The organism is Streptomyces sp. SDT5-1, assembly GCF_052245995.1.
GTDB lineage: Bacteria > Actinomycetota > Actinomycetes > Streptomycetales > Streptomycetaceae > Streptomyces.
Map to the genome: position 1 here is coordinate 2960926 of NZ_CM125963.1, position 459872 is coordinate 3420797.

At 71.4% G+C, this 459872-nt stretch carries 394 protein-coding genes, 9 tRNA genes, 5 pseudogenes and 1 riboswitch (2 of these 409 only partly in view); of the genes and pseudogenes, 194 read left to right on the top strand and 214 right to left on the bottom strand.

The annotated features are described in order from the left end of the window. From ACTWJ8_RS13845 to ACTWJ8_RS13875, 7 genes are all read left to right on the top strand, one after another. Positions 1-197, top strand: the 3' end of a protein-coding gene (locus tag ACTWJ8_RS13845) for a DUF1177 domain-containing protein (protein WP_443263977.1). It extends 757 nt beyond the left edge of the window; 197 of the gene's 954 nt are visible here — the last part of the coding sequence; the start codon falls outside the window, past its left edge; it ends in the stop codon at positions 195-197. A gap of 3 nt (positions 198-200) precedes the next feature. After that, a complete protein-coding gene (locus ACTWJ8_RS13850) occupies positions 201-1562 on the top strand; it encodes a cytosine permease (protein WP_443263978.1) in 1362 nt (453 codons plus the stop codon). Continuing rightward, positions 1559-2869, top strand: a complete 1311-nt coding sequence (locus ACTWJ8_RS13855; RefSeq protein ID WP_443263979.1) for a M20/M25/M40 family metallo-hydrolase — start codon at positions 1559-1561, stop codon at positions 2867-2869. The genes ACTWJ8_RS13850 and ACTWJ8_RS13855 overlap by 4 nt, the downstream gene beginning before the upstream one ends. Positions 2870-2895: 26 nt before the next feature. After that, positions 2896-3564 (top strand): class I SAM-dependent methyltransferase, encoded by a 669-nt coding sequence (locus ACTWJ8_RS13860; protein ID WP_443263980.1) that lies wholly within the window; start codon positions 2896-2898, stop codon positions 3562-3564. Positions 3565-3586: 22 nt separating this feature from the next. Further along, complete coding sequence (locus ACTWJ8_RS13865) at positions 3587-4609, top strand: N-acetylmuramoyl-L-alanine amidase (RefSeq protein ID WP_443263981.1); 1023 nt, start codon at positions 3587-3589, stop codon at positions 4607-4609. A 128-nt stretch (positions 4610-4737) separates the two neighbouring features. Then, positions 4738-5595 carry a hypothetical protein gene (locus ACTWJ8_RS13870; protein WP_356377567.1) on the top strand — a complete coding sequence of 286 codons (858 nt, stop codon included), beginning with the start codon at positions 4738-4740 and terminating at the stop codon, positions 5593-5595. Positions 5596-5704: 109 nt separating this feature from the next. Then, entirely contained in the window at positions 5705-6715 is a 1011-nt protein-coding gene (locus ACTWJ8_RS13875; protein ID WP_356377564.1) for an LLM class F420-dependent oxidoreductase, read from the top strand. A 4-nt stretch (positions 6716-6719) separates the two neighbouring features. Here ACTWJ8_RS13875 and ACTWJ8_RS13880 read toward each other — a convergent pair whose 3' ends face one another. Beyond that, positions 6720-7286, bottom strand: coding sequence for a hypothetical protein (locus tag ACTWJ8_RS13880; protein WP_443263982.1), 567 nt, complete (start codon positions 7284-7286; stop codon positions 6720-6722). 118 nt (positions 7287-7404) lie between these two features. Between ACTWJ8_RS13880 and ACTWJ8_RS13885 the strand changes: the two genes are divergently transcribed. Then, positions 7405-7701 (top strand): hypothetical protein, encoded by a 297-nt coding sequence (locus tag ACTWJ8_RS13885; protein WP_356377558.1) that lies wholly within the window; start codon positions 7405-7407, stop codon positions 7699-7701. Between the two features lie 4 nt (positions 7702-7705). On the opposite strand, the gene ACTWJ8_RS13890 is transcribed toward ACTWJ8_RS13885, so the two are convergent. From ACTWJ8_RS13890 to ACTWJ8_RS13900, 3 genes are read right to left on the bottom strand one after another with little or no spacing between them, the layout of a single operon-like run. After that, positions 7706-8776, bottom strand: a complete 1071-nt coding sequence (locus ACTWJ8_RS13890) for a prenyltransferase (protein WP_443263983.1) — start codon at positions 8774-8776, stop codon at positions 7706-7708. Then, positions 8773-9513 carry a class I SAM-dependent methyltransferase gene (locus tag ACTWJ8_RS13895; protein ID WP_356377552.1) on the bottom strand — a complete coding sequence of 247 codons (741 nt, stop codon included), beginning with the start codon at positions 9511-9513 and terminating at the stop codon, positions 8773-8775. The genes ACTWJ8_RS13890 and ACTWJ8_RS13895 overlap by 4 nt, the downstream gene beginning before the upstream one ends. Beyond that, the gene (locus ACTWJ8_RS13900) at positions 9507-10838 is read right to left on the bottom strand and encodes a glycosyltransferase family 4 protein (protein ID WP_356377549.1); all 1332 of its coding nucleotides are present in this window, start codon (positions 10836-10838) and stop codon (positions 9507-9509) included. Before ACTWJ8_RS13900 ends, ACTWJ8_RS13895 begins: the two co-directional genes overlap by 7 nt. A 176-nt stretch (positions 10839-11014) precedes the next feature. On the opposite strand from ACTWJ8_RS13900, the gene ACTWJ8_RS13905 reads away from it, so the two are divergent. After that, the gene (locus ACTWJ8_RS13905) at positions 11015-11635 is read left to right on the top strand and encodes a TetR family transcriptional regulator (RefSeq protein ID WP_356377546.1); all 621 of its coding nucleotides are present in this window, start codon (positions 11015-11017) and stop codon (positions 11633-11635) included. Positions 11636-11811: 176 nt separating this feature from the next. Here ACTWJ8_RS13905 and ACTWJ8_RS13910 read toward each other — a convergent pair whose 3' ends face one another. Together ACTWJ8_RS13910 and ACTWJ8_RS13915 are read right to left on the bottom strand one after the other, a co-directional pair. Continuing rightward, complete coding sequence (locus tag ACTWJ8_RS13910; protein ID WP_356377543.1) at positions 11812-12045, bottom strand: ferredoxin; 234 nt, start codon at positions 12043-12045, stop codon at positions 11812-11814. Positions 12046-12047: 2 nt separating this feature from the next. Further along, the gene (locus ACTWJ8_RS13915) at positions 12048-13514 is read right to left on the bottom strand and encodes an aldehyde dehydrogenase (protein WP_356377540.1); all 1467 of its coding nucleotides are present in this window, start codon (positions 13512-13514) and stop codon (positions 12048-12050) included. Positions 13515-13715: 201 nt separating this feature from the next. Between ACTWJ8_RS13915 and ACTWJ8_RS13920 the strand changes: the two genes are divergently transcribed. The 9 genes from ACTWJ8_RS13920 (at position 13716) to ACTWJ8_RS13960 (ending at position 22697) form a co-directional block, all read left to right on the top strand. Further along, a complete protein-coding gene (locus ACTWJ8_RS13920) occupies positions 13716-14765 on the top strand; it encodes an MBL fold metallo-hydrolase (protein ID WP_443263984.1) in 1050 nt (349 codons plus the stop codon). Positions 14766-14861: 96 nt separating this feature from the next. Beyond that, positions 14862-15107 carry a hypothetical protein gene (locus ACTWJ8_RS13925; protein ID WP_356377534.1) on the top strand — a complete coding sequence of 82 codons (246 nt, stop codon included), beginning with the start codon at positions 14862-14864 and terminating at the stop codon, positions 15105-15107. 14 nt (positions 15108-15121) lie between these two features. Further along, entirely contained in the window at positions 15122-16288 is a 1167-nt protein-coding gene (locus ACTWJ8_RS13930) for a flotillin family protein (RefSeq protein WP_356377531.1), read from the top strand. 57 nt (positions 16289-16345) lie between these two features. Beyond that, positions 16346-16422: riboswitch (adenosylcobalamin-variant (AdoCbl-variant) riboswitch) on the top strand. 104 nt (positions 16423-16526) lie between these two features. Then, on the top strand, positions 16527-17747 hold the full coding sequence (locus ACTWJ8_RS13935; protein WP_443263985.1) for a prenyltransferase/squalene oxidase repeat-containing protein: 1221 nt from the start codon (positions 16527-16529) through the stop codon (positions 17745-17747). Beyond that, positions 17744-18409 carry an SCO2322 family protein gene (locus ACTWJ8_RS13940; protein ID WP_443263986.1) on the top strand — a complete coding sequence of 222 codons (666 nt, stop codon included), beginning with the start codon at positions 17744-17746 and terminating at the stop codon, positions 18407-18409. The genes ACTWJ8_RS13935 and ACTWJ8_RS13940 overlap by 4 nt, the downstream gene beginning before the upstream one ends. 4 nt (positions 18410-18413) lie before the next feature. Beyond that, positions 18414-19535, top strand: coding sequence for an energy-coupling factor transporter transmembrane component T (locus ACTWJ8_RS13945; protein WP_443263987.1), 1122 nt, complete (start codon positions 18414-18416; stop codon positions 19533-19535). Then, complete coding sequence (locus ACTWJ8_RS13950) at positions 19532-21217, top strand: ABC transporter ATP-binding protein (protein WP_443263988.1); 1686 nt, start codon at positions 19532-19534, stop codon at positions 21215-21217. The genes ACTWJ8_RS13945 and ACTWJ8_RS13950 overlap by 4 nt, the downstream gene beginning before the upstream one ends. Beyond that, complete coding sequence (locus ACTWJ8_RS13955; protein WP_356377516.1) at positions 21214-22059, top strand: ECF transporter S component; 846 nt, start codon at positions 21214-21216, stop codon at positions 22057-22059. Before ACTWJ8_RS13950 ends, ACTWJ8_RS13955 begins: the two co-directional genes overlap by 4 nt. 227 nt (positions 22060-22286) lie before the next feature. Then, on the top strand, positions 22287-22697 hold the full coding sequence (locus ACTWJ8_RS13960) for a transglycosylase SLT domain-containing protein (protein WP_356377513.1): 411 nt from the start codon (positions 22287-22289) through the stop codon (positions 22695-22697). Positions 22698-22838: 141 nt separating this feature from the next. Here ACTWJ8_RS13960 and ACTWJ8_RS13965 read toward each other — a convergent pair whose 3' ends face one another. Further along, the gene (locus ACTWJ8_RS13965) at positions 22839-24008 is read right to left on the bottom strand and encodes a steroid 3-ketoacyl-CoA thiolase (protein ID WP_443263989.1); all 1170 of its coding nucleotides are present in this window, start codon (positions 24006-24008) and stop codon (positions 22839-22841) included. Positions 24009-24263: 255 nt separating this feature from the next. Between ACTWJ8_RS13965 and ACTWJ8_RS13970 the strand changes: the two genes are divergently transcribed. After that, positions 24264-25529 (top strand): cytochrome P450, encoded by a 1266-nt coding sequence (locus tag ACTWJ8_RS13970; RefSeq protein WP_356377507.1) that lies wholly within the window; start codon positions 24264-24266, stop codon positions 25527-25529. Between the two features lie 13 nt (positions 25530-25542). On the opposite strand, the pseudogene ACTWJ8_RS13975 reads toward ACTWJ8_RS13970, so the two are convergent. Continuing rightward, positions 25543-27618 (bottom strand): annotated as a pseudogene (locus ACTWJ8_RS13975) (phosphatase PAP2 family protein); the annotation flags it as partial. A gap of 193 nt (positions 27619-27811) precedes the next feature. Between ACTWJ8_RS13975 and ACTWJ8_RS13980 the strand changes: the two are divergent. Then, entirely contained in the window at positions 27812-29197 is a 1386-nt protein-coding gene (locus ACTWJ8_RS13980; RefSeq protein ID WP_356377504.1) for an MFS transporter, read from the top strand. 95 nt (positions 29198-29292) lie between these two features. Continuing rightward, a complete protein-coding gene (locus ACTWJ8_RS13985) occupies positions 29293-29979 on the top strand; it encodes an O-methyltransferase (RefSeq protein ID WP_356377501.1) in 687 nt (228 codons plus the stop codon). On the opposite strand, the gene ACTWJ8_RS13990 is transcribed toward ACTWJ8_RS13985, so the two are convergent. Further along, positions 29964-30374: a hypothetical protein gene (locus ACTWJ8_RS13990; protein WP_356377498.1), complete on the bottom strand. Its 411-nt coding sequence runs from the start codon at positions 30372-30374 to the stop codon at positions 29964-29966. The two genes, ACTWJ8_RS13985 and ACTWJ8_RS13990, sit on opposite strands and share 16 nt — an antisense overlap. Positions 30375-30436: 62 nt before the next feature. Here ACTWJ8_RS13990 and ACTWJ8_RS13995 point away from each other — a divergent pair, with 62 nt between their 5' ends. Both ACTWJ8_RS13995 and ACTWJ8_RS14000 read left to right on the top strand, forming a co-directional pair. Then, positions 30437-30862, top strand: a complete 426-nt coding sequence (locus ACTWJ8_RS13995) for a J-domain-containing protein (protein ID WP_356377497.1) — start codon at positions 30437-30439, stop codon at positions 30860-30862. Between the two features lie 25 nt (positions 30863-30887). Then, complete coding sequence (locus ACTWJ8_RS14000) at positions 30888-31205, top strand: antibiotic biosynthesis monooxygenase family protein (protein ID WP_356377493.1); 318 nt, start codon at positions 30888-30890, stop codon at positions 31203-31205. A 16-nt stretch (positions 31206-31221) separates the two neighbouring features. Here ACTWJ8_RS14000 and ACTWJ8_RS14005 read toward each other — a convergent pair whose 3' ends face one another. Then, positions 31222-31617, bottom strand: a complete 396-nt coding sequence (locus ACTWJ8_RS14005) for a hypothetical protein (RefSeq protein WP_443263990.1) — start codon at positions 31615-31617, stop codon at positions 31222-31224. A gap of 5 nt (positions 31618-31622) precedes the next feature. Continuing rightward, positions 31623-32267: a hypothetical protein gene (locus ACTWJ8_RS14010; protein ID WP_356377490.1), complete on the bottom strand. Its 645-nt coding sequence runs from the start codon at positions 32265-32267 to the stop codon at positions 31623-31625. 126 nt (positions 32268-32393) lie between these two features. Here ACTWJ8_RS14010 and ACTWJ8_RS14015 point away from each other — a divergent pair, with 126 nt between their 5' ends. Next, complete coding sequence (locus tag ACTWJ8_RS14015) at positions 32394-32951, top strand: GNAT family N-acetyltransferase (RefSeq protein WP_443263991.1); 558 nt, start codon at positions 32394-32396, stop codon at positions 32949-32951. On the opposite strand, the gene ACTWJ8_RS14020 is transcribed toward ACTWJ8_RS14015, so the two are convergent. Beyond that, positions 32878-34950, bottom strand: coding sequence for an MDR family MFS transporter (locus ACTWJ8_RS14020; protein WP_356377484.1), 2073 nt, complete (start codon positions 34948-34950; stop codon positions 32878-32880). The genes ACTWJ8_RS14015 and ACTWJ8_RS14020 overlap by 74 nt on opposite strands. Positions 34951-35204: 254 nt before the next feature. Between ACTWJ8_RS14020 and ACTWJ8_RS14025 the strand changes: the two genes are divergently transcribed. Further along, the gene (locus tag ACTWJ8_RS14025; protein ID WP_443263992.1) at positions 35205-36026 is read left to right on the top strand and encodes a peptidoglycan-binding domain-containing protein; all 822 of its coding nucleotides are present in this window, start codon (positions 35205-35207) and stop codon (positions 36024-36026) included. Between the two features lie 79 nt (positions 36027-36105). Here the strand turns inward: ACTWJ8_RS14025 and ACTWJ8_RS14030 are convergent, their stop codons facing one another. Both ACTWJ8_RS14030 and ACTWJ8_RS14035 read right to left on the bottom strand, forming a co-directional pair. Then, on the bottom strand, positions 36106-36783 hold the full coding sequence (locus ACTWJ8_RS14030) for an HAD-IA family hydrolase (RefSeq protein ID WP_356377478.1): 678 nt from the start codon (positions 36781-36783) through the stop codon (positions 36106-36108). A gap of 176 nt (positions 36784-36959) precedes the next feature. Beyond that, complete coding sequence (locus ACTWJ8_RS14035; protein WP_356377475.1) at positions 36960-37706, bottom strand: DUF4142 domain-containing protein; 747 nt, start codon at positions 37704-37706, stop codon at positions 36960-36962. 274 nt (positions 37707-37980) lie between these two features. Between ACTWJ8_RS14035 and ACTWJ8_RS14040 the strand changes: the two genes are divergently transcribed. The 3 genes from ACTWJ8_RS14040 to ACTWJ8_RS14050 all read left to right on the top strand — a co-directional run bounded on the left by ACTWJ8_RS14040 (position 37981) and on the right by ACTWJ8_RS14050 (position 40975). Continuing rightward, on the top strand, positions 37981-38625 hold the full coding sequence (locus ACTWJ8_RS14040) for an HNH endonuclease family protein (RefSeq protein ID WP_443264884.1): 645 nt from the start codon (positions 37981-37983) through the stop codon (positions 38623-38625). An 88-nt stretch (positions 38626-38713) separates the two neighbouring features. Further along, entirely contained in the window at positions 38714-40348 is a 1635-nt protein-coding gene (locus ACTWJ8_RS14045; protein ID WP_443263993.1) for an alkaline phosphatase D family protein, read from the top strand. 177 nt (positions 40349-40525) lie between these two features. Continuing rightward, a complete protein-coding gene (locus ACTWJ8_RS14050; RefSeq protein WP_443263994.1) occupies positions 40526-40975 on the top strand; it encodes a DoxX family protein in 450 nt (149 codons plus the stop codon). A gap of 81 nt (positions 40976-41056) precedes the next feature. Here the strand turns inward: ACTWJ8_RS14050 and ACTWJ8_RS14055 are convergent, their stop codons facing one another. Next, positions 41057-41590, bottom strand: a complete 534-nt coding sequence (locus ACTWJ8_RS14055; protein WP_356377466.1) for a superoxide dismutase family protein — start codon at positions 41588-41590, stop codon at positions 41057-41059. A gap of 244 nt (positions 41591-41834) precedes the next feature. Between ACTWJ8_RS14055 and ACTWJ8_RS14060 the strand changes: the two genes are divergently transcribed. Further along, positions 41835-42461: a DedA family protein gene (locus ACTWJ8_RS14060; protein ID WP_443264886.1), complete on the top strand. Its 627-nt coding sequence runs from the start codon at positions 41835-41837 to the stop codon at positions 42459-42461. Positions 42462-42477: 16 nt separating this feature from the next. On the opposite strand, the gene ACTWJ8_RS14065 is transcribed toward ACTWJ8_RS14060, so the two are convergent. Beyond that, positions 42478-42711 carry a DUF2277 domain-containing protein gene (locus ACTWJ8_RS14065; protein WP_356377463.1) on the bottom strand — a complete coding sequence of 78 codons (234 nt, stop codon included), beginning with the start codon at positions 42709-42711 and terminating at the stop codon, positions 42478-42480. Positions 42712-42834: 123 nt separating this feature from the next. Here ACTWJ8_RS14065 and ACTWJ8_RS14070 point away from each other — a divergent pair, with 123 nt between their 5' ends. After that, the gene (locus ACTWJ8_RS14070) at positions 42835-43224 is read left to right on the top strand and encodes a hypothetical protein (RefSeq protein ID WP_356377460.1); all 390 of its coding nucleotides are present in this window, start codon (positions 42835-42837) and stop codon (positions 43222-43224) included. Positions 43225-43248: 24 nt separating this feature from the next. Here the strand turns inward: ACTWJ8_RS14070 and ACTWJ8_RS14075 are convergent. Further along, a tRNA-Val gene (locus ACTWJ8_RS14075) sits at positions 43249-43320 on the bottom strand. Between the two features lie 170 nt (positions 43321-43490). On the opposite strand from ACTWJ8_RS14075, the gene ACTWJ8_RS14080 reads away from it, so the two are divergent. The 3 genes from ACTWJ8_RS14080 to ACTWJ8_RS14090 all read left to right on the top strand — a co-directional run bounded on the left by ACTWJ8_RS14080 (position 43491) and on the right by ACTWJ8_RS14090 (position 45731). Beyond that, positions 43491-44921 (top strand): hypothetical protein, encoded by a 1431-nt coding sequence (locus ACTWJ8_RS14080; protein WP_443263995.1) that lies wholly within the window; start codon positions 43491-43493, stop codon positions 44919-44921. A 67-nt stretch (positions 44922-44988) separates the two neighbouring features. Then, positions 44989-45489, top strand: coding sequence for a DUF4383 domain-containing protein (locus ACTWJ8_RS14085; RefSeq protein ID WP_356377457.1), 501 nt, complete (start codon positions 44989-44991; stop codon positions 45487-45489). Positions 45490-45512: 23 nt separating this feature from the next. Next, entirely contained in the window at positions 45513-45731 is a 219-nt protein-coding gene (locus tag ACTWJ8_RS14090) for an FmdB family zinc ribbon protein (RefSeq protein WP_443263996.1), read from the top strand. Positions 45732-46081: 350 nt separating this feature from the next. On the opposite strand, the gene ACTWJ8_RS14095 is transcribed toward ACTWJ8_RS14090, so the two are convergent. Genes ACTWJ8_RS14095 through ACTWJ8_RS14105 form a run of 3 tightly spaced genes read right to left on the bottom strand, consistent with a single transcriptional unit; the run spans position 46082 to position 50480 of the window. Further along, positions 46082-46882 (bottom strand): HAD family hydrolase, encoded by an 801-nt coding sequence (locus tag ACTWJ8_RS14095; RefSeq protein WP_443263997.1) that lies wholly within the window; start codon positions 46880-46882, stop codon positions 46082-46084. Then, complete coding sequence (locus tag ACTWJ8_RS14100) at positions 46879-49299, bottom strand: phosphoribosyltransferase (RefSeq protein WP_443263998.1); 2421 nt, start codon at positions 49297-49299, stop codon at positions 46879-46881. The genes ACTWJ8_RS14095 and ACTWJ8_RS14100 overlap by 4 nt, the downstream gene beginning before the upstream one ends. 8 nt (positions 49300-49307) lie before the next feature. Then, entirely contained in the window at positions 49308-50480 is a 1173-nt protein-coding gene (locus ACTWJ8_RS14105; protein WP_443263999.1) for an HpcH/HpaI aldolase/citrate lyase family protein, read from the bottom strand. A 220-nt stretch (positions 50481-50700) separates the two neighbouring features. Between ACTWJ8_RS14105 and ACTWJ8_RS14110 the strand changes: the two genes are divergently transcribed. Then, complete coding sequence (locus tag ACTWJ8_RS14110; RefSeq protein WP_443264000.1) at positions 50701-51576, top strand: TerD family protein; 876 nt, start codon at positions 50701-50703, stop codon at positions 51574-51576. Here the strand turns inward: ACTWJ8_RS14110 and ACTWJ8_RS14115 are convergent. The 6 genes from ACTWJ8_RS14115 to ACTWJ8_RS14140 all read right to left on the bottom strand — a co-directional run bounded on the left by ACTWJ8_RS14115 (position 51563) and on the right by ACTWJ8_RS14140 (position 56146). Then, the gene (locus ACTWJ8_RS14115; protein ID WP_356377440.1) at positions 51563-52306 is read right to left on the bottom strand and encodes a TerD family protein; all 744 of its coding nucleotides are present in this window, start codon (positions 52304-52306) and stop codon (positions 51563-51565) included. The two genes, ACTWJ8_RS14110 and ACTWJ8_RS14115, sit on opposite strands and share 14 nt — an antisense overlap. 123 nt (positions 52307-52429) lie before the next feature. Next, a complete protein-coding gene (locus ACTWJ8_RS14120; protein ID WP_356377437.1) occupies positions 52430-53575 on the bottom strand; it encodes a DUF475 domain-containing protein in 1146 nt (381 codons plus the stop codon). A 70-nt stretch (positions 53576-53645) separates the two neighbouring features. Next, the gene (locus ACTWJ8_RS14125) at positions 53646-54221 is read right to left on the bottom strand and encodes a TerD family protein (RefSeq protein WP_356377434.1); all 576 of its coding nucleotides are present in this window, start codon (positions 54219-54221) and stop codon (positions 53646-53648) included. Between the two features lie 104 nt (positions 54222-54325). After that, on the bottom strand, positions 54326-54901 hold the full coding sequence (locus tag ACTWJ8_RS14130) for a TerD family protein (RefSeq protein ID WP_356377431.1): 576 nt from the start codon (positions 54899-54901) through the stop codon (positions 54326-54328). A gap of 148 nt (positions 54902-55049) precedes the next feature. Further along, positions 55050-55508, bottom strand: coding sequence for a peroxiredoxin (locus ACTWJ8_RS14135; RefSeq protein ID WP_356377428.1), 459 nt, complete (start codon positions 55506-55508; stop codon positions 55050-55052). Positions 55509-55714: 206 nt separating this feature from the next. After that, a complete protein-coding gene (locus tag ACTWJ8_RS14140) occupies positions 55715-56146 on the bottom strand; it encodes a DUF3052 domain-containing protein (protein ID WP_356377425.1) in 432 nt (143 codons plus the stop codon). A 433-nt stretch (positions 56147-56579) separates the two neighbouring features. On the opposite strand from ACTWJ8_RS14140, the gene aceE reads away from it, so the two are divergent. Beyond that, entirely contained in the window at positions 56580-59327 is a 2748-nt protein-coding gene (gene aceE, locus ACTWJ8_RS14145; RefSeq protein ID WP_356377422.1) for a pyruvate dehydrogenase (acetyl-transferring), homodimeric type, read from the top strand. Between the two features lie 129 nt (positions 59328-59456). Here the strand turns inward: aceE and ACTWJ8_RS14150 are convergent, their stop codons facing one another. The 3 genes from ACTWJ8_RS14150 to ACTWJ8_RS14160 all read right to left on the bottom strand — a co-directional run bounded on the left by ACTWJ8_RS14150 (position 59457) and on the right by ACTWJ8_RS14160 (position 62012). Continuing rightward, positions 59457-59768: a small hydrophobic protein gene (locus tag ACTWJ8_RS14150; RefSeq protein ID WP_356377419.1), complete on the bottom strand. Its 312-nt coding sequence runs from the start codon at positions 59766-59768 to the stop codon at positions 59457-59459. A gap of 93 nt (positions 59769-59861) precedes the next feature. Further along, positions 59862-60224, bottom strand: a complete 363-nt coding sequence (locus ACTWJ8_RS14155; protein ID WP_356377416.1) for a peptidase inhibitor family I36 protein — start codon at positions 60222-60224, stop codon at positions 59862-59864. 177 nt (positions 60225-60401) lie between these two features. After that, positions 60402-62012, bottom strand: coding sequence for an MFS transporter (locus tag ACTWJ8_RS14160; protein WP_356377413.1), 1611 nt, complete (start codon positions 62010-62012; stop codon positions 60402-60404). A gap of 110 nt (positions 62013-62122) precedes the next feature. Here ACTWJ8_RS14160 and ACTWJ8_RS14165 point away from each other — a divergent pair, with 110 nt between their 5' ends. The 7 genes from ACTWJ8_RS14165 (at position 62123) to ACTWJ8_RS14195 (ending at position 69829) form a co-directional block, all read left to right on the top strand. After that, positions 62123-62764 (top strand): TetR/AcrR family transcriptional regulator, encoded by a 642-nt coding sequence (locus ACTWJ8_RS14165; protein ID WP_443264001.1) that lies wholly within the window; start codon positions 62123-62125, stop codon positions 62762-62764. A 183-nt stretch (positions 62765-62947) separates the two neighbouring features. After that, positions 62948-64159 (top strand): alpha/beta hydrolase, encoded by a 1212-nt coding sequence (locus ACTWJ8_RS14170; protein WP_443264002.1) that lies wholly within the window; start codon positions 62948-62950, stop codon positions 64157-64159. 76 nt (positions 64160-64235) lie between these two features. Continuing rightward, complete coding sequence (locus ACTWJ8_RS14175) at positions 64236-65114, top strand: DUF4429 domain-containing protein (RefSeq protein WP_356377404.1); 879 nt, start codon at positions 64236-64238, stop codon at positions 65112-65114. Between the two features lie 129 nt (positions 65115-65243). After that, complete coding sequence (locus ACTWJ8_RS14180) at positions 65244-66617, top strand: sensor histidine kinase (RefSeq protein WP_443264003.1); 1374 nt, start codon at positions 65244-65246, stop codon at positions 66615-66617. A 15-nt stretch (positions 66618-66632) separates the two neighbouring features. Then, positions 66633-67310, top strand: a complete 678-nt coding sequence (locus ACTWJ8_RS14185; RefSeq protein WP_443264004.1) for a response regulator — start codon at positions 66633-66635, stop codon at positions 67308-67310. A 162-nt stretch (positions 67311-67472) separates the two neighbouring features. Next, positions 67473-68603 carry an alpha/beta hydrolase gene (locus ACTWJ8_RS14190; RefSeq protein ID WP_443264005.1) on the top strand — a complete coding sequence of 377 codons (1131 nt, stop codon included), beginning with the start codon at positions 67473-67475 and terminating at the stop codon, positions 68601-68603. Next, on the top strand, positions 68600-69829 hold the full coding sequence (locus ACTWJ8_RS14195) for an acyltransferase family protein (protein WP_443264006.1): 1230 nt from the start codon (positions 68600-68602) through the stop codon (positions 69827-69829). The genes ACTWJ8_RS14190 and ACTWJ8_RS14195 overlap by 4 nt, the downstream gene beginning before the upstream one ends. Before the next feature lie 45 nt (positions 69830-69874). On the opposite strand, the gene ACTWJ8_RS14200 is transcribed toward ACTWJ8_RS14195, so the two are convergent. Further along, positions 69875-70921 carry an aldo/keto reductase gene (locus tag ACTWJ8_RS14200; protein WP_443264007.1) on the bottom strand — a complete coding sequence of 349 codons (1047 nt, stop codon included), beginning with the start codon at positions 70919-70921 and terminating at the stop codon, positions 69875-69877. Between the two features lie 5 nt (positions 70922-70926). Next, positions 70927-71400, bottom strand: coding sequence for a MerR family transcriptional regulator (locus ACTWJ8_RS14205; RefSeq protein ID WP_356377386.1), 474 nt, complete (start codon positions 71398-71400; stop codon positions 70927-70929). Positions 71401-71507: 107 nt separating this feature from the next. On the opposite strand from ACTWJ8_RS14205, the gene ACTWJ8_RS14210 reads away from it, so the two are divergent. Next, positions 71508-72041 (top strand): GNAT family N-acetyltransferase, encoded by a 534-nt coding sequence (locus ACTWJ8_RS14210; protein ID WP_443264008.1) that lies wholly within the window; start codon positions 71508-71510, stop codon positions 72039-72041. A 30-nt stretch (positions 72042-72071) separates the two neighbouring features. Then, positions 72072-72881: a serine hydrolase domain-containing protein gene (locus ACTWJ8_RS14215; protein ID WP_356377380.1), complete on the top strand. Its 810-nt coding sequence runs from the start codon at positions 72072-72074 to the stop codon at positions 72879-72881. Positions 72882-72936: 55 nt separating this feature from the next. On the opposite strand, the gene ACTWJ8_RS14220 is transcribed toward ACTWJ8_RS14215, so the two are convergent. Further along, entirely contained in the window at positions 72937-73602 is a 666-nt protein-coding gene (locus ACTWJ8_RS14220) for a pirin family protein (protein WP_443264009.1), read from the bottom strand. An 84-nt stretch (positions 73603-73686) separates the two neighbouring features. Here ACTWJ8_RS14220 and ACTWJ8_RS14225 point away from each other — a divergent pair, with 84 nt between their 5' ends. The 5 genes from ACTWJ8_RS14225 to ACTWJ8_RS14245 all read left to right on the top strand — a co-directional run bounded on the left by ACTWJ8_RS14225 (position 73687) and on the right by ACTWJ8_RS14245 (position 78657). Next, positions 73687-74916: a PucR family transcriptional regulator gene (locus tag ACTWJ8_RS14225; RefSeq protein WP_443264010.1), complete on the top strand. Its 1230-nt coding sequence runs from the start codon at positions 73687-73689 to the stop codon at positions 74914-74916. Between the two features lie 89 nt (positions 74917-75005). Beyond that, positions 75006-75926 (top strand): ACP S-malonyltransferase, encoded by a 921-nt coding sequence (locus ACTWJ8_RS14230; RefSeq protein WP_443264011.1) that lies wholly within the window; start codon positions 75006-75008, stop codon positions 75924-75926. Between the two features lie 18 nt (positions 75927-75944). Continuing rightward, complete coding sequence (locus ACTWJ8_RS14235) at positions 75945-76976, top strand: ketoacyl-ACP synthase III (RefSeq protein WP_443264012.1); 1032 nt, start codon at positions 75945-75947, stop codon at positions 76974-76976. Positions 76977-77050: 74 nt separating this feature from the next. Then, positions 77051-77299: an acyl carrier protein gene (locus ACTWJ8_RS14240; RefSeq protein WP_018530896.1), complete on the top strand. Its 249-nt coding sequence runs from the start codon at positions 77051-77053 to the stop codon at positions 77297-77299. Between the two features lie 86 nt (positions 77300-77385). Continuing rightward, positions 77386-78657 carry a beta-ketoacyl-[acyl-carrier-protein] synthase family protein gene (locus tag ACTWJ8_RS14245; protein ID WP_356377365.1) on the top strand — a complete coding sequence of 424 codons (1272 nt, stop codon included), beginning with the start codon at positions 77386-77388 and terminating at the stop codon, positions 78655-78657. 78 nt (positions 78658-78735) lie between these two features. Here the strand turns inward: ACTWJ8_RS14245 and ACTWJ8_RS14250 are convergent, their stop codons facing one another. Next, complete coding sequence (locus ACTWJ8_RS14250) at positions 78736-79230, bottom strand: DUF3145 domain-containing protein (protein ID WP_356377363.1); 495 nt, start codon at positions 79228-79230, stop codon at positions 78736-78738. 332 nt (positions 79231-79562) lie between these two features. Here ACTWJ8_RS14250 and ACTWJ8_RS14255 point away from each other — a divergent pair, with 332 nt between their 5' ends. Further along, a complete protein-coding gene (locus ACTWJ8_RS14255) occupies positions 79563-80468 on the top strand; it encodes an SGNH/GDSL hydrolase family protein (protein ID WP_356377360.1) in 906 nt (301 codons plus the stop codon). Positions 80469-80499: 31 nt separating this feature from the next. Next, entirely contained in the window at positions 80500-81501 is a 1002-nt protein-coding gene (locus tag ACTWJ8_RS14260) for an aldose epimerase family protein (protein WP_443264013.1), read from the top strand. A gap of 31 nt (positions 81502-81532) precedes the next feature. On the opposite strand, the gene ACTWJ8_RS14265 is transcribed toward ACTWJ8_RS14260, so the two are convergent. Further along, complete coding sequence (locus ACTWJ8_RS14265; protein WP_443264014.1) at positions 81533-84013, bottom strand: beta-glucosidase family protein; 2481 nt, start codon at positions 84011-84013, stop codon at positions 81533-81535. A gap of 111 nt (positions 84014-84124) precedes the next feature. Here ACTWJ8_RS14265 and ACTWJ8_RS14270 point away from each other — a divergent pair, with 111 nt between their 5' ends. Next, positions 84125-84709 carry a TetR/AcrR family transcriptional regulator gene (locus ACTWJ8_RS14270; RefSeq protein ID WP_443264015.1) on the top strand — a complete coding sequence of 195 codons (585 nt, stop codon included), beginning with the start codon at positions 84125-84127 and terminating at the stop codon, positions 84707-84709. Positions 84710-84891: 182 nt separating this feature from the next. Here the strand turns inward: ACTWJ8_RS14270 and ACTWJ8_RS14275 are convergent, their stop codons facing one another. The 3 genes from ACTWJ8_RS14275 to ACTWJ8_RS14285 form a co-directional block, all read right to left on the bottom strand. Further along, positions 84892-85701: an EI24 domain-containing protein gene (locus tag ACTWJ8_RS14275; protein ID WP_356377351.1), complete on the bottom strand. Its 810-nt coding sequence runs from the start codon at positions 85699-85701 to the stop codon at positions 84892-84894. Between the two features lie 39 nt (positions 85702-85740). Next, entirely contained in the window at positions 85741-86163 is a 423-nt protein-coding gene (locus ACTWJ8_RS14280; protein WP_356377349.1) for an organic hydroperoxide resistance protein, read from the bottom strand. 126 nt (positions 86164-86289) lie between these two features. After that, positions 86290-87315, bottom strand: a complete 1026-nt coding sequence (locus ACTWJ8_RS14285; RefSeq protein ID WP_443264016.1) for an NADP-dependent oxidoreductase — start codon at positions 87313-87315, stop codon at positions 86290-86292. Between the two features lie 101 nt (positions 87316-87416). Here ACTWJ8_RS14285 and ACTWJ8_RS14290 point away from each other — a divergent pair, with 101 nt between their 5' ends. Further along, positions 87417-87854, top strand: a complete 438-nt coding sequence (locus tag ACTWJ8_RS14290) for a MarR family winged helix-turn-helix transcriptional regulator (protein WP_443264017.1) — start codon at positions 87417-87419, stop codon at positions 87852-87854. Between the two features lie 16 nt (positions 87855-87870). Here the strand turns inward: ACTWJ8_RS14290 and ACTWJ8_RS14295 are convergent, their stop codons facing one another. Further along, the gene (locus tag ACTWJ8_RS14295; protein WP_443264018.1) at positions 87871-88530 is read right to left on the bottom strand and encodes an SCO2400 family protein; all 660 of its coding nucleotides are present in this window, start codon (positions 88528-88530) and stop codon (positions 87871-87873) included. Between the two features lie 215 nt (positions 88531-88745). Between ACTWJ8_RS14295 and ACTWJ8_RS14300 the strand changes: the two genes are divergently transcribed. The 8 genes from ACTWJ8_RS14300 to ACTWJ8_RS14335 all read left to right on the top strand — a co-directional run bounded on the left by ACTWJ8_RS14300 (position 88746) and on the right by ACTWJ8_RS14335 (position 98552). Further along, positions 88746-89903 carry a mandelate racemase/muconate lactonizing enzyme family protein gene (locus tag ACTWJ8_RS14300; protein WP_356377339.1) on the top strand — a complete coding sequence of 386 codons (1158 nt, stop codon included), beginning with the start codon at positions 88746-88748 and terminating at the stop codon, positions 89901-89903. Beyond that, positions 89900-90907 carry a zinc-dependent alcohol dehydrogenase gene (locus ACTWJ8_RS14305; protein WP_443264019.1) on the top strand — a complete coding sequence of 336 codons (1008 nt, stop codon included), beginning with the start codon at positions 89900-89902 and terminating at the stop codon, positions 90905-90907. Before ACTWJ8_RS14300 ends, ACTWJ8_RS14305 begins: the two co-directional genes overlap by 4 nt. A gap of 92 nt (positions 90908-90999) precedes the next feature. Further along, positions 91000-91956 carry a hypothetical protein gene (locus ACTWJ8_RS14310; protein ID WP_356377334.1) on the top strand — a complete coding sequence of 319 codons (957 nt, stop codon included), beginning with the start codon at positions 91000-91002 and terminating at the stop codon, positions 91954-91956. A 144-nt stretch (positions 91957-92100) separates the two neighbouring features. Then, positions 92101-93216: a multiple monosaccharide ABC transporter substrate-binding protein gene (gene chvE / locus ACTWJ8_RS14315; protein ID WP_356377331.1), complete on the top strand. Its 1116-nt coding sequence runs from the start codon at positions 92101-92103 to the stop codon at positions 93214-93216. Positions 93217-93246: 30 nt separating this feature from the next. After that, positions 93247-94797: a multiple monosaccharide ABC transporter ATP-binding protein gene (gene mmsA, locus ACTWJ8_RS14320; RefSeq protein WP_443264020.1), complete on the top strand. Its 1551-nt coding sequence runs from the start codon at positions 93247-93249 to the stop codon at positions 94795-94797. After that, on the top strand, positions 94794-96047 hold the full coding sequence (gene mmsB, locus ACTWJ8_RS14325) for a multiple monosaccharide ABC transporter permease (protein ID WP_443264021.1): 1254 nt from the start codon (positions 94794-94796) through the stop codon (positions 96045-96047). The genes mmsA and mmsB overlap by 4 nt, the downstream gene beginning before the upstream one ends. A 36-nt stretch (positions 96048-96083) precedes the next feature. Continuing rightward, positions 96084-97244, top strand: a complete 1161-nt coding sequence (locus tag ACTWJ8_RS14330; RefSeq protein ID WP_443264022.1) for an aldose epimerase family protein — start codon at positions 96084-96086, stop codon at positions 97242-97244. A 90-nt stretch (positions 97245-97334) separates the two neighbouring features. Then, positions 97335-98552 (top strand): pyridoxal phosphate-dependent aminotransferase, encoded by a 1218-nt coding sequence (locus tag ACTWJ8_RS14335; RefSeq protein WP_443264023.1) that lies wholly within the window; start codon positions 97335-97337, stop codon positions 98550-98552. Between the two features lie 4 nt (positions 98553-98556). On the opposite strand, the gene ACTWJ8_RS14340 is transcribed toward ACTWJ8_RS14335, so the two are convergent. Beyond that, positions 98557-99021: an RrF2 family transcriptional regulator gene (locus ACTWJ8_RS14340; protein WP_356377319.1), complete on the bottom strand. Its 465-nt coding sequence runs from the start codon at positions 99019-99021 to the stop codon at positions 98557-98559. Between the two features lie 97 nt (positions 99022-99118). On the opposite strand from ACTWJ8_RS14340, the gene ACTWJ8_RS14345 reads away from it, so the two are divergent. Both ACTWJ8_RS14345 and ACTWJ8_RS14350 read left to right on the top strand, forming a co-directional pair. Then, complete coding sequence (locus tag ACTWJ8_RS14345; protein ID WP_443264024.1) at positions 99119-100057, top strand: sulfite exporter TauE/SafE family protein; 939 nt, start codon at positions 99119-99121, stop codon at positions 100055-100057. A gap of 52 nt (positions 100058-100109) precedes the next feature. Then, entirely contained in the window at positions 100110-100637 is a 528-nt protein-coding gene (locus ACTWJ8_RS14350) for an SUKH-4 family immunity protein (protein WP_443264025.1), read from the top strand. 90 nt (positions 100638-100727) lie between these two features. On the opposite strand, the gene arfA is transcribed toward ACTWJ8_RS14350, so the two are convergent. The 8 genes from arfA to ACTWJ8_RS14390 form a co-directional block, all read right to left on the bottom strand. Next, positions 100728-102233 carry an arabinosylfuranosidase ArfA gene (arfA, locus tag ACTWJ8_RS14355; RefSeq protein WP_443264026.1) on the bottom strand — a complete coding sequence of 502 codons (1506 nt, stop codon included), beginning with the start codon at positions 102231-102233 and terminating at the stop codon, positions 100728-100730. A 51-nt stretch (positions 102234-102284) separates the two neighbouring features. After that, positions 102285-103151, bottom strand: coding sequence for a carbohydrate ABC transporter permease (locus ACTWJ8_RS14360; RefSeq protein WP_443264027.1), 867 nt, complete (start codon positions 103149-103151; stop codon positions 102285-102287). Continuing rightward, positions 103148-104089 (bottom strand): carbohydrate ABC transporter permease, encoded by a 942-nt coding sequence (locus ACTWJ8_RS14365; RefSeq protein WP_443264028.1) that lies wholly within the window; start codon positions 104087-104089, stop codon positions 103148-103150. The genes ACTWJ8_RS14360 and ACTWJ8_RS14365 overlap by 4 nt, the downstream gene beginning before the upstream one ends. Beyond that, positions 104086-105435, bottom strand: coding sequence for an extracellular solute-binding protein (locus ACTWJ8_RS14370; protein WP_443264029.1), 1350 nt, complete (start codon positions 105433-105435; stop codon positions 104086-104088). Before ACTWJ8_RS14370 ends, ACTWJ8_RS14365 begins: the two co-directional genes overlap by 4 nt. A 167-nt stretch (positions 105436-105602) precedes the next feature. Continuing rightward, positions 105603-106448 carry an SMP-30/gluconolactonase/LRE family protein gene (locus tag ACTWJ8_RS14375; protein ID WP_356377302.1) on the bottom strand — a complete coding sequence of 282 codons (846 nt, stop codon included), beginning with the start codon at positions 106446-106448 and terminating at the stop codon, positions 105603-105605. After that, entirely contained in the window at positions 106445-107218 is a 774-nt protein-coding gene (locus ACTWJ8_RS14380; RefSeq protein WP_356377299.1) for an IclR family transcriptional regulator, read from the bottom strand. Before ACTWJ8_RS14380 ends, ACTWJ8_RS14375 begins: the two co-directional genes overlap by 4 nt. A 111-nt stretch (positions 107219-107329) precedes the next feature. Beyond that, complete coding sequence (locus tag ACTWJ8_RS14385; RefSeq protein WP_443264030.1) at positions 107330-108559, bottom strand: helix-turn-helix domain-containing protein; 1230 nt, start codon at positions 108557-108559, stop codon at positions 107330-107332. Between the two features lie 6 nt (positions 108560-108565). Then, positions 108566-108718 carry a hypothetical protein gene (locus ACTWJ8_RS14390; RefSeq protein WP_356377293.1) on the bottom strand — a complete coding sequence of 51 codons (153 nt, stop codon included), beginning with the start codon at positions 108716-108718 and terminating at the stop codon, positions 108566-108568. Positions 108719-108912: 194 nt separating this feature from the next. On the opposite strand from ACTWJ8_RS14390, the gene ACTWJ8_RS14395 reads away from it, so the two are divergent. From ACTWJ8_RS14395 to ACTWJ8_RS14445, 11 genes are all read left to right on the top strand, one after another. Then, entirely contained in the window at positions 108913-109923 is a 1011-nt protein-coding gene (locus ACTWJ8_RS14395; protein WP_443264031.1) for a DUF3068 domain-containing protein, read from the top strand. A 181-nt stretch (positions 109924-110104) separates the two neighbouring features. Beyond that, the gene (locus ACTWJ8_RS14400; protein WP_356377288.1) at positions 110105-111256 is read left to right on the top strand and encodes a glycosyltransferase family 4 protein; all 1152 of its coding nucleotides are present in this window, start codon (positions 110105-110107) and stop codon (positions 111254-111256) included. Further along, positions 111253-112017: a class I SAM-dependent methyltransferase gene (locus tag ACTWJ8_RS14405; protein WP_443264032.1), complete on the top strand. Its 765-nt coding sequence runs from the start codon at positions 111253-111255 to the stop codon at positions 112015-112017. Before ACTWJ8_RS14400 ends, ACTWJ8_RS14405 begins: the two co-directional genes overlap by 4 nt. Then, positions 112014-116192: an alpha-(1->3)-arabinofuranosyltransferase domain-containing protein gene (locus ACTWJ8_RS14410; protein ID WP_443264033.1), complete on the top strand. Its 4179-nt coding sequence runs from the start codon at positions 112014-112016 to the stop codon at positions 116190-116192. Before ACTWJ8_RS14405 ends, ACTWJ8_RS14410 begins: the two co-directional genes overlap by 4 nt. Continuing rightward, positions 116189-117481, top strand: coding sequence for a condensation protein (locus ACTWJ8_RS14415; RefSeq protein ID WP_443264034.1), 1293 nt, complete (start codon positions 116189-116191; stop codon positions 117479-117481). Before ACTWJ8_RS14410 ends, ACTWJ8_RS14415 begins: the two co-directional genes overlap by 4 nt. Then, complete coding sequence (locus ACTWJ8_RS14420; protein WP_443264035.1) at positions 117478-118224, top strand: class I SAM-dependent methyltransferase; 747 nt, start codon at positions 117478-117480, stop codon at positions 118222-118224. Before ACTWJ8_RS14415 ends, ACTWJ8_RS14420 begins: the two co-directional genes overlap by 4 nt. Before the next feature lie 6 nt (positions 118225-118230). Further along, positions 118231-119145, top strand: a complete 915-nt coding sequence (locus ACTWJ8_RS14425) for a hypothetical protein (RefSeq protein ID WP_356377273.1) — start codon at positions 118231-118233, stop codon at positions 119143-119145. Continuing rightward, positions 119135-119371, top strand: coding sequence for a Trm112 family protein (locus tag ACTWJ8_RS14430; RefSeq protein WP_356377271.1), 237 nt, complete (start codon positions 119135-119137; stop codon positions 119369-119371). The genes ACTWJ8_RS14425 and ACTWJ8_RS14430 overlap by 11 nt, the downstream gene beginning before the upstream one ends. Continuing rightward, positions 119368-120201 (top strand): FkbM family methyltransferase, encoded by an 834-nt coding sequence (locus tag ACTWJ8_RS14435; protein ID WP_356377268.1) that lies wholly within the window; start codon positions 119368-119370, stop codon positions 120199-120201. Before ACTWJ8_RS14430 ends, ACTWJ8_RS14435 begins: the two co-directional genes overlap by 4 nt. Continuing rightward, entirely contained in the window at positions 120173-120763 is a 591-nt protein-coding gene (locus tag ACTWJ8_RS14440; protein ID WP_443264036.1) for a hypothetical protein, read from the top strand. Before ACTWJ8_RS14435 ends, ACTWJ8_RS14440 begins: the two co-directional genes overlap by 29 nt. A 486-nt stretch (positions 120764-121249) precedes the next feature. Continuing rightward, positions 121250-122287 carry a rod shape-determining protein gene (locus ACTWJ8_RS14445; protein WP_356377262.1) on the top strand — a complete coding sequence of 346 codons (1038 nt, stop codon included), beginning with the start codon at positions 121250-121252 and terminating at the stop codon, positions 122285-122287. 127 nt (positions 122288-122414) lie between these two features. Here the strand turns inward: ACTWJ8_RS14445 and ACTWJ8_RS14450 are convergent. The 3 genes from ACTWJ8_RS14450 to ACTWJ8_RS14460 all read right to left on the bottom strand — a co-directional run bounded on the left by ACTWJ8_RS14450 (position 122415) and on the right by ACTWJ8_RS14460 (position 122815). Then, positions 122415-122488, bottom strand: a tRNA-Ile gene (locus tag ACTWJ8_RS14450). Between the two features lie 176 nt (positions 122489-122664). Beyond that, positions 122665-122737 (bottom strand) — tRNA-Asn (locus ACTWJ8_RS14455). A gap of 5 nt (positions 122738-122742) precedes the next feature. Beyond that, positions 122743-122815 (bottom strand) — tRNA-Asn (locus tag ACTWJ8_RS14460). 179 nt (positions 122816-122994) lie between these two features. On the opposite strand from ACTWJ8_RS14460, the gene ACTWJ8_RS14465 reads away from it, so the two are divergent. The 4 genes from ACTWJ8_RS14465 to ACTWJ8_RS14480 all read left to right on the top strand — a co-directional run bounded on the left by ACTWJ8_RS14465 (position 122995) and on the right by ACTWJ8_RS14480 (position 128589). Then, entirely contained in the window at positions 122995-123306 is a 312-nt protein-coding gene (locus ACTWJ8_RS14465; RefSeq protein WP_356377259.1) for a YtxH domain-containing protein, read from the top strand. 39 nt (positions 123307-123345) lie between these two features. After that, entirely contained in the window at positions 123346-124776 is a 1431-nt protein-coding gene (locus tag ACTWJ8_RS14470) for a xylulokinase (RefSeq protein WP_356377256.1), read from the top strand. 145 nt (positions 124777-124921) lie between these two features. Continuing rightward, positions 124922-126661, top strand: coding sequence for an ABC transporter ATP-binding protein (locus ACTWJ8_RS14475; protein ID WP_356377254.1), 1740 nt, complete (start codon positions 124922-124924; stop codon positions 126659-126661). Continuing rightward, complete coding sequence (locus ACTWJ8_RS14480; RefSeq protein WP_356377251.1) at positions 126661-128589, top strand: ABC transporter ATP-binding protein; 1929 nt, start codon at positions 126661-126663, stop codon at positions 128587-128589. The genes ACTWJ8_RS14475 and ACTWJ8_RS14480 overlap by 1 nt, the downstream gene beginning before the upstream one ends. Positions 128590-128674: 85 nt before the next feature. Here the strand turns inward: ACTWJ8_RS14480 and ACTWJ8_RS14485 are convergent. The 5 genes and pseudogenes from ACTWJ8_RS14485 to ACTWJ8_RS14505 all read right to left on the bottom strand — a co-directional run bounded on the left by ACTWJ8_RS14485 (position 128675) and on the right by ACTWJ8_RS14505 (position 135636). Continuing rightward, positions 128675-129938: pseudogene (locus tag ACTWJ8_RS14485) on the bottom strand (RNA polymerase sigma factor). Positions 129939-130087: 149 nt separating this feature from the next. Next, positions 130088-131995, bottom strand: coding sequence for a DNA primase (gene dnaG, locus ACTWJ8_RS14490; protein WP_356377245.1), 1908 nt, complete (start codon positions 131993-131995; stop codon positions 130088-130090). A 34-nt stretch (positions 131996-132029) separates the two neighbouring features. Next, a complete protein-coding gene (locus ACTWJ8_RS14495) occupies positions 132030-133295 on the bottom strand; it encodes an NAD(P)/FAD-dependent oxidoreductase (RefSeq protein ID WP_356377242.1) in 1266 nt (421 codons plus the stop codon). 78 nt (positions 133296-133373) lie between these two features. Continuing rightward, complete coding sequence (locus ACTWJ8_RS14500; protein WP_443264037.1) at positions 133374-134714, bottom strand: deoxyguanosinetriphosphate triphosphohydrolase; 1341 nt, start codon at positions 134712-134714, stop codon at positions 133374-133376. 46 nt (positions 134715-134760) lie between these two features. Beyond that, positions 134761-135636, bottom strand: coding sequence for a sirohydrochlorin chelatase (locus ACTWJ8_RS14505; RefSeq protein WP_443264038.1), 876 nt, complete (start codon positions 135634-135636; stop codon positions 134761-134763). A 712-nt stretch (positions 135637-136348) separates the two neighbouring features. Between ACTWJ8_RS14505 and ACTWJ8_RS14510 the strand changes: the two genes are divergently transcribed. From ACTWJ8_RS14510 to ACTWJ8_RS14530, 5 genes are all read left to right on the top strand, one after another. Then, positions 136349-136969 carry a SanA/YdcF family protein gene (locus tag ACTWJ8_RS14510; RefSeq protein WP_443264039.1) on the top strand — a complete coding sequence of 207 codons (621 nt, stop codon included), beginning with the start codon at positions 136349-136351 and terminating at the stop codon, positions 136967-136969. Positions 136970-137047: 78 nt separating this feature from the next. Further along, complete coding sequence (locus ACTWJ8_RS14515; RefSeq protein ID WP_443264040.1) at positions 137048-139141, top strand: molybdopterin oxidoreductase family protein; 2094 nt, start codon at positions 137048-137050, stop codon at positions 139139-139141. 515 nt (positions 139142-139656) lie between these two features. After that, positions 139657-141234, top strand: coding sequence for a M4 family metallopeptidase (locus ACTWJ8_RS14520; RefSeq protein ID WP_443264888.1), 1578 nt, complete (start codon positions 139657-139659; stop codon positions 141232-141234). Between the two features lie 234 nt (positions 141235-141468). Continuing rightward, positions 141469-142011, top strand: coding sequence for a hypothetical protein (locus ACTWJ8_RS14525; protein ID WP_443264890.1), 543 nt, complete (start codon positions 141469-141471; stop codon positions 142009-142011). 64 nt (positions 142012-142075) lie between these two features. Further along, complete coding sequence (locus tag ACTWJ8_RS14530) at positions 142076-142717, top strand: class F sortase (protein ID WP_443264041.1); 642 nt, start codon at positions 142076-142078, stop codon at positions 142715-142717. 9 nt (positions 142718-142726) lie between these two features. On the opposite strand, the gene ACTWJ8_RS14535 is transcribed toward ACTWJ8_RS14530, so the two are convergent. After that, positions 142727-143509 carry a sulfite exporter TauE/SafE family protein gene (locus ACTWJ8_RS14535; protein ID WP_443264042.1) on the bottom strand — a complete coding sequence of 261 codons (783 nt, stop codon included), beginning with the start codon at positions 143507-143509 and terminating at the stop codon, positions 142727-142729. Between the two features lie 138 nt (positions 143510-143647). Here ACTWJ8_RS14535 and ACTWJ8_RS14540 point away from each other — a divergent pair, with 138 nt between their 5' ends. The 4 genes from ACTWJ8_RS14540 to ACTWJ8_RS14555 all read left to right on the top strand — a co-directional run bounded on the left by ACTWJ8_RS14540 (position 143648) and on the right by ACTWJ8_RS14555 (position 149300). Continuing rightward, positions 143648-144940, top strand: coding sequence for an NAD(P)/FAD-dependent oxidoreductase (locus ACTWJ8_RS14540; RefSeq protein WP_443264043.1), 1293 nt, complete (start codon positions 143648-143650; stop codon positions 144938-144940). Between the two features lies 1 nt (position 144941). Then, positions 144942-147479, top strand: a complete 2538-nt coding sequence (gene nirB / locus ACTWJ8_RS14545) for a nitrite reductase large subunit NirB (protein ID WP_356377220.1) — start codon at positions 144942-144944, stop codon at positions 147477-147479. After that, entirely contained in the window at positions 147476-147823 is a 348-nt protein-coding gene (gene nirD, locus ACTWJ8_RS14550) for a nitrite reductase small subunit NirD (RefSeq protein ID WP_356377217.1), read from the top strand. Before nirB ends, nirD begins: the two co-directional genes overlap by 4 nt. 232 nt (positions 147824-148055) lie before the next feature. Then, a complete protein-coding gene (locus tag ACTWJ8_RS14555; protein WP_443264044.1) occupies positions 148056-149300 on the top strand; it encodes an LPXTG cell wall anchor domain-containing protein in 1245 nt (414 codons plus the stop codon). A gap of 63 nt (positions 149301-149363) precedes the next feature. Here the strand turns inward: ACTWJ8_RS14555 and ACTWJ8_RS14560 are convergent, their stop codons facing one another. The 3 genes from ACTWJ8_RS14560 to dusB all read right to left on the bottom strand — a co-directional run bounded on the left by ACTWJ8_RS14560 (position 149364) and on the right by dusB (position 154844). Then, positions 149364-150290 (bottom strand): oxidoreductase, encoded by a 927-nt coding sequence (locus ACTWJ8_RS14560; RefSeq protein ID WP_356377212.1) that lies wholly within the window; start codon positions 150288-150290, stop codon positions 149364-149366. Between the two features lie 180 nt (positions 150291-150470). Then, positions 150471-153188 carry a pyruvate, phosphate dikinase gene (ppdK, locus tag ACTWJ8_RS14565; protein ID WP_443264045.1) on the bottom strand — a complete coding sequence of 906 codons (2718 nt, stop codon included), beginning with the start codon at positions 153186-153188 and terminating at the stop codon, positions 150471-150473. A gap of 528 nt (positions 153189-153716) precedes the next feature. Beyond that, complete coding sequence (dusB, locus tag ACTWJ8_RS14570; RefSeq protein ID WP_356377206.1) at positions 153717-154844, bottom strand: tRNA dihydrouridine synthase DusB; 1128 nt, start codon at positions 154842-154844, stop codon at positions 153717-153719. A 160-nt stretch (positions 154845-155004) separates the two neighbouring features. Here dusB and ACTWJ8_RS14575 point away from each other — a divergent pair, with 160 nt between their 5' ends. Continuing rightward, a complete protein-coding gene (locus ACTWJ8_RS14575; protein WP_443264046.1) occupies positions 155005-156474 on the top strand; it encodes an MFS transporter in 1470 nt (489 codons plus the stop codon). 14 nt (positions 156475-156488) lie between these two features. Here ACTWJ8_RS14575 and ACTWJ8_RS14580 read toward each other — a convergent pair whose 3' ends face one another. Then, positions 156489-157370, bottom strand: a complete 882-nt coding sequence (locus ACTWJ8_RS14580) for a helix-turn-helix transcriptional regulator (RefSeq protein ID WP_356377201.1) — start codon at positions 157368-157370, stop codon at positions 156489-156491. A 101-nt stretch (positions 157371-157471) separates the two neighbouring features. On the opposite strand from ACTWJ8_RS14580, the gene ACTWJ8_RS14585 reads away from it, so the two are divergent. The 3 genes from ACTWJ8_RS14585 (at position 157472) to ACTWJ8_RS14595 (ending at position 160598) form a co-directional block, all read left to right on the top strand. Further along, positions 157472-158902 carry an MFS transporter gene (locus ACTWJ8_RS14585; RefSeq protein ID WP_356377198.1) on the top strand — a complete coding sequence of 477 codons (1431 nt, stop codon included), beginning with the start codon at positions 157472-157474 and terminating at the stop codon, positions 158900-158902. A gap of 80 nt (positions 158903-158982) precedes the next feature. Further along, complete coding sequence (locus tag ACTWJ8_RS14590) at positions 158983-159993, top strand: aldo/keto reductase (protein WP_356377195.1); 1011 nt, start codon at positions 158983-158985, stop codon at positions 159991-159993. A 23-nt stretch (positions 159994-160016) separates the two neighbouring features. After that, a complete protein-coding gene (locus ACTWJ8_RS14595; RefSeq protein ID WP_356377192.1) occupies positions 160017-160598 on the top strand; it encodes a TetR family transcriptional regulator in 582 nt (193 codons plus the stop codon). 134 nt (positions 160599-160732) lie between these two features. Here ACTWJ8_RS14595 and ACTWJ8_RS14600 read toward each other — a convergent pair whose 3' ends face one another. Further along, a complete protein-coding gene (locus tag ACTWJ8_RS14600; RefSeq protein ID WP_356377189.1) occupies positions 160733-162115 on the bottom strand; it encodes a glycine--tRNA ligase in 1383 nt (460 codons plus the stop codon). Positions 162116-162281: 166 nt separating this feature from the next. Between ACTWJ8_RS14600 and ACTWJ8_RS14605 the strand changes: the two genes are divergently transcribed. The 4 genes from ACTWJ8_RS14605 (at position 162282) to ACTWJ8_RS14620 (ending at position 165387) form a co-directional block, all read left to right on the top strand. Continuing rightward, positions 162282-163241, top strand: coding sequence for a metal ABC transporter substrate-binding protein (locus tag ACTWJ8_RS14605; protein ID WP_443264047.1), 960 nt, complete (start codon positions 162282-162284; stop codon positions 163239-163241). Between the two features lie 17 nt (positions 163242-163258). Beyond that, entirely contained in the window at positions 163259-164032 is a 774-nt protein-coding gene (locus ACTWJ8_RS14610) for a metal ABC transporter ATP-binding protein (RefSeq protein ID WP_443264048.1), read from the top strand. Positions 164033-164037: 5 nt separating this feature from the next. Further along, a complete protein-coding gene (locus ACTWJ8_RS14615; RefSeq protein ID WP_356377181.1) occupies positions 164038-164922 on the top strand; it encodes a metal ABC transporter permease in 885 nt (294 codons plus the stop codon). A 63-nt stretch (positions 164923-164985) separates the two neighbouring features. Next, positions 164986-165387, top strand: coding sequence for a Fur family transcriptional regulator (locus ACTWJ8_RS14620; RefSeq protein WP_356377178.1), 402 nt, complete (start codon positions 164986-164988; stop codon positions 165385-165387). Between the two features lie 24 nt (positions 165388-165411). Here the strand turns inward: ACTWJ8_RS14620 and ACTWJ8_RS14625 are convergent, their stop codons facing one another. The 3 genes from ACTWJ8_RS14625 to ACTWJ8_RS14635 form a co-directional block, all read right to left on the bottom strand. Next, a complete protein-coding gene (locus ACTWJ8_RS14625) occupies positions 165412-166242 on the bottom strand; it encodes an isoprenyl transferase (RefSeq protein ID WP_356377175.1) in 831 nt (276 codons plus the stop codon). 35 nt (positions 166243-166277) lie between these two features. Further along, positions 166278-167027, bottom strand: coding sequence for a DNA repair protein RecO (gene recO / locus ACTWJ8_RS14630; RefSeq protein ID WP_356377172.1), 750 nt, complete (start codon positions 167025-167027; stop codon positions 166278-166280). An 83-nt stretch (positions 167028-167110) separates the two neighbouring features. Beyond that, on the bottom strand, positions 167111-167326 hold the full coding sequence (locus tag ACTWJ8_RS14635) for a hypothetical protein (protein WP_356377169.1): 216 nt from the start codon (positions 167324-167326) through the stop codon (positions 167111-167113). 354 nt (positions 167327-167680) lie between these two features. Here ACTWJ8_RS14635 and ACTWJ8_RS14640 point away from each other — a divergent pair, with 354 nt between their 5' ends. Then, positions 167681-168514, top strand: coding sequence for a helix-turn-helix domain-containing protein (locus ACTWJ8_RS14640; RefSeq protein WP_356377163.1), 834 nt, complete (start codon positions 167681-167683; stop codon positions 168512-168514). Beyond that, positions 168496-168774 carry a DUF397 domain-containing protein gene (locus tag ACTWJ8_RS14645; RefSeq protein ID WP_356377160.1) on the top strand — a complete coding sequence of 93 codons (279 nt, stop codon included), beginning with the start codon at positions 168496-168498 and terminating at the stop codon, positions 168772-168774. Before ACTWJ8_RS14640 ends, ACTWJ8_RS14645 begins: the two co-directional genes overlap by 19 nt. Positions 168775-169120: 346 nt before the next feature. Here ACTWJ8_RS14645 and ACTWJ8_RS14650 read toward each other — a convergent pair whose 3' ends face one another. Then, positions 169121-170284, bottom strand: a complete 1164-nt coding sequence (locus ACTWJ8_RS14650) for an MFS transporter (protein WP_443264049.1) — start codon at positions 170282-170284, stop codon at positions 169121-169123. Between the two features lie 100 nt (positions 170285-170384). Here ACTWJ8_RS14650 and ACTWJ8_RS14655 point away from each other — a divergent pair, with 100 nt between their 5' ends. Further along, entirely contained in the window at positions 170385-171320 is a 936-nt protein-coding gene (locus ACTWJ8_RS14655) for a LysR family transcriptional regulator (RefSeq protein WP_356377154.1), read from the top strand. Here ACTWJ8_RS14655 and ACTWJ8_RS14660 read toward each other — a convergent pair. Continuing rightward, on the bottom strand, positions 171292-172455 hold the full coding sequence (locus ACTWJ8_RS14660; RefSeq protein WP_443264050.1) for a PP2C family protein-serine/threonine phosphatase: 1164 nt from the start codon (positions 172453-172455) through the stop codon (positions 171292-171294). The genes ACTWJ8_RS14655 and ACTWJ8_RS14660 overlap by 29 nt on opposite strands. A 227-nt stretch (positions 172456-172682) precedes the next feature. Here ACTWJ8_RS14660 and ACTWJ8_RS14665 point away from each other — a divergent pair, with 227 nt between their 5' ends. After that, complete coding sequence (locus tag ACTWJ8_RS14665) at positions 172683-174743, top strand: ATP-binding protein (RefSeq protein WP_443264051.1); 2061 nt, start codon at positions 172683-172685, stop codon at positions 174741-174743. Positions 174744-174771: 28 nt separating this feature from the next. Then, positions 174772-175140: a VOC family protein gene (locus tag ACTWJ8_RS14670; protein WP_356377146.1), complete on the top strand. Its 369-nt coding sequence runs from the start codon at positions 174772-174774 to the stop codon at positions 175138-175140. On the opposite strand, the gene ACTWJ8_RS14675 is transcribed toward ACTWJ8_RS14670, so the two are convergent. The 5 genes from ACTWJ8_RS14675 to leuA form a co-directional block, all read right to left on the bottom strand. After that, a complete protein-coding gene (locus ACTWJ8_RS14675) occupies positions 175046-175768 on the bottom strand; it encodes a response regulator (RefSeq protein WP_443264052.1) in 723 nt (240 codons plus the stop codon). The two genes, ACTWJ8_RS14670 and ACTWJ8_RS14675, sit on opposite strands and share 95 nt — an antisense overlap. After that, on the bottom strand, positions 175765-177003 hold the full coding sequence (locus ACTWJ8_RS14680; protein WP_443264053.1) for a sensor histidine kinase: 1239 nt from the start codon (positions 177001-177003) through the stop codon (positions 175765-175767). Before ACTWJ8_RS14680 ends, ACTWJ8_RS14675 begins: the two co-directional genes overlap by 4 nt. A gap of 54 nt (positions 177004-177057) precedes the next feature. Next, positions 177058-179127: an MMPL family transporter gene (locus tag ACTWJ8_RS14685; RefSeq protein WP_443264054.1), complete on the bottom strand. Its 2070-nt coding sequence runs from the start codon at positions 179125-179127 to the stop codon at positions 177058-177060. Between the two features lie 160 nt (positions 179128-179287). Beyond that, positions 179288-179983, bottom strand: coding sequence for a TerB family tellurite resistance protein (locus ACTWJ8_RS14690; protein WP_443264055.1), 696 nt, complete (start codon positions 179981-179983; stop codon positions 179288-179290). A gap of 187 nt (positions 179984-180170) precedes the next feature. After that, positions 180171-181892 carry a 2-isopropylmalate synthase gene (leuA, locus tag ACTWJ8_RS14695; RefSeq protein ID WP_443264056.1) on the bottom strand — a complete coding sequence of 574 codons (1722 nt, stop codon included), beginning with the start codon at positions 181890-181892 and terminating at the stop codon, positions 180171-180173. A 289-nt stretch (positions 181893-182181) separates the two neighbouring features. On the opposite strand from leuA, the gene ACTWJ8_RS14700 reads away from it, so the two are divergent. Both ACTWJ8_RS14700 and ACTWJ8_RS14705 read left to right on the top strand, forming a co-directional pair. Next, complete coding sequence (locus ACTWJ8_RS14700; protein WP_443264057.1) at positions 182182-183267, top strand: M4 family metallopeptidase; 1086 nt, start codon at positions 182182-182184, stop codon at positions 183265-183267. Between the two features lie 26 nt (positions 183268-183293). After that, complete coding sequence (locus ACTWJ8_RS14705) at positions 183294-183560, top strand: protealysin inhibitor emfourin (protein ID WP_356377126.1); 267 nt, start codon at positions 183294-183296, stop codon at positions 183558-183560. Here ACTWJ8_RS14705 and ACTWJ8_RS14710 read toward each other — a convergent pair whose 3' ends face one another. Further along, entirely contained in the window at positions 183561-184412 is an 852-nt protein-coding gene (locus tag ACTWJ8_RS14710; protein ID WP_443264058.1) for an NAD-dependent epimerase/dehydratase family protein, read from the bottom strand. A 139-nt stretch (positions 184413-184551) separates the two neighbouring features. Between ACTWJ8_RS14710 and ACTWJ8_RS14715 the strand changes: the two genes are divergently transcribed. Continuing rightward, positions 184552-185385, top strand: a complete 834-nt coding sequence (locus ACTWJ8_RS14715; RefSeq protein ID WP_356377120.1) for a helix-turn-helix transcriptional regulator — start codon at positions 184552-184554, stop codon at positions 185383-185385. A gap of 4 nt (positions 185386-185389) precedes the next feature. On the opposite strand, the gene era is transcribed toward ACTWJ8_RS14715, so the two are convergent. Beyond that, positions 185390-186340 carry a GTPase Era gene (era, locus tag ACTWJ8_RS14720; RefSeq protein WP_356377117.1) on the bottom strand — a complete coding sequence of 317 codons (951 nt, stop codon included), beginning with the start codon at positions 186338-186340 and terminating at the stop codon, positions 185390-185392. Positions 186341-186460: 120 nt separating this feature from the next. Between era and ACTWJ8_RS14725 the strand changes: the two genes are divergently transcribed. Beyond that, positions 186461-187762 carry an ammonium transporter gene (locus tag ACTWJ8_RS14725; RefSeq protein WP_356377114.1) on the top strand — a complete coding sequence of 434 codons (1302 nt, stop codon included), beginning with the start codon at positions 186461-186463 and terminating at the stop codon, positions 187760-187762. Next, positions 187759-188097: a P-II family nitrogen regulator gene (locus tag ACTWJ8_RS14730; RefSeq protein ID WP_356377111.1), complete on the top strand. Its 339-nt coding sequence runs from the start codon at positions 187759-187761 to the stop codon at positions 188095-188097. The genes ACTWJ8_RS14725 and ACTWJ8_RS14730 overlap by 4 nt, the downstream gene beginning before the upstream one ends. Before the next feature lie 446 nt (positions 188098-188543). Here the strand turns inward: ACTWJ8_RS14730 and ACTWJ8_RS14735 are convergent, their stop codons facing one another. From ACTWJ8_RS14735 to ACTWJ8_RS14745, 3 genes are all read right to left on the bottom strand, one after another. Beyond that, positions 188544-188915: a transglycosylase family protein gene (locus tag ACTWJ8_RS14735; protein WP_356377108.1), complete on the bottom strand. Its 372-nt coding sequence runs from the start codon at positions 188913-188915 to the stop codon at positions 188544-188546. A gap of 288 nt (positions 188916-189203) precedes the next feature. Further along, on the bottom strand, positions 189204-189557 hold the full coding sequence (locus ACTWJ8_RS14740) for a cytidine deaminase (RefSeq protein WP_443264059.1): 354 nt from the start codon (positions 189555-189557) through the stop codon (positions 189204-189206). A gap of 34 nt (positions 189558-189591) precedes the next feature. Then, a complete protein-coding gene (locus ACTWJ8_RS14745; protein WP_443264892.1) occupies positions 189592-190413 on the bottom strand; it encodes a helix-turn-helix transcriptional regulator in 822 nt (273 codons plus the stop codon). A gap of 145 nt (positions 190414-190558) precedes the next feature. On the opposite strand from ACTWJ8_RS14745, the gene ACTWJ8_RS14750 reads away from it, so the two are divergent. Then, positions 190559-191974, top strand: a complete 1416-nt coding sequence (locus ACTWJ8_RS14750; protein ID WP_356377102.1) for an MFS transporter — start codon at positions 190559-190561, stop codon at positions 191972-191974. Between the two features lie 4 nt (positions 191975-191978). Here the strand turns inward: ACTWJ8_RS14750 and ACTWJ8_RS14755 are convergent, their stop codons facing one another. From ACTWJ8_RS14755 to ACTWJ8_RS14775, 5 genes are all read right to left on the bottom strand, one after another. Beyond that, complete coding sequence (locus ACTWJ8_RS14755) at positions 191979-192335, bottom strand: MmcQ/YjbR family DNA-binding protein (RefSeq protein ID WP_356377099.1); 357 nt, start codon at positions 192333-192335, stop codon at positions 191979-191981. Next, the gene (locus ACTWJ8_RS14760; RefSeq protein ID WP_356377096.1) at positions 192332-193627 is read right to left on the bottom strand and encodes a hemolysin family protein; all 1296 of its coding nucleotides are present in this window, start codon (positions 193625-193627) and stop codon (positions 192332-192334) included. The genes ACTWJ8_RS14755 and ACTWJ8_RS14760 overlap by 4 nt, the downstream gene beginning before the upstream one ends. After that, the gene (gene ybeY / locus ACTWJ8_RS14765) at positions 193624-194121 is read right to left on the bottom strand and encodes an rRNA maturation RNase YbeY (RefSeq protein WP_356377093.1); all 498 of its coding nucleotides are present in this window, start codon (positions 194119-194121) and stop codon (positions 193624-193626) included. The genes ACTWJ8_RS14760 and ybeY overlap by 4 nt, the downstream gene beginning before the upstream one ends. A 15-nt stretch (positions 194122-194136) precedes the next feature. Beyond that, positions 194137-195162 (bottom strand): PhoH family protein, encoded by a 1026-nt coding sequence (locus ACTWJ8_RS14770; protein WP_356377090.1) that lies wholly within the window; start codon positions 195160-195162, stop codon positions 194137-194139. 132 nt (positions 195163-195294) lie between these two features. After that, positions 195295-196383, bottom strand: a complete 1089-nt coding sequence (locus tag ACTWJ8_RS14775) for a carbohydrate kinase family protein (RefSeq protein WP_356377087.1) — start codon at positions 196381-196383, stop codon at positions 195295-195297. A gap of 114 nt (positions 196384-196497) precedes the next feature. Here ACTWJ8_RS14775 and ACTWJ8_RS14780 point away from each other — a divergent pair, with 114 nt between their 5' ends. Together ACTWJ8_RS14780 and ACTWJ8_RS14785 are read left to right on the top strand one after the other, a co-directional pair. After that, entirely contained in the window at positions 196498-197301 is an 804-nt protein-coding gene (locus ACTWJ8_RS14780; protein WP_356377084.1) for an IclR family transcriptional regulator, read from the top strand. Between the two features lie 232 nt (positions 197302-197533). Further along, positions 197534-198895, top strand: a complete 1362-nt coding sequence (locus ACTWJ8_RS14785; protein ID WP_443264060.1) for an MFS transporter — start codon at positions 197534-197536, stop codon at positions 198893-198895. Here ACTWJ8_RS14785 and ACTWJ8_RS14790 read toward each other — a convergent pair. The 9 genes from ACTWJ8_RS14790 to hrcA all read right to left on the bottom strand — a co-directional run bounded on the left by ACTWJ8_RS14790 (position 198847) and on the right by hrcA (position 210849). Continuing rightward, positions 198847-199869: an adenosine deaminase gene (locus tag ACTWJ8_RS14790; RefSeq protein ID WP_443264061.1), complete on the bottom strand. Its 1023-nt coding sequence runs from the start codon at positions 199867-199869 to the stop codon at positions 198847-198849. The two genes, ACTWJ8_RS14785 and ACTWJ8_RS14790, sit on opposite strands and share 49 nt — an antisense overlap. Before the next feature lie 33 nt (positions 199870-199902). Then, entirely contained in the window at positions 199903-200811 is a 909-nt protein-coding gene (locus tag ACTWJ8_RS14795; RefSeq protein WP_356377075.1) for a ribonuclease Z, read from the bottom strand. 3 nt (positions 200812-200814) lie between these two features. Continuing rightward, a complete protein-coding gene (locus ACTWJ8_RS14800) occupies positions 200815-201153 on the bottom strand; it encodes a histidine triad nucleotide-binding protein (protein WP_356377072.1) in 339 nt (112 codons plus the stop codon). A 152-nt stretch (positions 201154-201305) separates the two neighbouring features. Beyond that, the gene (locus ACTWJ8_RS14805; RefSeq protein ID WP_443264062.1) at positions 201306-204527 is read right to left on the bottom strand and encodes a S41 family peptidase; all 3222 of its coding nucleotides are present in this window, start codon (positions 204525-204527) and stop codon (positions 201306-201308) included. Positions 204528-204571: 44 nt separating this feature from the next. Continuing rightward, positions 204572-205108, bottom strand: coding sequence for a hypothetical protein (locus ACTWJ8_RS14810; RefSeq protein ID WP_443264063.1), 537 nt, complete (start codon positions 205106-205108; stop codon positions 204572-204574). An 82-nt stretch (positions 205109-205190) separates the two neighbouring features. After that, on the bottom strand, positions 205191-205937 hold the full coding sequence (locus ACTWJ8_RS14815) for a 16S rRNA (uracil(1498)-N(3))-methyltransferase (RefSeq protein ID WP_356377063.1): 747 nt from the start codon (positions 205935-205937) through the stop codon (positions 205191-205193). After that, complete coding sequence (locus ACTWJ8_RS14820) at positions 205937-207010, bottom strand: nitronate monooxygenase (protein WP_356377060.1); 1074 nt, start codon at positions 207008-207010, stop codon at positions 205937-205939. Before ACTWJ8_RS14820 ends, ACTWJ8_RS14815 begins: the two co-directional genes overlap by 1 nt. 1682 nt (positions 207011-208692) lie before the next feature. Further along, positions 208693-209832: a molecular chaperone DnaJ gene (gene dnaJ, locus ACTWJ8_RS14825; RefSeq protein WP_356377058.1), complete on the bottom strand. Its 1140-nt coding sequence runs from the start codon at positions 209830-209832 to the stop codon at positions 208693-208695. Continuing rightward, positions 209833-210849, bottom strand: coding sequence for a heat-inducible transcriptional repressor HrcA (gene hrcA / locus ACTWJ8_RS14830; protein WP_356377055.1), 1017 nt, complete (start codon positions 210847-210849; stop codon positions 209833-209835). A 129-nt stretch (positions 210850-210978) separates the two neighbouring features. Here hrcA and ACTWJ8_RS14835 point away from each other — a divergent pair, with 129 nt between their 5' ends. Together ACTWJ8_RS14835 and ACTWJ8_RS14840 are read left to right on the top strand one after the other, a co-directional pair. Further along, positions 210979-211740, top strand: coding sequence for an MBL fold metallo-hydrolase (locus ACTWJ8_RS14835; RefSeq protein ID WP_443264064.1), 762 nt, complete (start codon positions 210979-210981; stop codon positions 211738-211740). A gap of 34 nt (positions 211741-211774) precedes the next feature. Next, complete coding sequence (locus ACTWJ8_RS14840; protein WP_443264065.1) at positions 211775-212596, top strand: DUF3097 domain-containing protein; 822 nt, start codon at positions 211775-211777, stop codon at positions 212594-212596. A gap of 278 nt (positions 212597-212874) precedes the next feature. On the opposite strand, the gene hemW is transcribed toward ACTWJ8_RS14840, so the two are convergent. Together hemW and ACTWJ8_RS14850 are read right to left on the bottom strand one after the other, a co-directional pair. Further along, a complete protein-coding gene (gene hemW / locus ACTWJ8_RS14845) occupies positions 212875-214107 on the bottom strand; it encodes a radical SAM family heme chaperone HemW (RefSeq protein ID WP_443264066.1) in 1233 nt (410 codons plus the stop codon). Between the two features lie 36 nt (positions 214108-214143). Further along, on the bottom strand, positions 214144-216102 hold the full coding sequence (locus ACTWJ8_RS14850; RefSeq protein WP_443264067.1) for a SpoIIE family protein phosphatase: 1959 nt from the start codon (positions 216100-216102) through the stop codon (positions 214144-214146). A gap of 103 nt (positions 216103-216205) precedes the next feature. Between ACTWJ8_RS14850 and ACTWJ8_RS14855 the strand changes: the two genes are divergently transcribed. Both ACTWJ8_RS14855 and ACTWJ8_RS14860 read left to right on the top strand, forming a co-directional pair. After that, the gene (locus tag ACTWJ8_RS14855; protein WP_443264068.1) at positions 216206-220339 is read left to right on the top strand and encodes a HAMP domain-containing protein; all 4134 of its coding nucleotides are present in this window, start codon (positions 216206-216208) and stop codon (positions 220337-220339) included. A 12-nt stretch (positions 220340-220351) separates the two neighbouring features. Beyond that, on the top strand, positions 220352-220930 hold the full coding sequence (locus ACTWJ8_RS14860; protein ID WP_356377043.1) for a response regulator: 579 nt from the start codon (positions 220352-220354) through the stop codon (positions 220928-220930). Between the two features lie 25 nt (positions 220931-220955). Here ACTWJ8_RS14860 and ACTWJ8_RS14865 read toward each other — a convergent pair whose 3' ends face one another. Together ACTWJ8_RS14865 and lepA are read right to left on the bottom strand one after the other, a co-directional pair. Continuing rightward, positions 220956-222845, bottom strand: coding sequence for an AMP-dependent synthetase/ligase (locus tag ACTWJ8_RS14865; RefSeq protein WP_356377040.1), 1890 nt, complete (start codon positions 222843-222845; stop codon positions 220956-220958). Between the two features lie 289 nt (positions 222846-223134). Beyond that, positions 223135-225006 (bottom strand): translation elongation factor 4, encoded by a 1872-nt coding sequence (gene lepA / locus ACTWJ8_RS14870; protein WP_443264069.1) that lies wholly within the window; start codon positions 225004-225006, stop codon positions 223135-223137. A gap of 234 nt (positions 225007-225240) precedes the next feature. On the opposite strand from lepA, the gene rpsT reads away from it, so the two are divergent. Beyond that, positions 225241-225507 carry a 30S ribosomal protein S20 gene (gene rpsT, locus ACTWJ8_RS14875; protein ID WP_356377034.1) on the top strand — a complete coding sequence of 89 codons (267 nt, stop codon included), beginning with the start codon at positions 225241-225243 and terminating at the stop codon, positions 225505-225507. A gap of 251 nt (positions 225508-225758) precedes the next feature. Here the strand turns inward: rpsT and holA are convergent, their stop codons facing one another. From holA to leuS, 8 genes are all read right to left on the bottom strand, one after another. After that, positions 225759-226745: a DNA polymerase III subunit delta gene (gene holA / locus ACTWJ8_RS14880; RefSeq protein ID WP_356377031.1), complete on the bottom strand. Its 987-nt coding sequence runs from the start codon at positions 226743-226745 to the stop codon at positions 225759-225761. A 48-nt stretch (positions 226746-226793) separates the two neighbouring features. After that, positions 226794-227039 (bottom strand): hypothetical protein, encoded by a 246-nt coding sequence (locus ACTWJ8_RS14885; protein WP_356377028.1) that lies wholly within the window; start codon positions 227037-227039, stop codon positions 226794-226796. 41 nt (positions 227040-227080) lie between these two features. Next, positions 227081-227962: a YceI family protein gene (locus ACTWJ8_RS14890; protein WP_443264070.1), complete on the bottom strand. Its 882-nt coding sequence runs from the start codon at positions 227960-227962 to the stop codon at positions 227081-227083. 158 nt (positions 227963-228120) lie between these two features. Then, positions 228121-230625 carry a ComEC/Rec2 family competence protein gene (locus ACTWJ8_RS14895; RefSeq protein WP_443264894.1) on the bottom strand — a complete coding sequence of 835 codons (2505 nt, stop codon included), beginning with the start codon at positions 230623-230625 and terminating at the stop codon, positions 228121-228123. A gap of 71 nt (positions 230626-230696) precedes the next feature. Then, entirely contained in the window at positions 230697-231371 is a 675-nt protein-coding gene (locus ACTWJ8_RS14900; RefSeq protein ID WP_443264071.1) for a helix-hairpin-helix domain-containing protein, read from the bottom strand. A gap of 561 nt (positions 231372-231932) precedes the next feature. After that, on the bottom strand, positions 231933-232781 hold the full coding sequence (locus ACTWJ8_RS14905; protein WP_356377020.1) for a DegV family protein: 849 nt from the start codon (positions 232779-232781) through the stop codon (positions 231933-231935). 63 nt (positions 232782-232844) lie between these two features. Beyond that, positions 232845-233513, bottom strand: a complete 669-nt coding sequence (locus tag ACTWJ8_RS14910; protein ID WP_356377018.1) for a hypothetical protein — start codon at positions 233511-233513, stop codon at positions 232845-232847. 131 nt (positions 233514-233644) lie between these two features. Beyond that, a complete protein-coding gene (leuS, locus tag ACTWJ8_RS14915; RefSeq protein WP_443264072.1) occupies positions 233645-236569 on the bottom strand; it encodes a leucine--tRNA ligase in 2925 nt (974 codons plus the stop codon). A gap of 457 nt (positions 236570-237026) precedes the next feature. Between leuS and ACTWJ8_RS14920 the strand changes: the two genes are divergently transcribed. Then, positions 237027-238178: a cytochrome b/b6 domain-containing protein gene (locus tag ACTWJ8_RS14920; protein WP_443264073.1), complete on the top strand. Its 1152-nt coding sequence runs from the start codon at positions 237027-237029 to the stop codon at positions 238176-238178. Then, on the top strand, positions 238175-239755 hold the full coding sequence (locus ACTWJ8_RS14925; protein WP_356377010.1) for an NADH-ubiquinone oxidoreductase-F iron-sulfur binding region domain-containing protein: 1581 nt from the start codon (positions 238175-238177) through the stop codon (positions 239753-239755). Before ACTWJ8_RS14920 ends, ACTWJ8_RS14925 begins: the two co-directional genes overlap by 4 nt. Positions 239756-239829: 74 nt before the next feature. On the opposite strand, the gene ACTWJ8_RS14930 is transcribed toward ACTWJ8_RS14925, so the two are convergent. Beyond that, a tRNA-Ala gene (locus ACTWJ8_RS14930) sits at positions 239830-239902 on the bottom strand. A 148-nt stretch (positions 239903-240050) separates the two neighbouring features. On the opposite strand from ACTWJ8_RS14930, the gene ACTWJ8_RS14935 reads away from it, so the two are divergent. Further along, positions 240051-241238: a glycosyltransferase 87 family protein gene (locus tag ACTWJ8_RS14935; protein ID WP_443264074.1), complete on the top strand. Its 1188-nt coding sequence runs from the start codon at positions 240051-240053 to the stop codon at positions 241236-241238. On the opposite strand, the gene ACTWJ8_RS14940 is transcribed toward ACTWJ8_RS14935, so the two are convergent. The 9 genes from ACTWJ8_RS14940 to ACTWJ8_RS14980 form a co-directional block, all read right to left on the bottom strand. Continuing rightward, positions 241207-241440, bottom strand: coding sequence for a hypothetical protein (locus ACTWJ8_RS14940; RefSeq protein ID WP_306323842.1), 234 nt, complete (start codon positions 241438-241440; stop codon positions 241207-241209). The two genes, ACTWJ8_RS14935 and ACTWJ8_RS14940, sit on opposite strands and share 32 nt — an antisense overlap. Before the next feature lie 10 nt (positions 241441-241450). Further along, positions 241451-241609, bottom strand: coding sequence for a hypothetical protein (locus ACTWJ8_RS14945; RefSeq protein WP_356377005.1), 159 nt, complete (start codon positions 241607-241609; stop codon positions 241451-241453). 166 nt (positions 241610-241775) lie between these two features. Further along, positions 241776-241848, bottom strand: a tRNA-Ala gene (locus ACTWJ8_RS14950). 112 nt (positions 241849-241960) lie between these two features. Beyond that, on the bottom strand, positions 241961-242608 hold the full coding sequence (locus tag ACTWJ8_RS14955) for a histidine phosphatase family protein (protein ID WP_356377002.1): 648 nt from the start codon (positions 242606-242608) through the stop codon (positions 241961-241963). Beyond that, entirely contained in the window at positions 242605-243039 is a 435-nt protein-coding gene (rsfS, locus tag ACTWJ8_RS14960; protein WP_356376999.1) for a ribosome silencing factor, read from the bottom strand. Before rsfS ends, ACTWJ8_RS14955 begins: the two co-directional genes overlap by 4 nt. A 91-nt stretch (positions 243040-243130) precedes the next feature. Further along, complete coding sequence (locus ACTWJ8_RS14965; protein ID WP_443264075.1) at positions 243131-244735, bottom strand: LCP family protein; 1605 nt, start codon at positions 244733-244735, stop codon at positions 243131-243133. 26 nt (positions 244736-244761) lie between these two features. After that, positions 244762-245424 carry a nicotinate-nucleotide adenylyltransferase gene (gene nadD, locus ACTWJ8_RS14970; protein WP_356376993.1) on the bottom strand — a complete coding sequence of 221 codons (663 nt, stop codon included), beginning with the start codon at positions 245422-245424 and terminating at the stop codon, positions 244762-244764. Between the two features lie 44 nt (positions 245425-245468). Beyond that, positions 245469-245630, bottom strand: a complete 162-nt coding sequence (locus tag ACTWJ8_RS14975) for a hypothetical protein (RefSeq protein WP_356376991.1) — start codon at positions 245628-245630, stop codon at positions 245469-245471. A 65-nt stretch (positions 245631-245695) separates the two neighbouring features. After that, a complete protein-coding gene (locus ACTWJ8_RS14980) occupies positions 245696-245836 on the bottom strand; it encodes a hypothetical protein (RefSeq protein ID WP_356376988.1) in 141 nt (46 codons plus the stop codon). A gap of 103 nt (positions 245837-245939) precedes the next feature. Here ACTWJ8_RS14980 and ACTWJ8_RS14985 point away from each other — a divergent pair, with 103 nt between their 5' ends. Beyond that, entirely contained in the window at positions 245940-247022 is a 1083-nt protein-coding gene (locus ACTWJ8_RS14985) for a M48 family metallopeptidase (protein ID WP_443264076.1), read from the top strand. A gap of 22 nt (positions 247023-247044) precedes the next feature. On the opposite strand, the gene ACTWJ8_RS14990 is transcribed toward ACTWJ8_RS14985, so the two are convergent. The 5 genes from ACTWJ8_RS14990 to proB form a co-directional block, all read right to left on the bottom strand. Next, positions 247045-248133: an SCO2583 family membrane protein gene (locus ACTWJ8_RS14990; protein WP_356376983.1), complete on the bottom strand. Its 1089-nt coding sequence runs from the start codon at positions 248131-248133 to the stop codon at positions 247045-247047. An 89-nt stretch (positions 248134-248222) separates the two neighbouring features. After that, positions 248223-248804, bottom strand: coding sequence for an SCO2584 family spore wall biosynthesis protein (locus ACTWJ8_RS14995; protein ID WP_443264077.1), 582 nt, complete (start codon positions 248802-248804; stop codon positions 248223-248225). Between the two features lie 49 nt (positions 248805-248853). Next, on the bottom strand, positions 248854-250143 hold the full coding sequence (locus ACTWJ8_RS15000; protein WP_443264078.1) for a glutamate-5-semialdehyde dehydrogenase: 1290 nt from the start codon (positions 250141-250143) through the stop codon (positions 248854-248856). Positions 250144-250321: 178 nt separating this feature from the next. After that, positions 250322-250798, bottom strand: a complete 477-nt coding sequence (locus ACTWJ8_RS15005) for a hypothetical protein (RefSeq protein ID WP_356376974.1) — start codon at positions 250796-250798, stop codon at positions 250322-250324. 164 nt (positions 250799-250962) lie between these two features. Continuing rightward, a complete protein-coding gene (gene proB, locus ACTWJ8_RS15010) occupies positions 250963-252069 on the bottom strand; it encodes a glutamate 5-kinase (RefSeq protein WP_443264079.1) in 1107 nt (368 codons plus the stop codon). 308 nt (positions 252070-252377) lie between these two features. Between proB and ACTWJ8_RS15015 the strand changes: the two genes are divergently transcribed. Next, entirely contained in the window at positions 252378-254492 is a 2115-nt protein-coding gene (locus tag ACTWJ8_RS15015; RefSeq protein WP_443264080.1) for a hypothetical protein, read from the top strand. 342 nt (positions 254493-254834) lie between these two features. Here ACTWJ8_RS15015 and obgE read toward each other — a convergent pair whose 3' ends face one another. The 7 genes from obgE to ACTWJ8_RS15050 all read right to left on the bottom strand — a co-directional run bounded on the left by obgE (position 254835) and on the right by ACTWJ8_RS15050 (position 264796). Next, a complete protein-coding gene (gene obgE, locus ACTWJ8_RS15020) occupies positions 254835-256283 on the bottom strand; it encodes a GTPase ObgE (protein WP_443264081.1) in 1449 nt (482 codons plus the stop codon). Between the two features lie 157 nt (positions 256284-256440). Continuing rightward, positions 256441-256695 (bottom strand): 50S ribosomal protein L27, encoded by a 255-nt coding sequence (rpmA, locus tag ACTWJ8_RS15025; RefSeq protein WP_266719696.1) that lies wholly within the window; start codon positions 256693-256695, stop codon positions 256441-256443. A 14-nt stretch (positions 256696-256709) separates the two neighbouring features. Next, complete coding sequence (gene rplU, locus ACTWJ8_RS15030) at positions 256710-257030, bottom strand: 50S ribosomal protein L21 (protein ID WP_356376956.1); 321 nt, start codon at positions 257028-257030, stop codon at positions 256710-256712. Between the two features lie 186 nt (positions 257031-257216). Continuing rightward, on the bottom strand, positions 257217-258530 hold the full coding sequence (locus tag ACTWJ8_RS15035; protein ID WP_356376953.1) for a phospholipase D-like domain-containing protein: 1314 nt from the start codon (positions 258528-258530) through the stop codon (positions 257217-257219). Positions 258531-258748: 218 nt separating this feature from the next. Next, positions 258749-262927 (bottom strand): Rne/Rng family ribonuclease, encoded by a 4179-nt coding sequence (locus ACTWJ8_RS15040; protein WP_443264082.1) that lies wholly within the window; start codon positions 262925-262927, stop codon positions 258749-258751. Positions 262928-263175: 248 nt separating this feature from the next. After that, complete coding sequence (locus ACTWJ8_RS15045) at positions 263176-263979, bottom strand: TIGR03936 family radical SAM-associated protein (RefSeq protein ID WP_443264083.1); 804 nt, start codon at positions 263977-263979, stop codon at positions 263176-263178. 46 nt (positions 263980-264025) lie between these two features. Further along, the gene (locus ACTWJ8_RS15050) at positions 264026-264796 is read right to left on the bottom strand and encodes a hypothetical protein (RefSeq protein ID WP_443264084.1); all 771 of its coding nucleotides are present in this window, start codon (positions 264794-264796) and stop codon (positions 264026-264028) included. 123 nt (positions 264797-264919) lie between these two features. On the opposite strand from ACTWJ8_RS15050, the gene ACTWJ8_RS15055 reads away from it, so the two are divergent. Continuing rightward, positions 264920-265504 carry a TerD family protein gene (locus ACTWJ8_RS15055; RefSeq protein ID WP_356376941.1) on the top strand — a complete coding sequence of 195 codons (585 nt, stop codon included), beginning with the start codon at positions 264920-264922 and terminating at the stop codon, positions 265502-265504. A gap of 66 nt (positions 265505-265570) precedes the next feature. Here the strand turns inward: ACTWJ8_RS15055 and ACTWJ8_RS15060 are convergent, their stop codons facing one another. From ACTWJ8_RS15060 to folC, 10 genes are all read right to left on the bottom strand, one after another. Continuing rightward, positions 265571-267514: a TIGR03960 family B12-binding radical SAM protein gene (locus tag ACTWJ8_RS15060; RefSeq protein ID WP_356376938.1), complete on the bottom strand. Its 1944-nt coding sequence runs from the start codon at positions 267512-267514 to the stop codon at positions 265571-265573. 41 nt (positions 267515-267555) lie between these two features. Then, the gene (locus tag ACTWJ8_RS15065; RefSeq protein ID WP_443264085.1) at positions 267556-269073 is read right to left on the bottom strand and encodes a CYTH and CHAD domain-containing protein; all 1518 of its coding nucleotides are present in this window, start codon (positions 269071-269073) and stop codon (positions 267556-267558) included. Positions 269074-269118: 45 nt separating this feature from the next. Next, entirely contained in the window at positions 269119-270315 is a 1197-nt protein-coding gene (rodA, locus tag ACTWJ8_RS15070) for a rod shape-determining protein RodA (protein ID WP_356376932.1), read from the bottom strand. A gap of 3 nt (positions 270316-270318) precedes the next feature. Further along, positions 270319-272511 carry a penicillin-binding protein 2 gene (gene mrdA, locus ACTWJ8_RS15075; protein ID WP_356376929.1) on the bottom strand — a complete coding sequence of 731 codons (2193 nt, stop codon included), beginning with the start codon at positions 272509-272511 and terminating at the stop codon, positions 270319-270321. Between the two features lie 92 nt (positions 272512-272603). Further along, on the bottom strand, positions 272604-273284 hold the full coding sequence (mreD, locus tag ACTWJ8_RS15080; RefSeq protein WP_356376926.1) for a rod shape-determining protein MreD: 681 nt from the start codon (positions 273282-273284) through the stop codon (positions 272604-272606). A gap of 18 nt (positions 273285-273302) precedes the next feature. After that, the gene (mreC, locus tag ACTWJ8_RS15085) at positions 273303-274265 is read right to left on the bottom strand and encodes a rod shape-determining protein MreC (protein ID WP_356376923.1); all 963 of its coding nucleotides are present in this window, start codon (positions 274263-274265) and stop codon (positions 273303-273305) included. A gap of 117 nt (positions 274266-274382) precedes the next feature. Next, positions 274383-275402, bottom strand: coding sequence for a rod shape-determining protein (locus tag ACTWJ8_RS15090; RefSeq protein WP_266719674.1), 1020 nt, complete (start codon positions 275400-275402; stop codon positions 274383-274385). Between the two features lie 342 nt (positions 275403-275744). Beyond that, the gene (gene ndk / locus ACTWJ8_RS15095) at positions 275745-276158 is read right to left on the bottom strand and encodes a nucleoside-diphosphate kinase (RefSeq protein WP_356376920.1); all 414 of its coding nucleotides are present in this window, start codon (positions 276156-276158) and stop codon (positions 275745-275747) included. 81 nt (positions 276159-276239) lie between these two features. Further along, positions 276240-276575 (bottom strand): DUF4233 domain-containing protein, encoded by a 336-nt coding sequence (locus ACTWJ8_RS15100; protein WP_356376917.1) that lies wholly within the window; start codon positions 276573-276575, stop codon positions 276240-276242. A gap of 5 nt (positions 276576-276580) precedes the next feature. Then, on the bottom strand, positions 276581-278110 hold the full coding sequence (gene folC, locus ACTWJ8_RS15105) for a bifunctional tetrahydrofolate synthase/dihydrofolate synthase (RefSeq protein ID WP_356376914.1): 1530 nt from the start codon (positions 278108-278110) through the stop codon (positions 276581-276583). A 133-nt stretch (positions 278111-278243) separates the two neighbouring features. Between folC and ACTWJ8_RS15110 the strand changes: the two genes are divergently transcribed. Continuing rightward, positions 278244-279251, top strand: coding sequence for a rod shape-determining protein (locus tag ACTWJ8_RS15110; RefSeq protein ID WP_356376911.1), 1008 nt, complete (start codon positions 278244-278246; stop codon positions 279249-279251). Positions 279252-279283: 32 nt separating this feature from the next. Here ACTWJ8_RS15110 and ACTWJ8_RS15115 read toward each other — a convergent pair whose 3' ends face one another. Both ACTWJ8_RS15115 and ACTWJ8_RS15120 read right to left on the bottom strand, forming a co-directional pair. Beyond that, complete coding sequence (locus ACTWJ8_RS15115) at positions 279284-280450, bottom strand: sensor histidine kinase (RefSeq protein WP_356376908.1); 1167 nt, start codon at positions 280448-280450, stop codon at positions 279284-279286. A gap of 144 nt (positions 280451-280594) precedes the next feature. Then, a complete protein-coding gene (locus ACTWJ8_RS15120; RefSeq protein ID WP_443264086.1) occupies positions 280595-283225 on the bottom strand; it encodes a valine--tRNA ligase in 2631 nt (876 codons plus the stop codon). A 115-nt stretch (positions 283226-283340) separates the two neighbouring features. On the opposite strand from ACTWJ8_RS15120, the gene ACTWJ8_RS15125 reads away from it, so the two are divergent. Next, the gene (locus ACTWJ8_RS15125) at positions 283341-284378 is read left to right on the top strand and encodes a hypothetical protein (protein WP_356376902.1); all 1038 of its coding nucleotides are present in this window, start codon (positions 283341-283343) and stop codon (positions 284376-284378) included. 77 nt (positions 284379-284455) lie between these two features. Here the strand turns inward: ACTWJ8_RS15125 and clpX are convergent, their stop codons facing one another. The 5 genes from clpX to ACTWJ8_RS15150 all read right to left on the bottom strand — a co-directional run bounded on the left by clpX (position 284456) and on the right by ACTWJ8_RS15150 (position 289167). Further along, complete coding sequence (clpX, locus tag ACTWJ8_RS15130; RefSeq protein ID WP_356376899.1) at positions 284456-285742, bottom strand: ATP-dependent Clp protease ATP-binding subunit ClpX; 1287 nt, start codon at positions 285740-285742, stop codon at positions 284456-284458. 155 nt (positions 285743-285897) lie between these two features. Further along, positions 285898-286557: an ATP-dependent Clp protease proteolytic subunit gene (locus tag ACTWJ8_RS15135; protein ID WP_356376897.1), complete on the bottom strand. Its 660-nt coding sequence runs from the start codon at positions 286555-286557 to the stop codon at positions 285898-285900. Positions 286558-286618: 61 nt separating this feature from the next. Further along, entirely contained in the window at positions 286619-287224 is a 606-nt protein-coding gene (locus tag ACTWJ8_RS15140) for an ATP-dependent Clp protease proteolytic subunit (RefSeq protein WP_356377943.1), read from the bottom strand. Positions 287225-287543: 319 nt separating this feature from the next. Then, on the bottom strand, positions 287544-288929 hold the full coding sequence (tig, locus tag ACTWJ8_RS15145; RefSeq protein WP_356376895.1) for a trigger factor: 1386 nt from the start codon (positions 288927-288929) through the stop codon (positions 287544-287546). Between the two features lie 161 nt (positions 288930-289090). After that, a tRNA-Pro gene (locus ACTWJ8_RS15150) sits at positions 289091-289167 on the bottom strand. A 150-nt stretch (positions 289168-289317) separates the two neighbouring features. On the opposite strand from ACTWJ8_RS15150, the gene ACTWJ8_RS15155 reads away from it, so the two are divergent. Continuing rightward, positions 289318-289388: transfer RNA gene (locus ACTWJ8_RS15155), tRNA-Gly, on the top strand. A 91-nt stretch (positions 289389-289479) separates the two neighbouring features. On the opposite strand, the gene ACTWJ8_RS15160 is transcribed toward ACTWJ8_RS15155, so the two are convergent. Then, the gene (locus ACTWJ8_RS15160; RefSeq protein ID WP_326022563.1) at positions 289480-289674 is read right to left on the bottom strand and encodes a hypothetical protein; all 195 of its coding nucleotides are present in this window, start codon (positions 289672-289674) and stop codon (positions 289480-289482) included. A 484-nt stretch (positions 289675-290158) separates the two neighbouring features. On the opposite strand from ACTWJ8_RS15160, the gene ACTWJ8_RS15165 reads away from it, so the two are divergent. Further along, the gene (locus ACTWJ8_RS15165) at positions 290159-291307 is read left to right on the top strand and encodes an acyltransferase family protein (RefSeq protein ID WP_356376892.1); all 1149 of its coding nucleotides are present in this window, start codon (positions 290159-290161) and stop codon (positions 291305-291307) included. A gap of 30 nt (positions 291308-291337) precedes the next feature. Next, entirely contained in the window at positions 291338-292132 is a 795-nt protein-coding gene (locus ACTWJ8_RS15170; protein WP_443264895.1) for an SDR family NAD(P)-dependent oxidoreductase, read from the top strand. Between the two features lie 46 nt (positions 292133-292178). On the opposite strand, the gene ACTWJ8_RS15175 is transcribed toward ACTWJ8_RS15170, so the two are convergent. Then, positions 292179-292616, bottom strand: coding sequence for an HD domain-containing protein (locus tag ACTWJ8_RS15175; RefSeq protein ID WP_443264087.1), 438 nt, complete (start codon positions 292614-292616; stop codon positions 292179-292181). A 143-nt stretch (positions 292617-292759) separates the two neighbouring features. Between ACTWJ8_RS15175 and ACTWJ8_RS15180 the strand changes: the two genes are divergently transcribed. After that, positions 292760-293941 carry a cation:proton antiporter gene (locus ACTWJ8_RS15180; protein ID WP_356376886.1) on the top strand — a complete coding sequence of 394 codons (1182 nt, stop codon included), beginning with the start codon at positions 292760-292762 and terminating at the stop codon, positions 293939-293941. A gap of 7 nt (positions 293942-293948) precedes the next feature. Here ACTWJ8_RS15180 and ACTWJ8_RS15185 read toward each other — a convergent pair whose 3' ends face one another. Then, positions 293949-295121, bottom strand: coding sequence for a PP2C family protein-serine/threonine phosphatase (locus tag ACTWJ8_RS15185; RefSeq protein ID WP_356376883.1), 1173 nt, complete (start codon positions 295119-295121; stop codon positions 293949-293951). 140 nt (positions 295122-295261) lie between these two features. Here ACTWJ8_RS15185 and ACTWJ8_RS15190 point away from each other — a divergent pair, with 140 nt between their 5' ends. Beyond that, entirely contained in the window at positions 295262-296494 is a 1233-nt protein-coding gene (locus tag ACTWJ8_RS15190) for a GNAT family N-acetyltransferase (protein WP_356376880.1), read from the top strand. 10 nt (positions 296495-296504) lie between these two features. Here ACTWJ8_RS15190 and ACTWJ8_RS15195 read toward each other — a convergent pair whose 3' ends face one another. Continuing rightward, positions 296505-297329, bottom strand: coding sequence for an Fpg/Nei family DNA glycosylase (locus tag ACTWJ8_RS15195; protein WP_356376877.1), 825 nt, complete (start codon positions 297327-297329; stop codon positions 296505-296507). 87 nt (positions 297330-297416) lie between these two features. Further along, a complete protein-coding gene (locus ACTWJ8_RS15200; protein ID WP_356376874.1) occupies positions 297417-297905 on the bottom strand; it encodes a ribose-5-phosphate isomerase in 489 nt (162 codons plus the stop codon). 171 nt (positions 297906-298076) lie between these two features. Here ACTWJ8_RS15200 and ACTWJ8_RS15205 point away from each other — a divergent pair, with 171 nt between their 5' ends. After that, entirely contained in the window at positions 298077-299498 is a 1422-nt protein-coding gene (locus ACTWJ8_RS15205) for an amino acid permease (RefSeq protein WP_443264088.1), read from the top strand. Positions 299499-299503: 5 nt separating this feature from the next. On the opposite strand, the gene ACTWJ8_RS15210 is transcribed toward ACTWJ8_RS15205, so the two are convergent. Beyond that, complete coding sequence (locus ACTWJ8_RS15210) at positions 299504-301012, bottom strand: serine/threonine-protein kinase (protein ID WP_443264897.1); 1509 nt, start codon at positions 301010-301012, stop codon at positions 299504-299506. Between the two features lie 181 nt (positions 301013-301193). On the opposite strand from ACTWJ8_RS15210, the gene ACTWJ8_RS15215 reads away from it, so the two are divergent. Beyond that, the gene (locus ACTWJ8_RS15215) at positions 301194-301955 is read left to right on the top strand and encodes an LPXTG cell wall anchor domain-containing protein (protein WP_356376865.1); all 762 of its coding nucleotides are present in this window, start codon (positions 301194-301196) and stop codon (positions 301953-301955) included. Positions 301956-301959: 4 nt separating this feature from the next. Here ACTWJ8_RS15215 and ACTWJ8_RS15220 read toward each other — a convergent pair whose 3' ends face one another. Beyond that, positions 301960-302541 carry a biotin transporter BioY gene (locus ACTWJ8_RS15220; RefSeq protein WP_443264089.1) on the bottom strand — a complete coding sequence of 194 codons (582 nt, stop codon included), beginning with the start codon at positions 302539-302541 and terminating at the stop codon, positions 301960-301962. Positions 302542-302832: 291 nt separating this feature from the next. Between ACTWJ8_RS15220 and ACTWJ8_RS15225 the strand changes: the two genes are divergently transcribed. The 4 genes from ACTWJ8_RS15225 (at position 302833) to ACTWJ8_RS15240 (ending at position 306918) form a co-directional block, all read left to right on the top strand. After that, the gene (locus ACTWJ8_RS15225; RefSeq protein ID WP_443264090.1) at positions 302833-304203 is read left to right on the top strand and encodes an amino acid permease; all 1371 of its coding nucleotides are present in this window, start codon (positions 302833-302835) and stop codon (positions 304201-304203) included. A gap of 167 nt (positions 304204-304370) precedes the next feature. Continuing rightward, positions 304371-305789, top strand: a complete 1419-nt coding sequence (locus tag ACTWJ8_RS15230; RefSeq protein ID WP_356376857.1) for an amino acid permease — start codon at positions 304371-304373, stop codon at positions 305787-305789. A 138-nt stretch (positions 305790-305927) separates the two neighbouring features. After that, entirely contained in the window at positions 305928-306569 is a 642-nt protein-coding gene (locus ACTWJ8_RS15235; RefSeq protein WP_443264091.1) for a superoxide dismutase, read from the top strand. Positions 306570-306696: 127 nt separating this feature from the next. After that, positions 306697-306918, top strand: a complete 222-nt coding sequence (locus ACTWJ8_RS15240; protein WP_356376851.1) for a hypothetical protein — start codon at positions 306697-306699, stop codon at positions 306916-306918. On the opposite strand, the gene ACTWJ8_RS15245 is transcribed toward ACTWJ8_RS15240, so the two are convergent. Beyond that, positions 306915-307547, bottom strand: coding sequence for a mycothiol-dependent nitroreductase Rv2466c family protein (locus ACTWJ8_RS15245; RefSeq protein WP_443264092.1), 633 nt, complete (start codon positions 307545-307547; stop codon positions 306915-306917). The two genes, ACTWJ8_RS15240 and ACTWJ8_RS15245, sit on opposite strands and share 4 nt — an antisense overlap. A gap of 138 nt (positions 307548-307685) precedes the next feature. Here ACTWJ8_RS15245 and pepN (ACTWJ8_RS15250) point away from each other — a divergent pair, with 138 nt between their 5' ends. Then, the gene (pepN, locus tag ACTWJ8_RS15250; protein WP_443264093.1) at positions 307686-310271 is read left to right on the top strand and encodes an aminopeptidase N; all 2586 of its coding nucleotides are present in this window, start codon (positions 307686-307688) and stop codon (positions 310269-310271) included. 182 nt (positions 310272-310453) lie between these two features. Further along, positions 310454-311506 (top strand): hypothetical protein, encoded by a 1053-nt coding sequence (locus tag ACTWJ8_RS15255; protein WP_443264094.1) that lies wholly within the window; start codon positions 310454-310456, stop codon positions 311504-311506. Between the two features lie 4 nt (positions 311507-311510). Here the strand turns inward: ACTWJ8_RS15255 and ACTWJ8_RS15260 are convergent, their stop codons facing one another. Together ACTWJ8_RS15260 and ACTWJ8_RS15265 are read right to left on the bottom strand one after the other, a co-directional pair. Further along, the gene (locus ACTWJ8_RS15260) at positions 311511-313283 is read right to left on the bottom strand and encodes a TIGR03767 family metallophosphoesterase (protein WP_443264095.1); all 1773 of its coding nucleotides are present in this window, start codon (positions 313281-313283) and stop codon (positions 311511-311513) included. Between the two features lie 1935 nt (positions 313284-315218). Further along, the gene (locus ACTWJ8_RS15265; RefSeq protein WP_356376836.1) at positions 315219-315662 is read right to left on the bottom strand and encodes an NUDIX hydrolase; all 444 of its coding nucleotides are present in this window, start codon (positions 315660-315662) and stop codon (positions 315219-315221) included. 214 nt (positions 315663-315876) lie between these two features. Between ACTWJ8_RS15265 and ACTWJ8_RS15270 the strand changes: the two genes are divergently transcribed. Continuing rightward, complete coding sequence (locus tag ACTWJ8_RS15270) at positions 315877-319203, top strand: S8 family serine peptidase (protein ID WP_443264096.1); 3327 nt, start codon at positions 315877-315879, stop codon at positions 319201-319203. A 525-nt stretch (positions 319204-319728) separates the two neighbouring features. On the opposite strand, the gene ACTWJ8_RS15275 is transcribed toward ACTWJ8_RS15270, so the two are convergent. Both ACTWJ8_RS15275 and ACTWJ8_RS15280 read right to left on the bottom strand, forming a co-directional pair. Then, positions 319729-320445: a hypothetical protein gene (locus ACTWJ8_RS15275; RefSeq protein ID WP_443264097.1), complete on the bottom strand. Its 717-nt coding sequence runs from the start codon at positions 320443-320445 to the stop codon at positions 319729-319731. Position 320446: 1 nt separating this feature from the next. Next, a complete protein-coding gene (locus ACTWJ8_RS15280; RefSeq protein WP_356376827.1) occupies positions 320447-320962 on the bottom strand; it encodes a sigma-70 family RNA polymerase sigma factor in 516 nt (171 codons plus the stop codon). A gap of 197 nt (positions 320963-321159) precedes the next feature. Between ACTWJ8_RS15280 and ACTWJ8_RS15285 the strand changes: the two genes are divergently transcribed. Further along, positions 321160-322179 carry an aspartate-semialdehyde dehydrogenase gene (locus tag ACTWJ8_RS15285; RefSeq protein ID WP_356376824.1) on the top strand — a complete coding sequence of 340 codons (1020 nt, stop codon included), beginning with the start codon at positions 321160-321162 and terminating at the stop codon, positions 322177-322179. A gap of 57 nt (positions 322180-322236) precedes the next feature. On the opposite strand, the gene ACTWJ8_RS15290 is transcribed toward ACTWJ8_RS15285, so the two are convergent. Next, positions 322237-322749, bottom strand: coding sequence for a DUF1203 domain-containing protein (locus ACTWJ8_RS15290; RefSeq protein WP_443264098.1), 513 nt, complete (start codon positions 322747-322749; stop codon positions 322237-322239). Positions 322750-322873: 124 nt separating this feature from the next. Between ACTWJ8_RS15290 and pepN (ACTWJ8_RS15295) the strand changes: the two genes are divergently transcribed. Further along, entirely contained in the window at positions 322874-325447 is a 2574-nt protein-coding gene (pepN, locus tag ACTWJ8_RS15295; RefSeq protein ID WP_443264099.1) for an aminopeptidase N, read from the top strand. An 82-nt stretch (positions 325448-325529) separates the two neighbouring features. Here the strand turns inward: pepN (ACTWJ8_RS15295) and alc are convergent, their stop codons facing one another. After that, entirely contained in the window at positions 325530-326657 is a 1128-nt protein-coding gene (alc, locus tag ACTWJ8_RS15300) for an allantoicase (protein ID WP_356376816.1), read from the bottom strand. A 103-nt stretch (positions 326658-326760) separates the two neighbouring features. Next, positions 326761-327690, bottom strand: a complete 930-nt coding sequence (locus ACTWJ8_RS15305) for a LysR family transcriptional regulator (protein ID WP_443264100.1) — start codon at positions 327688-327690, stop codon at positions 326761-326763. A gap of 43 nt (positions 327691-327733) precedes the next feature. On the opposite strand from ACTWJ8_RS15305, the gene ACTWJ8_RS15310 reads away from it, so the two are divergent. After that, positions 327734-328198, top strand: coding sequence for a GNAT family N-acetyltransferase (locus tag ACTWJ8_RS15310; protein ID WP_356376810.1), 465 nt, complete (start codon positions 327734-327736; stop codon positions 328196-328198). Between the two features lie 12 nt (positions 328199-328210). On the opposite strand, the gene ACTWJ8_RS15315 is transcribed toward ACTWJ8_RS15310, so the two are convergent. The 7 genes from ACTWJ8_RS15315 to ACTWJ8_RS15345 form a co-directional block, all read right to left on the bottom strand. Further along, the gene (locus tag ACTWJ8_RS15315; protein WP_356377937.1) at positions 328211-329146 is read right to left on the bottom strand and encodes an arsenic resistance protein; all 936 of its coding nucleotides are present in this window, start codon (positions 329144-329146) and stop codon (positions 328211-328213) included. Between the two features lie 176 nt (positions 329147-329322). Beyond that, complete coding sequence (locus ACTWJ8_RS15320) at positions 329323-330288, bottom strand: alpha/beta fold hydrolase (protein ID WP_443264898.1); 966 nt, start codon at positions 330286-330288, stop codon at positions 329323-329325. Between the two features lie 45 nt (positions 330289-330333). Continuing rightward, positions 330334-331332 (bottom strand): DMT family transporter, encoded by a 999-nt coding sequence (locus ACTWJ8_RS15325; RefSeq protein ID WP_443264101.1) that lies wholly within the window; start codon positions 331330-331332, stop codon positions 330334-330336. A gap of 60 nt (positions 331333-331392) precedes the next feature. Further along, positions 331393-332859 carry an FAD-dependent monooxygenase gene (locus ACTWJ8_RS15330; protein WP_356376807.1) on the bottom strand — a complete coding sequence of 489 codons (1467 nt, stop codon included), beginning with the start codon at positions 332857-332859 and terminating at the stop codon, positions 331393-331395. Positions 332860-332986: 127 nt separating this feature from the next. Beyond that, the gene (locus ACTWJ8_RS15335) at positions 332987-333226 is read right to left on the bottom strand and encodes a hypothetical protein (protein ID WP_356376804.1); all 240 of its coding nucleotides are present in this window, start codon (positions 333224-333226) and stop codon (positions 332987-332989) included. A gap of 20 nt (positions 333227-333246) precedes the next feature. Then, on the bottom strand, positions 333247-335289 hold the full coding sequence (malQ, locus tag ACTWJ8_RS15340) for a 4-alpha-glucanotransferase (protein ID WP_443264102.1): 2043 nt from the start codon (positions 335287-335289) through the stop codon (positions 333247-333249). A gap of 4 nt (positions 335290-335293) precedes the next feature. Continuing rightward, the gene (locus tag ACTWJ8_RS15345) at positions 335294-335530 is read right to left on the bottom strand and encodes a hypothetical protein (protein WP_356376799.1); all 237 of its coding nucleotides are present in this window, start codon (positions 335528-335530) and stop codon (positions 335294-335296) included. Between the two features lie 290 nt (positions 335531-335820). On the opposite strand from ACTWJ8_RS15345, the gene ACTWJ8_RS15350 reads away from it, so the two are divergent. Next, positions 335821-338787, top strand: coding sequence for a beta-N-acetylglucosaminidase domain-containing protein (locus ACTWJ8_RS15350; RefSeq protein WP_443264103.1), 2967 nt, complete (start codon positions 335821-335823; stop codon positions 338785-338787). Positions 338788-338804: 17 nt separating this feature from the next. On the opposite strand, the gene ACTWJ8_RS15355 is transcribed toward ACTWJ8_RS15350, so the two are convergent. Together ACTWJ8_RS15355 and ACTWJ8_RS15360 are read right to left on the bottom strand one after the other, a co-directional pair. Further along, positions 338805-338981, bottom strand: a complete 177-nt coding sequence (locus ACTWJ8_RS15355) for a DUF397 domain-containing protein (RefSeq protein WP_443264104.1) — start codon at positions 338979-338981, stop codon at positions 338805-338807. A gap of 3 nt (positions 338982-338984) precedes the next feature. Continuing rightward, positions 338985-339869, bottom strand: coding sequence for a helix-turn-helix domain-containing protein (locus ACTWJ8_RS15360; protein ID WP_443264105.1), 885 nt, complete (start codon positions 339867-339869; stop codon positions 338985-338987). Positions 339870-340087: 218 nt separating this feature from the next. On the opposite strand from ACTWJ8_RS15360, the gene ACTWJ8_RS15365 reads away from it, so the two are divergent. Further along, positions 340088-340600, top strand: a complete 513-nt coding sequence (locus ACTWJ8_RS15365; RefSeq protein ID WP_356376792.1) for an ATP-binding protein — start codon at positions 340088-340090, stop codon at positions 340598-340600. Here ACTWJ8_RS15365 and ACTWJ8_RS15370 read toward each other — a convergent pair. After that, positions 340531-341607: a mechanosensitive ion channel family protein gene (locus ACTWJ8_RS15370; protein ID WP_356376790.1), complete on the bottom strand. Its 1077-nt coding sequence runs from the start codon at positions 341605-341607 to the stop codon at positions 340531-340533. The two genes, ACTWJ8_RS15365 and ACTWJ8_RS15370, sit on opposite strands and share 70 nt — an antisense overlap. A gap of 315 nt (positions 341608-341922) precedes the next feature. On the opposite strand from ACTWJ8_RS15370, the gene ACTWJ8_RS15375 reads away from it, so the two are divergent. The 14 genes from ACTWJ8_RS15375 to ACTWJ8_RS15440 all read left to right on the top strand — a co-directional run bounded on the left by ACTWJ8_RS15375 (position 341923) and on the right by ACTWJ8_RS15440 (position 360156). After that, positions 341923-342459, top strand: coding sequence for an HNH endonuclease (locus ACTWJ8_RS15375; RefSeq protein WP_356376788.1), 537 nt, complete (start codon positions 341923-341925; stop codon positions 342457-342459). Positions 342460-342630: 171 nt separating this feature from the next. Continuing rightward, complete coding sequence (locus ACTWJ8_RS15380) at positions 342631-343797, top strand: ROK family transcriptional regulator (protein ID WP_356376786.1); 1167 nt, start codon at positions 342631-342633, stop codon at positions 343795-343797. A gap of 54 nt (positions 343798-343851) precedes the next feature. Then, positions 343852-345189, top strand: coding sequence for an ABC transporter substrate-binding protein (locus ACTWJ8_RS15385; RefSeq protein ID WP_443264106.1), 1338 nt, complete (start codon positions 343852-343854; stop codon positions 345187-345189). Between the two features lie 10 nt (positions 345190-345199). Next, entirely contained in the window at positions 345200-346135 is a 936-nt protein-coding gene (locus tag ACTWJ8_RS15390; RefSeq protein WP_356376781.1) for a carbohydrate ABC transporter permease, read from the top strand. Positions 346136-346140: 5 nt separating this feature from the next. Continuing rightward, a complete protein-coding gene (locus tag ACTWJ8_RS15395) occupies positions 346141-347052 on the top strand; it encodes a carbohydrate ABC transporter permease (protein ID WP_443264107.1) in 912 nt (303 codons plus the stop codon). Positions 347053-347061: 9 nt separating this feature from the next. Beyond that, positions 347062-348327 carry a 6-phospho-beta-glucosidase gene (locus tag ACTWJ8_RS15400; protein ID WP_443264109.1) on the top strand — a complete coding sequence of 422 codons (1266 nt, stop codon included), beginning with the start codon at positions 347062-347064 and terminating at the stop codon, positions 348325-348327. After that, complete coding sequence (locus tag ACTWJ8_RS15405) at positions 348324-349331, top strand: N-acetylglucosamine kinase (protein ID WP_356377930.1); 1008 nt, start codon at positions 348324-348326, stop codon at positions 349329-349331. Before ACTWJ8_RS15400 ends, ACTWJ8_RS15405 begins: the two co-directional genes overlap by 4 nt. 148 nt (positions 349332-349479) lie before the next feature. Continuing rightward, complete coding sequence (locus ACTWJ8_RS15410; protein WP_443264111.1) at positions 349480-350931, top strand: hypothetical protein; 1452 nt, start codon at positions 349480-349482, stop codon at positions 350929-350931. 14 nt (positions 350932-350945) lie between these two features. Further along, a complete protein-coding gene (locus ACTWJ8_RS15415; RefSeq protein WP_356376770.1) occupies positions 350946-352001 on the top strand; it encodes a glutamate ABC transporter substrate-binding protein in 1056 nt (351 codons plus the stop codon). Between the two features lie 46 nt (positions 352002-352047). Next, positions 352048-353355: a hypothetical protein gene (locus ACTWJ8_RS15420; RefSeq protein WP_356376767.1), complete on the top strand. Its 1308-nt coding sequence runs from the start codon at positions 352048-352050 to the stop codon at positions 353353-353355. A gap of 53 nt (positions 353356-353408) precedes the next feature. Next, on the top strand, positions 353409-356048 hold the full coding sequence (locus tag ACTWJ8_RS15425) for a tetratricopeptide repeat protein (protein ID WP_443264900.1): 2640 nt from the start codon (positions 353409-353411) through the stop codon (positions 356046-356048). A 29-nt stretch (positions 356049-356077) separates the two neighbouring features. Further along, positions 356078-357373, top strand: coding sequence for a protein phosphatase 2C domain-containing protein (locus tag ACTWJ8_RS15430; protein ID WP_443264113.1), 1296 nt, complete (start codon positions 356078-356080; stop codon positions 357371-357373). Positions 357374-357422: 49 nt separating this feature from the next. After that, positions 357423-358769, top strand: coding sequence for a vWA domain-containing protein (locus tag ACTWJ8_RS15435; RefSeq protein WP_443264115.1), 1347 nt, complete (start codon positions 357423-357425; stop codon positions 358767-358769). A gap of 58 nt (positions 358770-358827) precedes the next feature. After that, positions 358828-360156 (top strand): FHA domain-containing protein, encoded by a 1329-nt coding sequence (locus ACTWJ8_RS15440; protein WP_443264116.1) that lies wholly within the window; start codon positions 358828-358830, stop codon positions 360154-360156. A gap of 32 nt (positions 360157-360188) precedes the next feature. Here ACTWJ8_RS15440 and ACTWJ8_RS15445 read toward each other — a convergent pair whose 3' ends face one another. Further along, positions 360189-361178, bottom strand: coding sequence for a methyltransferase domain-containing protein (locus ACTWJ8_RS15445; RefSeq protein ID WP_443264117.1), 990 nt, complete (start codon positions 361176-361178; stop codon positions 360189-360191). 115 nt (positions 361179-361293) lie between these two features. On the opposite strand from ACTWJ8_RS15445, the gene ACTWJ8_RS15450 reads away from it, so the two are divergent. After that, on the top strand, positions 361294-361698 hold the full coding sequence (locus ACTWJ8_RS15450) for a globin (protein WP_356376756.1): 405 nt from the start codon (positions 361294-361296) through the stop codon (positions 361696-361698). A 48-nt stretch (positions 361699-361746) separates the two neighbouring features. Here the strand turns inward: ACTWJ8_RS15450 and ACTWJ8_RS15455 are convergent, their stop codons facing one another. The 5 genes from ACTWJ8_RS15455 to ACTWJ8_RS15475 form a co-directional block, all read right to left on the bottom strand. Beyond that, positions 361747-362430, bottom strand: coding sequence for a hypothetical protein (locus ACTWJ8_RS15455; protein ID WP_356376754.1), 684 nt, complete (start codon positions 362428-362430; stop codon positions 361747-361749). Continuing rightward, positions 362427-362849, bottom strand: coding sequence for an acyl-CoA thioesterase (locus tag ACTWJ8_RS15460; protein WP_356376752.1), 423 nt, complete (start codon positions 362847-362849; stop codon positions 362427-362429). The genes ACTWJ8_RS15455 and ACTWJ8_RS15460 overlap by 4 nt, the downstream gene beginning before the upstream one ends. Beyond that, complete coding sequence (gene ettA / locus ACTWJ8_RS15465) at positions 362849-364513, bottom strand: energy-dependent translational throttle protein EttA (RefSeq protein ID WP_356376750.1); 1665 nt, start codon at positions 364511-364513, stop codon at positions 362849-362851. The genes ACTWJ8_RS15460 and ettA overlap by 1 nt, the downstream gene beginning before the upstream one ends. 242 nt (positions 364514-364755) lie before the next feature. Further along, positions 364756-365004 (bottom strand): DUF7660 family protein, encoded by a 249-nt coding sequence (locus ACTWJ8_RS15470; protein ID WP_443264118.1) that lies wholly within the window; start codon positions 365002-365004, stop codon positions 364756-364758. A gap of 35 nt (positions 365005-365039) precedes the next feature. Continuing rightward, the gene (locus ACTWJ8_RS15475; RefSeq protein ID WP_443264120.1) at positions 365040-365804 is read right to left on the bottom strand and encodes a GntR family transcriptional regulator; all 765 of its coding nucleotides are present in this window, start codon (positions 365802-365804) and stop codon (positions 365040-365042) included. A gap of 79 nt (positions 365805-365883) precedes the next feature. Here ACTWJ8_RS15475 and ACTWJ8_RS15480 point away from each other — a divergent pair, with 79 nt between their 5' ends. Continuing rightward, positions 365884-366162, top strand: a complete 279-nt coding sequence (locus tag ACTWJ8_RS15480) for a hypothetical protein (RefSeq protein WP_443264121.1) — start codon at positions 365884-365886, stop codon at positions 366160-366162. Between the two features lie 253 nt (positions 366163-366415). Next, positions 366416-367153 carry a GntR family transcriptional regulator gene (locus ACTWJ8_RS15485; protein ID WP_443264123.1) on the top strand — a complete coding sequence of 246 codons (738 nt, stop codon included), beginning with the start codon at positions 366416-366418 and terminating at the stop codon, positions 367151-367153. Positions 367154-367711: 558 nt separating this feature from the next. Here ACTWJ8_RS15485 and ACTWJ8_RS15490 read toward each other — a convergent pair. From ACTWJ8_RS15490 to ACTWJ8_RS15500, 3 genes and pseudogenes are all read right to left on the bottom strand, one after another. Next, positions 367712-369241 carry a hypothetical protein gene (locus ACTWJ8_RS15490; RefSeq protein WP_443265160.1) on the bottom strand — a complete coding sequence of 510 codons (1530 nt, stop codon included), beginning with the start codon at positions 369239-369241 and terminating at the stop codon, positions 367712-367714. Between the two features lie 162 nt (positions 369242-369403). After that, positions 369404-369736, bottom strand: a pseudogene (locus ACTWJ8_RS15495) (ATP-binding protein); the annotation flags it as partial. A 485-nt stretch (positions 369737-370221) separates the two neighbouring features. Further along, positions 370222-371139, bottom strand: coding sequence for a hypothetical protein (locus ACTWJ8_RS15500; RefSeq protein ID WP_443264124.1), 918 nt, complete (start codon positions 371137-371139; stop codon positions 370222-370224). 657 nt (positions 371140-371796) lie between these two features. On the opposite strand from ACTWJ8_RS15500, the gene ACTWJ8_RS15505 reads away from it, so the two are divergent. Together ACTWJ8_RS15505 and ACTWJ8_RS15510 are read left to right on the top strand one after the other, a co-directional pair. Continuing rightward, entirely contained in the window at positions 371797-372156 is a 360-nt protein-coding gene (locus ACTWJ8_RS15505) for a hypothetical protein (RefSeq protein ID WP_443264126.1), read from the top strand. 338 nt (positions 372157-372494) lie between these two features. After that, the gene (locus ACTWJ8_RS15510; RefSeq protein WP_443264128.1) at positions 372495-372716 is read left to right on the top strand and encodes a hypothetical protein; all 222 of its coding nucleotides are present in this window, start codon (positions 372495-372497) and stop codon (positions 372714-372716) included. Positions 372717-372867: 151 nt separating this feature from the next. Here the strand turns inward: ACTWJ8_RS15510 and ACTWJ8_RS15515 are convergent. Continuing rightward, a pseudogene (locus ACTWJ8_RS15515) lies at positions 372868-373176 on the bottom strand (NUDIX hydrolase); the annotation flags it as partial. Positions 373177-373367: 191 nt separating this feature from the next. Between ACTWJ8_RS15515 and ACTWJ8_RS15520 the strand changes: the two are divergent. Then, a complete protein-coding gene (locus ACTWJ8_RS15520) occupies positions 373368-373994 on the top strand; it encodes a hypothetical protein (protein WP_443264130.1) in 627 nt (208 codons plus the stop codon). A 176-nt stretch (positions 373995-374170) separates the two neighbouring features. Here ACTWJ8_RS15520 and ACTWJ8_RS15525 read toward each other — a convergent pair whose 3' ends face one another. Both ACTWJ8_RS15525 and ACTWJ8_RS15530 read right to left on the bottom strand, forming a co-directional pair. Further along, on the bottom strand, positions 374171-374419 hold the full coding sequence (locus ACTWJ8_RS15525) for a DUF7660 family protein (protein WP_443264132.1): 249 nt from the start codon (positions 374417-374419) through the stop codon (positions 374171-374173). Positions 374420-374456: 37 nt separating this feature from the next. Beyond that, positions 374457-374789, bottom strand: a complete 333-nt coding sequence (locus ACTWJ8_RS15530) for a hypothetical protein (protein ID WP_443264134.1) — start codon at positions 374787-374789, stop codon at positions 374457-374459. Between the two features lie 302 nt (positions 374790-375091). On the opposite strand from ACTWJ8_RS15530, the gene ACTWJ8_RS15535 reads away from it, so the two are divergent. Further along, complete coding sequence (locus ACTWJ8_RS15535; protein ID WP_443264136.1) at positions 375092-375451, top strand: hypothetical protein; 360 nt, start codon at positions 375092-375094, stop codon at positions 375449-375451. A 135-nt stretch (positions 375452-375586) separates the two neighbouring features. On the opposite strand, the gene ACTWJ8_RS15540 is transcribed toward ACTWJ8_RS15535, so the two are convergent. The 4 genes from ACTWJ8_RS15540 to ACTWJ8_RS15555 form a co-directional block, all read right to left on the bottom strand. After that, positions 375587-377023 carry a Cys-Gln thioester bond-forming surface protein gene (locus ACTWJ8_RS15540; RefSeq protein ID WP_443264137.1) on the bottom strand — a complete coding sequence of 479 codons (1437 nt, stop codon included), beginning with the start codon at positions 377021-377023 and terminating at the stop codon, positions 375587-375589. 308 nt (positions 377024-377331) lie between these two features. Continuing rightward, positions 377332-377829, bottom strand: a complete 498-nt coding sequence (locus ACTWJ8_RS15545; RefSeq protein WP_356376746.1) for a single-stranded DNA-binding protein — start codon at positions 377827-377829, stop codon at positions 377332-377334. A 124-nt stretch (positions 377830-377953) separates the two neighbouring features. Next, on the bottom strand, positions 377954-379990 hold the full coding sequence (locus ACTWJ8_RS15550; protein ID WP_443264139.1) for a GTP-binding protein: 2037 nt from the start codon (positions 379988-379990) through the stop codon (positions 377954-377956). Further along, positions 379987-381633, bottom strand: a complete 1647-nt coding sequence (locus ACTWJ8_RS15555; RefSeq protein WP_443264141.1) for a dynamin family protein — start codon at positions 381631-381633, stop codon at positions 379987-379989. Before ACTWJ8_RS15555 ends, ACTWJ8_RS15550 begins: the two co-directional genes overlap by 4 nt. 334 nt (positions 381634-381967) lie before the next feature. Between ACTWJ8_RS15555 and ACTWJ8_RS15560 the strand changes: the two genes are divergently transcribed. Next, a tRNA-Arg gene (locus ACTWJ8_RS15560) sits at positions 381968-382040 on the top strand. A gap of 176 nt (positions 382041-382216) precedes the next feature. On the opposite strand, the gene ACTWJ8_RS15565 is transcribed toward ACTWJ8_RS15560, so the two are convergent. From ACTWJ8_RS15565 to ACTWJ8_RS15585, 5 genes are all read right to left on the bottom strand, one after another. Beyond that, entirely contained in the window at positions 382217-382795 is a 579-nt protein-coding gene (locus ACTWJ8_RS15565; RefSeq protein ID WP_443264143.1) for a hypothetical protein, read from the bottom strand. 58 nt (positions 382796-382853) lie between these two features. Continuing rightward, positions 382854-383273 (bottom strand): hypothetical protein, encoded by a 420-nt coding sequence (locus ACTWJ8_RS15570; RefSeq protein ID WP_443264145.1) that lies wholly within the window; start codon positions 383271-383273, stop codon positions 382854-382856. Between the two features lie 11 nt (positions 383274-383284). Continuing rightward, positions 383285-384580, bottom strand: a complete 1296-nt coding sequence (locus ACTWJ8_RS15575; protein ID WP_443264146.1) for a WXG100 family type VII secretion target — start codon at positions 384578-384580, stop codon at positions 383285-383287. Positions 384581-384583: 3 nt separating this feature from the next. Next, positions 384584-384907 (bottom strand): WXG100 family type VII secretion target, encoded by a 324-nt coding sequence (locus ACTWJ8_RS15580; RefSeq protein WP_443264148.1) that lies wholly within the window; start codon positions 384905-384907, stop codon positions 384584-384586. 331 nt (positions 384908-385238) lie between these two features. Next, positions 385239-386198: a hypothetical protein gene (locus ACTWJ8_RS15585; protein WP_443264150.1), complete on the bottom strand. Its 960-nt coding sequence runs from the start codon at positions 386196-386198 to the stop codon at positions 385239-385241. Between the two features lie 677 nt (positions 386199-386875). Here ACTWJ8_RS15585 and ACTWJ8_RS15590 point away from each other — a divergent pair. From ACTWJ8_RS15590 to ACTWJ8_RS15605, 4 genes are all read left to right on the top strand, one after another. Beyond that, positions 386876-387382 (top strand): toxin-antitoxin system HicB family antitoxin, encoded by a 507-nt coding sequence (locus ACTWJ8_RS15590; protein WP_356376736.1) that lies wholly within the window; start codon positions 386876-386878, stop codon positions 387380-387382. A gap of 79 nt (positions 387383-387461) precedes the next feature. Further along, positions 387462-388304 (top strand): DUF4097 family beta strand repeat-containing protein, encoded by an 843-nt coding sequence (locus tag ACTWJ8_RS15595; protein ID WP_443264152.1) that lies wholly within the window; start codon positions 387462-387464, stop codon positions 388302-388304. 200 nt (positions 388305-388504) lie between these two features. After that, entirely contained in the window at positions 388505-389500 is a 996-nt protein-coding gene (locus ACTWJ8_RS15600; protein ID WP_443264154.1) for an ATP-binding cassette domain-containing protein, read from the top strand. Continuing rightward, entirely contained in the window at positions 389497-390273 is a 777-nt protein-coding gene (locus ACTWJ8_RS15605) for an ABC transporter permease (RefSeq protein WP_356376727.1), read from the top strand. The genes ACTWJ8_RS15600 and ACTWJ8_RS15605 overlap by 4 nt, the downstream gene beginning before the upstream one ends. Before the next feature lie 46 nt (positions 390274-390319). Here ACTWJ8_RS15605 and ACTWJ8_RS15610 read toward each other — a convergent pair whose 3' ends face one another. From ACTWJ8_RS15610 to ACTWJ8_RS15625, 4 genes are all read right to left on the bottom strand, one after another. Continuing rightward, the gene (locus ACTWJ8_RS15610) at positions 390320-391231 is read right to left on the bottom strand and encodes an SPFH domain-containing protein (protein WP_443264156.1); all 912 of its coding nucleotides are present in this window, start codon (positions 391229-391231) and stop codon (positions 390320-390322) included. A gap of 91 nt (positions 391232-391322) precedes the next feature. Beyond that, positions 391323-393047, bottom strand: coding sequence for an FAD-dependent oxidoreductase (locus tag ACTWJ8_RS15615; RefSeq protein ID WP_443264157.1), 1725 nt, complete (start codon positions 393045-393047; stop codon positions 391323-391325). After that, a complete protein-coding gene (locus ACTWJ8_RS15620) occupies positions 393040-394971 on the bottom strand; it encodes an AMP-dependent synthetase/ligase (RefSeq protein WP_443264159.1) in 1932 nt (643 codons plus the stop codon). The genes ACTWJ8_RS15615 and ACTWJ8_RS15620 overlap by 8 nt, the downstream gene beginning before the upstream one ends. Positions 394972-395098: 127 nt before the next feature. Then, positions 395099-395713 (bottom strand): TetR/AcrR family transcriptional regulator, encoded by a 615-nt coding sequence (locus tag ACTWJ8_RS15625; protein WP_356376716.1) that lies wholly within the window; start codon positions 395711-395713, stop codon positions 395099-395101. A 138-nt stretch (positions 395714-395851) separates the two neighbouring features. Between ACTWJ8_RS15625 and ACTWJ8_RS15630 the strand changes: the two genes are divergently transcribed. Together ACTWJ8_RS15630 and ACTWJ8_RS15635 are read left to right on the top strand one after the other, a co-directional pair. Then, complete coding sequence (locus tag ACTWJ8_RS15630; protein WP_356376713.1) at positions 395852-396319, top strand: SCP2 sterol-binding domain-containing protein; 468 nt, start codon at positions 395852-395854, stop codon at positions 396317-396319. A 17-nt stretch (positions 396320-396336) separates the two neighbouring features. Next, positions 396337-397551 carry an acyl-CoA dehydrogenase family protein gene (locus tag ACTWJ8_RS15635; RefSeq protein WP_443264160.1) on the top strand — a complete coding sequence of 405 codons (1215 nt, stop codon included), beginning with the start codon at positions 396337-396339 and terminating at the stop codon, positions 397549-397551. 283 nt (positions 397552-397834) lie between these two features. Here ACTWJ8_RS15635 and ACTWJ8_RS15640 read toward each other — a convergent pair whose 3' ends face one another. Both ACTWJ8_RS15640 and ACTWJ8_RS15645 read right to left on the bottom strand, forming a co-directional pair. Continuing rightward, positions 397835-398725: an ABC transporter permease gene (locus ACTWJ8_RS15640; RefSeq protein ID WP_443264162.1), complete on the bottom strand. Its 891-nt coding sequence runs from the start codon at positions 398723-398725 to the stop codon at positions 397835-397837. Next, positions 398722-401469: an alpha/beta fold hydrolase gene (locus ACTWJ8_RS15645; protein ID WP_443264164.1), complete on the bottom strand. Its 2748-nt coding sequence runs from the start codon at positions 401467-401469 to the stop codon at positions 398722-398724. The genes ACTWJ8_RS15640 and ACTWJ8_RS15645 overlap by 4 nt, the downstream gene beginning before the upstream one ends. Positions 401470-401729: 260 nt before the next feature. Here ACTWJ8_RS15645 and ACTWJ8_RS15650 point away from each other — a divergent pair, with 260 nt between their 5' ends. From ACTWJ8_RS15650 to ACTWJ8_RS15675, 6 genes are read left to right on the top strand one after another with little or no spacing between them, the layout of a single operon-like run. Then, positions 401730-403031 carry an ABC transporter substrate-binding protein gene (locus ACTWJ8_RS15650; RefSeq protein WP_356376701.1) on the top strand — a complete coding sequence of 434 codons (1302 nt, stop codon included), beginning with the start codon at positions 401730-401732 and terminating at the stop codon, positions 403029-403031. A gap of 42 nt (positions 403032-403073) precedes the next feature. Then, entirely contained in the window at positions 403074-404039 is a 966-nt protein-coding gene (locus tag ACTWJ8_RS15655) for a carbohydrate ABC transporter permease (RefSeq protein WP_443264165.1), read from the top strand. A 2-nt stretch (positions 404040-404041) separates the two neighbouring features. Then, positions 404042-404893 carry a carbohydrate ABC transporter permease gene (locus ACTWJ8_RS15660; protein WP_356376695.1) on the top strand — a complete coding sequence of 284 codons (852 nt, stop codon included), beginning with the start codon at positions 404042-404044 and terminating at the stop codon, positions 404891-404893. Between the two features lie 5 nt (positions 404894-404898). Further along, positions 404899-405600, top strand: a complete 702-nt coding sequence (locus tag ACTWJ8_RS15665) for a hypothetical protein (RefSeq protein ID WP_443264167.1) — start codon at positions 404899-404901, stop codon at positions 405598-405600. 11 nt (positions 405601-405611) lie between these two features. Further along, entirely contained in the window at positions 405612-406640 is a 1029-nt protein-coding gene (locus ACTWJ8_RS15670) for a LacI family DNA-binding transcriptional regulator (protein ID WP_443264168.1), read from the top strand. Beyond that, a complete protein-coding gene (locus ACTWJ8_RS15675; RefSeq protein WP_443264170.1) occupies positions 406637-407953 on the top strand; it encodes a Gfo/Idh/MocA family protein in 1317 nt (438 codons plus the stop codon). The genes ACTWJ8_RS15670 and ACTWJ8_RS15675 overlap by 4 nt, the downstream gene beginning before the upstream one ends. Positions 407954-408048: 95 nt before the next feature. Here the strand turns inward: ACTWJ8_RS15675 and ACTWJ8_RS15680 are convergent, their stop codons facing one another. The 5 genes from ACTWJ8_RS15680 to ACTWJ8_RS15700 form a co-directional block, all read right to left on the bottom strand. Further along, entirely contained in the window at positions 408049-409437 is a 1389-nt protein-coding gene (locus tag ACTWJ8_RS15680; protein ID WP_443264171.1) for an APC family permease, read from the bottom strand. Positions 409438-409825: 388 nt separating this feature from the next. After that, entirely contained in the window at positions 409826-411334 is a 1509-nt protein-coding gene (locus ACTWJ8_RS15685; protein WP_356376680.1) for a CoA-acylating methylmalonate-semialdehyde dehydrogenase, read from the bottom strand. Between the two features lie 31 nt (positions 411335-411365). Further along, a complete protein-coding gene (iolD, locus tag ACTWJ8_RS15690; protein ID WP_443264172.1) occupies positions 411366-413243 on the bottom strand; it encodes a 3D-(3,5/4)-trihydroxycyclohexane-1,2-dione acylhydrolase (decyclizing) in 1878 nt (625 codons plus the stop codon). After that, positions 413240-414046, bottom strand: coding sequence for a 5-deoxy-glucuronate isomerase (iolB, locus tag ACTWJ8_RS15695; protein ID WP_443264174.1), 807 nt, complete (start codon positions 414044-414046; stop codon positions 413240-413242). Before iolB ends, iolD begins: the two co-directional genes overlap by 4 nt. A 15-nt stretch (positions 414047-414061) precedes the next feature. Beyond that, on the bottom strand, positions 414062-414988 hold the full coding sequence (locus ACTWJ8_RS15700) for a Cgl0159 family (beta/alpha)8-fold protein (RefSeq protein WP_443264175.1): 927 nt from the start codon (positions 414986-414988) through the stop codon (positions 414062-414064). A 154-nt stretch (positions 414989-415142) separates the two neighbouring features. On the opposite strand from ACTWJ8_RS15700, the gene ACTWJ8_RS15705 reads away from it, so the two are divergent. The 4 genes from ACTWJ8_RS15705 (at position 415143) to ACTWJ8_RS15720 (ending at position 417948) form a co-directional block, all read left to right on the top strand. After that, on the top strand, positions 415143-416045 hold the full coding sequence (locus ACTWJ8_RS15705) for a sugar phosphate isomerase/epimerase family protein (RefSeq protein ID WP_443264177.1): 903 nt from the start codon (positions 415143-415145) through the stop codon (positions 416043-416045). A 236-nt stretch (positions 416046-416281) separates the two neighbouring features. Beyond that, positions 416282-416479, top strand: coding sequence for a helix-turn-helix transcriptional regulator (locus tag ACTWJ8_RS15710; protein WP_356376669.1), 198 nt, complete (start codon positions 416282-416284; stop codon positions 416477-416479). Positions 416480-416637: 158 nt separating this feature from the next. Continuing rightward, positions 416638-417585, top strand: a complete 948-nt coding sequence (locus ACTWJ8_RS15715) for a PrsW family intramembrane metalloprotease (protein ID WP_356376667.1) — start codon at positions 416638-416640, stop codon at positions 417583-417585. Positions 417586-417636: 51 nt separating this feature from the next. Continuing rightward, positions 417637-417948, top strand: coding sequence for a heavy-metal-associated domain-containing protein (locus ACTWJ8_RS15720; RefSeq protein ID WP_356376664.1), 312 nt, complete (start codon positions 417637-417639; stop codon positions 417946-417948). Between the two features lie 542 nt (positions 417949-418490). On the opposite strand, the gene ACTWJ8_RS15725 is transcribed toward ACTWJ8_RS15720, so the two are convergent. The 3 genes from ACTWJ8_RS15725 to ACTWJ8_RS15735 form a co-directional block, all read right to left on the bottom strand. After that, positions 418491-419801 carry a citrate synthase gene (locus tag ACTWJ8_RS15725; RefSeq protein WP_356376661.1) on the bottom strand — a complete coding sequence of 437 codons (1311 nt, stop codon included), beginning with the start codon at positions 419799-419801 and terminating at the stop codon, positions 418491-418493. Between the two features lie 184 nt (positions 419802-419985). Continuing rightward, positions 419986-422244 (bottom strand): SF1B family DNA helicase RecD2, encoded by a 2259-nt coding sequence (gene recD2, locus ACTWJ8_RS15730; RefSeq protein WP_443264179.1) that lies wholly within the window; start codon positions 422242-422244, stop codon positions 419986-419988. A gap of 57 nt (positions 422245-422301) precedes the next feature. Next, a complete protein-coding gene (locus ACTWJ8_RS15735; protein ID WP_356376656.1) occupies positions 422302-422874 on the bottom strand; it encodes a hypothetical protein in 573 nt (190 codons plus the stop codon). A gap of 332 nt (positions 422875-423206) precedes the next feature. Between ACTWJ8_RS15735 and ACTWJ8_RS15740 the strand changes: the two genes are divergently transcribed. From ACTWJ8_RS15740 to rbsD, 5 genes are read left to right on the top strand one after another with little or no spacing between them, the layout of a single operon-like run. After that, on the top strand, positions 423207-424235 hold the full coding sequence (locus tag ACTWJ8_RS15740; protein ID WP_443264181.1) for a LacI family DNA-binding transcriptional regulator: 1029 nt from the start codon (positions 423207-423209) through the stop codon (positions 424233-424235). Continuing rightward, positions 424232-425761, top strand: coding sequence for a sugar ABC transporter ATP-binding protein (locus ACTWJ8_RS15745; protein ID WP_356376651.1), 1530 nt, complete (start codon positions 424232-424234; stop codon positions 425759-425761). The genes ACTWJ8_RS15740 and ACTWJ8_RS15745 overlap by 4 nt, the downstream gene beginning before the upstream one ends. After that, complete coding sequence (locus tag ACTWJ8_RS15750) at positions 425751-427697, top strand: ABC transporter permease/substrate-binding protein (RefSeq protein WP_443264183.1); 1947 nt, start codon at positions 425751-425753, stop codon at positions 427695-427697. Before ACTWJ8_RS15745 ends, ACTWJ8_RS15750 begins: the two co-directional genes overlap by 11 nt. Positions 427698-427740: 43 nt before the next feature. Then, positions 427741-428640 (top strand): ribokinase, encoded by a 900-nt coding sequence (gene rbsK, locus ACTWJ8_RS15755; protein WP_443264184.1) that lies wholly within the window; start codon positions 427741-427743, stop codon positions 428638-428640. Continuing rightward, positions 428637-429026 carry a D-ribose pyranase gene (gene rbsD / locus ACTWJ8_RS15760; protein ID WP_356376643.1) on the top strand — a complete coding sequence of 130 codons (390 nt, stop codon included), beginning with the start codon at positions 428637-428639 and terminating at the stop codon, positions 429024-429026. The genes rbsK and rbsD overlap by 4 nt, the downstream gene beginning before the upstream one ends. 172 nt (positions 429027-429198) lie before the next feature. On the opposite strand, the gene ACTWJ8_RS15765 is transcribed toward rbsD, so the two are convergent. The 3 genes from ACTWJ8_RS15765 to ACTWJ8_RS15775 all read right to left on the bottom strand — a co-directional run bounded on the left by ACTWJ8_RS15765 (position 429199) and on the right by ACTWJ8_RS15775 (position 432603). Then, positions 429199-430035 (bottom strand): sugar phosphate isomerase/epimerase family protein, encoded by an 837-nt coding sequence (locus tag ACTWJ8_RS15765; protein WP_443264186.1) that lies wholly within the window; start codon positions 430033-430035, stop codon positions 429199-429201. Then, complete coding sequence (locus ACTWJ8_RS15770; RefSeq protein WP_443264187.1) at positions 430032-431186, bottom strand: dihydrodipicolinate synthase family protein; 1155 nt, start codon at positions 431184-431186, stop codon at positions 430032-430034. Before ACTWJ8_RS15770 ends, ACTWJ8_RS15765 begins: the two co-directional genes overlap by 4 nt. Before the next feature lie 250 nt (positions 431187-431436). Further along, on the bottom strand, positions 431437-432603 hold the full coding sequence (locus ACTWJ8_RS15775; protein ID WP_356376634.1) for a Gfo/Idh/MocA family protein: 1167 nt from the start codon (positions 432601-432603) through the stop codon (positions 431437-431439). A gap of 206 nt (positions 432604-432809) precedes the next feature. Between ACTWJ8_RS15775 and ACTWJ8_RS15780 the strand changes: the two genes are divergently transcribed. Then, positions 432810-433856, top strand: a complete 1047-nt coding sequence (locus ACTWJ8_RS15780) for a LacI family DNA-binding transcriptional regulator (RefSeq protein ID WP_356376631.1) — start codon at positions 432810-432812, stop codon at positions 433854-433856. Between the two features lie 3 nt (positions 433857-433859). Here ACTWJ8_RS15780 and ACTWJ8_RS15785 read toward each other — a convergent pair whose 3' ends face one another. Then, complete coding sequence (locus ACTWJ8_RS15785) at positions 433860-434171, bottom strand: HGxxPAAW family protein (protein WP_443264188.1); 312 nt, start codon at positions 434169-434171, stop codon at positions 433860-433862. 122 nt (positions 434172-434293) lie between these two features. Between ACTWJ8_RS15785 and ACTWJ8_RS15790 the strand changes: the two genes are divergently transcribed. The 3 genes and pseudogenes from ACTWJ8_RS15790 to ACTWJ8_RS15800 all read left to right on the top strand — a co-directional run. Next, complete coding sequence (locus ACTWJ8_RS15790; RefSeq protein WP_356376625.1) at positions 434294-434914, top strand: TetR/AcrR family transcriptional regulator; 621 nt, start codon at positions 434294-434296, stop codon at positions 434912-434914. Between the two features lie 102 nt (positions 434915-435016). Beyond that, a complete protein-coding gene (locus ACTWJ8_RS15795; protein WP_443264190.1) occupies positions 435017-435952 on the top strand; it encodes a bifunctional helix-turn-helix transcriptional regulator/GNAT family N-acetyltransferase in 936 nt (311 codons plus the stop codon). 17 nt (positions 435953-435969) lie between these two features. Further along, positions 435970-436680: pseudogene (locus ACTWJ8_RS15800) on the top strand (sugar phosphate isomerase/epimerase family protein); the annotation flags it as partial. Here ACTWJ8_RS15800 and ACTWJ8_RS15805 read toward each other — a convergent pair. Continuing rightward, positions 436637-437623, bottom strand: coding sequence for an EamA family transporter (locus ACTWJ8_RS15805; RefSeq protein WP_443264191.1), 987 nt, complete (start codon positions 437621-437623; stop codon positions 436637-436639). The pseudogene ACTWJ8_RS15800 and the gene ACTWJ8_RS15805 sit on opposite strands and share 44 nt — an antisense overlap. Positions 437624-437723: 100 nt before the next feature. Between ACTWJ8_RS15805 and ACTWJ8_RS15810 the strand changes: the two genes are divergently transcribed. From ACTWJ8_RS15810 to ACTWJ8_RS15820, 3 genes are all read left to right on the top strand, one after another. Continuing rightward, positions 437724-438647 (top strand): LysR family transcriptional regulator, encoded by a 924-nt coding sequence (locus tag ACTWJ8_RS15810; protein WP_443264193.1) that lies wholly within the window; start codon positions 437724-437726, stop codon positions 438645-438647. 362 nt (positions 438648-439009) lie between these two features. After that, positions 439010-440818: a glycoside hydrolase family 3 protein gene (locus tag ACTWJ8_RS15815; RefSeq protein ID WP_356377918.1), complete on the top strand. Its 1809-nt coding sequence runs from the start codon at positions 439010-439012 to the stop codon at positions 440816-440818. Positions 440819-440944: 126 nt separating this feature from the next. Further along, positions 440945-441550, top strand: coding sequence for a hypothetical protein (locus ACTWJ8_RS15820; protein ID WP_356376613.1), 606 nt, complete (start codon positions 440945-440947; stop codon positions 441548-441550). A 1-nt stretch (position 441551) separates the two neighbouring features. Here ACTWJ8_RS15820 and ACTWJ8_RS15825 read toward each other — a convergent pair whose 3' ends face one another. After that, positions 441552-441968 (bottom strand): DUF7311 family protein, encoded by a 417-nt coding sequence (locus tag ACTWJ8_RS15825; RefSeq protein ID WP_356376611.1) that lies wholly within the window; start codon positions 441966-441968, stop codon positions 441552-441554. A 378-nt stretch (positions 441969-442346) separates the two neighbouring features. Next, on the bottom strand, positions 442347-446060 hold the full coding sequence (locus tag ACTWJ8_RS15830; protein WP_443264195.1) for an ABC transporter ATP-binding protein: 3714 nt from the start codon (positions 446058-446060) through the stop codon (positions 442347-442349). 181 nt (positions 446061-446241) lie between these two features. Between ACTWJ8_RS15830 and ACTWJ8_RS15835 the strand changes: the two genes are divergently transcribed. Next, the gene (locus tag ACTWJ8_RS15835) at positions 446242-448455 is read left to right on the top strand and encodes an ArnT family glycosyltransferase (RefSeq protein WP_443264197.1); all 2214 of its coding nucleotides are present in this window, start codon (positions 446242-446244) and stop codon (positions 448453-448455) included. A gap of 152 nt (positions 448456-448607) precedes the next feature. Beyond that, the gene (locus tag ACTWJ8_RS15840) at positions 448608-449417 is read left to right on the top strand and encodes an endonuclease I family protein (protein ID WP_356376602.1); all 810 of its coding nucleotides are present in this window, start codon (positions 448608-448610) and stop codon (positions 449415-449417) included. Between the two features lie 15 nt (positions 449418-449432). On the opposite strand, the gene ACTWJ8_RS15845 is transcribed toward ACTWJ8_RS15840, so the two are convergent. Genes ACTWJ8_RS15845 through ACTWJ8_RS15855 form a run of 3 tightly spaced genes read right to left on the bottom strand, consistent with a single transcriptional unit; the run spans position 449433 to position 453620 of the window. After that, entirely contained in the window at positions 449433-451106 is a 1674-nt protein-coding gene (locus ACTWJ8_RS15845; RefSeq protein WP_356376599.1) for a thiamine pyrophosphate-binding protein, read from the bottom strand. Continuing rightward, the gene (gene speB / locus ACTWJ8_RS15850; RefSeq protein WP_356376596.1) at positions 451103-452098 is read right to left on the bottom strand and encodes an agmatinase; all 996 of its coding nucleotides are present in this window, start codon (positions 452096-452098) and stop codon (positions 451103-451105) included. Before speB ends, ACTWJ8_RS15845 begins: the two co-directional genes overlap by 4 nt. 46 nt (positions 452099-452144) lie before the next feature. Beyond that, entirely contained in the window at positions 452145-453620 is a 1476-nt protein-coding gene (locus ACTWJ8_RS15855; RefSeq protein ID WP_443264199.1) for a sodium:solute symporter, read from the bottom strand. 213 nt (positions 453621-453833) lie between these two features. Here ACTWJ8_RS15855 and ACTWJ8_RS15860 point away from each other — a divergent pair, with 213 nt between their 5' ends. Next, complete coding sequence (locus ACTWJ8_RS15860) at positions 453834-455237, top strand: PucR family transcriptional regulator (RefSeq protein ID WP_443264201.1); 1404 nt, start codon at positions 453834-453836, stop codon at positions 455235-455237. 804 nt (positions 455238-456041) lie between these two features. Further along, entirely contained in the window at positions 456042-456845 is an 804-nt protein-coding gene (locus ACTWJ8_RS15865) for a phosphatase (protein WP_356376590.1), read from the top strand. Positions 456846-456863: 18 nt separating this feature from the next. Here the strand turns inward: ACTWJ8_RS15865 and ACTWJ8_RS15870 are convergent, their stop codons facing one another. The 3 genes in view from ACTWJ8_RS15870 to ACTWJ8_RS15880 are tightly spaced (at most 35 nt apart) and all read right to left on the bottom strand, a layout consistent with a single transcriptional unit that may run on beyond the window. Next, positions 456864-457853 carry a cation diffusion facilitator family transporter gene (locus tag ACTWJ8_RS15870; protein WP_356376587.1) on the bottom strand — a complete coding sequence of 330 codons (990 nt, stop codon included), beginning with the start codon at positions 457851-457853 and terminating at the stop codon, positions 456864-456866. 20 nt (positions 457854-457873) lie between these two features. After that, positions 457874-458746 carry an acyl-CoA thioesterase gene (locus tag ACTWJ8_RS15875; RefSeq protein ID WP_385760017.1) on the bottom strand — a complete coding sequence of 291 codons (873 nt, stop codon included), beginning with the start codon at positions 458744-458746 and terminating at the stop codon, positions 457874-457876. Positions 458747-458781: 35 nt separating this feature from the next. Next, a protein-coding gene (locus ACTWJ8_RS15880) for an acyl-CoA dehydrogenase family protein (protein ID WP_356376581.1) crosses the window boundary here: on the bottom strand, positions 458782-459872 show its 3' portion. The gene runs 67 nt beyond the window's last position; the window shows 1091 of its 1158 coding nt (coding positions 68-1158); its start codon lies beyond the right edge, outside the window — the gene reads right to left on this strand; its stop codon occupies positions 458782-458784.

Below are 459872 nucleotides of genomic sequence, written 5' to 3' on the forward strand. Positions count from 1 at the left end.
CGGTCCCCGGCTGCCAGACCGGCGCCAGCCACGAGACGGACATCGCGGCCGCGGCCCGGTTCGCCGTCGAGACCGCGAAGGCCTTCGGCGGCGGCCGCCTCGACTTCCACGACGCCGAGGAGTTCGACGCCCTCGTGAGCCGCTACGGCTCACTCGCCCACCTGCAGACCCTCGGCAACGCACCCACGGAGTCGTAAGCCATGGCCACCACCAAGAAGAGCGTGGGCAGCGACGACTACGCGCTGTCCAGAGTCCCCAAGGACAAGCGGCTCGGTTTCTGGACGATGCTGCTCCAGTGGCTCGCCCAGTCCGGGTCCATCTCCCAGTTCACGCTGGGCGCCACGATCGGCGTCGGCATGACGTTCGGCGACGCGTTCCTCGCGTTCACGCTGGGCGCCGTGATCCTCGAAGTCGTCATCTTCCTCATCGGCATGGCAGGCATGCGCGAGGGGCTCGCGACGCCGCTGCTGACCCGCTGGGTCGGCTTCGGGCGCAACGGTTCGGCCCTCGTCAGCTTCATCATCGCGGTCAGCCTGGTCGGCTGGTTCGGTGTGCAGAACACGATCTTCGGCGACAGCGTCTCGTCGCTGGTCGGCGGCCCGTCGTGGCTGTGGTGCGTCGCCGCGGGCCTCGCCATCACGGTCCTCGTGATCTTCGGCTTCCGCTACATGGCGATCTTCGCGAAGATCGTGACGCCGCTGTTCTTCGCGATGGTCGCCTGGTCGGTGATCGACGCGCTCTCCGACCACTCCGTCGGCGACCTGATCAGCTCCCCCGCGCCCGGCCAGGCCATCCCGCTGTCGGTCGCCGCGACCGCCATCGCGGGCGGCTACATGACCGGCGCGATCGTCGCCCCCGAGATGACCCGCTACAACAAGAAGGGCAGCCACGTCTTCCTGCAGACGGCATCCTCGATGGTCCTCTCCGAGTACATCGTCGGCCTGACCGGCGTGCTCCTCGGCCACATGGTCAAGAGCGACCAGGTCTCGCAGATCGTGCTCTCCACGTCCGGCGTCTTCGGCGTCCTCGTCGTCCTGATGTCGACCGCGAAGATCAACGACTGGAACCTGTACGGCTCCTCGCTCGGCGTCGTCAACTTCTTCCAGGTCGTCTTCAAGAAGCGCCTGCACCGCGGCGCCGTCACCATCGCCCTCGGCGTCGCGGGCACCGCCCTCTCGGCGGTCGGCATCATGACCCACTTCACCGAGTTCCTCTCGGTGCTCGGCGTGGCCATCCCGCCCATCGGCGGCATCGTCGTCGCCGAGTACTGGGTGGTCCGCAGGATGCGCAGGCCGCTCGACGAGACCCGCGAGGCGGGCACGCTGCCCTCGACCTCACCGACCTGGGTGCCGATGTCCCTCGTGATCTGGGCCGTCGCCTTCTGCGTCGGCAAGTTCTACGACGGCGGCATCCCGGCCCTGAACTCCCTCGCCACCGCGTTCGTCCTCTACACCGTGCTCGGCCTCCTCGGCTGGATCAGGACGTACGGCACCACCACCCTGGCCGACGACGAGGACACCCTCCCCGGCGCGGCCGAGCAGACCCCCGTAGGAGCGGCATGACCACCCTGGCCACCGAAGAAGCGCAGCGCGAGGTCGTCGAGCTCTGCGCCGAGCTGATCCGCTTCGACACCTCCAACCCGACCAGCGACGAGCGGGACTGCGCCCGCTGGGTCGAAGGCAAGTTGGCCGAGGTGGGCATCGCGTCCGAGTTCGTGGAGAGCGCGCCCGGCCGGGCCAGCGTCATCGCCCGCATCGAGGGCGCCGACCGCACCCGCGGCGCCCTCCTCGTCCACGGCCACCTCGACGTCGTCCCGGCCGACGCCGCCGAGTGGCAGGTCCCACCGTTCTCCGGCGAGATCCGCGACGGCTATCTGTGGGGCCGCGGCGCGATCGACATGAAGGACACGGTGGCCGTGATGCTGGCCACCGCCCGCCACTTCGCGCGCACGGGCACGAAGCCGTCGCGCGACCTCGTCCTCGCGTTCCTCGCCGACGAGGAGGCGGGCGGCAGGTTCGGCGCGCACTGGCTCGTCGAGCACCGCCCCGACCTCTTCGAGGGCGTCACCGAGGCGATCGGCGAGGGCGGCGGATTCTCGTACGCGCTCGACGACACCCGGCGCCTCTACCCGATCGAGAACGCGCAGCGCGGCATGGCGTGGATGGAGCTGACGGCGAACGGACGCGCGGGCCACGGCTCGTCGCCCAACGACGAGAACGCGGTCACCGACCTCGCCGAGTCCCTGACCCGCATCGGCCGCCACACGTTCCCCGTCCGTCTCATCGAGCCCGTACGGGCCCTGCTCCAGAAGGCCGCCGACCTCCAGGGCGTCGACATCGACTTCGACGCCGATGACCTGGACGCCGAGCTGGCCAAGCTGGGGCATGTCGCGGACTTCATGCAGGTGGTGCTCCGCAACTCCGCGAACCCCACCATGTTCACGGCCGGCTACCAGACCAACGTGATCCCCGGAAAGGCGACGGCCCGTGTCGACGGCCGCTTCCTGCCCGGTCACGAGCAGGAACTGATCGACGCGATCGACGCGCTGCTCCTGCCGTCCGTCTCCCGCGAGTGGGTCAACCACGACATCGCGATGGAGACGACGTTCGACGGGCCGCTCGTCGACGCCATGTGCGAGGCGGTGCGCGCCGAGGACCCGGACGGACACCCGGTCCCGTACTGCAACCCGGGCGGCACGGACGCCAAGGCGTTCACCAAGCTGGGTGTGCGCTGCTTCGGCTTCAAGGGCCTGAAGCTGCCGGCCGACCTGGACTACGGGCGGCTCTTCCACGGCGTGGACGAGCGGGTGCCGCTGGAGGGGCTGCGGTTCGGGGTGCGGGTCATGACGCGGCTCTGGCAGGGCTGCTGAGCGGGCGCTCGGCGGCGTACGGCAGCATGGTCGGCATGACCACCACAAGCGCCCGCCCCGCCGCCGACGTCCTCGCCGCCTTCGAGGCGGCCAAGGGATTCATGCCGCTCGGTGAGGGGCTCGCGCTGTACGCCGCCGCCGTCGAGGCGGCGGCGCTCGGCCTCCCGCTCCTGGAGGTCGGCACGTACTGCGGGCGCTCGACGATCCTGCTCGCCGACGCCGCCCGCGCCGCCGGGGTCACCGCGCTCACGGTCGACCACCACCGGGGCAGCGAGGAGCAGCAGCCCGGCTGGGACTTCCACGACCCGGAGACCGTCGACCCGGTCGTCGGCCGCATGGACACGCTCCCGACGTTCCGTCGCACGCTGCACGCGGCGGGCCTGGAGGACCACGTGGTGGCGCTCGTCGGCACATCGCCGCAGGTCGCGAAGGTGTGGGGCGGGGAGCTCGGCCTGGTCTTCATCGACGGCGGGCACACCGACGAGCACGCCACCGCCGACTACGAGGGCTGGGCCCCGCACGTCGCCGACGGCGGGCTCCTCCTCATCCACGACGTCTTCCCGGTGAAGCACGACGAGTGGACGGGACAGGCGCCGTACCGCGTGTACCAGCGGGCTCTCGCGTCCGGCGCGTTCACCGAGGTCTCGGAGCACGACTCGCTGCGCGTCCTGCGTCGAACGGGCGCGGGGATCTGAGCGCGCGGTTAAGGTCGGAAACGTGTCGTACGCAGGTCCGGACCCCCATGGCTTCGACCCCGACGGCTGGGACGGCCGTGACGGGGCGAGGCAGCGCCGCTTCGGCGGGCGCCCCGTGCTCGTCACCTTCGCCGCCCTCGTGCCCACGGCGCTCGCGGCGTGGCTCGTGTGGCAGGTCGTGAGCGGCCCCGGGGACAGCGAGCCGCCGAAGGTGCTGCCCGCGCCCGGCCAGTCGTCGACGGCCTCGCCCTCCTCCGAGAGGCCGTCGAGCCCGGCGCCTTCGACGTCGGGCGCGACGCAGAAGGAGAAGTCCGCCTCCGCCTCACCCTCGAAGACGGGCAAGGCACCCGCGAAACCCGCCGGCGGCGCGGGCCCGCTGCGCGGCAAGGTCGTCGTCATCGACCCTGGTCACAACCCGGGCAACTTCCGGCACACCGCCGACATCAACAAGTCGGTGAACGTGGGCAACGGCTCGAAGGAGTGCGACACCACCGGCACGTCGACGAACGCCGGATACACCGAGGCGCGGTTCACCCTCGACGTCGCCCGCCGCATGCGGACGATCCTCGAGAAGCAGGGCGCGACGGTCGAGCTGACGCAGAACGGCGACCGCGCCTGGGGCCCCTGCGTCGACGAACGCGCCAAGATCGGCAACACGGCCAAGGCCGACGCGGTCGTCTCCGTGCACGCGGACGGCTCGGGCCAGGGCAACCGCGGCTTCCATGTGATCCTTCCCGCATCCGTACGCGCGGGAGCCGCCGACACCACCCCGATCGTCAAGCCGTCACGCGACCTCGGCGAGCGCATCGCGGGCCTCTACGTGAAGGCGACGGGCCAGCCGCCGTCGAACTACATCGGCGGAGGAACCGGCCTCGACACCCGCAGTGACCTGGGAGGACTCAACCTTTCCCGGGTTCCTAAGGTCTTCATCGAGTGTGGCAACATGCGGGACTCGCAGGACGCCGAGCGACTGACATCGGGCGCGTGGCGTCAGAAGGCGGCGCGGGGCATCTCCGAGGGAATCGCGAGTTTCCTCGGCGGGTAAATGTCACCCTGTGGATCTCGGCAGACACTCCCCGGACCCGGGCGATAGTGTCCTCCGTACGATGTGGGGCCACCCCTGCGCTTTGCGCCGCCTCCACCGATGACCGGACGACTGACGAAGGACTTGAAGTGAATATCCGCTCCCTCACTCGAGGCGACGGCGTGGTGATCGGAGCAGCGGTGTTGCTGTTGATCGCCTCGTTCCTCGATATCTACTCCGTCGACGGGGCGCCCGACAGCGTCGAGTTCCCGAACTCCTGGGAGAGCGGCCCTGTTCTCATGAGTGTGGTGCTCGCGGGCATCATCGGCGCGGTACTCATCGTGATCAGCCGCGGTATGCCGCAGCCGCGCAAGGTGGCGGGCATCGACCTCGGCCAGTTCGGCGTCGCGGCCACGGTGCTGGCGGCGTGGGCCGCGCTCGGCAACATCTTCGACCCGCTGGGCGGCGCCGACAACGGCGGCGGCAGCTCCTCCAACAGCGTGAGCCCCGGCATCGGCCTCATCCTCGCCCTGGTCGCCACGCTGATCATGGCCGTCGCCGCGATCGCGACGCCGCTGGTTCCGGCGCTGAAGGGCGCCCTGCTCGGCGCCCCGCGCCCGCAGCAGCCGCAGCCGTACGGGGGCCAGCCGCAGGGGTACGGCTACCCCGGCGCCCAGCAGCAGCCCGGCGGCCCCGGCCAGCAGCCCTACGGGGCGCAGCAGCCGGGTCCCGGTCAGCAGCAGCCGTACGGCGGCCAGCCGCAGCAGCAGGGTGCTCCGGCGCCGCAGGCCGCCGCGCAGCCGGCCGCGGACTTCTCCCCGTTCTGGTTCGCGGTGCCGGTGCCGCGTCCGCTGTACGCGGAGGACGGTTCGCAGGCGCAGGTCGCCGAGCTGGCGCCCGGCACCTGGTACCTGGCGGTCGAGCAGCGGGGCCCCGGCCTCGTCGCGCAGACCCAGGACGGCCGCCGCGGCGTGCTCCAGGACACGAGCGGGATCCAGCGCGGCTGACCCACCGCACGGGGATCAAGGCCCCTCGCCCGTCTTCCGGGCGAGGGGCCTTTCGCGTACAGTCGCGCTCCACGGACAACTGACGGCCCATCAGATACTGGGGGCGCGCATGCGGCTCGGAATCGCACTCGGCTACTGGGGACGCGGCCCCGACCCGGACCATCTGCGACTCGTGCGGGACGCCGAGGAGTTGGGGTACGACTCGGTGTGGACGGCGGAGTCCTGGGGCAGTGACGCTTTCACCCCGCTCACCTGGTTCGCCGCGCACACCTCGCGGATCCGGCTCGGCACGGCGATCGCGCAGATGGCGGCCCGCTCCCCCACGACGACGGCGATGCACGCGCTGACCCTCGACCATCTGTCGGGCGGCCGGATGCTGCTCGGCCTGGGCCTCTCCGGGCCGCAGGTCGTCGAGGGCTGGTACGGGCGCCCGTTCCCCCGCTCGCCGCTCACGGCCACCCGCGAGTACGTCGACGTCGTACGGCAGGTGCTGCGGCGCGAGGGGCCCGTCGAGGTGGCGGGGCGCTTCCACCAGCATCCGTACCGGGGCGAGGACGGCACGGGCCTCGGCAAGGCCCTGAAGCCGATCACGCACCCGCTGCGCTCCGACCTGCCGATCCTCCTGGGCGCCGAGGGGCCCAAGAACATCGCGCAGACCACGCGGATCGCGGACGGCTGGCTGCCGCTGTACTGGTCGCCGACGCGCACCGACGTGTACGAGGCGTCGCTCACCGACCTGCCCGAGGGCTTCACCATCGCACCCATGGCCCGCGCGAAGGTCTGCGACGACGTCGCCGAGGGGCTGCTGCCCGTGAAGGCGATGCTCGGCTTCTACATCGGCGGCATGGGCCACGCGACCCGCAACTTCCACGCCGACCTGATGGCACGCATGGGGTACGAGGCCGAGGCCCGGCGCATCCAGGAGCTGTTCGCCGAGGGGCGCAGGGAGGAGGCGGTGCTCGCGGTGCCGGACGCGTTCGCCGACGAGATCTCGCTCGTCGGTCCGCGCGAACGGATCGCGGAGCGCCTGGAGCTGTGGCGCAAGGGGCCGGTGACGGACCTGCTGGTCCTCTCCCCCGACCCGCACACGATGCGCGTCCTGGCGGAGTTGAACTCGTAGGCGGCTACGAGCCCTTGGTGAGCTGGGAGGCCGACGGCACCTTGTTCGTCACCTCGGCGCCCGCGCTCTTGCCCGCGTCCTTGACGCCGCTGATGACGTCGTCGAAGGAGGACGTCACGTCGCCGAGGCCCTCGCCCTTGCGGAGCTTGGTCGACAGGCCCTTCAGGGACGCGATGCCGGCGGACAGCGGCCCGACCGCCTTCGACAGCGTCGGGTCGCCCTTGGCGTTCTTCACGGCGGCGTTCAACCTGTTGTACGTGAACGCGCCCGCGAGGCCCGCCTTGATCAGCGCGAACTTGCGGCCGTCCGCGCCCGCCTTGAACTTGCCCGCCCGGTACGGCTTCACGATCCACTGGTAGGTGGCGCCCGCCGCGAGCCCGGCGTTCGCCGCGAAGCGGGTCTTGGCGAACTTCTGCTTCTCGGCCTTCGTGGTGGCGCTCGCCGACGCCTTCGTGGTGTCCGCCGTCGAGTCGCTGTCGGAACCGCACGCGGTGCCGCCCGCGAGCAACGCGCCGCACAGCAGGAGTGCCGTGAGCAGACGTCGTACGGACAGGGGGGACCGGGTTACCACCGCATACCTCCGGGGCTGGAGTTGGCACTGGTGGCAGCGTTACCCGGCGGCGCGCGGTGCGCCACCCGGGCGAGCCCGTACGGGTTTCATCGCCCCCCGCGGGGAAAACCGGAGGGGTATGTCTGCGAATCGGCATTACCGAGGGACCAACGAGGCCGCCCGGATCGTGGCGATCGTCGCCGATGCACTCGCCCTGATCCTGGGCCTGTGGATCCTGATGTACCTCCTGGACGCCAACCGGGGCAACGACCTGGTCCAGTTCGTCCACGACGTCTCGGCCTGGCTGGCCGCCTGGTCGCACGACCTGTTCACGTTCGACGAGGGCTGGGCCCGCGTGGTCGCCGGGTACGGCCTGGCCGCCGTGGTCTACCTCTTCGTCGGCCACGCCGTCGCCAACCGCCTGCGCCGCTACTAGCGGTCTAGCAGCAGTCCGGCTCGACGCCCGTCGGGAGGTCCTGGCCGCCGAAGACGGAGCAGGTGGCCTCGTCGCCTCCGAGGGCCGCCACGGCGAGGAGCACCGAACCCGCGGTCCACGTGGTCAGCTCCTCCGGCCAGATCGCCTGGTCGTCGAAGACGTAGCCCGTCCAGTACAGGCCCGTCTCCGGGTCCCGCAGGTGCTGGATGTCCTGGAGGATCGTGAGCGCCCAGTCGGACTCGCCCATCGCCCAGAGCGCGAGGGCGAGTTCGGCGCTCTCGCCGCCCGTCACCCACGGATTGGGGTCGACGCAGCGCACTCCGAGCCCCGGCACGACGAACGTGTCCCAGGACTCCTGGATGCGGGCCTTCGCCGCGGGCCCGCGCAGCGCGCCGCCGAGCACCGGGTAGTACCAGTCCATCGAGTAGCGGTTCTTGTCGAGGAACCGCTCGGGGTGGCTGCGGATGGCGTGGCCGAGCGCGCCGAGCGCCAACTCCCAGTCGGGCTGCGGCTCTTCGCGCTGCTCGGCGATGGCGAGCGCGCAGCGCAGGGCGTGGTGGATCGACGAACTGCCGGTGAGCAGCGCGTCGTTGACCGGCGTGCCGTCCGCCTCGCGCTTCCAGCCGATCTGGCCGCCGGGCTGCTGGAGCCGGAGCACGAACTCCGTCGCCGCGCACACGGCGGGCCACATCCGGTCGAGGAAGGCGTCGTCGCCGGTGGACAGGTAGTGGTGCCAGACGCCGACGGCGATGTACGCGACGAAGTTGGACTCGCGGCCGCGGTCCGTCACGTCGTCCGGATCGCCGTCGCGGTAGGCGGCGCACCAGGAGCCGTCCTCGTTCTGGTTCCTGGCCAGCCACGCGTACGCGCGCTCCGCGGCGTCGTGCTCGCCCGCGACGTCGAGCGCCATGGCGGCCTCGGTGTGGTCCCACGGGTCGAGGTGGTGCCCGCGGAACCACGGTATGGCGCCGTCGGGGCGCTGGATGCCGAGGATCCCTGCGACCGTCCGCGCGGCCTGGTCCTCCGTCAGGACACCGGGCAGGACGAGGAGTTCGGTCCGCTCGGGGCTGCTCACGCAGCGGCCCCGTCGGCCTTCGGCAGGTGCGGCTTCGTGGCGTACGCGACGAAGCTCTTGCCGACGACGGGGTTGAGGAGCCCTTCGGCGACCCGCGTGAGGGCGGGCTTCTTCATGATGTCCCAGACAAGGAGCTTGTGGTACGCACGCACCGGCAGCGCCTTGTCGTTGTCGACGCCGAACGCGCACTTGAGCCACCAGTACGGGGCGTGCAGCGCGTGCGCGTGGTGTGTGCCGTACGGCTTGAGCCCGGCCTCGCGCATCTTGCCGAGCAGCTCGTCGGCCTTGTAGATGCGGATGTGCCCGCCCTCGACCTCGTGATACTCGTCGGACAGCGCCCAGCACACCTTCTCGGGCCCGTAGCGCGGCACCGTGACCGCTATCCGGCCGCCCGGCTTCAGGACGCGCACCATCTCGGCGAGCACTCCCTTGTCGTCGGGGATGTGCTCCATGACCTCGCTGATGATGACGACGTCGAACGACTCGTCGGGGAACGGCAGTTGGAGCGCGTCACCCTCCATGGCGGTGGCGGTCGCGCCGGCCGGGGCCTCCCCCGCCTCCTTCATCGCGGCGAACCACTTGGCGACCTCGGCGATCTCCTCGGCGTTCTGGTCGAGGGCGACGACCTGCGCCCCGCGCCGGTAGCACTCGAACGCGTGCCGTCCGGCCCCGCACCCGAGATCGAGGACGCGGTCGCCCGCGGCGAGCGGGAAACGGGTGAAGTCGACGGTCAGCACGTGGCCCTGCTTTCCTGGGGGGTTTCGGTGACAACTTCGGTGCGTGCGAGGGGTCCGGCCGGCCGCGGCGCGGCCCCCATCGCCTCGCGGTAGAGCTCGGCGGTGCCCTGCGCGGCGCGGGCCCACGTGAAGCGTTCGAGGACCCGGGCGCGGCCCTGCGCGCCGAGCCGGGCGCGCAGCTCGCGGTCGCCGAGCAGCCGGCCGAGCGCCTGGGCGAGCGCGCCCGCGTCGCCGGTCGGCACGGACAGGCAGGTCTCGCCGTCGCGGCCCGCGACCTCGGGGATGGCCCCGCCGGTGGTGGCGACGAGCGGGGTGCCGGTGGCCATGGCCTCGGCGGCGGGCAGCGAGAACCCCTCGTACAGCGAAGGCACGCAGGCGACCTGCGCCGAGCGGACGAGGTCGACGAGCTCCTGGTCGCTGATGCCCTTGACGAACTCGACGGCGCCCTCGAGCCCGTACCGCTGCATCGCCTGCGCGACCGGGCCCTCCTCGGGCCGCTTGCCGACGACGACGAGGTGCGCGTCGGGCTGCTCGGCGCGCACCTTGGCGAGCGCCTCGACGAGGTACACGAGCCCCTTGAGCGGCACGTCGGCGCTCGAGGTCGTCACGATCCGGCCCGGCACCTCCGGCACGGCCGGATTCGGCGAGAACAGGTCGGTGTCGGCGCCGATGTGCACGACGTTGATCCGGCCGGGGCGCACGCCCAGGTGCTGGACGATCTCGTCGCGCGAGGTGCCGGAGACGGTGACCACGGACGGCAGGCGGCGCGCGACGCGCTTCTGCATGCGCGTGAACGCGTACCAGCGGCGCTTGGACATCCGCTGCTGCCAGTTCTCGGCCGCGTCGAGCTCCAGCTGCCGGTCCACGGTGATCGGGTGGTGGATGGTGGTGACGAGCGGGGCACCGATGTCGCCCAACAGGCCGTAGCCGAGGGTCTGGTTGTCGTGCACGACGTCGAACTCGCCGCGTCTGGCGCGCAGATGGCGGCGGGCGCGCAGCGAGAACGTCAGCGGCTCGGGAAAGCCGCCGGTCCACATCGTGCCGACCTCCAGCGCGTCGACCCAGTCGCGGTACTCGTCGCGCTTGGGTGTACGAAAGGGGTCGGGGCTGCGGTACAGGTCGAGGCTCGGCAGCTCGGTGAGCGAGAGACCCGCCAGGCCCTCGCCCTCGTCGAGCACGGGGTACGGCTGCGCGCCGATCACCTCGACGCGGTGCCCGAGCCGGACCAGCTCGCGCGAGAGGTGACGGACGTACACCCCCTGACCACCGCAGAACGGGTTGCCTTTGTACGTGAGGAGAGCGATACGCAAGGACTCCGCGGTCACTCCAGGCCACCCTTCTTCCTGCTTGCCCGTGGACACTACGTGGGACGCTAATCTAGAACAAGTTTCAGACTTGATCGTTCAAGAGCATCGAATCTACCGGCTGGTAGCCAGGCCGTAAGGGGTGGATCAGGTGATTCACGCCACGGCGGGCTCCACGGGACACGGAAAGCCTTCTGATGACAGCTCCGGACCCGAGAACCACCACCCGTCCGACCCCCGCGCTCACCGAGCGTCAGGAGGCCAGGCGGCGCCGGATCCTGCACGCCAGCGCGCAGCTCGCGGCGCGCGGCGGGTTCGACGCGGTGCAGATGCGGGAGGTCGCCGAGTCGTCCCAGGTCGCGCTCGGCACGCTGTACCGCTACTTCCCGAGCAAGGTGCACCTCCTGGTCGCGACCATGCAGGACCAGCTCCAGCACATGCACACCACGGTCCGCAAGCGGCCGCCGGCTGGTGACACCCAGGCGGAGCGGGTGGCCGAGACGCTGATGCGGGCCTTCCGCGCACTCCAGCGCGAGCCGCACCTCGCGGACGCGATGGTGCGGGCGCTGACCTTCGCGGACCGGAGCGTGAGCCCCGAGGTCGACCAGGTGTCCCGGCAGACCACGGCGATCATCCTCGACGCGATGGAGCTCGACGACCCGACGCCGGAGCAGCTCTCGGCGGTACGGGTCATCGAGCACACATGGCACTCCGCGCTCATCACCTGGCTCTCGGGCCGCGCCTCCATCGCTCAGGTCAAAATCGACATCGAGATGGTGTGCCGTCTGATCGATCTGTCGTCTCCCCGTCAGCCGTGACCCGCCCTGCGGTTGCGCTCCCGGGGCTCGGCCCCGGACCCCGCGCCTCAATCGCCGGCGGGGCTCGATGTGCTCAATCGCCGCCGATCGCGGTCGGCATTTCGAGCCCCTGCGGCGATTGAGCAGCGGGGTCCGGGGCGGAGCCCCGCGGCCGTGACACCGGTGCAGGCCGCGATTCAGTCCTCCGGGGGAAAGACGACCTCCCCCGTGTCCACCAGCGTGAGCGTGATCGCCTCCACGGGGCAGCCCTCCGCCGCCGCGAGCACCCGCTCGTTCGCGTCGCCGTCCGGTTCCACCGGGTGCGACTGCCGCGCGCTGTCGAGGCGGAATCCGTCCGGCGCCGTGTTCACGCACATCGCGGAGCCGATGCACACGCTCCGGTCGACCTCCACATGCCACCGGTCACCCATGCTCAGCTCGCCTCCGGCTCGTACCCCGCGGGCAGGTGGATCATCTTGTGCTCGAAGTACTCCCCGTACCCCTCGGGCCCGAACTCCCGCCCGAGACCGGAGTTCTTGTAGCCGCCGAACGGCCCGAGCATGTCGAGGCTGAACGTGTTCACGCTGTACGTCCCCGTGCGCACCTGCCGCGCGATGTCGACGCCGTGCGCGGTGTCGGACGTCCACACGCTGCCGGACAGCCCGTAGTCGGAGTCGTTCGCGATCTTCACGGCCTCGGCCTCGTCCCCGTACGGGAGCAGGCAGATGACCGGGCCGAAGATCTCCTCGCGGGCGATCCGCATGGAGTTGTCGACGTCGCCGAAGAGCGTCGGCTCGACGTACCAGCCCCGCTCGAAGCCCTTCGGGACGCCGCCGCCCGTGAGGATCTTGGCGCCCTCGTCCTGGCCGATGCGGATGTAGTCGAGGGAGCGCTGCTGCTGGCGCCGCGCGACGAGCGGGCCGACCTCGGTCGTCGGGTCGAGCGGGTCGCCGACCTTGAGCGCGGAGGCCGCCCCCGCGAACGCGTCGGCGAACTCGTCGTAGCGCGAGCGCGGCACGAGGATCCGGGTCTGCGCCACACAGGCCTGCCCGTTGATCATCCACGCGAACGGGACGATGCCGGAGACGGCGGCCGTGGCGTCGGCGTCCTCCAGGATCACGGCGGCTGACTTGCCGCCGAGTTCGAGGGTGACGCGGGTGAGGTTGCGCGCCGCGACCTCCATGACGCGCTTGCCCGCCGGCACGGAACCGGTGAAGGAGACCTTGTCGATGCCGGGGTGCCCGACGAGGTACTCGCTGACCTCGCGGTCTGCGGGAAGGATGGAGAGCACGCCCTCCGGGAGTCCCGCCTCGGTCGCGATCTCGGCGAGCAGATACGCGTCGAGCGGCGTCTCGGGCGAGGTCTTGAGGATCACCGGGTTCCCGGCGAGCAGCGCGGGCGCGAGCTTTGCCGCGGCGGTGAACTGCGGGACGTTCCACGGCACGACGGCCGCGACGACGCCGACGGGTTCACGGCGGACGAGCAGCTTGCCGAGGGCGCCGTCGCGCGTCTCCTCGTACGTGAAGTTCCTGGCGACGTTGATCGCGGAGTCCCAGACCATCATCGCGGCGAGCGCCTGCACCATGATCCCGGAGGTGTACGGGGTGCCGTTCTCGCTGCTGATGACGCGGGCGATCTCCTCGTGCCGGGCCGCGAACGCGTCCTTGATCCTCGTGATCACCTCGATGCGCTCGTCGAGGCTCATGCGGGGCCAGGGCCCGTCCTCGAAGGCGCGGCGGGCGACGGCCACGGCGCGGTCGACGTCGGCGGGCGCGGCGTGCGGCACCCGGCCGAAGACCTCGCCGGTGTGCGGCGAGACGACGTCGATGACCTCCTTGCCGAGCGGGTCGGTCAACTCCCCGCCTATGAACAGCTGTCCGTATTCCAAGAGCTCGGTCATGGCCGGCATCCTCACGCACGACAATTCTGACGGTGTTTCAGAACTGATACCAGTTCTAGTAACGATCCGGAAGGGCGCGGTGGGAGCGGGGAGGCCGCTCCGCGACCCCCGGGATACGGTTCGCCCGGGCGACCATTGAAACGAGTTCTACAAGTTCCCGTACAGTGGCGGCAGTTCGGCTGGAGCGGCGGAGGGTGTCCGATGGCAGAGGCGACGCAGGTGACCGACCACAGCGGGGGCGTGCACAGCATCCGCGTACCGATCCCCGACAACCCGCTCGGCTACACGCTCGTCTACCTCGTCGACACGGACGCGGGCCCCGTGCTCGTCGACACCGGCTGGGACGATCCGGCCTCCTGGGACGCGCTGTCCGCGGGCCTGACGGCCTGCGGCACGAGCGTCTCCGAGCTCACCGGCGTCCTCATCACGCACCACCACCCGGACCACCACGGCCTGTCGGCGAAGGTGCGGGAGGCGTCCGGGGCGTGGATCGCCATGCACGAGGCGGACGCCGCGGTGGTGCGGCGCACCCGCGAGAACAAGCCGGCGCGCTGGTACGCGTACATGGTGGCGAAGCTGGTCGCGGCCGGTGCGCCCGAGGACCACATCGCCCCGCTGATCGCGGCCCGCGACTCCGGGAAGCCCCGTCAACTGCCGGGCTTCGCACCCGCGTTGCCGGACCGCACCATCACCCCCGGCGACCTCCTCGACCTGCCGGGCCGCAGGCTCCGCGCGATCTGGACGCCGGGCCACACGCCGGGACACGTCTGCCTGCACCTGGAGGAGGAGCACCCGGAGGGCCGCGCGGGCCACGGCAGGCTCTTCTCCGGCGACCACGTCCTGCCGGGCATCACCCCGCACATCGGTCTCTACGAGGACCCCGACGACGCCACCGTCACCGACCCGCTCGGCGACTACCTCGACTCCCTCGAACGGATCGGGCGCCTGAACCCGGCGGAGGTGCTGCCCGCCCACCAGCATCCGTTCGCCGACACCCCGGCCCGCGTACGGGAGTTGCTCGACCACCACGAGGAGCGCCTCACCGGACTCCTCGGCCTCCTCTCCACTCCCCTCACCCCCTGGCAGCTCGCCGAGCGCATGGAGTGGAACCGCCCCTGGGCCCAGATCCCCTACGGCTCCCGCAACATCGCGGTCTCCGAGGCGGAGGCCCACCTCCGCCGCCTCGAGAAGACGGGCCGCGTGGAGCAGGTCCCGGGCAGCGACCCCGTGCGGTACGCGGCGGTCGGTTAGCACCCCCGATCTTTGCCGCGCCTTTCATGGAAGAGGCGCCCACGGGGGCGTATCTTCGGCCCCCAAGAGGCTGGAACAACAAGGGGGCACCCGCCGATGACGCCGGACGAGGCTGTGGTCGGCCGGACGGGGAAGCTGGTCGTCGGCACACGTGGGGCCGAAGGTCCGGGCGAGGTACTGGTGCAGGTCAGGGGCGGGACCGAGACCTTTCTCGCGTACTCGGACGAGCCCCTGCCCCGGCACGCCACCGTGCTCGTGATCGAATCCCGCGGCAGCCGGCAGGTCTCGGTCATGGCCTGGCACGACCCTCTCCTCTCCGGTGGCGAGGGCGGCTCCCGCTAAGGAGACGTACAGGCATGTTCGGATATCGCGTTCCCGCGCCCGACGAGGCGATGCTGATCTCGGGCGGCAGGCGGGGACTTGGGGGAGCTCCGTTCCGCGTCGTCACCGGACACGGGAAGTTCGTGCTTCCCGTGTTCCGCAAGACCCGCTTCCTGTCGCTCGCGATGATGGAGGCCGAGGTCGTCGAGAAGTGCGTGACCCGGCAGGGCATCGCCCTGACCGTGCGCGCGGTCATCGCGTTCAAGGTCGGCAACGACCACGAGTCGATCGTCAACGCCGGTCAGCGTTTCCTCTCCGACCAGGACCAGATGTCGGTCCTGACCGGCCGGATCTTCGCGGGCCACCTGCGTTCGATCATCGGCTCGATGACGGTCGAGGAGATCGTCACGGAACGCCAGAAGCTGGCGACGGAGGTCCTGGACACGTCGAAGTCGGAGATGGCGAAGATCGGCCTGCACGTCGACTCGCTCCAGATCCAGTCCATCGACGACGGCGACACCGGCTACATCGAGGCGATGTCGCGCCCGCACAAGGCGGCCATCCAGCGGCAGGCGAAGATCGCGCAGGCGCAGGCGACGCAGGCGGCGGCCGAGGCCGAGCAGGAGTCGTCGCGGCGGCAGGCCGAGTACGCGCGGCAGACCGCGATCGTGCAGGCCGAGTACAACGCGGACGTGGACCGCGCCAAGGCGCAGGCCGAGCAGGCGGGTCCGCTGGCCCTCGCCCACGCGCAGCAGGAGGTGCTCGAGGCGCAGACGGAGCTCGCGCTGAAACAGGCCGAGCTGCGGGAGAAGGAGCTGATCTCCGAGGTGGTCAAGCCGGCGCAGGCGGACGCGGAGCGGATCCGGGTGCTGGCGCTCGCGGAGGCCGAGCGTACGAAGATCCAGGCGGAGGCCGCGGCGTCGTACGACCGGGTGGCGCTCGACCGGATGCTCATCGACCAGCTGCCGCAGATCGTGAAGGAGGCGTCGGCGGGGCTCGCCGGCGCGAACGTCAACGTCCTGAACGGGGCGGACGGCCTGGGCGAGATCGCGGCGGGCCTCGTCGGCCAGGGCCTCACGATCCTCGACTCGGTCCGCAAGAACCTCTCCGGGGAGTCCCCGGACGGCGTCGGCTCGGCGGTGGAGCGCTACGTGGGTGCTCCGCGCGGCGGCGCGGACGACGGCCCGGTCGACGTCCGCTGAGGCGGCGGAGCCCCAGGGGACGCGGCCACGGTGCCGGGTACAGTTAGGGCGTCGTAGTACGTACGTACGAGGGGAAGCCGGTGCAAATCCGGCGCTGACCCCGCAACCGTGAGAGCCGGAACACCTCGCACGTACGCGCTCGGCTCACGACCGTCGAGGAATACGGAGCCGGAGCCGCCCGGTGCCCCCGTGTGCCGCGCCGCCCCGCTCCCCGCAGGGAGAGGCAGCCCGCCCCACCATGAACATGCGCCGCAGCACCGCGCTCGTCGCCGCGACCATCGCGATCGGCGCCTTGGGCGCGCACGCCGCGGCCGCGGACAGTGCCTCCCCCTCCCCGAAGGTGACCGTCCCGTCCGGCCTCTACGGCAAGGGCGACCCCACGTACGACGGCGTGTGGCGGCAGTCCCTCGCGCTCGTCGCGCAGCACGAGGTGGGCGTGAAGCCCGCCGCGAAGGCCGTCGACTGGCTGGCGGGCCAGCAGTGCGAGAACGGCGGCTTCGCCGCCTACCGCGCCGAGCCCGGAAAGCCCTGCGACACCAAGACGAAGATCGACAGCAACGCCACCGCGGCCGCCGTCCAGGCCCTCGCCGCGGTCGGCGGCCGCGACGGCGAGGTCGCCAAGGGCGTCGACCGGCTGAAGAAGAGCCAGAACGCCGACGGAGGCTGGGGCTACGGCCTCGGCATGGACAGCGACGCGAACTCCACGTCCGTCGTCGTCGGCGCGCTCGTCGCGGCGGGCGAGAAGCCGTCCGAGGTGAAGTCCTCCAAGGGGAGGACCGCGACCGACGCCCTCGCCTCCCTCGCCCTGCCGTGCTCCAAGGGCGAGGACGGCGGTGCTCTCGCCTACCAGCCCGACAAGAAGGGCGGGCTCGCCGCGAACGCCGACGCCACCGCGGCCGGCGTGCTCGGCGCCCTCGGCACCGGCTTCGCGCCCGACAAGGGCTCCGCCCCGGACTCGTACACCTGCGAGGACGGCAAGGACGCGAAGGCGCTCGCCCACAACGGCGCCGTGTACCTCCAGAACCAGCTCCAGCCGCGCCTGTACCTGAAGTCCCAGCTCGCCGGCGCCAAGGACCAGCCCGACTACGGCAACACGGCCGACGCGATCACCGCCGTCGCCGCCGCGGAGGGCACCAAGTACACGAAGGACCCGTACACCTGGCTGGAGAAGAACGCGCAGGACTGGGCCGCGCAGACCGGACCCGCCGCCTACGCCGAGCTGATCTTCGCCGCGCGGGCCACCGGCAACGACCCGCGCGACTTCGGCGGCACCGACCTGGTGAGCGCCCTGAACAAGACGGGCCCCGAGCCCGCCTCCACGAAGTCCTCCGCCTCCGACCCCGACGAGAAGAAGGACGACGGCGGCAGCGGAGCCAACTGGTGGATCATCAGCGTGATGTTCATCGCCGCGGTCGGCGCCGGCTTCCTGCTCAGCGGCCGCAAGAAGCAGCAGCCGTGACCGCGCGGAGGTGGACCGGGCTCCTGCTCGGCCTGCTCGCGCTGGTGCTCGGCGTCGTGGCGGCCGCCCCCGCGCAGGCGGCCGGGTACCGGTACTGGTCGTTCTGGGAGCGGGACGGCAAGCAGGCATGGACGTACGCGACGGCGGGCCCCTCGCAGACCAAGCCGTCGGACGGGGACGTGCAGGGCTTCCGGTTCGCGGTGAGCGAGGACTCCGAGGACGCGAAGCAGCCGCGCGGCGCCGCGGACTTCGACACGATCTGCGCCGACACCCCCGCCAAGGACGGCGAGAAGCGGATCGCCCTGGTCATCGACGCGGGCACGGCGGCCGACGCCCCGTCGGGCGAGACCCCGCCGAAGCCGCGCACCGCGTGCGCGCAGGTGGCCGAGGACGCGACGAGCGCCGACGCGCTGGCCGCCGTCGCGAAGCCGCTGCGCTACGACAGCAGCGCGATGCTGTGCGCGATCTCCGGCTACCCGAAGGCGGGCTGCGGCGAGCAGGTGTCGGGCGAGAAGACCGACAAGGCGTCCGGACAGCCGGCCGAGAAGAACGCTGGCGACTCCGGGGACTCCGGCCCGTCCGTCGGCCTCATCGCGGGCATCGCCGTGGTCGTCGTGCTCGGTGTCGGGGCGGGCGTGCAGGCCCGACGCCGCCGCGGCTGACCCGATGTCCGCTCGTACGCTGCGCGCCCCGCGGGCGCACCGCTCCAACGCCCTGCATCCGGGCGCCTGGTGGATCTGGGCGCTCGGCCTCGGCACGGCCGCGTCCCGCACCACGAACCCGCTGCTGCTCGCGCTCCTGATCGGCGTCGCGGGTTACGTGGTGGCGGCGCGCCGCACCGAGGCGCCGTGGGCGCGCTCGTACGGGGCGTTCGTGAAGCTGGCGCTCGCGGTCCTCGGCATCCGTCTGGTCTTCGCGACGCTCCTCGGCTCGGCGATCCCCGGCACCCACCTCCTGGTCACGCTTCCCGAGGTCCCGCTGCCTGACTGGGCGCAGGGCGTCCGCATCGGCGGCCCCGTCACCCTCGAAGGCCTGGTCTTCGCCCTGTACGACGGCCTGAAGCTGGCCACGCTGCTGATCTGCGTGGGCGCCGCGAACGCCCTCGCGTCGCCGTCCCGGCTCCTCAAGTCCCTGCCGGGCGCGCTGTACGAGGCCGGGGTCGCGGTCGTCGTCGCGATGACGTTCGCCCCGAACCTGGTCGCGGACGTGCGCAGGCTGCGGGCTGCGCGGCGGCTGCGGGGCCGCCCCGACAAGGGCCTGCGCGGGCTGCTCCAGGTCGGCCTCCCGGTCCTCGAAGGGGCGCTGGAACGCTCGGTGGCGCTCGCCGCCGCGATGGACGCGCGCGGCTACGGCCGCACCGCCGAGGTGCCGCCCGCCGTCCGCCGGGCCACGGCCGCGCTCACCCTCGGCGGACTCATCGGGGTGTGCGCGGGAACGTACGGGCTGCTCGCCGCGTCCGGCGCCGGATACGGGCTCCCGGTCCTACTGGCGGGGGTCGCGGCGGCGCTCGGCGGTCTGTGGCTGGGCGGCCGGCGCACGGTCCGCACCCGCTACCGGCCCGACGTGTGGGGCGTCAGGGCCTGGCTCGTCGCGGCGTCGGGGGCGGCGGCCGCGGCGGTGATGATCTGGGCGGGCGCCCGTGACCCGGCGGCCCTCCAGCCGCCCGTCGTGCCGCTCGCGGCGCCCTCGCTGCCGCTGTGGCCCGCGGCGGGCATCCTGCTCGGGCTCCTCCCGGCCTTCCTCGCACCCGCTCCCGCTCCCGACAAGCCGACGGAGGCAGCGTCATGATCCGCTTCGAGAACGTCTCCGTCACCTACGACGACGCACCGGAGCCCACCGTCCGCGGCATCCACCTCCACGTGCCGGAGGGCGAGTTGATGCTGCTCGCGGGCCCTTCGGGCGTCGGCAAGTCCACGCTCCTCGGAGCGGTGAGCGGGCTCGTGCCGCACTTCACCGGCGGCACGCTCGCCGGCCGGGTCACGGTCGCGGGCCGCGACACCCGCACCCACAAGCCGCGCGAACTCGCCGACGTCGTCGGCACGGTGGGCCAGGACCCGCTCGCGCACTTCGTGACGGACACGGTCGAGGACGAACTCGCGTACGGCATGGAGTCGTTGGGCCTGAGCCCGCAGGTCATGCGCCGCCGCGTGGAGGAGACCCTCGACCTCCTCGGCCTCGCGGACCTGCGCGACCGCCCCATCTCCACGCTCTCCGGAGGCCAGCAGCAGCGCGTCGCGATCGGCTCCGTCCTCACCCCGCACCCTCAGGTCCTGGTCCTCGACGAACCGACGTCGGCCCTCGACCCTGCGGCCGCCGAGGAGGTCCTCTCGGTCCTGCAACGCCTGGTCCACGACCTCGGCACGACGGTCCTCATGGCGGAACACCGCCTGGAGCGGGTCATCCAGTACGCGGACCAGGTGGCGCTGTTGCCGGCGGCCGGGGAGCCGCTGAGGGTGGGCGCCCCGGCCGACATCATGGCGATCTCCCCGGTGTACCCACCGGTGGTGGGCCTGGGCCGCTTGGCGGGTTGGACGCCGCTGCCCCTGACGGTGCGGAACGCGAGGCGAGCGGCGGGAGACCTGAAACACCGACTGGCATCCACAGCCATGGGGGCCGATCGAGCAGCTCGGCCAGATCAAGCCCCTGCAGGGGGTACCCCCGGACGGAGTCTGGGGGAGATTGAGCAGCGGGGCCCGGGGCGGAGCCCCGCGACCGCAACCCCTCTGGCCGCAACGAAAAACCTCGGCGTAAGAAGAGGCCGCATCGAAGCCCTCCGCCACATCGACCTCACGGTCACCACCGGCGAGGTGCTCGCCCTGATGGGCCGCAACGGCGCCGGAAAGTCCACTCTCCTCTCCACCCTCGTCGGCCTGATCAAGCCGACCTCGGGAACGGTCACGGTCGGCGGAGCCACCCCGCACAGGACGACCCCCCGCGACCTCATCCGCAAGGTCGGCCTGGTCCCCCAGGAACCCCGCGACCTCCTCTGCGCCGACACGGTCGCGGCGGAGTGCGCCGCGGCGGACAAGGACGCGGGCGCCGCCCCCGGCACCTGCCGCGCCCTCCTCACCGACCTGCTCCCCGGCATCGCCGACGACACCCACCCGCGGGACCTCTCGGAGGGCCAGCGCCTCACGCTCGCGCTGGCCGTCGTGCTGACCGCGGCCCCGCCCCTGCTCCTCCTCGACGAGCCGACGCGCGGCCTGGACTACGCGGCGAAGGCCCGCCTCGTCGCGATCCTGCGGAACCTCGCGGCGGAGGGCCACGCCATCGTGATGGCGACGCACGACGTGGAGCTGGCGGCCGAGCTGACCCACCGGGTGGCGATCCTCGCGGACGGCGAGATCGTGGCGGACGGCCCCACCCCCGACATCGTCACGGCGTCCCCGTCGTTCGCCCCGCAGGTCGCCAAGATCCTCGCGCCGCAGCGCTGGCTCACGGTCTCCGAGGTACGGGAGGCGCTGGCGTGACGGCGACCACGACACCGCAGGACACCACGGGCCGCGCGAACCCCGTACGCCTCGGGCCCCGCTCCGTCGCCGCCCTGCTCCTGGTCAGCGCCGTCGGTGTGGTCGGGATCGGCTGGCCGTTGATCACCGGCCCCGGTTCCGAGGTGAACGCGCACGCGGCGGACGCGCCGTGGCTGTTCGCGGCGCTGCTCGTGCTGCTCGTCGCGGTGGTCGCCGCGACGATCTCGGAGTCCGGGCTCGGCCCGAAGGCGGTGGCCATGCTGGGCGTGCTTGCGGCGGCCGGGGCGGCGCTGCGGCCGATCGGCGCGGGCACGGCGGGCATCGAGCCGATGTTCTTCCTGATGGTGCTCAGCGGCCGGGTCCTGGGGCCGGGGTTCGGCTTCGTACTCGGGTCGCTGAGCATGTTCGCGTCCGCGCTGCTCACCGGGGGTGTGGGGCCGTGGATGCCGTTCCAGATGCTGTCGATGGGCTGGTTCGCGATGGGCGCGGGTCTGCTGCCGGGCGCGGCGTCGCTGCGGGGGCGCGCCGAGCGGGTGATGCTCGCGGCGTACGGGTTCCTGGCGGCGTTCGCGTACGGCACGATCATGAACCTCGCGGGCTGGCCGTTCATGAACGCGCTCGCCTCGTCCGTGGCGTACCAGCCGGACGCGGCACTGCACGAGAACCTGGCCCGTTTCCTCGCCTACTGCGCGGCGACGTCGCTCGGCTGGGACCTGGGGCGGGCCGCGCTCACGGTCGTGCTGACGCTGGTGGTCGGCGGGGCGGTGCTGAAGGCGCTGCGGCGGGCGACGAGGCGGGCCGCGTTCGAGGCGCAGGTCACATTCGACGGGCCGCGCTCGTGAGGCCTCCCACATGACCCAGGTCACGTACTAACCAGAACCGTAGAGCGGAGCCTCACCACCCCCAGCCCACACAACGGACATTTCGCCCATACACTCTCAATCCAATATCTAGTCCGACTTTCCTTAGTAAATGCCGACCTTGCTCGGGCCCGGCGGTCTTTGTTTCGGTGGAACCACCGCACGGCACCACGCCTTGCACTCCCCTGCCTCCGACGGAAGGTTCCGTTTTGACCGCCACGCTCCTGCGCCGCATCGCCACTCCGAAGAAGGCCGTCGCCGGCGTCGCGCTCGCCGCCGCCACGACAGGTGTCCTCTTCGCCTCGGCCCCGGCCCAGGCCGCGTCGACGTCGGGCTCGGCGAAGGCCATCGCCCAGCAGAAGATCTCGAACTCGGCCGAGTTCAGCTGCTTCGACAAGATCGTGTCCCACGAGAGCGGCTGGAACCCGAACGCGACGAACGCGTCCACCGGCGCCTACGGCCTGGTCCAGGCGCTGCCGGCCAACAAGATGGCGTCGTCCGGCTCCGACTGGAAGACGAACCCGGAGACCCAGATCGACTGGGGCATCAAGTACATGAACGACCGCTACGGCAGCGCCTGCGGCGCCTGGTCCCACTGGCAGGCCAACGGCTGGTACTGACCGGCCCTGAACTGACCGGCCCTGAAACGAGGCGGCACCTTCCGGTGCCGCCTCGTTCTCGTTTGTCGTCACCTTGCGGGACCGAACCACTCGGCGACCTCGGCGCCGCCGCCCGGAAGCCTCCGGCTGCCTACGGCGGATCTAGAGCCGCTGGATGATCGTCCCCGTCGACAGCGCTCCGCCCGCGCACATCGTGATCAGCGCGAACTCCTTGTCGCGGCGCTCCAGTTCATGGAGGGCCGTCGTGATGAGGCGGGCGCCGGTCGCGCCCACGGGGTGGCCGAGGGCGATCGCGCCGCCGTTCACGTTCACCTTCTCCAGGTCCTGCTCGAAGACCTGCGTCCAGCTCAGCACCACCGAGGCGAACGCCTCGTTGATCTCGACGACGTCGATGTCCTTCAACGTCATGCCCGCCTTGCCGAGCACCGCCCGCGTCGCGTCGATCGGCCCGTCGAGGTGGTAGTGCGGATCCGCCCCGACCAGCGCCTGCGCCACGATCCGGGCCCGCGGCTTCAGCTTCAGCGCCCGCGCCATCCGCTTCGAAGCCCACATGATCGCCGACGCCCCGTCGGAGATCTGCGAGGAGTTCCCTGCCGTGTGCACGGCGGTCGGCATGACGGGCTTGAGCCCGGCGAGACCCTCCATGCTGGTGTCGCGCAGCCCTTCGTCGCGGTCGACGAGCCGCCACATGCCCTGCCCGGCGGCCTGCTCCTCCTCCGTGGTGGGCACCTGCACGGCGAACGTCTCGCGCTTGAAGCGCTCCTCGGCCCAGGCGGTGGCGGCCCGCTCCTGGGAGACGAGCCCGAGCGCGTCCACGTTCTCCCGGGTCAACTCCCGCTTGCGCGCGATGCGTTCGGCCGCCTCGAACTGGTTGGGCAGGTCCACGTTCCACTCGTCGGGGAACGGCTTGCCCGGCCCGTGCTTCGAACCAGACCCGAGCGGCACCCGCGACATCGCCTCGACGCCGCAGCTGATCCCCACGTCGATGACGCCCGCCGCGATCATGTTCGCGGTCATGTGCGAGGCCTGCTGGGACGAGCCGCACTGACAGTCCACGGTCGTCGCGGCGGTCTCGTACGGGAGCCCCATCGTGAGCCACGCCGTGCGCGCCGGGTTCATGGACTGCTCGCCCGCGTGCGTGACCGTGCCGCCCACGATCTGCTCCACGCAGTCCGGCTGAATGCCGGTGCGCCCGAGGAGTTCGCGGTACGTCTCGCCCAACAGATAGGCGGGGTGGAGATTGGCCAGCGCGCCGCCGCGCTTGCCGATCGGGGTGCGTACGGCTTCGACGATGACGGGCTCGGCTGCCATGACCTACGTCCTCTCCAGGATTCCCGGACCAGCACGACCAGAACTGGGCGGATCTCGCGGCGGACCGCGTGCGCGCGAAACTAGAACGCGTACCAGTTCTGCTTGCAGTCTCGGGGCCCTTACCCCCGGTACGCAAGGGGCTTGCACGCACAACGCACCGAACCGACACGGCCGTGGCCCTTGCCACTTCTAGAACCCGTTATTACCTTCACAGCCACAACTGACGGATCGTCAGACCACCACGGGAGTGACTCCATGCCGTGCCCCGCGCTGCCCGACGGGTTCGACTTCACCGACCCCGATCTCCTCCAACACCGCGTGCCATACCCGGAGTTCGCCCAGCTCCGCCAGGCCGAGCCGGTCCGCTGGATCCAGCAGGAGACCGGCATATCCGGCTTCGACGACTCCGGCTACTGGGCGGTGACCCGGCACGCCGACGTCAAATACGTCTCCACCCACCCGGAGATCTACTCGTCCAACATCAACACCGCCGTGATCCGCTTCAACTCGTCGATCGAGCGCGACCAGATCGACGTCCAGAAGATGATCATGCTCAACATGGATCCGCCCGAGCACACCCGGGTGCGCCAGATAGTGCAGCGCGGGTTCACGCCGCGCGCCATCCGGTCCCTGGAGGACAGGCTCAGGAACCGCGCCCGCGACATCGTCGCCGAGGCGGTCCGACAGGCGGGCCCCGACGGGGCGTTCGACTTCGTCACGAACGTCGCCGTCGAGCTGCCGCTCCAGGCCATCGCCGAACTCATCGGCATCGAGCAGAAGGACCGCGCGAAGGTCTTCGACTGGTCGAACAAGATGGTCGCGTACGACGACCCCGAGTACGCGATCACCGAGGAGATCGGCGCCGAGGCCGCCATGGAGATCGTCGGCTACGCGATGAACCTCGCGGCCGACCGCAAGAAGTGCCCGGCCAAGGACATCGTGACGCAGCTGGTCGCGGCCGAGGACGAGGGCAACCTGTCGTCCGACGAGTTCGGCTTCTTCGTGATCCTGCTCGCCGTCGCCGGCAACGAGACGACCCGCAACGCCATCACCCACGGCATGCACGCCTTCCTCACCCACCCCGACCAGTGGGAGCTCTACAAGCGGGAGCGCCCGAGCACCGCGGCCGAGGAGATCGTGCGCTGGGCGACCCCCGTCGTCTCCTTCCAGCGGACCGCCACGCAGGACACCGAGCTGGGCGGGCAGAAGATCAAGGCGGGCGACCGGGTCGGCCTCTTCTACTCCTCCGCCAACCACGACCCCGAGGTCTTCGAGAACCCGGACAGCTTCGACATCACCCGGGACCCGAACCCGCACCTCGGCTTCGGCGGCGGGGGACCGCACTTCTGCCTCGGCAAGTCCCTGGCCATCCTGGAGATCGACCTGATCTTCAACGCCCTGGCGGACGCGGTTCCCGACCTCCGTCTGGCAGGCGATCCCCGCCGCCTGCGCGCGGCATGGCTGAACGGCGTGAAGGAGCTCCAAGTGGCTGCTGCCGGGGCCCCGACAGCACATACGTGAGCCCGAACCCGGCGCCCACCACCACCGCCCCGCCCACCGCGTCGAGCACCCAGTGGTTCCCCGTCGCCACGATCGCGGACACCGTGAACAGCGGGTGGAGAAGGCCCAGCGCCTTCATCCACCACCGCGGGGCGAGGGCCACGATCACGACGCCGCACCACAGCGACCAGCCGAAGTGCAGCGACGGCATCGCCGCGTACTGGTTGGTGACCGCGGTCAGCGTCCCGTAGTCCGGCTTCGAGAAGTCCTGCACGCCGTGGACCGTGTCGATGAAGCCCAGCGTGGGCATCAGGCGCGGCGGCGCGAGCGGGTACAGCCAGAAGCCGACGAGGGCCAGGACCGTCGCGAATCCGAGGGAGGCGCGCGCCCAGCGGAAGTCCGCGGGGCGGCGCGCGTAGAGGACCGCGAGGACGGTCAGCGGCACCACAAAGTGAAAGGACGTGTAGTAAAAGTCGAAGAATTCGCGGAGCCATCCCACCCGAACCACCGCATGGTTGGCCCAGTGCTCGATGTCAAGCCCCAGGAACCGCTCGATGGCGTGCACCTGCGCCCCGTGCTCCTCGGCCCGCGCCCTGCCGCCCGCCGCCAGAATTCTGACCTGCTGGTACGCGGAGTAGCCGACGCGGATGAGGAGCAGTTCGAGCAGCAGGTTGGGACGGGAGAGCGCGCGCCGCCACACCGGCAGCAGTGGCACCCACGCCCAGCGCGCGGGGGCGGGCTCCGTATAGAGAGTGGGTCTCGGGTGCGCGTACGCCGGGTCGGTGCGCAGCCGGAAGGGGACGGCGCAGGCGGCGGCGAGCACCGCGACGAGCACGAGGTTGTCCCGCAGCGGCGCGAGAACCGGCAGCTCCGGCAGCAGCATGCTCGCCGGGAGCGTCATCACGAGCACGACGGCGACGGGCCACACGGGCCGGTCCGCGGCCTTGGCGCCGACCCGGCCGACCACCGCGAGCAGCACCCACAGCAGCTGGTGCTGCCAGGTCGTCGGGGACACGGCGGCAGCGACACAGCCGGTGACGGCGACGGCGAGCAGCAGCTGCCCGTCGCGGGCACAGGCGACGGAGCGGCGCAGGCCGAGCGCGGCGACGGCGGCGCCGAGCGCCAGGAACAGGGCGATCTCCAGCGGCCCGCTGAGGCCGAAGCGCAGCAGCATGCCGTGCAGCGACTGGTTGGCGGTCGCCGCGGGATCGGTGGCGAGCCCGGCGCCCGCCAGGTGGTGCACCCAGTACGTCCAGGAGTCCCGCGGCAGGGCCAGCCACGCGACGCCGGTGCCCGCGGCGAAGGCGCCAACGGTCGCGAGAGCGGCGCGGCGGCGGCCGGTGAACCAGAGGAGCGGGGCGAACAGCAGCACGGTCGGCTGGAGCGCGGCGGCGACGCCGATGAGCGCGCCCGACGCGATCTGGCCGCGCGCCACGAAGCAGCCGAGCAGGACCAGGAGCACGGGCAGGACGCTGGTCTGGCCGAGGGTGAACGCGTTGCGCACCGGCAGCGACAGCATGAGCAGGCTGATCGCGACGGGCGCGGCGAACTGAGCGGTACGCCGGGAGACGGGGGGCGGCAGGGCGCGCGCGGCTACCAGGCCGAGGGCGACGACGAGGGCGAGCGAGCCGAACGTCCAGCCCCAGCCCAGGGCCTGTTCGGCGGCGCGGGCCAGCGGTTTGAGGACGAGTCCGGCGAACGGGGGTCCGGTGAACCGGTCGGGCGCGTCGTAGAGGGAGCCGCTGACGTGCAGCACTCCTTCGGGTCCGATCCAGGTCTCCAGATCGGTGAGCCGTTCCCCCGGTGGAGTGCGCAGGACCGCGACGAGTTGACGCGCGCCGAGCACGGCCGCGATCAGCCACAGGCCGACGCGCAGCACGCCGAGCCGACCCGTCACCGGATCCGTGGACCCCGGCGCCGCTCCTCCGTGTTCCGCGTTCGCCACGCTTTTCGGACCTCCCGCCCGAGTCGGCCGCTTCGCCGACATTCGCCGCACACCCGGTAAGACGCAGGCAACTGCTCCTTCACCTGTCTGTCCACCGGGATTTGACGGATAGGCAGTGTCTTCGGCCACTTTGTCCCGGCCTTCACAGGTGCGGTTCCGCGACATAGATCACAAGAATTTGCATCAGCACCGTGCGAAGGCTTTGACGTTTCCCCAGGCCGGAGGGGGTTTCCTCGCGGAGCGAAGTTAGCTGAACACTACCCGTTACGGGTGCGGGCGCCCCTATGGTCGATGCGTCGGGCCGTTCCGCGTGGACGGCCCTTGCTCTTGCCCCCGACGAAAGGAAGGCGAAGGACCCGTGTCCAGCGCCACTTCCATCGCCCCCGATACCAGCCGGTCCGCCGCCCCCGCGGAGGACCGCGTCAACGCCGAACCGACCACCACCGACCCCGCGCTCGTCAAGCGCGCGGTCAAGGCGGCGGCCCTCGGCAACGCGATGGAGTGGTTCGACTTCGGCGTCTACGGCTACCTGACCGCGACGCTCGGACACGTCTTCTTCCCGGCGGCGTCGAGCACGGCCCAGGTCCTGTCCACGCTCGGCACCTTCGCCGCCGCCTTCCTCGTGCGCCCGCTCGGCGGCGCCTTCTTCGGCCCGCTCGGCGACCGCATCGGCCGCCAGCGCGTCCTCGCCATCACCATGATCATGATGTCGGCGGGCACGTTCGCGATCGGCCTGATCCCGTCGCACGCCTCCATCGGCGTGTGGGCCCCGGTGCTGCTGATCGTGGCGCGCATGGTGCAGGGCTTCTCGGCCGGCGGTGAGTACGGCGGCGCCTGCACGTTCATCGCCGAGTACGCGCCCGACAAGCGCCGCGGCTTCTTCGGCTCCTTCCTGGAGCTGGGCACGAACGCCGGTTACGTCGCCGGTGCCGCGCTCGCGACGGTCCTCACCACGATGATGGCCACCGACGACCTCTACAGCTGGGGCTGGCGCATCCCGTTCCTGGTCGCGGGCCCGATCGGCCTGGTCGGTCTCTACGTCCGGATGAAGCTGGAGGAGACCCCGGCGTTCAAGAAGCTCGCGGACGAGGCCGAGGCGAAGGAGAAGTCCTTCCCGAAGCCCAAGCTCAAGGAGATGTTCGTCGGCAACGCCAAGCCCATGTTCCTGTGCATCGCGCTGGTCCTGGTCTTCAACGTCACCGACTACATGCTGCTCTCCTACATGCCGACGTTCCTGAGCGAGCAGCTGCACTACGACGCCACGCACGGCACGCTGATCCTCATCGGCGTGATGCTCCTGATGATGGCCGTGCAGCTCCCGATGGGTCTCGCCAACGACCGCTTCGGCCACCGCTGGGTGATCGGCGCCGGCTGTGTCGGCTTCGTGCTGCTCTCCGTGCCCGCGCTGCTGCTGATCCAGCAGGGCTCCACGTGGGCCATCGCGTTCGGTCTCGCCGCACTCGGCCTGATGCTCGTCGCGTTCACCTCGTCGATGCCGTCGACGCTGCCCGCGCTGTTCGAGACGAAGGTCCGCTACGGCTCCCTCGCCGTCGGCTTCAACCTGTCCGTGTCGATCTTCGGTGGTACGACGCCGCTGGTCGCCGCCTCGCTGATCGCGGCCACCGGCAACCTGATGATCCCCGCGTACTACATGATGGCCGCGGCCGTCATCGGCGGTGTCGCCGTGTGGCGCATGAAGGAGTCGGCGGGCAAGCCGCTGCCGGGTTCGCCGCCCGCCATGTGACGCACACCTGATCCGTGCCTCCGGCCGGGTTCCGGGCGATGTTCCTCGCCCGGAACCCGGCCGTTCGCGTGTCCGCCGGATCTACGCTGACGACCATGACGACCTCACCGGCACCCCGGCAGCCCGAGTCCGCGCCCGCCGTCGACGCGTACCTCTCCGATCTGCTCGCCCCCGCCGACGACGCGCTCGCGGCGGCGCTCGCCGACAGCGCCGCGGCCGGGCTCCCCGGCATCAACGTCTCGGCCACGCACGGAAAGCTCCTCCACCTCGTCGCCCGCGTCCAGGGCGCCCGCCGGATCCTGGAGATCGGCACGCTCGGCGGCTACAGCACGATCTGGCTGGCCCGCGCACTGCCGGCCGACGGATCGCTGATCACCCTGGAGTACAGCGCCCGGCACGCGGAGGTGGCCCGCGCCAACCTCGCACGGGCGGGCCTGGAGAAGGTCGTCGAGGTCAGGGTCGGCGCGGCCCTCGACTCGCTGCCGGGTCTCGCGGCGGAGGGCGGCGACTTCGACCTGGTGTTCATCGACGCGGACAAGGTCAACAACCCGGCGTACCTGGAGTGGGCGCTGCGCATGACGCACCCTGGGAGCGTCATCGTCGTCGACAACGTGGTGCGGGGCGGCCGGGTGACGGACGCCGACGCCACGGAGGGCGACGTCGTCGGCACCCGCGCGGCGCTCCAGCTCCTCGCCGACCACCCGCGCCTCGACGCGACGGCGATCCAGACGGTGGGCGCGAAGGGCCACGACGGCTTCGCGCTCGCCTACGTCACGTCCTGAAGCTCCTGGTGGAAGCCGACGTTCACGCTGCGCGGCCCGCTCCTGTCGACCACGACCACCTCGCCGGACGCGCCGCGCGGCAGCGTGACCATTCCGCCGTACGCGACGGGCTGCCCCGCCCCGCGCGGGCCGAATCTGACCCGTACCTCGGACGCCGGGTCGGCCTGCGAGCCGCGCAGCCAGAACAGGTGCCACTCCCCCTCGGGGCCGCACCGGAACTCCAGGTGCACCCGCGACACGAACAGCCAGTCCTCCGGGGTCACCAGCCGGCACACGCTCGCGTCGCGCCCGACCCGGAGCACGGCCCCCGGCTCGCTCACGGCCTCGGCCATCGTCATCCCCGCCGTGGCCCCCGCGTCACCGCCCGCCAGCACGGCCATCGTCAACTCGAGCACCGCACCCCCTCATCCTCGCTCGCAGCCTAAGGCGCTCCGCCGCCCTCTGGGACACTTGTGTCATGACCGAACGCAAACCGCCCGGAGTCAGTTTCGAGTCATTCGTCGACAAGCAGATCCGCGACGCCGAGCGACGCGGCGAGTTCTCCTCGCTCGCGGGAGCCGGCAAGCCCTTCGAGTCCGCGTCGGACGTCACGTACGACGAGAACTGGTGGATCAAGGGGAAGCTGGCCCGCGAGGGCTTCTCGGTGCTCCCGCCCTCGCTCGCGCTGCGCAAGGAGGCCGAGGACACGCTGGCGGCGCTCCCGAAGGCCCCGTCGGAGCGGGTCGTGCGCCGCACGCTCGCGGAGCTCAACGACAAGATCCGCGACATGATGTTCAAGCCGCCGCCCGGCCCGCCCCTGGGCCTCAAGCCGTACACCGCCGACGAGATCGACGAGCTGGTACGGCAGTGGCGGGCGGGGCGGGCGGGCCGCGAGTCGGCCTGAGGGGCCGCTGAGGCAGGATGGACGCATGTCTGTCGTAAAGATCAACGTCCTGAACGTCCCCGCCGAACAGCGCGAGACGCTGGAGAAGCGCTTCGCGTCCCGCGCCGGCGCCGTCGAGAGCTCCGACGGCTTCGAGTGGTTCGAGCTGCTGCGCCCGATCGAGGGCACGGACGACTATCTCGTCTACACGCGCTGGCGTGACGAGGAGTCGTTCCAGGCCTGGATGGAGGGCCCCATGAAGGCGGCCCACCAGGGCGGCCCCGACCGGCCCAAGCCGGCCTCCAGCAGCTCGTCGGTGTGGTCCTTCGAGGTCGTGCAGCAGGCCGCCCCGAAGTCCGCCTAGCGGCAGCGGAGCACGCTCAGATCCGCAGCAGGCGCTCCGCCGTCTCCCGGTAGTCGCGGAGCGCCAGGCGGAGTTGCTCGGTGTCCTCCGTCGAGCCCTGCCACGACGTGCGCAGCGTACGGCGGTGGCCCGCGAGGGTCTCCGTGAGGCGGGCCGTCAGGTCCTCCAGGACGTGGTCGGCCTCCTCCACGGCCGCCCGCGGCTCGTCGACGAACCCGGCGAGCGCGTGCCGCAGCCGCCCCTGCAACTCCTCGCGCTCCCCCTCGGGTACGAGCCCGGAGCCTCGCCCTCGTACGGGCTTCGCCGCCGTGTCCTCGGCCCTGACGGGTTCCGCGGTGCCTTCCGTGCGGCCCGGTGGCATCGCGACGCCCCGGTCGACGCCGTCCGCCTCGGCCCGTTCGATGTCCGTCATCGCGATCAACTCCCCTTCGCCAGGCGCCCCTTGAGCGCGCCGGTCCGCTTGTGCCGATGGTGCGGCGCCGCCTCGCGGCCGCGGGTGGTGCCGCGGTCGGGGCCGACCAGCGCGTCGAAGAGCGGCCGTGCCTCGACCATCGCCTCGCGCAGCTCCTCGGTCCCGGCCCTGCTCTCCTCCGCGCTGCCCGTGCGGGCGTGCGCGGCGCGGTGCACGCGCCGGTAGCCGTGCACGTGCGGCCCGTGGTGGACGGAGAGCGCGTCGAGCTGCTCGTCGTAGTGGCCGCCGTCCGGGAAGCCGCGCTCCTGCGCCAGGTCGGCGAGGAGCAGATCGGCCTCGGCGACGGCGACGTCGGGCGATTCGACGAAGCGTTCCTGGGCGTCGGCCCAGCGCGCCAGGTAGCGCTCGCGCGCGGCGGGGTCGAGCGGCCGTTCGCGCAGCGCGCCGTGGCGCCGCACCCGCTCGGCCAGCTCCCGCTCGGCGGCCCTGGTGTCCCCGTCGTGCCGGGCCACGGTCCGCTCGTACTCGGGCCCGAACCTGCGCCGCAGGCCGCGTCCGCCGCGGGGTGCGGTGCGCGCCGCGAAGAGACCGGCCGCGACCACGATCACGACCCCCACCACGACCAGAGCGATGATCACGCCTGTGGACATGACTGCCTTCCCTCAACTGTGGCTGTTGCGGGCCGGGTTGCCCCGAAGGGCCGCCTGAAACGGCCCCGCCCCCGGCTCGCCGAATTCCGGTTGCGCCGCGACGCCCCACCGGCCTCACCATGTCCCATGGACAACACCACCCCGTGGGCCGTCGCCCCGGAGCCGTACGACTCCCCCGCCGCGGCCGCGCTCTGGCGCGCGTACTACACCGAGGTGAGCGACCGCTGGTACCTGCTGCACGAGGGGCGCGCCACGGATCCGGCCGAGCTGGAGCGGGGGATCGCCGCCGCGTCGGGCAGTGAACTGGCGCCGCCGCACGGCCAATTGCTGCTCGCCCGGTACGCGGGCGAGCCCGCGGGGACGGCGGGCGTACGGATGGTGGACGCGGAGACCGCCGAGCTGACGCGGGTCTACGTGCGCGAGGAGCTGCGCGGCAAGGGCGGCGCCCCGCTCCTGGTGGCGGCGGCCGAGGACGCGGCCCGCGCGCTCGGCGCCACCGCGATCCGCCTCGACACGCGCGGCGACCTGGTGGAGGCGCGCGCCCTGTACGCGCGGCTCGGCTACGCGGAGACGGCGCCGCACAACGACGACGTCTACGCCGAGCACTGGTTCAGGAAGCCGCTGCCTTCGCCGGCGCCCCCGCGTGCGGGCGCTCCGCGTCCGAGCCGCACATCTCCGCGTTGAGTTCGGACACGAGCCGGACGAGGTCGCGGGGGCGGTCCGGGCCCCACCAGTCGCCGAGCAGTTCGGCGAGCGACTCCTCGCGGGCCCGCGCCAGCCGTTCGGCGACGACCCGTCCCTCGGGGGTGAGCACGAGGTCGGGTCCCTCGCGCACGGCGAGGCGGCGCTCCTCGACCTGCCGGGCCGCCTCGATGATCACCGGCAGCGGGATCGCGGTGTACTCGGCGAGGACGCCGGGCTCGGCCCAGCCGTTGCGGTGGGTGCGCAGCACCAGCCAGCTGGCGGCGGGCTGGAGGTCGTAGCCGGCCCGTTCGGTGATCTTCTCGTAGACCTCGCGGCGGCCCTCCCGGCTGCCGAGCGTGGACAGGGCGCGCACGGCCTCGTCGTACGAGGACCGTTCGACGGGGTTGCTGGCGAGGGTCTCGGTGGCGTCGGGGGCGGTGACCGAGCCGCGCAGCCGGTCCTCGTGCAGCAGCAGCGCGAGCGCGAAGGCCAGCAGCGTGATGGGGACGGCGTACAGGAAGACGTCCGTGATCGACGTGGAGTAGGCGTGGATCACGGGTCCGCGCACGGCGGGCGGCAGGGCCGCGATGCCGCGCGGGTCGGAGCCGAGCGACTCGGGGGTGACGCCCGGCGGCAGGGTGCGTCCCGCGAGGGCGTCGCCGAGCCGCCCCGCGAGCTGGTTCGCGAAGATCGTGCCGAAGATCGCGACGCCGAACGAGGCGCCGATGGACCGGAAGAACGTGGCGCCCGACGTGGCCACGCCCAGGTCCTCGTACGGGACGGCGTTCTGCACGATGAGGACCAGGACCTGCATGACGAGGCCGAGGCCCGCGCCGAAGACGAAGAAGTACAGGCTCATGACGCCGGTGGCGGTGTGCTCGTCCATGTTGTGCAGGAGCAGCAGGCCGATCATGGTGATGGCCGTGCCGGCGACGGGGAACACCTTCCAGCGCCCGGTGCGGCTGACGACCTGCCCGGACGCGGTGGACGACAGCAGCAGGCCGAGGACCATCGGGAGCATGTAGACGCCCGACATGGTCGGCGTGACACCCCGTACGACCTGGAGGAACGTCGGCAGGTACGTCATGGCGCCGAACATAGCGAAGCCGATGACGAAGCTGATGATCGCCGACAGGGTGAAGGTCCTGACCCGGAACAGGCGCATCGGCAGAACCGGTTCCGCCGCCCGGAACTCGACGAACACGAAGACCACTCCGAGCACGACGCCCAGCACGGCGAGCCCGATGATCTGCGGCGAGCCCCACGCCCAGGTGGTGCCGCCGAGCGAGGCGACCAGGACGAGGCAGGTGGCGACGGAGGCGACGAGGAACGTGCCGAGGTAGTCGATGCGGTGCTTGGTGGAGCGGACCGGGATGTGCAGCGCCGCGGCGATCACGAGGAGGGCGACGACGCCGACCGGCAGATTGACGTAGAAGACCCAGCGCCAGCTCAGGTGCTCCGTGAACAGTCCGCCGAGCAGCGGTCCGAGCACGCTGGTCGCGCCGAAGACGGCGCCGAACAGGCCCTGGTACTTGCCGCGTTCACGCGGCGTGACGATGTCGCCGACGATCGCCATCGACAGCACCATCAGGCCACCGCCGCCGAGGCCCTGAAGGGCGCGGAAGCCGATCAACTGGCCCATGTTCTGCGACAGTCCGCACAGCGCGGAGCCCACCAGGAAGATCAGGATGGCGAGTTGGAAGAGCTTCTTGCGTCCGTACTGGTCGCCGAGCTTGCCCCACAGCGGGGTCGCCGCCGTCGCGGCGAGCATGTACGCGGTGACGACCCAGGACAGGTGGTCGAGACCGCCCAGATCGCTCACGATGGTGGGCAGGGCCGTCGACACGATGGTCTGGTCGAGCGCCGCGAGCAGCATCCCGAGCAGCAGCGCGCCGATCGACACGAGGACGCCGCCCGACTTGGCGTTTTCCCTGGGCGCCGTGGGCGCCCCGCGGCCGCTGTCTCCAGGTCCCACGGCGTCGATGTCCTGGGTGCTCATGGCCACCTCCGAAGCCGGCCCGGCGCGGACGGAGCCGGGTGCTTGGTACTTCCCATCCTGGTAGGTGTGACCAGGTTTGGCCTGTTGAGTCGTGCGGCGTTCGAAGTTTTACGGAACGCGGCCGGGGAGCCGGGCGCGCACCGGCGCCGACGAGCGTTTGTGGGACGGGCGCTGCGTCCGGGGCCCGCGGGTCTGCATAATGCGCTGGAGCGACCTGGCGGGGGGCCGGGGCGCCGCCTAGGGGGTACCGAGCAGTGAGCGACGACCGTCGTACGTGTCCGGAGTGCGGAGCCCTGGAGGGGGCCGACGGCGCACCGACCTGTGACTGCGAGCCGGAAGCCTTCGCTCCGCTCCGGGTCCGCCCCTATGTCTCGCTCTCCGAGCCCTCACAGCCCGCGCCGCCGCGCGCCGCCGACCCGTACGCGTACCCGCCGCCCCCGAAGCCCGTCGAGGACGACACGGACGACGACGAGCCGCGGGAGCCGAAGCGGCACGGCCGGATCCTGCTGCTCTCGGCGGTCACGGCCGTACTGAGCGTGGCGACCCTGGTCACGGTGCTGATCACGTCACCGGGCGACGAGAACGCGGCGGCCTCGGACACGACGGCGGCGACGGCCACCGCGGCCCTTCCCACGTCACCCCGCGCACCGGCCCCGACGCGCACGAGGTCCTCGCCACCGGCCCCCTCCGCATCGGCGTCCGCCACCCCCACGCACTCCCCGACGCCTTCGGCGTCCGCGAGCCCGACGGCGAAGAAGTCCCCCGCGAAGCCGAAGGCCCACGACCGCCGCCCGTCCGCCGCACCGACCCGCTCGGCGTCCGCCACCCCCACGGCGGGGACGACGCTGCGCAGGGGCGACAGCGGCCGCGACGTCCTGGAGCTCCAGTGGCGCCTCAAGCGCCTCAATCTCTACGTGGGCGAGCTCACCGGCGACTACGACGACCGCACGCAGTCATCGGTGACCACCTACCAGCTCTCCCGCGGCATCCGGTCGGACAAGCAGGGCGAATACGGCCCCGCGACCCGCACGGCCTTGGAACGTGAGACCGCGGGCGAACGAGGACGTAGGCACTAGGGGCGCGGGGAACTGCGCGCACAACCCCTCAGGGGCACGCCCCGAGGACAACCTCCACCCCTGTGGCCAAAGTCGTCCGTCACGCAATCCGCAGCTCAACCCCACCGTCGGCCGACGCCTCGACCCGCACGACCGAAAGATCCGGCACACACACCGTCGCCCCGTGCTCAAGCGCCCGGGGCCCCACCCCGACCACCCGCATCCCCGCGGAGCGCCCCGCCGAGATCCCCGCCCCCGAGTCCTCGAACACCACACAGTCCGCCGGATCCACGCCCAGCTCCGCCGCCCCCTTGAGGAACCCCTCGGGATCCGGCTTGCTGGCCCCCACGTTCTCCGCGGTCACCCGCACCGCCGGGTACGGCAGCCCCGCCGCCCCCATCCGCGCGGTGGACAGCGCGAGGTCGGCAGAGGTGACGAGGGCGTACGGCACGCCGCTCGCGGCGACCGCGGCGAGGAAGCGGGCCGCGCCGGGGATCTCGACGACGCCCTCCACGTCGGTCGTCTCCTCGGCGAGCATCCGGGCGTTGTCCGCGTAGTTCTCCGCCATGGGCCGCTCGGGCAGCAGCTCGGCCAGCGTGGCGTGCGCCTGGCGGCCGTGCGCGACGGAGAGCACGTACTCCGGGTCGAATCCGTGGTCGGCGGCCCAGCGGCGCCAGATCCGCTCGACGACGGCGTCGGAGTTGACGAGCGTGCCGTCCATGTCGAGCAGGAGCGCACGCGCCTTCAGGACAGTGGGAACCGTGGGCGTGGCCGACATCGGCGGGCTCCAGACTCGCGGAGGCGAAGAGGCGGAGACGGAAGAGGACAAGGCGGCCCCGCCCGCTGGTCAGGGTGAACGGGCGGGTGCCACTTTGTTCATCCACGATACAAAGACTCCCCCGAAGATCGCCACCCACCCCTCTCCTCCACCCTCCCGGCCCCCGCGGCACCGGCTCAGCGGGTCGTCGGCGGAGACGAGGGGAACGTCTTCGTGTACGGGTTCGGCAGCCCCGGCGGCGCGATCAGCGCGACCTGCGGCGCCCCCGGCTGCGGCGCCGGAGGCGTCATCTGCGCCTTGGGCAGCTTCGGCGGCCCGGTCTGCTCGGCGAGCGCCTGGTCCATGTTGACCAGTCCTGTCTTCTCCAGCACCTCCATGTGGTCCCGCACCACGTCGTTGGCCTCGTTCGCGAGCCGCCGCACCTCGGTGTTCTGGGTGGTGGCCCGGATGTTGCCGATGGCCGGGAAGATCTGCCCGTGCGTCACGCGCATGATGTTCGACGCCGTACTGTCGAACTCCTTGCCGTTCTTGGACTGCACCGTCGCCACGAACTGCTGTTGCTGCGGGGTGGGTTGGTTCGGCAGCGTGATGTTCAGCTCCTGGGCGAGCCGGCGGCAACTGGCGTCCAGCAGCGAGTGCCCGACGACGAGGTGCCGCCCCGCCGTCTTCATCTCCGGCGTCGTCCCCCGCTTCAACACCTCCTGCCCCAGCGGGAACTCCCAGAGGCCGGCCGATCTGACCTTGACCACGAAGTCCCTGTCGGCCTCGGTGAGCGGCCCCCACCGGGTGCTGGCGACGACGCGCGACTGCGCCGTGGACGTCGTCTCCACGCCGAGCAGGGCGGGATAGGCCAGGGCCGAGACGGTCACGATCAGCGCGCCGATCACGAAGAAGTTGCCGGTCGCGGAGCGCGAGAGCCGCATGGTGCCTCCAGTCGCGTTCGAGGGATACCGGAGAGTACGGACGGGAGGCCCGGAACCGTCAGCGATCGACGAAAAACCCCGCGTTCTTTTTCGCGCCCGTCCCGCGCCAACTCCCGTTTCGCCGGGCCCACTTGTGGACGACCCCCGAGCCCGCCACCATATTGACGCGACCCTGCCACACGGAGCACGCGCGGCACACCGCACGGCAGGCCCCCCGCAACTCCGCCCCCACACCTAGGGAGTTCACATGCGCCCCACCTCGCCCTCGCGCGGCATACGCTCGGTCTACGCGCGTCGAGCCCTGGCCGTCGGAGTCGCCGCAGGCGCCACCGCCGTGGCCCTGCTGGCCACCTCGCCGACCGCCCAGGCCTCCCCACCCACCCCGGTCAGCGCCGCCACCGCCCGTACGTACCTGGGCGAGTTGACCGTGAAGGCGGAAGGTTCCTCCGACGGCTACAGCCGCGACAAGTTCCCGCACTGGATCACCCAGTCCGGCGCCTGCAACACCCGCGAGGAAGTCCTCAAGCGCGACGGGACGAACGTCCAGGTCGACTCCAACTGTGCCGCCACCTCCGGCAGTTGGTACTCCGAGTACGACGGCGCCACCTGGACCGCCGCCTCCGACGTGGACATCGACCACGTCGTCCCGCTGTCCGAGGCGTGGAAGTCGGGCGCGAGCTCCTGGACCACCACCGAGCGCCAGGGCTTCGCCAACGACCTGACGCGGCCGCAGCTCATCGCGGTCACCGACAACGTCAACCAGTCCAAGGGCGACCAGGACCCGGCCGAGTGGATGCCCTCGCGCACCGCGTACACCTGCACGTATCTGCGGATGTGGGTCCAGGTGAAGCACCACTACGACCTCAGCGTCGACTCGGCGGAGAAGTCCGCGATCCAGTCGGGCCTGTCCGGCTGCTGAGCCGCCCGCCCCGGAACCGCCCCGACCGCCTCCGACGTTCCGTACCGTACGGGGCCGGAACGTCGGAGGAACGAGCGGAGGCGATCACGTGGCGAGGCTGCGCCTTGGACCACTGCTGCGGTACGTGGACGAGGAGACGGCGACGGTCTGGGTCGAGGCGAGCCGGCCCTGCGTCGCCGAGGTGCGCTGCGCGGACGGCGCGTCGGGCAGCGCACCCACGTTCCAGGTCGACGGGCACCACTACGCGCTGATCCCGGTCTCCGGACTCACCCCCGGCACCGAGACGACGTACGAGGTGGTGCTCGACGGCGGCGGCGTGTGGCCGCTGGCCGACTCCCCGTACCCGCCGAGCACCATCCGCACCCCGGCGTACGACACCGACACCCCGGTCCGCGTCACCTTCGGCTCCTGCCGCTGGGCAGCTCCCCCGGCCGACGAGCACGATCCGGTCGGGCCCGACGCGCTCGACACCCTCGCCGCCCGCATCGCCGCGGACCCGGACGGCGAGCGCCCCGACGTCCTCGTCCTCCTCGGCGACCAGGTGTACGCGGACGAGACCTCGCCGGCGACGCGGCAGTGGCTGGCCCGCCGCCGCGATCTGTCGGACCCGCCGGGCACCGAGGTCGCCGACTATCAGGAGTACACGCACCTCTACTACGAGTCGTGGCTCGACCCGGAGGTCCGCTGGCTGCTCTCGACGGTCCCGAGCTGCATGATCTTCGACGACCACGACGTGATCGACGACTGGAACACCAGCGCCGCCTGGCTCGCCGACATGCGCGAGGTGCCGTGGTGGCGCGAGCGGCTGCTGAGCGGCCTGATGTCGTACTGGGTGCACCAGCACATCGGCAATCTCTCGCCCGCCGCCCTCGCCACCGACCCGGTGTACGCCGCCGTGCGCGCGACGCCCGACGGCACGGACGCGCTCCGGGAGTTCGCGGCCCGCGCCGACACCGACCCGGCGTCGGTGCGCTGGAGCTACCGCCGCGACTTCGGCCGCGTACGCCTGCTGATGGTGGACACCCGGGCGGCCCGGGTCCTCGACGAGCAGCGGCGGGCGATGCTCGCGCCCGACGAGGCCAAGTGGCTGCGCGAACAGGCGCTCGCGGACCGCGGCTCGTACGACCACCTCCTCATCGGCACGTCGCTGCCCTGGCTGCTGCCGCACCTCATCCACGACGCGGAGGGGTGGAACGCGGCGCTGTGCAGGGGCGAGCGGGGGCGGCGCTGGGCGCGGTTCGGGGAGGACCTGCGGCGCAGGGCGGACCTGGAGCACTGGGCGGCGTTCCCTGCGTCGTTCGAGGCGCTGGCCGACCTGATCGCCGAGGCGGGCTCGGGGGACGCCGCGCCCGCGACGATCTCCGTGCTCTCCGGTGACGTGCACCACGCGTACGTCGCCGAGCCGAGCTGGCCCGCCGGGGCGGAGGCGCCGAGCGCCCGCGTCCTCCAGCTCACGTGCTCCCCGGTGCACAACTCCGTACCGGCGTCGATACGCGTCGGGTTCCGCTTCGGCTGGAGCCGGTTCGGGCGCGTGCTCGGCCGCCGCTTCGCCCGGCACGGGCGGGCGGGGGCGCCGCGCATCGCCTGGCGGCGGACGGGCGGACCGTGGTTCGGGAACCAGCTGATGACGCTGACGCTGCGGGGGCGCGGCGCGCTGCTCGCCCTCGACCAGGCGGACGCGGGGCGGGAGCTCGTACGGGCCGACGAGCGGCGGCTGGCGTGAGGTGACCGGGGGCCGGAAGGGGCGGCCGGGGCGATCATGGCCGGATGTTGAACTTGCAAGCACTAGTTAGGTTCCCCTAATCTTTGGCGCCCCACACCGGTGGCGGCTGCGGCGACGACGGCGCTCCGTGCGCCGGTGCTCTCGGTTACGTCCCCAACCGACCGAAGGAGCCCCACCATGTCCGGTCGTCTCAACCGAGCGCAGCCCTATGCGCTCGGCCTCTTCCGCATCGTCATAGGCCTGCTCTTCGCCTGCCACGGCGCCGCCTCGCTCTTCGGCGTCCTCGGCGGGGCGATGGGCGGCGGCACCGTCCCCACCGGTGCCTGGCCCGGCTGGTACGCGGCCGTGATCCAGCTCGTCGGCGGCGGCCTGGTGCTGCTCGGCCTCGGCACCCGCTTCGTCGCGTTCGTCGCGTCCGGTTCGATGGCGTACGCGTACTTCACGGTCCACCAGCCCGAGGCGCTGTGGCCGCTCCAGAACGGCGGCGAGGCCTCCGTGCTGTTCTGCTGGACGATGCTGCTGCTCGTCTTCACCGGCTCCGGCGCGCTGGGCCTCGACCGCCTGTTCGCCGGACGCGGCGAGCGCGCCGAGGAGTCGGCGCCGGCCGGCGAGGCCGTCCCGGCCTGACCCGCGCCCCGCTCGTACGACGGCGGCCCGCTCCCCACGTGGACTCGTGGAGGGCAGGCCGCCGTCGTACGTGCGAGGGCCTCAGTCGACCCCGACGAACGGGACGGTGAAGCAGGCCACGCGCTCGCCCGACGAGCCGGGCTTGTCGTGGATCACGATGGACGCCGCGCCGCCGGGGCGCAGCCCCCACGCCTTGTGGACCTTCGCCGCGCCGTCGCCCTCGGCGTCGGCGGTGAAGTCGAGCCAGAGCTCGTTCTCGGCGTTCGCCTGCTTCGGGTCCTGCACGTGCTGGTAGTGCCCGCCCGCCGCCTCGGGGTCGGCGCCGCACGCCTTCTGGTGCACGTGCGCCCCGTACTCGTGACCGGGGACGAGCCCCTTGACGGTCATGCTCACGGTCATGCCGGACGTGTCGTCGCCCTGCTGCACCACTCTGATCTCCGACGCGGGAGGCACGAGCTCGTTGTCGTACGTGAGCGCCGAGGACGCGATCAGGGCGTTGGGCGGCGCGAACTGCCCCGGCGCCACGATCCGGTAGGCCGTCGTCGCGTCGGCGCCGCCGCTCCCGACCGCGAGCAGGGCCGCCGCTGCCGCCCCGGTCACTACTTTTGCCAGCATTTCCGGTTCCTCCGATCACTTCGGGTCACGGGACCCGTACGCATACTGGCTTGTTGGTACGGGAGGTGACCGACCGATCACGGGAGGAACACGCGGGAACGTGAGATCCGGAACAACTGTGCCCCTTTCGCCACTTCAGTCACTCCTGAGGCGTACGCTGTAGAGCTGTCATGTCAGCCGCTCCTGTCGGGAGGGAACGGCCGGAGAGAACCGGAACGGTCCGTACGGGAGTAGGCGAACGGTGCTGCAAGATGTCCTGGGGTCCTTGACCGACAGTTCATGGATCTACGCGATCGTGGCGCTCTCCGTCCTCTTCGACGTCTTCGTGCCCGTCCTGCCGAGCGGCTTCCTGGTGATCGCCGCGGCGACGGCGACCGCGGGCGGCGCCGCCGCGACCGGCGGCGTGCCGCACCCGAACCTCCCCGATCTGCTCGCCCTCACCCTGTGCGCCGCGACGGCCTCGGTGCTCGGCGACCTCTTCGCGTATCGGCTCGCGTGGCGCGGCGGCGAGCGTCTGGACCGGGCGCTGGCTCGCTCGCGGCGCCTGAGCACCGCGCAGGAACGTCTCGGCGGGGCGCTCGCGCGGTCCAGCGGCGGGGTCCTGGTGATCATCGCCCGGTTCGCGCCCGCGGGCCGCTCGGTCGTCTCCTTCGCCGCGGGCACGGCGCACCGCCGCGTGCGCGAGTTCCTGCCGTGGTCGGTCGCGGCGGGCGTGGCCTGGGCCGCGTACAGCGTGGCGCTCGGTTACTTCGGCGCCCAGTGGCTGGGCGCGAGCTGGCTCTCCACGGTCGTCTCGGTCCTCGCGCTCGTGGGCGCGGGGGCGGTGGCGGCGTACGTGATGCGCAGGCCCGCGGCGACTCAGGAGGCGTGAGCCCTTCGCGCTCGGCTCAGGAGGCCTGGGCGGGGCGGTGGGCGCCGCGGATCTCCAGGCCGTCGAGGAGTTCGGCGGTGGCGCGGGCGATGTCGTCGACGGCCCGTTCGAACACTTCTCGGTTGTGCGCGGCGGGCGCCCGGAAGCCGGACACCTTCCGCACGTACTGGAGGGCGGCGGCCCTGATCTCGTCCTCGGTGGCCTCTTCGGGGAGCGCGGGCGGGCGAAGGGTCTTGATGCTGCGGCACATGCCTCCAGTCTGCCGCCGGACGGCGCCCCGCACCCGGCGATCGACCACACGTTCGCGTGAACCGGCCCAGGAACTACCCGAAGTTGCTCGCACCCTGAATTCGAACAGACGTACCATTGAGGGGTGGCAGCGATCGATGATTCCGACTTCGACTTCCCCAGCGACCTCCTCGCCGGCCAGGCCGAGCTGCATCAGATCAGGGCCGAACTCCTGGCCCTGCTCAAGCGGCTGCCCTGGTCGGTGGAGCCTCACGACGCCGTCATCGACACCCAGGGCTGGCGCAGGATGGAGCGCGCGGCCTCGCCGGGATGGAGCGAGGACGACCAGGCGGAGGTCGAGAAACTCCGCAGGCGCGAACTGGAACTGGCCGTCTTCGTGACGTGCCACCGGTACTGGTCCCAGCTGACGGGCGCCGACGCGGTGCGGGCCCGCGCCCGCCTCAAGCACGTGCACGACGCGCTCGACCGCGAGACCTCGGAAGAGCCCGGGAACGACGAAGGCCCCCGGGCGTGATCGCCGGAGGGCCTTCCTTCACGGTGGGCGCGGACGGTTTCGAACCGCCGACATTCTGCTTGTAAGGCAGACGCTCTACCCCTGAGCTACGCGCCCGTGATCCCGGCGCGCGGCCAGGACGAGTCGACAGCCTACCTTGCCGGCACCCCTGCTCGGCAAACAGGTGATCCCCGGCGCATCTCCGGCGAAAGTCGCCCACCGAACCGCGAACTAACGGGCCCGTGTGTTCGTCATTAACCGATGGGAGAATGGACCGGGCAGAGCTGATGACGGCACGGACAGCGCGGGAGAGGTTAGTGACGGCGACGACGACCACGAGGAACCCGCGTCAGTCGTCCGCCCGCACTTCCCGGCGCCCCGCCCCGGCCGTCGGACGCGCCCTCACGGACACCCTGACGCTGGTCGCCCTCCCGCTTCCCCTGCTCACGGCCGCGCTCGCGGGCGCGTTCAACGCCGGGGGCACCCGGCGGTGGTTCGGGGGCCGCGCCGAGTCGCAGCGGGCCCAGGCGCAGGCCGCGAAGGACGACGCGGCCGCCGCCTTCTACGAGCTGGACACCGCCCAGCGCGATCTGCGGATCTCGATAGAGACGATCACCGCGGTCGACGACTCGCCCGCCGCCCGCCGCGCCGTCGACGAGTTCGCGGGCCTCGGCCGCCGTATCGACGAGGTCAGCGGGCAGTACATCACCGCCGTCGACGCCACCGACCTGGACCGGGACGACCTGGAGGCATCGGCCGCCTCCCGCGCCCATGCCCAACTGACGCAGGCGAAGCAGCAGTTGACGCAGGTCAAGCAGGACCTGGACCGCTTCGCGCAGGGCATCGGGCCACTGCTCGGCAAGGCGGAGACCCAGCTGGCCCGCGTCGCCCCGTCCGTGGAGCGCGCCCGGCAGGCGCTGCTCGCCGCGACGACCGCGCTCGACTCCGTACGCGAGGCGGGCCTGAAGGCCGACGAGCTCGCGGCCCGACTCGCCGCCCTCGGCCCCGAACTGACCAAGCTGAACCAGGGGGCGGGGCAGCACGGCGTACCGGAGACCCTGGAGCGCGCCGAGCGGGTCGCCCGGGACGCCGAGTCCGTACGGGCCGAGGCCGAGCGGCTGCCCGAGCGGGCCGCGGAGATCGACCGCCGGCTCGTCTCGCTGCGCACCCGGGCCCAGGCCCTCCAGACGCGGGCCGGGCAGGTCGAGCCGGTCCTGAGCGAGCTGCGGCGCCGGTTCACCGCCGCGTGCTGGCAGGACCTCCAGTCCGTGCCGGAGACGGCCGAGCGGAACGTGCGGCAGGCCGAGTCCAAGCTGGCCGAGGCCCGCTCGGCGCGGTCGAGCCAGGACTGGCCGAACGCGACGGCGCTGCTCTCCACGGTCCGGGCGCTCCTGAACGCGACGGACGAGTCGGTCTCGGCGGCCTCCGACCGCTTGCAGCGGCTGAACGCGGTGGCGAAGGATCCGCGGGCGGAGATCGACCGCACCCGGTTCGCGATCCGGGACGCCCAGCGGCTCGCCATGGCGGGCCGCTCCACGCCCGACCCGCGGCACGCGCGACCCCTCGACGACTCCGTGGCCCGCCTCGACCGGGCCGTCGCCGGCCTGGAGGGGCGGCACCCCGACTACTGGCACTTCCTGACGGAGACGGAGGGCGTGCGGCGGACCGTGGCCCGGGTCGTCACGCAGATCCGTGAGGAGCGGGGCGGCGGCGCCTGACGTTGGCGTTCGCCGTGGGTTGGGCGGATCCTTGAGGTACGTACCACCTGTACGAAGGCGAGGCGACATGTCCACGCACGTACTGCACCCCAGGCCCCGACGCCACGTCACGCTCGACGAGCATCTGCCCCTCGATCACCGGCTCAGCAAGGTGTACCGCACCGGGGCGGGCCTGATGGGACTCGTCCTGCTCGCCTTCGGCGTCCTCGGCCTCATCGACAAGATCGGCTTCTTCGACACCCGCGGGGACACGGTGGCGGGACTGAGCACGAACGGCGCGCTGAGCGTCCTGTCCATCTGCGTCGGGCTGCTGCTGTTCGTGGGGATGGTGATCGGCGGCAACTTCGCGTCGACGCTCAACATGACGCTGGGCATCCTCTTCATCCTCAGCGGCTTCGTGAACCTGGCGCTGCTCGACACCAGCCTCAACTTCCTGGCGTTCCGCATCCAGAACGTGCTGTTCAGCTTTGTCGTCGGCCTGCTGCTGATGTTCTTCGGCATGTACGGGCGGGTCAGCGGGACGCTGCCGCACGACAACCCGTACTGGCGGGCCCGCCACCAGGCGTGAACCCCACTCCGTACTCTTGGCGCATGCCACGCTACGAGTACCGCTGCCGCACCTGCGCCACCACGTTCGAGCTCACGCGCCCGATGGCCGAGTCCTCGGCACCGGCGACGTGCCCCGACGGCCACGAGACCACGACGAAACTCCTGTCGACGGTCTCGGTCTCCGGAACGTCTTCGGCTCCGCCGGCGGCGGGTGGCGGTGGCGGTGGCGGTGGATGCTGCGGCGGCGGCTGCTGCGCCTGACCTGGCCTCGCGGCCCTACGCCACGGGGCTCCGCCCCGGACCCCGCTGCTCAAACGCCGCAGGGGCTGGATTTGCCCACCCGCACGGCCCCACCAGGCAGCCCACTGTCTGGCCCCCACCTCCAGCACCTCCGCCGCCCAAGCCCCCACCCACCCGCCCCTCCGGGGGCGTCGGCACGACGATCAGCCGCAACCGGTGCGGTCAGCCGTGCCCGCCACGGACAACCGCAACAGCTACGGCTAGCCGTCACCCGCGTCAGGCGCCGACCCCGGCAAGGCACAGGCACCCCGGTGCCGCGCAACGAGAACGGCAGGCGTCGGCCACGGCACGGCTCACACCCCCGGTCCACCTCAAAGCTCACCCAAGAAGCCCCGCAGGACCGCCTCCCCCGCCGCAACCCCACGCTCCGCCAGAACCGTCACCCCGGGTGACGTCCAGCCCACATCCGCCAGCTCACCGTGGCCGGGACGCCAACCCCGGTCGACCGCGTCGAGCAGGTCGGCGTCGAGGAGGGAGTCACCCGCGCCCAGCGTCAACCCCGCCCCGACCCGCCGCGCGACCTCCCGCACAGCCGCCCCCTTGGTCAACGGCTTCGGCACGGCATACACCTTCCGCCCCTGAAGCGACACCCCCCAACCGACCTCGTCGGCCCACGCCCCGAGCTCCTTGACCCACCCCTCCGGCAACGCCTCCCGGTCGACCACCAGATACGCGAACAGGTCCTCCGCCACCCGCTCCTTGAGCAGCCACGCCGGATCCGCCGCGGACACCATCCGCTCCCGCACCTCACCGAGCGGCGCACACTCCGCCGCGATCCGCTCGCCGACGGCCCGCCGCCATTCCGGATCGGACACCCCGTCGACCAGCAGGTGCCCCCCGTTCGCACAGATCGCGTACTTCGGCGCCGCCCCCGGCAACCGCACCCGCCCGTACTGCTCCCGCGTCCGCGTCGTCGTCGGCACGAACACCGCACGCCGCCCCAGCTCGACCAGCAGCTCGGCCGCGTCCTCGGTCACGTACGACAGGGGCCGCCCCTCGTACACCTCGACGCACAGCAGCCGCGGCGCCTGCGCGTCCGGCACGGTGAGGCCGAGCGCGCCGGCGGAGTAGATGAGCGTACGGTCGAGGTCGCTCGCCACCACGGTGGTCACTTGGCCGCCACCGCCCTGCCGTCCGTGCCCGTCGCGCCGCGCGTGTACTTCGGGTGGATCAACCCGACGCAGCTGTACGGCAGTTCGTCCACCACCTCCACGGGCACACCCCGCTGCTCGGCCAGCAGCCGCACATGGTCGAGGTCCGCCCCGGCGTCCGCCCGCGCGAGGATCTTCCACGGCACGCGCCGCAGCAGCACCCGCGTCGTCTCCCCGACGCCCGGCTTCACGAGGTTCACGTCGTGGATCCCGTACTCCTCGCTGATCCGCTCGACGGCGGCCCAGCCCTCCCACGTGGGCGTCCTGTCCCGCCCCTGCAGCTCCTTGACCTCGGCGTCGACCGCCTCCGCGACCGCGTCGAACCGCTCCTCCACCGCGTCGAGGAACCGCCCCGAGACGTCGGAGTCCGCCAGCTCGGCGTAGAACTTCGCGCCGTGGAAGTCGTCGGGCCCGACGAGGTCGGAGCGCAGCACGGTCCGCGAAATGAGCCCGGACACCGTGGAGTTGAGGCAGGCCGAGGGTATGAGGAAGTCCTCCCGCGTCCCGTACGTCCGCACGCAGGACCCCGGGTCGGCGAGCACCGCGATCTCCGGGTCGAAGCCCTCGAACTCGGCGACGGCGGCGGCGAGTTCCCGCGTGATCGCCCCCTTGCCGGTCCATCCGTCGACGAACACCACGTCCGCCGGGTCGTGGTGCGCGGCGAGCCAGCGCAGCGCGTTCGCGTCGATCCCGCGCCCGCGCACGATGGACACCGCGTAGTGCGGCAGTTCGAGCCCGTGCCTGCGCAGTGCCCAGCGCCGCATGAGCACGCCGACCGGCGTGCCCGCGCGCGCGAGCGACACCAGGACCGGGCGCGGCGAGCGCTCCGCGAGCACCGTCTCGGTGACGACGCCGACCGCGCGCGCGATGCGCTCCGCCGACGTCTCCAGCGCGGCGTGGAACAGCTCCTGGTACTGCGCGCTCGGCTGGTACTCGACGGGGAGCGACTCCGCGTAGTGCGCGCCGCCGCTCTGGATCGCCTCCTCGCGCTCCTCGGTGGGTGCCTCGAGAGTGACGTCGGAGAGGTCCTGGAGCAGCCACCCGACCTCGTCCGGCGCGTACGAGGAGAACGCGGGGCCGCGCAGCGGCTCGGGCAGCGACATGGAGGGCCTTTCCTGGGGAACGTACGACGGCACCACGGCCACGACCACGCGCGAGGCGTGCCCGGCGACCTGCTCCAACAACCCTCCGGGCCCGTGGAGTTCGGCGGTGTCGCCGACGGAGTCGAGCACGACGACGACGGTGTCGAAACCGCCGCCCGCGACGTTGTACGCGAATCGGTCGCCCGGCCCGTCGGCCGGCGCGTCGTGCGCGGGGAAGACGAGGCGGCTGCGGATCGCGTAGCCGGGGTCGTCGACGGCGAGGACCGGCGAGCGGGTGGTGGTCGAGTACGCGACGTCGGCCCCGGTCGCCTCCAGCGCGGTGGCGAGGCGCAGCGGCGCGTACATCAGCTCTTCGTTGCCGAGCACGAGGACGCGGCCGTCCCCGAGGTGCGGCGCGAGGCGCGCGGCCAGGGCGGGCAGGGCGGCCTCCAGGCGCTCCCGGTGCGCGGGCGTGAACCCGTGCCGCCCGCCGTCGGGTACGCCCTCCGGCCAGCCGAGGTCGTCGACGCGCACGATCTCGCCGCGCTCCCTGCGGGGCGCGGGCACGCCGCCGCCCTCGTGGGCCGCGACGAGCGCCTGCCCCTTCTCGAGCACCCCGTCGGGCAGGGAGACGGTGCCGCGCGCCGCGACCACCAGGTCGACCCGGGCGCCGATCTCGCGCGCGAACTCCTCGAGCCGCCCCTGGTCGTCCGGGGAGCGCATGTCGACGAGCGCGACGATGACGTAGTGCTCGCGCGCGTGCAGCTCGTGCAGGGCCCTGATGGTGTTCAGGACCGTGTTCCCCGTGGAGAACTCGTCGTCGACGAGGACCAGCGGGCCGTCCCCCGCGAGCAGCCGCGGATCCTCGGGCAGCAGCAGGTGCGAGGTGGCGTGCGAGTGGGACTCCTCGAAGCCGCCCGCCCGAGCCACCCCCTCGACGGGCCTGCGCGTGGAGTGCAGGTAGGGCGCGAGGGCGATGCCGTCGGCGACCGAGTGGCCAAGGCCCGTCGCCGTCTCGGCGTAGCCGACGACGACCGCGCGGCGCGCCGCCTCGTCGCCGAGCAGCTCCCGCACCCGCTCGCCGAGTTCGCGCCCCGCGCCCCACACCACCGAGGGGCGCTGCGGGACGTGCTTGCCCAGCACGTTCGACACCAGGAGGTGCGCGCGCTTGGGGTTGCGCCGCAGCGCGAGGCCGAGCAGCCCCGTCAGCCCCTCGTCACCGGTCAGCTCCACCCCGAGCCGCTCGGCGACCCACTCGCCGGACCACACCTCGGCCTCGGTACCGCTCTGCGTCACCTCTCCACTCATCCCGGCAACCCCGCCGTCAGCAGCTCCACGAACCCCACGTCTTCCCTCGCCACCCCGAACGCCTCCGCGCGCCGCAGCGTGCGCTCGGCCCACGCGCGGTGCGGCTTCACCTCGTTCATCTTGTTCGTGTACGCCGACCTGAGCACACCGCCGCCGCCCCGCTCGGGCCGCAGTATGTCGCGGGCGTCGCTGTACTCCTCGTGGCTGACGACGGAGAGGGCGTGCACGGGCAGCACGTGCGAGGGGTGGATGCAGGTCTTGCCGAGCAGCCCGTTGGCCCGGTCGAGCTCGATCTCGCGCAGCAGCCCGTCCATGTCGTGCTGGATGAGCGCCTGCCGCAGGGCGTCGGCCCGCCCCTCCAGGAAGGGGCTGCGGCGCAGCTGCGGCTTGAACATCCGCTCCTGGTGGCGGAAGTACTCCCAGACGGGTCCCGTCACCGTGAACCCGGTGCCGTCGGCCCGCCCCAGCCTGTTGACCACGTCGGCGATCACGGAGGCCACGATGTGGACGTCGTACGCCGTCATGTCGGGCGGCCTGCGCAGCCCGTACGCGGAGCAGAAGTCGGTGACGCCGAGGCGCAGCGCGAGGACGCGGTCGCGGTACTTGTCGACGGTGCGCGCGATGCCGTCGAGGGTCTCGCCGCGCGTCTCCAGATAGAGCAGCCCCGGCGACTCGAGGACGGGCATGGCGAAAAGTCGACGCCCGGTGGCGGCCTCGGCGGCGGTGAGGGCCTCAAGGAACGGAACCCCCCGCTCCTCGGTGAACTTCGGCAGTACGAATCCGGACAACAGGCGCACGGAGTCGCCGAGCCGCGCCGTGAGGTCGGTGATCTGCTCGGGGGTGCGTACCCGGACGAAGAGCAGCGGCGGCTCGGCCCCCTCGGCGTCCCTGCGCGCGAGGTCGGCGAACTGCCGCACCAGGTTGTCCTCGGCGTCGGCGACCTCGCCGTCGTGTATCGAGTCCTCCAGGCACAGCACCATGGAGACGACGCCGCGCGCCGACTGCTTGAGGACGTCGTCCGCGAGGTGCGGGCGGGTCGCCGGACTGTAGAGCGTCGCCCCGAGGGCCGCCGCGAGCATGCGCGGCGGGGAGTCCGCGGTGAAGTCCCGCGGCTCCTCATGAAACAGGCGCTCTCGCACCTCAGGGGCAATGTGCCCGAAATGCCGCATAAGACTCCCCCGTACTGCCGGGCCACCCGAAATGATGTGGCCGGTAATAGTACGTACAAGGGTGTGTCAAAGGTTCCCGTGCGCCATGAAATTCTGGTAACTGGCGCATGTCGTGCGCTCTTTCCGGCCTCGCGCCGCGGCGGACGTCGCCTGCGCACAGAGATGTCGATCTTGGCACCCCGCGTTGTCGCGGCGCACGGCGGGGAGGCAGGATGACCGCATGACGCACGCGATGCTCAAGGGGGCGAACGTCCCGCTCGAAGCCACAGCGGTACGCGCCGTGCTCCACTGGTCCCCGGGGCAGGGCGTGGCGACCCTCGACGCTTCGGCGCTGCTGCTCACGGCGGACGGGCAGGTCCGCTCCGACGAGGACTTCGTCTTCTACAACCAGCCCCGCCACCCCTCGGGGAAGGTCTGGCGGCTCGGCCAGAAGCGCGTCGCGGACGGCATGACGGACACCGTGCAGGCGGACCTCGCGGGCGTCCCCGCGGACATCACCCGGATCCTCGTCGCCGCTTCGACGGACCCCGAGGGCACCCCGGTCGAGACCATACGGTCGCTGCGGCTCTCCGTGTACGACGCCGGCTCCGAGTCCGCCGAGCCGCTCGCGTACTTCGACATCAAGCCGGAGACCGGCGCCGAGACCGCGCTGATCTGCGGCGAGCTGTACCGCCGCGGCGACGGCTGGCGGCTGCGCGCGGTCGGCGAGGGCTACTCGAACGGCCTGGTGGGCCTCGCCACCGACTTCGGCATCTCGGTCGACGAGTCCGCCGAGCCCGAGCCGGCCCCAGAGGCCGCTCCCGAGGCCGCCGCCACGGGCACCGTCGACCCCGAGGCCGAGACCGCCCGCGTCGCGCCCGCACCGGCGCCCGAACCCGCGCCGCCCGTCGCGGCGCCGGGCCCCATGCCGGAGGCGGCCCCGGTCGCGGCGACGTCGTTCCCGCTGCCGCCCCAGCAGCCGCCCGCGTACGGCTATCCGCCGGCGGCCGCCACCCAGCAGCAGCCGCCCGCGTACGGGTACCCGCAGCCGGTGTCGGCGTGGCCCGACCCGGCGTTCAAGCTGCCGCCGCAAGGGCCGCAGTTCATCGGCCGGTGACGGTCTTGTAGCCCCTGCCCCACTGCAGGCCCCAGCCGTACAGCCGGTCGAGCTCGGCCTGGAACCCGTACACGAAGCGCACCTCGCGCCGCACGACGAAGTCGCCCTTCACGTTCTCGATGGTGATCACCGCGCAGGAACGCGCCTGCGGGGCGCGCTCGTCGAGGCTGATCTCGATCCGCGGCCCGTTGCTCGGGTACAGCGTCACGACCGCGTGCGTACGGTCGAAGGCGGGCGTCTGGTCGTAGATGTAGACGAACACCAGCAGTCGCTTGATGTCGTCGCGGTGATCGAGATTGACGTAGATGGTCTCGCCGGACGCCGAGCCGAACCGGTCGTCGCCGCTGAGCTTCACGTACGGCGCCTCGTTGAGCGCCCCGAAGAAGCTGCCGAGCGGCTGTACGACACCCTTCTCGCCGTCCTTCAGCTCGTACAGGCAGCCGAGGTCGAGGTCCACATTGACCATCGACTGGGTGTGTGCCTGCACCACATCGGGCTTGAACATGCTGAAGGGGTGCCGCATCAGGCTGTTGCGCTTCGGGCCGCCGATGTCCGATGTCCGCATCTGCCACGACAGGTTGATCCGCAGATTGCCGGTGGCCGCGCCCTGTTTGGAGAGCGAGACGACCGGATGCCGCTTGGTGAGTTCGATGGCGTTGGTCGCCGCGCTGCCCGAATCGAACTCGAACTGCGCGGAGTTGCCGCGCCATAGCCTGTCCCAGAAGGACATACCGCCCCCAAGTGCCCCAAGGTGCCGTCGTACATGCCGACGGGGCGGTCGCCGAGGACTCGTCCTCTCACGACCGCCCCGCTCACAGCGTTCCAGGAATGCACCAGGGGTCAAACCCGGGAATCAGACTCCTGATGACACCTCGGCCTTGTCCGAGCTGCCGGCCTCTCCGCCTTCGGCCGCGATCCGCTTGTTCCGGCGCACCGAGGACAGGAAGGACCAGGCGATCAGGACGACGCCGATGAGGCCGGTGATGACCTCGTTGATCTCGTACTGGATGGTGACCAGGAGGATCACGGCGAGCGCGCCGATCGCGTAGTGCGCGCCGTGCTCCAGGTACACGTAGTCGTCCAGGGTGCCCTGGCGGACCAGGTACACCGTGAGCGAACGGACGTACATGGCGCCGATGCCGAGGCCGAGCGCCATCATCACGATGTCGTTGGTGATCGCGAAGGCGCCGATCACGCCGTCGAAGGAGAACGACGCGTCCAGGACCTCGAGGTAGAGGAACATGAAGAAGGCGGCCTTGCCGGCGAGCAGCACCGCCGACTGCGGCTTGCCCTCGCGCCTGGCCTGCTCCTCGGCCTCGTGCTCGCGCTCCTCCTCTTCCTCGAGACGGTTCTCGAAGAAGCTGGACAGGCCGCCCACGACCAGATACGTGATCAGACCGCCGACGCCCGCGAGCAGCACGGTTGCCTGCTTGTCGACGTGTGCGCCGCCGTGCTGGTGCGCGTGGACCGCGACCGTCATGGACGCGATGAGCAGCACGATCAGGGCGATGCAGACCGACAGCATGTCGACCTTGCCGAGCTTGGCGAGCGGGCGCTCGAGCCAGCCCAGCCACTTGATGTCGCGCTCCTCGAAGATGAAGTCGAGGAAGATCATGAGCAGGAACATGCCGCCGAAGGCGGCGATGGACGGGTGGGCGTCCGTGACCAGCTGCTGGTAGCGGTCCGGTTGGTTGAACGCCAGGTCCACCGCCTCGACCGGACCCATCTTGGCGCTGATGGCGACGATGACGACGGGGAACACCAGCCGCATGCCGAAGACGGCGATCAGCACGCCGATCGTGAGGAAGATCTTCTGCCAGAAGGCATTCATCTTCTTCAGGACACCGGCGTTGACCACCGCGTTGTCGAACGACAGCGAGATTTCGAGGATCGCGAGGATCGCGACGACCCCGAAGGCCTCCCATCCGCCGTAGAACACCGCGGCGATCAAGCCGAGCACGGTGATCGCGAACGACCAGCCGAAGGTTTTCAGAACCACTGGCTACCCCATCGTGTGAACGGGTTTCCCCGTGCTGGTTGTACGGGGCTCCCCCGCTCCGCGCACGGCTTTACGAAACATTGACCCCGAAGTCTAGAGCGATGCCCCGCAGCCCGGACGCGTACCCCTGGCCGACCGCCCGGAACTTCCACTCTCCTCCGTATCGGTACACCTCGCCAAAGATCATGGCGGTTTCGGTGGAAGCGTCCTCGGAGAGGTCGTACCGGGCGAGTTCCTGCCCGTCCGCCTGGTTCACCACACGGATGAACGCGTTGCTGACCTGACCGAAGGTCTGGCCGCGGTTGTCCGCGTCATGGATGGAGACCGGGAAGATGATCTTGTCGCAGCCGGCCGGGACCTTGGAGAGGTCGACCAGGATCGACTCGTCGTCGCCCTCACCCTCGCCGGTGAGGTTGTCACCGGTGTGCTCGACCGAACCGTCGGGGCTCTTGAGCTGGTTGTAGAAGATGAACCACTCGTCGCCCATGACCCGGCCGCCGCTGCACAGCAGCGCGCTGGCGTCGAGGTCGAAGTCGGCTCCGGTGGTGGAGCGTGCGTCCCATCCGAGGCCCACCAGGACCTGCGTGAGGTTCGGTGCGGCCTTGGAGAGGGAGACGTTGCCTCCCTTGGCGAGCGTGACGCCCATGATCGTGTCCTCCCCGAGGTGTGGTGGTGCGGTGGCCGAGCGCGTCCGGCGCCGCACTGCGGGAGTGCGGCGCCGGACGGTGGAGCGGGGTGCGGTGCTTCGGCTCAGACGTTGACGCCGAAGTCCTGCGCGATGCCGCGCAGGCCCGACGCGTAGCCCTGGCCGACCGCGCGGAACTTCCACTCCGCCCCGTTGCGGTACAGCTCGCCGAAGACCATCGCGGTCTCCGTGGAGGCGTCCTCGGAGAGGTCGTAGCGGGCGATCTCGGCGCCGCCCGTCTGGTTCACGACGCGGATGAACGCGTTGCGCACCTGGCCGAAGGACTGCTGACGGCTCTCGGCGTCGTAGATCGAGACCGGGAACACGATCTTGTCCACGTCGGCGGGGACCGACGCGAGGTCGACCTTGACCTGCTCGTCGTCGCCCTCGCCCTCACCGGTGAGGTTGTCACCGGTGTGCTCGACCGAACCGTCGGCGCTCTTCAGATTGTTGAAGAACACGAAGTCCTGGTCGTTGCGGACCTTGCCGTCGGCGCCGGTCAGGATGGCGCTGGCGTCCAGGTCGAAGTCCGTGCCCGTGGTGGTGCGGACATCCCACCCGAGGCCCACGACGACCGCCGTGAGGCCAGGGGCCTCCTTGCTCAGCGATACGTTGCCGCCCTTGCTGAGGCTGACTCCCACGAATCCTCCCTATGGTCTCTAGGGGCGGGGAGCCCCCGTACTGCTCTGGTATCGGATCAACGTCTGGATCCTAGTAAGGGGTTCCCGCCCCCGGCGAGGGATCCTGCCGGGTGTCGTGCACCGGCGGCCGGCCTTTCGGCAGGTCGCCTTACAGCGCGTCGATCGCCTTGACGTACTCGTTCAGGTCACGGGCGTCCGGCAGGCCGTTGACGACGGTCCAGCGGACCACGCCCTCCTTGTCGATGATGAACGTGCCGCGCACCGCGCAGCCCTTCTCCTCGTCGAAGACGCCGTACGCGCGCGAGGCCTCGCCGTGCGGCCAGAAGTCGCTCAGGAGCGGGTACTCCAGGCCCTCCTGCTCGGCGAAGACGCGCAGCGAGAACGGCGAGTCGTTCGACACGGCGAGCAGCTGCACGTCGTCGTTGACGAACTTCGGCAACTCGTCGCGCAGCGCGCACAGTTCGCCGGTGCACACCCCGGTGAAGGCGAACGGGTAGAAGAGCAGCACCACGTTCTTCTCGCCCCGGAAGTCCGAGAGCTTCACGGTCTCGCCGTGCTGGTTCTTGAGCTCGATCTCCGGAGCCTTGGTGCCGACCTCGATCGCCATGGTGAAGCTTCCCTTCGGTGGGGCTGTTCGGGTGGCTTCAGCCTAGTTGGCCGCGTACGGGCACTGCCGCGCAGGTGGCCGGGGAGCGTCCCTTCGATGCCGCCGAGGGGCACGCGGGTGGGCGCCCGGTGATGCGTGAGGGCCCCCGCGGGCGCGGTGGCGCGTCCGTGGGGGCCCTCACGACGGTTCTCGGTCCTTCGGTGCCGCTATCGCTTCTTGGCGGCCGCCTTGGGCGTCGCCAGGCGGCTGGCTGTCCAGTCCTTGCCCGCGCTGACGCTCTTGCTCGCGGTCAGGCCGGCCGTGGTGGCGGCCTCGCCGATCTCGCTGGCCTCGACGTAGCCGTCGCGCCCGGTCTTCGGCGTCAGCAGCAGGATGGAGCCGCCTTCCTCCATGTAAGCGATGGCGTCCACCAACGCATCAGTAAGGTCCCCGTCGTCCTCACGGAACCAGAGCACCACGGCGTCAGCCACGTCGTCGTAGTCCTCGTCGACGAGCTCGGAGCCGATGGCCGCCTCGATGGTCTCTCGGAGCTCCTGATCGACGTCGTCGTCGTAGCCGATCTCCTGGACCACCTGGTCGGGCTGGAAACCGAGCCTTACGGCAAGGTTCGTTTCCGCGTGGTCCGCGGTCGCGCTCACGGATTGCCTCCTGATCGTGTTTACGAAGTTGTCTACAGCCTCGCGTACGCGCGAAGCATTGGCCGTAGTCCACACGTGCGCGACGGATCGCGCAAGTACCCGGCCGTCAAGACCGCCGAAACGGTGACTTTCCAGGCCGTGTCACCGCAACTCCTGTCAAGGATCCCCGCTGGGCAGTGATGTATGCCACAGCAATCTGTCAGCTTTGCCCGTGACTGCCCGAGCACCGAGCGCGACCGGCGCCGGTCAGCCCCACGGAACACCTGAGCGAAATCGGCGTATCGTGGCGGTTTGAGCGCAACCGCCGTCGGGATGCGGGCCCGGACCTCGAATTACCTCTCGGAGGAGATGACGATTCCGAATTCGAGGTACACGATGGACAACGGCGCACCCAACAGTGGAACAGTGGCATCACCGACAGTGAAGGAACAGCGTGGTTTCCGGATCCGATCGCAACCCGATCATCATTGGCGGTCTCCCCAGCCAGGTCCCGGACTTCGATCCCGAAGAGACCCAGGAGTGGCTCGACTCCCTTGACGCCGCAATCGACGAGCGCGGCCGCGAGCGGGCCCGGTATCTGATGCTCCGGCTGATCGAGCGGGCCCGCGAGAAGCGCGTGGCCGTGCCCGAGATGCGGAGCACGGACTACATCAACACGATCGCCACCAAGGACGAGCCCTTCTTCCCCGGCAACGAGGACATCGAGCGCAAGGTCCTCAACGCGACGCGGTGGAACGCGGCGGTGATGGTCTCCCGCGCGCAGCGGCCCGGCATCGGCGTCGGCGGCCACATCGCCACCTTCGCCTCCTCCGCCTCGCTGTACGACGTGGGCTTCAACCACTTCTTCCGCGGCAAGGACGAGGGCGACGGCGGCGACCAGGTCTTCTTCCAGGGCCACGCGTCCCCGGGCATCTACGCCCGCGCCTATCTGCTCGACCGGCTCACCGAGGAGCAGCTCGACGGCTTCCGCCAGGAGAAGTCCAAGGCGCCCAACGGCCTGTCCTCGTACCCGCACCCGCGCCTCATGCCGGACTTCTGGGAGTTCCCGACCGTCTCGATGGGCCTCGGCCCGCTGGGCGCGATCTTCCAGGCCCGGATGAACCGCTACATGGAGGCCCGCGGCATCGCCGACACCTCCAATTCGCACGTGTGGGCCTTCCTCGGCGACGGCGAGATGGACGAGCCCGAGTCCCTCGGCCAGCTCTCCATCGCCGCCCGCGAGGGCCTCGACAACCTCACCTTCGTCGTCAACTGCAACCTTCAGCGCCTCGACGGCCCGGTGCGCGGCAACGGCAAGATCATCCAGGAGCTCGAGTCCCAGTTCCGCGGCGCCGGCTGGAACGTGATCAAGCTCGTCTGGGACCGCAGCTGGGACCCGCTGCTCGCCCAGGACCGCGACGGCGTCCTGGTGAACAGGCTGAACACGACGCCCGACGGCCAGTTCCAGACCTATGCCACGGAGACCGGCGACTACATCCGCGAGCACTTCTTCGGCGACGACCACCGGCTGCGCGCCATGGTCGAGAACATGTCCGACAAGGAGATCCAGCACCTGGGCCGCGGCGGTCACGACCACAAGAAGATCTTCGCCGCGTTCACGGCCGCCAAGGAGCACAAGGGCCAGCCGACGGTGATCCTGGCGCAGACGGTCAAGGGCTGGACCCTCGGCCCGAACTTCGAGGGCCGCAACGCCACGCACCAGATGAAGAAGCTGACGGTCGACGACCTCAAGGGCTTCCGCGACCGGCTGCACATCCCGATCACCGACGCCCAGCTGGAGTCCGGCGCCCCGCCGTACTACCACCCCGGCCGGGACTCGGAGGAGATCCAGTACATGCACGACCGCCGCAAGGCGCTGGACGGGTACGTCCCGACCCGCGTCGTGCGCGCGAAGCCTCTTCAGCTCCCGGACGACAAGGCGTACGCGGGCGTCAAGAAGGGCTCCGGTCAGCAGTCGATCGCCACCACGATGGCCTTCGTCCGGCTGCTCAAGGACCTGATGCGGGACAAGGAGATCGGCAAGCGCTTCGTGCTGATCGCTCCCGACGAGTACCGCACCTTCGGCATGGACTCCTTCTTCCCGAGCGCGAAGATCTACAACCCGCTCGGCCAGCAGTACGAGTCCGTCGACCGTGAACTCCTGCTCGCCTACAAGGAGTCGCCGACCGGCCAGATGCTGCACGACGGCATCTCGGAGGCCGGCTGCACCGCCTCCCTGATCGCCGCCGGCTCTGCCTACGCGACCCACGGCGAGCCGCTGATCCCGGTCTACGTCTTCTACTCGATGTTCGGTTTCCAGCGCACCGGCGACCAGTTCTGGCAGATGGGCGACCAGCTGGCGCGTGGCTTCGTCCTGGGCGCGACCGCGGGACGCACGACGCTGACGGGCGAGGGCCTCCAGCACGCGGACGGTCACTCTCAGCTGCTCGCGTCCACGAACCCCGCCTGCGTGGCCTACGACCCGGCGTACGCCTACGAGATCGCGCACATCGTCAAGGAAGGCCTGCGGCGGATGTACGGCCCGACCGCGGACGGCAAGGCGGGCGAGGACGTCTTCTACTACCTGACGGTCTACAACGAGCCCATTCAGCACCCCGCGGAGCCGGCCGACGTCGACGTCGAGGGCATCATCAAGGGCATCCACCGCATCAGCACCGGGACTGCGGGCACCATCCCCGCCCAGATCCTGGCGTCGGGTGTCGGTGTCCCGTGGGCGATGGAGGCACAGCAGATCCTGGCCGACGAGTGGAACGTACGGGCCGACGTCTGGTCCGCGACGTCGTGGAACGAGCTGCGCCGCGACGCGGTGGAAGCAGAACGCCACAATCTGCTGCACCCGGACGAGGAGCAGCGCACGCCCTACGTGACGCAGAAGCTGTCCGGGGCGGAGGGCCCGTTCATCGCGGTCTCCGACTGGATGCGCGCGGTCCCCGACCAGATCGCGCGCTGGGTGCCGGGGACGTACCAGTCGCTGGGTGCGGACGGTTTCGGTTTCGCGGACACCCGAGGCGCCGCGCGTCGTTTCTTCCACATCGATGCCCAATCGGTGGTGGTGGGAGTGCTGACCGAGCTGGCGCGCGAGGGCAAGATCGACCGCTCGGTGCTCAAGCAGGCGATCGACCGCTACCAGCTGCTCGACGTCTCGGCGGCCGACCCCGGCGCGGCCGGGGGCGATGCCTGAGCGAGGCGCCTGAGCGAGCGGTTCGGCAGAGCTCGGTGTTCGGCAGAGCTCGGTGTTCGGCAGAGCCCGGTGGAGGGCGGCGAGGTCTCTTCGACCTCGCCGCCCTCCGGCGTCAGCGGTGGGTGGTGCTCAGAACGCTCCGCCCGCGAGGGGCCCGGCGGCCGATGCCATCCAGACGATCGCGAGCAGCGTGTCGATCGCACCGAGCACGACCGCGACGAGCGCCGGCACCGACTGCGTGCCGGTCCAGCGTCGGCCCATGGCCAGCCAGCCGCAGACGACGGCGGCCGGTCCGAGCACGATCCCCAGGACGAAGAAGCCGGCGATCGCGCAGATGAGGCCGATGATTCCGAGCGACGCGCGGTCCGGCCCGGTCCGTGACCCTGCGCGGCCACGTGAGCGGGGGTGCTTGCGCGTGGTGTGTCCGAAGCCCGCCATCATCACTCCCTGAGTTATTCCGGACTCGGGCGATGCTTCGGGTACCCCCGCTTGCCGCGCTCTATCGCGCGCGGCTCCCCCTGTCTCGTTCCCGCCCTATCTCTCCCAGATCTTGAACGCCCTTGCGCGGTAAGGGGATTCGGGCTCCCAGGTACCGCTGCCGGGGTAGGTCTGGAACTCTCCGGTCTCCCCGCAGGTCGCGGACTGATAGGTGGTGACGGGGCGTCCGGTCCGGTTGGCGAGGGACGCCGCGCTGCTCCCCTCCGGCAGCGCGACGCAACTCTCGATGTCGACGTCGGCCAGTTCATAGACGTGCCGAGGTCCCTTGAACCCGCTCTTGCCCCAGAGACACAGCTGTCCCGCCGAGCAGTTCCCCAGTGTCGGTGGCGCCGCGGCCGTGGCGAGTCCTGGCGTGAACGCCACCGCGGCGAGTGCGGTCGCGGCGGCAGCCGTGGTCATGAAAACGCGCATGTGCTTCAACCCCCGTGTTGTGTCGACCAGTTGCGTTCGCGACTGATCGCGTGCCAGACACTCTGGCCCGGAGGATCCGGTTCCGGGAAGGGTTGTCGAGGGAGGTCACCCGGATAAGCGAAAGCCCCCGGAAAGTTCCCCGGGGGCTCCCTCACATGGGCGGTTTCAGATGTGGGCGGCGCCCGCACCGGCCTCCGCGTTGTCCCCGCGCTTGGTCAGCAGCGCCACGAGGATGGCCACGACGGCGACGCCCGCCGCGACCAGACAGGCCATGCTCATGCCCGAGATGAAGGTGTCCTGCGCGACGCCCGTGATCTTCTCGGCGAGCGCGGGCGGGGTGCCCGGCGGGACCGGGGCGACGCCGACCTGGACGGCCTCCGACGCCTGGCCCAGCTGTCCGTGAGTGAGCGGCGGGAGTCCGGCGTCCTTCCAGTTCCCGGCGAGATCGTTGTCGACCTTGGACGCCATGACGGCGCCGAGCACCGCGGTGCCGAGGCTTCCGCCGATCTGCATCGCGGCCTGCTGGAGTCCGCCCGCCACGCCGGAGAGCTCCAACGGGGCGTTGCCGACGATGACTTCCGTGGCGCCCACCATCACGGGCGCGAGGCCGAGCCCGAGCAGGGCGAACCAGAGGGACATGATCCCGCTGCCCGTCCCCGGCTCCAGCGTGGACATGCCGTACATGGCGGCGGCCGTGAGCGTCATGCCGCCCGCGAGCGGCACCCGGGGACCGAACTTGGTGATCATCGCCCCGGCCAGCGGCGAGCCGACGATCATCATGCCGGTCAGCGGCAGCAGGTGCATCCCGCTCTCGACGGGGCTCATGCCGTGCACGTTCTGGAGGTAGAACGTGACGAAGAACAGGCCGCCCATGAACGCGATGGCCATGAGCACCATGAGGACCACGCCGGCCGACAGCGGCACGGAGCGGAACAGGCCGAGCGGGACGAGGGGTTCGGCTACGCGGGTCTCCCACAGTGCGAACACCGCGAAGCACAGCACGGAGCCGCCGATGAACGCCCACGTCATGCCGTCGCCCCAGCCCCACGTCGGCGCCTTGATGAGCGCCCAGACCAGACAGAACATCGCGCCGGACAGCAGCACGATGCCGAGCAGGTCGAAGGAGCGCGGCGCGTTCTCCGCACGGTGGTCCAGGAGGATGAAGAGGCCCAGGGCGAGGGCGAGGATGCCGATCGGCACGTTGATGAAGAAGACCGACTGCCAGCTGACGTGCTCGACGAGCAGTCCACCGACGATCGGACCACCGGCGGTCGACGCGCCGATGACCATGCCCCAGATGCCGATCGCCATGTTCAGCTTCTCGGCGGGGAACGTGGCGCGCAGCAGGCCGAGCGCGGCGGGCATGAGCAGCGCGCCGAACAGGCCCTGGAACACGCGGAAGGTGATGACGAAGGCGATGCTGTCGGACAGGCCGATGGCACCCGAAGCGGCGGCGAAGCCGATCACGCCGATGAGGAAGGTCTGCCGGTGGCCGAACCGGTCACCGAGCTTGCCCGCGGTGATCAGGGTGACCGCGAGCGCGAGGAAGTAGCCGTTGGTTATCCACTGGACGTCGGCGAAGGTCGCGCCGAGATCCTTCTTGATGGTCGGGTTGGCGATGGCGACGATGGTGCCGTCGAGGGCGACCATCATGACGCCGATCGCCACGGAGAAGAGTGTCAACCAGGGGTGACCGCGCAGCCCCTTGGCTGGTGTCGGGGCCGACTCGGGCTCCGGGACCCGGTCCGCCTTGTCGACAGTGGTCTGACTAGTCATGTGTTCGAGGCTAATGACAGCTACTGACAGTTGACGATTCATTTCTCAAGTCGGTGACTGTCAGTTGGCTCACACTAGGGTGAGCTGCACGAACGACGAGAAAGATGACCATGACGGATCGAACCAACCTGCGTGAACTCAAGAAGCAACGCACCCGAATCGCCTTGCTGCGCACCGCACTTGAGCTCTTCACCACACAGGGGTTCGATCAGACGACGGTCGACGAGATCGTCGACGCCTGCGAGGTGTCCCAGCGCACCTTCTTCCGCTATTTCGCGAACAAGGAAGAGGTCGCGCTCGCCGTGCAGCAGACGGTGGAGTCCCGCTTCGTCGCCGCGCTCCGCGAACGCCCCCTGGAGGAGAGCCCGTTCGAGGCGCTGCGCCGGACCGTGCTCCACACCTGGGACGCGATGAGCCGCGTCGTGGAGAAACTCATTCCGCTCGAACTCCATATGCGTACCTATCGGATGATCGAATCCACGCCCGCCCTGCTGGCCGTCCACCTCCGCCGTTCGATCGAGCTGGAGGAGGAGCTCGCGCGCGTGGTCGCCGAACGCGAGGGGCTCGACGTGGAGAGCGATCCACGCCCGCGTGTCGCCGTGGCGGCGTTCGGGGGCGTCATGCGGATGACCGGGCGCTTGTGGGGCGCGGGCGAGGACCCGAGCGTCGAATCGATCCGCGCGCTCACCGAGTCGTATCTCGACCATCTGAGACCTTCGCTGGCCGAACAATGGCGCCGCGACCAGGAGTGATCACCGCGAGCGCGACACAGTGAGTCAAGTCGCACCCCCGCGCGCGAGTGGCACTTTTCGCCCCTACGGACCGTGAGGCCTTCGCAGCAACCGCGTCCGGTTTTACCCAAATACACCACGGGAAACGTGATCCGCCTCACCTCATTCACGGACCCCGATGCGCTTCTCCTAGGGTGTCCCGCAGTGACTTCCTTCGATACCTCTCCCCAACTCAACGCCTGGCGCGCACTGCTTGCGCTGGTCGTCGTGTTCGTCATGCTGGCCACCACCGGCTGGACCGCGGTGCGCCATCAGCGAGGCGTCACATCGCCGCTCCAGACCGCGCTCACCGCATGGGAGCACGGTCGGATAAACGGACATGCCCTGCCCGCGCCCGACGGCTCCCCCACCCGCCTCGCGCACTTCTTCAGCTCACTGAGCGCGCACCAGCGCGGTGAGCTCGCCTCCCGTTACCCGCTCGCGGTCGGCAACATGAACGGCGCTCCCGTAGAGCTCCGATATCGCGCCAACCGCATCGCGCTCGACCAGGCGCGCGAGGTCGAGCACAAGCGCATGTACGACAACCGGTTGTCGTCCGTCGGTCACGCCGACGCGAAGAAGCGCATGAACAGGTTCGCCTCCCTGTCGAAGCCCGACCGCAAGATCCTCTCCTTCGACCCGCTCGGCGCCGGCCGGGTCGCCGAGGTCTTCGGCGACCTCGACAAGGCCCAGCGGGTGTCGGTCGTGGTTCCGGGCGTCGACACGAACGTGCTCACCTTCGAGCGCACGTCCCGGCAGTACTCGGCGCCCGTCGGCATGGCGCGCTCCCTGTACGGCGCCGAGCGCAGCGCCAGCCCGCACACCCGCACCGCGGTCGTCGCGTGGGCCGACTACACCGCGCCCGCCGGCCTCGGCGTGGACGCGGCCACGGCGATGCGAGCGGAGGACGGTGCGGTGCGGCTCAACGCGATGCTGCGCGGCCTTCCCGGCGACTCCTCGGTCGCCCTGTACTGCCACAGCTACGGATCCGTGGTGTGCGGTGTGGCCGCGCACCACCTGCCGGAGCGGGTCAGCGACATCGCGGTGGCGGGCAGCCCCGGGATGCGTGCCCAGAGCGCCGCGGGCCTCGGCACGCACGCGCGCGTGTGGGCGACCCGCGACAGGGACGATTGGATCCAGGACATTCCCTACATGGAGGTGGGCGGTCTCGGCCACGGGGCGGATCCCGTCTCCTCCGCGTTCGGCGCGCGCGTCATGGCGGCAGGCGACTCCAAGGGGCACACCGGCTACTTCGTGCCGGGCACCGAGAGCCTCAAGAACTTCGCCGACATCGGCACTGGCTCGTACAAGACGGTGCACTGCTCCGGCGGAGGTGAAGGCTGTCTGGGCGGCTTTTCCGGGAACGTCTCCGCCTGACGCGCGTAGAAACTGATGAAACAGCGGTCTGCCACGACAGGCGACGGAGACGCACGCTCCGCCTACGATGAGCCACATGGGTGATGTACTGGCCGGATTTCATGCCGCCTGGGAGTTCGAGTCCGACTCCGTGCTCATCCGCTTCGAACGGGGGATCCGCACGCCGAAGCTCTTTCAGGCGCTGGGCGAGCGCCGCATCCCTCTGGAAGCGATCACGGCGGTGACCCTGACGCCCGGAAAACGTGGGACCGTCGTGCTGCACGCGGTGCCGCGGCCGGGCGCGGACCCCCTGATGGACGCTGCGGCGGGCCAGCTCAAGGAGGGAAGCGACCCGTACCGCCTCGTGCTGCCCGCCGAGCGGGAGACGCTCGGCGAGTACTACGCGGACGAGCTGCGCGCGAACCTCATCGACCACGACGACGTGCGACCGGAGAACTACCTGGTGGCGCCTCCCGAGCCGCCCCGCCAGTTCAAGGCCTACGACGGCAAGGCCACGTTCGACGGAAGCGCGGTGGCCTTCCGCTGGTTCTGGACCGGGGCGTCGTCCGCGAAGTGGAAGGCCGGGGACAAGACGTTCCCGGTCACGGACCTGAGCGGCGTCGAATGGCGCTCCCCCGAGCTGTTCGAGGGGCATCTGCGGCTGCTGCCGCGCGACGCCGCCGCGGAGCAGCCGGGTCAGGCCGACCAGGATCCCGCGGCGGTCGTCTTCGGCCTCGGCTACGGCCCGGTGCACGAGTCGCTGCCGTTCGCCGCTTCCGTCCTCGCGGCCGTGCGGGCCTCAGGACCCGCGCCGCCGCAGCCCAACGCGCTGTGTGCCGATACGACGGGGGCGGGCAGGCGGGACCCCGCGGACATCGCCGACCGCATCAGACATCTGGGCGAGCTGCACCAGGCGGGCCTCGTGACGGACGCGGAGTTCACGACGAAGAAGGCCGAGCTGCTGGCCGAGCTGTGACGGACGGCCTCACCGTCCGCACCGAGCGCCACGCCCGACCACTCTTCTTGTCATACCTGGGTAGGGGGTGCGGTTGAGCACTCCGGTATGACGGCGCGACGGGGCCGGGTTGCCTACGCTGATCAGGTCATGAGCACCGCACCACCGTCCCCGGACCAGCCCCGCCCGCCGGAAGAGGAATCCGGCCCGGCGGGGCCCCGGCGCGTGGCCGGTGCCGCGCGGCTGCTCGGCGAGCGGCTGGCGGCGGCCGGGGCGGCGTTCACGGCGGCTCTGGGCGACGACCGGTCGGAGCCGCTGCTGGCCACGGCGCCCCGGCGGTGGATGCGGCTTCTGCCCTATCTGATCGCGCTGGGGTTCACGGCGGCGCTGATCCCGGTCACGACGCAGGTGCTGGCGAACGACTACGGGGTTGGCGGCGGTCTCGCCGCCGCGATCGGCGTCGCGCAGTCCGCTCCCCTGATCCTCGCGGTGAGTCGCCCGCTGGCCGCCTGGACCATCATGATCACCGCGGCGGTGTTCGGCACGGTCCCGGTCCTGCACGGGGACGCCCACCATCCGTCCCCCTGGACGGCCCCGGTGATCGTCGGCTATCTGGTGCTGTGCATCGCGCTGGCCCTGCGGGAGAGCCGGCGCAGACTGGTCGGCATCTGGCTCGTCACCGTGGCGGCCAGCATCCTGGTCGGCTTCTTCCGCGCCGACTCCAGCCAGGACACGAGCGTGCTGCTCATCGTCCTGAGCGGTGGTGTGCTGCTTCTGGGCGCGCTGCTGCGGGAGCGCGGCGAGACCAGACGCAAGCTCGTCGTGCAGGAGACGATCAGCGAGGCCGAGCGGACCCGCAGGACGCTGCTCGAGGAGCGGGCCAGAATCGCGCGGGAGCTGCACGACGTCGTCGCCCATCACATGTCGGTGATCACCGTGCAGGCCGACTCCGCGCCCTACCGCTTGCAGGACCTGCCCGACGAGGCACGTGGCGAGTTCGAGTCGATAGCCGCGGGTGCCCGTGCGTCGCTGACCGAGATGCGGCGCCTGCTCGTGGTGCTGCGCAACGAGGAGGCGCAGGGCGACCTGGTGCCGCAGCCGGGCCTCGCCCACCTGGGGCAGTTGGTCGAGGCGACCATACGGGGCGGGGTGCCGGCCGACGTGTCGTATCCGGAGCTGGCCCTCGTCGCGGAACTCGCCGATGTGCCGCCCGCGGTGGACCTCTCCGCGTACCGGATCGTGCAGGAGGCGCTGGCCAACGTCGTGCGGCACTCCCCCGGCGCCCGCACCCAGATCTCGGTCAGTCTCGAGGACAACGCCCTGCTGCTGGTCGTCGTCAACGGCCCCGCCACGGACCGGGGATCGCCCGTCGAAGCCGCCCCTGGCACCGGGCACGGCCTCATAGGGATGCACGAGCGCGTACGGTTGGTCGGCGGCACGCTCGACGTGGGACCGCTGCCCGGCGGAGGATTTCGCGTCGCGGCCCGGCTCCCGTTGACCGCGCCCGACTCCCCAACGGAATAAAGGAATTCGGCACGCATGACCATCCGCGTGATCATTGTCGACGACCAGACCATGGTGCGGGCGGGTTTCGCCGCGCTGCTGAACGCACAGAGCGACATCGACGTCGTGGGCGAGGCGCCCGACGGCAGACAGGGCGTCGAGGTCAGCCGCGCCACGCACCCCGACGTCGTCCTCATGGACGTGCGGATGCCGGAGATGGACGGTCTCGCGGCGACCCAGGAGCTGCTGAATCCGCCGCCCGGCGTGGTGCATCTGCCGAAGGTCCTGATGCTCACCACGTTCGACGTGGACGACTATGTGTACGCCGCGCTGCGGGCGGGGGCCTCGGGCTTTCTCCTCAAGGACGCGCCGCCGTCCGATCTGATCGCGGCGGTGCGCGTGATCGCGGCCGGCGAGGCGCTGCTCGCGCCGACGGTCACCAAGCGCCTCATCGCGGACATCGTCAAGACCGGCCCGGCCACGCGCCAGAACCACTCCCCGCTGCTGAACAGCCTGACGCCGCGCGAGTCCGAGGTGCTCGAGCTGATCGCGCGCGGGCTGTCCAACCAGGAGATCGCGCAGAAGCTCGTGCTGGCCGAGCAGACGGTGAAGACGCACATCGGCCGCGTCCTGGCGAAGTTGGGCCTGCGCGACCGCGCACAGGCCGTGATCTTCGCGTACGAGTCGGGACTCGTGGCACCCGGCGACCAGTGACACAGCACGCCCGACCCGCCTGACCCCCTACTGGGGTATCAGGTGATCCGGTCACCAATACCCAGGTATCAAGGGCGAGTTGGCTCCGCAGTGTGACGTGCCGACCGCGTTCCGACTCCTACCTTCCCCTCGTCACACCACAGGACGAAGGGGAGGCGGGCGATGGGCCTGAGCTTCTGGAAACGACGCGGTCGCCGCACGGTGGCAGCCGCCACGCTCACGGCGGTCGTCGTGTCGGGCACGGCAGGCTGGGCCTCCGGGCAGGAACAGCGCCCGCTGACCGGCCCGCCCCCGGGCACCGCGTCCTGGCGCGCCGACGAGGCGACGGTCGGCAGACTCCCTGATCCGGCCACCGCCAGCCCCTCCCAAGTCGCTTCCTTCTTTCGAGGGTTGAGCGGATCCGAGCAGCACAAACTGGCTGCTCGGCATCCGTCCGTCGTCGGGAATCTGGACGGCGCCCCGATCGAGCTGCGGTACGAGGCGAACGCTCTCGCACTGCGTGCCGAACGCACCCGTGCCCTCGCCGAGGCGAATAACAGGACGCTCGGCGAGCGGCAGCGGGACGCGGCTCGCGCGCTGGCGGAGCGCTGCTCGGAACTGCTCGCGCACGGCCGCCGGATACTCGCCTTCGATCCGCGCGGGAGGGGCCAAGTGGCGGAGGTCTACGGCGACTTGCCGTCGGCCGACCATGTCTCGGTGATCGTGCCCGGCTCCGACATCGACCTGGGTACGTTCGACCGGACCACGGATATGTACGGAACGCCGGCCGGTATGGCGCGCTCCCTGCACCGGGCGACCGGTGGCCGGACGGCCGTGGTGGCGTGGGTCGGATACACCACGCCGGTGGGCCTGGGCCCGGACGCCGCGACCGGACGGCTCGCGGAGGCGGGAGCGCCCAGGCTGGCCCGCTTCGTACAGGGCCTCACCGCGGCGGGCACACCGAAGCCCACCGTCTTCTGCCACAGCTACGGGTCGGTGGTGTGCGGACTCACCGCGTCCCGGCTCCCGGCGTCGGATCTGGTGGCCCTCGGTTCGCCGGGGCTGCGCGCCGACTCCGTGGCCGACCTGCACACCCGGGCACGGGTGTGGGCGGCCCGGGACGCCGACGACTGGATCGGGAAGGTGCCGAACGTCGAGCTGTTCGGCCTGGGGCACGGAGCCGACCCGACGGACCCCTCCTTCGGAGCGCGGCGGGTCCCCGCCGCGCACGCCAAGGGACACACGGGCTACTTCGCGCCGGGCACGGACTCGCTGCGCGCCTTCGCCCGCATCGCCACGGGAGACGCGTCATGACCCTCACCGCACTGCGCGCGTCCGTGTCCTCGGCCGTCGCGACCATGGAGGCGAAGACCCCGGCGCACCGGGACCGGGCCGTCGACGGGCTGCGCGCCCTGGCTCTGCTCGCCGTACCCACCGGGCACTGGCTGCTCGCCGGCTTCACACTCGACGGCCAGGGCGCGCTGCACAACGCGAGCCCGCTGAGCAGCTTCGGCTTCTTCGCACCGCTCAGCTGGGTGCTGCAGATGCTCGGCATCTTCTTCCTCGTGGGCGGTTACGCATCGGTCCTGTCGTTCCGACGGGCACGCGAGCGTGGCACATCGACAGCGGTCTGGCTGCGCGGACGGCTCGCCCGCCTGGGCCGGCCCGTGTTGGGGGTGACCGCGGTGTGGGCCGCGCTGGCGCCCGTCCTGTACGCCCTCGGAGTGCCCGGGGCGACGCTGCGCACGGCCTCCACGCTGGTGATACAGCCGCTGTGGTTCGTCGGGGTCTATACGGTGATCACCGGGCTCACTCCGTGGTGCGTCAGGGCCGCGCACCGGCTCGGGGCGTGGTCCGTGGCACCGCTGATCGGATCGGTCGCCGTCGTCGACTTCCTGCGGTACGGGCCGCTCTCCTCGGCCATGCCGTCGTGGCTGAGCCTGCTCAACCTGCTGCCTGGCTGGATGTTCGCCTATCAACTCGGCGTCTGCTGGGGCGAGAAGAGGCTCGGGAGGCGGGGAGCGTGGGTGCTGCTCGTCGGAGGAACGGCTCTGTTCGCGGCTCTGCTGCTGCTCTTCCACTACCCGGCGTCGATGGTCGGGGTGCCGGGTGAGGCGCGGACGAACTCGCACCCGCCGTCGCTGCTGGTGCTCGCCCTGGCCGCCGCGCAGAGCGGCGCGGCGATACTGCTGCGGGACCGTCTGGGCCGTCTGCTGCGCCGCCCGGCGCTGTGGGCGCCGGTCGTGGTCATCAATCTGTCGGCGATGACGATCCTGTGCTGGCACCAGACGGCGCTGCTCGCGGCGGCGATACCCGGCTCCTTCGCCGGCGCGATACCCGGTCTCACGACCGCGCCCGACACGCTCGCCTGGATAGCGATCCGCCTCGCGTGGCTGCCGCTGTTCGGCGCGCTGCTCGTCCTGATAGGCCGCTACGCCCGGGGCTTCGAGTCGCCCTGGCAGCAGGTGAGTCGGGGGCGGCGGGCGCTGGCCGGGCTGCTCGCCGCCGGGTTCGCGGTGTTCGCGCTGGGGCTGGCGTGAGGCGGCCCCGGCGCATGGGCTGGAGCCGCTCTCCCGATGCCTCGGCTACGCGCGGCCCTCCGCCGTGAAGGTCATGTCGGTGTAGCGGTCGCCGGAGACCTTGGAGGCGATGGGTTCCAGGAGCGCCAGTTCCTCGTCGGTGAGCTCGATGCGGGTCGCCGCGGTGTTCTCCTCGACGCGCGTGCGCTTGCGGGTCCCAGGAATGGGGACGACGGCGAGGCCGAAGGTACGCGCCTGCTGCTGCACCCAGGCGAGGGCGATCTGGCCGAGCGAGGCGCCGCGGGCGTCGGCGATCTGGCGGATCGGCTCCAGCAGGGCCGCGTTGGCGGCGGCGTTGTCGCCGGTGAAGCGGGGCTGTGTGCGGCGGAAGTCGTCGCTGCCGAGTTCCTTGTCGGCTGAGACGAAGGATCCGGTCAGGAAGCCACGGCCGAGCGGGGAGTACGGGACGAGCGCGACGCCGAGTTCCGCGGCGGCGGGTACCACGGAACGTTCGAGGGCCCGGCTGAACAGGGACCACTCGGACTGGAGCGCGGCGATCGGGTGGACGGCATGCGCGGCGCGCAGTTCGGCGGCGGTGACCTCGCTCAGGCCGAGGTGCTTGACCTTGCCGGCGGTGACGAGTTCGGCCATCGCACCGACCGACTCCTCGATCGGCACCTTCGGGTCGCGGCGGTGCATGTAGTACAGGTCGACCGAGTCGACGCCCAGGCGTTGGAGGCTGGCGTCGATGCAGGTCCTGATGTAGGCGGGGTCGTTGTTGATGACGCGCTTGGACGGGTCGCTCGGATCGGATCCGATGGCGAACTTGGTGGCCAGGACGATCTCGTCCCGGTGCACCTTGACGAAGGGAGAGAGGAACTTCTCGTTCTCACCGGCGCCGTAGACGTCCGCGGTGTCGTACAGGGTGACGCCGAGTTCGAGGGCCCGCTCCAGGGTGGCCCGCGCCTCGTCGGCGTCCGTCGGTCCGTAGGCCCAGCTCATTCCCATGCAGCCGAGGCCCTGAGTGCCCACCACGGGCCCGTTGTTTCCCAACTCAACAGTGGAAATGCGCCGCTGCTGACCCGTCCGCGGCGTCCGCTCCGTGCTGCTCATGCGGTTCACGCCCTCTCCGGCGCCGGTCGGGCGCCCGCATAGATGTCGATCTTGTGGTCGAGCACGGCCAGGGTGTCCTGCAGTTCGGCCATCCGGTTCAGGACGTCGCGGCGGGTCGCCTCGAGGAGTTCCCTGCGCTCGTCGAAGGTCTGCTCTCCCCGGCGCACCAGCTCCGCGTAGCGGACCATGTCGGCCACCGGCATCCCGGTGAGCCGAAGCTTGCCGACGAGCGCCAGCCAGTCCAGGTCGCGGTTGTTGTACCGACGCTGCCCGGTGTGCGAGCGGTCGACGTCGGGCATCAGGCCGATCCGCTCGTACCAGCGCAAGGTGTGGGCGGTGAGTCCGGTGAGGGCGACGACCTCGCTGATGGTGTAGCGGTCCTGCCCCTCGGGGCGGGGGTGCGGGGGTGGTGCAGAGGAACAGTTGTCGGTCTTCCGGTTCGCCGCGCGGGACCGGGGCGTGGTCTCCATCACCGTCATGGGCCCCACGCTAGAACCTTGGAGTGCACTCGAAGCAAGCAGGAACCGGAACACGCTCCGGGAAATCGGGACGACACCTCGACGACGGCCCGGTTACCGTGCGGGCCATGACTGCCGTTCGCCGTGCCACGCCTGCCGACGCCGAGGAACTGGTCCGCCTGCGCAAGATCATGCTCGACGCGATGAGACCGAGCGACGACGTCGAGTGGCAGCCGTACACGGCGAAGACCTTGCGGTCCCATCTGGCCGACGAGGCGGGCCCGTTGGCGGTGTTCGTCGTCGACGCGCCAGACGCACCAGACGCGCAGGATGCGTCGGACGCGGCGGACACCCCGGACCCGCTGGGCACACCGGCCGTCGCCCCGAGGACGCTCGCGGCGTGCGCGACCGGGACGATCAACCTGAGCCTGGGCGGCCCCGGGAACCCGGAGGGCACGTCGGGCCACGTGTTCAACGTCTGCACCGACCCCGCGTACCGGCGCCGCGGCTACTCGCGGGCCTGTATGGACGCACTGCTGGCATGGTTCGGGGAGCGCGACATCCGCCGCATCGACCTGCACGCCTCCCACGAGGGCGAGCCCCTGTACACGTCCCTCGGCTTCGCCCGCACCCCCGCGCCCGCGATGAGGCTGACGCTCTGAGGGCCGGAGCGAGGAATTAGGCTCGTACGCATGCAGAGCCTCGCCTTGATCGAGAACTGGCCGGTACCGACCGCCGCAGCAGCCGTCGTCCGTGCGGACGGCACGGTGCTGGGGACGCACGGACCCACGGCCCACCGTTTCCCGCTGGCCTCGGTCACCAAGCCGCTCGCGGCCTACGCGGCGCTGGTCGCCTACGAGGAAGGCGCGATCGAGCTGGAGGAGCCGGCGGGCCCCGAGGGCTCGACGGTGCGGCACCTGCTGGCGCACACCAGCGGGCTCGCCTTCGACGAGCACCGGACGACGTCGGAGCCGGGGAACCGGCGGCTGTACTCGAACGCGGGCTTCGAGGTGCTCGGCGATCACATCGCGAAGGCAACGGACATCCCCTTCGGCGAGTACCTGCGCCAGGCCGTGCTCGAACCCCTGGGGATGACCGCGACCACCCTCGACGGGTCGCCCGCCAAGGACGGCGTGTCGACGGTGGACGACCTGGTGCGGTTCGCCGCGGAGGTGCAGGCGCCGCGGCTGCTGGACCCGCGGACAGTGGCCGAGGCGATGACCGTGCAGTATCCGGGGACGAAGGGCGTGCTTCCGGGGTACGGGCACCAGAACCCGAACGACTGGGGCCTCGGCTTCGAGATCCGGGACCACAAGTCGCCGCACTGGACGGGCGGTTCGTCGTCGCCGCGGACGTTCGGGCACTTCGGGCAGTCGGGCACGTTCCTGTGGGTGGACCCGGACGCCGGGGCCGCCTGTGTGGCGCTGACGGACCGGGCGTTCGGGCCGTGGGCGACCGAGGTGTGGCCGCAGTTCACCGACGCGGTGCTCGCGGAGATCTGACGCCGAGGCCCGGGGCGCGCACCGCCCGCCCCGGCCACCCTGCCTACCTCCCCGCTCAGCCGCTCATCTCCCAGATCAGGAGATGCGCCTCCGTCGCGGCCAGGACCTCGAGGTCGGTCTCGGCGGTGATCCGAGCGGCGTCGCCTGCGGCCAACTCCTCGCCGCCGAGGCGCACTTCACCGCGCACCACGTGGACGTAGACGTGCGGGGCAGCCGGCACCTCGCCGCGCTCCCCCGCCGCCAGGCGCCGGACGTGCAACATGGCGTCCGCCTCGGGGACGTCGTACGGGGTCGAGTCCGCGATGCCGTGCACCACCTCGTACGCGGGGTCGCCGCCGGGGTCGCGGGGAGCGAGCCACATCTGGATGAAGGTGAGGGGCTCGACACCGTCGTTGCGCTCGACGTGGCGGACGCCGCCGCCTGAGCTCAGGCGCTGGACGTCGCCCGGGCGGACCACGGTCTCGTGTCCGGTGGAGTCGCGGTGGGTGAGCTCACCGGTGACGACCCAGGTGACGATTTCCGTGTGGCTGTGGGGGTGTTCGTCGAAGCCGGCGCCTGGGCCGAGGCGCTCCTCGTTGCAGGCGAGGATCGCGCCGAAACGCAGGTTGTCCGGGTCGTAGTGCGGGCCGAAGGAGAACGCGTGGAGGGATTCGATCCCCGCATCGGGTTCGCCGCCGACATAGCGGTCGCCGGAGCGGCGTACATCAATCACGCGATACACGGTAGCCCGCGTTTCCGGCCTTTCGGTGGGGTCACCCAGGACCCACCACTCCGCTGAGGCGTCCCGATAAGGCAGTCTTGTCCCGTGCCCCAATCGGAATCAGAGCAGCCCTCATCGAACGAACCAGCGGACCGTCAAGGCGGCCACGCGGATCCCCATCCGCACTCGGCGACCCTGAAGCGCTTGGAGAAATCGTCCGGGGCGCTCGCCGCGCAGGCGATCACGCGCATGGACGAGACGTTGCCCTGGTACCGGGCGATGCCGCCGGAGAACCGGTCGTGGATCGGCCTGGTGGCGCAGGCGGGCATCGCCGCGTTCACCGAGTGGTTCCGGCACCCGGACGCGCCGCAGGCGATCTCGACGGACGTGTTCGGCACCGCGCCGCGCGAACTGACCCGGGCGATCACGCTGCGCCAGACCGTGGAGATGGTGCGCACCACCATCGAGGTCATGGAGTCCGCCATCGACGAGGTGGCGGCGCCCGGCGACGAGAGCGTGCTGCGGGAGGCGCTGCTCGTGTACGCGCGGGAGATCGCGTTCGCGACGGCCCAGGTGTACGCGCAGGCCGCGGAGGCGCGGGGCGCCTGGGATGCGCGGCTCGAGTCGCTCGTGGTGAACGCGGTGCTGTCGGGAGAGGCCGACGAGGGCGCGGTCAGCCGGGCCGCGGCGCTCGGCTGGAACTCGCCGGAGCACGTGTGCGTGGTGCTCGGTACGGCGCCCGACGGGGACAGCGAGCTGACGGTGGAGGCGATCCGCCGGGCCTCGCGGCACGCCAAGCTGCAGGTCCTGACCGGTGTGCTCGGGAACCGGCTCGTGGTGATCGCGGGCGGCAGCGACAACCCGCTGGCGGTGGCGAAGTCGCTGATCGGGCCGTTCGCGGCGGGTCCCGTGGTCGCCGGGCCCGTGGTCCCCGACCTGCTGGCCGCCACGCGGTCCGCGCAGGCGGCGGCCGCCGGGCTCAAGGCGTGCGGCGCCTGGCAGGACGCCCCGCGCCCCGTTCTGGCGGACGATCTGCTTCCGGAGCGTGCGATCGCCGGCGACCCCGCCGCTCGGGACCAGTTGGTGGAGGAGATCTACAGACCGCTCGAAGAGGCGGGCTCGGCGCTCCTCGAGACGCTCAGCGTCTACCTGGAACAGGCAAGCAGTCTGGAAGGCGCGGCGCGGATGCTCTTCGTGCATCCGAACACCGTCCGCTACCGGCTTCGACGTGTGACCGACGTCACCGGGTGGTCGCCCTCTGATGTCCGTTCGGCGTTCACGTTGCGGATCGCCCTCATCCTGGGGCGTCTGGCCGAGGCAGATCCCCAGTCGTAGGCTTTTGTCGGGGGCCTACAATTCCCCCTTCGGTTCTTCGTCCCTGTCCCCACCGGCGGCCCGACCCGTCCCCAAGAGAGAGTGTGAGAGTGCTCGTACTCGTCGCTCCCGGCCAAGGCGCCCAGACGCCCGGCTTCCTGACTCCCTGGCTCGAACTTCCCGGTGCCGCGGACCGCCTCGCCGCGTGGTCCGACGCCATCGGTCTCGACCTCGCCCACTACGGCACGCAGGCCGACGCGGACGCGATCCGTGACACGGCCGTGGCCCAGCCGCTCCTTGTCGCGGCGGGTCTGCTCTCGGCCTCCGCGCTCGGCGATGTGACGCCGGGCGCCGTGGCGGGGCACAGCGTGGGTGAGATCACCGCCGCGGCGTTCGCCGGGGTGCTCGACGACGCCACCGCGCTGTCGCTCGTGCGCACCCGTGGTCTGGCCATGGCGGACGCCGCCGCGATCACGGAGACCGGGATGTCGGCGCTGCTCGGCGGCGACCCCGAGGTCACCGTGCCGCACCTGGAGAAGCTGGGCCTGACGCCGGCGAACGTGAACGGCGCGGGCCAGATCGTGGCCGCCGGCACGCTCGAGGAGCTGGCCGCGCTCGAGGCCGACAAGCCCGAGGGCGTGCGCCGCGTGGTGCCGCTGAAGGTGGCGGGCGCGTTCCACACCCGGCACATGGCACCGGCCGTGGCGAAGCTGGAGGAGGCCGCCAAGGAGCTGGCCCCGGCCGACCCCACGGTCACGTACGTCTCGAACAAGGACGGCAAGGCCGTCGCGTCCGGCGCCGAGGTGGTCTCCCGCCTGGTCGGCCAGGTCGCGAACCCCGTCCGCTGGGACCTGTGCATGGAGACGTTCCAGGAGCTCGGCGTGACCGCGCTCATCGAGGTGTGCCCGGGCGGCACCCTCACCGGGATCGCCAAGCGCGCGCTGCCCGGCGTCAAGACCCTCGCCCTGAAGACCCCCGACGACCTCGACGCAGCCCGCGCCCTGATCGCCGAACACGCCACGACGGCCTGACAAGGAGATCCGAGCAGCATGTCGAAGATCAAGCCCAGCAAGGGTGCCCCGTACGCGCGCATCCTCGGTGTCGGCGGCTACCGCCCGACCCGGGTCGTGCCCAACGAGGTGATCCTCGAGAAGATCGACTCGTCCGACGAGTGGATCCGCTCGCGCTCCGGCATCGCCACGCGGCACTGGGCCGGTGACGAGGAGACCGTCTCGATGATGTCGGTCGAGGCCTCCGGCAAGGCCATCGCCGACGCGGGCATCCGTCCGGAGCAGATCGGCGCCGTGGTCGTGTCGACCGTCTCGCACTTCGCGCAGACGCCGGCCATCGCGACGGAGATCGCGGACAGGCTCGGCACGGACAAGGCCGCCGCGTTCGACATCTCCGCGGGCTGCGCCGGCTTCGGCTACGGCCTCACGCTCGCCAAGGGCATGATCGTCGAGGGCAGCGCGGAGTACGTGCTGGTCATCGGCGTGGAGCGGCTGTCGGACCTGACCGACCTGGAGGACCGCGCGACGGCCTTCCTGTTCGGTGACGGTGCCGGTGCCGTGATCGTCGGCCCGTCCCAGGAGCCCGCGATCGGCCCGACCGTGTGGGGTTCCGAGGGCGACAAGGCCGGCACCATCAAGCAGACGATGCCGTGGGACGAGTTCCACGCCACCGATGCCGCGCAGCTGCCCGTGGACTCCCAGGGCAACATCAAGTTCCCTGCGATCACGCAGGAGGGCCAGGCGGTGTTCCGCTGGGCCGTGTTCGAGATGGCGAAGGTCGCCCAGCAGGCGCTGGACGCGGCCGGGATCAACCCGGACGACCTGGATGTCTTCATCCCGCACCAGGCCAACGAGCGGATCATCGACTCGATGGTGAAGACTCTCAAACTGCCGGAGCACGTCACGGTCGCCCGCGACGTGCGGACCACCGGCAACACGTCGGCCGCCTCGATTCCGCTCGCGATGGAGCGGCTTCTGGCGACCGGTGAGGCGAAGAGCGGCGACACCGCGCTCGTCATCGGCTTCGGGGCGGGTCTCGTGTACGCCGCCACGGTCGTTACCCTCCCCTAGGCATCCCGTCCGGATCTTCGGATCCGTACCGGTTGCCGCCACACCCTCTGGATACACACCGAAGGAGCGCCACAATGGCCGCCACTCAGGAAGAGATCGTCGCCGGTCTCGCCGAGATCGTGAACGAGATCGCCGGGATCCCCACCGAGGACGTCCAGCTGGACAAGTCCTTCACCGATGACCTGGACGTCGACTCGCTGTCCATGGTCGAGGTCGTCGTCGCCGCCGAAGAGCGCTTCGACGTCAAGATCCCGGACGACGACGTCAAGAACCTCAAGACCGTCGGCGACGCCACGAAGTACATCCTCGACCACCAGGCCTGAGCCACAGCCTCAGCCCTTGGTCAGTCGCTCCGCCACCCGGCGGTGGCGCCGCTGAATCCCTCGGATCCGTTGGAGAAAGAATTCCTGTGAGCTCGACCAATCGCACCGTGGTCGTCACCGGTATCGGCGCAACCACACCGCTGGGTGGCGACGCGACATCCACCTGGGAGGGCCTGGTCGCCGGACGTTCCGGCGTCAAGCCCCTCGAGCAGGAGTGGGCCGCCGACCAGGCGGTCCGCATCGCGGCGCCGGTCGCCGTGGACCCGGGCGAGGTCATCCCCCGCCCGCAGGCCCGCAAGCTGGACCGCTCCGCGCAGTTCGCGCTGATCGCCGCCAAGGAGGCGTGGGCCGACGCCGGCTTCACCGACAAGGCGGGCGACGATGCGAACGTCGACCCCGACCGTCTGGGCGCCGTCATCGCGTCCGGCATCGGCGGCGTGACCACGCTCCTCGACCAGTACGACGTGCTGAAGGAGAAGGGCGTACGCCGCGTCTCCCCGCACACCGTGCCGATGCTGATGCCCAACGGCCCGTCGGCCAACGTGGGTCTGGCCGTGAACGCCCGCGCGGGTGTCCACACGCCGGTCTCCGCCTGCGCCTCGGGCGCCGAGGCCATCGGCTACGGCATCGAGATGATCCGCACGGGCCGCGCCGACGTCGTCGTCTGCGGTGGCACGGAGGCGGCCATCCACCCGCTGCCCATCGCCGCGTTCGGCAACATGATGGCGATGTCCAAGAACAACGACGACCCGCAGGGTGCGTCGCGCCCCTACGACACCGCCCGGGACGGCTTCGTCCTCGGTGAGGGCGCCGGTGTCATCGTCCTGGAGTCGGCCGAGCACGCCGCCAAGCGCGGTGCCCGCGTGTACGCGGAGGCGGTCGGCCAGGGCATCTCCGCCGACAGCCACGACATCGTGCAGCCGGAGCCGGAGGGCCGCGGCATCGCGCACGCCCTGCAGAACCTGCTGGACAACACCGACCTCGACCCGGCCGAGATCGTGCACGTCAACGCGCACGCGACGTCGACGCCTGCCGGTGACATCGCCGAGCTGAAGGCGCTGCGCAAGGTGTTCGGCGACGACACCGACCACTTCGCCGTCTCCGGCACCAAGTCGATGACCGGGCACCTGCTCGGTGGCGCCGGTGGTGTCGAGTCCGTGGCGTCGGTGCTCGCGCTGTACCACCGCGTGGCCCCGCCGACGATCAACGTCGAGAACATCGACCCGGAGGCCGAGTCCACGGCCGACGTCGTCCGCAACGAGGCGCGCAAGCTTCCGGTCGACGGCCGGATCGCCGCGCTGAACGACTCGTTCGGCTTCGGCGGGCACAACGTGGTGCTGGCGTTCCGCACGGTCTGACGTTCCGCTGAACGTGAGAGTGGGCCCGCCCCGGATGTCCGGGGCGGGCCCACCGCGTTCCTCATGGCGCCGGGCGCCTCACACCACCTGGTGGAGCCACCTCACCGGGGCGCCCTCGCCCGCGTAGCGGAAAGGCTCCAGTTCGTCGTCCCAGGGCTTGCCGAGGAGCTTGGCGAGCTCGGCCTCCAGGTCCGTCTCCCCGGCCTTGGAACGGGCCAGTGCGGCGCGCAGACGGTCCTCCGGGATGAGGATGTCGCCGTGGATTCCGGTGATGGCGTGGAAGATGCCGAGTTCGGGGGTGGCGCTGTAGCGCTCGCCCTCGGCGGTGGCGCAGGGCTCGGCCGTCACCTCGAAGCGCAGCAGCTGCCAGCCGCGCAGCGCGGAGGCCAGCTTGGCGGCGGTGCCCGCCTCGCCGCGCCAGGAGAACTCCGATCTCCATGTGCCGGGCGCCGCGGGCTGCCTGATCCAGTCGAGGCTGACGCGCGCGCCGAGTACACCCGCGACCGCCCATTCGACGTGCGGGCACAGCGCGCGCGGAGCGGAGTGCACGTACAGAACTCCACGTGTCGTCACCGGGACCTCCAGTGTGGGTCGAGGTTCGCCTTCCCCAGCGGCCTCGCGCCCGTGCCGAGCCTTCTTCCCTCGTCGACCGGAACGACTAGGTCCGGACAAAAAGGGACACATCTGACGTGTAGTAATTTAGCGGAACCGGTACAGCGGGATCCCACTGGGTCGACCGGGGATCCCGGGGCGAGGCTATCGCGCAGCGGTGCAAGGAGTGTGACGTACTGTCGGTCCCGGGGCTCACAAACACCGAGCTTTCACCCGGCGGGACGCAACCCCGCCCTCGCGTACGACGTCAGACGGATCGGGATCGGAGAGCCGGCGGGAAGGCAGGAGGGCTGATGCGGAGGCGCAGCGACCGTCCGTTCGCCGTTCGGGCCGCTCTCGCCGCGGTGACGGCGGCCGCCCTCGGTGTCACCTCGCTCGCGGCCTGCGATGCCACGGGTGACACCTCCTCGGGGCCCTCCGGTTCGGCGAGTGCCAAGCCGTCGCCCAAGCCCACCCCCACGTGGGACACGAAGCCCCGGTCGATCGCGGCGGTGGGTGACTCCATCACCCGTGGCTTCGACGCCTGCTCGGTGCTCTCGGACTGCCCCAAGGTGTCGTGGGCGACGGGGACCGACAAGTCGGTCAACAGCCTGGCCGTGCGACTCCTCGGCGCGAGCAGGGCGAGGACGCACAGTTGGAACCACGCGCAGACCGGGGCCCGGATGGCGGATCTGCCCGCGCAGATGAGCCGGGCGGCGGCCCGGAAGCCGGATCTGGTGACGGTGATGGCCGGTTCGAACGACGCGTGCCGGCCCTCGGCCGCCGGGATGACCCCGGTCGCCGACTTCAGGGCGGACTTCCAGGAGGCGCTGCGGCAGTTGCGGCGCACGGCGCCCAAGGCGCAGGTGTACGTGCTGAGCGTGCCGGACCTGAAGCGCCTGTGGTCGCAGGGGCGGACGAACCCACTGGGCAAGCAGGTGTGGAAGCTCGGCATCTGCGCGTCGATGCTGGCCGACCCGGACGCCGTGGATTCGGCGGCGACCGCGCGGCGGGACTCCGTGCAGGCGCGCGTGGTGGCGTACAACGAGGTGCTGCGCGAGGTGTGCGCGAAGGACAAGAAGTGCCGGTACGACGGCGGGGCCGTGTTCGGGTACCGGTTCGGGCAGGCGCAGTTGAGCGAGTGGGACTGGTTCCACCCGAGCGTGGACGGGCAGGCCAGGCTCGCCGCGCTGGCGTACCGAGGGGTGACCGCGAAGTAGCGCGGAAGAGGCCGGGCGTAAGGTCGCGATCATGCGCAGCGAACTCTTCGGCACCTTGCCCGACCCCGACCGCACCCCCGTCCACCGCTGGACCCTGGAGAGGGACGGGGTGCGGGTACGTGTCCTGACGTACGGCGGGATCCTCCAGTCGGTCGAGGTGCCCGACGGGGACGGCGCGGTCGCGGACGTGGTGCTCGGGTTCGCGGACCTGGACGGCTATCTGTCGCACCCCGAGCCGTACCTGGGCGCGCTGGTCGGCCGGTACGCGAATCGGATCGCGGGCGGCCGTTTCACGCTCGACGACCGGATCTACCATCTCGCGCAGAACAACGCCCCGAACGCGCTGCACGGCGGCGAGCGCGGCTTCGACAAGCGGGTGTGGGACGCGGAGCCCGTCGGGGACCACGGGCTGCGCCTGAGCCGGGTGTCGCCGCACGGCGAGGAGGGCTTCCCCGGCCGCCTGGAGGTCTCGGCGACGTACCGCTTGGAGGAGGGTGGCGCGCTGCGGCTCTCGTACGAGGCGGTGACCGACGCGCCGACGCCGGTGAACCTCACCAACCACACGTACTGGAACCTGGGCGGGGCGGCGTCCGGGAACGCGGTCGGCGGGCACGAGCTGCGGATCGACGGCGGCCGGGTGGCGGCGGTCGACGAGACGCTGATCCCGATCGGGGAGCCGGCCGACGTGACCGGGACGCGGTTCGACTTCCGGGAGAGCCGGAAGGTGGGGGCCGGGTACGACCACAACTACGTGCTCGACAAGGGGGTCACCGGCGAAGCCGTGGAGGTGGCCGAGCTGCGGCACCCGGCGTCGGGGCGGGTGCTCACAGTGGCCACCACCGAGCCGGGCGTGCAGCTGTACACGGCGGACGGGTTCGACGCGTCGTTGCCGTTCGCCGCCGGCGACGGGATCGCGTTGGAGACGCAGCACTTCCCGGACTCGCCGAACCGGGACGACTTCCCGTCGACCGTGCTGCGGCCGGGCGACGTGTACCGGTCGGAGACGTTGTACCGGTTCGGGAACCGGAGGTGACGGGGCGGGGCCCCGCCCCGGACCCGGCTGCTCAATCGTCGAAATCGCCGCAGGGGCTCACACGGACTCCGACCCGCGTGTCCGTCAGCGAGCGGCCCGCCAGCACCTCGTACGGGCCCGGCACGACAGTCCACGCGTGGGTGGTCTCGCCCCAGACCTCGAAGGCGCGGCGCGGCAGGTCGATCGTGACCGACACCGTCTCCCCCGGGTCCGCCGTCACGCTCGCGAAGCCGGCGAGCCAGCGGGCGGGGCGGTTCTCGTCGGGGGCGGTCGGTGACACGTACAGCTGGACGACCTCGCGCCCGGGCCGCTCCCCCGTGTTGCGCACGTGGACCGTGGCCGTGGTGCCGTGCACGTCGAGGGACTCGTAGGTCCAGTCGGTGTAGCCGAGGCCGTGGCCGAAGGGGTAGGCGGGGGTGGCGCCCGCCCGGTCCCAGGCGCGGTAGCCGATGAAGACGCCCTCGGTGTAGGGCAGTTCGCCGTTCACCGGGGTGACCTGGGCGACCGGGGCGTCCGCGAGCGCGCCCCACGTGGTGGGCAGGCGGCCGCCCGGCTCCCGCGCCCCGGTGAGGACATCGGCGAGGGCGGCGCCGCCCTCCTGGCCGGGGAACCACGAGAGCAGCACCGCGGCGACCTCGTCGCGCCACGGCATCTCCACCGGGGAGCCGGAGTTGACGACGACCACGGTGTTCGGGTTCGCGGCGGCGACGGCGTGCACCAGTTCGTCCTGGCGGCCCGGGAGCCGCAGGTCGGCGCGGTCGAAGCCCTCGGACTCGACGCGGTCCGTCGTGGCGACCACGACGACGGCGACGTCCGCGTCGCGCGCGGCGGCGACGGCCTCGGCGAGCAGGGTGTCCTCGTCCCGGCGCGGTTCGAGGTGCACGAGGCTGAACAGCACGGCGGGCATCGGCATGGCGAGGGACGTGTCGAGGGTGTGCAGCAGCGAGACCTCGACCGGCCGCCCCTCCGTGAGAGCCACCTTGCCGCGCTCCGTCGGCGCGCCGAAGAACGCCTCGAAGGGGTCGGACTCGGTACCCATCGCCTGCACGCCGTCGTACAGGACGGTGCCGTCGACGGTGAGGGTGAAGGCGCCGAGGCCGCGGGTGCCGAAGGCGTGGTCGCCGCTCTCGCGCGGGGTGAAGGTGCCCGTGACCTCGATGCTGTGCAGCGCCTCGTGGGTGACGCCGGACGGCAGATCGGCCCCGAACCACTGGACGTGGCCGTTCGGCAGTGTGCCCTCGCCGAGGACGGTGCCTTCGGCGTCGCGGCAGACGGCGCGGAGCGTGAACCCCTTGTCGGCGACGGCGAGTTCGTCGCTCGGGTCGGCCCCGACGTCGTACGTCAGGGTCGGCAGCGCCGCGCTCAGGCCGTCGAGCGGTGACACGATCCGGGCGGGGAAGACGGTGGCGGAGCCGCCGCCGAGGACGCGGGCGTCGCGCGCGGCGGCGCCGATCAGGGCGACCCGCGCGTCCGGGCGCAGCGGCAGCACACCGGAGTTGCGGACGAGCACGAAGGCGCGGTGGGCGATCTCGCGGGCCAGGGCCTCGCCGTCGATCCGCTCGGGCAGCTCCCGGACGGCGGGCTCCGCGCCCTCGAGGGCGCCGACCCGCGCCGCGAGCCGCAGCACGTTGCGCACGGCCTCGTCGACCTCGGACTCGTCGACCTCACCGGCGCGGACGGCTTCCGCGAGGGCGGGGCCGTACACGGTCTGCGGTCCCGGCATCGCGACGTCGAGGCCGCCCTTGAGGGCGCCGACGGTGGAGCGGGCGGCCAGCCAGTCGGAGACGTTGAAGCCGTCGAAGCCCCATTCGCCGCGCAGGATCCCGTTCACCAGGTGGCCGTGTTCGGTCATCGTGGTGCCGTTGACCGAGTTGTAGGCGGTCATGACGCCCCACGGCCGCGCGTCGCGGGTGATGGCTTCGAAGGGGGCCAGGTACAGCTCGCGCAGGGCACGCTCGGGGACCAGGTTGTTCACGGTGAAGCGGTCCGTCTCCGCGTCGTTCGCGACGTAGTGCTTCATGGTGGTGCCGACGCCGCCGGACTGCACGCCCTGGACATAGCCGGTGCCCATCGCGCCCGCGAGGTACGGGTCCTCGCTGTACGTCTCGAAGTGGCGGCCGCCGAGCGGGGAGCGGTGCAGGTTGACGGTGGGGGCGAGCAGGACGTGGACGCCCTTGCGGCGGGCCTCCTGGGCGAGCAGGGCGCCGGCGCGGCGGGCGAGCACGGGGTCCCAGGTGGCGCCGAGCGCGGTCGGGGACGGCAGGGCGATCGAGGGGTCGTCGGCGCTCCAGCGCACGCCGCGCACGCCGATCGGGCCGTCGGACATGACGAGGGACGCCAGGCCGATGTCGGGGACCGCGGGCAGCGACCACATGTCCTGGCCGGCCAGGAGCCGGGCCTTGGTGTCCAGGTCGAGCTTGCCGAGCGCGGCCTCCACCACCGCTTCGCGGGCCTGGTCGGCGGGGTCGTCGCCGCCCGTCCGCACCTTGCCGTCGTCCGCCTGTCGCGCCATGCCGGCACCTCCTCGTCGAAGTCTGGGCGCCTCCATCCTGCACCCGCGACCTGTAGAGAGGTAGGTTTTGTTATCTCTCCGTGACTTCTCGTACGGAGTGAGGTCGGGGCCGTGTCGTACCGTGACGGCATGAGCAGCACCAGGACCGCCAGGAGCGGGGAGCGGCGGGCCGAGATCCTGCGGGCCGCCCTCGACGTCATCGCCGAGCGCGGGTACCGGGGCGCGAGCCTGGCGGCCGTCGCCGAGCGGGTGGGGCTGACCCAGCAGGGGCTGCTGCACCACTTCCCCACCAAGGAGGCGCTGCTCGTCGCCGTCCTCGAGGAGCGCGACCAGTGGGACTCGGTGCCGAGCAGCCAGTGGCGGCTCGATCTGCTGGGCACGCTGGTCGAGTACAACGCGATGCGGCCCGGCATCGTGCAGACCTTCTCCGCGCTGCTCGGCGAATCGGTGACCGAGGGGCATCCGGCGCGGGAGTTCTTCACCCGGCGCTACGTCGGCGTGCGGGAGTCGATGGCCAAGGTGCTGCGCGCCGAGTACGGGGAGCGGCTGCCCGGCGGGCTCACGCCGGAGCGGGCGGCGCCGCTGCTCGTCGCGGTGCTCGACGGTCTGCAGTACCAGTGGCTGCTCGACCCGGAGGCCGTGGACATGCCCGCGTCGGTGCGCGATTTCCTGGAACTGCTGGCCGCGGAGGGTTAGGGCCCTTCTGACGGATCAGGCTGGACGCGGGAGGCCGCAGCCATTCGACTCCGTGAGCGGGGTCTGGTGCGCGCAGATGCAAGGCGGAGGAGGGCGTCAACGCGGAGCGTTGGCAACCGACGACAACGCCGCAGATGTGCGTGCCAGGGCCCGCGACTCCAGCAGGATCCGTCAGGAGGGCCCTAGTTCACCCAGCCCTGGGCGGGAGGAGCCGGTGAGGCGGGCGGGGCCGGCGTGGGGTCGGCGGCGGGGCGTTCGCCCTCCAGTTCGCGGACCATCAGGGTCGCGCCCGCCACGGCGCCCGGCATCAGGAAGACGGCGACGAACGGCACCAGGAACGCGAGCGCCAGCGGGGTGCCGAAGCCCCAGGCGAGGCCCTTGCGGGAGCGCAGCACGGCGAGGCGTTCGCGGACCTCACGGTTGCGCCGCTGCCAGGCCACCGACGTCAGCTCCTCCGTGAGGAAGTAGCCGGTGACGAAGAAGCCGATGACCGGGATCACGGTCTGGCCGACGAACGGCAGGAACCCGAGGGCGAAGAGCAGGATGCCCCACAGGGCGGCGCGCACGAGCAGCCGCAGGCTGTCGCGGGCGGAGATCCACAGCTCCCGCATGAGGGAGAGGCCGGACTCCGGCGCGTGGCCGCCGCTCTCGGAGCGGTCGACCTCCTCGGACAGCGACTCGTAGAAGGGCTGGCCGACCAGCAGGGTCACCGCGGTGAAGGTGAGCACCGCGAGCAGCAGACCGAGGGCGAAGAGGACCGCGGTGAGGAAGCCGCGGAACAGGCCCTGCCACGGGGAGGACCAGCCGTCGGCGAAGGGGGTGACCCAGGAGATGAAGTCGCCGCCCCAGACGGCGAGGCAGACCAGCGCCGCCGCGTAGAGCACGAGGGTGATCAGCCCCGGCAGCAGGCTCCAGCCGTACTGCTTTCCGTGCTGGGCAACCCAACGCTGCCCCTTCATCAAGTAGCCGAAGCCCGCCCCGAGATCACGCATGGCGCAACCCTACGGGACGGGCCCGACCGCACATCAAGCTCAGACGGAGAGCGTGACCGTGATGTTGCCGCGGGTCGCCTTGGAGTACGGGCAGACCTGGTGGGCCTTCTCGACCAGGGACTTGGCGGTGGCCGCGTCCACGTTCGGGATGGCGGCGGAGATCTCGACGATGATGCCGAAGCCCTCGTCGTTCTTGCCGATGCCGACGTTGGCGGTGACGGTCGAGCCGGAGACGTCGGCGCCCTCCTGGCGGGCGACGACGGCGAGCGCGCCCTGGAAGCAGGCGCTGTAGCCGGCGGCGAAGAGCTGCTCGGGGTTGGTGCCCTCGCCGGAGCCGCCCTGCTCCTTGGGCGGGTTGACGACGAGGTCGAGCTTGCCGTCGCTGGTGGAGACGCGGCCGTCGCGGCCGTTCTCGGCGGTGGCGGTGGCGGTGTAGACGACGTCGGACTGCGTGATGGCCATGACCGGCTCCCTCGTTCGCGCGGGCGGTTCTTTCGTTCAGCGGAACGAGGTTACCGAATCACGGAATCAATGGATGTGGCGGGGGTCACTCCCCCGCCACCAGCGCCCGGAAAGCAGGGCTTCCGCTCAGAGCTTGACGATCATCTTTCCGGTGTTGTCGCCGCGCAGGACCCCGAGGAACGCCTCCAGGTTGTTCTCGATGCCGTCGACGAACGTCTCGCGGTACTTCAGCTCGCCGGAGCGGACCCAGGCGCCGACCTCCTGCACGAACTGCGGCTGGAGGTCGTAGTGGTCGCCGACGAGGAAGCCCTCGATGCGGCCGCGGGTCTGGATCAGGCGGGAGAGGTTGCGCGGGCCGGGGGCGGGCTCCGTGTTGTTGTAGACGGAGATCGCGCCGCAGATGGCGATGCGGCCGTCGCGGTTCAGGCGGGCGATGGCCGCCTCCAGGTGGTCGCCGCCGACGTTGTCGAAGTAGGCGTCGACGCCGTCGGGGGCCGCCTCCTTGAGCAGCGTATGGACGTCGCCCGTCTTGTAGTTGAAGGCGGCGTCGAAGCCGTACTCGTCGAGGAGCAGCTTGACCTTCTCGTCGGAGCCGGCCGAGCCGATGACCCGCGAGGCGCCCTTGAGCTTGGCGATCTGGCCGACCTGGCCGCCGACCGCACCGGCCGCGCCGGACACGAAGACGCTGTCGCCCTCCTTGAAGGAGAGGGTGCGCAGCAGGCCCGCGTACGCGGTCAGGCCCGTCATGCCGAGGACACCGAGGTACGTGGACAGGGGCGCGGCGTCCGGGTCGACCTTCACGGCCTGCTTGGCGTCGAACGTCGCGTACTCGCGCCAGCCGAAGAAGTGCAGCACGTGGTCACCGACGGAGACGCCCTCGTCGTTCGACGCGAGCACGATGCCGACGGCGCCGCCCTGCATGGCCTTGCCCAGCTCGTACGGGGCGACGTAGGACTTCGCGGCGCTCATCCGGCCGCGCATGTACGGGTCCACGGAGACGTACAGGTTCTTGACCAGCACCTGACCGGGGCCGGGCTGGGTCACCGGGGCCTCGCGCAGCTCGAAGTCCTCGGGCTTCGGCCAGCCGACGGGGCGGCTGATCAGGGCCCACTCGCGGCCGGTGGCGGGGATCTGGGGGGTGTCGGCGGTCATGCGCTGATCCTTCGTCGTAGGGGTCCCAAATACTTCAGTACCTGAAACAACCATGCCGCTGAATATTTCATGATGTCAAGCAACTGGGTACGCTGGTGGGCATGGCCGCAACGCGTACCCCCCGCACGGACCCCCTCACGCTCGAGGTCGTCGAGCTGATCGGGGAGGTCGTCGCGCGCTACCACCAGGAGTACGAGGAGGCCGCCGCGCGGCACGGACTCACCGGGGCGCAGGCGCGCGTGCTCGGCCTGCTGTCCCTTGAGCCGCTGCCGATGCGGCAGGTGGCGCAGCGCCTGAAGTGCGAGCCGTCGAACGTGACGGGGATCGTCGACCGCCTGGAGAGCCGCGACCTGGTCGAGCGGCAGCCGTCGCCCGGAGACCGGCGGGTGAAGGTGGCGGCCGCCACGGACGAGGGGCGCAGGATCGCGCGGGCCCTGCGCGAGTCCCTGGACTTCGCCCGGGAGCCGCTGGCCGGCCTCTCACAGGAGGAGCGAGTGGCGTTCCGGGACATGCTGCGCCGGATGGTCGGGGCCGCCTGAGCCCCACACCTCCGGGCTAGGTGCACCACCAGAGGAAGCGGTCGCACGTGGCGGCCGGGTCCGGTTCGCCGGTCGGCGTGGCCGACGGGGTGCGAGGGGCCGAGGAGGTCGGCCGGGAGGTCGCGGAGGCGCGGGGTGCGGAGGTCGTCGGCGCGGGGCGCGAGCGGTGGGTCGTCTCGGCGGCGTCCACCGGGGCGGACGAGGTCCGCGTGCGCTCGGGCCGGGGCGGCGTCGAGGCCGGGCTCGAAGGGGTGCGGGAGGCGCGGGACGCCGCGGGGGTGGAGCGCTCGCTCGTCGCGGACGGGGGCGCGGTGCCGGCCTCCTTCGTCGCGGCGGTGGGCGTGTCGGGGGCGGCCTGAGCACGGGTGTCGCCGTCGGAGGGTTCCTCGCCGAGCTGGGCGACCCCGAGTCCGACGCCGCCCGCGACGAGCGCGAGTCCGGCCGTCGCCAGGAGGACCCGGCCGCGCCGACCGGGGCCCGCGGAGCGGTGCGAGCGGCGCCCGACCCGCGCCCTGACCGGGACCGCGGCCCGCCGTCGTGGCTCCTCGTCGACCGCCGCCTCCTGCGCGGCTATCCACTCCCCGTACGCGCGCACGGCCTCGACGGGGGTGCCGCATCCCGGGCAGGTCAGGGCGCCGTTGAGGTGTCTGCGGCATGGATGGCAGTAGTCGTCCATGGTCAACGGAGGCTAGGCGCAGGGCCGGTGAGAGAAAAAGCCCGTCCTGTGAAACTTCTGCACGGAACGCGACGGCACGCGACCGCCCGCCGATCGATGGCAGGGCCATCTGTCGACCCGTGCAGACCCATTGACACCCCATCTGGGCCGACTTACTGTCTCGCCAGCATTTCGAACGAGATACGAAATTTCGAACGGCACAGGGGGCAACTGCCTTGCGGATCACGGGAATCAGCACGCATGTGGTCGGGACTCCGTGGCGGAACCTGACCTACGTACAGGTGCACACCGACGAGGGGCTCACAGGTGTCGGCGAGACCCGGATGCTGGGCCACACCGACGCGCTCATCGGCTACTTGAACGAGGCACAGGCCAACCACATTGTCGGCTCCGACCCGTTCGCCGTCGAGGACCTCGTCCGCCGGATGAAGTACGGCGACTACGGCCGGGCCGGCGAGATCGTCATGTCCGGCATCGCCGTGATCGAGATGGCCTGCTGGGACATCAAGGGCAAGGCGCTCGGCGTCCCCGTGTGGCAGCTCCTCGGCGGCAAGGTCACCGACCGGGTCAAGGCGTACGCGAACGGCTGGTACACCACCGAGCGCACCCCGGAGGCGTACCACAAGGCCGCGCAGGCGGTGATGGAGCGCGGGTACAAGGCGCTGAAGATCGACCCCTTCGGCACCGGTCACTTCGAGCTGGACCATGAGCAGTCCCTGTACGCCGTGTCGTTGATCGAGGCCGTGCGCGACGCGATCGGTCCGGACGCCGAGCTGATGCTGGAGATGCACGGACGGTTCTCGCCCGCCACGGCGATCCGGCTCGCCCGCGACCTGGCGCCGTTCAAGCCCGCGTGGCTGGAGGAGCCGGTGCCGCCGGAGAACCTCAAGGCGCTGGAGAAGGTGGCCGCGAAGGTGGAGATGCCGGTGGCGACCGGTGAGCGGATCCACGACCGGATCGAGTTCCGGGAGCTGTTCGAGAACCAGGCCGTGGACATCCTCCAGCCGGACGTCGGCCACATCGGCGGCATCTGGGAGACCCGGAAGCTGGCGGCGACGGCCGAGACCCACTACATGCTGGTGGCTCCGCACAACGTGGGCGGTCCCGTGCTCACCGCCGCCTCGCTCCAAGTCGGCTTCAGCACCCCGAACTTCAAGATCCTCGAGCACTTCAACGACTTCGCGGACGCGGAGATCAAGAAGGTCGTGAAGGGCGCTCCGCAGGTCGTCGACGGGTACTTCGAGCTGTCCCACGAGCCGGGCCTCGGCGTCGAGCTCGACGTCGACGCGGCGGCCGAGTTCCCGCAGCAGCAGGCCCGCTTCGACCTGTGGGCCGAGGGCTGGGAGAAGCGCGACCCGAAGGCGTCGTCGTGAGTTCCGCGGTCGTCGTCGAGGCGCCGGGCAGGCACCGCGTCGTGCCGCACGAGCCCGCCGAGCCGGGCCCCGGCGAGGCGCGGGTGCGGGTGCACGCCGTGGGCATCTGCGGCAGCGACCGCGAGGTGTACCAGGGCAACCGGCCGGAGGGCTACGTCCGCTACCCGCTGACACCGGGACACGAGTGGTCCGGCGTCGTGGACGCGGTGGGCGACGGGGTGCCGGGCGCGCTGGTCGGGCGCAAGGTCGTCGGCGAGGGCTTCCGCAACTGTCAGGTGTGCGACCGGTGCCATGCCGGTGAGACGACGTTGTGCACGCACGGCTACGAGGAGACCGGGTTCACCCAACCCGGCGCCATGGCCGCGACGTTGACGCTCCCGGCGCGGCTGCTGCACGCGCTGCCCGACGACGCCGACCTCACCGCCGCCGCGCTCCTCGAACCGGCCGCGTGCATCGCCGCCGCCGCGATCAAGGCGGAGGCGCGGCCCGGTCAGCGGGTGGGCGTGGTCGGGACCGGGACGCTCGGGATGTTCGCCGTGCAGTTCCTCGCGGCGGCGTCCCCCGCGGATCTCGTGGTCGTCGGCACGCGGGACGAACGGGAGGCGCTGGCACGGAAGTTCGGCGCCACCGACTTCCGGTTGCGCACGGACGCGCTGCCGGACGACCTCGACGTGGTGATCGAGACCGCCGGGTCCGCCTCCGCAGCGCGTACGGCGGCGTCCCTGCTGCGGCGGGGCGGCCGGCTCGTGCTCACCGGGATTCCGGCGGCCGGGGCGGCGGACGGGCTCGATCCGACGGACCTCGTGGTGCGGCAGCTGGAGGTGCGGACCGTGTTCGGGGCGGCGGCGGACGCGTGGGCCCATGCGGTGCGGATGTTCGGGGCGGGGCTGCTCGATCCGTTGCCGCTCGTGACGCATCAGGTGCCGCTTGAGCGGTTCGCCGAGGCGATCGAGTGGGTGGGGGCGGGTGACCCCGCGGTGGGGAAGGTGCTGTTGCGGCCCTAGGGGCTCCGCCCCGGCCCCGCGCCTCGAACGCCGACGGGGCTGAACCCATCCGAACTGCATCCGAAATCTCGAACAACCCGAAAAGGACCACCGTGACCGACACACCCCGCCGACCCGGCGAACCCGCCCTCTCGGCCCTCGGGCTGAGCGCCCCCGACCACTCCCCCGCCGACGCATCCCCGCACACGTTCCCCGACGGCGGCACCTGGCGCATCGAGATCCCCTCCGTCGAGGGGCCCGAGGCCGTCGCCACCGTGCTCAAGGAGTCCTCGCGGCTCGACGTGCCGATCCACCGCATCAGCCAGGGCAGCGGCGTCTGGATGCTGCGGGACGCCGAGATCGTCGAGATGGTCGAGGCGACCGCCGAACGCGACATCGAGCTCTGCCTGTTCACCGGGCCGCGCGGCACCTGGGACACCGGCGCCTCGGTGCGTACCGACTCGGGCGGCGCCGGGCTGCGCGCCCGGGGCCACGACGCCGTCGCCGGCTGCGTCGAGGACGCCGTACGGGCGACGGAGCTGGGCGTGAAGTGCCTGCTCGTCGCCGACGAGGGCGTGCTGTGGACGCTGCACCGGGCGCGGCGGCAGGGCGTCATCCCGGCCGACACCACGCTCAAGGTGTCCGCGCTGGTCGGACCCGTCAACCCGGCCTCGTACGCCGTGTACGAGCGGCTCGGCGCCGACTCGCTGAACGTGCCGAGCGACCTCACGCTCGCGCACCTCACCGAGATCCGCCGGGTGTCGGCCGCCCCCATGGACATGTACGTCGAGGCGCCGGACGACCTCGGCGGGTATGTCCGGATGTACGAGATCGCCGAACTGGTGCGGCGGGGCGCCCCGTTGTACCTGAAGTTCGGGCTCGCCAAGGCGCCGTCCATCTATCCGTACGGCGCCCAGCTGCGCGACGTCACCCTCGACACCGCCCGCGAGCGGGTGCGCAGGGGCCGCCTCGCGCTCGACCTGCTGGCACGGCACGGGGCCGACGGCGGGATGTCCCCGCTCGGCTCACGGCTGCCGGGGGCGCTGAGCCGCTTCGACACGGGCGAATAACGTTCCGGGCACGCAACTTCCCAGAACTGGACAGGGCCGCGCAGAATCCAACGCATCTCCACGCTCCACCCGACCAACCCCAGCTCCTCGCAAGGGACTTCGCGCCGCCCGCACTTGTGCACTCACACATCAAGGATGATGACCATGCGAAACCGTCGAGCCGTTCTCACCGCGATAGCCGCATCGGCGTCCCTCGCGCTCACCCTGTCCGCCTGCGGCCAGAACAGTGAGGGCGGCAGCAAGGACGAGAAGAAGAGCGCGAAGGGCTCCACCGTCGGCATCGCGATGCCGACCAAGTCCTCCGAGCGGTGGATCGCCGACGGCAACAACGTCGTGAAGTCGCTGAAGGCGAAGGGGTACAAGACCAAGCTGGCGTTCGGCGAGGACGACCCGGACCAGCAGGTCTCGCAGATCGAGAACATGATCACCCAGGGCGTCTCCGCGCTGATCATCGCCGCGATCGACAACAAGTCGCTCAACAACGTCCTTCAGGAAGCCAAGGACGCGAACATCCCGGTCATCGCGTACGACCGCCTCATCCTCGACTCGAAGAACGTCGACTACTACGCGACGTTCGACAACGAGAAGGTCGGCGAGCTGCAGGCCGGCGCGATCGTCAAGAAGCTGGGCCTCGACAGCGGCAAGAAGGGCCCGTTCAACCTGGAGCTGTTCGCCGGCTCCAACGACGACAACAACACCAAGTACTTCTTCAACGGCGCGATGTCCGTGCTCAAGCCGTACATCGACAAGAAGCAGCTCGTCGTGAAGTCCGGGCAGACCAAGCTCAACCAGGTCACGACGCTGCGCTGGGACGGCGCCACCGCGCAGAAGCGCATGGACGACATCCTCACCTCGACGTACAAGAGCGACAAGGTCGACGCTGTGCTGTCGCCGTACGACGGCATCTCCATCGGCATCCTCTCCGCGCTGAAGTCCGACGACTACGGCACGAAGGCCAAGCCGCTGCCGGTCGTCTCCGGTCAGGACGCCGAGGTCGCCTCCGTGAAGTCGATCATCGCGGGCCAGCAGTACGCGACGGTCTACAAGGACACCCGCAAGCTCGCCGAGGTCTCCGTCGACATGGTCGACGACGTGCTCAACGACCGGAAGCCCAAGGTCAACGACACGAAGACGTACGACAACGGCGCCAAGGTCGTCCCGTCGTACCTGCTCACCCCGGTCAGCGTCGACAAGACCAACTACGAGAAGACGCTCATCGACAGCGGCTACTACACCAAGTCCGACCTGGGCCTGAAGTAACCAGGACACGCCTCAGAGAAGGGCACGACCATGGCGGGACCCGTCCTGGAAATGCGCTCGATCGTCAAGACCTTTCCCGGCGTCAAGGCGCTGTCGGACGTCTCCCTGAGCGTCCGCCCCGGTGAGGTCCACGCCATCTGCGGGGAGAACGGCGCCGGAAAGTCCACCCTCATGAAGGTGCTCTCCGGCGTCCACCCGCACGGAAGTTACGAAGGGGACATCCTCTTCGAGGGGGAGCGCTGCGAGTTCAAGGACATCAACGCCAGTGAGGCGCGCGGCATCGTCATCATCCACCAGGAGCTGGCGCTCGTGCCGTTCCTGTCGATCGCCGAGAACATGTTCCTCGGCAACGAACACGCGAGCCGCGGCTTCATCAACTGGCACGAGACGCTGGGCCACGCGACGCGGCAGCTGCGCCGCGTCGGCCTGAACGAGAACCCCAACACCCGCGTCGCCGACATCGGCGTGGGCAAGCAGCAGCTCGTGGAGATCGCCAAGGCGCTCGCCAAGGAGGTGAAGCTGCTCATCCTGGACGAGCCGACGGCCTCCCTGAACGACGAGGACTCGGACACGCTCCTCGATCTGATCCTGGAGCTGAAGGACCAGGGCATCACCTCGATCATCATCTCGCACAAGCTGAACGAGATCCGCAAGGTCGCCGACTCGGTGACGATCCTGCGCGACGGCCGCACCGTCGAGACCCTCGACGTGCGGGCGCCCGAGACCACCGAGGACCGGATCATCTCCGGGATGGTCGGCCGCGACCTGGACAACCGCTTCCCCGACCGCACCCCGCACCAGCCGGAGGCGGGCGCCGCGCCGGCCATGGAGATCCGCAACTGGACGGTGCGCCACCCCATCGACCGGGAACGCAAGGTCGTCGACGACGTGTCGCTCTCCGTGCGGCGCGGCGAGATCGTCGGCATCGCGGGTCTGATGGGCGCGGGCCGCACCGAGTTGGCGATGAACGTCTTCGGGCGCACGTACGGCCGCTACGACGGCGGCGTGGTCCTCAAGGACGGCAAGGAGATCAGCACGCGGCACGTCTCCGACGCTGTCGGGCACGGGATCGCGTACGTCACCGAGGACCGCAAGCACTACGGCCTGAACCTCATCGACACCATCGGCCGCAACATCACGATGAGCGCGCTCGGCAAGGTCGCCAAGCGCGGGGTCGTCGACGAGCACGAGGAGCGGCAGGTCGCCGAGGGCTACCGCAAGTCGATGAACATCAAGGCCCCCACGGTCTTCGAACCCGCGGGCAAGCTGTCGGGCGGCAACCAGCAGAAGGTCGTCCTCAGCAAGTGGATCTTCGCGGGCCCCGATGTGCTGATCCTCGACGAGCCGACGCGCGGCATCGACGTCGGCGCCAAGTACGAGATCTACACGGTGATCGACAAGCTCGCGGCCGAGGGCAAGGCGGTCGTCTTCATCTCCTCCGAGCTGCCCGAGCTGCTCGGCATGTGCGACCGCATCTACACGATGGCCGCGGGCCGCCTGACCGGCGAGGTGCCGCGCGCCGAGGCGACGCAGGAATCGCTGATGCGCCTGATGACGAAGGACAAAGAGGTAGCGCGATGAGCACGAACGTGACGGACAAGATCCCGGCGGCCGCGCCGCCACCGCCGCCGGGCAAGGCCGGCGAGACCGCGGGGGGCGGCCTCCTGCAACTCGTCGTGGACGGCATGCGCCGCAACATGCGCCAGTACGGGATGCTGATCGCGCTCGGCCTGCTGGTCGCCGTCTTCGCGGTGTGGACCAACGGCGACCTGATCCTGCCGCGCAACGTCTCCAACCTGGTGCTCCAGAACAGCTACATCCTGATCCTCGCGATCGGCATGATGCTGGTCATCATCGCGGGCCACATCGACCTGTCCGTCGGCTCGTTGACGGCGTTCGTCGGGTCGACGGCCGCCGTGCTCACGGTCAGCCACGACATGTCGTGGCCGCTCGCCATGGTCCTCTGCCTGGTCATGGGCGGCATCGCGGGCTCCATCCAGGGCTGGCTCATCGCGTACGGCGGCATACCGTCGTTCATCGTGACCCTCGCGGGCATGCTGGTGTGGCGCGGGCTCACCGAGATCCTGCTCAAGGGGCAGACCCTCGGCCCGTTCCCCGACGGCCTCCAGAAGATCGGCAACGGCTTCCTGCCCGCGGTGGGGCCGAACACGAACTACCACAACCTCACGCTGCTGCTCGGTGTGCTGCTCGCCGCCGCCGTGGTCTGGCAGGAGCTGCGCGACCGGCGCAGGCAGCGCGAATTCTCCCTGGACGTCGTCCCGTTCAACCTGTTCGTGCTGAAGATCGTCGCGATCGTCGCGGCGATCGCGACGGTGACGCTGCTGCTCGCCAGCTACAAGGGCACCCCGATCGTCCTGATCATCCTCGGCGCCCTCGTGGTCGGCTACGGCTACGTCATGCGCAACTCGATCTTCGGCCGGCACATCTACGCGATCGGCGGCAACCTGCCTGCCGCGAAGCTGTCCGGCGTGAAGGACAAGAAGGTCTCCTTCTACGTCTTCCTGAACATGGGCGTGCTCGCGGCCCTGGCCGGCCTGGTCGTCGCGGCCCGCCTCAACGCGGCCTCGCCGAAGGCGGGCCTCAACTTCGAACTCGAGGCGATCGCCGCGTCGTTCATCGGCGGCGCGTCGATGAGCGGCGGCGTCGGCACCATCCTCGGCGCGATCATCGGCGGTCTCGTCCTCGGCGTGCTGAACAACGGCATGAACCTGCTCGGCGTCGGCTCCGACTGGCAGTCGGTGATCAAGGGCCTGGCCCTGCTCGCCGCGGTCGGCTTCGACGTGTGGAACAAGCGCAAGTCCGGTTCGTAGGTCAGGTTTCACATCTCACTTCAGGAGCCGCACACCATGGAACTGAGCAGACGTACGGTCATCGCCTCGGCGGCGGCCGCGGGAGTCGCCGCCACCGCACTCGGCGGCACGGCGCACGCATCGGCCACCGCCTCCGGAAGCAGGAAGCCCGTGAAGGAACCCTTCGGCAAGCTCGCCGACGGCAGCAAGGTCTACCGCTGGTCGCTGTCGAACGGCGGCACCCGCATGAAGGTCCTCAACTACGGCGGCATCGTCCAGTCGCTCGAACTCCCGGACCGGCACGGCCGGTACGTGAACGTGTCCCTCGGCTACGACACCATCGAGGAGTACGTCGCGGGCACCACGTTCTTCGGCGCCACCATCGGCCGCTACGGCAACCGCATCGCCAAGGGGAAGTTCACCCTCGACGGCAAGGCCTACCAGGTCTCCGTCAACGACGGGGAGAACTCGCTGCACGGCGGCGCCAAGGGCTTCGACAAGCGGATCTGGGACATCGAGCCGTTCACCGCAGGATCCGACGTCGGCCTGCGCATGCACTACACGTCCGTCGACGGCGAGATGGGCTACCCCGGCACACTGAGGACGACGGTCACGTACACGCTGACGGCGCGCGGCGACTGGCGGATCGACTACGAGGCCACCACCGACAAGCCGACCGTCGTGAACCTCACCAACCACACGTACTACAACCTCGCGGGCGAGGGCAGCGGCACGATCTACGACCACGAGCTGACGCTGGCCGCGTCCCGCTACACGCCCACCGACGCAGGCCTCATCCCGACCGGTGAGCTGGCGAAGGTCGCGGGCACCCCGTTCGACTTCCGCTCGGCGAAGCCCATCGGGCGGGACATCCGGGCGGGGCACCCGCAGCAGATCCTCGCCAAGGGCTTCGACCACAACTGGGTCATGGACAAGGGCATCACCGCGAAGCCGGTCCTCGTGGCGACGCTGCGCGACCCGGCGTCGGGCCGCAGCCTGAAGATCGCCACGGACCAGCCGGGCCTCCAGTTCTACTCCGGCAACTTCCTCGACGGCACGCTCGTCGGCCAGTCCGGGCGCACGTACCGGCAGGGCGACGGCCTCGCCCTGGAGACCCAGCACTTCCCGGACTCGCCGAACCAGCCGTCGTTCCCCTCGACGGTGCTGCGGCCCGGGGAGACGTACCGGACGACGACGGTCCACTCCTTCGGCACCTGAGCACTCCGGACACCTTGAGCACCACGAGGTGAACGGCGCCCCGCCCGTATCCGTATGACACGCCACCACGGATACGGGCGGAGGCATGTGATGAGCGGAAGCGTGGTCTCGCTGTTCCAAGGGGCGACGGCCCACTCCCCCTCCTACGGCCAGCTGACGCGGGCCGGGGCGGGCGGCACCGGCGGCGAGGTCGTCGACTTCTGCATCCCGTGCAACCCCTACTTCCCCACCCCGGCGATGCTGGACGCGCTGCGGGGCCGGCTGCACGAGATCCTGACGTACTACCCGAGCGGCGCCGAGCACATCACCGCCGAGCTGTGCCAGGTCCTCGGCCTCACCCCGGGGACCGTGGCGATGGGCAACGGGTCCACCGAACTCATCACGTGGATCGACCACCTGCTCGTACGGGAGTCCCTCGCCGTGCCGGTGCCGACGTTCGGGCGGTGGACGGACCAGCCGATGGAGACGGGCAAGCGGGTCGACATGTTCCCGCTGCCCGAACGGGACGGGTTCGCGCTCGACCCGGCCGCGTACGCCGAGTTCATCCACGCGCGCGGCTCGCGGGTCGCCGTCGTCTGCAACCCGAACAACCCCGACGGCGGGCTGCTCGGGCGGCGGGCCCTGCTCTCCCTCGTCGACGAGCTGCGGCACCTCGATCTCATCGTGATCGACGAGTCGTTCCTCGACTTCGCCGACGCCGAGGGCGGGCAGGACCCCAGCCTCGTACAGGAGGCGGTCCTGCGGCCGAACGTGATCGTGCTGCGCAGCCTCGGCAAGAACTTCGGCCTGCACGGGGTCCGCTTCGGCTACCTCGTCGCGAACCCGGGCCTCGCGGGCCGGGTGCGGTCGGCGCTGCCGAAGTGGAACCTCAACGCCTTCGCCGAGACGGTCGTCTTCATGCTGCGCGAGCACCGCCGCGAGTACGCCGACAGCCTCCGCCAGGTGTGCCGCGACCGGCAGGACATGCGCTGGCACCTGGCCCGCCTGCGCCCGCTCACCGTGTACCCCTCGCAGGGCAACTTCCTGTACGTGCGGCTGCCCGACGGGGTCGACGGTGTGACGGTGCGCGACCGGCTGCTCACCGAGCACGGCGTCCTGGTCCGCGAGTGCGGAAACAAGATCGGCTCGTCCAGCAGCTTCCTGCGCCTCGTGGTGCGGCCCCAACCGGACGTCCTGCGCCTGGTGGCCGGTCTGGAGTCGCTCATGGGGAGCGGGGAGGGAGTCGCCGTGCCCGAGCCGGACGGAGGGACCACCTACAGCTCGGGCACGGCGGCGGTGGACCGGCTGGTCCGGTCCACCGGGGCGTGAGCCGTCAGGGGTTGCGCCAGGCGGCCGGGTCCTCGGCCAGCTCCCGTACGGGCTCCGGCAGCCGGTCGTGCGCGAGGTCGGCGAGGGTGACGCCCTCCAGGATCTTGCGGACGTTGGCCCGCAGCGCCACCCAGAGCGGGAGCAGGGGTTCGGCGGGGCCCGTGTAGCTGAGCGCGTTCGGCCGCTCGCCGCGCACCGAGACGATGGGCCCCTCGACGGCGCGCACGACGTCCGCGACGGTGATCTCGGCGGCAGGCCTGGCGAGCAGGTACCCGCCATTTCCGCCGCGCTTGCTCACGACGATGCAGCCGCGGCGCAGGTCGCTGAGGATCCCCTCCAGGAACTTGTGCGGGATCTCCTGGGCCGCGGCGACGGCCTCGGCCTTGATCGGGGCGCCGTCCCCCTCGGAGTGGACGGCGAGTTCCAGGCAGGCACGTACGGCGTAGTCGGCGCGGGCGGAGATCCTCATGGCGCCCATTGTGGTGGACAGCCGTGGATCTTCCAGCATCTGGGACAGAGAAGCCATCCCTACCATTCCCATAGGGATGGTGCGTACAGTCGCCCCCATGGACTTCTCCTGGGCGATAGTCGTGGCCGGTGCCCTCGTCGGTCTCGCCGTGGGCCTGACCGGCATGGGCGGCGGCGCGCTGATGACGCCGATCATGGTGATGCTGTTCGGCGTCAACCCGACGGCGGCCATCGGCAGCGACCTGGCGACGTCCGTCTTCATGAAGCCGTTCGGGGCGGCGGTGCACCAGAAGGCGGGCACCGTGCGCTGGGACATCGTGCGCTGGCTGCTGCCGACGGCGATGCCCGCGGCGGTCCTCGGCGCGCTCACCCTCCAGCTCCTCGGCGACGGCGACCAGCTCCAGGAGCGCGTGAAGTACGTCATCGGCGGCGCGCTCGTCCTGGCGGTCATCGGGATGCTGGCCCGGATGTGGCTGGACGCGCGGCGCGGCACGGGGGCGGACGAGGCCGAGGACGCGCGGGTGGCGGTCCGCCCCGTGGCCACCCTGCTGATCGGCCTGATCGGCGGCTTCATCGTCGGCATGACGTCCGTCGGCTCCGGCTCGCTGATCATCGTGATGCTGATGCTGGCGCACCCGCGCCTGAAGGCGAACCACCTGGTCGGCACGGACCTCGTGCAGGCCATCCCGGTGGTCGCCGCGGCGGCCCTCGGTCACGCCCTCTTCGGCGACATCGCCTTCGGCATGGCCGGCGCGCTGCTGATCGGCGCGATCCCCGGCGTGGTGACCGGCGCCCTCCTCTCGACCCGCATCTCGGGCCCGTCCCTCCGCTGGGCCCTGATCACCCTCCTCGCCGGCTCCGGCCTCGCCATGTGGGGCATCACCGGCACCCCCCTGATCCTCATCTGCGCCGCCTTCGCCGCCCTCGGCGTGACGGCGACGGCCCGCGGCCGCCGCCGCTCCCTGATCGTGACCGGCTCCCCGACCCCGGCCTCCACCTCCGAGGAGCCCGTGCGGGAGGCTGGGTCCCGGGTATAGCCGACGACGCCCTGTCGGCGGCAAGACACCCGTTCACCCCAGGAAACAGGAAATGGCGAACCACGAAGACCTGACCTCCCTGTTCGGGGCCGACGGAGTGGTCACGCTCGGCAAGGCCGATGCTCTCGACAACGGGATTTCGGAGGAGGACGCCGAAACCCTCGCGGTCACCGGCCTTCCCGCATTCCTCGATGTGATCTTCACCCTTCGCCCGGACGGCGATCCGGCATCGTTCAGCATCCTCCCCGTCGAAGTCGGCGGCGAGAGCGTCGAGATCTTCTGTCTGGGTGGCCCGACCGACAGCCCTCGAATGAGCTACTGCCTCGATCTGGATCAGGGCCTGGTGATCCTGCTCTCCCAGGGGGACCGACCTGGTGCAGAGGTTGTCAACAGCACCCTCGATCTGTTCATCGAGTTCCTGTACCGGTTCGCCCTGCGCCTGGTCCACGTGAAGTCCGCCGAGCCGGACCAGAAAGCGAAGTACACCCAGGAATTGGTCGAGTACCTGAAGAGCCGCGATCCCCGAGCCTTCGCGGATCCGGAGAGCTGGTGGAGCATGGTCTACGACCAGCTGGCCTAGGCCACGGACGCTCGAGGGCCATGGTTGTCGCCGACCGACTCGGCCGGTGACGACCATGGCCCTCTTTGTTCGGCTCCGTACGGCGAAAGGTCAGGCCAGGCGGATCACGTTCCAGGAGAGGGGTTCGAGGGTCGACTTCAGGGTGGTGTTGTCGAGGGTGGTGCCCGTGGTTTCGTGCGGGGTCACCCGCTCCTGGTCCGTGAGGGTGTTGCGGGCGTCGGGGTCGGGGTCGGAGAGGGTGCTGTGCTCGACCACCCGGGTCAGGTTCAGGCCGTTCAGGGCGACCTCCAGGGGGAGGGGGTCCGTCTGGCTGCGGTTGACCGCGAAGACGGTGACCGTGCCGTCGTCGGCGCGGACGGCCGTCGCGTGCAGGAGGTCGGCGGTGCCGTGGCGCTTCGTGTCGTACGTGGGGCCCGAGACGCGGACGTCGAGGACCTCGCCGCGGCCGTACGCCGACGCCGCCGCGAAGGGGTAGAACGTCGTCTGCCGCCACGCCGGGCCGCCCGGCTCGGTCATGATCGGGGCGATGACGTTGACCAGCTGGGCGAGGCACGCGACCGTGACGCGGTCCGCGTGCCGGAGCAGGGCGATGAGCAGCGAGCCGAAGACGACCGCGTCCGTCACCGAGTAGACGTCCTCCAGGAGGCGCGGGGCCTCCGGCCAGTCGATGGCCGCGACCTCCGCCTGGGAACGCGACATGTACCAGACGTTCCACTCGTCGAACGAGAGGTTGATCCTCTTCGACGACTTGAGGCGCGCGCCGACGTGGTCGCAGGTCGCGACGACGTTCTCGATGAACGACTCCATGTCCACCGCGGAGGCGAGGAAGGAGTCCCGGTCGCCGTCGTGCTCCTCGTAGTAGGCGTGCAGCGAGATGTGGTCGACGAGGTCGTACGTCTCGGCGAGCACCTTCGCCTCCCACTCCGCGAACGTCGGCATCGACTGCCCTGAGCTGCCGCACGCGACCAGTTCGACATCCGGGTCGATCTGGCGCATCGCGCGCGCCGTCTCCGCGGCGAGCCTGCCGTACTCCTCCGCCGTCTTGTGCCCGGTCTGCCAGGGCCCGTCCATCTCGTTGCCCAGGCACCACAGGCGGATGCCGAACGGGTCCTTGTCGCCGTGCTCGATCCGCAGGTCGGACAGGGCGGTGCCGGAGGGATGGTTCGCGTACTCCTGGAGCTCCATCGCCTCGGCGACGCCGCGCGTGCCGAGGTTCACGGCCATCATCGGCTCGGCCTGCGGGCCGATCTTGCGCAGGAAGGCGATGTACTCGGAGAGGCCGAAGCGGTTCGACTCCGTGGTGCGCCAGGCCAGGTCGAGGCGGGCGGGGCGGTCCTCGACGGGGCCGACCGAGTCCTCCCACTTGTATCCGGAGACGAAGTTGCCGCCCGGATAGCGGATGGCCGTCACACCCAACTCCCGTACGAGTTCCAGGACATCGGTCCGCAGTCCCGACTCGTCCGCGTGCTCGTGGCCCGGCTCGTAGATGCCGGTGTAGACGCAGCGGCCGAGGTGTTCCACGAACGAGCCGAAGAGGCGGGGGTTGACCGTGCCGACGGTGAAGGCGGGGTCGAGGGTGAAGCGTGCGGTGCGCAATGGATGCCTTTCCTTGGCGGGCTGTACGGGTACGGGTGCGGGGTACGGGTTCTACTGGCCGGCCAGGCCGGTGTGGGCGACGCCGGTCACGATCTGGCGTTGGGAGAAGACGAAGACCACGATCAGCGGGAGGCCCGCCATCAGGCCGCCGGCCATCAGCTGCGCCCACTGGATGCCGTAGGAGTTCATGACCGTCGCGATGCCGTTCGGCATCGTCATCAGGTCGGGGTTGTTGGTCACCATGTACGGCCAGAGGAAGTTGTTCCACGAGCTGATGAAGGTGAAGATGCCGACCGCGGCGAGGGACGGCCTGGACAGCGGGAGGACGACCGTGAAGAAGACGCGCCAGCGGCCCGCCCCGTCGATGAACGCCGCCTCCTCCAGCTCCCGCGGAATCCCCTGGAAGAACTTGTAGAGGATGTAGACCATGGCCGCCGGAGCGCACTGCGGCAGGATCATGCCCCAGTACGTGTCGACCATCCCCATCTGCTGCACCGTGGTGAACAGCGGAACCCCGAGCACGGCCGGCGAGATCATGAGCCCCGCCATCACCACGCCCATGAGGACGGCCTTGCCCTTGAACTCCGTGCGCGCGAACCCGTACCCGGCGAGCGCCGCGACGAACAGCACGACGGCCGTGACGCACACGGACACCACCACGGAGTTCACGAACCAGTTGGTGATGTTCCCGGTCTCCCACAGCGCGTGCCACGCCTGCCCCGTCCACTCCTTCGGGAACCAGTGCGGCGGCACCTCGACCGCCTCGGTCTCCGACTTGAGGGAGGTGAGCAGCGCCCAGGCGAGCGGCGCGAGGAAGACCGCCGATACGGCCACGCCGAGCAGCGTGAGCACGATCTGGCTCGGGGTCCACGGCCTGCGCCGCCCTGCCCCACGTACCCGTACAACGGCGCCGCTCATCGCGCGCCCTCCTCACGGTTGCGCAGCAGCCACATCCGCGCGAGGGCGACGGCCGCGATGATCACGAAGAAGATGATGGAGATCGCGGAGGCGTAGCCCACGCGGTAGGCGGTGAAGCCTTCTTCGAGGGTGAACTGGACGAAGGTGCGGGTGCTGTCCTCGGGGCCGGGGCCGAAGTCCATCATCACGACCGCCTGGTCGAAGACCTGGAGCGAGGCGAGGATCTGCAGGGCGACGACGAGCCCGGTGATGTTGCGGAGCATCGGCAGCGTGATGTGGACCATCCGGTGCCAGGCGTTGGCGCCGTCGAGCTTGGCGGCTTCGTAGAGGTGTGCGGGAATGCCCTGGAGGGCGGCGAGGTACAGCAGGAAGCTGAAGCCGGTCGTCCACCAGAGCGTGCAGATGACGACGGCGAGCAGCGCGTAGGACTTGTCGGACAGCCAGGGCGTGTCGATGCCGAAGACGTGATTGACCATGCCCGTACCGGGGTTGAACAGCCACTGCCACAGGTTGGCTGCGACCGTCGACGGCAGCAGGAACGGCAGGAAGAAGCAGAGCCGCCACAGCCACTTCCCGCGCTCGATGTGGTGCGCGAGCATCGCGAGGAGGAAGGCCATGACGGTGATGCAGGGCACGACGAGCAGCGTGAAGTACGCGCTGTGGCCGAGCGAGTCCCACATCATCGAGTCCTGCAGGGCCTCGCGGTAGTTGTCGAGGCCGATGAAGCTCGCGCCCTCACCGGAGATGTTGGCGTCGGTGAAGGAGAGGTACAGGCCGCGCACGAGCGGCCAGATCACGAACAGCGTGAACAGGAGGAGGAACGGGGCGACGAACCAGCCCCCGTGCTGGAAGCCCTGCTTGCGGCGGACCGTGGTGGTGCCGGCGACGGCTCGCGCGGGCGCCGCGGCGATGACGGTCTCGGCACTGGTCGTCGTCATGCGACCGCACCCCCTTGCGCGGCAGTCCTGCCGTCCATCGGATTCTTGGATGCGAGGAGCGTGGCGAGCGCGCCCTTGATGCGGCGGGCCGCGGCGTCGGGTCTGCTGGATCCGGCTGTCGAGGACATCACGATCGGGCCGGTGCGCTGGGCGAGCAGCCCGGTGGATCCCGCGAACCACACCTTGGGCTCGGTGGCCTGGTGGCTCATGGCGGACACGTACTCGTTCTGCGGTGTCATCCGCTGGTACGCGGCCGATTTCAGGGTCGGCGTGTAGGCGGGGATGTGGCCGCCGAGCGCCCACTTCCGGGCGTGCTTGACGACGTACGCGGCGAGCCGGTGCGCGGCCTCGTTGGCTGCGCCGGTGCGCTCGGCCTGGTGGGGCAGGACGAAGGAGTGCGATTCGGCGTGGGTGGCCTGCTTGCCGAAGACGGGCGGCAGCGGGGTCGCCCCGTACTTCAGTTTCGCGCCGTCGAAGACGGGCACCGACCAGTTGCCCTCCCAGGTGAACGGGGCGCCGTTGATGAACTGTTCGGCGTCGGCCGCGCCCGATATGGAGTAGCCGTCGGTGACGTGCCTGCGCAGGAACTCGAGGACCTGCGCGGCCTTGTCGGTGTCGAAGGTGACCTCGGTGTCGGCCGCGTCGAACCAGGTGCCGCCGAGCTGGGTGTAGAAGGCGACGAACATCCACCACTGGATGTTGAGGTCGTTGACGTGCAGGCCGAGGGTCTGGAGGCCCTTCTTCTGCGCCTTCTTGGCCGTCTTGAGGACGTCGAACCACTCGTCCGTCGACGTCACCGGCACCATCCGGCCGTCGGCGTCGAGCAGGCCGGCCTTCTTCAGCACGTCGTGCCGGTAGAAGCAGAGCTGTACGTGGATGTCGAGCGGCAGGGCGTAGAGCTTGCCGTCGACGACCGCGCGCTTCCACAGCTCGGGGTTGAAGTCGGCCTCCTTGACGCCGTACTTGGCAAGGAGGCCGATGTCCCAGGGGTCGAGGAGGCGGCCGGGCGAGAAGCCGGTGACGCGGCCGAGGTGCATCACGGCGAGGTCGGGGGCCCGGTTGCCGGAGGCGGCCATGGCGAGCTTCGTGTAGTACGGATTGCCCCACTGGAGCGTGGAGTCCTTCACGTCGATGTCCGGATGCTCCTTACGGAAGGCGTCCAGCATCGCGATCATGTTGTACCCGTCGCCGCCGCTGAAGAGGTTCCAGTAGCGCACGCGGGTGTCCGCCCCCGAGGCGAGCGCGTCGGCGCCCGTTCCCACGGCCGCGAATCCCAAGCTTCCCGCGACCGTCAACCCGCCGATACCGGCGAGGACTTGTCTGCGGTTCAGGCCAGGTCGTCCCACAACCGGCCCCTCCCTTGTCCGAAATTTCGAATGGCGCTCGTAACTTCGAACGGGACCGTAAAGTTGAAGCGCTTGCGCGTCAATGGGTCACGCACAAAAAAGCGTGGGGCGTACGACGCGAACGCCGTACGCCCCACGCGGGGACAACCGGTCCTGCCTGCGAACTCTCAGCCCCCGAAGGCCGGTTGAGCCACCCCCTGCCCGACCCCCGGCACCACCAGGAGCGATCCGGCGAGCGGCTCCGGGGCATCGAGCCCGACCCGCGCCGTCGACACGTACAGGTCCCTGAGATCCGGGCCGCCGAAGGCGCAGGCGGTCGGCCGACTCACCGGCAGCGGAAGGACCCGGTCGAGCTTCCCCTCGGGCGTGTAGCGGCGGACGGCGGCGCCGTCCCACAGGGCCACCCACACGCAGCCGTCGGCGTCGACGGTGAGGCCGTCGGGCGAGCCCGCGCCGTCCTCGATCCGCGCCAACTCCCGCCTGTTGCCGACCCGTTCACCGTCCACGTCGAAGACGTCGACGCGGCCCGTCGGGGTGTCGACGTAGTACATGCGCGTCCCGTCCGGGCTCCATCCGGTGCCGTTCGAGATCGTCACGTCGTCCAGGACCTCGGCCACCGTCCCGTCGGGCGCGACGCGGATCAGATTGCCGCCGCCGGGCGTCTCGTCGTACGGCATGGAGCCCGCCCAGAGCGCGCCGTCGGGGGCCACCGCCGCGTCGTTGCCGCGCCGGCCGGGGACGGGCTCGCGGTGCAGCCACGCGAAGGCGCCGTCGGGGCCGTAACAGGCCACGCCGTCGCGGAGGTTGACGACGAGGCCGCCTCCGGCGCGCGGTTTCGCGGCGCCCACGTGCTGCTCCGTGGTCATGACGGTGCGGCGACCGCTGCCGGGCTCGTAGGTGTGCACGCGGCAGCCGAGGATGTCCACCCAGATCAGCCGGCCCGCGGCCGGGTCCCAGGTCGGCCCCTCGCCCAGCTCGGCGCTCTCCCGTACGGCGACGTCGATCACGCTCACGCCGCCCCCCGGTGGCCGAGGCGCTCGGAGAGGTCGGCGGCGCCCTTCGCGGCGAGCTGCGCCAGCTCCTCCTCGCGCGCGTCGCTCCAGCGGATCATCGGTACGGAGATGGAGAGCGCGGCGACGACCCGGTTGGTGCGGTCGCGCACGGGCGCGGCGACACACGACACGTCGGTGTTCGACTCGCGGCTCTCCACGGCGATGCCGCGCTCGCGCACCTCGTCCAGGTGGGTACGGAGGGCCGCCGGGTCGGTGATCGAGTTCTCCGTCATGGCGACGAGGTCCGCGTCGTCCGGGATCCGCGCGGTCAGCTCGGCCTCAGGCAGCGACGCGAGCAGCATCTTGCCGACGGACGTGCAGTGCGCGGGCAGCCGGCGGCCGGCCGCGGAGACCATGCGCACGGCGTGCGTGGAGTCGACCTTGGCGATGTAGATGACGTCGGTGCCCTCGAGGATCGCCACGTGGACGGTCTCGTCGCAGGTCTCCGCGACGTCGCGGGCCACGTGCTGCCCCTCGGCGGCGAGGTCGAGCTGCTCGGCGTACCGGCTGCCGAGCTGGTAGGGCCGGACGCCGAGGCGGTAGCGGCCCGGCTGGCCGGGGACCTGCACGATGTACTGGCGGGCGGCGAGCGTGGTGACCAGCTCATGGACCGTGGTCCGCGGAAGCTGTAGCTTGCGCACGATGTCGGGCGCGGACAGGGTGCCGTCCCCGTCCAGGAACAGCTCCAATATGTCCAGAGCGCGGGTCACGGCTGGTACGAGACGTCCCACAACCGACCCCTCCCTATGTTCGATATTTCAACAGACGGTCGGTATCGCGAACATAGGCTAAGCACAGGGGCATTGACCGGGCAATGGGTCTACGTATGGCCTGTACACGGTTCACACAGGCCCGAGTTCTCCCCGAAGACGCCGGGCGCGCAGCACCAGTTCCAGTTCGAAGCGGCGGTCCGGATCGTCCACCTCGTCGCCCCACAGCTCGCGGATCTGCCGCAGCCGGTAGCGGACGGTCTGCGGGTGGACGCCGAGCCGGGCCGCGACCTCGGGTGCGCCGCCGCGGGTCTCCAGCCAGGCGAGCAGCGTCTCGGCGAGCCGTCTGGCGTGCGTGGGCCCGCAGCGGGTGAGCGGTTCGAGGGCGCGCCGCGCCAGATCGTCGACCAGCTCCTCGGGCTGGAGCAGCACGAGGGCCTGGGTGTGCTGGGTGCAGTGCACCACCTCCGCGTCGGGGAGCAGTCCGCGCTCCATGAGGGTGACCGCGGCCTCCGCCCAGCGCAGCGACTTCGCCGCGTCGGCGGGCGCGACGGGCGGCCCGATCGCCCCCGACCAGCCGGTCAGGGCGCGGCGCAGCAGATCGGCGCGGCCCGCCGCGTCGGGCTCGGACAGCACGAGGCGGGGCCGCTCGGGCTCCATGTCGAGGAGCACGTCGGGCCCGACGGCGGGGGCGACGGCGTCCCGCGCGGGGCGCAGCAGCACGCCGACGGCGACGTGCTCGGGCACCTGCCAGCCGACGCGGGCCGCCCGTTCGGTGAGCGCCTGCACGGGGTCGCGGGGCGCGGACTGCCGGCCCTCGAGCAGCAGGTCCATCAGCTTGCGCTGCTGCCGGAGCCGCTCCCCCGCCTGCCGCGCGGCGGCCTCCGCGTAGCCGCGGACCGACTGGTCGACGAGGCCGTCGAGGTACTCGTAACCGGCCTCCGCGAGCTCGTACATGGCAGGGGGCGGGATGCGCAGGCGCTGGCCGATGTCGGCGAGGCGGCGCCAGGCCATCTTCACGCCGAGCCGGTACATCGCCTGGAGCGAGTCGAGGCTGCGGCCGTGCAGGGACTGGCCGCGGCCGAACTCCTGGAAGAGGGCGGGCGCCTGGCCCTCGGGGACGCCGTCCGCGGCGCCGTCGGCGAATCCGCGCACGAAGTCCTCGACGGCGCGCCGGATGCCGACGAGGGCCACGGCCTCGCCGGTCTCGTCGAGCACGACGGGGAGCTGGGGGAATTCGCGGTGGATCTCGTCGAGGATGTCCCGGGCGAGCCGGGGCGCCTCTTCGAGGGCGAGCGCCACGAACTGCTTGGCCTGGAGCCGCGGCACGTCGCACCACGCGGAGCGGGCGGAGGTCGGCACGGTTCCTCAGCGCCCTTGGCCGGGCGTCTCGTAGGTCACCAGGGGCGTGTTGGGCTGGTCCGGCGTCGCGTTGATCAGCGCGAGCACGCCGAAGGCGGCCGCGAGGGCGAGCGCGGCTCCCGTGGCCGCGGACAGCGCGGCGGCGAGCAGTCGGTTCATCGCAGGGTCAGCCTCTCGTCGGTCGTCGCGAGGTCGTTCCCCACCCGTGCGATGCGACGCGCTCGGCGTGCGCGTCCCAAGCAGCCAGTCTCCGCAGGACATTGACACTTCGTCAAGAGCCCCTCTACGGTTCCCGGCTCATAACCGGCCGACCGCGAACCGACCGCGGGTGCCCTTCCTCCCAGGAGTGCCGGATGCGCCGTACCGCCTCACCTTTCTCGCTGGTCATCACAGGTCTCGGCACTTTTCTGCTCGTACTGGCGGGGATGCTCGCCTGGTACGTGGAGCCGCGTGCCGAGCGCACCAGCATCGACGTCGACGTGACGACCGTGTTCACCGGAACCGGCAGCTACTTCGACACCGCGAAGATCAGGACCGTGCGCGACCGCAAGATCGTCATCACCCGGCAGGCCCGCGGGGACGTGGCCGAGAGCGAACGCAGCGGCAACGCGGTGTGGGACGTCGCGACGTCCGTCGACACCGCGAAGACCCTGCCGGCGTCCGACCCGCACGACGCGCTCCAGTGGACGCTCGAACGCTGGGTCGTCGACCGCAGGACGAACGCTCCCGTGCACTGCTGCGGCGAGCAGCCCGCCTTCAGCGGCGAGGCGTACCTGAAGTTCCCGTTCCACGTCCAGAAGCGCACCTACACCTGGTGGGACAACACGCTCGGCGCGACCGTCCCGCTCCGCTTCGACGGCGTCACCAAGGTGCAGGGCTACGAGGGCTACCGGTTCACCGGCACCGTCGCCCCCGCGCGCACCGGCTCCCGGCTCGTGCCCGGCCGGATCGTCGGGCAGCCCGACAAGAGTCAGGTGCTCGCCGAGGAGTGGTACGCGAACCACCGCGTCGAGCTGGTCGTCGACCAGGTCACGGGCCGGGTCCTGCACGCCGCCATCGGGCCGCGCAAGACGCTGCGCGCGCCCGGCGAGCGCAAGGACGCGGCGGTGCTCCTGGACAGCCGGAGGATCGCGTTCACCCCGGCCACGCAGCGCGCCCAGGTGGCGCTCGCCCGCGACGACAACGACCGGCTCACCCTGCTCGGCACCACGCTGCCACTGGTGACGGGTGGTCTGGGTGTGCTGCTCGTGGCGGCGGGGATCGTGCTCGTCGTCCGGGGCAGGGGTGGAAGGTCTGAGCCGGAAGGGTCACAGCGTCCGGATCCCGATACGTCCCCGACGACCCTGGAAACGTCCACGATGTGACGGTACGTCAGTCCATGACGGCCCGAAACTTGTCACGCGGGTGAGTAGCCGCATCGAACAGCGGGGCGAAAACTGTCCCTCCCCACCCCGTGCACAGGCCCCGCACAGCCTCGGCACCGTACCTCCCAGTACACCCAGGTACGCCTGAACGTCGGCGTACGCCCGACGAGTTGGAGCACCCATGCCCCAGCACGTGCCCCTGCCGCTGCGTGCCGCGCCGCCCTCCGGCGCGCGGCACCCCCGGCACGACCCCCCACACCCCCGCCGCATCGTGTTCCTCGCCCACCGCGACCTCGGCAACCCGGCGGCCGGCGGCTCCGAGCTGCTGGTCGACCGGCTCGCCGACGGGCTGACCCGCAAGGGCCACCAGGTGACGCTGCTGTGCGGCGGACCCGCGGCCTTCCGGGACTACCGCGTCGTCTCGGCGGGCGGCGAACGCGCCCACTACCTGCGGGCCCGCTCCGCCTTCGCCCGCCAGGTCGGCGACTGCGACCTGCTGGTCGAGGTCTGCAACGGTATGCCGTACCTGGCCCCGCTCTGGCACCGCGGCCCCACGCTCTGCCTGGTCAACCACGTCCACACGGACCTGTGGCGGATGCGCCTGCGCGGACCGCTCGCGCCCGCGGCGCTGCTCGGCCGAAGACTCGAACAGTGGGCGCTCTCGGGCGCCCAGCGCCGCAATCTGCTCGTGGCCGTCTCGCCGTCGACGGCGCACGCGCTGAGCGAGATCGGCGTGGACCGGGACCGGATCCGCCTCGTCCCGAACGGGGTTGAGGAGCCGGGCCCCTGCCCCGACCGCTCCCCCGACCCGCTGTTCCTGGCGATGGGCAGGCTCGTCGAGTACAAGCGGATCGACCTGCTCCTGCGCCTGTGGGAACGGGTCCGTCCGGTGACGGGCGGCCGGCTCGTGATCGTCGGCGAGGGCCCCGAGGGCCCGGCCCTGCGCCGGCTCGCGGGCGAGGGCGTCGAGTTCACCGGCCACGTCTCCGAGTCCGAGAAGCACCGGCTGCTCTGCGAGGCCTGGCTGCTCCTGCATCCCTCGGCCGTCGAGGGCTGGGGCCTGGTGATCACCGAGGCTGCGGCCCGCGGCACGCCCGCGGTCGGCTTCGACGTGCCGGGCGTGCGCGACTCCGTCGAGGACGGCGTCACCGGGCTCCTCGCGTCCGGCGAATCGGCGTTCGCGGCGGCCTGGTGCACGCTCGCGCTGTCCGGCGACCGCCGCGAACTGATGGGCAAGGCGGCCCGGGAGCGCGCGTCGTCCTACCGCTGGGCCCACACGGTCCGCCAGTTCTCCGCCGTGGCGGCCGAGGCTGCCCGGGACGGCGCGCCGTGACCGCCACCGGGGCCGCCGGGCAGCGGCGCACCACCCGCTTCCGGGATCCGTCGCCCGCCCGGTCCCTCGCCCTCTTCCGGGCGTTCCTGCATGAGCAGAGCGACCCCGAGCACTGCTACGCGCTGCTCGCCAGGGACGCCGTCGACCAGGTGGAGGCGTACGGGAAGGTGGCGGGGAAGCTCGTCGTGGACGTGGGCGGCGGCAGCGGCCACTTCACCCGCGAGTTCCGGGCGCGCGGCGCGCGGGCGCTGCTCTTCGAGCCGGACACCGGGGAGCTGGGCCCCGACCCGCCGCCGACCGCCGTGCTCGCGGACGGCTATCTGCTGCCGCTGCCGGACGCGTCGGCGGACGTCACGTTCTCCTCGAACGTCCTGGAGCACGTCGCGGACCGCGACACATTCGTGAGCGAGCTGGTCCGGGTCACGCGGCCGGGCGGCCTGATCTACGTCGCGTTCACCAACTGGCTGTCCCCGTGGGGCGGTCACGAGTGGGCGCCCTGGCACTACCTGGGCGCCGGCCGCGCCCGGGCCCGCTACCTGCGGCGCACCGGCCGCGCGCCCAAGCACACCCTGGGCGAGAACCTGTTCGCCCACCACATCGGCCCCACCCTGCGCCATGTGCGCGCCCGCGACGACGTGACGGTCCTCGCGGCGCGCTCCCGCTACTGGCCGTTCCTCACGGAGGCCGTCGTGCGGGTCCCCGGCGTGCGCGAGTTCGCCACCTGGAACCTCCTCCTCATCCTCAGGCGGTGTCCCCCATGACGACCATGGTCCAGGCCCCACCCGCCACGGCGACGCACCCGGAACCCGAGCCGGGACCGCGTTCGCGCCGCTGGCTGCTGTCGTTCTGGGCCGTGCTGTTCGTCGCGTTCTGCGCGGTGCAACCGGGGCGCGCCACGTTCGAGACGAAGCTCGGCGTCTCGCAGGACCCCTGGAAGTTCCTCGGCGACCTCGGGGAGCTGTGGCACGACAGAGCCGGCTTCGGCGGGATCGCCGACCAGTACATCGGCTACGCGTTCCCGATGCTGCCGTACTACGCCGTCACCGACCTGCTGCACCTCCCGGTGTGGCTGGCCGAGCGGCTGTGGATGTCGATCGTCGTGACGGTCGCGTTCTGGGGCGCGCTGCGGCTCGCCGAGCGGCTGCGGATCGGCACCCCGGCGAGCCGGCTGCTCGGCGCGGTGGCGTACGCGCTGTGGCCGACGTTCACGATCGTCGTGGGCTCGACGTCGGCGGCGGCGCTGCCCGGCGCCTTCCTGCCGTGGGTGCTGCTCCCGCTCACCAACCCGCGTACGTCGGCGCGGATCTCGGCGGTGCGGTCGGCGCTCCTGATCCCGTTCATGGGCGGCGTGAACGCGTCGTCGACGCTGGCGTCGCTGCTGCCCGTGGGCCTGTACCTGCTGTCCCGGCCGCCGTCCGCCCGCATGCGCCGCCAGATCGCGTGGTGGATCCCGTCGGTGATCCTCGCGACGGCCTGGTGGACGATCCCGCTCGTCCTGCTCGGCATCCACGGCGAGAACTTCCTGCCGTACGTGGAGAGTGCGCGGACCACGACGGAGACGATGTCCGCGACGGAGACGCTGCGCGGCGCCGGGAACTGGGTGGCGTATCTGCACCTCGGCGACGCCTGGCTGCCCGCGGGCTGGTCCGTCGCGACCTCGGCGGTCGTCATCGTCTGTTCGGCGCTCGCCGCCGCGCTCGGCCTCGCGGGCCTGGCGCGCCGCGACGTCCCGGAGCGCCGCTGGCTGCTGCTCACGGTGATGACGGCCGCGCTCGTCACCCTCGCCGGATACGGCGGCGCGCTCGGCGCCCCGTTCCACGACACGGTGCGCTCCTGGCTCGACGGCGGCCTCGCCCCGTTCCGCAACGTCTACAAGTTCCAGACCGGCCTCGCGCTCGCCCTGGCGCTCGGGATCGCGCACCTGGTCGCCGTGGCCGCCGACCCGCGCGGCGCCCGCCCGCTGCGCGCCCGCCGGCATTCGGCGCTGATCGCGGCGGTCCTGATCGTGCCGGGCCTCGCCTGGCCGTACCTCAACGGCTCGATCCTGCAACCGGGTTCGTTCCAGCAGCTCCCCACCTACTGGGACACGACCGCGAAGTGGCTGAAGAAGTACTCGCCCGACTCCCGCGCCCTCGTCGTGCCCGCGACCGCCCACGGCATCTACACCTGGGGCTCCCCCATCGACCAGCCGCTCGACGTGCTCGCCGACTCCCGCTGGGCGCAGCGCGACTTCGTCCCGTTCGGCACGCCCGGCAACCGCCGCGCCATGGACGCCGTCGAGCAGGCACTCATGACCGGCACCCAAGTACCGGGCCTCTCGGACTACTTGAGCCGTGCGGGCCTGTACTACGTCGTCGTGCGCAACGACCTCGACCCCGACCAGTTCGGCGCGGTCCCCACGGCCACGGTCAAGCGGACCCTCACCGAGTCCGGGTATCACCGGGTGACCGGGTTCGGCCCGATGGTCACGGGCGGCCGCATCGCGGAGAGGACGCCGATCCAGGTCGAGGGCCTGTACCCGCGCAGCCGCTCCGTCGAGATCTACGCGCCGAAGGCCGCCGCCCACCGCCCCGGCCAGGCGGGTCTCCTCCCGGTCGGCAACACGGCGCAGGTCGGCGGCGGCCCCGAGGCCCTGCTCCGGCTCTCCGCCGACCCGGCCTTCCGCAACCGCCCGGCCGTCCTGACCGGCGACAACCACCCGGGCATCGGCGAGCCCGCGCTGCGCGTCGCCGCCGACGGGCTGCGCCGCGCCGACACCCGCTTCGGCCTGGTCAACACCAATACCTCGTACCCGTACACGCCGAAGGAGCGCAACAGCCCGGACGCCTCGGAGAACGCGGGCGAGGAACCGAAGCAGATCCTCCCCTCCGACGGCATCGCGCATCAGACGACGGCCGACATCCTCGGCGCCCGCTCGGTCACCGCGTCCTCCAGCGGCAACTGGATGCTGCACCTCCCCCAGTTCGACCCCGTGAACGCCTTCGACAAGGACCCCGACACCGCGTGGACGGAGGGCGCCGCCGACTCGTCGAAGGGCGAGTGGGTGCGCATCGACTTCTCCCGGCCCACCCGGATCCCCGCCACGATCCGGGTGACACCGCTGCCGCAGGACCACGTGCGGGCCGCCCCCACCCGCGTACGGATCGAGACGGACAAGGGCTCGACGACGTCCGCCGTCCAACCGACCGGCACACCGCAGCGCGTCAAGTCCCCCGCCGGAGAGGCGAAGTGGCTGCGCGTGACAATCCTCGACACCCAGGGCGACAGCCCCTCCTTCACCGGCGCCGGATTCACCTCCATCGACATCCCCGGCGTGAAGGCGACCCGCGCCCTGCGCCTTCCCGCCGACTCCGAGCAGGCCCAGCAGTACTCCTTCCACCGCGCGACCGGCGACGGCGCCCTCACGCTCACCGACACCGAGCGCGCCCTGAACCGCGTCTTCACGACCACCGGCTCCTCGACGTACGGATTCGAGGCGAAGGCCGTCGCGACACCGGGGCCCGCCCTCGACAAGCTGCTCTACGCCGTCGCCCCCGACCAGCGCCGCGAGATCACGGCCACCGCCGACTCCACGGCCGCGCTCGGCCTGAACACGACGCCCCGCAACCTCACCGACGGCGACCTGACGACCGCGTGGATCGCGGGCGACGACCCCACGATCCACCTGCGCTGGCCCGACAAGCAGCCGGTGTCCAGCATCGTGCTGCCCGGCGCGGGCGGCCTCTCCACCCGGCCCGAGCAGATCGAGATCAGCAGCCCGGACGGCGCGGCGGTGGCCGGCGTCGACGTCAACGGCGGGGCCCGCTTCGACCCCATCACCACGGACCGCCTCGACGTCACGATCACGAAGACGGCGCCGCTCAAGCTCCACAACCCGGTCGCCGACAAGGACCTGCAACTCCCGGTGGGCCTCACCGAGGCATACATCCCCGGACTCGACATGTACCGCGTCGAACAGCCCACGCCCGAGCGGAAGTTCCGTCTTCCTTGCGGCAAGGGCCCGACCGTCACCATCGACGGCACCCGCCACCGCACCTCCGTGTCCGGCACCCTGCGCGCCCTCACGGACCGCCGACCGGTCACCGTCAGGCTGTGCGGCGACGGACTGAGCCTGCCCGCGGGACCGCACACCCTGAAGACCCCGGCCACCGGCCCGCTCTCCCTCACGGACGTCACCCTCACGGACACGACGGCCACGACCGCCGCGCAGCCCACCAACCGCGGCCTGACGGTCCGCGACTGGCTCGGCGACCGCCGCGAGGTGCACGTCGACGCGGGCGAGGCGACGTACCTGACCATGTACGAGAACGCCAACGACGGCTGGGAGGCCACCCTCGACGGCAAGAAGCTGACCTCGCTGCGGCTCGACGGCTGGCAGCAGGCGTGGCTGGTCCCCGGCGGCGCGAGCGGCACGGTCGAGCTCTCCTACGCCCCCGCCCGCGCGTACGAGGTGGGCCTCTTCGCCTCCGGCGCGGCGCTCCTCGTCCTGGGCGCGCTGTGCCTGTGGCGCCGCAAGGAACCGGCGCCGGAGCCACCGGCCGCCCCGCCGGCCCCCTCCTGGCTCCTCGGCACGGTCGCCCTCACCGCGATCGCCGTCGTGATCGCGGGCCCCTGGGCGGCCCTGGTCCCGGCCCTCGCCCTCCTCTCCTGGAAACGCCACACCCTCCTGGTCCCGCTGGCCTTCACGACGATGGCGGCGGCGGGCATCGTCGCGGCGACGAACGCGGGCGAACCGATCAGGGACGGCTCGGGCGCGTACAGCACGGCGGCCCAACTCCTGGCACTGATCGCCGTGTTCGCGGCGCTGGTGAGCACCGATTCAGCCCCGCCGGCGTCTGAGGCGCGGAGCCCGGAGCGGAGCCCCGAGTCCACACCCACCGAGGGCGAGGCCCCACCACCCCCGCAGCGCCCCACCACCCCGGGGAGCCCCGCATGACGACGCTCGACCGTCCCGCCCGCGGCGATCAGCCCACCCGCATCCCGTTCCCGACCGTCGACGAGGTCTCCCGCCACTGCCTCCAGGACCGGGAACCGGAGACCGTCCACATCGAGATCCACCTCACCGGCCACCTCGACCCCACCCGCCTCACGGACGCCTTCACCCGTGCCCTGGAGACCCACCCCCGCATCCTCGTGCGCGAGGCCCCCCGCCACTGGTACAGCACCCGCTACGAGTGGCAACTGACCGGAACCCCTGACGTCCCACCCGTCTCCTTCCCCGCCCCCACCCCGAACGCCCTGCACGAGGCCCGCACCCGCTCCCTCGCCACGGCCCCACCCCTGACCGCCTCCCCACCCGTCCGCCTGGAGGCCGTCGACGATCCCCGCACGGGCACCACCGTGCTGTTCGCCACCATCAACCACACAGCCCTCGACGGCCCCGCCTGCCTCCGCGTCATCGCCACGGCCGCGCGGCTCTACGGGGGCCGCGACAACGCCCCACCATCCACCGCGCCCGCCCCCGCGAGCCCCCGCCCGCCCCAGACCGCGCCGTCCCCCTGGTCCCGCCCGGCCCGCGTCTCCCCCGGCACCCCCGACCCACGCCCCGGCAACGGCCTCCTGGTCACCGAGCTGTCCGTGCCGCACCGCCCGAAGGGCGCCCCGTACACCGTCAACGACCAGCTGATGGTGGCGACGGCCCGGACGATCGCCGACTGGAACGAGGAGCACGGGGCCCACCACCCGCACCGCCCGCTGCGCGTCACCATGCCGGTGGACGACCGCCCGCGCGACACGACGATGCCGATCGGCAACGGCACCCGCCTGGTCGAAGTGGCCCTCGCGCCGGACGAGTTGAACAAGCCGACCGGCGAGCTGCTGCGCCTGACGGCCACCCGCACCACCGCCCTCAAATCGCAGCCCCGCCCCCAGCTCGGCCACGGCGCCGCCCTGCTGACCAGCCCGTACGCCCCGGTCGCCTGGCGCGCCGCCGCCACCCGCGCCCTGCGCACGGCGGCGGCCCCGTGGACGTCGACGACCCTGCTCAGCAACATCGGCCGGATCCCGTACCCGCTGGACTTCGGCGACGGGGGCCGCGCGCACGCCGTGTGGTTCTCCGCCCCGGCCCGCATGCCGCGCGGCCTCACGTTCACGACGGCGTCCACCGCGGGCCGGCTCCATCTGGCCCTGCGCTGGTCGCGCACCCTGCTCGGCCCCGGCGACGGGGCCCGCCTGCGCGACCTGTTCGAGCAGCACCTCCACGCGACGCAGGAGGAGGCACCATGACCACCCACCCCGAACTCGACGCCCTGCCGCGGGACTTGCGGGACTTCTACGAGAACCCGGCCGTCCCGGTCGCCTCCGGCAGCCCCCGCACCCGCCGCCAGGCCCGCATCCTCGCCGCCGCGCTGACCGGCACCCGCCGGGCCACCGTCCTGGACATCGGCTGCGGCGACGGCACCGCGGCGGCCACCACCGCCCGCCTCCTGCCGGGCGCCGAAGGACCCCGGCTGATCGGCGTCGACTGGTCGCAGGACGCCCTGCGCCGCGCGGCCCGCCGCGTCCCGCACGTCGTACGCGGTGAACTCACCGGGCACGGGCTGCCGTTCGCCGACGCGTCCGCCGACGCCGTGCTGCTCTCCGAGGTGATCGAGCATCTCGTCGACCCCGACGCGGCGCTCGACGAGATCCGCCGCGTGCTGCGGCCCGGCGGCCATCTGATGCTGTCCACGCCGAACCTGGCCGCCTGGTACAACCGCGGCCTGCTGCTCGCCGGGGTGCAGCCGGTCTTCTCGGAGGTGAGCCTGCGTGCGATCCACGGCAGGCCGGGCAGCGAGGTCGTGGGCCATCTGCGCCTCTACACGCCGCGCGCCCTGCGGGAGTTCGTCGCCGCTTCGGGCTTCGAGGTCGTACGCCTGGCGGGGGCCCCGTTCCACGGGGTGCCGCGTCCGCTGCGGCCCCTGGACCGGCTCGCCTGCGCGGCGCCGTCGCTCGCCTCGATCCTCCTCCTGCACGCGCGAAGGACGTGACCGGCGATGCCCGCCGTGGCATGGGGAGTCGGCGCGGCACTGCTCGCCAACACGCTCTACAGCGTCGGCTTCGTCCTGGAGAAGCGGGCCCTCACCCGGCTGCCCGAGGTGAGCGTGCGCCGCCCCGCGCACCTGCTGCGCCAAGTGGTGACGAGCCCGCTGTGGCTCGCCGGATCGATCGCGCTGGCCTCCGGCTTCGGCGCCCAGCTCGCCGTCTACCGCACGCTGCCCATCGCCGCCGCGCAGGGCATCTTCGTCTCCGGGCTCGTCCTGCTCCTGCTGCTGTCGGCCCGGCTCCTCGGCGAGCGCACATCGGGCCGCGAGCGGTACGCCATCGCGGCGATCCTGGCGGCGCTGCTCATGGTGGTGCTCTCGCTGCGGCAGGACACCGACGCCGTCGGCCGCGACTCGCCCGCGCCGCTCATCCTGATCGTGTGCGTGCCGTCGCTGGCCGCGGGCCTCTCCCTGTACGCCTCCGCGGAACGCCGTGCGCGCCACCGCCACCGGCAGCCGACGGCGGGCGTCGAGTACGGGGTCGCGGTGGGCCTGCTGTACGGGGTGAGCTCGCTCGCCATCAAGGGCGTGTCGGGGGTGCTGCCCGACGTCGCGGCGCTGTTCGCCTCCCCGTACCCGTATCTGCTGCTGTGCACGGGCGCCTGCGGCCTCGTCATGTCGCAGGCGGCCCTGCAACGCTGCCGCGCCTCGCTGATCGTCCCGGTGTGCACCACGGTGACCTGCCTGTTCACGGCGGTCCTCGGCACGCTCGCGTTCGGCGAGTCGCTCCCCCACGACCCGCTGCGCCTGGCCCTGCGCGTCGCGGGCACCGCCCTCGCCGTCGGGGTGCTCCTGCTGATGCCCAAGCACGACGCCCCGCCGGAACCCGCCACCGAACCAAGGGAGTTGCTCCCGCATGAACCCTGACGACCCGCTCCTGAAGATCCTCGCCTGCCCGCTCGACAAGGGCCCCCTGCTGCTCCTGCCGGAACCGGAGGACGGCGGCTGCCTCTACAACCCGCGGCTGCACCGCCGCTACCCCATCGTCGACGGCATCCCGCAGCTCCTTCCCTCGTCCGGCGAGCAGGTCCAGGAGAGCGAGCACGAACAGCTCCTGCACCGGGCCGAGCAGGCGAAACGGGCGCTCCCGTGACCACGCTCGCCGCCCGCGTCGCGCCCTGCCTGCCGGCCCGGCTGACCGCCGCGACGGCCCGCGCCCTGTACCCGCGCTTCGAGCCCGAGCTGACCCGGCTCGCCGACATGCTCCCGGCCGCGGGCGGCTGCCGCACGGCGGTCGACGTCGGCGGCTGGTACGGACCGTGGACCCACCGCCTCGCGGCCCGCGCCCGCCGCGTGATCACCCTGGAGCCGGTGCCGCACCTGGCCCGCGTGCTCGCCGCCTCGGCGCCCGCCAACGTCGAGGTCGTGCCCGCCGCCGCCAGCGACCGGGGCGGCACGGCGCCGCTGTGGCAGCCCCCGCGCGACGCCCGCGGCGAACGCGGCGTGTCCTCGCTCGTCCGCCGCGAGGGGCTGCACGCGCCGACCGGCCGCGAGGTGCCGTGCGTGACCCTCGACGAACTGGCGCTGCGCGGCGTCGACTTCATCAAGGTCGACGTGGACGGCGCGGAGCTGCGGGTGCTGCGCGGCGCCCGCACCCTCCTCGCCCAGGACCGCCCTGCGCTCTTCATCGAGCTGGAGACCCGCATCCAGCCGATCGCCCCTGTCGTCGACCACCTGCGCGCCCGCGGCTACGAGGGCTGGGTGCTGCCCGACACCGAGACCGACTGGCTGCCGCTGCCCGCCTACGATCTGGCGGCCCATCAGCGCGGCACCGCCCACATCGCCTCGCAGGGCCTGCTGCGCCGCGCCCTCACCCCGGCCGCCCGGCGCGCCCGCTACGTGAACTCGGTGCTCTTCCTGCCGGACGGGCGGGCCCCCGGCGGCGTACGCCACCATGGGGCGCATGCCAGGACGATCCGCTGAGCCCTTCACCCCGCTCGACTTCCAACTGGTCCTGCTGCGCCGCATGGCCGACCACAATCCGGAGCTCGTCGAGACCGCCCGCGCCGAGCTCGGCGTCTCCGTCGCCGACATGCGGGAGGCGAACCGCCGGTGGCAGGCGAAGCTGCACTCCCGCCACCCGCAGGCGGCCGTGTCCCGGTACTGCTCGGTGCTCGGCGCCCCGGAGCGGACGCTGCTGCGCAAGGTCGGCGACCTGGAGTGCGAGGCGCTGCTGTGGCCGGTGCCGCTCTGGCCCGACCTGCGTTTCGAGGTGCTGCTCGCGCCGACGGGCGGCGTCTGGAACGAGTGGCTGATCCGCGCGCCCGGCACCCCGGGTCCCGTCCTGCGCACGGTCGACGACCTGACGCCGTGGTCGTGCACGGTCGACGAGGCGGCCCGCGCCTTCGCCCCCGCCCGCCCCCTCGAAGGCTCGGCGCCGACCCGCTGGGGCCTGGCGTTCCGGGCCCCGGACGCGTCGGGAACCCCGCGCGAGGTGCGGGCGGAGTTCACATGGGGCCTGCTTCAGCGCTGGTACGAGGCGTAGGCCCGGCCGGGTCCGGCCTAGAACGCCGAAAACGAACAGGGGCGCAGTTGTTCCCTTGAACAGGTGATCGTCGCCCAGAAGTTTGCATCGGAACCGTGTGACCAACGATGCTTACGGTGCGCAAGCAACGGGCTGCAGACCGTAGCGACCGCATCGCGATGCACATCTCAAGTCCCAAGTCCCACATGCACTTTGCATCACCTGTGCACTTTGCATCATCGCTAGGAGAACGCGTCACATGAACGTCATCACCGACATCGTCGCCGGCCTCGCCCACTTCCTCGGCTGGCTGGTGTAACCCCGTCGGACTCCGACGCGGCGCCGCCTCCCCGTCCCACGGGAGGCGGCGCCTTCGCGTGTGCGCCTGGTGCGGCCGAACCCGCCCGGCCTACTCCAGCGAGCGCCCTCCCGCGCGCGACCGCAGGATGCCAGAAGGGTCGCCGTCCGGCGAGCCCACCACGGTCCGCGCTCTCGGGAGGATCTGCCATGACCGCCAGTCTGGAGCAGTTGCGCCGCTGCCACTTCGCCGTCGACCTGGGTGCCGCACGCACCCGTGTGTACGTGAAGGGCGAAGGCCTCGTCGTCGACGAACCCAGCGCCGCGGCGGTCAACACCCGCACCGGCGCCCTCATCGCGGTCGGTGACTTCGCCGAGAAGATGACGGGCCGCACCCCCGGCTACATCCGCGTCGTGCGCCCCGTCTCCGGCGGCACCGTCGTCGACATCGAGATGGCCCAGCGGATGCTCCGTCACCTGCTCGGCGACAAGCTCCGCCGCACCCTGCGCCGCAAGCCGCGGCTTCGCGCGGCCGCCGCCGTGCCGCACGACGCGGACCCGCTGGCCCAGCGCGCGGCCGTGGAGACCCTGGTCGGCCTCGGCGCCCGCCGCGTGGAGCTGGTCGACACCCTGATCGCGGCCGCGGTGGGCTGCGGCCTCCCGGTGGAGCAGCCCGAGGCCACGATGATCATCGTCTGCGGCGCGGCCACCACCCAGATCGCGGTCCTCTCGCTCGGCTCGATCGTGACGGCGGCCCGCATCCCGGTCGGCGGCGACGCCATCGACCACGCGGTGGTCCAGCACCTGCGCCAGCACCACGCCCTGATGCTGCCCTCCCAGTCGGTGCGCCCGCTCCAGCTCGCCCTGAGCGGCAACGGCCTCACCCCGCAGGGCCCCGAGCAGACCGAGATCCACGGCCGCGACGTGGCGACGGGCCTGGCCCGCTCGGTGCACGTCGACACCGCCGCCGTGCGCAGCGCGATCCACACGCCGCTGACGGCCGTGCTCGACGGCATCGGCCGGGTGCTGCGGGACTGCCCGCCGGACCTGGTCGCCGACCTCGCCGAGCGCGGCATCATGATGGTCGGCGGCTCGGCGCTGCTGCCCGGCCTCGACCAGATGCTGCGGAACGCGACGGGCGTCCCCGTGCACATCGCGGAGCGCCCCGACGTGTGCGCGGTGCGCGGCCTCGGCGAGATGCTCGAGGGCAGGATCCAGCCCTTGACGCTGAACCCGCTGGCGGACTGACCGTCCCCGTCCCCCTTGAACGACCCCTGTACGCCCCTGTACGACAGATGGCCCGTCACGGTCTCCGTGGCGGGCCATCGATGTACGTACGGGCTGCTCGCATCGTTTCTGCGTCGCGTACGCGCGGTGGGGCGGGTGGGACTCGAACCCACGGCCGACGGATTATGAGTCCGCTGCTCTAACCGGCTGAGCTACCGCCCCGTTTCGGCGTGGCGCGTACAAGTGTGCGCGCCGTCTGCCGCAGCATAGCCGCTCATACGATCTCCTGCCTCGGATGGTCCGGCTCTGCACGACCTTGAGGACTCCGCCCGCGCGCGGACGGTTCCACCAGGCACGAAAAAGCCCCCCGGAGTGGACTCCGGAGGGCTTGTTCACAGCTCTCCCGACTGGACTCGAACCAGTAACCTGCCGGTTAACAGCCGGCTGCTCTGCCAATTGAGCTACAGGAGACCGAGCTCCCCCGACTGGACTCGAACCAGTAACCTGCCGGTTAACAGCCGGCTGCTCTGCCAATTGAGCTACAGGGGAATGCCTCGTTGCTTCGAACGAACCCACCTGGGTACTTGCCAGGCGGCGCGCGCTCGCTGCGACACATACATTAGCGCAAGCAGGGGGGTGCTCCGCCAATCGGCCCCCCTCGGTGATCGACAAGTTCCACGACGACCGCATCGACCACGAATGCCTCGCTACGGAAAGGTGGCCGACCAATGCGCTATCGGCTCACATTCATCGCCGGTCTGGCCCTGGGTTACGTACTGGGCACCAGGGCAGGGCGGGAGCGCTACGAGAAGCTGAAGAAGTCCGCCCGGGAGATCGCCCAGAACCCCGCCGTGCGCAATACGGCGGAGACCGCCGCGCAGCAGACACGGACGGTCGCGGGCAAGGCCTTCCACTCGGTGAGCGAGAAGGTCGAGAGCAAGGTGCCCGACTCGGTCGCCGACCGGGTGCGCACGCTGCGCGAGCGCGGCGGCCCCGGCGAGGACGCCGCGACCGACGACTGGGGCACCAGTAACACCTGACGGCACGCGCGCCTCCGGCGGTACGGCAGAATTTCCGTCATGGGGATAGTCGCCGGGCTGGACAGTTCGCCCGAATTTACGCGCATTGTCGTTTGTGACGCCGACACCGGGGCCGTGCTGCGGCAGGGGTACGCCCCGCACCCGCTGGAGGCTCCGGAGGGCGGCGGCCGACCGTCCGACGTGGATCCCCAGGCGTGGCTGCTCTCACTCGGCGAGGCCGCCGGCGGCGGGCTGCTCGAGGGCGTACAGGCCATCGGGGTCTCCGCGCAGCAGAACACCGTGGTGCCGCTGGACGCGCAGGGCAACACCGTGCGCCCCGCCCTGGTCGGCGGGGACAAGCGGGCGCAGGTCGCCGCCGCCGACCTCGTCGACCGGCTCGGCTCCCGCGAGGCGTGGGCCGAGGCGGTCGGGAGCGTGCCGCAGGCGGCGCTGCCGGTGGCCAAGCTGCGCTGGCTGGCCCGCACCGAGCCGGAGAACGCCGAGCGGGTGGCCTCCCTCATGCAGGCCCACGACTGGCTGGTCTGGCAGCTGCTCGGCCGCCCCGCGCGCCGCACCACCGACCGCGGCGGCGCCTCGAGCACCGGGTACTGGTCGGCGGCGGGCGCCGTGTGGCGGCCCGATCTGGTGGAGCTCGCGCTCGGGCACCAGGTGGCGCTGCCGGAGGTGATCGGCCCCGGCGAGGCGGCCGGGCGCACCCCCGAGGGCCTGGTGATCTCGGCCGGTACCGGGGAGACGATGGCCGCCGCGTTCGGCCTCGGCGTGCAGTCGGGCGACGCCGTGGTCTCGCTCGGGGCCTCCGGGTCCGTGATGGCCGTGCACCACGAGGCGCTCGTCGACTCCAGCGGTTCCATCACCTCGCTCGCCGACGCGACCGGCATGCACCTGCCCGTGGTGCACACGGCGAACGCGGTACGGGCGCTGCGCGGCACGGTCGACATGCTGGGGCTCGACGGCAGTCTGGAGGAGCTGTCGGAGCTGGCCATGAAGTCGACGCCGGGCGCCCACGGTCTCGTACTGCTGCCCTATCTGGAGGGCGAGAAGACGCCGAACCTGCCGCACACCGCGGGCACGTTGAGCGGGCTGCGGCGCGAGTCGATGAAGCCGGAGCATCTGGCGCGGGCCGCGTTCGAGGGCATGCTGTGCGGGCTCGCGGACGCGATGGACGTGCTGCGCGGGCGTGGCGTGGAGATCCGGCGGGTGTTCCTGCTGGGCGCGGCGGCCGAACTGCCGGCGGTGCAGAGCGTGGCGCCGCCCCTGTTCGAGGCGCAGGTCGTGGTGCCGCAGCCCGCGGACTACGCGGCGATCGGCGCGGCGCGACAGGCGGCGTGGGCGCTGAACGGGCAGCTGCCGCAGTGGCAGGGCGCGGCCGCCCAGGTCTTCGAGCCGGGCGACGAACTGCCGGTCGGCGGGGCCGTGCGGCAGCAGTACCGGGCCGTGCGGGAGCAGATCCACCCCGGCGCTTTTGCCTGAGACTTGGTTAATTCGGTTGAGGTAACGCGGGTGGAGTGTCCGACGATAGGGGTCCATGCGTACGTCGCCCTCGGGCGGCGCGCGCGTCGATCCCCCTCCCCGGACACCGCTCCTCCCACTACCGCCGACCACCGAGAGACCGAGCGTGCTCATAAGACTTCTGCGGACCCATCTCAGTCCGTACAAGAAACCCATCGGGCTGCTGGTGCTGCTCCAGTTCCTGCAGACCTGTGCCTCGCTGTATCTGCCCACTCTGAACGCCGACATCATTGACAACGGTGTCGTGAACGGCGACACCGGCTACATCCTCGAGTACGGCGCCCTGATGCTCGGCGTCACCGTCGCGCAGGTGGTGTGCAACATGGGGGCCGTGTTCTACGGCGCCCGCACCGCCGCCGCGCTGGGCCGCGACGTCCGGGCCGGGATCTTCGACCGGGTGCAGTCCTTCTCCGCGCGTGAGGTCGGCCAGTTCGGGGCGCCCTCGCTGATCACCCGGACCACGAACGACGTGCAGCAGGTCCAGATGCTGGCCCTGATGACGTTCACGCTGATGGTGTCGGCGCCGATCATGTGCGTCGGTGGCGTCGTCATGGCCCTCGGGCTCGACGTGCCGCTGTCCGGAGTGCTGCTCGCGGTGCTGCCGGTGATGGCGATCGTGCTGTCCCTGATCATCCGTAGGATGCGGCCGCTGTTCCGGTCCATGCAGGTGAAGCTGGACACCGTGAACCGGGTGCTGCGCGAGCAGATCACCGGCAACCGCGTGATCCGCGCCTTCGTCCGGGACGACTTCGAGAAGGGCCGCTTCGGCGGGGCGAACCGGGATCTGACCGAGACCTCCCTCGCGACCGGCCGGATCATGGCGCTGATGTTCCCGTTCGTGATGACGATCGTGAATGTCGCGTCCATCGCCGTCGTCTGGTTCGGCGCGCACCGCATCGACAGCGGCGGCATGCAGATCGGTGACCTGACCGCGTTCCTCGCGTATCTGATGCAGATCGTGATGAGCGTGATGATGGCCACGTTCATGTTCATGATGGTGCCGCGCGCCGAGGTCTGCGCCGAGCGCATCCAGGAGGTCCTGACGACAGAGACCAGCGTCGTGCCGCCGTCGGAGAAGGCGGTCGTGCGCGAGCTGCGCCGCCGCGGCCACCTGGAGATCCGGGGCGCCGACTTCGGCTATCCGGGCGCCGAGGAGCCCATCCTGCGCGGCATCGACCTGGTCGCGCTGCCCGGCGAGACGACCGCGATCATCGGCTCCACCGGCAGCGGCAAGTCGACTCTGCTGGGTCTCGTACCGCGGCTCTACGACACCACCGCCGGGTCCGTGTACGTCGACGGGGAGGACGTGCGCACGCTCGACCCGGACCTGATGGCGAAGACCGTCGGCCTTGTGCCGCAGCGCCCGTACCTCTTCTCCGGGACCGTCGCGAGCAATCTGCGCTACGGGCGGCCCGACGCCACCGACGAGGAACTGTGGCACGCCCTTGAGGTGGCGCAGGCCAAGGACTTCGTCAGCAAGCTGGAGGGCGGGCTCGAGGCGCCCATCACCCAGGGCGGCACGAACGTCTCCGGCGGCCAGCGCCAGCGTCTCGCCATCGCGCGCACGCTCGTGCAGCGGCCCGAGATCTACCTGTTCGACGACTCGTTCTCCGCGCTCGACTACGCGACCGACGCCGCGCTGCGCCGCGCGCTCGGCGCCGAGACGGCCGAGTCGACGGTGGTGATCGTCGCCCAGCGCGTGGCCACCATCCGCGACGCCGACCGGATCGTCGTCCTCGACGAGGGCCGGGTCGTCGGCACCGGACGCCACCACGAGCTGATGGCGGACAACGAGACGTACCGGGAGATCGTCCTCTCCCAGCTGACGGAAGCGGAGGCCGCCTGATGAGTGGGCCCATGGGGCGGATGGCCGGGGCCGGTGCGCCCGGCTCGCGGTCGATGGACTTCAAGGGGTCGGGCAAGCGACTCCTCAAGCGGCTCACCGTGCACCGCGCCGCGGTGACCGGGGTGCTGGTCGCGATCGTGATCGGCGTGGGCCTCTCGGTGGTCGGGCCGAAGATCCTCGGTCGCGCGACCGACCTGCTGTTCGGCGGCGTCATCGGCGGGCAGATGCCGGCGGGACAGACCAAGGAACAGGTGATCGAGGGCCTGCGGGCCAAGGGGGACAGCGGCGTCGCCGACATGCTCGGCAGCGTCGACTTCACGCCGGGACAGGGCGTCGACTTCGGCGCGATCGGCGAGGTGCTGCTGCTCGGGCTCGCCGTGTTCGCCTGCGCCGGCCTGGCGATGATGGTCGGCACCCGGCTCGCCAACCGGGTGATCAACCTGGCGGTGGCGCGGCTGCGCGGCGACCTCCAGTCGAAGCTCTCCCGCCTCCCGCTGTCGTACTACGACCAGCAGAAGCGCGGCGAGGTGCTGAGCCGGGCGACCAACGACATCGACAACCTCGGCCAGACGCTGCAGCAGACGATGGGGCAGATGCTCAACTCGCTGCTCACGATCATCGGCGTGCTCGCCATGATGTTCTGGATCTCGTGGCTGCTCGCGCTGGTCGCGCTCGTCACGGTGCCGCTCTCGGTGGTCGTCGCGGCGAAGGTCGGCAAGCGGGCGCAGCCGCAGTTCGTGCAGCAGTGGCGGGCGACCGGCGCGCTGAACGCGCACGTCGAGGAGATGTACACCGGCCACAACCTGGTGAAGGTGTTCGGCCGTCAGAAGGAGTCGGCCGAACAGTTCGCCGAGCAGAACGAGGAGCTGTACCAGGCCTCGTTCAAGGCCCAGTTCAACAGCGGGATCATGCAGCCGCTGATGTTCTTCATCTCGAACCTGAACTATGTGCTGGTTGCCGTCGTGGGCGGTCTTCGGGTGGCGAGCGGTTCGCTGTCCATCGGTGACGTCCAGGCGTTCATCCAGTACTCGCGGCAGTTCTCGATGCCGCTGACGCAGGTCGCGTCGATGGCGAACCTCGTGCAGTCGGGTGTGGCGAGCGCCGAGCGGATCTTCGAACTCCTCGACGCGGAGGAGCAGTCGGCCGACCCGGTGCCGGCCGAGAAGCCGGACCACTTGCGCGGGCACGTCGAGTTCGAGCACGTGGCCTTCCGCTACGAGGAGGACAAGCCGCTCATCGAGGACCTGTCGCTGACCGCCGACCCCGGCCACACGGTCGCGATCGTCGGCCCGACCGGCGCGGGCAAGACCACCCTCGTCAATCTGCTGCTCCGGTTCTACGAGGTGACGGGCGGGCGCATCACGCTCGACGGCGTCGACATCGCGAAGATGTCCCGGGACGAGCTGCGCTCCGGGATCGGCATGGTCCTCCAGGACACCTGGCTGTTCGGCGGGACCATCGCGGAGAACATCGCGTACGGCGCGCCGAAGGAGGTCACCCGCGAGGAGATCGAGGAGGCGGCGAGGGCCGCGCACGCCGACCGGTTCATCCGCACGCTGCCGGACGGGTACGACACCGTGCTCGACGACGAGGGCACGGGCGTCAGTGCCGGTGAGAAGCAGCTCATCACCATCGCGCGGGCGTTCCTGTCCGACCCGGTGATCCTGGTGCTCGACGAGGCGACGTCGTCCGTCGACACACGTACCGAGGTGCTGATCCAGAAGGCGATGGCGCGGCTGGCCGCCGGGCGTACGTCGTTCGTGATCGCGCACCGGCTCTCGACGATCCGGGACGCGGACACGATTCTCGTGATGGAGAACGGGGCGATCGTGGAGCAGGGCTCGCACGACGCGCTGGTCGCCTCCGGCGGGGCGTATCAGCGCCTGTACGAGGCCCAGTTCGCGCAGGCGGTCGCCGAGGTGGATTGATTCTGGTGCCCAGCCGGGGTTGCGGTCGCGGGGCTCTGCCCCGGGCCCCGCGCCTCAATCACCGGCGGGGCTCGAACGGGTGGATTCAGTCCAGGTAACCCCGCAGCTGATCCGCGAACGCGTGGTCGCGGAGCTTGTTCAGGGTTTTCGACTCGATCTGGCGGATGCGCTCCCGCGTCACACCGAAGATGCGGCCTATCTCCTCCAGGGTGCGGGGGCGGCCGTCGGCGAGCCCGTAACGGAGCTGGACCACCTTGCGCTCGCGCTCGCCGAGCGTGGAGAGCACCGCCTCCAGGTGCTCGCGCAGCAACAGGAACGCGGCCGATTCGACGGGGCTTGTGGCGTCGCCGTCCTCGATGAGGTCGCCGAGCGCGACGTCGTCCTCCTCGCCGACGGGGGCGTGCAGCGAGACCGGCTCCTGGGCGAGCCGGAGGACTTCGCTGACCCGCTCGTGCGGCAGGTCGAGGTGGGCGGCGACCTCCTCGGGCGTCGGTTCGTAGCCGCGCTCCTGGAGCATGCGGCGCTGGACGCGGACGACCCGGTTGATCAGCTCGACGACGTGCACGGGGACGCGGATGGTGCGGGCCTGGTCGGCGAGGGCGCGGCTCATGGCCTGCCGGATCCACCAGGTGGCGTACGTCGAGAACTTGTAGCCGCGGGCGTAGTCGAACTTCTCGACGGCGCGGATCAGGCCGAGATTGCCCTCCTGCACCAAGTCGAGCATGGTCAGGCCGCGGCCCACGTAGCGCTTGGCGACGGAGACGACCAGGCGCAGGTTCGCCTCGATGAGGCGGCGCTTGGCCATCCGGCCCATGACGACCAGCCGGTCCAGGTCGAGGGCGAGCTGGGAGTCGAGGTCGGGGGCGTGCGCGAGCTTCTCCTCTGCGAACAGGCCCGCCTCGACGCGCCGCGCGAGGTCCACTTCCTCGGCGGCGGTGAGCAGCGGGATGCGGCCGATCTCGCGCAGGTACTGGCGGAACAGGTCGGACGACGGTCCCGCGCCTTCCGTGCGGGCGCCGCGCACCGGCTCCGGCGGGTCCTCCGGCTCGGTCCCGGTCTCCGGGTGGTGGGCCGCGCGGCTCTGCGCGGGGACCGAGGCCAGCACGTCGCCCGCGTCGCCCCGCGGAGCGGCTTCGGGATCCGCGAGGGCGGCCTGCGCTGTGCTGTCGCTCTGGGTGAGGGTCTGGGTCTGCACGGGGGCGACCTCCAAAGTGATCGCATCTGAGGCGTGCGGCAGGGGGGGCGGGAACGGCGGCCACGCCGCTGTCCGTCCCGTACGCGATGAGCGGAACCGCGGGGGTGTCGGACCCGGTTTCCGGGCTCCGGCCGCGCTCCGAGGACTCAGGCACCGCAACCCAGTGTGGAGTACGACACAGTGCCGCCACGAGGGGCGTGCGTTGACTTTTTGAGTCCGGTGCGTGACCGAGCGGTTACCGTGTCGGTCGAGTGCCCCTCGTTCCCGCCCTCGAACGCCCACAAACGGCGCTTTGGTGTGCGCCTAGAGCGCGTCCGCACCCCGCTCGCGCAGGGCCTGGCCGTACTGCTGGAGGACCCACAACTCGTTCTGCACCGCGGCCAGTTGCTGCGGGTCGCCGCCCGCGCCGAGCCGGGTGAGCGTGCCCTGGACGTCGCGGATGCGGCGGTCGACGGCGCGCTTGCGGACCGTGACCAGCTGCTCCCCCGCGTACTGCTCGTCGACCGTCTTGCGGCGGATGGCCTCCACGGCCAGCTCCGTGACCATCGCCCGCACCGCGTCGTCCGGCGCCGCCTCGCGCACGGCGACCAGGTACTGCTGCGGGTCGTGGACGCCCTGCTCGGCGCCGCCCGCGTCGAGGATGGCCTGCCGCACGGCCGCGTACGGGTCGGCGGTGAACTCGTCGACCCCGTACGCGTCGAACGCCGGGGAGACCAACTGCGGGTACTGGAGCGCGAGTTTGAGCAGTTCGCGTTCGGTCGTGAACACCGGGTTGCGCAGGGTGAGCGCCGGGCCGCCGAAGGGCCGGGCCGTCGCGGTGGCGGGCGCGTCCTGCGGTCCGCCGCGTCCCGGGGCGGGCGCGGGACCGCGGCCGCCGCGCTCGCGGGCCCAGCGGGCGAGCTGCCCCACCCGCTTGACCACGAACTGCGTGTCGAGGATGCCGAGCATCCCCGCGAGCTGCACCGCGACCTCGTGCTGCGAGGCGCTGTTCTTGATCCGGGCGACGACGGGCGCCGCCTCGTCGAGCGCGGCGGCGCGGCCTGCCGGAGTCTCCAGGTCGTAGCGGGAGACGATCTGGCGGAGCGCGAACTCGAAGAGCGGCGTGCGCGGTTCGACCAGGTCGGAGACCGCGTCGTCGCCCTTGGCGAGGCGCAGCTCGCACGGGTCCATGCCGTCCGGCGCGATCGCGATGTACGTCTCGGCGGCGAACTTCTGGTCGTCCTCGAAGGCCCGCAGGGCCGCCTTCTGGCCGGCCGCGTCGCCGTCGAAGGTGAAGATCACCCGCGCCGAGCCGTTGTCCATCAGGAGGCGCCGGAGGATCTTGATGTGGTCGTTGCCGAACGCCGTGCCGCAGGTGGCGATGGCGGTGGTGACGCCGGCCAGGTGGCAGGCCATCACGTCCGTGTACCCCTCGACCACGACCGCGCGCGAGGACTTCGCGATGTCCTTCTTGGCGAGGTCGATGCCGTAGAGCACCTGCGACTTGCGGTAGATCGGCGTCTCGGGCGTGTTCAGGTACTTCGGCCCGTTGTCGTCCTCGCGCAGGCGGCGGGCGCCGAAGCCGACGACCTCGCCGCCGATGTCGCGGATCGGCCACATCAGACGGCCGCGGAACCGGTCGATGGGACCGCGGCGGCCCTCCTGGGAGAGCCCGGAGAGCAGGATCTCCTTGTCGCTGAAACCCTTGCCGCGCAGGAAGCGCGTCAGGTGGTCCCAGCCCGCCGGGCTGTAGCCGACGCCGAAGTGCTGCGCCGCGGCCTGGTCGAAGCCGCGCTCCGCGAGGAACTTCCGGCCGATCTCGGCCTCCGGCGACTCCAGCTGCTCGACGTAGAACTGCGCGGCGACCTTGTGCGCCTCGACCAGGCGGATGCGCTCGCCGCGCTGGTGGGTGGGGTTGTACCCGCCCTCCTCGTAGCGCAGCGTGATGCCCGCCTGACCGGCGAGGCGCTCCACCGCCTCGGAGAAGGAGAGGTGGTCGACCTTCATCACGAACGTGATGGTGTCGCCGCCCTCCTGGCAGCCGAAGCAGTGGAACAGGCCCTTGCTGGGGCTGACCTGGAAGGACGGGGACTTCTCGTCGTGGAACGGGCACAGGCCCTTGAGGTTTCCGCCGCCCGCGTTGCGCAGTTGCAGGTACTCGGACACCACGGCGTCGATCGGGACCGCGTCCCGAACCGCCTTCACGTCCTCGTCATTGATCCTGCCTGCCACGCGGCAATTCTACGGGTGCCCACCGACACGGCCGTCACTGCTCCACAAGATCACCCAACGGGACCGACGGGTCCGAGAGCCGCTCGACGTCCGGCCGCGCGCCCGACCTGATCAGGCGCTGGATCTGCTCCGTGACGTCCCACACATTCACGTTCATCCCCGCGAGGACCTGCCCGTCCTTCAGCCAGAACGCGATGAACTCGCGCTTGCCCGCGTCCCCGCGCAGCACCACCTGGTCGTACGAGCCGGGCGGCGCCCAGCCCGAGTACTCCAGGCCCAGGTCGTACTGGTCGGAGAAGAAGTACGGCACGCGGTCGTACGTGATCTCCTTGCCGAGCATGGCGCGGGCCGCGGCCGGGCCGCCGTTCAGCGCGTTCGCCCAGTGCTCCACGCGCAGCCGGTCCCCGAAGAGCGGGTGCTGGACCGCCGCCACGTCGCCCGCCGCGTAGATGTCGGGGTCGGAGGTGCGCAGCGTGGCGTCCACGGCGATGCCGCCGCCGTGCGCCCGGTCGGACAGCTCCAGGCCCGCCGCCTCGGCGAGCGCGGTGCGGGGCGCGGCGCCGATCGCGGCGAGCACGTCGTGCGCCGGGTGCTCCTCGCCGTCGTCGGTGAGGGCGGCGAGGACCATGCCGTCCTGTCCGGTGATCTCGGTGAGCCGCGCGCCGAAGTGGAAGCGGACGCCGTGGTCGCTGTGCAGGTCGGTGAAGATCTGGCCCAGTTCCGGGCCGAGCACGGAGTGCAGCGGCGTGGCCTCGGGCTCGACGATGGTGACCTCCGCCCCGTACTCGCGGGCGGCGGCGGCGACCTCGAGGCCGATCCAGCCGGCTCCGGCGATCACCAGATGCCCGTTGTCCCTGCCGAGCGAGGCCAGCACGTTCTTCAGGCGCTCGGCGTGGGCGAGGCGGCGCAGGTGGTGGACGCCGGCGAGGTGGGTGCCGGGGATGTCGAGACGGCGCGGCTCCGCGCCCGTGGCGAGCAGCAGCTTGTCGTAGCGGATCGCGGTGCCCTCGCCGAGCCGCACGGTCTTCTCGGCGCGGTCGATCGAGGTGACCGTCTGGCCGAGGTGCAGCTCGATGTCGTTGCTCGCGTACCAGGCCGGTTCGTGGACGAAGACGCTGTCGCGCTCCTCCTTGCCCTGGAGGTAGCCCTTCGACAAGGGCGGCCGTTCGTACGGGTGGTCCCGTTCGTCACCGATGAGGATCACTCGTCCGGTGAAGCCCTCCGAGCGCAGTGTCTCGGCGGTCTTGGCTCCTGCGAGCCCTCCCCCGACGATGACGAACGTCTGGTCCGCGTCGACCACTTGATGCCTCCTCATTGCCATGCCGTCATATGCGAGCGTCCCGCACGCAGCGTAATGCGGGAAGGGGGCGTGGCCCGATCAGGGCATCTTTTCGTCACGCCCAGTGGTCGCGTCTCCCCTGCCATGATCCCCGCCGCCGGTAAGCCGCGCGTGAAGGGATCTCGCCGAGGCATCGGTCAGCGAGGCGATCTGATCGACGATCACGCGCTTCTTCGTCCGGTCGTCGGGCGCGGCGTCGAACAGCGCGCGGAACTGCGGATCGAGTCCGTCGGGAGCGCGGGCCGTCAGCGCCTGCGCCAACTCGGCGACCACGATGCGCTGGTCGGCCCGCAGCCGCTCCTGCTGCGGCCGCTGCATCACGTACCGGTCGGCGACCGCCTTGAGCACCGCGCACTCGAACCGGGCGGCGCGCGGGACCACCAGCTCCGCCGCGTACCGGGTCAATCGGCCCGAGCCGTGTCTCGCGCGTGTCGCGCCCTCGGCGGCGAGGCAGAAGCGGCCGATGAGCTGGCTGGTCGCGTCCTTGAGGCGGGCCTGGGCGACCGCCGTCCCGTCGTAGCCGTGCGGCCACCACTCCTGGTCGAGGAGCCGGTCGAGGGCGGCGGCGAGCTCGGCGGGATCCGTGCCCTCCGGCACGTACCGCCCGATCGCCACCGCGAAGATGTCGGCGCGCTCGGGCTCGGCGTGCAGCACGTTCGGATCCAAGTGGCCCGCGTGCAGGCCGTCTTCGAGGTCGTGCACGGAGTACGCCACGTCGTCCGACCAGTCCATGACCTGCGCCTCGAAGCAGGTGCGGCGGGCGGGCGCCGCCTTCCTGACCCAGTCGAAGACCGGCCTGTCGTCCTCGTAGACCCCGAATTTCGGGGAGTCGGGGTCCGTGGGGTGCTCGCCGCGCGGCCACGGGTACTTCGTCGCGGCGTCCAGCGCGGCCCGCGTCAGATTCAGTCCTACGCTGGTCGGCTCGCCCGACTCGTCGTCGCGGACGAAGCGCTTGGGCTCGATGCGGGTGAGCAGGCGCAGCGACTGCGCGTTCCCCTCGAAGCCGCCGCAGTCCTCCGCCACCTCGTTCAGCGCCTGCTCGCCGTTGTGCCCGAACGGCGGGTGGCCCAGGTCGTGCGAGAGGCAGGCCGTCTCCACGAGGTCCGGGTCGCAGCCGAGCGCGGCGCCCAACTCCCGGCCCACCTGGGCGCATTCCAGGGAGTGCGTGAGCCGGGTGCGCGGGCTCGCGTCCCAGTGCCGGCTCCGCGTCCCCGGCGTGACGACCTGCGTCTTGCCCGCGAGGCGGCGCAGCGCGGACGAGTGCAGCACCCGGGCCCGGTCGCGCTGGAACGCCGTGCGCCCGGGGCGCTTGTCCGGCTCCGGGGCCCAGCGCTCGACCGCCGCCTCGTCGTACGTGTCACTGCCTGTGCTGGCTTCCATGACCCGACAGTACGGGCAGCCACCGACAACCGGGGCCGTGGACGGCTCAGACGGCGGCGGTCCGCGCCAAGTCGACGCGGCGCGGTGTGGCCGGGGCGTGGTCGTAGCGGTGCAGGACGAGGCGGGCCAGGGCGGGGTGGGTGCCGAGCGGGGCGGCGGCGATGCCGGGCGCGACGGCGGCGGACTCGGTGGCGAAGCGGCCGGGAGCGGTGAAGTAGGAGGCGACGGCGACCCGGTCGCGGCCTCGGGCGGCGAGGTCACGCACGGCCGTCGCGACGTCGGGCGTGGTCGCGGAGGCGTATCCGGGGACGACGGGGACGCCCAGGCGGTGGGCGAGGAGGGCGGCCGTGCGGCGGACGTCGACGGCGGCGTCCGGGTCGCGGGAGCCGGCGGCGGCGAGGACGACTCCGGTGCGGTCGCGGTCGCGGGCGGAGAGCCGTTCCGGCCAGCCGGCCTCGACGAGGCGGTCGTGCAGTGCCTCTACGAGGAGGGGGTGCGGGCCGAGCGGGTCGGCGACGCGGGTGCGCAGGTGCGGGGCGGCGGCCGCGGCGGCCGGGATGTCGTGCTTGACGTGGTGGCCCCGGGAGAGCAGCAGCGGGACAAGGACGGCGCGGCCGGGCGGCAGCGCGGCGAGCGTGTCGTCGAGGAGAGGTTCGTTCAGCTCGATGTGGCCGAGGCGGACGGTGCGTCCGGGGCGGTACGCGCGTATCCGCTCCGCGAGCGCCGTTACGGTGGCCAGGGCGCGGGGGTCGCGGCTGCCGTGGGCCACGAGGACGAGGGTGGGGGCGCGGAGCGGGGAGACGTGGCTGAGTCTGCTGCCGAGCTGGTCGCTGATCATGGTGAGAAGTCCCGCCGCCGTGCGTTCGGTGTGGTCGAGGTGGGTCGTGCGGAGGTCCGTCTGGCCGTACGACTCGTCCGTCATGGACCGACCGTGCCAGGTGGGGGTTGCCGTCCTGTTGCGCACCGGTGACGAGTGGTTGCCGGGGGTTCACGGGGTGCGCCGGCACGGGGTGAGCGCACCCCTCCGGGGCGGGACCTGCGGCGGGGCGGGCCCCGTCGCCCTGCTTGCGCGGCACCGGGGTTCGTCGCGCCACACCGGGGCCGGCCCTCATCGCTCATTGCGCGGCACCGGGGGGTTTTGCGTAGGCCGTGATCGATGCCTCCCGCAGGTGCAGCCTGCACCGTGCGCCGCCTTGCCCACCCTGCCGCCCAAGGCCGCAGATTGCCCAAGGCTGTGACGGCTAGCCGTAGCCGTTGCGGCACCCCGGGGGCCGACGCCCCCGGAGGGGGCGGGTGGGTGGGAAATTGGGCGGCGGAGTCAAGGGGCCAGGCCACGAGGGCCTGTGGGGACGGTGCGGGTAGGTAAATCGAGCCCCTGCGGTAATTGAGCAGTGGGGGCCGGGGCGGAGCCCCGAGGCGTCAACACCGGGGGCCTGTGGGGACGGGTGGGCCGATCGAGCCCCTGCGGCGATTGAGCAGTGGGGTTTGGGGCGGAGCCCCAAGGTGTGACGCCGGGGGCGGAGGAATGGTTGGGCGTGAACCGAGGGGTGGGGGTGGGGCGTCTCAGGGGTGGTGGTCGGTCGGATGCGGGGAGGGCATGGGTGCGGAATCGGCGGAGGTGGGTGCGGGTCGGCATGGCCGTTTGCACCGTTGCGTTGGTGCCGAGCACCTGGTTGCACGTGAGGGACGGGGAGCCGGTTCGTAGCGTGGGGGACGTGCCGCGCAGCGACGTCGGCGTCGTGTTCGGGGCGGGGTTGTGGGACGGGGAGCCGTCCCCATACCTGGCCCACCGCCTCGACACCGCGGCGGAGCTGTACCGCACCGGAAAGGTCCGCGTCCTCCTCGTGACCGGCGACAACAGCCGCGAGGAGTACGACGAGCCGGACGCCATGCGCACGTACCTGACCCGCCACGGCGTCCCGTCGAAGGCGATCGTCGGCGACTACGCGGGCTTCGACACCTGGGACTCGTGCGTCCGCGCCAAGAAGATCTTCGGCGTCGACCGTGCCGTCCTCGTCACCCAGGACTTCCACGCCCGCCGCGCCCTCGCCCTGTGCGAGGCCGCGGGCATCACCTCGTACGCCGTCGGGGTCACTGAGCCCCACGACGTGACCTGGTACGCGGGCGGCGCCAGGGAACTGTTCGCCGCGACGAAGGCAGCGCTGGACGTGACGCTGCGCCCCGATCCGCACTTCCTCGGCCCCCGCGAACCAGGCGTCCATGAGGCGCTCGGCGGGACCTCACGGTGGCCGTGAAGCGGGCGGGAGGGGCTCGTACCGGGGGTGTAACCGGGGGCGCGGGGGTCGGCAACACGGGGGGCGCACCCTCGGGGCATGCTCAACACCACGGTGACGCCCACCCACTGCCCGTACTGCGCCCTCCAGTGCGGCATGAACGTGCTGCCAGGTCCCGCGATCGAGGGCCGGCCGGAGTTCCCGGTCAACCAGGGGGCGCTGTGCGGCAAAGGGCAGAGCGCCGCGTCCGTGCTCGCTTCCGGTGTGCGGCTCACCGAGCCACTGGTGCGCGACCGGGCGACCGGCCGACTCACGCCCGCGACCTGGGACGACGCCCTTGACAGGGTCGCGGACGGGCTGGCACGCGCGCGTACCGGGCACGGAGCGGACGCGTGCGGTGTGTTCGGCGGCGGTGGCCTGACGAACGAGAAGGCGTACGCGCTGGGCAAGTTCGCACGGGTGGTGCTCGGCACGTCGCAGATCGACTACAACGGCCGTTTCTGCATGTCGTCGGCCGCGGCGGCGGGCCAGAAGGCGTTCGGGCTCGACCGCGGCCTGCCGTTCCCGCTGGCGGACATCCCGCGTACGGGCTGCGTGATCCTGGTCGGCTCGAACCTGGCCGAAACCATGCCGCCCGCCCTGCGCTACCTCACGGAGCTCAAGGCCAACGGCGGCACGCTGATCGTCATCGACCCGCGCCGCACCCGCACCGCGGACCAGGCCGACCTGCACCTCGCGCCCCGCCCCGGCACCGACCTGGCGCTCGCCCTCGGCATGCTGCACCTGGTGGTGGCGGAGGGCCGGGTCGACGAGGAGTACGTACGGGAGCGTACGCGCGGCTGGGAGGAGGCCAGGTCGGCGGCGATGGCGCACTGGCCGGAGTACGTGGAGCGGGTCACGGGCGTGCCGGTGCCGCAACTGCGGGAGGCCGTCGGCCTGTTCACGCGCGCCGAGCGGGCGATGGTGCTGACCGCGCGCGGGCCCGAGCAGCAGTCGAAGGGCACCGACACGGTCGGCGCGTGGATCAACCTGGCGCTCGCGACGGGGCGGCCGGGCCGGCCGTACTCCGGTTACGGGTGCCTGACCGGTCAGGGCAACGGGCAGGGCGGGCGCGAACACGGCCAGAAGGCCGACCAGTTGCCGGGCTACCGCAAGCTGACCGATCCGGCGGCGCGGGCGCACGTGGCGGAGATCTGGGGCGTGGATCCGGACACGTTGCCTGGTCCCGGGCGATCGGCGTACGAGCTGCTCGACGCGCTCGGCGGTGACATCAAGGCCCTGTTGCTGATGGGGTCGAACCCGGTCGTGTCGGCGCCGCGCGCGGCCCACGTCGAGTCCCGGATCCGGTCCCTCGACTTCCTGGCCGTCGCGGACGTCGTCCTCTCCGAGACCGCCGAACTCGCGGACGTGGTCCTGCCGGTGACGCAGTGGGCCGAGGAGACGGGCACGGTGACGAACCTGGAGGGGCGGGTGCTGCTGCGGCGGCAGGCACTGACGCCGCCGTCCGGGGTGCGTTCCGATCTGTACGTGCTGCGGGAGCTCGCGGCGCGGCTCGCGCCGGAGCGGGAGAAGGGGTTTCCGACGGACGCGGAGGAGGTGTTCGAGGAGTTGCGGCGGGCGTCGGCGGGTGGGCCCGCGGACTACTCGGGGATCAGCTACGAGCGCCTGTCGGCGGAGGACGGCGAGGGCGGAGGCGTCTTCTGGCCGTGCGCCGAGGATTCGTCCTCCGCCTCTGTCGGGACACCGCGGCTCTTCCTCGACCGGTTCGCCACGGAGGACGGGCGGGCGAGGTTCGTGCCGGTGGCGCATCGGGCGGCGGCGGAGGAGCCGGATGCGGAGTATCCGCTGTATCTGACGACGGGGCGGGTGCTGGCGCAGTACCAGTCGGGGGCGCAGACGCGGCGGGTGCCGGAGCTCAACAAGGCGGCGCCGGAGGCGTTCGTGGAGCTGCATCCGCGGCTCGCTGCGCGGCTCGGGGTGAGGGCGGGGGACGCGGTCGTGGTGACGTCCCGGCGAGGTCGGGCGGTGGCCCCGGCCCGTGTCACGTCCGCGATCCGTCCGGACACGCTCTTCATGCCCTTCCACTGGCCGGGCGAGGGCCGCGCCAACACCCTCACGAATCCTGCGCTCGACCCGACATCGCGCATGCCCGAATTCAAGGTGTGCGCGGTCCGTGCGGAGCGAGCCGGTTGACCGTTGCGCGACACCGTGGCGCCTGTGCTTTGCCGTGGCCGGCGCCCTCCGCGGGTTCGGCCCGCACCGTGGCTCCTGTGCTTTGCCTTGGTCGGCGCCCTCCGAGGGTTCGGCCCGCACCGGGGGCCGCCTTGCCCACCCTGCCGCCCTGGGCGGCAGATTGCCCAAGGCGCGTGCGGCTACCCGTAGCCGTTGCGGCACCCTGGGGTGGCGACGCCCCCGGAGGGGGCGGGGGGTGGGATCTTGGGCGGCGGCAGCGGCCGTAAGAGACCGGTGCGGGCAGGCAATTCAAGCCCCTGCGGCGCTTGAGCAGCGGGGGCCGGGGCGGAGCCCCGTGGCGTAGGGGCGGGTGGGCGGCGCACGCGGCGGGGCGGGGCCCCGGGTCACAACCGGCCCCCACCCCCGCTCCTTCACAGGTCCGACACCGCCGCCCCCTGGACCCCACTTGTCATGGACGCCTAAAACTGAATCACAGTCAGGACCCGCCGCTCGCCCCACCGTCCCCACGGAGCCGCCTGGTGAGATCCATACGCATACGGACCAGTACCCGCCTCACCACCCTGGTCACCCTCCTCGCCGCCGCCCTCACCCTCTCCCCCGCCGCGACGGCCGCCCCCTCCACCGCCTCCCCGGAGCGCACCTCCGTACGGGACGTGATCACCGACCCCGACGGCACCCGGCACACCCGCTACGACCGCACGTACGACGGACTCCCGGTCCTCGGCGGCGACTTCGTCGTCCACCGCGCCCCGGACGGCACCGTCCTGAGCACCGACCGCGCCGTCCCCGGCAGCGTCGCCGTCGCCTCCACCACGCCCCGCCTCTCCGCCCCGAAGGCCGCGGACCTCGCCGCGACGGTGCTGCGTTCCGCCAACCCCCGTACCGTGCTGCGCAACCTCGTGGCCAAGCCGCGACTCGTCGTGGACGCCCTGCACGGCGCCCCGAAGCTGGCGTGGCGCACCACGGCCGCCGCCCAGGACCCGCGCGGCAACCCCACGGCCCGTACGGTCCTCACGGACGCCACCACCGGTGCGCGGATCGACTCCTGGGACAGCCTGGAGACCGCGACGGCCACGGGTGAGGGGCGCTCGCTCTACTCCGGCACCGTCCCCCTCACCACCAGCACCGCATCGTCCGGCGGCTACCAGTTGAGCGACTCCACGCGCGGCGGCACCTACACCGGCGACGCCGCGAACAAGACCGACCTCTGCGTCCTCGGCATCTGCCTGGACCGCGCCCCCGCGAAGGTCTTCACGGACGCCGACAACCACTGGGGCACGGGCGAGGCGACCGACCGCGCCACGGCCGCCGTCGACGCCCAGTACGGCACCGACCGGACGTGGGACTACTACAAGGACGTGCACGGCCGCGAGGGGATCGCCGGTGACGGCAAGGGCTCGTACAACCGCGTCCACTACGGCAAGGACTACAACAACGCCTTCTGGGACGACAACTGCTTCTGCATGACGTACGGGGACGGCGACGGCAAGACGTTCGGTCCGCTGGTCGCCCTCGACGTCACGGGGCACGAGATGACCCACGGCGTCACCTCGTCCACCGCCGCCCTCACCTACTCCGGCGAGTCGGGCGGCCTCAACGAGGCGACGTCCGACATCTTCGGCACGCTCGTCGAGTTCCACGCGAACAACGCGTCCGACCCCGGCGACTGGCTGATCGGCGAGAAGATCGTCAAGCCGGGAGCCAATGCCACTGCCCTGCGTTACATGGACCGGCCGAGCCGGGACGGGAAGTCCGCCGACTGCTGGAGCTCGAAGGTCGGGGGCCTCGACGTGCACTACTCGTCGGGCGTCGCCAACCACTTCGCGTACCTGCTCGCGGAGGGCAGCGGCCCGAAGACGATCGGCGGCGTCCAGCACGACGGCGCGACCTGCGACAAGTCCACGCTCACCGGCATCGGCAAGGAGAAGCTCGGCAAGATCTGGTACCGCGCTCTGACCGTCTACATGACGTCGTCGACGGACTACAAGGGCGCGCGCACGGCGACCCTGAAGGCGGCCAAGGATCTGTACGGCGCGGACGGCAAGGAGTACGCGGCGGTGGCGGCCACCTGGTCGGCGGTGTCCGTGAACTGACCGGTCATCACCCGCACGCCACACCCGTCACCCGGTCGCACGCCTCCGGGACCCCGACGGGCACTTTCCGGCCGCTCCCCGTGTGACCTGCTGGAATGTGCCCGTCGGCCCGTCAGAAGCCCTTGTCGGCCAGGGCTCATGACCGGGCATCAGGAGGCGCGGCGCCGCGACTGGCACTTACCTCGTCCTTGGCAGGGCGCGACCGACGCCCGCGAAGGAGCTTGGACGATGCGCATGCGCAGGGGCACGGGCCGACCGCTGACCGCGGCGGTGCTCGTCACCGCCGCCGTCGCCGCGGTCACGGCGGGCGGCGCGACTCCCGCGACCGCCGCGCGGGGCGGCCTCGAGGTGTATCCGGCGACGGCGTCCCCGGGCGACCGGGTCTCGGTGGACACCACGGCGTGCGGCGGCTCCGACACGGCGACCGGTGACGCCAGCGCGGTCGGCGCCGGCACCTTCACGCTGGCCCCCGACGCCGCCGCGACGGCCGGCCCGGCCACGGGCCGCTTCCGCGTCCCGGTGTCCGCGCAGCCGGGAACGTACGAGATCGTCGCCCGGTGCGTGGACGGGACGGAGGTGACGGGCGACCTCATCGTCTCCGTGCCCGGCACCGGCGACGCCGTGGCCCAGCCGCCCAGGGGGCATGTGGAGACGGGGGTCGGCGGGGCGCTCGGCCCCGAGCCCACCCGGACGTCGGCGGGTGTCGCGGCGCTCGCGCTGGCCGCGGCGGGCGGCACCTGGCTGCTGCACCGCAGGGCGCGCGGCGACCGGATCTGAACCCGGCGTCCGGCCTCTCCCCCGCCCGCCTGGGCCGTGAAGAACTGCGAGGAACCCCAGCCCCATGCGCACGCCCCCGCGCGCCGCGAACCGTGTCAACGCCGCCGCAGGAGCGGTGACCACCCTCGCGCTCGCCGCCGGCGCCTGGCTGCTGGCGAGCGGCGCCGAAGGGCATCCGCCGCCGCAGCCGTCCGCCGCGCAGGCCCGCGTCGACCGGCGGCACAGCGAACCCCCGGCCGCCGCTCCGCTGCCCGCGTCCCCTCCGGACCGGATCCGCATCCCGTCGATCGGCGTCGACGCCCCGCTGATGGGCCTCGGCCTGACCCGCGCCGGCAGCCTCGACGTGCCGCCGCCCGGGAAGAAGAACCTCGCGGGCTGGTACGAGGCGGGCACCAAGCCCGGCGAGACGGGTACGGCGGTGGTCGCGGGCCATGTCGACAACGCGCGCGGCCCGTCCGTCTTCTACGCCCTCGGCTCGGTCGAGCGCGGCCGCACGATCGAGGTGCGGCGGCGGGACGGCTCGGTCGCGGTGTTCACGGTGGACGCGGTCGAGGTGTACGACGCGAAGCGGTTCCCCGACGCGAAGGTGTACGGCGCGGCCCGCCGCCCCGAGCTCCGGGTGATCACGTGCGGTGGCCCCTACACGCGCGGGACGGGCTACCAGGGGAACGTCGTCGTGTTCGCGCACCTCACGGGCAGCCGCTGAGCGGGCGGGTCACGCCACCCACTGCTCGTACGCCATCTTCACCACCAGCGCGCACACCACGGTCAGGAGCACCACGCGCACGAAGCCCGCGCCGCGCTTCAGCGCGGTGTGGGCGCCGATCATGCCGCCCGCCAGGTTGAACACGGCCATCAGCCCGGCGAGCTGCCAGAACACCTGGCCCTTCCACGCGAACATCGCGAGGGCGCCCGCGTTGGTGCAGCAGTTGACGATCTTCGCGGTGGCGGACGCGGTCACCAGGTCGAGATGGAGGATCGCGGTCAGGGCGAGGACCAGGAACGTTCCGGTGCCGGGGCCGATCAGCCCGTCGTAGAAGCCGATGCCGAGGCCCGCGAAGCCGATGGCCGCCCAGATGCGGCGGGGCGAGGCGGGGACCGCGGAGGGCGCCGTGCCGAACGCGGGGCGGAAGATGACGAACGCGCCGACGCCGACGAGGACCACCATCACGACCGGTTTCAGGATCTCGGTGCTCATCCCCGTCGCGAGCAGCGCCCCGCAGGTCGAGCCCGCGAGGGCCGCGGCGCCGATGCGGACGGCGAGCCGTACGTCGACGGGCGCTCTGCGGGCGTAGGTGACGGCGGCGCCGGTGGTGCCGACGATGGCGACGGCCTTGTTGGTGCCGAGGGCGTGGCCGGCCGCCGCGGAGTTCGGGAGGCCGAGCAGGAGGGCCGGGAGCAGGAGGAGTCCGCCGCCGCCCACCACCGCGTCGACCCATCCGGCCGCGAGCGCGGCGACGCACAGCACGACGACGGTGGTCAGGGATATGTCAGGCATGATCAGGACTCTACGGAGGCCCGGCGCACGCGGGTCACGCCCCCTCACACCGGGCCGCGGCCCCCGCTGAGCGCACCGTTCCTCCCGGGAAACCATCGGGACGCCACCGGGTAACACCCGCCCCGCAGGCTGCGATGCATGACCGCACCGTACGCGTACGACGACACCGCGACCGGCCGCTCCGGCCGCGTCGTCGTCATCGGCACCGGCCTCGCCGGCACCCGGCTCGCCCACCGCCTGGGCGAGCGGGCCGTGCTGATCGGCGAGGAGGCGCACGCCCCGTACAACCGGGTGCTGCTCGCCGAGGTGCTGGCCGGGACGTATCCGCCGGATGTGATCGAGCTGCCCCGGTCGGCCGGCCGGCGGCTGCGCACCCGCGCCGTCCGGATCGACCGCGAGCGGCGGCTGGTGCAGTGCGAGAACGGGGACGAGGTCGGCTACGACACGCTCGTCCTCGCCACCGGCTCGAACCCGGTGCTGCCGCCGCTGCGCGGGCTGTTCGCGCCGGATGCGACCGAACTGCCGGGCGGGGTGCACGCGTTCCGCACCATGGACGACTGTCTCGCGCTGTCGTCGGCCGTCTCCGAGGGCACCCGAGCCGTCGTCATCGGCGGCGGGCTGCTCGGTGTCTCGGCGGCCCGTGCGCTCGCCCGGCGCGGCGCGCAGGTGGTGCTCACGCAGCAGTCGGAGCGGCTCATGGAGCGCCAGCTCGACCCGCGCTCCTCCGAACTCGTGCGCCGCCATCTCACCGCGCTCGGCGTGGAGATCCACACCGAGTGCCGGGTGCGCGGCGTCGGCGTCGTCGACGGGCACGTACGCCGCGTCGAGCTGCACGACGGCTATGTGCTCGGCACCGACGTCACCGTTCTGGCCTGCGGGGTCCGCCCCCGGATCGGTCTCGCGCAGGCCGCCGGGCTCGACGTCCGCAAGGGCGTGGTCGTCGACGACGCGCTGCGCACGAGCGATCCGCGCATCCACGCGGTCGGCGACTGCGCGCAGCACGACGGGACGGTGTACGGCCTCGCGACCCCGGCGCTCGAACAGGCCGACGCGCTCGCCGACCTGCTGACCGGCACCGACGCCGCGTACACCGGCACCCGCACGCTGACCCGGCTCACGCTCCCGCACGGAGGGGGTCCCCCCTGCTCGAGCGGAGCCGAGAGCTTGGGGGCAGGGCCGCTCGACCTCGCCGCGTTCGGCGAGACCGAGGCGCTGCCCGGCGACGACGTCGTGCAGCTCGCCGACGCCACCCGCGGCACGTACCGGAAGGTCGTCGTGCGCGGCGACCGTCTTGTCGGCGGGGTGCTGGTCGGGGAGCTGGCCACGGTCGGCGCGCTCGCGCACGCCTGGGAGTCCGACGAATCACTGCCCGCCGACGACGCTGTCGGCGCGCCTCTGCTGCACCTGCTCACCCACGACGGAGGCCTCTGACATGCCGACCGAAAAGGCACTGCCCACGATCGTCCTCATCGGCCACGGCATGGTCGGCCAGCGCTTCCTCGAGGCCGCCGCCGAGCGCGGGCTCACGGGTTCGCACCGCGTGGTCGTCCTGTGCGAGGAGCCGCGCCCCGCCTACGACCGGGTGCACCTCACCTCGTACTTCTCGGGCACCACGCCCGAGGAACTGTCCATGACGGACCCGGAGTTCATCGAGAAGCACGGCATCGAGCTGCACGTCGGCGATCCGGCGGTGGCCGTCGACCGCGCGTCCCGCACCGTACGGGCGCGGTCCGGCCTGGAGGTCACGTACGACACGCTGGTGCTCGCCACCGGCTCGTACCCGTTCGTCCCGCCGGTCCCCGGCAAGGACGCCACCGGCTGTTTCGTGTACCGGACGATCGAGGACCTGTACGCGATCGAGGAGTACGCGAAGAACAACGCGACGGTCGGCGCCGTCGTCGGCGGCGGGCTGCTCGGCCTGGAGGCGGCCGGCGCGCTCCAGGGCCTCGGCCTCACCACGCACATCGTCGAGTTCGCTCCCCGGCTGATGCCGGTGCAGGTCGACGAGGGCGGTGGCGCCGCCCTGCTGCGGACCATCACGGACATGGGCCTCGACGTGCACACCGGCGTCGGCACCCAGGAGATCGTCACGGGCGCCGACGACGCGGTGCGGGGCATGAAGCTGTCGGACGGCAGCGAACTCGCCACCGACCTCGTCGTGTTCTCCGCCGGTGTCCGTCCCCGCGACCAGCTCGCCCGCGACATGGGCCTGACGGTCGGCGAGCGCGGCGGCATCACCGTCGACGAGCGCTGCCGCACCAGCGATCCGGCCGTCTTCGCGATCGGCGAGTGCGCGCAGGCCTCGGACGGCCGCGTGTACGGGCTCGTGGCCCCCGGCTACGAGATGGCGCTCACGGCCGCCGACACCATCGCCGAGCGGGACGCCTCGTTCACCGGCGCCGACCTCTCCACGAAGCTGAAGCTGCTCGGCGTCGACGTCGCCTCGTTCGGCGACGCGCACGGCGCGACCGACGGCTGCCTCGACGTCGTCTACGCGGACTCCCGCTCGGGCACGTACAAGAAGCTGGTGATCGGCGGCGAGGGCGAGCTGCTCGGCGGCATCCTGGTCGGCGACGCGGAGGCGTACGGGACGCTGCGCGCGCTCACCGGTTCGGTGCCGCCCGTCGCGCCCGAGGCCCTGGTGCTCCCGGCGGGCGCGGGCGCCCCCGCCCAGCTCGGCCCCGAGGCGCTGCCGGACGACGCGGTGATCTGCTCCTGCCACAACGTCACCAAGGGCGAGATCTGCGAGCACACCTCACTGCCCGAGGTGAAGAAGTGCACCAAGGCCGGTACGGGCTGCGGAAGTTGCGTCAAGCTCATCGGCCAGCTGCTCCCGAAGTCCGGCGACGACGGGCTGTGCGGCTGCTTCGCGCACACCCGCCAGGAGCTGTACGAGATCGTCCGCGTCAAGCGGATCACGACGTTCGCCCAGCTCCTCGACGAGCACGGGCGCGAGGGCGCGCGCGGCGGCGAGGGCTGTGAGGTCTGCAAGCCGACCGTCGGCTCGATCATCGCCTCGCTCGCCCCGTCCATCGGCGCCGACGGCTATGTCCTCGACGGCGAGCAGGCGGCCCTCCAGGACACCAACGACCACTTCCTCGCGAACCTCCAGAAGAACGGCTCGTACTCGGTCGTGCCCCGGATCCCCGGCGGCGAGGTCACCCCGGAGAAGCTGATCGTGATCGGCGAGGTGGCACGGGACTTCGGCCTCTACACGAAGATCACCGGCGGCCAGCGCATCGACCTGTTCGGCGCGCGCGTCGACCAGCTCCCGATGATCTGGGCCCGGCTCGTCGACGCCGGCTTCGAATCCGGGCACGCGTACGGCAAGGCGCTGCGCACGGTGAAGTCGTGCGTGGGGCAGACCTGGTGCCGGTACGGCGTGCAGGACTCGGTGCGGATGGCGATCGACCTGGAGCTGCGCTACCGGGGCCTGCGGGCGCCGCACAAGCTCAAGTCGGCGGTATCCGGATGCGCCCGCGAGTGCGCGGAGGCCCAGTCGAAGGACTTCGGCGTGATCGCCACGGCGAACGGCTGGAACCTGTACGTGGGCGGAAACGGCGGCATGACGCCCCGTCACGCCGACCTGCTGGCCCAGGACTTGAGCGACGCCGAGCTGATCCGGCTCATCGACCGGTTCCTGATGTTCTACATCCGCACGGCCGACCGGCTGGAGCGCACGGCGGCCTGGCTGGAGCGGATCGACGGCGGCCTCGACCACGTACGGGACGTCGTCGTGCACGACTCGCTCGGCATCTGCGACGAGCTGGAGGCCCTGATGCGGGCGCACGTCGCGCACTACCGCGACGAGTGGGCCGAGACCCTCGACGACCCCGAGCGCCTCGCCCGCTTCGTCTCCTTCGTCAACGCCCCCGACACCCCCGACCCGACGGTCCGCTTCGTGCCCGAGCGCGACCAGATCAAGCCCGAGCTGCCGCTGATCCCCCTGGAAGGACTGGCTGTCCGATGACCATCGCCCTTGAACCGACGACGACCACCCTCGTCCGCATCGACGCGGACGGCGAACCGGTGACCGTGTGCGAGCCGTCCCGCCTGAAGGCGGGGCGCGGGGTCGCGGTGCTGCTCCCCGACGGCGGGCAGGCCGCGGTCTTCATGGACCGTGCGGGCCGCGTCTACGCGATCGACAACACCGATCCGTTCACGGGGGCGGCCGTGCTCTCGCGCGGACTGCTCGGCTCGGCGGACGGCCGGCCGTTCGTGGCGTCGCCCCTGCTGAAGCAGCGCTTCGACCTGGAGACGGGGCGCTGCCTCGACGACGAGGCGGTCGCCGTCCGGACGTTCACCGTTCAGTGACATCACTCACAGCGAAAACACAGAGATAGAGAGCAACTTTCACGATCCGTCCGCATTTCGCCTCCAGTAAGCGCAGAACACCGCTCACAAGCGGTCAGAAAGCCCCGCACGGACGCCCTCGAACCGCCTTAGGATCTCGGCACCTCAGCGCTTACCCGCGCCTTACTCCGAATCGAACAGAGGGCGTTCCGTGCAGATCCGTCAGATACTCGCGACTGCCGCAGTCGCCGCCGTGACCGCTCCGGTGGCACTGCTGTCCGTCTCTCCGGCGTACGCCGACACGAAGCCCGCGGCCCAGACCGAACAGAAGCCGTCCCTCGCCGAGTTGCGCAAGGCGGTGAAGGAGGCGCGGCAGGCGTACAGAGCCGCCGTGGCGGCCGAGCAGGCGCTCGAGCAGGAGCTCGACGCCACGACCGACCCGAGCCACCCGCTCATGGTCGCCGTCGCCGAGGCGAAGAAGGCCGCCGACGACGCGGCGGCAGCGAAGACCGCCGCGGACCAGGCCGTCACCGACGCGCAGACCAAGCTCGACGCCGCCACCACGGACGACGAGAAGACCGCCGCGCAGGCCGAGCTGGACGCCGCCAAGAAGGCCGCCGACGAGGCGACCACCAAGAAGACCGAGGCCGACGCCGCCGTCAAGGCCGCCGAGACCGCGCGCGACGACAACCGCGTCGCCATCGCCCGGAAGATCGACAAGGCCCAGCAGGACGTCAAGACCGCGCTCGCCGCGAAGGAGGCCGCCGAGAAGGCGCTCGCCGACGCGAAGGGCGAGGAGCCGGGCGAGCCCGGCGACCCGGAGGAGCCGACGGACCCCGAGTGCTCCGCGGTGGACGCGCTCGACACCACCATCTCCGGCCTGCCCTCCAAGATCGCCGCCGGTTCCACCGTCGACTTCCGGATGCGCCTGACCAACAACACCGGCCGGACCCTCGACGAGGTCATGCCGTTCGTGGCCGTGGGCGCCGTCGACAAGTCGTACAAGGACATCAGCAGCAAGCTGCACCTCAAGTCCAAGCAGGACGGCCAGTGGAAGTCCGTCCCCGAGGAGGACTACGCGGGCGCGTTCAGCAACGTGAAGGCCGGCGCGCACGTCGACCTGCCGCTGCGCCTGACGATCGACCGCTCCGCCCCCGCCGGTTACGGCGCCACCCTCGCCGTCGGCGTGTACGGCAACGAGGACGAGACCTGCGGCACCGGTGACCTCGCCGTGTACGAGTTCACCATCAACCCGGTCGGCGCAGGGAACTCCACGACCCCCGCCGGCAAGGGCAACAAGCCCAAGCCCCAGGGCAGCGCCTCCCCGGTGGCGGGCTCCGGCTCCGGCAACGGCTCCGCCGACGCGGACGGCTCCCTCGCCTCCACCGGCTCCTCCTCCGCCCTGCCGACGATCGGCCTCGTGGGCGGCGCCGCCGTCGTGCTCGGCGCCGGCGCGGTGTACGTGGTGCGCCGCCGGAAGGCCGAGGCCAACGGCTGAGCCCAGCCGCACTGAACGACGGCGGACCGGCGCCCCTGCTGGAGGGGGAGCCGGTCCGTCGTCCTATCGGCCGAGCGCCTTGAAGTCCACGCCGGTGAGCTGCTCCGACGCCGCCCACAGCCGCTCGCCCGCCACGTCGTCGCGCGTCCACGGCGCCCGCCACGACCGGGTGGGCGCGCCGCGCAGCATCATCACGCGCGGGCCGTAGAAGTCGTCGGGGCGCACGCCCGGGTCCGTGGCCGCGCGCAGGGTCGGCAGGGCGCCGCCGGCCGCGGACTGCCCGAAGTACCGGTTGCCGATCTCGAAGAACCGCTCCATGCCCTTGCGGCCCTCCATCCGCGCGCCGCGCGCCTGCAGTTCGGTCGCCGCGTACCCGGGGTGCGCCGCGGCCGCGACGAGGCCCGCGCCCGCCGCCCGTACCCGCCGCGCCAGTTCGTGCACGAACAGCAGGTTGGCCGTCTTGGACCGCCCGTAGGCCACCCAGCGCCCGTACTTCCGCTCGCTGTTGAGGTCGGCGATGTCGATGTCGGCCATCGCGTGCATGCCGCTGGAGACCGAGACGACGCGGGGCGCGGGCGCCGCGAGGAGGTTCGGCAGCAACAGCCCGGTGAGGGCGAAGTGCCCGAGGTGGTTGACGCCGAACTGAGTCTCGAAGCCGTCGGCCGTGCGCCCGTACGGGAGGGCCATCACGCCCGCGTTGTTGATCAGGAGGTCGAGCGGGCGGTCCTGGTGGGCGTCGGCGAAGGCCCGTACGGAGGCGAGGTCGCCGAGGTCGAGCGGGGCGAACTCGGCGCGAGCTCCCGGGACTTCGGCGGCGAGGCGGTCCCGGGCGTCGGTGCCGCGTCGCTCGTTGCGGCAGGCCAGGATCACGTGGGCGCCGGCGCGGGCCAGCTCGCGGGCGGTGACGTAGCCGATGCCGGTGTTGGCCCCGGTGACCACGGCCGTGCGGCCCTGCTGGTCGGGGATGTCGGTCGGGCTCCAGCCGCTCATGGATCGGCGCTCCTTCGGATGACGTCTCGGGGGTTACCGAAGGGTACGCACGCACGGAAAAGGGCGGCACCCCCCGCACAGGGGTGCCGCCCTTCGGTGGTGACCGGGGCCGCCGCGAATCGGTGAGGGTCGGGGACTCGCGGCGGCCCCGGAGTTCGGGCCCCGTCGAAGGGGCTCGGGTCAGCGGTGGTCGCTGCCCTGCGAGGTGCTGGCCGCGCGGCCCGCCTCCAGGCGCGCGACCGGGATGCGGAACGGGGAGCAGGAGACGTAGTCGAGCCCGGCCTCGTGGAAGAAGTGGACCGACTCCGGGTCGCCGCCGTGCTCGCCGCAGACGCCGAGCTTGAGGTCGGGTCGCGTGGCGCGGCCCGCGGCGACGGCGGACTTCACGAGGGAGCCGACGCCGTCCTTGTCGATCGTCTCGAACGGCGACACCCCGAAGATGCCCTTCTCCAGGTACGCCGTGAAGAAGCTCGCCTCCACGTCGTCGCGGGAGAAGCCCCAGACGGTCTGCGTGAGGTCGTTCGTGCCGAAGGAGAAGAACTGGGCGGCCTCGGCGATCTGTCCGGCCGTGAGGGCGGCGCGGGGCAGCTCGATCATGGTGCCGATGGCCAGCTTCAGCTTGACGCCGGTCTGCTCCTCGACCTCCGCGATGACCTGGTCGGCCTCCTCGCGGACGATCTCCAGCTCCTGGACGGTGCCGACGAGCGGGATCATGATCTCGGCGCGCGGGTCGCCCTTGGCGTTCTTCCGCTCGGCGGCGGCCTCGGCGATGGCGCGGACCTGCATGGTGAACAGGCCGGGGATGACGAGGCCGAGGCGGACGCCGCGCAGACCCAGCATCGGGTTCTGCTCGTGCAGCCGGTGCACGGCCTGGAGGAGGCGCAGGTCGTTCTCGTTCTTGTCCTTGCGGGACTCGGCGAGCGCGACGCGCACCGACAGCTCGGTGATGTCGGGCAGGAACTCGTGCAGCGGCGGGTCGAGCAGGCGGACGGTGACCGGGAGGCCGTCCATCGCCTCGAACAGCTCGACGAAGTCCTGCTTCTGGAGCGGCAGGAGCAGCTTCAGGGACTCCTCGCGCTCGGCGTCGGTGTCCGCGAGGATCAGCTTCTCGACGAGCTCGCGGCGGTCGCCGAGGAACATGTGCTCGGTGCGGCACAGGCCGATGCCCTGGGCGCCGAAGCGGCGGGCGCGCAGCGCGTCCTCGGCGTTGTCGGCGTTGGCCCGTACGCGCAGGCGGCGTACGCGGTCCGCGTAGGCCATGATCCGGTGGACGGCGCCCACGAGCTCGTCGGCGTCGTCGGCGCCGGCGTGCATGCGGCCCTCGAAGTACTCGACGACCGGGGACGGCACGACCGGGACCTCGCCGAGGTACACCTTGCCGGTGGAGCCGTCGATGGAGACGGTGTCGCCCTCCTCGACGACGGTGTCGCCGATGGTCATGCGGCGGCGCTTGGTGTCGACCTCCAGCTCCTCGGCGCCGCAGACACAGGTCTTGCCCATGCCGCGGGCGACGACGGCGGCGTGCGAGGTCTTGCCGCCGCGCGAGGTCAGGATGCCCTCGCAGGCGATCATGCCGTCGAGGTCGTCGGGGTTGGTCTCGCGGCGGATCAGGATGACCTTCTCGCCGGAGCGCGACCACTTGATGGCGGTGTACGAGTCGAAGACGGCCTTGCCGACGGCCGCGCCGGGGGACGCGGCGATGCCGCGGCCGAGCAGCTCGACCTTCGCCTCGTCGTCGAAGCGCGGGAACATCAGCTGCGCGAGCTGGGCGCCGGTGACCCGCTGGAGGGCCTCGGCCTCGTCGATCAGGCCCTGGTCGACGAGCTGCGTGGCGATGCGGAAGGCGGCACCGGCGGTGCGCTTGCCGACGCGCGTCTGGAGCATCCAGAGCTGGCCGCGCTCGATGGTGAACTCGATGTCACAGAGGTCCTTGTAGTGGTTCTCAAGGGTCTCCATGATCTGCATGAGCTGGTCGTACGACTTCTTGTCGATCTGCTCGAGCTCGGCGAGCGGCACCGTGTTGCGGATACCGGCGACGACGTCCTCGCCCTGCGCGTTCTGGAGGTAGTCGCCGTAGACGCCCTGGTGGCCGGAGGCCGGGTCGCGGGTGAACGCGACGCCCGTGCCGGAGTCGGCGCCGAGGTTGCCGAAGACCATCGAGCAGACGTTGACGGCGGTGCCGAGGTCGCCGGGGATGCGCTCCTGGCGGCGGTACAGCTTCGCGCGGTCGGTGTTCCACGACTCGAAGACGGCCTTTATGGCCAGGTCCATCTGCTCGCGCGGGTCCTGCGGGAAGTCCCGCCCGGCCTCGGTCTTGACGATCTTCTTGAAGCGCGTGACGAGCTTCTTGAGGTCGGCGGCGTCCAGGTCGGTGTCGACCGTGACCTTCTTGGCGACCTTGGCCTTCTCCAGGGCGTCCTCGAAGAGCTCGCCGTCGACGTCCAGGACGGTCTTGCCGAACATCTGGATGAGGCGGCGGTACGAGTCCCAGGCGAAGCGCTCGTCGCCGGCCTGCTTGGCGAGGCCCTGCACCGATTTGTCGGAGAGACCGATGTTGAGGACCGTGTCCATCATGCCGGGCATGGAGAACTTGGCGCCCGAACGGACCGACACCAGAAGGGGGTTGTCGGCCTGGCCGAGCTTCTTCCCCATCTTCTTCTCGAGCGCGTCGAGGTGCTGGGTGACCTCGTCACGGAGTGCCACCGGCTCCTCGCCGCTGTCGAGGTAGACCTTGCAGGCCTCGGTGGTGACGGTGAAGCCGGGCGGGACGGGAAGTCCCAGGTTGGTCATCTCGGCGAGGTTGGCGCCCTTGCCGCCCAGCAGGTCCTTGAGGTCCTTGTTGCCCTCGGTGAAGTCGTAAACGAACTTCGCTACCTGAGGATCCTTGTTCTCCGACACGTGTCTCGACTCCTCGAGGCTCGGTGGCTGCCCTGACGGCGAGGAACATACCCAGATCCAAGGCCTGTGGGTACGTCCACTCAGCTGTCATACGGGCGTAACCACCCGTCCGCCAGGAGATCGAAAGTGATGGACGGCGGAGGAGGGCTTCGACCTTGCGTTCAACACTTGAACGCACTACCCCCGTAGAGCCGCACCTGTGCTCACATGAGCGGCTCTCGCTCGTTTGTGAGTTCAGGTCATAAATGATCGAGCGATGGCACTCAGTGCCACGGCTTGGAGAAGTGCAGGCGCCAAATTCGCGCTCATCTGAGCGCAACCCCGATCAGGGGTGGCGAGAATCACGCGATTTGAAAGGGCTCCCGGACGCCGTCGTTCCACGATGCGGACGCCCTGGAAGGGCAAAACGGGCGCACGCGGCCGCTCCGATGAGCGCGGAGCGCTCAGGGGAGGGCGCGGGCGCCCGTGAGGTGAGGAGTTCAGGCCAGATCCGCAGCGATCAAGGGATCGCCGGGGTCATCGGCGCCGTCAGCCGCCGGAGGTGTCCAGCTCGGCGTCCTCGCTGACGCCGGCGCAGTCGTACGGGTCCTTGAGCCAGCCGTCCGGCAGGACCACCCGGCCGTTGCCCGACGTCCGGCCGCGCGGGCCGTCCGCGCCCGCGGGCCAGCCCTGGTCGAGGTCCAACTCGTCGAGCCCCGAGCGCAGTTCCTCCAGGGACGACGTGATCGCGAGGCGCTTGCGCATCTCGGAGCCGACCGCGAAGCCCTTCAGGTACCAGGCCACGTGCTTGCGGAAGTCGATCACGCCGCGCGACTCGTCGCCGATCCACTCCCCCAGGAGCGTCGCGTGCCGCACCATCGCGTCGGCCACCACCCGCAGCGTGGGCCTGGCCCGCTCCTCGCGGCCCTCGAACGCCGCCACCAGGTCCGCGAACAGCCACGGCCGCCCGAGGCAGCCACGGCCCACGACCACACCGTCGACCCCGGTCTCGCGGACCATGCGCAGCGCGTCGTCCGCCGACCAGATGTCGCCGTTGCCGAGCACCGGGATCTCCGGCACGTGCTCCTTGAGGCGCGCGATGGCGTCCCAGTCGGCGGTGCCGCCGTAGTGCTCGGCGGCGGTGCGGCCGTGCAGCGCGATCGCCGTGACGCCCTCCTCGACCGCGATCCGGCCCGCGTCGAGGTACGTGATGTGGTCGTCGTCGATGCCCTTGCGCATCTTCATCGTGACCGGGAGATCGCCCGCCCCGGAGACGGCCTCCTTGAGGATCGCGCGCAGCAGGTTCCGCTTGTACGGGAGCGCGGAGCCGCCGCCCTTGCGGGTCACCTTGGGGACCGGGCAGCCGAAGTTCAGGTCGATGTGGTCGGCGAGGTCCTCCTCCGCGATCATGCGGACGGCCTTGCCCACGGTCGCGGGGTCCACCCCGTACAGCTGGATCGAGCGAGGCTTCTCGGTCTCGTCGAAGTGGATCAGCTGCATGGTCTTCTCGTTGCGCTCGACCAGCGCCCGCGTCGTGATCATCTCGCTCACGAACAGGCCCTTGCCGCCGGAGAACTCCCGGCACAGCGTGCGGAAGGGAGCGTTCGTGATCCCCGCCATGGGGGCGAGGACCACGGGCGGCTGCACCTGGTGGGGGCCGATGGTCAGAGCGGACATCTCAGGGCTCTCCGGAACGGACGAGGGGGTCGTGGGCAAGGCTCCATTGTCCCTCACTCGCGAAACACCGCGGAACGGCGCCGGAGCGCCGCCGTCACGGGCCCTGCCGCGCCCGTATCCCGCATGCCTCCTCACAGCGGATCCGGCTACCGTCGGACACATGCCCGATGCACGACAAACCCTGACCCACCGCAGGCGCCTGCTCGTCCTGGCGATCTGCTGTATGAGCCTGCTGATCGTCAGCCTCGACAACACCGTCCTGAACGTCGCCCTCCCCTCCATGGCGAAGGACTTCGACGCCACGCTCTCGGGCATGCAGTGGACGGTCGACGCCTACACGCTGGTGCTCGCCGCGCTGCTGATGCTCGCCGGTTCCACGGCGGACCGGGTCGGGCGGCGCCGGGTGTTCATGATCGGCCTGACCGTGTTCACGGTCGCGTCCGTGGCCTGCTCGCTCGCGCCGAGCCTGGAGGCCCTGGTCGCGTTCCGGATGCTCCAGGCGGTGGGCGGCTCGATGCTCAACCCCGTCGCCATGTCGATCATCACCAACACCTTCACGGACCCGCGCGAGCGGGCCCGTGCCATCGGCGTGTGGGGCGGCGTCGTCGGCATCTCCATGGCGGCGGGCCCGCTGGTCGGCGGCCTCCTCGTGGACTCCGTCGGCTGGCGCTCGATCTTCTGGATCAATCTGCCGGTCGGTCTCGCCGCGCTCCTGCTCACCCTCCGCTACGTCCCCGAGTCCCGCGCCCCGAAGGCCCGCCGCCCCGACCCCGTCGGCCAGCTCCTGGTCATCGCGCTGCTCGGCTCGCTGACGTACGCGATCATCGAGGCGCCCGCCGCGGGCTGGACGTCGCCGCGCATCGTGCTCTTCGCGGCGGTCGCCGTCGCCTCCCTGGTCGGGCTCCTGCTCTACGAGCCCCGCCGCGAGGAACCCCTCATCGACCTGCGGTTCTTCCGCTCGGCCCCGTTCAGCGGCGCGACCGTGATCGCGATCTGCGGCTTCGCGTCGCTCGGCGGCTTCCTGTTCCTCTCGACGCTGTACCTCCAGGACGTGCGCGGCCTCGACGCCCTGCACGCGGGCCTGTGGATGCTGCCGATGGCGGCGATGACGCTGGTGTGCGCGCCGCTGTCGGGCCGCCTCGTCGGCAGCCGGGGTCCGCGGCTGCCGCTGCTGGTCGCGGGCGTGATGATGACGGCGAGCGGGGTGCTGTTCGCCGTGTTCGACGCCGAGACCTCGAACGTCACGCTGGTGATCGGCTACATCCTGTTCGGCATCGGCTTCGGCTTCGTGAACGCCCCGATCACCAACACCGCGGTCTCCGGGATGCCGCGCGCCCAGGCGGGCGTCGCGGCGGCCGTCGCCTCGACCAGCCGGCAGATCGGCCAGACCCTCGGCGTCGCCGTGATCGGCGCGGTCCTCGCGTCGGGCGTCGCCGGCTCCTCGTACGCGGACGCCTTCGTCGGCGCGAGCCGCTCCTGCTGGTGGATCATCGCGGGCTGCGGGCTCGCGGTCCTCGTGCTCGGCGCGCTGACCAGCGGCCACTGGGCGCGCGAGACGGCGCGCAGGACGGCGGAGCGGCTGGAGAGCGCGGAGGACGCCGAGGTCACCAAGGCCGCGACCCGTTCGTAGCGGCCGGCCGGTGCTCAGCGGACGGCAGCCAACTCCTGGAGCTTTTCGAGGCGTTCGCGGGTCACGTCGTCGACCGGCGTGTACGTGACGACGCGGGCGCCGCAGTCCCGGCCGAGCCACAGGTCGGTGTGGGCGACGGAGAGCGGGCCCACGTGCCGGTTGTGGAAGTGCTTCACCTTGCTGGGCACGGACCGCGTCACCTCGTGCCGCCCCCACAGCTCGCGGAACTCGGCGGACTCGTCGGTGAGCCGCTTGAGCACCAGCTTCCAGGCGGGTTCGGCGAGATGCTCGGCCATCCCGGAGCGGAACTTGGCGGCCATGGTCCGCAGCACGTCGTCGAGGCCGACGATCGAGGACCGCCACTCGTCGTGGGTGAACGCCAGGAGCATGCAGTTGCGGTCCTCGGGCGGGATCTCGTCGAGGTCGCAGAGCAGCATCCCGTACGTGCGGTTGTACGCGAGGATGTCGTAGCGGCTGTTCTGCACGCAGGCCGGGATCGGCTCGAGCTCCGCCAGCAGGCCGAGCACCTCGGGCGTGAGCGTGGCGCAGCTCGCCGCCGGTGTCGGGTCGATGGCGCCGGCGAGGCCGAAGAGGTGGGCGCGCTCGCTCGCGTCGAGCCGCAGGGTGCGGGCCAGCGCGTCGAGGACCTGCGCGGAGACGTGGATGTCGCGGGCCTGCTCGAGCCACGTGTACCAGGTGACGCCGACCGCCGAGAGGTGCGCGACCTCCTCGCGGCGCAGGCCCGGGGTGCGGCGGCGCCTGCCGCGCGGCAGGCCGACCTCCTCCGGTGCGATCCGCTCGCGCCGTGAGCGCAGGAAGGCGCCCAGCTCGTGCCGCCGGATCTCGCCGGATCCGGCGTCCGCCGCGACCGGTGCCTCGTGTGTCATCGTGGCCATTCCCCCAGGGTGGACCCGCCCGGAGCCTGTTTCCAGGTGGCGCTTGTACCAGGATAAGAACACTCTGGTACCCGTCTGCGGTCCGGCCGAGGCTCAAGGGCATGACGACCCACACCCAGGCCCGACCTCCGCAGACCGTCGACCGGGCCGCACCCGTGCTCGGTGGACTCGGTCTGCTCACCGTGCTGCTCGGCGCGGCACTCCCTCTGATCGACTTCTTCATCGTCAACGTCGCCCTGCCCACCATCGGCCGCGATCTGCACGCGAGCGAGCCGGTCCTCGAACTCGTCGTGGCGGGCTACGGCATCACGTACGCGGTGCTGCTCGTGCTCGGCGGCCGGCTCGGCGACCTCGTCGGGCGCCGCCGCCTGTTCCTCGTCGGCACCGCCGCCTTCGGCCTGACGTCGCTGGCCTGCGGGCTCGCCCCGACGGCCTGGACGCTGGTCGCCGCCCGGATCGCGCAGGGCGCCGCGTCGGCGCTGATGCTGCCGCAGGTCCTCGCCACGATCCAGGCCACGACCAGCGGCCCGCACCGGGCCCGCGCGATGAGCCGGTACGGCGCGACGGCCGGACTGTCGATGGTGGCGGGCCAGGTCCTCGGCGGCGTACTGGTCTCCGCCGACCTGTTCGGCACGGGCTGGCGCTCGGTGTTCCTGGTGAACGTGCCGGTGGTGGCGCTCGCCCTGGTGCTCGCCGCCCGTACGGTGCCGGAGACCCGCTCGGACCGCCCCGAGCCGGTCGACGTGCCGGGCACGGTGCTGCTCGCGCTCGCCCTGGTGGCGCTGCTCGCCCCGCTGACGGAGGGCAGGGCGGCGGGCTGGCCGCTGTGGACGTGGCTGTGCCTCGCGGCGTTCCCGTTCCTCGCGTACGCCTTCTACGCGGTGGAGCGCGCCGCCGACCGGGCCGGCCGCACACCTCTCGTGCCGCCTTCGCTGTTCCGCCTCGTGTCGCTGCGGCGCGGGCTCGTGATGATCGTGCCGTTCTCCATCGGCTTCAGCGGGTTCATGTTCGTGATCGCGGTGGCGCTCCAGCAGGGCGAGGGCCTGGGCGCGACGGAGGCCGGTCTTGCGCTCGCCCCGATGGCGGCGGTGTTCTTCGTGACCTCGCTCGCGGGGCCGCGCCTGGTGGCCCGGTGGGGTGCGCGGGTCGTCACGGCGGGCGGCCTGTTGCAGGCCGCCGGGGTGGCGCTGATCGCGTTCGCCGCGTGGCGGACCTGGCCGGACCTGGGGATTCTGGAACTGCTGCCGGGCGCCGCGCTCGCGGGCGCGGGCCAGGCGCTCCAGCTGCCGATCCTCTTCCGGATCATCCTCTCCGAGGTGCCGGCGGCGCGGGCGGGCGTGGGCGGCGGCGTCATGACGACGACGCAGCAGGCGGCCCTCGCGCTGGGCGTGGCGACGCTCGGCTCGCTCTTCCTCTCCGTCGCGCCGGGCTCGGGCATGCGGGACGCCCTGGTCACGACGCTCCTGGCGCAGCTCGCCGCGGTGGCCCTGACGGTCCTCCTGAGCCTGCGTCTGCCCCGCCGCATCGCATGACGAATGACAAATATTGAAATCTGTCATCCGTCATGCCAAGGTGGGGAGGTACCCACTCCACCCCAGCCAGAGGAGTCACCATGGCCCTCCCCACCCGCACCCTCGGCACCACAGGCCCCCGCACGGCCGCCCTCGGCCTCGGCTGCATGGGCATGTCGGCGCTGTACGGAGAGGCCGACCGCGCCGAGTCCGTCGCCACCGTGCACGCCGCGCTGGACGCCGGGGTCACCCTCCTCGACACCGGCGACTTCTACGCGATGGGGCACAACGAACTGCTGATCGGCGAGGCGCTCCGCACCGCACCCGCGGCAGCCCGGGAGAACGCGCTGGTCAGCGTGAAGTTCGGCGCCCTGCGCGGCCCGGACGGCGCATGGTTCGGCTACGACGCCCGTCCCGAGGCCGTGAAGAACTTCGCCGCGTACTCGCTCCAGCGCCTCGGCGTCGACCACATCGACGTCTACCGGCCCGCGCGGCTCGACCCGGAGGTGCCGATCGAGGAGACGGTCGGCGCGATCTCCGAACTCGTCGAGCAGGGCTACGTACGGCACATCGGCCTGTCGGAGGTCGGCGCGGACACGATCCGCCGGGCGGCGGCCACGGCGCCGATCTCCGATCTCCAGATCGAGTACTCGCTGATCTCGCGCGGCATCGAGGAGTCGATCCTGCCCGCCGCCCGCGAGCTGGGCATCGGCGTCACCGCGTACGGCGTGCTCTCGCGCGGGCTGATCTCCGGCCACTTCGACCGGGACCGCAAGCTGGGCGCGGGCGACTTCCGGGCCTTCAGCCCGCGCTTCCAGGGCGAGAACCTCCAGCACAACCTGGATCTCGTCGACCGGCTCCGCAAGATCGCCGAGCAGAAGGGCGCGAGCGTCGCGCAGATCGCGATCGCCTGGGTGCTCGGCCGGGGCGAGGACATCGTGCCGCTGGTCGGCGCGCGCCGCCGCGACCGGCTCACGGAGGCGCTCGGCGCGCTCGACGTGACCCTGGACGCCGCGGACCTCGCCGCGATCGAGGAGGCCGTGCCCGCGGACGCCGCGGCCGGCGAGCGGTACCCGGAGGCGCAGATGGCACACCTCGACAGCGAGCGCTGATCGGCGCCGGTTAGATTCGTGCCATGCCCGCCGAGACCCTGACCCCCGAGCGCATCCTCGCCGCGACCGAGGAGGTGCTGCGCCGGCACGGCCCCGCCAAGGCGACCGTCGTCGACGTGGCCCGCGCGCTCGGGGTCAGCCACGGCTCGGTGTACCGGCACTTCCGTACGAAGGCGGAGCTGCGCGGCGCGGTCACCAAACGCTGGCTGGACCGCACGACGGCGCGGCTCGCGGAGGTCGTCGCGGCCGACGAGCCGGCGGCCGACAAGCTGCGGCACTGGCTGTCGACCCTCTTCGACGCCAAGCGCCACAAGGCGGGCGACGACCCGGAGCTGTTCGCCACGTACTCCGTCCTCACGGACGAGCAGGGCGGCGTGGTCGACGCGCACATCACGGAGCTCACGACCCAGCTGACGTCGATCCTCCAACAGGGCGTCGCGGCGGGCGAGTTCACCGCATCGGACGTCCCGTCGACGGCCCGCGCCGTCTTCGAGGCGACGGCCCACTTCCACGACCCTGTGTACGCCCCCGAGTGGTCCCGCGAGGGCACGCAGAAGGCGTTCGACGCGCTCGTGGCTCTGCTCCTGCGCGGACTGGGGACCTGAGCCCCGGTCCGGCAAGATCAAGCCCCTGCGGCGATTGAGCAGCGGGGTCCGGGGCAGAGCCCCGCGGCCTCAACGACATCGGGGCCCGCCCACCGCCGCAGCGGTGAACGGACCCCGATAGACGCCGGAGGCGATCAGCAGCCGACGAGCCGCGCCGCCAGGTAGCCCTCGATCTGGTCGAGCGACACCCGCTCCTGCTTCATCGAGTCGCGCTCGCGCACGGTCACCGCGTTGTCGTCGAGCGTGTCGAAGTCGACGGTGACGCAGAACGGCGTACCGATCTCGTCCTGACGACGGTAGCGGCGGCCGATGGCGCCCGCGTCGTCGAAGTCGATGTTCCAGTTCTGCCGCAGCGCCTGCGCGAGACCCTTCGCCTTCGGCGAGAGCTCCGGGTTCCGGGACAGCGGCAGGACCGCGACCTTCACCGGGGCGAGGCGGTGGTCGAAGCGCATGACCGTGCGCTTCTCCATCTTGCCCTTGGCGTTGGGCGCCTCGTCCTCGACGTACGCGTCCAGCATGAAGGCGAGCATCGCGCGGCCGAGACCGGCCGCGGGCTCGATGACGTACGGCGTGTAGCGCTCGCCCTTCTCCTGGTCGAAGTAGGAGAGGTCCTGGCCGGAGGCCTTGGAGTGCGCGGACAGGTCGTAGTCGGTGCGGTTGGCGACGCCCTCGAGCTCGCCCCACTCGCTGCCGCCGAAGCTGAAGCGGTACTCGATGTCAGCGGTGCGCTTGGAGTAGTGGGAGAGCTTCTCCTTCGGGTGCTCGTACCACCGCATGTTCTCCTCGCGCATGCCGAGGCCGGTGTACCAGTTCCAGCGCTGCTCCATCCAGTACTCGTGCCACTGCTCGTCCTCGCCGGGCTTGACGAAGAACTCCATCTCCATCTGCTCGAACTCGCGGGTGCGGAAGATGAAGTTGCCGGGCGTGATCTCGTTGCGGAACGACTTGCCGGTCTGCGCGATGCCGAACGGCGGCTTGCGGCGCGAAGTCGTCTGCACCTGGCTGAAGTTGGTGAAGATGCCCTGCGCGGTCTCGGGGCGCAGGTAGGCGACGGAGCCGCTGTCCTGCGTCGGGCCGAGGTGCGTGGAGAGCAGGCCGGAGAACTGCTTGGGCTCGGTGAAGGCGCCCTTGGTGCCGCAGTTCGGGCAGTTCAGGTCGGCGAGGCCGTTCTCGGGCAGGCGGCCCTTCTTCGCCTCGTACGCCTCCTCCAGGTGGTCCGCGCGGAACCGCTTGTGGCAGGAGGTGCACTCGGTGAGCGGGTCGGTGAACGTGGCGACGTGACCGGAGGCCTGCCAGACCTCGGTCGCCAGGATCACCGAGGAATCAATACCGACGACGTCCTCGCGCGAGGTGACCATGTAGCGCCACCACTGGCGCTTGAGGTTCTCCTTCAGCTCCACACCCAGCGGTCCGTAGTCCCAGGCGGCCCGCTGACCGCCGTAGATCTCGCTGCAGGGGTAGACGAAGCCACGGCGCTTGCTGAGGCTGACGATGGTGTCGATCTTGTCGGCGGCCACGGTGCTCTCTTCATTACGACGACGGTGAGCGCGCTGGATACGCGCTCCGGGAGCGAATGCTTCAGGTTACCGGCGGGGCCACCCCGCTCACCAAATCGGTTCTCGGTACAGAGCGGGACGAAGGGCTTGTTGACAACCGTTTCCAGTTTTGTTGAAAATGACTGTCATGAACGTACGACGATCCCGCAAGCTCATACCCGTCGCCGCCGTCACCGCCCTCGGTATCGGCGCCCTCACCGCGTGCGGCAGCTCCTCCGCCGACGACAAGGGGAGCGACGGCAAGCTGAGCGTCGTCGCGTCGTTCTACCCGATGCAGTACCTCGCCGAGCAGATCGGCGGCGACCACGTCGACGTCACGAACCTCACCGAGCCCGGCCAGGAGCCGCACGACCTCGAGGTCAGCGCCCAGCAGCGCGGTCAGCTCGAGGAGTCCGACGTGGCCCTCTACCTGAAGGGCCTCCAGCCCTCCGTCGACGAGGCCATCGACCAGTCCGGCATCAAGACGAAGATCGACGCCGGCACCCTGACCTCCCTCGAGAAGCACGGCAACGAGGTCGACGGCCACGACCACGGGCACGGCGAGGAGACCCACGACGAGGACGCCGCCGACCCGCACATCTGGCTCGACCCGGTGAAGTACGCCGAGGTCGCCGAGGGCGTCGGCAAGGCCCTGGAGAAGGCCGACCCGGACCACGCGGCCACGTACAAGAAGAACACCGAGGCCCTGACCGGCAAGCTGGGCGAGCTCGACGCCAAGTTCGAGAAGCGCCTCAAGGACACGAAGACGACGACGTTCATCACGACGCACGCCGCCTTCGGCTACCTCGCCGAGCGCTACGGACTCACCGAGGAGGCCATCAGCGGCCTCGACCCGGAGAGCGAGCCCAGCGCCGCCCGCGTCAAGGAGCTCCAGAAGACCGCGAAGGCCGACGGCGTCGGCACCGTCTTCTACGAGACGCTGGTCAGCGACAAGACGGCGAAGACCCTCGCGGGCGACGCGCACCTCAAGACCGATGTGCTCGACCCGATCGAGGGCATCACCCCCGGCAAGTCCAAGGGCAAGGACTACATCCAGGTCATGGAGTCGAACCTGGCCGCCCTGGAGAAGGCGCTGGGCACCAAGTGACCACGAAGGAGGGCGACATGGGCGACACCGAAGCCGTCATCTCGCTGCGCGGGCTGACGGCCGAACTCGGCGGTCGCCCCGTGCTGCGCGGCATCGACCTGACCGTGCGGCGCGGCGAGGTCGTCGCCCTGCTCGGCGCGAACGGCTCGGGCAAGTCCACCGCGATCCGCGGCATCATCGGGCAGGTGCAGCCGACCGGCGGCGAGATCGAGCTGTTCGGCACGCCGCGGCGCCGCTTCAAGGACTGGGCCCGCGTCGGCTACGTGCCGCAGCGCACGACGGCCGCGGGCGGCGTGCCCGCGACGGTGTCGGAGGTCGTCTCGTCCGGGCGCCTGTCGCGCGCCAGGTTCGGCATCCTGCGCAAGGCCGACCGGGACGCCGTCACCCGCGCCCTCGAACTCGTCGGGATGGCGGACCGCGCCAAGGACTCCGTGGACGCGCTCTCCGGCGGCCAGCACCAGCGCGTGCTCATCGCGCGCGCCCTGGCCGCCGAGCCCGAGCTGCTGATCATGGACGAGCCGATGGCGGGCGTCGACCTGGCCAGCCAGGAGATCCTCGCCGCGACGCTGCGCACGCAGGTCGCGGCCGGCGCCTCCGTCCTCCTCGTCCTGCACGAGCTCGGCCCGCTGGAACCCCTCATCGACCGCGCGGTCGTGCTCCGCGACGGCTGTGTGCTGCACGACGGCCCGCCGCCGAAGGCCGTAGGACAGCACGCGCTGCCCGGCCACGACCACGTACACCCGCACACCGACGCGGCCGCCGAGCCGATCCGCACAGGACTGCTGAGCTGACTGACATGGAACTCCTCTCCTACGACTTCATGCAGCGGGCGCTGCTCGCCGCTGTCCTGGTCGGCATCACCGCCCCCGCCGTCGGCATCTACCTCGTGCAGCGCCGCCAGGCCCTGATGGGCGACGGCATCGGCCACGTGGCGATGACCGGTGTCGGCCTCGGCTTCCTGCTGTCGACGTCCCCGGTGTGGATGGCGACGCTCGTCTCGGTCCTCGGCGCCGTGATCATGGAGCTGATCCGCTGGTACGGGAAGACGCGCGGCGACATCGCGCTCGCGATGCTCTTCTACGGAGGCATGGCGGGCGGCGTCATGTTCATCAACCTGGCGCCCGGCGGTTCCAACGCCAACCTGAACTCGTACCTCTTCGGCTCGCTGTCGACGGTGTCGCAGGAGGACGTCGTCGCCATCTGTCTGCTCGCGGCGTTCGTGGTGCTGGTGACGGTCGGCCTGCGCAGGCAGCTCTTCGCGGTCAGCCAGGACGAGGAGTTCGCGCGGGTCACGGGCCTTCCGGTGCGCGCCCTGAACCTGCTGATCGCGGTGACGGCGGCGGTCACGGTGACCGTCGCGATGCGCGTGGTGGGCCTGCTGCTCGTATCGGCCCTGATGGTGGTTCCGGTGGCGGCGGCCCAGCAGCTGACCCGCAGCTTCAAGGCGACGTTCGTGATCGCGGTGGCGCTCGGTGTCGCGGTGACGCTCGGCGGCACCGTCACGTCGTACTACCAGGACGTGCCGCCGGGAGCGACGATCGTGCTCCTGACGATCGCGGCGTTCATCGTTCTCGCGCTGCTCGCCAAGCCGCTGGCCCGGCGCCGCGCGCGAGCCGTCCCGGCGCCCGCCGGGAATCCGGCCGAGTGCCCGCTCCCCGAGCAGGCCCCGGCCAAGGTCTGACCCGCGCACGCCGCCGCCTGGCACAATGGCGGCGGCACGTACGTGGATGTGGAGGAGGAACCCGTGGCAGCCCCGGTTCGAGGCAGGTCGACCCGCCAGCGCGCGGCCGTGGCGGCGGCGCTCGACGAGGTGGACGAGTTCCGCAGCGCCCAGGAGCTGCACGATGTCCTCAAGCACAAGGGCGACTCCGTCGGGCTGACCACGGTCTACCGCACCCTCCAGTCCCTCGCCGACGCCGGCGAGGTCGACGTGCTGCGCACCTCCGAGGGCGAGGCGGTCTACCGCCGCTGCTCCACGGGCGAGCACCACCACCATCTCGTGTGCCGCGTCTGCGGCAAGGCGGTCGAGGTCGAGGGCCCCGCGGTGGAGAAGTGGGCCGAGGCGATCGCCTCCGAGCACGGGTACGTCAACGTGGCGCACACCGTGGAGATCTTCGGCACGTGCGCGGAGTGTGCGGCGAACTAGTCGGTCCGCCGCACCGCGGCCTCGTTACTTGCCCGACTCCATCTGCAGCAGCACCTCGTTCGGGGTCGCGCCGCCGAAGCGGCGGTCACGGGACGCGTACTCGACGCACGCGCGCCACAGGTCGCGCCGGTCGAAGTCGGGCCACAGGACGTCCTGGAAGACCATCTCGGCGTAGGCGCTCTGCCACAGCAGGTAGTTGGACGTGCGCTGCTCGCCGCTGGGCCGCAGGAACAGGTCCACGTCCGGCATGTCCGCGTAGTACAGGTACTTCGCGAACGTCTTCTCGCTGACCTTCGACGGGTCGAGCCGCCCCGCCTTCACGTCCTCGGCGAGGGCCTGCGCCGCGTCGGCGATCTCGGCGCGCCCGCCGTAGTTCATGCAGAAGTACAGCGTCAGCTTGTCGTTGTCCTTGGTCTGCTCCTGGGAGATCTCCAGCTCCTTGGCGACCGACTTCCACAGCTTGGGCATCCGGCCGACCCACCGCACCCGCACGCCCAGCTCGTCGAGCTGGTCGCGGGTCTTGCGGATGAAGTCCCGGTTGAAGTTCATGAGGAAGCGCACCTCGTCGGGCGACCGCTTCCAGTTCTCGGTGGAGAAGGCGTACAGGGAGATGGCGCCGACACCCATCTCGATGGCGCCCTGCAGCACGTCGAGGACGCGCTCGGCGCCGACCTTGTGGCCCTCCGTCCGCGGCAGCCCGCGGTCCTTGGCCCAGCGGCCGTTGCCGTCCATCACGATGGCGACGTGCCCGGGGACCAGCTCGCCGGGAATCTTCGGCGGCCGCGCGCCCGACGGGTGCGGTTCGGGCGTCTTGTACTCACGGCGGTTCCGTCCGAGGATTCCGCGACGTGCCATTCCGGGCCTCTCCCCTAGCTCAGTTCTAGCTCTCGCTAGCTTTTCTCTACGTAACGCAGGGAGCGCAGTCCGCGCTCCAGGTGCCAGTGCAGATACGCCGACACCAGCCCACTGCCCTCCCGCACGAACCGTGGCTCGCACGCGTCCGCCGTCTCCCAGTCTCCGGTGAGCAGCGCTCCGAGCAGGACCAGGGCCTGCGGTGAGGGTACGACGCTGCCCGGTACCCGGCAGTCGACGCAAACCGAGCCGCCCGCGCCCACGGAGAAGAAACGGTTGGGACCGGGCATACCGCACTTCGCGCAGTCGCCGAAGCTGGGCGCGTAGCCGTTGACGGCGAGGGAGCGCAGCAGGAACGCGTCGAGCACGAGGCCGGCGGCGTGCTCGCCGCGGGCGAGGGTGCGCAGGCCGCCGACGAGCAGCAGGTACTGCTGCACCGCGGGCTCGCCCTCATGATCGGTGAACCGTTCCGCCGTCTCCAGCATCGCGGTCCCCGAGGTGTACCGGGCGTAGTCCGTGACGATGCCGCCGCCGTACGCGGCGATGGTCTCGCTCTGCGTGCACAGCGGAAGGCCGCGCCCGATCAGCTCGCTGCCACGCGCGAAGAACTGCACGTCGACGTGGGAGAACGGCTCGAGCCTCGCCCCGAACTTCGACTTCGTCCGCCGCACCCCCCGGGCGACGGCCCGCACGCGCCCGTGATTGCGCGTGAGAAACGTGATGATGCGGTCCGCCTCACCCAGCTTCTGGGTGCGCAGCACGATGCCGTCGTCGCGGAACAGACTCATGAGGCCCATTGTCCCTTACGCGAACGGGGGCGGGGGCGCGGTCACCCCCGCCGCCCATGACCTCCGCCACACCGGCGCCCGCCCTAGGGGACCTCGCCGCGGCTCCTGCGGTTCTCGTACGCCGTCGCGGCCCGCACCCGCTCCGTGGTCGTGGCCACACGCAGCACCTCCGGCGGACAGTCCCACTCGCGGCCGCCCCCGAAGGGCCGCAACTGTACGTACGGCCCCTCGTGCCCCATCACTCGTCCCACCTGACCCGTGCTCGTGTCGACCGCGTACGAACCGATCGGCGGTTTCATGGTGTAGCGCTCCTGTCGTCCGACCCTGCGAGGAGTACGGCGGCGAGCCGGGCCGCCGCGTCAACCGGACAACGCCCCAATTCCACCAAGGGACACGGGGCACTTCGTGCGATTGACCCCGGATCGAGGCCGAGCGAGGGCAGCACAATTCCCGCTCCGGCGAGCGCGGCCCGCAATGTCTCCACCATTTCCTCGGCTTCCTCCACGCACAGCGCGGCGTGCTTCGATTGTCCCGTCACCTGGTTCCCCTGCCTCATTGGATTTCACGCTTCGCGCCTCCACGGTGGCGGGCGGACCCTAGAGTGGGGAGAGGTCTGCGCACTACAACTGCGCGGCTTCACCAGGGGGTTGGCCATGGCCAAGGGTTCGCGGCAGGCGGCGTGGGAGTTCTTCGGAGTCGAGCTGAAGCGGCGCCGCGAGGACGCGGGTCTCACCCAAGTGGAGTTGGGGATACGCGTATTCGTTTCCGGCGGCTACATCGGCCAGTTCGAACAGGCAATTCGCAAGCCACAGTTGGACGTAGCCCAGAGGATTGACGAGACGCTACAAACCGACGGCATTTTCGAGCGGATGTGGCGGTCTCTCATCGACGACCACCGCTACGCGGGGTATTTCGCGGCGGCGGCCGAGCTGGAGTCGCTGGCGACTGAGATCAGCGAATTCGCGCCCGCGCTGGTACCGGGGCTGCTGCAGACACCCGCGTACGCACGGGCCGTCACCCTCGCCATGAACCCGTTCGCCTCGGACGAGTTCATCGAGGAGAAGGTGTCCGGCCGCGTGGATCGGGCCGCGATCCTCAAGGACGCCGCCCGGCCCGAGTACTGGGTGATCCTGCACGAGAACGTGCTGCGTATCCCGGTGGGCGGACAAGCGGTGATGGCCCAGCAGTTGGATCACGTCGCCGCGCTGGCCAGGCGCCGGACCGTGGTGGTGCAGGTGCTGCCGTATGCGGTCGGGGCCTACGCCGTCATGACGGGCGACCTTCGGTTGATGGAGTTCGAGGACGCCCCGCCAACGGCCTATACAGAAGCGGTGTATTCGGGGAATCTGCTGGACGATCCAGCCGTGGTGCGCCAAGCCCAGGCGGCATACGATCAGCTCAGGGCCGCCGCGCTGTCGCCGGAGGCGTCCCTGGCCCTGGTCGAATCGGCGGCGGAGGACCACAGACGATGCGCGAGTACGACCTGAGCACCGCACGCTGGCGCAAGAGCAGTTACAGCGACGGCAACGGCGGCAGCTGCGTCGAGGTCGCCTACGACTTCGCGGGAGCTGCCCGCTGGCGCAAGTCGACGTACAGCGACGGCAACGGCGGCAACTGCCTCGAGGTCGCCGACGGAGTCCCCGGTGTCGTGCCGGTCCGTGACTCCAAGGTCGCCGACGGGGACGTGATCGTCATCGGTGCGGAGGCGTGGACGACTTTCGTCAGGCAGGCCAAGCGGCACGGATGAGCCACGCCATTGGAGCCCCTGCGGCGATTGAGCAGCGGGGACCGGGGCAGAGCCCCGAGACGCAGGCACCCGCGCCGCGCAACCGGACATCGAGCCGGGCCGGGGGCCGAACCCCGTCGGACCGACGCCCCCGGAGGGGGCGGGTGGGTGGGAGAAGGGCGGCGGCACGGGGAAAAGGCCGGACGCGCCGGGCGGGGATCGGATTTTGGAGCCCCTGCGGCGATTGAGCAGCGGGGGCCGGGGCGGAGCCCCGAGGCGTAGGCAACGACGGCGCAACCAGACGACGCGCCGGGCCGGGGGCCGAACCCCGTCGGACCGACGACCCCGGAGGGGGCGGCGGAGTCGGTCAGTCGGGCTGCGCGGCGGGGGCCGGGGCGGGGCTCCGAGGCGTGGGGAGGGTCGTCGTGAGCAGGGCCGTCGCGGCGACCGCCAGGAGGATCACCGGGACCGAAACCCACCGTGACGTCAGCGACACCACGTACGGCATGAACATCCCCACGTACGCCGCCGTCCAGAACCTCGACGTCCACCCGGCCAACCGCTCCGGCGGAGCCAACCGGACCGTCCGCGTCAGCCCGTACGTGAGCAGCAGACCGTAACCCCCGCCCAGTACGGCCGCGGCCGGCAAGGCCACGAGCACGCTCCCCGTCCCCGCCGCCCCCGCGGCCAGCACCACCCCCACCGCCGCGGCGACCAGCCCCGGCCGCGCCGACCCGCACACCCGCCGCGCGGTGAGCAACCCGACCCCCGGCACCACGGCCGTCGCCACCCCCGTGAGGATCAGCCCCGCGTGCACGCTCCCGGGCAGCGTGACGAACCCGATCGTCGGCGCCGCGAACACCCACGGCGCCACGTACAGCACCTCCCGCCGAAACGCCCGCGAGGGATGCGCCGCTCCGGACGAAGTCGCACGCCGCCGCCCCCGGAACGTCTCCGGCTCCCGCACGGCCAGCGCTCCCGCCACCACACCGAGCACGACATGCGGCACGTACGCCGTGACCATCGGCCACGGCGCCCACTCGGCGATGAGCGCCGCCCCGAGCCCACCCGTGGCGAACCCCGCCGACACGAACAGTCCCGACGTGCGCGGCGAACCGGACAGCTCCTTGATCCACGCGCTGCCGGCGGCGAGCAGCGCCCCCGCGCTGATCCCGGTGAGGAACCGCCCCGGCAGCAGCAGCCACGGATTCCACGCCCCCGCCATCAGCAGCACCGTCGACAGCACGTTCAGCGCGAGCGCGGTGAGCGCCACGACGCGCCGCCCCCGCCGGTCCGCCATCGGTCCCGCCACGAGCAACGCGGGGATGAGCCCCACGACGTACACCGCGAAGAGCCCGGTGACGGTCGACTCGGTCAGCCCGAGGTGGTCGCGGTACGCGCCGAGCAGCGCCGAGAACTGGTTGGCGCTCCAGCCGGACGCCAGCATGATCCAGGCGGCCCTGCCCCCGCGCACGGGGTCCTGGGCGGCGGGGGCGGGCACGGTCGGCGGCGAGGTCACGGGTCGGGTCATGGCACCAGTCGTACGGGCCCCGCCGCCCCGCCCGCACCGCCCGTTCATGTTTCGTGAACGGCCCGCGCCGCCCGCCGCCCTCCCCGCCTACGCTGGACGTATGGCGCTTGACCTGCGGCTTCTGTCGTCGTTCCTGGCGGTCGTCGAAGAGGGGCACTTCGGCAGGGCCGCGGGCCGGCTGTTCCTGTCGCCGCCCGCCGTGACCCAGCACGTGCGCCGCCTGGAGACCCAGGTCGGCGCCCGCCTGCTCGACCGCACGTCGACCCCCGTCGTGCCGACGGCCGCGGGGCTGCGCCTCGCCGGGCACGCGCGGGCCCTGCTCGCCTCCGCGAACGCCGCGCTCGACGACGTCGCCGAGGTCACGGCCCAGGAGCCGGAGGACGGCCGGCCGCTGCGGGTGGGGATCATGGGGCACGGCTCGGCGGAGCTGACCCCCGCCGCCATCAACGCGTACCGGCGGGCCCGCCCCGACGTGCGGGTGGAGATCCGGCAGCTGGACTTCACCGAGCACGTGAGCGCGCTCGTCGAGGACCGCGTCGACGTCGCCTTCGTGCGGCCGGGTCCGGACGACGAGCGGGTCGTCGCCGACGTGCTCACCACGGAGCAGCGGATCGTCGTGGTGCCGGAGCGCTCGCCGCTCGCGGACGCCCGCGCGACCGGCGTGGGCGTCGCCGACATCGCCGACCTGCCGTTCTTCCGGGTGCCCCGACGCACCCCGCACCCGTTCGTCGACTATCTGTACTTCGACGACGCCGCGCGCCGCCGCAGCTCCGAGTGCGCGCTCACCCCGCAGGAGGTGCTGACGGGTGTGGTGACGGGCCGCGCCGCCGGTTCGGGCCTGCGGTCCTTCGCCCGGTACTACGCGTGGCCGGGCGCGGTGTTCGTGCCGGTGCTCGACGCCCCGTGGGAGAGCAGCTACCTCGCGGCGCGGGCCGGGGAGGACAATCCGGAGGTGCGGATCTTCCGCGCGCTCGCCACGGCCCTGGCGAAGGACCTGGGACCCGTCATCAACTCCCGCCCGCTGGACGGGAGTTGACGCGAGCGGGCGGCGCGGGATCCGTGCGCTCCGGAGTGGGCTCCGGCACCCCCGCTTCGCACAGGACGAGCGCCACGTCGTCGCGCAACGGGCCCCCGGTGTGCGCGGTCACCTCCGCGTACAGCCGGTCGAGCGCCTCCCACGGCAGCGTCCGGGACAGCGCCGTACGGGCGCGATCGAGGAGCGGGAACTCCCGGCCCCGCGCGTCCCGCGCCTCGTCGAGGCCGTCGGTGTAGAGCAGCAGCCGGTCCCCCGACTGGAGCCAGTACCGGGACCGGGTGGGCGCGCACCCGAGGCCGAGCGGCAGCGAACCGGCCACCGGGGTGAGGAACTTGGTGCGGCTGCCCACCCGGAGCGGCGGCGGATGACCGCAGTTGACGAGCCTGACCTCGCCGGGCGCGAACTCGGCGAACACGGCCGTGACGAAGTCCTCGGGGCCGAGCGCGGGCGCGATGCGGGCGTCGAGGCGTACGGCGAGCTCGGTGAGGTCCGCGGTGACGTAGGCGAGATCGCGGAAGCCGTCGGCGACCGCCGCGTTCACGCACACCGCGTCGAGCCCGTGCCCCCGTACGTCCCCGATGAACACCCGCAGCCCGTACGACGTGTTGGCCACGGCGTAGACGTCGCCGCCGACCGTGGCGGACTCGACCGCGCAGTGGTGCCGGGTGTGCACATGGATGTCGCCGAACCGCGCGTCGACGGGCCGCAGCAGCGCCGCCTGCGTGGCCTGCGCGACCTCGCCGAGCTGCCGCAGCCGCACCGAGCGGGCCGCGGTGGCGTGGGCGATGCGGACCGTGACGAGGCCGCCGACCAGCAGCACCGCGTACTCGATCGCGAGCCGCGGCCCCGCCTCGGCGTGCCGGACGACGTCGACCGTCACGGCGAGCAGCACCGCCCAGGCGGCCGTGGCGAGCGTGGCCCGCGCGCCGAGCCGGGCGCAGGCGAGGAGCGGTCCGATGAGCAGGACCGCGACCGCGGGGTGCCAGGCCTCGGCGCCGACCGCGAGCGCGGCGCACAGGCCGAGCAGGGCGCCGCACAGCGCGTGGTCCCGCCACCGGACGCGCGGCCGACCACTGCGCCACGTTCCGCTCCCTGGAGCCCACGGCCCCCTTCGAACCGCTTCCGGCGTGCCCATACGCAGGGGCCTCCCGTTCCTCACTGCCCCGCCCCGCCTGGGTGAACGGCCCACTATGGCCCACCGGTCCGACCGCCACCGCCCGATGACCCGCATCGGTTCGGAGCCGACCGGAACTGGTCACTCTCCGTCGCCTTCCGTCCGGTGTCCGGGGCGGGGTGTGCGGTTACCGGCCCGGCTCGGCGGAACGCGGGGAGCCGGGGCCCGGGACGGAGCAGACTGTGGCCGTGGAAACGCTGCCCGTCGAGGTCACCCGGTTCATCGGCCGCGAGGCCGAACTCGGCTATCTGGAACAGGAGCTGAGCGATCACCGGCTGCTCACCCTGACCGGCGTCGGCGGGGTCGGCAAGACCCGGCTCGCCGCCCGCCTCGCGCTGCGCGCGGGGCCGCGCGTCGCCGACTCCGTCTGCTTCGTGCCGCTGTCCCCGCTGCGCGACCCGACGCTGCTCGGCAACGTCCTGCTGGAGGAGCTGCGGCTCGCCGACAACTCCAACGAGGACGCCGTCGACGTCGTCGCCCAGTGGCTCGCCGACAAGCGGGTCCTGCTGGTCCTCGACACCTGCGAGCATCTGCTCGACGACTGCGCGGGGCTCGTCCGCAGGCTGCTCGACGGGGCGCCCGGACTGCGGGTCCTCGCGACGAGCAGGCAGCCGCTCGGCCTCGCCGACGAGCACCGGTTCGCGGTCGCGCCGCTGCCCGTGACCGCGGACGGCGACGAGGGGCGGCCCGGCGACGCGGTCGCGCTCTTCGCCGACCGGGCGGCGCTCGCCTCGCCCGGATTCCGGCTCGGTGCGGGTGAGCGGGCCGTCGTCGAGGCCGTCTGCCGGCACCTCGACGGCATCCCGCTCGCCATCGAGCTGGCCGCGGCCCGGCTCTCCGAACTGCCCCTGGAGCGGCTCGGATCGCTGCTCGGCGACCGCCTCGACGCGCTGACCGCCACCTCCGCGCACGCGGGGCCGCCGCGCCACCGCACGCTGCGCGCCACCATCGGCTGGAGCCACGAACTGTGCACTCCGCTCGAACGGCTGCTGTGGGCGCGGCTCTCCGTGTTCACCGGCGGCTTCGACCCGGCGGGCGCGCGGGCCGTGGGGCGCGGCGGGCCGCTCGACGCGGACGCGGTGGCCGGGGCGCTCTCCGGGCTCGTCGCGAAGTCGCTGGTGCGGCGGCGGCCCGGCGGTCGCCACGACATGCTCGACACGGTCCGCGAGTTCGGGGCGTCGTGGCTCGAACAGCTCGGCCCCGGCGAGGTGGCGGGGGCGCGGCGCAGGCACCGGGACTTCCACCTGGACCTCGCGCGGCGGGCCGACGCGGGCTGGATGGGGCGCGAGCAGGAGCGCTGGTACGAGCGGCTGATCACGGACCACGCCAACTTCCGCACGGCGCTCGACTTCTGCCTGGAGACCCGCGACGGACCGGCCGCCCAGCGGCTGTGCGGGCACCTGTGGATCCTCTGGTTCCCGTGCGGATTCGCCCGTGAGGGCCGCAGGTACGCGGAGGCCGCGCTCGCCCTGCCGGAGCGGCCGGGGCCCGAGTACGCGCTGGCCCTGTGGGCGCGGGCGACGGCGGCGCTCTCGCAGGGCGACACGGAGACGGGCCTGAAGGTGGCGGGCCTGTTCCGCGACCGCTCTCTGCCGACGCCGTCGCCGGAGCTGGTGATGGCCACCGCCTACCTGGAGAGCACCTCGCTGTGTCTGATGGGCCGGCTGCGGGAGGCGGCGGAGGTCATCGACGCCGCTCCGGACCTGCGCGGATACGTCGGTCCCTACGACTCGGCCTGGTGCCTGTCGACGGCCGGGCGGGCGCTCGTGCACGTCCTGTCGGGCGAGTTCGCGGAGGCATCCAGGGTGGCGCGCGCCCTCGAGGAGGAGTGCGGGCGTCGCGGCGAGCGCTGGTCGCACACCTGGGCCAGCTGGGCGGCGGCCCTCGCGGCGAACGGGCAGGGGCGCCCCGACGAGGCGGCGCGGCACGCCCTCGCCACCATCGCGGGCAAGTCCCGGTTCCGCGACCGTGTCGGGGTCGCGCTCGCGGTGGAGGCGCTCGCCTCCTCCCTGAGCGCGCTCGGCGAGTTCCGTCGCTCGGCACGGCTCCTCGGCATCGCCCAGCGGATGTGGCTCGGCCTGGGCCGCCCCCAGCTGGGCTCGCCCGAACTGGTGGCCACCCGGCGCCGCACTGAGCTGCGCATCAGGGAGGCCGTCGGCGACAGCACGTACGAGGCGCAGTACGCGGCGGGCCTGGAGATGGAGACGGCGGACGGCATCGCCTACAGCCTGGCCACGCCTTCCGGCTGACCGCGCCGCGCGCCGCTACGCTCCCCGCATGATCACAGGGGCGCACACCATCCTCTACTCCTCCGACGCGGACGCCGACCGGGCCTTCCTCCGCGACGTGCTCGGCTTCCCGCACGTGGACGCCGGAGGCGGCTGGCTGATCTTCGCGGCGCCGCCCTCCGAGCTGGCGGTGCATCCGACGGACGACGCACCCCGGCACGAGCTGATGCTGATGTGCGACGACGTGCACGCGACCGTCGCCGAACTGACCGCGAAGGGCGTCGAGTTCACGTCCGGCGTCCAGGAGCTGCGCTGGGGCCGCCTCACGTCGCTCCGGCTTCCGGGCGGCGGCGAGCTGGGCCTGTACGAGCCTCTGCACCCGACGGCGGCGTCACGAGCCCCGACTCGTACGCCGTGATCACCAGCTGCGCCCTGTCGCGTGCGGCCAGCTTGCCCATGATGCGGCTGACGTGGGTCTTCGCGGTGAGCGGGCTGAGCCCGAGGGCCTCGGCGATCTCCGCGTTGTTGAGCCCGCGCGCGACGAGCGTCAGCACCTGAAGCTCGCGCTCCGACAGCTGCCCCAGGGTCCCGCAGGCGGGCGCGGGCACGTCGGGCGCGCGCAGCACGCGGGCGATGAGCCGGGCGGTGGGTCCTGGCGACAGCAGCGACTCCCCCGCGGCCACCACCCGGATCGCGTCCAGGAGTTCGGCCGGCCTGGTGTCCTTGACCAGGAACCCGGACGCGCCGGCCCGCAGCGCCTCGACGACGTGCTCGTCGGTGTCGTACGTGGTGAGCACCAGCACCTTCACGCCCGACAGCTCCTCGTCCGCGGCGAGCAGCCGGGTGGCCTCGATGCCGTCGATGTCGGGCATCCGGATGTCCATGACGACGAGGTCGGCCCGCGTCTGCCGGGCGAGCGCCACGGCCTCGCGCCCGGTCCCGGCCTGCCCCACGACCTCCATGCCCGGGGCGGACTCCACGAGCATGGCGAAGGCGGCACGGACGAGCGTCTGGTCGTCGGCGAGCAGCACGCGGACACGGGTCACGCCTCGACCTCCCCGAGCCCGTGGGCGGCGGCGTACGGCAGCGCGGCCCGCACCTCGAAGCCGCCCTCCGCGCGCGGTCCCGCGTCCAGCGCCCCTCCGACGCTGCGCGCCCGCTCCCGCATGCCCACCAGGCCGAAGCCCGGCTCCGCCGTCGAGGGCCCCGCCCCCACCCCGTCGTCCACCACGGACACCTCCACCGCACCGGACGCCGCGCGCAGCGCGACGCTCACCGACAGACCCGCCCCACCGTGCCGTACCGCGTTCGTCAGCGCCTCCTGCACGATCCGGTACGCCGCCGCGCCCACCGCCGCGGGAACCTCCGGCACGTCGACGTCGCAGCGCACGGTGGCGCCCGCCGTGCGCGCCGCCTCCGCCAGCTCCGGTATCCCGTCCACGCCCGGCAGCGGGCCCCGCGCCTCGTCCGGCGACGAGCGCAGCACCTCAAGCGTGGCGCGGAGTTCGCCGCGCGCCGAGCGGCAGGTCTCCGCGATGTCGTCGAGCGCCTTGGCGACGGCGGCCCGGTCGAGCCGGTCCGGATCGGCGTTCAGGACGTGCGCCGCGACGGACGTCTGCACGCCGACGAGCGTGATGCTGTGCGCGAGCAGATCGTGCAGGTCGCGCGCCACCCGCAGCCGTTCCTCCGCGACCCGCCGCCGCGCCTCCTCCTCCCGCGTCCGCTCCGCCCGCTCGGCCCGCTCCACGACGGACGCCAGGTACTGCCGGTGCACCCGCACGTACACGCCCAGGAGCAGCACGACGACGATCCACCCGGAGACCCGCAGCGCCTGCGTGCCCTCGGCCATGCCGTGGCCGAACTTGACCGCGAGCATCAGGCCGACGACGCCGACGCCGATCAGCACCGTGCGTCGCGGCCGTCCCGTCATCGCGACGGTGAACAGCCCGCACAGCGAGCCGAGCAGCGGCGCCGTGTGGTGGAAGTCCAGCGCGTGGTACGGCAGGACCAGCGCGACGAGCGCGAGGAACGCGGCGAGCGGTGCCCGGCGCCGCCACACCAGCGGCACGTGCGCGCCGACGAGCAGCGCCCAGCCGACGGCCGTCGGCTGCCGTCCGTCGGCGGGCACGAACAGCGCCACGCACACGTCGGCGACCGCGAGCGCCGCGGCGAGCAGCGCGTCCGCGCGCCGTACGCGGCCGGGGTCCGGCGGGCCGGGGCGCCGTGCCGCGGCCCCGGGCAGGAGGAGACGTGTCACGTCCACCGCCCCATCTTCGGTCATGGGCGCGCCCCTCCGGCAGGGAGGGGCGCGCCACCACTTGCGTACGTCCCGGGTTCAGGGGGTCGGAGCGAGCTCCCGTTCCTGCGCGGGCGGCGGCGCGGCCTCGTCGCGCGCCCGGGACAGCGGCCCCGGCCACCACACCTTCCGCCCGAGGGCGTACGACGCCGACGTGACGAGGTACGTGCGGACGAGGAAGGTGTCGAGCAGCACCCCGACCGCGATCACGAAGCCCAGCTCGACGAGTTGGACCATCGGCATGCTGGTGAGCACGGAGAACGTGGCCGCGAGGACGAGGCCCGCCGACGCGATCACCGCCCCTGTCGTGCGCAGCGCGGTCAGCGCCGCCGCCCCGGTGGGCGCCCCGCCGAGCACCTCCTCGCGCATCCGGTGCATCAGGAAGATCCCGTAGTCGACGCCGAGGGCGACGAGGAACACGAAGGACAGCAGGCCGAGCCCCGGGTCGGTGCCGTCGAAACCGAACAGCGGCCCGAAGACGAGCCCGCCGATGCCGAGGGCCGCGCCCCACACCGCGACGACGGCGGTGAGCAGCAGCAGCGGCGCGACGAGGCTGCGCAGCAGCACGACGAGGATCAGCAGCACGGCGGCGAGCACGATGGGCACGACGACGAGCCGGTCGCGGGCGTTGGTGTCCTTCAGGTCGAGCTGTTCGGCGCTCGGCCCGCCGACGTAGGCGCCCTGCCCGTCGAGTCCTTCGCGCAGCGCCTCAAGGGTGGCGGTCTCGGCCGGGGTCTGCGGCGCGGCCTTCGCGACGACGTCGATCTCGGTCCAACCGCCGCCGCTGCGGCCGCTGTTCGCCCGGGACACGCCGTCGGTGGCGCGTGCCGTGGCGAGTGCTTCCCCCGCCTTTCCGGTCGGCGCGATGACGGTGATGGGCTGGCTGCTCGACTCCGGGTAGGCGTCGGCGAGAGTGCGCATCGCGACGACCGAGTCGGGCCTGTCGGTGAAGGAGTCCTCCTGCTCGAGGCTGCCGGGCAGCGCGAACGAGCCGAGCGCGAGCGCCCCGAGCAGCACGGCGCCGACCCCGAGGACGGCGCGCGGCCTGCGCCCCGCCGACGAGCCCATCGCCGTGAACAGCGACCTGCGCTCCTTGGGCCGCGAGCCGAACGCGGGCACCAGCGGCCAGAACACCCGCCGGCCGAGCAGCACGAGCACGGCGGGCAGCAGCGTCAGCATGGCGACGAGCGCGCACAGCACGCCGACGGCGCCCAACGGGCCCATGCCGCGGCTGGAGTTGAGGTCGGCCGCCAACAGGCACAGCAGCCCGGCGGCCACGGTCGCGGACGAGGCCAGCACGGCGGGCCCGCAGCCGCGCAGGGCCGCGCGCATCGCCTCGTACGGCCGCTCGAACCTCCTGAGTTCCTCCCGGTACCGCGACACGATCAGCAGCGCGTAGTCGGTCCCCGCGCCGAACACGAGAATCGTCATCACGCCCTGGCTCTGCCCGCTGATGGTCGTCCCGAAGGCCTGGTTGAGGCCGTACGCGACGCCCATCGACAGGAAGTCGGCGACGCCGGCCACGGCGAGCGGCACGAGCCACAGGAACGGGCTGCGGTAGATCAGGATCAGCAGCAGGGCGACGACGGCGACGGTGGTGTAGAGCAGCGGCCCGTCGAGCGACTGGTAGACCTCGGACGCGTCGGTGGCCAGCGCCCCTGGCCCGCCGACGTCGACGCCCATCCCCGCGGTGTCGTGCGCGACGTCCCGCACGTCGTTCACGAACGCGTCGCGCGCCTTCTCGTCCGTGCCGGGGCCGGTGCTCGCGACGGGGTACATCAGGGTGTCCCCGCTCTTCGACGGCACTCCCTCGGGCGCCTTCACGAGATCCAACTCGCGGTCGACCTCGGCGACTTGCCGCGCGGCGGTCTCCCGGTCGGCGGCGGTGAGGCCGCCGTCCCGGTGGTACACGAGCACCAGCTCGGTCGTCTCGCCGCCCGGCAGCCGCTCCTGGATCTTCGCGACCTGCGTCGAGTCCGCGCTCGCGGGCAGGTAGTCGACGGCCCGGTCGTGCTGTACGTCGCCGAGCTTCCCCGCGAAGGGCCCCGCGAGCGCGAGCACGGCGATCCACAGCGCGAGCACCCCCCAGGGAACCGCGATCCGCCTCATGGGTTGACCCCTCTCCGGTATCGAAATCCAGCACCACCAGATTCCGACCGAGAAGGCCCCACCACGTCGCCCGACGGGCCGACTTACCGGGTACTGCGCGGGGCGTCATGAGCGACCGCGTACTCCCCGGGGAGTAACGGCCCCGGGGTGCGAGCCCGGCTCAGCTGGGCGTTCGCGCGGCGGCCAGCAGCAGCTCGCCCACCTCATCCGTGCACAGCGTGAGCGCGGCGCCCACCGTGCCGAGCACATCCCGCTCCCCCGCCGAGTACACCCCGTCCGCCAGCGCGATCCTCGCCCCTTGCAGCAGGATCGACTCCCGCCCGGCCGGAGCGAGATGCTGGGCCAGCGGGTCGAGCGCCTCGTGCAGCTCTATGGCGAGCCCTGCCCCCGCCCCGCACTGCTCGGCGACCCGCCCCGCGTCGGTCATCAACGCGTCGACGAGCGCCGCGAGTTGTTCCTCGGAGGTGTCCTCGAAGCCGGCTTCCCGCAACGTACCGACCGCGCACTCGAGCGCGAGCGGAGACGTTCCGCCACCCGCGAGGACCGCGAGGACGACGGTGTGCACGGCGTCGCGCAGCATCGCGGAGAAGCGGTGCGTGGTGGGGTGGTCGAGGGCGTCCGTGCCGTACCGGCCCTGGCAGGCCGCGCATTCGACGACGGGCCCGGCCTGTCCGCGCGGCACGACGGGGACGCCGAGGAGGACCAAGCGGCGTTTGCCGGTTCGGCGTTGGTAGTTGCGATCGCCGCCGCAGCCGGGGCAGAAGAACTCACCGTCGCCCACGGTGGTCCATATGGTGTGCACACCGAACACCCGCGAGAGCCCGGTCAGTCCCATGCGTCCATGATTCGGCAGCACGTCGCACACCTCCCGTCGTGGCGCCGCATCATCGCGGCGTTGGCGTGATGTTAGCCACATTGTTGATGCGGCGTCAGTACCTTGGTCACGCCGAGGTCACGGAACCGCTCGTTCCTGGCCGGTACGCGACGCGGCCCCGGACACCCACAAAAGGTGCACGGGGCCGAGTCGTTCCAGCTCAGGACCGTCAGCGGGTCGCGCGGTTGACCGCGGAGACGACCGCCTTCAGCGAGGCACGTGTCGTGTTCGCATCGATGCCGATGCCCCACAGAACCTTGTCGCCGATGGCCACCTCGATGTACGAGGCGGCGACGGCGGAGGCGCCCTCGCTCATCGTGTGCTCCTGGTAGTCCAGCAGCCGCGCGTCGATGTCGATGCCCTGCAGGGCGTGGAAGAAGGCGGAGATCGGACCGTTGCCGGTGCCGACCAGGACCTGCTCCTCGCCGTCGACCTCGGCCTCGACGGTCAGGGTGTCGACGCCGTCCTTGTCGGTGGTCGTCTGCCCGTTCTTGACCTGGATGCGGCCCCATGGGTTGCCCGGGTTCGGCAGGTACTCGTCCTGGAAGACGCTCCAGATGTCCTTCGGCGTGACCTCGCCACCCTCGGCGTCCGTCTTCTGCTGGATGACCTTGGAGAACTCGACCTGCATACGGCGCGGCAGGTCCAGGCTGTGGTCGTTCTTCAGGACGTACGCGATGCCGCCCTTGCCGGACTGCGAGTTGACGCGGATGACGGCCTCGTAGGAGCGGCCGACGTCCTTCGGGTCGATCGGCAGGTACGGGACGGCCCACTCGATGTCGTCGACGGTCTTGCCGGCCTTCTGGGCGCGGACCTCCATCGCCTCGAAGCCCTTCTTGATGGCGTCCTGGTGGGAGCCGGAGAAGGCGGTGTAGACGAGGTCGCCCGCGTAGGGGTGGCGCGGGTGGATCTCCATCTGGTTGCAGTACTCGGCCGTGCGACGGATCTCGTCGATGTCCGAGAAGTCGATCTGCGGGTCGACGCCCTGCGAGAACAGGTTCATGCCCAGGGTGACCAGGTCGACGTTGCCGGTGCGCTCGCCCTGGCCGAACAGGCAGCCCTCGACGCGGTCGGCGCCCGCCATGACGGCCAGCTCGGCGGCGGCGACGGCGGTGCCCCGGTCGTTGTGCGGGTGCACCGACAGGCAGACGAACTCGCGGCGGGTCAGGTGGCGGCCCATCCACTCGAAGCGGTCGGCGTGCGTGGACGGCGTCGAACGCTCCACGGTGGCGGGCAGGTTCAGGATGATCTCGCGGTCCGGGCCGGGCTGCCACACGTCGCAGACGGCCTCGCAGACCTCCAGGGCGAAGTCCAGCTCGGTGTCCGTGAAGATCTCCGGCGAGTACTGGTAGCCGAAGGTGGTCTCCGGGCCCAGCAGCTTCTCCGCGTACTCCATGACCAGGCGGGTGCCGTCGACGGCGATCTTCTTGATGTCGTCGCGGGAGCCGCGGAAGACGACCTCGCGGAAGACCGGCGCCGTCGCGTTGTACAGGTGCACGGTGGCGCGCTTGGCGCCGACGATGGACTCCACGGTCCGGGCGATCAGGTCCTCGCGGGCCTGGGTCAGCACGGAGATCGTGACGTCGTCGGGGATGGCCCCCGGCTCCTCGATGATCGAGCGTACGAAGTCGAAGTCGGTCTGCCCGGAGCTGGGGAAGCCGACCTCGATCTCCTTGTAGCCCATCTTCACCAGCAGGTCGAACATCTCGCGCTTGCGGGCGGGCGACATCGGGTCGATCAGGGCCTGGTTGCCGTCGCGCAGGTCCGTGGAGAGCCAGCGGGGCGCCTTGGTGATCCGGTTGTCGGGCCAGGTGCGGTCCGGGATGTCGACCTGCTCGTACTGGCCGTACTTGTGGATCGGCAGGGCGGAGGGGCGCTGGAAGTTCGGCATGATGCGTGGGCTCCTAGAAAGGTGGCCGGTCAGTCGGCCGACGGCGCAACGCCAAACTCCGCGGGGAGGGGGTCGGCCTCGACTACAGGCCCTCGCCGCGGCAGCTAAGGAGAAGCAGCCCGTAACGCATGATGCACAGCAGCTTAGCCGACTCCCGCTGATCGCAAAGGGCCGTATCAGTATGCGGGACCGGGAGCAGGTAACGGGTAAGAGGTGATCAATACCTCTATTTCGCTAATCATGGTGGCAGGTAGTGACAGCGGCATGACCCAGTGCCACATTGCCTCGCATGACCGCGAAATCCACGGGGAACCCAGCGGGGTTCGAGCCCGTTTTCTGCACCATCGTGCCGCCCCACGTCCTCGACAAGGCAGCTCAGAGCGAGGACTCCGCGATCGCCGCCCGCGCCCGCCGCTCCCTGGAGCGCGACGCCTTCGAGCGCACGCACCGCCGGATGACGACCGTCATCGGCGCGCCCTCCGTCGCCCCGCCGGCCGGCGTGTCGGGCCAGAAGCCGCACCGCACCATCTACGACGCCAGGCACCGCACGGAGCTGCCGGGGCGGAAGGTGCGCGGCGAGGGGGACAAGCCCGGCAAGGACGCCACCGTCAACCGCGCGTACGCGGGGCTCGGCGCGACGTTCGAGCTGTACCTGGAGAAGTTCTCCCGCCACTCGATCGACGGCAACGGACTGCCGCTGAACGCGACGGTGCACTACTCCGAGGACTACAACAACGCGTTCTGGAACGGCGAGCAGATGGTGTTCGGCGACGGTGACGGGGAGATCTTCCTCGACTTCACCATCCCCGTCGACGTCATCGGCCACGAGCTGACCCACGGCGTCACGCAGTACACGGCGAACCTGACGTACTTCGGCCAGCCGGGCGCGCTGAACGAGTCGATGTCGGACGTCTTCGGCTCCCTCATCAAGCAGTACACGCTGGGCCAGACCGCCGCCGAGGCCGACTGGCTGATCGGCGCGGGGCTGCTCGCGCCGCGCGTCACCGGGGTCGCCCTGCGCTCCATGAAGGCGCCCGGCACGGCGTACGACGACGACGTCCTCGGCAAGGACCCGCAGCCCGCCGACATGGACCACTTCGTGAAGACGGGCCGGGACAACGGCGGGGTGCACATCAACTCCGGCATCCCCAACCACGCGTTCTACATCCTGGCCGACTCGCTCGGCGGGCACGCGTGGGAGCGGGCGGGCCAGATCTGGTTCGACACGCTGACCGGCGGCGAGCTGAAGCAGGACTGCCTGTTCGCCGACTTCGCCAAGGCGACCGTGAAGGCCGCGCAGGCCCGCTACGGCGGCGGCGAAGAGTACCAGTCGGTCCTCAAGGCCTGGGAACAGGTCGGCGTTCCTACCCAGTAGGCGCCGCTTGGAGTAGACAGGGACCCATGCGTATTCACGTATCGCGCACGGGCGGATTCGCCGGCATCGACCGGCACGCCGAGGTGGACACGGCGGGCCGGTCCGATGCCCACGAGTGGCAGGCCCTGGCCGAGAAGGCCGTGGCCGCCGGCCGGGACACCCCGCCGATAGGGGTCCCGGACGGCTTCAGCTACACGATCACCGTGGACGGAAGGACCGTCTACTGCGCGGACCCCCGCCTCACGGAGGAACAGCGCAAACTGATCTCCCGCGTCCTCAAGGAAGGCGCCTAGCTAGAGCACCCCGGCGTCCCGCGCCGTCCACACCGAGGGGAACACGGGCCGGTAGCCAAGCTCGTGCCGGATACGGTCCGTGGACATCACCGAATGCCACGGGTCCGCCGCCTTCTCGTACGCCTCGGGCGGCACCGGGACGCCGCCGAGGCCGAGGATGTCGACCGTGGTCACCGGCGCGTCGTCCGCGATGTTGTACACGCCGGCGGCGCCGGACGCGTACAAGAGCCTGCGCAGTCCTTGCGCCACATCCACGTGGTGCCCCATGTGCAGCCGCTGCATCGCGGGCCACGCGACAGCCCACTCCAGCACGGCGTCCAGGTGCGGGTCCCCGTCGCCGTACACGAAGGGCAGCCGCCCGATCCGCAGGTCGTCGAGGCCTTCCATGGCGCCGAGGGCCCGCTCGGCCTCCCACTTGGACTGCGGGTAGGCGCCCCACAGCTGTCCGCCCGGCCGGGTCTCGTCGCCCTCGACCAGCGGCCTGCCGCGCCCCTCGCCGTATACGAGGCCCGTGCTGACCTGCACGAACCGGTGCACGCCCGAGGCCACCGCGGCCCTGCCCAGCTCGATCGCCGCGTCCCGGTTGACCGCCCGCGCCTCCTCGTCGGGCACCCCGCGGAAGGCCGCGGCGACGTTCACCACGCGGTCCGCGCCCGCCGTCGCCTTGCCCAGCACCTCCACGTCCCTCAGATCGCCGACGACGACGTCGGCGCCGAGCTCCGCGAAGCGCTCGCCGCGCGCCGCGTCCCGTACGAGCACCCGCACCCGGTCGCCCTGCGGCGCCGCCTTCAGAAGGCGCGGCACGAACCGCCGCCCGACCTGCCCCGTCGCGCCCGTCACCAGTGTCAGCATGGCCGCCTCCTCGTTGTCGTAGCCATGCTCCGAAGCCTGTGGCAGCGGCCGCCGGGGCGGGAGAGACGCGCTTGTCCAGGGAGCGGCACTCCCTGGCTGAGCACTGGATACGGGACGGGCCCCGCGCGATCCTGAAGGGGTGAACCGAGCCGAACTCGCCGACTTCCTGCGCCGCTGCCGCGGCCGCCTCAGCCCGTCCGACGTGGGCATGACCGCGGGCCCGCGGCGCCGCACCCCCGGTCTGCGCCGCGAGGAGGTGGCGCAGCTCGCCGGGATGTCCACGGACTACTACACGCGCCTGGAGCAGCGGCGCGGCTCGCACCCCTCGCGGCAGATGCTGACCGCGCTGGCCCGGGCGCTGCGCCTGACCGACGCCGAGCGCGACCATCTGTTCCATCTGGCGGGCGACGAGCCGCCCCGGCCCGGCGGCTCGTCCGCGCATGTGCGGCCGGGGCTGCTGCTGATCCTGGACCGGCTGCACGATCTGCCGGCGAGCGTGATGAGCGACTGGGGCGAGATGCTGGCGCAGAACGCGATGTCGGTGGCGCTGACCGGCGACCACACGGGCACCAACCTGATCCGTCGCTGGTTCACCGACCCGCAGGGTCGCACGCTGGCCCCGCCCGAGCGGCACGAGGAGCACAGCCGCGCCCATGTGGCGAGCCTGCGCGCGGTCAGCGCGGCCCGCCCGGACGATCCGGGGCCCGCCGCCCTCGTGGCCGAGCTCCGGGCCGCGTCACGGGAGTTCGAGGAGCTGTGGGCCTCGCACGAGGTGGTGGTGCGCCGCCCTTCGCCGAAGCGTTTCCTGCATCCCGTGGTCGGCGCCCTCGACCTGGACTGCGAGGTGCTGGTCGGCGACGGGCACAGCCAGCAGCTCGTCGTGCACTCGGCGCGGCCGGGCACGGAGACGTACGAGCGCCTGGAGCTGCTGCGGGTGGTCGGGCTTCAGGACCTGCAGCCGAGCAGCCCGTGACGGGTCAGAAGCCGAGCTTGCGGAGCTGGCGGGGGTCGCGCTGCCAGTCCTTGGCGACCTTGACGTGCAGGTCGAGGTAGACGGGCGTGCCGAGCAGGGCCTCGATCTGCTTGCGGGACTTGATGCCGACGTCCTTCAGGCGCTTGCCCTTGGGGCCGATGATGATGCCCTTCTGGCTGGGCCGCTCGATGTAGACGAAGGCGTGGATGTCGAGGAGCGGCTTGTCGGCGGGGCGGTCCTCGCGCGGCAGCATCTCCTCCACCACGACGGCGATGGAGTGCGGCAGCTCGTCGCGGACGCCTTCGAGGGCGGCCTCGCGGATCAGCTCGGCCACCATGACCTGCTCGGGCTCGTCGGTGAGGTCGCCCTCCGGGTAGAGCGTCGGCCCCTCCGGCAGCATCGGGATCAGCAGATCGGCCAGCAGGTCCACCTGCTTCTCGCCGACCGCCGACACCGGGACGATCTCCGCCCACTCGATGCCCAGCTCCTTGCCGAGCTGGTCGATGGCGATGAGCTGCTCGGCGAGCGTCTTGCTGTCGACGAGGTCCGTCTTGGTGACGATGGCGACCTTCGGCGTCTTCTTGATCGACGCGAGTTCCTTCGCGATGAACTTGTCGCCGGGGCCGAGCTTCTGGTCCGCGGGCAGGCAGAAGCCGATCACGTCGACCTCGGCCCACGTGGTGCGCACCACGTCGTTGAGCCGCTCGCCGAGCAGCGTGCGCGGCTTGTGCAGGCCCGGGGTGTCCACCAGGATCAGCTGGGCGTCGGGGCGGTGCACGATGCCGCGGACGGTGTGCCGGGTGGTCTGCGGCCGGTTCGAGGTGATGGCCACCTTCTTGCCGACCAGAGCGTTCGTGAGGGTGGACTTGCCCGCGTTGGGGCGGCCGACGAAGCAGGCGAAACCGGCGCGGTGGGCGGGTTCGGCAGCGGGGGTGTGAACGCTCATGGCGCCCATTGTCCCCGATGACGGAGGTGCCGCAGCACAGTGAGGTGCCGGTAACCACGCGGCAACAAGAAACACGGCGGAAACGAACACGTGCGGTTCCGGAAACGCGGAGCCGTGACGCTGAAGCGCATGCCTGCCACCACCGTGCCCCTCGCCGCACCCGCCATCGACACGGGTGACACCGCCTGGCTGCTCGCCGCGACCGCCCTCGTCCTCCTCATGACACCCGGGCTCGCCCTCTTCTACGGCGGCATGGTCCGCACGAAGAGCGTCCTGAACATGCTGATGATGAGCTTCGTGTCGATCGCCCTCGTCACGGTGGTGTGGCTGGTCGCGGGCTACTCGCTCGCCTTCGGCGACGACGCGTTCGCCGGGCTGATCGGCGGGCTGCAGCACGTGGGCATGGCCGGGGTCGGGCCCGCGTCGGTGACCGGCACGGTCCCCACGTTCCTCTTCACCACGTTTCAGCTGACGTTCGCGATCCTCACGGCGGCGCTGATCAGCGGGGCGGTCGCGGACCGTACGAAGTTCGGGGCGTGGCTCGTCTTCGTACCGGTGTGGGCGCTGCTCGTATACGTTCCCGTGGCGCACTGGGTGTGGGGCCCGGGAGGGTGGATCAGCACGCATCTCGGTGCGCTCGACTTCGCGGGCGGCCTGGTCGTGGAGATCGCGTCCGGCGCGTCCGGGCTCGCCCTCTGCCTGGTTCTCGGCCCGCGCATCGGCTTCAAGAAGGACGCGATGCGCCCGCACAACCTGCCGATGGTGGTCATGGGCGCGGGGCTGCTGTGGTTCGGCTGGCTGGGCTTCAACGGGGGCTCGGCGCTCGGCGCGAACGGGGTCGCGGCGGCCTCCCTCTTCAACACCCTGATCGCGGGCTGCACGGGGCTGCTGGGCTGGCTGTTCGTCGAGCAGAAGCGGGACGGGCACCCGACGACGTTCGGCGCGGCGTCCGGTGCGGTGGCCGGACTCGTCGCGATCACGCCGGCGTGCGGGGTCGTGGGCGTGCCGGGAGCGGCGGTGGTGGGCCTTGCCGCCGGTGTGGTCTGCTCCTACGCCGTCGCGTGGAAGCTGCGCTTCTCCTACGACGACTCCCTCGACGTCGTCGGCGTGCACTTCGTCGGCGGCGTGGTGGGCACGGTGCTCATCGGCCTGTTCGCGACGTCGGCGATGACGGGCTCCCCGGCGAAGGAGGGCCTGCTGTACGGGGGCGGGCTCGCCCAGCTCGGCAAGCAGCTGCTCGCGGTGCTGGTGGTGGCGGCCTACACGTTCCTGGTGACGTACGGCATCGGCAAGGCCATCGACCGGCTGATGGGCTTCCGGGCCTCGGCGGACGACGAGACGACCGGGCTCGACCAGACGGCGCACGCGGAGAGTGCGTACGATCACGGCGTCCTCAGTGCCGCCCCCGTCGCCCGAAAGGTCGCGCCATGAAGCTGATCACCGCGGTCGTGAAGCCGTACCGCCTCGACGAGGTCAAGACCGCGCTGCGCGAGCTGGGCGTGGACGGCCTCACGGTGACGGAGGCCAGCGGCTACGGCCGTCAGCGCGGCCACACCGAGGTCTACCGGGGCGCCGAGTACCAGGTCGACCTGGTACCCAAGGTCCGTATCGAGCTCGTCGTCGAGGACGCGGACCTGGAACCGGCCATGGACGCGATCGTCCAGGCCGCCCGCACCGGCAAGATCGGCGACGGCAAGGTCTGGGCCACCCCGGTCGACACGATCATCCGCGTCCGCACGGGCGAACGGGGCCCGGACGCGATCTGAGGCTCCGCCCAGCGCCGCCTGAGTATCGGCGCGGGGCGAAGACACGGACTTCTCAGCCCCTGCGCCGCTTGAGTCCCGACCCGCGCGGGGCACGGACTTCTGCGCCGCTTGGGCGTCGCCCCGCGCGGAGGCACGCATTTTTCAGCCCCTGCGGCGATTGAGCAGCGGGGACCGGGGCGGAGCCCCGCGACGCAAGACCGGTGCAGCGCGCACAGCACGGGCATTTCAAGCCCCGGCGCCGCTCGACTCCCGGCCCGCGCAGAGGCACGGACTTCTCAGCCCCTGCGGCGATTGAGCAGCGGGGACCGGGGCAGAGCCCCGCGACGCAAGACCGGTGCGGCGCGCGCGGCACGGGCAGGCGCGGGCAAATCCAGCCCCTGCGGCGATTGAGCAGCGGGGGCCGGGGCGGAGCCCCGTGGCGTAAGGGCGGTGGGGCGGGCAGGGGGTCAGAGGCCCGCCTGGGGGGCGCAGAGGGGCCACGCGGACGGGCCCTGGGCCGCGAGCACCTTGTCGGCGACAGCCATCTGCTGCTGCGGCGTCGCCTGATACGCCGCCGGCGCGTACTGCGTACCGCCGAACGCCGCCCACGTCGACGGCGTGAACTGCAGCCCACCCGAGAACCCGTTCCCGGTGTTCGCCGCCCAGTTCCCACTCGCCTCGCACTGGGCGACGGACTGCCACTGGGCGTCGGACGCCCCCGTCGCGGCGGACGCGTCCCCCGTACCGGCGAGGACGAGCACCCCACTGGCGGCCGCAAGCACGGCGGCGGTACCGATACGACGAGCGCGGGCGGGACGGCGAAGAGCAGCGGTGAACACGAGGCAGAACCTTTGTTTGGGGACGTGGTCGGGTCACCCGCAGCGGGCGACCTCTCCACCGTGAGCCACGCGGAACCCCCGCCCCAGGGGCCGCCCGGCCCACCACCCCGCCCTTCCGTCCCCACCCGGCCCCCCGCTCCCCCGGGACCCACGCCCCGGGCCACACGTCCCACCGGCCGCCCACCACGCCCCCGTACCCCGTACGCACGACGCCCGCCGCCCCGGGCCGTAGGACCCCGGTGAGCGGCGGGCGTGAGCGTGGTCACACGCGCGTACGGTCGAACGCGGTCAGCCGGCCGCCAGCGTCTCCTTCACCGCGCCGTCGCCCCCGGCCAGGAACACCGGCGTACCGGCCCCGCCCAGATCCCGTACGGCCGCGAGGTCCTCGCCCGGCAGCGCGTCCGCCGCGGAGACGACGGCCGCCGCCTCCAGGGACTGCGCGCCGGAGGCCACCGCCATGGCGACGGCCGTCTGCAGCGCGCTCAGCTTCAGGGAGTCGAGGGCGACGGTGCCCGCGACGTACGTGCGCCCCGTCTCGTCGCGCACGGCCGCGCCCTCGGGCACACCGTTGCGGGCCCGCGCGGAGCGGGCCAGGGTGACGATCTTGCGGTCCTCGGGGCCGAGGTCGGTGCTCTCAGTCATGAGGCGAGCATAAGGAAGACGCCCGCCCGGCCCGTCACCCGGCCACCGGATACATCGCCCCGCGCCGCCCCTCCGGCGAGGCCAGCCACTCCAGCTTCGCCGCGGTGTCCGCCTCGGCGAGCGGCGTGTGCAGCACGACCGTCAGATCGGGCCGTGCGGGGATCTTCATCGCGGTCGACTCCAGGTGCAGCGCCCCGGCCACGGGATGCGTGAGCTCCTTGCGGACCTGCCCCTGCGCCTTGATGTCGCGGCGCTCCCACAGCTCGACGAACTCCGGGCTCAGCTCCTTGAGTTCGGCGACGACCTCCTGGAACCCCTCGTCGTCGGGGCACTCGGAGCAGGCGGCACGGAACTGGGCGACGACCGTCGCCGCGTTCTCCTCCCAACTCCCGCTCCGGGAGCGGTAGATGGGGTCGACGAAGAAGTCGATGACACAGTTCTGCCGGTTCTCGGGGCGCATCCCGAGGACCATCGCCGCCGCGTCGTTGTACATCACGCAGTTGTAGTACGCGTCCATGATGTGCGCGGGGAACGGCATCCAGGCGTCGATCAGCCGCTGCAACCCGTCACACATCTGCTGGTCACCGGGCTCCACCTCGTACGCGGGCGGGTTGAGCCCCGCGAGCACGTACAGATGCCTGCGCTCCGCGCTGGTCAGCTTGAGCACCCGCGCCACCGAATCGAGGACCTGCGGCGACACCGAGATGTCCCGGCCCTGCTCCAGCCACTGGTACCAGGACGCGCCGACCCCGGCGAGCACGGCGACCTCCTCGCGGCGCAGACCGGGCGTCCGCCTGCGGGCACCACCGTCGGGCAGCCCCGCCTCGGCCGGCGTGACCCGCGCCCTGCGGCTCATCAGGAACTCCCGCAGCTCGCTGAGCCGGTGCTTCTTGAGCGCTGCGCTCTCGGCCACGTAAGACTCCCCCCGTTGTCTGGTGGTGCGACCACCAGCATAAGTTCCCACTCTCCACGGTTATTCCGGTCGTACGAGGCTCATGGCCATGGCGATCGACACCTCATCCCCGACGGCCACCACCCAGGCCACCAGCCCTCAGGCGCCCCGCCTCTCGCGGCGCGACAAGCTCGTCCTCTTCGTCCTCTGCGCCGCCCAGTTCATGGTGGCGCTCGACTTCTCCGTGCTGAACGTGGCGCTGCCGGTGCTCGGCCCCGACCTCGGCATGAGCGCGTCGGCGCTGCAGTGGGCGGTCACCGCCTTCGCCCTCCCGTCCGGCGGCTTCCTGCTGCTCTTCGGTCGGATCGGCGACCTGTACGGGCGGCGCCGGATCTTCCTGTCCGGGCTCGCGCTGTTCGGCGCGGCCTCGCTGCTCGCGACGTTCGCGTGGGACCCGGCGTCGTTCCTGACCGGCCGCGCGCTGCAGGGCGTGGGCGCGGCGGCGATCGTGCCGACCGGCATGTCCCTGCTGACGACGACGTTCCCCGAGGGCCCGCAGCGGGACCGGGCGCTCGGCATCTCCGGCACCCTGATGTCCCTCGGTTTCACGGTCGGCATGGTCGCCGGCGGGGTCCTCACGGACGCGCTCGGCTGGCGCTCCACGATGGGCCTGCTGACCGTGTTCGCCGTGGTCGTGCTCCCGCTCGCGCCCGGACTGCTGCCCGAGTCCCGCACCCCGGACCGCCCGCGCCTCGACGTGCCCGGCGCCGTCACCGTCACCGGCGGGCTGCTCGCCGTCATCTACGCGCTGTCCACGGCCGCCGAGGTCGGCTTCGGCCGCGCCGACGTCCTGGTCACGCTCGTCGCGGGCCTCGCCCTGCTCGCCGCGTTCGGCTACGTCGAGTCCCGCAGCGCCCAGCCGCTGGTGTCGCTGCCGATGCTGCGCCGCCGCACCATCGCCTGGGGCAACCTGGGCGGCCTCGTCACCTTCTCGATGATGTCGACGATCGTCTTCGTGCTGACCCTGTACCTCCAGGAAGTGCTGCGCCTGTCGGCCTTCCAGACCGGTCTGGTCTTCGGCGTCCAGGGTGTCCTGTCGGTGGTCGCGGGCGCGTACACGCCCCGCGTCGTCGGCCGGCTCGGCGCCCGCCGCACGCTCGTCGGCTCTCTCGTCGGGCAGGGCCTGCTGATCGCGGCGCTCCTGGGCATCGGCACCGACGGCGCCTCGGTCTGGCTCGCGACGGCCGGCGTCTCGCTGGCCAGCGCCTTCCACCTCGGCGCGATCATCTCGTACGGCCTCACGGTCACCTCGGGTGTGCCGAACGAGGAGCAGGGCCTGGCCACCGGGCTCGTCACCTCGACCCAGCAGGTCGGCATCACCGTCGGCATCCCGCTGCTCGGCGTCCTCGCGACGACGTCCACGGACCTGCTGACCGGCGTGCACACCGTGATCGCCCTGGACGCGGCGATCGTGCTGGTGGCGGCGGCGCTGGTGGCACTCGGCCTGCGGAAGCGGCGCGGCTAGGGCCCTAGCCGCGGTCGAGCCGCAGCCGCTCGGCGCGCGGCAGGCCCGCCACCACCAGGTCGTACGAATCCTCGACGAGCTCCCGGACGAAACGGTCCGGGAGCTCGTGCACGGTCACCGTGTTCCAGTGCCGCTTGTTCATGTGCCAGCCCGGCACGATGACGCCCTCGTACTCGCCGCGCAGCCGCACCGCGTCGTCGGGGTCGCACTTCAGGTTGATGGTGAGCGGGCTGCCGTCGAGGTGACAGAGCGCGAACATCTTGCCGAGCACCTTGAAGACCGAGGTCTCCGGGTTGAACGGGAAGTCCTCCACCGCCGCGTTGAACGACAGGCAGAACGCTCGCAGCTCCTGGGGTGTCACCCGGCGATCTCCTTCTCCTGGTCGCCGACCGGCTCGGCGAGCACCGTCGCGATCTTGTTCCGGCGGCCCGCCGCCGCCTCCGCGGTGAGCCGCAGCTCCCGGCCGTCCGGCAGCGCCACCACGGACGAGGCGCCCGCGATCGGCACACGCCCGAGGGCCTTGGCGAGCAGCCCGCCGACCGTCTCCACGTCCTCGTCGTCGAACTCCTCGATGCCGTACAGCTCACCGAGGTCGCCGATGTCGAGCCGCGCGGTCACCCGGAACCGGTTGTCGCCCAGCTCCTCCACCGACGACACCTCGCGGTCGTACTCGTCGGTGATCTCGCCGACGATCTCCTCGAGGATGTCCTCGATGGTGACGATGCCGGCCGTGCCGCCGTACTCGTCGATGACGACGGCGACGTGCGTGCGCAGCTGCTGCATCTCGCGCAGCAGATCGCCCGCGTTCTTCGTGTCGGGGACGAACGTCGCCGGCCGCATCGCCGTGGAGACCAGCTCGGCCTCGGCGTCCCTGTTGATGTGCGTCTTGCGCGCGAGGTCCTTCAGGTAGACGACGCCGACGACGTCGTCCTCGCTCTCGCCGACCACCGGAATGCGGGAGAAACCCGACCTCAGCGCGAGCGTGAGCGCCTGCCGGATCGTCTTGTACCGCTCGATGACGACGAGGTCGGTGCGCGGCACCATCACCTCGCGCACCAGGGTGTCGCCCAGCTCGAAGACGGAGTGCACCATGCGGCGCTCCTCGTCCTCGATGAGGGACTCCTTCTCGGCGAGGTCGACCATGGCCCGCAGCTCGGCCTCGGAGGCGAACGGGCCGCGCCGGAAGCCCTTGCCGGGCGTCAGCGCGTTGCCGATGAGGATCAGGAGCGGCGGGATCGGGCCCATGATCCGGGCGAGCGGCAGCAGCACGTACGCCGCCGCGGTCGCGGTGTTCAGCGGATGCTGCCGGCCGATGGTCCGCGGGGACACGCCCACGGCCACGTACGAGACGAGGACCATCACGCCGATGGCGACGAGCAGCGCCTCCCACGTCGCGGTGAACTCCTCCAGGCACGCGTACGTGACGAGCGCCGCGGCGGCCATCTCGCAGGCGACGCGGACCAGCAGCGCCACGTTCAGATAGCGCGTCGGGTCGGCGGCGACCTGCGCGAGCTTCGCGCTGCCGCGCCGACCCGAGCGGACCGCCTCCTCGGCGCGGAAGCTCGACACCCTGGCGAGGCCGGCCTCGGCGCAGGCGGCGAGCCAGGCGACGACGACCAGGGCGACCGCCCCGGCGATCAGCGAGAAGCTCATGACACGGTCGGCGCCGGCGACGGCCCCGTCAGCCCCTGCTCCGCGCGCCAGCCGTCCACGATGCCCGCCTGGAGGCCGAACATCTCGGCCTTCTCGTCGGGCTCCTCGTGGTCGTACCCGAGCAGGTGCAGCACGCCGTGCACGGTGAGGAGCTGGAGCTCCTCGTCCATGGAGTGCTGCGTCGGCGCGTCCTCGCCCTGCTTCTTCGCGACCTCCGGGCACAGCACGATGTCGCCGAGGAGACCCTGCGGGGCCTCCTCCTCGTCCTTCGTCGGCGGGCGCAGCTCGTCCATGGGGAACGACATGACATCCGTCGGCCCCGGCAGGTCCATCCACTGCACGTGCAGCTGCTCCATGGCGTCGGAGTCCACCACGATCACGGACAGCTCGGACAGGGGGTGGATCCGCATCCGGCCGAGGGCGTAGCGGGCGATGTCGAGGATCGCCTGCTCATCGACCTCGGTTCCGGACTCGTTGTTGACGTCGATCGACATGACGCTGTTGGTTCTCTACTTCCCTCTGGGACGGCCCTTGCGGGTGCCGTTCTCCGTGCCGTGCTCGGTGTCGTACTTCTCGTACGCGTCGACGATACGGCCGACGAGCTTGTGCCGGACGACATCCTGCGAGCTGAGCCGCGAGAAGTGCACGTCCTCGACGTCCGCGAGGATGTCCTGAACCTGCCGCAGCCCGCTCTTCGTGCCGCCCGGCAGGTCGACCTGCGTCACGTCACCGGTGATGACGATCTTCGAGTCGAACCCGAGGCGCGTCAGGAACATCTTCATCTGCTCGGGCGAGGTGTTCTGCGCCTCGTCGAGGATGATGAAGGCGTCATTGAGGGTCCGGCCCCTCATGTAGGCCAGCGGCGCGACCTCGATGGTCCCCGCGGCCATCAGGCGCGGGATGGAGTCCGGGTCGAGCATGTCGTGCAGGGCGTCGTACAGCGGGCGCAGGTACGGGTCGATCTTCTCGTAGAGCGTGCCCGGGAGGAAGCCGAGGCGCTCGCCCGCCTCCACGGCGGGGCGGGTCAGGATGATCCGGTTGACCTGCTTGGACTGGAGGGCCTGCACGGCCTTGGCCATCGCCAGGTAGGTCTTTCCTGTGCCCGCGGGGCCGATGCCGAAGACGACGGTGTGCTTGTCGATCGCGTCGACGTACCGCTTCTGGTTCAGCGTCTTGGGGCGGATGGTGCGGCCGCGCGACGACAGGATGTTCTGCGTGAGGACCTCGGCGGGCGTCTCCTGGCCGTCGCTTCCGTCCGCCTTCAGCATGGCGATGGAACGCTCCACGGCGTCCTCGGTCATCGGTGCCCCCGTCCTCAGTACCAGCATCATCTCGTCGAACAGGCGCTGGATGAGGGCGACTTCCCTCGGCTCCCCGGTCGCGCTGATCTCATTGCCCCGGACGTGGATGTCGGCCTCCGGGAAGGCCTTCTCGATCACTCGCAACAGCGCGTCACCGGAGCCGAGGACCTCGACCATGGGGTGCTTCGGCGGGACGGTGAACTGTGCGCGGGCGCTGGATGGTGTCTGCGTCATGAGCCGGGCCGGTGGCCCTTGCTTCCTCCCCGTACGGGACTGCCTGCGGTGATGTACTCCACGCCCAAGGGTACGGCGCACCACCGACAACGCCGAGCGGGTTTCACCCCCACCGGTCACCCGCCGAGGGGGTCACGTCGTGCGGCCGAAGCCGATCGTGGGGACCGCGCGGCGCAGGGGCCAGGCGCGGGAGGTGTCGGGGAGGAGGGGGGCGAGGAAGGCGTAGCGGTCGAGGGCGGAGCGGTTCTGGTGGTCGTTCGACCGGACCTCCTTCCACCACACCGCCAGCTCCGACCAGCCGGGTGCCGACAGGGAGCCGCCGAACTCCTGGACGGAGAGCGCCGCGGTGAGACCCGCGAAGGCGAGGCGGTCGGCGAGCGGCCAGCCGGCGAGGGTGCCGGTGACGAAGCCGGCGACGAAGACGTCCCCCGCCCCCGTGGGGTCGAGGGCCTCGACCTCGATGGCCGGGACGGACGCCGTCTCGCCGGTCCGCCCGTCCACCGCGTACGCGCCTTCCGCCCCGAGCGTCACCACGGCCAGCGGAACGTGTTCGGCCAGCGCGTGCGCGGCGGCGCGCGGACAGGAGGTACGGGTGTAGCGCATCGCCTCCTCCGCGTTCGGCAGGAACGCCTCGCAGTGCTCGAGCCCCGGCAGCGCCGCGAGGTCCCAGCGCCCGGTGTCGTCCCAGCCGACGTCGCCGAAGATCAGCGTCCCGTGCCGGGCGGCCGTCGCGACCCACGGCTCCTCGATGCCGGGCGTGAGCGAGGCGACGGCGGCACGCGCGCGTGGCGGGCAGTCCGGCGCGGGCTCCTCGGGCGGCGGCTCGTGCCCGTGGCTGACCATGGTGCGCTCACCCTCGTACGCCATCGACACCGTGACCGGCGAGTGCCACCCCGGCACCGTGCGCGCGTAGCTGAGGTCGATGCCCTCGCCCTGTTCGAGGGCGTCCCAGCAGTACTCCCCGTAGTGGTCGTCTCCGAACGCCGCGGCGAGCGACGTCCGCAGGCCGAGCCGGGCGAGCGCCGTCGCCATGTTCGCGACCCCGCCGGGGCTCGACCCCATGCCGCGCGCCCACGACTCCGTCCCCCGCACGGGCGCGCTGTCGAGTCCGGTGAAGACGATGTCGAGGAAGACCGTGCCGGTGAGGTACACGTCGTAGGGCGGGTCGGCCGTCGTGCGCAGCGCCGCGAGGGGGTCCGTTCTGGGTCGTGTGGAGGTCACGTCGCGCTCCCTGGGTGGTACGGGTCCGGACAGTGTGCATGACCGGAACCCGTACGACGGGTGGTGACATCAACCCGTCACGAACCCGCCCCGTCCGGTCGTTACGATCGGCGCATGGCACAGAGCGAGCCCACCGAGCCGCCGCGCGGGGTGCGCGAGGTGAAGTCGGCGGCCCGCACCGTCGACCTGCTCGACGTGCTCGCGGCCCGCGGCGACCGCCCGGCCCGCCTCCAGGAGCTGGCCGACGAGCTCCGGGTGCCGCGCAGCTCCATGTACGCGCTGCTCCAGACGCTGATCGCGCGCGGCTGGGTGCGCACGGACGTCACGGGTTCGCTCTACGGCATCGGCATCCGCGCCCTGCTGACGGGCACCAGCTATCTGGACACGGACCCGTACGTGCGCTCGGTGCGCCCGTTCCTCGACGAGGCGTCGGACACCCTCGGCGAGACCGTCCACCTGGGCCGCCTCGACGGCTTCGACGTGGCGTATCTGGCGACCCGCGAGTCGCACGAGTACCTGCGCACCCTGAACCGGGTCGGCCGCAGGCTGCCGGCGCACGTCGGCGCGCTCGGCAAGGCGCTGCTCGCGGAGCGCCCGGACGCCGAGCTGCCGCCCGGCCCGTACGCGCCGTTCACGGAGCGGACGCACACCTCGCGCGACGCGCTCGCCGCCGATCTCGCGGTGATCCGTGAGCGCGGCCACGCGGTGGACCGCGAGGAGGGCGTCCGCGGTCTCGTCGGCTTCGGTTTCGCGCTGCGTTACGCGGCTCCGGCGCAGGACGCCATCAGCTGTTCGGTGCCGGTGGCGCGGCTGACGCCGGAGCACGAGGAGCGCATCGTCACGGTCATGCGGGAGACCCGCGCGAAGATCGAGTCGACGGCCCGCAGGGGCACCTCCGGCATCCCCGACTGGCGCTGAGAGGCCCGCGGAAAGCGCCTCTTCTGCCCGGCGAAACCACCCCCAAACCAAATGTGTCACGCGTCACAGGATCCCGCCTTCATGCGGGCCTTCCGTCCTTGATACAAATTGGCCGCGCCCACGTCCCCGGTTCGGTCCCGTTCGCAAAGACGTCGCGCTCCCAACTCCCCTGCCGTAGCACCCCCTTGCCCAAAACAGCGTCCAAGGTGAGGGGCCGTTCTTAGGAACGCCCGTGTCCTCGCGTACGTCCCGGCCCGCGCTCGTCGCCCTCTTCACGGCCGGTTACCTCGCCGCCTATCTGCTGCCCACCGTTGTCGGCCGAGTCGCCGACAGCCTGCGGCTCTCCCCCACTCAGGCCGGTCTGGTCGGCAGCGCCCTGCTGCTGAGCTCGGCCACCGCGGGCCTCACGCTCGCGGCCCGTGTCGAACGGGTCGGCGCCCGCCGCGCGGCCCGCGCCGGACTGCTCCTGGCCGCCGTCGGCTATGCCCTCGCGGCCCTCTCCACCACCACCCCGCTGGTCGTCGCGGGTGCGATGATCGGCGGCTTCGGCTCGGGCACCGCGACGGCGGTCGCGGCCACCGGGATCGCCGCCCAGAAGGATCCGCACCGGGCGTCGACGCTCGGCCTGCTGACCGTGTCGGCGCTCGCGGGCGCCCTGTATCTGACGATCCCACGGATCAGCGAGGGGCACGGTCTGCCGTTCGCCGCGCTCGCCGCCACCGCGCTCACGGTGTGGCCCGCGACGAGCCGCCTGGAAGGCCCGGCGACCCCGGACAACTGCGCGGCGGCCGCCCCCAAGTCCCCGCTCCCCCACGCCCGTTCGGGCCTGCTGCTCGCGGCGACACTGGTGTGCTGGTCGATGGCGCAGAACGCGCTGTGGGGCGTCAGCAGCCGCATCGGCACGGAACAGGCCGGCCTGTCCGAGGTGACGGTCGGCTCGGTGTTCGCCGTGGCCCTCGGTGTCGGGCTGCTCGGCGTGATCGGCGCGGGCGCGGTCGGCGTCCGCCTGGGCCGCGCGCTGCCCATCGGCGCGGGCACGGTCGCCATCGCCTGCTGTGTCGTGCTGAGCGCCCGCGCCGACGGCCTCGGCTCCTTCGCCACCGGCGAGATCGCCTGGAACACCCTGTACCCGGTGGTCCTGTCGTACGTCCTCGGGCTCGCGGCGTCACTCGACGCGCGGGGCCGCTGGGCGGTGCTGATCGGCGTGGCGTCCTCGCTGGGCACGGCGTGCGGTCCGCTGGCCGGCAGCGCGCTCGCCGAATCGGCCGGTTTCCCGGTCATGGGCACGGTGCTCGCCGTCGGCCTGCTGCTGCTCGCGGTGCCGCTGACGGCGGTGGCCGTGCACACGGGTGGCCGTCCGCTGTTCGCGGGCGCGGCACGCCGGTACAGCGGCGCCCCGGTCGGCGCGATCGTGCCGCCGTCGGGTGTGCTCGAGCAGCCGGTGGTCGAGCTGTTCGACATCGAGTCGACCGTGGAGACGCCCGTGTACACGGAGTTCACCGCGGTGGGCCCCGACGGTGTCGAGCCGGAGCCCCGCGCGGAGGGTCAGCCGGAGATGTCGTCCAGCTCGTACGCCTCGACCTCGGCGATGTAGCGCGCCCTGCGCTCCTCGTCGTCTTCCAGGAAGGACGCCACGAACGAGTTGCGGGCCAGTTCCCGCACTCGGCCGTGGTCGAGGGCGAGCGCCTCGTGCACGGCGTGGAAGGTGTCGCCGACGTAGCCGCCGAAGTACGACGGGTCGTCGGAGTTGACCGTGCACAGCAGGCCCGCGTCCATCATCTTCACCAGCGGGTGCTCCTCCAGTACGTCGATGGCGCGCAGCCGCACGTTCGACAGGGGGCACAGGGTGAGCGGGATCCGGTCCCGTACGAGGCGCTCCACCAGCGCCGGGTCCTCCAGGGACCGCAGGCCGTGGTCGACGCGCTCGACGCCGAGCAGGTCGAGGGCCTCCCACACGTACGACGGGTCGCCCTCCTCGCCCGCGTGCGCGACCTTGCGCAGGCCGAGCGCGCCCGCGGCCTCGTACACCTCGCGGAACTTCGAGGCGGGGTTGCCGACCTCGGCGGAGTCGAGGCCGACGCCGACGATCCGGTCGAGGTACGGCTTGGCGGCCTCCAGGGTCTCCATCGCCGACTCGGCCGACTGGTCGCGCAGGAAGCACATGATGAGCTTCGTCGAGATCCCGTGCCGCTCCTCGCTGCGCGCGAGCGCCCGGTGCAGGCCCTCGACGACGGTGCCCATGGCGACACCGCGCGCCGCGTGCGCCTGCGGGTCGAAGAAGATCTCGGCGTGCCGGACGCCCTGCTCGGCGGCGCGCGCGAGGTAGGCGTCGGCGAGCGCCTCGAAGTCGTCCTCGGTGACGAGGACGGCCATCAGCGAGTAGTAGAGATCGAGGAAGGACTGCAGGTCGGCGAAGAGATACGCCTTCCGCAGGGCCTCGGTGTCGGCGTACGGCAGGGTGATGCCGTTGCGGCGGGCGAGTTCGAAGGCGAGCTCGGGTTCGAGGGTGCCTTCGATGTGCAGGTGGAGCTCGGCCTTGGGGATGCGCGCGAGTGGTGCGAGTGACATCCGACCAGCGTACGCAGGGGTGGAGCGTCCGGCTCAGCGACGCTTCGGCACCGGGACGCGGTCCAGGTCGCGGGCGACCGTCAGCTCCCCGTCGAACCCGGCGGCGCGGGCCTGCCTGGCGAACTCCTCCGGGTCGGTGTAGCGCTGGCTGAAGTGGGTGAGGACGAGGTGCCGCACCCCGGCGTCGCGGGCAACGCGGGCGGCCTGACCCGCGGTCAGATGGCCGTGGTCGGTGGCCAGTTGGACGTCCTCGTCCAGGAACGTCGACTCGATGACGAGCAGATCGCAGCCGTCGGCGAGCGCGTCCACGCCGTCGCAGAGCCGGGTGTCCATCACGAACGCGACGCGCTGCCCGCGCCGCACCTCGCTCACCTCGTCGAGCGTGACCCCGTTGAGGGCGCCCTCCTTCTGGAGCCGGCCCACGTCGGGCCCCTTGATGCCGTGCGCGGCGAGCCGCTCGGGCAGCATGCGGCGCCCGTCGGGCTCGACGAGCCGGTAGCCGTACGACTCGACGGGGTGCGAGAGGCGGCGGGCCTCCAGGCGGTACGCGGGGGTGTCGGCGAGGACCGCGCCCTCACCGGTCACCGGTTCCTCCGCGATGTCGACGGTCTCCCGGTAGGCGGTGGAGTACCGCAGCCGGTCGAAGAACCGCTGTCCGGAGGCCGGGTAGTGGGCGGTCACCGGGTGCGGGACGCGGTCGAGGTTGATGCGCTGGATGACGCCCGCGAGGCCGAGGGAGTGGTCGCCGTGGAAGTGGGTGACGCAGAGCCGGTTCAGGTCGTGCGCGGCCACGCCGGCGCGCAGCATCTGCCGCTGGGTGCCCTCTCCGGGGTCGAAGAGGATGCCCTCGCTGTCCCAGCGGAGCAGATAGCCGTTGTGGTTGCGCTGTCGGGTCGGCACCTGGCTGGCGGTGCCGAGCACGACGAATTCGCGTACGGACACCGGTTATCCGGGGGGCCACTGGAGGCCGCGGCCGCCGAGGACGTGGGCGTGCGCGTGGAAGACGGTCTGGCCCGCTCCGCTGCCGGTGTTGAACACGATCCGGTAGCTGTCCAGCTTCTCGTCCTTCGCGACCTCGCCGGCCTCGCGCAGCACGTCGGCGGCGACGGCCGGTTCGGCGGCGGCGAGGGAGGCGGCGTCGGGGTGGTGGACGCGCGGGATGACCAGGACATGGGTGGGGGCCTGGGGGTTGATGTCCCGGAACGCGACGGTGGTCTCGGTCTCACGGACCAGGGTGGCGGGGACATCGCCGTTGGCGATCTTGCAGAACAGGCAGTCATCCATGACCGCATCGTATCGATCTCGCCCCCACGGGGTCGCGCCCCGGGGGCTCCGCCCCCAGCCCCCCGCGCCTCAATCGCCGGCGGGGCTTGAAAATCAAGCCCCGCCGGCGATTGAGGCGCGGGGTCCGGGGCAGAGCCCCGAGACGTCAACCACTACTCCGCTGAAGCCCGCGGCAGCGTCGGCGCGGACTTCGCCGGGTTCTCCGCAAGCGCCGCCAACGCGATACGGATGGCCTCGTCGAGTTGCGGGTCGCGGCCCGCCGCCGCGTCCTGCGGGGTGAGGACCACCTCCACATCCGGGTCCACGCCGTGGTTCTCGAGGCCCCAGCCGTAACCCTCCATCCACGTGGCGTACTTGGGCTGCGTGACGAGCGTGCCGTCCACCAGGCGGTACCGGCTGTCGATGCCGATGACGCCGCCCCAGGTGCGTACGCCCACCACGGGACCGATGCCGAGGGCCTTGATCGCCGCGTTCACGATGTCGCCGTCCGAGCCGGAGAACTCGTTGGCCACCGCGACGACCGGGCCGCGCGGCGCGTCCATCGGGTACGTGAAGGGGCGGCTGTCGCGCGGCAGGTCCCAGCCCACGACGCGGCGGGCCAGCTTCTCGACGACGAGCTGCGACGTGTGCCCGCCCCGGTTCTCCCGCACGTCCACGACGAGTCCCTCGCGCGCCACCTCGACGCTGAGGTCCCGGTGGATCTGCGCCCAGCCGGGCGCCTGCATGTCCGGTACGTGGAGGTACCCGAGCCGCCCCTCCGACGTCTCGTGGACGTACGCCCTCCGGTCCGCGACCCACGCGTGGTACCGCAGCGGTTCCTCGTCGTCGAGCGGCACCACGACGACGTGCCGCGGATCGCCGCCGCCCGCGGGCGACACCGTCAGCTCGACGGGCTTGTCCGCCGTGCCGACCAGCAGCGGCGCGGGCCCCGTCACCGGGTCGACCGGCCTGCCGCCCACCGCGACGATCGTGTCGCCGGCCCGCACGGCGACGCCGGGCGCGGCAAGCGGGGAGCGGGCCCGCGGGTCGGAGGTCTCCGAGGGCAGCACCCGGTCGACCCGCCAACTGCCGTCGTCGTGGCGGGAGATGTCCGCCCCGAGCAGGCCCTGCCGCCGCGCGGCGGAGCCCCGGCCGCCCCTCGGTGTCACGTACGCGTGCGAGGTCCCCAGCTCGCCCTGCACCTCCCACAGCAGGTCGACGAGGTCGTCGTGGGTGGCGACCCGGTCGAGGACGGGCCGGTACCGGTCGAGGACCCCGTCCCAGTCGACGCCGTTCAGGTCGGCGCGCCAGAAGTTGTCCCGCATGAGGCGCCCGGCCTCGTCGTACATCTGCCGCCACTCGGCCGCCGGGTCGACGGTCTGGCTGACGCGGGAGAGGTCGACGGTGATGTTCGTGTCGCTGTCGTCGTCGTGCGCGGGCCGCCGGTCGCTGGGGACGACCTTCAGGACCTCGCCCGTCCACAGCAGGACCCGCTTGCCGTCGCCGGTGACCTCGAAGTGGTCGGCGTCGGAGCCGATCTCCTCGACGCGCTGCTGCACGAAGTCGTAGCGCTCCAGGCGGTTCTTGGGCTCCGGCGCGTCGAGACCTGCGCGGGAGTCGCCGAGGACGCCGCGCACCGGGTGCCGCAGCCACAGCACGCCGTCCTTGGCGGTCCGCAGCCGCGAGTAGCGGGCGGCCTCCACGGGGAACGGCACGATCCGGTCGAGCAGCCCCTCCAGGTCGACGCGGGTGACGGGCGCGCCCTCGCTGTCGGGGGTCTCGGCGCCCGGCGCGTCGGGGGTGTCGAAGGCGCGGCCGTGCCGCTGCGGCCCGAACGGCGAGGGCGTCGTCGCGGCGAGCGTGATCAGGTGCGGCCGCGAGCCGCTGACGAACGCAAGGTCGAAGGCGTGCTCGTCGTAGACGGGGTCGAAGGAGCGTGCCGACAGGAAGGCGAGGTGCTTGCCGTCGAGCGTGAACGCGGGCGCCCAGTCGCGGAAGCGGAGCGGGGTCGCCTCGCTGACGGACAGGTCGGTGGTGTTGGCGAGCTTGAGCTGACGCAGGTCGTGCGGTCCCGGGTGCGACCAGGCGAGCCACGCCGAGTCCGGGGAGAACGCGAGGCCGGTGGCGTTCCCGTCCTCGCTGCGGTCCACTTCGCGTACGTCGCCGCTGTCGCGCTCGACGAGCAGGATCCGGCCGTCGTGGGAGGCCACGGCGACCCGGCCGCCGTCGGGCGCCACCGTGAGGGCGAGCACCCGGCCGAGGCGTCCGGCGCCGAGCCTGCGCGGGGTGGCGCCGGGCGCGGCCCCGGTGGCGGGCGCGAACTCCAGGGCGTCGTCGCCCTCGGCGTCCGTCACCCACACGACGTGTTCCTCGCCGTCGACGCGGAAGGTGTGCGGGAGCCGGGCCCGTACGCCCGGTTCGGCGGCGAGCGCGCGGGACGGGCCCGCGCGGTGGGTCACCCAGTGCACGGCGCCGCGCACGTTGACGGCGCTGCCGCGGCCCGTGTGGTCGGGGGACGCGGCGCCGAACCAGTTCGCGGCGTCGACGGGGCGCGGCTGGAGGTCGGCGCGCTGCCCGCCGAGGCGGATGTCGAGGCGGCGCGGCTCCACGCCCTCGTCCAGGCTCTCGACGAGCCACAGCTCACCGGCGCTCGCGTACACGACGCGGGCGCCGTCGGTGGCGGCGTGCCGCGCGTAGAAACCGTCCACCGCGCTGTGCCGCCGCAGGTCGGAGCCGTCGGGCAGCGAGGAGTAGAGGGCGCCGACGCCCTCGTGGTCGGAGAGGAACGCGACGCGCTCGCCGACCCACAGCGGGTACTCGATGTTTCCGTCGAGGTCCGCGTGCAGGCGCTCGAAGTCGCCGCCGCCCGTCCGGTCGATCCACAGCTTGCCCGCGGTGCCGCCCCGGTACCGCTTCCACCAGGCGGCCTCCCGGCCCATCGGCGCGGACAGCAGCAGCACCTGTGACTCGGGGCCGAACGCGACGCCGCCCACGGGCCCGTACGGCAGGATCTCCGCGGGGCCGCCGTCCAGCGGGACCGCCCGTGCCCAGCTGCGGCGCAGTGAGGCCTGGCCGTGCGTGGAGAGGGCGAGCACCCGCCCGTCGGGCATCCAGCCGCGTACGTGCGTGACCCAACTGCCCCAGTGCGTCAGGCGTTTGGAAGGCCCTCCCGCCACCGGGGCGATGTGCACCTCGGGCGCTCCGTCGCGGCGCGAGGTCCAGGCGACCGTCTCGCCGTCCGGGGAGATCCTGGGGTGTCCGACGGGCATGTTGTCGGCGCTCACCCGCCAGGCGCGGCCGCCGTCGAGGGGCGCCGCCCACACGTCGTCCTCGGCGGTGAAGACCACCAACTCGCCGTGCAGGTGCGGGAAACGGAGGTACGCAGGAGTCGTCACCCGACCAGCCTAAAATCGGTCGCGCCCCACGTCAGCCGGTCTGATCACTTGCCTTGAAAAGTGGGTGGCGGCGCCGTGACGGTGACGGTCTCGGTGACCGTGACGGTGGCGCCGGGTGCGGGCTGCTGCGGTTCCGGGTCCTCCGACGGTGCGGGTTTTCCCGAGTCCTGCGGGGCCGAAGGGCCTTCGGTGGAGGCGCAGTTGCCGAGCACGGCGTAGCTGAACCACACCTTGCCGTCGACGCGCGCGATGGTCTTGCCGCGGACGCACTTGCCGGAGACCACCCCGTACACCCAGCCCTGCACGGTGATCTCCTTGCCGTCCTTCGTCTTCCCCCGGCAGTCGACCTTCACCTCGCTGGGCGCGGACTCGCCGGAGGCCGTGGGCCCGCTGTACGCGGCGGTGCAGCTGAGCCAGGCCACCTTGGCGTGCTGCCGGTCCAGCTCGGCGGTGGCCTGCTGGTCGGTGGTGGCCGCGACCTCGGACGGGCTGAGATCGCCGTCCACCGGCTGGCACGCGACGCCGGTGGCGACGACGGCAGCGACCAGGACGAGCCCGCCGAACCCCCTCATTCCCCGCATGCACGGCAGAATGCCAGCGGGCGCACGGGGGCGGTAGTGCGGTTGCAGCCACTGTGGCGCGGCTGCCCTTTTTGGTGGGGGGCTAGCCCCAGCGGCCCGTGCGGCCGAGCAGCAGCGCGACCGCCGCCGTGCCGGCCGTGGACGTGCGCAGCACGCTGCGGCCCAGGCGGAACGGGCGGGCCCCAGCCTCCTCGAACACCGCCAACTCCTCGGGCGAGACGCCGCCTTCGGGCCCGACGACGAGCACGATCTCGCCGCTGTCCGGGAGTTCGGCCGAGGCAAGGGCACCGCTCGGGGCGTCACGGTCCTCGTGCAGCACGGCGGCGAAATCCGCCTCCGCGAGCAGCGCGGCGACCTCCTTCGTCGTCGCGGCGTCCTCGACGACCGGAAACCGCACCCGCCGCGACTGCTTGCCCGCCTCGCGCGCGGTGGCCCGCCACTTGCCGAGGGCCTTGAGGCCGCGGTCGCCGCGCCACTGCGTGATGCAGCGGGACGCGGACCACGGCACGATCGCGTCGACGCCGGTCTCCGTCATGGTCTCCACGGCCAGCTCGCCGCGGTCGCCCTTGGGCAGCGCCTGTACGACGGTGATCCGGGGCGCCTCCGCGGGCTCCACGTGGGCGGGGCCCGCGTCGACGAGGAGCCGGTCCTTGCCCTCGGCACCGGTGACGACGGCCTCGCACCACGAGCCGAGGCCGTCGGTGAGGGTGACGGCCTCCCCGGCCCGCAGCCGCTTCACGGAGACGGCGTGCCGCCCCTCGGGCCCTTCGAGCACGTAGGCGCGGTCGGAGGGGACGGGGCCCTCGACGACGAAAACCGGAGCGGTCATCAGGCGGCACCTCGCTGCGTCAACGCGGCCTTCGCGGAATCGAGTTCGGCGGCGAGCACCTCCACCAGCTGCCCGGCGGGCAGCTCGCGGACGAGCCGGTGGCCCTGGCCCGCCCACAGGGCCATGCCCTGCGGGTCGCCCGCCTTCGCCGCGGCCTTCCGCAGCGGCGACGTCATGTGGTGGATCTGCGGGTACGCCGCCGGGGCGTACGGGCCGTGCTCGCGCAGGAACCGGTTGACGAGGCCGCGGGCGGGGCGGCCCGAGAAGGCGCGGGTCAGTTCGGTGCGGGTGAACAGCGGATCGGTCATGGCCTGCTTGTGGGGTTCGGGGGCGCCGGACTCCGGGGTGACCAGGAACGCGGTGCCGAGCTGGGCGAGGTCGGCGCCGGCCGCGAGCACCGCGGCGATCTGGGCGCCCCGCATGATGCCGCCGGCGGCGATGATGGGCAGCTGCACGGCCTCGCGGACCTGTGCGATCAGGGCGAGCAGGCCGATGCCGGAGCCGTCGGCCTCCGGGTTGTCCCGGTGCGTTCCCTGGTGGCCTCCGGCCTCGATGCCCTGTACGCAGACCAGGTCGGCGCCCGCCTCCTGAGCGGCCTGCGCCTCCTCCGCGGTCGTGACCGTGACGCCGACGAGGGTGCCGACGCGTTGCAGCGCCTGCACGACCTGGCGGCGGGGGCAGCCGAAGGTGAAGGTGACCAGGGGGACGGGGTCGTCGGCGAGGATCGCGAGCTTGGCGTCGTAGCCGTCGTCGCCGCAGCTGTCGGTGTCGCCGAGCGGGGTGCGGTACCAGGTGGCCTCACCGGCGAGCTGGTTGCGGTAGACCTCCACGGCGGCGGGGTCCGGGTGTTCCGTCTGCGGCATGAAGAGGTTGACGCCGAAGGGGCGGCCGGTGAGCGCCCGTACCTGCTTGATCTCCTGGTACATCCCGTCGGCCGTCTTGTAACCGGCGGCGAGGAAGCCGAGGGCGCCGGCTTCGGCGACCGCGGCGACCAGCGCGGGTTGCGAGGCGCCGCCGGCCATGGGGGCCTGCACGATCGGATGTGAGCAGAGATCGGTCACCGCGGAAGCCATACCGTGCATCGTCCCACGTCCCCCTCACCCCACCGAATCCGCACGCTCCGGCCCACCGTGCCCTCCGCGTCGGACTTCCGCCCCCGGCCCCCGCTGCTCAATCGCCGCAGGGGCTCGGATTGCTCCTCGGATTACTCACCCGCACTCCGCCGCCCAATTTCCCCCCTCCGGGGGCCCGGCCCCACGGGCCACGCCCTTTGACACCGGCCCACCGTCTCCATCCGGCCACCCGTTCCTACGCCACGGGGCTCCGCCCCGGCCCCTGCTGCTCAATCGCCGCAGGGACTCGATTCACCTGCCTGCGCCGCCCCAACAGGCGCCCCGTTGCCTGACCCACCGCTTCGACTCCGCCGCTCAATTTCCCACCCACCCGCCCCCTCCGGGGGCGTCGGCTCCCCGGGGGACCGCAACGGTTGCGGTTGTCCGCGCCGCGCCGCGGGTGAGCGTCGCCCGCACCGCTGCGGTCGACCGGACCGCGCCTTGGGCAAGCGCCCGCCGCGACGGCTTCCCACCCGTTGCGGTCGACCGCACCGCGCCGCAGGCGAGCGCCACCCGCACCGTTGCGGTCGACCGGACCGCGCCTTGGGCAAGCGACCACCGCGACGGCTTCCCACCCGTTGCGGTCGACCGCACCACGCCGCAGGCGAGCAACCGCCGGAACGGGTTGCCCACCCATTGGGTCGACCGTGACCCGCCCCGGACAAGCGGCCACGGGGACGGCCCCGCACCCATGGCGGCCGACCGGGACTCGCCTCGGGCAAACGGCCGCCGGAACGGCGCACCCGCCCATTGCGGCCGACCGGGACTCGCCTCGGGCAAACGGCCGCCGGAACGGCCCACCCGCCCTGACGGGCAGCCGACACCGCCTTGGGCAACATGCCGCCTTGGGCGGCAGGGTGGGCAAGGCGGCGCCCGGTGCAGGGTGCACTCGCGGAAGGCGTCGACCACGGTCGACGTAAAACCCCGGCGCAGGCCGCACCCATGTCAGGGCGTCCACCCCGACACGGACACCGGGCCCACGGGGGCCGAGCCCCCGGAGGGGGCGGGAGGGCGGGAGACAGGCGGGCAACCGGGGCAGACCGAGGTGCGGCACGCGTGCCACGGCAGGCGTCGACCCCGGTGCAGCCGGGCATCGCGGTGCCGCGCAACCGGACGACGGGCCCCGGTCACGTGAGGGCAAGGCGGCCCGGTGCAGGCCGCACCTTCGTCAGGCGCACCCCGGTCGACGTAAACCCCGACGCAGGTCGCACCCGCATCCAGCGCCCACCCCGACACGGACACCGGGCCCACGGGGGCCGAGCCCCCGGAGGGGGCGGGCGGGCGGGAAATTGGGCGGGAAACGGGGACAGGCCGAGGTGCGGCACAGGTGCCACGGCAGGCGTCGCCCCCGGTACAGCCGGGAAGCAGGACGCCGCGCAACCGGACGACGGGCCCCGGTCACGTGTGGGCAAGGCGACGCACGGTGCAGGCCGCACCTTCGTCAGGCGCACCCCGGTGCAGGCCGCACCCGCGAAGGGCGCCGACCCCGGCACAGGCCCCAGGACCCGGTGCCGCGTGAGCGGGGCGGTGGCCCCAGCCACGGCAGAGACCCCGGTACCCCGGTACCGGTGCCGGGCAATGGAAACGGCGGGTGGGGTCGCGCGGCACCGCCGCGCGACCCCACCCGCCGTGGGGCCAACGGCTCAGCGGCCGTTGAACGCGTCCTTCAGGCGGGAGAAGAGTCCCTGCTGGCCGGGCTGGAACTGGCCCGTGGGCCGCTCCTCGCCCCGCAGCTTCGCCAGCTCACGCAGCACCCGCTCCTGCTCCGGATCCAGCTTCTGCGGCGTCGTGACCTCGACGTGCACGATGAGGTCACCGCGGCCGCCGCCCCGCAGATGCGTGACACCGCGCCCGTGCAGCGGAACCGACTGACCGGACTGCGTGCCCGGCCGGATGTCGATCTCCTCCATGCCGTCGAGCGTCTCGAGCGGCACCTTCGTACCGAGCGCCGCCGCCGTCATCGGAATGGTCACCGTGCAGTGCAGGTCGTCCCCGCGCCGCTGGAAGGTCGGATGCGGCAGCTCGTGGATCTCGACGTAGAGGTCACCGGCGGGACCGCCACCGGGTCCGACCTCGCCCTCGCCCGCGAGCTGGATCCGCGTGCCGTTGTCGACACCGGCCGGGATCTTCACCGTCAGCGTGCGACGGGAGCGGATGCGGCCGTCACCGGCGCACTCGGGGCACGGGGTCGGGACCACCGTGCCGAAGCCCTGACACTGCGGGCACGGCCGCGACGTCATGACCTGGCCGAGGAAGGACCGCGTGACCTGCGAGACCTCGCCCCGACCGCGACACATGTCACAGGTCTGGGCGGAGGTGCCGGGCGCGGCGCCCTCTCCGCTGCACGTCGTGCACACCACGGCGGTGTCGACCTGGATGTCCTTGGTCGTGCCGAAGGCCGCCTCGTCGAGCTCGACCTCCAGCCGGATCATGGCGTCCTGGCCGCGCCGCGTACGGGACCGGGGCCCGCGCTGCGACGCCGTACCGAAGAAGGCGTCCATGATGTCGGAGAAGTTGCCGAAGCCGCCGGCGCCGAAGCCACCGGCCCCGCCGCCTCCGCCGCCCTGCGACAGGGGGTCGCCCCCGAGGTCGTAGACCTGCTTCTTCTGCGGGTCGGAGAGCACCTCGTAGGCGGCGTTGATCTCCTTGAAGCGCTCCTGAGTCTTCGGGTCCGGATTCACATCCGGGTGAAGCTCACGCGCAAGCCTTCGAAAGGCCTTCTTGATCTCGTCCTGGGAAGCGTCGCGGCGCACGCCGAGTACGGCGTAGTAGTCCGTGGCCACTTACGACTCCGCCAGGATCTGTCCGACGTAACGTGCCACTGCGCGTACTGCTCCCATCGTTCCCGGGTAATCCATGCGTGTCGGTCCGACGACACCCAGCTTGGCGACTGCCTCGCCGCCCGAACCGTAGCCGACGGAGACGACGGACGTGGAGTTGAGTCCTTCGTGGGCGTTCTCGTGACCGATCCGTACGGCCATGCCCGAATCTCCGACCTCACCAAGCAACTTGAGGAGCACGACCTGCTCTTCGAGAGCCTCGAGCACCGGACGAATGGTGAGGGGAAAGTCATGTCCGAAGCGGGTGAGATTGGCGGTGCCGCCGATCATCAACCGCTCCTCCGTCTCCTCGACGAGCGTCTCCAGCAGAGTGGAGAGCACCGTGGAGACCGTACCCCGGTCCTCCTGCTCGAAGGCCTCGGGGAGGTCCTGCACCAGCTGCGGCACGTCCGTGAAACGGCGGGACGCGACGCGGCTGTTCAGCCGGGCCCGCAGATCCGCCAGGGACGCCTCGCCGAACGGCGCGGGACAGTCGATCATCCGCTGCTCCACACGCCCGGTGTCCGTGATCAGCACGAGCATCAGACGGGCGGGCGCCAGCGAGAGCAGCTCGACATGGCGCACGGTGGACCGGGTCAGGGACGGGTACTGGACGATCGCCACCTGCCGCGTGAGCTGCGCGAGCAGCCGCACGGTGCGGCCGACGACGTCGTCGAGGTCGACGGCGCCGTCCAGGAAGTTCTGGATGGCGCGCTTCTCGGGGGCCGTCATCGGCTTGACGGCGGTGAGCTTGTCGACGAACAGGCGGTAGCCCTTGTCCGTGGGGATCCGCCCGGCACTGGTGTGCGGCTGGGCGATGAATCCCTCGTCCTCCAGGACAGCCATGTCGTTGCGCACGGTCGCCGGTGAGACGCCGAGCTTGTGCCGCTCGGTGAGCGCCTTGGAACCGACCGGCTCCTCGGTGCCGACATAGTCCTGGACGATGGCGCGCAGCACTTCGAGCCTGCGTTCACTGAGCATGGCGCGCACCTCCAGAAACAGCCGTTGCGATCTTCCTGCTTTGGCACTCACTGTCGGCGAGTGCCAATCGTCCCCGGCTCAGTGTACGGCCGGTGGGTACGGGCCCGGCAAGGGCGCTAGCGTCGGGGTATGGAGCTCGCGCGACGTATCGACCGGGTCGACTGGGCCGCTTCCGGCTGGGAGGAGCTGGCGCCGAACGTGGGGCGGGTGCGGCTGCCCGGCCTGGACTGCACCAGCGGCCTCGTCGTGGGTGAAGACGCGGCGCTCCTGATCGACACCGGATCCTCACTGCGTGAAGGCGCCCGGCTGCGCGCCGACACGCGCGCGCTGCTCGGTCCCGGCCGGAGAGTGACGCATGTCGCTCTGACCCATCCGCACTTCGACCATGTGCTCGGTACGGGCGCGTTCGCGGGGGTCGAGGTGTACGGGGCGGTGGGCATCGACGTCGTCTTCGAGCGCGGCGCGGATGAGCTGCGCGCGGACGCGGTGCGGCACGGGGTCGCGCCGGACGCGGCGGAGGAGGCGGTCGACGTGCTCGTCGGTCCGCCGCACCGGGTGTGCGGGGAGTGGACGCTGGACCTGGGTGGTGGGCTGACGGTGCTGCTCGCGAACGTCGGTCCGGCGCACACGGGCCACGATCTGGCGGTCCTCGTGCCGGGGGGCTCGTCGGGGCGGCCCGAGGTCGTGTTCTGCGGTGACCTGGTGGAGGAGTCGGGCGAGCCGCAGGCGGGGCCCGACGCGGCGCCGCGGCACTGGTCGGCGGCGCTCGACCGGCTGCTGGACCTCGGGGGCGAGGACGCGGTGTACGTTCCCGGGCACGGTTCGGCGGTGAATGCCGGGTTCGTCCGCGAGCAGCGTGCCACATTGGCGGCGCGTTTCGGCGTGTCGTAACCCTGGCCTGCGCTGTTCTCTTATCGTCTTGCGGATGCGCCAGTACTCCCCCGATCTGACCCCTCCGTGGAAGCGGAAAACTCCGGCTCCCGAGGTTCCGGCCGAGCCCGACCTCGTCGTGGAGGAGGTCACCACCGGGTTCTGCGGGGCGGTGGTGCGGGTCGAGAAGACGGCGCAGGGGCCGACGGTCACGCTGGAGGACCGCTTCGGCAAGCACCGCGTGTTTCCCATGGACCCTCGCGGCTTCATGATCGACGGGAAGGTCGTCACGCTCGTACGTCCCTCGGGCGCGACCCCTGTCCGGCCGACGCGGACGGCGTCGGGGTCCGTGGCGGTGCCCGGGGCGCGGGCGCGGGTGGCGCGGGCCGGACGGATCTACGTCGAGGGCAAGCACGACGCCGAGCTCATCGAACGGGTCTGGGGCGACGACCTGCGCATCGAAGGTGTGGCGGTGGAGTTCCTGGAGGGCGTCGACGACCTTCCGGCGATCGTCGCCGAGTTCGCGCCGGGGCCGGACGCGCGGCTCGGGGTGCTGGTGGACCACCTCGTTCCCGGTACGAAGGAGTGGCGGATCGCCCAGTCGGTGACCAGCGAGCACGCGCTGGTCGTGGGGCATCCGTACATCGACATCTGGGAGGCGGTGAAGCCGGGGGCGGTGGGGATCGAGGCGTGGCCGCGAGTGCCCAGAGGGCAGGACTGGAAGACGGGTGTGTGCCGGGCGCTGGGGTGGCGTTTCGCCAACACGGGGGAGGCGTGGCAGCACATCCTTTCGCGGGTCCGTACGTACAAGGACCTGCAGCCGGAACTCCTCGGCCGCGTCGAAGAACTCATCGACTTCGTCACGGCCCCGTCGTAACCCCCGGCCACCCGCGCCCTCCGGGGGCGTAGGCACCCCGGGGCACCGCAATGGCTACGGGTAGCCACACGCGCCTTGGGCAACATGCCGCCTTGGGCGGCAGGGTGGGCAAGGCGGCGCCCGGCGCAGGCCGAACCCGCGGAGGGCGCCGACCACGGCAAGGTCCGGAACCCCGGCGCCGCGCAGCAGCGCCGAGCGTGGCAAGGGTCGGCGCCTCGGTGCCGCGCAACTAGGACGTCAGGCGTCGACCACGGCACGCGTCGGCACCCAGGACCGGGTCAGTCGACCACGTCGCGGACCACCGCGTCCGCCAGGAGGCGGCCGCGCAACGTGAGGACCGCGCGGCCCGCCGTGAACGGCTCGCGTTCCAACAGGCCGTCCGACAGCGCACGTTCCGCCGCCGCCAGGCCGGCGGGACGGAGGAGCGACAAGGGGCAGCCTTCGCGGAGACGGAGTTCCAGGAGGATGCGTTCGACCCGACGGTCCTCGGCGGAGAGGAGTTCCCGCCCCGCCCCGGGCGACCGGCCCTCGGCCAGCGCCGCGGCATACGCCCCCGGATGCTTCACGTTCCACCACCGCACCCCACCCACGTGCGAGTGCGCCCCCGGCCCGGCCCCCCACCAGTCGGCCCCCCGCCAGTACAACTCGTTGTGGAGGCACCGCCCGGCGTCGGACGTGGCCCAGTTCGACACCTCGTACCAGTCGAACCCGGCCGCGCCGAGCACCTCGTCCGCGATCAGGTACCGGTCCGCGTGCACGTCGTCGTCGGTCATCGGCACCTCGCCGCGCCGGATCCGCCGCGCCAGCTGCGTCCCCTCCTCGACGATCAGGGCGTAGGCGCTGACGTGATCGGGTCCCGCCCCGAGCGCCGCGTCGAGCGACGCCCGCCAGTCGTCGTCCGTCTCCCCCGGCGTGCCGTAGATCAGGTCGAGGTTGACGTGGTCGAAGCCCGCCGCCCGCGCCTCGGCGACACAGGCCTCGGGCCGCCCCGGCGTGTGCGTACGGTCGAGGATCTTGAGGACGTGCTGCCGGGCGCTCTGCATGCCGAAGGAGATCCGGTTGAAGCCACCGGCCCTGAGCTCGGCGAGGTACGCCGGGTCCACGGACTCCGGGTTCGCCTCGGTCGTTACCTCGGCGTCGTCCGCGAGCCCGAACTCGTCGCGGATCGCGCCCAGCATCCGTACGAGATCGGCGGCGGGGAGCAGCGTCGGCGTGCCGCCGCCGACGAAGACCGTGCGCACCGGGCGCGGGTCGTCGCCGAGGACCTTGCGGGCGAGCCGGACCTCCTCGACGAGCGTCTCCGCGTAGTTGTCGCGGGACGCGAGCACGCCTCCCGTGCCGCGCAGCTCGGTCGCCGTGTACGTGTTGAAGTCGCAGTACCCGCAGCGCGTGGCGCAGTACGGGACGTGCAGGTAGAAGCCGAGGGGGCGGGACTCGGCGTCGGCGCGGGCGGAGGCGGGCAGCGAGCCGTCGTGGGGAACGGGCTCGCCGTCGGGGAGTGCGGAAGGCATGACCCCATTGTCCCGCCTCGCCGGGCGGACCCGACCTCACTGGGCCTGGAGCACCAGGAGCGCGAGGTCGTCGTCGGGCGGACTGTCCGCGAACGCGTGCACGAGCCGCCTGATCCGCTCGGCGAGGAGCTGCGCCGTGAGGCCCGCGCATCCCGCGAGCGCCTGCGCCAGACCGTCCCCGTCGTCGAACTGGAGCGCGCCCCGGCGCCGCTCGGTCACCCCGTCCGTGACGCACAGGAGGGTGTCCCCGGTGTCCATGACGAACGTCTCACTCGTGTACCCGGGGTCGTCGACGACGCCGAGCAGCACCTGCGGCGAGGCCGCGGCGACGACCTCGCCGCCGGGCCGCATGAGCAGCGGCAGCGGATGCCCGGCGGAGGCGAGCGTGCAGATCACGCCGCCCTCCTCGGTGAGCGTCAGCTCACCGTAGAGGAGGGAGAGGAAGCGGGGCGTGGAGCCCTCCGGGGGTACGCCCCGGCCGTCGGCGGCGGCGAGCGCGCGGGCCGCGGCGTCGGAGGCCTCGGTGGCGTCGTCGAGCAGCAGCCGGTTGAGCCGGTCGAGGACCTGCGCGACCTGGTACTCCTCGCGCGCCAGGAGCCGCAGCCAGGGCCGTACGAGCCCGATGACGACGGCGGCCTCGGGGCCCTTGCCCTGGACGTCGCCGAGCGCGAAGCACCAGCGTCCTTCGCCGGCCGGGAACACGTCGTAGAAGTCGCCGCCGGGGCCGCCCGCCTCCTTCGGCTCGTAGACGAGGGCGGTCTTGACGTTGGGGATCTCGGCCATGGACGTGGGCAGCAGTCCGCTCTGGAGGATGCGGCTGATGGTGGCCTGCCGGGTGAAGCGGCGGGCCGCGCTGACGGCGAGGGCGACGCGCCGGCTGAAGTCCTCGACGAGCCCGGTGACCTCGTCCGGGAAGCGGTGCAGACCGGCCCGGCCGATCAGCAGGATGCCGAGGGCGCGGCCGCCCGCGGAGAGCCGGTAGGCGAGCGCGGAGCCGGTGTCGTCGGGTCCCGGTCCGCCCTGGGTGTCGAAGGGCCAGGGCACCGGTACGGCGCCGGAGAGCCGGTCGGGCAGCCGCGGCGGCTCCTTCTCCAGGAGTCCGCGGAGCTCTTCGATGCGGTGTTCGTGGGTGTGCCAGACGCGGGCGAGCCGGGGCAGCGGCATCGGGTCCTCGCCGCGCAGGTCGTGCTCGACGACGCCCGGCAGGCCGCGCCCCTCCTCCTCGTAGAACCAGACAGCGCACCAGTCGGCGAGCCGGGGCACGAGGAGCTGGCCCACGAGGGCGGCGACCATGTCCTCGTCGAGCTGTCCGGCGAGCAGGTCGGAGGCCTCGGCGAGGAAGGAGAGCGCGCCCCGGTTGATCCAGTCCTGGTCGTGGGGCGCGCGCCGGGACGCGGGGGCGAGGAGTTCGGCGGCGCGCAGCCCGCGCTGGAGGCTGCGGACGCGGGCGGGGTTGTCGGGGAGTTCGGCGGCGGGCGTGGGGGCGTCGGCGGGGAGGCGGGCCCAGACCGTCTTCGTGCCGTGCCCGTAGGTGATGCCCCACAACTCGGCGAGGGAGGCGACGAGTTGGAGGCCGCGGCCGTACTCGGGGGTCTCCGGGGAGCGGAACGCCCGGTCGTTGCGGACGGCGCGGGCCGGGTGCCGGTCGGTGACCTCGACGACGAGTCCCGCGGACGCGCTGCCGTCGGCGGTGGCGCCCTCGGGGCGGCACAGGAGGTCGACGCCGGTGCCCGCGTGCACGACGGCGTTGGTGACGAGTTCGCTGAGCACGAGGGCCGCGTCGTCCATGAGGCGGGTGTCCAGGGTGAGGGGCACCGCCGCCTCGGGCAGTTCGGTCCAGTCGGCGAACGCGGCCCGCAGGAAGCGGCGGGCGGCGGCGGGCGCCAGCGGGTTTCCCGGCAGCGAGGTGCGCGCGACGACCGGCTCCCCGGCCGGAGGTCCCGGCTCTCCTGGGGTGCCGAGCGCGCTCTCCCGCTGGATCGGAAGGGAACCCACGTTTTCGGCTCCTGAGTAGTTGTGGCAAAGACGCCTCGGGCGACACCGACAGAGTGACAGACTGACCACGCCCATAAGCGCGGAGTTACCTAAGTAGGCCGCTATGAGTGAGAACAGTGGTATGCGTGCACTTCAGAAGGGCTACGGTGACGATGCCATCCGCCCCAGTGACCTCCGGCCGCTGCTGGCCGCGCTCACGGCCGCACGGGACGGCACGTTCGCCCATGTGACGGTGTCCGCGGAGGGGATCGTCGGGGAGCTGGCCGCGACGTTCAACCAGCTCGCGGACCGCAGTGTGCACTTCAACGGCGAACTGGCGCGGGTGCGACGGGAGATAACCCGGCACGGTCGGCTCGACGAGCGCCTCGAGGCGAGCCCGGGGCAGGGCGCCTGGGTCACCCGGGTCGGCGACGTGAACACCATCATCGACGCGCTGGTCGCGCCGACCGCGAATGCCACGCGGGTCCTCGAGGCGGTCGCGGGCGGCGATCTGACCCAGCGCGTCGATCTGCACGACGGCACCCGGCAGTTGCGGGGCGATCTGCGCCGCCTCGGGCGTTCGGTCAACAAGATGGTGGACCAGCTCTCGCTCTTCACGGGCGAGGTGACGCGTCTGGCGCGTGAGGTGGGCACCGAGGGGCGGCTCGGCGGGCGCGCCAAGGCGACGGGTCTCTCCGGGAGTTGGCGGGACGTCACCGAGGCGGTCAACACCATGGCGTCGCGACTCACGGCGCAGGTGCGGGACATCGCGCTGGTGACGACGGCGGTGGCGCAGGGCGATCTGACGCGTACGGTCACGATCGAGGCGACGGGCGAGCTGCTCGAGCTGAAGCTGACCGTGAACACGATGGTCGACCAGCTCTCGGCGTTCGCCGACGAGGTGACGCGTGTGGCCCGTGAGGTCGGCACGGAGGGCCAGTTGGGCGGCCGCGCCCAGGTCCGCGGCGTGTCAGGCGTCTGGAAGGACCTCACCGACAACGTCAACTTCATGGCGTCGAACCTGACCTCCCAGGTACGGAACATCGCGCAGGTGACGACGGCCGTGGCGGACGGCGATCTGAGCCAGAAGATCACGGTCGACGCGCAGGGCGAGATCCTCGAACTCAAGTCGACGATCAACACGATGGTCGACCAGCTCTCGGCCTTCGCCGACGAGGTCACCCGCGTCGCCCGTGAGGTCGGCACCGAGGGCCAGTTGGGCGGCCGCGCCCAGGTCCGCGGCGTGTCAGGCGTCTGGAAGGACCTCACCGACAACGTCAACTTCATGGCCGACAACCTCACCTCTCAGGTGCGGAACATCGCGCTGGTGTCGACGGCGGTGGCGCAGGGCGACCTCGGCAAGAAGATCACCGTCGAGGCGAAGGGCGAGATCCTCGAACTCAAGTCGACGATCAACACGATGGTCGACCAGCTCTCCGCCTTCGCCGACGAGGTCACCCGCGTCGCCCGCGAGGTCGGCACCGAGGGCAACCTCGGCGGTCAGGCGCAGGTGCGCGGCGTGTCCGGCGTGTGGAAGGACCTTACGGACAACGTCAACTTCATGGCGTCGAACCTCACCTCTCAGGTGCGGAACATCGCGCAGGTGACGACGGCCGTGGCGCAGGGCGACCTGTCCAAGAAGATCTCGGTCGACGCGCGCGGCGAGATCCTGGAGCTGAAGGACACCGTCAACACGATGGTGGAGCAGCTGCGCGGCTTCGCCGACGAGGTGACCCGTGTGGCCCGTGAGGTCGGCACCGACGGCCGCCTCGGCGGGCGTGCAACCGTCCACGGCGTGTCGGGCGTCTGGAAGGACCTCACCGACAACGTCAACTACATGGCGGACAACCTGACCTCCCAAGTACGCAACATCGCACAGGTCGCCACGGCCGTGGCCCAGGGCGACCTCTCCAAGAAGATCGACGTCGACGCGCGCGGCGAGATCCTCGAACTCAAGACGACGATCAACACGATGGTCGACACGCTCTCCTCGTTCTCCTCCGAGGTGACCCGTGTGGCCCGCGAGGTGGGCTCCCAGGGCCAGTTGGGCGGCCAGGCGCGGGTCGAGGGCGTGTACGGCACGTGGAAGCGCCTGACGACGAACGTGAACGAGCTGGCGCTGAACCTGACCACGCAGGTCCGCGCGATCGCCGAGGTGGCGTCCGCGGTGACGCAGGGCGACATGTCGCGGTCGATCACCGTCGACGCGCAGGGCGAGGTCGCCGAGCTCAAGGACAACATCAACCTGATGGTGGCCAACCTCCGCGAGACGACCCGCGCGAAGGACTGGCTGGAGTCGAACCTGGCGCGCCTCGCCGCCCTGATGCAGGGCCACCGGGACCTGATGGAGGTCGCCGACCTGATCCTGCGCGAGCTGACGCCGCTGGTGAACGCGCAGTACGGCGCCTTCTTCCTCGCGGAGCAGGACGACGACGGCACGCGCCCGCGCACGGCGGTGCCCACGAAGGGCCTCGCGTACATCGCGGGCTACGGTTCGGGCTCGGCGTCGGTCATCGACACGGGCGGGATGCCGGTGCACGGCCTCGTACGGCAGGCGGCCCTGGAGAAGAAGCGGATCCTGGTGGAGGAGGTGCCGCCGGACTACATCAACATCAACAGCGGGCTCGGCGAGGCGGCGCCCGCGTCGGTCGTGATCATTCCGATCCTGTTCGAGGACAAGCTGCTCGGGGTGATCGAGCTGGCCTCGTTCTCCCGCTTCTCCGACGTCCACCTGGCGTTCTTCGACCAGTTCGTGAACACCATCGGCGTCGCCATCAACACCATCATCGCCAACTCCCGTACGGAGTCCCTGCTCGGCGAGTCCCAGCGGCTCGCCGTCCAGCTCCAGGAGCGGTCGGACGAACTCCAGCGCCAGCAGGCCGAGTTGCAGCGCTCGAACGCGCAGCTGGAGGAGAAGGCCGCCCTGTTGGCGACCTCGTCGCAGTACAAGTCGGAGTTCCTGGCGAACATGTCGCACGAGCTGCGCACGCCGCTGAACTCGCTGCTCATCCTGGCCCGGCTGCTCTCCGACAACCCGGACGGCCATCTCAACGACCAGGAGGTGCAGTTCGCGACGACGATCCACCGCTCGGGCTCCGACCTGCTCCAGCTGATCAACGACATCCTCGACCTGTCGAAGATCGAGGCCGGCCGGATGGACGTACGCCCCAAGAAGCTCCCGCTCATCAAGCTCCTCGACTACGTCCACGCGACGTTCCGGCCGATCACCCTCGACCGGGGGCTCGCCTTCGAGGTGTCCGTCGGCGAGGACGTCCCGCGCGAGATGTTCTCGGACGAGCAGCGGCTCCAGCAGATCCTGCGCAACCTCCTGTCGAACGCGATCAAGTTCACCGCGCAGGGCCGCGTCGAGCTGCGGGTCCGCCTGGTCAAGGGCCCCGAGGGCGCCCCGCTCGCCGACTCGGACGACCTGCTGGCCTTCGCCGTCACCGACACCGGCATCGGCATCCCGCGCGACAAGCTGGCCGTCGTCTTCGAGGCGTTCCAGCAGGCCGACGGCACGACGAACCGCAAGTACGGGGGCACGGGCCTCGGCCTGTCGATCAGCCGGGAGATCGCCGCGCTGCTCGGCGGCCACATCGTCGCGGAGAGCGAGCCCGGCGAGGGCTCCACGTTCACGCTGTACGTCCCCGTGCGCTGCCCCGGTCACGAGCGGCCCGCCGAGCTGGAGCCGGGCACCGGCGCGGCGCTGCTGCCGCAGCAGGGCGAGCCCACGGACGAGTACACCCCGCCCGAGCCTCCCGAGCAGGAGGACAACTGGCCGGCGCCGACGAAGCTGGAGCAGTGGAAGACGGGCAGGCCGGGCCGGGTCCTGCCGGGCCGCCGCGTCCTGATCGTCGACGACGACATCCGCAACGTCTTCGCGCTCACCCATGTCCTCGGCCGCGTCGGCATGCCGGTCCTGTACGCGGAGAACGGCCGGGAGGGCATCGAGACCCTGGAGAGCCACCCCGACGTCGAGCTCGTCCTGATGGACATCATGATGCCCGAGATGGACGGCTACGAGACGATCTCCGTCATCCGCTCCACGCCGAGGTGGGCGGGGCTGCCGATCGTGGCGCTCACCGCCAAGGCCATGCCCGGCGACCGCGAGAAGTCGATAGCCAAGGGCGCGAACGACTACGTACCCAAACCGGTGGACGTCGACCAGTTGCTGAACGTCGTGTGCGAGCTGCTGGCCCCCGAGGAGGCGGAGCTGTCCGCCGCCGAGGCGTCCGGCGCACCGGCGATCACTGAGTGAGGCACCGTCATCATGACCACTGCAGAGTCCCCTTCGGCGGATCGGGCCAGCATCCTCCTCGTCGACGACATGGAGGACAACCTGACCGCGCTCGAAGCCGTGCTCGGGCCGCTCAACGAGCCGTTGGTCAGAGCCCGTTCGGGCGAGGAGGCGATGAAGGCGCTGCTGCGCAGGCAGTTCGCCGTCGTCCTCCTCGACATCCGGATGCCGGGCATGGACGGCTTCGAGACGGCGACGAACATCAAGCGACTCGACCAGACGAAGGACGTCCCGATCATCTTCCTGACCGGCACGGAGGCCGACACGGGCTACGCGTTCCGCGGCTACGCGACCGGGGCCGCGGACTACCTCACCAAGCCGTTCGACCCGTGGGTGCTGCGCGCGAAGGTGACGGTCTTCCTCGACCTGCACCGCAAGAACCGCCAGCTGCAGCGGCTCCTCGCGCGCGAGCACGAGCAGCTGGACACGCTGGCCGCGCGCATGACGTCCCTCGAGCGACGGCTCGCGGAGGACGCCGCCCCCGACGTCCGCGACCTGCGGCACGACATCGGGGAGATGAAGGAGACGCTGCGGACGATGCGCCGGAACTAGCGCACCGTCCGCGGCGTGGGACGCGTCAGCCCTCGCGGGTGCCGGCGTACATGTCGTCGAGGAGGTCCTTGTACTCGCGCTCGACGACCGGGCGCTTCAGCTTCAGGCTGGGCGTCAGTTCGCCGTGCTCGATGTCGAGGTCGCGCGGCAGCAGCTTGAACTTCTTGATGGTCTGCCAGCGCTGGAGGCCCTCGTTGAGCTCCTTCACGTAGCCGTCGATGAGCTCGACGGTCTGCGGGGCCGCGACGACCTCCGCGTAGGACGAGCCGCTGAGGCCGTTCTCCTTGGCCCACTCCAGGATCGACGGCTCGTCGAGGGCGATGAGCGCCGTGCAGAAGTTCCGGTCGGCGCCGTGCACCAGGATGTTCGAGACGTACGGGCAGACGGCCTTGAACTGGCCCTCGACCTCGGCCGGCGCGATGTACTTGCCGCCGGACGTCTTGATGAGGTCCTTCTTGCGGTCGGTGATCCGCAGATAGCCGTCGTTGGACAGCTCGCCGATGTCACCGGTGTGGAACCAGCCGTCGGACTCCAGGACCTCGGCCGTCTTGTCGGGCAGGCCGTGGTAGCCCTCCATGATGCCGGGGCCGCGCAGCAGGATCTCGCCGTCGTCCGCGATCCGCACCTCGGTGCCGGGCAGCGGCTTGCCGACGGTGCCGGTGCGGTACGCCTCGCCGGGGTTCACGAACGACGCGGCGGAGGACTCGGTGAGCCCGTAGCCCTCCAGGATGTGCACGCCCGCGCCCGCGAAGAAGTAGCCGATCTCGGGCGCCAGGGCGGCCGAACCGGAGACGCAGGCCCGCAGCCGCCCGCCGAAGGCCTCCCGCAGCTTGCCGTAGACGAGCCGGTCGGCGACCTTGTGCTTCGAGCCGAGGGCGAAGGGCACCGAGGCGACGCCGGTGCGCCGGAAGTTGTCCTGGCTGACCTTCGCGTACTCGCGGGCGACACCCGCCGCCCACTGGAAGATCTTGTACTTGGCGTTGCCACCGGCCTTCGCCTTCGCGGCGACGCCGTTGTAGACCTTCTCGAAGATGCGCGGCACGGCGGCCATGTAGGTCGGCTGCACGACCGGCAGATTCTCGATGATCTTGTCCACGCGGCCGTCGACGGCGGTGACGTGCCCGACCTCGATCTGGCCGGAGGTGAGCACCTTGCCGAAGACGTGCGCGAGCGGCAGCCACAGGTACTGCACGTCTTCGCCGCCGACGAGGCCGGTCGCCGCGATGGCCTTCGCCATGTACGACCAGTTGTCGTGCGGGAGACGGACGCCCTTGGGGCGGCCCGTGGTGCCGGAGGTGTAGATGAGCGTGGCGAGCTGGTCCTTGGTGATCGCCCCGACGCGCTCCTTGACGACGTCCGGGTTCTTCTCCAGGTACGCGGCGCCGCGCGCCTCCAGGTCCTCCAGGGTGAGCACCCAGCCGTCGGGGTCGGCGGAGTCGGGCTCGACGCCGGTCGCGTCGATCACCACGACGTGCCGCAGCTCGGGCAGCTCGGTGCGGCGGGCCCGCGCCTTGGCGAGCTGCGCGGCGTCCTCCGCGACCATCACCTTCGACTCGGAGTCGGACAGGATGAACGCCGACTCGTCCTCGTTGGTCTGCGGGTACACGGTGGTGGTCGCCGCACCCGCGCACATGATGCCGAGGTCCGCGAGTATCCACTCGACGCGGGTCGAGGAGGCGAGCGCCACCCGCTCCTGCGGGCCGACGCCCAGCTCGACGAGGCCCGCCGCGATGGCGTAGACGCGCTGCGCGGCCTGCGCCCAGCTCAGCGACTTCCAGTCGTCGGGGCCCGTGCCGGAGGCCGCGGGCACCGGGTAGCGGTACGCCTCGGCGTCCGGCGTCGCGGACACGCGTTCCAGGAAGAGGTTCGCCACGGAGGGCGGCCGGTTCTCGATCAGGGTCTGTGTGTCGCTCACGACGTCCTCCGGGGCCCGCGACAGTGCGGCTTGTTCAGACAGTGCGGCTTATTGGTACGGCGATGGGCACAGGGCTTGATACGTGCCTTGATACGCGGCTTGTTTAACTGGCGAGTAACCATTGGGCAGTGATCAGGGTAAGGGTCGCCCGGCCGCCACGTAAGGGGCTCCGGCCTCCGACTTCACCGGACCGCGCGCTTCGCCCTCACCTCTCACAGGGCTTACACAAAAGCAGGGCCCGGCGGGCGGGATCGCCTGCCGGGCCCTGTCACCCTGTCACGTCAGTGGCTCACTTCTTGCTCTTGGAGCCGCCGCCGTCGTCGCTGGAGAGCACCGCGATGAAGGCCTCCTGCGGCACCTCGACGGAGCCGACCATCTTCATGCGCTTCTTGCCCTCCTTCTGCTTCTCGAGGAGCTTGCGCTTACGGGAGATGTCACCGCCGTAGCACTTGGCGAGGACGTCCTTGCGGATGGCGCGGATGGTCTCACGGGCGATCACCCGGGAGCCGATCGCGGCCTGCACCGGCACCTCGAAGGCCTGCCGCGGGATCAGCTCACGGAGCTTGGCCACGAGGCGGACGCCGTACTGGTACGCCTGGTCCTTGTGCGTGATGGCGGAGAAGGCGTCGACCTTGTCGCCGTGCAGCAGGATGTCGACCTTGACGAGCTGGGCGCTCTGCTCGCCCGTGGGCTCGTAGTCCAGCGAGGCGTAGCCGCGGGTCTTGGACTTCAGCTGGTCGAAGAAGTCGAAGACGATCTCGGCGAGCGGCAGCGTGTAGCGGATCTCGACGCGGTCCTCGGAGAGGTAGTCCATGCCGAGCAGCACGCCGCGGCGGCCCTGGCAGAGCTCCATGACCGAGCCGATGAACTCGGAGGGCGCCAGGATCGTGGCGCGCACGACCGGCTCGTAGACCTCCGCGATCTTCCCCTCGGGGAACTCGCTCGGGTTGGTGACCGTGTGCTCCTCGCCGTCCTCCATGTTGACGCGGTAGACCACGTTGGGGGCGGTGGCGATCAGGTCGAGGCCGAACTCGCGCTCGAGGCGCTCGCGGATCACGTCGAGGTGCAGCAGGCCGAGGAAGCCGACGCGGAAACCGAAGCCGAGGGCGGCGGAGGTCTCCGGCTCGTAGACCAGCGCGGCGTCGTTGAGCTGGAGCTTGTCGAGCGCGTCGCGCAGCTCCGGGTAGTCGGAGCCGTCCAGCGGGTACAGGCCCGAGAACACCATCGGCTTCGGGTCCTTGTAGCCGCCGAGCGGCTCGGTGGCGCCCTTGTTCAGCTGGGTGATGGTGTCACCCACCTTGGACTGGCGGACGTCCTTCACGCCGGTGATCAGGTAGCCCACCTCGCCGACGCCGAGCCCGTCGGCGGGCAGCATCTCCGGCGAGTTCGTGCCGATCTCCAGCAGCTCGTGCGTGGCGCCGGTCGACATCATCCGGATGCGCTCGCGCTTGTTGAGCTGGCCGTCGACGACACGGACGTACGTGACGACGCCGCGGTACGAGTCGTAGACCGAGTCGAAGATCATCGCGCGGGCGGGGGCGTCCTTGACGCCGACCGGGGCCGGGATGTCGGAGACGACCTTGTCGAGCAGCGCCTCGACGCCCATGCCGGTCTTGGCGGAGACCTTCAGGACGTCGTCGGGCTCGCAGCCGACGAGGTTGGCCAGCTCCTCGCTGAACTTCTCGGGCTGCGCGGCCGGCAGGTCGATCTTGTTCAGTACGGGGATGATCTGAAGGTCGTTCTCCATCGCCAGGTAGAGGTTGGCGAGGGTCTGGGCCTCGATGCCCTGGGCGGCGTCGACGAGCAGGATGGTCCCCTCGCACGCGGCGAGCGAGCGCGACACCTCGTACGTGAAGTCCACGTGGCCCGGCGTGTCGATCATGTTCAGGATGTGGGTACTGCCCTGGTCGGGCCCCTCATTGGGGGCCCAGGGCAGACGCACCGCCTGGGACTTGATCGTGATGCCGCGCTCTCGCTCGATGTCCATCCGGTCGAGGTACTGAGCACGCATCTGCCGCTGCTCGACCACGCCGGTCAGCTGGAGCATCCGGTCGGCGAGCGTGGACTTGCCGTGGTCGATGTGCGCGATGATGCAGAAATTGCGAATCAGAGCCGGGTCGGTACGGCTCGGCTCGGGCACATTTTTAGGGATCGCGGGCACGCAGGGTCCTGTCTCTTGAGGCCTTCTGCCTCAGGTCGGCCTCGGTTGGGATCAATACGTAGCCTCCATGGTCCCATGCGCGGGGCACTGCGCTCGGTTTGGGCCGCCTGGAGTAGGGCTGATACCGTGGGCAGCTGTGTCTCATGCCCTCTCAGCGCGAGACACGCACCCAGTAGAAATCACCGGTTCGGGACCCTCACCGGCCCCGGGCCAGAACCTGCAAAGGCTCATTTCGTGGCGAACATCAAGTCCCAGATCAAGCGGATCAAGACCAACGAGAAGGCGCGGCTGCGCAACAAGGCCGTCAAGTCCTCCCTCAAGACCGCGATCCGCAAGGCCCGCGAGGCCGCTGCCTCCGGTGACGTCCAGAAGGCCGTCGAGGCCCAGCGCGCTGCCGCGCGTCAGCTCGACAAGGCCGTCTCCAAGGGCGTCATCCACAAGAACCAGGCCGCCAACAAGAAGTCGGCGCTTGCTTCCCGTGTGGCGTCCATCCAGGGCTGAAGCAGTACCGCAGTACCTGATCTGAACTGAACTGACGTCGGTGGGACCCGGGCGGGCCCTCTCTCATCCGCCCCCGACCGACACCCGGAGCCCGCACGCGGCCTGCGTTCGCCACGCGGGTGCGGGCTCACCAAGCTTGACCCGAGGCCCCCGTCCTTCCCCAGGACGGGGGCCTCGGTGCGTTCCGGTGCGTGGGATGCGGGGCGAAACCCCAGGGCGTGGCGGACGGGCAGGGGCGGCGGGGGCGGCCTCTATCGGCCGCGGGACCGGGCGGCCCGCGCCACGGTCACCACGGCCTTCTCCAGCGCGTACTCGGGATCGTCCCCGGCCCCCTTGACCCCGGCGTCGGCCTCCGCGACCGCCCGGAGCGCCACCGCGACCCCGTCCGGCGACCAGCCCCGCATCTGCTGCCGCACCCGATCGATCTTCCACGGCGGCATCCCCAGCTCCCGCGCGAGATCCGCCGGCCGGCCACCCCGCGCGGACGACAGCTTCCCGATCGCCCGCACGCCCTGCGCCAACGCCGACGTGATCATCACCGGCGCCACCCCGGTCGCGAGCGACCAGCGCAGCGCCTCCAGCGCCTCCGCCGCCCGCCCCTCCACGGCCCGGTCGGCCACGGTGAAGCTGGAGGCCTCGGCCCGCCCGGTGTAGTACCGCCCGACGACGGCGTCGTCGATCGTGCCCTCGACGTCGGCCGCGAGCTGCGACACGGCGGACGCCAGCTCCCGCAGGTCGCTTCCGATGGCGTCGACCAGTGCCTGCGACGCCTCGCCGGTCGCGGACCGCCCGAGCGCCCGGAACTCGTTGCGCACGAACGCCAGCCGGTCCGCCGGCTTCGTCATCTTCGGACAGGCGACTTCCCTGGCCCCGGCCTTACGGGCCGCGTCGAGCAGCCCCTTCCCCTTGGCGCCGCCCGCGTGCAGCAGCACGAGCGTGATCTCCTCGGCGGGCGCGCCGATGTACGCCTTGACGTCCTTGACGGTGTCCGCCGACAGGTCCTGCGCGTTGCGCACGACGACGACCTTGCGCTCCGCGAACAGCGAGGGGCTCGTCAGCTCGGCGAGCGTCCCGGGCTGGAGCTGGTCCGGCGTGAGGTCCCGCACGTCGGTGTCCGCGTCGGCGGCGCGCGCGGCCGCCACGATCTGCTGCACCGCGCGGTCGAGCAGCAGGTCCTCCTGGCCCACCGCGACGGTGAGCGGGGCGAGCGGATCGTCGTTTGCACTCTTCCTGGCCATCGCGGTCAAGCATCCCACGCGCCACTGACAACCCGCCCCGATCCCGGCCTACGGCTCCTCGCGCCAGCCCTCCCACTCGGCCGCGAACTCGTCGAGCTCCCCGGCCCCGAGCCGCTCGTCCGCGTCCTCGACGACCACCAGCCACTGCGCGTCCTCGGCGTCGTCCTCACCGGCCAGCGCGTCCCGTACGAGCTGGGGTTCCTCGGTCACCCCGAAACGCTCGCGGAGCGCCTCCGCCGCCTCCTCCGCGGCGTCGCGGTCGGGCAGCACCAGTACGTGTCTCACATCGCTCACGGCACCATTTTCCGGCACGCGCCCGGCCGCCCGGTACCCGGTCAGCTCTTCGGCACGACCTGGATGTCGAGGTCGATGCGGACGCTGGAGCCGACGACGGCGATGCCCCTGGCCAGCATGGTCTGCCAGCTCACCGTGAAGTCGTCGCGGTGCAGCTCGGTGCTCGCGCGGCAGGCGGCGCGGGTCTCGCCCTCCATGCCGGTGCCCACACCCAGGTACTCGGCGTCCAGCGTCACCGTCCGGGTCACGCCGTGCAGGGACAGCGCCCCGGTGACCGCCCACCGGTTGCCGCCCTTGTGCACGAAGCGGTCGCTGTAGAACTCCAGCGTGGGGAAGCGCTCGACGTCGAGGAAGTCGGCGGACCTGAGGTGGTCGTCGCGCATCTTGACGTTCGTGTCGATGGACGCGGCGTCGATGACCACGTGCATCGCCGAGTCCTCGGGCCGCTCGGCCACCCGCAGCACACCGGCGAACGTGTTGAACCGTCCGTACACCCGCGCCATCCCGATGTGCCGCGCCGTGAACCCGATCGAGGAGTGCGTCGGCTCGACCTCCCAGTCCCCCGGCTCGGGCAGCGGCGGCGGCGCGGTGACCTGGAGCGCGACGTCGCCGAGCGCCGTCTGCCCGCCCTCCGCCACGGTGGCCCCGCCGCGGAACGGCGCGTACCCCTCGGCCGACACCGCGAGCCGGTAATCCCCTGCGGGCACGGACGCCACGAACGAGCCGAACGGGTCGACGCCCCCGCTCACCACCTTGCGCCCCATCGCGTCGCTCACCGTGTACTCGGCTCCCCGCACCGGCTCGTTCACGGGGTCGATGATCCGGCCGCTGAGCACTCCGGCGCCCGGCGGCACCGTCATTCCCGCGACCGCGCTCTCTCCTACTGACCGGTTAGTACGGTTTCTACGCCAACGGCCGAACATGCCCTACCCACCCCAGTACGCCTGGACAACTACCTGATCTGCTGCATTCGACATGCATTCGATCATCGCGGGCAGTTTCGAGGCAACATGCGCTCACATGGCAAGAACCCGCCTGTCAGACCGCCGCGCGGCATGCTAAGGAGCCACGGGCCGAGGGGCTAGGGCAGCACCCGGAGCGCGTCGCCCCCTCCTCCCACGACCGCGACCGCCCCGTCCCGGTCCGTTCTGAACACCGCCGCGCCACCCGCCCGCAGCGCCGCCAGCGTGCTCGGCGCCGGATGCCCGTACGGGTTGTCCCGCCCCACCGAGACCAGCGCGACGCGCGGCGCCGCCCTCCGCAACAGCTCCGGATCCTGGTACGCGGACCCGTGGTGGGCGACCTTGAGCACGTCGACCGGCGACAGGGCGGCCCCTGCGGGCGTGCGCAACAGGGCGCGCTGCGCCGCCGGTTCGAGGTCGCCGAGGAGCAGCAGCGTCATCCCCGCGACCCGGACGAGCAGGGTCACGCTCGCGTCGTTCGGCCCGTCCGGGGTCGGCGCCGGGTCCGGCGGCGGCCACAGCACCCGCCAGTCGAGCGGCCCCGCCCTGCTCCGCTCCCCCGCCCCCGCGCGCACCAGCGGCACCCCGCGCCGCGCCGCCTCCCTGCGCACGAAGGCGACCTGGTCCGCAGGCTCCTCGAACCCCGTCGTCCCGACCTGCCCGACGGCCCGGCCCCGCAGCACCCCCGGAAGTCCGGCCACGTGGTCCGCGTGGAAGTGCGTGAGGATCACCGCCGGGATCCGGGTGACGCCCAGCGACCGCAGGCACCGGTCGACGAGGAGCGGGTCCGGCCCCGCGTCCACCACCACCCCTGCCCCGGCCCCCGCGGCCAGCACCAGCGCGTCGCCCTGCCCCACGTCGCACATCACCAGCCGCCATCCGGCCGGCGGCCAGCCGGTGACGCCCCGGACGAGCGGCGCGGGCCGGGTGACCACCAGGACGAGCAGCAGCGCGCAGACCCCGCAGAGCCACGGCACCCTGAGCACTCTGCGCCCCACGAGCACCAGCACCGCCGTGCCGAACGCGAGCAGCACCCCGCCTCGCCACCCGCCCGGCCAGTCGATCCCGCTTCCGGGCAGCGCCGCCCCGGTCCGCGCGAGGTCCGCGATCCATCCCGCGGGCCAACCGGCGCACCACGCCAGGGACTTCGCGAGCGGCATCGCCACCGGCGCCGCCGCGAGGGCCGCGAACCCGAGCACCGTCGCGGGCGCCACGGCGAACTCCGCCAGCAGATTGCACGGCACCGCCACCAGGCTCACCCGCGCCGCCAGGACCGCGACGACCGGCGCGCACACCGCCTGCGCCGCCGCGGCCGCCCCGAGCGCCTCGGCGATCCGCCCCGGCACCCCGCGCGCCCGCAGCGCCGCGCTCCACCGCGGGGCCAGCGTGAGGAGCGCGCCGGTGGCGAGGACCGAGAGCAGGAACCCGTAACTCCGCGCCAGCCACGGGTCGTACAGGACGAGCAGCAGCACGGCCGTCGCCAGCGCGGGCAGCAGCGATCTGCGCCGCCCGGTGGCCACGGCGAGCAGGGCGATCAGCCCGCACGACGCCGCCCGCAGCACGCTCGGCTCGGGCCGGCAGACCACGACGAAGCCGAGGGTGAGGGCGCCGCCGAGCACCGCCGTCGTCCGCAGCGGCAGCCCGATCCGGGGCGCCAGCCCGCGCCGCTCGACCCGCTGGGCGATCCCGGGCGGACCGATCAACAGGGCGAGCAGGATGGTGAAGTTGGCTCCGCTGACCGCCATGAGGTGCAGCAGGTCGGTCTCCTCGAAGGCGGCGTGCAGCTCCGGTGACACGCGGGCCGTGTCGCCGACGACCAGCCCCGGCAGCAGGGCGCGCGGGTCCGCGGCCAAGCCGTCGGTGGCCTCGCGCAGCCCCTCCCGCAGCGCCCCTGCCACCCGTTGCGACCGGCTCGGCGACCCCACGATCCGCGCCCGCTCGCTCCGTCCGACGCGCAGCACGGCCGCGATCCGGTCCCCCGACACCATCGGCGGCGCGAGGCCCCCGCGCACCCGCAACCGTGTGCTCGGCAGCACCGAGAGCCACGAACTGCCTTGCGCGTAGCCCGCTTCGTCCGGTCCGCGTGCGGTCGGCTCGCCCTTGCCGCCCCCGCTCACCAGGACCAGCACCGGCGTCCGCGTGCGCACCGCCCCGCCGTCGGGCCCCGTCACCCGCACCACGTCCGCCTCCACCAGCACCGACATCGGCGCCGCGTGGTCGCCGCGGATCCGCGGCCGGGTGACCCGGGGGTCGGACGTCACCTCCAACTCCACGTCCACGTGCGCGAAGCGGGACGCGAGGGCGGGTACCGGGCCGCGTCGCAGGTCCGCCCCGTGCAGCCCCGAGGAGGCCGCCGCCGCGGCGGTGCACAGGAGCAGCGCCGCCGCCGACGGCCCCCGCCACGACGGCGTCGCGGAACGGCCGCGACCCGCCACCAGGAGCCCCGCCCCGACGACCGCGCACGCCGCCGCCACGAGCGCCGCCCACCAGGGCGAACCGGTCACCGTCAGCGCCGCCGTGCCCCACGCCGCGAGCGCGGGCGGCACCAGTCTGAGGTCCAGCGGCCCCTCCTGCCGCGGATACGCGTCCCCGAGCCGCCCCGCCGCGCCCGACGCGCCTGTCATGCCGGCAGCGCCCGGAGCGTTCGCCGCTCCCGCCGCTCCGGCCTCTTCCGTCACCTCCCCCGTCGTCCGCGTCATGGCCGCACGAGGTTCTGAAGGTCCTCGAAGCGGCGGTCCCCGATCCCGTTCACCTCGCGCAGTTCGCCGACGGAGCGGAAACCGCCGTGCTCCGTGCGGTAGTCGACGATGTGCTGCGCCAGGACGGGGCCCACGCCGGGCAGCGTGTCGAGTTGGTCGAGCGTGGCCGTGTTGAGCCCGATCGGGCCCGCGGGCGGGGACCCGGCCGCCACGGGCCCGCCACCCGGTGGTGCGGCGGCGGCCGACGCCGAGGCGCCCACCACGACCTGCTCGCCGTCCACGAGGAGCCGCGCCCTGTTGATCCCCGCGGGGTCGGTGCCGGGCCGCAGTCCTCCGGCCGCCCGCAAGGCGTCCGCAACGCGGGCTCCCGGCGGCAGCCGGTGGATTCCGGGCCGCCGCACCTTTCCGCTGACGTCCACGACGATGCCGGGCCCACCGCTCGACGCGGGCCCCGACGACGCTCCGGGCGAGGCCCCGGCATCCGGTGGCGCCACCGCTCGCGGGGCCGCGGCCCGTACCGTCTCCGGCGCCCGCACCGGCTGCGTACGCCCGGCCCAGAAGTGCTGCACGGCGAAGAGCGCCACCACGGCGACGAGCACCGCCAGGGCCACGGCGCCGCGCCGCTCGACGCCGCACCGCTTCTGCAGCCACAGCGGCAGCCGGTCCCGCACCGCGAGCGCGACACGCTCCGCCCGCGACGGAACGGCAACCGCCGGCGCCCCCGCCGCCTCGGACCCCCGCGGATTCGATGCCCGCGGCGGACCCGCCGTACCCGGCGATCGCGACGGCCCCAGCGGCCCCGGCAGGCCCGACGCCCGCGACGGCCCAGACCGCCCGGGCGGACCCGACACCCGCGACGGGACGGCAACCGATGGCGACTCCGCCGACTCAGCCCCCCGCATCCACGCCGAGCCCGACGGCCCCGGCAGCCCCGGCGTCCGCGCCGAGTCCGGTGGCGCGAACAATGCCTCCGCCCGCACCCGCGTCCGCTCCGCCTCCACCCGCCTGCGCCGTGCGCGCCGCCGCAGCACGTGCCGCTGCCGCCGCCCCGCGCGGCCGTCGGAGGCGGGGGCGCGCCCCGGCCCGCTGGATCCGTGTGCTGTCCGTGTCCGTGATCGAAGTGCCATGTCACGAGACGGTAGGCAGCACCCGCCCCACGAGTGGATCTTGCTCAATTCCCGGGGATTACCCGGCAGTTGTGGAAAACCCGGCCACCCTCACGAGCTCACGAGCTACGTCCGGGGCGACACCACAGCCCCGAGCAGCCCCGGCCCCGTGTGCGCCCCGATCACCGCCCCCACCTCGCTGACATGCAGCTCGGCGAGGCCCGGCACCCGCTCGCGGAGCCACTCCGCGAGCGCCTCCGCCCGCTCCGGCGCCGCCAGATGGTGCACGGCGATGTCCACCTGCCCGCTGCCCGCCCGCTCGGCCACGATCTCCTGCAACCGCGCGATCGCCTTCGACGACGTGCGGACCTTCTCCAGGAGTTCGATGCGCCCCGCGTCGAGCTGGAGCAACGGCTTGACCGCGAGCGCGGAGCCGAACAGCGCCTGCGCGGCACCGATCCGCCCGCCCCTGCGCAGATAGTCCAGGGTGTCGACGTAGAAGTACGCGGAGGTGCCCGACGCCCGCTTCTCCGCCGCGTTCACCGCCTCGTCGACCGTGCCTCCCGCGTCGGCCGTCTCCGCCGCCGCGAGCGCGCAGAACCCGAGCGCCATGGCCACCATCCCGGTGTCCACGACCCGCACCGGCACCGGCGCCTCGCGCGCGGCCAGCACCGCCGCGTCGTACGTCCCGGAGATCTCGGCGGACAGGTGCAGCGACACGATGGCGGTGGCGCCGGACTCGGCCACCTTGCGGTACGTCTCCGCGAACAGCTCGGGGCTGGGTCTCGACGTCGTCACCGACCGGCGCTTCTGCAGGGCCTCCGCGACCGAGCGGGCGGAGATCTCCGTGCCCTCCTCGAGCGCCCGGTCACCCAGGACCACGGTCAACGGCACCGCCGTGATGCCGTGGCGCTCCATCGTCCGCTGCGGCAGGTAGGCCGTTGAATCGGTGACGATCGCGACATGGCGGGACATGCACCGGAGATTACCTGCCGCGGCCGGTGCGCGGCAGCCCGGCCCCTACCCACCGGCACCGGTTCAAGTCGTGCTCTCCGGGCGGGGTTTCTTCTGCCACGGGTACACGGGGCGTACGCCTGGCGGAGTGATGGCCTGCCTGTCCCGCTCCGGTGCGGGGTCCTGCCCCGCCGGTTCCTGGGCGGGCCCGGTCGTCCAGTGCCGCAGCGCCCCCGCCTCCAGGTCGATCTGCGAGCGCAGCGCGTCCAGGTCGTCGCTCGCGAACCGGGAGGCCCGGTCGCGGGCCGCGTGCCGCAGGGCGTCGGCGGACGACGTGATCTGCTCCGTGCGCGCCCTGAGCTCCGGCAGCAGCCGCGCCGCGTGCGCCTTGTCGGGCTCGCTCTCCAGCCGCTTGAGCTCGGCGTCCACCTCGTGCCCGTGCGCGCTCAGACGCTCGAAGAGGCCCAGGGACTCCTTGAGCGAGGGGTCCTCGGCCACGCGCGCGTGCAGCGCGTCCTGCGTGGCCCGCATGGAGGTGCGCAGCTTCAGCCGCAGCTGGGCGAGCTCGGCGGCCGTGCCGGGCTGGGCGAAGCTCTTGGCGCGCAGCGTGGTGTCCTCGACGGCCCGCCGCGCCTGCTCGACCTTGCGGTCCACGCCGCGCTTGGCGGCGCCGACGGCCTTCACGGTCACGTACCCGCCGAACGCCAGGAAGGCGACGAAGATCAGCGCAATGATCACCAGCACGACATCCATGGCGCTCTCTCCTCCGGGTCGCCCCGTCTCCAACCGGCTTCTCTCCACGGTAAACGGAACGGGCAGGCCGAGGGTTCCAGCGGAACCCCCAACCTGCCCGTAGGGAACAACCCCGAGCCGGCGCGCGAGCGCTACGCGGGCACGATGTTCACCAGCTTCGGCGCCCGCACGATGACCTTGCGGATGCCGGCGCCGTCCAGGGCGGCGACGACCTTCTCGTCGGCCAGCGCGATCTTCTCCAGCTCCTCGTCGGAGATCGAGGGGGAGACCTCCAGGCGGGCCTTGACCTTGCCCTTGATCTGCACGACGCAGGTCACGGACTCGTCGACCACGTACTCGGGGTCGGCGACCGGGAAGTCCTGGTGGACGACGGAGTCGTCGTGGCCCAGCTTGCGCCACAGCTCCTCGCCGACGTGCGGGGCCAGCGGCGCGATCAGCAGCACCAGGCGCTCGGCCACGGAGCGCGGCAGCGAGCCGCCCTGGTAGGCCTTGACCAGGTGGTTGTTCAGCTCGGTGACCTTGGCGATGGCGGTGTTGAACCGCATGCCCTCCAGGTCGCCGCGCACGCCGTCGATCGCCTTGTGCAGGGCGCGCAGCGTCGCCACGTCGATGTCGGCCTCGGGCACGTCCACGACGGTGACCTCGCCGGTCGTCTCGTCGACGATGTTGCGCCACAGCCGCTGCAGCAGACGGAACTGGCCGACCACCGCGCGCGTGTCCCACGGCCGGGAGACGTCCAGCGGGCCCATCGCCATCTCGTACAGGCGCAGCGTGTCCGCGCCGTACTCGGCGCAGATCTCGTCCGGCGTGACGGCGTTCTTCAGGGACTTGCCCATCTTGCCCAGCAGGCGGGAGACCTTCTCGCCCTGGTAGTAGTACGCGCCGTCGCGCTCCTCCACCTCGGCGGCCGGTACGGCGATGCCGCGCGCGTCACGGTAGACGTACGCCTGGATCATGCCCTGGTTGTACAGCTTGTGGAACGGCTCGGCCGACGAGATGTGGCCCAGGTCGAACAGCACCTTCGACCAGAAGCGGGCGTACAGCAGGTGCAGCACGGCGTGCTCGGCGCCGCCGACGTACAGGTCGACGCCGCCGGTGGGCATGCCCTCGCGGGGGCCCATCCAGTACTGCTCGATCTCGGGGTCGACCAGCTTCTCGTCGTTGTGCGGGTCCAGGTAGCGCAGCTCGTACCAGCAGGAACCGGCCCAGTTGGGCATCGTGTTGGTCTCGCGGCGGTACTTCTTCGGTCCGTCGCCCAGGTCCAGCGTGACGTTGACCCAGTCCTCGTTGCGCGACAGCGGCGTCTCGGGCTGCGTGTCGGCGTCGTCCGGGTCGAAGGTGCGCGGGCTGTAGTCCTCGACCTCGGGCAGCTCCAGCGGCAGCATCGACTCGGGCAGCGCGTGGGCGACGCCGTCCTCGTCGTAGACGATCGGGAAGGGCTCACCCCAGTAGCGCTGGCGGCTGAACAGCCAGTCGCGCAGCCGGAAGTTGACGGTGCCGGCGCCGATGCCCTTGCGCTCCAGCCACTCGGTCATCCGGGCCTTGGCGTCGGCGACGCCCAGGCCGTCCAGGTTCACCTCGTCGCTCGCGGAGTTCACCAGCTCCGCCTCGTACGCGACGAACGCGTCGTCCCACGTCGAGGGGTCGGTGCCGCGGTCGTCGGAGGGCCGCACGACGCACCGCATCGGCAGCTCGAAGGCGCGTGCGAAGGCGAAGTCGCGGCTGTCGTGGGCCGGGACGGCCATGATCGCGCCGGTGCCGTAGCCCATCAGCACGTAGTCGGCGATGAAGACCGGGACCTGCTCGCCGCTGACCGGGTTGGTCGCGAACGCGCCGGTGAAGACGCCGGTCTTGTCCTTGGCCTCGGCCTGGCGCTCGACGTCGGACTTGGAGGCGGCCTGCTTGCGGTAGGCGGCGACGGCCTCGCCGGGGGTGGCGTGGCCGCCCGTCCACACGTCGTGGGTGCCCTCGGGCCAGGCGGCCGGGACGATCTTCTCGACCAGGTCGTGCTCGGGCGCCAGCACCATGTAGGTGGCGCCGAACAGGGTGTCCTGGCGGGTCGAGAAGACGGTGATCCGCTCCTCGCCGGAGCCGGCCCCCTCGGCGGACGGGACGGCGAAGTCGATACGGGCGCCCTCGGAGCGGCCGATCCAGTTGCGCTGCTGCAGCTTGATCGCCTCGGGCCAGTCCAGGCCGTCCAGGTCCTCCAGCAGGCGGTCCGCGTAGGCGGTGATCCGCATGTTCCACTGGCGCAGCTTGGCCTTGAAGACGGGGAAGTTGCCGCGCTCGGAGCGGCCGTCGGCGGTGACCTCCTCGTTGGCCAGGACGGTGCCCAGGCCCGGCGCCCAGTTCACGGGCGCGTCGGAGGCGTACGCCAGGCGGTACTCGCCCAGGATCTCGGCGCGCTCGAAGGCACTCAGCGCGGACCAGGAGCCGCCGCCGGGCACGGCGCGCTCACCGGTCTCGAACTGCTTGACCAGGTCGGCGATCGGACGGGCCTTCTTCAGGTCGTCGTCGTACCAGGAGTTGAAGATCTGCAGGAAGATCCACTGCGTCCACTTGTAGTACTCCGGGTCGATCGTGGCGAACGACCGGCGCTTGTCGTGGCCCAGGCCCAGGCGGCGCAGCTGCGCCTTCATGTTGACCATGTTGGCCTCGGTCGACGTGCGCGGGTGGGTGCCCGTCTGCACGGCGTACTGCTCGGCGGGCAGGCCGAACGCGTCGAAGCCCAGGGTGTGCAGCACGTTGTGCCCGGTCATGCGCTGGAAGCGCGCGAAGACGTCGGTGGCGATGTAGCCCAGCGGGTGACCGACGTGCAGGCCCGCGCCGGAGGGGTACGGGAACATGTCCATGATGAACTTCTTGGGCCGCGACGCGACCGCCCGGTCCTCCTCGGTGGACCCGGCCAGGTCACCGCTCGGGTTGGGCGCCTCGTACGTGCCTTCGGCGTCCCAGAAGTCCTGCCAGCGTGCCTCGATGTCGGCGGCCATGGCCGCCGTGTAGCGGTGCGGCGCGACCGCCGCCTCGGAAGCGGCGGCGGTGTTCGTCTCGCTCATGATCCTCAAAGCTCCATCGATCGTCTCTGCCAGCGGCCAGTGCTTAGAAAGTCCAGTGCTTAGGAAATGAAAAAACCCCTCGCACAGGAGGGGACGCCGCGCTGAGTTGATTCCTTGATCAGCGCGGCTTGCTAAGCAGAAGGCGTACGGCACGCATGGCGTCAGGGTACCGCAGCCCTCGACCGACCCGCGACGGGCTTCCCCGCGCCCCCGGCCGCCCCACGGGTTACTCGGCGTACCGGCCACTATCGGGACAACGCAAAGACCAAACATCAAGCAGATAACAGCGAGATAACTCAAACCTCGTACTGCCCGGTATGCATCGACCTAGAGTGCGGGCCGTGGGACCACCGTGCCGAACCATTTCGGAGTCGCACCCATGAACCCTCGAACCCCTCACGCCCTGAACTCCCTTCGTACGCCGGGCGGTTCACGCACCCCCGGCGTCGGCCGTCGCATGAGAACGGGGCTGCTCAGCGCGGCGGTCGTCCTCCTGCTGCCCGTGCTCGTGGCCAGCGGGAGCGACGCCGTGCGGGCGACGCTCGACTTCGGTGCGGGCGTCCTCTCCCTGGTCTCGCTGACCTCGTCCGTGGTGTGGGGCCTGGTCGCGTCCGACCGGGTCTTCCTCACGTCGAGACAGCGGCTGCTCGCGCAGGCCGTGCACCGGATCACCGCGGTGTCCTCGCTGGTCTTCCTGCTGCTGCACATCAGCGTGAAGCTCGCGCTCTCGCACGTGACGCTGCTCGGCGCCCTGATCCCGTTCTCCGGGGGCTTCCAGGGCAGCGCGGGCCTGATCGGCCTGGGCGTCACCGCGGGACTCCTCATGATCACCACGGGTGTCACGGGCGCGCTGCGCAGCTCCATGGCCTCGCCCGCCCGGCTCGCCGCCCGCTGGCGCGCGACCCACATGCTCGCCTACCCGGCCTGGTGCTTCGCCCTCATGCACGGCCTGTACGCGGGCCGGGCCGCGAAGGCGTACGTGACGGTCCTGTACTGCCTCGCCCTGGTCGCGGTCGCCGGGGCGATCGCCCTGCGGGCCGCGCCGCAGCCCTTCCGCCGCAAGGTCGCGGTGCGCATCCTCGACTTCCTGGACGCGGGCCCGCGCGCGAGCGGCACCAGGCGGGCCGGAACGCCCCGCCCCCAGCCCCGTACGGAGCCCACGACCGCACCCGCGCCGCCTCCCCAGTCGGCCTACGAGCCCACTCCCCCGCCGCCCGCCGCCGACATCGGCTTCGCGGCCGCCTACCGCGCGGTCTCCTCCCTGCCCCGCTCCGAGCTGCCCACCCAGTCGCTCCCGTACGCGCAGCAGTACGCGGCGCCCGCGCACGACGAGCGCTGGCCCACGCCGTCCCCGCCCCCGCCCGCCGAGGCCCCGCCCTCCCACTACGACCCGACGTACGACACCCCCTACGGAGGCGTGCCCGGCTCCCCCGCCCCGAGCGCCTACGAAGAGGGCTACGACGGCACTTCTTACGGAGGCGGGCCGAACAGCGGCGCCCCCACACACGTATACGAAGACGTCCCCGAACCCACCGAACCGCTCCCCGGCCCCTTCCAAGCACCCGCTTCCGGCGAGCCCTGGACCACGCCCTACGGAGGCACGCAGTGAACACGGCACTGCCCGACGTCCCGGAGGTCCGCGTCGTCGGCCTTCCCCAGCTCACGTCGGGGTTCGACCTCGTGGAGCGGCTCGACCTCGACATGCACCTCAAGGTGCACGGCCCGCTGGAACCCATGGCCGGTGAGCCGCTCGCCCAGCTCGCCCAGGCGATATCCCTGCGCGGCCGGGGCGGCGCGGGCTTCCCGTTCGCCAAGAAGCTGCGCGCGGTCGCGGAGTCGGCGATCCGGCGCGGGGTGCGCCCGGTCGTCGTCGTCAACGGCAGCGAGGACGAGCCGGCCTGCCGCAAGGACACCGTCCTGATCAACCGGGCGCCGCACCTGATCCTGGACGGCGCCCTGCTGGTCGCGGAGGCGATCGGGGCCCGCACCCTCGTCGTCGGCGTGACCCGTGACAGCACCGAGGCCTCGATGCAGGCGGCGCTCGCCGAGCGGGGCCTGTCCAACCGCCGTAATTCCCCGCTACGCGCGCGGGTGCAGCGCAATCCGGTGCGGATGGTCACCGGCGAGTCGTCGGCCCTGATCCGCTCCGCGGACGGCGGCCCGCCGATGCCGCCGGGACGCAAGGTCCGCGCCTCCGACTCCGGCGTCGGGGGCGCGCCCACGCTCCTGTCGAACGCGGAGACCTTCGCCCAACTCGCCGTCGCCGCCCGCACGGGCGCCGAGCGCTACTGCCGCACCGGCCTGCACGACGAGCCCGGCACGGTGCTGCTCACGATCTCCGGTGCGGTCGCCCGGCCGATGGTCGTCGAGGTGCCGTCCGGCGTCCCGCTGCGCTACGTCCTCCAGCTCGCGGGCGCGCCGCCGCTGCCCCAGGGCGTCCTCACGGGCGGCTACCACGGCAAGTGGCTCGACGGGGTCGGGGCGCAGGACGCGATCGTCTCCCGCGCCTCCCTGGAGGCCTCCGGCGGCGCGCTGGGTGCCGGGGCGATCCTGCCGATCGGCCCGGACACCTGCCCGCTCGGCGAGGCCCTGAAGGTGGCGCAGTGGCTGGCGGCGGAGAGCGCGGGCCAGTGCGGGCCCTGCTACCTGGGCCTCCCGGCGGCGGCGCGCGGCCTGGCCGACGTCCTGAACGGGGGCGGTCCGACGGCCCTCGAGGCGCTGCGCGAGGTCACGCGCGCGGTGAAGCGGCGCGGGGCGTGCAAGCACCCGGACGGTTCGGCGGCGTTCATCGAGTCGACGATCTCGGCGTTCACGGACGATCTGGCGGCGCACGTGCTGGGCGCCGGCTGCGGCCGCCCGGTGCAGGGTGTGCTGCCGCTGCACGCGGAGGCGCCGCAGGCCCCCGCGTCCGGCGGGAAGAAGCTGATGGTCGACTGGACGCTGTGCCGGGGCCACGGGCTGTGCGCGGACATCGTGCCCGAACTGCTGCAGCTGGGCCCCGACGGCTTCCCCACGGTCGCGGAGGCGGAGGTGCCGGGCTACTCGGAGGCGAACGCCGTACGGGCCGTGCGCCGCTGCCCCGCGCTGGCGCTGCGCATCGAGGGGGACGCCCCGGCGGCCGCCCCGCTGAGCCGTGTGCCGGCCCGCCCCGCGCTGCCGCCGGGCCGCAGCCGCGCCCGCAGGTGACCTGGCCTCGCGCACACAGCCCCGCACACACGACAGCGGGCCATCCGATTCGGATGGCCCGCTGTCAATTCCTGTGGAGCTAAGGAGAATCGAACTCCTGACCTCTTGCATGCCATGCAAGCGCTCTACCAACTGAGCTATAGCCCCTTGCTGTGGTCCTCCGGGTCTTTCCTGTCGGTTTCCCCGGCGGCGACGCCAACATTACACGGTCACCGGGGTGCATCACCAAATCGTTTCCGTTCCACCCGCTTCTGTACGGAAAAGTCGCTGGTGACAGCTACTAGTGTGCCCTCACGTGACTGTGCTCGCCCTGCCCCGCACCCGCCACGCCCCGGCAGCCCTCGGAGCCTGCCTGCTGTCGTTCGCCGCCTTCGTGATCGCACAGCGCGTGGCCGACGTCTCGATGATCGACCTGATGGTCTACCGGGCGGAGGGCTGGACGGTCCGCACCGGCGGCGACCTCTACGCCCTGCGCGCCACGTACGCCGATCTGCCGACCACGTACCCGCCGTTCGCCGCGCTGCTGTTCCTGCCGCTGACGTTCCTCGACGTGGTCACCATGAAGGTCGCCGCGACGCTCGCGAACCTGGCCCTGGTCGTCGCCCTGGTCCACCTCTCCTTGCGGCTCGTGCGCCGCCACGCGCGCGTGGAGCACGCTTTGTGGGTGGCGGCCGTCGCCGTGTGGTGCGAGCCGGTGTGGACGACGCTGCGCTACGGGCAGGTCAATCTGCTGCTCGCCGTGCTCGTCCTGTGGGACCTGACGCGGCGCCCGGGGCATCGCTGGGTGGGCGTGGGGATCGGCGTAGCGGCGGCGATCAAGCTGACGCCCGCGCTGTTCGCGGTGTTCCTGCTGTGCACGGGTCTCGCGCAGTTGGCGCGCGGCGGGGCCTGGCGTCCCTGGGTGCGCGGCGCGTGCGTCGCGGTCGGCTCGTTCGTCACGGCGACCGTGGTGACGGCCGTCGTCCTGCCGCGCGACTCCCGGCACTTCTGGACGCGGATGGTCTTCGAGTCGAACCGTCCGGGCCACGCCGAGGAGACCGGGAACCAGTCGCTGCGCGGCGTCCTCGCCCGCCTGCTGCACACCGGCGACCCCAGCGCCTGGTGGGTGCCCGCCGCCGCGGTGACGGCGCTCGTCGGGCTCGCGGTCGCGGTGGCCGCGGCGCTGCGCGGGCGCCGCGCACAGGCGGTCGTGGCCTGCGCGCTGACGGCGCTGCTGATCAGTCCGGTGTCGTGGTCCCACCACTGGGTGTGGTGCGTGCCGCTGGTGCTGCTCGTGTGGGAGTCGGGCCGGACGCGGGCCGCCGCCGCCACCGCCCTCGTGTTCTGCGCGTACGCGCTGTGGTGGGTGCCGCACGCCGACGGCAGGCCCGAACTCCACCAGAACCCGGGGCAGTCGGCGCTCTCCGCGCTCTACGTCGCGGTGGCCTGCGCGTTCCTCGGGTATGCGGCGGTCAGGCTGTGGCGAACGAGTAGAACCGCTTGAGCGTGCAGTGCTCGTCGAGGAGTCGGCCGTAGATCGGCTCGCCCTCCAGCTCCCGATACGTCTCGATCGGGTCGCCTTTTATGATCAGCGCCCGCGCGCATTCCTCGCACCAGTACTGGTAGTCGGGGTTCAGCGGTTCCATGTCCCGCACGATGGGCGTACCGCTGCCGCACCAGTCGCACTTCCTCCTGTGTGCACCCATGTCGTTCCGCTCAGCTCCAGCTGTGGCCGCAGGCCGTGCACACGTACGAGATCCCGCCGTTGTCGCCGAGCATCTGGGCGACGTGGTGGGAGCCGCAGGACGGACAGTTGAGGGACGACTCCGTCATGCCGAGGAAGCGATCGGCCTCCTCGTTGATGCTCAAGGGCATCGCGCACTCCCTCCCCAAACGGGCCGCCGTACCGGCCGTCCGATTCTGCCACGGCCACGGTGGCGTCCACAGAGGTATACGTTCCAGGCGGCCGCCGCACCTCAGACCAACCGCGTTCCGGCAACGAAAAATCCCGCCCCTTCTGGGACGGGATCTTCGATTCCTGTGGAGCTAAGGAGAATTGAACTCCTGACCTCTTGCATGCCATGCAAGCGCTCTACCAACTGAGCTATAGCCCCTTGCCTTCATCCGCTCCCCCGGGGGTTTCCCCGGCGGCCCGAACAAGAAGAACTTTAGCCTGCGACCTGCCAGAAAGTGAAATCCGGCCCCCGAGACCCTCGGGGACCGGTCTCAGTCGTCGTCGCCGAGCACCGGCTCGGGCAGCGTGCCCGCGTTGTGCTCGAGCAGACGCCAGCCGCGCGCGCCCTCGCCGAGGACGGACCAGCAGCAGTTCGACAGGCCGCCGAGCCCCTCCCAGTGGTGGGCCTCCAGGCCGAGCAGCCGGCCGATCGTGGTGCGGATCGTGCCGCCGTGGCTGACCACGACGAGCAGTCCGTCGTCGGGCAGCTTGTCCGCGTGCCGCAGCACGACGGGCGCCGCCCGGTCGGCCACCTCGGTCTCCAGCTCGCCGCCGCCGCGCCGCACGGGCTCGCCGCGCTTCCACGCCGCGTACTGCTCGCCGTACCGGGCGATGATCTCCTCGTGCGTGAGGCCCTGCCACTCGCCCGCGTACGTCTCGCGCAGGTTCTCGTCGTACGTGGGCTCGATGCCGGTCAGCGCGGTCAGCTCCGCCGCCGTGGCGGCGGCCCGCTTGAGGTCGGACGCCACGATCGCGTCCGGCTTCAGGGAGGCGAGCAGCCGGGCGGCGCGGCGGGCCTGGGCGACGCCGGTCTCGGTCAGCTCGATGTCCGTGCTGCCCTGGAAGCGGCGCTCCAGGTTCCAGGAGGTCTGGCCGTGCCGCCACAGGATGACGCGCCGACCCCGAGGGGTGGCGGTCACAGCACCTCGCCCTCGGCCGCGGCCTCCTGCTCCTGCGCGTGCTCGGCGCCCTTGCCGCGGGTCGCCTTGGCGTCCTCGGGCAGGTCGAGCTCGGGGCAGTCCTTCCACAGGCGCTCGAGGGCGTAGAAGACGCGCTCCTCGCTGTGCTGGACGTGGACGACGATGTCGACGTAGTCGAGCAGGATCCAGCGGGCGTCGCGGTCGCCCTCGCGGCGCACCGGCTTGGCGCCGAGCTCCTTGTTCAGCTTCTCCTCGATCTCGTCGACGATCGACTTGACCTGGCGGTCGTTGGGCGCCGACGCGAGCAGGAAGGCGTCCGTGATGGACAGCACGTCGCTGACGTCGTAGGCGATGATGTCGTGCGCGAGCTTGTCGGCCGCCGCCTGCGCGGCGGCGTTGATGAGCTCGATGGAACGGTCGGTGGCGGTCACTGCAAGGCTTTCCGTCGGCGGTCTGAATCCCCCGAGTGATCCCTCAGGGGGGTACCCCAAGGGTCTCACGGCCCACCGACACGCCTCACGGTCACCGACCGGTGTAGTTCCGGCCGAGGACCACGGACACGTCCGCGTTCCTCTCCGCCTTCCCCTTCGTCACCGCCGAGGTCGGCAGGCCGAGCGTCTTGGCGACCTCGACGGCGTCGTTCTTGTGCGCGGCGTCCGCGTAGGTGACGCGGGAGGTCGCGACCGTCGTGCCGGTGCCGCCGGAGACGAAGGTGTAGCCGCCGTTGACCAGGGCGACGCGGGCCTTCTCGGTGCGGGACCTGTCGCCGGTCGCGTTCTCGATGCCGACGCGCAGCGAGTCGCCGTCGGCCGGGGCCTTCACGGTGCCGCCCAGCACGTTCTCGACCACGGAGTCCGCGGTGGAGCGGGAGATCGCGCCGCCGCTCTGCACCGGCAGCACCTCGCTCCTGTAGTCGCCCTCCTTGGCGCGGTCGGCCAGCTTGGCGAGGAACGCGCCGAGGTCCTTCTCGGTCAGCGACGGGTCGAGGATCTGGGCGAGCGTCTGCACCGTCGTCGTCGCGGCCTGCGGGTCGGACGACATCTTGCGCAGCACGCCCTGCATGACCTGCCCGAACCGCTCCAGCTGCGCCGTCTGCGGCTCGCCCTTGCCACGGTACGTCGCGTAGGCCACGGCCGCCGGGCCGCTGAGGGTCTGGTCCGCGCCCTTGTGGACGAGGACGGTGCCCTTCTTGGCGGGGTCGGGGACGCTCGTGTTCGTGGTGACCTCGATGTTGCCGACGAGCTCGACGAGGTTGTTGAGGTACGGGGTGTCGAGGCGCCAGGTGCCCTCGATGTCGGTGCCGAGCAGCGTGTCGAGGGCGTCGCTGGTCCCGGAGGAGCCGTCCTCGTCGACGGACTTGGCGAGCGTGGTGCTGGTGCCGTCCTCGCCGGAGAGCGCGAGGGAGTTCGGCAGCAGGACGGTGGTGGCCCGCTTCGTGGTCGTGTTGTTCACGAGCAGCGCCGTGGAGGTGGCGCCGCCCTTGGTGTTGTGCAGGTGGACGACGATGACGTCACGGTTCTGCGGCCCGGTCGCCGCGGCCGTGCCCGCCGTGCCGGAGTCCTTCGACAGGAAGGGCAGCTTGCCCTGGTACCAGAGGTAGCCGACGCCGCCGACCAGGCACAGGACGAGGACGACGACGAGGGCGATACCCCGGTTGCGGCTGCGGCGGCGGGCCTCCTCGCGGCGCTCGGTGCGCGACTCGGTGAATTTCAGCCAGTCGATGACGTCCTCGGAGTCCTCGTCCGGCTCCTCGACGAACTGGAACTGCTCGGTGCGGTAGTCGCTCTCCTGCTGCGGTGCCCGCGGGGGCGGCGCCTGGTGCTGCGGGGGCTGGGGCTGCTGGGGCTGCTGCGGCGGTGCCTGCTGCGGGATGTAGGCGGTGGCCTGCTCGGTGCGCTGCGGGGCGGCCGCGCCGTACGGGTCGTACGGGTCGTACGCGGTGGGCTGCTGGGGCTGCTGCTGCGGGGGCTGCTGACCGGTCGCGTACGGGTCGTAGCCGTATCCGTACGCGGAGTTCTGCTCGTACGACGGCGCCTGCCGCACCGGCCGGTAGACCGGCTGCCCGGACTCGTCATAGCCGACCAGCTCGTAACTCTGCTGGTCGTAACCGTCGTATCGGTCGTTCACCGATGCCCCTCTCGGCGGTGCAGGGTTCAGTCGCCTCGGTACAGCTGGCGCTTGTCGATGTAGCGCACCACACCGTCCGGCACCATGTACCAGATGGGGTCCCCCTTGGCGACCCTGTCACGGCAGTCCGTGGACGAGATGGCGAGGGCGGGGACCTCGACGAACGAGACGCCGCCCTCCGGAAGGCCCGGGTCGGCGAGCGTGTGGCCCGGCCGCGTGACTCCGATGAAGTGTGCCAGGGAGAACAGCTCGTCCGTGTAGCGCCAGGTGAGGATCTGGCCGAGCGCGTCGGCGCCCGTGATGAAGAAGAGATCCGTCTCCGGATTGAGCTGGCGCAGGTCGCGCAGGGTGTCCGTGGTGTACGTCGGGCCGCCGCGGTCGATGTCGATGCGGCTCACCGAGAACTGCGGGTTCTCGGCGGTCGCGATGACCGTCATCAGATAGCGGTCCTCGGCCGGGGAGACGTTCTTGTCGCTCTTCTGCCACGGCTGCCCGGTGGGCACGAACACCACCTCGTCCAGGTGGAACTGCGCGGCGACCTCGCTGGCCGCCACCAGGTGTCCGTGGTGGATCGGGTCGAATGTGCCACCCATGACGCCGAGGCGTCGCTTGGCCGGTGAGGCCCATTCACGATCCGGGCCGCCGGCCGGGCTGTTGACCGGGCCGGTAGGCATGTCCTGCGCTCCCATGCGTGCAGAGCCTACTGGCCCGTTCTCAGTGGTTCCGTCCGGGCTCAGCGGTCGCGGTTGAAGCGCGTGGTGATCCACAGCAGCAGGAGCAGGATGACGAAAGCGGCACCGCCCGTCACCAGGGGGCTGAGGCTTTCGTGATTGCCGCCCTTCTCGCCCTCGGCGGCGAGGGTGGCGAGCTGGGCAGCGGTGCTGTGGAGGCTCATCTTCTGGAGGACCTATCCGGTGTGGGATCGGGACAAAGACTTCTGACCCATCGTAAGCGGTGGGGTCAGTCGTCGCGCTTGTAGCCCCGCAACAGGAACCAGGCGAGCAGGACGGCGCCGACCACGCCCACGATCAGCACGCCGCGCAACAGATTCCCCGGGCCCTGGCCCGATGCCGCGCTCAGGACGAGATCGATGTGCTCCATGACGGTTCGCTCCTTCGGTGTGCTGCCCCGTCACGGTATATCCGCCTAGTGTGGACCCCACCTTGGGGGCACGACCGGACACGAGGAACATGGGGGAAGTCGGATGCCCGACGAACCGAACGAGCGGCACGAGAACGTACCCAGCAGGCAGCGCCGGCGCTTCCCGGGGATCTCCTCCCGGGCCTACGAGCACCCCGCGGACCGCTCGGCGCTGGTCGCGCTGCGCAAGCTGAGCGGGTTCGACACGGTCTTCAAGGCGCTGAGCGGGCTGCTGCCCGAGCGCAGCCTGCGCCTGCTGTTCCTGTCGGACTCGGTGCGGGTGTCCGAGGAGCAGTTCGCGCATCTCAACACGATGCTGGAGGACGCCTGTTACATCCTGGACCTGGAGAAGGTCCCGCCGATGTACGTCAACCAGGACCCGCAGCCGAACGCGATGTGCATCGGCCTCGACGAGCCGATCATCGTCGTCACCACAGGCCTCGTGGAGCTCCTCGACGAGGAGGAGATGCGGGCCGTCGTCGGCCACGAGGTGGGGCACGCGCTGTCCGGGCACGCGGTGTACCGGACGATACTGCTGTTCCTGACGACGCTGGCGCTGCGCGTGGCGTGGATCCCGCTCGGCAACCTCGCGATCATGGCGATCGTGACGGCCCTTCGCGAGTGGTTCCGCAAGTCCGAACTCTCCGCGGACCGCGCGGGGTTGCTGGTGGGTCAGGACCTCGAGGCGTCCATGCGCGGACTGATGAAGATCGCGGGCGGCAACCATCTGCACGAGATGAACGTGGACGCGTTCCTCAAGCAGGCCGAGGAGTACGAGGCGGGCGGCGATCTGCGGGACTCCGTCCTGAAGATCCTCAACGTGCTGCCGCGTTCCCACCCGTTCACCACGGTGCGCGCCGCCGAGCTGAAGAAGTGGGCGGCGACCCGCGACTACCAGCGTCTGATGGACGGTCACTACCCGCGCCGCAGCGAGGACAAGGACACCTCGGTGACGGACTCGTGGCGCGAGTCGGCCTCGCACTACACGGACTCCGTGAAGACCTCGAAGGACCCGCTGATGAAGCTGGTCAGCGACATCGCGGGCGGCGCGGGCGACCTGGGCGGCCGGGTGCGGCGCGGCTTCGGGAACTTCGGCGGCGGCAACACGGGCAACCACGGCACGAAGGACGACGGCGCCGAGAGCTGAGCCGTCCGCGGGGCTGCGGGGGCTACACCTTCGGCTGGGCGTCGGGTGCGAGCGCGCCGCACAGCGCGGTCGCACTGTCCGTCGCGTACGGGTCGGTGCCCGCGGGGCCGCCCTCCTTGGCGCTCTCCCCGGCGAGCAGCGGGTGCAGGTATCCGGCGGCGTCGGACGAGCAGGCGTGGGGGCCCGCCTGGACGTAGGACACGAGCAGTTCGGTCTGGTGGTTGCGCAGGTCCTGGCGGTCGAAGCGGAAGTGCATGACGCGGCGGACGGTGAACAGGGAGGCCTCGGTCTTCTTGCCGTCCGCCGCCTTCGCCGTGGGGCGCAGCGCGTAGACGAAGGTGTGGTCGGAGGTCACTTCGAGGGTGTCCGCGGTGCTCTCGGTGGCGTGCAGCGCGCCGCGGACCCGGATGCGCGGGTCGGCGAGCCGGGTCCGCTCGGGGTCGAAGCGGACGAGCCAGCCGGTGGCGGCGTGCCGTCCGTCGGTGACGGGCCGCTCGACGCTCCGGTCGAACTGCGGGAGCTGCTGCGGGTCGATCAGCATTCGTACGGGGCGCACGGCGCCGTGCGTGAGCACGTCGGGGTCGAGCGAGGAGTCGACCAGGTAGTCCTTGGCGGTGGTGAGCGCGGTGACGACCTGGCTGTCGGAGAAGTGCGCGGTGCGGTGCGGCTCGGCCGGCAGGTCGATGGCGCGGGCTGCGCTCTTGAATCCGGCGGCGGGGCTGTGCCGGTACAGCTCGTTCACGGAGTCGGCGCCGGGCACGCGGCCCGTCGGGGCGAGGGGTATGACGGTCATCCGCAGCGGTTCGGTGTCCCGCGCCAGCGGCGTGGTGCGGTACGGGCTGCGTACGCCCATGTAGACCGCGGTGCCGAAGGCGACCACGATCAGGACGACGAGTATGACGGCCTGCCGGGTCAGTCCGCGGCGCAGCAGGGGCAGCCGGCGCACGGCGGGCGAGTGGTCGCCCATGCGTTCCTGCGCGGAGAACTCCTGGAGGCGGGCAGCCTTGACGAACGATTCGTCGAAGACGACGGATCGGTACTCTTCCTCGCTGCCGCCACCGCCGGGACCGCTGTCCGGCGTCCCCTCCGGTGGGTCTCCTGGCCCGCTCATACCTTCAGGGTAGGTCTCCGGGTCGTCAGGTAAACGCCCTGGTGCGCGTCAACTTGCCGGACGCCCGCGCGTGCGCCCCGAGCGCCCCTTCAGGGGGTGCGCGGGACCGCGGAGACGGCGGGCTGCGAGTAGTCGGCTGAGGCCGAGGGCGAGCCCGGAGCGTTCTTCTCCAGTTCCGTCGTCGCCGGTGGCGGCACCTCGTCCTGGCTGCCGGCCGACGCGCCGCGGTAGACGGCGGTGAAGGCGAGGGCGACCATGCCGATGCCCATCAGGAGGGCGAGCGCCCAGGCGACGGGCCTGCGCCAGCGGATGCTGCCCGCCGGGCGGCCCTCGCGGTCGAGCTCCTCCTCGTACAGTTCGTCCGACTCGTCCCCGTAGGGGCCGAATTCGCCGTCCTCGCCGCGGCCGTATCCGTCGGACTCGTCGTAGAAGTCGTCGTCGGAGCCCGGCCGTGTGCGGGTCCTGCGGGCCTCGGCCTCCTGGGCCTCGGCGCGCGCCTGCGCGGCGGCGAGCAGACGCTCGACCGCCGTGGGCTCATGGACCTCGGCAGCCCTGACGAAGTCCTCGTCGAAGACCACGGAGGCGAACTCTTCGTCCCAGCCCCCGCGGTCGTGGTCGTCGTCGGGCTCCCTGCCGTCCGGGAACGGCGTGCCCCCCACGTCCTCCGGCACCCGTCCAGCGTAGACCGAAGGGGTCAATTTGGGCAGACGGTGCGGGAATTCATCGGGTGTGGCCGTCGCCGGTGACGATGTACTTCGTGCTCGTGAGCTCGGGCAGGCCCATGGGGCCGCGGGCGTGCAGCTTCTGCGTGGAGATGCCGATCTCGGCTCCGAAGCCGAACTGGCCGCCGTCGGTGAACCGCGTCGACGCGTTGACGGCGACGGTCGTGGAGTCGACGAGCTGCGTGAAGCGGCGGGCCGCCTGCTGCGAGGTCGTGACGATGGCCTCGGTGTGCCCGGAGGACCACAGGCGGATGTGCTCGACGGCGCGGTCCATGTCGTCGACGACGGCGGCCGCGATGTCGTACGAGAGGTACTCGGTCTCCCAGTCGTCCGGGGTCGCCTCGACGACCTCGGCCTTGGACTGCGGGGCGTACGCGAGGATCCGGGCGTCGCCGTGGACGGTGACGCCCGCGTCGGCGAGCGCGTCGAGGGCGCGCGGCACGAAGGCGTCGGCGATGTCCTTGTGGACGAGCAGGGTCTCGGCGGCGTTGCACACGGAGACGCGGTGGGCCTTGGAGTTGACGAGGATGTCGACGGCCATGTCGAGGTCGGCGGCGGCGTCCACGTAGACGTGGCAGTTGCCGGTGCCGGTCTCGATGACGGGGACCGTGGAGTTCTCGACGACGTTCTTGATGAGCGAGGCGCCGCCGCGCGGGATCAGCACGTCGACGAGGCCGCGGGCGCGCATCAGCTCGGTCACCGATTCGCGGGACTCGCCGGGCACCAGCTGGATCGCGTCGGCGGGCAGCCCGGCACCGCCGACGGCGTCGCGCAGGACACGGACGAGCGCGGTGTTCGACTCGTACGCGGAGGAGCTGCCGCGCAGCAGTACCGCGTTGCCGGACTTGAGGCAGAGGGCGGCGGCGTCGACCGTGACGTTCGGCCGGGCCTCGTAGATGATGCCGACGACGCCGAGCGGGACGCGGACCTGGCGCAGGTCGATGCCGTTCGGGAGGGTGTTGCCGCGGACGACGGTGCCGACCGGGTCGGGCAGGGCGATGACGTCGCGCACGTCGGACGCGATCGCGCGGATCCGCTCGGCGGTGAGCGTGAGGCGGTCGATGATCGCCTCGGACGTGCCGGCCTCGCGGGCCTTGGCGATGTCCTTCGCGTTGGCCTCGATGATCTCCGCGGTGCGGACTTCCAGGGCGTCGGCCATCGCGCCGAGGGCGTCGTCCTTCTCGGCGCGCGGAAGGGCGGAGAGGTCGTTGGCGGCGGACCTCGCGCGGTACGCGGTCTGGGTCACCGGGGTCATCGAGTCGTAGGGGTTCAGCGGCAGCGACGTCATGCTCCGCAGGGTATCGGGGGTGTGGTCCCGGTCGGCCTCATGTTTCGGGAGGTGAGACATGGCTCAAAACGGCCTGGGCCACAGAGGTGGAGGTTTTCGCCTCGTTGCGGCCGGCCGGTGTTGCGCGCGCCCACGCGGCGGAGCCGCACATCGACACAGCCCCGCGCCCCTTTTTTACCTAGAAGGGGTGGACGCCTACCGGAGTCGCCGGGAGTGGGCCGTAGCCCTCGGCGATGCGGTGGTGGTAGGTCTGGCGGTCGATGACCTCGAGGCCGACGATCTCCCAGGGCGGGAGCTGCGAGGTGCGGCGGTGTTCGCCCCAGAGGCGGAGGGCGACGGCTGCCGCGTCGTGCAGGTCGCGGGCCTCTTCCCAGTAGCGGATCTCGGCGTGGTCCACGGCGTAGCGGCTGGTCAGCAGGAAGGGGTGGTCGTGCGCGAGCTGTTCGAGGCCGCGGCGCACCTCCGCGAGCGGCGCCTCAGCGCCGGACACGCTGAGCGTGACGTGCCAGAGCCGGGGGCCTTCCTCAGTGCTCCCCTCATTGGCCTCTCCCGCGGTCTCCTCCTGGTAGGCGTCCCCCGCGGCCACGCTCGTCAGCGCCCGCTCGGCCGACCCTCGGGGCCCCTTGGACGCGGCCCCCGGGCGCGCTCGTCTCACGACGGCCTCCTTTGCGCAATGGTCGTGCGGACCTTCCCTGGATGAACTCCCCCCAAGAGTTCAGCAGGACACGGAGCTTCTTGCCTCGGTTTTGGGGAAGGTCCCCCTCGGGTGGCAGGCTTTCGGCCTTTCACACAGGCGATTTCGAAGGCGCGCGGCCCGTTTCAAGCCGGGAGGATGACCACGTCGTCCCTGTGTACGACTTCCCGCTCGTAGGCGGGACCGAGGTCGCGGGCGAGTTCGCGGGTGGAGCGGCCGATCAGCTGCGGGATCTCCTTGGCGTCGAAGTTGACGAGGCCGCGGGCGACGGCGGTGCCGTTCTCGTCGCGCAGTTCGACCGGGTCGCCCGCGGTGAACTCGCCCTCCACGGCCGCGATCCCGGCGGGCAGCAGCGACTTGCGGCGCTCGACCACGGCCCGTACGGCGCCGTCGTCGAGGGTGATGGCGCCCTGCGGGGTGGAGGCGTGCTGGAGCCACAGCAGGCGGTCGGCGCTGCGGCGGCCCGTGCGGTGGAAGTACGTGCCGGTGTCGCGGGCCGCGAGGGCATCGGCGGCGTGGCTGGCGCTGGTCAGGACCACCGGGATGCCGGCCGCCGCGGCGATCGAGGCGGCCTCGACCTTGGTGACCATGCCGCCGGTGCCGACGCCCGCCTTCCCGGCGGAGCCGATCTTGACGTGCGCTATGTCGGCGGGGCCGCGCACCTCGGCGATGCGGGAGCTGCCGGGCTTGCTGGGGTCGCCGTCGTAGAGGCCGTCGACGTCGGAGAGCAGGACGAGGAGGTCGGCGTGGACGAGGTGGGCGACGAGCGCGGCGAGCCGGTCGTTGTCGCCGAAGCGGATCTCGTCCGTGGCCACCGTGTCGTTCTCGTTGACGATCGGGAAGGACCCCATGGCCAGGAGCTGGTCGAGGGTCCGCGACGCGTTGCGGTGGTGGGCGCGGCGGGCCATGTCGTCGCTGGTCAGGAGGACCTGGCCGACACGGACGCCGTAGCGCGCGAAGGAGGCGGTGTAGCGGGCGACGAGGAGGCCCTGGCCGACGCTGGCCGCGGCCTGCTGGCGGGCGAGGTCCTTGGGGCGGCGGGTCAGGCCCAGCGGTGCGAGGCCGGCGGCGATGGCTCCGGAGGAGACGAGGACGATCTCCTTCTCTCCTCCGCTTCGGTGCTTCGCCAGGACGTCGACGAGGGCGTCGACGCGGTCCGCGTCCAGTCCCCCCGCCGCCGTCGTGAGTGACGACGATCCGACCTTGACGACGATCCGGCGGGCGTCCGCCACGCCCTGCCGTGACGTTCCCGACGCTGCCCCAGTTGATGCCCCTGACATGCCTGGCAATGTACGTGACCTGCCCCTTCGGCCGCTCTTGGGTTTCGAGGTACGGACAGGGCCGTGGAACGCCCGGTAACCAGGAAAGGGAGTCGGTCCCCGCGCATTCACGCCATTTGCCCGTGTTTCTACTGCTTACGGCCCCGGAGGATTGCTAGGGGGCCACAGAAAGTCATACGGTCAGTGGTCAGCATTTCCGCGAGGTGGACCTCCCCCACGGTCCCCCCACCCTCCGAGACCCCCTGCCAGGAGCCCAGCCCGTGCCCTCCGCCGGACGTGCCTCGCGCCGCCTCGTGCAGCTTTCCGCGCTGTTCACGATGTTCGCGCTCTATGTGGCCCAGCTCGTCAGCGCGCTCGTTCCGTACGTACCCGTTTTCGTCGCCGCGAGCGCGGCCGGACTCGCCCTAGACACATACCTGCAGTACAAGCAGCCGGGGCTGCTGTCGCTGCTCGGCAAGATCCGCTTCGACGTCACGGTGCGTCAGCTGCTGCGCGACATGCTGATCTTCGTCGGTCTGCTGCGCATCAGCGGCATCAACCCGCTCGACGAGCAGGCGCCGCTGCTCGTGATGGTGCTGGCGATGTACCTGCTGCACTTCGCGTGCCAGGCCGCCGCGGTCCTCGTACGCCGCTCCCGTACGCTGCCGATCGTCACGCGCAACATCGACGCGTCCGCGCTGAACCTGACGAAGTCGCCGCCGCGCCTCCTCGCCCGGCGCGCGGCCCACCGCCTGCTGACGTTCGCGATCCCGTCGACGCTCGGGCTGGTGATCACGGCCGCGACGACCAACGCGGTGTGGGGCGTCATCGGCATCGGTGTCTCCATCGCCCTCTTCCTCTTCGGCACGATCTTCCTCGGCACGTGGCTGCTGCCGAAGAAGCGTCCGGTGAGCGACGCCAAGGTCATGGAGTGGCTCGACGCGTGGCTGGCCGAGTACCAGCCGACCGTCGGCATGTACTTCTCCGGCGGCACCACCTCCGCGTACCAGGCGAACATGTGGCTCTCCACGCTCGCCGACGTCGACGGCAAGCCGCTGCTCGTGCTGCGCGAGCGCTTCATGGTGAACAAGATCGACGCCACCGACGTGCCGATCATCTGCTTCCCGAAGGTCGCCACGATGTTCTCCCTGGAGAACTCGACGCTGAAGATGCTGCTGCACCCGGCGAACGCCGCGAAGACCTCGCAGGTCCTGCGCATCCCCACGATCAAGCACGCGTTCATCAACCACGGCGAGTCCGACAAGCTGTCGTCCTGCAACCCGTACGCGAAGGCGTACGACGAGGTGTGGGTGGCGGGCCCCGCGGCGCGCGACCGCTACCAGCTCGCCGACGTCGGCGTCGACGACAAGGACGTCGTGGAGGTGGGCCGCCCGCAGCTGGCCCCCATCCAGCTGGCGTCCGGCCCGGCGACGGGCGCCCGCGGCGGAGCCGCTGATGGACACTTCACGACGGTCCTCTACGCCCCCACCTGGGAGGGCTGGGACGGCAACCCGGGCAACACCTCGGTGATCCTCGCCGGCGAGAACATCGTCCGGCACCTGCTCGACGACCCGAAGGTGCGGCTCATCTACAAGCCGCACCCGATGACCGGCTCGCAGGTGCCCGCCGCGGGCGAGGCCAACAAGCGCATCATGGCGATGATCCAGGAGGCCAACACGCGCCGCTCCGGCGCGCGTCCGGGCCCCGAGGCCGCCGTCGAGCTCGAGCGTCGCTTCGAGGCGCTCAACGCGCTGACCTCCACGAAGTTCCCCAAGGGCACGGACGAGATGGAGCGGATGCTGCTCCAGGGCCGGCCCGACGGGGACCGGGCGGCGGCGGTTGCCGAGGCGACCGCGGCGTGGGAGGAGGCGTACTGGGCGTCCTTCCCCGAGTGGGAGCACCTGATCATCACGCAGGCGCGGCCGGCGATCTTCACCTGCTTCAACGCGGCGGACGTCCTCATCTCCGACGTCTCCTCGGTCGTCTCCGACTGGCTGAGCAGCGAGAAGCCGTACGCCGTGGCGAACACGTCGGGGCTCTCGGAGGACGACTTCCGGTCCGGGTTCCCGACGGTGCGGGCGGCGACGATCCTCTCGCCCGAGGCGACCGAGGTCCCCGCGCTGCTCGCGGCCGTCAGGGGCGAGGCGCCGGACACGCACGCCGAGGCCCGGGTCGCCCTCAAGGAACACCTCCTCGGCCCGTCCGACCCGCCGTCCATCGACCGCTTCAACGCGGCCGTGCGCGCGCTGTGCGCCAAGGCGGACGAGCGCCGCGCCCGGATGGCGGCGCGCGGCGACGACGAGGTGCCGCCGACGCGTGAGGACTCCGTCGAGGAGGCGGCGGCGGAGGCGGAATCCTCCCCCGAGCCTGAGCCGGAGGACACGGTCACGGCATAGCGCACCCCGCGCGACACAACCCCGAACGGGGCCTGGGAGCACGTCTCCTGGGTCCCGTTTTTGGCGCGGGTGGGCGGCTGCGGCGGGCGGGCCGGTGCGGCGGGGCGACGCGGCGGTCGGCGTCGTCGGACACGGCGTGGGGCAGGGCCCCGGTGGCGCGCGCACCAGGTCCGTCGACCGCATCCCGGTACAGGCCCGGAGCCCCGGCGCGGCGACGCCCCGGAGGGGGCGGAGGGGTGGGAGAGAGGCCGGAGGCGGGGGCTCTCCGGACGGGTGGTAGTGGACGGCCCGGAAAAGCGATGGGCCGCACCATTGTGGTGCGGCCCAACGGTCGAGCGAGGGCTAGAACGGGTCGAACTCGTCGTATTCGCGTTCCGACTCGTCCCGCTCCGCCTGTCGGTCCCGCCGCCGCTGCGCCGCGGGCCGCGGCGCCTCGAAGCGGTGGTCCTCGCCGCGTCGGCCGAGCATCTCCGCGCCGGCCATCACCGTGGGCTCCCAGTCGAAGACGACCGCGTTGTCCTCGGGGCCGATCGCGACGCCGTCACCGTGCCGCGCGCCCGCCTTCATCAGCTCTTCCTCGACGCCGAGCCGCGCGAGCCGGTCCGCGAGGTAGCCGACCGCCTCGTCGTTGTTGAAGTCGGTCTGGCGCACCCAGCGCTCCGGCTTCTCGCCGCGGACGCGGAACAGCGGCTCGCCCTCGGCGTCCTCCCGCTTGACGGTGAAGCCAGCGTCGTCGACGGCCTTGGGCCGGATGACGATCCGGGTCGCCTCCTCCTTCGGCTTCGCGGCCCGCGCCTCGGACACCAGCTCGGCGAGCGCGTACGACAGCTCCTTGAGCCCCTTGTGGGCGACGGCGGACACCTCGAAGACGCGGTAGCCGCGCTCCTCCAGGTCGGGCCGCACCATGTCGGCGAGGTCCTGGCCGTCGGGCACGTCGATCTTGTTGAGGACGACGAGCCGCGGACGGTTCTCGAGGCCCGCGCCGTACTCCTTCAGCTCCTCCTCGATGACGTCGAGGTCGGAGACGGGGTCGCGGTCGGACTCGAGCGTCGCCGTGTCGAGCACGTGCACGAGCACGCTGCACCGCTCCACGTGCCGCAGGAACTCCAGGCCGAGGCCCTTGCCCTTGCTGGCGCCGGGGATGAGTCCTGGCACGTCGGCGATCGTGTAGACGGTCGAGCCGGCCGTCACCACGCCGAGGTTCGGGACCAGCGTCGTGAACGGGTAGTCCGCGATCTTCGGCTTGGCGGCCGACAGGACCGAGATGAGGGAGGACTTGCCGGCGCTCGGGTAGCCGACCAGCGCGACGTCCGCGACGGTCTTGAGCTCGAGGACGACGTCCCGCTCGTCGCCGGGCACGCCGAGCAGCGCGAAGCCGGGCGCCTTGCGGCGGGCGGAGGCCAGCGCCGCGTTGCCGAGGCCGCCCCGCCCGCCCTGGGCCGCGACGAACGTGGTGCCCTGGCCGACGAGGTCCGCCAGCACGTTGCCCTGCTTGTCGAGGACGACCGTGCCGTCGGGCACCGTCAGGACGAGGTCCTGGCCGTCCTTGCCCGCGCGGTGGTCACCGGCACCGGGCGCGCCGTTCGTCGCCTTGCGGTGCGGGTGGTGGTGGTAGTCGAGGAGCGTCGTGACGTCCTGGTCGACGACCAGGATCACGTCGCCGCCACGGCCGCCGTTGCCGCCGTCCGGGCCGCCGAGCGGCTTGAACTTCTCACGGTGGACGGAGGCACAGCCGTGGCCCCCGCTACCCGCGGCGACATGCAGTTCGACGCGGTCCACGAAGGTGGTCATGGTTCAGTGCCTCCAGATAGCAGTACGCGGTCTACGTACGGAAATGTCTCTACTGCAACACGCGAAAGGCGGACCCGCTTCCCCGGAAGGGAAGTGAGGTCCGCCTCGCGAAAAACCGAAGTACGCGAACGTACCGGTCAGAAACCCGTCAGGAGTCTCAGACGACCGGGACGATGTTCACGACCTTGCGGCCACGGTGGGTACCGAACTCCACCGCACCGGCGTCAAGGGCGAACAGCGTGTCGTCCTTGCCGCGGCCCACGCCGTTGCCGGGGTGGAAGTGGGTGCCGCGCTGGCGGACCAGGATCTCACCGGCGTTGACGGCCTGACCGCCGAAGCGCTTCACGCCGAGCCGCTGAGCATTGGAGTCGCGCCCGTTCCGAGTGGACGATGCGCCCTTCTTGTGTGCCATCTTGTCTCAGTCCCTTACTTCGCAGCCGTGGGGATGCCGGTGACCTTGAGCGCCGTGTACTGCTGGCGGTGGCCCTGGCGACGGCGGTAACCGGTCTTGTTCTTGTAGCGAAGGATGTCGATCTTCGCGCCCTTGTGGTGGTCCACGACCTCGGCCTGGACCTTGATGCCGGCCAGCACCCACGGGTCGCTGGTCACGGCGTCGCCGTCGACAACGAGCAGCGTAGAGAGCTCTACGGCGTCGCCAACCTTGGCGGTGGAAATCTTGTCAACCTCAACGATGTCGCCGACAGCAACCTTGTGCTGGCGACCACCGCTGCGCACGATGGCGTACACGCGGATCTCTCTCTCGCTCGGAACGGAACTCCCGCAGTCCAGCCGCGCGAGGCGGCCTCTCCCGGTGCTCACGAGGAACTCCGGCAGGAAAAAGGTTTACGGGAGTGAGGCGCATCGATGGACACGCCGACGGTCAAGGTTACGGGTCGCCCCACCGAAGGGCAAACCGGCCCCTGACCGACGGGCTCACGTGGTCTTGACCTCACCGTCCTGCGGCAGCGTCTTGACGCCCTTGCACAGGCTCGTGTTGTCGGCCGCGCCCGGGTAGGCGACGCCCCACACCTTGTTGAAGTGCTGCACGTACGTGTTGTGCACGGAGTCGTCGTCGATCTTGACGTACGCCTCGTCGTTCTCGCGCAGCGCCGGGTTCGAGGCGTTCTGCGAGCCGGTGAACGTGATCTTGTTGCGGGCCCCGTCGTACATGCCGTCGATCGCCACGTACTTGGTGTGGATGATGTACGGCGTCGTCGGCGAGGTCCGCGGGTCGTTGTAGCAGCGCAGCGGCGGGGCGCCGGAGGCATGCATCGACGTCCAGGTGCCGCTGTCGGACGTCGCGTACTCGATCTGGACCGTGCAGCCCGCCTTCTTCAGCGAGACCAGCTTGTCGGCGATGGCCTGCCGGGTGATCTGGAAGATCGCGGCGCGCACGACCGTCCGCTTGGTGGTGCCGGTCGCGGCGTCCTTGTAGGTGCACGAGACGTTGTTGAGCACCGAGTGCAGGGTGTCCGTGGAGTTCGTGGTGCCGGCCCGCGGGAAGAAGTACGCCTTGTAGCGGCCGTTGCTGACCGTGCGGTAGTCCCAGTTCGCCCAGTCCTTGACGACCATGTCGTCGAAGTAGTCGGAGTAGGCGCCGTAGAGGACCGGGTTGTTCGGCAGCTGGAGCGCGTCGTTGAAGAACTTCGTGCTCGCGGACGGCGTGGAGTTCGCCGTGGTCTGCACGACGACGTTCGTGGCGCCCTCGACGGCCGAGAACAGCCAGAACTTGTTGTGCATGATCGACTTCCCGAACTTCGGGTCGCCGAGGCAGGACTTGTTCGTGGGGCACAGCTGCACGAAGGACGGGTTGGCGCGGCTGGTGCCGAAGAGCGCGACCAGCTGCGAGTAGACCGTGTTGTCCGGGCGGTCGGTCTTGCTCGTGGAGTCGAGCAGGATCTGTACGCGCACGCCGCGGTCCCTGGCCCGCTTGAGCGCGTCGACGATCGTCTGCTCCCACACGTGGAAGACGGCGACCTTGATGGTCGATCCCGGCAGCGCCGCGTCCGTCAGCTCGACGAGCCGGGTGCGGATGGCGTACTGCTCCTGGGGGGTGCCCAGTGGATCGTTGAAGATCGGGCCCTCGGTCCAGGTCCTGGCCCCGTCCGCCTGCGCGGTTCCCGCGGCGACCCCCGACTGCACCCCCGCCGCCGTGAGCACGGTGGCGAGCGCCACCATCTGCCGTCCGCCCTTGACCGGTTTCGCCGCCCGGTGCCGGCCCGTGCCTCTGAGACGCACGTGCGCCATCACAACCCCTCCCCTGACACGAGTACGCGTCTCCCCAACGCCCACCCGAGCCCTTCACTTGTATGACTGGATGAGTTTTACAGGCGGTTGCCCGTGATCCAAGAGGCGGGGTGCGAAACGAGTGCTCTTCGAGACCTCTCGTGCACAGCGCGTACGACGACGCCCCCGCACAGCGGTGCTGTGCGGGGGCGCGACCGTCCGGTGTGCGGGCGGTGGACTCAGCTCTCGTCGGCCGCGGCCGAGACGGACGACAGCGACTGCTGCTCGGCCGCCGCGGTCTTCTTCGCGGTCGTCTTCTTGGCTGCCGTCTTCTTCGTGGCGGCCTTCTTGGCGGTGGTCTTCTTGGCCGCCGCCTTCTTGGCCGTCGTCTTCTTCGCCGCCGTCTTCTTGGCGGCCTTCTCGGTCGCCTCCTCGGACGGGACCTCGTCGGACGCGGCCGTCTTCTTGGCCGTCGCCTTCTTGGTGGCGGCCTTCTTCGCCGTCGCCTTCTTGGCCGTCTTGCGGGCGGCCTTCTTGGCGGCGGGCGCCTCCTCGGCCTCCTTCGGCTCGGCGGCCTCGGCGGGCGTCTCCTCCGTGGCCGACGGGACGACCACGACGGCGGCCTCTCCCGCGGTGGCCGGCGCGGTCGCCCTGCGGACGGCGCGGCGGCGCGGGCGGGCCGGGGCGGCGGCCTCGGCGGCCTCCGCCTTCGGCTCCTCCGGCTCGGCGGCCTTCGGCTCCTCGGACGGCTCCGGCTTGGCGGGCTCCGTGACGGTCACCACGGCGACGGCCTCGTCCGAGGACGCCTTCGGGGAACCGGCGGGAGCGGTCGCCTTGCGCGTGGCACGGCGGCGCTGACGCGGCGCGGGGGCCTCGGCCTCGACCGGCTCGGGGGCGACGGCCTCGGCGGCCTTCGGCTCCTCGACGACCGGCTCGGGCGCGGGGGCCTCGGCCTCGACGGCCTGCGGCTCCTCGGCCTGCGCGGGCTTGTCGGCCTGCGCCGCCCTGTCGGCCTTGGCCTTGCGGCCGGACCGGGCCGGCTTCTCGGCCTCCGCCTTCGGGGCACCGGCCGGGGCCGACGCACGGCGGGTGGCGCGGCGCCGCGAGCGGCCACGGCTGCCCGCTGCGGCCTCCGCCTCGGCGGCGCTGGAGTACAGCTCCTCGTCCGGGACGAACTCCGGCTCGGGCAGCGCCATGGGGGCGGCCGCCTCCGCGGCGACCTCGGCCTCGGTCTCGGCGGCGGGCTGCTCGGCGGCCGGGGCCGCCTCGTGCGTCTCGTGCTGGTGCTCGCCGTTGCCGCCGCGGCCGCGCTTCTTGCGCTTGCCGCCGCCACCGCCCGACGCGGAGGCCTGCTCCATGTGGACGATGACGCCGCGGCCGTTGCAGTGCACGCAGGTCTCGGAGAAGGACTCCAGGAGGCCCTGGCCGACGCGCTTGCGGGTCATCTGGACGAGACCCAGCGACGTGACCTCGGCGACCTGGTGCTTCGTACGGTCCCTGCCCAGGCATTCGAGCAGGCGCCGCAGGACCAGGTCCCGGTTGGACTCCAGGACCATGTCGATGAAGTCGATGACGACGATGCCGCCCAGGTCGCGAAGGCGCAGCTGGCGGACGATCTCCTCGGCCGCCTCCAGGTTGTTCCTGGTCACGGTCTCTTCGAGGTTGCCGCCCTGGCCGGTGAACTTACCGGTGTTGACGTCGACCACGATCATGGCCTCGGTCTTGTCGATCACCAGGGAGCCGCCGGACGGCAGCCACACCTTGCGGTCGAGCGCCTTGGCGAGCTGCTCGTCGATCCGGTACGTCGCGAAGACGTCGACCTCGGACGTCCACTTCTGGAGGCGGTCCGACAGGTCGGGCGCCACGTGGTCGACGTAGCCGTGGATGGTCTCCCACGCCTCGTCGCCGGAGACGATGACCTTGGAGAAGTCCTCGTTGAAGATGTCGCGGACGACGCGGACGGTCATGTCCGGCTCGCCGTACAGCAGGCTCGGCGACGACGTCGAGATCTGCTTGGACTTCTTCTGGATGTCCTCCCACTGGGCCTGCAGACGCTCGACGTCGCGGCGCAGCTCGTCCTCGCTCGCCCCCTCGGCGGCGGTGCGCACGATGACGCCCGCGTCCTCGGGGACGATCTTCTTGAGGATGGTCTTCAGGCGGGCGCGCTCGGTGTCGGGCAGCTTGCGGCTGATGCCGGTCATCGAGCCCTCGGGCACGTACACCAGGTAGCGGCCGGGCAGCGAGACCTGGCTGGTCAGGCGGGCGCCCTTGTGGCCGATCGGGTCCTTGGTGACCTGCACGAGCACGGACTGGCCCGACTTGAGGGCGGTCTCGATGCGGCGCGGCCCGTTGGCCATGCCGAGCGCCTCGAAGTTGACCTCACCGGCGTAGAGCACGGCGTTGCGGCCCTTGCCGATGTCGATGAAGGCGGCCTCCATCGACGGCAGCACGTTCTGGACCTTGCCCAGGTAGACGTTGCCGACGTAGGAGGTCGACTGCTCCTTGTTGACGTAGTGCTCGACGAGGATGTCGTCCTCGAGCACGCCGATCTGGGTGCGCTCGCCCTGCTGGCGGACGACCATGACGCGCTCGACGGCCTCGCGGCGCGCCAAGAACTCGGCCTCGGTGATGATCGGGACGCGGCGGCGGCCCTGCTCGCGGCCCTCGCGGCGGCGCTGCTTCTTCGCCTCCAGACGGGTGGAGCCCTTGATGGACTGCACCTCGTCCGAGGAGGTCGACTTCTCTTCCTTCTTGCGCGGCTCGCGGACCTTCACGACCGTGCGCTCCGGGTCGTCGGTCGACGTCTCGGCCTCGGTCGAGGCGTCCCCGGCGCGGCGGCGACGGCGACGACGGCGACGGCTGCTGCTCGAACCGCCGGAACCGGCGGACTCGTCGCGCTGCTCGTCGGAGTCGGAGCGCTCGTCGTCGGACTCGGCGGCCTGCGCCTCGGTGTCCTCGTCGGAGCCGGAGTCGGCGGACTCGGACTCGGTGTCCGTGTCGTGCTCGTGCTCGGCGTCGGCGGACTCGCCGCGGCGACGGCGACGGCCACCACGGCGACGGCGGCGGGCCGGGCGGTCCCCGTGCTCGTCGTTCTCGTCGTGTTCGCCGTTCTCCTCGGACCGCTGGTCCTGGGCCTCGGTCTCGGCCTCGGGGGCCTCGGCGGCGGGCGCGGTCTCGGCGGCGGGCTGCTCGTCGGACGCGCGACGGCGGCGGCGACGGCGCGGGCCGAGCTGCTCCTCCTCGACGGGGGCGGCCTGCTCGGGCTCGGGGCGCTTCTCCTCGGCGGCCTCGGCCGCGGCAGCGGCGGCGGCGCGCTCCGGCGTCTGGAACATCGGCTCGGTGAAGACGGGCGCCTGGAACGTGGCGACGGAGGGGCGCTTCGGGCGCGTCTCGTCGGCCTGCTCGTCGCGGGCTCCCGCCTTGCCCTTGGAGCCCTTCGCGGCCTTGGGCTCGGCGAAGCCGCCGGCGGCCTTGCGGGTGGCGCGGCGACGGCGGCGCGGGCCCTCGTCCTCCGCGGTCTCGGCGTCGGCCTCGGCGGCGATGGCGTCGGAGACCTCGGGCGGGGCGGCGGGCGCGGAGCCGTCGCGGGTGGCGCGGCGGCGGTTGCGGCGCGGGCCGCCCTCGTCGGCGACCGGCTCGGCGGCGGGCTCGTCGGTCACGGCGGGCGTCTCGGCCTCGGCGGCGGGCGCGGACGCGGAGCGCGTGGCGCGGCGGCGGTTGCGGCGCGGGGCGGCGGGCTCCTCGACGGCGGCGGGCTCCTCGACGGCGGCGGGCTCGTCGGCCTCGACGGCTTCGGCGGCCTGCTCGTCCTCCGGCTCGTCCGCGTCGGAAGCGGCGGCGGCAGCGGTCGGGGCCGACGTGGTGCGGGTGGCGCGGCGGCGGTTGCGGCGCGGGGCGGCCGGCTCCTCGACGGCGGCGACCGGCTCGGCGACCTCCTCGGAGGCCTCCTCGTCGGCGGGCTCGGCGGTCACGGCGGGCGTCTCGGCCTCGGCGGCGGGCGCCGACACGGAGCGCGTGGCGCGGCGGCGACGGCGCGGCGCGGCCGGCTCGTCGGAAGCGGCGGCGGCCGGGGCCTGCTCGGGCTCGGCGACCGGCTCGGCGGGCTCCGCCACCACGGTCGTCGTCTCGGCGGCCTGCGCGGGCGCACCGGCGGGCGCGGAGGCGCGTCGGGTCGCGCGGCGGCGCGGCCGGGCGGCGGGCGCCGGGGTGGTCTCGGGGGTCTCGACGTCCGCCTGGGTGTCGGCGGCCGGAGTGCTCGGGGCGGCAGTGGCCGGTATGGCGACTGCGGCGTCCTCGGTGGCGGCGCCTGCCGCGACCGGCGGGCCCGCGGGGCGCGACGCGGCCCGGCGCCTGCGGCGCGGGGGCAGGGTGTCGCTGGGGCTGTCCAGCTGGGGGTTGGTGGGTTCGGTCTCGGGCATGCGGGTGGATCTCCCGTCGGCCTCCGGGCGCCGCGCCTGGTCCGTGACCGGTGACGTCTGCGGCTCGCGCGCTGCACGATGAGCGCGGTGCCGCCGGTCCGGGGCGCGGGCGCCGCACGGAGGCTCTTCTGTCTGTTCTCGCCGGTTCCGGTACGCGATGTACGTACGGCCTGGCGAAAGTCCTTGGGTGGGTGCGCTGCCCGACCCAGGTGGCTCCCGAGTACGAGGGCGGCGCTACGACGACCGCCTTACGCGGGACCTTCCGCGGCAGGCGCCGTCGCGGTGGCAGTTCCCGCGGCCGCCGTTTGTGGGGCGGTCGGGTCTGCCTCGCGGTCGAGCGCGAGCGGGTCGGTCACCGTGCCGGTCTCTTCGCCGAAAAGCCCCTGCGCCAGCCTGGTCACCGCTGCGGGGACCGGCGGCGCCAGGTCGGCCACGGCGCGAAGACCGGACAGGACGTCGTCGGGTCGAACGGCAGGCGTCACGTGCCGAACAACCAGCCGCAGTATCGCACAGGCCGCCTCGCCCGGCCTATCAGCCGGACCAGCCGAAACGTCGGAAACCTCGACGGCCTCCAGGCTGACCACGGCCTCGCGGGCGTCGAACGTCCGGATCCCGCTCTTTGTCTTCCTCTGTACCTCGACGGTCTCGGCGGCGCGGAACGCCTCCGCGGCCCGCGCGGCCTCGTCGACGCTCACGCCGTCGAGCCGCAGCTCCCACACGGAGGCGGTGAGCCGGTCGGCGAGGCCCGAGGTGCGGGCCTCAACGGCGTCCACGATGTCGAGGCCCGCGGGCATCGACTCGTCGAGGAGCTGCCTGAGCTTCTCGGGGTCGCGCGGCGCGGTGAGCGCGATCTCCAGGTACTCGGCCTCACTGCCCGTGCCGGTGGGTGCGGCATTGGCGTAGGACACCTTCGGGTGCGGCGTGAACCCCGCCGAGTACGCCATGGGTACCTCGGCGCGGCGCAGCGCACGCTCGAAAGCGCGCTGGAAGTCACGGTGGCTGGTGAACCGGAGGCGGCCGCGCTTGGTGTAGCGCAGTCGGATGCGCTGCACCGCGGGTGCGGGCGGCGGGCCTACGGGCTGTCGCTTGCCCAGTGTCCTAATCCTTAATGAATGCGTTCTTCGTGAGAGCGGTCGTACTGCTGTCAAGACTACGTCCCCGCGGGCCCTCCGGTTCCCGCTGGTCCCTGACCAGCGGTTCAGGCCGGCGCTCCGGGCCGAACAGCAACCGTCGCACGTCGGCCCGCGCCTGCCGGGCCGCCGCGCGGACGCTCGCCGCCACGCGGGCGACGGGCCTGAGCACGTAGTCGCGCACGACGTGCCCGACCGGGGTGAGCACGGTGCGGTACACCCACCGCAGCGGGTCCACGATCAGCCACCGCAGCGCGCGGCCGACCGCACGGGACACGTACCCGGCCACCCGCCAGGCAACCCGCAGGGCGTCCCACACCTCGCGGCCGACGACGGCGAGGGCCCGCCCGATCGGCGCGAGCACGTACGTTCCGATCGGCGCCAGCACGTACCGCCACAGCGCCCGCCCGACGGGGGCGAGCACATGGACGTACAGCCACACGGCGGGGACGACGAGCAGCACGCGGCCGAGCCACAGGAGCGCGCGGCCGATGGGCGCGAGCACGTAGCGCCACAGCATCAGGATGGGCCACACGAGCAGCCCGTACAGCACCCAGCCGATCGCCCGCGCGAACGGCAGCAGCAGCCACCTGCCGAGGAATCGGCCGACCGCCGCGAGCGCGTCCCAGACGAGCCGCAGGGGCACCACGACGACGACCATGACGATCCGCAGCGGCAGCCGGATCGCGGCCACGAGGCAGCCCTCGTCGGCGGGCCGGGGGCGCTTTTCCATGTCCATGTCTCTCCAGACGCTCGGGAAGCCGCCGCGGATGCGACCCGGCATGGCCGATCCGGTCCCGTACGTCGTATGTTCGGGGCAGTCCGCAATTTCGCGGTTGTGCCCAAAGGGGGAGGAATACGCATGATCACGCTCACCAAGGAAGACGGCCCCGCCGACCTGGACGGGGTGACCCACCTGTCCATCGGAGTGTCCTGGGACCCGACCGCGGGCAGCAGCGGCGGCGTGCTCGGCGCGCTGCGCCGCAAGCAGGGGACGGACCTCGACCTGATCGCCATCGCCATGCAGGGCGGGGACCCGGTGCGCCTGGCGGGGCTCGACTCCCTGGACCCGATGGGCAACGGCTCGCTCGTGCACAGCGGTGACAACCAGACCGGCAAGGGCGACGGCGACGACGAGACCGTCACCGTCGAGTTCTCCCGGCTTCCGCAGCAGATCACGTCGATCGTGTTCGTGGCGGCGGCGTACAAGAAGGGCAGCTCGTTCCAGAAGGCCCGGAACATCAGCTTCAAGGTCTACGACGCGACGGGCGGCAGCTCCCAGCAGGTCGCCGACATCTGGCCGTCCCTGATGACCAACGACAACGGCTGCGCGGTCGCCAAGGCCATGCGCGTCGGCAGCTCCTGGAAGCTGGAGGTCATCAACACCCCCGGCAAGATCAAGCAGGGTGACGAGCACGCCCTGATGCGCTTCGCGGCCAGCAAGTAGGACCGCGCGAGGCGAAGGGGCGGCCGGTCCATGACCGGCCGCCCCTTCGTCGCGCGCGTACGCGTCCTACTTGACGACGGTCAGCGGCAGCAGCTTCTTGCCCGTCGGGCCGATCTGGATCTCGGTGTCCATCGCGGGGCACACGCCGCAGTCGAAGCACGGCGTCCAGCGGCAGTCGTCGACCTCGGTCTCGTCGAGCGCGTCCTGCCAGTCCTCCCAGAGCCAGTCCTTGTCGAGACCGGAGTCCAGGTGGTCCCAGGGCAGGACCTCCTCGTAGGTGCGCTCGCGCGTCGTGTACCAGTCGACGTCGACGCCGTGCTCGGGCAGCGTCTTCGCGGCGCACTCCATCCAGCGGTCGTACGAGAAGTACTCGCGCCAGCCGTCGAAGCGGCCGCCGTCCTCGTAGACGGCGCGGATGACGTGGCCGATGCGGCGGTCGCCGCGGGAGAGCAGGCCCTCGACGATGCCGGGCTTGCCGTCGTGGTAGCGGAAGCCGATGGAGCGGCCGTACTTCTTGTCGCCGCGGATCTTGTCGCGGAGCTTGGCGAGACGGGCGTCCGTCTCGTCCGAGCTGAGCTGCGGCGCCCACTGGAACGGGGTGTGCGGCTTGGGCACGAAACCGCCGATGGAGACCGTGCAGCGGATGTCGTTGCCCGCGACCTCGCGGCCCTTCGCGATGACGTTGGCCGCCATGTCGGCGATCTGGAGGACGTCCTCGTCGGTCTCGGTGGGCAGGCCGAGCATGAAGTACAGCTTCACCTGCCGCCAGCCGTTGCCGTACGCCGTCGCGACGGTACGGATCAGGTCCTCTTCCGAGACCATCTTGTTGATGACCTTGCGCATGCGCTCGGAGCCGCCCTCGGGGGCGAACGTCAGACCCGAGCGGCGGCCGTTGCGCGTCAGCTCGTTGGCGAGGTCGATGTTGAAGGCGTCCACGCGGGTCGACGGGAGGGACAGGCCGATCTTGTCCTCCTCGTACCGGTCCGCCAGGCCCTTCGCGACCTCGCCGATCTCGGAGTGGTCCGCCGAGGACAGCGAGAGCAGGCCGACCTCCTCGAAGCCGGTCGCCTTGAGACCCTTGTCGACCATCTCGCCGATGCCGGTGATGCTTCGCTCCCGCACGGGGCGCGTGATCATGCCGGCCTGGCAGAAGCGGCAGCCGCGGGTGCAGCCGCGGAAGATCTCGACGGACATCCGCTCGTGCACCGTCTCCGCGAGCGGCACGAGCGGCTGCTTCGGGTACGGCCACTCGTCGAGGTCCATGACGGTGTGCTTGGAGACCCGCCACGGGACGCCGGAGCGGTTGGGCACGACGCGGCCGATGCGGCCGTCGGGCAGGTACTCGACGTCGTAGAACGCGGGGATGTAGACGCTGCCCGTCTTCGCGAGGCGGAGCAGCACCTCCTCGCGGCCGCCGGGCCGGCCCTCGGCCTTCCACTTGCGGATGATCTCGGTCATGTCGAGCACGGCCTGCTCGCCGTCGCCGATGATCGCGGCGTCGATGAAGTCGGCGATCGGCTCCGGGTTGAAGGCCGCGTGGCCGCCCGCGAGCACGATCGGGTCCTCGACGGTGCGGTCCTTGGACTCCAGCGGGATGCCCGCCAGGTCGAGCGCGGCCAGCATGTTCGTGTAGCCGAGCTCGGTGGAGAAGGACAGGCCGAACACGTCGAAGGCCTTCACCGGGCGGTGGCTGTCGACCGTGAACTGCGGGACCTCGTGCTTGCGCATGAGCTCCTCGAGGTCGGGCCACACGCTGTAGGTGCGCTCGGCGAGGACGCCCTCGCGCTCGTTGAGGACCTCGTAGAGGATCATGACGCCCTGGTTGGGCAGGCCGACCTCGTAGGCGTCCGGGTACATGAGCGCCCAGCGGACGTCGCACTCCTCCCACGGCTTCACCGTGGAGTTCAGCTCACCGCCGACGTACTGGATCGGCTTCTGCACATGCGGCAGCAGGGCTTCGAGCTGCGGAAAGACGGACTCCACCGGCGAGGCGGCGGCTTCGGCAGACATAACCGTGGACCTTCGTGAGCTGACAGGGGTGACCCTCAAGCCTAACCCGCGGAAAGGTCCGGTTCCGCCGCCCTCTTCCACACCTCCGGCAGCTCGCGCTCCCGCTCGGCCGCCGTCGCCTGCTCCTGCCCGTACAGCAGGCCCCAGGTGAACGCGGACTCCCCCGCGGCGTGCGCCTGGATCGCCAGGTCCCGCAGCGTCTCGCGCGCCACCACGCTGTCCTGGTGGTCGCCGAGCACCGTCTGTACGTCCTTCATGCCCCGGGCGAACCGCTTGGCCCGCTTCCCGAGTGCAGGCACGGCCGTCTCCCCCGCGTACCGGGCGCGCTTGGCGGCCTTGCGGGCGTCGTGCATCGCGAGATCGCGGTCCTCGCCGGTGGGCAGCGCCAGGGCGTGCTCGATGCGGGTCGCGAGGCGGGCGTGGTCCTTGAGGGCGGCCTTGGCGAGCACGTCGGCGGCGGGGCGCTTCGCCGCGGACTTCAGGGGCGGGTCGGCGAGCAGCGCGTCGAGGGCGGTCAGCAGGTCCAGGTAGCGCCTGCCGTCGAGCACGGCGACCGTGTGCCGGCGCGAGCCCTGGCGGCGGGCGACGGCCCAGATGCGCAGGCGGCCGCGGACGGGGCCGAGGAGCAGGGTGCGCGGCAGTGCGTCCATGCGGCCGGTGATCCGCTCGGTGAGCACCTCGCGGTCCCTGTCGATGCCCAGCTCGGCGGCGAGCCACCTCAGCTCCTCGCCGACGGGCCCGGTGACGGCCGGGTCGAGCACCTTCTTGTACGTCTTGAACGCGCTGCGGATGCGGCGGGTGGCCACGCGCATCTGGTGCACCGAGTCCGGCAGGTCGCGGCGGACGGCGGGATCGAGCTCGACGAGGGCGTCGCGCTGGGCGCGCAGGTGGGCGAGGACGTGCGCGCCCGCCGTGTCCCCCCGCCCGGCCGCCTTCCGCTTCGGGCGGCGCGCGGCCCCGGTCTCCTCCAGGGCGCGGGCCAGCTTGGACGCGGACCCGGAGCGCTCGACGCCTGCTTTGCGGAGGCGTTTCTCGACCTTGCCGAGGAAGGCCGGGTCGGCGCCGTCCGCGAGTTCGACCTCGATCTCGGTCCAGGCGGTGGTGCGCTTCCCGTCGGGCCGCTCGGCGCGCACGGCGTCGACGCACACCTCGGCGAGGAGGGAGCCGTCGGCGCCGGTCAGGTGGGACACGTCCCGCGAGGAGCGGAGGCGGACGACCGGGATCAGCTCGGCGTCGCGGACCCGGGAGCGTACGAGGCCCGCGAAGGAGCGGGGCAGGGTGGCGGACGGCGGGGCCTGCACCTCGTCGCGGACGCCCTCGTCCAGGGCGACCGGGAGTTTCAGGTGCCAGCCGGCGTCGTCGCCTCCCGTGCGGTGGCGCAGGGTGATGCGGTCGGTGGCGAGGCGCTGGTCCTCGGTGTCGTAGTAGACGGCGTCGAGTTCGACGACGCCCTTGTCGACGACGGCCGATACGCCGGGGACCTTGAGCAGGTCGGGCAGCCGGAAGGGGTCGGTCGGGGCGTCGTACTTCCGCTCGATCTCGCGCTTTGTCTCCGCCATAACCTGAATTTAGGTGCCTGCGGCGACGGGGCCAAGGTGCGGGACCTAGGCCGACATCGGCCGTTGCACCTTGATCGACTGCAACAGGCCCACCGCCACCCACACCGCGAACATCGACGAGCCTCCGTACGACACGAACGGGAGCGGGAGGCCGGCCACCGGCATGATGCCGAGGGTCATGCCGACGTTCTCGAAGGACTGGAAGGCGAACCAGGCGATGATGCCCGCCGCGACGATCGTGCCGTACAGCTCGCTCGTGCCGCGCGCGATCCGGCACGCCCGCCACAGCACCACGCCGAGCAGCACCAGGATGAGGCCCGCGCCCACGAAGCCGAGCTCCTCGCCCGCCACCGTGAACACGAAGTCCGTCTGCTGCTCGGGCACGAACTGACCGGTGGTCTGCGAGCCGTGGAAGAGGCCCGATCCGGTGAGGCCGCCGGAGCCGATCGCGATGCGCGCCTGGTTGGTGTTGTAGCCGACGCCCGCCGGGTCGAGCGCCGGGTTGGCGAAGGCCGCGAACCGGGCGATCTGGTAGTCGTCGAGGACGCCGAGCTGCCACACGGCGACCGCGCCCGCGGCGCCGACGCCGATGAGCCCGAGGACCCAGCGGTTCGAGGCGCCCGAGGCGAGCAGCACGCCGAGCACGATCATCACCATGACCATGACGGACCCGAGGTCCGGCATCAGCATGACGATCATCATCGGCACCGCGGCGAGGCCGATGGCCTGGAGCACGGTCCGGTGGTCGGGATGTTCGCGGTCCCCCGCGTCGACGCGGGTCGCGAGGATCATCGCCATGCCCAGGATGATCGTGATCTTCACGAACTCGGAGGGCTGGAGCGAGAATCCGCCGCCGATGACGATCCACGCGTGCGCCCCGTTCACGGTCGCGCCGAGCGGCGTGAGCACGAGCAGGACGAGGAACACCGAGATGCCGTAGAGGATCGGCACGGCCGTGCGCAGCGTCCGGTGCCCGAGCCAGACCGTGCCCGCCATCAGCGCGATGCCGATGCCGGTGTTCAGCAGGTGCCGGAACAGGAAGTAGTACGGATCGCCCTGGTTGAGCTCGGTCCTGTTGCGGGTCGCCGAGTAGACGAGCGCGGCGCCGATCAGCGACAGCGCGACCGCCGACAGCAGCATCGGCCAGTCGAGCCTGCGCATCACCGAGTCGCGGGCCATCAGCCGCGTCATGGTGGAGCGCTGCGGCCCGTAGCCGGAGACGGAGAAACCGTTGCCTGTCACTGGTCAGTCCCTCCTGCCGTTGCCGTACGAGGAGGTGGGCAGCGTCGCCGCCAACTCCTGCTGGGCGGGCGTCGTGTCCTTGGCCGGCTCGAACGGCTTGATCTCCGGGGCGTCGATCGAACCGTCCTTCTGGATCTTCGGCAGGTTCTTCTCCGGAGTGGGCAGCAGCGCCTTCTTCTTGTCGATGCCGCCCTTGCTGTCGACGCCGTAGATGGCGTCGTAGATCTTGCGGACCGCGGGGCCCGACGCGCCGGAACCCGTACCACCCTGGGCGATCGTCATGACGATCGAGTAGTCCTTCGTGTACGTGGCGAACCACGAGGTCGTCTGCTTGCCGTAGACCTCCGCGGTACCGGTCTTGGCGTGCATCGGGATCTTGTCCTGCGGCCAGCCGCCGAACCGCCAGGCGGCGGTGCCGCGGGTCGCCACGCCCGCGAGGGCCTGGTCGATGTGGCGCTGGGTCTGCTTCGTCATGGGCAGCTTGCCCTGCGACTTGGGCGCGATCTCGTTGACCTGCTTGCCGTCGGGGCTGACGATCGCCTTGCCGACGGCGGGCTGGTACAGGGTGCCGCCGTTGGAGATGGCCGCGTAGATCCGCGCCATCTGGATCGGGGTGACGAGCGTGTCGCCCTGGCCGATGGAGTAGTTGACCTCGTCACCGGCGCGCATCACGTTGCCCTGGCGGCAGTTCTCCCAGTTGAGGCGCTCGACGTAGGAGCCGTCCTTCTTGCCGCCCTTGCACCAGGCGTCCTTGTTGGCCTTCCAGTACTCCTGCTTCCACTTGCGGTCCGGGACCCGGCCGTTGACCTCGTTGGGGAGGTCGATGCCGGTCTCCTTGCCGAGGCCGAACTGGTGGGCCGTCTTGTAGAAGTAGTCGTTGGCGTTCACGCCGCCCTTGGGGTGGATGCCGCCGAGCTTCTGCCACTCCTTGTGGGCGAGGCCGTAGAAGACGGTGTCGCAGGAGACCTCGAGGGCGCGGCCGAGGCTGATCGGGCCGAAGTTCTCCGACTCGAAGTTCTTGAAGACCTGGCTGCCGATCGAGTACGAGCTGGTGCAGGGGTAGCGGCCGTTGAACGGGTACCCGGCGTTGACCGCCGCGGTGCTGGAGATGACCTTGAAGATCGAGCCGGGCGCCGACTGGCCCTGGATCGCCCGGTTCAGCAGCGGGTAGTTGGAGTTCTTGCCGGTGAGCTTGGCGTAGTCCTTGCCGGAGATGCCGCCGACCCAGGCGTTCGGGTCGTACGTCGGGTTGGACGCCATGGCGACGACGCGTCCGGTCTTGGCCTCCATGACGACGACGGAGCCGGCGTCGGCCTTGTAGTTGCGGCCCGTGTTCTTGTCGAACTCGTGGCGGGCGGCCTTCATCGCCGCGTCGAGCTCCTTCTCGGCGACGGCCTGCACACGGGCGTCTATCGACGTGACGACGTTGGCCCCGGGCTCCGCCTTGTCGCTCTCGGCGCGGCCGATGACGCGGCCGAGGTTGTCGACCTCGTAGCGGGTGACGCCCGCCTTGCCGCGCAGGTCCTTGTCGTAGGTGCGCTCGAGGCCGGAGCGGCCGACCTGGTCGGAGCGCAGATACGGCGAGTCGGTGTTCTTGGCCTTCTCGATCTCCGCGTCGGTGACCGGGGAGAGGTAGCCGAGCACCTGCGCGGTGTTGGAGCCGCCGGGGCCCGCGTAGCGGCGCACGGCGGTGGGTTCGGCGGTGATGCCGGGGAAGTCCTCGCTGCGCTCGCGGATCTGGAGCGCCTGCTTGGGCGTGGCCTCGTCGGTGATCGGGATGGGCTGGTACGGCGAGCCGTTCCAGCAGGGCTGCGGCGTCTTCGCGTCGCAGAGCCTGACCTTCTCCTGGATGGTCTTGGGCTGCATGCCGAGGACCTTGGCGAGCTTGGCGAGAACGGCCTTGCCGTCGTCGTCCATCTTCATCAGGTCGGTGCGGGACGCGGAGACGACGAGGCGGGTCTCGTTGTCGGCGAGCGGGATGCCGCGCGCGTCGAGGATCGAGCCGCGGGTCGCGGGTGTGACGACCTGCTGGACGTGGTTCCCCGACGCCTCCTTCGCGTACTCGTCGCCGTTGCGGATCTGGAGGTACCAGAGGCGCCCGCCGAGGGTGAGCAGGAGGGAGAGGACGAGGATCTGAAGGATGATGAGCCGGATCTGGACGCGTGGCGTGCGGCCCGTCTCGGGGATGTTGGTCACGGTGGCGTGCTCCCCCTCTCAGGACGTGTACGAGTACGTGTACACGCCGAAGCTGTGCGTGCCTGCGACGTCGTGGGTCGATTGCCGTGCGCTCACAGGCGCTTGACCCCCTTGATGCGGCCGGCGCGGGAGGCCCGCAGCCTGGCGGCCTTCACGCGCAGTCCGCCGCCGCTCTTGCCGCCGATGCTGAGGCCGGTGCCGCCGCCGGAGAGCCAGCCCGCGGAGACGTCGGCGGCCTTGGCGGAGCCGCCGGAGGAGTCGCCCAGCGGATCGTTCTCGGCACGTCTGGCGAGCGCCATGATGCCGGGGACGACGAACGGGGCGAGCAGCAGGTCGTAGAGGGCCGCGGTGAAGATGAGGCTGCCGAGGCCGACGTCGCGCGCGGCGGTGTCGCCGACGAGCGCGCCGACGCCCGCGTACAGCAGGGTGGTGCCGATGGCGGCGCCGACCACGACGAGCATCGGGCCGGCGGCGGACCGCAGCTGGCCGCTGTCCGGCTTGGCGAGTCCGGCCAGGTAGCCGATGACGCAGAGCACGAGGGCGTAGCGGCCCGCGGCGTGGTCGGCGGGCGGGGCGAGGTCCGCGAGGAGGCCCGCGCCGAAGCCGACGAGGGCGCCGCCCACGTGTCCGTAGACGAGAGCGAGGCCGAGGACGGTCAGGAGCATCAGGTCGGGGACGGCGCCGGGCAGTTGCAGCCGGGCCAGGACGCAGACCTGGAGGACGAGGGCCACGACGACGAGGACCGTGGAGAGCAGCATCCGGTTGAAGCGCATGATTCCTTGCTCCTCCTGCTACTGCTGCTGGTCTGCGTTGTTGCCTGCGGCGCCGTCGCCCTGGCCGTCGGCGCCCGGGGTGGCCGTCACGGTGACGGTGGGCGTCGGCTTGGGCTTGGCGGGTTTCTTCGGCAGCACCGTGTCGCGCGGGTCGGTGCGGGGTGCCTGGACGACGACGCCGACGATGTCGAGCTTGGTGAAGCCGACGTACGGCTTCACGTAGACGGTGCGGGTCAGGTCGCCGCCGGACGGGTCGACGCGGACGACGCGGCCGACCGGGACGCCGGGCACGAACGGCTTGTCGGCCTGCGAGCCGAAGGTGACGAGCCGCTCGCCCTTCTTGACCTTGGCCTTGCCGTTGAGGAGCTGGACGCGCAGCGGGCGGTCGCCCTGGCCGGACGCGAAGCCGAGCTCGTCGGACTTCTCCATGCGGGTGCCGACGGTGAAGTCCGGGTCGTTGGCGAGCAGCACGGTGGAGGTGTTCGGGCCGACGGTGGTGACGCGGCCGACGAGCCCGTCGCCGTTGAGGACCGTCATGTCGCGCTCGAGGCCGTCGTTGGCGCCGGCGTCGATGGTCACGGTCCAGGAGAAGCCCTGGGCCGAGCCGATGGCGATGACCTGGGCGCCCTTGATGCCGTACTGGCCGGCGCCCGCGGTCTTGAGCATGGAGTCGAGCTGGCGGACCTTGCTGCGGTTGCGGTCGCTGCTGCCGAGCTTGGCCTTCAACGCGGCGTTCTCGTGCTCCAGTTCGCCGATGCGGTTGTGCCGCTCGTCGGAGTCGCGGACCGCGCTTATGGCGTTGCCGATCGGATCGACCGCGCCGGAGACGCCGTTCTCCACCGGGCCGAACACCGTGGCGGCGGCGTGGCGGGCACCGTCGACCGGCGAGTCCTCACCGCCGCGGATGTCCACCGTGATCAGTGCGAACGCGATGGCGATCAGCAGCACCAGGAGCAGCCGGCTCTCTCGTGTGTCCCTCACGTGCGGCGGCCGTGCCTTCCTCATCGGAATCTGGGTAGTTCTTACGCCTTGCCTATATATCAACGATCCGCCGCACGAGGTGGCAGGCACTCGTACGGCGGACGTTTTCGCTTCACATCATCTGCGCGGCGAGGCGTCCAGGACCTGCTGGAGCGCCTCGAACTCCTCGACGCACTTGCCGGAGCCGAGCGCCACGCTGTCCAGCGGGTCCTCGGCGATGTGGATCGGCATGCCCGTCTCGCGGCGCAGCCGCTCGTCGAGGCCGCGCAGCAGGGCGCCGCCGCCGGTGAGCACGATGCCGCGGTCCATGACGTCGCCCGACAGCTCGGGCGGGCACTTGTCGAGGGTGGTCTTCACGGCGTCGACGATCGCGTTGACCGGTTCCTCGATCGCCTTGCGGACCTCCGCCGCCGAGATGACGACGGTCTTCGGCAGCCCGGACACGAGGTCGCGGCCGCGGATCTCGGTGTGTTCGTCGGAGTCGAGGTCGTACGCCGAGCCGATCGTGATCTTGATCTGTTCGGCGGTGCGCTCACCGAGGAGGAGCGAGTACTCCTTCTTGATGTGCTGGATGATCGCGTTGTCCAGCTCGTCGCCCGCGACGCGGATGGACTGCGCCGTGACGATTCCGCCGAGCGAGATCACCGCGACCTCGGTGGTGCCGCCGCCGATGTCGACCACCATGTTCCCCGTGGCCTCGTGGACCGGGAGGCCGGAGCCGATGGCCGCGGCCATCGGCTCCTCGATGATGTGCACCTGGCGGGCGCCGGCCTGCGAGGAGGCCTCGATGACCGCGCGGCGCTCGACGCCGGTGATGCCGGACGGCACGCAGACGACGACGCGCGGGCGGGCGAGGTAGCGCCGCTTGTGCACCTTGAGGATGAAGTAGCGGAGCATCCGCTCGGTGATCTCGAAGTCGGCGATCACGCCGTCCTTCAGCGGGCGGACCGCCACGATGTTGCCCGGCGTGCGCCCGATCATCTTCTTGGCTTCGGCACCGACCGCGAGGATGCCGCCGGTGTTGGTGTTGATCGCGACCACGGACGGCTCATTGAGCACGATCCCTCGACCCCTGACGTACACCAGCGTGTTGGCGGTCCCGAGGTCGACAGCCATGTCACGGCCGATGAACGACATTGAGTTCCCCATCAGGATTCGTCTGGCCTTCCCAAGTGGAGCTTTTGATGGCTTGTCAGGTAGGCGAGAGGGTGGACGCGGTGTGGCGTGGAGGCTCCATCGTAGTCTCGCCTGCACGATCACGGCGCGAGGGTCTTCGCCATTGTCAGCATGGGAGTCCCCGCCCCGCTAATGGGGACGTGCCGACGGAGGATTGCGTTCCCCCAAACGGGCCGCATATGCAGAAGAGCGGCCCGAAATCTCGGGCCGCCCCAGGTCAGTGGCGCTCCGTGACTGACGCGGCATCAGAAAACGAACTCTGTCGGTCTCACGGAGCGGACACCGCGTGTCTCACGCGGAGCCTCACGCGAAGTCGGGGAAGAAGATCTTCAGCTCGCGCGCGGCGGACTCCTCGGAGTCGGATGCGTGGATCAGGTTCTCCCGGACGATGGTGCCGAAGTCGCCGCGGATCGAACCGGGGGCGGCGGCGATCGGGTCCGTCGGACCGGCCAGCTGGCGCACGCCCTCGATCACGCGCTCGCCCTCGACGACCAGGGCGACCACGGGGCCGGAGGACATGAAGGCGACCAGCGGCTCGTAGAACGGCTTGCCCTTGTGCTCGCCGTAGTGCGTCTCCAGCGTCTCCTGGCTCAGGCTGCGCAGCTCGAGCGCGCTGATCGTCCAGCCGGCCTTGCGCTCGATACGACCGATGATCTCGCCGATCAGGCCGCGACGGACGGCATCGGGCTTGAGCAGGACGAGCGTGCGCTGGGTCATTCGCGGGACTCCTTGTGGGACTGGATGTGCGGTGACGCCCGAGGTTACAGGGCGTGACCACGACCATGGCAGCCGGGCGTGCTACCCCTGCGCCGCCGCCCAGCGGGCCTTCGCCTCGTCGACCTTGCGGCCGAAGTGGACCGAGGCCCACCACAGGCCGGCGAAGCAGGCGCCGAGGAAGAACATGAGCGGGACCCAGATGCCGCTGATGATCAGGGCGATCTGGAGCGCCCAGCCCAGCTGCACGCCGCCCGGCCGCGTCACCATGCCGCACAGCAGCACGCTGAGCAGCATCGCGACCCCGCACACCGCCCAGACCACGCCGGCCGACAGACTGTCGTCCTTCATGGCCACGAGCCCGGCGAAGCCGATGATGAAGAACTCGCCGATCAGGGTCGAGGAGCACAACGTACGCACGGCGATCAGCCCTTCCCCAGCAGCAGTCGGGCCTCGCCGACCGTGATCACGGAACCGGTGACGAGCACTCCCCCGCCCGCGTACTCGCCCTCTTCCTCGGCGAGCGTGATCGCGGCCTCCAGCGCGTCGTCCAGGCGCGGCTCGACCTGGACGCGGTCCTCGCCGAACACCTCGACGGCGATGCCCGCCAACTCGTCGGCGTCCATCGCGCGGTGGCTGGAATTCTGCGTCACGACGATCTCCGCGAAGATCGGCTCGAACGCTTCGAGGAGCCCCCGTACGTTCTTGTCGCCGCTCGCCCCGACGACCCCGATGAGGCGGCTGAAGTCGAAGACCTCGCCGATCGCCTCGGCGGTGACGCGGGCGCCCGCCGGGTTGTGCGCGGCGTCGAGGACGACCGTCGGCGAGCGGCGCACGACCTCCAGGCGGCCCGGCGACGTGGCCGACGCGAACGCCGTGCGGATCGTGTCGATGTCGAGCGGCCGGGCGTGCTCCTGGCCGATGCCGAAGAACGCCTCGACGGCGGCCAGCGCCACCGCCGCGTTGTGCGCCTGGTGCGCGCCGTGCAGCGGGAGGAAGATCTCCTCGTACTCGCCGCCGAGCCCGCGCAGCGTCACGAGCTGGCCGCCGACCGCGACCTGGCGCGAGACGACACCGAACTCCAGGCCCTCGCGAGCCACCGTCGCGTCCTTCTCCACGGCCTTCTTGAGGATCACCTGCGCCGCGTCCACGGGCTGCTGCGCCATGATCACGGAGGCGTCCTGCTTGATGATCCCGGACTTCTCGCCGGCGATCTCGCCGGGCGTCTCACCGAGCCGGTCGGTGTGGTCGAGGTCGATGGGGGTGATGACCGCGACCGAACCGTCGATCACGTTCGTCGCGTCCCAGCTGCCACCCATGCCGACCTCGACGACCGCGACGTCGACGGGGGCGTCGGCGAAGGCCGCGTAGGCCATGCCGGTCAGCACCTCGAAGAACGAGAGCCGGTACTCCTGCTGGGAGTCGACCATCTCGACGTACGGCTTGATGTCGTCGTACGTCTCGATGAAGCGCTCGTGGTCGATCGGGGCGCCGTCCAGGCTGATCCGCTCGGTGATCGACTGGACGTGCGGCGACGTGTACCGACCGGTGCGCAGCTCGAAGGCCGTGAGCAGGGCCTCGATCATGCGGGCCGTGGACGTCTTGCCGTTCGTGCCCGTGATGTGGATCGAGGGGTACGCCTTCTGCGGCTCGCCGAGCACGTCCATCAGCGCCGCGATGCGCGAGACGGAGGGCTCCAGCTTCGTCTCGCCCCAGCGCGTGGCGAGCTCGGCCTCCACCACCCGCAGCGCCTTCTCCACCTCGGGGTCCTGCGGGCGGGCCGGGATGCCGTCGCCCTGCGGCGGGCCGCCCTGCGTGCGCAGGGTCCGGCTGCCCGCCTCGATCACCGCGAGGTCGGGGTCGCGGGTGGTCTCTTCGCCGACGATCTCCTCGAACGGATCGGCGTCGTCTGCGGGGTCGTGGTCGCTGCTGTCGCGCGGGGGGAGGTCACTCACGCACGCCAGTCTACGGAGGTCCACCGACAGCGCGCCCGACACCACCCGCCGTCCCGGTTCGGGACTTTCGCCCTGTCCGTTTCGGGACCTTGGTCCCTCCGGAACGGGGCGCGGCCCGGCAAACTTGCTGATCATGGACATAGGCATCGATCTCGGCACCGCCAACACCCTTCTCTACGTGCGCGGTCAGGGCATCGTGCTGAACGAACCCTCCGTCGTCGCCGTGAAGGCCGGCGGGCGCGGCGAGGTGCTCGCCGTGGGCAGCGAGGCGAAGGAGACCATCGGCCGCACACCGGGGTCGATCACCGCGATCCGGCCGCTGCGGGACGGCGTGATCAGCGACTACGAGGCGGCCGAGGCGATGATCCGGCACTTCGTACGGAAGGCGGTTCCGGGCCGCCGCCCGCGCACGCGCATGGTGGTGTGCGTGCCGAGCGGGGTGACGCCCGTGGAGCGGCGGGCCATCGAGCACGCGGCGCAGCGGGCGGGCGCGAAGTCCGTGCACCTCGTCGAGGAGCCGATGGCGGCGGCGATCGGGGCGGGGCTCCCGGTGGCGGATCCGCGCGGTTCGATGGTCGTGGACATCGGCGGCGGCACGAGCGAGGTGGCGGTCATCTCCCTCGGCGGCGTGGTCGTCTCGCAGTCGCTGCGGGTCGGCGGCGACCGCTTCGACGAGGCGATCACGGACTACGTGCGCAAGGAGCACGGGCTGCTGATCGGCGAGCGGACGGCCGAGGACATCAAGGTCGCGATCGGTTCGGCGTGGCCGGTGCCCGGCGAGGACGCGTTCGAGATGCGGGCGTTCACGGTGCGGGGGCGCGAGAAGGTGGCGGGGCTCCCGAAGACGGTCGAGCTGACGGTGCGCGAGGTGCGGGCGGCGCTCGACGAGCCGGTGGAGTCGGTGATCGCCGCGGTGAAGGCGACGCTGGAGGAGTGTCCTCCGGAGCTGTCGGGCGACGTGATGGAGCACGGGATCGTGCTGACCGGCGGCGGTGCGCTGCTGCCGGGGCTGGACCTGCGGATCGCCTCCGGGACGGGGATCCCGGTGTTCGTGGCGGACGACCCGCTGGACTCCGTGGCCCTCGGCTGCGGCAAGTGCGTCGACGACTTCGACTCCTTGCAGCGGATCATGGCGGCGTAGCGCGGTTTCCCGGGCCTTCTGAGAGCAGCCCGCTACGTCCTCGCAGGGAAGGCGGCCTCCACCTCGTACACGCCGTCCCTGGGGCCCGCCCTGAAGGTCCCGCCCAGGGACAGCACGCGTTCCGCCATGCCCGCCGTGCCGGTGCCCGCCGAGACCGGGGCGCTCGTCGGGGTGTGGGCCGGGAGGGGGTTGGTGACGGTGACGCGCAGGTGGAGGTCCGCGACGGTCACCGTGATGTCGACGGGCTGCCCGGGGGCGTGCTTGGCGGCGTTCGTCAGGCACTCCTGGACGACCCGGTAGACGGCCGCCTGGCGCAGCGGGGACTGGGCGCGGGCGGCGGAGTCCACCTCGACCGTGGTGATGTTGCCTGCCGCCGCGCTCTCCTCGGCGAGCCGGGGCAGCGCGTCGAGGCCGGGGGTCGGGGCGCCGCCCCCGCTGCCGCGCCGCACGACGATCTCGTTGAGCAGCAGATGGGCCCGCCGCGCCGTCTCGGACAGCTCGTCGAAGTCGGACTCCCAGCGCTCGCCCCTGGCCCGCCGCGACAGCACCTCCGCCCGCACCGCCAGCATCGTCAGCTCGCGGCCCACGAAGTCGTGCACGTCGCCCGCGACGTCGGAGCGCTCCTGCTGGACGGCCTGGAGCAGCGCGGTCTCGGCGTTCTTGGCCTCCAGGGCGCGTACGAGGTCGATACGGCGCGCGGCGATGCCGACGCCGGTCGCGAGCACGCCTATCGGCACGGCGAGGGCGAGGAACTGGCTCAGGCTCTCGCCGCCCCGGTGCGCGGGCCAGGCGAACAGCGCGTAGGCCAGGCACGCCCAGACGAGGTAGCCGCAGCAGGCGGCGATGCCGGAGGCGCGGCCCCGGTAGCGGGCGACGGAGTACAGGGCGAACTGGATGAGCGTCACGTCGTGCAGCCAGCCGAGGAAGACCATCCCGACGGCGAAGGACAGCCAGGGCCCCCAGGGGCCGTGTCGGCGCAACAGCAGGGTCGCGGCACCGAGGGCGAGGACCAGCGTGGCGGAGGCGCCGCTGAGCGCGTTGTCGGCCTTGGCGAGGCCCGGGATGTCGAGCCCCATGAGGGCGAAGCAGCCGGCGGCCGTGACGAGGTCGACGGCGTGCGGTGTCCCCCGCCACCGCTCGAGTCGCGCGGCCCACCGGCCGGCGACGGCCGTCGGCGCCGCGTCGGCCTCCTCGTGCATCGATCCCCATCTCTCCGCGCCCGTACGCCCGGTACGTCCCCTTTCTTACCTCGACCGACCGGGTCCGGGCATCTCGTACCAGCACGGGGAAAACGCCCGAGGGCCCCGGAACCCTGCGGTTCCGGGGCCCTCGGGGCCGTGCGGTCAGGCCTGCGGGAGGCGCTCCAGCTGGGACTGGATGCGGGCGATGTCCTCGTCCGCCTTGGCGAGCCGGCCCTTGATCTTGTCGACCACGTGGTCCGGGGCCTTGGCGAGGAACGCCTCGTTGCCCAGCTTGCCCTCTGACTGCGCCTTGTCCTTCTCGGCGGCGGCGAGGTCCTTGGCGAGGCGCTTGCGCTCCGCGGCGACGTCGATCGCGCCGGACAGGTCGAGCGCCACCTCGGCGCCCGCGACCGGCAGCGTGGCCGTGGCGGTGAAGCCGTCACCCTCCGGCTGCAGCTTGAGCAGCTGGCGGATGGCCGGCTCGTGCGCGGCGAGCGCCGTGCCGTCCAGGGTGAGGCGGGCCGGGACGCGCTGGCCCGCCTTGAGACCCTGGTCGCCCTTGAAGCGGCGGACCTCGGTGACGACCTGCTGGAGCGTCGCGATCTCCTGCTCGGCGGCCTCGTCGCGGAAGCCGCTGTCGGTCGGCCAGTCGGCGATGACGATGGACTCGCCGCCGGTGAGGTTCGTCCAGAGCGTCTCGGTGACGAACGGGACGATCGGGTGCAGCAGCCGCAGCATGACGTCCAGGACCTCGCCGAGGACGCGGCCGGACACCTTGGCGGCCTCGCCGCCCGCCATGAACGTCGTCTTCGACAGCTCGACGTACCAGTCGAAGACCTCGTCCCACGCGTAGTGGAAGAGCGAGTCGGAGAGCTTCGCGAACTGGTAGTCGTCGTAGAACGCGTCGACCTCGGCGACCGTCTTGTTGAGACGGGAGAGGATCCAGCGGTCCGTCGCCGTCATCTCGGAGGGGTCCGGCAGCGGGCCCTCGACGGTCGCGCCGTTCATGAGCGCGAAGCGCGTCGCGTTCCAGATCTTGTTCGCGAAGTTCCGGGACGCCTGGACCCAGTCCTCGCCGATCGGGACGTCGGTGCCGGGGTTGGCGCCGCGGGCCAGCGTGAAGCGGAGCGCGTCCGAGCCGTACTCCTCCATCCAGTCCAGCGGGTCCACGACGTTGCCGAACGACTTCGACATCTTCTTGCCGTTCTCGTCGCGGACGAGACCGGTCAGGGCGACGGTCTTGAACGGGACCTCGCCGTCCATCGCGTAGAGGCCGAACATCATCATCCGGACGACCCAGAAGAAGATGATGTCGTGGCCGGTCACCAGGACGTCGGTCGAGTAGAACTTCTCGAGGTCCGGCGTCCGCTCGGGCCAGCCCAGCGTGGAGAACGGCCACAGGCCGGAGGAGAACCAGGTGTCGAGGACGTCCTCGTCCTGCTTCCAGCCCTCGGCCTCGGTGCCCGGCGGCTCCTCGTTCGGGCCGACGCAGACGACCTCGCCGTTCGGCCCGTACCAGACCGGGATGCGGTGGCCCCACCACAGCTGGCGCGAGATGCACCAGTCGTTGAGGTTGTCGACCCAGTCGAAGTACCGCTTCTCCATCTCCTTCGGGTGGAGCGTGACGCGGCCGTCGCGGACCGCGTCACCGGCGGCCTTGGCGAGCGTCTCGACCTTGACCCACCACTGGAGCGACAGGCGCGGCTCGATGGTGGTCTTGCAGCGCGAGCAGTGCCCGACGGAGTGGACGTACGGGCGCTTCTCGGCAACGACGCGGCCCTGCTGGCGCATGGCGTCGACGATCGCGGAGCGCGCCTCGAAGCGGTCGAGCCCCTCGAACGGTCCGGGCGCGGTGATGACGCCGCGCTCGTCCATGATCGTCATGGTCTCGAGGTCGTGCCGCTGGCCGATCGCGAAGTCGTTCGGGTCGTGGGCGGGCGTCACCTTGACGGCGCCGGTGCCGAACTCGGGGTCGACGTGCGTGTCCGCGACGACCGGGATCGTGCGGTTGGTCAGCGGCAGCTTGATGCGCTTGCCGATGAGGTGCGCGTACCGCTCGTCGTCCGGGTGGACGGCGACCGCGGTGTCACCGAGCATCGTCTCGACACGGGTGGTCGCGACGACGACCGTCTCGTCGCCCTCGCCGTACTTGAGGGAGACCAGCTCGCCGTCGTCGTCCTGGTAGTCCACCTCGATGTCCGAGATGGCGGTCAGGCAGCGCGGGCACCAGTTGATGATGCGCTCGGCGCGGTAGATCAGCTCGTCGTCGAACATCTTCTTGAAGATGGTCTGGACGGCCTGCGACAGACCCTCGTCCATCGTGAACCGCTCGCGCGACCAGTCGACGCCGTCGCCGAGGCGGCGCATCTGGCCGAGGATCTTGCCGCCGTACTCGTTCTTCCACTGCCAGACGCGGTCGACGAAGGCCTCGCGGCCCAGGTCGTGCCGCGACTTGCCCTCCTCGGCGAGCTGCTGCTCCACCTTGTTCTGCGTCGCGATGCCCGCGTGGTCCATGCCGGGCAGCCACAGCGACTCGAAACCCTGCATGCGCTTGCGACGGGTCAGCGCGTCCATGAGCGTGTGCTGGAACGCGTGCCCCAGGTGCAGGGAGCCCGTGACGTTCGGCGGCGGGATGACGATCGTGTACGGCGGCTTCTCGCTCTTCGCGTCGGCGGTGAAGTAGCCGCGCTCCACCCAGCGCTCGTACAGCGCCCCCTCTACCTCGGCCGGCGCGTACTGGGTCGGCAGTTCGGAGGTGGGCACTGGCGTCTGCTGCTGAGAGTTCTCGGTCACGGAGCCAGTTTAGAGGGGTCACAAGCTCGTACTGAAACCGAATCCGGTGGACCGCATCGCACTCGCGTACGCCAGGATGTCAGCAGCACATAAGCAACGGGAGGGAACGCGAAGAATGAGCCACAACCAGCCGGGCCCGTACGGGAACCAGCAGCCCCCGCAGCCGGGCCCCTACGGCCAGCAGCCCCAGCAGCCCGGCCCGTACGGTCAGCCGCAGCAGCCCGGCCCGTACGGCCAGCCGCCGCAGGCGCCGCAGCCCGGCTACGGTTACCCGCAGCAGCCACCCCAGCAGGCACCCCAGGGCGTTCCGCCGCAGCAGCCGAACCCGTACGGCCAGCCGCCGCAGCAGGCGCCCTACGGTCAGCCCCAGCAGCCGGGCCCGTACGGTCAGCCGCAGCAGGCCCCGTACGGCCAGTACCCGGGGCAGCCGCCGGCCGGAGGTGGCGGCGGCAAGAAGACGCTGGGCATCGTGATCGGCGCGGTCGTCGTCGTGGCGGCGCTCGGTGTGGGCGGCTACTTCGTCTTCGGCGGCGGCGACAGCGGTGGCGGCTCCTCGGTCGCGGACGACGGCCAGCACAAGCTGACGACGCCCTCCTCCGTGCTCGGCGGCGAGTACACCAAGAGCAGCTCGAACGCCTCGGACAGCGGCACCTTCAGCGACAGCGACCTCCAGGAAGCCAAGAAGTGGGGCGTGACCGACCCGAAGAGCGTCAGCGCCAGCTACAAGGCGGGCTCGGGCACCACGTCCAAGGCGATCAACTTCGGTGGCGTGTACGGGAAGATCGAGGACCCGGAGAAGGTCGTCGACTCGATGTTCACCGAGATGGAGAAGAAGTCCAAGGAGGACGCCGGCACCGCGAGCGGCGCCAAGGTCTCCTTCGAGGGCACCCCGCAGGAGTTCACGCCGACCGGCTTCAAGAACGGCGTCATGAAGTGCCAGAACGCCAAGTACTCGATGCCGAGCAGCAGTTCGACGAGTGCGGGCGTGCCGTCCAGCTTCACGATGCCGATGTGCATCTGGGGTGACCACAGCACCGTCACGTACATCGTGTACTCGGACGCGGGCGCCATCATCGCCAAGAAGGAACAGCCGCTGAGCGAGGCGGCCGACACCACGGCGAAGCTGCGCGACGAGGTGCGCGTCAAGTCCTGACACCCTCGCCGCACGCGGAAGGGCCCCGGCCGGAACTCTCCGACCGGGGCCCTCCTCGTGTACCGGGGTGCGCGGCGCTACGCCGACTTCTGCTCGCCGCTGCCGCCGCCTCGGGCGTCGCGCGGGATCAGCGTCGGATTCACGTTGGAGTGAACGGCGTCCGCGGTGATGACGACGCGGGCCACGTCCTTGCGGGACGGCACCTCGTACATCACCGACTGGAGGACCTCCTCCATGATGGCGCGCAGGCCGCGGGCGCCGGTGCGGCGCAGGATGGCCTGGTCGGCGATGGCCTCGAGGGCCTCGCGCTCGAAGTCCAGCTCCACACCGTCGAGTTCGAACAGCCGCTGGTACTGCTTCACCAGTGCGTTCTTCGGCTCGACGAGGATCTGGAGCAGCGCCTCGCGGTCGAGGTTGTGGACCGAGGTGATCACGGGGAGGCGGCCGATGAACTCGGGGATCATCCCGAACTTCACCAGGTCCTCCGGCATGACCTCCTGGAACTGGTCCTTCTCCTCCAGCTCGCGCTTGGAGTGCAGGGTCGCGCCGAACCCGATGCCCTTGGCACCGGCCCGCGCCTCGATGATCTTCTCCAGACCGGCGAAGGCGCCGCCCACGATGAACAGCACGTTCGTCGTGTCGATCTGGATGAACTCCTGGTGCGGGTGCTTGCGGCCGCCCTGCGGCGGGACCGAGGCGGTGGTGCCCTCGAGGATCTTGAGGAGGGCCTGCTGGACGCCCTCGCCGCTCACGTCCCGCGTGATCGACGGGTTCTCCGACTTGCGGGCCACCTTGTCGATCTCGTCGATGTAGATGATCCCGGTCTCGGCCTTCTTGACGTCGTAGTCGGCCGCCTGGATCAGCTTCAGCAGAATGTTCTCGACGTCCTCGCCGACGTAGCCCGCCTCCGTCAGCGCCGTCGCGTCGGCGATGGCGAACGGGACGTTGAGCATCCGCGCGAGCGTCTGCGCGAGGAGCGTCTTTCCGGAACCGGTCGGGCCGAGCAACAGGATGTTGGACTTCGCGAGTTCGATCGCGTCGTCCCGCCCGTTCGCCCCGCCGTTCTCACCGGCCTGGACGCGCTTGTAGTGGTTGTACACCGCGACGGACAGGGCCTTCTTGGCGGCTTCCTGTCCTACGACGTAGCTCTCGAGAAACTCGTAGATCTCGCGCGGCTTGGGAAGCTCTTCCCAGCGCACTTCGCTCGTCTCGGCGAGCTCTTCCTCGATGATCTCGTTGCAGAGGTCGATGCACTCGTCGCAGATGTACACACCGGGGCCTGCGATGAGCTTCTTGACCTGCTTCTGGCTCTTTCCGCAGAACGAGCACTTGAGCAGATCGCCGCCGTCACCGATGCGTGCCACGAGGTGCTTCCCCTTCGCCTGGGAGACGCCACGTTCAGCGGCTCCTGGTGCCTGTATCCGACGGTACCTTGCCGGGCCCCCCGTTCGGGCCCCCCTTGGCACGGTTCACTTTGACGTGAACCGTGCCAAGGGGACGGCAGACGATACAGCCCGTACTACGCGATCGCCGCGTTGTTCATCTTGCGCGTCGAGATGATCTGGTCGACCAGGCCGTACTCGAGGGCGTCCTCGGCCGTGAGGATCTTGTCGCGCTCGATGTCGTCGCGGATCTTCTCGATCGGCGTGTTCGAGTGCTTGGCCAGCAGGTCCTCCAGCTGCGTACGCATACGGAGGATCTCGTTGGCCGCGATCTCCAGGTCGGAGAGCTGCTCACGGCCGGTGCCGCCGGAGGGCTGGTGGATCAGCACACGGGCGTTCGGCAGCGCCATGCGCTTGCCCGGGGTGCCGGCGGCCAGCAGGACGGCGGCGGCCGAGGACGCCTGGCCCATGCAGACCGTCTGGATGTCCGGCTTCACGAACTGCATCGTGTCGTAGATGGCCGTGAGGGCCGTGAACGAGCCGCCGGGGCTGTTGATGTAGATGGAGATGTCGCGGTCCGGGTCCATCGACTCGAGGCACAGCAGCTGCGCCATCACGTCGTTGGCCGACGCGTCGTCGATCTGCACGCCGAGGAAGATCACGCGCTCCTCGAAGAGCTTCGCGTACGGGTCGTACTCGCGCACGCCCTGCGAGGTGCGCTCGACGAAGCGCGGAACCACGTAGCGGTTGTCGACCTGGGGGCCCTGGTACAGGCCGCTGCCGGGGAAGTTGTTCATGGTCGGTGTTCCGTCCTGGTGAGGGTGGGCTTGGCCGGCTGTTCCAGCGTGATCGCGAGGATCAGGCGCCGGTGCCGCCGCCGCCCGGAACGCCCGTAGCGGCAGTGATGATCTCGTCGATGAGGCCGTACTCCTTGGCCTCCTCGGTGGTGAACCAGCGGTCGCGGTCGCCGTCACGGATGATCGTCTCGACCGACTGACCCGAGTGGCGCGCGGTGATCTCGGCCATCCGCTGCTTGGTGCGCAGCAGGTACTCGGCCTGGATCTTCACGTCCGACGCGGTACCGCCGATGCCCGCGGAGCCCTGGTGCATCAGGATGTCGGTGTGCGGGAGTGCGAAGCGCTTGCCCGCGGTGCCGCCGGTCAGCAGGAACTGGCCCATGGAGGCGGCCATGCCCATGCCGATGGTGACGACGTCGTTCGGGATGTACTGCATGGTGTCGTAGATCGCCATGCCGGCCGTCACCGAACCACCGGGGCTGTTGATGTAGAGGTAGATGTCCTTGTCCGGGTCGGCGGCAAGGAGCAGCATCTGCGCGGTGATCTTGTTCGCGATGTCGTCGTCGACCTGCTGGCCGAGGAAGACGATGCGCTCGCCGAGCAGCCGGTTGTAGACATGGTCGCCGAGGCCACCACCGATGGACGGCTCGCCTGCGGCGGAAGGCATCAGATTCGTCACGTATCCACCTGCTCGTCTCTGACGGCTACGCGCCGTCTCGCGTCTTTAGCTGGGGCCGGGTCGAGTGCTCTGCACTTCACCAGCCCTCCTCTTCATGGACCCTAACGCGCGGGTCCCTCCGGGGAATCCCGCGATTGCAACTGTTCGCTGTGAGCGCAGGTTCGCTCCGCTCATGCACGGGGTGGCTGAGCACGGCTCTCCAGGGGCGCGGGGATTGCGCAGTTCCCCGCGCCCCCAAGAACAAAGCACGAGGCCCCCGGGACCGTCACGGTTCCGGGGGACCTCGCTCACGCTGGGGACGGAGGCGTTACGCCTCCTTCGTCTCCTCGGCGGAGTCGGTGGACTCGGCGGCGGCCTCCGTGGCCTCCTCCGTCTCCTCCTCGTCGTCGGACAGGTCGACGACCTCGCCCTTCGTGTCCTTGACCGTGGCGGCCTCGACGACCACGGCGAGGGCCTTTCCGCGGGCGACCTCGCCGACGAGCATCGGCACCTGGCCGCCCTCGACGACGGCCTGGGCGAACTGGTCGGGGGACATGCCGGAGGAGGCGGCGCGGCGCATGAGGTGCTCGGTGAGCTCCTCCTGGCTGACGTTCAGCTTCTCCTTGTTGACGAGCTCGTCGAGGACGAACTGCGTCTTGATGCCCTTGACCGCCTGCTCGCGGGTCTCGGCGTCGAACTCCTCGACCGACTTGCCCTGGATCTCGAGGAACTTCTCGAGGTTCAGGCCCATCTGGCCGAGCTGGTGGTTCTCGAGGTTGTGCTTGCGGGTGTTGACCTCGTCCTCGAGGAGCTTCTCCGGGACGGGGACCTCGACCAGCTCGAGCAGCTTCTCGAGGACGCGCTCCTGGGCCTGGGTGGCCTGGTCGTACTGCTTCTGGTTCTCGAGGCGCTTGCGGCTGTCGGCCTTCAGCTCGTCGAGGGTGTCGAACTCGGAGGCGAGCTGCGCGAACTCGTCGTCCAGCTCCGGCAGTTCACGCTTGGCGACCTGGCTCACCTTGACGGTGACCTCGGCCTCCTTGCCCTCGGCGGAGCCGCCCTTGAGCTCGGAGGTGAAGGTGGCCTCGCCACCGGCCTCCAGGCCCTTGACGGCGTCGTCGATGCCGTCGAGGAGCTCGCCCGAGCCGATGGTGTACGAGACGCCGGAGGCGACGCCGTCCTCGAGGACCTCGCCCTCGACCTTGGCCTCCAGGTCGATCGTCACGACGTCGCCGTCCTCGGCGGCGCGCTCGACCGGCGCGGTGGAGGCGAAGCGGTCACGGAGCTGCTCGACGGCCTTGTCGACGTCCTCGTCGCTGACCTCGACCGCGTCGACCTCGACCTCGATGCCGGAGTAGTCCGGGATCTCGATCGTCGGGCGGACGTCGACCTCGGCGGTGAAGTTCAGCGTCTCGCCGTCCTTCAGGTCCGTGATGTCGACCTCGGGCTGACCGAGGACGTTGAGCTCCGCCTCGTTGACAGCCTCGGTGTAGAACTTCGGGAGCGCGTCGTTGACGGCCTCCTCGAGGACAGCACCGCGGCCGAACCGCTGGTCGATGACGCGGGCCGGGATCTTGCCCTTGCGGAAGCCCTTCACCGTGACCTGCTGGTTGATCTTCTTGTACGCCGCGTCGAGGCTGTCCTTGAGCTCCTCGAAGGGCACCTCAATGCTGAGCCGAACCCGGGTCGGGTTCAGGGTCTCGACGGCGCTCTTCACGGTGGGTCTCCTTGGGGGCTGACTTCTGGGATCGTGCCCGGCTTGAGAGACACACGGGCATGCAGCTTGCATAGTAACGGCACGCCGCTGCGGACCCACAATGCGATCTTGATGCGGTCCCGGAGAGCCCCGGGGCGGCCGGCCGGCCGACTCTCGAACGCTGGTCGGGGTGGCGGGATTTGAACCCACGGCCTTCCGCTCCCAAAGCGGACGCGCTACCAAGCTGCGCCACACCCCGTCGGTGCGACACGTAGGGTACATGCCCGCAGGCAGTGCGACTCCCGCGTTGCGGGCCGCGGTGACCGTGGGGAAAAGGCGGCGTGCAATCGGCGCCCTCGACCCGCTACGATGCCTGCGTGCCGCGGTCACCGACCTGCGGTGCGACCGTGCGGGCGTAGCTCAATGGTAGAGCCCTAGTCTTCCAAACTAGCTACGCGGGTTCGATTCCCGTCGCCCGCTCTCGCGAATGGCCTCCGGCCCGGATCCACTCCTCGTGGATCCGGGCCGGAGGCCTTTTCACGGACTTCGCCGGGCGCCGCGGACCGCCGCGTCAGAAATGGATCGCGCTGACGCTGTCCGCGACCGAGTTGAGGAAGTTGTTGATCGCGGGTGCCATTCCGGTCGAGGCGAGGAAGAAGCCGAAGAGCACCGCGACTATGGCGGGCCCCGCCTTGATCGAGCCGCCGCGCATGAGGACGACGAGGACGATCGCCAACAACAGCACAACTGACAGCGAAATGGCCACACTGATCACACCCTAGGTCGGTCCGCTCTCCCGGCCCGGGGGGTGAAGCCCCACCCCCCGCCAGAACCATCGTGCCACCAACCCGGCGCCCCTATGCGGCCCGTGACGCATCGTCGGCCACGTACCCGCGGGTTTCGGCTTGATCGTTTCTATCGTCCCGGCCGCCCCGCGCGCCCGCCGCACGCGCGGCCTGCGGGTTTTCCCTCACTATCCCCTTGGTTCGTCCACAGGAAAATCAAGGGAAAGCAATCCCGCAATAGCGCCTTGCCCAATACGGGACGAACCGGGCAACTCGCCGGTGCGGCGCGAGGGTGTTACGTCCCCTTTAAGCGGGACGATCTCCGCAATTGCACACAAATCAGAGAGTCCATGCACACAGAATCCTCATGCCGACTTCCTGGAAAACCGGGGTACCCGGAAACACTTAGGAGGATTCGCGTTGACGGTTTTACGAAATCACACGGACCCCACTAGGGTGCCTCAGATGCACGGCTCGCAACGAACCCCGCTGCCGCCGGCAGCGCGGCCCGAGACGGAGGCGCCCGAGGCGCTCGAGACGCCGGTACCGGCCCCGTCCCCCGCTCCGGCCGAAGCTCCCAGAGCGAAGCAGCGCGACGCGTTCTTCGACAACGCCAAGTACCTGGCCATCGTGTTCGTCGCGATGGGCCACTCCTGGGAACCGCTGACCGACGGCAGCCGTACCGCCGAGGCGCTGTACGAGATCGTCTACACGTTCCACATGCCGGCGTTCATCATCATCTCCGGCTACTTCTCGCGCAGCTTCGACATGCGGCCCGACCGGCTGCGGCGCCTCATCACCGGCGTCGCCGTGCCGTACGTGCTCTTCGAGGTCGCGTACAGCTTCTTCAAGCGGTGGGCGGACGACGACCCGACGCACCCGATCAGCCTGCTGGATCCCTGGTTCCTGACCTGGTTCCTCGTCGCGCTGTTCATCTGGCGGCTCACCACGCCGATCTGGAAGGTCGTCCGCTGGCCGATCCCGCTCTCCATCGCGATCGCCGTGCTCGCGTCGGTCTCCCCCGACATCGGCGACGACCTGGACCTCCAGCGCGTCCTGCAGTTCCTGCCGTTCTTCGTGCTCGGCCTGTTCCTCAAGCCCGAGCACTTCCAGCTGGTGCGGCGGCGCGAGGTGCGGATCCTGTCCGTGCCGATCGGACTGGCCGCCTTCCTGCTCGCCTACTGGTCGGCGCCGCGCATGACGTCGGTGTGGTTCTACCACCGCGACAGCGCGCAGGAGCTGGGTGTGCCGTGGTGGGTCGGCGTCGTCATGACCTTCGCCCTGTTCGGCTGCTCCCTCGTGCTCACCGCCTGTTTTTTCGCGTGGGTGCCGGGGCGCAGGACGTGGTTCACGGTGCTCGGCGCCGGGACGCTGTACGGCTATCTGCTGCACGGCTTCCTCGCCAAGGGCTCCCGGTTCTGGGGCTGGTTCGACGCGGACTGGACGCACACCCCGTACGGCGAGGTGATCGTGACGGTGATCGCCGCCGCGGTCGTCACGGCGCTGTGCACGCCGCCCGTGCAACGGGTGTTCCGCTTCGCGATGGAGCCGAGGATGCCGTGGGCGTTCAAGAAGGACGCCACCGAGACGGCGCGGGCCAGGCAGCGGGCCTGACGCGGGTCGGGTAAGGGTGGACCCATGACCTTGCAGATCGATCTCAACGGGCGCACCGCCCTGGTCACCGGGTCCACCCAGGGCATCGGCGCCGCCATCGCCACGGGCCTCGCCCGGGCCGGTGCCCGCGTCGGCGTCAACGGCAGGACCCGCGAGCGCGTCGACGAGGCCGTGGCCCGCATCAAGGCCGACGTGCCGGACGCGGACCTGGTGCCGGTGGCCGCCGACGTCACCACCGACGCCGGGCTGCGGGACGCCGCCGCCGCACTCCCCCAGGTCGACATCCTCGTCAACAACCTGGGCATCTTCGGCTCTGCCGACCCGCTGGAGATCACCGACGACGAGTGGCGCCGCTACTTCGAGGTGAACGTGCTGTCGGCGGTCCGCCTGATCCGCCACTATCTGCCCGGCATGACCGCGCGCGGCTGGGGCCGGATCCAGAACATCGCGAGCGACTCGGCCGTCGTGATCCCCGCCGAGATGATCCACTACGGCATGTCCAAGACGGCCCTGCTCTCGGTGACCCGCGGCTTCGCCAAGCAGGCGGCCGGCAGCGGCGTGACCGTCAACTCCGTCATCGCGGGCCCCACTCACACGGGCGGCGTCGAGGACTTCGTGTACGAACTCGTGGACCGCGATCTGCCGTGGGACGAGGCGCAGCGGGCCTTCATGCGCGAACACCGGCCGCAGTCCCTGCTCCAGCGGCTCATCGAGCCCGAGGAGATCGCCAACATGGCGGTCTATCTCGCCTCCGACCTGTCGAGCGCCACGACGGGCGGCGCGCTGCGGGTGGACGGCGGTTACGTGGACTCGATCCTGCCGTAGGCCCTCATATGGCCGTGAAGTAGGCCTTTGACGGCCGTAAAAAGGGTCAGCCGATCCCCAACAGCGCGCGCATCGTCGCGTACTTCCGCGTCAGCCGGTTCCGGGTCGCCTCGTCGAGCACGGCGAGCCGGCCCGGATCCGCGTTGTGGGCCAGGTCCGACTCCTTGACCAGGCGGGCGCCGGGGGTGTCGAGGATGCGTCGCGCGTACGCCTCAGGGGGCTCGCCCTCGCGCTTGGTCAGCGCCCGTACGACCGCCTTGGTCCGGTCCGGGAGGTCGGCCGCGGTCAGCCACTCCTCCGTCAGCGCGTCGTCCTCGATGGCGTCGTGCAGCCATGCCGCGGCGATCTGCGCCTCGTCGCCTCCCCTGGCCCGCACCCCTTCGGCGACGGCCGCCAGATGCTCCGCGTACGGGCGGCCCGCCTTGTCCTTCTGCCCTTCGTGGGCCCGGCGCGCCATGGCCTCCACCTCAGTCAGCGTGAGCATGCCGCAGAGCCTCTCACGCCGCCCCCGCACGCGCTCGGGACTTTGGGCCCAGGTCGTTTGGTAAGCTAAGTATTGACGCTTTCTTGACGTTCTCTTGACCAAGGAGGAACGGGCCCATCGGACACGCAGACACCTTGATCGCCATGGGCGGCGCCTTTCTGGCCGCCGCCGTCCTCGCTCGCCTGGGCGGGCGCATAGGACTCCCCACCATTCCCCTGTTCATCCTGGCCGGGATACTCCTCGGCCCGCACACACCGGGCGTCGTGCTGCTCTCCGACCCGCACGACCTGGAGATGCTCTCCGCGCTCGGACTCGTCCTGCTGCTCTTCTATCTCGGCCTCGAGTTCCACATGGACGACCTGAAGACCGGCGGCCGCAAGATGGCCGTCGCCGGAGGGACGTACCTCGCGCTGAACGTCGGCGCCGGCCTCGGTTTCGGATTCGCCCTCGGCTGGGGCACATCCGAGGCTCTGGTCCTCGCCGGGGTGCTCGGCATCTCGTCGTCCGCGATCGTCACCAAGGTCCTCGTGGACACCGGCAGGCTCGGCAACCCCGAGACGAAGCCGATCCTCGGCATCATCGTGGTCGAGGACATCTTCCTCGCCCTGTATCTGGCCGCGCTCCAGCCGATCCTGTCCGGCGCGGACTCGCTGTCGGCGGCCGTGCTCGACGGCGGCAAGGCCTTCGGCTTCCTGCTGCTGCTCGCGCTCGCCGCGCGGTACGGCACGCGGATCGTCGGCAAGCTCTTCAACACCAAGGACGACGAGCTGCTCGTCATCTCCTTCCTCGGTGTCGCCGTGTTCGTGGCCGGGGTCTCCGAGTGGTTCGGGGTCGCCGACGCCATCGGCGCGTTCATGGTCGGCCTGATGCTCGGCTCGACCGCGTCCGGCGACCGGATCCGCACCCTGGTGCACCCGCTGCGGGACGCGTTCGGCGCGATCTTCTTCTTCGCGTTCGGGCTCTCCATCGACCCCGGCGACCTGCCGACCGTGCTGTGGCCGGTGCTCGCCGCCGTCGCGCTGACGCTCGTCATGAACGTCCTCGCCGGCATCGGCGGGGCGAAGATCTACGGCTTCGGGGCGGGGCCCGCGGCGAACATCTCCACCACGCTGCTCGCCCGCGGCGAGTTCGCGCTGATCCTCGCGACGATGGCCGCGGGCGCCGGCCTCGACGACCGGCTCTCCCCGTTCATCGCGGGGTACGTGCTGCTGCTCGCGGTCCTCGGGCCGCTGGCCGCCGGCCGGTCCGAGTGGCTGGCCCGGATCCTGCCGCTCAAGGAGAGGGCGCCGGTGCTCGACGAACCGAAGGTTGGCGCCGGGGTGTGACCGCCGCTCAGGCGTCCCGGCAGATCAGGAGCAGCGCCCGGTCGTCGTTGACGTCCTTGGCGACCGCCTCGATGAGGTGCCAGGCCGCGCCGTGGAAGCCGCCGGTGACATACCGGTCGGCTTCCCCGGTGAGGCGGTCGATGCCCTCGCTGATGTCCCGGTCGGACGTCTCGACGAGGCCGTCCGTGAACAGCATCAGGACGTCGCCGGGGCGCAGCGTCCCCTTCGTGGCGTCGAACTCGGCGCCGTCGTAGACGCCGAGCAGCGGGCCCTCGGCGGCCTTCTCCTCCCAGCGGCCGGTGCCCGCGCTGAGCTGGAGGCCCGGCGGGTGGCCCGCGGAGTACAGCTCGTAGTCCCCCGACTCCAGGTCGAGGACGAGGTGGATGGAGGTCGCGAAGCCCTCGTCCCAGTCCTGGCGGAGCAGATAGCCGTTGGCCGCGGGCAGGAACGCGTGCGGCGGCAGCGAGCCGAGCAGCCCGCTGAACGCGCCGGCCAGCAGCAGCGCCCGCGAGGCCGCGTCCATGCCCTTGCCCGACACGTCCGTGAGGACGACCTCAAGCGTGCGGCCGTTGTTCGTACGGGCCGCGACCACGAAGTCGCCCGAGAAGGACTGGCCGCCCGCGGGGCGCAGCGCCATCTCGCGGTGCCAGCCCTGCGGCAGCTTGGGCAGCCGCGACTGGGTGCGGATCCGCTCGCGCAGGTCGAAGAGCATCGTTCCGCCGCGCCGCCAGGGCACGCCGACGCGGCTGCGGAACTGGGCGATGAGCAGGCCGAAGAACCCGCAGGCCGCGACCGTGAGCACGGTGCCGGGCGTGACCCCGGCCGCGCGCTGCGTGTACGGGCCGAGCTGGAACGACTCGACGATCAGCGCCGCGGCGGCCGCCGCGTACAGGCCGAGGAGGCTCGCCGGGCGCAGCAGCAGTCCGCCCGCGACGATCGGCAGGACGAGGACGGCGGGCGCGCACCAGACCGGGTTCAGGATGGTGGCCGCGGCGATCACCGGGACGGTGATGAGCAGGCCGACGAGCGCGATCCAGTCCGAGCCGTCCCCGCGGAAGTAGTCCACCCCGGATTTGCGCACGGCAGTGCGGACCCGGTGGACACGCATCCTCAACCGGGCCGGGAACGTATCGGCCTCCGCGCGCTGTCCGCGCCCGCGCCGCTCTCGTCGTACCGCCATTGTTCGTGGACCTTATCCACCGGGTCCGGGGCTGTGCACGGGAGGTCCCACTTGTCCCCCTTTCCGGGCACGTCCGTCAGCACCGGTACGCCCGGCAAATTCCCTCGCCCGCCGGTGCCCGCCCTGGTAGGGATGGGCACATGGGAACCGATCTGCGCATCTTGCGGGACAGCGAGTGGGACGACTGGTACGGGAAGCTGGAGCGGGCCTTCGGAGGGATCGCCGAGGCGCCGGAGGAGCGGGGCCTGTACCGGGAGCTGACCTCCGTCGACCGCTCGATCGGCGTCTGGGACGGCGACGAGTGCGTGGGCACGGCGGGCGCCTTCCCGTTCCGCGTCGCGGTGCCCGGCGGGGCGTTCGTCGCCGCGGCCGGCGTGACCATGGTCAGCGTCGCCGCGACGCACCGCAGGCGGGGCCTCCTGACCGCCATGATGCGCCGTCAACTCGACGACGTACGCGGCTGGGGCGAGCCCCTCGCGGTGCTCACGGCGTCCGAGCCGGCGATCTACGGCCGGTTCGGGTACGGCATCGGAACCCGCAAGGCGACCGTGGCCGTCGACTCGCGCGCGGTGCGGATCGACGCACCCCCGGAGGCCGACGAGGTGCGGCTGCGGTACCTGGCGGTGGCGGAGGCCGCGGAGCGCTGCGAGGCCGTGTATCTGCGGACCGTGGGCACGCGGCCCGGGATGCTCGCGCGGCTGCCCGGCTGGGAGCGGCTGCCGCTGCTCGACCCGGAGAAGGAGCGGGGCGGGGCCTCGCCGCTGCAGTGCGTGGTGGCGGAGCGCGCCGGGGAGACGGTCGGGTTCGTGCGCTTCCACGTGCGGCCGGAGTCCGCGCACGGGGTGGACCACAGCCGGGTCATCGTGCGGGAGGTGACCGCGGTCGAGCCCGCGGCGTACGCGGCGCTGTGGCGGTTCCTGTGCTCCATCGACCTCACGGAGACGGTGGAGTGCGGGAACCTGCCGGTCGACGATCCGCTGTTCTCGCTGGTCTCGGACATCCGGCGGTGCGAGGTCCGGGTGCGCGACTCGATGCACGTACGGCTCGTGGACGTGGGCCAGGCGCTGGAGGCGCGGACGTATCTGGCGCCCGTGGACGTCGTGTTCGAGGTGCGGGACGCGTTCTGCCCCTGGAACGAGGGGCGTTGGCGGCTCACGGGCGACGCGAAGGGCGGCGCGTCCTGCAAGCGCACCGACGAGCCGGCCGATCTCGCGCTGTCCGTACGGGAGTTGGGCGCGGCCTACCTCGGTGACACGTCGCTGCTGGAGCTGGCGGGGGCAGGGCGGGTGCGGGAGCTGCGGCCCGGGGCGCTCACGGAGGCGTCGGTGGCGTTCGGCTCACCGGTCGCGCCGTGGCTGCCGCACGGGTTCTAGCCGTCTCGGCTCAGTACGTGCCGGTGGGCTGGCAGGTCGGGCACCAGAAGAGGTTCCGGGCCGCCAGCTCCGCCGTGCGGATCTCGGTGCCGCACAGGTGGCAGGGCTGGGGCGCGCGCCGGTACACGTAGACCTCGCCGCCGTGGTCGTCGACGCGGGGCGGGCGGTTCATCGCCTCGGGGGTGTGCTCGGGGCGGACGGTGTCGATGCGGTTGGCGCGGACGCCGTCGTGCATGAGCGCCACCAGGTCGTCCCAGATGGCCGTCAGTTGGGCGGGGGTGAGGTTCCGGCCCGGGGTGTACGGGTCGATGCCGTGCCGGAAGAGGACCTCGGCGCGGTAGACGTTGCCGACGCCGGCGATCACCTTCTGGTCCATGAGGAGCGCGGCGACGGTGGTGCGGCTGCGGGAGATCCGGGCGAACGCCCTGGCCGGGTCCTCGCCGGCGCGCAGCGGGTCGGGGCCGAGCCGGTCGTGTATCGCCTGCTTCTCGGCGTCCGTGATCAGGGCGCACGTGGTGGGGCCGCGGAGGTCCGAGAAGTGGGTGTCGTTCAGCAGGCGGAGGCGGACGGTGTCCGTGGGCGGCGGGGCGGGGGTCTCGCCGATCGTGTACTTGCCGAAGAGGCCGAGGTGGATGTGGACCCAGGTGTCGTCGGCCGCGCCGAAGCCGAGGAAGAGGTGCTTGCCGTGGGCCTCGGTGCGGGTCAGCTCTTGACCCGTGAGGAGCGCTGCGGCGTCGGAGAACTTGCCCTGCGGGCTGCTCACGGTGGCCGTGCGTCCGGCGAACCTCTCGGCATGGTCCTGGGCGAGCCGATGAATGGTGTGGCCTTCGGGCACGCCCGTTCGTTCCTCTCGGGTAACCGTGGTCGACGTACGCCGGCGGGGCTTGAATGCACCAAGCCCCGCCGAATCAACACCTGGGTGTCAGTCCTGCTGCGGGTGGTGGGCCGGGATGGGGGGCAGCACGCCCGACGTCTCGTAGGCCGACAGCATGTCGATGCGGCGCTGGTGGCGCTCCTCCTGGGAGTACGGCGTCGCCAGGAAGATCTCGACGAACTTCGTCGCCTCCTCCTGCGTGTGCATCCGCCCACCGATGGAGATCACGTTGGCGTTGTTGTGCTCACGGCCGAGCGCGGCGGTCTGCTCGCTCCAGGCGAGGGCCGCACGGACACCCTTGACCTTGTTCGCCGCGATCTGCTCGCCGTTGCCGGATCCGCCGATCACGATGCCGAGGGCGTCCGGGTCCGCCGCCGTCTTCTCCGCGGCGCGGAGGCAGAACGGCGGGTAGTCGTCCTGGGCGTCGTAGATGTGGGGCCCGCAGTCGACGGGCTCGTGGCCGTGGGCCTTGAGCCATTCGACCAGGTGGTTCTTGAGTTCGTAGCCGGCATGATCCGAGCCGAGGTACACGCGCATGAGTCCGAGTGTGGCACGCCCCGTGCCGGGTAGCCGCCTCCGGGTGCCCGACAGGCCCCCGTACTGGTGCGTCGTGTCCAAGACAACAATCCGGACTCAGATCTTCCACTCGGGGCCCTCGATGCGTTGAATGCGAACGCACGTTTACAGCAAACGTAAGGACCCGTGCGCATGACCACTCAGTCGCCCCCCACCACCGGGGCCACCTCCGAGACCCCGCCGCCCAACGGCGACGGCGAGCTGAAGGCAGGGCTGAAGAACCGGCACCTGTCGATGATCGCCATCGGCGGAGTCATCGGCGCCGGTCTGTTCGTCGGCTCCGGCTCCGGCATCGCGGCCGCGGGCCCCGCCATCCTCATCTCGTACGCCCTCGTCGGCGCGATGGTCGTCCTCGTGATGCGGATGCTCGGTGAGATGGCCGCCGCGCGACCCTCGTCCGGCTCCTTCTCGGCCTACGCCGACCAGGCGCTCGGCCGCTGGGCCGGCTTCTCCATCGGCTGGCTCTACTGGTTCTTCTGGGTCGTGGTGCTCGCCGTCGAGGCGACCGCGGGCGCGAAGATCCTGAACGGCTGGATACCGGGCGTGCCGCAGTGGGGCTGGGCCCTGATCGTGATGGTCGTGCTCACGGCCGTGAACCTGGCGGCCGTCGGCTCGTACGGCGAGTTCGAGTTCTGGTTCGCCGGGATCAAGGTCGTCGCCATCGCGGCGTTCGTGATCGTCGGCCTGCTCGCCGTGTTCGGCGTGCTGCCGGGTTCGGACAATCCGGGCAACGGGCTCGGGCATCTGACCGATGCGGGGGGCTTCTTCCCCAAGGGCCCCGGCGCGATCCTCACCGGTGTGCTGATGGTCGTCTTCTCGTTCATGGGCTCCGAGATCGTCACGCTCGCCGCCGGTGAGTCGGAGGACCCGCAGAAGGCCGTCACCAAGGCCACGAACTCCGTGATCTGGCGCATCGGCATCTTCTACCTGGGCTCCATCTTCGTGGTGCTGACCCTGCTGCCGTGGAACGACAAGTCGATCGTCGACGAGGGCTCGTACGTCGCCGCCCTCAACTCCATCGGCATCCCGCACGCCGGGCAGGTCATGGACGTCATCGTGCTCACCGCCGTGCTGTCCTGCCTGAACTCGGGGCTCTACACCGCGTCCCGCATGGCGTTCTCGCTCGGCCAGCGCGGCGACGCGCCGAAGGCGTTCGCGAGGACCACGTCGCGCGGTGTGCCGCGGGCCGCGATCCTCGGGTCCGTCGTGTTCGGGTTCCTCGCCGTGTGGTTCAACTACCAGTGGCCGGACACCGTCTTCAACTTCCTGCTGAACTCCTCCGGAGCGGTCGCGCTGTTCGTGTGGCTCGTCATCTGCTTCACGCAGCTGAAGATGCGCGGCATGATCCTGCGCGAGCAGCCGGAGAAGCTCGTCGTGAAGATGTGGCTGTTCCCGTATCTGACGTGGGCCACGATCGCGGCGATCTCGTTCGTGCTGGTCTACATGCTGACGGACGACGCCGGGCGCGAGCAGGTGCTGCTCTCCCTGCTCGTCGCGGTCTTCGTCGTCGCGTTCGCGCTCGTACGCGAGCGGGTGCAGCGGCAGAAGGCCTGACCGCCTCACCCGCCGGCGGGGCCCAGTTCGGTGAACGTCGACTTCACCCGCTCGTACGTCCTACGAGCCTGGGGCCCCGCCTGCGGGCGGTACCACGTACCGATCTGGTACGAGCGGCTGCCGCGGTCGAAGCCGAGGAGTTCGGCGTGCCAACGGTCGCCCTCGAGGGTGAAGAGGTACTCCCAGACCACCGCGGGGCGACCGCGGAACGTGGTGCGGGCCAGGCGGAGCTTCCGGTAGTCCCGGCCCTGGTGTGCGGCGCGTTCCGAGGTCCGCCAGGTCGCCAGGAGGTCGTCCTTCGCGAGGGCCGACTGGGCGACGAGCTCCTGGGTGCCGTCCGGCGAGGTGTAGTGCACCTCGGACGCCGTCTTCACCACCCGCTCCCAGCCCTTCGGCGGCACCCACGCGTACCCCGCCTCACGGCGCGCGCCTGCGGGGAGGGTCGCGGTGGGCGGCCGGGACGTGCCCTCGACCGTGGGCGGGCGGGACGTCGTCGGGGTCGGGCCGCCCGCGCGCGGGTCGCCGTCCGGCAGCGTGAGGGCGAGGGTCACGGCGAGCGCCGCGGCCAGCGCTCCCCCGGTCGCGACGAGTGTGGTCCTGCGCCGGTGCCCGCGCACGGGCTCGGGCACCTGCTCGGGGTCGGGCGCGGGCTCGGGGCGGCGCAGGCCGATGTCCAGCGTGCGGGTCTCGGGGCGCGGCGCCTCCGGGTGCTGTTGGGGCGCGGCCGGGGTCAGGGCGCGGGTCACCGCGGCCACGTCGGGGCGGTCCCCCGGTTCCTTCGCCAGGAGCCCCGCGAGGAGCGGGGCGAGCGGGCCCGCCTCGGGCGGCAGCCGCGGTTCCTCGTACAGGACGGCGTGCAGGGTCGCCAGGGTCGTCTCCCGGCTGAACGGCGACGTGCCGCCGAGCGCCGCGCAGAGCGTCGCCCCGAGGGACCAGAGGTCGGACGGCGGGCCCTGCGGGCGGCCCGCGACCCGCTCGGGCGCCATGTAGTCGGGCGAGCCGACCAGCATCCCGACCATGGTGAGCGCCTTGGCGTCCTGGATCGCGGCGATGCCGAAGTCGGTGAGCATGACCCGGCGCTGCCCGACGTTCTCCAGCAGGACGTTTCCGGGCTTGATGTCGCGGTGCAGCACGCCGCCCGCGTGCACCTCGCGCAGCGCCTCCGCGAGGCTCAGGCCGATCCGCCCGACCTCGGCGGCGGGCAACGGTCCGTCCTCGACGAGGAGCTGTTCCAGGGAGCGTCCCTGGACCAGTTCCATCACGATCCACAGGCGCTCGCCCTCGTCGACGACGTCGTAGACGCGGACCACGCCCGGATGGTCGATGCGGGCGGTCGCGCGGGCCTCGCGCAGCGTGCGCTCGCGGCGGGTGCGGGCGTCCTCAGGGTCGAGCCCCTCGATGCGCATTTCCTTGACGGCGACACGACGGTCGAGCATTTCGTCCACCGCGCGCCACACGCGCCCCATTCCGCCCTCGCCTATGGATGCGTCCAGGCGGTAGCGGGACGCCACCAGTAATCCCTGAACGCCTCCGCTCGCGTTTCCAGCCAATCGACCGCACCCCCGACACGCAGAGAAACACAAAGTCGGCACTTCCCGCCGCCTCAGCATAGTGCGGCGAAATCTTGTGGTACCTCTTCAAGTGTCGCGAATTCGGCGACCGTTGGGGGAAACGGAAAGATCTGGGGGGACGACGATGACCACTTCACGACGTCGGGCGAAATACGCCGGGGCGGCCTGCGCGGCGGCGGTGACCGCGTTCATGGTGGTGCCGGGAGCCGCGGTCGCGGACGACACGCCTGGTCCGGGCAGCGGTGAGGGCGGAAAGGCGGTGGACGCGGCGCCGTCGGGCGTGAAGCTGAGGACGACGCTGCCGGAGAAGATCTCGGCGGACAACTCGACGGGCGAGACCGAGAATCTGGTCGCGGGCGTCGAAAATCAGGGAAGCAAGGGAAGCGGCCCGATATTCCTGGCGGTCGTGGGATTCGACGGGCTCGTGGTGAAGGACGTGCCGGGCTGCACCGCGATACCGGAGAACAAGCTGCCGAAGGGTTCCAACAGCGGATTCTCCTGCGCCATCGACGATCTCGCGGCGGGGAAGTCGAAGTCGTACAAGGTCGCCGCGACATTCGATCTCGAAAAGACCGGGAAGATCTGTCTGCCGGTGCAGAGCGGCGACACGAAGAAGACGTTCTGGCAGCAGGGCCCGGTGCCGTTCGGCACGACGAGTCCCTCGCCGAACGCGCCGGTCACCCCGCTGCTGCTCGGCACCGAGAACAAACCGGCCGCCCCTGCAGGAGACAAGGGCGGCAAGGAAGGCGACGAGAGGAACGGGAATCTGCCGTCGACCGGTCCCGGTGACGGCCTGCTGCCGCTCGGCGCGGTCGGGGCCGCGCTGCTCGCGGCCGGCGGGGCGGGCCTGTGGTGGACCCGCCGCACCGGCTCCGAGGCGCGCTAGCGGCTTACTTGTCGGCGAGCTTCCAGGCGGTGGGCAGCGCGCCCATCGCCAGGGCCGCCTTCAGCACGTCGCCGATGAGGAACGGCGTGAGGCCCGCGGCGATCGCGGCGGTGAGGCCCATGCCGGTGGACAGGGCGAGGTACGGGACGCCGACGGCGTAGATGATCGCCTCACCGAGGAGGAACGTTCCGGCCGTGCGCAGGACCGAGCGGTCGGCGCCGCGGCGGGCGAGCGCGCCGACGGCGGCCGAGGCGAGCATCAGGCCGATGACGTAGCCGAACGAGGCCGACGCCATGCCGGAGCCGCCCTCCGCGAACCACGGCACACCGGCCATGCCCGCCACCGCGTACACGGCGAGCGCGAGGAAGCCGCGGCGGGCGCCGAGCGCGGTGCCGACGAACAGCGCGGCGAAGGTCTGCCCGGTGACCGGCACCGGCGAGCCCGGGACCGGGATCGCGATCTGCGCGGCGATGCCGGTGAGGGCGGCGCCGCCCACGACGAGCGCGACGTTCTTCGCGCGGGAGGCGGGGAGGAGGTCGGCCAGGACCTTGCCCGGACGGGCGGACGTGACAGCGGCGGTGCTCATGGGGACTCCGCGTTCGGTGAGGGACCTTGCGGTCGGGCAGGGCGGGACTGTGTGACGCTATCCCAGGGATGTCGGGACGATCACGGTCGCCGGTCGACAAAGGGGCCCGCGCCGTGTTGGTGGGCTCCGAACAAACAACGGCGCGTACACCTCGTACAAGGTGATGCTCGTCACTGGGAGAGGCTGCGGGACAGTCCGTTTTGCGCGCGGAGGCGCTTGAACGGGAGACTGTAGGTTCCCGCCAAACCGCGCACCCGCGCGCCCTGCACGTCCGAGAACGGCCGAACCCCCATGCACGACAGCCCCACGCACGACGAACCGCTCTCCGCCGGGCTGAAGCAGCGCCACCTCACGATGCTGGGCCTCGGCGGGGTCATCGGCGCGGGCCTGTTCGTCGGTTCGGGCGCGGGCATCGCGGTCGCGGGCCCCGGCATCGTCCTCTCCTACCTGATCGCGGGCGCGCTCGCGATGTGCGTGATGCGGATGCTCGGCGAGATGTCGGCGGCGATGCCCGCGTCCGGCTCGTTCTCGGTGCACGCGGAGCGCGCGCTCGGCAAGTGGGCGGGGTTCAGCGTCGGCTGGCTCTACTGGTTCATGCTCGTGGTGGTGCTCGCGGTCGAGGCGACGGGCGCGGCGCAGATCGCGAACGGCTGGGTGCCGGGCATCCCGCAGTGGGCGTGGGTGCTGCTCTTCATGGTCGTGTTCACCGTCACCAACCTCTCGGCGGTGAAGAACTTCGGCGAGTTCGAGTTCTGGTTCGCCGCTCTGAAGGTCTTCGCGATCGTCGCGTTCCTGGTGCTCGGGCTGCTGGCGATCTTCGGGGTGCTGCCCGACACGGACCCGGTCGGCCTCACGCATCTGACCGGCGACGGCGGGTTCCTGCCGCACGGCTGGGAGGGCGTGATCTCCGGGGTGCTCGCGGTCGTCTTCGCGTTCGGCGGCCTGGAGGTCGTCACGATCGCCGCCGCCGAGTCGGAGGACCCGGCGCGCTCGGTGGCCCGCGCGGTGCGCAGCGCGGTGTACCGGATCCTGTTCTTCTACGTCGGGTCGATGCTCGTCATCGTGACCGTGCTGCCCTGGACGGAGCAGAAGGCCGGCATCAGCCCGTACGTCACGGTGCTCGACTCGATCGGGGTGCCGTCGGCGGCGCAGATCATGAACATCGTGGTATTCGTGGCCCTGCTCTCGGCGCTGAACGCGAACCTCTACGGCTCGTCCCGCATGATCTTCTCGCTCGCCGAGCGCGCGGAGGCGCCGAAGCCGCTGCTCAAGGTGAGCGGGGGCGGGGTGCCGCGGCGCGCGGTGCTCGCCTCGGTGGCCTTCGGGTTCGTCTCCGTGCTGCTCAACCTGGAGTGGCCGGACACGATCTTCCTCTACATGCTCAACTCGGTCGGCGCGGTGCTGCTGTTCGTGTGGGCGCTGATCGCCGTGTCCCAACTGCGGCTGCGGCGGCGGATCGAGCAGGAGGCCCCGGAGCGGCTCGTGCTGCGGATGTGGGCGTTCCCCTGGCTGACGTGGGCGGCGATCGCCGCGATGGTCGCGGTCTTCGGCCTGATGCTGACCGACGACACGGCGCGCCCGCAGCTGCTGTGGTCGACCGGGGCGACGCTGCTCGTCCTCGCGGTCGCGGGCGTACGGGAGTTGCGCGCACGGCGTGCCTGAATCGTGGCCACGCGTTCACCGTACGTCGACATGATCGTCGCCGCGTGTGAGCGTCGTGTCCGTATTCCGGAAACCTATTCCCTGTGAGCGGGCCGAGCGCTGACACTGTGGCAGTTTTACGCACCGTTTACGCCAGGACCGTCACCGCTACTGAACAGGGCACACCCATGTCTGGGAACTCAGCGCAGTCCACAGCAGAGAGTGCGGACGCGCGGCCGGAGGGGCAGGAGCCGGCCGAGCCGACGCTGTCGCACGGCCTCAAGCAGCGCCATCTTTCCATGATCGCGCTCGGCGGCGTGATCGGCGCCGGCCTCTTCGTGGGCTCGGGCACCGCGATCGCCGCGGCCGGCCCGTCGATCATCCTCGCCTACGCGATATCCGGCGCGCTCGTCATGCTCGTGATGCGCATGCTGGGCGAGATGGCCGCCGCGTACCCGGCCTCGGGCTCCTTCTCCGTGCACGCCGAGCGCGGCATCGGGCCGTGGGCGGGCTTCACGGCCGGCTGGTCGTTCTGGTTCCTGCTCTGCGTGGCCGTCGGCCTGGAGGGCATCGGTGCGGCGGGCATCGTGCACGGCTGGGTGCCGGGGGTCCCGGAGTGGGCCTGGGTGGCGCTCTTCATGCTGCTGTTCACCGTCACGAACCTGTCGGCCGTGAAGAACTTCGGTGAGTTCGAGTTCTGGTTCGCCGCCCTCAAGGTCGGCGCGATCGTGCTCTTCCTGGTCATCGGCGTCCTGGCGATCCTCGGTGTGCTGCCCGACGTCGACGCCCCCGGCATGTCCAACCTCACCGGCCACGGCGGCTTCCTGCCGAACGGCACGGAGGGGTTGATCGTCGGTCTCCTCGCCTCGGTCTTCGCGTACGGCGGCCTGGAGACGGTGACGATCGCCGCCGCCGAGTCCGAGCACCCGGTGCAGGGCGTCGCGAAGGCCGTCCGCACCGCGATGTGGCGCATCGCGCTCTTCTACGTCGGCTCCATGGCGGTCGTCGTGGTCCTCCTGCCGTGGACGGCGAAGGAGATCCCGACCAAGGGCCCCTACGTCGCCACGCTCGACCACCTGGGCGTGCCCGCGGCGGGACAGATCATGAACGTGGTCATCCTCGTCGCCCTGCTGTCCGCCATGAACGCCAACATCTACGGCGCGTCGCGCATGGCCTCTTCGCTGGTCGCCCGCGGCATGGGCCCGAAGGTCATCGGCAAGGTCAGCAACGGCGTGCCGCGCGTCGCCGTCCTGATGTCGGCCGTCTTCGGCTTCGTCTGCGTGCTGCTCAGCTACTGGCGCCCGGACGACGTGTTCGCCTGGCTGCTCAACACCATCGGCGCGATCATCCTCGTCGTCTGGTTCTTCATCGCCGTCTCCCAGCTGGTGCTGCGCCGCAAGCTGGAGCGCGAGGCGCCGGAGAAGCTCGTCGTGAAGATGTGGGCCTACCCCTACCTCACGATCCTGGCGCTGCTCGGCATGGTCGCCGTCTTCGTCCTGATGGCCCGCGAGCACGACACGCGGATCCAGCTGTACTTCTCGGGCGGCCTCGCGGTCATCCTCGCGGCCGTCGGCTACGCGCGGCAGAAGCTGGCCGAGAAGAAGTAGCCGCACCCGATTCGACGTTCAACACGAAGGGCCCCCGGACCACTTGGTCCGGGGGCCCTTTCGTTGCGCCCAGCCCTGCTGCTGTTAGCCTGCACTTGCAATAGAGTTGCAATAAGCAGTCGGAGGGCACGGAGAGACATGGCCACGTACACGCTTCCTGAGCTTCCGTACGACTACGCGGCGCTCGAGCCGGTGATCAATCCGCAGATCATCGAGCTCCACCACGACAAGCACCACGCGGCGTACGTGAAGGGCGCGAACGACACCCTCGAGCAGCTGGCCGAAGCCCGCGACAAGGAACAGTGGGGCTCCATCAACGGCCTGGAGAAGAACCTCGCCTTCCACCTCTCCGGCCACATCCTGCACAGCATCTACTGGCACAACATGACCGGCGACGGCGGTGGCGAGCCGCTCGCGGCGGACGGCGTGGGCGACCTCGCGGACGCGCTCAAGGAGTCCTTCGGCTCCTTCGCCGGCTTCAAGGCCCAGATGACGAAGGCGGCCGCCACCACGCAGGGCTCCGGCTGGGGCGTCCTCGCGTACGAGCCGGTGAGCGGGCGGCTGATCGTCGAGCAGGTCTACGACCACCAGGGCAACGTCGGACAGGGCTCGACCCCGATCCTCGTCTTCGACGCGTGGGAGCACGCGTTCTACCTTCAGTACAAGAACCAGAAGGTGGACTTCATCGAGGCGATGTGGCGGGTCGTCAACTGGCAGGACGTGGCCAAGCGGTACGCCGCCGCGAAGGAGCGGGCGTACAACCTGCTGCTGGCGCCGTGATGCGTCCCGCCTCGTGATCGTCTTCTCACCGTTCACGCACGGCGGGCGACAGAAAAGGACGGGCCCCCGCGAGGATGTGACTCGCGGGGGCCTGTCGGTGTGAGTGGTTCCGGGGGAACGTAGGGGAATGGCGTTCACGCAGAACCTGAACTGCGCCGGGTGCGGCTCCTACGAGGAGCACGTGCACCTCACGAAGACCCAGGAGGAGTGGCTGCGCACCCAGGAGCCGGGGCTGACGAGTGCGGAGAGCCACACGTACTGGAAGTGCACCAAGAAGGACTGCCGCACCCTGCGGCACCGCTGGCAGGCGACCAGGACCTACACCCTGCCTCCTCCGGAGGAGAACTAGTCGAAGATCGGGCCCACCGTGCGCGTGCGCTTGATTTCGTAGAAGCCCGGGACCGAGGCGACGAGGAGCGTGCCGTCCCAGAGCTTGGCCGCCTCCTCGCCCTTGGGCGCCGGGGTGACGACGGGGCCGAAGAACGCGATCTGGTCGCCGTCGGCGCCCGGCACCGCGATGACCGGCGTGCCGACGTCCTGGCCGACCAGGTCGATGCCCTCCTTGTGGGAGGCGCGGAGCTCCTCCTCGTACTTCGTGCCGTCCCAGTGGTCCATCAGGGACGCCGGAAGCCCGACCTCTTCGAGGGCGCCCGCGACGGCCTCCTTCGTGGGGCCCTCGCCGCGGTTGTGGATGCGGGTGCCGAGCGCCGTGTAGAGGTCGCCGAGGATCTCCGCGCCGTGCTCCTGCTGCGCCGCGATGACGACACGGACAGGGCCCCATGCCTGCGTCCGCATCATCTCCTGGTACTCCTCCGGCAGCTCGTCCAGGCGCGGCTCGTTGAGCACCGCGAGGCTCATCAGGTGCCAGCGGACCTTGATGTCGCGGACCTTCTCCACCTCCAGGACCCACCGCGAGGTCATCCAGGCCCAGGGGCACAGGGGGTCGAACCAGAAGTCGACGGGGGTCTTCTCGGACATGGTTCTCCTCAAGGTTCACCGGGTGGTCTCGGCTGCGGCAACACGGCCCGCGCCCGGTCCATTCCCCGATGTCCGGTGTCGGAGCCGCGTGCGAGGATCGTAGGCGGCTGAACAGTTACGTCACAAAGGAGTGCCGCCGTGCCCGGTGAGAATCTGTCCCGCGACGAGGCCCGCGAGCGGGCGGGGCTGCTGTCCGTCGACGGGTACGAGGTGGCGCTCGACCTGCGCTCGGCGGTCGGCGACCTCGCCGGCGAGGGGCCGCGCACCTTCCGCTCGGTGACCACGATCCGGTTCCGGTCGAACGACGCGGGGGCGAGCACGTTCGTCGACCTGATCGCGCCGTCCGTCACCGCCGTGTCGCTGAACGGCGAGGACCTGGACCCGGCGGCCGTGTTCGACGGCAGCCGCATCCAGCTGGAGAACCTGGCGGAGGACAACGAACTGGTGGTCGACGCCCAGTGCGCCTACTCGCGCACGGGTGAGGGCATGCACCGCTTCGTCGACCCCGAGGACGGCGAGGTCTATCTCTACACGCAGTACGAGCCCGCCGACGCGCGCCGTGTGTTCGCGAACTTCGAGCAGCCCGACCTGAAGGCCCCGTACCGGTTCAGCGTGCAGACGCCTGAGGGGTGGACGGCGTGGTCGAACGGGGCGGGCGAACTGGTCGACGGGGTCTGGCAGTTCGCGGAGACCAAGCCGATCTCGACGTACATCACGGCGGTCGTCGCGGGCCCGTACCACTATGTGACGGACACGTACGAGCGGACCTTCGACGACGGGTCGAAGCTGGAGGTGCCGCTCGGCGCCATGTGCCGCAAGGGCCTCGCCCCGTACTTCGACGCCGACGACGTCTTCACGGTCACCAAGCAGGGCCTCGACTTCTTCCACGACCACTTCGACTACCCGTACCCCTTCGGGAAGTACGACCAGGCGTTCGTGCCCGAGTACAACCTGGGTGCCATGGAGAACCCGGGGATGGTGACCTTCCGCGAGGAGTTCATCTTCCGCGGCCGGGTCACGCAGGCGTCCTACGAGCGGCGCGCGAACGTGATCCTGCACGAGATGGCCCACATGTGGTTCGGCGACCTCGTCACCATGCGCTGGTGGGACGACCTGTGGCTGAAGGAGTCCTTCGCCGACTTCATGGGCTCCTTCTCGATGGTGGAGGCGACGCGGTTCACGGACGGCTGGATCACGTTCGCCAACAACCGGAAGTCGTGGGCGTACCGGGCGGACCAGCTGCCGAGCACGCACCCCATCACCGCGGACATCCGGGACCTGGAGGACGCGAAGCTCAACTTCGACGGCATCACGTACGCGAAGGGCGCCTCCGTACTGAAGCAGCTCGTCGCCTACGTGGGCCGCGACGCGTTCCTCGAAGGCGCGCGGCGGTACTTCAAGCGGCACGCGTACGGGAACACGGAGCTGGGAGACCTGCTCTCCGCCCTCGAGGAGACCAGCGGGCGCGACCTGGCGACGTGGTCGCGGTCCTGGCTCCAGACGGCGGGCGTCAACTCGCTGACGCCGCAGGTGACGTTGAACGCCGAGGGGCGGATCACCGAGCTGGCCGTGGTGCAGGAAGCGGCGGCCTCGCACCCCGAACTGCGGCCGCACCGCGTGGCCGTGGGGCTGTACCGGCGCACGGACTCCGGCTCCGTCGCGCGGTACGCGCGGGCCGAGGTGGACGTGGAAGGACCGCGCACGGTGGTCGGCGAGCTTGCCGGGGCCGACGCCCCCGAGCTGGTCCTCGTCAACGACGACGACCTCACGTACTGCAAGATCCGCTTCGACGAGAACTCCCTGGCGACGCTGCGGGCACGGCTCGGCGACGTGTCCGACCCGCTGGCCCGCGCGCTGTGCTGGTCGGCGCTGTGGAACGCGACGCGCGACGCGCTGATGCCGGCGCGGGACTTCATCGACCTCGTGCTGCGGTTCGCGGGGCGCGAGTCCGACATCGGCGTGCTCCAGATGCTGCACGCGTGGGCGCGCTCGGCGCTCACCCACTACGCGGCGCCCGAGTGGCGCGAGACCGGCGGGCGGCTGCTCGCCGAGGGCGCGCTCAAGGAGCTGCGGATCGCGGAGCCGGGCAGCCAGCACCAGCTGACGTGGGCGCGGTTCTTCGGCGCCGTCGCCTCGAGCGAGGCCGATCTCCAGTTGCTGCGCGGCCTGTTGGACACCTCGGGCGGCGCGAAGATCGACGGCCTGGAGGTCGACCAGGAGCTGCGGTGGGCGTTCCTGGAGACGCTCGCGACGTACGGGGTCGCCGACGAGTCCGTGCTCGCGGCAGAGCTGGCCAGGGACGACACGGCGTCCGGGAAGCGGCACCAGGTGCGGTGCCTCGCGGCGCGTCCGTCGGCGGCCGTGAAGGCGCAGGCGTGGGCGCAGGTCGTGGAGTCGGACGCGCTCAGCAACGCGCTGGTGGAGGCCACCATCTCCGGTTTCCAGCAGCCGTCGCAGCGGGAGCTCACCGCGGCGTACGCGCAGAAGTACTTCGCGGCGATCGAGCGGGTGTGGGGCGAGCGGTCGATCCAGATCGGCATGGACGTGGTGCGGGGCCTGTTCCCCTCGCTCCAGGACTCGCAGGAGACGCTGGCGGCCACGGACGCGTGGCTCACCTCGCACGAGTCGGCCGCACCGGCGCTGCGGCGCCTCGTCCTCGAAGCGCGCGACGACTTGGCGCGGACGCTGCGCGGGCAGGCCTGCGACGCGGCGGCGGCCGGCTGACCGGGCCCCGGCGGGCCGCATCCGATGGTGTTACTGAATGCTGGCATTTCCGGCCGTAACCCGGGGCTCGCCAGCGCCTTTCGGCAGGTTCGGGTCGCGGCTTGAGGACGACGATGTCCCGGGTTCTCGACGGGGATGTAACAGCGGTTAGCGGGGGTGCGCGGGGCGGGAATGGCCGGGTCATGAACCACGACACCACCCCCGCCCCGCTCTCCCCCCGACCGCTGCGCCACCTCACCGAGAACCAGCGGCAGCTGATGACTTCCGCACAGCTGAAGGCACACGGTGTGGGCGCCGCCGCCGTCCAGGAGCAGTGCCGGGCCGGCGGCCCCTGGCAGCAGCTGCTGCCCGGCGTGTACCTGCTGCACCCCGGCCGGCCCACCAGCGAGGAACGGCTGCACGCGGTGCTGCTCTACGCGAGCCGGGCCCCCGAGCGCCGCGGTCGCCCGGACGGCGTGCCCGCGCAGCACACCCCTGGCCGCCCGGCGTACGCGGAGGCCGTGGTCAGCGGGCTCGCCGCGCTCGCGCTGCACGGCTTCTCCGCCGCTCCCCCGCTGACCTCGCTCGACCACATCGACGTCCTCGTGCCGCGCACCCGCAGGCTGCGCTCCACCGGCTTCGCCCGGCTGATCAGGACGAACGCGCTGCCGACCCCCGTCCAGCGGACCGGCGTGCCGGTCGCGCCCGTGCCGCGCGCCCTCGCCGACACGGTGGCCCAGCTCTCCGACGCGGGCGCGGTCCGACGACTGCTCACCGAGGCCGTACGGTCGGGGCACTGCGAACCGGCCGCCGTCGTACGCGAGTTGTCGCAGGCGCGGCTGCTGGCCAGGCCGCACGTCGTCGACGCCGTCGACTCGCTGCTCGCCGAGGGCCGCAGCATCGCGGAGGACCAGCTGTACGCGATGGTGCGCGAGCACGCGCTGCCCGACCCGCTGTGGAACGTGGACCTGCGGCTGCCCGGCGGCCCGCACCTGGGCGGCGTCGACGCGTTCTGGCCCGACCACGCGGTCGCCGTCGAACTCGACGTCCGCGCACCCCGCCTGGACGGCGAGGCCACCCAGGGCGGCCGGCTGCGCAAGCGCGAGCACCTGGAGCGGCTCGGCATCACCGTCGTGCACATCGCCCCGAAGAAGCTGCGCGAGTCGCTCGAGCGGCAGGCTGCCGTCGTACGGACCGCGCTGATGGCCTCCGGCGACCGGGACCCGGCGGCGTACGTCGTCGTCCTGCCGCGCTGAGCCCTCAGGCCTTGCGGAGGACGAGTTCCGTGTTGCGGTCAGCGGGAGTGCCGGAGAGGGTGGCGCGGGAGCCGGGAGCGTTGAAGGAGAGCTCCCGGTAGAGGGCGGCGAGGCCGGTCTGCGTGAGGTCGGAGAAGTCGGTGGCGTGCGGGGCCGACGACTCGATGAGCGTGGTGAAGAGGGAGAGCGTGCCGTCGCGGTTGTCGGCGATCTCGATGATGCGGGCGAGCTGCGGGAAGTCGACGTGGGACGCGGTGGAGACCTCCCAGAAACCGGGGCCGCCGTCGGTGCCCTGATGGGGCGTGATGTCGTTCTTGTGGCTGTGGCCGTTGATCCAGGCGAGGACGGGGCGGTGGGCGGCGAGCACGGCCGACAGCTCCTCGCCGCCGTGGCGCTTCTCGCCGGGGCGGTGCGGGTCCTCGCGGAGGTTCCGCATGGTCTTCGAGGTGTGGTGCGAGAACACGACGACGTACTCGCCGCGCCGCTCGGCGCCCGCCAACTCCTTCTTCAGCCAAGCCAATTGGGAAGCCCCCACAGACCCCTCGTAGTGTCCGCCCGGATCGGTGGTGTCGAGGCTGATGCCGAGGACGTCGTCGGAGATCCGGAAGGTGTAGTGCTGGGTGGCGTCGGCGAGGTTGGCCCGGGTGTAGCCGTGGCCGATGGGCCCCGGGCCCATGTGGGCGGGGTCGAGGTGCGCGGCGACGTACTCGGTGGGGGTGAAGGGGGCGCGGGCCTCGTCGGGTGTCACGCGGCGCATCTTCCGCTTGTGGGAGGCGAGGAGTTCCTTGAACGCCCTGCCCTTCGGGTCGCCGCCGCTCTGTACGTTGTCCCAGATCGCCTTGCCGGTCGCGGTGTCCAGGTCCATCAACTTGCGGTCGCCGACGGCGAATTCGGCGAAGAACGGGTCCGCGGGGGCGTAGCAGCCGCCGGGCAGCGAGTCGTGGTTGCCGACCGTGGAGTACCAGGGGAGGTTCAGGCCCGGGCTGCGCAGTTCGGCGATCGCGGCGTCGAGGAAGCCGGGGATGCGGGGGAAGCCGTGGTCCCGCTTGTCGGCGTCCCGGAAGGCGGCGTCCGGCTGCCAGTACAGGGGCAGTCCGCTGTTCTGGACGCCCTCGTAGTGGCGGGGGTCGCCGGTGTTGGGGGTGATACGGCCGCCGCTCATCGTCTTGAGGAACCAGTCGAGTTCGGAGCGGGCGTTGTTGTCGGTGTTGTCGCCCGTCGTCATGACGAAGTGGAGGGGCGAGGCGGTGACGGGGGCGCCGCGCAGGGCGTTCACCCGCTCCACGAGGGCGACCGCGCCGGCCACGCTGAGCGCCTCCTGCGGGCGCCAGGCGCTGGCGGTCTGCGAGCGCAGGTACTCGTAGCGCAGCGGGTGCTGTACGTCGACGAGGTGGAGGTCGGTGAATTGGACGAACGCGGCGAGCGGCGTCCGCTTGGCCTCGCGGCCGCCGTGGGCGGAGGCGAGGTCGGAGCGGACCACGCGGGTCCAGGCGGGGCCGTCGCCGAGGCGGCGGTAGCCGGTGCCCGCGGCGGCGGTCGCGACGGCGGCGAGGGTGGTGCCGCGGGTGTACGGGGCGAGGGGCGCCGCCGGGGCCCGGCGGGACGTCGCCCGTGCCGGGGCGGCGGCGGCCTGGTGGGTGGCGGCGGCGCTGGTCTCGCCGCCGGGGCCCAGGGCGTATCCGATACCGGCCGAGAGGGTCACCGCGCCGGTCGCGGTCAGGAATGCGCGGCGGTCGATCTCTGCGGCGGCTGTGGTGACAGAGCGTATGCGCGGCATGGCGCGGTCTCCCCGAGTGCGAACGCGTCGACAGTGACGGCCGGCCGGTCCGCCGGTGCGGACCGCCCTTCCGTACTGGATCGTTGGCAGTGGGGGTGGCCTGCGCGTGAACGGGGCGGCAACGGGTGCCGCCGATCCCGATACGTGGATCTCGGCGCGGCCCGTCCTGCGCCGCACCGTCACACGGGTGCCGGGTGGGGGCGCGCCGCCGGTCACTCCGAGTTCACTTTGCGGGGAACGGGGGGGTGGGGCGTGGCGACGGTTTCGTTGCGCGGTGCCGGGGCCCGGCCCCGGCTGCGTTGCGCGACACGGGGGGGGCGGGGTCCGGCCCCGTTTTCCTTGCGCGGCGCCGGGGAGCGCCCGGCCCCGACCTCGTTGCGCGGCGCCGTGACTCACGGCTGCACCGGGGCAGACGCCGGCCGTGGCACCTGCGCCGCGCCACCGTCAGCCCCGTTCCCCGCCCAATTTCCCACCCACCCGCCCCCTCCAGGGGCGTCGCCCCAATCCCCGTGGCCGGGGCTACCGTTCCGCTCACGCGGCACCGCGCCCTGGGCCTGTGCCGAGGTCGGTGCCCTTCGCGGGCGCGCCCTGCACCGGGTCGGCACCTGACGCGCGTGCGACCGACACCGGGGACCGCCTGACGAAGGTGCGGCCCACACCGGGCCGCCTTGCCCACACGTGACCGGGGCCCGTCGTCCGGATGCGCGGAGCCGTGCTTCCCGGCTGCACCGGGGTCGACGCGTGCCGTGGCACGTGTGCTGCACCTCGGTCTGCCCTGTTGCCCGCCTGTCTCCCGCCCTCCCGCCCCCTCCGGGGGCTCGGCCCCCGTGGGCCCGGTGTCCGTGCCGGGGTGGACGCCCGGACATGGGTGCGGCCTGCGCCGGGGTTTTACGTCGACCGTGGTCGACGCCTTCCACGAGTGCGGCCTGCACCGGGCGCCGCCTTGCCCACCCTGCCGCCCAAGGCGGCATGTTGCCCAAGGCTGGGACGGCTGCCCGTCAGGGTGGGCGGGCCGTTCCGGCGGCCGCTTGCCCGAGGCGAGTCCCGGTCGGCCGCAATGGGTGGGGAGCCGTCCCCATGGCCGCTCGTCCGGGGCGGGTCCCGGTCGGTCCAACGGGTGGGCAACCCGTTCCGGCGGCCGCTCGCCTGCGGCGCGGTGCGGTCGACCGCAACGGATGGGAAGCCGTCGCGGCGGTCGCTTGCCCCAGGGCGCGGTCCGGTCGACCGCAGCGGTGCGGGCGACGCTCACCCGCGGCGCGGCGCGGAGAACCGCAGCAGTTTCGGTACCCCGGGGAGCCGACGCCCCCGGAGGGGGCGGGTGGGTGGGATCTTGGGCGGCGGAGTCGAAGCGGTGGGCAAAGGCAGCGGGGCGCCTGCTGGGACGGCGCAGGCAGGTAGATCGAGCCCCTGCGGCGATTGAGCAGCAGGGGCCGGGGCAGCGCCCCGAGGCGTAGGGACGGAGGGGCCGGGCAGGGCGGTGCGGGCAGGTAATTCGAGCCCCTGCGGCGACGGAGCAGCGGGGACCGGGCCAGCGCCCCGCGGCGTAGGAACGGGTGGCCGGACGGAGACGGTGGGGCGGCGCCCAAGGCCGCACCCCCGCGGGGCCGAGCCCCCGGAGGGGGCGGGTGGGTGGGGAATTGGGCGGCGGAAGCAATGGCGGGCTGGGCCGGGCCGGGACGGGACGGGCAAAGGCAGCGGGGCGCCTACTGGGACGGCGCAGGCAGGTGAATCGAGCCCCTGCGGCGATTGAGCAGCGGGGTCCGGGGCGGAGCCCCGAGGCGTAGGGACGGAGGGGCCGGGCAGGACGGTGGGGGCAGGTAATTCGAGCCCCTGCGGCGATTGAGCAGCGGGGCCCGGGGCGGAGCCCCGAGGCGTAGGAACGGGTGGCCGGGGTGGGCGGTACGCCGCGACCCGCCCACCCGGTCCAGCGGAGCGTCAGACGTGGCCCGTTGCAGGCCGGTCCCGCCACAGCGCCAGGCCCACGTCGACCAGTTCGACGCGGGGGAGGTCGGGGACCGACGTCAGGTCGTGCCACGCCGCCATGTCCGTGGAGCCGTCCACCTCGTGCCGCAACTCCCCACCCGTGATCACCCCGTCGTACACCAACCGCAGACCGTGGAAGTCCGCCACCTTGCCGAGCTTGCGCGGATAGCGCCGCAGCACGGAGTGGACCCCGAGCAGGGCGACCGGCTCGACGACGTACCCCGTCTCCTCGTCCACCTCGCGGATCACCGTGTCGTACGGGTCCTCACCGTGGTCCATGCCCCCGCCCGGCAGGGTCCACCGCTTGCTGCCGTCCCCCGCGACCCACCGCGCGAGCAACACCCGCTCCTCACGCACGCACACCGCGTAGGCCGCCACCCTCAGCTCTTTGTTCATCCCCCGACGCTAGAGGCATCCGTCCTCCGGTGCAGGTGTTACGCGCCTTGCCGGACCCGTCACGTTTTGGGTGGGATGACGCATGGCGGAAGTACGCCATGGCGTCTACCCGGCTCGGGCAACTCTCCCCAAACTGTGGTCACTTACGTAAAGCTGAGCGGTCATCCGGCACCGAAATCCGGATCCCTTTCACCTTTTACGCACAGGGATGCTGATGACCACCGACCCCCAGCGCGCTCCCATATCCGGCGCGAGACGCGCGGCCCGGCTCGCGGCTGCCGCCGGCCTCGTGGCGGCGCTCACCGCGACCGGGCCGATACCCATGGCCTTCGCGGCGGACGCGGACCCGGCCCCGACCCCGGCCGTGAAGTCCGCGAGCGACAAGCTCGGCGCGCACGACGCCGAACTGCTCGCCGACGCCCAGGCCGACCACAAGAAGAACGTGACCATGATGGTCGCGACCACCCCCGGCAAGACCGAGCAGGTCGCCGACCAGCTCGACTCCGTCAAGGGCGGCTCCGTGGGCCGCACCTACGACAAGCTCGGCTACGTCCGCGCGACCGTGCCGACCGCACGCGCCGAGGCCGCGATCAAGTCGGCCGAGAAGCTCGACTCCGTGCGCGGCATCGACCTCCGTCAGGAGATCGCGCTCGACGACCCGACGCCGGCCGCCGACTCCACGAAGGGCGCGGCCAAGAAGGCCGCCGCCAAGGCCACGACCTCGTACAGCGGTCCCGGCAAGAGCACCCCGGCCAAGAACCCGTACAACCCGTCGTTCGAGACGGGCGCCGTCGACTTCGTGAAGCAGCACCCGAAGTCGGACGGCCGCGGCGTCACCATCGGCATCCTCGACTCCGGCGTCGACCTCGGCCACCCGGCGCTCCAGAAGACCACCACCGGCGAGCGCAAGATCGTCGACTGGGTCACCGCGACCGACCCGATCGTCGACGGCGACGCCACGTGGCGGCCGATGGTCACGAAGGTGAACGGGCCGACGTTCACGTACAACGGCCGCACCTACAAGGCCGCTTCGGGTTCGTACGGCATCAGCACCTTCGCCGAGTCCGTCACCGCGGGCGGCGACGCCAAGGGCGACGCGAACCGCGACGGCGACACCACCGACAAGTGGGGCGTCCTGTACGACGCGGCCAAGGGGACGGTGACCGTCGATCTGAACGACAACGGCGACTTCACCGACGACACCCCGATGAAGCCGTACAAGGACGGCTACCAGGTCGGCTACTTCGGCAAGGACGACCCGTCCACCGATGTCGTCGAGCGCCAGCCGTTCGTGGTCGAGGTACGCAAGGACGTGCCCATGGACCCGTACGGCGGTGACTGGGTCGGGAAGAAGGCCGACTTCGTCAACATCGGCGTCATCGAGTCCGAGCACGGCACACACGTCGCGGGCATCACCGCGGCCAACTCCCTGTTCGGCAACAAGAACATGAACGGTGCCGCGCCCGGCGCCAAGCTGGTCTCCTCGCGAGCCTGCACCTGGACCGGCGGCTGCACCAACGTCGCGCTCACCGAGGGCATGATCGACCTCGTCACGAAGCGCGGCGTCGACATCGTCAACATGTCGATCGGCGGGCTTCCCGCCCTGAACGACGGCGCCAACGCCCGCGCGCTGCTCTACACCCGCCTCATCGACCAGTACGGCGTGCAGCTGGTGATCTCCGCAGGCAACTCCGGACCCGGCGCGAACACGATCGGCGACCCGGGCCTCGCCGACAAGGTGTTGTCCGTCGGCGCGTCCATCTCCAAGGACACCTGGGCCGCCAACTACGGCTCCCAGGTGGAGAAGTCGTACGCGATGATGCCGTTCTCGTCGCGCGGTCCGCGGGAGGACGGCGGCTTCGCGCCGATCATCTCCGCGCCCGGCGCGGCCATCAACTCCACCCAGACCTGGCTGCCCGGCAGCCCGGTCGCAGAGGCGGGCTACTCGCTCCCCGCCGGTTACTCCATGCTCCAGGGCACCTCGATGGCGTCTCCGCAGGCGGCGGGCGCGAGCGCGCTGCTGATCTCGGCGGCCAAGCAGCAGAAGGTGTCGCTGACCCCGGCGAAGCTGCGCACCGCGCTCACCTCGACCGCGAAGCACATCCCGGGCGAGCAGGCGTACGCGGAGGGCTCCGGCCTCATCGACATCGTCGGCGCGTGGAAGTCCATCGAGCACCGGCCCAGCACGCAGACGTACACGGTGAAGGCGCCGGTCGACACCGCGATCGACTACGCGCTCCAGACGCCGGGCTTCGGCACCGGCATCTACGACCGCGAGGGCGGCCTCAAGGCCGGGCAGAAGAAGACGTACGACGTGGTGATCACGCGGACGTCGGGCTCGTCGAAGGCCGTCGCGCACAAGCTGTCGCTGAAGAACAACTCCGGTGACACGTTCTCGATCGTCGGCTCCAGCACGGTGTCGCTGCCGCTGAACAAGCCGGTCACCGTGAAGGTGCAGGCGAAGCCGTCCGCGGCCGGGCTGCGCAGCGCGATCCTGCGCGTCGACGACCCGAAGACGGAGGGCGTCGACCAGCAGATCATGGCGACGGTCGTCGTCGCGTCCCCGGTCAAGTACACGTTCTCCGCGAAGGGTTCGGTGCAGCGCAACAGCGTGAAGTCGTACTTCGTGACCGTGCCGGAGGGCGCCACGTCGCTCGAGGTGCGGATGGGCGGGCTCGCGGCGAAGAGCCAGACGCGGTTCGTCTCCATCCACCCGTACGGCGTTCCGGTCGACTCCACGTCGACGCCGGACTGCTACCCGAACTACGGCGACGGCACGGGCAACGGCTGCCGTCCCGACCTGCGTTCGTACGACGCTCCGCAGGCGGGTGTCTGGGAGATCGAGGTCGAGTCGCGCCGTACGTCGCCGCTGCTCGACAACCCGTACGCGCTGGACGTCGCGGTGCTCGGCACGGCTTTCGACCCGGCGGTGCAGACGCTGCCCGAGGCGAAGGTGGGCACGCCCGCCGACGTGTCGTGGAAGGTCGCGAACAAGTTCGCGGCCATCAACGGCGGCAAGCTCCAGGGCGGGGCACTCGGCTCGTCGAAGTCGGCGCGGCCGACGATCGCCAACGGGGCGTCGCAGTCGTCGACCGTCGAGGTGCCCGCGGGCGCCGAGAAGCTCGACGTGTCCATCGGCAACGTCTCCGACCAGGCGGCCGACCTCGACCTCACCGTCTACGACAAGGACGGCAAGGTCGTCGGGTCCTCGGCCGACGGTGACTCCGAGGAGTCCGTGTCCATCGCGAAGCCGGCCGCCGGTACGTACACGGTGAAGGTCGACGGGTACTCGGTGCCGTCCGGGTCGACGGAGTACGACTACGTCGACGTCTTCTACTCGTCGTCGCTCGGCACGGTGAAGGTCGACGAGTCGAAGCCGGTGTCCCTGGCGACCGGCGCTTCCACCACGGTCGCCGCGCAGGTCCTCGCGGCGGCGCCGGCCCCCGAGGGCCGCGAGTTCTTCGGCCAGGTCCGCCTGCTGAACGAGCGGGGCGTGGTCGCGGGCGTCGGCAACGTCAAGATCGCCAAGGTCACGCAGTAGCCTCCGGCGGCTGTACGTGATGTGGGGCGGTCACCCGCGGGTGACCGCCCCTTCTTCGCGGTGGGGCGTTACGGAACCGTGAGCCGAGCCACCCTCCGGCCGTACGCCGCTGCTGCGCCGGGGCGATGCGTGGCGCGGGGGTGTCCGGGGGCCGAGGGCCGGGGGTACCGGGGTGCCCGGGGGCCGGGGCGTGCCGGATGCCGACCGCGACGCCGGCGCGGCACCGTCCCCACGCCCGGCTGCGCCGGAACCCGCCGCACTCCCACCCACCCGCCCCCTCCGGGGGCGTCGCCCCGGCCGAGGTGTCGACGCAACCGGTGCCCTACACCCTCGACTTGCCATGCGATCCGTCCTCCGCGCCGACGCCCATCACCGGCCGTGCCGGGAGCACTTCGGGGCGGGAGCCCCCGGAGGGGGCGGGTGGGTGGGAGTGCCGCGGGGAGCGGCGCGGGCCAGTGCCTCGCCCCGACCGCCTCAACGTCACTCGTCCCAACCCACCTCAACGTCACCCGCCCCACCCCGCCCTCACGGCGCCCCGGATGCCGGGGCCTCGCAACGGAGGCCGTGGGACTCCGGGAGGGCGGGGGCGATGTCGCGGCGTGCGTCGGCGACGCCCCACCCCGTCTCCCAGTCCTCGCGGTCCCCGGCCCGCACCGGCGTACGGATCAGGGTGTACGTGCCGGGCGCCAGGTCCTCGCGGGCCATGGCGTCGAGCGTGACGGTGAGCGTGGGGTGGTCGTGGACCGAGCGTTCGGGGCGGTAGTAGCGCTTGACGTCGAGGACGACCCGCACCCGGCCGTCGCCGTCCGGCGTGATGCTGGTCACGCGCCCCTCCACCAGCACCTTCGAACAGGCGATGTGCAGGGCGGCACGCGAAGGGGCGGACTTGCCCCCGCCCTCGGCCACCGCCTTGTCGTCCGCCGAACTCGCGGCGTCCCCGTCCCCGCCCGGCGCGCTCACCCCGAGCCACACCAGCCCCCCGAACAACGACACCGCGCACGCCGCGACGAGCGCGCCGAAGGCGAGTCGCGGCCCGCGCCGCCGTCGTACGGGAAGGGGTCGCGGCTCCGGGGCCGGGACCGGTTCCGGGCGGGACGCCAGCGCGTCGCCGAGACCGCGCACCTGCTCCCGCAGCGCCGCCACGTCCGCCGCCACCGACGCCGCGGCGGGGTCGTCGTCCGGCAGCCGCTCCCCCGTCACCGCGAGCATCAGCAGCCGGTCGTCCGCATCGGAGTCGTACATGTCACACCACCTCCCCTTCGCGCAGCCGCACCCGCAGCATCCGCACCGCCGTGTGCAGGCGGCTCTTCACGGTGCCCTCGGGCACGCCGAGCTCCGTCGCGATGTCCCGCACCGGCAGGTCCGCGTAGAAGCGCAGCACCACCACCTGCCGCTGCTCGTCGGGCAGCTGGTCGAGGCCCTGGGCGACGGCCATCGACAGGACGCGGGTGTCGGCCGCGTCCCCCGCGTGCTCCTGCCGCAGCGCCGCGAGCCGCTCGCCGAGGCGTTCCTGGCGGCGCCGCGCCCGGTGCCAGTCCATGGCGAGGTTGGAGGCGACGACCGCCGCCCAGGCCGAGACGTCGCGGGGCGCCTCCTGCCCCTTCGCGGTCCGCTCCAGCAACCGCAGGCGCACCTGCTGCACCCCGTCCGGCAGGTCCGCGTACGGCACCCCGCCCAGTGACAGGACGGCCCGCACCCGGTCCTCGACGGCCGCCTCCAGGGGGTCGTCCCGCCGACCCCTCCGTTTTCCGCGCAGCACCGCGCCTCCCCTCCCCGCGTACGCCCTGAGACGCCGCGGGACCCGGAAACGTTCGCCGATCGCCCCTGAAACTGTGGCCAGCGCCATACCGTCCCGTACCGCGGACAATGGATTGGACAAGGCGGGCCTGGACAGACGCATCATGGACACACCCGCCAGGCCGGATGGCCGCTTGCACGAGAATCACGGAGGACCCTGTGAAGGTCGGAATCGTCGGAGCCACCGGTCAGGTCGGCACGGTCATGCGCAAGATCCTGGTCGAGCGGAGCTTCCCGCTGGACGAGCTGCGCCTGTTCGCGTCGGCGCGCAGCGCGGGCACGGTGCTCGACGGCGTGACGGTCGAGGACGCCTCGACGGCCGACTACAGCGGGCTCGACATCGTCCTGTTCTCCGCCGGTGGCGCCACCTCCAAGGCCCTCGCCGAGAAGGTCGCCGCGCAGGGCCCCGTCGTGATCGACAACTCCTCGGCCTGGCGCAAGGACCCCGAGGTCCCGCTGGTCGTCTCCGAAGTGAACCCGCACGCGATCGCGAACCGCCCCAAGGGCATCATCGCGAACCCGAACTGCACGACGATGGCCGCGATGCCGGTGCTGAAGCCGCTGCACGCGGAGGCGGGCCTGGAGGCCCTGACCGTCGCCACGTACCAGGCCGTGTCCGGTTCCGGTCTCGCGGGCGTCGCCGAGCTGCACGGTCAGGCGCAGAAGGTCGTCGCGGACGCCGACAAGCTCACGCACGACGGCGAGGCGGTCGACTTCCCGGAGCCGGGCGTCTACAAGCGCCCGATCGCGTTCAACGTCCTCCCGATGGCCGGTTCGATCGTCGACGACGGCCTGAACGAGACGGACGAGGAGCAGAAGCTCCGCAACGAGTCCCGCAAGATCCTGGAGATCCCGGGCCTGAAGGTCTCCGGCACCTGCGTCCGCGTCCCGGTCTTCTCCGGCCACTCGCTCCAGGTCAACGCCCGGTTCGCCCGCCCGCTGAGCCCGGCGCGCGCCACGGAGCTGCTCGCGGAGGCGGAGGGCGTCGAGCTCTCCGACATCCCGACCCCGCTCCAGGCGGCCGGCAAGGACCCGTCGTACGTGGGCCGTATCCGTAACGACGAGACGGTCGAGAACGGTCTGGCGCTGTTCATCTCGAACGACAACCTCCGCAAGGGCGCCGCGCTGAACGCGGTGCAGATCGCGGAGCTGGTGGCGCAGGAGCTGTCCGCCAAGTAGTTCGCGCCACATCATGTGAGGGGCGGCCGCCGGGTTCCGGTGGCCGCCCCTCACATTTCAGGGCCTCGGCACGGCGAAGTGCAGGCAGCCGTACTCGACCGCCCTGACGTGCACGAGGACCACCTCGGGGTGGGCGAACGCCTCGTCGAGCGCCATGTCGATCCCGGCCGTCGGGTCGTCCGCCGGGATCTCCAGGAGCCGTCCCCCGACGATGTGTCCGCGCGCGTCGTAGCGGCGCAGGGTGCGCAGCGCGCCGGGCCGGGCGAAGGGGTATCCGGTCCTGTCGGCCGCCGGGCCGCCGCAGTCCTCGGCGTGGATGAAGACCGGGCCCTGTTCGTCGTACGCACCGGGGGTCGCGCCCGTCGCGGCGGCCCAGCGGCGCAGGGGTGCGTACGAGACGAGGGCGACGAGCTCGCCCTCCTCGATGGGGCGCAGGCAGCAGCGCAGCGGGGAGCCGACCGAGGCGTCGCCGGTGGCGGTGAAGGGGCGCGCGGCGCGGCCCGCGTCGTCGGTGGTCCGGAGTTCCTTGAGGGCGGTGTCGGTGATGGGGAGTGCGGTGTACCTGGTCATGGCTTCAGAGTCGCTCCGGGCCGGCGTGTTCACCGGCGGGAAACGGACATCGCCTTCGCGTACCCCGCGTGGAAGGATGACCGGAAACGTCACAAACGTAGACCGCTTACTAGGAGATGACCGCGTGCCAGGCACCAATCTGACCCGTGAAGAGGCGCAGCAGCGGGCGAAGCTGCTCACCGTTGACTCGTACGAGATCGATCTCGACCTCTCCGGCGCGCAGGAGGGCGGCACGTTCCGGTCGGCGACCACCGTGCGCTTCGACAGCGCGGAGGCGGGCGCCGAGACGTTCATCGATCTGATCGCCGACGCCGTGCACGAGGTCGTGCTCAACGGGAAGTCGCTGGACGCGGCGGCGGTGTTCCGGGACTCGCGGATCGCGCTGAAGCACCTGGAGGCGGGGCCGAACGAGCTGAGGGTCGTCGCCGACTGCGCGTACACGAACACGGGTGAGGGCCTGCACCGCTTCGTCGACCCGGTCGACGAACAGGCCTATCTGTACACGCAGTTCGAGGTTCCGGACGCGCGGCGCGTGTTCGCGAGCTTCGAGCAGCCGGACCTCAAGGGCACATTCCAGTTCACGGTGAAGGCGCCCAGCGGCTGGACCGTGATCTCGAACTCGCCGACGCCGGAGCCGCAGGACGACGTCTGGGTCTTCGAGCCGACGCCGCGCATCTCGACGTACATCACGGCGCTGATCGTCGGCCCGTACCACAGCGTCCACTCCTCGTACGAGAACCCGGAGACGGGGCAGTCGGTGCCGCTCGGCATCTACTGCCGGCCGTCGCTCGCCGAGTACCTCGACTCGGACGAGATCTTCGCGGTCACGCGGCAGGGCTTCGACTGGTTCCAGGAGAAGTTCGACTACGCGTACCCGTTCGCCAAGTACGACCAGCTGTTCGTGCCCGAGTTCAACGCCGGGGCCATGGAGAACGCGGGCGCGGTCACCATCCGCGACCAGTACGTGTTCCGCTCGAAGGTGACGGACGCCGCGTACGAGGTGCGGGCGGCGACGATCCTGCACGAGCTGGCCCACATGTGGTTCGGCGACCTCGTCACCATGGAGTGGTGGAACGACCTGTGGCTGAACGAGTCGTTCGCGACGTTCGCCGAGGCCGCCTGCCAGGCGTACGCGCCGGGTTCGAAGTGGCCGCACTCGTGGACGACGTTCGCCAACCAGATGAAGACGTGGGCGTACCGGCAGGACCAGCTGCCGTCGACGCACCCGATCATGGCGGACATCAGCGACCTCGACGACGTGCTCGTCAACTTCGACGGCATCACGTACGCGAAGGGCGCCTCCGTCCTGAAGCAGCTCGTCGCGTACGTCGGCATGGACGAGTTCTTCCAGGGCGTGCAGGCGTACTTCAAGCGGCACGCGTTCGGGAACACGCGCCTCTCCGACCTCCTCGGTGCCCTTGAGGAGACCAGCGGGCGCGACCTGAAGTCCTGGTCGAAGGCGTGGCTGGAGACCGCGGGCATCAACATCCTGCGCCCCGAGATCGAGACGGACGCGAACGGCGTCATCACCTCGTTCGCCGTCCGCCAGGAGGCCCCGGCGCTGCCCGAGGGCGCCAAGGGCGAGGCGACGCTGCGCCCGCACCGCATCGCGATCGGCTTCTACGACCTCGACGAGCAGTCCGGCAAGCTGCTGCGCGGCGAGCGCGTCGAACTCGACGTCACGGCGAGCGAGTCGACGCAGGTCCCGGACCTGGTCGGCAAGCGCCGCCCCGCGGTGATCCTGCTCAACGACGACGACCTGTCGTACGCGAAGGTCCGCCTCGACGAGGAGTCCCTGGCGTTCGTCGTCCAGCACCTCGGCGACTTCGAGGCCTCGCTGCCGCGCGCGCTGTGCTGGGCGTCGGCGTGGGACATGACGCGGGACGCCGAGCTGTCCACGAGCGCGTACCTGGACCTCGTCCTGTCGGGCGTGGGCAAGGAGTCCGACATCGGCGTCGTGCAGTCGCTGCACCGCCAGGTGAAGCTCGCGCTCGACCTGTACGCGGCGCCCGCCCACCGGGACGCGCTGCTCACCCGCTGGACGGAGGCGGCGCTGACGCATCTGCGGACGGCGGAGCCGGGCAGCGACCACCAGCTGGCGTGGGCCCGCGCGTTCGCGGCGAGCGCCCGCACGCCGGAGCAGCTCGACCTCCTGGAGGCCCTGCTCGAGGGCCGCGAGTCGATCGAGGGGCTCGCCGTCGACACCGAGCTGCGCTGGGCTTTCGTGCAGCGTCTCGCGGCGGCGGGACGGTACGACGAGGCGGAGATCACGGCCGAGTACGAGCGGGACCGCACGGCCGCGGGTGAGCGGCACGCGGCGACCGCCCGCGCGGCGCGTCCCACGCCGGAGGCGAAGGCGGAGGCGTGGGCCTCGGTCGTGGAGTCCGACAAGCTGCCGAACGCGGTGCAGGAGGCGGTGATCGGCGGCTTCGTCCAGACCGACCAGCGCGAACTCCTCGCCCCGTACGCGCAGAAGTACTTCGCCGCGCTGAAGTCCGTGTGGGACTCCCGCTCCCACGAGATGGCCCAGCAGATCGCGATCGGCCTCTACCCGTCGATCCAGGTCTCGCAGGACACCCTGTCGGCGACGGACGCGTGGCTGGCCTCCGCGGAGCCGAGCGCGGCGCTGCGCCGCCTGGTGTCGGAGTCCCGGGCGGGCGTCGAGCGTGCGCTCAAGGCCCAGGCGGCCGACGCGTAACGCCCGGCGGGACATGTGAAAGGGGGCATCGGCCGGGTCACGGCCGATGCCCCCTTTCCGCTGGTGTTCCCGCTGGTGGCGCCTACTGCGCGAAGCGGTCGCGGAGGGCCTTGCGGCCGGCTTCCGTCAGGGTGCCGTGCACGCGCATGCGGGCCACGCCGCCGTCGGGGAAGGCGTCGAGGCGTACGTGGGTCGCCACGGCCTCCTTCGGCAGCGCGAAGCGGTGCAGGGTGTCGGGCTGGAGCTTGGTGCGCGGGATGATCTCGAACCACTCGCCGGTCTCGCCGTCACGGCCGCTCAGCGCGATCCAGCCCGCCGAGTTGCCCTTCAGGTACGCCGTGTCGATCTCGACGGCGCGGATGGTGCCCTGCGCGGCGAGCCGGAACCGGACCCAGTCGTTGGTGTCGCGGACGCGGCGACGGCGGTTCTCCCAGCCGTCGTCCATCTTCTGCGAGGTGCCGGGCAGGATGATCTGCGTCGGCGACGAGTAGAACTTGTCGGACGCGTCCTCGTACGTGCCGCCGTTGAGCACGGAGGCGAGGTCGAACGTGCCGAGCAGGTCCAGCCACTCCGGGTCCGGGACGACCTCGCCGTGCACGCGGAGGCGGGCGATGCCGCCGTCGGGGTGCTGGCAGAGCCGGATGTGGGTGTAGCGGCGCTCGGACGTGACCGTGAAGGCGTTCGCCGCGTGACCCTTGACCTGGCTCTTCGGGACGATCTCCTCCCACTTCACGTCGTCCGCGAGCAGCTCGTCGGGCCCGGGGGCGCCGGGCACGTTCGTGGCCTGGATGCTCACCTTCTGCGGGTAGTTGCCGCGGAAGTGGGCGGTGTCGACGATCACGCCGCGGATGACGCCGGGCGCGCCGAGCCGCACGATCGCCCAGTCGTGCTCCTCCGGCGCGGGGAACGGGGAGTCCGCGGTCCCCCTCCGCCTGCGGGTCTCCCAGCCGTCCATGACCTTGCCCTTGTGCCCGAAGTGCTCCGGGTCGAACACCGCACGGTGCCGCAGCAGCAGGTTCTCGCGCATCGCGAAGAACTCGTCGTTCGCCGCGATGACACCGCCGCCGAGCCGCCGGTCGGCGAGGTCGACGAGCTCGGCGAACGCGTCGGCGTCACCGAACGTGCGGTAGTCGGCGTACGGGTCGCCGCCTCCGTAGGGGGCGGCGTCGTTGGCGTGCGGGTCCTGGTCCTGTGCGGGTATCTGGGTCATGCACCCACTCTCGGGCGCGCGAAGGCCCCAGGTCCATCGAAAATTTTCGATGTGACATTTCAGTTCTACTGAAAGGTCTGCTGGGGCGGGTCGCGGATCGGCCCTACGGTGTATGTCTGCCGGCGGCGGTCAGTGCCTCGATGACGCGCCGGACCCCCGCCGCCTCCTCCGACCCCTTCCGTACGGCTGCCACCACATGCCGTACGGGACGGTCCGCGCCCAGCGGGCACATCACCACGCCGTCCCGGCGCGCCGCCGCCATCCGCGGCACGAGCGCGACGCCCATGCCCGCCTCGACCATGGCGAGGATCGCGGTCCAGCCCGCCGCGCTGTGCGCCTGCTCCGGCACGAAGCCGGCCGCCTCGCACGCCGCCGTCGTGATCTCCGACCAGGCCCCGGACCCGCCGAAGATCCACTGCTCGTCGGCGAGGTCGGCGAGGCGGAGGCCCGGTTCCGATGCCCGCGGGTGGCCCACGGGGAGGGCGACGTCCAGCGGGTCGGCGAGCAGCGGCACGCGGGTGAACTTGGGGTCGCGGGCGGTCGGCGCGTGCGCGGCGAGGGACAGCGCGAGGTCGACCTCACCCGCGGCCAGCAGCTCGTACGACTCGCCCGCCTCGGCCTCCCTCACCTTGACGGTGATGCCGGGGTGCGCGTCGCGGAGCTGCCGGACCGCCGGCACCACGAGGGCGGGCACGGCGGTGGAGAACGCGGCGACCCGCACGGTTCCGGTGTCGCCGTGCACCCACTGCGCCAGCTCGGCGTCGGCGCGCTCCAGTTGGGCGAAGACGGCCTCCGCGTGCCGCAGGACGAGCTGCGCGGCGTCGGTGAGCCGGACCCGGCGGCCGTGCGCCTCCAGGAGCGGCACGCCGAGCTGCTTGGACAGGTTGGTGAGCTGCTGCGACACGGCGGACGGCGTCATGAGCAGCGTCTGCGCGGTGGCGGTGACGGTGCCGCGCTCCCGCAGGGTGCGCAGGATCACCAGCTTCTTCACGTCCCACCGGTCGGGTCCCGGCACTCGTTTCTCGCTGCTCATGCGCCCAACGTATCCGCTCGCGGCCCGCCCCTACGCTGACCTCATGACCCGTGACCACCGCCTCCGCCCTGCCCGCCCCGACGAGGCGGAGCGCCTTTCGGCGCTCGCGCTGCGCTCCAAGGCCCACTGGGGCTACGACGACGCGTTCATGGCGTCGTGCGTGGCCGAGCTGACGCTGCACCCGTCCGAGGTCGAGCGCCGCCGGACGACCGTCGCCGAGGACGCGGACGGGCGGCTGCTCGGCCTGGTGACGCTCGAAGGGGCGCCGCCGGTGGGCGAGCTCGGCCTGATGTTCGTCGACCCCGATGCGATGGGGCTCGGGGTGGGTCGGCTGCTTTTCGAGCACATGCGGGAAGCGGCGCGCGCGGCCGGGTTCAGGGCGGTGGGGTGGTCGGCGGACCCGAACGCGGTGCCGTTCTACGAGGCGATGGGCGGGCGGCACGTGGGCGTGACGCCGTCGGGTTCGATTCCGGGCCGCACGCTTCCGTTGATGGAGCTGCGGCTGTGACGGCTCGGCCACTCAGGCGAGCAGCCGCGGCACCGCCCGCACGTAGACCACCATGCCGACGACCTCGACCAGGGTCTGGGTGACGACCACGACCGCGGCGACGGCCAGCGGGTCCGGCAGGGCGAGGGCGAGGGGCAGGACGACGAGGGAGTTGCGGGTGGCGCCGGTGAACACGACGGCCCGGCCCGAGGGCGCGTCGAGCCGGAAGAGGCGGGCGACGGCGCGGCCCGCGAACGCCATCACCAGCAGGAACAGCACGTAGAACGGGACGACGCGCGCCACGTCCCCGAGGTTGTCGTCCAGCTTCGGCAGCTGGGAGGCGACGACGATCAGCAGGGTGGCGGCCATCAGCGGCACCATCGCCGCGCCCGCGGCGTCGGCCGCGCGTCGCCCCGTCCGGTGGCGGGCGGCCCAGGCCTGGGTGAGCCAGGCGAGGGCGAGCGGGACGACGATGAGCGCGAGGAAGGCCTCCACGAAGGGCCCGGCGTCGACGACGTCCCCCAGCCCCTCCCCCATGAACAGATACAGATACCCGGGCAGCAGCACCATCTGCGCGAGCAGCAGTACGGGCGTGGCCGCGAGCAGCCGTTGGCTCGCGGCGCCCGCGAGGCCGCTGAAGACGATGACGTAGTCGACGCACGGGCAGAGCAGCACGAGCAGGACGCCGAGGCGGACGGCGCGGTCGTCGGGGAGGAAGCCGAACATGGCGGCGACGACCAGCGGAACGACGAGAAAGTTCACGCCGAGAACGGCTCCCAGGAACCGTCCGGGCCGCAGCGACCGGAGCAGGTCCCTTGCGGGGACCTGGAGAAAGGTGACGTAGAGGAGAGCGCCGAGCACGGGGTTGATGCCCCCTTCGAGCCCACCCCCGAGACCGGGGGCGCCAACCCCGAGAAGACCTCCGGCCCCCATCGCCCCCAGGTACACGGGGACCTGCCACCGCTCCATCCAACCCGTCACACTCACGCCCCGACGTTAACGGCTCCCCGTGGCGGGAGCGGCAGCGGCCGTAAGGGGCCGGTGCGGGCAGGCAATTCAAGCCCCGGTGCGGCATGACAGCCCCGCCGGCGATTGAGGCGCGGGGGCCGGGGCGGAGCCCCGAGGCGTAGGGACCGGCTACCGGGTCAGGGCAGGTCGCGGAGCCAGTCGCGCAGCAAACCGTTGACCTCAGCGGCGCGTTCCTGCTGGAGCCAATGACCCGCCCCCGGCAGAACGTGGGAGCCCCGAAGGCCCGGCAGGGTCTTCGGGTAGGCGTCGATCGCCTCCGCGAGCCACGTCGTCGACGCGTCCCGCCCACCCCCGACGAACAGCGACGGTTGCGTGATCGCCGCCCCGTCGTACGCCTCGAGGTCCTCCCAGTCCCGGTCCATGTTCCGGTACCGCGCGAGCGCCCCGCGGAACCCCGTCCGCTCGAACTCCCCCGCGTACACGTCGAGTTCCGCCTCACTCAGCCACCCGGGGCGTGTCTCGGGGAACCGGTCCCGCAGCAGTCCCCCACGCCCCACGAAGTGCGGATCGGCCGCGCCGTCCCCCGGCATCGTGTCGGCCGACATCGCCGCGTAGATCCCGCGGAGCCACCCCCGTACATCCGGCTCGATCTCCGCCTCGGCCCGCCCGGGCTCCTGGAAGTACGAGACGTAGAACTCCTCCTCGCCCCCGGCCATCCCGGCGAACACCTCACTGGGCCGCGGCCCGCCCCGCGGCGCGTACGGCACGCTCAGGAGTCCGACGGCCGTGAACACCTCGGGCCGCACGAGCGCCGACGTGGCCGCGATGTTCGCGCCCCAGTCGTGCCCGATCACGACGGCCGTCTCGGCGCCGAGCGCCCGCACCACGGCGACGTTGTCCTCGACGAGTTCGAGCATCCGGTACGCCGCGATGTCGTCGGGCCGCGACGAACGCCCGTACCCCCGGACGTCGATCGCCACGGCCCGGTACCCGGCTGCGGCGATCACCGGAAGCTGCCGCCGCCACGAGTACCAGGACTCGGGGAACCCGTGCAGCAGCAGGACCAGCGGCCCCTCCCCCTGCTCCACGAGATGGATGCGCCCGGCGGGCGACGGCACAAGACGGTGGACGGGTTCGGACATCGTCACCTCCAGCTCGACGGAGAACGTCACCCCTCGATCCTCCCGCTACGCCCCTTCCCGCTCCCGCTTTGTTGCCGTTCCGGCAAACCGTGAGGACGACGCCGATGTCACGGAAGCCAGCACCACCCCGCCCAGGATCAGCGCCATGCACCCCACCTGCGCCCACCCCATCGACTCCCCGAGCACGGCGTACGAGAGGAGCGCGACGCACACCGGCTGGAGGTAGTACACGACCCCGGCCCGCGCCGCTCCCACCAGCGCGATCGCCTTGTTCCACGCGAAGAAGGCGACCGCCGACGACACGACGCCGACGTAGAGCAGCGGCCCCACCGTGCCCGCCCGCACCTCGAAGCCGCCCTGCACGGCGACGCTCGCCACGTACACGGGCAGCAGCATCAGCGCCCCGAGCACGAACGTCGCGAACAGGAAGGCCACTCCGCCGATCCCGCTCGGCCTGCGGCGCAGCAGCGCGCTGTACGAGCCGAAGCAGCAGGCCCCCGCGACCACCCACAGGTCGCCGGGCGAGAAGTCGGGCGTGAGCGAACCCTTGCTGACGAGCAGCACGACCCCGGCGCAGGCGATGAGCGTCCCGGTCACCCGGCGCGCCCCCAACCGCGCCCCGCCCAGCCGCTCGTAGGCGGCCATGACGACCGGCGAAGCGGCCATGATCATGCCCATGTTGCCCGCGGACGTGGTCATGCCCGCCTGGTTGACGAGGGTGTTGTAGGTGGCGATGCCGAGCAGCGAGGCGAGCGCCACGAAGCCGAAGTGCCGCCGCAGCGCGGCCCGTTCACGCCACACGGCCCGCACCCCGAACGGCGCGACCGCCGCGATGGCGACGATCCAGCGCCAGAACGCGTGCTGGATCGGCGGCACGCTGTCGTGCAGCCCGCGGGCGGTGACGAAGCTCCCGGACCAGACGACCGTGGCGAGCGCCGCGAGCGCGAGCCCGGCACCGATCCCCGCGTCGATCCGCCGACGGGCGGCGGGAGCGGGTGCGGTGCCGGGGCGGGTGCGCGTACGGGTGCGGTCCAGGAGGGCCATCGATGTCCTTGTCGTTCGACGTGGCGGCTGATGGCCCCTACCGTCACACCCCGCCACTCATCACGTCCATCGAAAGTTTTCCACAATACCTTTCGACAGATCCGAATGGTCGAGCGTGTGGCCCGCCCACGCCGCGTAGCCGTCGGGCCGCACCAGCAGCACGAGGTCGAGACCGCCCGCGTAGTGCGTGACGACGGCCGCGTCCTTGGGCAGCAGCTCGCCGGGGCCGCTCATGCCCTTCGGCAGGATCAGCACGAACTTCCCCTCGCGCAGGACCTCGTAGAGCCGGGAGCCGTCGGAGAGCCGGATGTCGGGGACCCGCTTGCCGACCACCCGGTGCGCGCCCCGCGGCGACCCGTACGCCACCCCGATCCCGGTGAGCTGCCCCACCGCCCGCTCCCGGGCGGGCCGGGCGCGGCTCACGGCCGTGGCCAGCACCGAGCGGGCCGCGAGCGACCACGGCCGCTTGGCCATCGCGAGCCGCACCAGGCCGCCGCTGCTGCGCAGCACCGCCTTGCCGACCGGGTGGCGCTCGGCCTCGTACGTGTCGAGGAGCGCCTCGTCGGCGCGGCCGTCCACCACGGCCGCCAGTTTCCAGCTCAGGTTCGCCGCGTCCTGGAGCCCGGTGTTCATGCCCTGGCCGCCCGCCGGGGTGTGCACGTGGGCGGCGTCGCCCGCGAGCAGCACCCGGCCGACGCGGTACTTGGGCGCCTGGCGCTCGTCGCTGTGGAAGCGGGACGTCCAGCGCGCGTCGTGCATGCCGAAGTCGCGGCCGAGGGCGAGCCGCGCGGTCTCCTTGATCTCGTCGAGGTCGAGCGGCGCGTCGTCGGCCACGTCGTGCGCCCGGTTCCAGGCGATCACCCGGTAGTAGCCGTCGCCGAACGGGGCGATGAAGGCGAAGGCGTCGCCGACCGTGTTCACGGTCAGCACGTCGTCGGGCTGCTCCTCGAGGCGTACGTCGGCGAGGACGACGGAGCGGATGACGGACTTGCCGGGGAACGGAAGGCCCACGGCCCCGCGCACGGCGCTGCGCATGCCGTCGGTGCCGACGACGTACGCCGCGCGCAGGTCCTTCGACTCGCCGTCGGCGCGTACGTGCAGGGTGACGCCGTCCGCGTCCTGGTGCAGGCCCGTCACCTCGGTCTCGTACGCGAAGGTGACCCCGGCGTCGACGGCCCGCTGTTCGAGGAGCTTCTCGACCTCGTACTGCGGGACGACGAGGAGGTGGTTGAAGCGGGAGGGCAGTTCGGCCAGTTCGAGGAAGAGGCTGCCGAACAGGCGCAGCCGCTGGAGCCGTTGGCCGCGCGCCTCCAGCTCGTCGGCGAGGTCCCGCGCGTCGAGCAGTTCCAGCGTGCGGGCGTGCACGGCGAAGGCGCGGGAGAGGTTGCTGATCTGGTGGGGGCGCCGTTCGACGAGGGTGACGGGGATGCCCGCCGCGGCGAGGTCGCCCGCGAGCAGCAGGCCGGTCGGGCCCGCGCCGACCACGATCACTGAACCGGTGCTGTGCGCTGAGCCGGTGCTGTCCATGAGGCCTCCAGAAGCGATGACGCCCGGATCGACCCGGCCCATCCTGCCCCCATGGACGCGTCGAGGGCACCCGCCGCGACCGAACGCGGCGGGTGCCCTCGACGGGAAACCGTACGGAAGCGGGCCGTCAGCCCTGCTTCTGCTGCTTGCGGGACTTGTCGCCCAGCGAGACCAGACCGGCGATCACCAGGAACAGCACGATCGGCGTCGCCACGTAGAGGCCGAGCGTCTGGATCACGCTCAGGCCGGTACCCGGGTCGTCGCCGTCGTCGCGCGTGAGCGCGAGCGCGGGGGACGACATGAGCAGCATCATCAGCGTCGTACCGGAGGCCAGGGCGCCGGCGCGCAGGGCGTTCTTCTTGTCCACGAGCCCAACGTAGCGAACGCCTAATCGGGCCGCGCGTCCGGGGGGCCTGTAAGAGGCACCCGGGTGCCTTCGAGTGGTTCCGCGAACACGCTCAGGAGGGCGTGCGCGCGCGGCGACGCGGCCAGTTCCTCCAGCGTGACGGGGTGTCCCGCGGCGTCGGCGACGGGCAGCCGCCAGTTCGGGTACTCGGTCCAGGTGCCGGGCAGGTTCTGCGGCCGCCGGTCGCCGACGAGGTCGGGCAGCCACACCCCGGTCATCCGGGCGGGCGTGCGCCACAGGAACCGGTGGACGGCCCGCACGGCCTCCTCCTCGTCGTACGTGCCGCCCGCGAGCAGTCCCTCGCGGGTGAACAGGGCGAGCCACTCGGCGACCTCGGCCGCCGCCTCCGCGCCGCTCGCCGTGGACAGGCCGAGCCGCTCGCGGAGGCGTACGTCGTCGCCGGTCAGGCGGGCGGCGGTGGACGGCAGGTCGTGGGTGGTGGCGGTGGCGACGCAGTCGGTGCGCCAGGCGTCGGCGGGGATCGGCCGCCCGCCGCCCTCCCAGTCGCGCTCGAACCAGAGCACGGACGTGCCGAGCACCCCGCGCGCGTGCAGCGTCTCGCGGACGCCGGGCGCGACGGTGCCGAGGTCCTCCCCGATGACGTACGTGCCCGAGCGCGTCGCCTCCAGGAGGAGCACGGCGAGCATGGCCTCGGCGTCGTAGTGGACGTAGGTGCCCTCGGTCGGGGGCTCGCCCTCGGGGATCCACCAGAGCCGGAAGAGGCCCATCACGTGGTCGATGCGGACGGCTCCCGCGTGCCGCATCACGCCCCGCAGCAGGTCGCGGAAGGCGGCGTAGCCGGTCTCCGCGAGCCGGTCGGGGCGCCAGGGCGGCAGGCCCCAGTCCTGGCCGCGCGCGTTGAACGCGTCCGGGGGCGCGCCCACGCTGATGCCCTGCGCGAAGACGTCGCGCTGCGCCCAGGCGTCGGCGCCGCCGGGGTGCACGCCGACGGCGAGGTCGTGGACGAGCCCGATCGGCATGCCGGCCTCGCGGGCGGCCCGCTGCGCGGCGGCGAGCTGTCCGTCGGTGAGCCAGGCGAGCCGGCTGTGGAAGTCGACGCGGTCCATCAGCTCGCGGCGGGCGTGCCCGGTCTCGGCGGAGCGGGCGTCCTGGAGGGCGGTCGGCCAGGTGTGCCAGTCGGGGCCGTACCGCTCGGCGAGTGCGCAGTACGTGGCGTGGTCGTCGAGGGCGGTGCCCTGGGCGGCGAGGAAGTCGCAGTAGGCGGCGCGGCGCCCCGGGGTGAGCGGCACCGCGTGGACGGCTTCGAGCGCCGTCCGCTTCAACGCCCACACGGCGTCCCGGTCGATGAGGCCGCCCTTGGTGAGCACGTCGTCGCGCAGCCGGGCGGCCTCCGTGGCGTGCCCGGCGACGTACGCGTACTCGGGCACGTCCTCGACCCGCAGGTGCACGGGGTCGGGGAAGCGGCGCGAGGAGGGGCGGTACGGGGAGGGGTCGGTGCCGCCTTCGGGGCCCGCGGGGACCGCCGCGTGCAGCGGGTTGACCTGGAGGAATCCGGTGCCGTGGGTGCGGGCCGACCAGGACGCCAGGTCGGCGAGGTCCGCGAGGTCGCCCATGCCCCAGGAGCGGCTCGACAGCAGCGAGTACAGCTGGACGAGCAGGCCGTGGGTGCGGGTCGGCGGGGTCGGGGCGGTGGGCGGCGCGACGATCAGGTGCGCCTCCGCGGTCCGCCCGTCGGGGGCGGTGGCGCGCAGCCGGTGCACGCCGAGGGGCGTGGCCGTGCCCGGCTCCCAGGCGTCGAAGCGGTCGCCGTCCTCGAGGCGCAGCCGCCACTCGGTGCCCGCGGGCGGGTCCGCGGCCCAGCGGGGGACGCCGCCGTCGGCCCACGCCACGACCGTCGGCGGCAGCAGCCGCTCGGGCGGGTCCGTGGGGGCCGAGGCCGCGTCCACGCCGAGCGCCGCGAGGGCCGCCGCCACCGCCGTGTCCGAGGCGTGGACGGTGCGGCCCGGCGCCGGGGAGTAGGAGGTGGCCACTCCGTGCCGCGCGGCGAGCCGGGCCAGTGTCATGGGCTCAGGCGAGGCCGCTCGGGCAGCCCGCGGCCAGGCCGTTCGGGGTGGGCTCGGAGGTGAGCGGCGCCTCGTCGTTCATGGGCGGCTCGGAAGTCAGGGGGGCGTAGTCCGTGAAGGCGGGCTCGCTGGTGAGGGGTGATTCGAAGGAGCTGGTGCTGGTCACGTCGGCGTCGTCGAGCATGCTGAGGTCCGCCTGTTTGGAGAGGGCCGAGAGCAGGAGCTGTGCTGATGCGGCCACGGGGGCCTCCTTCGTCGTAAGGCGTCGGGAGTCGGAGCCCTACCCAGTGGGCGCGGGCGTAGACCTTTTCCGTGGAACAACGTGTTGCTGGTCACATTGTGTACGACGAAAGGAACTTGCCCAGGAGGCCGGGCCGACCGAAAAAACTCCCGTCCGACCAGGCAACTCGTCGGTAGGGCCGGTTACCGCCCATCGACGGCTTCCGCCCTTCTATCCTGGTGCGTCTCCAGTCGGTTTCGAGCCGACCGGAACCGACTTCGACCCGACTTCGAACCGACGAGGAGTACGCCGTGCAGCTCCGGCGCAGGAAGAGGGCGGCCGCCCTCGCGGTCGCCGTCATCGCCGGGACGCTGGGCGGGGCCACGGGCGCCGTGGCCGCTCCCCCGCGGCCGGGGACGTCCACGGGCGACCTGAAGTCGGACGCGCAGCTGCCCGCGGTGTGGCCGCGGCCGCAGTCCCTCAAGGCGTCGGACGACGCGGACGGGGTCACGGTCCCCGACGAGGTGACGCTCGTGGCACCGCCGGGCTCCGACAGGTACGCCGTGGACGCGCTGCGCACGGCGCTGCGGGACGCGGGGGCGCGGCACGTGCGGCAGGTCGGCGGCGAGGACGACGTACCGCGCCGCGCCGAGCTCGTGGTGCGGATCGGCACCGAGGCCCCGGGGTCCGAGGCGGGCGCGGGCGACTACCGGCCCAAGGCGCGTACCGGCGGGGCGAGCGCGCTCGACGCGGTGCTGCGCGGCCTGGGCGCGAGCCCCCGCGGCGACCTGCCCTCGGGCGGCTACCGGCTCGCGGTGGGGCGCGCGGCGGGGCGGCCGACGATCGCCGTCGAGGGCGTCGGGGACGACGGCCTGTTCCACGCGGCGCAGACGTTCCGGCAGCTGATCGACGGACGGACCGTCGCGGGAGTCGTCGTACGGGACTGGCCCGGCACGGCCGTCCGCGGTCTGACGGAGGGGTTCTACGGCACGCCGTGGACGACCGAACAGCGCCTGGAGCAGCTCGACTTCATGGGCCGCACCAAGCAGAACCGTTATCTGTACGCGCCCGGCGACGACCTGTACCGGCAGGCCCGCTGGCGCGAGACGTACCCGGCGGAGCAGCGCGCCGACTTCCGCCGCCTCGCCGAGCGGGCCCGCGCCAACCATGTGACGCTCGGCTGGGCCGTGGCCCCCGGCCAGGCGATGTGCATGTCGTCGCCGGACGACATCAAGGCGCTCACCCGCAAGCTCGACGCGATGTGGGCGCTCGGCGTGCGCGCCTTCCAGCTCCAGTTCCAGGACGTGTCGTACAGCGAGTGGCACTGCGAGTCCGACGCGCGCGAGTTCGGCTCGGGCCCGGACGCGGCGGCGAAGGCGCAGGCGAAGGTCGCGAACGCGGTGGCGAAGCACCTGGCGGCCCGGCACCCGGGCGCGGAGCCGCTGTCCCTGATGCCGACCGAGTACTACCAGGACGGGAGGACGGAGTACCGCACGGCGCTCTCCGGCGACCTGGACGACTCGGTGGAGGTCGCGTGGACGGGCGTCGGCGTGGTGCCGCGCACCATCACCGGCGGTGAACTCGCGGGCGCGCAGAGCGCGTTCGGCGGCGGGCACAAGCTGCTCACGATGGACAACTATCCGGTCAACGACTATGCGCAGGACCGGATATTCCTCGGCCCGTACATGGGCAGGGAGCCGGCCGTGGCGTCCGGTTCCGCGGCGGTCCTCGCCACGGCGATGGAGCAGCCTGCCGCGTCCCGGATTCCGCTGTTCACGGCGGCGGACTACGCGTGGAACCCGCGCGACTACCGGGCGCAGGAGTCGTGGAAGGCCGCGATCGACGACCTCGCGGACGGGGACGCGGGCACCGGGCGTGCGCTGCACGCCCTCGCGGGCAACGACGCGTCGTCGGTGCTCGGCGCGGACGAGTCCGCGTACCTGAAGCCGCTCGTCTCGGCGTTCTGGAAGGCCCGTACGACGACGGACGCGGACGCCAACAAGAAGGCGGCGAAGGCGCTGCGGGACGCGTTCACGCAGATGCGCCGCACGCCTTCCGCGCTCGACGGCACGGAGCTCGACGCCGAGGTCCGGCCCTGGTCCGACAAGTTGGGCCGGTACGGGCAGGCGGGCGAGGCCGCGGTCGACATGCTGGAGGCGGCGGGCCGCGGTGACGACGCGGCGGCGTGGAAGGCGGCGCGCCGCCTGTCCGATCTGCGCGGGGACCTCGACGGGGACCGGGTCACGGTCGGCAAGGGCGTCCTCGACCCGTTCCTCGAGCGCGCCGAGAAGGAGTTCGCGTCCTGGTCGGGCACGGACCGCGCGGACGCGGCGAAGGGCCCGAGGGCCGAACTCCCGCGCCCCCGCGCCCTGTCCACGGTCACGGTCATGACGGAGCCCGGCACCTCGGGCACGGTCGAGGCCCACGTCCCCGGCGCCGGCTGGAAGCGCATCGGTTCACTGGCAGCCGGCGGCTTCACGGAACTGAGAACACCCCACACCCGCGCGGACGCACTCCGCGTCACGGGCGCCCCCGACGACGCGGTCTCCCACCTGGTCCCCTGGTACGCGGACACCCCCGACGCCTCCCTCACCCTGGCCCGCACCGAGGCGGACCTGGAGATCGGCGGCAGGACCGAGCAGGTGACCGCGCACCTCACCGGGCAGCGGCCCGACAACGTGCGCGGGCGGCTCACGGCGAAGGCCCCGCACGGCATCAAGGTGGACCTGCCGCACCAGTCCGAACTCCCGCGCGGCACGCAGGTCGACGTGCCGGTGAAGCTGACGGTCCCGGCGTCCACCCCGGCCGGCACGTACGACATCGCCCTCCGCTTCGGCGACGAGACCCGCACCTTCGCGGTGCGCGCCTACCCCCGCACGTCGGGCCCCGACCTGGCCCGCACCGGCAAGGCCTCCTCCTCGGCGGACGAGACCCCGGACTTCCCGGCGTCCGACGCCAACGACGGCAAGTCGTCGACCCGTTGGTCCTCCCCCGCGGCGGACGGCGAATGGTGGCAGGTGAAGCTCGCCGAGCCCACCCGCCTCGGCCTGGTCACCCTCCACTGGCAGGATGCCTACGCCAAGCACTACCGCGTCCAGACCTCCCCCGACGGCCGCACCTGGCGCACGGCGGCCACGGTGAAGGACGGCCAGGGCGGCCACGAGTCGGTCCGCATGGACGCGAAGAACACCCGCTTCATCCGCATCGTGGGCGACAAACGAGCGACGCAGTACGGGTTCTCGTTGTGGAGCGTGGGGGCGTACGGGGTGGCCGACTGACGGCGGTGGCGCCGTTCCTACGACCGCAGCTCCTCGACGAAACGGGTCCAACCGGCCGGAGTGAACCGGACTATGGGCCCGTCGGCGTCCTTCGAGTCACGAACCGCGACGGCCCGGGGAACGTTTCGGGCGACCTCGACGCACTCGCCGCCCGTGTTGCTGTAGCTGGACTTGACGAAGACGAACTGGGACACGAGTCAGATCTCCTGGTGAATCTTGGCGATGAGCTCGGTCGAGTCGCGCTGCGCGAGGCTCAGCCGGGCGGTGCGGTCGAAGAAGTTGCCGTACGCGGCGCTTTCGGCCTCGTTCTCCACCCACACGGTAGACGCGATCGTGTCGGCGTGGACGACGTCGACGGCCGCGGATTCCGCGAACGAGATGATCGTGAACGGCCCGGTGATGCAGGGGTGTCCGCCTGCGTGGTACGGCAGGACCTGGAGTCGGACGTTCGGCAGGTCGGCCACGCTCATCAGGTGCTTCAGCTGAGCCCGCATGACGGCGGCGCCGCCGATCAGTTGCCGCAGCGCGGCCTCCCACACAACGGCGTACACGTGCAAGGGGCGGTCGCCGTGAAGCCGCTCCTGCCGACGCATCCGAACCTCCACGAGACCTTCGATCTCGTCGGGGTCCTCCCAGACTCCGGCCCCCTCGCTGACCGCGAGTGACCTGGCGTACTCAGGAGTCTGGAAGAGCCCGGGGACCAAGGAGAGTTGCCAGGTGCGCAGCTGACTGGCGGCGTCCTCCATCGCGATGTACTCGGTCAGGGTCCCTGCGTTGGGCGCCTGCTGCCACCACCCCTTCGCCTTGCGGCGTTCGCGGTCGAGGCCGGCCAGATCGGTCAGCTTCGCGACGGCCTTGCGGTCGTCCTCGCCGTAGAACTCGCACAGCGCCCGGATGTCCGGGTCCCGCATGGGGACCCATCCGCGCTCCATTTTCACGATCTTCGAGTTGGTCGCGCTGATGGCCTCGGCGGCCTGCTGCTGCGTCCGCCCTGCGGCGTCACGCAAGCGCAGAAGCTCCGCACCGAGCCTTCGCCCCAACACAGTTGAGACCCGATTGCCAAGTTGTGCCGGTCGATTCACCGGCTCAGTGTCACCCAGCGGGCGTCGACTCGTCGACGACCATCACTCGTTGGAGACAATTGTCCCCGAGCCGATTGCGCCCGATCCATCGATCTCGCTACGTTCCGTACTCAACAAGCCACCCGGCGCAGCCAGTTGGCGGAAGTGCACCGGCCTGCCCACCCGCAGGCGCGGCAGAGCCACCGTCGACTACCCGACCGCACATGGAGGTGCGCGTCATGGCCGAACAAGAACGCGAAGGCGAACCCGGCGTTGTCCGTCACGCCGACACCGTCGACTACACACCCGTGGCCCGCAGCGTCCCGATCGCCCGTCGCCGCACCGCTCGCCTCGTGACCGAGTGGGGGCACCCGGGACTCGCCGGGGACACGGCACTCGTGGTGTCGGAGCTGCTCACGAACGCCCTGCTGCACGGCAGCCTCCGCGACCGCCTGATCCGCGTCCACCTCCACGCCACCGACACCGTGCTGCGCGTGGAGGTCAGCGACCCGCGCGGCGAGCGACCGCCGAGTCCGCGCGCGGCCGAGGGCACGGACCAGTTCGGACGGGGTCTGTCACTGGTGGCGGCGCTCGCGGGGCGGTGGGGCTGGGCGCCCCGGAGCGTGGGCAAGACCGTGTACGCGGAATGGGACGCCGCCCCCGTCCTCGTACCGGCGGGCGGCTACTTCGACAGATTCGCCGGTGGGATCGGCGACGCCGCCAGGGACTGGGGGGACGTGGAGGAGGCGTAGGCGGACGGGGCCGACATGGTGGCCGTGGGGTCCGCGGGGGTCTCGCCCTCGGGCTGGGCGGGGACGCCGCCGACGATGCGGATGCCGGCCTCGTCGAAGGCCCGCTTGATGCGCCAGCGCAGTTCGCGGGCGATGGTGAGGGACTTGCCCGGCATCGTCTTCGCGGAGACGCCCACCACCATGGAGTCGAGCAGCACGCTGTCGAGGCCGAGGACCTCGACGGGACCCCACAGCATCTCGTTCCAGGGCTCGTCCTTGCTGATGGTCTCGGCGACCTCGGTGAGCGTCGCCTTCACCTTGTCGAGGTCCTCGTCGGCGCGGACGGTGACGTCGACGGCGGCCGTGGACCAGCCCTGGGAGAGGTTGCCGATCCGCTTGACCTCGCCGTTGCGCACGTACCAGATCTCGCCCTCGGCGCCGCGCAGCTTCGTCACGCGCAGACCGACCTCGATGACCTCGCCGGAGGCCACACCCGCGTCGATCGTGTCCCCGACGCCGTACTGGTCCTCCAGGATCATGAAGACGCCGGACAGGAAGTCGGTGACCAGGTTGCGCGCACCGAAACCGATCGCCACACCGGCCACACCCGCGGACGCGAGCAGCGGCGCAAGGTTGATCTTGAACGCGCCGAGCACCATGAGCGCGGCCGTGCCGAGGATCAGGAACGAGGCCACGGAGCGCAGCACGCTGCCGATGGCCTCCGAACGCTGCCGCCGTCGCTCGGTGTTCACAAGAAGTCCACCGAGTGCCGACGTGGCCCCGCTCTCGCCCCGCCGGTTCATCCGGTCGACGAACTTGGTGATGGCCCGTCGTATCACCGCGCGCAGCACGAACGCGATCACGACGATCAGCAGGATCCGCAGACCGACGCTCAGCCAGGTGGACCAGTTCTGCTCGACCCAGCCGGCGGCCTGACCGGCCTGCTCCTGGGCGTCCTTGAGGGTGGGTTTCGCGGGGTCGGACGAGGCGTCGCTCGCCCCCGTGGCCGACAGGACGGACAAGATCACGGCAGGTACCTCCAGGCGTAGCCATCCGCCCGCCTCGGGACATCGCTCGGGGACAGGAGCGGGCAGACCCACCACACTAACGGGGCATTGTGTGTGGATCGTCGTCATGTTCGAGGGAGAGACGGTGATCACGGACGGGGCCTTTGCCTGGCAAGGGACTCCGCCGGGTCGGAGCCGGGCATGAAGGACGTGTGGTCGAAAACACTCCCAGCCCGTTACGTGGACATGGTGGCGCCATGACCAGCCGTGAGGGGAGACTGGCTAGGAGATCGTCCCGGCGCGAGCCACGCGCCGCCGGCGTACAAGGAGGCATCCGTGCCGCATGTCCTGGTCCTCAACGCGTCGTACGAGCCCCTCGGCGTCGTACCGCTCCGCCGCGCGCTCGTACTCGTCCTCGAGAACAAGGCCACGTGCCTCGAGGAGTCCGGCGCCTTCATGCACAGCGCAACACGTACCGTCGCCGCTCCCAGCGTCGTCCGGCTCAAAAGGTTCGTCCGGGTTCCCTACCGCGGACCCGTTCCGCTGACCCGACGCGCACTGTTCGCCCGTGACGGCGGCCGGTGCATGTACTGCGGTGGCGTCGCAACCAGCGTCGACCACGTGATCCCGCGCAGCCGCGGGGGTCAGCACGCCTGGGAGAACGTGGTGGCGTCGTGCCGCCGCTGCAACCATGTGAAAGCCGACCGCCATCTCGTGGAGATCGGCTGGCGCCTGCGCCACGCCCCCGCCCCGCCGACGGGGCTCGCGTGGCGCATCATCGGGACCGGACATAGGGATCCGCGCTGGCTGCCGTACTTGCAGCCGTTCGGCGCGGACGAGGCCCTGGCCCGGATCGAAGGCATCTCAGCCTGACATCGATCCGGGTCATTCTTGTCCCAGGGGCCGTGCACATGACGTGTGCGGCCCCTTTTTCCTGTGCTCCTCCTGTCCCTGAGCTATTGACGTGCCGTTCATCCGCGGACTACGTTCCTCGCACTCAGATAGGAAACCTTCCTAACAGTACGAGGAGACGGGTCCCCGCCCATGGCTGTCACCCCCGGCACCCCCAGCGTGCTGCGCGCGATGAACGACCGCGCCGCGCTCGACCTCCTCGTCGCCCACGGCCCGCTCACCCGCACCCGCATCGGCGAGCTGACCGGGCTCTCCAAGCCCACGACCTCGCAGCTGCTCGGCCGCCTCGAAGCCGCCGGGCTCGTACGGACCACCGGCAGCCAGACCGGCCGCCCAGGGCCGAACGCCCTGCTGTACGAGATCGAGCCGGGCGCCGCGCACGTCGCCGCCCTCTCCGCCGACCCGACCGGCATCACCGCCGTCGTCGCCGACATCACCGGCGCCGAGCGCGGCCGCCGCCGCATCGAGGCCGACGCCGTCAGCGAGGACGTGCGGCACCGCACCGCCCAGCTCGTCGCCGAGGCCGTCGACGGGGCGCTCGCCCAGGCCGGGCTCGGCCACGGCGACCTCACCGCCACCGTCATCGGAACGCCGGGGGCCATCGACCCCGGCACCGGACGGCTCCGCTACGCCCCGCACCTGCCGGGCTGGCACTCCCGCTCGCTGCGCGACGACCTCGCGCAGGTCCTCGGCACCCCCGTCTCCATCGAGAACGACGTCAACCTCGCCGCCGTCGCCGAGCAGTACGAGGGCGCCGCGCAGGACCACGACGACTTCGTGCTCGCCTACGTCGACGAGGGCGTCGGCGCCGCGATCGTGCTCGGCGGGACGCTGCTGCGCGGGGCGACCGGCGGCGCGGGCGAGATCGGCTACATGCCGCTGCCTGGCGCTCCCCTGGCGCGCGGCGGCTCGGACGCCGTGGCCCGCCCGGACGGGGGCGGCGGGCTCCAGAGCCTCGTCGCCGCCGCCGCGATCCGCGCCCTGGCGGGCGGCGTCAAGGACGTCGGCGAGGCGCTCGCCGTGCCCGGCGTGCTCGACGAGGTGGCGCGGCGGCTCGCGACGGGGCTGGCCGCCGTGGTCGCCGTCGTCGACCCCCAACTCGTCGTCCTGTCCGGGCAGGTGGCCCGGCTCGGCGGCGACGCGCTGCGCGACCGCGTCGAGGAGGAGCTCACCGGTCTCGCCCTGCCCCGGCCGCAGCTGCGCGTCAGCGATCTGCCCGGCGACCCGATCCTCACCGGCGCCCTGCGCACCGCCCTCACCCAGGCCCGCGACACCGTCTTCGACACCAGCAACGCCTGAGTTCATCACACCCCCGCACCTCCCCAACCCCCGTACACGTAAAGGACGTTCGCCATGCCGCGATGGCGCATACCCCTGCGCGCGCCCGTAGGGCTCGCCGCGGCCGGACTGCTGCTCGCCGGCTGCGCCAATCCGAGTACCGGCAGCGCCGCCGACGACCCGACGAAGCCCGTGACGCTGAAGTTCTGGCACGGCTGGTCGGCGCCCGGCGAGGTGAAGGCGATCAACGAGTCGATCGCCCGCTTCGAGAAGCTGCACCCGAACATCAAGGTCGAGGCCACCGGGAACGTCTCGGACGCCACGACCAATCAGGCCCTGCGGGCCGGCGGCGACGAGGCCCCGGACGTCGTGTCGTCGTTCACCACGAACAATGTCGGCCAGTACTGCGACTCCGGGATGTGGGTCGACCTCGATCCGTTCATGAGGAAGACCGGGCTGAAGAAGGAGAAGGTCTTCCCGAAGTCCCTTCTCGACTACACGAGTTATCGCGGGAACCAGTGCGCGCTTCCGCTGCTCGCGGACGCCTTCGGCATGTACTACAACAAGGACGCCTTCAAGGAGGCGGGCATCGCGCGACCGCCGCGCACCATGTCCGAGTTCGTCGCCGACGCGAAGAAGCTCACCGTCAAGGACGGGTCCTCGTACAAGCGCGTCGGTTTCATGCCGGACTTCCGGCTCTACCAGAACAGCCCTGACCGGCTGTTCGCCCAATGGGGCCCCACGTACTTCGACGCGAAGGGCAATTCACGGCTCGCCGAGGAACCGGCCTCGTACGAATTCTTCAAGACCGCGAGGAAACTCCGGGACGCGCAGGGCGGTTACAAGGCACTCGAACGGTTCCGGACCTCGTTCGGCGACGAGATGTCGAACCAGAACGCCTTCCTCAGCGGAAAGCTCGCCATGCACATGGACGGCGAATGGCGCGGCCTCATGCTGAACGAGGCGAAGGCCAAGTTCGACTGGGGCGTCGCCCCGCTGCCCGTCCCCGACGACCAGGCGGAGACGTACGGGCGCGGCTATCTGACCGGAACCGTCACCGGAATCGCGCACAGCAGCAAGCACCAGAACGCGGCCTGGGAACTCGTGAAGTTCCTGACCTCCGACACCGACCAGGTCGTGAAGTTCGCGAACGCCATTCACAACGTGCCGTCGACGTTCGCCGCGCTCACGTCGCCGAAACTGGACGCCGATCCGACGTTCCGCGCCTTCCTCGGCATCGCGAAGAACAAGTACAGCCAGGTGATGCCGCCCTCGACGAACGGCGGCATGTACATCACGCAGCTTCAGGACTTCAGTTACGGCGAGGAGGCCGGCGAGGTCGGCGATCTGCGCAAGGGGCTGAAGCGCCTCGACCAACTCATCGACGCCGACACCCTGCAGTCGCAGAACTGAGGAGCGCGCCATGGCACTCACCCTTTCCCGGCCCGCGCGCCGCAGATGGCGCACGGTGGGCTTCCTCTCGCCCTGGCTGATCGGATTCAGCGTCTTCTTCGCCTATCCGCTGCTCGCCACCGTCTATTTCTCGTTCATGCACTACAACCAGATCAAGGCGCCCACCTTCGTGGGGCTGCGGAACTGGGTGTACGTGTTCCGGGACATGCCGCTGTTCGGGCCCGCGCTGTGGAACACGGTGTGGCTCGTGGTGGTGATGGTGGCGCTGCGCGTGGTGTTCGGGCTCTCGCTCGGACTGCTCGTCACGAAGATCAAGAGCGGTGTCGGCCTCTTCAGGACCGCCTTCTACCTGCCCTATCTCGCGCCGCCCGTCGCCGCGACCGTCGCCTTCGTCTTCCTGCTCAACCCCGGCTCCGGACCGGTCAACGAGATCCTCGCCAAGGTCGGCATCGAGGGCCCCAACTGGTTCAACGACCCGTCCTGGGCCAAGCCCTCGCTCGTCCTGCTCTCGCTGTGGGGCATCGGCGACCTCATGGTCATCTTCATGGCCGCGCTGCTCGACGTACCGAAGGAGCAGTACGAGGCCGCCGACCTGGACGGCGCGGGAGCCTTCGCCAAGTTCCGCTACGTGACGTGGCCCTCGATCACCCCGATCGTCATGTTCGCCGTGGTGACGGGCGTCGTGCAGACCATGCAGTACTACACGCAGGCCCTCGTCGCCGGAAAGATCGCGTCGGGCGTCTCGATCGGCCCCGGCACCGTCATCCAGCCGGGATACCCCGATCACTCGACGCTCACCGTCCCGCAGCTCGTCTACTCGATGGGCTTCCAGAACTTCAACACCGGCGCGGCGTGCGTGCTCTCGCTCGTCCTGTTCGCCATTGCCATGGCCGTGACCACGCTGCTCATGCGCAAGCGCTCGGGTCTGCTCGCGGCGGAGGACTGATCGACATGACCACGACGACACTGACACCGGCTCCGTCCGTCACCGCCTCGGGGTCCGCCCCCGAGCGCGGCCCCGCCGCGCGCCGCGCCCGCCGGCAGCGGGTCCTCCACTGGATCGCCGTGCACAGCATCGCGATCGCCGTGGCGCTGCTCTTCGTCCTCCCCTTCGTGTTCGTCTTCCTCACCTCGGTGATGAGCGACGGGCAGGCGATGAGCGGCGACCTGTGGCCGGACTCCTGGCACTGGGAGAACTACAAGGCGGTCCTGGAGACCGACGGCTTCCTCGACTGGTGGAAGAACTCGCTGCTCTACGCGGGTCTGGGCACGCTCTTCACGGTGTGCTCGGCGATCCCCGTCGCGTACGCGCTCGCCAAGTTCCGCTTCCGGGGCCGGCGCACGGCGATGATCCTCGTCATCTCGACGATGATGCTGCCGCCGCAGGTCATCGTGATCCCCATGTACCTGGTGTGGGCACAGCAGTTCCACCTCGCGGGGACGCTGTGGCCGCTGATCATCCCGATGGCGTTCGGCGACGCGTACTCGATCTTCCTCCTCCGCCAGTTCCTCCTGACGATCCCGAAGGAGTACATCGAGTCGGCGAAGGTCGACGGCTGCGGCGAGCTGCGCACGCTGCTGCGGATCGTGGTGCCGATGGCGAAGCCTGGCATCGCCGCCGTCGCCCTCTTCCAGTTCTTCTACTGCTGGAACGACTACTTCGGGCCGCAGATCTACGCGGCCCAGAACCCGGCTTCCTGGACGCTGAGCTACGGCCTGGAGTCGTTCAAGTCCGCGCACAGCGTCAACTGGAACCTGACGATGGCGGCCACCCTCCTGGTGATGGCGCCGGTCTGCCTAGTCTTCTTCTTCGCACAGAAGGCCTTCGTCGAAGGCGTCACCCTCACCGGAGTAAAGGGCTAAGGGATTTCCATGAAACTCGCCGTGGTCGGCGGAGGGTCGACCTACACACCCGAACTCATCGACGGATTCGCGCGGTTGCGGGACACCCTGCCGATCGAGGAGCTGGTCCTCGTCGACCCGGCGGCGGACCGCCTGGAACTCGTCGGCGGCCTGGCCCGCCGCATCTTCGCCAAGCAGGGCCACCCCGGCGTCATCCGGACGACGTCGGACGTGGACGCGGGCGTCGCCGACGCGGACGCGGTCCTCCTCCAGCTCCGCGTCGGCGGCCAGGCCGCCCGCAACCAGGACGAGACGTGGCCGCTGGAGTGCGGCTGCGTCGGCCAGGAGACGACCGGCGCGGGCGGCCTCGCGAAGGCGCTGCGCACGGTCCCGGTCGTCCTCGACATCGCCGAACGCGTACGCCGCGCCAACCCGGACGCCTGGATCATCGACTTCACCAACCCGGTCGGCATCGTGACGCGGGCGCTGCTCCAGGCCGGGCACAAGGCGGTCGGCCTGTGCAACGTGGCGATCGGCTTCCAGCGCAAGTTCGCGAGGCTCCTCGACGTGGCGCCCTCGCAGGTGCACCTGGACCACGTCGGCCTCAACCACCTGACGTGGGAGCTGGGGGTGCGCCTCGGCGGCCCCGGCGGCGAGAACGTCCTGCCGCGCCTGATCGCCGAGCACGGCGACGCGATCGCCGACGACCTGCACATGCCGCGCGTGCTGGTCGACCGCCTCGGCGTCGTCCCGTCCTACTACCTGCGCTACTACTACCAGCACGACGAGGTCGTACGAGACCTGCGCACCAAGCCGTCCCGCGCCGCGCAAGTGGCCGAGATGGAGCGCGAGTTGCTGAAGATGTACGGCGACCCGACGCTCGACGAGAAGCCGGAACTGCTCGCCAAGCGCGGCGGCGCCTTCTACAGCGAGGCGGCCGTCGACCTGGCGGCGTCATTGCTGGGCGGCGGGGGCTCCCCGCACCAGGTGGTGAACACGTACAACAACGGCACGCTCCCCTTCCTCCCCGACGACGCGGTGATCGAGGTCCAGGCGTCGGTCGACGCGAAGGGCGCGAAGCCCCTGCCCGTACCGGCGCTCAATCCGCTCTACGCGGGCCTGATCGCGAACGTGACGGCGTACGAGGACCTGGCCCTGGAGGCGGCGCTCAAGGGCGGCCGGGACCGCGTCTTCAAGGCTCTCCTCTCCCACCCCCTCATCGGCCAGATCGAGTACGCGGAGAAGCTCACGGACGAACTGATCGCGCACAACCGGGAGCACCTCGCGTGGGCATGACGGTCCTCGCCATCGACGCGGGGAACAGCAAGACCGACGTCGCGGTGGTCGCGGCCGACGGCACCGTCGTCGGCGCGGCCCGCGGCGGCGGCTTCCAGCCGCACCGCTCGAACGCCGAACCGGCGGTGGACGTCCTGGCGGAAGCGGTCGACCGGGCGTACGCGCAGGCGGGCGTGGCATCGGTCGACCACGTGTCGGCGTGCCTGGCCAACGCCGACCTGCCCGTGGAGGAGGAGCAGTTGGCCCGCGCCCTGACCGCGCGCCGCTGGGGCTCCCGGGTCGACGTCCGCAACGACACCTTCGCCGTGCTGCGCGCGGGCCTCCTGGAGGACGCCGAACCGCGCGGCGTCGCGGTCGTGTGCGGCGCGGGCGTCAACTGCGCGGGCATGCTCCCGGACGGCCGCACGGCCCGCTTCCCGGCGATCGGCCGCCTGTCGGGCGACTGGGGCGGCGGGGGCGGTCTGGCGGAGGAGGCCATCTGGTTCGCGGCGCGCGCGGAGGACGGCCGGGGCGACCCGACGTCCCTGATGCAGGCGCTCCCGGCCCACTTCGGCCTGCCCACCATGTACGCCCTGATCGAATCCCTCCACCTGGGCCGCATCCCCTCGGCCCGCCGCCACGAACTCACCCCCGTCCTCTTCGCGACGGCGGCCGCGGGCGACGCGGTGGCCGGCGCCCTGGTCGAGCGCATGGCGGACGAGGTGGTGTCGATGGCGACGGTGGCCCTCCGCCGCCTCGACCTCCTGGAGGAGCGGGTCCCCGTCCTCCTGGGCGGCAGCGTCCTGGCGGCCCAGCACCCCCAACTCAACGGTCGCGTCACCATGTTGCTGTCCGCCGCAGCACCTCGCGCGATCCCCCGGGTGGTGACCGAACCTCCGGTCCTGGGCGCGGCTCTCTTGGGTCTGGACGCGACAGGAGCCCCTCCAGAGGTGCACGCGCGCCTGCGCGCTCATTACGCGCATTCAAGCCCTGCCGGACAACAATCGAGCCCCGCCGGCGATTGAGGCGCACCACCCAACGGGGAACCGAACCCCCCGCCCCCACGTGTTCCCCAGCGGAGCGCTTCCGCACAAGATCCAGTCAATGCCCGTGCGGATGTCAGTCGCCCAAGCGATACTTGCGACCGACGTACGACCATGGGGGAGGGTCGAAGTGACATACCCGTCGAACGGGAGCGTGGCGCCGCCGGAGCGCCCCGCCGCCCCGCCACCGATGCCGGGCGTGCCACCGCAGACACAGCGGGGCGCGGGCGCACCCGGCGGTCCCGGCGCGCCCGCGCCCCGGCGGCGCACCGCCTGGGCGGAGGGCGTGGACCGGCTGAAGGCGGGGGCCACGACGGAGCCGGGCAGGCTCCGCATCATCGGGGCCGTGCTCGCGCTGCTCGTCGTGGCGTTCGGCGCGGCGACGGCCTGGCAGATGACGGACCGTTCGACGGCGGCGGACGACGTGCTGCACTCGAGCCAGCCGCTGACCGCGGACGCCGCGGACATCTACCGTTCGCTCGCGGACGCCAACACGGCGGCGTCCAGCGGGTTCCTGGCGGGGGGCCAGGAACCGGCGGCGGCCCGCGACCGGTACGAGCGGGACATAAGGAACGCGGCGGACAAGCTGGTGACGGCCGCGGCGAGCACCGACCCGGGAACCCGTTCCGCGGACACGATCGCAAAGCTGAACAAGCTGCTGCCCCAGTACAAGGGCCTCATCGAGCGGGCCCGCGCCAACAACCGGCAGGGCTTCCCGCTGGGCGGCGCGTATCTGCGGTACGCGAACACGAAGATGCAGACCGAGATGCTGCCCGCCGCCGAGGACCTCTACAAGACGGAGAACAAGCGGCTGCGCGACGACTACGACGCGGCGACGCCGTACCCGTGGATCGCGATCGTGCTCGGCGTGGTCGCCCTCGGCGGTCTCGCCTGGGCGCAGCGGCGCAACTACCGTCGTACGAACCGGGTGTTCAACCAGGGGCTGCTCGCCGCCACCGCCGCGTCGACCGTGGTGCTGCTGTGGCTCGTGGTCGGACACACGGTCGCCCGCAGCGGACTGAGTTCCTCCTACGATCATGGCGTACGGTCCTTGAACGTGTTGCACGACGCGAGCATCGCGTCCCTGAAGGCGCGGGGCAGCGAGAACCTGACGCTGGTCAGCCGCGGCGCCGAGACGGTGTCGGTGAACGGCGAGACGAAGGACAAGTACGACGTCGACTTCCAGCGCCAGATGACGCTGCTCGCGGCGAAGCTGACGTCGGCCGGGTCGCTGGCCGACGACGCGTCGGGCAAGAAGCCGGTGGCGGGGGCGAACGCGAGCATGAAGGCATGGCTCGGACGCCACAAGGAGGCCCGTGAGCAGGACGACGCGGGCAACTACCAGGGCGCGCTCAACAAGATCATCGGTTCGAAGAAGGACAAGCCGACGGGTGAGTGCTTCGATCTGGTGGACAAGAATCTGGACACGGCCCTCGCGCACGAGCAGCGCCAGTTCAGCGCGGACGCGGGCGACGGGCGGGACGCGATGACCGGGCTGCCGGTGGGCGCCGCGGTGCTCGCGGTGCTCGCCGCGGGCGGCGCGGTGCTCGGCATCGGGCGCAGGCTTTCGGAGTACCGGTGAGAGGGGGTGCAGCGATGGAGGAGCGAGGGGCGGCACGGAAGGTGACTCTGCGCGGCTGGGGCGGCGTGGCCGCCATGGCGGTGGCCTGTGCCCTGACGGCGGTGTTCGCGCTGCTGCTCCCGGTGACGCAGCAGCGCCCCGCCGACGGCAAGGGCACGACGACGAGCTACGCGTCGGGCGGGGTCGCCGAGGGCCGGCAGGCCAGGGCCGAGGACTGCGACCCCGGCGTCGAGGGCAAGGAGCCGGAGCGCAGCCTCAGGCCGTCGGGCAGCGAGAGCGGCAGCGCGGTGCGGGCCATCAAGGACCGCGGCTATCTCTCGGTCGGCGTCGACCAGAACAGCTACCGCTGGGGGTACCGGGACCCCAACAGCACGGCGAAGACCAGCGAGTTGGAAGGCTTTGACATCGATCTCGCGCACGAGATCGCGGGCGAGATCCTCGGCGACAAGGACGCGATCCGGTTCCGCGCCATACCGACGAACGAGCGGATCCCCGCGATCCAGCGCGGCGACGTCGACATGGTGGTGCGCACGATGACCATCAGCTGCGACCGCCTCGAGGACGTCGCGTTCTCCACGGCGTACTTCCAGACCGGCCAGCAGGTGCTCGCCCCGAAGTCCTCGAAGATCGAGGGCTACGGGCCGACGCTCGCGGGCAAGCGGGTGTGCACGGCGGCTGGTTCGACGGCCGAGTCCTCGCTGCGGGACGGCCAGAGGAAGCCCGTCGACGACGGCGGTCTGCCGCGCAGCACCGACATCTCCACGACGGTGCCGAACCAGCTGGACTGCCTGGTGCGGCTCCAGCTCGGCGAGGTCGACGCGGTGGTCACCGACGGCGCGCTCGCGGCGAGCCAGGCCGCGCAGGACCCGACGGTGGAGCTGAAGGGCGAGCCGTACACCAAGGAGTTCTACGGCGTCGCCATGAAGAAGGGCGCCGACGACCTGGTGCGCAGGGTCAACCAGGTGCTGGTCGACTACCGCAAGTCGGACGGCTGGCAGGACTCCTACGACCACTGGCTCAAGCCGGCGCTCGGCCCCTCGTCGGGGCCGCCCGCACCCAAGTACAAGTAACGCTCGGCAGGGACTGGAACAGGCTCGGGAAAGCGAGAGGTGATCGATGGGCGTCACGGGACCCGCCGGCCCAGTGATGGACCGGGACGAGGTGGACCGTGCCCTGGCCCGGCTCGGCGCGGAGCACGAGGCGATCGAGACGTCCCTGCTCGCCCTCCAGGACCACGCGGGGCGCAGACTCCTGGAGGGCGCCCGTCTCACCGGGACGACGCAGGAGCGCTGGGCCTCGGCCGAGCAGGAGATCACGCTGCTGTGGGCGTACTTCGACGCGTACGCGGACGCGCTGCGCACGGCGCGGGAGATCCGCTCGCGGCGCCGGATCCCCAACAGGGCCGACCTGGTGGAGCTGACGGAGCTGCTGCGCGGCGAGTCCGTCACGATCGCCCCGACGCCGAGCGCGGGCGGCACCTCGCCGTCGATCACCGGTCCCGCGAAGCTGTCCGAGCGGTTCACGCTCGCGGCGCTCGTCGACCGGATGAACACGCTGTACGCGTCGTCCCTCGACATGGTGGTGGCGGCGGACGCGGTGTGGTCGGCGCTGCCCGCCCGGATAGACCTGCTCGCGGCCGAGCTGGGCCGCACCCGGCAGCTCGCGCACTCCGTGGGGGTGCGCCCCGGTGAGCACCCGGCGGGCGACGACCTGGAGCGGATCACCCGCACGCTGACCCGGCTGCGCGAGGAAGTGGTCTCGGACCCGCTCACGTACTGGCGGAAGGCGGCGGGGAGTTCTGCGCCCGGCGGCGGCCGCCCCGACACGACGGCGTACGACAGGGAGGCGCGCGCCCTGGAGGACGTGCGGCGGGAGATCGAGGCCGTGCTGACCGTCCGGCAGGACGCGGAGGTGCGGCTCGGCAGGCTGCGGGACGTGCTGTCGCGCGCGGACCGCACGCTCGCGGAGGCGCGGTCCGCGCGCGGCGAGGTACTGGCGAAGATAGCCGGTTCGGACGTGCCCGCGGTGTCGGGTCCGCCGACGGTGCTCCAGGAGCAGTTGGCGACAGCGGCCGAGTACCGCAGGAACGGCCAGTGGAACCGGCTCTCGCCGCTCCTGGAGTCCCTGGAGTCGAAGGCCGAGGACGAACTGCTGCGGGCGCGCGAGTCGTTGACGGCGGTGACGGCCCCGCTGGCGGTCCGTGCGGAGCTGCGCGGCAGGCTTGACGCGTACAAGGCGAAGGTGGCGCGGCTCGGTTTCGCCGAGGACCCGTTCCTGGTGGAGCGGTACGACGCGGCGCGCCGCATGCTGTGGAGCGCGCCGTGCAATCTGCGGGCGGCGGAGGCGGCGGTGCTGCGGTATCAACGGGCGGCGGCGGACGCGCTGGCCGCCCCGGCGGACAGATCGACCAGGGGGGAGTCGTGAGCGTGGCGGCACAGAGGTGCACCAGGGCCGGTTGCACCGGCTCGTACGAGGACATGGGCGGGGAGCTGTACTGCGACACGTGCGGCCTGAAGCCGGCGGCGCCGGTCGTGGGCCCCGGTGGTGACAGCGCCGCGACGCACCGCCCGGCCGTCCGCCCGCAGGGCCCGCCCGTCGCGGCCCCCGCTCAGGCGTCCTCCTGCCAGCGGCCAGGCTGTTCGGGCTCGTACGAGGACATGGGCGGCGGCGAGCTGTACTGCGACGTGTGCGGGCTCGCGCCCGTGGTGTCGCCGAGCGGCATGGTGGCGTCGCCGCCCACCGGGATCGCGGGCGGCGGTCACCGCGGCTCGCAGAGCTCCGGTTCGCGGGCCTCGGCCCGGGCGTCGTCGCGCTCCTCGCAGTCCCGCAGGTCGGTGTCGGGGCGGCTGTCCCGCTCCCTGTCGGGGAGTTCGACGTCGCGGTCGGTGTCGGTGCGCAGCTCCGGGGCGGGCGCGAGCGGTTCGGGCCGGGCGCGGCTCGGCGTGGGTCTCGTCGACGTGCCGGACGTGCCGCGCCCCGACCCGCGCGCGATGGTGCAGGAGCATCCGGAGGTGCCCGAGCGGAAGCGGTTCTGCTCGCGCTCCGACTGCGGCGCGCCGGTGGGCCGTTCGCGCGGCGACCGCCCCGGCAGGACCGAGGGCTTCTGCACCAAGTGCGGGCACCCGTACTCCTTCGTGCCGAAGCTGTCCACGGGCGACGTCGTGCACGGCCAGTACGAGGTGGTGGGCTGTCTGGCGCACGGCGGCCTCGGCTGGGTGTATCTCGCCGTGGACCGCGCGGTGTCGGACCGCTGGGTGGTGCTCAAGGGCCTGCTCGACACGGGCGACCAGGACGCGATGGCCGCCGCCATCTCGGAGCGCCGCTTCCTCGCCGAGATCGAGCACTCGAACATCGTCCGCATCTACAACTTCGTCGAGCACCTCGACCAGCGCACCGGCTCCCTGGACGGCTACATCGTCATGGAGTACGTGGGCGGCAAGTCCCTCAAGGAGATCGCCAACGAGCGGCGCACCCCGGAGGGCAGGCGCGACCCGCTGCCGGTGGAGCAGGCGTGCGCGTACGGCATCGAGGCCCTGGAGGCGCTCGGCCATCTGCACAGCCGCAACCTGCTGTACTGCGACTTCAAGGTGGACAACGCGATCCAGACCGAGGACCAGCTCAAGCTCATCGACATGGGCGCGGTCCGCAGGATGGACGACGACGAGAGCGCGATCTACGGGACGGTCGGCTTCCAGGCGCCCGAGGTCGCGGAGGTCGGCCCTTCGGTCGCCTCCGACCTCTACACCGTGGCCCGTACGCTCGCGCTGCTCACGTTCGACTTCCAGGGCTACACGACGGTCTTCGCGGACTCGCTGCCCGATCCGGACAACATCGAGGTGTTCCGCAGGTACGAGTCGTTCTACCGGCTCCTGGTGCGCGCCACCGACCCGGACCCGGCCCGCCGTTTCGCGTCCGCGCAGGAGATGGCGGAGCAGCTGACGGGTGTGCTGCGCGAGGTCGTCGCCCTGCAGACGGGCCGGCCGCGGCCCGCCCTGTCCACGCTGTTCGGGCCCGAGGTGAAGGTCACCGACACGGAGCTGTTCGGGCGTCTGGAGGGCGAGGTGTCGCCGCTCGGCGCACGGCAGGTCCCCGTACGCGCGCGGAAGAAGGCGGGGGCGCTCGCCGCGCCGCCCGTGCCGGCCGCGCTGCCGCCGTCGTCGGCCGAGCTGCTCAGGCCGCTCCAGGCGCAGGGCACCGCGCTGGCGCTTCCGGTGCCGCGCGTCGACCCGGCCGATCCGAACGCCGGGTTCCTCGCGGGCCTGATGGCGTCGGCGCCCGCCGAGCTGATCGCGGCCCTGAACGCCGCGCCGACCGGATCGCTCGAACTGCGGCTGCGCGAGCTGCGGGCCCGCCTGGAGATGGGCGAGCTCGACTCGGCGGCGCGGGGCCTCGCCGCCCTGGAGGCCGACCACCCCGACGACTGGCGGGTGGTCTGGTACCGGGGCGTCGCGGCGCTCGCGACCGGCGACCACACGAACGCGGCGCTGTCCTTCGACGCCATATACGACGCGTTCCCCGGCGAGCCGGCGCCGAAGCTGGCGCTCGGCGTGTGCGCGGAGGTCCTCGGCCAGCTCGACAACGCGGCGGAGTACTACCGCCTGGTGTGGTCGACCGACCCGAGCTACGTGAGCGCGGCGTTCGGCCTCGCGCGCGTGCAGCTCGCGTCCGGCGACCGGGGCGGCGCCGTGCGCACCCTGGAGTCGGTGCCCGAGTCGTCGATCCACTACACGGCGGCGCGGGTCGCCGCGGTGCGGGCCCGGCTGCGCGGCCGCACGGCGCAGGGCGCGAACGGCGAGCCGCTGCTGCACGATCTGACGGCCGCCGCGGGGCAGGTCGAGGCGCTCGACTCGTTCGGCCTCGACGCGGTGCGCCGCGAGCAGTTGTCCACCGAGGTGCTCGGCACGGCCCTGGACTGGGTACTCTCCGGTAGGCAGGGTTCCGGTCCTCCGCAGGGCCCCGCGCGTACGGTGGTGCTCGGCAGCGATCTGGACGAGCGCGGTCTCCGGCTCGGTCTCGAGCGCTCGTACCGGACCCTGGCCAGGCTCGCTCAGCGCGGCGAGGAGAGGATCGAACTGGTGGAGCGGGCCAACCGCTACCGCCCCCGGACGTGGGTGTGAGGATGTCGCAGACGCACAAGGCGGCCGCAATGTCAGTGTGTCCGAGCTGCGAGGAGCCTCTGGAGGAGGCCGATCGCTTCTGCGGGGCGTGCGGATACGACCTGTCCTCCACGGAGCGTCCGGCGCGCCCGGCCGACTCCGGTGACGCGGCGGCGGCCGAGGCGCCCGTCTCCGTCGAGGAGCCCGCATCCGTCGAGTGGCCGGCCGCTCCCGAGCTCGACAGCTCCGACCAGCCCGCGCCGGTGCACCTGCCGACGGATCTCCAGGGCACCGACTCCGGCGGCTCCGAACTCCCCGCCGCCGTACGCTTCGACGGCCCGGACGCCGACGACGACGGGTTCAGGATCGCCGCGCCCGATCCGCGCACGGCGACGCCCGAGCAGCTGGAGGCGGCGACTCCCCCGGCCGGCACCAAGCTGTGCGTGGCCTGCCGCGCCGGGCACGTCGACCCGGACGGCTACTGCGAGAACTGCGGGCACGCCCAGCCGCGCGAACGCGACCACATGGAGCAGGAGTTGGGCGCCGTCGCCGCGGTCAGCGACCGGGGCCTGCGCCACCACAGGAACGAGGACTCGTTCGCCATCTCGTCCGCCGCGCTGCCCGACGGCTCCCCCGCCGTCGTCGCCGTGGTCTGCGACGGGGTGTCGTCCGCGACCCGCCCCGACGACGCGTCGCTCGCCGCGTCCCGCGCCGCCACGGAGGCGCTGCACGAGGCGCTGCCGCGCGGCACGCACCCGCAGCAGGCGATGCACGAGGCGATCGTCGCGGCGGCCGAGTCGGTCAACGCGCTGGCGGACGAGCCGGAGACGGCCCGCGAGCACAAGCCGCACCAGAACGCCCCGGCCTGCACGTTCGTCGCGTCCGTCGTCACCAAGGAGCTGCTGATCGTCGGCTGGATCGGCGACTCCCGCGCCTACTGGGTGCCGGACGACCGCGAGGCGCCCGCGGCCCGGCTCACCGAGGACGACTCGTGGGCCGCGCAGATGGTCGCGACGGGCCTGATGAGCGAGGCGGAGGCGTACGCGGACGAGCGGGCGCACGCGATCACGGGCTGGCTCGGCGCGGACGCGTACGAACTGGAGCCGCACACCGCGTCGTTCAAGCCGGACCGGGCCGGCACCGTCGTGGTCTGCACCGACGGGCTGTGGAACTACGCGGAGTCGGCCGACGAGATGGCCCGCGTGCTGCCCGCCGACGCCTCCGGGCGTCCGCTGCACGCGGCGCAGGTGCTGGTCGGCCACGCCCTCGACGGCGGGGGCCACGACAACGTAACAGTGGCGGTGCTGCCGTTCCCCGTCCCGCAGTCGGGGGCAGGATCGGCGTAGCGCGGGACACAGCGCGCGAAATGGTCTTGTTCAGGGGGGACATGACGCCATGGCCAACTTCTCGAAGTCGCACGTGCCGCAGTTCACCGTCGAGGTCTACCAGAACGAGTATCTGCCGGAGGGCGGCCGCGAGGTCAACGCGATCGTCACGGTGACCTCGACCGGGGGCGGCACCGTGGGCGGCGCGGTCAGCGCGCCGCACCTCTACAGCGTGCCGACGGGCGGCGCGGACGCCGCGGTGGCGCTGATGGTGGACTGCTCGGGTTCGATGGACTACCCGCCGACCAAGATGCGGGGTGCGCGCGAGGCGTCGGCCGCGGCGATCGACGCGCTGCGCGACGGCGTGCACTTCGCGGTGATCGCGGGCACGCACGTGGCCGACGAGATCTATCCGGGGGGCGGGCGGCTCGCCGTCGCGGACGACACCACCCGCGCGCAGGCGAAGAAGGCGCTGCGCAAGCTGTCCGCGGGCGGGGGCACCGCGATCGGCACGTGGCTGCGGCTCGCCGACCGGCTGCTCGGCTCGGCGGACGTCTCGATCAGGCACGGCATCCTGCTCACCGACGGGCGCAACGAGCACGAGGAGCCGGAGGAGCTGCGCGCCGCCCTCGACGCCTGCGCGGGCCGCTTCACCTGCGACGCCCGCGGCGTCGGCACGGACTGGGAAGTGAAAGAGGTCACGGGCGTCGCCTCCGCGCTGCTCGGCACCGCCGACATCGTCGCCGACCCGGCGCACCTCGCCGAGGACTTCACGCAGATGATGGAGACCGCGATGGGCAAGGAGGTCGCGGACGTCGCGCTGCGGCTGTGGACGCCGATCGACTCCGAGATCGCCTTCGTGAAGCAAGTGGCGCCCACCGTCGAGGAGTTGACGGAGCGCCGCACCGAGGCGGGCCCGCGGGCCGGGGACTATCCGACGGGCTCCTGGGGCGACGAGTCCCGCGACTACCACGTGTGCGTGCGGGTCCCGGACGCCGAGATCGGCCGGGAGATGCTCGCGGCCCGGGTGTCCCTGGTGATCCCGCAGCCCGACGGCTCCGCGCAGACCCTCTCGCAGGGTCTCGTGCGTGCGGTGTGGACGGACGACATGGCAGCCTCTACGTCGATCAACCCGCAGGTCGCCCACTACACGGGCCAGGCGGAACTGGCACAAGCCATCCAGCAGGGACTCGACGCCCGCAAATCGGGCGATGTGGACGGGGCGACCGCGAAACTGGGCCGCGCGGTGCAGCTCGCGGCCCTGTCGGGGAACGCCGATACGGCCAAGCTGCTTTCGAAGGTGGTGGACGTGGTGGACGCCGCGGAAGGTACTGTTCGATTGAAGGCGAAGGTCGCGGAGGCCGACGAGATGACTCTCGAAACCCGGTCGACCAAGACGGTTCGCGTCAAAAAATAACCACCCACGTACTACGGCAAGCCCTGCTTGCACTTGATGGAAAGGGGGAAGCGCCGACATGCCGACCTGCCCGAACGGACACCAGTCGGGTTCCGACGACTGGTGCGAGGTCTGCGGTCACCGCATGGCCGGTGCCGTGCCCCCGCCCCCTCCTCCGCCGCCCCCGGCCTCCGGCTACGGCTATCCGCAGCCGCCCGCGCCGCAGGCACCGCAGAGTGGGGCCGGCACGCCCGAACTGTGCCCGCAGTGCCGTACGCCGCGTGAGGGCGGCGCGCCGTTCTGCGAGGAGTGCCGCTGGAACTTCCTCACGAACACGGCGACGTCGTACACCCCCGCGGCCCCGAACCCGCCGCTGCCCACGTCGGGCGGCCAGGGCGGTCCCGGCGGCCCGAGCGGTCCCGGTGGCCCCGGTGCGCCCGGTTTCCCGGGGCAGCAGGAGCCGCAGGGCCCGAACCCGGCGCTCCGCTTCCAGCAGCAGCCGGGCCCCGACTCGTACGAGTACCAGGGCTCGCGGCCCTCGCAGATCAACCGGCCCGCCGAGCCGATCCCCTCGCCGTCCTTCGACGGTCCGGGGGCGAACGAGACGGGTGGCGCGCCGCACGGGTTCCAGCAGCAGGCCCCGGCCCCCGCGCCCGCTCCGCCGGGTCCGCCCGCGCAGCCCGGCCCGCCGCCCGGTCAGCCGGGTCCCCCGCAGGGTCCGCACGGCCAGCCGGGCCCGCCGCCCGGTCCGCACGGTCAGCCCGGTCCGCCGCAGGGGCCCGCGCAGCCCGTGCAGCCGGGGCCCATGCAGCCCCCGCCGCCCGGGTTCCCGCAGCATCAGGACCCGCAGGGTCCGCCGCCGCCCCCGCCGGCCGACCCGTCGTTCGGTGGTGGCGGTACGGGTGGGGACGACTGGATGCTGTCGCCGCCGTCGGATCCGCAGGGCGGGCCCTCGACGACCCCGCCGCCGTTCCAGCAGCAGCCTCCGCAGCCGCAGGGGCCGGTGACATGGTCGGCGACGATCGGTCCCGACCGCGACTACTTCATGGCGATGATGCAGCGCAGCGGCCCCGAGGCGTCGGGGCTCAACCTGCCCGCGTACTCGCCGGAGCAGCAGCGTCAGCTCACCGGGAACCAGCTGTCGATCGGCCGGCGCCGGCACTCCACCGGGGAGTCCCCCGACATCGACCTGTCGGTGCCGCCGGAGGACCCGGGCGTCTCGCACCAGCACGCGGTGCTCGTGCAGCAGCCGGACGGCACGTGGGCGGTCGTCGACCAGAACTCGACGAACGGCACGACCGTCAACGGCGGCGACGAGCCGATTCAGCCGTTCGTGCCGGTGCCGCTCCAGGACGGTGACCGGGTGCACGTCGGAGCGTGGACGACGATCACGATCCGGCGCGGCTGAGCCCACCGGTCGTAGCGATGTTGCCGGGTGCCCTACGGGGTGCCCGGCAACTCCCATGTGTGGGGGCCTTCCGGATCGTCGAGCCACGCCCACTGGCGGCCGTCGCCGCGCACCGTCACCCCGAACCGCTCCCGCTCCGGCCTGCCCTCCCGCTCCCACAGCTCGAGCACGTCGCGCGGCTCGCGGCGGCCCGACGTCAGCGTCAGCAGGAACCGGAACAGCTCGTCGCGGAGCACGGGGTGCGGCAGGCCCGAGAGCGACGGCTCCGGCTCGCGGCCCACGCCGCCGCGCAGCGCCATGAAGTACGCGGACGTGTGCAGGAACCGCCCCTGCGCCCGCTGTCCGTCCTCCGCCACGTCGAGGGCCACGATCCCGGTCGACAGGGGCGCGAGGATCCGCCCGCGGGGCGCGCACTGGCCCAGCCACTCCCCCGGCACGGCGCGCAGCGCGCACGTCGCCATGATCCGGTCGTACGGCGCCCGCTCCGGCCAGCCGCGCGCCCCGTCGCCGGTGACGACGGTCGTGGGGTGTCCGGCGGCGGCGAGGTGGGCCCGAGCGGATTCGGCGACCTCCGGGTCGAGGTCGACGGACGTGACGTTCCCCGCACCGACCCGGTGCGCGAGCAGCGCCGCGTTGTATCCGGTCCCCGCCCCGATCTCCAGGACCCGGTCCCCGTCCCGCACCCGCAGCCCCACCAGCATCCGCGCCATCAACGACGGCTGGCTGCTCGACGACACCAGCTCGCCGTCCCGCAACCGGGTGGCCAGCGGCTCGTCGGCGTAGGCGCCCCGCAGCCACCGCTCCCGCCGCTTCGGATCGGGGTGCTCACCCCACAGCCGCTCGTACCCGCCGGGCACGCCCACGAAGTAGTACGGCACGAACAGATGCCGCGGCACCTCGGCGAACGCCTCCCGCCACACCGGGTCCTCGTCCCAGGCCCCACTGTGATCGATCTCGCGCACGAGCCCGGCCCGCGCCCGTACAGCGAGCCGCTCGAGGTCCCGGGTGTGCTCTGCGCCCATATGTCCACTGTCCTGCGCCCCATCGGAATCGGCGAGCCCTGTTCCGGTGCCGGACGGGCTTCGGACAGGCCCTAGGACCCGAGTCCTGGGCCGGTGCGTCTGAGAGCATGGAGGGGTGACTGAGATCCCGCGCGACACGCTTCAGGAGCAGACGTTCTACGAGCAGGTGGGTGGCGAGGAGACGTTCCGCCGCCTCGTGCACCGCTTCTACGAGGGCGTCGCCCAGGACGAGCTGCTGCGCCCCATGTACCCGGAGGAGGACCTGGGCCCCGCGGAGGAGCGCCTCGCGCTGTTCCTCATGCAGTACTGGGGCGGCCCCCGCACCTACAGCGACAACCGCGGCCACCCGCGCCTGCGCATGCGGCACGCCCCGTTCCAGGTCGACCGCGCGGCCCACGACGCGTGGCTGAAGCACATGCGGGTCGCCGTGGACGAGCTCGGCCTCTCCGAGGAGCACGAGCGCACGCTGTGGAACTACCTCACGTACGCGGCGGCGTCGATGGTGAACACGGCGGGCTGAGCCCGGCCATGTGAGGCGCGGGGTCCGGCGCGGGCCCCGCGTTTCCGCTCACGCGGGGCTGAGGGAGATCCCGCCCAGCCCTGTGGACGCCTTCCGTACGGCCACGGACCCGTACGCGGTGCGCAACCGCACCCAGGACCCCGCGACCAGCAGGTCCGCCTGGGCCCCGCGCAGGAACCCGAGGGACGCCGCCGCGTGCACGACGCGCACCGGCGCCCCGCTCGTCCCGATCTCCCGGGACCACACCTCGCGCCCGATCCGGTCGAGCTCGGCCCTGGTCCGCTCCTCGGGCCCCAACTCCTCGACCCGCGACCGGAATTCCGCCACGGCCGCCTTCACGAGCCCCCGCAGCGCGTCCGCGTCCGGAAACCCGTCCACCGGCTCCCAGCCGCCGACCGGGGGCAGCACCCCGGCCCAGGGCGGCCCGGTGACGGCGCCGGGAACCCCGACGGTCGCGGCCGACTCGTCGACGGAGTCGAGCAGCTCCCCCGCGGAGACGGTCACGTCGAGGGTGTCCTCGATCCCGTTCTCGTACGGCTTGAGCAGCCGCGCCGTCCGCACGGCCAGCACCTCGAACGAAGGCGGCCGGCCGAACACCGCGAGCGCCTGCCCACCGGCCTGCGCCCGCAGCCGCACGGCGGCCGCCTTGTCGTAGTGCAACAGCCGGCCGAGGAAGGCGGCGAGGTCCGCCGCCTCCCCCGGGTCGGCGAAGTGCAGCACGGTCGCGCTCATGCGACGAGCGCCTCCGCACGGTCCGCGTCGTCGTCCCGGTACTCGTCGAGGAACTCCCGCTCCTCGGCGGTGATCCGGCGCGGCCGCTGCGCCTCGAAGTCGAACGGCACGACGACCGTCGAGGCGCGCACGTACACGACGTCCTCGTCCTTCACCTCATAGGCGAGCGTGAACGACGCCGCCTTTATCTCGCTCACCCACAGCTCGATGTCCACGGGCCGGTGCCGGTGCACCAACTGCCGCTTGTAGTCGATCTCGTGGCGCGCCACGACCGACCCCTGCTGGAAGTCCTTGTCGGGCCGGAACAGGAAGTCGATACGAGCCTCTTCGAGGTACCGAAGAAACACCACGTTGTTGACGTGTCCGTACGCATCCATGTCCGCCCAACGCAGGGGGCAGGCGTATACGTGGCGAGCCATCAGCCGCGGGTCAGCTTCTTGTACGTGGCGCGGTGCGGACGCGCGGCGTCCGGACCGAGCCGCTCGATCTTGTTCTTCTCGTAGGACTCGAAGTTGCCCTCGAACCAGAACCACTTGGAGTCACCCTCGTACGCGAGGATGTGCGTGGCGACGCGGTCGAGGAACCACCGGTCGTGGGACACGACGACGGCGCAGCCCGGAAACTCCAGCAGCGCGTTCTCGAGCGAGCTGAGGGTCTCGACGTCGAGGTCGTTCGTCGGCTCGTCGAGAAGCAGCAGGTTGCCGCCCTGCTTGAGGGTGAGCGCGAGGTTGAGCCGGTTGCGCTCACCACCGGAGAGCACACCTGCGGGCTTCTGCTGGTCCGGGCCCTTGAACCCGAACGCACTCACGTACGCACGGGACGGCATCTCGACCTGCCCGACGTTGATGTAGTCGAGCTCATCGGAGACCACGGCCCAAAGGGTCTTCTTCGGGTCGATGTTGGACCGGTTCTGGTCGACGTACGAGATCTTGACGGTGTCGCCGACCTTGATGGACCCGGAGTCCGGGGTCTCGAGCCCCTGAAGCATCTTGAACAGGGTGGTCTTACCGGCACCGTTCGGCCCGATGACACCGACGATGCCATTGCGCGGAAGCGTGAAGCTCAGATCGTCGATGAGCACCTTCTCGCCGAAGGCCTTGTTGAGGTTCTCGACCTCGACGACGATGTTGCCCAGGCGCGGGCCCGGCGGAATCTGGATCTCCTCGAAGTCCAGCTTCCGCATCTTCTCGGCCTCGGCGGCCATCTCCTCGTACCGGGCGAGACGCGACTTCGACTTGGTCTGCCGCCCCTTGGCGTTGGAGCGAACCCACTCCAACTCCTCCTTGAGGCGCTTCTGCCGCTTCTCGTCCTTCTTGCCCTCGACCTTGAGGCGCTCGGACTTCTTCTGGAGGTACGTCGAGTAGTTGCCCTCGTAGGGGATCGCGCGACCGCGGTCGAGCTCGAGGATCCACTCGGCGACGTTGTCGAGGAAGTACCGGTCGTGGGTAATGGCCACGACGGTGCCCTTGTACTGGGCGAGGTGCTGCTCCAGCCAGTTCACGGACTCGGCGTCGAGGTGGTTGGTGGGCTCGTCGAGGAGCAGCAGGTCGGGCGCCTCGATGAGGAGCTTGCAGAGCGCGACGCGGCGCTTCTCACCACCGGAGAGGTTCGTGACGGGCCAGTCGCCGGGCGGGCAGCCCAGGGCGTCCATGGCCTGCTCCAGCTGACCGTCGAGGTCCCACGCGTCGGCGTGGTCGAGGTCCTCCTGGAGCTTGCCCATCTCCTCCATGAGCTCGTCGCTGTAGTCGGTCGCCATGAGCTCGGCGACCTCGTTGAAGCGCTTGAGCTTGCCCATGATCTCGGCGGCACCGTCCTGGACGTTCTCCAGCACGGTCTTGTTCTCGTCGAGCTTCGGCTCCTGCATGAGGATGCCGACGCTGTAACCGGGCGACAGGAACGCGTCACCGTTCGACGGCTGCTCGAGCCCGGCCATGATCTTCAGCACGGTCGACTTACCGGCACCGTTCGGACCGACCACGCCGATCTTCGCCCCGGGGTACATGCTCAGGGTGACGTCGTCGAGGATCACCTTGTCGCCGTGCGCCTTGCGCGCCTTGCGCATGGTGTAGATGAACTCAGCCAAGAGAAACCGTCCGGCAGTCGAAGTGTGTCGCAGTAAGGGGCCCGCGTGCTGCGGCTCCACCGCGTGAGGGCAGATACACCCCATCTTGCCGTACGGCCACCGCTGGGCGGAAACCCGTATCGGTGGGTGGCCCTGAACTGGGCTTTCTGCGGGGCCTGTCGTAGCAGACCTGTCACTGTCGGTCGCCTTTGGTCGCCCTCGGCCGACCTCGCACGGCCCAGAGACGGCCCAGGATCGCCGCACTATTCGTAGACGGTCGCCGCCTGCAGAGCCCGCGCGAAGAACCGCCAGTCGCCATCGGCGGGCAGCTCGCGACCGCTGTTGCGATACCAACCGTCCGCGTCGTCGATCCACGCGGCCAGGGCCTCCAGGAAGCCGGGGAGATCCGTGTTTTCCCACGCGCTCCCCTCTTCAGCGTGGCTGCGGCGCAGGGAGCGAACGAAGGCCGCCAGCTCTTCACGGCTGTCGACGGATTCAGACGAAGTGGTCACGCCCGGCAACGTACGCGGCACGGCGCCTCCGAGCCTTACTGAAGGCTCGGATTGACGGGGATCTCGTAAACGATCTCGCACAGGGCGGCAGGCACCACGATGTCCGCGGTCTCGACGGGCCTGCCCTGGTCGCTGAAGTACGTGCGCCGGATGTGGGTGACGAGCGCGGCCTTCTGGATACCCAGCAACGACGCTTCCTCTGCGGAGGCCTGCCGCGGCTCCGGCTGCTCGACGGCGTGACTCACGACAACCCCGATCGCGGCCATCCGGTTCACGACACCCGCCCCGGCATGCGGCCCACCTTCGGGGAGGACGACAAGAGTCCCACCGGTGAGGTCGTACGGCTCCCAGCTCGTCGACAGCTGCACGGGACGGCCATCGCCAAGGAACTCGTAATCGGTTCGAACGCACAGATCACCCTCGGCGACGCCCAGCCGCCCGGCAATCTCGGCGGGCGCCGGCACCTTGGCCTCGGTGCGACTCTCCCAGTCCCCTTGCCTACCGACGGCCTTCATGTCTGCACGGAACGGGGACCCGTCGGGCTGCTCACGCGCCGATGACCGCACAACGCGAACGCGCTGACGAGGTTCGGCGACATACGTCCCCGACCCCGCACGCCCCTCCAACACCCCTTGCGAGATGAGCAGTTCCTGCGCCCGGCGCACGACGTTCTCGCCGACACCGCACTCCTGGGCGATCTGGGCTCGCGAGGGAAGCCGGTCCCCCGGCGTCCACTCATGCTCCCCGACCCGACGTCGCAGCACGTCAGCGATGCGGAGGTAAGGCGGCTGCTCAGACATATAGAAAATCTAGTCCACTAGCTCTAATCTAGTTAACTAGCTTTACGGAGCGTGATTGAAGGATGACGGGGGTTGAGCTGTGCCGACTTCGGACGCAAACGCCGAAGCCATCGCTGCACGACTGACCTCTCTCGGCCTGACCCCACGCCTGGAACAGCACGCCCATCACGTGTCGATCGAAGCGGAGGTCCCGGACTCGCTCCCTGCCGAGGCATGGCGGGACGCCCTGGAAGCAGTAGCGGAGGCCGACCGGTTCGGCCTCCTGGCCAACAGCATGAACGGCCGCACGTTATGGGCCGCCGTACACAAAGGAGCCCCCACGACGGGCGACGTCCGGGGGCCTGACCATCAGCGATAGGAGCTGATCGGCATGTCCAACCGTAGCTACCGCACGACGGCGAAGGCCTCGTGATGCCACAACGCCAACGACTGGGCGTCACACGGTCGACGACCGCCCCGTACCAATCAAGCGCGTGCCGAATCGGCACTCACGCCAGGTGCACGCACCCCATGCCCACCGCCTCTCCCCCGGAGGCCCCCGTGATCTACGAGACGTGCAACTGCTCGTGCCACGCAATGGTTATCAAGAAGAGCGCACCGGAGAAGCCCCAATGAGGGAGGCAATGATCGGGACCGCGCCTTCCCGCCGACAGGCCATCGCCGAGGACCTCCGAACCCAGATCACGACCGGCCACCTCAACGGGGGCGACCGCCTCCCCGCCGAGGCAGCCTTGGCAACGCACTACGGAGTCAGCACACCGACGCTACGCAGCGCGCTTGCCCTCCTCCAGACCGAAGGCCTCATCGAGAAGGTCCATGGCAAGGGCAACTACGTCCGCCGCCCGCTCCGCAGGATCACTTACATCGGCGGAAGCCGAACCTGCGCCGAGACCGCCGAATCAACACCACCACTACACGTCACGGTGCACACCACTCAACTCCACGCACACGGCGAACTGATCACCCTCTTAAACGTCCCGGCCGGCACCCCCCTGACGCAGTTCCTCTGCATCCGCCACGAGGGAAAGTCACCGCACAGCCTGGCCCGCATCTACATCCCACGCGAACCGTCTTCTCCTCATCCGTGCGCGGAACCCGAGTCGCGGCAGGCGGGCCTTCACCTTCCACCGACAGAGATCCGCGAGCGAGTGTCTGCCCGCCACCCAACACCGGAGGAAGCGGCGACACTCCGCATCAGCCCGTCCCTGTCCGTCCTAGCCATCAGCCGCTCGACAGTCGATAGCACCGGCCACATCACAGAGGCCGCCCTACTGGTGCTGCCCGGCGACCGAGCGGACGCGTACTTCGTCACGCACCCCACGACCAGAGAAGAGAGGACGGAGGGATGACGTACCCCAACGAACTACGCCTCCTCCCGTGGTCGGGCCCCGAGGGAAAGCCCTGCTACTTACACACGGACGACGAAGACAGCTACTTGTCCCGCCTGGCCGACAACACCGAGTCCGTACAACTGGGACTGGCAGCCGAGCTGTTGGAGAACGCGCCAGACGTACTCGCAACGCTCCGAGTATCGGTAAGCCGCGGCCGTCGCCTATCCCTGCCGGAATCGTCTGCTCCCGAACGAGACAACGAGGGGCCACGAACGCCAACGGCGACGTTCGGGTAGCGACAAACGATCAGTCGTTGAGGGGGGGCACAGCTCATGTGCCCCTCTCCGGCGCTTGCCGCCCTACTCTGACCTGCTCGACAGCCTGCCGCATCGATGACTACTCACCCCACGTCAACACCTGTTCAGCCCGGCCCGAATTGCTCGCAGCGGCTCGCCTCTCAGGGTGCTCACGTGACGAAGCCTCAGCCGCCACTAATCCGCACCCGGCGACAAGCGTCGCATTACCAGCCGTCCGCGCCGTAGGCACCCTCGTGATATCACTGCTCACTCAGGCGCTTCAATACATACGAGGTTTGATCAGCTTCTCGCCCCTCGGGATCGATGTCATCTGATGCGTTAGACCCGCGAGCATCGCCGTTAGGTCATCCTCCTCTTCACTCGTAGCAAATATCACCTGGCTTCCGTGCGCACCGTTTTCGGCGGCCCGTCTCAGCAGTTGTTGAAAGCTGAAACGGGCGGCCTCTTGTTGTCGCGGCTCGTCGAAGATAAGGAGCTGAGGATGGTTCGCCTGAAACTCTCGCGAGACCTCCATAAGTGAAAACAGATAGGCCCAGATGACTCTAATCATGTCACTCGCCGACAGATCGAACCCGAGGTCGAACCCCTCGTGGTTAGGACGGTAGGTCTTGGGGGATACTTCGATCGATCTGGGCTCAAGAGACCTAAAACCGTAGGCTTCGAGTTGAGAAGTAAGGGAACTCTTGAGCGCCTGCATCTTCAGGCCATCAGCGGCGGTTACCTCCCTACGCCGAAGAGCAGCCAGGGTCCCCTTATTCTCACGCCAAGTCACCGCGAGTGAATCGAGCTCATCAATCGATGATTCGATTGAATCTCGGACAGCACGTAGCGAATTGAGTCTCTCCTCGTCCCTGAGCCGCTGAGCGACCTTGGCGGCGTCCGGCAGAGAGTTCGGACTGATTAAGGCGTCCTTCTGTGAGCGAATTTCTGCACGAATCCTTCCCATTTCATCACGCAACCTGAAGACCCTAACCTGACCAATCTCCGCAGCCCGGCCGGCATCCAACTGCATGGAACGAAAGGTTGATAGCTCCTTCTCAAGATGCGAGATATTGTCTTCAACGGTCAACGGATAGTCGGTGATCTCGAACCCGTCGGGGAGGCTCTGCCCGCACGTAGGACAGGTGTCGCCAGGGAGGCCGTAGCTCCCTGACGCTCCAAGGCGCTGCAGTAGGGCCGCATCCTTGTGTTTGCGTAGGTCCTCCTCCAGAGCTTCAACACGGAGCTCCAGAGACTGAACCTGCTTACTAGCCTGCTCCCAATCCTCAATAGCTGACGCCAATGCGATGCTGAGCTGCGTCGCCTTGTCCTGATTGACTGACAGTGCTTCCTCTATTTCAGGAGCTGCTTCGCCGACAGATGTGAGGTTCTGGGCAAACTGCTCCTCTAGGTCGGCCGCCAGTCGATCTATCTCGTCCTCGAGCGAAACCCAACCAGATCCAGAATCCAACTCCAGGGAGACCAGTTCATCGCGTCGCCACGAGGAACTCGGCTTCTTAGGGATTCCTTGCACAAGTACGCCTGCACGAGTACCGATGTCCGCAATGGTGCGCTCAACATTCTTCCAGTCGGCCTCGATCAAGGTGATAGCAGACTCAATTCTTTGAGTTTCTAGAACCATGTCAATGGCATCGAGCCCCAGGATAAACTCTGCGGAGCGTTTTGAGACGTCTTGAATGCCAAGGTACGTCGGGATTCTGGCTTGCACTCCCGACCAGCCGTGCTTTTGCTCGACAAAGAAATAAGGAAATAGGCACTCCAGATACAGATTCCCCTCGCTGCCATCCATGCGAGTGACTTTAGGGAGCTCCCATCCGAGAAACTTGGCTAGCTCGTAGTGAAACCCAGCTTCCCTCTGAGCCGAGCCGGGCCTTCGAACAAAATAATCACGTTGCGCGAAGGACGCTTCAGGGTCTGTCAGGTTAGGGCCATTTCGAGTTCTTACCAAAGTTGTATCGAATTGTCGGCTCTTCACGGGGCGACCAATGGTCATAATTTCGCCCCGCCCGTTCTCGATTTCGATCGAGACACTCGACTCTTCGACGCGATACTCTTGCCCGTCGACTTCGACCCTATCTGTCATCGCATGGGGTAGCGGAATATCTCGACTCGGGCTCATCATCCCTTCAAGTCCTAGGACATAGATTATGGACTGGAGGCATGTCGACTTACCGCTGGAGTTATCTGCTCGAAGGACATTTAAGCCAGGCCCGAACTCCAGCACAGTGCCACAGACCGGTCCGGAGGTGCGCACATTGAGAGACAGCTTGCGGATCTTCAACATTTAAGGCCTCCAGTCCAACAGGTCAGTAACGGACTTCTGGGTGATGCGAGCTGGCAGCATAGATAGGAACTCCTTTTCACTCACCAGAACCTCACTGTTAGCCCAGAGTAGAGTCGCCAGGTGCTCCCCTTTTTCTGTCAGAGTGAGTGAAGAATTCTCGTTTCGCCTAGCCAGCCCCGCAGCGACTGCGAGATTGATCGTTCGGGTCGTCGAGGGATCATGCCTGATGATCAGGCCATTCGGCTTGCGCTGATTCACGAACCATTCCCTGATCACCTGGCGCCCTTGAGTCGAGCGAAGGGCCCAAGTTAGAACATGAATCTGTTCCAGGTTCGCCGTGTTCGCGCGGCAACGTCGGAGAATTAGCACGGTTGACGCAAGTCGCCATCCCGTGCGGAGATCACCAGGAATTGGATCAGGACGACGGGTGAAGACGACGCTGCTTGAGATGTTCGCGAAAGCCCGCTCTAGGAGCACTGCACCACTCATGACGCACCCTCGATAGCCTGGAAATCCAGTGGACAACGCATAAGCCAGTCAGCTATTGAACCCCACGACATGGCATCAATAAAAGAATCATCAAGCGCCGGAACCTGACGGGCGAGTTCCTCTTTAAGTGATCTCACGATCATCGTTACATCTGCCGCACTACTTGTACTTCCGGGGGGATACTCGAGTACTAGCTTACGCTCCTTGCGAACTTTGCTTCCTGTAGCAGCTTCCCACTGGTCAGGATATTTCTCTCGAAGTCGCGCAAGCGCATTCTCCGAATCAAGAAATTGATTAACAAGCTGCTCAAGGTAAGTGCGACTCGAATCTGGAGGAAGTCTCAACTTGGCGAGTTTCCCGAGCGCCATTTCGGCGAGCTGCGAGTTCCCCGCAAGCCAGCTGTCTACGTCGCCTGGAGGAGTGGGAACTACATCGACCAGGGATGCCGCTCGCTCCAAGATCTCGCCACGTTCTCTCGCGTAGACACCGTCCGTAGCAACAGTCACCTTAAAATCATCTGCAACGAAGGGGAGGTTCTTCGACCTTACCTCTTCCGACTTGGCGCTGGCGTGCTGCACAAGTTGAGCAGAGTCGAATATCGGCACGAGAAATATATAAGTACTTATTTTCACGTCACCGAGAAGACGCTGGAGATCTTTCTGCTTCGTGCTGAGCTTGCGCAGATCGGTCGAGAGCTTGTCCCGTTGCTTTTCGTAACGCTCTAACGTGGATAGTGGCTCTATCGGCGCATAACACTGGAAAGCTCGACCACAAAAGGTAAAGGCCTCGATCCCGAGATCTCCTCCATGCCGTGCCGGCACCTCTTGCACCTGATCCGCACCATAGTGCCGACGAGCGAGCAGGAGACAATACTGCTCCCACTCATCGCCGGAGTAGTGATGTGTTGCCGTCAAGTAGCCCCCTACCCTCACAAGCCTTTGACCAGCGCTGACGCTATGGTCCGGCTCGGTTTCGCCCTGACCTCGGAGATCATAGGGAACAATGTTTCCCATACGGCACGGTGTCCAATCCTCGCTGTCTGAAAAGCAAAGGTCGTCAGGGGGATTTGGCCGATGACCTGCTGGTCTGAGGCCGAACAAGACGGGCGCGCCGTCTGGTGCGGCCCGAACGGGCTTCTGTGCCCAGCGACTCCTGGCCAGCAGAGACCCTGTACGGGGCCACCCGATTCCTTGCTCACACCCTCATGTCCCAGGTTCCGGCGGGGACGGCTTGGTGATCTGCTCTCTTTGCAGCTCCGCGCCCAGGTCGCGACTGCCGGTACAGTCGTTTTCTCCTGCTATCAGATGGTATTTGATGGTTTCGGGTAACCCAAGAACGTCCAGACAGAACTCGCCTCGCACCTCCGTAGGCTCGGGTAAAACAGCTGCATGGCATGGGAATGGCTATCAGCATCAGTAACAGGGGCCGTGGGGCTAGCAGGCATCGCAGGGACGGCGTGGGGAGGAACAGCCGATCGACGTCACCTGCGAATCCAAGCTCGCGATGACCTTGTGAGAGACAGGTTGGAGGCCCTCTACCTGGACATCTTGTCCACTGCTCACTACCAACTCGTGTCATCCACGCCTGAAGCAAAAGTGGTTGGCGATCCACCCGAACAACGCACCACTGAAGACATGCTGCTCAAGCACTCCAAGATCGAAGCTTTTGCAAGTCGCGCAGTCGCGGAAACCTACAAGGCCTTGGGAGTTGAGTGCCGCAAGAGCTCCTACTGGGGATCTCTCGGTACAGCACGCGTGAGAGAAGGACTACGTCATCTTTTCTCAGATGACCCCATCACTCAATTCCCCCCTGAGGCTGTCGAATTGAATGCCGAACAGTTAAAGGAGAAGTCCCGCGATCACTGGGCACATGCTGAGCGACTCTACGAGCAGCTCGTGACTCTCGTTCGTCGTGAGCTAGCGTTTGAGTAGCGGCACTCCCCACACGCGCCGCCCACCACTCAACCCCCAGCTCCCATCCCGTCCGCCGTCGACCCACACGCAGTGGAGCGGGCGTGGCCCCTGGTGTCCAGGTGGAGCGCGCCACTGTACGAACGACCTGGACACCAGGGGCCACCTCTGCTCGGCTTCGCCTGGGTCGACGGTGGACGGGATGGGAGCCCTTCACGCAACCACCCACGGATCCGCACCCAACAGCGCAACCCCCGGCCCCCGGTGCCGGAGCGCCCCCGCCGGAGGCATCGTCTTTTACCGAGACCAGTGACCTTGGCCCCTCTCGCCTCACCGGACACGCATGTCACGGTGGATGCATGAACATGAACGGCCCCATCCCGGGACACGACAGATGGACCCGCCCACCAGTCGCTGTCCTTGCTGTGGTGTGCGCGTTCGGCGCTGCGGCCGCGGTCTGGAAACTAGGCGGCTCAGACTCCGGCTTTGGGGCCGTGGCGGCCGGGATTCTCGGCTTCATCGGCGGCGGCTGGCTCGGCACACGACTCTTCCCCGGGTACGACGACGGCGACGAGGAGTAATCGCGGCGAGCTGGTCTCCCACCTTCGCCCGTGTCGCACGCGAGCGCGCCGCCGTGCGCGGCCGGCCGGTGGCGAAGCCATGGAGGCCGGCCGCGCTGCAAGGCGGCGCGCGCCCGCGCCGTGCGCGGGTCTTGATGAAGTAGGGAAAGTTCTATCGCGCTGGCGTCAGCCGCTTGCCATCATGGCTCAGGGCATCCAGGAGCCGGATCGAGTAGACCTCGGACATGTACTCGCTGACCTCGTCGGGCGTCAGCCACTCCACGGCCGTGGACTCGTCCGACGTGCGCTCCTCGCCGCCCGCGGGCTTGCAGCAGAAGACCAGGGCCACGACGCCTCGGGGCGTGTTCTTGTAGACGCCGGTCAGCTCATCCACCTCGACGTGGATGCCGGTCTCTTCCCAGACCTCTCGGCGTACGCCTGCCTCCGGACTCTCCTCGAGTTCGAGCACGCCGCCGGGGAGCTACGGACACGGAGTGCAGTGGCGTTGACCGGCCTTCCTGGGCGCCTCATCGGCTTCGAACCTGCTGGTGAGGGGCTTTGTCGTGCCCGTTGCGCGTCCAGTTGTCCGAGGAACTCACAGGCCGAACGAGCATCCACAGCTAACCCCTACGGGCAGACTGTTACTGACGTGACTCTGTCAGGAGGGGATCAATGGGAAGCGCTCTTATAGCGTTAGCTGCTGCGGTGGTTGGTGTCACAGGCACGCTTGTCGCTCCCGTGCTGTCACAACGTCTCCTTGCTCGTGTCCAAGCGGAGCAGTTCGAGCGTGAGCAACGGGTGGCTGACGCTCAGTGGCGTCGTGAACAGCAAGTAGCTGAACTGGATCGCCGGCGCGGCAGCTACGTACAGGTCAACGCGTCGTTTCGACGCTATAGAACGCATCTCATGAAGTTCCTCTGGACCGTGCACAAAGACGCTGTCACGCCGGAGGCGCGGGAACTCGTTGAGGAAGCTCGAAGCAACCACCACTCAGTCTTCGCTGAGGCTCAACTCATCGCGTCAGCAACAGTCCTGGCCGAGCTAGATCAGATGACAACGACGCTGTCTCAGCTCTACCAGAGGATCATGCGCTTGGAGGAAGGGGATCCCGCCCCTGACGGATCCTTCAATGACATACGGACAGACTTCGTCCGTCTTTGGGATCAGTGGGAGAGGATGCGCTCCGTGATGCGCACCGACCTCGCCGTCGAAGACTCAGCCGGAGATGAACCGGCGACGAGCTCTCTGCACGTACCGCCACTCCCCGCTGACGGCCCAGAGACGGCCCAAGCCGCCTGACACGGCCCCTCATTGGCGAGAAAGTCGCTGGTGAGGGGCTGTTTCATGCCCTCGTTCAGCGAGACACACCCCATCTTGCCGTACGGCCACCGCTGGGCGGAAACCCGTATCGGCGGAGGGCCCTGAACTGGGGGTTCTACGGGCCCCGCGGTAGCAGCCTTGTCACTCTCGGTCGCCTACTCGTAGACCGTCGCCGCCTGCAGCGCCCGCGCGAAGAACCGCCAGTCGCCATCGGCGGGCAGCTCGCGCCCGGTGTTGCGGTACCAGCCGTCCGCGTCGTCGATCCACGCGGCCAGGGCCTCGAGGAAGCGAGGCAGGTCCACGTTCTCCCACGCGCTCCCCTCTCCCACGTGGCTGCGCTGCAGGGCGCGAACGAAGGCGGCAAGTTCCTCACGGCTCCTGACGGTTTCAGGCGAAGTGGTCACGCCAGGCAACGTACGCGGTACGCCTGACGTTCCTCCTCTACGGTGAGATCCAGTTCGCCCAGCCGAACGTGAACTTGTACGCGGCCCGCACGGCCCTCCCTCTGCGGCGACCTCTGAACAGCGCCACGACCAGAGCAACGCAGAACAGCGCCGCGAAGCCACCCGCGACGACGGCTCCCGCCTTCGGCGACCAGGTGATGCTCGCGATTCCGCTCGCGATCACCACGATTGCCAGGCCGATGTGCGCAATGGGCATCTCCACGCGCAGCAGCTCACTCACGGCTTTGCGCGACGCCCGCAGGTCCGCGTGGTAGCGATCCCTCGCCGCCACGGGATCGGCGCTCGCCCCTTCCGGCCACCGCTGTTCCATGAGGCCCCCTCGCCTTGACCGCGAGGATAGCTCCGGCCGGTCCGCCCCCGTGCTGCCTCGGGCCGACGAGGACGTGCCCCAGGGCGGACCGAGTTGTTCCCTTTGTGCCGCTGCGGCGCCATGCGTCTGACGCGTCGGAAACGATGTTCGGGGGCCGTTGCCCCGCCTCGGCAGGGGTGCCTAGCGTCCGAAGGGCATTCGTTCACCAGACGGCGCATGTGGCGCGCCGTCGGACTTCGGACTGTGGATACGGGGGTAACCACATGAAGCGAGCGACACGCCTTCTGCTGTTGGCAGGGGCAGTGACGGCCCTTTCTCTGGGCAACACCGGCATCGGCGCGGCCCAGTCGGCCGCCCCGGCCGCCGCCGTGACGTGCGGCGAGGGCAATGACGTGACCACCGTCTACCCGCCCGGCTGGCACGGGGACGGCAGCGGGAACGTATCCGGCGTCAGCTGGCGCACCGGCGACGGATCACAGACGGTCATCGTCTCGATCTACCGCGTCGTGGCCTGGGGCCCCGACGAGGAGGTCACCCGCGTCACCGGGCGCAACGACGGAGCCCGCCTGCAACCGACCCTCAAGTGGCCCGCACACGGCAAGTACTACACGGAGTCCAGCCGCCCGTTCGGCGACTGCGCGAGCCAGGTCGTCGACATCTGACGCACTCGGCGGAGCGGGTGGCCTTTCCTGTGCGCGGGAGAGGCCACCCGCTTCTTGCGTTGCTTGCACTCCGCCGGTGTCACCCGACACGCACCCTCGCCGTGGCCGGTGCCGGGAAAGCCCCGGCAACCGCCGTCACTCGTCGTCGCCCTCGCTCGGCACCTTCTTCTTGCGGGTCAGCAGGATGGAGCCGCCGCCCACCAGGACCAGCAGGACCGCGATGCCCGCGATGATCGGCGTCGCGTTCGAGCTGCCCGTCTCGGCCAGGTCCGTGCCGTTACCGGCACCCGTGCCGCCGACCGACGCCGGCATCGGCTGCTTGCCCGTCTGGGTGGTCAGCCCGCCGTCCGCCGCGGTGCCCGCCGCCGACGTCGTCACGCAGTCGAGCACGCCCCGTATGCGCTTCTCGGAACCGTGCGGGCCCTTGATCCTGAAGTCGTAGGCCTGGTCCTCCTGGAGCGGAATCGTCACCGTCCTCGTCGTCCCGGCCGGGATCGTGTGCCGGGCCCCCATGAGCGTGAACGCATACGGCGCGTCCCCGCTGTTGACGGCCGTGATGTCGACGCCGCCCTTCGCGCAGTTCTCCCGCGCGGACAGCGCCGGCGCGGCGCCCTCGCCGGCCCAGGCGACCGTCGCCGTCGCGGAGACGGTGGACTCGCTGGAGCCCGCGAGTATCTGCGTCTGACTTCTGGTGTCCGAGGTGAAGGCGCGGCCGACCGGGACCGTCGTCGACGCCTGGACCGTCAGCTCCGTCGAACCCGCTTCGTCCCCCTTCGGCACGTCGAAGTAGAGCCGGCTGCCGTTCCTGGCCGTGGTGACGGGCTCGCCCTTCTCGTCGACGAGCTCGACCCCACGCGCGGCGGCCTCGGTGGGCGGCATGACCGACACGCTCTCGGCGTTCGTACGCACCGTGACCGGGCCGACCCGCTCGCCCGGCCGACCGGACACCGCCTGCGGCGTGAGGGTCAGCGAGGCCGCCGGCTCCGTGAGGTCGCGAGCGCTGCGCTCCAGGTAGTCGGCGAGCTTCTCGGCGGCGGGGCTCACCGCGTCGACGTCGGCCTTGTCCGAGTAGCGCCAGATCGCGACCTGGGTGCCGGCCGCGGCCTCCTGCTCGGTGAGGCTCCCCGAGTGCGCCTTGCGGGCGAGCGCGGCGAGATCGTTGACCTGCGGGTACGAGTTCTGCAGGATCCAGCGGACCCGCCCCGCGTTCGCGTTGTCGTGCAGCGTGGTGCCCGACCAGGACGTCTCCCGGTACTTGGCGTCCGGCTGCGTCGGATTGCGGAGGTCGACGCAGTACGTCTGAAGCGTCCCCCCGCCCTCGACGGTCATCCGGAACAGGCCCGCCGACACGGTCTCGTCCTTGCCGCCCTCGTGGATCACGGCCGAGTCGTACGTCTCCAGGCCGGCCAGAGTGGCGCTCGCTCCACTCTGCTCCGTGGCGCCGTCGTCGGCGTGGGCGACGCCGGCGCCGGATATCGCCCCGGTCGCCACGAGCCCCGACATCAGGGCCGCCGCCGCGAGACGGGCCGCACCCCGTCCGCGCCGTGCGGTCCATGAGCACACAGAAAACACGTAATTCCCCTTCAGGCGGGACGAGAGGTCACATGGGGGGTGGTGGTCCCGCCGGCAGAATCAACGCCAACCACGGTCATTCGGCTGGCTCTTGCACTCCAGGCCCGTGGCTGCGCTCGGTGCGCAGGTGCCCCGTCGAGCCCCGGAGTCACGGTCGGCATCCTAGGGAAATGATCTTGCGTGATCCCCGGAGCCGCCTTCCGGCAACCGATCCGAATCGCAATCGTTATCGCCAACAGCGTGGCCGAACTGGGCTTATCGACAAATCCCCCGCAACCGGGGGCGCATAAGCGTCAGTTCGGCCGCACTCATCCCACCGGCTGCGGTTCCACCGCATCCGGCTCGGTATCGGCCCCTTGTGCCTCGGTCGCCCGCCCCGCACCCGCCTCGTCCGGTTTCGCCACGTCCCACGGGGAGTCGTCCCGCGGCGCGCTCTCCACCCGGACCTGCGGCGCCCTGCGGAACGCCGACGTACCGCGCGACAGGTCGTGTCCGATCGCGACCGCCTCGATGTCCGCCGACGTCCAGTGCTGGCCGCCGCGCTCCTCGTCGCGCACCTTCAACCTGCCCTGCACCATGACCGGTTCGCCGAGGGACAACGAACTCTGCACGTTCGTGCCCAGGGCCCGCCAGGCCCATACCGTGAAGAAGTTGGTGTGGCCGTCGACCCACGTGTTCTGCACCCGGTCGAAGCGGCGCGAGTGCGCCGCGAGCCGGAACCGGGCGACCGGCCCGGTCGGCAACTCCCGGAACACGGGTGTCGTCGCCACGTTCCCCACCACGGTCACCATGGTTTCGCTGCTCATCCGGAACCCCTCCCTGCCCCGCCCGGTCCCCGCCGGGTCCGGGCCGTCCGTGTGCGGCCCGAGCCCTTCCCGAGCCGCGATCACAGATTGGCCCCGCGCCGCGATCCCCGCCGACGCCTGTGTCCTACCGGCGGGTTGTGGAAATCCCGGCCACCCCTGCGCCGGACACCCCTGCGCCGGGCGCCCCTGCGCCGGACACCGCGGCCCCGGTCGCCGCGGCCACTCCCGCCCCTCGGATCACTCCCGTCACCGGGTTCACCCCGGTCACCCCGCCGGCCACTCCCCCCGCCACCCGCACGTACTGCTCGCGCACCTCCCGGTACCGCAGCAGCTCCGCCGCGACGGGGTCGAGCACCCGCGCCCGGCCGCACGCCGCCGCCGCGTCCCTGAGGCGCCGCTCGGCCTCCTGCCCGTACCGGCGCGCCGGCCCCCTCGCCGCCATCCGGCAGGACCACTCCACGCACGGCCCGCCCAGGAGCCCCGCGAGCACCAGCAGCAACGGCACGCCGAGGTTCGTCGAGAACACCCCGACGGCCTGCCCCAACAGCCACAGCACGCCCACGACCTGCAGCAGCGTCATCGACGCCTGGGCGAACACGGCGACCGGCCACCAGCCGGGGCGGGGCGGCCGCCCGGTCCCGTGCTCCGGCACGGGCTCGTCGGACGCGGTGTCGGCCGCCAGTTCGTCGAGCGCCTCGGGCAGCTCCTCGCCGCCCCGCGTCGCGGCCTCCCGCACGGCCTGCCCCCAAGCCTCGGGCAGCCCGCTCGCGGCGGCCTCACCCACCACCCGTACGGCGTGCTCGACGCGCTGCCGGGCCGTGACCTCGTCCTCGTCGTCGGCCACCACGGGGGCGGTGGCGGGCGTCGCGGCGGCGCGCCGCTCCTCGTACCAGTGCCAGAGTCTGAGCCACGGCGTGCCGCAGGCCCGGTTCGCGCCCCGGCTCCAGGCGCGCTCGGCGGCCTGTCCCGCCGCGGCCGCGCCCACCGCTTCGGCGAGCCGGTCGGCGAACTCCTCGCGGGCCTCCTCGGTGAGGCCACTCCGCCGCCCTGCCGCGTACACCGCCTTCAGGTGCTCAGCGGCGGCGTCGACGTCGGCACCGATGCGGCGCGCGGCGGCCCGCCGTTCGGAGGTGAGCTGGTCGAGGCAGTCGCGCAGCTCGTCGACGCCCTCCCCCGTGAGTGCGGAGATCGGCAGCACCGTGGCGCCGGGCTCGTCGTACTCCCCGAGGGCGATGCCGTCCTCGTCGAGCAACCTTCGTAGATCGTCGAGTACTTGTTCGGCGGCGTCGCCGGGCAGCCTGTCGACCTGGTTGAGCACGATGAACATCACCTCCGCGTGCCCCGCCATGGGCCGCAGATAGCGCTCGTGAAGCATCGCGTCGGCGTACTTCTCGGGGTCGACGACCCACACCACGGCGTCCACGAGGCCGAGCACACGGTCGACCTGGTCGCGGTGCTCGGGCGCGGCGGAGTCGTGGTCGGGCAGGTCGACGAGGACGAGCCCGTCCAGCTCCGGCTCGCCCTGCTGCGCCTGCGCGGGACGCCGCCGCGAACGCCCGGAGATGCCGAGCCGGTCGAGCAGACCAGCGGCCCCGTCCGTCCAACTGCACGCGATCGGCGTGGACGTGGTGGGCCTCCGCAGGCCCGTCTCCGAAAGGGGGACTCCCGCAAGGGCGTTGAACAGCGTCGACTTGCCGCTCCCTGTGGCGCCCGCGATCGCGACGACGGTGTGCCGGGAGGAGAGTCGCCGCCGGGCCGCGGCCTCGTCGAGCACCTGTCCGGCCTCGGCGAGCGTCTCGGCGTCGAGCCGGGTGCGCGAGAGCCCGACGAGCTCGCGCAGTGCGTCGAGCCGCTGGGTCAACTCCCCGTCGTACTCGCCCGACACGGTCGGCACCGGCGCCTCGCCGCCCTGTTTGGCGACGCGCCGAGCGATAAGACCGTCGTCCCAGGGGATGGACTCCGAGGGGGTGGACTCCGTACGCCCTTCGGGGATCCGCGAAGTCTTGTCGCCCGCGGCCTTCTCCTCGTTCAGGTTGTCGGCGAGGTCCGTCAGATCGGAGTCGTCCATGGGATCGGGATCGGTCCGATCCGTGAGGGTGGAGTCGGACTCGGGGTCGGGGTCGGGATCGGTGTGGTCCGTGACGGCGGGCAGCGCCCTCACCTCACCTTCTGCAGCAGCGAAAGGGCCGCGATCAGCTCGGCCTGGGATTCGGGTGTGATGTCGAGCGCGTCGAGCGGGGCGAGCCGGCGTTCGCGCTCCTCGCCGAGCACCTTCTCCAGGTACTCGTCCAGGAGCTGCCCGCCGCGATCGCGCAACCTCAGGGCGCCCTGGGCGCCGATCCGCTCGGCGAGGTTCTCGCCCGCGGCCTTGCCCCTGCGGCCGCCCAGGAGGGCGGTGGCGGCGAGCGCGGCGACGGCATCGGCGTCCGGCGGCGAGCCGTCCATGGCCTGCGCCGCGGCCCGCGCCTCGTCCTCCGCGTACTCCTCGAGGACGCGCCTCCAGCGCCGTACGGCGAGCCCGATGCGCTGTTCGGCGGTGGCCTCGGAACCGGGCTTCTGGCGGCGCAGTTCGGGGGCGCGCGCGCCGGGCTCCCGGCTCCAGTCCTCGTCGACCTGCTCATCGGCCGCGGTCACCGCACACACCAACAAGGAGCCGAGACTCTCCACAAGGGCGCCGAGCAACTCACCCGCCGCGCAGTCCGCCGGATAGCTCCGCCAGTGCTTCAACGCGTCACCAGAGAGGACGCCGCCTTCCTGCAAACGCTCAACCACGCGCGCGTGCTCGCGTTCGTACGCGTCCTCCACGGCGGTGGTGAGCCGGACGACGGCGGAGTGCTGGGCGGCGACCGCCGAGGCCAGTTCGGGCATCCGGGCGCGCAGCGAGTCGAGGGTGCCGCGTGCGGTACGGGCCACGGCGCGGGCCCGCGCCTCGGGGTCCTGGGCGCGGTGGGTGAGCCAGGCGCGCAGCGGGGCGACGGCGGTGGCGGGCAGCAGCCCGCCGTTGCCGGTCGACTCGGGCAGCTCCGGGACGGTGAACCTGGGGACCTCACCGAGCCCCGCCTTGGCGAGCAGCGCGCCGTACTGCCGGGAGACGTCCCCGACGACCTGGTGGGGCACCCGGTCGAGCACGGTGACGAGGGACGCGTCGTACTCCTTGGCGGTGCGCAGGAGGCGCCAGGGGACGGCGTCGGCGTAGCGGGAGGCGGTGGTGACCATGACCCACACGTCGGCTGCGCTGATCAGCCGGGCGGCCAGGACGCGGTTCTGGGCGACCAGGGAGTCGATGTCGGGGGCGTCGAGCAGGGCGAGCCCGCGCGGCAGCACGCCGGACGTCTCGACGCGCAGTACCCGCACCTCTTCGTCGGCCACGCCCCCGAGCTCGTCCTCATCGCCTTCCTCACCCTCCGCCCCACGATCAACCTGCTTGGGCACCCATACGCGCGTGAGGTCGGGCAGCACGCGCATGCCGGAGAACCAGTGGTGGTCGTCCGGGTGGCAGACGAGGACGGGCGTACGCGTGGTGGGGCGCAGCACCCCGGCCTCGCTCACGACACGCCCCACCAGGGAGTTCACGAGCGTCGACTTTCCGGCGCCGGTCGAACCGCCCACCACGGCGAGCAGGGGCGCTTCGGGGGCTTTCAGGCGGGGCACCAAGTAGTCGTCGAGCTGTGCGAGCAGCTCGCCGCGGTTGGCACGCGCGCGTGGCGCCCCCGGCAACGGGAGCGGGAAGCGCGCGGCGGCGACACGGTCGCGCAGCGCGGTAATTGCGTCGAGCAGCTGAGGCCGAACGTCCAAGGTCACCACAACGTGAAGAATGCCCAATTTTGGACGCTTTATGAAGCATATGGCCCCGTCTGCGCGCCGATAAGTCACGCGTTACGACACAGGAAGCACACAGCGGGATGGAAGGGGCGAGTGGGGGCGCAGGCATAACGAGTGCACAACACCCGAGGCGTATGACGCCAAAAGCGCTGCACGATTCGCACCTACCTGCGATTATCGGGACCGCTTCACTGAACCTCCACATCGTGCCGCGGAGGCGAAGCAGCAGGGGCAGGGACCCGGGAGCCCTATCCTTGTCCCCGGCAAGGTCACGGATCACCCACATCCGCCCGACCAAGCCACCGGCCACACACCGGCCCCCGTAGCTCAGTGGATAGAGCAGGCGCCTTCTAAGCGCTTGGCCGCAGGTTCGAGTCCTGCCGGGGGCGCCTTTCCAAGGCTCCGCTTCGGCGGGGCCTTTTTGCTGGTCAGATGCCTGTCGGGCGACATGCAGAAGCCCCAGCCGCTCCCCTGACGATCAAGGGGTGGGACCGGGGCTGTCCGGCTGTCACCGGGTTTCTGCGGGTCGCCGTGTCGAATACGTGTCGAAGTTTTCGGCGACGGGTCAGCCGGCGTCGTCAGCGCCGCCAGTGCCCTCAGGGTCGGGAAGGTCCCCTGCCGCTTCGAGTCGCTTCTTGAGATCAGCCAGTTGACCTTCGACACATCGGGCGTATGTGGCGAGCAGCACGGGCACGCTGTTGCCCGCCCAGTCGGCCACCTGTGCGGGCGGGATCCCGTCGTTGAGCCACTTCGTCAGGCGGGTGTGGCGAATGTCGTACACGCGCTTGCCCGTAGGCGAGTCGAAGACGTGCGGGGCGAGCACCGCGGCGCGCGCAGTCCGCCAGGCACGGCGGATGACGGAGCCGGCGAGAACGCCCCCGTTCTCTCCCTGGAACAGCAGATCATCCGGCCCGAGTGCTTCGTCTTCGATGTGCGTCCGCAGGATGCGTGTCAGGGCGGGGTGCCCCGGCACGGTCCGCGTGTCCCCTTCGGCACGGCCCTTGAGATCCCGCTGTTCGTGAATCTCGCCGCTGTCGGTCCACTGTTTGCCGACTTCCGGCGTCGCGGTGTGGATCAGCACCTCGCACCACTGGTCGTCTGCGTCGACGGTCGGCAGATTCACATCCCGCACACGCAGCGCCACGGCCTCTTCCGGGCGTGGCTCGCAGTAGCCGAGAGGGTCGGTCGCATCTTGGATGCAGTCAGGCCCTGCGATTCGCCCACGGAGAGGGGCGCGGAGGGAACCACTCGTCAGCGATCTCATTGACCCGGTCATCGGAGACCGCCGGCGCCCGGTAGTTGTGCGCGCGGATGTGGGCGTGGAAGTCGTCGGGGATTACGGCGTGGTGGCGTCGGATGTAGTGCTCGAGGTCCACCGGCCAGACCCAGGTGCCGTCAGTGCGCAGCGAGCCGGCTCCCCCGATGTACTCGTCGCCGGTGAGCGCATCCTTCTCTGCACCCATGGTGCTGAAGAACTCCACCCCGCCCTTGAGGTATGCCAGCACCTGCTCCTCGTCGGGCATCGTCGGACGGTTCACGGCTTCGACGAGGGACTCCGAGTACGTAGCGGGGTCAGCGTCCTCGTTGCCCTCTCGGAAGAAACCTGCTCGCAGTACAGCCATGTCCGTGTCTTTCAGTCGGTGAGGGGGAGGAACGTACGCCAGTATCCCCCGCGGTCGATGAGCGGTTCTTGGACGCCGAGCCTTGAGTCGACGCCCATGCGGTTGGTGGGCGCCGTGACGGGGACTCCGAGGTCGTTGGCCACCGACTGGGCGAGAGGGTAGTCCCCTGCGCCGGAGTGGCACGAGATCAGGCGGACCGGGCCGCCGTCGTAGTTCGGGTTGTTGCGGATCGCTTCCACGATCTGGTGTGGACTGACCTCGGTGACAAGCCGATCGGCGCCCGAGGGGTTGACGTGACCGACGACGAACACCTCGTCCCTGGTGCCGTGGACGACCACGTCGTGGAGTCCGGGCTGGCCCTGCACTCGTTCCAGATTCGATATCGTGCGGCTGTCGTAGCCGAGAGTCGTGCGGGTCTTGCCGTGATAGATCGGATGTCCTGAGGGAGTCAGGTCATCGCCGACACGTGATGGTGCAGCCAGGGCATTGGAGTCTGGAGCCCAGTACAGCTTCCACGTGCTCCGCTTGCCCATGAAGTCGGCGGCTGGGCGCAAGCGTGAGGGCTGCATCGCCAGGCTGTTGAGACTGGTCGCGAGCTGGGAGTCGACACTGCCCATGCCGCGCGCTGCCACGGCACCTGCTCCTGCACCAAAGATGCCGCCCGCTACAGCCCCGCTGACTCCGGCTGCCGCTGCCTGGTCGACGTTGATGGATTCCTGGTCGCCCGCGGCGATGTGGAGAGGTTGAGCGACCGCCAGGTCGACGGCGATGGATTCGATGGAACCGAAGGCGACGCCGGCCATGGTCGTGCCGATGACACCGGCGATTTCGGCGGACACGGTGACCCCGATGCTTGCCGCCGCCGAGATCACGCCTTCGGCCGCGGCCGAGCCCGCCACCGCTCCGGCGCCGCCGGTGACGATGGCCAGCAGCACGCCAGCGCCGAGTGCGGCAGCAGCGATACCGATCTCGGTCCACAGGTGAGTGATCGCCTCGTCGACGGCATCGGCGTACATGTCGAGCGACTTGGCCACCGAGCGGGCGGACTCGGCCAGGTCGTCGAGCCAGCCGGTCTTCGCACCCTTGTGATAGCGCGCCCAGAAGTCCGCGAAGGCCTCGATGGATTGGCCTTCGTTGCCGTCGATGACGCTGCGGGCCGCCTTGTGCGTGGCTGCCGTGACATCGTCGACCGATTCGGCGAAAGCACGCCAGGCAGACGCAGCCTCGCGCAACTGGTCGGCGTCAGCGTCCGGCCACCACATGCCCAGCTTGAGCAGGGCGTCCTTGAGGATCCCGTCGATGTCCACCGGTCAGTGCCCCTTGGTGGCTGAGTCGAAGGCGTCCTTGGTCGCCCGCTCGTTCTCGTCGTGGTTCTCGGACATCGCCTTCAGCGCGTCGCCGATGGATTCGAGGCCGGTCACGAGGGTCTTCGTGGCGGTGTCGATGCCGTCCTTGGCCGGGCCGTACTTGGCGTGGAACTTGTTGCCCTGTTCGTCTCCACCCCACGGAGCACCGAGCGAGGCAAGGCGGGTGTGCAGCGTGCTCAAGGCGTCGTGCAACTGGTTGCTCTGCCGGTGGAAGACCGGCGCAGCGTCTCTCAGCTCGTCCGTGTCCACCCGCATGCGCTCACTCACGCCACTCGCTCCCCTCGAGTCACTCGGTCAAGAGTGCGACCGTATCGCATGCATCTGACACCGAAATGAGGACGTGGAACCGGCGCGTAGCCGCTGGGCGTGCCTTCTGCCGTGCGCCGTGTCGAATGCGAGTCGGAGCCTTCGAGCATGCAGCGAAGCGCGTCGGAACGTGCAGGTCCGGGCAGGTGCATACACGGTCAGCTGCACCGCCTTCTAAGCGCTTGGCCGCAGGTTCGAGTCCTGCCGGGGGCGCCTCTCTTAGGCTCCGCTTCGGCGGGGCCTTTTTGTTTGGTCAGGGGGTTCCGCGCGGTGCCGAGTCGTCCTCGTTGACTCAGCCGTTCCGCCGTGACGAGTGCGGCGTAGTCGTCGTCAGGTAGCAGACGGTCAGAGTGGTGAGCGCGCCGGCGGCTCCCGTTGCCCAGCGCCAGATGCCCGTTACATCGAAGGTCAGCACAGCGGCGCAGGCGATGGTTGCCACCGCGAGGAGCAGGACGGACGGTTTGACGTACAGGGGCCACGCCGAGGTGGGGTTCCAGAGGTGGAGGGGGCGGCGAGGGGCGTCTGGTGTCGCGGGTGTGGCCTCCGGTGTCAGCATCTGGGCGTCGTCCCGGGGAAGCTTGCCGTGCATGACCCAGTCGGCGTCGGAGATCAGCGCCGATGACCCGGTGCTCGTGTCCCAGTACAGCCAGAGTTGTTGGCCCACAAGCGAATCCGGGACGTGGTTCTCCGTGATCGGGGTCAGGAAGTGGGCCGTGCGGGAGGACGATGTCGTGACCTTCAGGCACAGCTGTTTCTGGGTGTCGTGGCGCCAGACGCCCGGGCCTTGGCATGTCACTCGTACGGACATGTCCGTGCTGCGCAGGCGCGAGAAAGAGCGGAATCCGTGGCGTAGCGACACGCCTGTTACGGAGAGGGCCAGGCCTGCTGTCCAGGTGATGGCCACGATCAGTTTGCGGCCCGTGTTCAGCGTGGAGCCGTTCAGGGTTGCGGCGAGGGTTTGTTCGGTCCCGGGCACTGCGCCCAGAGCCGGGTTTGATGGGGCGTAGAGGACGGGGATCGTGCCTCCTGCCCGCGGGCGGTCGGGCGTGGTCGGGTGGACCCTTGTCGTTGCCGGTTGTGCGCCCGGCTCGGGCGGGAGGCGGACCGTGGTCGTTGAGGTGTAGTGGTCGTGGCCTCTGCTCGGGTTGTGGAAGTGGACGTTGGTGGCCTTCACCACCGGCACCTCGGCGAATTTCGCGCCGGCGTCCGTGATGCGTTGGACGAGGTCCGGGCGTTCGGGCGTTCCCAGCACCAGTGCGAGGAAGGTGGTCAGGGCCGTGCAGGCGCCCAGGGACCAGGCGAAAGTGCGGAGTTGCATGCCGCGGCGTGTGGGGAGGGACGGGGGTGGGGGCGTTTCCCGCGTTTCCTGCCGTTCCTGCGGAGGGTCCGAGAACTCGGCCCTGGCCACCGTGGCGTAGGGCTGTCTGCCTCCTGTCGCGCGTTGGTACGCGGCGATGGCCGCGACGCATGTCAGGGCGAGGCCCAGGGCTGTGAGGATCGCGGTTCGGCGGGGGCCGGGGGCCGTAGAGAAGAGCCAGAGCGGGAGGATCGGGGCGAGGGCTGCGAGGCTCAGTGCCGCGAAGCAGGTTCCCGCGCGTCGGGGTGCCGCGCCCGCTCGATGGAGGCGTGGGGGCGGGGCCGGTTCCATACCGGTCTTGGGCTTGGCCTGGTTCGCCGAAGGCATCTGCTACCTCACCGATTGAAGGGCGGCGCCCCCGAGGGCTTCGGCGAGGCGGGCCAGGGAGTCTAGCGGGCCGCCCCACCAGCGGGTCTGCCACGACGTGTTGCGTGAGGCGGTCGTCTGCGTGATGCCGCACCGCCGCCCCCGTGGCGCCACACCCCACCCCGTGGCACCACCGCGACGCCACATGGCGCCACGTGACGCCAAAGGGGTTGCACGTGGCGCCACCATGGTGCCACTATGGCGTCATGGACCTCACGCCCTACGTCGACAATCTGCACCGCGAGCTGGCCGTGGCCGCCGAAGCGGGAGGGGATGACGCACGCGCGCTTGCCGAGCGGCTCACCGCTCCCCTGGAGTCGGCGACCCGGCTCACGATGCTCAACGTGCTGTCCGCCGCGATGGACGAGATCACCCGCGACCTCGCGCCGGGTTCGGTCGACGTACGGCTGCGGGGGCTCGACCCCGACTTCGTGGTGACACCGCCGCCGCGCGACACCCCGGCCGCCCCCGCGGAGCCGGCCCACACCCCCGCCGCCGTACCCGAGGCCGACGAAGGCGGCACCGCGCGCGTCAACCTGCGGCTGCCCGCCCACCTCAAGGCGCGCGCCGAGGAGGCCGCGAGCCGCGAGGGGCTCTCGGTCAACGCGTGGCTGGTGCGCGCCGTCTCCGCCGCGGTCGACGGTGGCGCCGCACCCCGGCCCCAGGAGAAGAGCCGCACCGTCGGACAGAGCTTCACGGGCTGGGTGCGCTAGCCCGCGCCCAGCCCCACAGAACGGCACACCACGTCCCATCAGCGGGGACGCCCCAACGAGCCAGGAGGACGGGACAGCCATGCCTACTTTCGACACCCCCGAGGCCATCACGGTCGACGCCCATGTGGGCGCGGGTTCCATCCAGTTCACCGCAGGCAAGCGCCTCGACACCGTCGTCGACGTGAAGCCCGCGGACCCCAAGCGGAGCAAGGACGTGCGCGCCGCCGAGCAGACGACCGTCACGTACACGAAGGGCGTGCTCACCGTCCGGACGACGGAGCGCCGCATGATCGGCCCGAGCGGGCTCGTCGCGGTCACCGTGGAGTTGCCGGAGGGTTCCTCCGTCGATCTCACAGGGTCGTGGACCCAGGTGCTCGGTGAGGGCCGGCTCGGCAAGGTCGCCGTGAAGACCTCGGGCGGCGACATCCGCTTCGACACCACGGGTCCGCTGCGGCTCAAGGCCGCGCACGGCTCGGTCCGCGTGGACCGCGTCGAGGGCATGGCCGAGATCACGACCAGCTCCAGCAGCCTGCGGGTCGGCTTCGTCGACGGCCACGCCGTCCTGAAGAACTCGCACGGCACCACGATGATCGACGCCGTCACCGGGGAGCTGCGGATCAGCGGCGCCCACGGCGACGTCGAGATCGGACGCGCCGAGGGCTCGGTCGCCGCGACCACCGCGTACGGCGCGCTGCGCGTACGCGAAGTCGCGCGCGGCACCGTCCAGTTGGAGACCAACTTCGGCGCCATCGAGGTCGGCATCCGCGAGGGCACCGCCGCCTGGCTCGACGCCGCCGCCGAGAACGGTCAGGTCCGCAACACCCTCACCGCCTCCGACGCGCCCGCCGAGTCCGAGGACTCCGTCAAGATCCGCGCCCGCACCAAGTGGGGCAACGTCGACATCCGCCGCGCGACTGCCTGAGCGGAGCGGCAGCCGGGCTCGGCGTGCCGACCCGGCCCGCGGGACCGACTCCCCGGCCCGGCCGCCAGGCCCGACACCCGGGCCCAGGCCCGGCTACCGAACCCGGCCGTCACGCCCGCCCCCCGCCCAGCCACCGCGCCCCACCCCCTTCACCCCTTCACCCGCCCCTCACCCCGGAGGGCCCCATGCCTTCATCTGTCATGTCCACATCCACCTCCGACAACGACGCCGGACCGCCCCCGCTCGCCGTCTCCACCCTCGGCCTGCGCAAGTCCTACGGCGACAAGACCGTGCTCGACGGCATCGATCTGCGCATCCCCGCCGGTTCCGTCTTCGCGCTGCTCGGGCCGAACGGGGCCGGGAAGACGACGACCGTGCGGATCCTGTCCACGCTCATCGACGCCGACGGCGGGCAGGCGCAGGTCGCCGGGCACGACGTCGCGGCCTCGCCCGACGGGGTGCGCGCCGCCATTGGCGTCACCGGGCAGTTCGCGGCGCTTGATGACCTGCTCACCGCCGAGGAGAACCTGCTCCTCATGGCCGACCTGCTGCGGCTCGGCAAGCGCGAGGGGCGGCAGCGGGCGAGGGAGCTGCTCGAGCGGTTCGGCATCGCGGACGTCGCGGGCAATCGTGCCGCCACCTTCTCCGGTGGCATGCGCAGGCGTCTCGACCTCGCCATGACGCTCGTCGGCGACCCGCGCGTGATCTTCCTCGACGAGCCGACGACCGGGCTCGATCCGCGCAGCCGGCGCACCATGTGGGAGACCGTGCGGTCCCTCGTCGCGACCGGCGTCACCGTCTTCCTCACCACGCAGTACCTCGAGGAGGCCGACCAGTTGGCCGACCGGATCGCTGTGCTCGACGGCGGCCGGATCGTCGCCGAGGGCACCGCCGACGAGCTGAAGGCGCAGATCCCCGGCAGCCACGTACGGCTGCGGTTCAACGACACGGACGAGTACGAGCGGGCCGCCGACGCCTTCCCCGGTGCGGCCCGCGACGACGAGGAGCTGGTGCTGCGCGTCGCCGGTGACGGTGATCTCGCCTCGCTGCGCGGCCTCTTCGACCGGCTCGACACCGCCGGTGTGCACGCCGCCGACTTCTCCGTGCACACCCCCGACCTCGACGACGTGTTCCTCGCCCTGACCGGCGACGGCACCGCCGCCACCCCTCTGCACGTCAAGGAGACCCTGCGATGAGCACCCTCACGTACGCCGTGCACGACTCGATGACGATGCTGCGGCGCAACATCAAGCACGCGCTGCGCTATCCGGCCGTCTCGCTGGGCGCGTCGATGATGCCGATTCTGATGCTGTGTCTGTTCGTGTTCGCGTTCGGGGACTCGATGTCGGGCGGTGCGGGGCGGGACGCGTATCTGGAGTATCTGACGCCCGGTGTCGTGATCATGGGGGTCGCCTCCGGGGCCATGTCGACCTCGATCGCGGTCTGCCAGGACATGACCGAGGGCATCATCAACCGCTTCCGCACCATGAACATCACGCGCTCGTCGTTCATGACCGGGCATGTCGTCGGCAGCGTCCTCACGACGATGGTGAGCCTCGTGCTCGTCGTCGGCGTGGCGGTCGCGCTCGGCTTCCGGCCCGACGCCGACCCGCTGGAGTGGCTGGCCGCCGCCGGTCTGCTGGCCGCCATCGCGTTCGCGGTGACCTGGCTCGCGGCGGCGCTCGGCCTCAAGTCCAAGACGGTCGAGTCGGCGAGCAACAAGCCGCTGCTGATCCAGTTCCTGCCGTTCCTGGGCTCGGCGTTCGTGCCGGCCGACTCGATGGCGCCCGGACTGCGCTGGTTCGCCGAGAACCAGCCGTTCACGCCGATGACCGAGACGCTGCGCGGGCTGCTCACCGGCTCCGCGATCGGCAACGACGGGTGGATCTCGCTCGCCTGGTGCGCCGGGATCGCCCTCGTCGGCTACGCCTGGGCGCGCAGGCTCTACGGGCTCAACACCGAGCGCTGACCGCCCGGTTCATGCGCGAAGGGCCCCGCCACGCGGCGGGGCCCGCTCACGTTTTCGTCTCGCCGCGCGCGAACGCCACCGTCAGGTCTCGCACCAGCGCGTTGCGTTCGTACTCGTCCAACTCCACCAGGCCGCGTCCGGTGAGCCGTTCGAGGGTGTCCTCCACCGAGTCGACGACGCCGGACAGCGCGCCCGCCCGCTGCCGTGCGTCGAGCGTCGCGATCCGCCGTCGCCGCATCGCGTCGGCGACCTCCGGCGCGTACTCGACCCGGGCCGGGCGCACCGCGAGCACCTCGACGCCGATGGGCGCGCACTCCTCGGACAGCACCCCGGCCAGCTCGGCGCCGACCGCCTCCGGGTCGCGCAGGGTGGGCGCCGACTCGTGGAAGGCGTCGGCAGGGAGCCGCGCGAAGACCCGGGCGAGCGCCACCTCGATCTGTCCGCGCAGATACGCGTCGTGGTCCTGCACCGCGAACAGCGCACGCGCCGTGTCTCGCACCCGCCACACCACCAGGGCCTCGACGCTCAGCGCCATGCCGTCCGCGTCGACGGCGGGCAGCGGTTCGCTGCGCCAGTGCCGCAGCCGTACGTCGACGCGGCGGCGCAGCACCAGCGGGTTGACCCAACGAAGCCCGGTGCGCCGCACGGTGCCGCGGTAGCGGCCGAAGAGGGTGAGCCCCAGAGCGTCCCCCGACCGGCACCGGCTGAGCCCGCCGAAGGCGAGGACGGCGAGCACCGCGCAGGCCGCGACGAACGCGCCTCTGCCGGCGCGGGCGGCGTCGCTTCCGTGGGCCGGGGCGGCGTCGGGGCCGAGGAAGTCGGTGACGGTGTCCGGGATCCAGCCGAGCAGCAGGCACCCGTACAAGGCTCCCGCGAGGGCCAGTGCCCCCGCGGCGACGCCCAGCCAGCCGGGCAGCGACCACCCGACGCGTTCGACGACCTCGTCCCGCTGACTCATCGACTCTCCCGGCTTCCGCGGACAGGATCTGGCCGTACTCACGGTATGCGGCAAGGGTCCGAAATCGCCGGAATTCGGGCCGGGCGCGGGGTCACTCCAGCCGCAACTCCCCGTACGCCCCGGCAGGGACGACCGGCGCGCGCGGCGCCACGGGCCGCAACTCCCGGTACTCCGCTCCCTGTTCGGGCCGCGGGTCCGCCTCGCCCTTGTTCGGCCAGTACGACATCGCCCGCTCGGCCTGCGCCGTGATCGTCAGGGACGGGTTCACGCCGAGGTTCGCGGAGACCGCCGAGCCGTCGACGACGGAGATGCCGGGGTGCCCGTAGAGCCGGTGGTACGGGTCGATCACGCCGGTCTCCGCCGAGTCGCCGATGGCGCAGCCGCCGAGGAAGTGCGCGGTCAGCGGCTTGCCCATGAGTTCACCGAGGTTGGTGCCTGCGAAGCCGTTGATGGACTCGGCGATCAGGCCGGCCGCCTGCCAGCCCTCCGGTATGTGCACCGGGTTCGGGGTGCCGTGGCCCTGCTCTGCGGTGAGCAGTCCGCGCCGGTCGAGGCTCGTCGTCAGGGAGTTGTCGTGGGTCTGCATGACGAGCCCGATGATGGTCCGCTCCGACCAGTGGCGCAGCGCGACGGTGCGGGCGACGAGCACCGGGTGGGCGAGGAACGCGAGGGCGGCGGCGATCGGCTTCGGCAGGTTCTGCCGGTACTGCGGCACGCAGATCAGGGCCATCAGGTTGGAGCCCTTGCCGTAGCGGACGTTCTCGATGTGCGTGTTCGCGTTGGGGTGCACGGACGAGGTGATGGCGACGCCGCGCGTGAAGTCGATGTCGGGGCGGCCGTAGCGGCGCGGCCAGGTGAGGGCGCCGACCAGGGACTCGGAGTTGGTGCGGGTCAGCTCGCCGAGGCGGCGCGAGAGGCGCGGCAGCACGCCGTCGTCGCGCATGCGGTGCAGCAGAGTCTGGGTGCCGTACGTGCCCGCGGCCAGGACCACGCGGCGGGCGCGCAGCACGGTGCGGCGGCCGCGGCGGCGCCTGTTCGTGGGGACGGTGGTGACCTCGAAGCCGTCCGCGAGCTCGCGCACCCGGGTCACCGTCGTCATCGCCCTGACCTCGGCTCCGGCGTTCTCGGCGAGGTGCAGATAGTTCTCGGTGAGGGTGTTCTTGGCGCCGACGCGGCAGCCCGTCATGCAGGAGCCGCACTCGGTGCAGGCGGCGCGCCTCGGGCCCGCGCCGCCGAAGTACGGGTCGGGGACCTCCTCCCCCGCCGCTGCCGTCGTCGTCCCTTCGGCGTCCTTGCCGTCGCCGAAGAACACGCCGACGGGCGTGAGCCGGAAGGTGTCGCCCGCGCCCATCCTGGCCGCCGCGTCCCGCAGCAGCTCGTCGGCCTCGGTGGTGGTCGGGTTGGTGCGCACGCCGAGCATGCGGCGCGCCTGCGCGTAGTAGGGCGCGAGTTCGGCCTGCCAGTCGGTGATGTGCCCCCACTGCCGGTCCTGGAAGAACGCGGGTGGCGGTACGTACAGGGTGTTCGCGTAGTTGAGGGAACCGCCGCCGACGCCGGCGCCCGCGAGCACCATCACGTTCTTCATCAGGTGGATGCGCTGGATCCCGTACATCCGCAGGCGCGGCGCCCACAGGTAGTCGCGCAGCTTCAGGGAGGTGCGGGGCAGGGTGTCGCGCGTGTAGCGCCGCCCGGCCTCCAACACCCCGACCCGGTAGCCCTTTTCGGTCAGCCGGAGCGCGGAGACGGATCCGCCGAACCCGGAGCCGACGACGATGACGTCGTAGTCGTACGTGGTGGTGCCCGTGGTCTCAGGCACCGTACAGCTCCTCGATCTCGCGCTCGTACGCGCTCGTGACGGCCTTCCGTTTGATCTTCAGGGAGGGCGTGAGGAGCCCGTTCTCCTCGTTGAACTCCCCTTCGACCAGCGTGAACTTGCGGATGGACTCGGCGCGGGAGACGGCCTCGTTGGCGTAGTCGACGGCCTTCTGGACGTCGGCGACGATCCGGGGGTCGCCGATGATCTCGGACATCGGGGTGTCGGCGGGCAGCTTGCGCACGCTGAGCCAGTGCGCGACGGACTCGGGCTCCAGGGTGATGACGGCGGCGACGTACGGGCGGTTGTCGCCGACGACGATGCACTGGCCGACGGGCGAGCGGCTGCGCAGCCGGTCCTCCAGGATCGCCGGGGAGACGTTCTTGCCGCCGCTGGTGACGAGGATGTCCTTCTTGCGGCCCGTGATCCTCAGGTAGCCGTCGTCGTCGAGCTCGCCGAGGTCGCCGGTCGCGAACCAGCCGTCCTCGTCCAGGACCTGCTCGGTCGCCTCCTGGTTGTTCCAGTACGCGCCGAAGACGATGCCGCCCTTGATCAGCACCTCGCCGTCGTCCGCGATCCGGATCGTGGTGCCGGGCACGGGCAGTCCCACGGTGCCGGGGCGGGGCCGCAGCGGCGGGGTGATGGTGGCGGCTGCGGTCGTCTCGGTGAGCCCGTAGCCCTCGTAGATGACGATCCCGGCGGCGTAGAAGAAGAGGTTCAGATTGCGGTCGAGGGGCGAGCCGCCGCTGATGGCGTACCGGAGCCTGCCGCCGAGCTCCTTGCGCACGCGCCGGTAGACCAGCAGGTCGTAGAGGCCGTGGGCGAGCCGGAGCCCGATGCCGGGGCCCTTGCCGCCGTCGAGGAACCGGGTCAGGTGGGCCTCGGCGAAGCGCACCGCGATCCGGTCGGCGCGGTCGAAGGAGGAGCCGCGGCCGATCTTCTCCGCGGTCGCGCGCCCGGTGTCGTGGATCTTCTCGAAGAGGTACGGCACACCGACGACGAACGTCGGCCGGAACGAGCGGAGTTCGGGCCGCAGCTCGTCCGGCTTGATGCTCGGGCAGTGCCCCAGCTCGATACGGGCGAGCATGCACGCCACCTGGATCGTGCGGCCCAGGATGTGCGCGAGCGGCAGGAAGAGGAGGGTGGACGCGGTCTGCCCGGTGACCTCCTTGAAGATCGGGTGCAGCAGCTCGACGGTGTTCGCGGCCTCGGCGTACAGATTGCCGTGCGTGAGGACGCAGCCCTTGGGTCGGCCGGTGGTGCCGGAGGTGTAGCAGACGGTCGCGATGGTGTCGGGGGTGAGGGCGGCCCGCCGCTTGGCGACCTCCTCGTCGGTGACATCGGCGCCGAGGGCGGCGAGTTGGAGCACGGCGCCGTCGTCGATCTGCCGGATGCCGGGGCGGTCGGCCTCGGGCAGCGCGGCGATCCCCGCCTCGGCCGCCGCGGCGTTCTCCGGGGTCTCGACGATGAGCATGCGCGCGCCGGAGTCCCGGACGATCCACTCGATCTGGTCGGGCGCGGACGTGGCGTAGATCGGCACGGTCTGCCCGCCCGCGGCCCAGATCGCGAAGTCGAGGACCTGCCACTCGTAGCGGGTGCGCGACATCAGGGCGACCCGGCCGCCCGGTTCGAGGCCCGCGGCGATCAGGCCCTTGGCCGTGGCGGTCACCTCGCGGGCGAACGCGGCGGCGGTGACGGGCCGCCACCGCTCGCCCTCCTTGCGCCGCACGACGACCGCGTTCGGCTCCTGCGCGGCGTTGAGGTACGGGATGTCGGCGGGTGTCGAGCCGTCCTCCGGGGGCGTGGCGAGCGGTGCGACGCGCGCCTCGCGCACGACGCCGTGCTCGCCCCTGACCAGCTCGACCTTGGCGCGTTCGGCCAGGTCGCCGCGCTTCCCGGCCCGTTTCAGATCCTTGCGTACGCCCATGACGGCTCCCGTTCGCGCGGCTGCCCGACTCCTGCGTGCTGGAACTTACTGGGGAGTCAACTTACCTACGCGTAAGGAAAATTCAATGGTCGCGTACGAATCCGTCGCGAGGCCCTGCCGCGAAGCTCTACGGAGCCCAGACCTCGCCGTCCAGCACGTCGCGCATGCCCACCCACACCATGTTCATGAGGCGCAGCGTGATGCCCTCGGGCGACTGGCCGGGATGGCGCTCCATCCAGTCGGTGAGCGAGTCGGCGGCGCCGACGAGGGCGTGGGCGACGAAGTCGGCGTCCTCGTCGCCGAGCCGTGCGCCGCGCCCGCTGTCCGTGATGCCGTCCCTGATCAGCCCGGCGACCTCGGCCATGACGGCGCGGCGCGCATCCGCGACGGCCGCCGCGATCGCCTCGCTCAGCTCGGAGGCCTGGCGGTGCAGCACGACCCAGCTGTCGCGGTGCTCGGCGACGAAGGCGAAGAACGCGGAGAGCCCGGCGTGCAGCCGCAGTTCGGGCGCGGCGCCCGCGCCGCGCGCGGCCTCCTGGAAGGCGGCGACGAGACGCTCGGCCTCCCGGCGCAGGCACGCGAGGAAGAGACCCTCCTTGGAGTCCAGGTACAGATACACCATCGGCTTGGAGATTCCGGCGAGTTCGGCGATCTCGTCCACGGACGCCGCGTGATAGCCACGCTTGGCGAAGACCCGCACGCCGACGTCGATGATCTGCTGTTCGCGCACGTGGCGCGGCACGCGCTTCCTGCGTGCCGCCGTACGCCCTTGAGCCGCTCCCGATGTGCCCGTCACCCTTGTCAGCCTATCTACGTCGCCGTAACCTTACCCATTAGTAAACTTACTAAGCGGTAAGGTCGCCATAAGGAGAGTGGGTCCATGAGCGGTGCCGAGGAGATCGCGGCGCTCGACTTCGCGAGCGTCACGCCCGAGGAGTTCGCGCGGATCGTGAAGGGTCTTTCCACGAAGGAGATCAACGAGATCGCGCGGGACGAGGCGCTGCGCACCCGGGTCCTCAAGGAGGTCTTCGGGCGCATGGAGCGGCAGTTCAAGCCGGACGTCGCCGGCTCCCTCGAAGCGCTCATCCGCTGGAAGGTGACCGGTCAGGACGAGGTGCCCGATGCGGTCTACGAGACGAAGATCTCCGGCGGCACCTGCACGGTCTCCGAGGGTCGCTCGGACGCCGAGCCGCGGGTCACGCTGATCATGGGCGACGCCGACTTCCTCAAGCTGGTCTCGGGGAACTCCTCGCCCGTCACGATGTTCATGATGCGCAAGGTCAAGATCGCGGGCGATGTCGCGCTCGCCTCCGGCCTGACGCGCTACTTCGACATCCCCAAGGCCTGAGGAGGGTTCGGTCGGTCATGCCCTTCTCTCTTGAACTGGGCGAGGAACAGCGCGATCTGCGGGACTGGGTGCACGGCTTCGCCGCCGACGTCGTGCGTCCTGCGGCGGCCGAGTGGGACGAGCGCGAGGAGACGCCCTGGCCGGTGATCCAGGAGGCCGCGAAGATCGGCCTGTACGGCTTCGAGTCGCTGGCCGAGATGTTCGGCGACCCCACCGGGCTCTCGCTCCAGATCGCCAACGAGGAGCTGTTCTGGGGCGACGCGGGCATCGGCATGGCGCTGTTCGGCACGTCGCTCGCGGTGGCCGGGATCTTCTCCGCGGGCACGCCCGACCAGCTCGCCGAGTGGGTGCCGCAGTGCTACGGCGACGAGGACGACCCGAAGGTCGCGGCGTTCTGCGTCTCGGAGCCGCAGGCCGGTTCCGACGTGGCGGGCATGCGGACCCGCGCCCGCTACGACGAGGCGAAGGACGAGTGGGTGCTGTCCGGCCAGAAGGCCTGGATCACGAACGGCGGCATCGCGAACGTGCATGTCGTGGTCGCCTCCGTCGACCCGGATCTCGGCTCGCGCGGGCAGGCGGCGTTCATCGTGCCGCCGGGCACGCCGGGCCTCGAAGGCGCCAAGAAGATAAAGAAGTTGGGCCTGCGGGCCTCGCACACGGCCGATGTCTTCCTCGACGACGTCCGGGTCCCCGGGCACTGTCTGCTCGGCGGCAAGGAGAAGCTCGACGCGCGGCTCGCGCGGGCCCGCGAGGGCACGTCGGGCTCCCGGGGCCAGGCCGCGATGTCCACATTCGAGGTCAGCCGCCCGACGGTGGGCGCGCAGGCGCTCGGCATCGCGCGCGCCGCGTACGAGTACGCGCTGGAGTACGCGGGCGAGCGGGAGGCGTTCGGCCGCCCGATCGTCGAGAACCAGGCGATCGCGTTCGCCCTCGCCGACCTGCGGACGGAGATCGAGGCCTGCCGGCTGCTGATCTGGCAGGCGTCGTGGATGGCCCGCAACGACAAGGTCTTCGACGCGGCCCAGGGCTCCATGTCCAAGCTGCGCGCCGGTGAACTCGCCGTGGCCGCGACCGAGAAGGCCATCCAGGTCCTCGGCGGCGCCGGGTACAGCCGCGAGCACCCGGTCGAGCGGATGTACCGGGACGCGAAGATCTACACGATCTTCGAGGGCACCAGCGAGATCCAGCGGCTCGTGATCGCGCGGGCGATCTCCGGGCGGCAGATCCGCTGAGCGCGCCGGAGTGCGGGGCGGGCCTCTAGGGCCTGTCGTCAAACTACGGTCGTCGCCCGAAGGGCGGCGGCGCGGCGTAATGGGGCCTCCCCCTGCTCGAGCGGAGCCGAGAGCTTGGGGAAGCGTGCGATCGCAAGGCGCCGGAAGATCCCAGTAGCGGAGCTACTCGGGTCTTCCGGCAACGCAGCTGGGGGTCCCCCGGCCGAAGGCTGGGGGAGTGCGTGCCAGGCGTCGCGACGCAGACGGGAGCTTGACGACAGGCCCTAGGGCCCGCCCCGCGTGCTCACGACACCACGTCCTTGCGGGCGAAGTTGCGGAAGGCGAGCGCGAAGAGGACCAGCGCGTAGGCCACGGAGACCGAGGCGCCCTTGGTCATCGCCGTCCACTCCGGCTGGGTCTGGATCATGTCGGCCCACGCGAACTGCCAGTGCGCGGGCAGGAATTCGCGCCAGGTGCCGAGCGCGGTGACCGCGTCCAGCACGTTGCCGACGATGGTCAGGAAGACCGCGCCGCCGACCGCGCCCAGCGGGTTGTCCGTCTTCGTGGACAGCCAGAACGCGAGGCCCGCCGTGACCAGTTGGGACACGAACACGAAAGCGACGATCACCAGGAGCCGCTGCACCGCCGTGCCCGCGGGCAGCGCCCCGCCGGTCGGTATGTCCAAAGGCCCCCAGCCGTACGCCACCGCGCCGACGCCGAGCGCCACCAGCGGGAGCAGCAGCATCGCGCCGAGGCTGAGCCCGAACGCGACGGCCAGCTTGGACCACAGCAGCCGGGCCCTGGGGACCGGCGCGGCCAGCAGATAGCGCAGGCTCGACCAGCTCGCCTCGGAGGCCACCGTGTCGCCGAAGAACAGGGCGACCGGTATCACCAGCAGGAACCCGGCGGACACGAACAGGCTCGTCGCCGCGAAGTTCGCCGCCGACGACGTGGCGGTGTCCATCAGGTTCACCCGCTGCCCGCCGTCGCCCCCGCCGCCCGGCTCCCCGCCGATCGCGAAGGCGGCGACGAGCACGAACGGCAGCAGCGCGAGCACGGCGCCCATCACGAGCGTCCGGCGCCGCTTCACCTGGCGCACCAGCTCCACACGCAGCGGCAACGTGCGCCGCGGCCGGTACCCGTGCGCCAGCTCGGGCACCTCGCGCGGCCCCGTCTCGGCTCCGGTCGTCGTCATGCCGGGGTCCCTCCGATCAGCGTCAGGAACGCGTCCTCAAGACGGCGGTGCGGGCCGAGGGAGCGCACCGGGACGCCGAGCCGCACCAGCTCCGCGACGAGGCGGGCGGCCGGGTCGGACGCGGCGGCCTCGTCGGATGCGCCGGCGGGCTCGGGTTCCGGTGGCGTCAGGCGGACCAGCAGCCCGTCGTCGACCGCGCCCACCGAGGCCACGCCCGGCAACCCCGCCACCTTCTCCACCAGCGCGTCGGTGACCTCGCCCGCGACGCCGACGAGCAGCGTGTCGCCGGAGCCGACGATGTCCGCGACGGGGCCCGCCTGGACGAGTCGCCCGCGGTCCATCACCACGAGGTGCGTGCAGGTCTGCTCGACCTCGGCGAGGAGATGGCTGGAGACGATGACCGTGCGGCCGCCGCGCGCGTACCGGATCATCACCTCGCGCATCTCGCGGATCTGCGGCGGGTCGAGCCCGTTCGTCGGCTCGTCGAGGATCAGCAGGTCCGGGAGGCCCAGCATGGCCTGCGCGATGGCGAGGCGCTGGCGCATGCCCTGCGAGTACGTGCGCACGGCGCGCGCCAGGGCGTCGCCGAGACCGGCGATCTCCAGGGCCTCGTCGAGGTGCGCGTCCTCGGCGGGACGTCCCGTCGCCTTCCAGTAGAGCTCCAGGTTCTCCCGGCCCGACAGGTGCGGCAGGAAGCCGGCGCCCTCGACGAACGCGCCCACCCGCGAGAGCACCGGGGAGCCCGGCCTGATCGCGTGGCCGAAGACCCGGATGCCGCCCTCGTCGGGGCGGATCAGGCCCATCAGCATGCGCAGGGTCGTCGTCTTGCCCGCGCCGTTCGGCCCGAGGAGGCCGAGGACCTGGCCCTGCTCGACGCGGAAGGACAACTCCCGTACCGCGTACCGGTCGGACGAACCGGCATACTTCTTGCCGAGGCCGGTGATCTCGAGCGGCACGTCGGCGAGCGCCGGGTCGGGCGCGGGCGCCGTCGTCCGCCGCCGCGCCGTGAGCAGCAGCCCCGCCGCGACGACCAGCGCGCCGGCGGGCAGCCACCACACCCAGGCGGGCATCGGCTCGGCCTGCGTGCGCACATCGGGCGCGGTCGGCACGCTCAGGCTGTCGCGGACGGTGACCTGGTACGTCGCCGGTTCGTTCGGCGACGCGTAGCCGAGGTCGGTCGCGGAGAGCACGAGCCGCAGCTTGTGGCCCTTCTGCACCTCGTGGTCGATGGCGGGGAGCGTGATCCGCACGTCCTTGCCGTCGCCGCCCGCGCCGGTCACGCGCAGCGGCGTCACCAGCTGCGAGGGCAGCACCTGGCGGGTCCCGTCGGGCCCGGAGTCGTAGACCTTCGCGAAGAGCACGGCCTCGTCCGTGGAGGACTTCACGTGCGCCGTGACCGTCGGGGAGCCGGTGACGCGCACCGACTTCTTCAGCGGCGCCGAGTCGAAGCGCGCGAACTGGCCGGGGTACTCGAGGGAGAAGCCGACACCGAGCGACGTCGACAGGTTCGACACCTTGCCGAGGCCCGGCACCGACGAGATCGACGGCGGGCCGCCGCCCGGCGGGTTCTGGAACGTCTCCGTGGCCGACTTCAGCGGCACGCCGACGCGGTTCTCGCCGCGCAGGCCCGGGTACAGGTCGCCGCTCGCGCCGCGCAGGGTGGCCGCGCCGTCCGTGGAGTCGACGCCGCCGGTGCGGGTGACGCGGAACGCGGGGCCCGTGTCGACGTTCTCGTCCTTCAGATAGCGGTCGAACCAGGAGGTCACGCGCTCGTGCAGGCGGTCGAGCTCCATGTCGCCGCCGTCGTGCCCGCCGTTCAGCCAGTCGACCTGGACCGGTGCGCCGTTCGCCTTCACATGGCGCGCTATCTCGTCGGCCTGGCCCAGCGGGAACAGCGAGTCGGTCTGGCCCTGCGCGATGAACGTGGGGACCTTGATGCGGTCGCCGACGGCGACGGGGCTGCGCTCCTCCAGGAGCTTGCGCGCCGCGTCGTCCGGCTTCCCGGAGACCGCGACCCGCTTGTACATGTCGCACAGCTTCTTCTCGAAGCGGCCGCAGGCGAGGCCCGCCTCGCTGGTGCGGGTGCCGAGCTGCGCGGAGCCCGAGGTGAAGAAGGCGCCCGCCCAGAGCTTCTTGAAGACGCCGTCGGGGAACAGCGCGTCCGCCAGGTTCCAGTACGTGATCTGCGGGGCGATCGCGTCGACCCGCTTGTCGTACCCCGCGGAGAGCAGCGAGATCGCGCCGCCGTACGAGGCGCCGGTGACGCCCACGCGCGGGTCGCCCGGCTTGTCGAGCTCGACCTCGGGGCGCTTCGCGAGCCAGTCGATCATCCGGGAGACGTCGGCCACCTCGTGCTTCGGGTCGTTCAGGCCGATCTTGCCGCCGGAGCGGCCGAAGCCGCGGGCCGACCAGGTCATTACCGCGTACCCGTGGGCGGCGAGCTTCTCGGCCTCCGCGCGCACGTCCGCCTTGCTGCCGCCGAAGCCGTGGGTGAGCAGCACGGCGGGGCGCTTGTGGGACGGGGAGCCCGCCGTGAAGTACGACGTGTCGACGCGCACCCCGCCGCCCATCGGCATCATCCGGTCCTGCCGGTGCACGGCGGTCGACCCGCCGGAGTCCGACGCCGCGGACGCCGCCGCGCCGCCACCCGCTCCCGCGAGCACCGCCACGATCGCCGCGACGGTCGTCCACCGTCGCGGTCGGCCGCGGATCAGCTCGCGCCACTCCCGCCCTCGAAAAGACATGCGCTCAACGGTATGCGCACCCACCGACAACGTCCGCATCCGGTGATCGGTGCCACACGCCGCGGGGCGGTCCCCGGCGGGGCCCACCTGGATTCTGCGAGCGCTCGCAGAAGACGTCAAGAGTGCGTACGGCCCCGGGAGTTGGCGGCATTGAATCGTTCCGGAAAAGCGTGCGCGAAGCATTGACCGGCCTGCGAGCGCATGCAAACGTCCTTCCCCACGAACCGCCCCCACCGTCCAGTCGCTCGTGGAGGCCCCCTATGGGCAGCGTCGCCCCCTCCCGTCGCACCACCCTGTCCGCGCTCCTCGCCACCGGCCTCGGCACGGCGCTCACCGCCTGCGGCGGCCCCGCGCGCTCCGTCGGGTCCGGCGGCGCCGTGACCCTGCGCTACTTCTTCTGGGGCGACAGCGGTCGCGCCGACCTGATCAACAAGTGCATCGCCGTGTTCGAGCGCGAGCACCCCAAGATCAAGGTGAAGTCGAGCTTCGCCGCGTTCGACGCCTTCTGGCCGAAGCTGAGCACCGCCGCCGCGGGCGGCAACCCGCCCGACGTGATGCACGTCGACTACGCGTGGATCCGCACCCTCGGCGAGCACGGCGTCCTCGCCGACCTGGGCCCGCACACCGGCTCCGGCAAGGAGATCGACGCGTCCACCGTGATCCCGTCGCTGCGCACCGCGGGCGAGGTAGACGGCCGCCGCGTCGCGCTGCCGCTCGGCAGCAACTGCGTGTCCCTGATGTACGACGCGAAGGCCTGGGACGCGGCCGGCGCCCGCAGACCGACGCGGCGGACGACCTGGGACGCCTTCATGGAGCAGTCCCTCCAGGTCACCCGGTACGGCCGCAAGCAGGGCGGCCCCGTGCAGTACGGCATGGACAACCCCGGCCAGAACTACATGGGCCTCGAGGTCTGGATGCGCCAGCAGGGCCTCCAGATGTGGACCGACAAGGGCGCCCTCGGCTTCGACCGCGACGACATGCGCCGCTACCTCACCGTCGTCGACGGCTGGCGCAAGGAGGGCGCGCTGGCCGGCCCCGACGCCGTACTCGAATCGCTGCCCGGCTTCCCGATCACCACCCGCAGGGCCGCCTCCTACCTGGAGTGGGACAACCAGGTCGGCGGGCGCAGCGACATGCGCGGCAGCACGCTCTCGCTGGGCACGGTCCCCAGCGACACCGGCCGCTCCGGCATCTACGCCAAGCCCGGCATGCTGATCGCCGCCGCCGCGCGCAGCCCGTACCTGAGCGAGAGCGCCCGGTTCATCGACTTCATGGTCAACGACCGGCGGGTGGCGAAGATCCTCGGCACCAACATCGGGATGCCGCCGACCACGAGCCAGCAGGGCGCGGCCGACACGTCCGATCCGAAGGTGCGCCAGGTCCAGACGTACGAGAAGCAGGTCGCGAAGACGCTCGCGCCGACCCCGCCGCCGCCCGCCGACGGCGGCGCCTCGCTCAACGTCTATCTCCAGCGCGTCGCCGAGAAGCTGTTCTACGGCCGGATCTCGGTGGATCACGCCGTGGACCTCTACTTCGAACAGGCCGAGGTCACCCTCGCCTGACGCACGGCCACCTCCGCCCCCTCGAAAACGTACGGAGCCCCCATGGCCTCTACGACGACCGACGCCGCGCCACCCCGCGCCCGCCGCGGCGGCACCTCAGCGACCCCGACCGGCAGGCCCCGCAAGGGCGGCGGCGACCGCTCCGCGTACGTCTTCCTCACCCCGTGGATGATCGGCGCGGCGGTGCTGACGCTCGGGCCGATGTTGTTCTCGCTCTACATGTCGTTCACGGACTACAACCTGTTCGACTCGCCGCGCTGGATCGGCCTCGACAACTACAAGCGGATCCTGTTCGACGACCCCGAGGTCCGCGACACCGTCGGCGTCACGCTGCTCTACGTCGTGGTGGCGACGCCCCTGAAGCTGGCCGCCGCGCTCGGTGTGGCGCTGCTGCTGCACACCCGGCGCAAGGGCCGCAACTTCTACCGGGCCGCCTTCTACATGCCGTCCCTGATCGGGGCGAGCGTCGGCGCGGCCATCGTGTGGCGGCTGCTGTTCTCCACCGGGAGCGTCGTCGACCGGTTCCTCGGCACGTTCGGGATCCACACCGGCGGCTGGATCTCCAACCCGGACTGGTCGCTGATGTCCCTGGTCGCGCTGTCGGTCTGGCAGTTCGGCGCGCCCATGGTGATCTTCCTGGCGGCGCTGCAGCAGATCCCGCGCGATCTGTTCGAGGCCGCGGAGATCGACGGGGCGGGGCCCTGGCGCCGCTTCCTGTCGGTCACGGTGCCGATGCTGTCGCCCGTCATCTTCTTCAACCTGGTCCTGGAGATGGTGCACGCCTTCCAGATGTTCAACTCGGCGTTCGTGCTCTCCAACGGCACCGGAGGACCGGCGGGCTCCACGCACGTGTACTCGATGTACCTGTACGAACTCGGCTTCAACGACTTCCGGATGGGCTACGCCGCGGCCCTGACCTGGGTGCTGCTCCTGGTCGTCGGCGCGATCACCGCGCTGCTCTTCAAGACCTCGGGCCGCTGGGTCCACTACGCGGGCGAGGAGAAGTGACGATGGCGACGACGACCACCACGACCGCGACGCGTTCGACCCTGTGGCACGTGGGCGCGATCGCCCTGCTGCTGGTCCTGCTCTACCCGGTGATCTGGGTGTTCACGGCGTCCGTGAAGCCCGCCGACGAGATCATCTCCAGCTTCGGTCTGCTGCCGTCGGAGGTGAGCTGGAGCGGTTTCGGCACGGCGCTCGAGGGGATCGCCGAGGTGCCGGCGTGGCGCTTCTTCTCCAACTCGCTGCTGCTGGCGATCGGTTCGGTGATCGGCAACGTGCTGTCGTGCTCCGTCGCCGCGTACGCGTTCGCGCGGCTGCGGTTCCGGGGGCGCGGGGCGATGTTCGCGGTGATGATCGGCACGATCCTGCTGCCGACGCATCTGCTGCTCATCCCGCAGTACACGATGTTCCAGAAGGTCGGCCTCGTCGACACGTACGTGCCGCTGCTGCTCGGCAAGTTCCTCGCGACGGACGCGTTCTTCGTGTTCCTGATGGTGCAGTTCGTGCGGAACCTGCCGCGCAGCCTCGACGAGGCGGCGCTGATCGACGGCTGCGGGCACTTCCGGATCTTCGGGCACATCGTGCTGCCGCTGCTCCGACCGGCGCTGATCACCACGGCGATCTTCACGTTCATCTGGTCCTGGAACGACTTCTTCGCGCCGCTGGTCTACCTCCAGTCGCCGGAGAAGTATCCGCTGCCGGTGGCACTGCGGTTGTTCGTCGACTCGACGAGCAGCCAGGACTACGGGGCGATGCTCGGCATGTCGGTGCTCTCGCTGCTTCCGGTGATCGCGTTCTTCGTGGCGTTCCAGCGGCTGCTGATCGAGGGCGCGGCGACGTCCGGGATGAAGGGGTGAGCGGCGTGAGCACGGTGGCGCGGCGCGAGACGCCGTACGGGGAGCGGTTCACGCTCTTCGCCGAAGTCCTGTGGATCGGCGTCCTGGTGGCGGCCGGGTCGCTGCTCGTCGTGACCTGGCCCGCGGCGATGGCGGCCGGGTGCGCGGCGGTGCGCCGCTGCGTGCCGGACGGGCCGTCGCCGGGTACGGCGCGGCGGTTCGTCGCGGACTTCCGGGCGGCGCTGCCCGGCGGGGCGGCGGTGGGGACGGTCGGCCTCGCGGTCCTCGGCTTCCTCGGCGCGGACCTGCGGCTCGCCGCGGCGGGCGGTGTGCCGCTGTTCGGGGCGCTGGCGGTCGTGGTCGCCGGGGCGGCGGGAGCGGTGGTCGTGCACCAGGTCCGGATGGCGGCGGGCTGGTCCACCACGGGTCGCTGGGCGCGGCCCCGGCGGGATCCGCGGGGTGTCGCGATGCTCGGCGGGGCGGTGCTCGTATCGGCGGTGTGCGTCTGGCAGTTGACGATTCTGGCGCCGCTGGTGACGGGGGTGCTTGCCCTGGCGGCAGTGGCGGTCGACCGGCGGCCCGCTCCCGGGGCTCTGCCCCGGACCCCGCTGCTCAATCGCCGCAGGGGCTTGATTTGCCCCGGATTGCCGACCGAAGGTCGGCATTTCAGGGGCGCGGGGAACTGCGCAAACCACAGCGCGACGGCACACGCGAAAACGATCAGGTGAGGGAACACGTCATGCGTAATAACGACCGGCCGAGCGGCGCAGCCCCCAGTGCCGAAGAGGTCGCGGCCGACGCCGGAGTGTCGCCGTCGACCGTCAGCCGGTGTTTCGCCTCGCCGCATCAGGTGCGGCCCGAGACCCGCGCGCGGGTGCTCGCGGCGGCGGAACGGCTGGGGTACCGGCCGAGCCGGATCGCCCGGTCGCTGGCGGAGGGCCGCACCCGGACGCTCGGCCTGATCGTGCCGGACATCGCCAATCCGTTCTTCGCGGTGATCGTGAAGGCCGTGCAGGCCCGCGCCCGCCGCAAGGACTACGCCGTGTTCCTCGCGGACACCGACGAACACCCCGACGACGAGTACGAGTTGGCGCTGACGCTGGCCCGCCAGGTCGACGGTCTGCTGCTCGTCGCCCCGAGGATGGACGGCGCGCGGCTCGGCGAGGTCGTCCGGCAGGTGCCGAGCGTCGCCGTGAATCGGAGCGTGTCGGGCGTGCCGTCGGTGGTCGCGCCCAGCGAGGACGGGCTGCGCCAGGCCGTGGCGCATCTGCACGCGCTCGGCCACCGCCACCTCGCCCTGATCCTGGGGGCCCGCAACTCCTGGTCGAGCGAGCAGCGCGGCCACGCCGTCCGGTACGCGGCCGAGCAACTGGAGCTGAAGGTCACCGAGTTCGGCCCGCACGAGCCCAAGTTCCACACCGGCGCCCAGGTCGCCGACCTCGTGCTCGCGGCCGGCGCCACCGCGATCGTCGCGCACAACGACCTGATGGCGCTCGGCGTCCTGTCCCGCCTCGCCGACCGCGGGGTCCGGGTCCCCGACGACGTCAGCGTGGTCGGCGCCGACGACACCCTGCTCGCCACCACCGCGACCCCGGCGCTCACCTCGGTCCGCATCCCGCTCGACGCGCTCGGCGAACGCGCCGTCGACCTGATGCTGCGCCGCCTCGAGGACCCGGACCGCGCCCCCGAACAGCTCTCCCTGGACAGCGAGTTGATAGTCCGCCGCTCCACAGGACCTGCCCCCCCGAAAGGAATCCTGACCTCATGAAGCGCGCCGCGATCATCGGCACGGGCCACCGCGCCCAGATGTACACCAAGGCCCTGGGCGCCCGCCCCCACTACGACGTCGCCCTCCTCGCGGACCCGAGCCCGACCCGTATCGCCCACCACAACCGGCTCCTCGGCTCGTTCGGCCGGCCCGAGGCCGCCGCCTGCGACCCGTCCGACTTCGCCGCCGCGCTGCGGGAGCACCGGATCGACGAGGTCGTCGTCACCACCGTCGACGCCACCCACCACACGTACATCAACACCGCGCTCGAAGCGGGCTGCCGGGTCGTCACCGAGAAGCCGATGACCACGGACGCGGAGAAGTGCCGCACGATCCTCGACACCGTGGAGCGGACCGGCGGCGAGCTGTCCGTCGGGTTCAACTACCGCTACAACCCCGCCCACGAGAAGGTCTGGCAGCTCCTGCACGACGGCGCGATCGGCGAGATCCGCTCCGTGCACTTCGAGTGGCTGCTCGACGTGCGGCACGGCGCCGACTACTTCCGCCGCTGGCACCGCGAGAAGCGGCACAGCGGGGGCCTGCTCGTGCACAAGTCGGGGCACCACTTCGACCTGGTCAACTGGTGGCTCGGCGCCGCCCCCGCCCGCGTGTACGCGGAGGGCGGGCTCGTCTTCTACGGCCGCGACAACGGCGAGCGGACCGGTCTGCGCCGCGACTACGTGCGGGCCCACGGGTCGGCCGAGGCCGCCGCCGACCCGTACGCCATCCACCTCGCCGACGACCCGGACCTCGCGTCCCTGTACGTCGACGCGAACGCGGCGGGCGACCCGTACGTCCGCGACCGGAACGTGTTCGGCGACGACATCGACGTCGAGGACGACCTGTCGGTGCTCGTGCGGTACGACTCCGGGGCCACGATGACGTACCACCTCACGGCGTACTCGCCCTGGGAGGGCTACCGGGTGATGTTCAACGGGACCGGGGGCCGGATCGAGTTGGAGGTCGAGGAGAACACCTGGCAGCCGCCGAAGGTCGCCCCCGGCGGGGCGGGGGCCTCGCACGGGGGCGTCGTCATGGACCGGCCGGGGCGGACGTCGATCCTGCTGCGGCCGCTGTGGGAGGCGCCGCGGGAGATTCCGTACGCGTGGGCGGCCGGGTCGCACGGGGGCGGGGACCTGCGGATGCTCAAGGAGCTCTTCGGGCCGCTCGGGGACGGCTCCGACGAGGGGGCCGCGCCCGCGGCGGGGAAGGGGGCCACCGCGCGGGACGGTGCGTTGGCCCTCGCGGTGGGCGTGGCCGGGAACTCGTCGTTGGCTTCCGGCCGGCCGGTGGACGCCGCTCACCTGTGGTGAACGCCTCGGGGCTCCGCCCCGGCCCCCGCTGCTCAATCGCCGCAGGGGCGTGATTTGCCGGGCCCGCGCTTGCGCACATGCCCCGAAGGGGCCGGCTACTCGGTCGGGACCGACACCAGCCACCGCGAGTCCTGACGCGGTCGCAGGTAGAAGGCCCAGTACAGCGTCGCCACCGCCATGATTCCGCCGGTCCAGAGGAGGTACTCGACCTCCTGCTCGATCAGGATGTAGACCATCAGCGCGATGAGGACCACGGGGACCCCCGGCCACAGCGGCATGCGCCAGGCCGGCTGGTCCTTGTGGGCGCCTCGGCGGGCGAACAGGGCGGCCACCGCGACCAGCAGGTACATGCCGGTGACGGAGACGCCCGTCACGCCGTACAGGGTGTCGAGGTTGACGAAGCAGAGGGCCGCGCCGGGGACGCCGACGACCAGGGTCGCGACCCACGGGGAGCCGAAGCGGCCGAGGCGGGACAGCGCCGTGTTGACCGGTCCCGGCCAGGCCTTGTCGCGGGCCGAGGCGAACAGGACGCGGGAGTTCTGGATGACCATGACGATGCCCGCGTTGATGATGGCGAGCGCGACGCACAGCGAGACGAACGTGCCGACCGCCGAGTTCGACCAGGCGACGACCATCGTGCTGATGTCGCCCGAGGTGAGCGTCGAGAGGTCCTTGGCGCCCATCGTGATCGCGACGACGGGGATCAGGATGACGACCGAGGAGATCGCGAGGGTGGCGAGGACGGTGCGGGCGACGGACTTGCGCGGGTTCTCCAGCTCCTCGGAGAGGTAGACGGCGGTCGAGAAGCCCTGGGTGACGAAGAGGGCGATGGCGAGCCCGGAGACCACCAGCATGCCGGTCACGGCGTCCGTGTGGCCGTCGCCCGCCACCTGCATCGAGCCGAGCGAGTCGAGGCCGCGCTCGGAGTGCGTGAAGCCGAGGACCGCGACGAGGGCCGCCGCGATGACCTCCAGGACGAGGAAGATGCCGGTGATCCACGCGTTGGCCCGCAGGTCGAGCAGGCCCGCGAGGGTGGACAGGAGCATCACGCCCGCACCCGTCATCGCGGGGTCGAGGTGGATGACCGGCTCCAGGTAGTCGGCCGTGCCCATCGCGATCACCGGCGGGACGATGAAGACGACCAGCAGGGACAGCACGAAGACCAGCCAGCCGGCGAGGCGTCCGGCAAGCGTCGACACCATCGCGTACTCGCCGCCGGCGCTGGGGATGAGGGTGCCCAGCTCGGAGTAGAGGAAGGCGACGCCGATGCAGATCAGCGAGCCGATGGCGATGGTGAGGGCGGTGGCGGTGCCGAGGGATCCGAACAGGTCGGGGACGACGACGAACAGCGAGGAGGCGGGCGTCACGCACGACAGCGTGAGCAGGGTGCCTCCCACGACACCGATGGAACGCTTGAGCTTCTGGGCCTGGGGGGCCGACTCCGGTGGGGAGGGCGGAGCGGCGGGGCGAAGCGTGTCGGTCATGGAGCGGTTCCGATCGACTCGTGCGGCAGGGGGACGGCTCGGGCGGGAGCGCTATCGCCTCCGAGGGCTGGGGTTGATCGATGCTGCGGCTGCTCCCGGCGCGATATGCAACCTCGCCGATATCCGAACGTCAACGCCTGTTTTCCTTCGGAATCCGCAGCTCCGCTCCCGCCAACCGCGTGCGATTCTTCAGGAGTTCGCAAAATCGGCCGGGATAGACGCAGCGACCCCCGTAGATGACCTTCATAAGCAAGGTCATCTACGGGGGTCGACTTAAGGCGCCCGGTTCATCCCCTACGTACGGGAACCGCAGCCGGAGCGCTGAAGTTCACGGCGAACTGTCCGTACTCCGGACGTCTCCGCGACGTCCCGCGAGGCCCCGGGGGCCTCAGTGGTTGCGCGGGAAGCCCAGGTCCACGCCGGCGGGCGCGTCGGCCGGGTCCGGCCAGCGGGTCGTGACGACCTTGCCGCGGGTGTAGAAGTGCGTGCCGTCGTTGCCGTAGATGTGGTGGTCGCCGAAGAGGCTGTCCTTCCAGCCGCCGAAGCTGTGGAAGCCGACGGGGACCGGGATCGGCACGTTGACGCCGACCATGCCGGCCTCGATCTCCAGCTGGAAGCGGCGGGCGGCGCCGCCGTCCCGGGTGAAGATCGCGGTGCCGTTGCCGAACGGGGACGCGTTCATGAGGGCCACGCCCTCCTCGTACGTCTCCGCGCGCAGCACGCACAGGACCGGGCCGAAGATCTCGTCCTGGTAGGCCTTGGCGGTCGTCGGGACGTTGTCGAGGAGCGAGAGGCCGACCCAGTGGCCGTTCTCGAAACCGGGGACCGTGTAGTCGCTGCCGTCGAGGACGACGTCGCAGCCCTCGGCCGCCGCGTTCTTCACGTAGCCGGCGACCTTGTCGCGGTGGGCGGCCGTGATGAGCGGGCCCATCTCGGACGTCGGGTCGTTGCCGGGACCGATCTTGATCTTCTCGGCGCGCTCCTTGATCTTCGCGACGAGCTCGTCGCCGATCGCGCCGACGGCGACGACGGCGGAGATCGCCATGCAGCGCTCGCCCGCGGAGCCGTACGCGGCCGAGACCGCGGCGTCGGCGGCGGCGTCCAGATCGGCGTCGGGCAGCACCAGCATGTGGTTCTTGGCGCCGCCGAGCGCCTGCACGCGCTTGCCGTTGGCGGAGGCGGTGGTGTGGATGTAGCGGGCGATCGGGGTCGAGCCGACGAAGGAGACGGCGGCGACGTCCGGGTGCTCCAGGAGGCGGTCGACGGCGACCTTGTCACCGTGCACGACGTTGAAGACGCCGTCGGGCAGCCCGGCCTCCGCCAGCAGCTCGGCGATCTTGATGGAGGCCGAGGGGTCCTTCTCGGAGGGCTTGAGCACGAAGGTGTTGCCGGTCGCGATGGCGATCGGGAACATCCACATCGGCACCATGGCCGGGAAGTTGAACGGCGTGATGCCCGCGACGACGCCGAGCGGCTGCCGGATCGAGGCCACGTCCACGTTCGTGGCGACCTGCGTCGACAGCTCGCCCTTGAGCTGTACGTTGATGCCGCAGGCCAGGTCGACGATCTCCAGGCCGCGGGCCACCTCGCCGAGCGCGTCCGAGTGCACCTTGCCGTGCTCGGCGGTGATCAGCTCGGCGATCGCGTCGCGGTTGGCGTCGAGGAGCGCGCGGAACTTGAAGAGGATCTCGGTGCGCTTGGCGAGGGACGAACGGCCCCAGCTCCGGTACGCCTCCTTGGCGGCGGCGACGGCCGTGTCCACCTCTTCGACGCTCGCGAAGTCGACGTGCGTGGTGACGGCGCCGGTCGCGGGGTCGGTCACCGGGCCGTGATTGCCCGACGCGCCCTCGACGGCCTTGCCGCCGATCCAGTGGTGGACCAACTTCGTGTCAGACATACGGGCGACTCCTGTGACGGCTGCGTACTTCTCAGAGGTGACGGCGTCGACCGGCGGCGTGCCGGTCGTACTCCTCGCGGGCCTCGACCGCGGCGCTGCGCTCCGCCGTCTCGGCCACGGGAACATCCCACCACGCCTGCGCCGGAGGCGGGCCCGACACTGTGTCTGCCGTTTCGGTCTCCACGTAGACACATGTCGGACGGTCCGCCGCACGCGCGGCGGCGAGCGCTTCGCGCAGGTCACGCACGGTCTTGGCGCGGTGCACCGTCATGCCGAGGCTGGCCGCGTTCGCCGCGAGGTCCACGGGCAGCGGCGCCCCTTCGTACGCGCCCTTCTCCCCCGGGAAGCGGTACTGCGTGGCGAAGCCCTCGGCGCCGACGGACGCGGAGAGGCCGCCGATGGACGCGTAGCCGTGGTTCTGGAGGATGACCACCTTGACCGGAATGTTCTCCTGCACGGCGGTGACGATCTCCGTCGGCAGCATCAGATACGTGCCGTCGCCGACGAGCGCCCACACCGGCCGTCCGGGCGCGGCGAGGGCGACGCCGAGCGCCGCGGGGATCTCGTAGCCCATGCAGGAGTAGCCGTACTCGACGTGGTACTGGTCGCGGGAGCGGGTCCGCCACAGCTTGTGCAGGTCGCCGGGGAGCGATCCGGCGGCGTTGATGAGGATGTCGTCGCCCGTCACCAACTGGTCGAGGACGCCGAGGACCTGGGCCTGGGTGGGGCGCGCGAGGTCGTCGGCGGCGTAGCAGGCGTCGACGCGCCGCTCCCAGTGATCCTTGCCCTCGCTGTACGCGGTGATGTGCGCGGGCTCGGCGCGGCAGTCGTCGTCGAGCGCCTCGCGCAGCGCGGTGAGGCCCGCGCGGGCGTCGGCGACGAGCGGTCGCGCGGCGAGCTTGTGCGCGTCGAAGGCGGCGACGTTCAGATTGAGGAAGCGGACGTCCGGGTCGGCGAAGAGGGTCGAGGACGCGGTGGTGAAGTCCGTGTACCGGGTGCCGACGCCGATCACCAGGTCGGCGCCGCGCGCCAGCTCGTTCGCGGTGGCGGTGCCGGTGTGCCCGATGCCGCCGACGTCGGCCGGGTGGTCGTACGGGAGCGAGCCCTTGCCGGCCTGGGTGGAGGCGACGGGGATGCCGGTGGCCTCGGCGAACTCCTTCAGCGCCTCCTCGGCGCCGCTGTGATGGACGCCGCCGCCCGCGACGAGGAGCGGGCGCCGGGCGCGCCTCAACTCGTCGATCGCCGCGGCCAGTTCACCGGCGTCGGGGGCGGGCCTGCGCACCGTCCACACCCGGTCCCTGAAGAACTCCTCCGGCCAGTCGAAGCCTTCCGCCTGCACGTCCTGCGGCAGCGCGAGCGTGACCGCGCCGGTGTCGACGGGGTCGGTGAGCACCCGCATCGCCTGGAGCGCGGCGGGGATCAGCCGCTCGGGCCGCTCGATCCGGTCGAAGTACCTCGACACGGGCCGCAGGCAGTCGTTGACCGAGACGTCGCCCGCGTACGGGACCTCGAGCTGCTGGAGCACCGGGTCGGCGGGCCGCGTCGCGAACACGTCGCCGGGGAGCAGCAGGACGGGCAGGTGGTTGATGGTCGCGAGGGCGGCGCCGGTGACGAGGTTGGTGGCGCCGGGGCCGATGGAGGTGGTGACGGCGTGCGTGGACAGGCGGTCGCACTGGCGGGCGTACCCGACGGCGGCGTGCACCATCGCCTGCTCGTTGCGGCCCTGGTGGAAGGGCATGGCGTCGCCGTACTGGAGGAGCGCCTGGCCGACCCCGGCCACGTTGCCGTGGCCGAAGATGCCCCAGGTGGCGCCGATCAGCCGGCGCCGGGCGCCGTCGCGCTCCGTGTACTGGGCCGCGAGGAAGCGGACCAGGGCCTGGGCGACGGTGAGCCGTACCGTTCCTGTCATCGGTATCCCTCCGTGGCGTGATCGGGGTGGAAGCGGATCCGCCACTCCCGCTCGTCGCCGGGGCCCGCCATGACGTTCAGGTAGTACATGGCGTGGCCCGGCTGGGCGATGGACGGGCCGTGCCAGCCGTCGGGGACGAGCACGGTGTCACCGGAGCGGACCTCGGCGAGCAGATCGGTGCCGCCGTCCCTGGACGGGGACACGCGCTGGTACCCGTATCCGCCCGGCCCCTCGATCTCGAAGTAGTAGATCTCCTCGAGCAGCGACTCCTCGCCGGGCCGGTGCTCGTCGTGCTTGTGCGGCGGGTACGAGGACCAGTTGCCGCCCGGTGTGATCACCTCGACGGCGATGAGCTGATCGCAGTCGAAGGCGTCGGCGGAGGCGAAGTTGCGCACCTGCCGCGCGCTGCGCCCGCCGCCCCTGTCCTCGACGGAGACCTCCGGCGCGGGGCCGTAGCGGACGGGGAGTCGTCGACCGCATTTCGCTCCTGCCAGGGCGAACCGGCCTCCCGCACCGGAGGAGATCTGCACGCCGCTGTCGCGCGGCACGTACGCGAAGTCGCTCACGGAACCGAATACGCTGCGCCTGCCCGCGAGTTCGATGTTCATCCCTTCCGCGCGGACGGAACAGCCGCCGGACAGCGGCAGCACGATCCACTCGCTCTCCCCCGTGTCGAAGGCGTGCTCCTGCCCCGCCTCCAGTTCGAGGATCCGCAGCCCGGCGCGGGCCCAGCCGACCTTGTCGGGATCGACGGACAGGGCGTACGGCCCGTCGCCCGCGCTGCCGCGTGGAAGATGCGTCATGCCTCTACTCTCCTCCTAGGCGTCGGGACTCGTGGTGCGCAGCAGGTCGACGGCCGTGTCGACGGCGCCCGCCACGTCCCCGTCCGCGGGGTACAGCAGCGAGCGGCCCACCACGAGGCCCCGCACGGTGGGCAGTTGCAGCGCGGCCCGCCACCGCTCGTACGTGGCGTCCTGGTCGCCGTCCTTGATGTCGCCGCCGAGCAGCACCGCGGGCAGCGACGAGGTCTCCATCACCCGGGCCATGTCGTCGGGGTCCTCGGTGACCGGGAGCTTCAGCCAGGTGTACGCGGAGGTGCCGCCGAGTCCGGAGGCGACGGCGATCGAGCGGGTGACGCCCGCGCGGCTCAGGTCGGAGCGCAGCGCCCCGGTCGCCGGGTCCCGGCGGGTCAGGAACGGCTCGACGAACAGCGGCAGCCGGCGGGCCGCCATGGCATCGACGGCGCGCGCGGCCGACTCCAGGGTGCGTACGGAGCCGGGCCCCGGATCCTCGTAGTCGAGGCGCAGCAGCAGCTTTCCGGCGTCGAGGCCGGACCGCTCCAGGTCCTCGGCCCGGTACCCGGTGAAGCGGTCGTCCAGCTCGAAGGAGGCGCCCGCGAGCCCGCCCCTGTTCATGGAGCCGATGACGAGCCGGTCGTCGAGCGCCCCCAACAGCAGCAGGTCGTCGACGACGTCGGCGGAGGCAAGCACCCCGTCCACGCCGGGCCGTGCCAGCGCGACGCACAGGCGGCGCAGCAGATCGGCCCGGTCGGCCATGGCGAACGACCGGTCGCCGACGCCGAGCGCGCCCCGCGCGGGGTGGTCGGCAGCCACGATCATCAGCCGTCCGCTCCCGGCGAGCAGCGGCCTCCGCTTGCGGCGGCCCGCGGCCTCGGCGACGGCGCCCGGGTCCTCGGCCCGCACCCGGGCGAGCCACCCGAGATCGACGCCAGCTGCCTCACCCACACCGGACTCCATCCCTCTCGGCACAGCCGCCGACGGCCTCCTTCGGCCGTCGCCCCGTCAGATCTAGACCCGTCGGAGCCCCCTGTCAATATTTTGTCCTGACATTCGGACGACGCCCTTGACACCTTTCTTCGGGCGCCGTGAGGCTGGCCGCATGACGACCACGCCCGCGCGCATCCGCATCGGCTCGGCCCCGGACTCCTGGGGCGTCTGGTTCCCCGACGACCCGCAGCAGGTCCCGTACGAGCGCTTTCTCGACGAGGTGGCCGAGTCCGGGTACGAGTGGATCGAGCTGGGCCCGTACGGCTATCTGCCGAAGGACCCCGCGGTGCTCGCCGAGGAGACCGGCAGGCGCGGACTGAAGGTGTCGGCGGGCACGGTCTTCACGGGCCTGCACCGCGGCCCCGCGGTGTGGGAGAAGACCTGGGACCACGTCTCCGCGATCGCCGGACTGACCCGCGCGATGGGCGCCGAGCACCTGGTGGTCATCCCGTCCTTCTGGCGCGACGACAAGACGGGCGAGGTGCTCGAGGACTCCCGGCTCACCGCCGAGCAGTGGCGCCACCTCGCCGGTCAGACCGAACGTCTCGGCCGCGAGGTGCGGGACCGCTACGGCCTGAAGCTGGTCTTCCACCCGCACGCGGACACCCATGTCGACACGGAGGAGAACGTCACGCGCCTCCTCGACGCCACCGACCCCGACCTCGTGTCGCTGTGCCTGGACACCGGCCACTACGCGTACTGCGGCGGCGACAGCGTCAAGCTCATCGAGACGTACGGGGAGCGGATCGGCTATCTGCACCTCAAGCAGGTGGACCCGGCGGTCCTCGCCACCGTCCACGAACAGGGCACGCCCTTCGGCCCCGCCGTGGCGCAGGGCGTCATGACGGAACCCCCGCACGGCGTGCCGGACCTGCGGCCGGTCCTCGCGGCGGCGGCCAAGCTGGACGTCGACCTGTTCGCGATCGTCGAGCAGGACATGTACCCGTGCGAACCCGACCGCCCCTTCCCGATCGCCGGGCGCACGCGCCGCTATCTGCGCTCCTGCGGGGTTTGACGCTCCACATATCCAGATACGCGCCGGAGCATGCGCTGACGGCGCGCCCCCTTTGCATCATTCGCGTCACAAACGCCCCCATCGCGTCACACATGTCAGGCCTACGCGGGTTCTGCGTCACAGGCGTCCCACAGGCCCACCCTCCATCGCTGGTCACCTCGTTCTCCGGGCACAGGCTGAGTCGATCACGGCGGCACCCCCGAGCCGCCGTGGGACCCGCCAGGGAGGAGCCACCGATGAACGACCGCAGGCTCTGGTCGTACAAGGACATCGCCGCGCACATCCGCGTGCAGCCCGACACCGTCCGCTCGTACCGGAAACACGGCCTGCTGCCGCCCCCGGACCACGTGGAGGGAGGCAAGCCCTACTGGTACGCCGACACGGTCAGGGCCTGGGTGGCCTCCCGGCCGGGCAACCGCGGACGCAGGGACTGACACCACCCGGAGGCGCCGGTCCGGGCGGGCCGGCGCCCTTTACTGCGCCCGCACCGTGCCCAGACCACGCCCGCACTGCACCCCGCGCGCCCCGGCCATAAACTTCGGACAAATCACTCAAAGTGACCGCGAGTTGTCGGCAAGCCGGAGGGATCGCAGTGACGCAGCCCCAGCCGCCCCACGGGGCACCCCAGGCCCGCATCCCCCAGCAGCCACCGCCGCCGGGCCCGCAGATCCGGCAGGGCCTGTGGAAGCGCTGCCTCTGGGGCGGCCTCGCCCTGTGGATCCTGACGGCGATCGTCACGTACGCCACGCAGAACACCACGCTGCTGCCCACGCTGATCCTGCTGGGCAGCTTCCTCACACCGGCGGTGTTCGTGCTGTGGGCGTACGAGCGACACGGCCGCGACCTGGGCGTGAGCCTGATCCTGGGCTGCTTCCTCGTGGGCGGCATCCTCGGCGTGCTCGGCGCCTCCGTCATGGAGTACTACCTGGTCCACCCGTCGGTCTGGATGTTCGTCGCCGTGGGCCTGATCGAGGAGGCGGCCAAGCTGCTCGCCCTCGTCTACGTGCTCCACCGCCACCCGCGCGTCAGCGGACTGCGCGCGGGTCTGGTCCTCGGCGCCACGGTCGGCTTCGGGTTCGCGGCGTTCGAGAGCGCGGGCTACGCGTTCAACGCGGCGATCACCATGAAGGGCATCGACCTGCGGGCCCTCCTGGAGACCGAGGTGCTGCGCGGACTGCTCGCGCCGTTCGGCCACGGGCTGTGGACGGCGATCTCGGGCGCGGTCCTGCTCTCCTTCCGCCGCCCCAACGGCCAGTACCGCCTCGCGGCGCCCGTCCTCCTCACCTACCTGGGCGTCTCGATCCTGCACGCGCTGTGGGACTCGATGCACGGCATCGCCCTCTGGCTGGTGGCCCGCCTCACCACGAGCGACCTGGACCGGGCCCTCTTCGCCCAGGGCTACATCCCGCAGCCCACCTCCGCGCAGCAGCATCTCTTCACGCTCTTCTCCGTCGGCGGACTGGCCGTGATCACACTGCTCGCGCTCGCTTGGGTGCGCTCGCTCGCGCGCCGCGATCCTTCTTGGAGAAATACCCCCTAGGGGTATAGAGTCGTGAGCGTCGGAAGATGCCTCACCACCAAGGAGTACGACATGAGCGCCCACACCGAGCTTCCCCAGGCCGGCAGCGAGTCGGCCGGTTCCTGCTGCGGCGGCGCCTGCCACACCGACGCCGCCCCGGCCGCCGAGGGCGCCGTCACCACCGTGTACGAGGTCAAGGGCATGACGTGCGGCCACTGCGAGGGCGCGGTGCGCGGGGAGATCTCCGAGCTCGCCGGCGTCGCCTCGGTCGAGGCCTCCGCCGCCACGGGGCGGGTCACGGTCGTCTCCGCCGCCCCGCTCGACGAGGAAGCGGTCCGCGCGGCGGTGGACGAGGCGGGCTACGAACTGGTGTCGCAGGCCTGACGCGCGACCGACGAAGGGGCCGGACCTGGGAGGTCCGGCCCCTTCGTGCACAATTCGCCCAGGTCGCCTGAACCTCTGGACCTACACATAATCCTCACGGCACAATTGCAGCACTCCCCCACAGAGGCCGATATCCCCATATCGGACCTCTTGCGCACGCACGGGACATATGCAAGAGACGCAGATCACACCGATCGGCACGTAACCCTTTGCGGGTCTCGTGAGTCTAAGGAGGCGATGCAGAAACGTCTTGGGGGACGTTTCCGTGTCAGGAGGGAACCGTCTTGGGGGACGGTCCCCGAAAGCGTTGGCCGGGGCACGTGCGCCGGGAAGCTTGAGCGGCCCGCCCGACGGTACGTGTTCCGGCGGCCGACGCGTCACAGACCCCCAGGCCGGATCCCGTGGGGGGAATCCGACCCGGGTAAAGGAAAGCGCCCCGTCTGTCGGCCCGTGGGGGGACCGACAGCGGGGCGCTTTCTGCTGCGCAGCTCCTCAATCGCCGGAGGGGCTCAAGGGAGCCGCACCGGCGCCAAGGACGAAGATCAGCGCTGCTCGACCGGGATGAAGTCGCGCTCGACGACGCCGGTGTAGATCTGGCGCGGGCGGCCGATGCGGGAGCCCGGCTCCTTGATCATCTCGTGCCACTGGGCGATCCAGCCCGGAAGGCGGCCGAGAGCGAAGAGGACCGTGAACATCTCGGTCGGGAAGCCCATGGCCCGGTAGATCAGACCCGTGTAGAAGTCGACGTTCGGGTAGAGCTTGCGCTCGACGAAGTAGTCGTCGGCCAGCGCGTGCTCCTCGAGCTTCAGCGCGATGTCGAGCAGCTCGTCGGACTTGCCGAGCGCCGACAGGACGTCGTGCGCCGCCGCCTTGATGATCTTCGCCCGCGGGTCGAAGTTCTTGTAGACGCGGTGCCCGAAGCCCATGAGCTTCACGCCGTCTTCCTTGTTCTTCACCTTGCGGATGAAGTCGTCGACGTCGCCACCGGCGGCCTGGATGCCCTCGAGCATCTCGAGCACCGACTGGTTGGCGCCACCGTGCAGCGGGCCCCACAGGGCCGAGATGCCGGCGGAGATCGACGCGAACATGTTCGCCTGCGACGAGCCGACCAGGCGCACCGTGGACGTCGAGCAGTTCTGCTCGTGGTCCGCGTGCAGGATGAGCAGCTTGTCCAGCGCGTTGACGACGACCGGGTCGAGGTCGTACTCCTGCGCCGGCACGGAGAACGTCATGCGCAGGAAGTTCTCGACGTAGCCGAGGTCGTTGCGCGGGTAGACGAACGGGTGGCCGATCGACTTCTTGTACGCGTACGCCGCGATCGTCGGCAGCTTGGCAAGGAGCCGGATCGTCGAAAGGTGACGCTGCTGCTCGTCGAACGGGTTGTGGCTGTCCTGGTAGAAGGTGGACAGCGCGGAGACCACGGAGGACAGCATGGCCATCGGGTGGGCGTCCCGCGGGAAGCCGTCGAAGAACCGCTTCACGTCCTCGTGGAGGAGCGTGTGCCCGGTGATCTCGTTCTTGAAGGTCGACAGCTCGTCGACCGTGGGAAGCTCGCCGTTGATCAGCAGGTAGGCGACCTCGGCGAAGGTGGAACGCTCGGCCAGCTGCTCGATCGGGTAACCGCGGTACCGCAGGATGCCCTGCTCACCGTCGAGATAGGTGATCGCGGATTTATAGGCGGCGGTGTTGCCGTATCCGCTGTCGAGGGTCACCAGGCCCGTCTGGGCCCGCAGCTTCCCGATGTCGAAGCCCTTGTCCCCCACGGTGCTGTCGATCACCGGGTAGGTGTACTCGCCGTCGCCGTACTGGAGTACTACAGCCTTCTCGTTCTGCTCGCTCACGTCATCCCTCACCGACGTAGTGCCTCTTCTTCGAGGTGCCCTGACTGTCTCTACCTTCCCCCACTTGGCCCAGCAGAGTGCACTCGGGGTCGACCATTGGGCTCATCGGCGGCACTGAGTGCCGCCAACTTGCTCATCCTGCCCCCTTCGCCCTGGTTCCGGAAGTGGTTGTGACCTTCGCGACTCGTCTGATCGATCAAATCTTTTGAACGGCACGGCCGGACAACCGGAAATCAAGGGCAGTACAGCGTCTACCGGCCGAAATCGTACGCACCGCCTGACCGATCGCTCTGCGCGAACCGACCAGGACAACCAGCTTCTTGGCGCGCGTGACCGCGGTGTAGAGAAGGTTTCGCTGGAGCATCATCCAAGCACCTGTCGTGACGGGGATCACCACACACGGATACTCGCTGCCCTGGGAGCGGTGGATGGTCACAGCGTAGGCATGGGCCAGCTCGTCCAGCTCGTCGAAGTCGTACGGGACCTCCTCGTCCTCGTCCGTCAGGACGGTGAGCCGCTGCTCCGCGGTGTCCAGGGAGGTGACGACGCCGACCGTGCCGTTGAAGACGCCGTTCTCACCCTTCTCGTAGTTGTTGCGGATCTGCGTGACCTTGTCGCCGACGCGGAAGACGCGGCCGCCGAAGCGCTTCTCCGGAACGTCGGGGCGGCCGGGGGTGATGGCCTGCTGGAGCAGCCCGTTCAGGTTGCCCGCGCCCGCGGGGCCGCGGTGCATCGGCGCGAGGACCTGCACGTCGCGCCGCGGGTCGAGGCCGAACTTCGCGGGGACCCGGCGGGCGGCCACGTCGACCGTGAGCCGGCCCGCCTCCTCCGTGTCGTCCTCGACGAACAGGAAGAAGTCCTTCAGCCCCGAAGTGATCGGCTGCGTCCCCGAGTTGATCCGGTGGGCGTTCGTGACGACGCCGGACTCCTGCGCCTGCCGGAAGATCCGGGTGAGGCGCACGGCCGGCACGGGGCTCTCCTCGGCGAGCATGTCGCGCAGCACCTCGCCCGCGCCCACGCTGGGCAGCTGGTCGACGTCCCCCACGAACAGCAGGTGCGCGCCCGGCGGCACGGCCTTCGCCAGCTTGTTGGCGAGCAGCAGGTCCAGCATGGAGGCCTCGTCGACCACGACCAGGTCGGCGTCGAGCGGCCGCTCCTTGTCGTACGCCGCGTCCCCGCCGGGCTTCAGCTCCAGGAGCCGGTGGACCGTGGAGGCCTCGGCGCCGGTCAGCTCGGCGAGCCGCTTGGCGGCCCGGCCCGTGGGCGCGGCGAGCACGACCTTGGCGCGCTTGGCGCGGGCCAGCTCGACCACGGACCGTACGGTGAAGGACTTTCCGCAGCCGGGGCCGCCGGTGAGGACGGCCACCTTCTTGCTGAGCGCGAGCTTGACCGCCTCCTCCTGCTCGGGCGCGAGCTGGGCGCCCGTACGGTCGGCGAGCCAGGCCAGCGCCTTGTCCCACGCCACGTCCTGGAAGGCGGGCATCCGGTCCTCCTCGGTGCGCAGCAGTCTGAGCAGCTGGGCGGAGAGGGAGAGTTCGGCCCGGTGGAAGGGGACCAGGTAGATCGCGGTGACCGGCTGACCGTCCTCGCCCGGCACCGTCTCGCGTACCACTCCGGGCTCGCCGGAATCCTCGTCGGGCAGGGCGAGTTCGGCGAGGCACTCGATGACGAGGCCGGTGTCGACCTGGAGCAGCTTCACGGCGTCCGCGATGAGCCGCTCCTCCGGCAGGAAGCAGTGCCCCTGGTCGGCGGACTGCGAAAGGGCGTACTGGAGGCCGGCCTTGACGCGCTCCGGGCTGTCGTGCGGGATGCCGACGGACTGGGCGATGCGGTCGGCGGTGAGGAAGCCGATGCCCCAGACGTCCGCGGCGAGCCGGTACGGCTGGTTCTTCACGACGGAGATGGAGGCGTCGCCGAACTTCTTGTAGATGCGCACGGCGATCGAGGTCGAGACGCCGACGCTCTGCAGGAAGACCATCACCTCCTTGATGGCCTTCTGCTCCTCCCAGGCGTCGGCGATCTTCTTCGTCCGCTTGGGGCCGAGACCCGGCACCTCGATCAGACGCTTCGGCTCCTGCTCGATGATGTCGAGGGTGTCGAGCCCGAAGTGCTGGGTGATGCGGTCGGCGAACACCGGGCCGATGCCCTTGACCAGGCCGGAGCCGAGATAGCGGCGAATGCCCTGGATCGTGGCCGGGAGGATCGTCGTGTAGTTCTCGACCGTGAACTGCTTGCCGTACTGCGGGTGCGAGCCCCAGCGGCCCTCCATCCGCAGCGACTCCCCCACCTGCGCCCCGAGCAGCGCGCCCACGACGGTGAGCAGGTCACCCGCGCCTCTGCCGGTGTCGACCCGGCCGACCGTGTACCCCGTCTCCTCGTTGGCGTACGTGATCCGCTCGAGAACCCCCTCGAGCCGCGCCGTCGGCCGCGCCCCCGCCGCTTGCTCCTTCGCCATGATCCGACGGTAGCGGCCGGGTCCGACAACGCGGGAGGGTCCGCGGGGAGCCCGCGCCTACACCCCGCCCATCGGCTCCGGGTCGACGCGCATCGGGGTGCCCCACACGCGGACCACCTCGTAGTCCGTGAACTCGTGGACCAGGCGGTACGCCATCGCCGCGTCCGGGCGCCGGCGCTGCGCCGCCAGGTAGAGCTCCGCCTCGCGGCGGTCGTGCCGGGGCGTGCCGCAGAGCTGCCACACCTGCCCGTTCCACATCTCCGGGATCCAGCGCTGCTGGGGCTGCGGGCGGTCCTCGCGCGTGCCGTACCGGGACAGGACGGGGCGCTCCGCCGTGTGGCGGGGGGCCGGGTCGCCGGAGATCTCGGAGCGGCGGGCCTTGCGGCGGCGGGTCTCGCAGAACAGGCACAGGTCGGGGGCGGACTCCTCGACCGGGCCGTACGGGTGCTCCTTGCAGCGGGTCGTCGGCTTCTCGCCGGACACCGCGTCGTCGAGCTGGTCGAGGGCGCGGGTCAGGTCGCCGCGGATCTCGTGCAGCACGTCGTCCGGGGTGTCGCCGGTGAGCTTCTCGCCGTGCTCGCCGAGCACCCGGAGGGCGCGGCCGAGGGCGGTGAGCTGCGCGTGGTTCACGTCCGTTGCTCCGTATCCGTCATCCGTGGTGCGTTGCGGTGCTTCCACCTTCGCACGCGGCACCGACAATTCCGTTCGGCCTGCGACGTGGTTGCGGCCGCGGGGCGCTGCCCCGGACCCCGCGCCTCAATCGCCGGCGGGGCTTCAAAAGATCGGGGCTCTGCCCCGTGCCCCGCTGCTCAATCGCCGCAGGGGCTTGATTTGCTCACCTGGCGCTCGAAGTCCCATCACGATCCCGTTACGACCACCCGGAACCCCCTTGCCCCCGCCCCGTGTAATCGATTCCAATCCTCCGTGTAATCGATTCCATGGAGCCACAAGGAGGTGGCGCGATGGTGGGGATCAAGGATGTCGCGGCCGAGGCCGGGGTCTCCGTCGCCACGGTTTCCCGCGTCCTGAACAGCCATCCGTCCGTGAGCCCCGACGCGCGCCGTCGGGTGCTGGCCGCCGTGGAGTCGCTCGGGTACCGGCCCAACGCCGTCGCCAGGTCGTTGCGCACCGCGCAGACCCGGACGCTCGGGCTCGTCATCAGTGACGTGCTCAACCCGTACTTCGGCGAGCTGACGCGGGCCGTCGAGGACGAGGCCCGCGGGCTCGGCTACAGCGTGATCATCGGCAACGCCGACGAGCGCCCCGAGCTCCAGGACCACCACGTACGGACCCTGCTCGACCGGCGCATCGACGGGCTGCTGGTCTCCCCCACCGACGGCGCCTCCCCGCTGATGCTGGACGCCGCGCGGGCCGGTACCCCGATGGTGTTCGTCGACCGGTGGATCCCCGGCGTGGACGTTCCCGTGGTGCGCTCCGACGGCCGGGGCGCCGTGCGGGACCTCGTCGCGCATCTGCACGCGCTCGGCCACCGGCGGCTCGCGATCATCGCGGGGCCCGCCGCCACCACGACCGGCAGCGAGCGCGTCGACGCCTTCCGTGAGGCCCTCGCCTCGTACGAGCTGGAGCTGCCGGACGCCTACATCGGGCAGGGCGACTTCCAGGCGGACAGCGGACGGTGGGTGACCGAGGCCTTCCTCGACCTGCCGGAGCCGCCGCAGGTCGTCTTCGCCGCCGACAACCTGATGGCGCTCGGCGCGCTCGACGCCATCCGCGCGCGCGGGTTGCGCGTCCCGGACGACATCGCCGTCGCCGCGTTCGACGACATCCCGTGGTTCGTGCACACCGATCCGCCGATCACGGCCATCGCCCAGCCCACCAAGGATCTCGGCCGGGCCGCCGTGCGCGCCCTGGTCGACCGGATCGAGGGGCGGGTGCCCGAGTCGGTCGCCCTCCCCGCCCACCTCGTCGTACGGCGCTCCTGCGGCGAACCCCCACAGACGCCCACCTCAATGGAGAGGAGCAACGGATGAGCAGCTCCGAAGAGTTGCTGCGTATCGAAGGGATACGGAAGACGTTCCCCGGCGTGGTCGCGCTCGACAGCGTCGACTTCGACCTGCGCCGCGGGGAGGTGCACGTCCTGCTCGGTGAGAACGGGGCCGGAAAGAGCACGCTGATCAAGATGCTCTCCGGTGCCTACACGCCCGACGAGGGCCGGATCACCGTCGGCGGCGAGCAGGTCCGTATCCACGGCGCGCAGGACGCCGAACGGCTCGGGATCGCGACGATCTACCAGGAGTTCAATCTCGTTCCCGATCTGACCGTCGCCGAGAACATCTTTCTCGGGCGGCAGCCCCGGAAGTTCGGGCTCGTCGACCGGAAGCGGATGGAGGCCGACGCCGAGGAGCTCCTCGCGCGCGTGGGCGTCAATGTGTCGCCACGCGCGCGGGTGCGCGAACTGGGCATCGCCCGGCTCCAGATGGTGGAGATCGCGAAGGCGCTCAGCCTGAACGCGCGGGTGCTCATCATGGACGAGCCGACCGCCGTGCTGACCTCGGAGGAGGTCGACAAGCTGTTCGCGATCGTGCGGCAGCTGCGCGAGGACGGCGTCGGCGTCGTCTTCATCACCCACCACCTGGAGGAGATCGCCGCGCTCGGGGACCGGGTGACCGTGATCCGCGACGGCAGGAGTGTGGGGCAGGTGCCGGCCTCCACCCCGGAGGACGAGCTCGTCCGCCTCATGGTGGGGCGCTCCATCGACCAGCAGTACCCGCGCGAGCGGCCGGAGACCGGCAGCGCGCTCCTGAAGGTCGAGGGTCTGACCCGGGACGGCGTCTTCCACGACGTGGGCTTCGAGGTGCGGGCCGGCGAGGTCGTCGGCATCGCGGGCCTGGTGGGCGCGGGTCGCACCGAGGTCGTACGGGCCGTCTTCGGTGCCGATCCGTACGACAAGGGATCGGTGGAGGTCGCGGGGACCGCGCTCCCCCGGCACGACGTCATCGCCGCGATGGCGGCCGGGGTCGGGCTCGTCCCCGAGGACCGCAAGGGGCAGGGCCTCGTCCTCGACCAGTCGGTTGAGGAGAACCTGGGGCTCGTCACCATGCGGACGGCGACCCGCGCCGGGTTCGTCGACCGGCAGGGGCAGCACGAGGCCGCCGAGCGGATCGCGAAGCAGCTCGGCGTGCGGATGGCCGGGCTCGGCCAGCACGTGCGCACCCTGTCCGGCGGCAATCAGCAGAAGGTCGTCATCGGCAAGTGGCTGCTCGCGGACATCAAGGTGCTGATCCTCGACGAGCCGACGCGCGGCATCGACGTCGGCGCCAAGGTCGAGATCTACCAGCTCATCAACGAGCTGACCGCCGCGGGCCACGCCGTGCTGATGATCTCCAGCGACCTTCCCGAAGTGCTCGGCATGAGCGACCGGGTCCTTGTGATGGCGCAGGGACGCATCGCCGGTGAACTCGCCGCCGAGGACGCCACCCAGGACTCCGTGATGGCACTCGCCGTCAGCAACCAGCAGCACAGCGCCTTCAAGGAGGAGGGCTCCCGTGACCACTGACACGCTCAAGAACACCCAGGCCAAGAACGGCGGGAGCCTGCTGCGGCTGCTCCTCGACAACGGCGCGCTGACCGCGCTCGTCGTCCTGGTCGTCGCCATGTCGCTGATGTCCGGCGACTTCCTGACCACGCAGAACCTGCTGAACGTCGGCGTGCAGGCGGCCGTCACCGCGATCCTCGCGTTCGGCGTCACCTTCGTCATCGTCTCGGCGGGCATCGACCTGTCGGTGGGCTCGGTGGCGGCCCTGTCGGCGACCGTCCTCGCGTGGGCGGCCACGAACGAGGGCGTGCCGGTCGTCATAGCCGTGCTGCTCGCCGTCGTCACCGGCATCGCCTGCGGTTTCGTCAACGGCCTGCTCATCTCGTACGGGAAGCTGCCGCCGTTCATCGCGACGCTGGCGATGCTGTCGGTGGGGCGCGGGCTCTCGCTCGTGATCTCGCAGGGCTCGCCGATCCCGTTCCCCGACTCGGTCTCCAAGCTCGGTGACACGCTGGGCGGCTGGCTGCCGGTGCCGGTCATCGTGATGGTCGTGATGGGCCTCATCACGGCGGTCGTCCTCGGCCGTACGTTCATCGGCCGATCCATGTACGCGATCGGCGGCAACGAGGAGGCGGCCCGCCTCTCCGGTCTGCGCGTCAAGCGGCAGAAGCTCGTCATCTACGGCCTGTCGGGCCTGTTCGCGGCCGTCGCCGGCATCGTTCTGGCCTCCCGGCTCGCCTCCGCGCAGCCGCAGGCCGCCAACGGCTACGAGCTGGACGCCATCGCCGCCGTCGTCATCGGCGGCGCCTCCCTCGCGGGCGGCACGGGCAAGGCGTCGGGCACGTTCATCGGCGCGCTGATCCTCGCCGTGCTCCGCAACGGCCTCAACCTCCTCTCCGTCTCCGCGTTCTGGCAGCAGGTCGTCATCGGCGTCGTCATCGCGCTCGCCGTGCTGCTCGACACCGCGCGCCGCAAGGCCGGGGCGCAGCCCGCCGCCGCGGGCGCCGGGACCGGCGGCCCGAAGCAGCGCATGCAGTACGTGATCGCGGCCGTCGTCGCCGTCGCGATCGTCGGCGGCCTCGCGGTGTGGAACAACACCGGCTCCTCCGGCGGCAAGAAGGACCTCAAGCTCGGCATGGCCGTGTCCACGCTCAACAACCCGTTCTTCACGGAGATGCGGGCGGGCGCGCAGGCCGAGGCGAAGAGGCAGGGCGTCGAGCTGACCGTCACGGACGCACAGAACGACGCCTCGCAGCAGGCCAACCAGCTGCAGAACTTCACGAGCGAGGGCATGAGCGCCGTCATCGTGAACCCGGTCGACTCCGACGCCGTCGGCCCGTCCGTGCGCACGGCCAACAAGGCCGACATCCCCGTCGTCGCCGCCGACCGCGGCGTCAACAAGGCGAAGGCCGCGACCCTCGTCGCCTCCGACAACGTCGCGGGCGGCAAGCAGGCCGCGAAGATCATGGCCGACAAGCTGGGCGGCAAGGGCAAGATCGTCGTCCTTCAGGGCCAGGCCGGTACGTCCGCGAGCCGTGAGCGCGGGGCCGGGTTCACCGCCGGGATCAAGAAGTACCCGGGCATCGAGGTCGTCGCCAAGCAGCCCGCGGACTTCGACCGCACCAAGGGCCTCGACGTCATGACGAACATGCTCCAGTCGCACCCCGACATCGACGGCGTCTTCGCCGAGAACGACGAGATGGCGCTCGGCGCGATCAAGGCGCTCGGCTCCAAGGCCGGCAAGTCCGTCCCCGTCGTCGGCTTCGACGGCACGCCCGACGGCTTCAAGGCCGTCAAGGCGGGCACGCTGTACGCCTCCGTGGCCCAGCAGCCGCGCGAGCTGGGGCGGATGGCCGTCCAGAACGCCATCAAGGCGGCGAAGGACCAGGACATCTCCTCGGCCGTCAAGGTACCGGTGAAGGTCGTCACGGCGAAGAACGTCGCCGACTTCACGTGACGCACTCGTACCCTTTGGCGTGGCATACGGAGAAAGGCACAGCATGAACACGTACGACCTCCTCGTCGTCGGGTCGGCCAACGCCGACCTGGTGGTGGGCGTCGACCGGCGCCCCGGCGCGGGCGAGACCGTCCTGGGCTCGGACCTGGCGACCCACCCCGGCGGCAAGGGCGCCAACCAGGCGGTGGCCGCCGCCAAGTTGGGGGCGCGCACGGCGCTGCTCGCGCGGGTCGGCGACGACGGGCACGGCAGGCTGCTGCGCGACTCGATGGAGGCGGCGGGCGTGGACACGTCCGGCGTGCTGGTCGGCGGGGCGCCCACCGGGGTCGCGCTGATCACCGTGGACCCGTCGGGCGACAACTCGATCGTGGTGTCGCCGGGCGCGAACGGGCGGCTCACGCCCGAGGACGTACGGGCGGCGGGCGAGCTGTTCGCGAACGCGCGGGTCGTCTCGATGATGCTGGAGATCCCGCTGGAGACGGTCGCCGAGGTCGCGCGGAGCCTGGCGGACGGCGCGCGGCTCGTCCTCAACCCCTCGCCGCCCGCCCCGCTCCCCGACGAGGTCCTCGCGGCCTGCGACCCGCTGATCGTCAACGAGCACGAGGCGAAGGTCATCGCGGGCACCGACCTCGGCGAAGAGCCGGAGGAGTGGGCGCGGCAGCTCCTGACGCTCGGCCCGCGCTCGGTCGTCGTCACGCTCGGCTCCGAGGGCGCGCTCGTTGCGGACGCCTCCGGCTCCCAGCGTGTGCCCGCGGTGAAGGTGAAGGCCGTCGACACGACCGGCGCCGGTGACGCGTTCACGGCGGCGCTCGCGTGGCGGCTCGGCACCGGCGCGTCCCTCGCCGACGCCGCCGCCTACGCCGCGAAGGTCGGCGCCGCGGCGGTCACCAAGGAGGGCGCGCAGGCGTCGTACCCGACGGCGGACGAGGTGGCCTCCGTATGAAGAAGGCCGGCATACTCAACCGCCATCTCGCGGGCGCCCTCGCCGAGTTGGGGCACGGCGACGGGGTGCTGATCTGCGACGCGGGCATGCCGATCCCGGCGGGGCCGCGCGTCGTCGACCTCGCGTTCCGGGCCGGGGTGCCGTCCTTCGCCGAGGTCCTCGACGGTCTGCTCGACGAGCTGGTGGTGGAGGCGGCCACCGCGGCCGGCGAGATCACGGACGCGAACCCGGACGCCGCCGCGCTGCTCGAAGAGCGCCTGGCGCCGCTGACCTTCGTCACGCACGAGGAGCTGAAGGCGCTGTCGGCGCACGCGCGCCTCGTCGTCCGCACAGGAGAGGCGCGCCCGTACGCGAACGTCCTGCTGCGCTGCGGGGTCTTCTTCTGATCACCGGACGGTGAAGCGCGGCGAGGGGCCCGGTCCGCGGACCGGGCCCCTCGGGCTCTCCCCCTCCTGCGCCGGAACCCCCGATCCCCCCAGATCCCCCTCCCAGGTGTTCCGACATCAGGTACGACACGCGGGCCGCGCGGAGGGTTGTACGGGGCCGCGGGGAAACTTTTCAGGCGGCGTGCCGCGTGAACCGCTCGGCCGTCTCGGCCAGCACCTCGCGCCCGTCGCGGGCCCACAGGCCCTCGTTGAACAGCTCGACCTCGATGGGCCCCGTGTACCCCTGCGCCTCGACGAGGCCGCGCCAGTACCGCATGTCGATCGCGCCGTCGCCGATCTGGCCGCGTCCGTTGAGCACGCCCTCCGGTAGCGGCGTCGTCCAGTCGGCGAGCTGGAACGTCGCGATGCGGCCCTGCTCACCGGCCCGCGCGATCCCCGCGGGCGCCTGGTCGTCCCACCAGATGTGGTACGTGTCCACGCACACGCCGACCTGCTCCGCCGGGAAGTTCTCGGCGATGTCGAGGGCCTGCGCGAGCGTGGAGACGACGCAGCGGTCGGAGGCGTACATCGGGTGCAGCGGCTCGATCGCGAGCCGTACGCCGCGCTCGGCGGCGTACGGGGCCAGCTCGACGAGCGCGTCGCCGATCCGCTCGCGCGCCCCGTTCAGGTCGTACGAACCGGCCGGGAGGCCGCCCGAGACGAGCACGAGGACGTCGGTGCCGAGGGTCACGCACTCGTCGACGGCCCGCTTGTTGTCCTCGATCGCGGCCTTGCGCTCGGCCTCGTCGATCGCGGTGAGGAAGCCGCCGCGGCAGTGCGTGGTGACGTTCAGGCCGTTGTCGCGCAGCAGCTTCGCGGCGGCCTCGACGCCGTACTCCTGGACGGGAGCACGCCAGGTGCCGAGGTTCTGGACACCCAACTCCCGGCAGGCGTCGGCCAGTTCGGGCAGGCCGAGCTGCTTGACCGTCATCTGGTTGATGGAGAAGCGAGGGTCGGCGGTGGGGCTCATGAGGACACTCCGTACAGGGCGAGCAGGTTCTTCATCCGGGCCTCGGCCAGCTCCGGCTTCGGGAACAGGCCCAGCTGGTCGGCGAGTTGGTAGGCGCGCGCGAAGTGCGGCAGCGAGCGCGACGACTGCTGGCCGCCGACCATCACGAAGTGGTCCTGGTGGCCGGAGAGCCAGGCGAGGAACACGACGCCCGTCTTGTAGAAGCGGGTCGGCGCCTGGAACAGATGACGCGACAACTCGACGGTCGGGTCGAGGAGTTCGCGAAACCCGGTCACGTCGCCGGTGTCGAGGGTGCGCACCGCCTTCGCGGCGAGAGGGCCCAGCGGGTCGAAGATGCCGAGCAGCGCGTGGCTGAAGCCGCGGTCGTCGCCGGCGATCAGCTCCGGGTAGTTGAAGTCGTCGCCGGTGTAGCAGCGGACGCCGTTCGGGAGGCGGCGCCGGATGTCGATCTCGCGCCGGGCCTCCAGGAGCGAGACCTTGATGCCGTCGACCTTGTCGGAGTGCGCCTTGATGATCTCGACGAAGGTGTCGGTGGCGGCGTCGAGGTCGGACGAGCCCCAGTAGCCCTCCAGGGCCGGGTCGAACATCGGGCCGAGCCAGTGCAGGACGACGGGCTCGGCGGCCTGCCGCAGCAGGTGGCCGTAGACCTCGGCGTACTCCTCGGGCCCGGAGGCCGCGGCGGCGAGGGCGCGCGAGGCCATCAGGATGACCTGCGCTCCCGCCTCCTCGGCGACCGCGAGCTGCTCCTCGTACGCGGCCCGCACCTCGGCCAGGGAGGCGCCGGGCGCGATCTGGTCGGTGCCGACGCCGACCGCGATCCGGCCGCCGACCGCCTTTGCCTCGGCCGACGAGCGGCGGATCAGCTCGGCGGCGCCCGCCCAGTCGAGGCCCATGCCGCGCTGCGCGGTGTCCATGGCCTCCGCGACGCCGAGGCCGTGCGACCACAGGTGGCGGCGGAAGGCGAGGGTGGCGTCCCAGTCGACGGCGGCCGGGGAGTCGGGCGTGGTGTCGGCGAACGGGTCGGCGACGACGTGCGCGGCGGAGAACACGACACGCGAGGCGAGCGGGGCGCCGGTGTCGAAGGACAGGGGCTCGGCGCGCGGCTCGTAGGCCGTCAACTCGCCGGTGGAATGCGGAAGATGGATGGTCACGACGCCTCCAGAAGCGCACGTCTCACGTCAGGCGGCCGGGCCGACGGCGGCCGGGCCGGCAAGGATCACGGGCGCCGCGCACGACGGCGCGGGCGCCCGCGGACTACGACGGCAGGCCCGCGGAAGGCCCACCCGGTCGGCCACGGAGTCTCACGGTCGTCCACGACAGAGCCCTCGGCGGGACCTCGGGGCCCCGCCGGGCGGCCTCCGTCGGGCTCGCGGGCGAGCCGCGGAAACTCCGCGGCAGGGGTCAGAGCGCGATCTCCGGGACCTCGAGTCGGCGGCCCTCCGCCGACGACTTGAGCCCGAGTTCGGCCATCTGCACGCCGCGCGCTCCGGCCAGCAGGTCCCAGTGGTAGTCGGCGCCCGTGTAGACGTGCTTGAGGAACAGCTCCCACTGGACCTTGAAGCCGTTGTCGAACTCGCCGTTGTCCGGCACCTCCTGCCACTGGTCGCGGAAGGAGTACGTCGCCGGGAGGTCCGGGTTCCAGACCGGCTTCGGGGTGGCGCTGCGGTGCTGGACGCGGCAGTTGCGCAGGCCCGCGACGGCGGAGCCCTCCGTGCCGTCGACCTGGAACTCGACCAGCTCGTCGCGGTTGACGCGGACGTCCCACGAGGAGTTGATCTGCGCGACGATCGGCCCCTGCGGATTGTCGATCTGGAAGATGCCGTACGCGGAGTCGTCGGCGGTGGCCTCGTAGGGCTTGCCGTTCTCGTCCCAGCGGGTCGGGACGTGCGTGGCGGCCAGGGCGTTGACCGAGGTCACGCGGCCGAACAGCTCGTGCAGGACGTACTCCCAGTGCGGGAACATGTCGACGACGATGCCGCCGCCGTCCTCCGAGCGGTAGTTCCAGGACGGCCGCTGGGCCTCCTGCCAGTCGCCCTCGAAGACCCAGTAGCCGAACTCGCCGCGCACGGACAGGATGCGGCCGAAGAAGCCGCCGTCGATGAGCCGCTTCAGCTTGAGCAGGCCCGGCAGGAAGAGCTTGTCCTGGACGACGCCGGACTTGACGCCCGCCTCGCGCGCCAGTCGGGCCAGCTCGATCGCGCCCTCCAGTCCGGTGGCGGTCGGCTTCTCGGTGTAGATGTGCTTGCCCGCCGCGATCGCCTTCTTGAGGAAGTCCTCGCGGGTGTGGGTCATGGCGGCGTCGAAGAAGATGTCGACGCTGTCGTCGGCGAGCACGGCGTCCACGTCGGTGGAGATGTTCGCCGGGTCCAGGTCGTGCTTCTCGGCGAGCGCCTTCAGGGCGTGCTCGCGGCGGCCCACGAGGATCGGCTCGGGCCACAGCACCGTGCCGTCGCCGAGGTCGAGCCCGCCCTGCTCGCGGAGGGCGAGGATGGAGCGGACGAGGTGCTGGCGGTAGCCCATGCGCCCCGTCACACCGTTCATGGCGATGCGCACCGTCTTGCGTGTCACGTGAGTCCCTTCCTCCGGCCGACCGGCCACTCGTGCCCCACGTATGGCGGCATACGTGGGGCGGCGCCCGCCGAATCTTTCGTAGCAAGCGCTTTCTACGTAAGAAGAAGCTAGCCTCTGCACTGCCGCTCGGACAAGAGCGGATGGAGAACCGGCGCCCCGGGAGCTCACTCGCGGGCCCGGGACCGTTCACGGAGGCTGACCAGATGACCGTGACCCTGGCGGACGTGGCCGCCCGCGCACAGGTGTCCCCCGCCACCGTCTCGCGCGTCCTGAACGGGAACTACCCCGTCGCCGCGAGCACGCGCGAGCGGGTGCTCAAGGCCGTGGACGACCTGGACTACGTGCTGAACGGTCCGGCCAGCGCCCTCGCCGCCGCCACGTCCGACCTGGTCGGCGTCCTGGTCAACGACATCGCCGACCCGTTCTTCGGGATCATGGCCTCCGCCGTGCAGTCCGAGATCGTGGGCCCCGGCGGCCGGGCGGGCGGCGAGCGGCTCGCGGTGGTCTGCAACACGGGCGGCGAGCCGGAGCGCGAGCTGACCTACCTCACCCTCCTCCAGCGCCAGCGCGCGGCGGCGGTCGTGCTCACCGGCGGGGCGATCGAGGACCAGGCCCATGTGGCGGCCGTGGCAAGCAAGCTGCGGCGGCTCGCGGAGGCCGGGACCCGGGTCGTGCTGTGCGGGCGGCCGCCGGTACCGGACACCGACGCGGTCGCGCTGACCTTCGACAACCGGGCGGGGGCCCGGGAGTTGACGGAGCATCTGCTGGAGCTCGGGCACCGCGGGATCGGCTACGTCGCGGGCCCCGAGGAGCGCACGACGACGCGGCACCGCCTGGAGGGCCACCGCGAGGCGCTGGCCGCCGCCGGGGTGGACGAGGCGGCCGGGCTCGTGGTGCACGGCTCGTACGACCGCGCGTCGGGGTACGCGGCGACGGCCGAACTGCTGCGCCGCGAGCCCGACTTGACGGCCGTCGTCGCGGCGAACGACAGCGTGGCGCTCGGCGCGTGCGCGGCCCTGCGCGAGGCGGGCCTGCGCATCCCCGACGACGTCTCGGTGGTCGGCTTCGACGACCTGCCCTTCAGCGTCGACGCGGCCCCGCCGCTGACCACCTTCCATCTGCCGCTGGCCGAGGCGGCGGCGCGCGCGGGCCGGATCGCGATGGGCCGCGAGGCGGCGCCCATGGGCCGGATCGTGGAGGTCCGCGGCGAGCTGGTGGTGCGCGGCTCGACCGGCAGGCCGCGCGCGTAGCGCCTACCCGGAGGCGGCGGCGCGGCGGCCGCGCCCCGCGATCCGGCATCCGACGCAGCCCGGGTGTCCGTCGCGGGCGCTCATGTCCCGTACCCGCACCGGCCGTTGAGCCGCGGGGCGCGGTCCCGGCGGCTTGCCCCAGCCCGCCAGATGCAGACCCCAGGCGAGCAGCGCGGCCCCGGCGAGCGCCGCGGCACCCAGCCAGAGGCCCGGCCGCCAGCCGATGATCCCCGCGCCCGCCGTCGCGGCGCCGGCCGCGGCGAGCGCGCAGCCCGCCCAGCCCGCGAGGGTGTGCCCGTCGTCCGTCCCCACCATGTGCCGTACCCCCAGGTCTCCACAGGCAGCCTTATTTGTTGAGCGATGACTCAAGAACGAGCTGCGAGGACCGTAGCACCGTTCTTGAGTGCTCGCTCAAGAACGGCCGATACAGTGGCACCATGACCGATCGGGAGACCCGGCCGCGCGGGCGGCCCCGCACGTTCGACCGCGACGCAGCGCTCGCCGTCGCCGTCCGGCTGTTCTGGGAGCGGGGCTACGAGGCGACGTCCGTCGGCGAGCTGACCACCGCCATGGGCATCCGCCCGGCCAGCCTGTACGCCGCGTTCGGCGACAAGAAGTCGCTGTTCAAGGAGGCCGTCGAGGTCTACGGACGGTCCCCCGTCGGCGCGTTCGTCGGCGTGGCCCTCGCCGAGGAGCCGACGGCGTACGGGGCGTTCGCGCGCGTCCTGCGCGAGGCGGCCCGCACCTACGCAGACCCGGCGCACCCCGCGGGCTGCCTGGCCATCAGCGCCGCGACCAACGTGACCGAGCAGGACGCGGAGGTCGCCGCGTTCCTGCGCGACGTGCGCAACGCCGGGGTGGCCTCGTTCGAGGAGCGGCTGCGCCAGGGCCGCGCGGCCGGCGAACTGCCCGGCGACACGGACGTCGCCGCGCTCGCCTCGTACTTCGCGGCCGTCGTGCAGGGGCTCTCGCAGCGGGCGCGGGACGGGGCGGACGCGGCGGAGCTGGAGCGGGTGGCCGAGTTCGCGCTCGGCGCGTGGCCGGGGCGCAGGGACTGACGCCGCGGGGGCGGCCGAGGGGGCGACAGCCGTGGCCGCGCGGCGTACCGTGGGCAGCGTCGCGAACCTCTGACTGAGTCAACGATCCGGTGCGAGGCAGCCATGACCGTCCACGACATCCGGTCCTTCAACCGCTTCTACACGAACGTGATCGGCGCGCTCGACTACAGCCGCCACCTGTACGCCCCGTACACCCTCACCGAGTCCCGTGTGCTGTACGAGCTGGCGCACACGGAGAAGGTCGACGCCGCCGACCTGCGGAACCAACTCGGCCTCGACGCCGGGTACCTGAGCCGGATCCTCGGCAAGTTCGAGCGGGACGGGCTCGTCGAGCGCGGCTCGTCCGAGCGCGACTCGCGGCGCCGCCGCATTACCCTCACCGCACACGGCCGGAGCACCGCCGACCTGCTGGAGGAGCGGTCCCGCGAGACCGTCGGCGCGCTCCTCGCCACCGTCCCCGCCGCCGAACGCGACCGCCTCTCCCAGGCGCTGCGCACGGTGCGCGAGGTGCTCGGCGACGGCCGCGCCGCCCCGCACCCCGAGAACGTCCTGCTGCGCGAGCCCGGAGCCGGCGACCTCGGCTGGATCGTGGCGCGCAACGGCGCCCTGTACGCCGCCGAGTTCGGCTGGAACGCGGACTACGAGGGCCTCGTCGCGCGCATCGTCGCCGACTTCGCGCAGGACCACGACCCGCACCTGGAGCGGGTCTGGATCGCCGAGCTCGACGGCCGCCCGGTGGGCTGCGTGATGTGCGTACGGGACGAGGCGCCCGGCACGGCGCGGCTGCGGCTGCTGCTCGTCGAACCGGAGGCGCGCGGGCTCGGCATCGGCGACCGGCTGGTGCGCGCGTGCGTCGACTTCGCGCGGGGCGTCGGCTACCGGGAGGTGGTGCTGTGGACGAACGACGTCCTGAAGGCGGCCCGTTCCCTCTACCAGCGGCACGGCTTCGTCCTCGTCGGCGAGAAGCCGCACCGCTCGTTCGGCGCGGATCTGATCGGCCAGGACTGGAAGCTGGCTCTCCACAGGAGCGCGGAGTGACGGATAGGGTCCGCCCCATGAAGCTGGCGTTCTCCACCCTCGGTGTCCCCGGTCTCCCCCTCGACGACGTGCTCGCGCTCGCCACCGCGCACGGCTATCACGGCGTGGAACTCCGCGCCCACCCCGAGGAACCGGTGCACCCCGGACTCGACGCGGCGGGGCGGGCCGACGCCGCCGCCCGGTTCAAGGCGGCGGGCGTGGAGGTCCTGGGCGTGGCCGGGTACGCGCGGGTCGCCGCGCCCGGCGACGACGGCCCGGTGCTCGACGACGTACGGGCCCTCGTGGACCTCGCGGTCGACCTGGGCGCGCCGTACGTGCGGGTGTTCCCCGGCGGCGGGGACGAGCAGAGCGCCGAGGAGGCGGACGCCGTCGCCGCGCGGCGGCTGGGCGTCGCGGCGGAGTACGCGGCCGAGCGCGGCGTACGGGTGCTCCTCGAGACGCACGACTCGCACCGCACCGGGGCGGCGGCGTCCCGCGTCCTCGGGCTCGTCGGGCACCGCAGCGTGGGCGCGCTGTGGGACGTGATGCACACGTGGCTCGGCGGCGAGCAGCCGGTCTCCTCGTACGCGGCACTCTCCCCCTACCTCGGATACGTGCAGGTCAAGGACATCGCCGGGGCCGACGACACGGTACCGCTGCCGCTGGGGGCGGGGGTGCTGCCGCTGGCGGAGTGCGTGGAGGTACTCAGTCGGGAGGGCTGGGACGGGTGGCTGTGCTGGGAGTACGAGGCGCGCTGGTACGAAGGGGCTGCGCCGCTTCCCGGGTTGTTGGCGGGGGGCCGTGAACACCTGGCGCGGCTGCTGAACGAGTCGGCGTAGGCCGTCCTGCCCGTGTCGTGAGGGCCACGCCGCCCACCAAGAGCGTCGCCGCGCACCACTGCAACCCGCTCACCGGTTCCGCGAGGAACAAGGACGCCGACGACATGCCGAAGACAGGGACCAGGAGGGTGTAGGGGGCCACCGTGGACGCGGGGTAGCGGCGCAGGAGGCGGCTCCACGCGCTGAAGCCGAAGAGCGTCGTCACGAGGGCCACGAAGAGGATCGCCCCCACCCCCGGCAGGTCCAGCGAGGCGAGCGCGTCCGCGTCCCGCGTCGGGCCCTCGAACAGCAACGACAGGGCGAGCAGCGGGAGTACCGGGACCGCGCTCGTCCACACCATGAACGCGAACGGGGCCTCGGGCGACGCCTTGCGGGTCAGGACGTTCGACACACCCCAGAACGCGGCGGCGACCAGCACCAGCGCGAACGCGCCCAGCGGTCCGGAACCGCCCTCGTCGACCGCCGCCACGGCGATGCCCGCGAGCGCCACGACCATGCCCACCACGCGTACGGGCCCCGGCCGTTCGCGCAGGAACGCGAAGGCGATGACCGCGGTGAACACCGACTGGACCTGGAGCACGAGGGAGGACAGGCCCGCCGGCATCCCGGCGTTCATGCCGACGAACAGCAGCCCGAACTTGCCCACGCCCAGCGCGAGTCCCACCCCCACGACCCACCGCCACGCCACCCTCGGACGGCCCACAAAGAAGATCGCGGGCAGCGCCGCGAGGAGGAAGCGCAGGGCGCAGAAGAGCAGCGGCGGGAAGTGGTCGAGGCCGATGTCGATCACGACGAAGTTGACGCCCCACAGGGCGGCGACGAGCACGGCGAGGCCGATGTGCGCGGGTTTCATGCGTCGAGGATCACCGGCAGGGACCGTTTAGCACCAGCGATGATTGCTGCATGGTTGGATGAAGCACGGCTAATCGACGAAGCTCACGGAGGGCACGGTCATGTTGGATCTTCAGCGGCTGCGCGCCCTGCACGCCGTGTCCGTGCACGGCACCGTGGGCGCCGCCGCGGCCGCGCTCGGGTACACGCCGTCCGCCGTCTCGCAGCAGATCGCAAAGCTGGAGCGGGAGACCCGTACCGTGCTCCTCGAGCGGGAGGGCCGGGGCGTCCGGCTCACCGACGAGGCGCTGCAACTCGCGGAGACGGCACGCGAGTTGATGGCCATCATGGAGCGCGCGGAGACCGGCATCGAGGAGCGCCGCGGCGTGCCCGCGGGCCGGCTGACCATCGCCGCGTTCGCCTCGGCGGCGCGGGGGCTGCTGCCCGGCGCGCTCGCCGATCTGGCCGTCCGGCACCCGGCGCTCGACACCCGGCTCTCCGAGGTCGACCCGCATCTGTCGGTGGACCTGGTGGCGAAGGGTGCCGTCGACCTCGTGGTCGCGCACGACTGGGACATCGCGCCGCTGCCCGCACCCGCCGGGGTCGAGCAGGCCGTCATCGGGGACGACCTGTGCGATCTCGTCGTACCGGCCGGTCATCCGCTGGCCGGCCGGAAGGCGGTGCGCAGGGAGGAGCTCGGGGGCGAGCGGTGGGTGTCGCAGCCGCCGGGCCGGGTGTGCCACGACTGGCTGCTGCGGACGATGCGCGCGGCGGGCTTCGAGCCGCTCATCGCGCATCAGGCCGAGGAGAATCCGACGCTGGCCGCGCTGGTGGCGGCGGGCCTCGGCATCGCGGTGCTGCCCCGGCTCGGCCGCGGCACGCTGCCGGACGGGGTGGTGGCGGTGCGGCTCGATCCGGTGCCGCGGCGGCGGCTCTACGCGCTGTGGCGGGGCGGCACGGCGCGGCGGCCCGCGGTCCGTGCGGCGGTCGAGGCGCTGCGGGAGCGCGGCCGTGACTGCCTGGTGGACGAGGGTTCGGCGGGTTGACCTGGGCATGACCGTCACCGCCACCCCATTCACCCCCTCCGCACCGATTTCACGAAATCCGCGAATTCCGGGAACCCGGGCCAGCATGCTTCCGTCAGAAGGACACGCTGCCGGAGAGTCACCGCAGTGCGGTGTCGGCATCGCTGCTGGCTGCGAACGCTGACAAACCCTCTCCGCCGCCTGCGGCCGGCAGCGTCGCCGCCACCGGTGCGCCCCCTCCAAAGTGCCGGTGGCGGCCCCTTCCCCCGCAGGCCGCCCGCCAACTTCCGTACCCGCGCGAACTCTTGACCGGCAGAAATTTTCCGGATATCCGTTGCGCGCGGAAGTTATTTTCAGGGTCCGCGCCTCCTCCGGAAGGAGCGATCGTGCCACTGTCCAGACGTACCGTGCTCGCCGCCGCCACCCTCGGCGCCGCGGCCGCCGGTCTCAGCGCCCCCGCCGCGCGCGCCGCGGGCGCCGCCGCGTCCGACCAGGCCCTCAAGAGGATCATCTCGGGGATGTCCCTGGAGGAGAAGGTCGGCCAGCTCTTCGTGATGCGGGTGTACGGTCACTCGGCCACCGCTCCCGACCAGGCCGACATCGACGCCAACCTCAAGGAGCTCGGCGTCCGCACGGCCGCTGAGCTCATCGACAAGTACAAGCTGGGCGGCATCATCTACTTCGCGTGGGCGCACAACGTCCGCGACCCGCACCAGATCGCCGACCTCAGCAACGGCATCCAGAAGGCGGGCCTCCAACAGCCTTCCCGCATCCCGCTGTTGATCTCCACCGACCAGGAGCACGGCATCGTCGCCCGCGTCGGCAAGCCCGCCACCCTGTTCCCCGGCGCGATGGCGTTCGGCGCGAGCGGCTCCCGGGAGGACGCGCGCAGGGCCGGGCAGATCGCGGGCGCCGAGCTGCGTGCCATCGGCATCCGGCAGGACTACGCGCCCGACGCCGACGTCAACGTCAATCCGGCCAACCCCGTGATCGGCGTGCGCTCCTTCGGCGCCGACCCGAAGGCGGTCGCCGGGCTCGTCGCCGCGCAGGTGAAGGGCTACCAGTCCGCGCACATCGCCTCGACAGCCAAGCACTTCCCCGGGCACGGCGACACCGCCACGGACAGCCACACCGGCATCCCGTACATCTCCCACACCCGCGAGCAGTGGGAGCAGTTGGACGCGCCGCCGTTCAAGGCGGCGATCGCCGCGGGCATCGACTCGATCATGACGGCGCACATCGTGGTCCCCGCCCTCGACCCGTCCGAGGACCCGGCGACACTGTCCCGCCCCATCCTCACCGGCATCCTGCGCGAACAGCTCGGCTACGACGGCGTCGTGGTCACCGACTCGCTCGGCATGGAGGGCGTCCGCACCAAGTACGGCGACGACCGGGTGCCGGTGCTCGCCCTGAAGGCGGGCGTCGACCAGCTGCTCAACCCGCCGGACCTGTCGGTGTCGTGGAACGCGGTGCTCGAAGCCGTACGGGGCGGTGAGCTGACGGAGGCGCGGCTCGACGAGTCGATCCTGCGCATCCTGCGCCTGAAGTCGAAGCTGGGCCTGCTCAAGGACCCGTACGTCTCCCACGCCGGCGTCGACAGGACCGTCGGCACGCCCGCGCATCTCGCGACGGCCGACCGGATCGCCGAGCGCACGACGACGCTGCTGGTCAACAAGGAGAAGCTGCTTCCGCTGTCCCGGCGCACGCACAAGAACGTCCTGGTGCTCGGCGCCAACCCGGCCTCCCCCTCGCTCAGCGACGGCCCGCCGACCACCGTGATCGGCGCGGCGCTCACCGAACTCGGCTTCTCCGCCACCGTCCTGCCGACCGGCACCGCGCCGTCCCAGGCGACGATCGCCCAGGCCGTGGCGGCGGCGCAGGGCAAGGACGCGGTGGTCGTCGGCACGTACAACGTCGCGGCGGGCAGCGCGCAGCAGGCCCTGGTGAACGCGGTGGCCGCGACCGGGGTGCCGGTGATCACGCTGTCCATGCGCAATCCGTACGACGTCGCCCAGCTGTCCGCCGCCGACGCGCACCTCGCTGCGTACTCGTGGATCGACGTCGAACTGCGGGCGGCCGTACGGGTGCTGGCGGGGAAGGCGGAGCCGCGCGGGAAGCTGCCTGTGCCGGTGCAGCGGGCGGACGACCCGACGCGGGTCCTCTACCCGATCGGCTACGGGCTGTCGTACTGACCCGTCCGTAGGGGGCGTACGCACTGATCCGCGCGCCCCGTCGGCACCTGACGCAAAGCCCCCCGCACACCTGGCGTGTGCCCGCCGCCACGGGCCACGCTGGACGGGGAGTCGGGGGGTTGTGCCATGCCTGCGCGGTGGGTCGGGGCGGTGTGCGCGGTGCCGCTCCTCGCGCTGGCCGTGGCCGGCTGCCAGGGCTCGTCCGGGTCGTCGGGCGACTCCCCTTCGGCGACCGCTTCGTCCGGGTTCGGGGCGGTGTTCCTCGCGGCCGGCGAGTGCGCCTCGCGCGGGCGGACGTCGTTCGACGAGGTGCCGTGCCGCAGCGAGCGGGCCGTCGCCCGGGTCCTGGCCCGCCACGACGGCGACGCCGAGGACGGCCCGCTGTGCCCGGCCCGCACCGACTTCGTGCTGCACATCAGCGAGGACCTGCCCGCGGCCGACGAGGACGGCGACGGGTCCGTGGCGCGCGGCTACGCCTGCGTGCGCAATCTGGAGCCCCCGCACCCCGGCGACCCGGGCGCGGGCGGCGGGCCCCGCACGATCGTCGGCGACTGCGTCACGGCGGCGGGCAGGGGCGAGGTCAGGGAGACGGCCTGCGACGGTTTCGGGCGGCGTGCCCCGGAGTACCGGGTCGTCACGGCGGTGTCGTCCCGCTCCGCGTGCCCGCCGTCGACCGCGCTCTACGTGACGCTGGGCGGCAGCAGGCCGGTGGGGTGCGCGGTCAGGATCTGACTCAGCAGAGGATCCAGCCGGTGCGCACCGACTTCGAGCCGACGGCGCCCTTGACGCGGACGCAGCGGTGCCCCGCGTGCACGGTGACCGGGCCCGCGTGCCGGGTGTAGCGGCCCTTGTCGACGACGGCCCGGTTGCCGCGGGCCTGGACGCTCACCGACATGGTGCGGCGGGCGCCGGCCCGCTTGGCGTAGGTGACGGCGCAGACGAAACCGCTCTTCTTGTAGAGGACGACGCGGCCCGTCTCGAAGCGCAGGGTGCGGGCGTGGTGGCCGCCGCACAGCGGGGCGGCCTGCGCGCTGTCGACGGCGGGCCCGCCGAGCACCAGGACGGCCGCCGCGACCAGGACCGCCAGAACCGGCGCGAACCCCCGGCGCGGCCCGCGTATGCCGTCCTCCCCAGCCCCCTGTCCGCGCACCGCAGTCCCTCCTGTCACATCGCCACCACCGTACTGCTGAACTGACGCACCGCACCGACCGCACGGTTGCGCCGTCTCACGCACGGGCGGGCCCGCCCTCCCCACGAAGGCCCACTGCCACGTGCGGACCGGTGCGGCCTCTCCCAGGAAGGTTCGCTGTCAGGTGCGGGCCGGTGCGGCCTCACCCAGGAAGGTTCGCCACAGCGTCGCGTACTTGCCCTCCAGGGCGAGCAGCTCGTCGTGGGTGCCGTCCTCTGCGACCTTGCCGTGCGCTGAACCTCCCGATGTCGCCCTCGCACCGCTCGGCCCTGGCGGGCCTCCCGGGCTTCGGACGACTGGCCGGACTCCGTCCGGCGAGCGGGCGGGGCGGCCCCACTGTCACGTGCGGGCCGGTGCGGCCTCACCCAGGAAGGTTCGCCACAGCGTCGCGTACTTGCCCTCCAGGGCGAGCAGCTCGTCGTGGGTGCCGTCCTCGGCGACCTTTCCGTGGTCCATCACGATCACGCGGTCCGCGCGGGCCGCCGTGGTGAGGCGGTGGGCGACCACCAGGGTCGTGCGCTTGCCGGAGATGCGGTCCGTGGCCTGGTTGACCTGGGCCTCCGTGGCCAGGTCGAGGGCGGCGGTGGCCTCGTCGAGGAGGAGGATGTCCGGGTCGACGAGTTCGGCGCGGGCCAGGGCGATCAGCTGACGCTGGCCCGCCGAGAGGTTGCGGCCGCGCTCGGCGACCTCGTGGAGGTAGCCGCCGTCGAGCGTCGCGATCATCTCGTGCGCGCCGACCGCCCGCGCCGCCGCCTCGACCTGGGCGTCGCTCGCGTCGGGCCGCCCGTAGGCGATCGCGTCGCGGACCGTGCCCGGGAAGAGGTACGCCTCCTGCGGGACGACGCCGAGGCGGTGCCGGTACCCGGTGAGGTCGAGCTCGCGCAGGTCGACGCCGTCGGCGGTGACCCGTCCCGCCGTCGGGTCGTAGAACCGGGCGACGAGCTTGACCAGCGTCGACTTGCCCGCGCCGGTCTCGCCGACGAACGCGACGGTCTGCCCCGCGGGGATCCGCAGGTCCACCCCGCTGAGGGCGACCTCGCCGTCCCCGTACGCGAAGTCCACGTCCTCGAAGGCGATCTCGCCGCGCAGCGACGGCACCTCGCGGGGCCGCTCGGCGTTCTCCGTGGACGTCGGCTCGCGCAGCAGCTCCTGGATGCGGCCGAGCGAGACGGTGGCCTGCTGGTACCCGTCGAAGACCTGGGAGAGCTGCTGGACGGGGGCGAAGAACAGGTCGATGTAGAGGAGGTACGCGACCAGCGCGCCCGTCGTCAGGGTGCCCGCGTCGACCCGGTGCGCGCCCACCGCGAGGACGGCCGCCGTGGCCACCGCCGACAGGAGCTGCACGAACGGGAAGTACACGGAGATCAGCCACTGCCCGCGGATGCGCGCCGCACGGTAGCTCGCGCTGCCCGCGGCGAACTTCTCCGCCCCGTCCTTCTCGCGCCGGAACGCCTGCACGATCCGCAGCCCCGCGACCGTCTCCTGGAGATCGGCGTTCACGACGGAGATCCGCTCGCGCGCCAGCTCGTACGCCTTGACGCTGGAGCGCCGGAAGAAGAACGTGCCGATGATCAGCGGCGGCAGCGTCGCGAACACCACGAGCGCCAGCTGCACGTCGATGACCAGCAACGCGACCATGATCCCGAAGAACGTGACGAGTGAGACGAACGCCGTCACGAGCCCGGTCTGCAGGAACGTCGACAGCGCGTCGACGTCCGTCGTCATACGGGTCATGATGCGCCCCGTCAGCTCGCGCTCGTAGTAGTCGAGCCCGAGCCGCTGGAGCTGCGAGAAGATCTTGAGGCGGAGCGAGTAGAGGACCCGCTCGCCGGTCCGCCCGGTCATCCGCGTCTCGCCGAACTGCGCGGCCCACTGCGCGAGCACCGTGCCGAGCGCCAGCGCGGACGCCGCCCACACCGCGCCGAGCGCGAGCTGCGTGACGCCCTCGTCGATGCCGTGCCGGATCAGGATCGGCAACAGCAGGCCCATGCCCGCGTCGACGGCGACGAGCGCGAGGCTGATCAGCAGCGGCGCCCCGAACCCGCGCAACAGACGGCGCAGCCCGTACGACTCCTCGGGCGTGACGGCCCGCGCCTCGTCGACGTCGGGGGTGTCGGTGGCCGGCGGCAGCGCGTCGACCTGCGCGAGCAGCTCGGGCGTCGCCGGGGTCCCGGCGAGCGCGGTGTCCCGCGGCTCCCGGTCGCCCGTCCACAGCCTGGGGGTGACGCCGCGCTCGGCGTCGAACTCGGCGTCCAGCTCCTCGCGTACGGAGGTGTCCTCCACCGGCTCGCCCGCGGTCGCCGCGGTGTGGCCCGGAGAGACTCCGCCCAGCTCGTCGGGGTCGGTGAGCAGCCGCCGGTACAGCGGCGACGACGCCTCCAGCTCCTCGTGCGTGCCGATCGCGGCGAGCCGCCCGCCGTCGAGCACGGCGATCCGGTCGGCGAGGCCGAGGGTGGAGCGGCGGTGCGCGATCAACAAGGTGGTGCGGCCCGCCATCACGTGGCTCAGCGCCTCGTGGATCTCGTGCTCGACGCGGGCGTCCACGGCGGACGTCGCGTCGTCGAGGACGAGCAGGCGCGGGTCGGTGAGGATGGCGCGGGCGAGCGCGACGCGCTGGCGCTGGCCGCCGGAGAGCGTGAGCCCGTGCTCGCCGACCTTCGTGTCGTAGCCCTCGGGCAGCGCGCTGATGAAGTCGTGGGCCTGCGCGGCGCGCGCGGCCGTCTCGATCTGCTCCCGCGTCGCCCCCGGGAACCCGTACGCGATGTTGGCGCCCACGGAGTCGGAGAACAGAAAGGAGTCCTCGGGGACGAGGCCGATCGCGGAGCGCAGCGACGCCGTGGTCAGCTCGCGCACGTCGTGCCCGCCGACGAGGACGGCGCCGTGCGTGGCGTCGTAGAAGCGCGGCAGCAGCAGCGAGACGGTGGACTTGCCGGAGCCGGACGAGCCGACGACGGCGAGCGTCTCACCGGCGCGGATCTCGAAGGACAGGCCGTCGAGCACGGGCTGCTCGGCGTCCGCGTACGTGAAGGACACGTTGTCGAACTCGACGGTCGCGGGCGCGTCGGCGGGCAGCTCCTTCGTGCCGTCGACGAGGCTCGGCTCGGTGTCGATGAGTTCGAGGACGCGCTCCACGCCGGCACGGGCCTGCTGCCCGACGGTGAGGACGACCGCGAGCATCCGCACCGGGCCGACGAGCTGGGCGAGGTACGAGGAGAACGCGACGAACGTGCCGAGCGTGACCTGGCCGCGCACCGCGAGCCAGCCGCCGAGCGCCAGCATCGCGACCTGCCCGAGCGCGGGCACGGCCTGCAGCGCCGGGGTGTACTTCGAGTTCAGCCGGACCGTGCGCAGGCGGCCCGCGAAGAGCCTGCGGCCGACCGTCTTCAGCTTGCCGGTCTCCTGCTCCTCCTGCCCGAAGCCCTTCACGACGCGCACGCCGCTGACCGCCCCGTCGACGACCCCGGCGACGGCGGCGGCCTGCGCCTGCGCGTACCAGGTGGCGGGGTGCAGCCGGGCGCGGCTGCGCTTGGCGATGAACCAGATGGCGGGCGCGACGGCCAGCGCGACCAGGGTCAGCGGCGGCGAGAGCCACGCCATGATCACCAGGGAGATCAGGAAGAGCAGTACGTTCCCGATGGTCATCGGGAGCATGAAGAGCAGGCTCTGGATCAGCTGGAGGTCGCTGGTGGCGCGGCCCACGACCTGCCCGGTCGACAGCTCGTCCTGGCGCCTGCCGTCGAGCCGGCTGATCGAGCCGTGCATCTCGGTACGGAGGTCGTGCTGGACGTCGAGGGCGAGCCTGCCGCCGTAGTAGCGGCGGATGAACGCGAGGACGTAGACGACGACGGCCGCGCCGATGAGGGCGCCCGCCCACACCGCCATGGACCGGGTGTGGTTCCCGATCACGTCGTCGATGATCACCTTCGTGATCAGCGGGACGAGCGCCATGACGCCCATGCCGCCGAGCGAGGCGCCGAGGGCGAGTACGACGTCCTTGGGATACCGCCACGCGTACCCCGCCAGCCGTTTCGCCCAGCCCCGTTGTTCCGCCACGCCGTGCCGCCTCCCGCTCGCCTGACCTCTCGCCCTGAGCTGCCGAAGGGCCAACGCGGACGGGATCCGATTTCATCCCGCCGTAACAATCGGTGATCGTCGACCACCACGAACCGGTTTCCACAGGTGGCACCCAGCTTCGGCACAGCCCTCGCTCACCGGCGCCGTGCACGGTGCTCTGGTGACCTCCGCCATCGAACCCCACCCCGACGCCCCGGCCGCCGCGCCGCCGGCGGCCCCGCCGACCGCGCACCGCGCGCCGCGCTGGTCGTTGCCCGCGCTGCTCGCGATCCTCGTGCTCGCCGGGGCGCTGTACGCCTGGAACCTGTCCTCGTCGAACCTCAACAGCTTCTACAGCGCCGCCGTCTACAGCGGCACGCAGAGCTGGAAGGCCTGGTTCTTCGGCTCCATCGACGCGGGCAACTTCCTCACCGTCGACAAGCCGCCGCTCGCCCTGATGACGATGGGCCTGTCCTGCCGCGTCCTCGGCTTCGGCACCTGGCAGATGATGCTGCCGCAGATCGCCGCCGCGCTCGGCACGATCTGGATCCTGCACGCGTCCGTGAAGCGGGTGTGGGGCCACGCGGCCGCCGCGATCGCCGCGCTGGTCCTCGCGCTCACCCCGATCACCGTCGCCATCAATCGGGACAACAACCCGGACACCCTCCTCGTGCTCCTGATGGTGGGCGGCGCGGCCCTCGCGCTGCGCGCCACCCGCGACGGCAGGCTGCTGCCGCTGCTCGCCTCCGCGGCCTGCTTCGGCCTCGCCTTCAACACGAAGATGCTCCAGGGCTACATCGCGCTGCCCGCCGTCCTCGCCGTGTACCTGTACGCGTCCCACCTGGGCTGGGCCCGGAAGGTCCGCAACCTGGTGCTCGCGGCCGTGGTCCTCGTGGTCTCCAGCTTCTGGTGGGCCACGGCGGTCTCGCTGATCCCGGCCGACGAGCGCCCGTACATCGGCGGCTCCACGGACGGCTCCGCCTGGGACCTGATCATGGGCTACAACGGCCTGGGCCGGATCCTCGGCGGCGAGGGCAACGGCGGGGGCGGAGGCGGCGGAGGCGGCGGCTTCTCCGGCGCGGCGGGCCTCGGCCGGCTCTTCAACGAGACGCTCGGCGGGCAGATCTCCTGGCTGATCCCGTTCGCGGCGATCGCCCTGGTCGGCGGCCTGGTGCTGCGCGGTCGCGCCCCGCGCACCGACCTCACGCGGGCGGCGCTCGTCCTGTGGGGCGGCTGGCTCCTGCTCCACTACGTCACGTTCGCGACGGCCGAGGGCACCATGCACCCGTACTACACGACCGCGGTCGCCCCGGGCATCGCGGCGCTGTGCGGGGGCGGCGGCGTGATGCTGCTGCGCGCGTTCCGCACGGACAAGCGGTGGGCGTGGGTGCTGCCCGTGGCGCTCGGCGTCACCGGGATCTGGTCGGTCGTGCTGCTGCGCCGCGCGTCCGGCTGGAACGGCTGGCTGTGGCCGGTGATCGCGCTCGTCATGGCGGCGGCCCTGGCCGGACTGCTGCTCCTGCGTACGTCGTCGGGGCGGCGGCTGCGGCTGTTCGCGGTGGCCGTGGCGGCGGCGGTCGTCGCGACGGTCGCGGGCCCCGCGGCGTACTCCTTCTCGGCGCCACTCTCCTCCGGCCGGGCCGGCGGCATGGGCGGCACGAACCCGACGGCCGGCCCCTCGACGGGCGGCGGCATGGGCGGCCCCGGCGGCGGCCGGGGCGGCTTCCCGGGCGGCGGCGAGATGCCGGGCGGCCGGGAGGGCGGGGGCTCGGCGCAGGACGGGGGCGCGCCTCAGGGCGGCGGCGAGATGCCGGGCGGGGGCCGGATGCCCGGTGGCGGCGAGGCGCCCGAGGGCGACTTCCCTGGCGGCTCTCAGCAGGGCGGCGGCATGCCGGGCGGCGGCGACATGCCCGGCGGCGGCCAGGAATCCGGCTCCGGCAAGCAGGAGTCCGGCCAACGCGGCGGAGCCACCCGTGGCCCCGGTGGCATGGGCGGCGGCGTCGACAGCGACATGATCGCGTACCTGGAGAAGCACCAGGACGGCGCCAAGTGGCTGCTCGCGGTGTCCAATTCACAGTCCGCGGCCCAGATCATCCTCTCCACCAAGAAGCCCGTCATCTCCATGTACGGCTTCACGGGCTCGGACAAGGGCATGACCGTCGCCAAGCTCAAGAAGCTGGTGAAGAGCGGCCAGTTGCACTACATCCAGGTCGGCGAGGGCGGCATGGGCGGCCCGATGGGCGGCGGGAACGACGTCGGCTCCGCCGTCACCGCGTGGGTGAAGAAGCACGGCACGGCGGTGAAGTCGAGCGAGTACAGCAAGAGTTCGAAGAGCTCGGACAGCTCCTCGTCGTCCCAGTCCCTGTACCGCCTGGACCCGTCCGACGTGGACTGACCCGCAACTCCCCTCACACCACGGGCCCCTGATACCTCATCAGGGGCCCGTGTCGTCACAGAACCGCCTCCCCGCATTCACCCAATCCATACGTGTCCATGTCACGCTCCGTTCCACCAACTCAACCCGCGTAGAACGGACGGACACCCCACATGCCCGGAATCCCCATACGCACCTTCGCCCTCACCACCGCGACCGTCCTGGCCGCCCTCGCCCTCCCCACGGCGGCGACGGCGAACCCGGCCCCCGTGACCACCACCGCGGCCACCACCGCGTACGACGACACGTACTACCAGGACGCCGAGGGCAAGACCGGCACCGAGCTGAAGAGCGCGCTGCACACGATCATCAGCGACCAGACCAAGCTCTCCTACGACGCCGTCTGGGACGCCCTGAAGACCACCGACCAGGACCCGGCGAACAGCTCCAACGTGATCCTGCTCTACAGCGGCGTCTCCCGCGCGAAGTCGGCCAACGGCGGCGACAGCGGCGACTGGAACCGCGAGCACGTCTGGGCCAAGTCGCACGGCGACTTCGGCACGGCGACAGGCCCCGGCACGGACCTGCACCACCTGCGCCCCGAGGACGTCACGGTCAACTCGATCCGCGGCAACAAGGACTTCGACGAGGGCGGCAGCGCGGTCGACAACGGCGGCGGCAGCCTCACCGACGACGACTCGTTCGAACCGCGCGACGCCGTCAAGGGCGACGTCGCGCGGATGATCCTCTACATGGCGGTCCGCTACGAGGGCGACGACTCCTTCGCCGACCTGGAGCCCAACGACCAGGTGGACAACGGCAGCGCACCGAACATCGGCAAGCTCTCCGTCCTGAAGAAGTGGAGCGCCGAGGACCCGCCGGACTCCTTCGAACAGAACCGCAACGAGGTCATCTACGACACCTACCAGCACAACCGCAACCCGTTCATCGACCACCCGGAGTGGGTCGAGTCGATCTGGTAGGCGCGGTGTTCCGCGTCAGCCCAGATGCGTCGGCGCGAACATCCTGAGCAGGGCCGGGAGCACCACCACGCGTGGGCCCGGCTCGGCGATGGCCTTCGCCAGGTCGTCCTTGAGGGTCTCCGGGGTGGTGCGCACCCCGGGGACGCCGAAGGACTCGGCGAGGGCGACGAAGTCGGGGCGGGCCAGCTCCGTGGCGGTGGCCTGGCCGAAGGCGTCGGTCATGTACTCGCGCAGGATCCCGTAGCCGCCGTCGTCGACGATCAGCCAGGTGACGTTCAGGTCGTACTGCTTCGCCGTGGCGAGCTCGGCGATGGAGTACATGGCGCCGCCGTCGCCGGAGACCGCGAGGACGGGGGTCGTCGGGTCGCCGACGGCCGCGCCGATGGCGGCGGGGAACCCGTAGCCGAGGCCGCCCGCGCCCTGCGCCGAGTGCAGGGCTCCGGGCCACGCGGACCACGCCCAGTAGGCGAGGATCGTCATGTCCCAGAAGGAGGGGGCGTTCGCCGGAAGGGCCGCGCGGACCGAGGCCAGCACGTCCTGTTCCAGGGTGAGTTCCTGCGCGTCGATGCGGTCCCGTACGGCCTTGAGGACCGCGGCGACGCGGGCGGGCGCCTCGTCGTCGGGGCGTTCGGCGACCGTCTCGACCAGCGCCTGGAGCGCGAGGCGGGCGTCGGCGTGGATGCCGAGGGCCGGGTGGTTGGACTCCAGCTTTCCGGCGTCGGCCTCGATCTGGATCACCCGGCCGCGCGGCGCGAACGTGTGGTAGTTCGAGGAGAGTTCGCCGAGCCCGGAGCCGACGACGAGCAGCACGTCGGCGTCCTCGAGGAAGTCCGTCGTGTGCCGGTCCTCCATCCAGGACTGGAGCGACAGCGGGTGCTCCCAGGGGAAGGCGCCCTTGCCGCCGAAGGTGGAGACGACCGGGGCGTTCACCTTCTCCGCGAGCGCCCGCAGCTTGCCCGTCGCGTCCGCGCGGACGACACCGCCGCCCGCGATGATCGCCGGGCGTTCGGCATGAGCGAGCAGATCGGCGGCCACCGCGGTGAGTTCGGGCCGCGGCACGAGATCGTGCGGGGTGGCGTCCACGCCCGTGACGACCGGCAGGCTCGTCTCGGCGAGCAGCACGTCCTGCGGGATCTCCACCCACACCGGGCCGTGCGGGGCGCTCAGCGCCGACTCCCAGGCCGCGGCGATCGCCGACGGGATCTGCGACTGCGTACGCACGGTGTGCACGGACTTGACCACGTCGCGGAACGAGGCCTGCTGGTCGCGGAGTTCGTGCAGATAGCCGTGCCGACCGCCGCCGAGCCCGGCTACCGGGACCTGGCTGCCGATGGCGAGCACGGGCGCTGAGGCGGCGGCCGCCTCCTGGAGCGCGGCGAGCGACATCAGCGAACCGGGCCCCGTGGAGAGCAGCAGCGGCGCCACCTCCCCGGTGACCCGGCCGTACGCGTCCGCCGCGAAACCGGCGTTGTTCTCGACGCGCAGTCCCACGTACCTGAGCGACGACCGCCGCAGCGCGTCGAACATGCCGAGGGCGTGCTGCCCCGGCAGTCCGAACACGGTGGACGCGCCGAGCCCGTGCAGGGTCTCGACGACGAGGTCACCGCCGTTGCGACCTGCGGGCGGGTTGAGCGCCGCCGCGATCTGCGCGGGGGTGGGCGTCAGCTCGAGGTCGTGGTCGTGCGTCACTGGTTGCGGGCCTCCGCGATCTGGCGGGACATGATCGTCGTCAGCTCGTACGCGGTGTGCGAGGCGGCGACGGACGTGATCTCCGCGTGGTCGTACGCGGGCGCCACTTCCACGACGTCCGCGGACACCAGGTTGCACGAAGAAAGGCCGCGAAGAATCTCGAGGAGCTCGCGGGAGGTCATGCCGCCCGCCTCCGGGGTGCCGGTGCCGGGCGCGTGCGCCGGGTCGAGGCAGTCGATGTCGATGGAGATGTAGAGCGGGCGGTCGCCGATGCGCTGACGGAGCTGGTCGGCGACCTCGTCGGCGCCGCGCCGGTACACGTCGGCGGAGGTGACGATGCCGAAGCCGAGCTTCTCGTCGTCCGTGAGGTCGGAGCGGCCGTAGAGCGGGCCGCGGGTGCCGACGTGGGAGAGGGCGGAGGTGTCGAGGATGCCCTCCTCGACGGCGCGGCGGAACGGGGTGCCGTGCGTGTACTCGGCGCCGAAGTACGTGTCCCAGGTGTCGAGGTGCGCGTCGAAGTGCAGCAGGGCGACCGGGCCGTGCTTCTTGGCGACCGAGCGCAGCAGCGGCAGCGCGATGGTGTGGTCGCCGCCGAGCGTCATCATGCGGGCGCCGGAGCCGAGCAGGTCGTCGGCGGCGGCCTCGATGGTGTCGACGGCCTCGTTGATGTTGAACGGGTTGGCGGCGATGTCACCGGCGTCCGCGACCTGGGCGAGCGCGAACGGCGAGGCGTCCTGCGCCGGGTTGTACGGGCGCAGGAGGCGGGAGGCCTCGCGGATCGCGTTGCCGCCGAAGCGGGCGCCGGGACGGTAGGAGACGCCGGTGTCGAAGGGGACGCCGACGACCGCCACGTCGGCGGAGTCCACCTCGTCGATCCGGGGCAGGCGGGCGAACGTCGCCGGGCCCGCGTAGCGCGGGATCCGGGAGGAGTCGACCGGTCCGACGGCGCCGGTGGGGCCGTTGGGAACGCGGGGCGTCTCGTTGCTGTTCATTGCGCGCATGCCTTCTTTCCTGCGGGGGTTGCTGCGGTGCTGCTGCTTACGGGGCCACGGCGGCCGGAGCCGGCTCGGGCTCCTCGGCGCCGCGTCCGGCGAGCCGCTCGCGCCAGTTGGCGAGGACGGCGGCGTCGGTGGGCCGGGTGGCCAGGGACACGATCACGTAGACGACGAGTGACGCGACCAGGCCGAAGTACACGGGCTCGTTGGCGAGGATGCCGTAGCGCCACATCGCGCCGATGACGGTGAGGCCGCCGACGGCGACGGAGGCGAGGGCGCCGCTGACGTTGCCGCGCTTCCAGAGCAGGCCGCCGAGGATGGGCACGAGCAGCCCGCCGACGAGCAGGTTGTAGGCGACGGTCAGTGCCTCGACGACGTTGTTGAGGAGGACGGAGATGACGATCGCGACGATGCCGAGGCCGAGGATGAACATCCGGTTGCCCTTGACCTCGTCGTGCTCGGTCTCGCCGGACGCCTCTGGCTTGATGCCGCGCAGCCGCTTCCAGATGTCGTTGTTGGCGACGGTGGCGCAGGCGATCAGCGCTCCGGAGGACGTCGACATGACGGCGGCGAGGGCAGCGGCGAGGACGAGGCCGCGGATGCCGACGGGCAGCTCGTCCTTGACGATCTGCGCGAACGCCTCGTCGGCCTGGCCGAGGCCCTTCGGGTAGAGGACCTTGGCGGCGGTGCCGATGACCGCGCCGCCGATCGCGTAGAGCAGGCAGTAGACGCCGGAGACGGTGCCGCCCCAGCGGGCCACCTTGTCGTTGCGGGCGGTGAAGACGCGCTGCCAGATGTCCTGGCCGATGAGCATGCCGAACGTGTAGATCAGCACGTACGTGAAGATCGTCTCGCCGCCGATGCCCAGCGGGTCGAAGTACGAGGTCGGCAGCGCGGCCTTCATCTCGCTGAAGCCACCGGCCTTGATGACCGCGACGGGCAGCAGAATGATCAGCACACCGATCGTCTTCACGACGAACTGCACCATGTCGGTGATGGTGATCGACCACATGCCGCCGAGCGTCGAGTAGGCGACGACGATGGTGCCGCCGACGACGATCGCGAGGGTGCGCGGCACGTCGAAGAGGACGTCGAAGATCGTCGCGTACGCGATGGTGGACGTGACGACCAGCATCAGCGTGTACGCCCACATGACGATGCCGGAGATCATTCCGGCGCGGCCGCCGCCGTAGCGGAGGTCGAGCATCTCGGAGACGGTGTAGACCTTCAGGCGGGCGATGCGCGCCGAGAAGAAGACCGAGAGGGCGAGGATGCCGAGGCCGATGGTGAACACCATCCAGGCGCCCGACAGACCGTACTGGTAGCCGAGTCCCACGCCGCCGATGGTGGAGGCGCCGCCGAGGACGACCGCGGCCATCGTGCCGGAGTACATGGCGGGGCCGAGCCGCCGTCCGGCGACCAGGAAGTCGCTCTTGGACTTGGCGCGGCGCATGCCCCACCAGCCCATCGCCAGCATGCCGGCCAGATAGACGACGATCACGATGTAGTCGACGGCCATGGGGCGTCCTCCTTTGGTCCACCTCGGTGGCGTGTCGTGCAGGGGAGTTGTCCGGCTGCGGAGTTCCCGAACGGGCTCCTGGGGTGTGCGGGGACATCCGCCCGTACCCGCACCCACCGGTCGCAAGAAATCTAGGTGGCCGAAAAGCGGCACTGAAGTGTACGTTTCGTCCACTGATCCGGATGACAGCAGAGGAATCGTCCACAGGTGTCCGTGACCGCGCCCCCCACGCAGGGCGTTTCGCTCGCCGCGGTGCTCGCCCGCGCCGACCTGGGGCTCCGCAGGATCGCGGGGCCCGACGCGGCGGACGTCGTCGTGCACGGGGCGCACACGTCGGAGCTGACCGACCCCGAGCCGTTCCTGCTGGGCGGCGAGCTGCTCCTGACGGCGGGCGTGCACGCGCCCGACGAGCCGCTGGAGGGCTACTTCGAGGAGTACGCGGAGCGGGTCGCGCGGGGCGGCGCGGTGGCGCTCGGCTTCGGTGTGACGCCGGTCTTCGACACGGTGCCGCCGGAGCTGGTCGCGGCCTGCGAGCGGCTCGGTCTTCCGCTCGTGGAGGTGCCGCCGCGGACCACGTTCAGCGGGATCGCGCGGGCCGTGTGGGAACTGATGGCGCAGGCGCGGAACGCGGAGCTGCGCCGGGTCACGGAGGCCCAGCAGGCGCTGGCCTCCGCGGCGGCGCGCCCCGACCCGCTCCCCTCGGTGCTGCGCCAGCTCGCGCAGCGCATCGGCGGCTTCGCGGTGGCCGTCACCCCGGACGGCGACGAACCGCACCACGCGGGGCCGCGCCCGACGGGGGCGGCCGGCGACGCCCTCGCCGAGCTGACGGCGGTGGTCCGCCCGCACGCCACGCACCTCTTCCCCACCCCGTCGTCGGCCGCGGACACGGTCGGGGGCACGCACCTGTCCGCGTACGCGCTGAGCACGGGCGGCGCGCTCGGTCTCGCGACGGAGTCCAGGTCACCGGGCGACCACACGATCGCCGGGGCGGCGGTCGTGCTGCTCTCGCTCCTCACGGGCGAGCACCGCTCCACGGGTGACACGCGGCGCGCGGCGGCCCTGGTGGACGTCCTGCTGGGCACGGACCGGGTGGAGGCAGCGACGCGGCTCCTCGGCCCCGACACCCTGTGGCGCGTGGTCCACGCCCGGCCCCTGTCCCCGCGCCCGGCCCCCGACCTGGCCACGCCCCTGGCCTCTACGTCGTCCGACGACGCGCTCACCCGCGCCCTCATCCCGTCCGACCAGGAGGTCGCCCCGCACAAGGGCTACGTGATCGGGGTCAGCGCCCCGGTCAACGCCCGCGACCTGCCCCTCGCGGACGCCCAGGCGGCGCACGCCCTGACCCGCGCCCGCGCGACCCGCGCGCCCCTGGCCCATCACCGCCCGGACAACGCCCCCGCCCTCACCCTCGACCCGCTGGCCGGCAACCCGGCCCTCCTGGAGACCCTCCGTACGTGGCTCTCGCTGCACGGCAACTGGGAGAGCACGGCGACGGCCCTCACCATCCACCGCAACACGGCCCGCCAACGCATCGCCCGCTGCGCGAAACTCCTCTCGGTGAACCTGGACGACCCGGACACGCGGATGGAGCTGTGGTTCGCGCTACGGGACGGGTGACGGTTCCCTCCGGGGGCGTGGGGGTCGGCGGGGCCTGGGCGACGGAGGAGTGAGGTCGACCGGTGCGTGCGGGGCGACAGTGGTCCGAGGCGGACGGGTACGTGAGGTCGACGGGGTTCCGCCCCCGGTGGACCACACCGGGTCACCCGCCCGAACCACCGCCCCGACCCACGCGGCCAAGCCACCGGCCCGGCACCCGAACGGGGCCCCGGCCCAACCACCTTTTCCCTCGCCCATCTCCCACCCACCCGCCCCCTCCAGGGGCGTAGGCCCCACGGGGACCGGTCCCGCATCAGGGCACTCCACGAGGCTCCGGCAAGGCCGGCGGTTCCCGGAGCCGCAGGCCCGACGGGACGGCGTGGGCCCCACACGACGACCGAAGCCCCCGGAGGGGGCGGTGGGTGGGAGGTGGCCGGGGCACGGCGCGGCCGTCGAAGCGCGGCGCCGCCCATCGGCAACGTAGACACCAACCCCGTACCGGATCCCCGGCAACCGTCACCCCCGTACTGCCCTGCCCCCGGCCGAAGCCCGGCGCCGTCCACCGACCACGCCGCCCCCATCCCCCGCACCGGGCCCCGGCAGCCCTCGCCCCTCATAGCCCTGGCACCCCGGCGCCGCCTACCACCCACCGACCACCGGCCACCGACCACCAACCACGGCAACCCCGCCCCGACCGGAAGCCCCCGGCCCCGGGGGGCCGGCCCGAGCCCCCCGTACCGACCACCACACCCCCAGAGCCCCCCGCCCCATTCCACTCCCCGGAACCGATCACCGGCCCGGCGGAGCGCCCGGCACAATGGGCGTATGCCGATACCCGGATTGCCCAGTGACGTCCCGAGCCGCTCCGCCCTGATCGAGCACCTCGTCCGCACCCGCATCGCGGGGGACGTGGCGACACCCCGCGAGAACAACCGCTCGCACTACCGCAGGCTCGCGGACGGCGACCGCCACTACTGGCTGGGTCTGGAACTCGGCGACCGCTGGACCGACGAGGAGGCCGTGCTCGCCGTGATGGCCGAGCGCTGCGGCGTCGTCGCCGACGCCGACCACCGCTCGGGCCAGGACACCATCGACCCGGAACTGACCGTCGACGCCCTCGACCGCACGGCCGCCCGCCTGCGCAAGGCCGCGGAGGACCGGCAGCGCGTCCTGCTCGCCACGGGCCACCCCGGCGGGCTCCTCGACGTCCACCGGGCGACGGCGACGGCGCTGCGCGCGGCCGGCTGCGAGATCGTGGTGATCCCGGAGGGCCTCGCCACGGAGGAGGGCATGGTCTTCCAGTTCGCGGACGTGGCGATGCTGGAGCGCGGCGCGACGCTGTGGCACACGCACTCCCCCGCGCCGATGGCCGCGATCCTCGACGGCCTGGCCCGCGAGGGCCGCCCGCTGCCCGACCTCGTGGTCGCCGACCACGGCTGGGCGGGCTGCGCCGCGCAGCGCGGCCTCGACTCCGTCGGCTACGCGGACTGCAACGACCCGGCCCTCTTCCTCGGCGAGGCCGAGGGCACGATGCAGGTGACGATCCCCCTGGACGACCACGTCACGAGCCCGAGGCACTACGACCCGATGACGGCCTATCTCCTGGACGCGGCCGGCCTCAACCAGTAGGCCGCCGCCGAGGCGCGCTCACCACGGATTGAGCCCCTCCGTACGCCGCGCCGCGAATCCCGGGGTCGGATCGAGGAAGACCCGCCGCACCGCAGGGAACCGCTCCCGGATCCGCCGCGAGGCGTCCTCGCACGCCCACTCGATCTGGGCGGCCGTGGACGCGTCCCGGAAGTCCACCTTCGCCGCGACCAACGCCTCCCGAGGCCCCTGCACCAACGTGGTCAGCTCGAGCACCGCCTCGACGTGCTCGACGCCGAGCACGATCGTCCGGATCTCGTCCCGCAGGGGCTTCGGCAGCGGCCGCCCCACCAGCAGCTCCGCGTTGGACCGCCCGAGCACCCACGCCACCCACAGCAGCAGCGCACCGATGCACAGGGACGCCGCCGCGTCCCACGCCGCCGATCCGGTGAGCTGCGAGCCGAGCAGGCCCCCGGCCGCCAGCAGCAGACCGGCGAGCGCCGCGCTGTCCTCCAGGACGACCGCCTTCACCGCCGTGTCGGGCGTGTGCCGCAGATACGTGCCGAACGGCGCCCGCACCCTGGCCGCCTCGCCGCGCGCCTGCTTGAGCGCCGTACGCAGTGAGAACCCTTCGAGGACGAAGGCGACGCCCAGCACCACGTACGACACCACGGGGTTGCCCAGTTCCTCGCCCGCGACGAGCGTGTGGATCCCGTCGTACAGGGAGAAGACCGCGCCGCCCACGAACGTGGCGACGGCCGCGAGCAGCGCCCACACGTACCGCTCGCCGCCGTAGCCGAGCGGATGTTCCTCGTCGGCGGGCTTGTCGCTGCGCTTCAGGGAGGTGAGCAGCAGCAGTTCGGTGACGGTGTCGGCGAAGGAGTGCGCCGCCTCGGAGAGCATCGCGCTGGAGCCGCTGATGACGCCGGCGACGGCCTTCGCGAGGGCGATGCCCAGATTGGCCCCGGCGGCGACGAGCACCGTGAAGACGCTCTCCCCGCCCGCTTCTTCCGTGCCGCCCACACCGTCCTCCGCCCGCCGTGCATCCATGTACGGGACGTTATGTCCGATCAGCGCGGAACGCGAACGACGCCCTCCTGGATGACGGTGATCGCGAGCCGTCCGTCCTGGGTGTAGATCCTGGCCTGCCCGAGCCCGCGCCCGCCGGACGTGGACGGCGACTCCTGGTCGTAGAGCAGCCACTCGTCGGCACGGAACGGCCGGTGGAACCACATGGCGTGGTCGAGGGACGCGCCCACGACGTCGCCGACGGCCCAGCCGCCGCGCCCGTGGGCGAGCAGCACCGAGTCGAGGAGCGTCATGTCGGAGACGTAGGTCGCGAGGCAGACGTGCAGCAGCGGGTCGTCGGCGAGCTTGCCGCGGGCGCGGAACCACACCTGGGAGCGCGGCGGCTGCGGGTCGCCGACGAAGGCGAAGGGCGGCGCGTCCACGTACCGCAGGTCGACGGCCTCGCGCGCTTCGAGGAGCCGCTGGACGACCTCGGGCTTCAGCACGTCGTCGGCGTACCGCGGCAGCATCTCCTCGGCGGTCGGCAGCGACTCCGGGTCGGGCGCGGGCGGCATGTCGGCCTGGTGGTCGAGCCCCTCCTCGTACGTCTGGAAGGACGCGGAGAGGTGGAAGATCGGCTGCCCGTGCTGGACGGCGACGACGCGCCGCGTGGTGAAGGAGCGGCCGTCGCGGATCCGGTCGACGGTGTAGACGATGGGCGCGCCCGGGTCCCCCGCGACCAGGAAGTACGCGTGCAGGGAGTGGGCGTGCCGGTCGGCCGGGACGGTGCGCCCGGCCGCGACCAGCGCCTGGGCCGCCACCTGCCCGCCGAAGACGCGCGGGACGACGGAGGACCGGGACTGGCCGCGGAAGATGTCCTCCTCGATCTGCTCGAGGTCGAGCAGATCGAGGAGGGATTCGAGTGCCTGATGCATGGGATCAGTTGTACCGAGCGAACGTTCTGTGCTGGTTACAGGCCCATGTTCTTCGCGATGATCGACTTCATGATCTCGCTGGTGCCGCCGTAGATGCGGTTCACGCGGTTGTCCGCGTACAGGCGGGCGATCGGGTACTCGTTCATGAACCCGTAGCCGCCGTGCAGCTGGAGGCAGCGGTCGATGACGCGGTGCGCGACCTCGGTGCAGAACAGCTTCGCGGAGGCGGCCTCGGCGGCGCTCAGCTCACCGGCGTCGAGGGCCTCGAGGGCGCGGTCGGCGACGGCCTCGGCGGCGTCCACCTCGGCCTGGCAGGCGGCCAGCTCGAACTTGGTGTTCTGGAACGACGCGACAGTCTTGCCGAAGACCGTGCGGTCCTGGACGTACGCCTTGGCGAACTGCACCGCGGCCTTGGCCTGCGCGTACGCGCCGTAGGCGATGCCCCAGCGCTCGGACGGCAGGTTCTTGCCGAGGTAGTAGAAGCCCTTGTTCTCCTCGCCGAGGAGGTCCTCGACGGGGACCTTCACGTCGACGAACGCCAGCTCGGCGGTGTCGGAGGTCTTCAGGCCGAGCTTGTCGAGCTTGCGGCCGATCGAGTAGCCCTCGAGCTTGGTGTCGACGGCGAAGAGGGAGATGCCGTGGCGGCGGTCCTCGGCGGTCGGCGCGGCGGTGCGGGCGCAGACGATGACGCGGTCGGCGTGCACGCCACCGGTGATGAACGTCTTCGAACCGTTCAGCACGTAGTGCGTGCCGTCGTCGGAGAGCTTGGCCGTGGTCTTCATGCCGGCCAGGTCGGAGCCGGTGCCCGGCTCGGTCATGGCGAGGGCCCACATCTCCTCGCCGGTGACGAACTTCTCCAGGTAGCGCTTCTTCTGCTCGTCGGTGGCGAGCATCTTGATGTACGGGAGCGCGAGAAGGACGTGCACGCCCGAACCGCCGAAGGAGACGCCGGCGCGGGCGGTCTCCTCGTACTGGATGGCCTCGAACTTGTGGGTGTCGAGCCCGGCGCCGCCGAACTCCTCCGGCACGTTGATGCCGAAGAGGCCCAGGTCGGCCATCTTCGAGTAGAGCTCGCGCGGCACGATGCCCTGCTGGAACCACTCGTCGTAGTGGGGGACGACCTCGG

Coding starts and splice junctions, on each gene's coding strand:
- ACTWJ8_RS13850 (WP_443263978.1), top strand. CDS start 201: ATGGCCACCACCAAGAAGAGCGTGGGCAGCGACGACTACGCGCTGTCC.
- ACTWJ8_RS13855 (WP_443263979.1), top strand. CDS start 1,559: ATGACCACCCTGGCCACCGAAGAAGCGCAGCGCGAGGTCGTCGAGCTC.
- ACTWJ8_RS13860 (WP_443263980.1), top strand. CDS start 2,896: ATGGTCGGCATGACCACCACAAGCGCCCGCCCCGCCGCCGACGTCCTC.
- ACTWJ8_RS13875 (WP_356377564.1), top strand. CDS start 5,705: ATGCGGCTCGGAATCGCACTCGGCTACTGGGGACGCGGCCCCGACCCG.
- ACTWJ8_RS13885 (WP_356377558.1), top strand. CDS start 7,405: ATGTCTGCGAATCGGCATTACCGAGGGACCAACGAGGCCGCCCGGATC.
- ACTWJ8_RS13905 (WP_356377546.1), top strand. CDS start 11,015: ATGACAGCTCCGGACCCGAGAACCACCACCCGTCCGACCCCCGCGCTC.
- ACTWJ8_RS13910 (WP_356377543.1), bottom strand. CDS start 12,045: ATGGGTGACCGGTGGCATGTGGAGGTCGACCGGAGCGTGTGCATCGGC.
- ACTWJ8_RS13915 (WP_356377540.1), bottom strand. CDS start 13,514: ATGACCGAGCTCTTGGAATACGGACAGCTGTTCATAGGCGGGGAGTTG.
- ACTWJ8_RS13920 (WP_443263984.1), top strand. CDS start 13,716: ATGGCAGAGGCGACGCAGGTGACCGACCACAGCGGGGGCGTGCACAGC.
- ACTWJ8_RS13925 (WP_356377534.1), top strand. CDS start 14,862: ATGACGCCGGACGAGGCTGTGGTCGGCCGGACGGGGAAGCTGGTCGTC.
- ACTWJ8_RS13930 (WP_356377531.1), top strand. CDS start 15,122: ATGTTCGGATATCGCGTTCCCGCGCCCGACGAGGCGATGCTGATCTCG.
- ACTWJ8_RS13935 (WP_443263985.1), top strand. CDS start 16,527: ATGAACATGCGCCGCAGCACCGCGCTCGTCGCCGCGACCATCGCGATC.
- ACTWJ8_RS13945 (WP_443263987.1), top strand. CDS start 18,414: ATGTCCGCTCGTACGCTGCGCGCCCCGCGGGCGCACCGCTCCAACGCC.
- ACTWJ8_RS13950 (WP_443263988.1), top strand. CDS start 19,532: ATGATCCGCTTCGAGAACGTCTCCGTCACCTACGACGACGCACCGGAG.
- ACTWJ8_RS13965 (WP_443263989.1), bottom strand. CDS start 24,008: ATGGCAGCCGAGCCCGTCATCGTCGAAGCCGTACGCACCCCGATCGGC.
- ACTWJ8_RS13970 (WP_356377507.1), top strand. CDS start 24,264: ATGCCGTGCCCCGCGCTGCCCGACGGGTTCGACTTCACCGACCCCGAT.
- ACTWJ8_RS13985 (WP_356377501.1), top strand. CDS start 29,293: ATGACGACCTCACCGGCACCCCGGCAGCCCGAGTCCGCGCCCGCCGTC.
- ACTWJ8_RS13995 (WP_356377497.1), top strand. CDS start 30,437: ATGACCGAACGCAAACCGCCCGGAGTCAGTTTCGAGTCATTCGTCGAC.
- ACTWJ8_RS14000 (WP_356377493.1), top strand. CDS start 30,888: ATGTCTGTCGTAAAGATCAACGTCCTGAACGTCCCCGCCGAACAGCGC.
- ACTWJ8_RS14005 (WP_443263990.1), bottom strand. CDS start 31,617: ATGACGGACATCGAACGGGCCGAGGCGGACGGCGTCGACCGGGGCGTC.
- ACTWJ8_RS14010 (WP_356377490.1), bottom strand. CDS start 32,267: ATGTCCACAGGCGTGATCATCGCTCTGGTCGTGGTGGGGGTCGTGATC.
- ACTWJ8_RS14015 (WP_443263991.1), top strand. CDS start 32,394: ATGGACAACACCACCCCGTGGGCCGTCGCCCCGGAGCCGTACGACTCC.
- ACTWJ8_RS14020 (WP_356377484.1), bottom strand. CDS start 34,950: ATGAGCACCCAGGACATCGACGCCGTGGGACCTGGAGACAGCGGCCGC.
- ACTWJ8_RS14030 (WP_356377478.1), bottom strand. CDS start 36,783: ATGTCGGCCACGCCCACGGTTCCCACTGTCCTGAAGGCGCGTGCGCTC.
- ACTWJ8_RS14035 (WP_356377475.1), bottom strand. CDS start 37,706: ATGCGGCTCTCGCGCTCCGCGACCGGCAACTTCTTCGTGATCGGCGCG.
- ACTWJ8_RS14050 (WP_443263994.1), top strand. CDS start 40,526: ATGTCCGGTCGTCTCAACCGAGCGCAGCCCTATGCGCTCGGCCTCTTC.
- ACTWJ8_RS14055 (WP_356377466.1), bottom strand. CDS start 41,590: ATGCTGGCAAAAGTAGTGACCGGGGCGGCAGCGGCGGCCCTGCTCGCG.
- ACTWJ8_RS14065 (WP_356377463.1), bottom strand. CDS start 42,711: ATGTGCCGCAGCATCAAGACCCTTCGCCCGCCCGCGCTCCCCGAAGAG.
- ACTWJ8_RS14080 (WP_443263995.1), top strand. CDS start 43,491: ATGACGGCACGGACAGCGCGGGAGAGGTTAGTGACGGCGACGACGACC.
- ACTWJ8_RS14085 (WP_356377457.1), top strand. CDS start 44,989: ATGTCCACGCACGTACTGCACCCCAGGCCCCGACGCCACGTCACGCTC.
- ACTWJ8_RS14090 (WP_443263996.1), top strand. CDS start 45,513: ATGCCACGCTACGAGTACCGCTGCCGCACCTGCGCCACCACGTTCGAG.
- ACTWJ8_RS14105 (WP_443263999.1), bottom strand. CDS start 50,480: ATGCGGCATTTCGGGCACATTGCCCCTGAGGTGCGAGAGCGCCTGTTT.
- ACTWJ8_RS14110 (WP_443264000.1), top strand. CDS start 50,701: ATGACGCACGCGATGCTCAAGGGGGCGAACGTCCCGCTCGAAGCCACA.
- ACTWJ8_RS14115 (WP_356377440.1), bottom strand. CDS start 52,306: ATGTCCTTCTGGGACAGGCTATGGCGCGGCAACTCCGCGCAGTTCGAG.
- ACTWJ8_RS14125 (WP_356377434.1), bottom strand. CDS start 54,221: ATGGGCGTCACGCTCGCCAAGGGAGGCAACGTCTCCCTCTCCAAGGCC.
- ACTWJ8_RS14135 (WP_356377428.1), bottom strand. CDS start 55,508: ATGGCGATCGAGGTCGGCACCAAGGCTCCGGAGATCGAGCTCAAGAAC.
- ACTWJ8_RS14150 (WP_356377419.1), bottom strand. CDS start 59,768: ATGATGGCGGGCTTCGGACACACCACGCGCAAGCACCCCCGCTCACGT.
- ACTWJ8_RS14155 (WP_356377416.1), bottom strand. CDS start 60,224: ATGACCACGGCTGCCGCCGCGACCGCACTCGCCGCGGTGGCGTTCACG.
- ACTWJ8_RS14160 (WP_356377413.1), bottom strand. CDS start 62,012: ATGACTAGTCAGACCACTGTCGACAAGGCGGACCGGGTCCCGGAGCCC.
- ACTWJ8_RS14165 (WP_443264001.1), top strand. CDS start 62,123: ATGACGGATCGAACCAACCTGCGTGAACTCAAGAAGCAACGCACCCGA.
- ACTWJ8_RS14175 (WP_356377404.1), top strand. CDS start 64,236: ATGGGTGATGTACTGGCCGGATTTCATGCCGCCTGGGAGTTCGAGTCC.
- ACTWJ8_RS14180 (WP_443264003.1), top strand. CDS start 65,244: ATGAGCACCGCACCACCGTCCCCGGACCAGCCCCGCCCGCCGGAAGAG.
- ACTWJ8_RS14185 (WP_443264004.1), top strand. CDS start 66,633: ATGACCATCCGCGTGATCATTGTCGACGACCAGACCATGGTGCGGGCG.
- ACTWJ8_RS14190 (WP_443264005.1), top strand. CDS start 67,473: ATGGGCCTGAGCTTCTGGAAACGACGCGGTCGCCGCACGGTGGCAGCC.
- ACTWJ8_RS14195 (WP_443264006.1), top strand. CDS start 68,600: ATGACCCTCACCGCACTGCGCGCGTCCGTGTCCTCGGCCGTCGCGACC.
- ACTWJ8_RS14200 (WP_443264007.1), bottom strand. CDS start 70,921: ATGAGCAGCACGGAGCGGACGCCGCGGACGGGTCAGCAGCGGCGCATT.
- ACTWJ8_RS14205 (WP_356377386.1), bottom strand. CDS start 71,400: ATGACGGTGATGGAGACCACGCCCCGGTCCCGCGCGGCGAACCGGAAG.
- ACTWJ8_RS14210 (WP_443264008.1), top strand. CDS start 71,508: ATGACTGCCGTTCGCCGTGCCACGCCTGCCGACGCCGAGGAACTGGTC.
- ACTWJ8_RS14215 (WP_356377380.1), top strand. CDS start 72,072: ATGCAGAGCCTCGCCTTGATCGAGAACTGGCCGGTACCGACCGCCGCA.
- ACTWJ8_RS14235 (WP_443264012.1), top strand. CDS start 75,945: ATGTCGAAGATCAAGCCCAGCAAGGGTGCCCCGTACGCGCGCATCCTC.
- ACTWJ8_RS14240 (WP_018530896.1), top strand. CDS start 77,051: ATGGCCGCCACTCAGGAAGAGATCGTCGCCGGTCTCGCCGAGATCGTG.
- ACTWJ8_RS14255 (WP_356377360.1), top strand. CDS start 79,563: ATGCGGAGGCGCAGCGACCGTCCGTTCGCCGTTCGGGCCGCTCTCGCC.
- ACTWJ8_RS14260 (WP_443264013.1), top strand. CDS start 80,500: ATGCGCAGCGAACTCTTCGGCACCTTGCCCGACCCCGACCGCACCCCC.
- ACTWJ8_RS14265 (WP_443264014.1), bottom strand. CDS start 84,013: ATGGCGCGACAGGCGGACGACGGCAAGGTGCGGACGGGCGGCGACGAC.
- ACTWJ8_RS14275 (WP_356377351.1), bottom strand. CDS start 85,701: ATGCGTGATCTCGGGGCGGGCTTCGGCTACTTGATGAAGGGGCAGCGT.
- ACTWJ8_RS14280 (WP_356377349.1), bottom strand. CDS start 86,163: ATGGCCATCACGCAGTCCGACGTCGTCTACACCGCCACCGCCACCGCC.
- ACTWJ8_RS14285 (WP_443264016.1), bottom strand. CDS start 87,315: ATGACCGCCGACACCCCCCAGATCCCCGCCACCGGCCGCGAGTGGGCC.
- ACTWJ8_RS14290 (WP_443264017.1), top strand. CDS start 87,417: ATGGCCGCAACGCGTACCCCCCGCACGGACCCCCTCACGCTCGAGGTC.
- ACTWJ8_RS14295 (WP_443264018.1), bottom strand. CDS start 88,530: ATGGACGACTACTGCCATCCATGCCGCAGACACCTCAACGGCGCCCTG.
- chvE (WP_356377331.1), top strand. CDS start 92,101: ATGCGAAACCGTCGAGCCGTTCTCACCGCGATAGCCGCATCGGCGTCC.
- mmsA (WP_443264020.1), top strand. CDS start 93,247: ATGGCGGGACCCGTCCTGGAAATGCGCTCGATCGTCAAGACCTTTCCC.
- mmsB (WP_443264021.1), top strand. CDS start 94,794: ATGAGCACGAACGTGACGGACAAGATCCCGGCGGCCGCGCCGCCACCG.
- ACTWJ8_RS14330 (WP_443264022.1), top strand. CDS start 96,084: ATGGAACTGAGCAGACGTACGGTCATCGCCTCGGCGGCGGCCGCGGGA.
- ACTWJ8_RS14335 (WP_443264023.1), top strand. CDS start 97,335: ATGAGCGGAAGCGTGGTCTCGCTGTTCCAAGGGGCGACGGCCCACTCC.
- ACTWJ8_RS14340 (WP_356377319.1), bottom strand. CDS start 99,021: ATGAGGATCTCCGCCCGCGCCGACTACGCCGTACGTGCCTGCCTGGAA.
- ACTWJ8_RS14345 (WP_443264024.1), top strand. CDS start 99,119: ATGGACTTCTCCTGGGCGATAGTCGTGGCCGGTGCCCTCGTCGGTCTC.
- ACTWJ8_RS14350 (WP_443264025.1), top strand. CDS start 100,110: ATGGCGAACCACGAAGACCTGACCTCCCTGTTCGGGGCCGACGGAGTG.
- ACTWJ8_RS14360 (WP_443264027.1), bottom strand. CDS start 103,151: ATGAGCGGCGCCGTTGTACGGGTACGTGGGGCAGGGCGGCGCAGGCCG.
- ACTWJ8_RS14365 (WP_443264028.1), bottom strand. CDS start 104,089: ATGACGACGACCAGTGCCGAGACCGTCATCGCCGCGGCGCCCGCGCGA.
- ACTWJ8_RS14390 (WP_356377293.1), bottom strand. CDS start 108,718: ATGAACCGACTGCTCGCCGCCGCGCTGTCCGCGGCCACGGGAGCCGCG.
- ACTWJ8_RS14395 (WP_443264031.1), top strand. CDS start 108,913: ATGCGCCGTACCGCCTCACCTTTCTCGCTGGTCATCACAGGTCTCGGC.
- ACTWJ8_RS14400 (WP_356377288.1), top strand. CDS start 110,105: ATGCCCCAGCACGTGCCCCTGCCGCTGCGTGCCGCGCCGCCCTCCGGC.
- ACTWJ8_RS14410 (WP_443264033.1), top strand. CDS start 112,014: ATGACGACCATGGTCCAGGCCCCACCCGCCACGGCGACGCACCCGGAA.
- ACTWJ8_RS14415 (WP_443264034.1), top strand. CDS start 116,189: ATGACGACGCTCGACCGTCCCGCCCGCGGCGATCAGCCCACCCGCATC.
- ACTWJ8_RS14420 (WP_443264035.1), top strand. CDS start 117,478: ATGACCACCCACCCCGAACTCGACGCCCTGCCGCGGGACTTGCGGGAC.
- ACTWJ8_RS14425 (WP_356377273.1), top strand. CDS start 118,231: ATGCCCGCCGTGGCATGGGGAGTCGGCGCGGCACTGCTCGCCAACACG.
- ACTWJ8_RS14430 (WP_356377271.1), top strand. CDS start 119,135: ATGAACCCTGACGACCCGCTCCTGAAGATCCTCGCCTGCCCGCTCGAC.
- ACTWJ8_RS14440 (WP_443264036.1), top strand. CDS start 120,173: ATGGGGCGCATGCCAGGACGATCCGCTGAGCCCTTCACCCCGCTCGAC.
- ACTWJ8_RS14445 (WP_356377262.1), top strand. CDS start 121,250: ATGACCGCCAGTCTGGAGCAGTTGCGCCGCTGCCACTTCGCCGTCGAC.
- ACTWJ8_RS14465 (WP_356377259.1), top strand. CDS start 122,995: ATGCGCTATCGGCTCACATTCATCGCCGGTCTGGCCCTGGGTTACGTA.
- ACTWJ8_RS14470 (WP_356377256.1), top strand. CDS start 123,346: ATGGGGATAGTCGCCGGGCTGGACAGTTCGCCCGAATTTACGCGCATT.
- ACTWJ8_RS14480 (WP_356377251.1), top strand. CDS start 126,661: ATGAGTGGGCCCATGGGGCGGATGGCCGGGGCCGGTGCGCCCGGCTCG.
- ACTWJ8_RS14500 (WP_443264037.1), bottom strand. CDS start 134,714: ATGGAAGCCAGCACAGGCAGTGACACGTACGACGAGGCGGCGGTCGAG.
- ACTWJ8_RS14505 (WP_443264038.1), bottom strand. CDS start 135,636: ATGACGGACGAGTCGTACGGCCAGACGGACCTCCGCACGACCCACCTC.
- ACTWJ8_RS14510 (WP_443264039.1), top strand. CDS start 136,349: ATGGCCGTTTGCACCGTTGCGTTGGTGCCGAGCACCTGGTTGCACGTG.
- ACTWJ8_RS14515 (WP_443264040.1), top strand. CDS start 137,048: ATGCTCAACACCACGGTGACGCCCACCCACTGCCCGTACTGCGCCCTC.
- ACTWJ8_RS14525 (WP_443264890.1), top strand. CDS start 141,469: ATGCGCAGGGGCACGGGCCGACCGCTGACCGCGGCGGTGCTCGTCACC.
- ACTWJ8_RS14530 (WP_443264041.1), top strand. CDS start 142,076: ATGCGCACGCCCCCGCGCGCCGCGAACCGTGTCAACGCCGCCGCAGGA.
- ACTWJ8_RS14535 (WP_443264042.1), bottom strand. CDS start 143,509: ATGCCTGACATATCCCTGACCACCGTCGTCGTGCTGTGCGTCGCCGCG.
- ACTWJ8_RS14540 (WP_443264043.1), top strand. CDS start 143,648: ATGACCGCACCGTACGCGTACGACGACACCGCGACCGGCCGCTCCGGC.
- nirB (WP_356377220.1), top strand. CDS start 144,942: ATGCCGACCGAAAAGGCACTGCCCACGATCGTCCTCATCGGCCACGGC.
- nirD (WP_356377217.1), top strand. CDS start 147,476: ATGACCATCGCCCTTGAACCGACGACGACCACCCTCGTCCGCATCGAC.
- ACTWJ8_RS14560 (WP_356377212.1), bottom strand. CDS start 150,290: ATGAGCGGCTGGAGCCCGACCGACATCCCCGACCAGCAGGGCCGCACG.
- dusB (WP_356377206.1), bottom strand. CDS start 154,844: ATGTCCGCTCTGACCATCGGCCCCCACCAGGTGCAGCCGCCCGTGGTC.
- ACTWJ8_RS14575 (WP_443264046.1), top strand. CDS start 155,005: ATGCCCGATGCACGACAAACCCTGACCCACCGCAGGCGCCTGCTCGTC.
- ACTWJ8_RS14580 (WP_356377201.1), bottom strand. CDS start 157,370: ATGGCCACGATGACACACGAGGCACCGGTCGCGGCGGACGCCGGATCC.
- ACTWJ8_RS14585 (WP_356377198.1), top strand. CDS start 157,472: ATGACGACCCACACCCAGGCCCGACCTCCGCAGACCGTCGACCGGGCC.
- ACTWJ8_RS14590 (WP_356377195.1), top strand. CDS start 158,983: ATGGCCCTCCCCACCCGCACCCTCGGCACCACAGGCCCCCGCACGGCC.
- ACTWJ8_RS14595 (WP_356377192.1), top strand. CDS start 160,017: ATGCCCGCCGAGACCCTGACCCCCGAGCGCATCCTCGCCGCGACCGAG.
- ACTWJ8_RS14605 (WP_443264047.1), top strand. CDS start 162,282: ATGAACGTACGACGATCCCGCAAGCTCATACCCGTCGCCGCCGTCACC.
- ACTWJ8_RS14610 (WP_443264048.1), top strand. CDS start 163,259: ATGGGCGACACCGAAGCCGTCATCTCGCTGCGCGGGCTGACGGCCGAA.
- ACTWJ8_RS14615 (WP_356377181.1), top strand. CDS start 164,038: ATGGAACTCCTCTCCTACGACTTCATGCAGCGGGCGCTGCTCGCCGCT.
- ACTWJ8_RS14625 (WP_356377175.1), bottom strand. CDS start 166,242: ATGGCACGTCGCGGAATCCTCGGACGGAACCGCCGTGAGTACAAGACG.
- recO (WP_356377172.1), bottom strand. CDS start 167,027: ATGAGTCTGTTCCGCGACGACGGCATCGTGCTGCGCACCCAGAAGCTG.
- ACTWJ8_RS14635 (WP_356377169.1), bottom strand. CDS start 167,326: ATGAAACCGCCGATCGGTTCGTACGCGGTCGACACGAGCACGGGTCAG.
- ACTWJ8_RS14640 (WP_356377163.1), top strand. CDS start 167,681: ATGGCCAAGGGTTCGCGGCAGGCGGCGTGGGAGTTCTTCGGAGTCGAG.
- ACTWJ8_RS14645 (WP_356377160.1), top strand. CDS start 168,496: ATGCGCGAGTACGACCTGAGCACCGCACGCTGGCGCAAGAGCAGTTAC.
- ACTWJ8_RS14650 (WP_443264049.1), bottom strand. CDS start 170,284: ATGACCCGACCCGTGACCTCGCCGCCGACCGTGCCCGCCCCCGCCGCC.
- ACTWJ8_RS14655 (WP_356377154.1), top strand. CDS start 170,385: ATGGCGCTTGACCTGCGGCTTCTGTCGTCGTTCCTGGCGGTCGTCGAA.
- ACTWJ8_RS14660 (WP_443264050.1), bottom strand. CDS start 172,455: ATGGGCACGCCGGAAGCGGTTCGAAGGGGGCCGTGGGCTCCAGGGAGC.
- ACTWJ8_RS14670 (WP_356377146.1), top strand. CDS start 174,772: ATGATCACAGGGGCGCACACCATCCTCTACTCCTCCGACGCGGACGCC.
- ACTWJ8_RS14680 (WP_443264053.1), bottom strand. CDS start 177,003: ATGACCGAAGATGGGGCGGTGGACGTGACACGTCTCCTCCTGCCCGGG.
- ACTWJ8_RS14685 (WP_443264054.1), bottom strand. CDS start 179,127: ATGAGGCGGATCGCGGTTCCCTGGGGGGTGCTCGCGCTGTGGATCGCC.
- leuA (WP_443264056.1), bottom strand. CDS start 181,892: ATGCCGAACTTCCAGCGCCCCTCCGCCCTGCCGATCCACAAGTACGGC.
- ACTWJ8_RS14700 (WP_443264057.1), top strand. CDS start 182,182: ATGACCGCGAAATCCACGGGGAACCCAGCGGGGTTCGAGCCCGTTTTC.
- ACTWJ8_RS14705 (WP_356377126.1), top strand. CDS start 183,294: ATGCGTATTCACGTATCGCGCACGGGCGGATTCGCCGGCATCGACCGG.
- ACTWJ8_RS14710 (WP_443264058.1), bottom strand. CDS start 184,412: ATGCTGACACTGGTGACGGGCGCGACGGGGCAGGTCGGGCGGCGGTTC.
- era (WP_356377117.1), bottom strand. CDS start 186,340: ATGGGCGCCATGAGCGTTCACACCCCCGCTGCCGAACCCGCCCACCGC.
- ACTWJ8_RS14725 (WP_356377114.1), top strand. CDS start 186,461: ATGCCTGCCACCACCGTGCCCCTCGCCGCACCCGCCATCGACACGGGT.
- ACTWJ8_RS14730 (WP_356377111.1), top strand. CDS start 187,759: ATGAAGCTGATCACCGCGGTCGTGAAGCCGTACCGCCTCGACGAGGTC.
- ACTWJ8_RS14740 (WP_443264059.1), bottom strand. CDS start 189,557: ATGACTGAGAGCACCGACCTCGGCCCCGAGGACCGCAAGATCGTCACC.
- ACTWJ8_RS14745 (WP_443264892.1), bottom strand. CDS start 190,413: ATGAGCCGCAGGGCGCGGGTCACGCCGGCCGAGGCGGGGCTGCCCGAC.
- ACTWJ8_RS14750 (WP_356377102.1), top strand. CDS start 190,559: ATGGCGATCGACACCTCATCCCCGACGGCCACCACCCAGGCCACCAGC.
- ACTWJ8_RS14760 (WP_356377096.1), bottom strand. CDS start 193,627: ATGAGCTTCTCGCTGATCGCCGGGGCGGTCGCCCTGGTCGTCGTCGCC.
- ybeY (WP_356377093.1), bottom strand. CDS start 194,121: ATGTCGATCGACGTCAACAACGAGTCCGGAACCGAGGTCGATGAGCAG.
- ACTWJ8_RS14770 (WP_356377090.1), bottom strand. CDS start 195,162: ATGACGCAGACACCATCCAGCGCCCGCGCACAGTTCACCGTCCCGCCG.
- ACTWJ8_RS14780 (WP_356377084.1), top strand. CDS start 196,498: ATGGCACAGAGCGAGCCCACCGAGCCGCCGCGCGGGGTGCGCGAGGTG.
- ACTWJ8_RS14790 (WP_443264061.1), bottom strand. CDS start 199,869: ATGTCACTCGCACCACTCGCGCGCATCCCCAAGGCCGAGCTCCACCTG.
- ACTWJ8_RS14800 (WP_356377072.1), bottom strand. CDS start 201,153: ATGGATGACTGCCTGTTCTGCAAGATCGCCAACGGCGATGTCCCCGCC.
- ACTWJ8_RS14810 (WP_443264063.1), bottom strand. CDS start 205,108: ATGCGGGGAATGAGGGGGTTCGGCGGGCTCGTCCTGGTCGCTGCCGTC.
- ACTWJ8_RS14815 (WP_356377063.1), bottom strand. CDS start 205,937: ATGACCGCTCCGGTTTTCGTCGTCGAGGGCCCCGTCCCCTCCGACCGC.
- ACTWJ8_RS14820 (WP_356377060.1), bottom strand. CDS start 207,010: ATGGCTTCCGCGGTGACCGATCTCTGCTCACATCCGATCGTGCAGGCC.
- hrcA (WP_356377055.1), bottom strand. CDS start 210,849: ATGCTCAGTGAACGCAGGCTCGAAGTGCTGCGCGCCATCGTCCAGGAC.
- ACTWJ8_RS14835 (WP_443264064.1), top strand. CDS start 210,979: ATGGAGCTCGCGCGACGTATCGACCGGGTCGACTGGGCCGCTTCCGGC.
- ACTWJ8_RS14840 (WP_443264065.1), top strand. CDS start 211,775: ATGCGCCAGTACTCCCCCGATCTGACCCCTCCGTGGAAGCGGAAAACT.
- hemW (WP_443264066.1), bottom strand. CDS start 214,107: ATGCCTTCCGCACTCCCCGACGGCGAGCCCGTTCCCCACGACGGCTCG.
- ACTWJ8_RS14855 (WP_443264068.1), top strand. CDS start 216,206: ATGAGTGAGAACAGTGGTATGCGTGCACTTCAGAAGGGCTACGGTGAC.
- ACTWJ8_RS14860 (WP_356377043.1), top strand. CDS start 220,352: ATGACCACTGCAGAGTCCCCTTCGGCGGATCGGGCCAGCATCCTCCTC.
- holA (WP_356377031.1), bottom strand. CDS start 226,745: ATGGCCAGGAAGAGTGCAAACGACGATCCGCTCGCCCCGCTCACCGTC.
- ACTWJ8_RS14890 (WP_443264070.1), bottom strand. CDS start 227,962: ATGTTCGGCCGTTGGCGTAGAAACCGTACTAACCGGTCAGTAGGAGAG.
- ACTWJ8_RS14895 (WP_443264894.1), bottom strand. CDS start 230,625: ATGACAGGCGCGTCGGGCGCGGCGGGGCGGCTCGGGGACGCGTATCCG.
- ACTWJ8_RS14905 (WP_356377020.1), bottom strand. CDS start 232,781: ATGTCCCGCCATGTCGCGATCGTCACCGATTCAACGGCCTACCTGCCG.
- ACTWJ8_RS14910 (WP_356377018.1), bottom strand. CDS start 233,513: ATGGATGTCGTGCTGGTGATCATTGCGCTGATCTTCGTCGCCTTCCTG.
- leuS (WP_443264072.1), bottom strand. CDS start 236,569: ATGAGCGAGACGAACACCGCCGCCGCTTCCGAGGCGGCGGTCGCGCCG.
- ACTWJ8_RS14920 (WP_443264073.1), top strand. CDS start 237,027: ATGAGAACGGGGCTGCTCAGCGCGGCGGTCGTCCTCCTGCTGCCCGTG.
- ACTWJ8_RS14940 (WP_306323842.1), bottom strand. CDS start 241,440: ATGGGTGCACACAGGAGGAAGTGCGACTGGTGCGGCAGCGGTACGCCC.
- ACTWJ8_RS14945 (WP_356377005.1), bottom strand. CDS start 241,609: ATGCCCTTGAGCATCAACGAGGAGGCCGATCGCTTCCTCGGCATGACG.
- nadD (WP_356376993.1), bottom strand. CDS start 245,424: ATGGGAGCGCAGGACATGCCTACCGGCCCGGTCAACAGCCCGGCCGGC.
- ACTWJ8_RS14975 (WP_356376991.1), bottom strand. CDS start 245,630: ATGAGCCTCCACAGCACCGCTGCCCAGCTCGCCACCCTCGCCGCCGAG.
- ACTWJ8_RS14980 (WP_356376988.1), bottom strand. CDS start 245,836: ATGGAGCACATCGATCTCGTCCTGAGCGCGGCATCGGGCCAGGGCCCG.
- ACTWJ8_RS14985 (WP_443264076.1), top strand. CDS start 245,940: ATGCCCGACGAACCGAACGAGCGGCACGAGAACGTACCCAGCAGGCAG.
- ACTWJ8_RS14990 (WP_356376983.1), bottom strand. CDS start 248,133: ATGAGCGGGCCAGGAGACCCACCGGAGGGGACGCCGGACAGCGGTCCC.
- ACTWJ8_RS15000 (WP_443264078.1), bottom strand. CDS start 250,143: ATGACGTCGCTGCCGCTGAACCCCTACGACTCGATGACCCCGGTGACC.
- obgE (WP_443264081.1), bottom strand. CDS start 256,283: ATGACCACCTTCGTGGACCGCGTCGAACTGCATGTCGCCGCGGGTAGC.
- rpmA (WP_266719696.1), bottom strand. CDS start 256,695: ATGGCACACAAGAAGGGCGCATCGTCCACTCGGAACGGGCGCGACTCC.
- ACTWJ8_RS15035 (WP_356376953.1), bottom strand. CDS start 258,530: ATGGCGCACGTGCGTCTCAGAGGCACGGGCCGGCACCGGGCGGCGAAA.
- ACTWJ8_RS15040 (WP_443264082.1), bottom strand. CDS start 262,927: ATGCCCGAGACCGAACCCACCAACCCCCAGCTGGACAGCCCCAGCGAC.
- ACTWJ8_RS15050 (WP_443264084.1), bottom strand. CDS start 264,796: ATGGACATGGAAAAGCGCCCCCGGCCCGCCGACGAGGGCTGCCTCGTG.
- ACTWJ8_RS15055 (WP_356376941.1), top strand. CDS start 264,920: ATGATCACGCTCACCAAGGAAGACGGCCCCGCCGACCTGGACGGGGTG.
- ACTWJ8_RS15060 (WP_356376938.1), bottom strand. CDS start 267,514: ATGTCTGCCGAAGCCGCCGCCTCGCCGGTGGAGTCCGTCTTTCCGCAG.
- ACTWJ8_RS15065 (WP_443264085.1), bottom strand. CDS start 269,073: ATGGCGGAGACAAAGCGCGAGATCGAGCGGAAGTACGACGCCCCGACC.
- mreD (WP_356376926.1), bottom strand. CDS start 273,284: ATGCGCTTCAACCGGATGCTGCTCTCCACGGTCCTCGTCGTCGTGGCC.
- ACTWJ8_RS15090 (WP_266719674.1), bottom strand. CDS start 275,402: ATGTCGTTCATCGGCCGTGACATGGCTGTCGACCTCGGGACCGCCAAC.
- ndk (WP_356376920.1), bottom strand. CDS start 276,158: ATGACCCAGCGCACGCTCGTCCTGCTCAAGCCCGATGCCGTCCGTCGC.
- ACTWJ8_RS15110 (WP_356376911.1), top strand. CDS start 278,244: ATGGACATAGGCATCGATCTCGGCACCGCCAACACCCTTCTCTACGTG.
- ACTWJ8_RS15115 (WP_356376908.1), bottom strand. CDS start 280,450: ATGCACGAGGAGGCCGACGCGGCGCCGACGGCCGTCGCCGGCCGGTGG.
- ACTWJ8_RS15125 (WP_356376902.1), top strand. CDS start 283,341: ATGAGCCACAACCAGCCGGGCCCGTACGGGAACCAGCAGCCCCCGCAG.
- ACTWJ8_RS15135 (WP_356376897.1), bottom strand. CDS start 286,557: ATGAACAACTTCCCCGGCAGCGGCCTGTACCAGGGCCCCCAGGTCGAC.
- ACTWJ8_RS15140 (WP_356377943.1), bottom strand. CDS start 287,224: ATGCCTTCCGCCGCAGGCGAGCCGTCCATCGGTGGTGGCCTCGGCGAC.
- ACTWJ8_RS15165 (WP_356376892.1), top strand. CDS start 290,159: ATGCACGGCTCGCAACGAACCCCGCTGCCGCCGGCAGCGCGGCCCGAG.
- ACTWJ8_RS15175 (WP_443264087.1), bottom strand. CDS start 292,616: ATGCTCACGCTGACTGAGGTGGAGGCCATGGCGCGCCGGGCCCACGAA.
- ACTWJ8_RS15180 (WP_356376886.1), top strand. CDS start 292,760: ATGGGCGGCGCCTTTCTGGCCGCCGCCGTCCTCGCTCGCCTGGGCGGG.
- ACTWJ8_RS15185 (WP_356376883.1), bottom strand. CDS start 295,121: ATGGCGGTACGACGAGAGCGGCGCGGGCGCGGACAGCGCGCGGAGGCC.
- ACTWJ8_RS15190 (WP_356376880.1), top strand. CDS start 295,262: ATGGGAACCGATCTGCGCATCTTGCGGGACAGCGAGTGGGACGACTGG.
- ACTWJ8_RS15200 (WP_356376874.1), bottom strand. CDS start 297,905: ATGCGCGTGTACCTCGGCTCGGATCATGCCGGCTACGAACTCAAGAAC.
- ACTWJ8_RS15205 (WP_443264088.1), top strand. CDS start 298,077: ATGACCACTCAGTCGCCCCCCACCACCGGGGCCACCTCCGAGACCCCG.
- ACTWJ8_RS15215 (WP_356376865.1), top strand. CDS start 301,194: ATGACCACTTCACGACGTCGGGCGAAATACGCCGGGGCGGCCTGCGCG.
- ACTWJ8_RS15220 (WP_443264089.1), bottom strand. CDS start 302,541: ATGAGCACCGCCGCTGTCACGTCCGCCCGTCCGGGCAAGGTCCTGGCC.
- ACTWJ8_RS15225 (WP_443264090.1), top strand. CDS start 302,833: ATGCACGACAGCCCCACGCACGACGAACCGCTCTCCGCCGGGCTGAAG.
- ACTWJ8_RS15230 (WP_356376857.1), top strand. CDS start 304,371: ATGTCTGGGAACTCAGCGCAGTCCACAGCAGAGAGTGCGGACGCGCGG.
- ACTWJ8_RS15235 (WP_443264091.1), top strand. CDS start 305,928: ATGGCCACGTACACGCTTCCTGAGCTTCCGTACGACTACGCGGCGCTC.
- ACTWJ8_RS15240 (WP_356376851.1), top strand. CDS start 306,697: ATGGCGTTCACGCAGAACCTGAACTGCGCCGGGTGCGGCTCCTACGAG.
- ACTWJ8_RS15245 (WP_443264092.1), bottom strand. CDS start 307,547: ATGTCCGAGAAGACCCCCGTCGACTTCTGGTTCGACCCCCTGTGCCCC.
- ACTWJ8_RS15255 (WP_443264094.1), top strand. CDS start 310,454: ATGAACCACGACACCACCCCCGCCCCGCTCTCCCCCCGACCGCTGCGC.
- ACTWJ8_RS15260 (WP_443264095.1), bottom strand. CDS start 313,283: ATGCCGCGCATACGCTCTGTCACCACAGCCGCCGCAGAGATCGACCGC.
- ACTWJ8_RS15265 (WP_356376836.1), bottom strand. CDS start 315,662: ATGAACAAAGAGCTGAGGGTGGCGGCCTACGCGGTGTGCGTGCGTGAG.
- ACTWJ8_RS15270 (WP_443264096.1), top strand. CDS start 315,877: ATGACCACCGACCCCCAGCGCGCTCCCATATCCGGCGCGAGACGCGCG.
- ACTWJ8_RS15275 (WP_443264097.1), bottom strand. CDS start 320,445: ATGTACGACTCCGATGCGGACGACCGGCTGCTGATGCTCGCGGTGACG.
- ACTWJ8_RS15290 (WP_443264098.1), bottom strand. CDS start 322,749: ATGACCAGGTACACCGCACTCCCCATCACCGACACCGCCCTCAAGGAA.
- alc (WP_356376816.1), bottom strand. CDS start 326,657: ATGACCCAGATACCCGCACAGGACCAGGACCCGCACGCCAACGACGCC.
- ACTWJ8_RS15305 (WP_443264100.1), bottom strand. CDS start 327,690: ATGAGCAGCGAGAAACGAGTGCCGGGACCCGACCGGTGGGACGTGAAG.
- ACTWJ8_RS15310 (WP_356376810.1), top strand. CDS start 327,734: ATGACCCGTGACCACCGCCTCCGCCCTGCCCGCCCCGACGAGGCGGAG.
- ACTWJ8_RS15315 (WP_356377937.1), bottom strand. CDS start 329,146: ATGGAGCGGTGGCAGGTCCCCGTGTACCTGGGGGCGATGGGGGCCGGA.
- ACTWJ8_RS15320 (WP_443264898.1), bottom strand. CDS start 330,288: ATGTCCGAACCCGTCCACCGTCTTGTGCCGTCGCCCGCCGGGCGCATC.
- ACTWJ8_RS15325 (WP_443264101.1), bottom strand. CDS start 331,332: ATGGCCCTCCTGGACCGCACCCGTACGCGCACCCGCCCCGGCACCGCA.
- ACTWJ8_RS15330 (WP_356376807.1), bottom strand. CDS start 332,859: ATGGACAGCACCGGCTCAGCGCACAGCACCGGTTCAGTGATCGTGGTC.
- malQ (WP_443264102.1), bottom strand. CDS start 335,289: ATGACACTGGCCCGGCTCGCCGCGCGGCACGGAGTGGCCACCTCCTAC.
- ACTWJ8_RS15365 (WP_356376792.1), top strand. CDS start 340,088: ATGGCCGAACAAGAACGCGAAGGCGAACCCGGCGTTGTCCGTCACGCC.
- ACTWJ8_RS15380 (WP_356376786.1), top strand. CDS start 342,631: ATGGCTGTCACCCCCGGCACCCCCAGCGTGCTGCGCGCGATGAACGAC.
- ACTWJ8_RS15385 (WP_443264106.1), top strand. CDS start 343,852: ATGCCGCGATGGCGCATACCCCTGCGCGCGCCCGTAGGGCTCGCCGCG.
- ACTWJ8_RS15390 (WP_356376781.1), top strand. CDS start 345,200: ATGGCACTCACCCTTTCCCGGCCCGCGCGCCGCAGATGGCGCACGGTG.
- ACTWJ8_RS15395 (WP_443264107.1), top strand. CDS start 346,141: ATGACCACGACGACACTGACACCGGCTCCGTCCGTCACCGCCTCGGGG.
- ACTWJ8_RS15400 (WP_443264109.1), top strand. CDS start 347,062: ATGAAACTCGCCGTGGTCGGCGGAGGGTCGACCTACACACCCGAACTC.
- ACTWJ8_RS15405 (WP_356377930.1), top strand. CDS start 348,324: ATGACGGTCCTCGCCATCGACGCGGGGAACAGCAAGACCGACGTCGCG.
- ACTWJ8_RS15415 (WP_356376770.1), top strand. CDS start 350,946: ATGGAGGAGCGAGGGGCGGCACGGAAGGTGACTCTGCGCGGCTGGGGC.
- ACTWJ8_RS15420 (WP_356376767.1), top strand. CDS start 352,048: ATGGGCGTCACGGGACCCGCCGGCCCAGTGATGGACCGGGACGAGGTG.
- ACTWJ8_RS15425 (WP_443264900.1), top strand. CDS start 353,409: ATGGGCGGGGAGCTGTACTGCGACACGTGCGGCCTGAAGCCGGCGGCG.
- ACTWJ8_RS15430 (WP_443264113.1), top strand. CDS start 356,078: ATGTCAGTGTGTCCGAGCTGCGAGGAGCCTCTGGAGGAGGCCGATCGC.
- ACTWJ8_RS15435 (WP_443264115.1), top strand. CDS start 357,423: ATGGCCAACTTCTCGAAGTCGCACGTGCCGCAGTTCACCGTCGAGGTC.
- ACTWJ8_RS15440 (WP_443264116.1), top strand. CDS start 358,828: ATGCCGACCTGCCCGAACGGACACCAGTCGGGTTCCGACGACTGGTGC.
- ACTWJ8_RS15445 (WP_443264117.1), bottom strand. CDS start 361,178: ATGGGCGCAGAGCACACCCGGGACCTCGAGCGGCTCGCTGTACGGGCG.
- ACTWJ8_RS15455 (WP_356376754.1), bottom strand. CDS start 362,430: ATGAGCGCGACCGTGCTGCACTTCGCCGACCCGGGGGAGGCGGCGGAC.
- ACTWJ8_RS15460 (WP_356376752.1), bottom strand. CDS start 362,849: ATGGCTCGCCACGTATACGCCTGCCCCCTGCGTTGGGCGGACATGGAT.
- ACTWJ8_RS15475 (WP_443264120.1), bottom strand. CDS start 365,804: ATGTCTGAGCAGCCGCCTTACCTCCGCATCGCTGACGTGCTGCGACGT.
- ACTWJ8_RS15485 (WP_443264123.1), top strand. CDS start 366,416: ATGAGGGAGGCAATGATCGGGACCGCGCCTTCCCGCCGACAGGCCATC.
- ACTWJ8_RS15490 (WP_443265160.1), bottom strand. CDS start 369,241: ATGGATGGCAGCGAGGGGAATCTGTATCTGGAGTGCCTATTTCCTTAT.
- ACTWJ8_RS15510 (WP_443264128.1), top strand. CDS start 372,495: ATGAACATGAACGGCCCCATCCCGGGACACGACAGATGGACCCGCCCA.
- ACTWJ8_RS15520 (WP_443264130.1), top strand. CDS start 373,368: ATGGGAAGCGCTCTTATAGCGTTAGCTGCTGCGGTGGTTGGTGTCACA.
- ACTWJ8_RS15530 (WP_443264134.1), bottom strand. CDS start 374,789: ATGGAACAGCGGTGGCCGGAAGGGGCGAGCGCCGATCCCGTGGCGGCG.
- ACTWJ8_RS15545 (WP_356376746.1), bottom strand. CDS start 377,829: ATGAGCAGCGAAACCATGGTGACCGTGGTGGGGAACGTGGCGACGACA.
- ACTWJ8_RS15570 (WP_443264145.1), bottom strand. CDS start 383,273: ATGGCTGTACTGCGAGCAGGTTTCTTCCGAGAGGGCAACGAGGACGCT.
- ACTWJ8_RS15590 (WP_356376736.1), top strand. CDS start 386,876: ATGGACCTCACGCCCTACGTCGACAATCTGCACCGCGAGCTGGCCGTG.
- ACTWJ8_RS15595 (WP_443264152.1), top strand. CDS start 387,462: ATGCCTACTTTCGACACCCCCGAGGCCATCACGGTCGACGCCCATGTG.
- ACTWJ8_RS15600 (WP_443264154.1), top strand. CDS start 388,505: ATGTCCACATCCACCTCCGACAACGACGCCGGACCGCCCCCGCTCGCC.
- ACTWJ8_RS15605 (WP_356376727.1), top strand. CDS start 389,497: ATGAGCACCCTCACGTACGCCGTGCACGACTCGATGACGATGCTGCGG.
- ACTWJ8_RS15610 (WP_443264156.1), bottom strand. CDS start 391,231: ATGAGTCAGCGGGACGAGGTCGTCGAACGCGTCGGGTGGTCGCTGCCC.
- ACTWJ8_RS15620 (WP_443264159.1), bottom strand. CDS start 394,971: ATGGGCGTACGCAAGGATCTGAAACGGGCCGGGAAGCGCGGCGACCTG.
- ACTWJ8_RS15630 (WP_356376713.1), top strand. CDS start 395,852: ATGAGCGGTGCCGAGGAGATCGCGGCGCTCGACTTCGCGAGCGTCACG.
- ACTWJ8_RS15635 (WP_443264160.1), top strand. CDS start 396,337: ATGCCCTTCTCTCTTGAACTGGGCGAGGAACAGCGCGATCTGCGGGAC.
- ACTWJ8_RS15640 (WP_443264162.1), bottom strand. CDS start 398,725: ATGACGACGACCGGAGCCGAGACGGGGCCGCGCGAGGTGCCCGAGCTG.
- ACTWJ8_RS15645 (WP_443264164.1), bottom strand. CDS start 401,469: ATGTCTTTTCGAGGGCGGGAGTGGCGCGAGCTGATCCGCGGCCGACCG.
- ACTWJ8_RS15650 (WP_356376701.1), top strand. CDS start 401,730: ATGGGCAGCGTCGCCCCCTCCCGTCGCACCACCCTGTCCGCGCTCCTC.
- ACTWJ8_RS15655 (WP_443264165.1), top strand. CDS start 403,074: ATGGCCTCTACGACGACCGACGCCGCGCCACCCCGCGCCCGCCGCGGC.
- ACTWJ8_RS15660 (WP_356376695.1), top strand. CDS start 404,042: ATGGCGACGACGACCACCACGACCGCGACGCGTTCGACCCTGTGGCAC.
- ACTWJ8_RS15670 (WP_443264168.1), top strand. CDS start 405,612: ATGCGTAATAACGACCGGCCGAGCGGCGCAGCCCCCAGTGCCGAAGAG.
- ACTWJ8_RS15675 (WP_443264170.1), top strand. CDS start 406,637: ATGAAGCGCGCCGCGATCATCGGCACGGGCCACCGCGCCCAGATGTAC.
- ACTWJ8_RS15680 (WP_443264171.1), bottom strand. CDS start 409,437: ATGACCGACACGCTTCGCCCCGCCGCTCCGCCCTCCCCACCGGAGTCG.
- ACTWJ8_RS15685 (WP_356376680.1), bottom strand. CDS start 411,334: ATGTCTGACACGAAGTTGGTCCACCACTGGATCGGCGGCAAGGCCGTC.
- iolD (WP_443264172.1), bottom strand. CDS start 413,243: ATGACAGGAACGGTACGGCTCACCGTCGCCCAGGCCCTGGTCCGCTTC.
- iolB (WP_443264174.1), bottom strand. CDS start 414,046: ATGACGCATCTTCCACGCGGCAGCGCGGGCGACGGGCCGTACGCCCTG.
- ACTWJ8_RS15705 (WP_443264177.1), top strand. CDS start 415,143: ATGACGACCACGCCCGCGCGCATCCGCATCGGCTCGGCCCCGGACTCC.
- ACTWJ8_RS15710 (WP_356376669.1), top strand. CDS start 416,282: ATGAACGACCGCAGGCTCTGGTCGTACAAGGACATCGCCGCGCACATC.
- ACTWJ8_RS15720 (WP_356376664.1), top strand. CDS start 417,637: ATGAGCGCCCACACCGAGCTTCCCCAGGCCGGCAGCGAGTCGGCCGGT.
- recD2 (WP_443264179.1), bottom strand. CDS start 422,244: ATGGCGAAGGAGCAAGCGGCGGGGGCGCGGCCGACGGCGCGGCTCGAG.
- ACTWJ8_RS15740 (WP_443264181.1), top strand. CDS start 423,207: ATGGTGGGGATCAAGGATGTCGCGGCCGAGGCCGGGGTCTCCGTCGCC.
- ACTWJ8_RS15745 (WP_356376651.1), top strand. CDS start 424,232: ATGAGCAGCTCCGAAGAGTTGCTGCGTATCGAAGGGATACGGAAGACG.
- rbsK (WP_443264184.1), top strand. CDS start 427,741: ATGAACACGTACGACCTCCTCGTCGTCGGGTCGGCCAACGCCGACCTG.
- rbsD (WP_356376643.1), top strand. CDS start 428,637: ATGAAGAAGGCCGGCATACTCAACCGCCATCTCGCGGGCGCCCTCGCC.
- ACTWJ8_RS15765 (WP_443264186.1), bottom strand. CDS start 430,035: ATGAGCCCCACCGCCGACCCTCGCTTCTCCATCAACCAGATGACGGTC.
- ACTWJ8_RS15780 (WP_356376631.1), top strand. CDS start 432,810: ATGACCGTGACCCTGGCGGACGTGGCCGCCCGCGCACAGGTGTCCCCC.
- ACTWJ8_RS15785 (WP_443264188.1), bottom strand. CDS start 434,171: ATGGTGGGGACGGACGACGGGCACACCCTCGCGGGCTGGGCGGGCTGC.
- ACTWJ8_RS15790 (WP_356376625.1), top strand. CDS start 434,294: ATGACCGATCGGGAGACCCGGCCGCGCGGGCGGCCCCGCACGTTCGAC.
- ACTWJ8_RS15795 (WP_443264190.1), top strand. CDS start 435,017: ATGACCGTCCACGACATCCGGTCCTTCAACCGCTTCTACACGAACGTG.
- ACTWJ8_RS15805 (WP_443264191.1), bottom strand. CDS start 437,623: ATGAAACCCGCGCACATCGGCCTCGCCGTGCTCGTCGCCGCCCTGTGG.
- ACTWJ8_RS15810 (WP_443264193.1), top strand. CDS start 437,724: ATGTTGGATCTTCAGCGGCTGCGCGCCCTGCACGCCGTGTCCGTGCAC.
- ACTWJ8_RS15820 (WP_356376613.1), top strand. CDS start 440,945: ATGCCTGCGCGGTGGGTCGGGGCGGTGTGCGCGGTGCCGCTCCTCGCG.
- ACTWJ8_RS15840 (WP_356376602.1), top strand. CDS start 448,608: ATGCCCGGAATCCCCATACGCACCTTCGCCCTCACCACCGCGACCGTC.
- speB (WP_356376596.1), bottom strand. CDS start 452,098: ATGAACAGCAACGAGACGCCCCGCGTTCCCAACGGCCCCACCGGCGCC.
- ACTWJ8_RS15855 (WP_443264199.1), bottom strand. CDS start 453,620: ATGGCCGTCGACTACATCGTGATCGTCGTCTATCTGGCCGGCATGCTG.
- ACTWJ8_RS15865 (WP_356376590.1), top strand. CDS start 456,042: ATGCCGATACCCGGATTGCCCAGTGACGTCCCGAGCCGCTCCGCCCTG.
- ACTWJ8_RS15870 (WP_356376587.1), bottom strand. CDS start 457,853: ATGGATGCACGGCGGGCGGAGGACGGTGTGGGCGGCACGGAAGAAGCG.
- ACTWJ8_RS15875 (WP_385760017.1), bottom strand. CDS start 458,746: ATGCATCAGGCACTCGAATCCCTCCTCGATCTGCTCGACCTCGAGCAG.